General features: G+C 65.9%; 300 protein-coding genes, 4 tRNA genes and 3 pseudogenes. 171 read left to right on the forward strand and 136 right to left on the reverse strand.

The features are described 5' to 3' along the window. Position 1 precedes the first annotated feature (1 nt). A tRNA-Met gene (locus HHL13_RS20725) sits at positions 2-78 on the forward strand. A 131-nt stretch (positions 79-209) separates the two neighbouring features. Here HHL13_RS20725 and HHL13_RS20730 read toward each other — a convergent pair. Then, on the reverse strand, positions 210-1,997 hold the full coding sequence (locus tag HHL13_RS20730; protein WP_169557890.1) for an AMP-dependent synthetase/ligase: 1,788 nt from the start codon (positions 1,995-1,997) through the stop codon (positions 210-212). A 164-nt stretch (positions 1,998-2,161) separates the two neighbouring features. Between HHL13_RS20730 and HHL13_RS20735 the strand changes: the two genes are divergently transcribed. Then, the gene (locus tag HHL13_RS20735) at positions 2,162-3,892 is read left to right on the forward strand and encodes a gamma-glutamyltransferase family protein (RefSeq protein WP_169557891.1); all 1,731 of its coding nucleotides are present in this window, start codon (positions 2,162-2,164) and stop codon (positions 3,890-3,892) included. 120 nt (positions 3,893-4,012) lie between these two features. Here the strand turns inward: HHL13_RS20735 and HHL13_RS20740 are convergent, their stop codons facing one another. Beyond that, positions 4,013-5,005: a quinone-dependent dihydroorotate dehydrogenase gene (locus HHL13_RS20740; protein ID WP_169557892.1), complete on the reverse strand. Its 993-nt coding sequence runs from the start codon at positions 5,003-5,005 to the stop codon at positions 4,013-4,015. Between the two features lie 292 nt (positions 5,006-5,297). Between HHL13_RS20740 and HHL13_RS20745 the strand changes: the two genes are divergently transcribed. The 9 genes from HHL13_RS20745 to HHL13_RS20785 all read left to right on the forward strand — a co-directional run bounded on the left by HHL13_RS20745 (position 5,298) and on the right by HHL13_RS20785 (position 12,838). Further along, a complete protein-coding gene (locus tag HHL13_RS20745; RefSeq protein WP_169557893.1) occupies positions 5,298-6,149 on the forward strand; it encodes a helix-turn-helix transcriptional regulator in 852 nt (283 codons plus the stop codon). Between the two features lie 100 nt (positions 6,150-6,249). Next, positions 6,250-6,669 carry an SUF system Fe-S cluster assembly regulator gene (locus HHL13_RS20750; RefSeq protein WP_169557894.1) on the forward strand — a complete coding sequence of 140 codons (420 nt, stop codon included), beginning with the start codon at positions 6,250-6,252 and terminating at the stop codon, positions 6,667-6,669. Beyond that, the gene (gene sufB / locus HHL13_RS20755; protein ID WP_169557895.1) at positions 6,669-8,132 is read left to right on the forward strand and encodes a Fe-S cluster assembly protein SufB; all 1,464 of its coding nucleotides are present in this window, start codon (positions 6,669-6,671) and stop codon (positions 8,130-8,132) included. Before HHL13_RS20750 ends, sufB begins: the two co-directional genes overlap by 1 nt. Beyond that, positions 8,129-8,656 carry a hypothetical protein gene (locus HHL13_RS20760; RefSeq protein ID WP_169557896.1) on the forward strand — a complete coding sequence of 176 codons (528 nt, stop codon included), beginning with the start codon at positions 8,129-8,131 and terminating at the stop codon, positions 8,654-8,656. Before sufB ends, HHL13_RS20760 begins: the two co-directional genes overlap by 4 nt. A gap of 33 nt (positions 8,657-8,689) precedes the next feature. Continuing rightward, complete coding sequence (sufC, locus tag HHL13_RS20765) at positions 8,690-9,433, forward strand: Fe-S cluster assembly ATPase SufC (RefSeq protein WP_169557897.1); 744 nt, start codon at positions 8,690-8,692, stop codon at positions 9,431-9,433. Next, a complete protein-coding gene (locus HHL13_RS20770) occupies positions 9,430-10,527 on the forward strand; it encodes a SufD family Fe-S cluster assembly protein (RefSeq protein WP_346775618.1) in 1,098 nt (365 codons plus the stop codon). Before sufC ends, HHL13_RS20770 begins: the two co-directional genes overlap by 4 nt. 166 nt (positions 10,528-10,693) lie before the next feature. Continuing rightward, positions 10,694-11,905, forward strand: a complete 1,212-nt coding sequence (locus tag HHL13_RS20775) for a cysteine desulfurase (protein ID WP_169557898.1) — start codon at positions 10,694-10,696, stop codon at positions 11,903-11,905. After that, a complete protein-coding gene (locus tag HHL13_RS20780; RefSeq protein ID WP_169557899.1) occupies positions 11,902-12,378 on the forward strand; it encodes an SUF system Fe-S cluster assembly protein in 477 nt (158 codons plus the stop codon). Before HHL13_RS20775 ends, HHL13_RS20780 begins: the two co-directional genes overlap by 4 nt. 103 nt (positions 12,379-12,481) lie before the next feature. Then, complete coding sequence (locus HHL13_RS20785) at positions 12,482-12,838, forward strand: iron-sulfur cluster assembly accessory protein (protein ID WP_169557900.1); 357 nt, start codon at positions 12,482-12,484, stop codon at positions 12,836-12,838. Here the strand turns inward: HHL13_RS20785 and HHL13_RS20790 are convergent. After that, positions 12,828-13,340 carry a CAP domain-containing protein gene (locus tag HHL13_RS20790; protein ID WP_169557901.1) on the reverse strand — a complete coding sequence of 171 codons (513 nt, stop codon included), beginning with the start codon at positions 13,338-13,340 and terminating at the stop codon, positions 12,828-12,830. The genes HHL13_RS20785 and HHL13_RS20790 overlap by 11 nt on opposite strands. A 41-nt stretch (positions 13,341-13,381) precedes the next feature. Beyond that, positions 13,382-13,825, reverse strand: a complete 444-nt coding sequence (locus HHL13_RS20795; RefSeq protein WP_169557902.1) for an SRPBCC domain-containing protein — start codon at positions 13,823-13,825, stop codon at positions 13,382-13,384. A 157-nt stretch (positions 13,826-13,982) separates the two neighbouring features. Between HHL13_RS20795 and mgrA the strand changes: the two genes are divergently transcribed. From mgrA to HHL13_RS20890, 19 genes are all read left to right on the forward strand, one after another. Then, positions 13,983-15,038, forward strand: a complete 1,056-nt coding sequence (gene mgrA, locus HHL13_RS20800; RefSeq protein WP_169557903.1) for an L-glyceraldehyde 3-phosphate reductase — start codon at positions 13,983-13,985, stop codon at positions 15,036-15,038. Further along, positions 15,035-15,502: a GreA/GreB family elongation factor gene (locus HHL13_RS20805; RefSeq protein ID WP_169557904.1), complete on the forward strand. Its 468-nt coding sequence runs from the start codon at positions 15,035-15,037 to the stop codon at positions 15,500-15,502. Before mgrA ends, HHL13_RS20805 begins: the two co-directional genes overlap by 4 nt. Positions 15,503-15,579: 77 nt before the next feature. Further along, positions 15,580-16,161 (forward strand): ANTAR domain-containing protein, encoded by a 582-nt coding sequence (locus HHL13_RS20810; protein ID WP_169557905.1) that lies wholly within the window; start codon positions 15,580-15,582, stop codon positions 16,159-16,161. Beyond that, positions 16,158-17,375: a CmpA/NrtA family ABC transporter substrate-binding protein gene (locus HHL13_RS20815; protein WP_169557906.1), complete on the forward strand. Its 1,218-nt coding sequence runs from the start codon at positions 16,158-16,160 to the stop codon at positions 17,373-17,375. The genes HHL13_RS20810 and HHL13_RS20815 overlap by 4 nt, the downstream gene beginning before the upstream one ends. Positions 17,376-17,594: 219 nt before the next feature. Further along, positions 17,595-18,860 (forward strand): nitrate/nitrite transporter, encoded by a 1,266-nt coding sequence (locus HHL13_RS20820; protein WP_169558161.1) that lies wholly within the window; start codon positions 17,595-17,597, stop codon positions 18,858-18,860. 55 nt (positions 18,861-18,915) lie between these two features. Further along, the gene (locus HHL13_RS20825; protein WP_169557907.1) at positions 18,916-20,106 is read left to right on the forward strand and encodes an alginate export family protein; all 1,191 of its coding nucleotides are present in this window, start codon (positions 18,916-18,918) and stop codon (positions 20,104-20,106) included. Positions 20,107-20,336: 230 nt separating this feature from the next. Then, positions 20,337-22,853: a nitrite reductase large subunit NirB gene (gene nirB / locus HHL13_RS20830; protein ID WP_169557908.1), complete on the forward strand. Its 2,517-nt coding sequence runs from the start codon at positions 20,337-20,339 to the stop codon at positions 22,851-22,853. After that, complete coding sequence (gene nirD / locus HHL13_RS20835; RefSeq protein ID WP_169557909.1) at positions 22,850-23,188, forward strand: nitrite reductase small subunit NirD; 339 nt, start codon at positions 22,850-22,852, stop codon at positions 23,186-23,188. The genes nirB and nirD overlap by 4 nt, the downstream gene beginning before the upstream one ends. Positions 23,189-23,324: 136 nt before the next feature. Further along, the gene (locus HHL13_RS20840; RefSeq protein WP_169557910.1) at positions 23,325-25,925 is read left to right on the forward strand and encodes a nitrate reductase; all 2,601 of its coding nucleotides are present in this window, start codon (positions 23,325-23,327) and stop codon (positions 25,923-25,925) included. Continuing rightward, positions 25,918-26,700 carry a uroporphyrinogen-III C-methyltransferase gene (cobA, locus tag HHL13_RS20845; protein WP_169557911.1) on the forward strand — a complete coding sequence of 261 codons (783 nt, stop codon included), beginning with the start codon at positions 25,918-25,920 and terminating at the stop codon, positions 26,698-26,700. Before HHL13_RS20840 ends, cobA begins: the two co-directional genes overlap by 8 nt. Before the next feature lie 157 nt (positions 26,701-26,857). Next, entirely contained in the window at positions 26,858-29,170 is a 2,313-nt protein-coding gene (locus HHL13_RS20850) for a TonB-dependent receptor (protein ID WP_169557912.1), read from the forward strand. Positions 29,171-29,173: 3 nt separating this feature from the next. After that, positions 29,174-30,487 carry an MFS transporter gene (locus HHL13_RS20855; protein WP_346775619.1) on the forward strand — a complete coding sequence of 438 codons (1,314 nt, stop codon included), beginning with the start codon at positions 29,174-29,176 and terminating at the stop codon, positions 30,485-30,487. After that, on the forward strand, positions 30,484-32,115 hold the full coding sequence (locus tag HHL13_RS20860; RefSeq protein WP_169557913.1) for a carboxylesterase family protein: 1,632 nt from the start codon (positions 30,484-30,486) through the stop codon (positions 32,113-32,115). Before HHL13_RS20855 ends, HHL13_RS20860 begins: the two co-directional genes overlap by 4 nt. Then, positions 32,112-33,689, forward strand: coding sequence for an AMP-binding protein (locus HHL13_RS20865; protein WP_169558162.1), 1,578 nt, complete (start codon positions 32,112-32,114; stop codon positions 33,687-33,689). The genes HHL13_RS20860 and HHL13_RS20865 overlap by 4 nt, the downstream gene beginning before the upstream one ends. Before the next feature lie 61 nt (positions 33,690-33,750). Beyond that, the gene (locus HHL13_RS20870) at positions 33,751-34,446 is read left to right on the forward strand and encodes a TetR/AcrR family transcriptional regulator (RefSeq protein ID WP_240953947.1); all 696 of its coding nucleotides are present in this window, start codon (positions 33,751-33,753) and stop codon (positions 34,444-34,446) included. Positions 34,447-34,548: 102 nt separating this feature from the next. Then, the gene (locus HHL13_RS20875; RefSeq protein WP_169557914.1) at positions 34,549-35,475 is read left to right on the forward strand and encodes an SDR family NAD(P)-dependent oxidoreductase; all 927 of its coding nucleotides are present in this window, start codon (positions 34,549-34,551) and stop codon (positions 35,473-35,475) included. Between the two features lie 199 nt (positions 35,476-35,674). Next, on the forward strand, positions 35,675-37,162 hold the full coding sequence (locus HHL13_RS20880; protein WP_169557915.1) for an ATPase domain-containing protein: 1,488 nt from the start codon (positions 35,675-35,677) through the stop codon (positions 37,160-37,162). Continuing rightward, on the forward strand, positions 37,159-39,186 hold the full coding sequence (locus HHL13_RS20885) for an ATP-binding protein (RefSeq protein WP_346775620.1): 2,028 nt from the start codon (positions 37,159-37,161) through the stop codon (positions 39,184-39,186). The genes HHL13_RS20880 and HHL13_RS20885 overlap by 4 nt, the downstream gene beginning before the upstream one ends. A 47-nt stretch (positions 39,187-39,233) precedes the next feature. Continuing rightward, entirely contained in the window at positions 39,234-40,139 is a 906-nt protein-coding gene (locus HHL13_RS20890; RefSeq protein ID WP_169557916.1) for a PEP-CTERM sorting domain-containing protein, read from the forward strand. Here the strand turns inward: HHL13_RS20890 and HHL13_RS20895 are convergent. Continuing rightward, positions 40,129-40,824, reverse strand: a complete 696-nt coding sequence (locus HHL13_RS20895) for a YjjG family noncanonical pyrimidine nucleotidase (protein WP_169557917.1) — start codon at positions 40,822-40,824, stop codon at positions 40,129-40,131. The genes HHL13_RS20890 and HHL13_RS20895 overlap by 11 nt on opposite strands. A gap of 108 nt (positions 40,825-40,932) precedes the next feature. Between HHL13_RS20895 and HHL13_RS20900 the strand changes: the two genes are divergently transcribed. Together HHL13_RS20900 and HHL13_RS20905 are read left to right on the forward strand one after the other, a co-directional pair. Further along, positions 40,933-41,166 (forward strand): hypothetical protein, encoded by a 234-nt coding sequence (locus tag HHL13_RS20900; RefSeq protein ID WP_169557918.1) that lies wholly within the window; start codon positions 40,933-40,935, stop codon positions 41,164-41,166. Between the two features lie 91 nt (positions 41,167-41,257). Continuing rightward, positions 41,258-42,199 (forward strand): DUF808 domain-containing protein, encoded by a 942-nt coding sequence (locus HHL13_RS20905; RefSeq protein WP_169557919.1) that lies wholly within the window; start codon positions 41,258-41,260, stop codon positions 42,197-42,199. 3 nt (positions 42,200-42,202) lie between these two features. On the opposite strand, the gene HHL13_RS20910 is transcribed toward HHL13_RS20905, so the two are convergent. From HHL13_RS20910 to HHL13_RS20920, 3 genes are all read right to left on the reverse strand, one after another. Beyond that, entirely contained in the window at positions 42,203-43,894 is a 1,692-nt protein-coding gene (locus tag HHL13_RS20910) for a thiamine pyrophosphate-binding protein (protein ID WP_169557920.1), read from the reverse strand. Between the two features lie 102 nt (positions 43,895-43,996). Next, on the reverse strand, positions 43,997-46,234 hold the full coding sequence (locus tag HHL13_RS20915; RefSeq protein ID WP_169557921.1) for a TonB-dependent receptor: 2,238 nt from the start codon (positions 46,232-46,234) through the stop codon (positions 43,997-43,999). 196 nt (positions 46,235-46,430) lie between these two features. After that, the gene (locus HHL13_RS20920) at positions 46,431-48,296 is read right to left on the reverse strand and encodes a PD40 domain-containing protein (RefSeq protein WP_169557922.1); all 1,866 of its coding nucleotides are present in this window, start codon (positions 48,294-48,296) and stop codon (positions 46,431-46,433) included. 193 nt (positions 48,297-48,489) lie between these two features. Here HHL13_RS20920 and HHL13_RS20925 point away from each other — a divergent pair, with 193 nt between their 5' ends. Next, entirely contained in the window at positions 48,490-49,743 is a 1,254-nt protein-coding gene (locus tag HHL13_RS20925) for an MFS transporter (RefSeq protein WP_206377181.1), read from the forward strand. On the opposite strand, the gene HHL13_RS20930 is transcribed toward HHL13_RS20925, so the two are convergent. Then, complete coding sequence (locus tag HHL13_RS20930) at positions 49,727-50,920, reverse strand: lactonase family protein (protein WP_169557923.1); 1,194 nt, start codon at positions 50,918-50,920, stop codon at positions 49,727-49,729. The two genes, HHL13_RS20925 and HHL13_RS20930, sit on opposite strands and share 17 nt — an antisense overlap. A 17-nt stretch (positions 50,921-50,937) precedes the next feature. Continuing rightward, on the reverse strand, positions 50,938-52,617 hold the full coding sequence (locus tag HHL13_RS20935; RefSeq protein ID WP_240953948.1) for a carboxylesterase family protein: 1,680 nt from the start codon (positions 52,615-52,617) through the stop codon (positions 50,938-50,940). 344 nt (positions 52,618-52,961) lie between these two features. On the opposite strand from HHL13_RS20935, the gene HHL13_RS20940 reads away from it, so the two are divergent. Together HHL13_RS20940 and HHL13_RS20945 are read left to right on the forward strand one after the other, a co-directional pair. Continuing rightward, complete coding sequence (locus HHL13_RS20940) at positions 52,962-55,832, forward strand: TonB-dependent receptor (protein WP_169557925.1); 2,871 nt, start codon at positions 52,962-52,964, stop codon at positions 55,830-55,832. Between the two features lie 116 nt (positions 55,833-55,948). Further along, positions 55,949-56,371 (forward strand): hypothetical protein, encoded by a 423-nt coding sequence (locus tag HHL13_RS20945; protein ID WP_169557926.1) that lies wholly within the window; start codon positions 55,949-55,951, stop codon positions 56,369-56,371. A 4-nt stretch (positions 56,372-56,375) separates the two neighbouring features. Here the strand turns inward: HHL13_RS20945 and HHL13_RS20950 are convergent, their stop codons facing one another. The 3 genes from HHL13_RS20950 to HHL13_RS20960 all read right to left on the reverse strand — a co-directional run bounded on the left by HHL13_RS20950 (position 56,376) and on the right by HHL13_RS20960 (position 58,908). After that, positions 56,376-57,092, reverse strand: a complete 717-nt coding sequence (locus HHL13_RS20950; protein WP_346775621.1) for a cytochrome b/b6 domain-containing protein — start codon at positions 57,090-57,092, stop codon at positions 56,376-56,378. Beyond that, complete coding sequence (locus HHL13_RS20955; RefSeq protein WP_169557927.1) at positions 57,089-57,562, reverse strand: cytochrome c; 474 nt, start codon at positions 57,560-57,562, stop codon at positions 57,089-57,091. Before HHL13_RS20955 ends, HHL13_RS20950 begins: the two co-directional genes overlap by 4 nt. Positions 57,563-57,663: 101 nt before the next feature. Further along, a complete protein-coding gene (locus HHL13_RS20960; protein ID WP_169557928.1) occupies positions 57,664-58,908 on the reverse strand; it encodes a LysR family transcriptional regulator in 1,245 nt (414 codons plus the stop codon). A gap of 487 nt (positions 58,909-59,395) precedes the next feature. Between HHL13_RS20960 and HHL13_RS20965 the strand changes: the two genes are divergently transcribed. The 11 genes from HHL13_RS20965 to HHL13_RS21015 all read left to right on the forward strand — a co-directional run bounded on the left by HHL13_RS20965 (position 59,396) and on the right by HHL13_RS21015 (position 70,934). Next, positions 59,396-60,388: an ABC transporter substrate-binding protein gene (locus tag HHL13_RS20965; protein WP_169557929.1), complete on the forward strand. Its 993-nt coding sequence runs from the start codon at positions 59,396-59,398 to the stop codon at positions 60,386-60,388. Further along, a complete protein-coding gene (locus tag HHL13_RS20970; RefSeq protein WP_206377182.1) occupies positions 60,385-61,416 on the forward strand; it encodes an amidohydrolase family protein in 1,032 nt (343 codons plus the stop codon). The genes HHL13_RS20965 and HHL13_RS20970 overlap by 4 nt, the downstream gene beginning before the upstream one ends. A gap of 128 nt (positions 61,417-61,544) precedes the next feature. Then, positions 61,545-62,444, forward strand: coding sequence for an amidohydrolase family protein (locus HHL13_RS20975; RefSeq protein ID WP_346775622.1), 900 nt, complete (start codon positions 61,545-61,547; stop codon positions 62,442-62,444). Positions 62,445-62,456: 12 nt separating this feature from the next. Continuing rightward, positions 62,457-63,749, forward strand: a complete 1,293-nt coding sequence (locus HHL13_RS20980) for an MFS transporter (RefSeq protein ID WP_169557930.1) — start codon at positions 62,457-62,459, stop codon at positions 63,747-63,749. Positions 63,750-63,759: 10 nt separating this feature from the next. Further along, complete coding sequence (locus HHL13_RS20985) at positions 63,760-64,761, forward strand: protocatechuate 3,4-dioxygenase (protein WP_169557931.1); 1,002 nt, start codon at positions 63,760-63,762, stop codon at positions 64,759-64,761. Then, a complete protein-coding gene (locus tag HHL13_RS20990) occupies positions 64,758-65,612 on the forward strand; it encodes an aldolase/citrate lyase family protein (RefSeq protein ID WP_169557932.1) in 855 nt (284 codons plus the stop codon). Before HHL13_RS20985 ends, HHL13_RS20990 begins: the two co-directional genes overlap by 4 nt. Positions 65,613-65,651: 39 nt before the next feature. Next, the gene (locus tag HHL13_RS20995; RefSeq protein ID WP_169557933.1) at positions 65,652-65,981 is read left to right on the forward strand and encodes a hypothetical protein; all 330 of its coding nucleotides are present in this window, start codon (positions 65,652-65,654) and stop codon (positions 65,979-65,981) included. A gap of 322 nt (positions 65,982-66,303) precedes the next feature. Next, positions 66,304-67,851: an acetolactate synthase large subunit gene (locus HHL13_RS21000; protein WP_169557934.1), complete on the forward strand. Its 1,548-nt coding sequence runs from the start codon at positions 66,304-66,306 to the stop codon at positions 67,849-67,851. 10 nt (positions 67,852-67,861) lie between these two features. Further along, a complete protein-coding gene (locus HHL13_RS21005; protein ID WP_169557935.1) occupies positions 67,862-68,740 on the forward strand; it encodes a phosphate ABC transporter substrate-binding protein in 879 nt (292 codons plus the stop codon). A gap of 2 nt (positions 68,741-68,742) precedes the next feature. Next, positions 68,743-70,035 (forward strand): hypothetical protein, encoded by a 1,293-nt coding sequence (locus HHL13_RS21010; RefSeq protein WP_169557936.1) that lies wholly within the window; start codon positions 68,743-68,745, stop codon positions 70,033-70,035. Positions 70,036-70,037: 2 nt separating this feature from the next. Then, entirely contained in the window at positions 70,038-70,934 is an 897-nt protein-coding gene (locus HHL13_RS21015) for an amidohydrolase family protein (protein WP_169557937.1), read from the forward strand. 5 nt (positions 70,935-70,939) lie between these two features. Here HHL13_RS21015 and HHL13_RS21020 read toward each other — a convergent pair whose 3' ends face one another. Further along, complete coding sequence (locus HHL13_RS21020; protein WP_169557938.1) at positions 70,940-72,256, reverse strand: neutral/alkaline non-lysosomal ceramidase N-terminal domain-containing protein; 1,317 nt, start codon at positions 72,254-72,256, stop codon at positions 70,940-70,942. A 292-nt stretch (positions 72,257-72,548) separates the two neighbouring features. On the opposite strand from HHL13_RS21020, the gene HHL13_RS21025 reads away from it, so the two are divergent. The 4 genes from HHL13_RS21025 (at position 72,549) to HHL13_RS21040 (ending at position 77,320) form a co-directional block, all read left to right on the forward strand. After that, on the forward strand, positions 72,549-75,416 hold the full coding sequence (locus HHL13_RS21025) for a TonB-dependent receptor (RefSeq protein ID WP_169557939.1): 2,868 nt from the start codon (positions 72,549-72,551) through the stop codon (positions 75,414-75,416). A gap of 70 nt (positions 75,417-75,486) precedes the next feature. Beyond that, positions 75,487-75,753: a hypothetical protein gene (locus tag HHL13_RS21030; protein ID WP_169557940.1), complete on the forward strand. Its 267-nt coding sequence runs from the start codon at positions 75,487-75,489 to the stop codon at positions 75,751-75,753. After that, the gene (locus HHL13_RS21035; RefSeq protein WP_169557941.1) at positions 75,753-76,592 is read left to right on the forward strand and encodes a class III extradiol dioxygenase family protein; all 840 of its coding nucleotides are present in this window, start codon (positions 75,753-75,755) and stop codon (positions 76,590-76,592) included. Before HHL13_RS21030 ends, HHL13_RS21035 begins: the two co-directional genes overlap by 1 nt. A gap of 170 nt (positions 76,593-76,762) precedes the next feature. Then, complete coding sequence (locus tag HHL13_RS21040; RefSeq protein WP_169557942.1) at positions 76,763-77,320, forward strand: hypothetical protein; 558 nt, start codon at positions 76,763-76,765, stop codon at positions 77,318-77,320. Positions 77,321-77,395: 75 nt separating this feature from the next. On the opposite strand, the gene HHL13_RS21045 is transcribed toward HHL13_RS21040, so the two are convergent. Next, the gene (locus HHL13_RS21045) at positions 77,396-78,166 is read right to left on the reverse strand and encodes a LytTR family DNA-binding domain-containing protein (protein ID WP_169557943.1); all 771 of its coding nucleotides are present in this window, start codon (positions 78,164-78,166) and stop codon (positions 77,396-77,398) included. Next, positions 78,163-79,269: a histidine kinase gene (locus HHL13_RS21050; RefSeq protein ID WP_169557944.1), complete on the reverse strand. Its 1,107-nt coding sequence runs from the start codon at positions 79,267-79,269 to the stop codon at positions 78,163-78,165. Before HHL13_RS21050 ends, HHL13_RS21045 begins: the two co-directional genes overlap by 4 nt. Positions 79,270-79,489: 220 nt before the next feature. Here HHL13_RS21050 and HHL13_RS21055 point away from each other — a divergent pair, with 220 nt between their 5' ends. The 6 genes from HHL13_RS21055 to HHL13_RS21080 all read left to right on the forward strand — a co-directional run bounded on the left by HHL13_RS21055 (position 79,490) and on the right by HHL13_RS21080 (position 83,574). Continuing rightward, on the forward strand, positions 79,490-79,825 hold the full coding sequence (locus HHL13_RS21055; RefSeq protein ID WP_169557945.1) for a hypothetical protein: 336 nt from the start codon (positions 79,490-79,492) through the stop codon (positions 79,823-79,825). Between the two features lie 14 nt (positions 79,826-79,839). Further along, complete coding sequence (locus HHL13_RS21060; RefSeq protein ID WP_169557946.1) at positions 79,840-80,733, forward strand: hypothetical protein; 894 nt, start codon at positions 79,840-79,842, stop codon at positions 80,731-80,733. A gap of 5 nt (positions 80,734-80,738) precedes the next feature. Beyond that, complete coding sequence (locus tag HHL13_RS21065) at positions 80,739-81,206, forward strand: nuclear transport factor 2 family protein (RefSeq protein WP_240953949.1); 468 nt, start codon at positions 80,739-80,741, stop codon at positions 81,204-81,206. An 8-nt stretch (positions 81,207-81,214) separates the two neighbouring features. Continuing rightward, entirely contained in the window at positions 81,215-82,102 is an 888-nt protein-coding gene (locus HHL13_RS21070; protein ID WP_169557947.1) for a retroviral-like aspartic protease family protein, read from the forward strand. A 149-nt stretch (positions 82,103-82,251) separates the two neighbouring features. After that, positions 82,252-83,100: a hypothetical protein gene (locus HHL13_RS21075; RefSeq protein WP_169557948.1), complete on the forward strand. Its 849-nt coding sequence runs from the start codon at positions 82,252-82,254 to the stop codon at positions 83,098-83,100. A gap of 27 nt (positions 83,101-83,127) precedes the next feature. Then, positions 83,128-83,574, forward strand: coding sequence for a hypothetical protein (locus tag HHL13_RS21080; protein WP_169557949.1), 447 nt, complete (start codon positions 83,128-83,130; stop codon positions 83,572-83,574). Between the two features lie 45 nt (positions 83,575-83,619). Here HHL13_RS21080 and HHL13_RS21085 read toward each other — a convergent pair. From HHL13_RS21085 to infA, 5 genes are all read right to left on the reverse strand, one after another. After that, positions 83,620-83,695 (reverse strand) — tRNA-Phe (locus HHL13_RS21085). Positions 83,696-83,747: 52 nt separating this feature from the next. After that, entirely contained in the window at positions 83,748-83,930 is a 183-nt protein-coding gene (yacG, locus tag HHL13_RS21090; protein WP_169557950.1) for a DNA gyrase inhibitor YacG, read from the reverse strand. Between the two features lie 4 nt (positions 83,931-83,934). Continuing rightward, a complete protein-coding gene (locus HHL13_RS21095) occupies positions 83,935-84,864 on the reverse strand; it encodes a ribonuclease (protein WP_169557951.1) in 930 nt (309 codons plus the stop codon). Next, positions 84,857-85,426 carry a Maf family protein gene (locus tag HHL13_RS21100; RefSeq protein WP_169558171.1) on the reverse strand — a complete coding sequence of 190 codons (570 nt, stop codon included), beginning with the start codon at positions 85,424-85,426 and terminating at the stop codon, positions 84,857-84,859. Before HHL13_RS21100 ends, HHL13_RS21095 begins: the two co-directional genes overlap by 8 nt. 9 nt (positions 85,427-85,435) lie before the next feature. Then, on the reverse strand, positions 85,436-85,654 hold the full coding sequence (gene infA, locus HHL13_RS21105) for a translation initiation factor IF-1 (RefSeq protein ID WP_003049127.1): 219 nt from the start codon (positions 85,652-85,654) through the stop codon (positions 85,436-85,438). A gap of 145 nt (positions 85,655-85,799) precedes the next feature. Between infA and HHL13_RS21110 the strand changes: the two genes are divergently transcribed. Continuing rightward, positions 85,800-88,754 carry a VIT domain-containing protein gene (locus HHL13_RS21110; protein ID WP_169557952.1) on the forward strand — a complete coding sequence of 985 codons (2,955 nt, stop codon included), beginning with the start codon at positions 85,800-85,802 and terminating at the stop codon, positions 88,752-88,754. 364 nt (positions 88,755-89,118) lie between these two features. Here HHL13_RS21110 and HHL13_RS21115 read toward each other — a convergent pair whose 3' ends face one another. From HHL13_RS21115 to nusB, 3 genes are all read right to left on the reverse strand, one after another. Next, positions 89,119-91,299 carry a sodium-translocating pyrophosphatase gene (locus HHL13_RS21115; protein ID WP_169557953.1) on the reverse strand — a complete coding sequence of 727 codons (2,181 nt, stop codon included), beginning with the start codon at positions 91,297-91,299 and terminating at the stop codon, positions 89,119-89,121. 125 nt (positions 91,300-91,424) lie between these two features. Further along, a complete protein-coding gene (thiL, locus tag HHL13_RS21120; RefSeq protein WP_169557954.1) occupies positions 91,425-92,309 on the reverse strand; it encodes a thiamine-phosphate kinase in 885 nt (294 codons plus the stop codon). 49 nt (positions 92,310-92,358) lie between these two features. Beyond that, positions 92,359-92,820 (reverse strand): transcription antitermination factor NusB, encoded by a 462-nt coding sequence (gene nusB / locus HHL13_RS21125; RefSeq protein ID WP_169557955.1) that lies wholly within the window; start codon positions 92,818-92,820, stop codon positions 92,359-92,361. A gap of 117 nt (positions 92,821-92,937) precedes the next feature. Here nusB and HHL13_RS21130 point away from each other — a divergent pair, with 117 nt between their 5' ends. After that, the gene (locus tag HHL13_RS21130) at positions 92,938-93,687 is read left to right on the forward strand and encodes an SDR family oxidoreductase (protein ID WP_169557956.1); all 750 of its coding nucleotides are present in this window, start codon (positions 92,938-92,940) and stop codon (positions 93,685-93,687) included. Position 93,688: 1 nt separating this feature from the next. On the opposite strand, the gene hisD is transcribed toward HHL13_RS21130, so the two are convergent. Together hisD and hisG are read right to left on the reverse strand one after the other, a co-directional pair. Continuing rightward, positions 93,689-94,969 carry a histidinol dehydrogenase gene (hisD, locus tag HHL13_RS21135; protein ID WP_169557957.1) on the reverse strand — a complete coding sequence of 427 codons (1,281 nt, stop codon included), beginning with the start codon at positions 94,967-94,969 and terminating at the stop codon, positions 93,689-93,691. Continuing rightward, on the reverse strand, positions 94,966-95,616 hold the full coding sequence (hisG, locus tag HHL13_RS21140; protein ID WP_169557958.1) for an ATP phosphoribosyltransferase: 651 nt from the start codon (positions 95,614-95,616) through the stop codon (positions 94,966-94,968). Before hisG ends, hisD begins: the two co-directional genes overlap by 4 nt. A gap of 64 nt (positions 95,617-95,680) precedes the next feature. On the opposite strand from hisG, the gene HHL13_RS21145 reads away from it, so the two are divergent. Beyond that, complete coding sequence (locus tag HHL13_RS21145) at positions 95,681-96,748, forward strand: DUF2332 domain-containing protein (protein ID WP_169557959.1); 1,068 nt, start codon at positions 95,681-95,683, stop codon at positions 96,746-96,748. A gap of 120 nt (positions 96,749-96,868) precedes the next feature. Here HHL13_RS21145 and HHL13_RS21150 read toward each other — a convergent pair whose 3' ends face one another. Continuing rightward, complete coding sequence (locus HHL13_RS21150; protein ID WP_169557960.1) at positions 96,869-97,765, reverse strand: alpha/beta hydrolase; 897 nt, start codon at positions 97,763-97,765, stop codon at positions 96,869-96,871. A gap of 172 nt (positions 97,766-97,937) precedes the next feature. Here HHL13_RS21150 and HHL13_RS21155 point away from each other — a divergent pair, with 172 nt between their 5' ends. Beyond that, positions 97,938-98,501 (forward strand): hypothetical protein, encoded by a 564-nt coding sequence (locus HHL13_RS21155; protein WP_169557961.1) that lies wholly within the window; start codon positions 97,938-97,940, stop codon positions 98,499-98,501. Between the two features lie 202 nt (positions 98,502-98,703). Here HHL13_RS21155 and HHL13_RS21160 read toward each other — a convergent pair whose 3' ends face one another. The 3 genes from HHL13_RS21160 to HHL13_RS21170 form a co-directional block, all read right to left on the reverse strand. Continuing rightward, entirely contained in the window at positions 98,704-99,603 is a 900-nt protein-coding gene (locus tag HHL13_RS21160; RefSeq protein ID WP_169557962.1) for a pirin family protein, read from the reverse strand. Positions 99,604-99,698: 95 nt separating this feature from the next. Then, on the reverse strand, positions 99,699-100,127 hold the full coding sequence (locus HHL13_RS21165; protein ID WP_169557963.1) for an NUDIX domain-containing protein: 429 nt from the start codon (positions 100,125-100,127) through the stop codon (positions 99,699-99,701). Continuing rightward, positions 100,124-100,408: a BolA family protein gene (locus HHL13_RS21170; protein WP_169557964.1), complete on the reverse strand. Its 285-nt coding sequence runs from the start codon at positions 100,406-100,408 to the stop codon at positions 100,124-100,126. Before HHL13_RS21170 ends, HHL13_RS21165 begins: the two co-directional genes overlap by 4 nt. A 36-nt stretch (positions 100,409-100,444) precedes the next feature. Here HHL13_RS21170 and HHL13_RS21175 point away from each other — a divergent pair, with 36 nt between their 5' ends. Further along, on the forward strand, positions 100,445-101,056 hold the full coding sequence (locus HHL13_RS21175; RefSeq protein ID WP_346775623.1) for a J domain-containing protein: 612 nt from the start codon (positions 100,445-100,447) through the stop codon (positions 101,054-101,056). On the opposite strand, the gene HHL13_RS21180 is transcribed toward HHL13_RS21175, so the two are convergent. The 12 genes and pseudogenes from HHL13_RS21180 to HHL13_RS21230 all read right to left on the reverse strand — a co-directional run bounded on the left by HHL13_RS21180 (position 101,057) and on the right by HHL13_RS21230 (position 107,745). Beyond that, positions 101,057-101,917, reverse strand: a complete 861-nt coding sequence (locus HHL13_RS21180; protein ID WP_169557965.1) for a class I SAM-dependent methyltransferase — start codon at positions 101,915-101,917, stop codon at positions 101,057-101,059. A gap of 63 nt (positions 101,918-101,980) precedes the next feature. Further along, positions 101,981-102,676 carry a dihydrofolate reductase family protein gene (locus HHL13_RS21185; RefSeq protein WP_240953950.1) on the reverse strand — a complete coding sequence of 232 codons (696 nt, stop codon included), beginning with the start codon at positions 102,674-102,676 and terminating at the stop codon, positions 101,981-101,983. Then, positions 102,640-103,095 (reverse strand): SRPBCC family protein, encoded by a 456-nt coding sequence (locus HHL13_RS21190; RefSeq protein WP_169557966.1) that lies wholly within the window; start codon positions 103,093-103,095, stop codon positions 102,640-102,642. Before HHL13_RS21190 ends, HHL13_RS21185 begins: the two co-directional genes overlap by 37 nt. A 10-nt stretch (positions 103,096-103,105) precedes the next feature. Then, positions 103,106-103,891: a VOC family protein gene (locus tag HHL13_RS21195; protein WP_169557967.1), complete on the reverse strand. Its 786-nt coding sequence runs from the start codon at positions 103,889-103,891 to the stop codon at positions 103,106-103,108. 22 nt (positions 103,892-103,913) lie between these two features. Next, positions 103,914-104,300 carry a DUF1428 domain-containing protein gene (locus tag HHL13_RS22645; RefSeq protein WP_346775629.1) on the reverse strand — a complete coding sequence of 129 codons (387 nt, stop codon included), beginning with the start codon at positions 104,298-104,300 and terminating at the stop codon, positions 103,914-103,916. Positions 104,301-104,342: 42 nt separating this feature from the next. Then, a pseudogene (locus HHL13_RS22650) lies at positions 104,343-104,639 on the reverse strand (DUF1428 domain-containing protein); the annotation flags it as partial. A 54-nt stretch (positions 104,640-104,693) separates the two neighbouring features. After that, positions 104,694-105,419, reverse strand: coding sequence for a DUF1428 domain-containing protein (locus tag HHL13_RS22875; RefSeq protein ID WP_169557969.1), 726 nt, complete (start codon positions 105,417-105,419; stop codon positions 104,694-104,696). A 24-nt stretch (positions 105,420-105,443) separates the two neighbouring features. After that, complete coding sequence (locus HHL13_RS21210) at positions 105,444-106,097, reverse strand: glutathione S-transferase family protein (RefSeq protein ID WP_169557970.1); 654 nt, start codon at positions 106,095-106,097, stop codon at positions 105,444-105,446. A 5-nt stretch (positions 106,098-106,102) separates the two neighbouring features. Next, positions 106,103-106,582 (reverse strand): VOC family protein, encoded by a 480-nt coding sequence (locus tag HHL13_RS21215; protein ID WP_169557971.1) that lies wholly within the window; start codon positions 106,580-106,582, stop codon positions 106,103-106,105. A gap of 37 nt (positions 106,583-106,619) precedes the next feature. Next, positions 106,620-106,850, reverse strand: coding sequence for a DUF4287 domain-containing protein (locus tag HHL13_RS21220; protein ID WP_169557972.1), 231 nt, complete (start codon positions 106,848-106,850; stop codon positions 106,620-106,622). Positions 106,851-106,863: 13 nt separating this feature from the next. After that, positions 106,864-107,304, reverse strand: a complete 441-nt coding sequence (locus tag HHL13_RS21225; RefSeq protein ID WP_169557973.1) for a VOC family protein — start codon at positions 107,302-107,304, stop codon at positions 106,864-106,866. A 33-nt stretch (positions 107,305-107,337) separates the two neighbouring features. Next, a complete protein-coding gene (locus HHL13_RS21230) occupies positions 107,338-107,745 on the reverse strand; it encodes a VOC family protein (RefSeq protein WP_169557974.1) in 408 nt (135 codons plus the stop codon). 112 nt (positions 107,746-107,857) lie between these two features. On the opposite strand from HHL13_RS21230, the gene HHL13_RS21235 reads away from it, so the two are divergent. Continuing rightward, on the forward strand, positions 107,858-108,535 hold the full coding sequence (locus tag HHL13_RS21235) for a helix-turn-helix domain-containing protein (protein ID WP_346775624.1): 678 nt from the start codon (positions 107,858-107,860) through the stop codon (positions 108,533-108,535). 50 nt (positions 108,536-108,585) lie between these two features. Here the strand turns inward: HHL13_RS21235 and HHL13_RS21240 are convergent. Beyond that, positions 108,586-108,840: pseudogene (locus HHL13_RS21240) on the reverse strand (GIY-YIG nuclease family protein). A gap of 59 nt (positions 108,841-108,899) precedes the next feature. Continuing rightward, positions 108,900-109,538, reverse strand: coding sequence for a hypothetical protein (locus HHL13_RS21245; RefSeq protein ID WP_169557976.1), 639 nt, complete (start codon positions 109,536-109,538; stop codon positions 108,900-108,902). Positions 109,539-109,700: 162 nt separating this feature from the next. Between HHL13_RS21245 and cobS the strand changes: the two genes are divergently transcribed. Next, on the forward strand, positions 109,701-110,705 hold the full coding sequence (cobS, locus tag HHL13_RS21250; protein WP_169557977.1) for a cobaltochelatase subunit CobS: 1,005 nt from the start codon (positions 109,701-109,703) through the stop codon (positions 110,703-110,705). Between the two features lie 120 nt (positions 110,706-110,825). Further along, entirely contained in the window at positions 110,826-111,716 is an 891-nt protein-coding gene (locus HHL13_RS21255) for a hypothetical protein (RefSeq protein ID WP_169557978.1), read from the forward strand. 39 nt (positions 111,717-111,755) lie between these two features. Here HHL13_RS21255 and HHL13_RS21260 read toward each other — a convergent pair whose 3' ends face one another. Further along, entirely contained in the window at positions 111,756-112,205 is a 450-nt protein-coding gene (locus HHL13_RS21260; protein ID WP_169557979.1) for a hypothetical protein, read from the reverse strand. A gap of 109 nt (positions 112,206-112,314) precedes the next feature. On the opposite strand from HHL13_RS21260, the gene cobT reads away from it, so the two are divergent. The 6 genes from cobT (at position 112,315) to HHL13_RS21290 (ending at position 121,060) form a co-directional block, all read left to right on the forward strand. Beyond that, on the forward strand, positions 112,315-114,144 hold the full coding sequence (gene cobT, locus HHL13_RS21265; protein ID WP_169557980.1) for a cobaltochelatase subunit CobT: 1,830 nt from the start codon (positions 112,315-112,317) through the stop codon (positions 114,142-114,144). A gap of 28 nt (positions 114,145-114,172) precedes the next feature. Continuing rightward, a complete protein-coding gene (locus tag HHL13_RS21270; RefSeq protein ID WP_346775630.1) occupies positions 114,173-114,409 on the forward strand; it encodes a ribbon-helix-helix domain-containing protein in 237 nt (78 codons plus the stop codon). A gap of 178 nt (positions 114,410-114,587) precedes the next feature. After that, positions 114,588-117,002, forward strand: coding sequence for a TonB-dependent receptor (locus HHL13_RS21275; protein WP_169557982.1), 2,415 nt, complete (start codon positions 114,588-114,590; stop codon positions 117,000-117,002). Between the two features lie 167 nt (positions 117,003-117,169). Beyond that, entirely contained in the window at positions 117,170-119,659 is a 2,490-nt protein-coding gene (locus HHL13_RS21280) for a TonB-dependent receptor (RefSeq protein WP_206377183.1), read from the forward strand. Positions 119,660-119,669: 10 nt separating this feature from the next. Then, positions 119,670-120,380: a tetratricopeptide repeat protein gene (locus tag HHL13_RS21285; protein WP_169557983.1), complete on the forward strand. Its 711-nt coding sequence runs from the start codon at positions 119,670-119,672 to the stop codon at positions 120,378-120,380. Further along, complete coding sequence (locus HHL13_RS21290) at positions 120,377-121,060, forward strand: Fe2+-dependent dioxygenase (RefSeq protein ID WP_169557984.1); 684 nt, start codon at positions 120,377-120,379, stop codon at positions 121,058-121,060. Before HHL13_RS21285 ends, HHL13_RS21290 begins: the two co-directional genes overlap by 4 nt. A gap of 35 nt (positions 121,061-121,095) precedes the next feature. Here HHL13_RS21290 and HHL13_RS21295 read toward each other — a convergent pair whose 3' ends face one another. The 6 genes from HHL13_RS21295 to HHL13_RS21320 all read right to left on the reverse strand — a co-directional run bounded on the left by HHL13_RS21295 (position 121,096) and on the right by HHL13_RS21320 (position 130,432). Next, positions 121,096-121,974, reverse strand: a complete 879-nt coding sequence (locus tag HHL13_RS21295) for an FAD:protein FMN transferase (RefSeq protein ID WP_169557985.1) — start codon at positions 121,972-121,974, stop codon at positions 121,096-121,098. 95 nt (positions 121,975-122,069) lie between these two features. Beyond that, positions 122,070-122,957 carry a DUF4198 domain-containing protein gene (locus HHL13_RS21300; protein WP_169557986.1) on the reverse strand — a complete coding sequence of 296 codons (888 nt, stop codon included), beginning with the start codon at positions 122,955-122,957 and terminating at the stop codon, positions 122,070-122,072. 13 nt (positions 122,958-122,970) lie between these two features. Further along, on the reverse strand, positions 122,971-123,504 hold the full coding sequence (locus tag HHL13_RS21305; protein WP_169557987.1) for a DUF2271 domain-containing protein: 534 nt from the start codon (positions 123,502-123,504) through the stop codon (positions 122,971-122,973). A 13-nt stretch (positions 123,505-123,517) separates the two neighbouring features. After that, the gene (locus HHL13_RS21310) at positions 123,518-124,171 is read right to left on the reverse strand and encodes a PepSY-associated TM helix domain-containing protein (protein WP_169557988.1); all 654 of its coding nucleotides are present in this window, start codon (positions 124,169-124,171) and stop codon (positions 123,518-123,520) included. Positions 124,172-124,348: 177 nt separating this feature from the next. Continuing rightward, a complete protein-coding gene (locus HHL13_RS21315) occupies positions 124,349-128,965 on the reverse strand; it encodes an NAD-glutamate dehydrogenase domain-containing protein (RefSeq protein ID WP_169557989.1) in 4,617 nt (1,538 codons plus the stop codon). Between the two features lie 207 nt (positions 128,966-129,172). Beyond that, on the reverse strand, positions 129,173-130,432 hold the full coding sequence (locus HHL13_RS21320; RefSeq protein ID WP_169557990.1) for a hypothetical protein: 1,260 nt from the start codon (positions 130,430-130,432) through the stop codon (positions 129,173-129,175). 206 nt (positions 130,433-130,638) lie between these two features. On the opposite strand from HHL13_RS21320, the gene HHL13_RS21325 reads away from it, so the two are divergent. Continuing rightward, a tRNA-Thr gene (locus HHL13_RS21325) sits at positions 130,639-130,714 on the forward strand. Positions 130,715-130,876: 162 nt separating this feature from the next. Then, positions 130,877-132,097, forward strand: a complete 1,221-nt coding sequence (locus HHL13_RS21330; RefSeq protein ID WP_169557991.1) for an integrase arm-type DNA-binding domain-containing protein — start codon at positions 130,877-130,879, stop codon at positions 132,095-132,097. Positions 132,098-132,201: 104 nt separating this feature from the next. Here the strand turns inward: HHL13_RS21330 and HHL13_RS21335 are convergent, their stop codons facing one another. Next, complete coding sequence (locus HHL13_RS21335; RefSeq protein WP_169557992.1) at positions 132,202-132,795, reverse strand: hypothetical protein; 594 nt, start codon at positions 132,793-132,795, stop codon at positions 132,202-132,204. A 1,185-nt stretch (positions 132,796-133,980) separates the two neighbouring features. Here HHL13_RS21335 and HHL13_RS21340 point away from each other — a divergent pair. Genes HHL13_RS21340 through HHL13_RS21365 form a run of 6 tightly spaced genes read left to right on the forward strand, consistent with a single transcriptional unit; the run spans position 133,981 to position 140,282 of the window. Next, complete coding sequence (locus HHL13_RS21340; RefSeq protein WP_169557993.1) at positions 133,981-134,721, forward strand: hypothetical protein; 741 nt, start codon at positions 133,981-133,983, stop codon at positions 134,719-134,721. Positions 134,722-134,738: 17 nt separating this feature from the next. Beyond that, a complete protein-coding gene (locus HHL13_RS21345; protein ID WP_169557994.1) occupies positions 134,739-135,728 on the forward strand; it encodes an ABC transporter substrate-binding protein in 990 nt (329 codons plus the stop codon). A gap of 28 nt (positions 135,729-135,756) precedes the next feature. Next, entirely contained in the window at positions 135,757-136,500 is a 744-nt protein-coding gene (locus tag HHL13_RS21350) for an ABC transporter permease (RefSeq protein WP_169557995.1), read from the forward strand. Next, on the forward strand, positions 136,500-137,345 hold the full coding sequence (locus tag HHL13_RS21355; RefSeq protein ID WP_169557996.1) for an ABC transporter ATP-binding protein: 846 nt from the start codon (positions 136,500-136,502) through the stop codon (positions 137,343-137,345). The genes HHL13_RS21350 and HHL13_RS21355 overlap by 1 nt, the downstream gene beginning before the upstream one ends. Then, positions 137,335-138,924, forward strand: a complete 1,590-nt coding sequence (locus tag HHL13_RS21360) for a hypothetical protein (RefSeq protein ID WP_169557997.1) — start codon at positions 137,335-137,337, stop codon at positions 138,922-138,924. The genes HHL13_RS21355 and HHL13_RS21360 overlap by 11 nt, the downstream gene beginning before the upstream one ends. Before the next feature lie 14 nt (positions 138,925-138,938). Next, complete coding sequence (locus HHL13_RS21365) at positions 138,939-140,282, forward strand: hypothetical protein (RefSeq protein WP_169557998.1); 1,344 nt, start codon at positions 138,939-138,941, stop codon at positions 140,280-140,282. A 66-nt stretch (positions 140,283-140,348) separates the two neighbouring features. Here HHL13_RS21365 and HHL13_RS21370 read toward each other — a convergent pair whose 3' ends face one another. Both HHL13_RS21370 and HHL13_RS21375 read right to left on the reverse strand, forming a co-directional pair. Then, positions 140,349-140,627, reverse strand: a complete 279-nt coding sequence (locus HHL13_RS21370; protein ID WP_169557999.1) for a hypothetical protein — start codon at positions 140,625-140,627, stop codon at positions 140,349-140,351. A gap of 449 nt (positions 140,628-141,076) precedes the next feature. Continuing rightward, positions 141,077-141,358 carry an AlpA family transcriptional regulator gene (locus HHL13_RS21375; RefSeq protein ID WP_169558000.1) on the reverse strand — a complete coding sequence of 94 codons (282 nt, stop codon included), beginning with the start codon at positions 141,356-141,358 and terminating at the stop codon, positions 141,077-141,079. Between the two features lie 704 nt (positions 141,359-142,062). Between HHL13_RS21375 and HHL13_RS21385 the strand changes: the two genes are divergently transcribed. The 10 genes from HHL13_RS21385 (at position 142,063) to HHL13_RS21425 (ending at position 154,956) form a co-directional block, all read left to right on the forward strand. Then, the gene (locus HHL13_RS21385; RefSeq protein WP_169558002.1) at positions 142,063-142,425 is read left to right on the forward strand and encodes a hypothetical protein; all 363 of its coding nucleotides are present in this window, start codon (positions 142,063-142,065) and stop codon (positions 142,423-142,425) included. Positions 142,426-142,775: 350 nt separating this feature from the next. Further along, positions 142,776-143,723 carry a hypothetical protein gene (locus tag HHL13_RS22665; RefSeq protein ID WP_240953951.1) on the forward strand — a complete coding sequence of 316 codons (948 nt, stop codon included), beginning with the start codon at positions 142,776-142,778 and terminating at the stop codon, positions 143,721-143,723. A gap of 41 nt (positions 143,724-143,764) precedes the next feature. Next, entirely contained in the window at positions 143,765-144,811 is a 1,047-nt protein-coding gene (locus tag HHL13_RS22670; RefSeq protein WP_240953965.1) for a DUF3363 domain-containing protein, read from the forward strand. Between the two features lie 147 nt (positions 144,812-144,958). Continuing rightward, complete coding sequence (locus HHL13_RS21395) at positions 144,959-145,381, forward strand: hypothetical protein (RefSeq protein ID WP_169558003.1); 423 nt, start codon at positions 144,959-144,961, stop codon at positions 145,379-145,381. Then, the gene (locus HHL13_RS21400) at positions 145,378-145,554 is read left to right on the forward strand and encodes a helix-turn-helix domain-containing protein (RefSeq protein WP_169558004.1); all 177 of its coding nucleotides are present in this window, start codon (positions 145,378-145,380) and stop codon (positions 145,552-145,554) included. Before HHL13_RS21395 ends, HHL13_RS21400 begins: the two co-directional genes overlap by 4 nt. 214 nt (positions 145,555-145,768) lie before the next feature. Continuing rightward, on the forward strand, positions 145,769-148,786 hold the full coding sequence (locus tag HHL13_RS21405; protein ID WP_169558005.1) for a DEAD/DEAH box helicase family protein: 3,018 nt from the start codon (positions 145,769-145,771) through the stop codon (positions 148,784-148,786). Further along, complete coding sequence (locus tag HHL13_RS21410) at positions 148,786-151,788, forward strand: site-specific DNA-methyltransferase (RefSeq protein WP_169558006.1); 3,003 nt, start codon at positions 148,786-148,788, stop codon at positions 151,786-151,788. The genes HHL13_RS21405 and HHL13_RS21410 overlap by 1 nt, the downstream gene beginning before the upstream one ends. A gap of 19 nt (positions 151,789-151,807) precedes the next feature. Next, positions 151,808-152,185 (forward strand): hypothetical protein, encoded by a 378-nt coding sequence (locus tag HHL13_RS21415; RefSeq protein ID WP_169558007.1) that lies wholly within the window; start codon positions 151,808-151,810, stop codon positions 152,183-152,185. A gap of 4 nt (positions 152,186-152,189) precedes the next feature. Next, positions 152,190-154,247, forward strand: a complete 2,058-nt coding sequence (locus HHL13_RS21420) for a UvrD-helicase domain-containing protein (protein ID WP_169558008.1) — start codon at positions 152,190-152,192, stop codon at positions 154,245-154,247. Between the two features lie 235 nt (positions 154,248-154,482). Then, positions 154,483-154,956, forward strand: coding sequence for a hypothetical protein (locus HHL13_RS21425; protein WP_169558009.1), 474 nt, complete (start codon positions 154,483-154,485; stop codon positions 154,954-154,956). Position 154,957: 1 nt separating this feature from the next. On the opposite strand, the gene HHL13_RS21430 is transcribed toward HHL13_RS21425, so the two are convergent. From HHL13_RS21430 to HHL13_RS21440, 3 genes are all read right to left on the reverse strand, one after another. Further along, positions 154,958-156,208 carry a radical SAM protein gene (locus HHL13_RS21430; RefSeq protein WP_169558010.1) on the reverse strand — a complete coding sequence of 417 codons (1,251 nt, stop codon included), beginning with the start codon at positions 156,206-156,208 and terminating at the stop codon, positions 154,958-154,960. Between the two features lie 50 nt (positions 156,209-156,258). Then, the gene (locus HHL13_RS21435; protein WP_169558011.1) at positions 156,259-157,002 is read right to left on the reverse strand and encodes a hypothetical protein; all 744 of its coding nucleotides are present in this window, start codon (positions 157,000-157,002) and stop codon (positions 156,259-156,261) included. A gap of 521 nt (positions 157,003-157,523) precedes the next feature. Continuing rightward, a complete protein-coding gene (locus HHL13_RS21440) occupies positions 157,524-157,670 on the reverse strand; it encodes a hypothetical protein (RefSeq protein ID WP_169558012.1) in 147 nt (48 codons plus the stop codon). A gap of 186 nt (positions 157,671-157,856) precedes the next feature. Here HHL13_RS21440 and HHL13_RS21445 point away from each other — a divergent pair, with 186 nt between their 5' ends. From HHL13_RS21445 to HHL13_RS21455, 3 genes are read left to right on the forward strand one after another with little or no spacing between them, the layout of a single operon-like run. Next, positions 157,857-158,405 carry a hypothetical protein gene (locus HHL13_RS21445; RefSeq protein WP_169558013.1) on the forward strand — a complete coding sequence of 183 codons (549 nt, stop codon included), beginning with the start codon at positions 157,857-157,859 and terminating at the stop codon, positions 158,403-158,405. Continuing rightward, positions 158,402-159,355 (forward strand): hypothetical protein, encoded by a 954-nt coding sequence (locus HHL13_RS21450; protein ID WP_169558014.1) that lies wholly within the window; start codon positions 158,402-158,404, stop codon positions 159,353-159,355. The genes HHL13_RS21445 and HHL13_RS21450 overlap by 4 nt, the downstream gene beginning before the upstream one ends. Positions 159,356-159,367: 12 nt before the next feature. Further along, positions 159,368-163,114: a hypothetical protein gene (locus HHL13_RS21455; RefSeq protein WP_169558015.1), complete on the forward strand. Its 3,747-nt coding sequence runs from the start codon at positions 159,368-159,370 to the stop codon at positions 163,112-163,114. 409 nt (positions 163,115-163,523) lie between these two features. On the opposite strand, the gene HHL13_RS21460 is transcribed toward HHL13_RS21455, so the two are convergent. After that, entirely contained in the window at positions 163,524-163,874 is a 351-nt protein-coding gene (locus HHL13_RS21460) for a hypothetical protein (RefSeq protein ID WP_169558016.1), read from the reverse strand. Between the two features lie 518 nt (positions 163,875-164,392). Between HHL13_RS21460 and HHL13_RS21465 the strand changes: the two genes are divergently transcribed. The 3 genes from HHL13_RS21465 to HHL13_RS21475 all read left to right on the forward strand — a co-directional run bounded on the left by HHL13_RS21465 (position 164,393) and on the right by HHL13_RS21475 (position 169,279). Continuing rightward, entirely contained in the window at positions 164,393-164,569 is a 177-nt protein-coding gene (locus HHL13_RS21465) for a hypothetical protein (RefSeq protein ID WP_169558017.1), read from the forward strand. 82 nt (positions 164,570-164,651) lie between these two features. Then, positions 164,652-168,863, forward strand: a complete 4,212-nt coding sequence (locus HHL13_RS21470) for an RHS repeat-associated core domain-containing protein (protein WP_169558018.1) — start codon at positions 164,652-164,654, stop codon at positions 168,861-168,863. Then, on the forward strand, positions 168,842-169,279 hold the full coding sequence (locus HHL13_RS21475) for a hypothetical protein (RefSeq protein ID WP_169558019.1): 438 nt from the start codon (positions 168,842-168,844) through the stop codon (positions 169,277-169,279). Before HHL13_RS21470 ends, HHL13_RS21475 begins: the two co-directional genes overlap by 22 nt. A gap of 264 nt (positions 169,280-169,543) precedes the next feature. Here HHL13_RS21475 and HHL13_RS21480 read toward each other — a convergent pair whose 3' ends face one another. Genes HHL13_RS21480 through HHL13_RS21495 form a run of 4 tightly spaced genes read right to left on the reverse strand, consistent with a single transcriptional unit; the run spans position 169,544 to position 174,034 of the window. Next, complete coding sequence (locus HHL13_RS21480; RefSeq protein ID WP_206377184.1) at positions 169,544-170,434, reverse strand: ROK family protein; 891 nt, start codon at positions 170,432-170,434, stop codon at positions 169,544-169,546. A 7-nt stretch (positions 170,435-170,441) separates the two neighbouring features. Continuing rightward, positions 170,442-171,878 (reverse strand): mannitol dehydrogenase family protein, encoded by a 1,437-nt coding sequence (locus HHL13_RS21485; protein ID WP_206377185.1) that lies wholly within the window; start codon positions 171,876-171,878, stop codon positions 170,442-170,444. Between the two features lies 1 nt (position 171,879). Beyond that, the gene (locus tag HHL13_RS21490) at positions 171,880-172,650 is read right to left on the reverse strand and encodes an L-iditol 2-dehydrogenase (RefSeq protein ID WP_169558021.1); all 771 of its coding nucleotides are present in this window, start codon (positions 172,648-172,650) and stop codon (positions 171,880-171,882) included. A gap of 16 nt (positions 172,651-172,666) precedes the next feature. Then, positions 172,667-174,034, reverse strand: a complete 1,368-nt coding sequence (locus HHL13_RS21495; protein WP_169558022.1) for an FAD-dependent oxidoreductase — start codon at positions 174,032-174,034, stop codon at positions 172,667-172,669. 300 nt (positions 174,035-174,334) lie between these two features. On the opposite strand from HHL13_RS21495, the gene HHL13_RS21500 reads away from it, so the two are divergent. Next, positions 174,335-175,393 carry a LacI family DNA-binding transcriptional regulator gene (locus HHL13_RS21500; RefSeq protein ID WP_169558023.1) on the forward strand — a complete coding sequence of 353 codons (1,059 nt, stop codon included), beginning with the start codon at positions 174,335-174,337 and terminating at the stop codon, positions 175,391-175,393. A gap of 9 nt (positions 175,394-175,402) precedes the next feature. Here the strand turns inward: HHL13_RS21500 and HHL13_RS21505 are convergent, their stop codons facing one another. The 6 genes from HHL13_RS21505 to HHL13_RS21530 form a co-directional block, all read right to left on the reverse strand. Further along, positions 175,403-176,983, reverse strand: coding sequence for an SMP-30/gluconolactonase/LRE family protein (locus HHL13_RS21505; RefSeq protein ID WP_169558024.1), 1,581 nt, complete (start codon positions 176,981-176,983; stop codon positions 175,403-175,405). Positions 176,984-177,080: 97 nt separating this feature from the next. Further along, a complete protein-coding gene (locus HHL13_RS21510) occupies positions 177,081-178,799 on the reverse strand; it encodes a GMC family oxidoreductase N-terminal domain-containing protein (protein ID WP_169558025.1) in 1,719 nt (572 codons plus the stop codon). Then, complete coding sequence (locus tag HHL13_RS21515) at positions 178,799-179,557, reverse strand: glucose 1-dehydrogenase (protein ID WP_206377186.1); 759 nt, start codon at positions 179,555-179,557, stop codon at positions 178,799-178,801. The genes HHL13_RS21510 and HHL13_RS21515 overlap by 1 nt, the downstream gene beginning before the upstream one ends. Positions 179,558-179,594: 37 nt before the next feature. Beyond that, positions 179,595-180,773 (reverse strand): MFS transporter, encoded by a 1,179-nt coding sequence (locus HHL13_RS21520; RefSeq protein WP_169558026.1) that lies wholly within the window; start codon positions 180,771-180,773, stop codon positions 179,595-179,597. Positions 180,774-180,862: 89 nt separating this feature from the next. After that, positions 180,863-181,306: a heme-binding protein gene (locus HHL13_RS21525; protein WP_169558027.1), complete on the reverse strand. Its 444-nt coding sequence runs from the start codon at positions 181,304-181,306 to the stop codon at positions 180,863-180,865. Next, entirely contained in the window at positions 181,303-182,496 is a 1,194-nt protein-coding gene (locus tag HHL13_RS21530; RefSeq protein ID WP_169558028.1) for a mandelate racemase/muconate lactonizing enzyme family protein, read from the reverse strand. Before HHL13_RS21530 ends, HHL13_RS21525 begins: the two co-directional genes overlap by 4 nt. 434 nt (positions 182,497-182,930) lie before the next feature. Here HHL13_RS21530 and HHL13_RS21535 point away from each other — a divergent pair, with 434 nt between their 5' ends. From HHL13_RS21535 to HHL13_RS21545, 3 genes are all read left to right on the forward strand, one after another. Further along, positions 182,931-186,119: a TonB-dependent receptor gene (locus HHL13_RS21535; RefSeq protein WP_169558029.1), complete on the forward strand. Its 3,189-nt coding sequence runs from the start codon at positions 182,931-182,933 to the stop codon at positions 186,117-186,119. Between the two features lie 100 nt (positions 186,120-186,219). Next, positions 186,220-187,782 (forward strand): alkaline phosphatase D family protein, encoded by a 1,563-nt coding sequence (locus HHL13_RS21540; RefSeq protein ID WP_169558030.1) that lies wholly within the window; start codon positions 186,220-186,222, stop codon positions 187,780-187,782. A 99-nt stretch (positions 187,783-187,881) separates the two neighbouring features. After that, positions 187,882-188,463: a hypothetical protein gene (locus tag HHL13_RS21545; RefSeq protein ID WP_169558031.1), complete on the forward strand. Its 582-nt coding sequence runs from the start codon at positions 187,882-187,884 to the stop codon at positions 188,461-188,463. On the opposite strand, the gene HHL13_RS21550 is transcribed toward HHL13_RS21545, so the two are convergent. Together HHL13_RS21550 and HHL13_RS21555 are read right to left on the reverse strand one after the other, a co-directional pair. Then, entirely contained in the window at positions 188,455-190,548 is a 2,094-nt protein-coding gene (locus tag HHL13_RS21550) for a hydantoinase/oxoprolinase family protein (RefSeq protein WP_169558032.1), read from the reverse strand. The genes HHL13_RS21545 and HHL13_RS21550 overlap by 9 nt on opposite strands. Continuing rightward, on the reverse strand, positions 190,545-192,269 hold the full coding sequence (locus tag HHL13_RS21555) for a hydantoinase B/oxoprolinase family protein (RefSeq protein WP_346775631.1): 1,725 nt from the start codon (positions 192,267-192,269) through the stop codon (positions 190,545-190,547). Before HHL13_RS21555 ends, HHL13_RS21550 begins: the two co-directional genes overlap by 4 nt. 308 nt (positions 192,270-192,577) lie before the next feature. On the opposite strand from HHL13_RS21555, the gene HHL13_RS21560 reads away from it, so the two are divergent. The 24 genes from HHL13_RS21560 (at position 192,578) to HHL13_RS21675 (ending at position 218,184) form a co-directional block, all read left to right on the forward strand. Then, entirely contained in the window at positions 192,578-194,890 is a 2,313-nt protein-coding gene (locus HHL13_RS21560; protein WP_169558033.1) for a TonB-dependent receptor, read from the forward strand. 27 nt (positions 194,891-194,917) lie between these two features. Next, complete coding sequence (locus tag HHL13_RS21565) at positions 194,918-196,210, forward strand: MFS transporter (protein ID WP_169558034.1); 1,293 nt, start codon at positions 194,918-194,920, stop codon at positions 196,208-196,210. Between the two features lie 52 nt (positions 196,211-196,262). Then, positions 196,263-197,456, forward strand: a complete 1,194-nt coding sequence (locus HHL13_RS21570) for an amidohydrolase family protein (RefSeq protein ID WP_169558035.1) — start codon at positions 196,263-196,265, stop codon at positions 197,454-197,456. Between the two features lie 124 nt (positions 197,457-197,580). Then, positions 197,581-198,516, forward strand: coding sequence for a LysR family transcriptional regulator (locus HHL13_RS21575; protein ID WP_169558036.1), 936 nt, complete (start codon positions 197,581-197,583; stop codon positions 198,514-198,516). A gap of 116 nt (positions 198,517-198,632) precedes the next feature. Then, positions 198,633-199,613: a Rieske 2Fe-2S domain-containing protein gene (locus HHL13_RS21580; RefSeq protein WP_240953953.1), complete on the forward strand. Its 981-nt coding sequence runs from the start codon at positions 198,633-198,635 to the stop codon at positions 199,611-199,613. A gap of 80 nt (positions 199,614-199,693) precedes the next feature. Continuing rightward, positions 199,694-200,500 (forward strand): acetoacetate decarboxylase family protein, encoded by an 807-nt coding sequence (locus HHL13_RS21585; protein ID WP_169558038.1) that lies wholly within the window; start codon positions 199,694-199,696, stop codon positions 200,498-200,500. Continuing rightward, a complete protein-coding gene (locus HHL13_RS21590) occupies positions 200,500-201,366 on the forward strand; it encodes an SDR family NAD(P)-dependent oxidoreductase (protein WP_169558039.1) in 867 nt (288 codons plus the stop codon). The genes HHL13_RS21585 and HHL13_RS21590 overlap by 1 nt, the downstream gene beginning before the upstream one ends. Then, the gene (locus HHL13_RS21595; RefSeq protein ID WP_169558040.1) at positions 201,366-202,709 is read left to right on the forward strand and encodes an MFS transporter; all 1,344 of its coding nucleotides are present in this window, start codon (positions 201,366-201,368) and stop codon (positions 202,707-202,709) included. Before HHL13_RS21590 ends, HHL13_RS21595 begins: the two co-directional genes overlap by 1 nt. A gap of 92 nt (positions 202,710-202,801) precedes the next feature. Further along, complete coding sequence (locus HHL13_RS21600; protein WP_169558041.1) at positions 202,802-203,551, forward strand: SDR family oxidoreductase; 750 nt, start codon at positions 202,802-202,804, stop codon at positions 203,549-203,551. Then, positions 203,548-204,690 carry a LuxR family transcriptional regulator gene (locus tag HHL13_RS21605; RefSeq protein ID WP_169558042.1) on the forward strand — a complete coding sequence of 381 codons (1,143 nt, stop codon included), beginning with the start codon at positions 203,548-203,550 and terminating at the stop codon, positions 204,688-204,690. Before HHL13_RS21600 ends, HHL13_RS21605 begins: the two co-directional genes overlap by 4 nt. Before the next feature lie 149 nt (positions 204,691-204,839). Continuing rightward, entirely contained in the window at positions 204,840-205,715 is an 876-nt protein-coding gene (locus HHL13_RS21610) for a CoA transferase subunit A (RefSeq protein WP_169558043.1), read from the forward strand. Between the two features lie 10 nt (positions 205,716-205,725). Then, positions 205,726-206,532 carry a ketoacid CoA transferase gene (locus HHL13_RS21615; RefSeq protein ID WP_169558044.1) on the forward strand — a complete coding sequence of 269 codons (807 nt, stop codon included), beginning with the start codon at positions 205,726-205,728 and terminating at the stop codon, positions 206,530-206,532. Next, positions 206,529-207,428, forward strand: coding sequence for an enoyl-CoA hydratase (locus tag HHL13_RS21620; RefSeq protein WP_169558045.1), 900 nt, complete (start codon positions 206,529-206,531; stop codon positions 207,426-207,428). Before HHL13_RS21615 ends, HHL13_RS21620 begins: the two co-directional genes overlap by 4 nt. 2 nt (positions 207,429-207,430) lie before the next feature. Next, positions 207,431-208,513 carry a nitronate monooxygenase gene (locus tag HHL13_RS21625; protein ID WP_169558046.1) on the forward strand — a complete coding sequence of 361 codons (1,083 nt, stop codon included), beginning with the start codon at positions 207,431-207,433 and terminating at the stop codon, positions 208,511-208,513. Continuing rightward, positions 208,513-209,262 (forward strand): enoyl-CoA hydratase family protein, encoded by a 750-nt coding sequence (locus HHL13_RS21630; RefSeq protein WP_169558047.1) that lies wholly within the window; start codon positions 208,513-208,515, stop codon positions 209,260-209,262. Before HHL13_RS21625 ends, HHL13_RS21630 begins: the two co-directional genes overlap by 1 nt. Then, the gene (locus tag HHL13_RS21635) at positions 209,262-210,425 is read left to right on the forward strand and encodes an acyl-CoA dehydrogenase family protein (protein WP_169558048.1); all 1,164 of its coding nucleotides are present in this window, start codon (positions 209,262-209,264) and stop codon (positions 210,423-210,425) included. Before HHL13_RS21630 ends, HHL13_RS21635 begins: the two co-directional genes overlap by 1 nt. After that, positions 210,425-211,438 (forward strand): acyl-CoA dehydrogenase, encoded by a 1,014-nt coding sequence (locus HHL13_RS21640; protein WP_169558049.1) that lies wholly within the window; start codon positions 210,425-210,427, stop codon positions 211,436-211,438. Before HHL13_RS21635 ends, HHL13_RS21640 begins: the two co-directional genes overlap by 1 nt. A 9-nt stretch (positions 211,439-211,447) precedes the next feature. Beyond that, complete coding sequence (locus tag HHL13_RS21645; protein ID WP_169558050.1) at positions 211,448-212,599, forward strand: acetyl-CoA C-acetyltransferase; 1,152 nt, start codon at positions 211,448-211,450, stop codon at positions 212,597-212,599. 2 nt (positions 212,600-212,601) lie between these two features. Continuing rightward, positions 212,602-213,504, forward strand: a complete 903-nt coding sequence (locus HHL13_RS21650; protein WP_169558051.1) for an SDR family oxidoreductase — start codon at positions 212,602-212,604, stop codon at positions 213,502-213,504. Further along, positions 213,505-214,542 (forward strand): acyl-CoA dehydrogenase family protein, encoded by a 1,038-nt coding sequence (locus HHL13_RS22880; RefSeq protein WP_169558052.1) that lies wholly within the window; start codon positions 213,505-213,507, stop codon positions 214,540-214,542. It begins immediately after the preceding gene. Then, entirely contained in the window at positions 214,539-215,717 is a 1,179-nt protein-coding gene (locus tag HHL13_RS21660; protein ID WP_169558053.1) for an acyl-CoA dehydrogenase family protein, read from the forward strand. Before HHL13_RS22880 ends, HHL13_RS21660 begins: the two co-directional genes overlap by 4 nt. 12 nt (positions 215,718-215,729) lie before the next feature. Then, positions 215,730-216,512, forward strand: a complete 783-nt coding sequence (locus HHL13_RS21665; protein ID WP_169558054.1) for an SDR family oxidoreductase — start codon at positions 215,730-215,732, stop codon at positions 216,510-216,512. Beyond that, entirely contained in the window at positions 216,509-216,979 is a 471-nt protein-coding gene (locus tag HHL13_RS21670; RefSeq protein ID WP_169558055.1) for a MaoC family dehydratase, read from the forward strand. The genes HHL13_RS21665 and HHL13_RS21670 overlap by 4 nt, the downstream gene beginning before the upstream one ends. Continuing rightward, a complete protein-coding gene (locus tag HHL13_RS21675) occupies positions 216,976-218,184 on the forward strand; it encodes a thiolase family protein (RefSeq protein WP_169558056.1) in 1,209 nt (402 codons plus the stop codon). The genes HHL13_RS21670 and HHL13_RS21675 overlap by 4 nt, the downstream gene beginning before the upstream one ends. Positions 218,185-218,308: 124 nt before the next feature. Here HHL13_RS21675 and HHL13_RS21680 read toward each other — a convergent pair whose 3' ends face one another. From HHL13_RS21680 to HHL13_RS21690, 3 genes are all read right to left on the reverse strand, one after another. Beyond that, a complete protein-coding gene (locus tag HHL13_RS21680) occupies positions 218,309-219,481 on the reverse strand; it encodes an amidohydrolase family protein (protein ID WP_169558057.1) in 1,173 nt (390 codons plus the stop codon). A gap of 272 nt (positions 219,482-219,753) precedes the next feature. Then, positions 219,754-221,241 carry an aldehyde dehydrogenase family protein gene (locus HHL13_RS21685; protein WP_169558058.1) on the reverse strand — a complete coding sequence of 496 codons (1,488 nt, stop codon included), beginning with the start codon at positions 221,239-221,241 and terminating at the stop codon, positions 219,754-219,756. After that, entirely contained in the window at positions 221,223-221,843 is a 621-nt protein-coding gene (locus HHL13_RS21690; RefSeq protein ID WP_346775625.1) for a cysteine hydrolase, read from the reverse strand. The genes HHL13_RS21685 and HHL13_RS21690 overlap by 19 nt, the downstream gene beginning before the upstream one ends. A gap of 330 nt (positions 221,844-222,173) precedes the next feature. Here HHL13_RS21690 and HHL13_RS21695 point away from each other — a divergent pair, with 330 nt between their 5' ends. Both HHL13_RS21695 and HHL13_RS21700 read left to right on the forward strand, forming a co-directional pair. Then, a complete protein-coding gene (locus HHL13_RS21695) occupies positions 222,174-224,486 on the forward strand; it encodes a TonB-dependent receptor (protein WP_169558059.1) in 2,313 nt (770 codons plus the stop codon). A gap of 241 nt (positions 224,487-224,727) precedes the next feature. Further along, positions 224,728-225,993 carry a tetratricopeptide repeat protein gene (locus tag HHL13_RS21700; RefSeq protein WP_169558060.1) on the forward strand — a complete coding sequence of 422 codons (1,266 nt, stop codon included), beginning with the start codon at positions 224,728-224,730 and terminating at the stop codon, positions 225,991-225,993. A 30-nt stretch (positions 225,994-226,023) separates the two neighbouring features. Here HHL13_RS21700 and HHL13_RS21705 read toward each other — a convergent pair whose 3' ends face one another. Further along, a complete protein-coding gene (locus HHL13_RS21705; RefSeq protein WP_169558061.1) occupies positions 226,024-227,139 on the reverse strand; it encodes a Zn-dependent alcohol dehydrogenase in 1,116 nt (371 codons plus the stop codon). A gap of 171 nt (positions 227,140-227,310) precedes the next feature. On the opposite strand from HHL13_RS21705, the gene HHL13_RS21710 reads away from it, so the two are divergent. The 5 genes from HHL13_RS21710 to HHL13_RS21730 are packed head-to-tail and all read left to right on the forward strand — an operon-like array spanning position 227,311 to position 231,022. Continuing rightward, entirely contained in the window at positions 227,311-228,468 is a 1,158-nt protein-coding gene (locus tag HHL13_RS21710; RefSeq protein WP_169558062.1) for an acetyl-CoA acetyltransferase, read from the forward strand. Then, positions 228,465-228,893 (forward strand): OB-fold domain-containing protein, encoded by a 429-nt coding sequence (locus HHL13_RS21715; protein WP_240953954.1) that lies wholly within the window; start codon positions 228,465-228,467, stop codon positions 228,891-228,893. Before HHL13_RS21710 ends, HHL13_RS21715 begins: the two co-directional genes overlap by 4 nt. Beyond that, complete coding sequence (locus HHL13_RS21720) at positions 228,890-229,351, forward strand: hypothetical protein (protein ID WP_169558063.1); 462 nt, start codon at positions 228,890-228,892, stop codon at positions 229,349-229,351. The genes HHL13_RS21715 and HHL13_RS21720 overlap by 4 nt, the downstream gene beginning before the upstream one ends. Before the next feature lie 10 nt (positions 229,352-229,361). Continuing rightward, entirely contained in the window at positions 229,362-230,231 is an 870-nt protein-coding gene (locus HHL13_RS21725) for an alpha/beta hydrolase (RefSeq protein WP_169558064.1), read from the forward strand. Then, the gene (locus tag HHL13_RS21730; RefSeq protein ID WP_169558065.1) at positions 230,228-231,022 is read left to right on the forward strand and encodes an SDR family oxidoreductase; all 795 of its coding nucleotides are present in this window, start codon (positions 230,228-230,230) and stop codon (positions 231,020-231,022) included. Before HHL13_RS21725 ends, HHL13_RS21730 begins: the two co-directional genes overlap by 4 nt. 4 nt (positions 231,023-231,026) lie before the next feature. Here HHL13_RS21730 and HHL13_RS21735 read toward each other — a convergent pair whose 3' ends face one another. The 7 genes from HHL13_RS21735 to HHL13_RS21765 form a co-directional block, all read right to left on the reverse strand. Beyond that, on the reverse strand, positions 231,027-231,953 hold the full coding sequence (locus HHL13_RS21735; RefSeq protein WP_169558066.1) for an LLM class F420-dependent oxidoreductase: 927 nt from the start codon (positions 231,951-231,953) through the stop codon (positions 231,027-231,029). Positions 231,954-231,964: 11 nt separating this feature from the next. Then, on the reverse strand, positions 231,965-233,098 hold the full coding sequence (locus HHL13_RS21740; protein ID WP_169558067.1) for a serine hydrolase domain-containing protein: 1,134 nt from the start codon (positions 233,096-233,098) through the stop codon (positions 231,965-231,967). Next, the gene (locus HHL13_RS21745; RefSeq protein ID WP_169558068.1) at positions 233,098-234,615 is read right to left on the reverse strand and encodes a class I adenylate-forming enzyme family protein; all 1,518 of its coding nucleotides are present in this window, start codon (positions 234,613-234,615) and stop codon (positions 233,098-233,100) included. The genes HHL13_RS21740 and HHL13_RS21745 overlap by 1 nt, the downstream gene beginning before the upstream one ends. 26 nt (positions 234,616-234,641) lie before the next feature. Beyond that, positions 234,642-235,589 carry a cyclase family protein gene (locus tag HHL13_RS21750; protein WP_169558069.1) on the reverse strand — a complete coding sequence of 316 codons (948 nt, stop codon included), beginning with the start codon at positions 235,587-235,589 and terminating at the stop codon, positions 234,642-234,644. Between the two features lie 2 nt (positions 235,590-235,591). Then, positions 235,592-236,329, reverse strand: a complete 738-nt coding sequence (locus tag HHL13_RS21755; protein ID WP_169558070.1) for an SDR family NAD(P)-dependent oxidoreductase — start codon at positions 236,327-236,329, stop codon at positions 235,592-235,594. Positions 236,330-236,436: 107 nt separating this feature from the next. Continuing rightward, positions 236,437-237,975: an AMP-binding protein gene (locus HHL13_RS21760; protein ID WP_206377191.1), complete on the reverse strand. Its 1,539-nt coding sequence runs from the start codon at positions 237,973-237,975 to the stop codon at positions 236,437-236,439. A 152-nt stretch (positions 237,976-238,127) separates the two neighbouring features. After that, positions 238,128-238,775, reverse strand: coding sequence for a TetR/AcrR family transcriptional regulator (locus HHL13_RS21765; protein WP_169558071.1), 648 nt, complete (start codon positions 238,773-238,775; stop codon positions 238,128-238,130). Positions 238,776-238,980: 205 nt separating this feature from the next. Between HHL13_RS21765 and HHL13_RS21770 the strand changes: the two genes are divergently transcribed. Both HHL13_RS21770 and HHL13_RS21775 read left to right on the forward strand, forming a co-directional pair. Then, the gene (locus tag HHL13_RS21770; protein ID WP_169558072.1) at positions 238,981-240,081 is read left to right on the forward strand and encodes a dihydrodipicolinate reductase; all 1,101 of its coding nucleotides are present in this window, start codon (positions 238,981-238,983) and stop codon (positions 240,079-240,081) included. 30 nt (positions 240,082-240,111) lie between these two features. Then, on the forward strand, positions 240,112-241,308 hold the full coding sequence (locus tag HHL13_RS21775) for a CoA transferase (RefSeq protein ID WP_169558181.1): 1,197 nt from the start codon (positions 240,112-240,114) through the stop codon (positions 241,306-241,308). Here HHL13_RS21775 and HHL13_RS21780 read toward each other — a convergent pair. From HHL13_RS21780 to HHL13_RS21800, 5 genes are all read right to left on the reverse strand, one after another. Next, the gene (locus HHL13_RS21780) at positions 241,305-241,706 is read right to left on the reverse strand and encodes an OB-fold domain-containing protein (protein WP_169558073.1); all 402 of its coding nucleotides are present in this window, start codon (positions 241,704-241,706) and stop codon (positions 241,305-241,307) included. The two genes, HHL13_RS21775 and HHL13_RS21780, sit on opposite strands and share 4 nt — an antisense overlap. Then, positions 241,703-242,866, reverse strand: a complete 1,164-nt coding sequence (locus HHL13_RS21785) for an acetyl-CoA acetyltransferase (protein WP_169558074.1) — start codon at positions 242,864-242,866, stop codon at positions 241,703-241,705. Before HHL13_RS21785 ends, HHL13_RS21780 begins: the two co-directional genes overlap by 4 nt. Before the next feature lie 4 nt (positions 242,867-242,870). Beyond that, the gene (locus HHL13_RS21790; RefSeq protein WP_206377192.1) at positions 242,871-243,998 is read right to left on the reverse strand and encodes an LLM class flavin-dependent oxidoreductase; all 1,128 of its coding nucleotides are present in this window, start codon (positions 243,996-243,998) and stop codon (positions 242,871-242,873) included. Between the two features lie 253 nt (positions 243,999-244,251). Beyond that, on the reverse strand, positions 244,252-245,793 hold the full coding sequence (locus HHL13_RS21795) for a FadD3 family acyl-CoA ligase (protein ID WP_169558075.1): 1,542 nt from the start codon (positions 245,791-245,793) through the stop codon (positions 244,252-244,254). Positions 245,794-245,892: 99 nt separating this feature from the next. Beyond that, positions 245,893-246,852, reverse strand: a complete 960-nt coding sequence (locus tag HHL13_RS21800) for a LysR family transcriptional regulator (protein ID WP_169558076.1) — start codon at positions 246,850-246,852, stop codon at positions 245,893-245,895. Positions 246,853-246,958: 106 nt separating this feature from the next. Here HHL13_RS21800 and HHL13_RS21805 point away from each other — a divergent pair, with 106 nt between their 5' ends. Genes HHL13_RS21805 through HHL13_RS21815 form a run of 3 tightly spaced genes read left to right on the forward strand, consistent with a single transcriptional unit; the run spans position 246,959 to position 249,365 of the window. Further along, positions 246,959-247,765 carry an alpha/beta fold hydrolase gene (locus HHL13_RS21805; protein WP_169558077.1) on the forward strand — a complete coding sequence of 269 codons (807 nt, stop codon included), beginning with the start codon at positions 246,959-246,961 and terminating at the stop codon, positions 247,763-247,765. Continuing rightward, positions 247,762-248,940 (forward strand): LLM class flavin-dependent oxidoreductase, encoded by a 1,179-nt coding sequence (locus tag HHL13_RS21810; protein ID WP_169558078.1) that lies wholly within the window; start codon positions 247,762-247,764, stop codon positions 248,938-248,940. Before HHL13_RS21805 ends, HHL13_RS21810 begins: the two co-directional genes overlap by 4 nt. Further along, a complete protein-coding gene (locus HHL13_RS21815; protein ID WP_169558079.1) occupies positions 248,937-249,365 on the forward strand; it encodes a VOC family protein in 429 nt (142 codons plus the stop codon). Before HHL13_RS21810 ends, HHL13_RS21815 begins: the two co-directional genes overlap by 4 nt. Here the strand turns inward: HHL13_RS21815 and HHL13_RS21820 are convergent. Together HHL13_RS21820 and HHL13_RS21825 are read right to left on the reverse strand one after the other, a co-directional pair. Further along, positions 249,338-249,829: a flavin reductase family protein gene (locus HHL13_RS21820; protein WP_169558080.1), complete on the reverse strand. Its 492-nt coding sequence runs from the start codon at positions 249,827-249,829 to the stop codon at positions 249,338-249,340. The genes HHL13_RS21815 and HHL13_RS21820 overlap by 28 nt on opposite strands. Positions 249,830-249,844: 15 nt before the next feature. Next, the gene (locus tag HHL13_RS21825; protein WP_169558081.1) at positions 249,845-251,050 is read right to left on the reverse strand and encodes an MFS transporter; all 1,206 of its coding nucleotides are present in this window, start codon (positions 251,048-251,050) and stop codon (positions 249,845-249,847) included. Between the two features lie 185 nt (positions 251,051-251,235). Between HHL13_RS21825 and ribB the strand changes: the two genes are divergently transcribed. Next, the gene (ribB, locus tag HHL13_RS21830) at positions 251,236-252,360 is read left to right on the forward strand and encodes a 3,4-dihydroxy-2-butanone-4-phosphate synthase (RefSeq protein WP_169558082.1); all 1,125 of its coding nucleotides are present in this window, start codon (positions 251,236-251,238) and stop codon (positions 252,358-252,360) included. Between the two features lie 7 nt (positions 252,361-252,367). Here the strand turns inward: ribB and HHL13_RS21835 are convergent, their stop codons facing one another. The 5 genes from HHL13_RS21835 to cofD all read right to left on the reverse strand — a co-directional run bounded on the left by HHL13_RS21835 (position 252,368) and on the right by cofD (position 257,507). Further along, positions 252,368-253,036 (reverse strand): hypothetical protein, encoded by a 669-nt coding sequence (locus HHL13_RS21835; RefSeq protein ID WP_169558083.1) that lies wholly within the window; start codon positions 253,034-253,036, stop codon positions 252,368-252,370. Further along, positions 253,033-253,695 (reverse strand): NADPH-dependent F420 reductase, encoded by a 663-nt coding sequence (gene npdG, locus HHL13_RS21840; protein WP_169558084.1) that lies wholly within the window; start codon positions 253,693-253,695, stop codon positions 253,033-253,035. The genes HHL13_RS21835 and npdG overlap by 4 nt, the downstream gene beginning before the upstream one ends. Before the next feature lie 10 nt (positions 253,696-253,705). Next, entirely contained in the window at positions 253,706-255,922 is a 2,217-nt protein-coding gene (gene cofH / locus HHL13_RS21845) for a 5-amino-6-(D-ribitylamino)uracil--L-tyrosine 4-hydroxyphenyl transferase CofH (RefSeq protein WP_169558183.1), read from the reverse strand. A gap of 83 nt (positions 255,923-256,005) precedes the next feature. Next, on the reverse strand, positions 256,006-256,581 hold the full coding sequence (cofC, locus tag HHL13_RS21850; RefSeq protein WP_169558085.1) for a 2-phospho-L-lactate guanylyltransferase: 576 nt from the start codon (positions 256,579-256,581) through the stop codon (positions 256,006-256,008). Continuing rightward, entirely contained in the window at positions 256,563-257,507 is a 945-nt protein-coding gene (cofD, locus tag HHL13_RS21855; RefSeq protein WP_169558086.1) for a 2-phospho-L-lactate transferase, read from the reverse strand. Before cofD ends, cofC begins: the two co-directional genes overlap by 19 nt. 109 nt (positions 257,508-257,616) lie before the next feature. Here cofD and cofE point away from each other — a divergent pair, with 109 nt between their 5' ends. After that, positions 257,617-258,363, forward strand: a complete 747-nt coding sequence (gene cofE, locus HHL13_RS21860; RefSeq protein WP_169558087.1) for a coenzyme F420-0:L-glutamate ligase — start codon at positions 257,617-257,619, stop codon at positions 258,361-258,363. Between the two features lie 3 nt (positions 258,364-258,366). On the opposite strand, the gene HHL13_RS21865 is transcribed toward cofE, so the two are convergent. Next, entirely contained in the window at positions 258,367-259,143 is a 777-nt protein-coding gene (locus tag HHL13_RS21865; protein ID WP_169558088.1) for an SDR family NAD(P)-dependent oxidoreductase, read from the reverse strand. Positions 259,144-259,550: 407 nt separating this feature from the next. On the opposite strand from HHL13_RS21865, the gene HHL13_RS21870 reads away from it, so the two are divergent. The 3 genes from HHL13_RS21870 to HHL13_RS21880 all read left to right on the forward strand — a co-directional run bounded on the left by HHL13_RS21870 (position 259,551) and on the right by HHL13_RS21880 (position 264,689). Continuing rightward, positions 259,551-262,514, forward strand: coding sequence for a TonB-dependent receptor (locus tag HHL13_RS21870; protein WP_169558089.1), 2,964 nt, complete (start codon positions 259,551-259,553; stop codon positions 262,512-262,514). Positions 262,515-262,521: 7 nt separating this feature from the next. Continuing rightward, entirely contained in the window at positions 262,522-263,916 is a 1,395-nt protein-coding gene (locus HHL13_RS21875; RefSeq protein ID WP_169558090.1) for an FAD-binding oxidoreductase, read from the forward strand. A gap of 86 nt (positions 263,917-264,002) precedes the next feature. After that, a complete protein-coding gene (locus HHL13_RS21880; RefSeq protein WP_169558091.1) occupies positions 264,003-264,689 on the forward strand; it encodes a DJ-1/PfpI family protein in 687 nt (228 codons plus the stop codon). Between the two features lie 232 nt (positions 264,690-264,921). Here the strand turns inward: HHL13_RS21880 and HHL13_RS21885 are convergent, their stop codons facing one another. Together HHL13_RS21885 and HHL13_RS21890 are read right to left on the reverse strand one after the other, a co-directional pair. After that, positions 264,922-265,317, reverse strand: coding sequence for a RidA family protein (locus tag HHL13_RS21885; protein ID WP_169558092.1), 396 nt, complete (start codon positions 265,315-265,317; stop codon positions 264,922-264,924). Then, on the reverse strand, positions 265,314-266,357 hold the full coding sequence (locus HHL13_RS21890; RefSeq protein WP_169558093.1) for a membrane dipeptidase: 1,044 nt from the start codon (positions 266,355-266,357) through the stop codon (positions 265,314-265,316). The genes HHL13_RS21885 and HHL13_RS21890 overlap by 4 nt, the downstream gene beginning before the upstream one ends. 129 nt (positions 266,358-266,486) lie before the next feature. Between HHL13_RS21890 and HHL13_RS21895 the strand changes: the two genes are divergently transcribed. Genes HHL13_RS21895 through HHL13_RS21910 form a run of 4 tightly spaced genes read left to right on the forward strand, consistent with a single transcriptional unit; the run spans position 266,487 to position 270,433 of the window. Further along, a complete protein-coding gene (locus HHL13_RS21895; protein ID WP_169558094.1) occupies positions 266,487-267,674 on the forward strand; it encodes an amino acid aminotransferase in 1,188 nt (395 codons plus the stop codon). 11 nt (positions 267,675-267,685) lie between these two features. Beyond that, positions 267,686-268,645, forward strand: a complete 960-nt coding sequence (locus HHL13_RS21900) for an MBL fold metallo-hydrolase (RefSeq protein WP_169558095.1) — start codon at positions 267,686-267,688, stop codon at positions 268,643-268,645. A 5-nt stretch (positions 268,646-268,650) separates the two neighbouring features. Continuing rightward, on the forward strand, positions 268,651-270,225 hold the full coding sequence (locus HHL13_RS21905; RefSeq protein WP_169558096.1) for an FAD-dependent oxidoreductase: 1,575 nt from the start codon (positions 268,651-268,653) through the stop codon (positions 270,223-270,225). Position 270,226: 1 nt separating this feature from the next. Then, positions 270,227-270,433: a DUF2783 domain-containing protein gene (locus HHL13_RS21910; protein ID WP_169558097.1), complete on the forward strand. Its 207-nt coding sequence runs from the start codon at positions 270,227-270,229 to the stop codon at positions 270,431-270,433. Here the strand turns inward: HHL13_RS21910 and HHL13_RS21915 are convergent. Further along, positions 270,418-271,224, reverse strand: coding sequence for an IclR family transcriptional regulator (locus HHL13_RS21915; protein WP_169558098.1), 807 nt, complete (start codon positions 271,222-271,224; stop codon positions 270,418-270,420). The genes HHL13_RS21910 and HHL13_RS21915 overlap by 16 nt on opposite strands. Positions 271,225-271,331: 107 nt before the next feature. Here HHL13_RS21915 and HHL13_RS21920 point away from each other — a divergent pair, with 107 nt between their 5' ends. From HHL13_RS21920 to HHL13_RS21940, 5 genes are read left to right on the forward strand one after another with little or no spacing between them, the layout of a single operon-like run. Further along, the gene (locus tag HHL13_RS21920; RefSeq protein WP_346775626.1) at positions 271,332-272,615 is read left to right on the forward strand and encodes an aromatic ring-hydroxylating dioxygenase subunit alpha; all 1,284 of its coding nucleotides are present in this window, start codon (positions 271,332-271,334) and stop codon (positions 272,613-272,615) included. A gap of 31 nt (positions 272,616-272,646) precedes the next feature. Next, positions 272,647-273,615 carry a fumarylacetoacetate hydrolase family protein gene (locus HHL13_RS21925; protein ID WP_169558099.1) on the forward strand — a complete coding sequence of 323 codons (969 nt, stop codon included), beginning with the start codon at positions 272,647-272,649 and terminating at the stop codon, positions 273,613-273,615. A gap of 2 nt (positions 273,616-273,617) precedes the next feature. Continuing rightward, on the forward strand, positions 273,618-274,613 hold the full coding sequence (locus HHL13_RS21930) for an amidohydrolase family protein (protein WP_169558100.1): 996 nt from the start codon (positions 273,618-273,620) through the stop codon (positions 274,611-274,613). A gap of 5 nt (positions 274,614-274,618) precedes the next feature. Continuing rightward, positions 274,619-276,022 carry an aldehyde dehydrogenase family protein gene (locus HHL13_RS21935; protein ID WP_346775627.1) on the forward strand — a complete coding sequence of 468 codons (1,404 nt, stop codon included), beginning with the start codon at positions 274,619-274,621 and terminating at the stop codon, positions 276,020-276,022. 22 nt (positions 276,023-276,044) lie between these two features. Further along, complete coding sequence (locus HHL13_RS21940) at positions 276,045-277,325, forward strand: MFS transporter (protein ID WP_169558102.1); 1,281 nt, start codon at positions 276,045-276,047, stop codon at positions 277,323-277,325. A 9-nt stretch (positions 277,326-277,334) separates the two neighbouring features. On the opposite strand, the gene HHL13_RS21945 is transcribed toward HHL13_RS21940, so the two are convergent. Both HHL13_RS21945 and HHL13_RS21950 read right to left on the reverse strand, forming a co-directional pair. Then, complete coding sequence (locus HHL13_RS21945; RefSeq protein ID WP_169558103.1) at positions 277,335-278,291, reverse strand: pyridoxal-phosphate dependent enzyme; 957 nt, start codon at positions 278,289-278,291, stop codon at positions 277,335-277,337. Then, positions 278,291-279,268, reverse strand: coding sequence for a fumarylacetoacetate hydrolase family protein (locus HHL13_RS21950; RefSeq protein ID WP_169558104.1), 978 nt, complete (start codon positions 279,266-279,268; stop codon positions 278,291-278,293). The genes HHL13_RS21945 and HHL13_RS21950 overlap by 1 nt, the downstream gene beginning before the upstream one ends. 90 nt (positions 279,269-279,358) lie before the next feature. Here HHL13_RS21950 and HHL13_RS21955 point away from each other — a divergent pair, with 90 nt between their 5' ends. Both HHL13_RS21955 and HHL13_RS21960 read left to right on the forward strand, forming a co-directional pair. Next, positions 279,359-280,381, forward strand: a complete 1,023-nt coding sequence (locus HHL13_RS21955) for a hypothetical protein (protein WP_169558105.1) — start codon at positions 279,359-279,361, stop codon at positions 280,379-280,381. Between the two features lie 61 nt (positions 280,382-280,442). Then, positions 280,443-281,216 (forward strand): helix-turn-helix domain-containing protein, encoded by a 774-nt coding sequence (locus HHL13_RS21960; protein ID WP_169558106.1) that lies wholly within the window; start codon positions 280,443-280,445, stop codon positions 281,214-281,216. Here the strand turns inward: HHL13_RS21960 and argE are convergent. Beyond that, a complete protein-coding gene (gene argE, locus HHL13_RS21965) occupies positions 281,180-282,409 on the reverse strand; it encodes an acetylornithine deacetylase (protein ID WP_206377193.1) in 1,230 nt (409 codons plus the stop codon). The genes HHL13_RS21960 and argE overlap by 37 nt on opposite strands. Continuing rightward, positions 282,390-284,054, reverse strand: coding sequence for a thiamine pyrophosphate-dependent enzyme (locus HHL13_RS21970; protein WP_169558108.1), 1,665 nt, complete (start codon positions 284,052-284,054; stop codon positions 282,390-282,392). Before HHL13_RS21970 ends, argE begins: the two co-directional genes overlap by 20 nt. Before the next feature lie 174 nt (positions 284,055-284,228). Here HHL13_RS21970 and HHL13_RS21975 point away from each other — a divergent pair, with 174 nt between their 5' ends. The 3 genes from HHL13_RS21975 (at position 284,229) to HHL13_RS21985 (ending at position 287,085) form a co-directional block, all read left to right on the forward strand. Continuing rightward, positions 284,229-285,218, forward strand: coding sequence for a DJ-1/PfpI family protein (locus HHL13_RS21975; protein WP_169558109.1), 990 nt, complete (start codon positions 284,229-284,231; stop codon positions 285,216-285,218). A 63-nt stretch (positions 285,219-285,281) separates the two neighbouring features. Continuing rightward, on the forward strand, positions 285,282-286,133 hold the full coding sequence (locus HHL13_RS21980) for a DJ-1/PfpI family protein (RefSeq protein WP_206377194.1): 852 nt from the start codon (positions 285,282-285,284) through the stop codon (positions 286,131-286,133). 88 nt (positions 286,134-286,221) lie between these two features. Further along, the gene (locus HHL13_RS21985; RefSeq protein WP_169558110.1) at positions 286,222-287,085 is read left to right on the forward strand and encodes a BadF/BadG/BcrA/BcrD ATPase family protein; all 864 of its coding nucleotides are present in this window, start codon (positions 286,222-286,224) and stop codon (positions 287,083-287,085) included. On the opposite strand, the gene nagA is transcribed toward HHL13_RS21985, so the two are convergent. Beyond that, complete coding sequence (gene nagA / locus HHL13_RS21990; RefSeq protein WP_169558111.1) at positions 287,082-288,236, reverse strand: N-acetylglucosamine-6-phosphate deacetylase; 1,155 nt, start codon at positions 288,234-288,236, stop codon at positions 287,082-287,084. The two genes, HHL13_RS21985 and nagA, sit on opposite strands and share 4 nt — an antisense overlap. Before the next feature lie 131 nt (positions 288,237-288,367). Between nagA and HHL13_RS21995 the strand changes: the two genes are divergently transcribed. Then, the gene (locus HHL13_RS21995) at positions 288,368-289,243 is read left to right on the forward strand and encodes an N-acetylmuramic acid 6-phosphate etherase (protein WP_169558112.1); all 876 of its coding nucleotides are present in this window, start codon (positions 288,368-288,370) and stop codon (positions 289,241-289,243) included. Here the strand turns inward: HHL13_RS21995 and HHL13_RS22000 are convergent. From HHL13_RS22000 to HHL13_RS22050, 11 genes are all read right to left on the reverse strand, one after another. Further along, the gene (locus HHL13_RS22000; protein ID WP_169558113.1) at positions 289,230-289,682 is read right to left on the reverse strand and encodes a YaiI/YqxD family protein; all 453 of its coding nucleotides are present in this window, start codon (positions 289,680-289,682) and stop codon (positions 289,230-289,232) included. The two genes, HHL13_RS21995 and HHL13_RS22000, sit on opposite strands and share 14 nt — an antisense overlap. Further along, complete coding sequence (locus tag HHL13_RS22005) at positions 289,679-291,502, reverse strand: DEAD/DEAH box helicase (protein ID WP_169558114.1); 1,824 nt, start codon at positions 291,500-291,502, stop codon at positions 289,679-289,681. Before HHL13_RS22005 ends, HHL13_RS22000 begins: the two co-directional genes overlap by 4 nt. Positions 291,503-291,714: 212 nt before the next feature. Beyond that, on the reverse strand, positions 291,715-292,101 hold the full coding sequence (locus tag HHL13_RS22010) for a hypothetical protein (protein WP_169558115.1): 387 nt from the start codon (positions 292,099-292,101) through the stop codon (positions 291,715-291,717). Between the two features lie 47 nt (positions 292,102-292,148). Beyond that, positions 292,149-293,309, reverse strand: coding sequence for an NAD(P)/FAD-dependent oxidoreductase (locus tag HHL13_RS22015; RefSeq protein ID WP_169558116.1), 1,161 nt, complete (start codon positions 293,307-293,309; stop codon positions 292,149-292,151). 18 nt (positions 293,310-293,327) lie between these two features. Beyond that, positions 293,328-293,507 (reverse strand): hypothetical protein, encoded by a 180-nt coding sequence (locus HHL13_RS22020; RefSeq protein ID WP_169558117.1) that lies wholly within the window; start codon positions 293,505-293,507, stop codon positions 293,328-293,330. A gap of 9 nt (positions 293,508-293,516) precedes the next feature. After that, on the reverse strand, positions 293,517-294,278 hold the full coding sequence (locus HHL13_RS22025) for an alpha/beta hydrolase (RefSeq protein WP_169558118.1): 762 nt from the start codon (positions 294,276-294,278) through the stop codon (positions 293,517-293,519). A 4-nt stretch (positions 294,279-294,282) separates the two neighbouring features. Beyond that, positions 294,283-295,122, reverse strand: coding sequence for an alpha/beta hydrolase (locus tag HHL13_RS22030; RefSeq protein ID WP_169558119.1), 840 nt, complete (start codon positions 295,120-295,122; stop codon positions 294,283-294,285). A 182-nt stretch (positions 295,123-295,304) separates the two neighbouring features. Beyond that, the gene (locus HHL13_RS22035; RefSeq protein ID WP_169558120.1) at positions 295,305-296,111 is read right to left on the reverse strand and encodes an alpha/beta hydrolase; all 807 of its coding nucleotides are present in this window, start codon (positions 296,109-296,111) and stop codon (positions 295,305-295,307) included. Between the two features lie 158 nt (positions 296,112-296,269). After that, positions 296,270-297,817 carry a PAS domain S-box protein gene (locus tag HHL13_RS22040; protein ID WP_169558121.1) on the reverse strand — a complete coding sequence of 516 codons (1,548 nt, stop codon included), beginning with the start codon at positions 297,815-297,817 and terminating at the stop codon, positions 296,270-296,272. 24 nt (positions 297,818-297,841) lie between these two features. Beyond that, a complete protein-coding gene (locus tag HHL13_RS22045) occupies positions 297,842-298,201 on the reverse strand; it encodes a response regulator (protein ID WP_169558122.1) in 360 nt (119 codons plus the stop codon). Between the two features lie 119 nt (positions 298,202-298,320). Next, positions 298,321-298,938 (reverse strand): response regulator transcription factor, encoded by a 618-nt coding sequence (locus HHL13_RS22050; protein WP_169558123.1) that lies wholly within the window; start codon positions 298,936-298,938, stop codon positions 298,321-298,323. Positions 298,939-299,037: 99 nt separating this feature from the next. Here HHL13_RS22050 and HHL13_RS22055 point away from each other — a divergent pair, with 99 nt between their 5' ends. Both HHL13_RS22055 and HHL13_RS22060 read left to right on the forward strand, forming a co-directional pair. Further along, positions 299,038-301,281, forward strand: coding sequence for an adenylate/guanylate cyclase domain-containing protein (locus tag HHL13_RS22055; protein WP_169558124.1), 2,244 nt, complete (start codon positions 299,038-299,040; stop codon positions 301,279-301,281). Between the two features lie 87 nt (positions 301,282-301,368). Beyond that, on the forward strand, positions 301,369-301,656 hold the full coding sequence (locus HHL13_RS22060) for a GIY-YIG nuclease family protein (RefSeq protein WP_169558125.1): 288 nt from the start codon (positions 301,369-301,371) through the stop codon (positions 301,654-301,656). A gap of 54 nt (positions 301,657-301,710) precedes the next feature. On the opposite strand, the gene HHL13_RS22065 is transcribed toward HHL13_RS22060, so the two are convergent. Continuing rightward, on the reverse strand, positions 301,711-302,652 hold the full coding sequence (locus tag HHL13_RS22065) for a tetratricopeptide repeat protein (RefSeq protein WP_169558126.1): 942 nt from the start codon (positions 302,650-302,652) through the stop codon (positions 301,711-301,713). An 81-nt stretch (positions 302,653-302,733) separates the two neighbouring features. Between HHL13_RS22065 and HHL13_RS22070 the strand changes: the two genes are divergently transcribed. Genes HHL13_RS22070 through HHL13_RS22085 form a run of 4 tightly spaced genes read left to right on the forward strand, consistent with a single transcriptional unit; the run spans position 302,734 to position 308,676 of the window. Beyond that, positions 302,734-305,181: a cyclic nucleotide-binding domain-containing protein gene (locus tag HHL13_RS22070; protein ID WP_346775628.1), complete on the forward strand. Its 2,448-nt coding sequence runs from the start codon at positions 302,734-302,736 to the stop codon at positions 305,179-305,181. After that, positions 305,181-306,047, forward strand: coding sequence for a hypothetical protein (locus HHL13_RS22075; RefSeq protein ID WP_169558127.1), 867 nt, complete (start codon positions 305,181-305,183; stop codon positions 306,045-306,047). Before HHL13_RS22070 ends, HHL13_RS22075 begins: the two co-directional genes overlap by 1 nt. A gap of 13 nt (positions 306,048-306,060) precedes the next feature. Beyond that, positions 306,061-307,794: a cytochrome c3 family protein gene (locus tag HHL13_RS22080; RefSeq protein WP_169558128.1), complete on the forward strand. Its 1,734-nt coding sequence runs from the start codon at positions 306,061-306,063 to the stop codon at positions 307,792-307,794. A 15-nt stretch (positions 307,795-307,809) separates the two neighbouring features. Next, the gene (locus HHL13_RS22085) at positions 307,810-308,676 is read left to right on the forward strand and encodes a phosphodiesterase (RefSeq protein WP_169558129.1); all 867 of its coding nucleotides are present in this window, start codon (positions 307,810-307,812) and stop codon (positions 308,674-308,676) included. Positions 308,677-308,679: 3 nt separating this feature from the next. Here HHL13_RS22085 and HHL13_RS22090 read toward each other — a convergent pair whose 3' ends face one another. From HHL13_RS22090 to HHL13_RS22110, 5 genes are read right to left on the reverse strand one after another with little or no spacing between them, the layout of a single operon-like run. Continuing rightward, entirely contained in the window at positions 308,680-309,522 is an 843-nt protein-coding gene (locus tag HHL13_RS22090; RefSeq protein WP_169558130.1) for a hypothetical protein, read from the reverse strand. Positions 309,523-309,534: 12 nt separating this feature from the next. After that, complete coding sequence (locus tag HHL13_RS22095) at positions 309,535-313,482, reverse strand: multiheme c-type cytochrome (protein ID WP_240953974.1); 3,948 nt, start codon at positions 313,480-313,482, stop codon at positions 309,535-309,537. 35 nt (positions 313,483-313,517) lie between these two features. After that, entirely contained in the window at positions 313,518-315,353 is a 1,836-nt protein-coding gene (locus HHL13_RS22100) for a hypothetical protein (protein ID WP_169558132.1), read from the reverse strand. Between the two features lie 3 nt (positions 315,354-315,356). Beyond that, on the reverse strand, positions 315,357-317,291 hold the full coding sequence (locus tag HHL13_RS22105; RefSeq protein ID WP_169558133.1) for a heme-binding protein: 1,935 nt from the start codon (positions 317,289-317,291) through the stop codon (positions 315,357-315,359). After that, entirely contained in the window at positions 317,288-318,670 is a 1,383-nt protein-coding gene (locus HHL13_RS22110) for a multiheme c-type cytochrome (RefSeq protein WP_169558134.1), read from the reverse strand. Before HHL13_RS22110 ends, HHL13_RS22105 begins: the two co-directional genes overlap by 4 nt. A gap of 194 nt (positions 318,671-318,864) precedes the next feature. On the opposite strand from HHL13_RS22110, the gene gdhA reads away from it, so the two are divergent. Beyond that, positions 318,865-320,220, forward strand: a complete 1,356-nt coding sequence (gene gdhA / locus HHL13_RS22115) for an NADP-specific glutamate dehydrogenase (RefSeq protein WP_169558135.1) — start codon at positions 318,865-318,867, stop codon at positions 320,218-320,220. 3 nt (positions 320,221-320,223) lie between these two features. On the opposite strand, the gene HHL13_RS22120 is transcribed toward gdhA, so the two are convergent. The 5 genes from HHL13_RS22120 to HHL13_RS22140 all read right to left on the reverse strand — a co-directional run bounded on the left by HHL13_RS22120 (position 320,224) and on the right by HHL13_RS22140 (position 327,862). After that, positions 320,224-321,159, reverse strand: a complete 936-nt coding sequence (locus HHL13_RS22120) for a FecR domain-containing protein (RefSeq protein WP_169558136.1) — start codon at positions 321,157-321,159, stop codon at positions 320,224-320,226. Positions 321,160-321,169: 10 nt separating this feature from the next. After that, the gene (locus tag HHL13_RS22125; RefSeq protein WP_169558137.1) at positions 321,170-322,438 is read right to left on the reverse strand and encodes a hypothetical protein; all 1,269 of its coding nucleotides are present in this window, start codon (positions 322,436-322,438) and stop codon (positions 321,170-321,172) included. An 80-nt stretch (positions 322,439-322,518) separates the two neighbouring features. Continuing rightward, positions 322,519-324,033 (reverse strand): serine protease, encoded by a 1,515-nt coding sequence (locus tag HHL13_RS22130; protein ID WP_169558138.1) that lies wholly within the window; start codon positions 324,031-324,033, stop codon positions 322,519-322,521. A 65-nt stretch (positions 324,034-324,098) separates the two neighbouring features. Further along, positions 324,099-325,652 (reverse strand): hypothetical protein, encoded by a 1,554-nt coding sequence (locus tag HHL13_RS22135; RefSeq protein ID WP_169558139.1) that lies wholly within the window; start codon positions 325,650-325,652, stop codon positions 324,099-324,101. Positions 325,653-325,693: 41 nt separating this feature from the next. Further along, positions 325,694-327,862 carry a primosomal protein N' gene (locus HHL13_RS22140; protein WP_169558140.1) on the reverse strand — a complete coding sequence of 723 codons (2,169 nt, stop codon included), beginning with the start codon at positions 327,860-327,862 and terminating at the stop codon, positions 325,694-325,696. A 70-nt stretch (positions 327,863-327,932) separates the two neighbouring features. Here HHL13_RS22140 and HHL13_RS22145 point away from each other — a divergent pair, with 70 nt between their 5' ends. Beyond that, complete coding sequence (locus tag HHL13_RS22145; RefSeq protein ID WP_240953956.1) at positions 327,933-328,376, forward strand: hypothetical protein; 444 nt, start codon at positions 327,933-327,935, stop codon at positions 328,374-328,376. Between the two features lie 54 nt (positions 328,377-328,430). On the opposite strand, the gene HHL13_RS22150 is transcribed toward HHL13_RS22145, so the two are convergent. Continuing rightward, positions 328,431-329,114 (reverse strand): DUF2490 domain-containing protein, encoded by a 684-nt coding sequence (locus HHL13_RS22150; RefSeq protein ID WP_169558141.1) that lies wholly within the window; start codon positions 329,112-329,114, stop codon positions 328,431-328,433. Between the two features lie 111 nt (positions 329,115-329,225). On the opposite strand from HHL13_RS22150, the gene fsa reads away from it, so the two are divergent. The 3 genes from fsa (at position 329,226) to HHL13_RS22165 (ending at position 331,460) form a co-directional block, all read left to right on the forward strand. Then, complete coding sequence (fsa, locus tag HHL13_RS22155) at positions 329,226-329,879, forward strand: fructose-6-phosphate aldolase (RefSeq protein ID WP_169558142.1); 654 nt, start codon at positions 329,226-329,228, stop codon at positions 329,877-329,879. A gap of 162 nt (positions 329,880-330,041) precedes the next feature. Continuing rightward, positions 330,042-330,932: a tyrosine recombinase XerC gene (locus HHL13_RS22160; RefSeq protein ID WP_169558143.1), complete on the forward strand. Its 891-nt coding sequence runs from the start codon at positions 330,042-330,044 to the stop codon at positions 330,930-330,932. 45 nt (positions 330,933-330,977) lie between these two features. After that, a complete protein-coding gene (locus tag HHL13_RS22165) occupies positions 330,978-331,460 on the forward strand; it encodes a GAF domain-containing protein (RefSeq protein WP_169558144.1) in 483 nt (160 codons plus the stop codon). Here the strand turns inward: HHL13_RS22165 and HHL13_RS22170 are convergent. Genes HHL13_RS22170 through rsmI form a run of 4 tightly spaced genes read right to left on the reverse strand, consistent with a single transcriptional unit; the run spans position 331,457 to position 334,242 of the window. After that, a complete protein-coding gene (locus tag HHL13_RS22170) occupies positions 331,457-332,047 on the reverse strand; it encodes a DedA family protein (protein ID WP_169558145.1) in 591 nt (196 codons plus the stop codon). The genes HHL13_RS22165 and HHL13_RS22170 overlap by 4 nt on opposite strands. 7 nt (positions 332,048-332,054) lie before the next feature. Beyond that, a complete protein-coding gene (gshB, locus tag HHL13_RS22175) occupies positions 332,055-333,014 on the reverse strand; it encodes a glutathione synthase (protein WP_169558146.1) in 960 nt (319 codons plus the stop codon). Between the two features lie 44 nt (positions 333,015-333,058). Next, positions 333,059-333,412 carry a YraN family protein gene (locus tag HHL13_RS22180; RefSeq protein WP_169558147.1) on the reverse strand — a complete coding sequence of 118 codons (354 nt, stop codon included), beginning with the start codon at positions 333,410-333,412 and terminating at the stop codon, positions 333,059-333,061. Next, complete coding sequence (gene rsmI, locus HHL13_RS22185; RefSeq protein ID WP_169558148.1) at positions 333,409-334,242, reverse strand: 16S rRNA (cytidine(1402)-2'-O)-methyltransferase; 834 nt, start codon at positions 334,240-334,242, stop codon at positions 333,409-333,411. Before rsmI ends, HHL13_RS22180 begins: the two co-directional genes overlap by 4 nt. Positions 334,243-334,307: 65 nt before the next feature. Here rsmI and HHL13_RS22190 point away from each other — a divergent pair, with 65 nt between their 5' ends. Next, entirely contained in the window at positions 334,308-335,468 is a 1,161-nt protein-coding gene (locus HHL13_RS22190; RefSeq protein WP_169558149.1) for a penicillin-binding protein activator, read from the forward strand. A 271-nt stretch (positions 335,469-335,739) separates the two neighbouring features. Here HHL13_RS22190 and hemW read toward each other — a convergent pair whose 3' ends face one another. The 3 genes from hemW to rtcR form a co-directional block, all read right to left on the reverse strand. Continuing rightward, positions 335,740-336,885 (reverse strand): radical SAM family heme chaperone HemW, encoded by a 1,146-nt coding sequence (gene hemW / locus HHL13_RS22195; RefSeq protein WP_169558150.1) that lies wholly within the window; start codon positions 336,883-336,885, stop codon positions 335,740-335,742. A 116-nt stretch (positions 336,886-337,001) separates the two neighbouring features. Continuing rightward, a tRNA-Gly gene (locus tag HHL13_RS22200) sits at positions 337,002-337,075 on the reverse strand. A gap of 132 nt (positions 337,076-337,207) precedes the next feature. Next, positions 337,208-338,800 (reverse strand): RNA repair transcriptional activator RtcR, encoded by a 1,593-nt coding sequence (gene rtcR / locus HHL13_RS22205; RefSeq protein WP_169558151.1) that lies wholly within the window; start codon positions 338,798-338,800, stop codon positions 337,208-337,210. A 292-nt stretch (positions 338,801-339,092) separates the two neighbouring features. Between rtcR and HHL13_RS22210 the strand changes: the two genes are divergently transcribed. From HHL13_RS22210 to rtcA, 3 genes are read left to right on the forward strand one after another with little or no spacing between them, the layout of a single operon-like run. Further along, complete coding sequence (locus tag HHL13_RS22210) at positions 339,093-340,316, forward strand: RtcB family protein (protein ID WP_277347044.1); 1,224 nt, start codon at positions 339,093-339,095, stop codon at positions 340,314-340,316. Between the two features lie 31 nt (positions 340,317-340,347). Next, positions 340,348-340,761 (forward strand): hypothetical protein, encoded by a 414-nt coding sequence (locus HHL13_RS22215; RefSeq protein ID WP_169558153.1) that lies wholly within the window; start codon positions 340,348-340,350, stop codon positions 340,759-340,761. Next, positions 340,758-341,777 (forward strand): RNA 3'-terminal phosphate cyclase, encoded by a 1,020-nt coding sequence (gene rtcA, locus HHL13_RS22220; protein ID WP_169558154.1) that lies wholly within the window; start codon positions 340,758-340,760, stop codon positions 341,775-341,777. Before HHL13_RS22215 ends, rtcA begins: the two co-directional genes overlap by 4 nt. Before the next feature lie 14 nt (positions 341,778-341,791). Here the strand turns inward: rtcA and HHL13_RS22225 are convergent, their stop codons facing one another. The 4 genes from HHL13_RS22225 to HHL13_RS22240 are packed head-to-tail and all read right to left on the reverse strand — an operon-like array spanning position 341,792 to position 345,499. Beyond that, positions 341,792-342,769: a nitronate monooxygenase family protein gene (locus HHL13_RS22225; RefSeq protein WP_169558155.1), complete on the reverse strand. Its 978-nt coding sequence runs from the start codon at positions 342,767-342,769 to the stop codon at positions 341,792-341,794. Between the two features lie 15 nt (positions 342,770-342,784). Further along, positions 342,785-343,948 carry an acetyl-CoA C-acetyltransferase gene (locus tag HHL13_RS22230; protein WP_169558156.1) on the reverse strand — a complete coding sequence of 388 codons (1,164 nt, stop codon included), beginning with the start codon at positions 343,946-343,948 and terminating at the stop codon, positions 342,785-342,787. A 1-nt stretch (position 343,949) separates the two neighbouring features. After that, positions 343,950-344,741: an enoyl-CoA hydratase-related protein gene (locus HHL13_RS22235; RefSeq protein ID WP_169558157.1), complete on the reverse strand. Its 792-nt coding sequence runs from the start codon at positions 344,739-344,741 to the stop codon at positions 343,950-343,952. Continuing rightward, a complete protein-coding gene (locus tag HHL13_RS22240) occupies positions 344,738-345,499 on the reverse strand; it encodes an SDR family NAD(P)-dependent oxidoreductase (RefSeq protein WP_169558158.1) in 762 nt (253 codons plus the stop codon). Before HHL13_RS22240 ends, HHL13_RS22235 begins: the two co-directional genes overlap by 4 nt. A gap of 85 nt (positions 345,500-345,584) precedes the next feature. On the opposite strand from HHL13_RS22240, the gene HHL13_RS22245 reads away from it, so the two are divergent. After that, positions 345,585-346,226, forward strand: a complete 642-nt coding sequence (locus tag HHL13_RS22245) for a TetR/AcrR family transcriptional regulator (RefSeq protein ID WP_169558159.1) — start codon at positions 345,585-345,587, stop codon at positions 346,224-346,226. Between the two features lie 20 nt (positions 346,227-346,246). Then, positions 346,247-346,369: pseudogene (locus HHL13_RS22250) on the forward strand (electron transfer flavoprotein subunit beta/FixA family protein); the annotation flags it as partial.

The raw sequence follows: 346,369 nt of genomic DNA on the forward strand, positions 1-346,369 counted from the left end.
CCGCGGGATGGAGCAGCCCGGTAGCTCGTCAGGCTCATAACCTGAAGGTCGTAGGTTCAAATCCTACTCCCGCAACCAACACCACAATCGCAACAAACCCCCCATAACCGACGCGGGGATTTTTATGTGCGCTGCATAGCGCCAATCTTACGAAAAGGGCCGCGGATCTCGATGATCCGCGGCCCTTTTGCATTCTGGCTGTTTGCCGCTCAGTACAGCGCGTCGAGCCGCTCGCCATAGACCTGCTTGAGCACATGGCGGCGGATCTTCAGGCTCGGCGTCAGCTGCTCGTTCTCGATCGTGAACGGGCCGTCGGCGATGATGAACTTGCGGATGCGCTCGATCACCGAGAGGTCCTTGTTCACTCGCTCGACCGCCGCGCCCAGCGCAGCCTTGTAATCCGGATTGTGCGCCAGCGACTTGAAGTCGCACTTCTCGGCGTTCTTCGCGCACCATTCCTGGGTCCATTCGGGATCGGGCACGATCACCGCGGTCATGTACGGCCGCTTGTCGCCCGCGATCATGGCCTGGACGATCTCGCTCTGGAGAGTCAGCATGCCCTCCACCTTTTGCGGCGCGACATTGTCGCCCTTGTCATTGACGATGATGTCCTTCTTGCGATCGGTGATCTTGATCCGGCCGCGTTCGTCGATGATGCCGATGTCGCCGGTGTGGAGCCAGCCGTCTTTCAGGACACGTGCCGTCTCCTCGTCGTTGCGCCAATAGCCGTGCATCACCAATTCGCCGCGCACGAGGATCTCGCCATCGGGAGCGATCTTCACTTCGACACCCTCCAGCGGCGGGCCGACCGTGTCCATCTTGAGACCCGCGCGGGGGCGGTTGCACGAGATCACCGGGGCGCTCTCGGTCTGGCCATAGCCTTGCAGGAAGGTCAGCCCGAGCGACTGGAAGAAGATGCCGACTTCAGGATTGAGCGGTGCGCCGCCCGAGACCATCGCCTTGATTCGCCCGCCGAACTTCTTCGCCAGCTTGGGTTTGATCGTGGCGTTGAGGACCAGGCTCATCGTGCCGTCGCCCAGCGCATAGCTGCCCGTGGCGCGGCGGCCGCCGATCGCCATCGCGCGATCGAGCAGGAAGTTGGCGAGCTTGCCCTGCTTTTCCACCTGTTTGACGATGCGGGTGCGCAGCACTTCGAAGAGGCGCGGCACCACGACCATCAGCGTCGGGCGGACTTCCTCGATGTTCGAGGCGAGCTTCTCGAGCCCTTCGGAATAATAGATTTGCGCGCCCAGCCCGATCGGGAAGAACTGGCCGCCGGTATGCTCATAGGCATGGCTGAGCGGCAGGAAGCTGAGGAACACTTCGTCGTCCCAGCCGAAATCCTCCGAGATGACGGCGCAGCAACCCTCGACATTGTGGAGGATCGCGCCGTGATGCTGCATCACCCCGCGCGGCGCGCCGCCGGTGCCGCTGGTGTAGATGATGCAGGCCGTGTCCTCGCGCTTGAAGGTCACGTTCTTCGCGAATTCCTGCGGGTCGACGGCATTCTCGGCGATCAGCGCGCGGAAATCGTGGAAGTCCATGCTGCCGGGCTGGCCGGCGCGAACATCGTCGATCCCGATCACGATCCGCGCCGAGGAGGCGCGCAGCGCCGCCGGGAGCAGCACCTTGGCCAGTTTGGTCGTCGAGACGATGATCGCGCAGGCGCCCGAATTCTCGATGATGTGCTGGTGATCGCGCTCGGTATTGGTCGTGTAGGTCGGCACGGTGATGCAGCCCGCGGCCATGATCGCGAGATCGCTGATGCAGAATTCGGGGCGGTTCTCGCTGACCAGCATCACCCGGTCGCCGCGCTTCAGGCCCATTTTCTGCAAGGCGGTGGCGAGGCTCGCCACTTGCCGCGCGGCCTCGGCCCAGCTGGTCGGCTGCCACTCGCCGCCGCTCTTGGTCCACAGGAAGGGGGCATCGCCCTTTTCCGCGGCGCGGGTGAAGAACATCGAAACGAGATTGTCGAACCGTTCGAGCTTGCGGCTCATGCTATTCCTCTTCCTTCCCCTTCGCTCTGTCGGCATCGGGGTTCCGTTACGTGATCCTAGGGTTGCCTTTGCGGGGCCGCAATGCCCGGCGGGCGTGGACGGTGAGGGACAGCTTGGCTATCGCGGACGCACGGCCATGCCCTGTTGCGTATTTGGGAGCTTGTATGAAGGTGATGCGACACGTCCTGGCCGGGTTTGCGGCCCTGTCGCTGGCGTCCTGCGCGACGGTGCAGGACCGCGCGGCGCCGGCTGCGGCTGCGACCGAGGCGCGCAAGGATGCGCAATTCTTCGTGGTTTCGGCCAATCCGCTGGCGACCGAGGCGGGGCTTGCCGTGCTGCGCCGGGGCGGGAGCGCGGTGGACGCGTCGATCGCGGTGCAGGCGATGCTGTCGCTGGTCGAGCCGCAAAGCTCGGGCGTGGGCGGCGGCGCCTTCATGACCTATTTCGATGCGCGCAGCGGCAAGGTGGTCATCTATGACGGCCGCGAGACCGCGCCGGCGGGGGCGAGCGAGGGCATGTTCCTTGGCGCCGACGGCAAGGCGCTGCCGTTCGGGCAGGCGGTACTGAGCGGCCGCGCTACCGGCGTCCCGGGCGCGGTGCGGATGCTGGGCGTGGCGCATGACGCGCATGGCAAGCTGAAATGGAACAGCCTGTTCGGCGATGTCGAGCGCACCGCGCGCGAGGGCTTTATCGTCAGCCCGCGGCTTGCCCGGATGATCGGCGCGAACTTCCCGGAAAATGGCGCGCCCGATGTTCGCGCCTATTTCACCAAGGCCGACGGCACGCTGATGAAGGCGGGCGACCGGCTGTCCAACCCGGCCTATGCCGCGTTCGTGAAGCGGCTCGCCAATGAAGGCGTGAGCGCGCTCTACAAGGGGCCGACTGCCGAGCGGATCGTGGCGCGTACCCGGGCCGCGCCGCTGGGCGGATCGATGACGCTGGCCGATCTGGCCGCCTATCGGCCCGTGAAACGCGAGGCGCTGTGCGGGCCGTACCGCGTCTATCTGGTGTGCGTGCCGCCGCCCCCGTCGAGCGGGGTAGGCCTGCTCCAGCTGATGGCGATCCTCGAGCGCACCGACATCGCGTCGCGCGGGCCGAACGACCCCCAGGCATGGTTCCTCTTCGCGGAGGCGAGCCGGATCATGTATGCCGACCGCGACCGCTATGTCGGCGATCCGGCGTTCGTGACCGTGCCGGTCGCGGGGATGCTCGATCCGGCCTATGTGGCCGAGCGCACGAAGCTGATCGGCGAGACCGCCGGCCCGGCGCCGGTGGCGGGCAGCCCCGCCGGTGCGATGGTGGCCGCGAACGACACGACGCGCGAGCCCGCGGGAACGTCGCACTTCATCGTCGGCGACGCGCAGGGCAATGTCGTGTCGATGACGACCACGGTGGAATCGATCTTCGGATCGGGCCGGATGGTCGACGGATTTTTCCTGAACAACCAGATGACCGATTTCGCGATGCAGCCGCGCGACGCCGAAGGGCGGCTTGCGGCCAATGCCGTCGCGCCGGGCAAGCGACCGCGTTCGTCGATGACGCCTTTGGTGCTGATCGGCGCCGACGGGCGCTTTGCGGGGGCGCTGGGGTCGGCGGGCGGCAATGCGATCCTGCCCTATGTCGCCAAGTCGCTGGTCGGCGCGATCGACTGGAATTTGCCGATGCAGGACGCACTCGCGCTGCCCAACCTGGTCGCGCGCGGGAATGGCTTCAATGGTGAGGTGACCAAGTTCCCGCCCGCGATCCTCGAAGCGCTGCAGGCGCGAGGCATTCGGCTGCTGCCGGGGCAGGGCGAGGATTCGGGGCTGCACGGCATGATCTGGCGGAACGGGCGTTTCGACGGCGGCTATGATCCGCGGCGCGAGGGCAGGGCGATTGCCGAGACGGTGCGCTAAGGGACTGCGCCATCCTTTTTTCCGTTCGTGCTGAGCGTGTCGAAGCACAGCTCTCCTCCTGCCCGTCCAAGAGAGAAGGAGGACTGCCCCTCGACAAGCTCAGGGCGAACGGAATCGAGGTTAACCTAGTGCCGCCACAATCTCCCGCACCAGCCTTGGTCCCTTGAACACCAGCGCGCTATAGACCTGCACCAGCGTGGCGCCGGCATCGATGCGGCGCTTTGCTTCGTCGCCGCTGTCGATGCCGCCCGCGGAAATAAGCGGGAGCGCGTCGCCGGCGATCTCGCGCGCTTCGATCAGTTTGGCGCGCGACAATTCGCGCAGCGGGGCGCCCGATAGACCGCCCGCTTCCCCGGCAAAGCGCGAAGCGAGCGGGGGGCGGGAGATGGTGGTGTTGCTGACGATCAGCGCATCGACATGATTGTCGATCGCGGCTGCAATCGCGCCTTCCAGACCCGCGCGGTCGAGATCGGGCGCGACCTTCAGGAACAGCGGGCGGCGGGTGCCGTCGGCCAAGTGGCGCGCAACGTCCGATGCCGCGAGCAACTCGTCCAGCGCGGGACGCGACTGGAGATCGCGCAGGCCCGGCGTGTTGGGCGAGCTGACGTTGATCGTGACGTAATCGGCCCGCGGCGCGGCCTTGCCGACGCCGAGCGCATAATCGGCGACGCGATCGTCGCTATCCTTGTTCGCGCCGACATTGATGCCGAGGATGCCGTGCCGCGTGCCCAGCTTCGCGATACGCGCCAGCGCTGCGTCGATCCCTTTATTGTTGAAGCCCATGCGGTTGATCACCGCTTCGTCCTCGGTCAACCGGAACAGGCGCGGCCTGAGGTTGCCGGGCTGGGGACGGGGAGTCAGCGTGCCGACTTCGACCGATCCGAAGCCGAGTCCGAACAGGCCGGCGATCGCCTCCGCGTCCTTGTCCATGCCTGCCGCGAGGCCCACCCGATTGGGGAAAACCAGCCCCGCGAGGGTAACAGACGCGGATCGCACCATATTGGAATGAAAATTTATTCCCAGCGCACCGGCGACGCGCAGCGCCTTTATGCTAGTGCGATGAGCGCGTTCTGGGTCGAGCGCGAAGAGGATCTGGTGCGGTTTCAGCGGCATCGCCTCGCCCTTCGCACTGCGTGCTTCGCCCGTCAAAGCCCCATTTCCGCGAGGTTTCTGATGGAATGTCGAATTCGTCCAAGACGAGCCTCCGGGGAAACGCGTAGGACATGAATGCGACCCGAGGGTCCCGCTGAACGGGGGGATCCTTTCTTCTAAGGCCCGGCCGGCTTGCTGGCCGGGCCTCTTTTCTTCGGGGCGGCCCTCAGTCATACCCAAATTGAGCAGGCTGGCACCTGCGTGTGGGGGTTCATATGCGGGGCGCAGCGCGACCGGCCGAACAGATCGCGCCATGAGCGCGGCGGGGCCGGACATCGAATTCTATCAGCCGACAGGGGCGCTGATGCCCTTCGTCGAATCCTTCTATCTGTTCCGCTACGACGCGGCGTCGATCGACGGTGTCGAGCGCGTCGACATGGGGCAGATCCGCTTCATGCTGAAGGGCGAAGGCGTACTGACCTTTCCCGATGGCCATTCGGAGCCGTCGCTGCCGGTGATGGTCAATGGCGCGGGCACGGGCGCGGCCTCCTATCATGTCGACGGACCGTTCCACTGTTTCGGCGTGTCGTTGCGCGCGATCGGATGGAAGGCGCTGATCGGGCTGCCCGCGCATGAAGTGGCGGATTCGATCCTGAACGGTGCTGACGTGTTCGGGCCGGAGGCGCTGGCGATCCTGGAGACGCTGCGCGGCCTGACGCGGCTGGACGAGATGATCGCCGCGGTCGAACCGTTCCTGCTCGCGCGCCGCCGCAAGGTGCCGCCGGCGCATCTCGCGCTGGCCCGTGCCGTGCGCGAATGGGCGGCCTCGGGCGAGCCGGGGATCGATGCGCTGTACCGGCTGGTGCCGATGGGGCCGCGCCAGGCGACCCGGCTGTGCAACGAATATTTCGGCGGACCGCCCAAGCATCTGGAGCGCAAGTTCCGCGCGATCCGTGCCGCGATGCAGATCTATCAGGGCGTCGATCCGCGCGAGGCGGCCGAGCCGTTCGCCGACCAGCCGCACATGATCAAGGAGATCAAGCATTTCACCGGCCACACCCCGACCACGCTGAAGGCGGGGATCGATCCGGTGCTGGCGGTGACGCTGGACAATGAGACGTTTCATTTCCTGCCGGATGTGATCCCGGAATCGGTTGACGGATAGGGCGAGAGCGACCACATGGCCAATCGGAACGATTTGTTCCGATTTGAGAATTGTTCGCAACAAGCCGTAGCGCTGTTGCGCGGAGGCCAACGGAACCCGCATGCGTTTGTCTGCCCAGACCGACTATGCCGTCGTGATGCTATCCGCCGCCGCACGCCATTGCGGCGTCAGCGGGCGGCTGAATGCGACGCTGCTGGCCGACGAGACCGGGCTGCCGCTGCCGACGGTGCAGAAGCTGGTCAGCCATTTGTCGCGCGCGGGCCTGATCGAAAGCACGCGCGGCACCGGCGGCGGCTTCCGCCTTGCCCGGCCGCCCGCCGCGATCAGCCTGGCCGATATCGTCGAAGCGATCGAAGGCCCGATCGCGCTCACCTCATGCTCGGATGGCGGCAAGCAGGATTGCTGTATCGAGCAGAGCTGCCGCGTGAAGCCGCACTGGACCAACGTCAACGGCGCCGTTCGCGGCGCGCTTGCGGGCGTGACGCTCGCTTCCCTCTCTACGCAGCCGGAAATCGCCTGATGGCCACCAAGAACGCCGAGGCGCTCGCCGCCGCGAACAAGAAATACGAATGGGGCTTCAGCTCGGACATCGAGCAGGAGTTCGCGCCCAAGGGCCTGTCCGAAGACACCGTCCGCTTCATCTCGGCCAAGAAGAACGAGCCGGAATGGATGCTGGAATGGCGCCTGAAGGCGTATCGCCTGTGGCTGACGATGACGCCGCCGGACTGGGCGAAGCTCAACGTGCCGCCGATCGATTACCAGGACGCCTATTACTACGCCGAGCCCAAGGCCAAGCCGAAGCTGGGCTCGCTCGACGAAGTCGATCCCGAGATCCTTCGGGTGTACGAAAAGCTGGGCATTCCGATCGAGGAGCAGAAGGTGCTCGCCGGCGTCGAGGGCAGCCGCAAGATCGCGGTGGACGCGGTGTTCGACAGCGTGAGCGTCGCCACCACGTTCCGCGCCGAGCTTGAAGCCGCGGGCGTCATCTTCCGCTCGATCAGCGAGGCGATCCGCGAATATCCCGATCTGGTGAAGAAGTGGCTCGGCAAGGTCGTGCCGCAGCATGACAATTACTTCGCGGCGCTCAACTGCGCGGTCTTCAGCGACGGGACCTTCGTCTATATCCCGGAGGGCGTGCGCTGCCCGATGGAGCTGAGCACCTATTTCCGCATCAATGCCGAGAATACCGGCCAGTTCGAACGGACGCTGATCGTCGCCGACAAGGGCGCCTATGTCTCGTACCTCGAAGGCTGCACCGCGCCGATGCGCGACGAGAACCAGCTGCATGCCGCGGTGGTCGAGCTGGTCGCGCTGGACGATGCCGAGATCAAATATTCGACCGTCCAGAACTGGTATCCCGGCGACGAGGACGGCAAGGGCGGCATCTACAACTTCGTCACCAAGCGCGCGCTGTGTCAGGGGAAGAACAGCAAGGTTTCGTGGACGCAGGTCGAGACCGGCTCCGCGATTACCTGGAAATACCCCAGCTGCGTGCTGGCGGGCGAGAATAGCGTCGGCGAATTCTATTCGGTGGCGGTGACCAACAATCGCCAGCAGGCCGATACCGGCACCAAGATGATCCATCTGGGCAAGAACAGCCGCTCGACCATCGTGTCGAAGGGGATCAGCGCGGGCCGCAGCGACAACACCTATCGCGGCCTTGTCCGCGTCGGGCCGACCGCGGAGAATGTCCGCAACTTCACCCAGTGCGACAGCCTGTTGCTTGGCGACCAGTGCGGCGCGCATACCGTGCCCTATATCGAAGTGCGCAATCCTTCGGCCCAGATCGAGCATGAGGCGACCACCTCGAAGATCAGCGAGGACCAGCTATTCTACGCGATGCAGCGCGGGCTGGATCAGGAAGCCGCCGTGGCGCTGATCGTCAACGGCTTCGCCAAGGAAGTGCTGCAGCAGCTCCCGATGGAATTCGCGGTGGAAGCGCAGAAGCTGCTGGGGATCTCGCTCGAGGGGAGCGTGGGGTGAGGGCGCTGGCTCTGGCCGTTTCCCTTCTCCTGCCCGGCGCTGCCTGGGCGCAGGATGCCGGTGGCGTGGAGGACGAACCGGTCGAGGAAATCGTCGTGCGCGCCACCTTCGGCCACACGACGATGCTGTTCGACAAGACCGCTGACGGGAAGCTGCGCAACTGCCGGATCATGGTCTCCAGCGGCAGCCAGAAGCGCGACACCGATGCCTGCAAGGCGACGCCGGTCTGCTACGAAAAGACGCGCGACGAAGTGAGCGATTGCGTCGAGCTGACCGCGCTGGAACAGGCCGCGATCGTCATCCCCGCGCCGGCGCCGGACGCCAGGGCCGAAGGCGGGCTGCAGACCTTCACCATGCCGACGCTGGTGAAGCCGGTGGCGCCGGTTTCTCCCACCGCGATCGGCCCGGTTACCGGCGGCGAGGCCAGCCGTGAGACCGAACGGCAGCGGGTGAAGCTGCCCGAATTGCCGAAGGCGCCGACCGACGGCCCCGTCATCAGGCTGAGCAACGGCCAGGATCAATGAACCGCCCCCGCGCGGCAAACACAGTTGGATTGAATGCTTAGAATCGAAAACCTCCACGCCGAAGTCGACGGCAAGGCCATCCTGAAGGGGCTGACCCTCACCGTGAATGCGGGCGAGGTGCACGCAATCATGGGACCGAACGGCGCGGGCAAATCGACGCTCGGCTATGTGCTGGGCGGCCGGCCGGGCTATGAAGTGACCGGCGGTTCGGTGAATTTCGACGGGATCGACCTGCTCGAACTCGGCGCGCACGAGCGGGCGGCGGCGGGGCTGTTCCTCGGCTTCCAGTATCCGGTCGAGATCCCGGGCATTTCCAACGTCCAGTTCCTGCGCGAAGCGCTCAATTCGCAGCGCCGCGCGCGCGGCGAAAATCCGCTGTCGGGCGGCGAGTTCCTGAAGATCGCGCGGGCGCAGGCCGAAGCGCTGGGCATGGACATGGAAATGCTCAAGCGGCCGGTGAATGTCGGCTTCTCCGGCGGCGAGAAGAAGCGCAACGAGATGGTGCAGATGGGGATCATCGATCCCAAGTTCGCGATCCTCGACGAGACCGATTCCGGGCTCGACATCGATGCGCTGAAGGCGGTGGGCGAAGGCATCAACCGGATCATGCGCGCGCCGGACAAGTCGGTGCTGCTGATCACCCATTATCAGCGCCTGCTCGATTATGTGAAACCGGACGTGGTGCATGTGCTGGCCGATGGCCGCATCGTGAAGACCGGCGGGCCGGAACTGGCGCTGGAGCTGGAAGCCGAGGGTTACGGAGCGGTGGCGGCGTGAGCGAGGGCCTCGTTCTCGACGCGCCGGTGAAGGAAGACTGGCGCTGGTTCGACGCCGCACCGCTCGATGCGCTCGCCGCGTCGCCGCGCGGCGCTGCGCCCGACGTCGCCCATCTGTGGCTAGACGTGGCGGGGCCGCGTCTGCTGTTCGTCGACGGCGCGTTCGATGCGCAGGCGAGCGCACCGGGGCCGCTGGCTGTCTCTGCCGCGCCGATCATGACGCGCGCCAATCCCTATACCGGGCGGGCCAGTGCCGAGGCGCAGGCGGGCTATGTCCTGTATCTCAAATCGGAAGCCGCGCTCGACGGCCCGATTCAAGTGATTCACGCTACCACCGGCGGCGTCGCGCATCTTTCGAATAAGATCGTGCTGATGTCCGGGGCGGTCGCTTCGCTGGTCGAAACACATGTCGGCGCGGGCTGGAGCAATGCGAGCCTCTGGATCGAACTGGCCGAAGGCGCGCGGCTGATGCGTGCGGTTCGCGTTTTGAAGGGCGGCGGTGCGCATACCGATTATGTTTCGGCGGAAGTCGCCAAGGCGGCCAGCTTCACCAGCACCGCGCTGGTGGCGGGATGCCGCACCGCGCGGATCGAGGCGCAGGTGCTGCTGTGCGGCGAAGGCGCCTATGGCGAGGCGGGCGGCGCGCTGCTGACGCGCGGCGACGAGAATGTCGATGCCGCGACCGTGCTCGACCATGCGATGCCCGAAGGCACGAGCCGGCAGGTGTGGCGCGCCGTGGCAGCCGATCTGTCCACCGCCAGCATGGCGTCGCGTGCGCAGGTCCGCCGCGATGCGCAGAAGACTGATGGCGAGCAATCGCTGCGCGGCCTGCTGCTCAAGCGCACCGCGACGGTGAATCTGAAGCCCGAGCTTGAGATTTTCGCCGACGACGTGAAGTGCGCGCATGGCGCGACGGTGGGCGAACTCGACAAGCGGGCGCTCTTCTATCTCGAAAGCCGCGGCATCCCGGAACCCCGCGCCAAGGCGCTGCTGACGCACGCGTTTGTCGGCGATGCGCTCGACCGGATCGGCGACGAGACGGTGCGCGAGGCCTTCGCGGCGGACGCCGAGGCATGGTTGGAGGCGGCGCTGTGAGCCTGCGCTTTCCTAATTGGATTTCGCCTGAAAGGGTCGCAGCGATGCTGACCGTTCCACTCGATGCCGGCGCCCGCCGATGCGTGTCTTTCGCGGCCGATCGGGGCGGAGTGTTTTTTCGCGATATTGGTGTCAACCATGTCAACCGGCTGAGCGAGGTACTGGCATGAATATCGCGCTCGATACCCGCCCGCTCGACCTGCTCGCCGATTTCCCGGCGATCCCCGAAGGCTGGGCCTATCTCGATACCGCCGCGACCGCGCAGAAGCCGCGTCCGGTGATCGATGCGATCCATCGCGGCTATGGCGAGACCTATGCCACGGTCCATCGCGGCGTCTATCAGCGCTCGGCGGACATGACCTACGCGTTCGAGGCCGCGCGCAATCGCGTCGCGAAGTTCATCGGCGGCAAGCCCGAGGAAACGATCTTCGTCCGCGGCGCGACCGAGGGGATCAATCTGGTCGCGCAGTGCTGGGCCGGATCGCAGCTGAACGCGGGCGACCGCATCCTGCTCTCCACGCTCGAGCATCACAGCAATATCGTGCCGTGGCAGATGGTCGCGGAGAAGGTGGGCGCGGAGATCGACGTGATCCCGCTGACCGCCGATCAGCGGATCGACCTTCATGCGATGGAAGCGATGCTGACCGAGCGGCACAAGCTGGTCGCGCTGGCGCATGTCTCCAACGTGCTCGGCGCGACGCTCGATGCGAAGCGCGCGGCGGACCTGGCGCATGCGGTGGGCGCGAAGCTGTTGCTCGACGGTTGCCAGGCCGTGCCGCGCATGCCCGTCGACGTCGCCGCGATCGGCTGCGACTTCTACGTCTTCTCGGGCCACAAGCTCTACGGGCCCACCGGAATCGGCGTGCTGTGGGGCCGCTATGAGCTGCTCGACGCGATGCCCCCCTATCAGGGCGGCGGATCGATGATCGACCGCGTGACTTTCGCGAAGACGACCTACGCCCCGCCGCCGGGACGGTTCGAGGCGGGGACGCCGCATATCGTCGGGGTGCTCGGGCTGCATGCCGCGTGCGACTATGTCGACGGGATCGGGCTGGAGCGCATTCATGCGCACGAGGCCGCGCTGGTTCGCATGGCGCGCGAGGCGCTGTCGTCGATCAACAGCGTCCGCCTTTATGGCCCCGAGGATAGCGCCGGCATCGTCTCTTTCGTGGTGGAGGGGGTGCATCCGCACGATGTCGCCACCATCTTGGACGAAGGGCAGGTCGCGATCCGCGCCGGGCATCATTGCGCGCAGCCGCTGATGGATGCGCTGGGCGTGCCCGCCACGGCGCGGGCCAGTTTCGCGGTCTATAACGGACCAAAGGATATCGAGGCGCTGGTGAAGGGCGTCGAACGCGTAACGAGGATTTTCGGGTGAACGAGCAACCCAAATTTGAAGTCGAGGAAGTCGAGTCGGTCGAGGCTCCGGCCAAGGCGCGCGTCGAGGATGCTTCCGCATCCCCCCGCGAGACGTTCGAGCGTAAGCGCGACTATCTCGAAGGTTTCCTCTCGCAAAAGCCTGCGGCCGATCCGGTCGGGGGCGAGGGCGGTGCGCTGCAGGCGGCGATCGTCGAGGCGTTGAAGGAAATCTACGATCCGGAAATTCCGGTGAACATCTATGACCTTGGCCTGATTTACAGCGTCGAAGTCACCGATGACGGGCACGCAGTCGTCAACATGACGCTCACCACGCCGCATTGTCCGGTGGCGGAATCAATGCCGGGCGAAGTCGAGCTTCGCGTCGGATCGGTGCCCGGCGTCGGCCATGCCGAAGTCAATCTGGTGTGGGATCCCGCCTGGGACCCGAGCAAGATGACCGACGAGGCCAAGCTGGAACTGGGCATGTTGTGAAAACGTCCCCTCCCGCGAACGGGAGGGGCCAGTTGAGAGGCGTCGTTGGAGCGGGAGGGCTCCCGTGACGAACCGGGTTTCGCCCGGATTTTAGGAAGCGACCATGACCGAGATCAAAACCCGCGCCCGTCCTGCAGCGCTGAATCTGACCCCGTCGGCGGAGCAGCGCATCGCCGATCTGATGGCGAAGGCGCCAGAGGACGCGATCGGCGTCAAGCTCTCGACCCCGCGCCGCGGCTGTTCGGGGCTGGCCTATTCGGTCGACTATGTCAGCGAAGCCAAGCCCTTCGACGAACGGATCGAGACGCCCGGCGGCACCTTCTTCGTCGATGGCGCGTCGGTGCTCTACCTCGTCGGATCGACGATGGACTGGGTGGAAGACGATTTCACCGCGGGATTCGTGTTCAACAATCCCAACGCCAAGGGCGCATGCGGATGCGGCGAGAGCTTCACGGTGTGAACGGCTGAAACGCCTTCTGCCCCACATAATTGCCGGGCGGGGAATAGCGGCAGACCAGATAGTCGGTCGTCGCGCTGCTTGCGACCGCGCAGCCGATGTCGGTGGTGGTGGACCAGGCCATCTGGGTGTAGTGACCCACGTCCGACCATTTGCCGGTCGTGCTGTTATTGGGTGACGGCGCGTCGCGATAATAGCGTTTCTCGTCGAGCCAGGCCTGCGCCATCTCGGCAAAGCCATAGCCGCCGCGCGTACCGGCCCACAGATTTTCCCCCTGATTGTTGCGCGCGGTCGAATGTTCGAACCGCCCCGTCCGCGCCATCCATTCGGCATGGGTGCGGGCATCGGCGGCAAGGCCCTCGTTCCATTTCAGGCGGGGAACGCCAAGCTGGCGCCGCTCGCCATTATGGACCGACAGCATCGCATCGCGCAGCGAACCCGACTGCGACGGCGCCGCGCCCGGAAGCATGAGCATCGCGGCGAGCGGGAGAAGGAAGTTGCGCATCGGCGCAGGCTAACATTGGCGGGGCGGCGAAGGCCAGAAGTTCAATCCGCCTCGGGCCCGACCGTTGCGGCATAGGCCTCCAGCGCGGCGAGCGCGTCCTGCCAGCGGGCGAGCTGGACATCGCGTGCGGTTTCGCTGGGAAAGTTGCGATGCGTGACGGTGATCTCCGTCAGTTCGCCGAGCTGGAGCAACTGGACCACCAGCCGCGACGGCGGAGTGCGTTCGGTTTCCCAGTCGACGATCAGCGCTTCGCCATCGATCACGTCGTGATAGACGCCATAAGTATCGTACCCCGGGCCGCTCGCGGGGCGCACCGGCACCCAGAACCGGCCGCCGGGGCGCGGATCCAGTTGCGCCATCATGGCGCGGCCACCCTTGCCGCCCCACCAGCGCAGGACATGATGCGGCCGGGTCCAGAGTGCGAAGATGGTTTCGGGCGAAGCCTTGAGGCGCAGCAGCAGGGTGAGCCGCGGCGCGACGGGCATCAGGAGAGGCCGTCTGGCGAGGGGATCGGAAGAGAGTCTATCGCGTGTTGCATTGCAGCATTATTCCTTCGCAACTGCGCAATAGCAAGACCCCTGTTCGGGTGGCGTTGTGGAATTGGCGCGGGCGCGGCAGAGGGGACGCAAGAGGAGAATTTCGATGCCGTTCCCGAGCAGCTACGTCGCCGATCCGCAGCGCTATGACGGGCGGATGCCCTATCGGCGCTGTGGCCGGAGCGGGCTGGACCTGCCAGCCATCTCGCTGGGGCTGTGGCAGAATTTCGGGGGCACCGACGTGTTCGAGACCGCGCGGGCCATGCTGTGCCGCGCGTTCGATCGCGGCGTGACCCATTTCGACCTCGCGAACAATTACGGCCCGCCCTACGGATCGGCCGAGGAGACTTTCGGCCGCGTGCTGGCGACCGACTTCGCCGCGCATCGCGACGAACTGGTGATCTCGACCAAGGCCGGCTGGGATATGTGGCCGGGGCCCTATGGCGATGTGGGCGGATCGCGGAAATATCTGATCGCGTCGTGCGACCAGAGCCTGAAGCGGATGGGCCTCGACTATGTCGATATCTTCTATTCGCATCGCGTCGATCCGAAGACTCCGCTGGAAGAGACGATGGGCGCGCTCGCGCAGATCCACCGGCAGGGCAAGGCGCTGTATGTCGGCATCTCAAGCTACTCGCCCGAACTGACCCGCCGCGCCGCCGCGATCCTGGCGGAGGAGCGGGTGCCGCTGCTGATCCACCAGCCGAGCTATTCGATGCTCAATCGCTGGGTGGAGAATGGGCTGCTCGATACGCTGGGTGAGATCGGTACCGGGTGCATTGCCTTTTCCCCGCTGGCGCAGGGGATGCTGACCTCGAAATATCTCGGCGGCGTGCCGGAAGATGCGCGCGCGTCGAAGGGCGGATCGCTCGGCCAGCGGCTGCTGACCGACGACAATCTGGCGCGGATCCGCGGACTGAACGAGATTGCCGCCACGCGCGGGCAGACGCTGGCGCAAATGGCGATCGCATGGGTGCTGCGCGATCCGCGCGTCACTTCGGCGCTGGTTGGCGCACGTACCGTGCAGCAGCTCGACGATTCGCTCGATGCTGTGAAGAATCTTGCCTTCAGCGATGAAGAATTGGCGGCGATCGATCGTTTTGCCGGGGAAGGCGGGATCGATTTGTGGAAGGTCTCGTCAACGCTGGAAGCATTGCCATGAGCGTCGCATTTCGCCGCGAAAGCGACGAGGAGCATAAGGAACCCCGGTTCGAGCTGCCCCTGCCGGCCGGACCGAACATGGTCACGGCGCGCGGACCTGCGCTGATCGCAGCGAAGGTCGTGGAGATCGAAGCGGCGATCGAAACCGAGACCGTGGAGGAAGCGCGCGAACTGCTGAAGCGCGAGCTGCGTTACTGGCATACGCGGCAATCGACCGCCGAAATCGCGCCGGTGCCCGAGGAGGATGTGGTGGGGATCGGCTCGCGCGTCCGCATCCGGCTGGCCGGCAGGGAGCGGGTGATCGATATCGTCGGGCATGACGAAGCCGATCCGGCGGCGGACCGTATCGCTTTTCAGGCGCCGCTGGCGAAGGCCCTGATCGGGGCGGAGGCCGGGGAGCTTGTCGACTTCAACGGAAAGGCCGAAGCGATCGAGATTCTCGCGACCGAAGCCATTCCCGGCTGAGGGGCTGCGAAGCACTTCTATCTTGCCGGGTCTTCGCGGACGCAGCATAGCCGGGGCAGGTTGTGGGGACCCGGACTTTGCGCATCGCGATCATCGACGAACGCGGACTGCGCGCGACGATCCTTGAAGAAGGGCTTCGCGAGGCGGGGTTCGACGACATCGAAGTGGTGCCGCCGACCGGCGCGTTCGTCGCGCGGCTGGAGCGGATGGCGCCCGATGTGGTGCTGATGAACCTCGGCAACCCCAGCCGGGATTCGCTTGAGGAAATGCTGGCGGTCAGCCGGGCGCTGGCGCGGCCGATCGCGATGTTCGTCGATCAGAGCGACGACGACATGATCGGCGCGGCGATCGATGCCGGGGTCTCGGCCTATGTCGTGGACGGGCTGCGCAAGGACCGGGTGAAGCCGATCCTCGATCTGGCGATCCGCCGCTTCCATGCCTTTTCCAAGCTTCAGGCCGAACTCGACGAAGCGCGCACCGAACTGGCATCGCGCAAGGCGATCGACCGGGCCAAGGCGATCCTGATGGAGAGCCGCGGGCTGAGCGAGCCCGATGCCTATGCCCTGCTGCGTACCACCGCGATGAATCAGGGCCGCCGCGTCGTCGATGTCGCCGAGGCGCTGATCACCGCCGCATCCTTGCTTGGAGGCAAGCCATGATTCCGCTGTCGATCGCGTTCCTGCCGCTGACCGACAGCGCCCCGATCGTGGCCGCCGCCGAGCTGGGCTTTGCCGAGGCCGAGGGGATCGCGCTCAATCTGGTGCGCGACACGAGCTGGGCGACGGTGCGCGACCGGCTGGTCTATGGGCAGGTGCAGGCGGCGCATCTCCTCGCGCCGCTGGCGGTGGCGGTGACGCTGGGGCTGAGCCAGACGCCGTGCGCGATCGCCGCGCCGTTCAAGCTCAACGACAATGGCAATGCGCTGACTTTGTCCGCCGAGTTTGCCGCCGCGCTCGATCCCGCGCCGCGCAACCGGATCGACGATCCCGTCGCCACTGCGCACGACTTCGCCGCAGCGATCGGGCTGCATTTCCGCAAGCCCGTGATAGGCATCGTCCATCGCTTTTCCAGCCATGCGCTGATGTTGCGTTACTGGCTGGGCTTTGCCGGGGTGAACCCGGATCGCGACGTGACGCTGCGCGTCCTCCCGCCCTCGCTGATGACCGAAGCGCTGCGCGCGGGCGAGATTGACGGCTTTATCGCCGGCGAGCCGTGGAGCAGCGTCGCGGTGAACGAAGGGCTGGGCGAGATCGCCGCGGTCGGTGTCAATATCTGGAAGCGCGGCGTCGAAAAGGTGCTGGCGACCCGCGCCGACTGGGCCGAAGCCAATCCGGACGCGCTCGACCGGCTGGTCCGCGCGCTGTCGCGGTCGGCGGCATGGTGCGACGATCCGGCGAACCGCGAGGCGTTGGCCGAATTGCTGTCGCGTCCGGCCTATGTCGGGCAATCCCGGGCGCTGATCGCGCAGGCGCTGGCCGGGCGGATGCCGCTGCGGCAAGGCGCGGAGCCGGTCGATATTCCCGATTTCCTCGTTTTTCACCGCGGTGCAGCGAACTTTCCGTGGCGCAGTCAGGCACTGTGGATCTACTCGCAGTTCCTGCGCTGGGGGATGGTCGATCCAAGCCCCGAATCGGAGCGTGCGGCGGCTGACGTGTTTCGCTCCGATCTTTACCGCCGTGCACTTGCAGGGGAGGGAATCCCGATGCCCGGCGCTAGCATGAAGGTGGAAGGCGCGACCGGCACACCGCTTGGCGCGGGCAGCCATATGGGCAGCTTAACCCTTGCCCCCGATCGCTTTTTCGATGGCCGGACCTTCGATCCGGAAGCGATTCCGGCCTATTTGCGAGCGCTCGAAATCCGCCGGGACGATTGATTATTTTGCACTTGCGAAGAGAATCGCTTCGCGTCAGCCTTTAGGGGTCGCCCAGGGACGGGGAGACGTCACCGGAAGGTTTGGCCGATGAAGGCCTGACATTCCATCAGACGACAGCAAAGCCGCTGTCCGATCACCGCCCGGGGGGCGGCAGGTCGGAGGCGGCTTTTTTCGTGCCTGCGTGGCACTGGGGAGCGCGGCGAAATGAAGATTACCGAAATGGTGCAGGAGGGCTTCGCCTATGCGGGCGGCGGCTGCGACATCGAGCCACGGCCGGTGCGAGCCAAATCGGCCTTCTGGAGCAGCGGGCATACGCCGACGCTGATCGCGGCCTTTCTCTATTTCGATCTGGCCTTCATGGTATGGGTCCTGCTCGGGCCGCTCGCGCCGGAGATCGCCAAGACGCTTCACCTGACTGCCGCCGAGAAAGGCCTGATGGTCGCTACGCCGACGCTGGCCGGAGCGATCCTGCGCGTGGTCAACGGCCTGCTGGTCGACCGGATCGGGCCGAAGCGTTCGGGCGCGATCAGCCAGGTGATCGTGATCGCGGGGCTGCTTTTCGCCTGGGGCATGGGGGTCAACAGCTTTGCCGGCACGCTGGCGTTGGGCGTGATCCTGGGCTTTGCCGGGGCGAGCTTCGCGATCGCGCTGCCGCTGGCCAGCCGCTGGTATCCGCCCGAGCATCAGGGCAAGGCGATGGGGCTGGCCGGGATGGGCAATTCGGGCACGGTGTTGGCCGCGCTCTTCGCGCCGACGCTGGCGAAGCTGTTCGGCTGGAACGCAGTGCTGGGCCTTGCCTGCATACCGCTGTCGATCGTGTTCGTCGCCTATATGCTGATGGCGAAGGATCCGCCCAACGCGCCCGCGCCGAAGCGGCTGATCGAATATTTCGAGCCGCTCAAGCGCGCCGATGCGTGGTGGTTCATGGGCTTCTATGCCGTGACCTTTGGCGGGTTCGTCGGCCTTGCCGCCTCGCTCACCATCTATTTCACCGACCAGTTCGGGCTGAGCACGGTGATGGCCGGATATTGCACCGCCGGCTGCGTGTTCGCGGGGTCGCTGGTGCGGCCGATGGGCGGGGCGCTGGCCGATGCGATCGGCGGCGTAAAGACGCTGAGCGCAGTGTTCGTAGTGGCGGCGCTCGCGCTGGCCGGGGTCAGCGGCGCGCCGACCGTTTCGACCGCGCTGGGTCTGTTCGTGATGGCGATGCTGGCGCTGGGCGCTGGCAACGGTGCGGTGTTCCAGCTGGTGCCGCAGCGCTTTGCCAGCGAGATCGGCGTTATGACCGGGCTGGTCGGCATGGCCGGGGGCGTGGGCGGCTTCTACCTGGCCTCCTCGCTGGGGATCGCGAAGCAGTTCACCGGTACCTATCAGCCGGGTTTCCTCATCTTCTCCGGACTGGCGTTGCTGGCCTTCGCCGGCCTGGCACTGGTCAAGACGCGGTGGCGGAACAGCTGGGCTGCCGCCGAAGGCGTCCGCATCTGACGAGGGTGGCGCGGGCGGGCTTTCGTCCCTGTCCGCGCCCGACAGGGGAGCTACAATGAAATTCGCAATCGCAACGGTGGCCGCGCTGGCCGCCGCAGGGCCGGCTTGTGCCCAGACTATCGTCCTCAAGCCACTGATCGAAGCGCGGCTGCGTGGTGAAATGGTCGATCAGACGGGGATCGCGGATCATGGCGACGCAGTGACGTTGCGGGTCCGTGCCGGGGTTTCCGCGACGCGCGGCAAATTGAGTGTGCTGGCCGAAGCGCAGGGCAATCTGGCCATCGTCGATCGCTACTATGACGGGCTGCACGGCGCGGCGACGCGGCCGCTGGTCGGCGATCCGGAGAATGTCGCGCTGTATCGTGCGCAGCTCCAGTATCGCAGCAAGCCGCTGACCGTAACCGTCGGCCGCCAGCGGATCGCGCTGGACGACGAGCGGTTCGTCGGTTCGGTCGCCTTTCGCCAGAATGGGCAGACGTTCGACGCGGTGCGGGTCGAATGGACCGGGGTGCCGAAGCTGAAGGCCGACGTCAGCTACGCCTGGGGCGTGCGGACCATCTGGGGCGTCGAAGGGAACGGCGCGCGGCAGCAGGCGGTATCGGGCGACAATGTCTTCGCCAATCTCAGCTATGCCTCGCCGATCGGGACGGTCACCGGCTTCGCCTATCTGGTCGATCAGGACGAAGCCGCGGTGCAGGGATTCCGCTTGTCGAGCCAGACCTATGGCGGGCGGATCTCTGGCACGCAGAAGGTCGGCAAGGCGAAGTTGGGGTACCAGCTGAGCTATGCGCGACAGCAGGAGCTGAACCGCAATCCCAACCGCTATGCTGCCAGCTACTATCTCGCCGAGGGGAGCATCGACATCGCGCCGGTGCGGCTGTCGGCCGGGTATGAAGTGCTGGGGGCCGATCGCGGCGTCGCGCTCACTTCGTTCCAGACGCCGACGGGGACCTTGTTCAAGTTCAACGGCTGGGCCGACAAGTTCCTGACTACCCCGCCCGATGGTCTGCGCGACCTGTACGCGACGATTGGTTTCACCGCGAGAAAGCCGGGCATCACGCTTCAGGCAAGCTACCACCGCTTCGAAAGCGACCGGCTCGTTCGGCACTATGGCGACGAGATCGATCTGCTCGCGAGCATGAAACTGGGCCGCTACACCTTCTCGGCGCGCTATGCGCAGTACGACGCCGATCTGTTCGCCACCGACACGCGCAAGGCTTGGCTCCAGATCGACTGGGCGTTCTGAGTTGATGTTGCAGTGCAAAAATAACACTTGAACAGCGCGGCGCGACTCAGCATCATGCGACTCATCGGGCAAGGATGTCCGAACGGAACATAGCCATCACTCTCAGGGACGGGAGCCGGTGGTGCATCGAACGGGACTTCCCGTTCAGGGTGATTGGCAAGGCCGCCATGCAGGCATCTTCTTCGGAAGGTGACCCGCATGGCGGCCTTTTCGCGTTTGGAGCAGGCGAGATGGAGCTTTCGGGGACGGACTGGAGCAGCGAGGCAGCGGAGGGCGTGCCCGGCGTGCCGCCGCAGCGCGAGCATCTGGTGGTGATCGGCAACGGCATGGCCGGGTGCCGCGCGGTCGAGGAACTGCTGGCGCGCGATGCGGGCCGTTACCGCGTCACCATCTTCGGCGCCGAGCCGCATGTGAACTATAACCGGATCATGCTGTCGCCGGTGCTCGCCGGGGAGAAGTCGTTCGAGGACATCATCCTCAACACCCACCAATGGTATCGCGACAACGGCATCGAACTGATCGCGGGCGATGCGGTGGTGTCGGTCGACCGGGCGGCGAAGCGGGTTACGGCAGCCTCGGGACGCAGCGTCGCCTATGACCGGCTGCTGATCGCGACCGGTTCCGATCCGTTCATCATCCCGTGCCCGGGCCACACGCTCGACGGCGTTATCAGCTTCCGCGACATGCATGATGTCGACCGGATGCTGGCCGCAGCCGATGCGGGCGGCGACGCGGTGGTGATCGGCGGGGGGCTGCTCGGCCTCGAAGCGGCGCATGGCCTGAGCCTGCGCGGCATGAAGGTCACGGTACTGCATCTGATGCCGACACTGATGGAGCGGCAGCTCGACGAAGCGGCCGGCTGGCTGCTCAAGACGGCGCTGGAAGCGCGCGGGCAGACGATCCTGACCGGCGCGGACACCGCCGAGATCCTTGGCGACGGCAAGGTCGAGGGCGTCCGGCTGAAGGACGGCACGACGATCCCGGCGAGCATCGTGGTGATGGCGGTGGGCATCCGGCCCAATGTGAAGCTGGCGCGCGAGGCCGGGCTGGCGATCGGGCGCGGCATCCATGTCGACGATCATATGGTGACGTCGGACCCCGCGATCCTCGCGGTGGGCGAGTGCGTCGAGCATGACGGCAATGTCTATGGTCTGGTCGCGCCGCTGTTCGACATGTGCCGGGCGCTGGCCGACGGGCTGGTCGAGAAGCATAGCGGCTATCGCGGGTCGGTCACCTCGACCAAGCTGAAGGTCGCGGGGCTCGACGTCTTTTCGGCGGGCGATTTCTCGGGCGGCGACGGCGCGGAGGACATCGTGCTGCGCGACGCATCGCGCGGGGTGTACAAGCGCGTGATCGTGAAGGACGACCGGATCGTCGGTGCGGTCCTCTATGGCGATACGGGCGACGGCGGCTGGTATTTCGACCTGCTCAAGCGGCAGGAGGATGTGTCCGAACTCCGCGACCTGCTGATCTTCGGTCAGGCCTTCGCCTCGGGAGGGGGCGCGGCGGACCCTAAGGCGGCCGTTGCAGCGCTCTCGGACGATGCCGAGATTTGCGGCTGCAACGGCGTGACCAAGGGGCAGGTCGTCGCTTGCATCGACAAGGGCGCGTGCAGCCTCGATGCGGTTCGCGCGGGGTGCAAGGCATCGGCGAGCTGCGGGTCGTGCACCGGGCTGGTCGAGACGCTGCTGGCGGTGACGCTGGGCGACGCGGTCCAGTCGGGACCGAAGACGATGTGCAAATGCACCGGCTTCGGCCATGACGATGTCCGCCGCGAGATTGTCGCGCAGGATATGCGCTCGATCCCCGAAGTGATGCAGAAGCTGCACTGGAGCACGCCCGACGGCTGTTCCTCGTGCCGCCCCGCGCTCAATTACTATCTGCTGTGCGCACTGCCCGGCGACTATGTCGACGATCAGCAGAGCCGCTTCGTCAATGAGCGGATGCACGCGAACATCCAGAAGGACGGCACCTATTCGGTCGTCCCGCGCATGTGGGGCGGCCTGACCAACCCGCGCGAGCTGCGCGCGATCGCCGACGTGGTCGAGAAGTTCAACGCGCCGATGGTGAAGGTCACCGGCGGGCAGCGGCTCGATATCTTCGGAATCAAGAAGGAGGATCTGCCCGCGGTGTGGGCCGATCTCAACGCGGCGGGCATGGTTTCCGGCCATGCCTATGGCAAGTCGCTGCGCACGGTGAAGACCTGTGTCGGCTCCGAATGGTGCCGCTTCGGCACGCAGGATTCGACCGGGCTGGGCGTCAAGATCGAGCATATGACCTGGGGCAGCTGGATGCCCCACAAGTTCAAGATCGCGGTCTCGGGATGCCCGCGCAACTGCGCCGAAGCGACGATCAAGGATTTCGGCGTGGTGTGCGTCGACAGCGGCTATGAGCTGTCGGTCGGCGGCAATGGCGGCATCCATGTCCGCGCCACCGATTTCCTCTGCAAGGTCGCGACCGAGGCGGAGGCGATGCATTACTGCGCGGCGTTCATCCAGCTCTACCGCGAGGAAGCTCGCTATCTGGAGCGAACCGCGCCGTGGATCGAGCGGGTTGGCGTCGATTATGTGAAGGCGCGCATCGCCGACGATGCCGAGGGCCGCGACGCGCTGGCCGGGCGGTTCCTCTATTCGCAGAGCTTCAGCCAGGACGATCCCTGGGCCGAGCGCGCCTCCGCCCACGTCCAGCACGCGCACATGGCCGAATTCCATCCCGCCAAAGCCCTTACGGACGGAGAACCCGCATGACCGCAGACTGGCTCGATATCGGCTGGCTCGAACAGATCCCGGTTCGCGGATCGCGCACCGTGCCGGTCGCGGGGGGCGAGGAAATCGCGGTGTTCCGCACCGGCGACAATCAGGTGTTCGCGCTGGTGAACCGCTGCCCGCACAAGGGCGGCCCGCTCAGCCAGGGCATCGTCCACGGCCACAGCGTCGCCTGCCCGCTGCACAACTGGAACATCGCGCTGAAGACCGGCGAGGCGCAGGGCGAGGACAAGGGCTGTACGCCGGTGGTGCCGGTGAAGATCGTGAGCGGGCGCGTGTTGATCTGCCGCAGTTCCGCGCTGAAGGCAGCGGCGTGAGGGGAAACACTTCTTCTCCCTCTCCCCGCTTGCGGGGAGAGGGCCGGGGAGAGGGACCTGCCGCAGGTTCATGGCACTTGCCCCTCTCCCGGCCTGGCTTCGCTCAGCCGCCCTCTCCCCTGAAGGGAAGAGGGAAATGAGCATCCGCACCACCTGCGCCTATTGCGGGGTCGGTTGCGGGATCGTCGCGACTGTTACCGGCGAGCGTTCGGTCGAGATCAGGGGCGATGCGGACCACCCCGCGAACGGCGGGCGGCTCTGCTCGAAGGGCACGCATCTGGGCGAGACGACCAGCCTCGAGGGGCGGTTGCTGTATCCTGAGATCAACGGCAAGCGCGCGAGCTGGGACAAGGCGCTCGATCTGGTGGCGAAGCGGTTTCGCGACGCGGTTGTGCAGCATGGGCCGAACAGCGTCGCCTTCTACGTTTCGGGCCAGTTGCTGACCGAGGATTATTACGTCGCGAACAAGCTGATGAAGGGCTTCATCGGATCGGCGAACATCGACACCAATTCGCGGCTGTGCATGTCGAGCGCGGTTGCCGGGCATCTGCGCGCGTTCGGCGAGGATGTGGTGCCGGCGAGCTATGACGATCTCGACGCGGCGGACCTGATCGTGCTCGTCGGGTCGAACACCGCATGGTGCCACCCGATCGTCTATCAGCGGATCATGGCCGCCCGCGCGGCGCGCGGCGCAAAGCTGGTGGTGATCGATCCGCGCCGCACCGAGACGTGCGAGGACGCCGACCTGCATCTGGCGATCCGCCCGGGCAGCGACGTCGCCCTGTTCAACGGCCTGCTCGCGCATTGCCGCGAGGCGGGCATCATCGATCCTGCTTACCTGTCCCAAAGCGTCGACGTCCCCGACGACTTTTGGGAGAAGGTGGGAGAGGAGAGCGACCTGTGGTCGGTGGCGAGGGCGTGTGACGTCCAACCTGCCGACCTCAGGCGCTTCTTCGATCTGTTCGCGGCCAACCCGCGGGCCGTGACGATGTTCAGCCAGGGGGTGAACCAGTCGCTGCGCGGCACCGATCAGGTGAATGCGATCACCAATGTCCACCTCGCCACCGGCCGCATCGGCAAGCCCGGCGCGGCGCCCTTCTCGATCACCGGCCAGCCCAATGCGATGGGCGGGCGCGAAGTGGGCGGGCTGGCGTCGACGCTGGCGGCGCACATGGATTTCGCAGCCGAAAATGTCGTGCGCGTCGCGCGCTTCTGGGGTGCCGAAGCGGTCGCGCCCAAACCGGGGCTGAAAGCCGTCGATCTGTTCCGCAGCATCGCCGAGGGGCGGATCAAGGCGCTGTGGGTGATGGCGACCAATCCCGCCGTGTCGATGCCCGATGCCGGCGCGGTGCGCGAGGCGCTGGCGGCGTGCCCATTCGTCGTCGTGTCGGACTGTATCGCCGATACCGACACCAGCCGCTTCGCGGATGTGAAGCTGCCGGCCGCCGGATGGGGCGAGAAGGACGGGACGGTCACCAATTCGGAGCGGGTGATCAGCCGTCAGCGCCGGTTGTTCGCGCTGCCCGGCGAAGCGAAGCCCGACTGGTGGATCGTCAAGGAAGTCGGCCGCCGCATGGGCTGGACCGGCGAGTTCGCCTATAGCCGTCCGGCGGACATTTACCGCGAACATGCCCGCCTTTCGGCCTACCAGAATGGCGGGACGCGGCTGTTCGACATCGGGCGGCACTCGGCGATCTCCAACGCCGACTATGAAGCGATGGCGCCGTGGCGCTGGGGCGGACAGCCGTTCGCGGACGGGCGTTTCCCGACTCCGTCCGGCCGCGCGCGGCTGGTGCCGGTGGCGCAGGCACCGTTGCCCGCGCCGCTCGTCAACTGGCCGATGACGCTGAACACCGGGCGGTATCGCGACCAGTGGCACACGATGACGCGCACCGGCCTGTCGCCCAGGCTCGGCAGCCATCGGCGCGAACCTCTGGTCGAGATACATCCCGAGGATGCCGATGCGCTGGGCATCGCCGAGGGCGATCTGGCTCGGGTCTCGACACCGCAGGGCGTGAGCGTGTTTCGCGCGACGCTGAGCGACGGGCAGCGGCGTGGGGAAATCTTCACGCCGATCCACTGGACCGATCGCCAGTCCACCGGCGGTCGCACGGGCCTGTTGCCGCGTCCGCTGGTCGATCCGCATTCGGGACAGCCGGGGTTCAAGTCGACGCCGGCCAAGGCCGAGCGCGTCGCTGTCGAATGGCGCGGCTTTCTCGTCACGCGCGACGATCCCGGCGCGATCGACGCGCTGTGGGCGACGCGCATCCGCGTGGCGCAGGGCTGGCTGGTCGAGCTGGCGGGCGAGGGCGATCCGGCGCGGCTGATCCGCCAGTTGTTGCCCAAGGGCGAGCGGATCGAGACCGTCGACGCCGCGCGCGGGCAGATGCGGCATGCGGTGGTCTCCGGCGGGCGCCTGATCGCGGCGCTGTACCTCTCGCGGACGGGCAGCCTGCCGCCGCGCGACTGGCTGATCGCGCAACTGGCCGAAGCTGCTGCGCCGTCGCCGATCGAACTGCTCGCGGGACGCTCCGCCGCGCCCGCGCCAGATCACGGGCCGATCGTGTGCGTGTGCTTCGATGTGGGGATGAAGACGATCCTCGCGGCGATCGGCGCGCAGCAACTCACCACGGTCGAAGCGGTCGGCGGCGCGCTGTCGGCGGGCACCAACTGCGGATCGTGCCGCCCGGCTATCCAGCGGCTGATCGGACAAAGCAAGGAGACCGCGCATGGCTGACGAAATCGCGCTGGGGGAAGTCTGGCTGGTCGGGGCGGGTCCCGGCGATCCCGATCTGCTGACCCGCAAGGCCGAGCGGCTGATCCGCGCGGCGAGCATCGTCTTCTATGACGCGCTGGTCGGGCCCGGTGTGCTCGACCTGATCCCGCCGCATGTGCGCCGCCTCGCGGTGGGCAAGCGTTCGGGGCGGCATTCGAAGGATCAGGGCAGCATCAACGACCTGCTGCTCGCCGCCGCGCAGGATGGCGAGCGGGTGGTGCGGCTGAAGGGGGGTGACCCCTCGGTCTTCGGGCGGTCGGCCGAGGAGATGGCGCATTTGCGCGCCGAGGGAATTTCGGTGCGCATCTGCCCCGGCATCACCGCGGCCAGCGCTGCGGCGGCGAGTGCTGGCGTGTCGCTCACCCTGCGCGGCCTTTCGCGGCGGCTCCAGTTCGTGACCGCCCATGCCCGCGCGGGCGAGGCGCTGGCGCTCGACTGGTCCGCGCTGGCAGATCCGGGGGCGACGCTGGCGGTCTATATGGGCCGAGAAGCTGCGCGCGACGTGGCGCGCCAGTTGATGGCGAAAGGGATGCCGGCCCAAACGCCGGTGCTGATCGCCGCGAATGTCAGCCTGCCCGACGAGCGGCTGTTGTTCACGCGCCTCGACCTGCTCCACCTCGGCGTCACGTCGATCGCCAGCGGCAGCCCGGCGCTGTTGCTGGTGGGCGAAGCGGTCGGCGCCGGGGACCGCAGTGGCGCGATGGCGCGGCAACACAGCGAGGCCGTAACGCAATAGGACCGGTCCGCCCGGGCGGGAGGGGTCAACGCGTTTTCGCGTAGCCCTCAAGATATTCACGCGCGTGATAGTGAGTGTTGACATTCGCTGCGCGGCCATGCAGCTTGACCCTCGTAGCGACCGGCATTCACGATCGGCGCTCGCTGGGAGAGAACGCATGAGAGCCATTCTTCTGGGGTCGGCCTGCGCAGCCGCCTTGCTCGCCGTCGCGGCGCCGGCGCTGGCGCAAGACGCGCCCGCCGCCGCATCGCAGGACCATGACGACGACGGCGCTTCGAATCAGGAAATCATCGTCACTGCGACTCGCCGCGCCGAACGGCTGCAGGACGTGCCGCTGAGCATCACCGCCTTCTCGCAGAAGGATCTGACCGAGAAGGGCATTGTCGGCTTTGAAGGCGTCGCCCGCGAGACGCCGGGCGTGATCCTCAATCGCCCGACCCAGAACTTCAACAATTTCACCGCGCGCGGCATCGCCACCAACGGCTACAATGCCAATCTGCAGAGCTCGGTCGCGGTCTATATCGACGAACTGCCGGTCTCGACGATCGGCAACACCACGGTGGTCGATCCCAACCTGTTCGATGTCGAGCGCGTCGAATTCCTGCGCGGGCCGCAGGGGACGCTGTTCGGATCGGGTTCGCTGTCGGGCGCGATGCGCATCCTCAACAAGAGTCCCAATCTCAACGAATTCGATGCTTCGGGGCTTGTCGATATCGGCCTGACCGGATCGGACTCGCTGCGCCAGCGCTACAATGTGATGGTCAACGTTCCGCTGGTGAACGACAAGCTCGGCCTGCGCGCGGTGGGCTTCTACCGGCACGAGGAAGGTTATCTCGATAACGTCGGCACCGGCGTCCATAACTCGAACACGCTGGTCGATTATGGCGGCCGCGCGATCCTGATGTGGCAGCCGACCGACCGGCTCTCGATCCGCCTGCTCGGCTCGTACGAGAATAGCGATCCCAAGGATTCCTCGCTGACCAGCCCGTCGCTGGGCCGCGAAAAGCGCATCTCGGATCAGCCCGATCGCTTCACCGGCAAGCAGACGGTGATCAACGGCACGATCGACTACGACTTCGATTTCATGAAGCTGACCAGCTCGTCGACCTATTCGGATTTCGACCAGCGTTTCTGGGTCGATCTGGCCGGCACCTTCGCGCCGGGATCCTTCCCGGCCGCGCCGATCGCGTTCGGCCTCGATGCCAACGCCTATGACAAGGTGTTCGTTCAGGAGACCCGGCTGGTTTCGGCGCTCAGCGGGCCGTTCCAGTTCGTCGTCGGCGGCTTCTATCTCAACCGCCGCCGCGACGTGGACTATTTCTACCGCTCGAACCCGGCCTTCCTGGCGGCCCGCAACATCACCGGCCTGCCGGACCAATATTATCAGAAGCAATATACCCATTCGATCAGCGAGGAGATCGCGGGCTTCGGCGAACTGACCTACCGCTTCTCGGACCGGTTCTGGCTGACCGGCGGGATGCGCTATGGCCGCACCTCGGCGCAGGCCTTCACCGAAGCGGGCGGCTATCTCGCGACCGCAGCGGGCTTCAACTATTTCACCTATGCGCTGTACGGCATTCCGGTGAACTTCGTGCCCAGCACCTTCACGCCCTATGCCTATACGGCGGGCGTCAAGGCGACCGGATCGAAGCCGTCATGGAAAGCGAGCGCGACGTTCAAGCCGAGCAACTCGCTGACCACCTATGCGACCTTCTCGACCGGCTTCCGCGCGCCGATCGTCAATGCGTTTGCCGGACGGGCAAGCCTGGTCAATCCGGCCGACATCGTGATTCCCTATGGTGCGGAATCGGACGATCTGAAAAGCTATGAGCTGGGCGCCAAGGGTCGCTGGCTCGACGGGCGGGTGAACATCAACCTGGCCTTCTACCTGATCGACTGGAGCAACATCCAGGCGCAGGCCAACCGCGTTTCGGACTCGGTGCAGTTCGCCACCAATATCGGCGCGGCGCGCAGCAAGGGCTTCGAGATCGAGATGAGCGTGGTGCCGACCACCGGCCTGATGCTCGGCTTCAACGGATCGTACAACGACTCCAAGATCACCAAGCTCTCGCCGAGCGAAGCCGCGATCTCGGGTGCGGTGCTGGGCCATCGCCTGTCGGCGCCGCGCCTTCAGGGCTCGGCCTATGTCGCCTATACCTTCGGTCTGGGCGGCGATGCGCAGGGCACCTTCGCGATCAACGCCCAGCATGTCGGATCGTATAACAGCTCGTTCCCGAACACGCCGGGCAACCCAGCGCTGCGTCTGTCGACCTTCGGCAAGACCGACGAGTATAACAACGTCAATCTCAGCTTCGGCGTGAAGAAGGGCGACTGGTCGGGACAAATCTATGTCGAGAATGTCTTCGACGATCATTCGATCACCTATATCCATCCCGAGGCGTTCCTCGTCAGCCGCTTCGGCACGATGCGGCCGCGAACCTTCGGCATTCGTCTCGGTTACGGCCTCTAAGCGGTGACCGCCGCGCCGATCTCGCCCCCGGCCGCGCTTCAGGCGCAGCCGGGGAGCCGTGCCTGGTTCGTGCTGGGAATGCTGACCTTCGTCTATGTGCTCAATTTCCTCGACCGGCAGCTGATCGGCATCCTCGCCAAGCCGCTGCAGGATTCGTTGCAGGTGAGCGACGGTCAGCTCGGACTGATCGGCGGCCTGTATTTCGCGATGTTCTATTGCTTTATCGCGATCCCCGTGGGCTGGTTCGCCGACCGCACCAATCGCGTCGGCGTGCTCTCGCTCGCTTGCGCGATCTGGAGCGGGGCGACGGTCGCGTGCGGCATGGCGAGCAACTATACCCAGCTGGTCGTGGCGCGGATGATGGTCGGCTTCGGCGAAGCGGGCGGCGTGCCGCCTTCCTACGCGATCATTACCGACACCTATCCGCCGGGCAAGCGCGCCACGGCGCTGAGCATCTTCAATCTCGGGCCGGCGATCGGCGCTGCGGCGGGCGTGGCCTTCGGCGCGGCCATTGCCGACGCCTATGGATGGCGGATGCCCTTCATTGTCGTCGGCGCGATCGGCATCGTGACTGCCCTGTGCGTCTGGCTGTTCATCCGTGAGCCGCAAAAGGGCGCGACCGACGCGGTGCAGGCCGCCGAGAAGCCGGAGAGCGCGGGCTTCTGGTCGACGGTGGGCATGTTCCTGTCCAACCCGGTCCTGATGCTGGCGGCGCTCGGCAGCGGGGCGACCCAGTTCGTCACCTATGGCCTGGGCAATTTCGCGGTGCTGTTCCTGATGCGCGAAAAGGGAATGCTGCTCGGGGATGTCGCGGTCTGGTACGCGCTGGTGCTGCTGCTCGGGATGGGCGGCGGCATGGTCATCTCCGGCCGGGTGATAGACCGGATGGTGCGCAAGTCGCGCGCCGGATACGCGATGGCGCCCGCGCTGTCGCTGATGGTCGCGATGCCCTTCTATATCGGTTTCGTCTGGGCGCCCGGCTGGCCGATGGCGCTGGCGTTGCTGAGCGTCGTGATGATGTTCAACTATTTCTACCTCTCCGCATCGGTGGCGCTGGTCCAGGAGGAAGTGAAGCCCAACCAGCGGGTGCTTGCGGGCGCGTTGCTGTTGCTGGTGATGAACTTTATCGGGCTGGGTCTCGGACCCACCTGGGTCGGCTTCGCCAGCGACTGGTTCAAGGCGAATGGCAGCCTCCATTCGCTTCAGTCCGCGCTCTACACGCTGACGCCCTTCTATCTGATCGCCATCGCCCTCTTCCTCTGGCTTGCCCGGCTGCTGCGTAGCCGCGAAGCCCAGTCCTTACAGGTGTCCGCATGAAACTGCTTCTGGGTACCGCGCTGGCGGCCGCGCTCGTCCTGCCCGATCCGGCGATGGCGCAGGCGCCGGTGGTGACCGCGCCCGCTGGCACGTTGCGCGGCGCGGCGGTGGACGGGGTCAACAGCTTCAAGGGCATTCCCTACGCCCTGCCGCCGGTCGGTCGCCGCCGCTGGCGCGCGCCGGTGGCGATGCCGGCGTGGAAGGGCGAGCGCGACGCGACCCGGTTCGGCGCGGCGTGCATCCAGCCGCAGGCGCGGGGCACCGGCATCTACAATGAAGTGCTGCCCGCGATGAGCGAGGACTGCCTGTCGCTCAACATCTGGACACCGGCGAACGCGGCCAGGGCGCCGGTGTTCGTGTGGATCCACGGCGGCGCGCTCGCCACCGGGGCGAGCAGCCTGTCGATGTATGACGGCGCGGCGCTGGCGAAGCGCGGCGTGATCGTGGTATCGATCAACTACCGGCTGGGGGTGCTCGGCTATCTGGCGCATCCCGAGCTGAGCAAGGAATCGGGGCAGGATGTTTCGGGCAATTACGGCCTGCTCGATCAGGTCGCGGCGCTCGAATGGGTGAAGAAGAATATCGGCGCGTTCGGCGGCGATGCGGGCAACGTCACCGTCGCAGGCGAATCCGCGGGCGCGCTGAGCGTGATGTATCTGCTGGCGTCGCCCCGCGCGAAAGGGTTGTTTGCGAAGGCGATCGCCCAGAGCGCATACATGATCTCTACCCCGCAACTGCGAACTTCGCCGCATGGCGACGTGCCCGCCGAGGGCGTCGGCTATTGGTTGATGGGCAAGCTGGGCGCGGAGAATATCGCCGCGATGCGCGGGATCGATGCCGAAGCGCTGACCGCCGCTGCCGTTGCCGCAGGCTATTCGCCCTGGGGCACGGTCGACGGGAAGATCCTCCCGCGCCAGCTGGTCGACACGTTCGATCGCGGCGAGCAGGCGAAGGTGCCGCTGCTGACCGGGTTCAACAGCGGCGAGATCCGTTCGCTGCGCATCCTGATGCCGCCGGTGCCCGCCGATGCCGCGACCTATGAGAAGGCGATCCGCGATCGCTACGGCGATCTGGCCGAGGATTTCCTGAAGCTCTATCCGTCGGCCAACCTGACCGAGAGCATGCTGGCGACCCCGCGCGACGCGCTGTACGGCTGGACCTCCGAGCGGATGGTGCGGAAGCAGGCGGCGGCCGGGGTGCCCTCCTACCTCTATTATTTCGATCACGGCTATCCGGCGGCGGACAGCGCGGGGCTGCACGGCTTCCACGCCAGCGAGATCCCATACATGTTCGGAACGCTCGATCGCACGCCGCAATATTGGCCAAAGGTGCCCGACACGGCCGCCGAGCGGCAATTGTCCGACGCGATGGTCGATTACTGGACCTCGTTCGCGAAGACCGGCGTGCCGGCCGCGGCGGGGCAATCGGCCTGGCCTGCCTATGGCGAGACCCGCGCTTACATGTATTTCGCCGGCGCACCGCGCGCCGCGACCCACCTGCTTCCCGGGATGTACGAGTTGAGTGAAAAGGTAATGTGCCGCCGCCGTGCGAAGGGCGGCATTGCGTGGAACTGGAATTTCGGCGTGATCGCGCCGGTTCTTCCCGAAGCGGGGGCGGCGTGCCGATGATCGACGGTGCGATGCAGTCGTTCGCACTGACGCTCGACAAGTTCCTCGAACATGCCGCGAAATGGCATCCCGAAGCCGAAGTCGTTTCCGCGCACGAAGGCGGGCGGACCGGGCGGATCGGCTATGCCGCGCTGATGGACCGCAGCCGGCGAGTGTCGTCGGTGCTGGCCGGGCTGGGCATTGTTGCGGGCGACCGGGTGGCGACGCTGGCGTGGAACAGTCAGGCGCATGTCGAGGCGTGGTATGCGATCATGGGCATGGGCGCGGTGTGCCACACGCTCAACCCGCGGCTGACCGGGGCGCAACTGGCGGCGATGACGGCGCAGTCGCAGGTGCGCATTCTGGTGGTCAGCGCCGATCTTGCCCCGCTCGCACGCGAGATCGCCGATCGGGTGTCGGCCATCACGCAGATATTGGTTATCGACGCGCCGCAGGGCTTTGCCGAAACGCCCGGCGTCCGCCTGCTCGAGCCGATGATCGCCGAGGCGAGCGGCGATGTGGTGTGGGGCGAGTTCGACGAGACGGCGCCGTCGGGGTTGTGCTTCACCTCGGGCACGACCGGCGCGCCGAAGGGGGTGACCTATACCCATCGGTCGAGTTTCCTCCACACGCTGCGGCTGTTGCAGACCGATGTGATGGCGATCTCGGGCAGCGACGCGGTGCTGGTCGTGGTGCCGATGTTCCACGCCAATGCCTGGGGCCTGCCGTTTGCGGTGCCTTCGGTGGGGGGCAAGCTGGTGCTGCCCGGGCGGCTGGCGGATGGCGCGAGCCTCGCGCGGCTGATCGAAGCCGAGAAAGTGACCGTCGCGGTGGGCGTGCCCACGGTGTGGCTGGGGCTGGTCGAGCATCTCGAGACGACCGGCGGTCAGGTGCCGTCGCTCCAGCGGATCATCATGGGCGGCGCGCCATTGCCGCCCGCGCTGATGACGCGGATCGAGACGCGGCTTGGCGTGAAGATCCAGACGAGCTGGGGCATGACCGAGCTGTCGCCCTCGGGCACGGTTTCGGCGCCGGGCGATCCTTCGCGATCGGCGCTGTCCGGGCGTCCGGCGATCGGGGTGGACCTGTTGCTGACCGATGCGGAAGGCGTGGCGCTGCCCGAGCAGCGCGATGTGGAGGGGCATTTGCGGGTGCGCGGGGCGGCGGTGATCGATCGCTATTTCGGGCATGACGAAACCGCGCTCGACGCCGATGGCTGGTTCGGCACGGGCGACCTCGCGCGGATCGACCGGCAGGGGAATCTTAGCATCACCGGCCGGGCGAAGGACCTGATCAAGTCGGGCGGCGAGTGGATCAATCCGGCCGAGATCGAAGCCGTGGTGGGCGCCATTCCCGAAGTGTCGCTGGCGGCGGTGATCGGCCGATCCGATCCCAAATGGGGCGAGCGGCCGATCCTGCTCGTGGAGACCCGCGGCGAAGAGGTGATCAGCGACGAGGCGCTGCTGGCCCCGCTTCAGGCGCGGTTCGCGCCGTGGTGGATCCCCGATGCGGTCTATCGCCTCTCCAACATGCCTCTGGCGTCGACGGGCAAGATCGACAAGATGCGCTTGCGATCCGAATACAGCAACGGCTGAGGGTGGACTTGTCCACACCCTTCGCCACCCGAAAGGCTGATTAGTGCCGGAAGACGTTAAAATGGCAGACGTGAAACCCCGCCGCAGCTCGAAAAAGGCCGAGCAGCGCGCCGAGATGATGGAACAGATTCTCGACGCAGCCGAGTATCTGTTCTCGAAGCATGGGCTGTACGGCGTCACCCTGAAGGACGTGGCCAAGCGAGTGGGCGTGCACCACACGCTGCTCAACTATTATTTCGAGGACAAGAAGAAGCTGTTCGACGCGGTGTTCGCGAGGCGGGCGGTGGTGACCAGCGAGCGGCGGATGCGAGCGCTGGACGATTATGACGCCGCGACCGGCGGCAAGCCCAGCGTGGAAGGCGCGCTGCGGGCGTTCCTCGATACCGACCTCGATTTGTATATCGAGGGCGGCGAGGGCTGGAAGAATTACGCCGCGCTGGGCGCGCAGGTGGCCAACGCGCCCGAATGGGGCGCCGAGTTGATGGACGAGCATTTCGATCCGGTCGTGCTGCGGCTCATCGACCTGCTGAAAAGGGCATTGCCCGATTGCAGCGAGGCCGATATTTTCTGGGGATATCATTTCGTTACGGGCGCGCTGATGCTCACGCTGGCGCGGACGGGGCGGATCGACAAGCTGTCGGGCGGGCTGTGCCGGTCGGACGATTTCGTAGCGGTGAAGGACCGGATGGCGTCGTTCATGGCGGCGGGGTTTCTGGCCGTGTGTGCCCGGGGGAACAGCGGGAACGAGACGCCGTAGTTTGCGAAGGTTGCGCACAATTTGCGCCCAAGATATTAACTCACCAGTTAGTGAGTTAGTTGCGAACCACGTGCGGAAGCGTGGATGACGAGAGGAATTCGGATGCCGTTTAAGACTGTCGAAGCCGGCGCGGCCGGCCAGCCGCTGGCCGGGCGGGTCGCGATCGTGACCGGAGCCGGAGGCGGGCTGGGCCGTGCCCATGCGCTGTTCCTGGCGCGGCAGGGCGCGCGGATCGTGGTCAACGATCTGGGGCAGGAAGCCGCGGACCAGGTCGCGGCGGAGATCGTCGCGGCGGGCGGCGAAGCGTTCGGTTTCGCGGCTTCGGTGACCGACGAACAGGCAGTTGCAGCCATGATAGTTGAGACTGTGTCGCGGTTCGGCCGGGTCGACATCCTGATCTGCAACGCGGGCATCCTGCGCGACAAGAGCTTCGCCAAGATGAGCCTCGACGATTTCCGCCTCGTGGTGGACGTGCATCTGATGGGTGCCGCGGTGTGCGCCAAGGCAGTTTGGGACGTGATGCGCGAGCAGAAATACGGCCGCATCGTAATGACAACTTCGTCGTCCGGATTGTACGGGAACTTCGGCCAGGCGAATTACGGCGCGGCGAAAATGGCGCTGGTCGGGCTAATGCAGACGCTGGCGATCGAGGGCGAGAAATACGGCATCCGCGTCAATTGCCTCGCGCCGACCGCCGCGACCGGGATGACCGAAGGCGTATTGTCGGGCGACAGCCTCGAACTGCTGAACCCGTCACTGGTGAGTCCGGGTTTGCTGGCGCTGGTGAGCGAGGATGCGCCGACGCGCGCGATCCTGTGCGCCGGGGCCGGTCACTTCGCGACGGCGAACGTGACCCTGACCCAGGGCTGCTATCTGGGCGCGGGAGATCAGGCCGGCGAGGCGCTGGTGCGCGAGTGGGACGCTGTGGCGGATCGGGTCGGGGAGATCGTGCCGGGGTACGGGTTCACGCAAGCCGAGCGCGAACTGGCGAGCGCGGGGTTTGAAGCGCCGGTGATGGCGCAGAGCTGAAGTTTTCGGGTCGCATTGTCCGAAATCACGGTCGGCGGGGCGGAAGCCTCGTCGGCCGTTTTTCTGTGAAGCTGCCATCGGATCAATCGCTTACATGTGTATCCTCGATCAAGCCCGGGGCACGCCTCCTGTGCTAGCTGCCGCAGCCGTAGATCGGAACCGTAACGACGTTCGCGCGCTGTGAAGGCAGGAGAAATGCATGACAGACTCTCTGTTTAAGCAAGCGAAGACCGGTATTCGCGGACTGGATGATGTGTTGGGCGGAGGCCTCGAACCGGCCCGTGCGTATCTGCTCGAAGGCAGCCCGGGCACCGGCAAGACGACGATCGCACTTCAATTTCTGATGACCGGCGCGGCGACCGACGAGCGTTGCCTCTACATAACGCTGTCCGAAACCGAGGACGAACTGCGCGCCACGGCCAGATCGCATGGCTGGGACTTACGGGGCATCGATATTTTCGAACTGGTGCCGCCGGAGAGCCTGCTGGACGAGCAGCAGCAGCAGAGCCTGCTCTATTCATCCGATCTCGAACTGGGCGAGACGACCCGGCGGATTTTCGAAGCATTTGAGGAGATCCGGCCGTCTCGCGTGGTGCTGGACAGCCTTTCCGAAATCCGGCTGCTTGCGCAGAGTTCGCTGCGCTATCGCCGCCAGATACTGGCGCTGAAGCATTATTTCGCACGCAGTGGCGCGACCGTATTGATGCTCGACGACCTCACCACCGACGCTAACGACAAGACCGTCCACTCCGTGGCGCACGGCGTTGTTCGGCTCGAGGAATTGGCGCCGGAATATGGTGCGGAACGGCGGCGGATGCGGGTCATCAAATATCGCGGCCGGCGCTTTCGTGGCGGCTATCACGATCTCGCGATTCACACCGGAGGGGTCCGCGTGTTCCCCCGGCTGGTGTCGAGCGAGCATCACAGCAGCTTCGACCGCGAGGTGCTTGAGACGAACCTGCCGGAATTCAACGCGCTGCTGGGCGGCGGCGTCGAGCGGGGTTCAAGCGTATTGATGCTGGGGCCGGCCGGCACGGGCAAGTCGCTTCTGGCACTCACCTTCGTCAAGAACACGATCGCGCGCGGCGAGAATGCGGCGATGTTCGTGTTCGACGAGGAACTGGGCCTGCTCAAGCAGCGCGCGAAGGGGCTCGACATCGATCTTCAGGCGATGATCGATGCCGGCGATCTGGTGCTGGAGCAGGTCGACGCCGCGGAACTGACGCCCGGCGAATTCTCGACACGGGTACGCGAGTGCGTCGAAGCGCATGGCGCGCGAACGATCGTGATCGACAGCCTCAACGGTTATCAGGCGGCGATGCCGGGCGAGCACGCGCTGATCCTGCACGTCCACGAACTGCTGCAATATCTCAACCGGCAGGGGGCGACGACATTCCTGACGGTCGCGCAGCATGGACTGGTGGGCGACATGAAAGCGCCGGTCGACGTCACCTATCTCGCCGACACCGTTATCCTGCTACGATATTTCGAGGCGGTAGGACGCGTCCGTCGCGCGATCTCGATCGTTAAGAAGCGTATGAGCGCACATGAAGATATCATCCGCGAATATATGATCGGCCCGCGCGGCTTCACGCTTGGCCCGCCGCTGACTGGATTTCAGGGCATTTTGCGGGGTGTTCCCAATTTTGTCGGCGAGGCGGGCCTGCTGAAGTCTGACGGGGCGTGAAGCAGACCACCGTCTCCGAACGTGCGCTGGTACTCGCACCGCGTGGGCGCGATGCGATGGTTGCTGCGGCCATGCTCGCGGAGGGCGGCATCGAGGCCGTTGTCTGTGATTCGCTGGCTAGCCTGATCGACGGGCTCAATGCCGGGGCGGGATTCGTCCTCGTCACCGAAGAGGCAGTGGCAACCGCCGACCTGCGGCCGCTCTCCGACTGGCTGGCGGGCCAGCAAGAATGGTCGGACCTGCCATTCGTGCTGCTGACCAGCCGGGGCGGCGGCCTCGAGCGAAACCCGGCGGCAGCTCGTCATCTCGAGGTTTTGGGCAACGTCACCTTCCTCGAGCGGCCATTCCATCCGACCACGCTGATCAGTCTGGTGCGGTCGGCGCTGCGCGGCCGGAGGCGGCAATATGAAGCGCGCGCACGCCTGATCGAACTGCGCGAAAGCGAAACGCGGTACGCGACCCTGTTCCAGACGATGGACGAAGGCTTTTGCATCATCCGGTTTGTCGATGGGCCGCATGGTCCCTTGAGCGACTATGTCCATGTCCAGGCCAACCCGGCCTATGAGCGGCATGCAGGGATTCCCAATGTCGTCGGACAATATGTACGGCAAATGGTGCCGGACGAAGCGGATGGTTGGGTCGATCTGTATCGCGGTGTTCTGACATCCGGCGAGCCGATCCGGTTCGAGCGCGAACTTATCGCCACCGGGCGGCATCTGGAGCTTTCCGCATTCCGTGTCGAGCCGCGCGAACGCAGCGAGGTCGCTGTCGTCTTTCAGGACGTGACCGAGCGGAAGCGCGCCGAAATTGCGCTGCGCGAACTCAACGAAACGCTCGAGCGGCGCATCGAGGCGGCAGTCGCGGAGCGGCAGGCTGCGGCCGAACAGCTGCATGAGGCGCAGAAGCTCGAAACGATCGGTCAGTTGACCGGCGGGGTCGCGCATGACGTGAACAATTTGCTGACCCCCATCACTGGCGCACTCGACCTGCTGCACCGCCGTTCCGCCGACCATGATCCGCGCATGGCGCGGCTGATCGACGGCGCCTTGCAATCGGCCGAGCGCGCGAGGGTGCTGGTCAGCCGGTTGCTTGGCTTTGCCCGGCGGCAGGCGCTCGAGACCCGGGCGACCGATATTTGCAGCTTGCTGACCGGCGTGCAGGATCTCGTGACCAGCTCCATCGGGCCGTCGATCTCGTTGAGAGTCGAATGTTCGCAGGATCTGCCGCCGGCGCTGATCGACCCCAATCAGCTCGAGCTGGCGATCCTGAATCTGAGCGTCAACGCCCGCGATGCGATGCTCGAGGGCGGGATATTGACGATCGCGGCGTCGCATGTGCGCGTGGATGCGTTGGAAGTGAGTGGGCTCGCCGCGGGCGACTATGTCCGCATCGTGGTGAGCGATACCGGGACCGGCATGAGCGCCGAGACGCTCGCACGGGCGATAGAACCTTTCTATTCGACCAAGGAAGTGGGCAAGGGCACCGGGCTTGGTCTCTCGATGGTGCATGGTCTGGCCGGCCAGCTGGGGGGCGCCTTCACACTGACCAGCGCACCGGGGCAGGGAACGCAGGCGAGCCTGTATCTGCCGCTCGCGCCGGGCGTCGCGGCGGCGAACGGTCTGTCGAGCGACAGCACGCTGATGGAGATGGAGCCGCTCAACATCCTGCTCGCCGACGACGAGCAGCTGGTGCGTATCGGCACTGCCGAGATGCTGCGCGAGTTGGGCCATGTCGTTCATGAGGCCGCGAGCGGGGCGCAGGCCCTGAACAGGCTGATCGCGGGAGAGCCGATCGATCTGCTCATCACCGATTATATGATGCCGGGCATGAACGGCGCGGCGCTGGCGGGGCGCGTCGGGGAGATCAATCCCGACCTGCCGGTTCTGGTGATCACCGGATATGCCGGCGGCGATCTCGATATCGGTTTGCCGCAGCTGACCAAACCGTTCCGGCAGGCGGATCTTGCGCGGTCGCTCTACCGGCTGTTCCACACGGGCGAGACCCTGCCAACGGATTGCGCTTGAGTATAACGCGATTGACGAATCCGTCTTCCTGGGCGCTTTCTGACCGGATGCTTCGCGATCCCCGCCACTGGCTCACCGCCCTCGTCAACGCCTTCCTGCTTGTCGCGCTGTTCGCTGCAACTCCGGCGGCCGCGCGGAGCATTCTCTTCGTTGGGAACAGCTTCACCTTCGGCGCGGCGTCACCGGTGAAGCGCTATCATACCGATCGGGTGACCGATCTGAACGGCGAAGGGATCGGCGGGGTGCCGGCGCTGTTCGCCACCTTTGCCGGAGAGGCGGGGCTGGACTGGACGGTCAGCCTCGAGACGTCGCCGGGCAAGACGCTGGGCTTCCATCTGGCCGAGAAGCGCGGGGTGATCGACCGGGCGTGGGACGTGGTGGTGCTGCAGGGGCACAGCGTGCTCGATCCCAAGCTGCCGGGGGATGGGACGGGGCATCTGGCGGCGGCGCGGGGCCTGTCCGATCTCTTCCGCGCGCGCAATCCGCAGGTCGAGATGCTTCTGATGTCGACCTGGTCGCGCGCGGATCAGGTCTATCGTCCGGCCGGACACTGGCATGGCCAGCCGATCGCGAAGATGGCGGAGGACCTGATGGCGGTGAATTTGCTGGCGCTGACGCCGGGCGGGGGGATCGATGCGGTGTTACCGGTGGGGACCGCGTGGAACCGGGCGATGCGCGACGGCGTGGCGGATGACAATCCCTATGACGGCATCGCGTTCGATCAGGTCAGCCTGTGGGGCTGGGACCAGTATCATGCCAGCGCCGAGGGCTATTATCTGGAGGCGCTGGTGGTGTTCGCGATGGTGACGAAGCTCGATCCGCGCGTGCTGGACGGCAAGGAACGGGCGGCGGACGATCTGGGCATCAAGCCCGATGTTGCGAAGCGGCTGCGCGAGATCGCTGCGACCGAGCTGGCGTTTCAGGGAAGCCGGCTGCGCGCGGTCAGGCCGTAACGGCGAGGATCGCTTCGATCTCGTCCAGCCGCGCCGCCTGATAGGTAGGCGCGGGGCCGCCATTCAGCGCCGCATCGGCCGGGTTGAACCAGCAACTGTCGATCCCGAACCCGTGCGCGCCGGCGATGTCTGCGTCGAGCCGGTCGCCGACGATGATCGCTTCGGGCTTGGCGAAGCGGCGGAAGCGGGCGGCGGCATAGTCGAAGAAGCGCGCATCGGGCTTGGCATGGCCGCACGTTTCGGACGTCGCGACGAAGGACAGGAACGGGGCGAGGCCGGAATTGGCGATGCGGGTGGTCTGCACGGCTTCGATGCCGTTGGTGATGATGCCGATCTCGCCGATCGCGGCGAGGCGCTCGCAGAGCTGTGCGGCGCCGTCGATCAGCACCACCGTCTGGGGCAGGCAATCGAGATAATGGGTGCTGGCCCGGGCCGGATCGCTGTCGACGCCGTGATGGGCGAAGGCGCGGCGGAAACGCTCGACCTTGAGCCAGTCCTTGGCGACGCGGCCCTGCTCGAATTCGGCCCAGAGCGCGGCATTCTCGCGCTGGTAGTGCGGGAAGATCGCGGCGGTCTCGGCTGCGAGGCCCAGCGCGGCGAGGGTGCGTTCGAACGAGAGCCTTTCCGACGCCTTGAAGTCGAGCAGCGTGTCGTCGAGGTCGAACAGGAACTGGCGGTACTTCATGCGCGGCCGGGGCTAGGGCCTTGCCCCGGTCGCGGCAACGCAATCCTTCTTTTGCCGCCGATGGCGCAGATGGTTGCCAAGGCGCGGCTTTCCGGCTGAGAGCGGGGCATGAAGACCGCGAGCCAGATTCAAGACCTGATCGTCAGCCGGCTGATGCGGCGGCACGGCGGAACCGCTCGGCGTTGGCGGCTGGCGGTGGGGCCGGTGCGGGTTTACGATCCGGCGACGCACGGGCCGGGCAACTGGTCGGTCGCGCCCACCGGGACGACGACGGAGAATGCGGCGATCGAGCGGCTGCTCGATACGCTGCGGCTGGAAGTCCCGCTGGCGGTGGAAGGCTGAAAGCGGATCGAAGCGGTGCGACGATCATTGTCGCATCGGCGCGCGGCAATCTGCTACAGCGCCGTGGTTCTCCTCTGACGATTGAGATTCTATGCCCTCCGGTCTGGTTGCCCTGCTCGACGATATTGCGGGGATCACGAAACTCGCCGCGGCTTCGCTGGACGATGTCGGCGCGGCGGCGAGCAAGGCCGGGAGCAAGGCGATCGGCGTGGTGGTGGACGATACGGCGGTGACGCCGCGCTATGTCGTCGGCCTGTCCCCGGATCGCGAACTGCCGATCATCCTGAAGATCGCGATCGGATCGCTGCGCAACAAGCTGCTGATCCTGTTGCCCGCCGCGCTGCTGCTGAGCGCGTTCGCGCCCTGGGCGATCACGCCGATATTGATGCTGGGCGGCGCGTTCCTGTGTTTCGAAGGCGCGGAGAAACTGCTCGAGGCGTTCGGCGAACATGCAGAGGCCGAGCCCGATGCCGAGCCGGAAGATCCCGCGACGCTGGAGCAGTCCAAGGTGGGCGGGGCGATTCGCACCGACCTGATCCTGTCGGCCGAGATCATGGCGATCGCGCTGGCGGACGTTTCGACCTCGCCGATCCTGACGCAGGGCGTGGTACTCGCGCTGGTCGGCATCGCGATCACCATCGGCGTCTATGGCGTGGTCGCGCTGATCGTGAAGATGGACGATATCGGGCTGCATCTGGCGCAGCGCCGGGCCAGCGGCGTGCGGGCGCTGGGGCGCGGGATGGTGAAGGCGATGCCGGTGGTGATGGGCTTCCTCTCCACCGTGGGCACCGCGGCGATGATCTGGGTTGGCGGCGGCATATTGGTGCACGGCATGGAAGTGCTGGGCTTCGGCGCGCCGGCGCACCTGATCCACGATGCGGCGGACGCGGTGAAGCACGCCACCGGTGCGCTGGGCGGCGTGCTCGGCTGGGTGACGACGGCGCTGCTCTCGGGACTGCTCGGACTGGCGGTGGGCGCGGTGATCGCGCTGGCGCTGCACCGGATCATGCACCGGGCGCACGCAGCGCACTGAGCCTCACCCCATCCAGCGGCTGACCGGCACGGCGGATTCCTCCAGCGGCTGCGAGATCACGTCGACCAAAGTCGGGCCGTCATGGGCGATGGCGGCGCGCATCACCGCGTCGAGTTCGACGGGATCGCGGACGGTCCATGCCTTGAGGCCATAGGCTTCGGCGATGCGGGCGTGATCGGTGCGAGTGAAGTCGACCGAGAAATAGCGCTGGCCATATCCGTCCTTCTGGCTCGCCTTGATCCAGCCGAACGACGCGTTGGAGAAGACGACGAGCGTGACCGGGATATTCTTGCGGACGATCGTTTCCAGTTCGCCGACGGTGAAACCGAAGCTGCCGTCGCCCATCGCCGCGACGACCTTCTTGTCCTGCGCGCCGTACCATGCGCCGATCGCGGCGGAGAGCGAGAAGCCCAGCGCACCGTGGGCGCGATTGGTGATGAAGCGGCGGCCGGTGCTTTCGAAATCGAAATAGCCCGAGAAATAGGGGCAGGGCGTGCCGGGATCGGCGACGACGATGCCGTCCGCAGGCAGCGCCTTCTGGATCGCGGCGAGGACGCGTTCGGGGCGGATCGGGGTCTCGGTCGATTGCGCGAGGCGTTCGAAGCCGGTGCGCTTGGCGTGGCGCATCGCGTGGAGGCGCGTGGCGGTATCGGCGTTGCGCGGCGTGCCGTCGAGGCGGCGGGCGATCTCGGCGGCCAGTGCGGTAAGGCAGAGGCGGGCGTCGCCGACAAGGCCGGCTTCGATCCGGTAGTTCGCGCCGACGACCATCGGGTCGATGTCGATATGGACGATCGGCACGCCGGGAGCGGGGACGGTGCCGTGCTCGGTGGTGGTCGAGCCGGCGCGGCAGCCGATGAAGACGACCGTGTCGGCATCGGCGATCACATCGCGCGTCTGATCGGTGCCGCCGTTCGCGCCGACCACGCCGACCGCCAGCGCGTGATTGTCCGGGATCACGCCATGTCCGCTGACGGTGGACGCGACGGGGGCGTCGAGCAGGGTGGCGAGCGCGATCAGCTCGGCCGTCGCGCCCGAAAGGATCGCGCCGCCGCCGCAGACGAAGACCGGGCGCTTCGCGGCGAGGATCACGTCCGCCGCCGAGGCGACCAGATCGGGATCGGGCGCGGTTCGGAAAGCGGGGAAGCGGCTATGCTCGATCTGCGCCCAGATCTGGCCGGCGTCGAGATCCTGTTTCTGGAGATCATAGGGCAGGCCGATATGCGCCGCGCCGGGGCGGCCGGTGGTGATCGCTCGGAACGCGGTGCGGAAGAGATGCGGGATCTGCGTCACGTGATCGGCGACCGCGTTCCACTTGGTCAGCGGGCGGAACAGCGCCTTCTGGTCCAGCTCGGTCAGCGGATAGCGGCCCCGCGCGGTGACGGGCACGTCGGAAGTGATCGAGAGGAGTGCGACCGAGGACTCGTTCGCTTCGATCACGCCGGGCAGGATATAGGTCGCGCCGCCGCCGCTGGGGCCTTCGCAGATGCCGGGCCTGCCCGTCACGCGGGCATAGGCGTCGGCCATATAGGCCGCGCTGCGCTCGTCGCGGGTGAGGATATGGTCGATGCCATGATCGAGCCGGTGGAGGGCGTCGTAAAAGGGCAGGCTGGTGTCGCCGCACAGGCCGAAGATGTGCTTCACGCCGTGGTGCTGGAGCATCCGCACGGCCGCTTCGGCGCCGGTAATCGTGGTCATCGGGTTCTTTCCGCTAGATGCGGAAAGGCTAGGCTCAGGCGAAATCGGGAGGGCCATTCAAAAGCGCGGCGCGCCGATTGAAACTGCCCTCCCGGTCCCGGTTTAGAAGTCGAGGCCGAGTGTCACGCCATAGGTGCGCGGGGCCCCGGCGGTGCCGTTGTCGCCCGCATTGGTGGCGCTCAGCTGGTTGCGGTAGAAATCGTCGGTGAGATTCTTGCCCCAGATGCGGACATAGACATCGTCGCCCGGCGCGCGCCAGGTGAGCGAGGCGTCGAGCAGATTGTAGCTGGGCTGGCTGACGCGCCCATCGGGCGAGCCGAAGAAGCCGTCATTGTAGTAGTAGTTCCCCGCGATCGTGAACGTGCCGATCGAGGTCGGGATGTCGTAGTTTCCGCCCAGGCTGAACGTCCATTCGGGCGTGTTCTGCAGCGGCGTTCCCGAGCGATCGCCGATCAGCAGGCAATTGCCGCCGGTCTGCGCGAAGGGATTGCCGAAGGTGCCCAGGCACGACTGGCCCGCGGGGATGACGAAGCCCGGTGTCAGCGGGAAGGGATAGGAGATCACCGCGCTGGTGAACGACTTGTAGCGGGCATGGGTGTAGCTGACGCCCGCGAAGAGGCGGAGGCCCTGCGTCGGCTGCCAAGTGATGTCGCCGTCGAAGCCGTAAATCTCCGCGCCATCGGCATTATAGACATTGTTGCGGCCGGCGATGACCTGCTGAACCTGCACCTTGTCCTGATCGTAATAATAGGCCGCGACGTTGAGGCGGACGCGGCGATCGAACAGGTCGGACTTGAAGCCGATCTCGAACGCATCGACCACTTCGGGCGCGAGCACGCTGGTGAGGCTGCCGCGCGGATTATAGGTGCCGCCGCGGAAGCCGCGATTGTAGCTGGCGTACATCAGCAGCTCGGGCGAGAAACGGTGATCGACCGACAGGCGCCAGCTCGGCTTGTTGAAGGTCTTCTGCCCGGTGATCGTCGGGCTGACCGTGGTGGTGTTGGTCGCGCCGTTAAAGTCGACCTGGTGCGACACGAACGAGCGATCGTCGCTGGTGTAGCGGAAGCCGCCGATGACGTTGGTCGAGTCCGTCATCGCATAGGTCAGCTCGGCAAAGCCCGAGATGGATTTGACCGACACCGAATAGATGTCGTCCGAATAGCCGTTGCCGCCAAAGGTGAGCAGGCCGGTGGTGCGGCCCGGATCCTGCCCGGCCTCGTTCCACATATAGAAGCCGCCGATCACCCATTTCAGCGGACCGTCGCCCTGCGAGACGAGGTTGATCTCCTGCGTGAACTGCTTGTCGTAATTGTTGTTGTCGACGCGGATGCGCGGCAGCGTGGTGCCGTCCGGATCGAACAGGGTGCGCAGTTCGGAGCGGCGATAGGCGGTGATGCTCTTCAGCTCGGCGACGCCCAGATCCTGGGTGAAGGTGAGGCTGGCGCCCCATTGGCGCGAGCGCAGCAGCGGATCGACATCGGCGACGATGTCGCGCTCCGAGCCTGCGAGCATCTGGCCGAGCGAATTGCGGCTGAACTGGCGGAAGGCGGGTTCCGAAGCGTCGCGGCCGTTATAATCGGCCGAGAGCAGGATCGAGGTGCCGGCGCCCGGCTCCCACAGCAATTTGCCGCGCGCGGACCAGCTGCTGCCGTCCATCACGTCGTTGCCGGTGAACAGGTTCTTCGCAAAGCCCTTGGCGCGATTCTCATATTGGCCGGACAGGCTGATCGCGATCGTCTCGGTCACGCCGCCGGTGATGTAGCCCGCGAAGTTGGCCGTATCGTAATTGCCATAGCCTGCCTGGAGCTTGCCGCTCCATTTGAAGTCGGGGCCCTTGGTGGTGATCTGGATCAGGCCGCCCGTGGCGTTGCGGCCGAACAGGGTGCCTTGCGGCCCCTTGAGCACCGCGACCTGCTCGACGTCGAACAGCGACTGGAGGACGCCGGTGGGCGCGCCGTAATAGACGCCGTCGACATAGACCGCGACGGGGTTCTCGATGCCGGGGCCCTGCCCGGTCGCGCCGACGCCGCGGATGCGGGGCAGGCCGAAGCCGCCGACTGCGGTGGTGACGTTGAGCGAGGGGACCGCGGCCTTGAGGTCCTCGGTGCCCGAGATGCCGCTATTGGCGATGTCGTCCCCGCCCAGCGCGGTGATGGCGATCGGCACGTCCTGTGCGTTCTGCGCGCGCTTCTGGGCGACGACGACGATCTCGTCATTGCCCTGAGCGGCGGGATCGTCCTGCGCGGCATCCTGTGCGCTGGCCGGAGCCGCCGCGAGGATCGCGAGACAGGCGCCGGCCAGCATGGCCGCACGCAGCGAAAGCTTGTCGCGAGAAATCATCATAGTCCTCCCCAATATCGAGCCTCATCCGCCTCGTCTGGTGCGAGGATCGGCAAGTCTGTCTATGAGGATCGGCCGCAACGCCCATGATCAGAAAGCCGCGAACACCGATAGCTTTCGTGAAAGCTATTTTCACGGGTCAACGTTGTCAGGAAATATTGGGAGGAATGGCCAGTTCCTCCCGTTCGTTTCGCGGTTATTTCGCGGGAAGGTAGAGCGGCATCGAATCTTCCCATTTGCTGTCGGTCAGGATGCGCTTGCCGGTGCCGTCGGCGTTCATGACGTAGATCTGGCCATATTGCTGGAAGGTCTGGTCGTAGAGCGCGGCTTCGTCGCGGAAGCCGTGCTGCGAGCCGCTCCACATGATCCGGCCATCGGCGGTCCATACGGCATGGCCGTCGCTCGATTCATGGTCGGTGCAGCGGAACAGGCCGGTGCCGTCCGGATGGATGGTGTAGATGTCGAAATTGCCGTCTTCGGTGCGCTTGCGGGTGAAGACGATGCGCTTGCCGTCGGGCGACCAGCCGGGGAGGTTGTCATAGCCTTCGGTCAGCTTGCGGATCTGGCGCGTCTCGAGATCGAGGATACGCAGGCCCTTCTCCTCGGCGCTCCACACGCGGAACACCACCTGCTTGCCGTCGGCGGAATAGCTGGGGAAGCCCGAATGGACCGTGCCGTCGGTAAGCTGCTCGGCACCGGTGCCGTCGCGGCGGACGCGCCACAAGGCGGCGGTCATCCTGTTGCGTTCGAAGAACCAGTAGCCGAGGCCGAAGACGATCCACTGGCCGTCGGGCGACCAGGCCGGCTGGAACGCGCCGGCAAGGCCCATGCGGACCTTGGCCTCGTCGAGCCCGCGTCCGCTGCTTTCGAACACCTTGGTCCGCTGCGACCCGTCGGGGCGCATGATCCAGATCGAGCTGTTGCCGAGCTGCTTCTCGGTGAAGACGATCCAGCCGTCCCGCGACAATAGCGGGAAGACGTCGACATGCTTGTAGTCCCAGTCCTTGTCCCAGCTGTAGAGCGGCTTGTAGAGTGGGCGGACCGGCTTGAAGTCGACCTTTTCATAGACGACCGACTTGCCGTCCGCCGACCAGCTCGGCGCGCGGATGAAGCTGCGCTTCAGCGCGGGGCGATCCGAAGTGTAGGCAAGGCCCTCGTTCGGGCCGTACTTCACCAGATAGCCGATCTCGGCATTGCTCAGGAATTGCGGCTGGAGCTTGAGATCGGTGCCCGTCGTATGCTCGACGCGGTCCCCCGTCGCCACATCGACCGAGACGATCTGCGAATAGGCCTTGCCGACATAATTGGGGCGGCGGGCGCCCCAGGTTGCCTCCACGGTCATTTCGTAGAAGACGATGCGGCGGCCGTCGGGCGACCATTTGGGTGAGCCGAGGCAATAGCCGGGTTTGGTCGCAACCTGACGGCAGCCGGTGCCGTCGGGGCGGATGACGTAGATCGAAAGTTCCTGGGTATGCTCCCAGCCCGCGCCGCCGTCATGGCCTGTCCATTGGGTGTCGCGGTCCGACGAGAAGGCGATCCACTTGCCGTCGGGCGACCATTGCGGGCGGAAATAACAATCGGGCTTGCCTTCCTTGCCGCGCACCGCGCCGATTCCGGTCAGCTGGCGCGAGCGCCCGCTGCGCAGGTCGAGCACCCAGATATTGGCGCGATAGCCCTTGCGGGTGGAGACATAGGCGAGCTGGCGTCCGTCGGGCGAAAGCACCCCGGCATCGTCCATCGACGCGCCGGCGACCAGCGGGACGATGCCGGTGCCGTCGGCGCGGGCGCGGAAGATATCGGACTGGCCGTCGCCATTGCGTTCGGAGGTGAAGACGAAGCCGCCGGGGGCGTGGACGCCGTTATATTCGTACTTCGTGTCGGCGAGCAGCTTGCGCTCGTTCGACCCGTCGATGTCGGCGATGCGGAGTTCGGAAATGGCCGGGGCGATGCGGTTCATCAGCATCACGCCCTTCTTGCGCTTCGGATCGGTCAGGCCCGCACGGGCCTCGCTCGTCAGAAGTGCGGCAGCCGGAAATACGCCCAGAAACGCGCGGCGGTCCATCATTCCCTCCTCGTGGGCGGCCTGCGGATCGCGGCAACCCATCCTTGTTGATCGTGCCCTTGTGCCGGTCGCCGCGCCAGCGGGTCCAATCACAAGCCCGGGAGGGGCGATCAATTCGATGCTTCGTGCGCGCTTCTTATCGGCCCGTGCGCGCGCGCCGGGACTAAGGCGAAGCCGCACCGGAGATGGAGACATGGATTTGAGCGACGCGCGGCATCCCTTCGCAATCCGCGATTTCCGCTGCTTCTGGACCGCGCGGCTCTGCTCGACGCTGGCGCAGAATGCGATGGTGATCGTGATAGGCTGGCAGGTCTATGACATTAGCCGGCAGACGATGGGGCTGAAGCAGGCCGCGCTGCAACTCGGGCTGATCGGACTGGCGCAGTTCGCGCCCTTGTTCGCGCTGGTGCTGGTCACCGGCTGGACCGCCGACCGGGTCGACCGGCGATTGATCGCGCGGCTGTGCATCGCGCTGCAATTGCTGTGCGCGGCGACGCTCGGCTGGTTCAGCTTCGAAGGGGGGATGACATTGGGGGTGCTGTTCGCGGTGGCGGTGCTGCTGGGGGTGGCGCGCGCATTCTCGATGCCGGCGCAGAGCGCGCTGGCGCCCAATCTGGTGCCGCCCGCATTGCTGCCGCGCGCGGTGGCGACGACGGCGATCGCGGGACGCGTCGGCGGGATCGCGGGGCCGGCGATGGGCGGCTATCTCTACGCCGTCGCGCCGCATGCGCCCTATTTCGTCGGATCGGCGCTGCTGGCGGGATCGCTGCTCAGCATGATGCTGATCCGCCCGATCACGCGCACCGGGATCGACGGATCGCGCAATCCGTGGCGGCAGATGGTCGAGGGACTGGGCTATGTGTTCCACAACAAGCTGGTGCTCGGCGCGATCTCGCTCGATCTGTTCGCGGTGCTGCTGGGCGGGGCGACGGCGATGCTGCCGATCTTCGCGCGCGACATATTGCATGTGGGGCCGGCAGGGCTGGGGCATTTGCGCGCCGCCCCGGCGGTGGGGGCGATGGCGATTGCGTTGTGGTTCTCATGGGCGCCGCTGTCGCGCGGCGTGGGGGTGAAGATGCTGGCGGCGGTGGGCATCTTTGGGGTGGCGACGATCGGCTTTGGCCTGTCGCGCTGGTTCCCGCTGTCGCTGGCGTGCCTCGCGGTGCTGGGCGCGGCGGACATGTTCTCGGTCTATGTCCGCCAGTCGCTGATCCAGCTCTCCACGCCGAACGAGATGCGCGGGCGGGTGGGCGCGGTCTCGACGCTGTTCATCTCCGCCTCGAACGAACTGGGCGAGGCGGAGTCCGGATTCCTCGCCGCGCTGATCGGGCCGGTCGCGGCAGTGGTCGCGGGCGGGGCGGGGGCGATCGCAATCACTTTGCTATGGGCGCGCTGGTTCCCCTCGCTGCGCAAGGCGGAGAATTTCGAGGCTAGCGCAGGAAGGTGACGTTCACCGGCTTGGGCACGTCGATCGAGTTGCCCGTGGCGGTCAGCTTGCCGGTGCGGGGATCGCGGGCGAGCACCGTGACGACGTTCGACGCCTGATTGGCGACGATCAGCCAGCGGCCGTTCGGCGCGATGGCGAAGCTCCACGGCTTCTGCCCGCCTGCCGGGATGCGCTGAAGCTCGGTCAGCTTGCCGCTGTTCCTGTCCACCGCGTAGGCGATGATCAGATCCTCGCCGCGCAGGGAGGCGTAGAGGAACTTGCCGTCCTCGCTCGGCAGCAGTTCGGCGCCGTTAGTTATCGCGCGCGTGGCTTCGTCGAAGGGGATGACGAGCGACTGGGCCAGGGTCAGGCGGCCGGCGCGCGCGTCCCAGCGATAGGTGCGGATTTCGGGCACGATCTCGGTGATCAGGAACAGCAATTTGCCGCCGGGATGGAAGGCGAGATGGCGCGGGCCGGTGCCCGGCGTGACCCCGACCGAGACGGGGTCGGCGGGCGTCAGGGCGCGCTTCGCGGCGTCGTAGCGATAGACGAACAGCTTGTCCGCCCCGAGATCGGCGGCGAGGAGGAAGCGGTGGCCGGGGTCGAACGCGACACCGTGCGCGTGCGGGCTTTGCTGGCGGCGGTGCGGGCCGCTGCCTTCGTTCTTCTGCGTGGCGGGGACGCCCAGAGTCTCGTCGGCAAGGATCGGCAGCGCGGCGACATGGCCGCTGGCGTAATGCGCCGCCGCCACCGTCCGGCTGTTCGGATCGAGCGCGAGATGGGTCGGGTTCGCCCCGCCCGATCCGATGCGGCCGGCGATGCGGAGCTGGCCGGTCTTGCGATCGGCGATCAGGGTGAGGACCTCGCCGCCGCTGCCGCTGTCGTTGCCGACTTCGCTGACGGCATAGAGGATCGGCTTGTCGGTCCGTGCGACCAGCCAGGTCGGGCGGCGGATCTCCGCAACCATGCCGATGGGCGTGAGCTTGCCGGTGCGGCTGTCGAGCCGGGCGGCGAAGATGCCTTGCCCGGGATCGCTGGCCTGGGTGCCGATATAAACGAGCTGGTCGCCGCATTCCTCGGTGCAGGGCGCGGCCTGTTGCGCAGTCGCCGGCAATGGCCCGAGGACCACCGCCGACGCCGCCAGCGCCAGACATGCGGATATCGTCCGGCGCGGGAAACGGGACTGGCGATCGGTCATGGGCACTCCTCCGGCCGTCACCATGCATCTTGCGACGCGAAAAAGCGCTTCCAGAATTCGAACCGCTCGGGACTGGAGGCGACCGGGACCGGGCCGAACGCATCGCCGACTTCCATCACCTGCGGTTTCGCCGCGTCATAGGCGGGCCACAACGGCAGGCCGGGGCCGTTGGGATCGCCCTTGATGATGATGTTCGCCCAATAGGACGACATGATGTCCGCGATCTTCCGGTCCTGTTCGGTCCAGGGCAGGTCGTTCGCGTCGAGGCTGTCGAACATGTACATGATCTCGGACCCGTGGAACGCGCCGCGCAGCTTCTCGGTCGGACCGGTCAGCGCATGGGTCCAGAAATAGGTGAAGACCGGCTGCTTCACCGTGCGGGTCCATTCGACGCCCCAGAGATATGTCGAGATGCGCGAATTGTCGCGCACCGCTTCGTTGTTGGCGCGCGCGGCATCGAGGTCGCTCGTGGCGGGATAGAGCGTCAGGAACTCGCCGGCCATCGGCCCGAACTTGGTCTTCGCCCAGTTCTGATAGACGGCCAGCGTGACGCTGGTGTGCGGCATCCCGGGGCGGTTGGCTGGCGGATTGGACCGCAGCGCCTCGAATGCCGTCTCGGGCACCGCGCCACTTTCGTCCTTGTTGTTGCCCGCGACATACGTGACCGGGTTCTGCGTGCCGCCGGTCAGCGTGTCGTTATAGGTGCGCGGGACGATCCAGCCATCGACCACCGGGCGGAACAAAGGCGGGCGCGACGGGCTGCCGGTATAGACGTCGGGATCGGCGACGCCGCTGCCTTCCATCAACTGCTGCCACGGGAGCGCGCGGAGTTCTTTCAGCGAGAGCGTGCTGCGATCGCCGAGGAAGCGGACTCCCGCCGCCTCCGCGCCCTTCATCGTGCGGGTGGAGGTGTTGAGGTAGCGCAGCTCGAGGTCGCGCGGGTGGCGGACCTGGCTTTCGGCGATGCTGGCGCGGAACAGGCCCTTCGCCAGCGGGCTCATCGAGAGGAAGCCGACCGAGCCCGCGCCGGCGGACTGGCCGCCGATCGTCACCCGCTTCGGATCACCGCCGAACGCCGCGATGTTGCGCTGGACCCATTTGAGCAGCGCGATGTCGTCCATCAGACCGTAATTGCCCGACGCATTATGCCCGGATTCCCTGCTCAGGTCCGGCGTGGCGAGGAAGCCGAGCGGGCCGAGGCGATAGTTGAAGGTGACGACGATCACCCCCTTCTTCGCCAGCCCTTCGCCGTCGAATTGCGGGTTGGCGCCATAACCTTCGTTGAAGCCGCCGCCGTAGATCCAGACATAGACCGGGCGGCGTTCCTTCGCCGAAGCCGCGCCGGTCCAAACGTTGGCGGTCAGGCAATCCTCGCCCATCGGCAGCGACTTCACGCGCGGATCGTGCTGCGGGCAGAGATTGCCGAAATCGTCGGCCTTGCGCACGCCCTGCCACGGCCTGACCGGCGCGGGCGGACGCCAGCGCAGATCGCCGACCGGCGCTGCAGCATAGGGAATGCCCTTGAACACCCGGATCGACGCATCGCGGCCGGGGACGCCGGAAAGGCGGCCGCTGTCGATGCGGACGGTTTCGATGGGGGCGGGCGCCGCCACGTTCTGCGCCGGAGCGGCCGCGCCGAAGCCGGTCAGCGCGATCGCCGAACAGATCAGGGACGTGCGGGGAAATCTGCGGGCCATAATCGCTCTCCATGCAGCCCGGTGCTCCGCCTTGCGCGAAATCCGGGCATTTGGCGCGGATATACAGGGCCGGGGCGCGGCGCGGACGATAGGTTTACCGCGCCGCTCGATAAGTTTCCCCCGCGCGGCGGCAGGGCTCAAAATTAAAATCAATATGGACCGACCGGAAACCAATGAGGCAAAGGCGGCCCGCCCATGCATTTTAAGCACCGACAATGCGGCACGATCGTCAGTCATCGGAATTCCCCGAAGCCGACGTCTCCGTATGACAACGTTGTAAGTATGCCGCACCCGGCGGGAAGCATTCACAAGATCGGGTCGGCATGGTGCAGGGAGAGGGTAGAATGAAAAAGATCCAGATCATGTCGGCTCTGCTTTGCAGCGCTGCTTTTGTTGTTTCGGCGCCGGCCGTTCTTGCTCAGTCAGCCGAGCCCGATGCTGCCGATACTGCGCAGTCCGAAGCGCCGGATACCGCGAACGAACTCGTCGTTACCGGTTCGCGCACGATCACCAACGGCAATACCAGCCCGGTGCCGGTGACGGTGGTGACGACCGAGACGCTGACCAGCGTCCGCCCCACCAGCCTGACCGAATCGATTCAGCTCCTCCCGGTCTTCTCCGGATCGCGCAGCCAGACCAGCAACCCGTCGGCGACCGGCGGCGTGGGCGGCGGCAACGGCGTCGCGGCGCAGCTCAACCTCCGCAACATCGGCGCCAACCGCAACCTCGTCCTGATCGACGGCCGCCGCGTGCCGCCGACCTCGATCAGCAACATCGTCGACGCCGACGTGATCCCGCAGCTGCTGATCGAGCGCGTCGACACGGTCACCGGCGGCGTCTCGGCCGTTTATGGCTCGGACGCGGTGACCGGCGTGGTCAACTTCATCACCAACAAGAAGTTCAGCGGCGTGCGCGCCTATGTTCAGGGCGGCATGTCCGAATATGGCGATGGCGGCCAGATGGCGGCGGGCGTTGCGGTGGGCGGCAGCCTGTTCGAAGGGCGCGGCCATTTCACCGCCAGCTATGAATATCGCGACGATCAGGGCGTCGACCGCCGCTCGGCGCGCGACTGGTACAAGCGCCCGGTGGTGGTGGGCAGCGGCACGGCCGCCGCGCCCTATCGCCTGATCACCGACGCGACCCTGGCCAATCTGCCGTTCGGCGGACGCATCACCTGCACCGGCGCGTGCGCGATCAACGGCCAGTATTTCGCAACCGACGGCGTGCTCAGCACCTTCACCAACGGCACCGCCTATCCGGGCACCGCCAATACCCAGGTCGGCGGATCGGGCGGCTATGTCGACCTGACGATGAAGGCCGAGCAGCGGATGCACCAGCTTTACGGCCGGTTCGATTTCGAAGTCAGCGATACGGTCAATCTGTTCGTGCTGGGCAGCGGCACGTTCAAGCGCAACTCGTTCTACACCGACGAGGTCCAGCTCCAGAGCATCACGCTGAGCCGCACCAACGGCTTCCTCGCGCCGGCCTATCAGGCGCAGATCCCGACCGCGACCTTCACCTTCAACCGGATGCTGACCCAGCCGGAGCGCGCCAACGCGGTGCCGGAATCGCAGCAGCTGATGTTCACCGTCGGGCTGAACGGCAAGGTCGGCGGGTTCGACTGGAACTTCGCCTATACCCGCGGTTCCTCACGCCTCAGCACGCTGCTGCGCAACAACGTCAACAACCAGAAGCTGTCGGCCGCGCTGGACGTGGTGCTCGTCGGCGGGGTGCCCACTTGCTACGCCGCGACGCAGGCGGCGACCGCGGCGGCCTATTCCAACTGCCAGCCGCTCAACCTGTTCGGCCCGACCGCGTCGAGCATCGCCGCGCTCGACTATATCCTCGACGATACGCTGTACGTCGCGAAGACCAATCAGGACGACATCATCGCCGATATCGCGGGCTCGCCGTTCGATACCTGGGCAGGGCCGGTGACGGTCGCGCTGTCGGGCGAATGGCGGCGCCAGACCTTCGAATCGACCAGCGCGGCGACGCCGTCCATGTATGCGGACTGCACCAACCTCCGCTACAACTGCACGCCGCGCAACGTGACCACCGGGGCGGGCACCTTCCTGTATCGCGGGACCTTCCCGTCCAGCCCGCAGATCGACCAGTCGGTGTGGGAAGTGGCGGGCGAAGTGAATGTGCCGCTGCTCAAGGATTCGGCGATCGCCCGCTCGCTCAGCGTCAACGGCGCGGTTCGCTATACAAAGTACGACACGGTAGGCGATTACTGGACGTGGAAGGCCGGTCTCGACTGGCAGCTGACCGACGATCTGCGCTTCCGCGGCACGCTGTCGCGGGACATCCGCGCGCCTACGCTCAACGATCTCTATGCGCCGACGTCGGTGGTGATCGTCAACAATCAGGACCTGCTGACCGGCGCGACCAATCAGGTGCCTTCGGTCAACGTGCCCAACCCGAACCTGACCGCCGAGATCGGCAAGACGATGACGGTGGGCGCGGTGTACAAGCCGGGCTTCGCGCCGGGGCTGAGCTTCGCGGTCGACTATTACGACATCCAGATCGATGGCGCGATCACCACGGTGCAGGGCTTCCAGCCCAACATCCAGAATGGCTGCAACATCAACGGCGTGGCGCTCTATTGCGACCTGATCGTGCGGAACGGCGCGGGCGTGGTCACGTCGTGGCTTGTCCGCCCGGTGAACCTGGCGCAGATCAAGACCTATGGCGTCGATTTCGAGGCCAATTATGCGGGCAGCCTGTTCGGCCAGCCGTTCAGCCTGCGCGGTCTCGCCGCGTACCAGCCGCACATCCGCTATATCCAGCCTTCGGTGCCGACGATCGATCAGGGCGGGGTTGCCTTCGGTTCGGCCGGCCTCACCGCCAGCCCCTCGGTCCGGCTGACCGCGATGGCCAGCTATGCGGTGACCGACCGGCTGAAGGTGAGCGGCATGTATCGCTGGCGCAACCGGATGAAGCTGTGGGGCGATCCCACGGTGGTGTGGGCGCCGGGCGAAGGCACGATCGCGCCGTTCGGTCAGGCGTCGCTCAATGTGGCGTGGGAACTGCCGACGGCCGGCAACGGTAAGGCCGAGGTGTTCCTGAACGTCCAGAACCTGTTCGATGCCGCGCCGCCCCCGGCCAACTCGCCGGGCACCGCGACGTCGCCGGGCGGCTTCGGCGGCTTCGCGATCACCGACGATCCCATCGGCCGCTATTGGACCGCGGGCGTGCGCGTGAAATTCTGATCCATCGTTCCTTCATCGGAAACTTCCCTCCTCGCCCTCCGGCCCTCGCGGCCGGGGGGCTTTTCTTTTCTGGCGGATTGGTTGCGGACATCGTGTTGCGATGGGATACGGCCCCCATGCGTATCTGGCTGTGGCCTCTTGTTGCTGCAATTCTGAATGGATGCGCGCCCTCAGCGATACCGGCGCGGGCCGCTCTGATAGACGAAATAGAGAAGAATGTTCGGCTTCCACCGGATGCGTCGCCGCTGAGCCATTATGCGCGAGCATATGCTTATGCTCCAAACAGGCGTGTGCGTGCGGTCTACTTTCAGCCCGATGAACCTTATCCAGAATTCTGCAAAATGGCGCTGGAGCATGAGCAGGAGGGTGCTCAAGTTTCGCTATTCTGCCCTCCGCCGAAAGGCATGTCAGCCGGAGAACGCCGCTGGTTCGACAATTACCGGTTTTTACCGAGTGCCAAAGATGGAGGATGCAGCTGGATCACAGTGGAATTGGATTTGAATACACGAACCATACAAGTCAGGTGCAACGGCGCTTAGTCGCTCAGCCCACGCCCGGCAGCGGCAGGCCTTCCGACACCCACCAGCTGATCGCCACCGCCAGCACCACGCCGGTGATGCCGCGCCACAACGGCGCCTGTAGCGGCTGGTCGACATCGCCCAGATCCTTGCGGCCGGTGATCATCGGGGTGACCAGATTGTCGCGCTTGAACAGGGCGTAGAACAGGATCGCCAGCAGATGGAGCGCGACGAAGACGAGGATCAGGTTGAAGACCTGAGCGTGGAGATCGCCCGCGAGATCGGACGTGTCGTAGGACACGAAGATCGCCAGCGGGCCGGATTCGAGTCCATCGACATCCTGCGCGAACAGGCCGAGCGCGACTTGCACGCATAATGCGCCGAGCAGGGCGATGACGCTGAGCGCGCCGATCGGGTTGTGGCCGACGATCCTCTCACCCGATTTCGAGAACAGGCCGCGCGCATAGGCCAGGATCGCGCGCGGGCCGCGCACGAACGAAGCGAAGCGCGCGGTCGCGCTGCCGGCAAAACCCCAATAGAGGCGGAAGATCAGCAGCCCGAGCGTGATATAGCCGAGCAGCCGGTGCGTCGGCATGTCGCCCGACCTCCACGTCCACCACAGCGCGGGCAGCAGCAGCGCGAAGCTCCAGTGGACGATCCGCACCGGCAAATCCCACAGCCGGGTCAGCGGCCGTGGGGGCGGGACGGTCTCGATCGGTGCGTCCGCCGGCTCGCCGGTCACTTCTTCTCGCGGAACTTGTCGTGGCAGCCCTTGCAGGTCGGGCCGACCGCGGCGGCGGCGGTGCGGATCGCGGCGATGTCGCCGCCGGTCGCGGCGGCGTTCAACGCCTTGACCGCGGTGTCGAAATTGCCGGCGGCGGTGCTGAACTCGGCGGGCTGTTCCCAGATGGCGGGCTTCGCTTCGGTGTCGATGCCGGATTCGGGGCCGGTACCGGTGGGGAACCAGCTCGGCACCTGGCTCGACAGCCCGGCGAGCGTTGTCGCGTTGGTGCGGATCGTGTCGACCGAGGGCGCGTCCTTCTTCAACTCCTCGGTGATTGCCTTGTTGGCCTTGGCGATAGCCTTGAACTTCGCTTCGCGCGGATTTTCGGCCGCGGCGGCGCCATTGCCATCGGACGAACCCGACGAACATCCGGCGAGCGTTGCCGCGAGCACGAGGGCAAGCGCCCCTCCGATCCTGCCAAGATTCAACGCGACCTCCTCATGATATTCCCAAGGGCCCCAGCCTAACGCCGCGCGCGGGGCGGGGGCAGCCCAAAACGGAGGTGGCGGCTATAAGTTTCGGCGCGACGTCAGCCCGCCTTGCGGATCAGCGGGCGCACCGTCGTCTCGGTCATGTGCTTGCGCAGCAGCTCGATGAAGTCGAGGTGGAGCCGGGTGGGCAGCCACCCCGCGCGCATGGTGACGCCGATCGACGGAGCGGGCTCGATCTGGCCGAGCGGGATCGCCGCGAGCGTATCGTCCTCGTGCATCAGCTCGTAGGTCGTCATCAGCGTAAGCCGGTCGCTGCGCGCGAGCAGGTGGCGGATGACCGGCAGCGAGCAGGTCGCGATCGAGGTCTTGGGGCCGTTGGGCGTGCCGGCGAACAGCCGCTCGAAACAGGCGCGGCGGCTCGATCCGGGCGTGCCGACCGCCCAGTCATAGTCGAGCAGATCCTCGATCCCGATCTTGCCCTTGCGCAGCAGCGGATGCCCGCGGCGGCAGACGACGGTGTAGGGGGTCTTGGCCAGGGCTTCGTTGGTCAGGTCGTCGGCGGTCGTTTCCTGCACCAGTCCGATCACGAAATCGACCGCGCCCGCGCGCAGGCTCTTGAGCATCTCCGGCGCGCTCTCGTTGACGATCTTCACATCGGCCCGCGGATGCGCCGAAACGAAATCGTCGAGCACCGAGGCGAGCAGGACGCTGCCGCCGAAGGGCATGGCGCCGATGGCGATCTGGCTGTGGAAGCTGCCCTGCGCGGCTTCGATCTCGCGGATTCCCCACTCGATCTCCTGCGTGGCGAGCCGGATCTTGCGGCCGAATTCGACCCCGGCGGGGGTGACCATCACGCCGGCGGCGGTGCGGTAATAGAGCGGCTTGCGCAGATTGACCTCGAGGTCGCGGGCGGCGCGCTGGAGCGAGGCTTGCGAAAGACCGAGCGATTCCGCGGCCTGGGCGAATGAGCCGGTCTCGACGATGGCGATCAGGCTGCGCGCCTGCGATTTGGAGATGCGGCGGGCGATGACCGTGGCCGCGGCCGGGCCACCGGGAACGCCGAGATCGACCAGCGCGCTTTCGATCTGCGCGAACAGGCGCGCGGCGCGGCGGTGGAAGATCTCGCCCAGTTCGTTGAGGTAGCTGCCGCTGGCGCGGCGATCGAGCAAGGTGACGCCGATCTGCTGCTCGAGCTTGGCGAGCGACTGGGTGACCGCGGGCTGGGAGAGGTTGCACTCTTCCGAAGCCTTGCGGACGCTGTTCAGGCGACCGACGCTTTCGAACAGCTTGAGCTGGCGGAAGCTGAGGGATTCTGCCCGGCCCTGCGGATCCATCTTCGTCATTTTTATTCCTCTCCGTTGGCTCCGGATAACAGGAATTTATACCGCCGAAAATGGGCCGGGCTGCGGGGTATTTATCGCCGATCGTGATCGGGCTTGCAGCGCGATGGATGTCGATGGAGCCGCAGAATGAGGCGATTCTTGCTGGAGGGTGTTCGATCAAGATACTGATAATATGAAATTTAATGACATAAGACTGTTGGGTCGAAAACGGCGTGAAGCGAACCGGTTCGACGCCCGGTTTCACAAAATTTATGTGCGATGCAGCACAGAATTGATCGCCCATTTTTGCGCAAAACTTATCACCACGGGCCGCAATCCGATCACCCGCTCCGGCATTCGCGGCGATTGATAATGCGGCGGGGACCCCAAGATTTGAGACCGCCCGATTGACGGTGAGGGGGTGCGGGGCGCTTCTGGGATCAAGCGGGGCCGAGGCGCCGGCACGGGTTGCCGCGCCTTCCCACAATCATGCATTCAGGAGAGCAGCATGGCCGGCAAAGTTCATCTCAAAATCGCGGTGGCCGAGCACCCGCATACTTCGGCGATCCGCAGCGGCGAGATCGAGATCGAAGGCGTCGATGCTGAGTTCATCACGGTGAAGCCGCAGATCGGCGCGTTCCGACGGATGGTGCGCGATGTCGAGTTCGACGTGTGCGAACTGGCCCCGACGACCTACATCATCGCCCGTGCCTATGGCGCGCCGTTCGTGGCGCTGCCGATCTTCGTGGTGCGCCGGTTCCACCATGCGGGCATGCTGGTGCGGCCCGATGCGGGGATCAGGGTGCCGAAGGATCTGGAAGGCAAACGCGTCGGCGTGCGCGCCTATTCGGTGACCACCGGCGTGTGGATCCGTCAGGTGTTCATCGACGAATATGGCCTCGACAACAGCAAGGTCACCTGGGTGGTCGATGACGAGGAGCATGTGACCCAGCTCAAGCTGCCGGCGAACGTGATCCATGCGCCCGAAGGCACGTCGCTGGCCGAGATGATCGCGAAGGGTGATCTGCAGGCGGGCGTCGAGGCGGCGGCAGGCATCGGGCGCACCGGCGCGCCGACCGGGGGCTGGCAGGAAGTCGAGGCCAATTATCCGGACCTCATTCCGAACGCCGCAGAAGTCGAAGCCGAATATTATGCGCGCACCGGCGTCTATCCGATGCACGGCACGATCGTGGTCAAGGATGCGGTGCTGGCCGAGCATCCGTGGATCGCGCGGTCGCTCAACGACGCCTTCACCCGCGCCAAGGACGAGTGGCTGGCGAAGCTCAATTCGGGCGAAGCGACCGGGGCGGGCGCGGACAAGTATCGCAAGCTGCAGAAGATCGTCGGCGCCGATCCGCTGCCCTATGGCATCGAAGCCAACCGGCCGACGATCGAGGCGCTGGAAAAGACCGCGTTCGAGCAGGGGCTGACCCCCCGCCGCATGTCGATGAGCGAGCTGTTCGTCGATCCCGAAACCGCGCCGGTGCGCGAGGAAGCATGACCATGATCATCGATTGCCACGGGCATTTCACCACCGTTCCGAAGAGCTTCCGCGACTGGCGGACGAAGCAGGTCGAGTTCGCCGACGATCCGGTCAACGCGCCGAAGGTGAGCGAAGGTGCGATCCTGACCGACGACCAGATCCGCGAGGGGATCGAGGGCGGCCAGTTGAAGCTCCAGCAGGAGCGCGGCAGCGACCTGACCCTGTTCTCGCCGATCGCGGGGCTGATGAGCCATCACCTCGGCAACGAGCGGACCAGCCTGGAATGGGCGCGGGTGTCGAACGACAACGTCAAGCGCGTGACCGAGCTGTATCCGGACAATTTCGTGCCGGTTTGCCAGTTGCCGCAATCGCCCGGCGCGCCGCCCGCGAACTCGGTGCCGGAACTGCGCCGTTGCGTCGAGGAACTGGGGTTCGTCGGGGTCAATGTGAACCCCGATCCGACCGGCGGCTATTGGACCGGCAAGCCGTTCACCGACCGCGAATGGTATCCGCTGTTCGAAGCGATGTGCGATCTCGACGTGCCCGGCATGGTTCACGTCGCGGCCTCGTGCAATCCGAACTTCCACGGAACCGGCGCGCATTATCTGAACGCCGACACCAGCGTATTCATGCAGATCCTCCAGTCGGACCTGTTCAAGGACTTCCCGACGCTGCGGCTGGTGATCCCGCATGGCGGCGGCGCGGTGCCCTATCATTGGGGACGCTATCGCGGGATGAGCCTGGAGATGATGGACCGACCGCTCGAAGGGCTGCTCGACAACATCTTCTTCGATACCTGCGTCTATCACCTGCCCGGCATCGAGCTGTTGACCAAGGTGATCCCGACCGGGAACGTGTTGTTCGGGTCCGAGATGATCGGCGCGGTGCGCGGGCGCGATCCGGACACCGGCGAATATTTCGACGACACCAAGAAATATGTCGACCAGCTGCCGCTCTCGCCCGAGGACAAGGCGAAGATATTCGAAGGCAATGCCCGGCGAGTCTATCCGCGCCTCGATGCGCTGCTGAAAGCGCGGGGACTCTGATCCGGATTCTGCGGCGGGCCGCTGCCCCTAAACTTATGGCCCGCCGCAGAAGTTCAACTATTCGCACCCTTTGAAAGGGTGAAAGCTCCTCCTCGAAATAGCCGGGCGACCGCGATGCGGCAGCGCCCGTGAGGCAAGATCAGGAGCAGGAATTGTCATCGTTCATCGACATCCATCCCCACGTCATTTCCGACGATGAGGGCCGCTATCCGCCCGCGCCGCTGTTCGGGAAACGCTCCGACTGGTCGCAGGAGCGGCCGAGCACGGTCGAGACGCTGATCGCGCAGATGGACGCGGCGGGCGTGGCGAAGGCGGCGGTGGTGCACAGCTCGACCACCTATGGCTTCGACAATTCCTATGTCGTCGACAGCTGCAACCGTTATCCGGACCGCCTGCTGGCGGTGGGGTCGGTCGATGTGCTGGCGCCGGATGCTCCCGCGACGATCCGGCAATGGGCCGGCCGGGGGCTGGGCGGGCTGCGCGTGTTCACCGGGGGCAGCACCAAGGAATTCGACCCGAGCGAACTCGACGATCCGCGCGCCTATCCGGCGTGGGAGTTGCTGGGCGAGCTGGGGCTGACCATGTGCATCCAGACCGGGCCGGTGGGCCTGCCGGCCGTTACCGCGCTGGCGAGGCGCTTTCCGGGTGTGCCGATCATCCTCGACCATCTCGGCCGACCCGATGTGACCGATGGGCCGCCCTATGAGCAGGCGAAGAGTCTGTTCGAACTGGCGGACATTGAATCCATCTATCTCAAGCTGACCCCGCGGATCATGGGCGATTCGAAGAAGGGCGCAGCAACGCCGGAGACGTTGTTCCCGGCTTTGGTCGAGACGTTCGGCGCGCGGCGGCTGGCATGGGGGTCGAACTATCCGACCTCGGAAGGCACGCTGGCGGAGATCCTCGCCACCGCGCAGGACCGGCTGGCGACGCTTTCGGACGCCGATCGCGAATGGATTTTCGGCGGGACCGCACTGTCCCTATACCCGCAACTGGCGGACGAGACGCGGGTAGCGCGCGCCGTCTGAGGAGAGGTCGCAATGAGTGAAGCAGTTGCAGGAGCCCCGCCCGCGGCGGCGGCGGAGTCCGCGAAAGCCGGTGCGGCGCCCTGGGGCATCCTCGCGCTCCTGACGGTGGGCGTGCTGATCGCCTATTTCGACCGGACGAGCATCTCGTCGGCGCTGGCGGACAAGCCGTTCGTCGAGCATTTCGGGATGACCAACGCCGATCGCGGCTTCGTCGCCGGCGCGTTCTTCTGGTCGTACATGGCGATGCAGATGCCGATGGGCTGGCTCGTCGATCGCTATGGCGTGAAATACACCTACGCCGTGTGCTTCGCGCTGTGGTGCCTCGCGACCGCCGCGACCGGTCTGATGACCGCGGTGATGGGCCTGTTCATCATGCGCCTGATCGTGGGGCTGACCGAAGCGATCGTGACGCCGGCCAGCTATCGCTGGATCCGCCTCAACATGCCGGAGACCCATGCGGGCACGGCGGTGGGCATCTTCGCGATGGGCAACAAGATCGGCATCGCCATCGGCGCGCCGATCGCCGCATGGCTGATCGTGACGTTCGACTGGCGGTTGATGTTCATCCTCTCCGGCCTTGCCGGGCTGATCTGGCTGGTGCCGTGGATGCTGCTGGTCAAATCGGACTATCTGAAGAAGGGCGAGATTGCCGCGCAGCGGCGCAAGACGGGCGCGGTGACCTTTGGCAGCATCATCTCTTCGCCCGTCATCTGGGGCGCGATGATCGTCAACTTCTGCTACGGCTATTTCTCGTTCTACTGCATGACCTGGATGCCGGCCTATCTGGTCGATGCGCAGGGCCTCTCGCTCCAGCAATCGGGCCTCTACACCTTCTTCAGCTTTGCCGGGATCGCGATCGTGGCGATCGTCGCGGGCTGGGCGGCGGACCGGATCATCGCGCGCGGATACGATCCGATCGTCACGCGCAAGGTGTTCATCGTCGCGGGCTTTTTCGGGGCGAGCACGGTGTTGCTCGGGGCCTATGCGCACAGCCTGGAATGGGCGCTGTTCTGGAACGTATTCTCGCTCTCGTGCCTCGGCCTTGCGACCGCGAACAACCTGGCCCTGTGCAAGATCACGCTGATCCCGCCGCCCGCGATCGGGCTGTCGGTCGGCGTGCAGCAGGTGGCGGGCACCGCGTCGGGCGGCGTCGCGGCGACCCTGTCCGGCTGGCTGCTCCACACCACCGGCAGCTACGACGCCCCGATGATGGTGATCGTGGTGTTCCTGATGATCGGAGCGGCCGCCTGCGTCGTCCTGCTCCGCCCGAAATGGTCGCCCAAGGTGACCCAGATTGCCGATTGAGGACTGAACAATGGCGAAGATCGTATTCGGCATGGCCGTGCCGCACAGCGGGATGCTGGGGCAGAAGCCCGAGGACTGGCTGACCAACGGGGAACGCGACCGCAAGAACCCCGAGCTGTGGTACCGCAACCGGACCTGGACCTATGCCGAGCTGGAAGCCGAGCGCGGCGCGGCGTTCGAGCCGTTCCTGACGCTGGAGGAGCGGACCACGCGCGCGACCAAGTGCCGCGCGGCGCTGGACGAGATGGCGGCGGCGTACCAGCGTGCGAACGTCGATGTCGCGATCATCCTGGGCAAGGACCAGAAGGAGATCTGGCCCGACCAGTCGCCGTCGATCACCATCTATACCGGCGAGGACGTGCATAACGGTCCGCCGCAGCGGCCGGTCTATGCGCCGGACCATCATGTGGTGCACAAGGCCTATCCCGAGTTCGCGACCTATCTGATCAAGGCGTTCCAGAGCGAAGGCTTCGACCTGAACGACCTGCAGGCATGGCCCGAAAATGTGTGGATGGAGCAAAGGCAGGGGATGAAGCCGGACTATCCGGTGGTCCCGCACGCCTACAGCTTCGTCTATCACCAGATCATGGGCGACAATCCGCCGCCGCATGTGCCGGTGCTGTTCAACCTGTTCTATCCGCCGACCCAGCCTTCGATGGCGCGCTGCATCGAGTTCGGGCGGGTGCTGCGCGAAGCGATCGAGGCGTGGCCGCAGGATGTGCGCGTGGCGGTGATCGCTTCCGGGGGTCTCTCGCACTTCGTCAATGACGAGGAGTTCGACCGCGATATTATCGGCAAGCTGGCGGCCTATGACTATGAGGGCCTCGCCGCGGTGCCGGACGGCTATTACCAGTCGGGCACGTCCGAGATCAAAATCTACTCGATCGTGATGATGGCGCTGCAACAGACCGGCGCGGAGATGACCCTGGTCGATTACATCCCGTGCTGGCGGACGCCCGCGGGGACCGGGGAAGGCATGGGCTTCATGTATTGGGACGCAGCAAATCAATGACCGAACGACTGAACGGCATCATCCGCGCGCTGGAAAGCGGCAAGCCGGCTTTCACCTGCTTCTCCAAGGTCGACAAGCTGACCGCGCAGGAAATGACCGACGCGCCCTATGACGGGATCGTGTTCGAGATGGAGCATAACCCGTACGACGTCGCGGCGCTGGGGGACGCGCTGCAATATATGCTCAACCGCAAGGCGATCGCGGCCTCGGGTTCGGTCGCCCCGGCGGTGACGCCGATCGCGCGCATCCCCGCCAATGGCGGCGAAATGAATCAGTTTCAGGCCAAGCAGGTGCTGGATCGCGGCGTCTATGGCGTGATCACCCCGCATGTCTCGACCGTCGAGCAGGCGTACAACATGGTCGCTTCGTGCCGCTATGCGAAGCCGAAGGGCGCGGCGCTGTATGAGCCCAAGGGCGTTCGCGGCGACGGGCCGGCGACGGCGGCGCGGTATTGGGGCCTGTCGATGCAGGATTATTATGCCCGGGCCGATGTGTGGCCGCTGGCGCCGCATGGCGAGTTGCTGGTCGGGATGATGTGCGAGAGCCCCGAAGCGATCGGGAATCTGGACGACATCCTCGCCAACGTGCCGGGCATCGGGCTGGTGCTGATCGGCGAAGGCGATCTCAGCCAGGCGCTGGGCTATCCGCGCCAGTATGACCATCCCGAGGTGGTGGGCGCGATGAACCGGATCGTCGAGATCTGCCACAAGCACAAGGTGGCGGTGGGCAATCCGCACACCAATGCCGGCAATGTCGAGCGGCTGATCGGCGAGGGGTATAAATTCCTGATGTCCGCGCCGAGCCGCAGCTATGGCGTGGTGGGCAAGGGGCGCGAACTGGCGGGGTATTGAGGGGGGCGACAGCGCGCGCCCGCCGCGATAGAGGGGCGCATGGCCCGCAAGCACCGCGATCCCTATGACCATTTGCCCCGCGAGGAGGAGGCTCCGCCGCCGGTTCCGTGCTGGCTGTGCGGCCGGCCGACGGGCGAGACCATCGTCTGGCACCATCCCGTGCCCAAGAGCCGGGGCGGGCGCGACGTCGTGCCGATGCACCCGATTTGCCAGCAGACGCTGATGGCCAATTTCACGAACTCCGAACTCCAGCGCCACGGGATGGATGTGGAGATGCTGCTGGCCCATCCCAATGTGCGCAAGTTCGTCGACTGGGTGGCGAAGAAGGACCCCGATTTTACCGCGACCACGGCGAAGAAGCAGCGCTGATCGAGGGGCGGTCGCCCGAAGCCGGCGCAGAATATACGCTCGCGCGCCTCTGCTGGCGGAACGGGTGGTTGACACGGTTGACACCAATATCGGGAAAAGCCGGTCTCGGGCGAAATGCGGGTTTCGGACGGTTGAAAGAGCGGCCGGGATGCCTCGGCGCGGCGAGTTGAGCGGTTGAAATCCAACATTGCAATGGGCCGTTGGCTCCTCCCCTAAAGGGGAGGGGCCAAGAAAGTGGCGAACTTATCGCCCGGCTTTCCAATCCAATTGGCGGCGGCCCTTCCGGCATGGTGTGACCCTCTCTCAACGGAGAGGGATTTCAATGAACGGCGCCCAAGCACTGGTGAACACGCTGGCCGACCGGGGCGTCGACATTTGCTTCGCCAATCCCGGCACGTCGGAGATGCACTTCCTCGCCGCGCTGGAAAACCCGCGGATGAAGAGCGTGCTGTGCCTGTTCGAAGGCGTCTGCACCGGCGCGGCCGACGGATATTACCGGATGGCGGACAAGCCCGCCTCGACCCTGCTGCACCTTGGCCCCGGCCTCGCCAACGGGCTCGCCAATATCCACAACGCCAAGCGCGCCAGCGTGGGCATGGTCAACATCGTCGGCGAGCATTCGGCGAGCCATCTCAAATATGATCCGCCGCTGACCTCGGACATAGAGGGGCTGGCGCGGCCGCTGAGCCATTGGGTGCGGCGCGCGGAATCGGCGCAGTCGATCGCGTGGGATGCAGCCACGGCGGTAGCCAAGGCAAGCGAGCATCCCGGCCAGATCGCGACGCTGATCCTGCCGGGCGACACCGCGTGGCAGGATGCCGGCGAGCGGGTGCTGCCTGCGCCGGCCCCCTCCGCCCGCAAGGCGCCCGACGCGGCGCGGATCGACAAGATCGCCGAAGTGCTGCGTTCGGGCGAGCCGGCGCTGATCATCCTTGCCAACAAGTCCACGCGCGGCCGGGCGCTCGAGCTGGCGGGCAAGGTCGCGGCGGGCACCGGGTGCCGCCTCGGCAGCCAGTTCTTCACCGCGCGGATCGAGCGGGGCGCGGGGCGCGTGCCGCTGGAGCGGATTCCCTATGCGGTGCCGCAGGGCATGGCCTTCCTCCAGGGCTTCAAACACCTGATCACGGTCGAGACGCGCGAGCCGGTGGCGTTCTTCAGCTACCCGGACAAGCCGAGCCTGCTGAAAGCGCCGGGAACGGTGGTCCACAATTTGTCCGAAGCGGACGAGGACAGCGAAGCGGCATTCGAGATGCTGATCGACGCGCTGGGCATTGGCGGCGTCGCGCCGCGATTGCAGGAGCGGATCGAAACGCCCCCGCCGAGCGGCGCGCTGAACCCTACCAGCATCGCCCATGCACTGGCGGCGGCTTTGCCCGAGCATTGCGTGTTCGTCGATGAATCGCTGACCACCGGCCGGGAGTCGATGGGTCTGACGATGGGTGCGCGGCCGCACGACCTGATCAACAATATGGGCGGATCGATCGGATACGGCACCCCGGTCGCCACCGGTGCGGCGCTGGCCTGCCCCGACCGGCGGACCTTCTGCATGGTTGGCGACGGCAGCGCGATGTACACGATCCAGTCGCTGTGGACGCAGGCGCGCGAAGGGCTGCCCGTCACGACGATCATCTTCGCCAACAACAGCTACGCCATCCTGAAGGCCGAATACGCCAATATGGGCGCGGGCACGCCCGGGCCGCAGGCGCTGGCGATGATCGATATCGACCGCCCGACGATCGACTGGGTCGCGATGGCGAAGAGCATGGGCGTGCCGGGCGTCAGCGTCTCGACCGCCGAGGATTTCCACGCCGCGATGGTCCGTTCGGTCGATGCCGACGGCCCGGTGCTGATCGAAGTGAAGCTTTACTGAGGGGCAAGCCGTGACGGTACTCAAGACCAATCTGGCCGATTATCCGGTGACGAAGGCGATGAAGGACGGGCGAGTCACGTCCGATCTGGTCACGCTCGATTTCTGCGGGCCGCCCCAGGCCCATAACGGCTTCAAGGCGATGATCCGCGAAGGGGCGTTCGACTGCGGCGAACTGGCGATCGTCACGCTGCTTCAGGCGAAGATCTATGGCAAGCCGTGGGTCGCGCTGCCGATCCCGGTCAATGGGCGGTTCCAGCATCATTGCGCGGGGTTCAACCGCGAGTTCGGGCATCTCGATCCCAAGGATATCGAGGGCAAGCGCGTCGGCGTGCGCAGCTATGCGCAGACCACCGGGCTGTGGATCCGCGGTATTCTGCAGCACGAATATGGCGTCGATCTGGACAAGGTGACCTGGTGCAAGGTCGGCGAGGGGCATCTGCTCGAGTACACCGATCCGGCCAATGTCGAGCAGCTGCCCAAGGGTTCGGACATCGGCCAGATGATGCTCGACGGCGAGCTGGCCGCGACGCTGCAGGGCGTCGATCTGCCCAAGGATCCGCGCGTGCAATATCTGGTGCCCGAACCGTTCGAGGCGGCGAAGGACTGGTATGCGCGCGAAGGCGTGGTGTGCATCAATCACATGTTCGTGGTGCATGAGCGCCTGTCGCGCGAGCAGCCGGAGGTGGTGCGCGAGATCTTCCGGATGCTGGTCGAGAGCCGGGAGCTGACCGAAGGCGGCGTGCCGGCCGTCTATCCGCCGATCGGGCTGGAAGCGAACCGCAAGGGAATCCAGCTCGCGATCGACTGGGCGTATGAGCAGAAGATCATCCCGAGGAAGGTCGAAGTGGACGAGCTGTTCGACGATGTGACCGCGGCGCTGGGCGCCTGAGGGTGAAGCGGCTCGCTGCCCTGTTGCTGGCGGTCGTCGCGGTGCCGGCCGTGGCGCAGACCGCGCCGGAGGTTCGCACCGACTATGTCTCGTTCGGCGGGCATGACGAGGGGCTGATCTACCGGCCTGCGGGCGCGGCGTCGCGGATCGCTCTGGTCTATGCGCATCCGAGCGGGAACACGTTCGACACGGCGGTGGGCCGCGAGATGGCGCGGCGGGGCTATGCGATCATGATGGTCAACCATCATGACGAGGACGAGCGGCTCGATGCATTTGCCGGAGCGATCTCGCAGGCGATCCGGCATATGCGCGCGCTGCCGGGGATCGAGCGGGTCGTGCTGGTCGGGCATAGCGGGGGCGGGCCGCTGGTGGCGTTCTACCAGAATGTCGCCGAGCATGGGCCGGGGGCGTGCAGCGGGGCGGAGAAGATCTATCCGTGCCGCGCCGATCTGCTGAAGGATCTTGCGCCCGCCGATGGCGTGGTGCTGCTCGATCCGACGCTGGGCGCATTCCACCAGATGAGCTCGATCGATCCGGCGGCGGGCGGCGAGACGCGCGATGCGGCGCTCGACATGTTCGCGCCCGGCAACGGCTACGATCCTGCGAGCGGACGCGCGAGCTATCCGGCCGAGTTCCGCCGCCGGTTCGCGGCGGGGCAGGCGCGGCGGAGCGACGCGCTGATCGCGCAGGCGCGCGAGCGGCTGGCGGCGATCGAGGCGGGGCAGGGCCTGTTCGCCGACGACGAGCCGTTCGTGATCCGGGGGATCGGGCATCATGCGGCGGGGGCGCGGCTGTATCAGCCGGACACCGATATGCTCTCGCATACTCGCGCGCCGCATCTGCTGCTGCGCGCCGATGGGAGCGAGCGCGAAGGCGTGATCGCGTCGGTGCGCGGGCCGGGCGGCAAGGCGACGCGCGACGGGCTGCGCACGATGGAACTGATGGGCAACAACAGCAGCGTCCGCATCTTCCTGGCGACGGCGGCGATCCGGACGAAGGACTTCGCGATCGGCGCGGACGATATCACCGGAGTCGACTGGGCTTCGGCCTTTTCCTCCGCGCCGGGCAATGCGCCGGGGATCAGCGTGCCGTCGCTCGTGCTGACGATGAGCTGCCACTATCTGCTGGTGCCCGGCGAGATCGTCTTCGACCGGCTGGGATCGCGCGACAAAAGCTATGCGGCGGTCGAGGGGGCGACGCATGTCTTCGGCCCGTGCAAGCCCGAATATGGCGACACGGTGAAGCGGACCTTCGACCATGTCGCGGGCTGGCTGGCGAAGCCGGGAAGGTTCTGAGCATGAAGGTGACGGGTTCGGTCTGCCTCGCTGCGCTTGCGCTGGTGGGGTGCGCGGGGGCGCGCGAGATTCCGTATATCGATGCGCACTCGCATCTGGTGCCGGACCTGAACCCCGACGAGGAAGTCGCGCGGTTCCGGGCTTCGGGGCTGAAGGCGGTGGTGATCATGAACCCCGATCCGGCGGCGATGCGCGACATCGGCAAGCGGCATGGCGATTTCGTGATCCCCTTCATCAGCATCGCACGCCTGCCCGAGATGGCGGGCATCCGCCTGTCGCCCGGCGCGGCGGCCGCGATGGGCGCGGCGCAGGCCGAGGGTGCAGTGTGCGGCTTCGGCGAAGTGCCGACGCGGGTGGTGCCGGCGACCGAGCCCAGCGACGATCTGGCGCTGCTCAATCTGGACCGGCTGCCGATCTATGCGCTGGCCGATGCGCGCGGACTGCCGCTCAACATCCATGTCACGATCGACACGCCGGCGGTGGAAGCCGCGGTGGACCGGGTGTCGCGCGGGCATCCGCGCATGAAGCTGATCCTTGCCCATGCCGGCTGGTCGGCGGGGCCGGAGGTGCTCGGGCGGCTGATGGCGGCGAACCCGAACCTCTATGCCGATCTGTCGATCCGGCTCGATCCGGCGGCGGGCTTCGTCCAGCCGCGCGAGACGTCGATCCTCGCGGCGGACGGATCGCTGCTGCCCGAATGGCGCGTGCTGATCGAGCGCTTCCCCGACCGGTTCATGTTCGGGATGGACATCACCGGCACCGAGCGGCCGGCCTATATCGACCGGCTGATCGCGGTGGCGCGGCAGGCGTTCGCGCCGCTGCCGCGCAAGCTCCAGCACGCGCTGGCGCACGGGAATATCGAGGCCCTGCTGGCCGGGTGCGCTTTCCCGAAGCGCTGAGCGCGCTACCAGAGCCGCGACATCATCTTGCTGGTGCCGGTCAGATAGCCCTTTTCCGCGCAGCCGCGCCTGGCGATGCTGGCGGTCGCCTCATAGGTGTTCAGCGGATAGGCGGCGTCGTCCATGACATATTTCATCGGGCCATAGGTGAGCGCGACGATCCAGGTGTTGGCGATCGGCGTGGCGCGCTGAAGCTTTGCGCCGAGCGCGGGGGTGACGTTGGCGTCGGTCTGGACGATCGCGACATCGCCGATGCGGACCACGCCGTGGTTGAGCGTGACCGGATCGGTATCCTTGTCGCTGAACTCGCAGACCGGGAGCTTCGAGCCCGGCGTGTAGGCGCAGCGATTGGGCAGGTTGAGCGGCGTGGTGATCTTGCCGGGGCAGACGAGCTGGCGGGATTCTCCGCCGATCGTGACCGCATCGGGCGAGGTCGCCAGGTCCCGCGCGACGGCAAGGCCTTCCTCGGCGAGGATGGTGGCATATCCGTCGATCAGCGACAGGGTGTGGGCACGGCGGCGTTCGATCGGGCTGTGTTCGCTTTCGTAGAGCGGGGCGCCCGCCGCGCCGATGGTGAACAGCGCCACCGCGTCGCCGCCCGCGCGATCCTCGATCATCCGCGAGACCGCGCCGGGCACGTCGCCGCTGATCTCCGACGGGATCGCCATCGCGACCACCGGCTCGATCGCATAGTTGAGCAGGAAGGCGATGGGTTTGCCGTCGAGCGTCTCGAACTTCATCACGCCCAGGCTGTGGTCGATCGGCTCGTTGCCGGTGCGATCGACCCCGGTGATGTAGCGGCCATGTGCGGGCGACCATTGGTTGCGGTTGGCGATCAGATAGGCCTTGCCCCGGCCGACCCCGGCGCGGGCGGGCTGGAGGCGGGCTTCGGCCTGCCGCACCGCCTCGAGCGTGGCGGCGGTGACGCGTTCGACGAATTTGGGCGAGGCGGGGATCAGGATGCCCGGCTCGGTCGCGACGCGCATCGCATTGTGGGTGTGACTGGTGCCCAGCACGATGTTCGCGGCAGGGACATGCGCCTGTGCCGAGATCCTGCCGACGATGTCGGCCGAGACCTTCGCGCTGATCGTCGGCACGTCGGCGACGATCACCACCGCGCGCTTCCCGCCGCTGTCGATTACCACGGCGCGGACATGGATGTCGTCGGCGATGGTCTTGAACGGATCGACCAGCTCGGCCGGGGAAGGCGTGATCTTCACGCGCGCGGCGCCGGCCATCAGTTCGGCCGGTGCGGGCAGCGGCGAGGCAGAGGTGAGGGCGGTTGCGCCCAGCATGAGCAACAGGCTGGCGGCCTTCTTCATCGTCTCTCTCCCGGTGCGGCGCTGCGGCGCGCGTTCGGGAACGGTCTAGGCGGCGGCCGGTCGCGGCCGGGATCGGAAGTCCGTCGCCGCCGATAATTTCGGCCGCGAAGGGCGGGGCCGAAGTTATCGGAGCGGACGCGAAACCAATTTTCCCGATGCGGCTTTGGCGGGCAGTCCTGAGGCTGTCCTGAGATCGACGCGCTTTCAGACCGGCGGGCAGCCGGCGACGGGCGCGCTCGGGGCGTGTGAACCGGCCGGGGATCGGGCGGTCAATTCTCACGGGGAGGATATAATGAAATCCATCAAGACCACGGCCATCCTGCTTGCCGGCGGCAGCGTGCTTGCGCTCGCGCCGATCGCGAATGCGCAGGATGCCCCCGCGCAGGATCCGGAAACCGAACAGGCCGACCAGAGCGATCCGGGCGATGCGAGCGGCGAGACCACGCTGGTCGTCACCGGTTCGCGCGTCATCAAGAACGGCAATAACAGCCCCTCGCCGGTTACCGTGGTGACGACCAACGACCTGCTGGCGGTGCAGCCCGGCGCGAACCTGAACGACGCGCTGAACGTGCTGCCGGTGTTCGCCGGATCGCGCGGCGCGGGCAGCAATCCCAGCACCGGCGGATCGGCGTCGGGCGGCAATGGCTCCGCCAACCAGCTCAACCTGCGCAACATGGGCATCACCCGCACGCTGGTGCTGATGGACGGCGTGCGCATCCCGCCGACGCTGTTCAACGGCGCGGTCGACGTCGACCTGATCCCGCAGATGCTGGTGCAGCGGGTCGACGTGGTCACCGGCGGCGCATCGGCGGTCTATGGTTCGGACGCGGTTTCGGGCGTGGTCAATTATGTGCTCGATCGCAATTTCAACGGCGTGAAGGTCGAAGCCAGCGCCGGCATATCCGAATATGGCGATGCCGAGCAGTTCGACGCGGGGATCGCTTACGGCACGAAGATCGGCGAGAATGCCCATTTCGAGGCCAGCTATCAGTACCATGACGGCCGCGGCATCCTGCGCCGCTCGGACCGGCCGTGGATGAACCTGGTCGGCGTGGCCGGCGCGGGCACCGCGGCCAACCCGTACCAGCTCTACACCAACCTGCGTCAGAAGGATTATCCCGAAGGCGGCATGATCACCGCGGGGGCGCTGGCCAATCAGGTGTTCCACACCAACGGCGTGCTCAGCCCGTTCGTCAACGGCACCGCGACCGGCACCGCCGCGTTGCAGGTGGGCGGCGATGGCGGCGACTGGGATTCCTCGCTGCTCCAGCCGCTGGAATCGCATCAGCTGTTCACCCGGCTGGACTATGATTTCAGCCCGGCGGTGCGCGGCTATGTCCAGTTTTCGGGCACGTTCAAGAAGAACGAGAATTATGCGGAATATGTCCGCCTGAACAACGTCCAGCTGACCAGTACCAATCCGTTCCTGGCACCGGCCTATCAGACCACTCTGCTCAATGCGGGCCAGACCACCTTCCGCCTGCGCAAGACGATGAGCGAATCGCCGCGCCAGCATTCGATCTCCGATTCCGAACAGTGGATGATCAATGCGGGCCTCGCCGGCGATCTGGGTGCGGGCTTCAAATGGGGCGTGGACTATGTTCATGGCCGCTCGACGCTGACGACGCAGGTCGAGAACAACCTCAACAACCAGCGGCTGGCGGCGGCGCTCGATGCGGTCAGCGTCGGCGGGCAGATCGTTTGCCACGCAGCGACCGTGAACCCGGCCGTCTATGGCAATTGCGTGCCGCTCAACCCGTTCGGCCCGACGTCGGAGAGCCAGGCGGCGCTCGACTATATCTTCGGCACGACCAATTATCGCGCCGTCACGGTGATGGACGACATCTCGGCCAATATCGCGGGTTCGCCGTTCGATACCTGGGCGGGGCCGCTCAACGTCGCGATTTCGGCGGAGTGGCGGAAGGTTTCGTTCAGCGCGCGCTCCGACGCGACCTCGGAGAATCTCGTGAACTGCGCGGGCCTGCGGTACAACTGCACCGCGGGCACGACCGCCTATTTCCTGACGCTGCCGGCCAACCCGCTAGTCAGCCAGACGGTGTGGGAAGTCGCGGGCGAAGTCGATGTGCCGATCCTGAAGGATTCGGCGATCGGCAAGTCGCTGAACGTCAGCGGCGCGGCGCGCTTCACCCGCTACAATACCAGCGGCGATTACTGGACGTGGAAGGTCGGCGCCGACTGGCACATCACCGACACGCTGCGGATGCGCGGCACCTGGTCGCGCGATATCCGGGCGCCAACCCTGTACGATCTCTATGCCGAACGCTTCATCGTGCAGGTCAACGGCACCGATCTGCTGACCGGCCTCAGCCCCTCGATCCCGTCGATCAACGGCGGCAATCCGAACCTGAAGGCCGAGATCGGCAAGACGATCACCGGCGGCATCGTGTGGAAGCCGACCTCGGGCCTGAGCATCGCGCTGGACGGCTATCAGATCCAGGTGACCGACGCGATCCTGGCGGTGAATGGCGGCGAGACCGGGTTCCAGAACGCCTGCTATTCCAGCGGCGGCACCTCGCCCTATTGCGCGCTGCAGACTCGTCCCAACGGCTTCACCGATACCTCGGCCGCCAATGCGTGGACCGCGGTGTATAACGGCCTGTTCAACATCTCTGAGATCAAGACCTGGGGTGCGGATCTGGAGATCAACTATAGCGGCGAGCTGTTCGGCCGTCCGCTGAGCCTGCGCGTGCTGGGCGCGTATCAGCCGCACCTCTATTTCCGCCAGCCCAACGTGCCGTCGCGCGATCAGGGTGGTGCGGCGTTCGGTCCGGTGGGCTTCAGCGCGACGCCGACCTATCGTGTGGTCGCCTTTGCCCGGTTCAGCCCGGTCGAACGCTTCACGGTGGATATCCTGCAGCGCTGGCGCAATCCGATGAAGCTGAGCGGCGAGGACAATCTGGTGTGGGTGAGCAACCGCATCGGATCCTATGCGACGACCAGCCTGAACTTCACCTACGACATCAAGCCCGCGTTCGGCGATGCGCAGGTGTTCTTCAACCTCCAGAACGTGTTCGATGCCGAGCCGCCGGTCGGCGCCTTTTACGGCAACGGCACGCGGGCGGGCCTGCGCGACGGCTACGCGGTCGGCGACGATCCTCGCGGACGTTACTATTCGGCCGGCGTGCGGCTGAAATTCTGAGTTGATGGGAGAGGCGCTTCGGATCGCGGGGTCCGGAGCGCCGTTTCCAGTGCGTAGAGAGGTGAGTTGGATGGATCGACCGCAACCGGGCAAGTTCAGGCTGGCCTTCGCGCTGAGAGGCTATGCGCTGAACAGGATGTGCCATTCGCTCAACGAAGCCGCGAACCGCGCGGCGTTCACCGCCGACGAAGCGGGCTATTGCGCGCGATACGGGCTGAACGACGAGGAACGCGACGCCGTGCTGAGCCGCAGCAAGCCGCGCCTCTATGCCGCGGGCGGCAACATGTATTTCCTCGCCAAGCTGGACCGGGTGCCCAAGCCCGCGGGAGCGAACTGATGGCTCGGGTAATTGGCGGGCTGGGCACTTCGCACGTGCCGATGATCGGGCGGACGATCGCCGCGGGCAAGCAGGGCGAAGTGTCGTTCAAGCCCTTTTTCGACAGTTTCGGGCCGGTCCATGACTGGCTGGGCGAGAAGAAGCCGGACGTGGCGATCGTGTTCTACAACGATCACGGGCTGAACTTCTTCCTCGACAATATGCCGACCTTCGCGATCGGCACGGCGCACGACTATCGCAATGCCGACGAAGGCTGGGGCGAACCCGCGCCGCGCGTGTTTCCGGGTGCGCCGGACCTGTCGTGGCACATCGTCAATTCGCTGATGGAGGACGAGTTCGACGTCAGCACGTGCCAGCAGATGCGCTTCGACCATGCCGGGATCACTGCGCTCGACCTGTTGTGGCCGGGGCATGACGTGCCGGTGAAGACGATCCCGATCGTGCTCAACGCGGTGTTGCCGCCGCTGCCGACGCCGAAACGCTGCTATAAGCTGGGGCAGGCGATCGGGCGTGCGGTGGCGTCGTTCCCCGAGGACATCAATGTGCTGTTCGTCGGCAGCGGCGGCCTGTCGCACGAACTGGGCGAGTTCGGGAAGATCAACGAGCCGTTCGACCGGATGTGTCTGGAGAAGATCGTCGCCGAGCCCGAGGCGCTGACTCGCTATACCAATGACGAGATCGTCGATGTGGCGGGTGCGCAGGGGCTGGAACTGATGACCTGGCTGGCGATGCGCGGCGCGGTGCCCGAAGCGGCGCAGGTGGTGGCGAGCATCTACCATGCGCCGATCTCGCATACCGGCGGCGCGATGATGCTGCTGGAGCCGCGCGGCGAAGGCTGACGCCGGGTTCCGGATTCGTCGATCGCGGATCCGGCTTCGTCGCAGGGGTGGCGCAAGGGCGCGCCGGGGACGGGCATCGTCGCAACGAAGCGGCGCTGCGCCGGGCTCTGCTCCAGTTTCCGCTGCGACGGCGCGACATCCCGCGCCGCCCTAGCGAAAGGAGCAGTGCGGTGAAATTCGTCGTCGCCTCGATAATGGCATTGATCGGCAGCGGCTGGCTGAGCGCACCCGCAGGCGCCCAGTCCGGCGCGGCCCTGGCGGGCACCTGGACCCAGTCGAGCAGCGGCAAGGAGCTGGTACTGGCCCCCAAATTCAAGCTCCAGCCCAATGTTGGCGTCGGATACGGCACCAATCTTGGCGGGTCGGTCGGCTATGGCTCGATGACCCGCACCACGATCGTCACCGAGCCGACGATCATGAACGTCACCCGGTCGATGACATTGGTCATCGCGGCCGATGGCCAGTTCAAATGGACGATCGTCAAGCGCCACGCCGATGGCGACAACTGCACCCGCACCACGACGCAGGTAAAGCAGGGGAGCGTCAGCGCCGGCGGCGGGAAGATGGTCTTCGCGATCCGGAGCGGCAGCGAGCGCTGGCAATCGAGCTGCGGCAAGCAGGGCAGCGGCGCGATCGCGCTGTCGCGCGAGGAATACGGCATGTCCGCCCAGGGGCGGTTGCTGCACCTCGCCAGCGGCCCGGTGCGCTGGGCGTTCAGCCGGAAGTGAAACGAATTGTCATGCGCGAGGCGTCCTCCTGTTGCGCATGACAGAGGCCCGGCGGTTCCGACGCCGGGCCTCAATTCATGCCCGGTGCGAGTCCGGCAACAGGCCGAGCCGGGCGAGCACCGCCTTCACATAGCTCGGCCCCACCTGGACGACGGCGCCGTCCTGCATCTCCAGCGCGATCAGGCCCTTGCCGGGCCGCTGCACGCCCTGCACCAGCGCCGGGCGGACGAAGGTCGAGCGATGCACGCGCATCAGCATCTCCGGATCCAGCAGCCCTTCGAGCGCGGTCATCGAGATGCGATGGATGAAGCTGCGCGTCGCGGTGTGCAGCAGGACATAGTCCTTCGCCGCTTCGATCCATTCGATCCGGTCGAACGGCAGGCGGACCTGACCGCCCGCGACCTGAACCCAGATGGCGTCGTCGCGCGCGTCCCCGGCAGGTTCGGGCAGCGTGGCCAGCCGGTCCGCAGCGGCTTGCAGCGTCCGCCGCCGCCGCGCGCGTTCGACCGCCTGGCGCAGCCGTTCGAACCGCACCGGCTTCAGCAGATAGTCCGCCGCCTCCACTTCGAACGCATCGGGCGCATATTGCTCGAACGCGGTGACGAAGATGATCTCCGGGCGGTGATCGGGGCCGAGATCGGCTGCGACGCGGAGGCCGCTCTTCTGCGGCATGGAGATGTCGAGCATCACCAGATCGGGCCGGAGCGCGGCGATCTGCGCCTCCGCTTCGCTGCCGGTCGATGCGGTGCCGACCAGCTCGATATCGTCGATATCGCCGAACAGCACGGACAGCCGCCGGACCGCCAGCGGTTCGTCATCGACCAGAAGGACGCGGAGCCGGCTCATGCGACGCGCGCCGGGATATGCGCGACCAGGCGGCGCAGCGGCAGCCGTACGATCGCGATGAAGCCATGTTCTCGCCGAGCGGTTTCGAGCGAGGCCTGATCGCCGTAAAGCGTCTGCAGCCGCTGGCGGATATTGGCGAGGCCGACGCCGGTTCCGGGTTTTGGCGGATACTCGCCCGCGACGCCGTCATCGTCGACGACGATGGTCAGGCTGCCGTCGTCGGCCCGTGCCTCGACCCGGATCGTCACCGGGCGAGTCGAAGGCGCGACGGCATATTTGATCGCATTCTCGACCAGCGGCTGGAGGATGAATCCGGGCACCAGCGCGTCGTTGAGATCGGCCCCGCAGACAAAGGCGACTTCGAGCCGATCGCCGAAGCGGACGCTTTCGATCTCCAGATAATGCTGGAGCGTCGCAAGCTCGTCCTCGAGCGGGATCAGGGCGTCCTGATCGACCGACAGCGTCGCCCGGAGGAACTCCGACAATTTGGCGAGCATCGCATCGGCCGGGCCATAGTCGCGGGTCACGATCAGCGACGAGATGGCGTTGAGCGTGTTGAACAGGAAATGCGGATTAAGTTGGTAGCGCAGCGCGGCGAGGCGGGCGGCGCTGGCGGCCGCTTCGGCCCGGCTGGCGGTTTCGCGCGCCAGGGCAAGTTCGCGTTCGCGGTCGCGGGCGAGGTTGTTCGCTTCGATCACGGTGAAGGCAGCCCCCAGCAGCGCGAACTGCCAGACGAGCGCCACGAAATTGTTGGTCGCGCGCATCGCGAAGGGGGCGGGAGTCTGGTCCGTTCCGACCAGCCGCGCGAGCAGGTCCGCCGTCGCGGCGTCGAGCAGCGCGAGCAGCGCGGACGCGGCGAACACCGCCATCCCCAATGTGACGAGGCGGACCGCCGCGTTGCGGCTCCGCGCGCTGCGCACCGCCCAATAGACGCCGGCGGAGAGTAACGCGCCGAGCAGGCAGATGTTGAGGACCGAAAGCGCGACATAGAGCCCGGCCTCGCCCCCGAACAAATGATAGGGGATGAGATAGAGCACGCCGGACAGCGTCCAGGTGGCGAGCGTGAGTATTCCGGCCTGACGCAGTTCGGGCTTGAGTCGCATGATCCCCTGGTCCGCTTGATCGCGATATCGCGTCATAGACCATCCTTTGCCGGCGGGCGTCCATCCCGGTCGCGGCCAGGTCCGCCTTCGTCGATTGGCGCGGCGCAGGGCGACGCGCCGCCGGTGCCGGTCGCAGCGCGCGATGGCGAGGCCGACGAACGCGCTAGCCGGGTGACGGTCCACCAAGGCCGCAAGGCCAACAGGCTGAAAGGAACGTCACATGCGCCTCATCACGCAAATCGTCACGGTAACGCTGGTTGCCGGACATACGGTGGGGAATCTCCCGCCTGCTCATGCCCGGCCGTCCCAGGATTGCGCGGCCGCGAATGCCCCTGCGCCGAAGAAGAAGGGCTCCGGCCTGCGCGGTCTGCTCGGCGCGTCGAACCGTGCGGGCGTCGGCAATTTCCTCGGTTCGGGAATCCTCGGCGGGGGCAGGGCGGGCGCGGCCGGCGAGGTTGCCGGCCAGGCGCTCGATCAGGCCGAGAGCGCGGGCGGCAATGCACCGGGCAAGTGTGTGCGGCAACCCGAGCAGCGCGAATGGCGCGCGGTCGATTGAAGGGGAGCGGGAACATGACCTATCCAGCCGGATTGCTTCGCCTGCTTGCCGCAGTCGCGCTGTCGCCCCTCGCCGCCGTCCAGCCCGCACAGGCCCAGGCCGTGTGGGCTCCGAGCGCGGACGATCTCGCCAATCCTTCGAAGGTCGGCCTGATCTTCGAGGGGGAATGGACCACCAATGCCGGACGGCTGCGGATCGAGCGTGTCGGCGCGGGCGACAATGATGTCTTCAAGGGCACGCTGTGGCCCGATGGCGGCGGTGCGCCCTATCTGTTCGAAGGCCTGCGCCCCAATGTGGGCGGCGGATTGATCGGCACGTGGCGGCGAAGCGGTTCCACCGAGCGCCGCGGGGTCAATTTCGTGATCGACCGCAGCGACGGCGATCGCTTCGGGGCGGGGATCGATGGATGGCCGCTAGGCAGCGAACTTGAGGGGCGGCGGGGCTATGAGGGGGCGTCCGGGCCGGAACCCGAGCCCGCGCCGCCGCAACCTGTGCCGTCCAGGCCTGTGCCGTCGCAGCCCGTGCCGCCCGTTCCCGCGCCGCCCCAGACCCCTGCCAATGACGGGTTCAAGCCGGTCGGCAAGTTCGACGCGCGGATCGACAAGGTCGTGGCGGAAGGGCGCTACTGGCATGTCTATGTGACGCTGCGGAATGCGACTGCCTATCCGCTGGTCCAGGCCGAGGGCGTCGATGTGCGGCTGGAGGACAGCGAGGGACTGGGCGTCGAAAGCGGGCAGGCCGTGCGTGCGCGGCCAGGGCCGCCCGAACTCTTCGGATCGCCGCCGCCCACCACTCGGCCCGGCGGCACGATCGCGGTCAAGTTCGTGTTCGACAAGCGCGAGGGGGCAAGCCCGGCGCGAATCCTGGTAATGGAAGGCGAGCGCGAAGCTGCCTTCCGCCTTGGATGAAAGGGATGACGATGATGCGAACCTGTCTTGTAGCGGCCGCCATGCTGGCCGCGCCTGCCGTGCACGCCCAGGCTGCGCTCGATCCGGAAGCGGTGAAAGCGATCGAGGCCGTCGCGTACGACTATGTCGATGGTCAGCTGGAAGGCGATCCGGCGCGGGTGGCGCGTTCGCTCCACCCCGATCTCGCCAAGCGTGCGGTCGTGGGTGACAGCCCGACCGCGCGCGAGCTGTTTCCGCTGCGGCGCATGTCGGCCGACGAGCTGATCGAGCTTACCTCCCAGGGCGCGCTGAAGACGCCGCGTGATCGCTGGATCCGGTCGGTCAAAGTGCTCGACATCGCGGGCACTGCCGCCGTCGTCCGCGTCGAGACGCCGTGGTTCGTCGATTTCTTCCATCTCGGCCGGTTCGGTTCGCGCTGGCTGATCGTCAATGCGCTGTGGTGGCCCAAGCCCCGGCAAACTTCTTCGAATTGAGGCAAGACATGCGCAATATTCTCGTTTCCGCCTGCGCGCTCGCGCTGGCTTCGCCGGCCTGTGCGCAATCGCTCGAGGTGCTTCCGTCGGGCCATCCCGTCGCGCAGGTCAGCATCGACGGGGCGCCGCCGAAGCGCTTCGTGATCGATACCGCGGCAAGCTCGACCGTGATCCTGCCGCGACTGCGCGCGGAATTGCCGACGATGCCCGTCACAATGCAGGGCGTTTCCGGCGCGGCGGGCAGCGCGCAGGTCGAGGTCGCCCGCATCGATCGCCTGCAGGTCGATGGGCGCACGTTCCGCGACCGGCCGGCGATCCTCCTCCCGCCGGGACCGGTCGATGCGCTGGGCGTCGACGGAATATTGGGCGCCGACGTGATCGCCGATTTCGCTGTCGAAATGGACATTCCCGGCCGCCGCTGGCGCATGGCCGATCGCGCGGCGCCGGAAATGCTGCGGGGGCTGCCCCATTCGGTGGCGTTCACGCTCGACGACCAGCGCGCGCCGCGCCTGACCGTCCGGCTGAACGGCGTCGAGGTGCCCGCGATCCTCGATACGGGCGCGCGCGGGACGATCGTGAACTGGGCTGCGGCGGCGAGGATCGGCCTCACCCCGCAAAGCGAGCAGCTCCGCCCCGCGAGCGACGTCAGGGGCGCGACCAGCCACGGCACCGCCAGCGTCAAGGTCCGGCTGGATATGCTGGGGATCGGCGAGGCGCGCATCGCGGCGCCCGAAGTCCGGATCGCCGATCTGCCGGTGTTCGGCGTTGTCGGGTTCAAGCCGGGCGAGCCTGCGGTGATCCTGGGGATCGACATGTTCGCCGATCGTCGTTTCGTGATCGATCATCCGGGACTGCGGCTGCACGTCTCCGATCCGGTCGCGCCCCATGCCGGCTGAACCGGTTTCCAGCGACGAAGCGCGACTCCCGCGCGACGAGCGCGTCCGTTCCTCTCGGGCGCGGGAGCGGCGGACCTTGTCGAACGACTGACGCGCGGCGGCGGCGATGCGGGCAGCATGGGGCTGCACGTTGAAGAAGGAGCCCCGCCATGCATCGCCGTACCGCACTTTCCATCCCGCTCGGCCTCGCCGCCAGCTTCGCCTTGCCGGCGGCCTGGCTGCAGGCCCGGTCGCCTGCGAGCCGCGATCGCCGCGCGCCGCGCTCGCTGATCGATTACTGGGAGGGTGGCGGCGGGAACGAGCCCGGTGCGCTGCCGGGCTGGGTCTCGCCCCAGCCCAAGCTTCACCTTCACCAGCGCCCGAGCGATCCGCAGATCACGATCGCCGAGACCGATCTGCTCCGGCGCAGGATGGATATCGCATTCGCCGCGCTGATGGCCCAGCCATCGCTCCGCAACGTCCACGGGGTCAGCATCGAGGCCGATCTCAACATCTCGCTGATGACCACCGAAGACGGGATGCGGCTGGTCAAGCCGATCCTGAGCCTGCTCGCCAAGACGGTCCATGCCGGCGATCCGAAGACGATCGTGCGCGACGGCCGCTACATGACGCCGTGGGAGGAAGGCGCGGTGCTGCGTATCCACCTAAATCCCTATGAATTCCTCGCGCGGCGCGCAGTCGAGGCCGAGTTCATCGAAGGCCGGACCGTGCGGATCGGCACCGGCGCCGCGTTCGGGATCATCGTCAGCGACACCGCGCATCAGGGCGAATGGTACCCGCGCGATCAGGCCAGGCTTCTGCAGGAGGACAAGTCCTGGTATCGCCCGGGCACGCCGGGTTCGCACATGCTGCTCGTCCATGTCTCAAGCTACCGGCAGGAAAACGACCTGCTGCGTCAGGGCCGCCTGCAACCGACGCGGAGCGCCGCCCGGCTCGCCGCGGCGATGTTCATGACCGACTGGGAAGATGTGCAGCGGCGCATGGTGGCGCTGCGCTGATCACACCCGATTTTAGGAGGAAACGACATGCTGCAATATTATGCCGCCGTCCTGCTGGCTGCGCTGGCTCCGGCCGCCACCTTGCCAATGGTTGTTCAGGACATGGTCGCGCCGGCGCCGGCCGGCGACTTCAGGCCGCTCGGCCGCTGGGACGTGCGCCTCGACCGCGTGGAAAATCCGCGCGATGATCGGCTGACCCATGTCTATATCACGCTGCGCAACGCCTCGGCCGCGAACCTGGTCCAGACCGGCGATGTGTGGGTGACGCTGGAGGAGGGGACCGGATCGGGCCAGCGCAGCGGGCAGGGGCTACGCGCGGTTCCCGGCCGCCCCGAACTGTTCGGCTCCCCGCCGCCGATCGTCCGACCGGGCGGCGAGATCCGCACCAAATATGTGTTCGACCGCAATCGCGACGGCGGCTCGCAGCGCATCGTCATCGAGGAAGGCGAGCATCAGGTAGCTTATGAGAGCTGATGTCGCGTGAAGGCGGTCGAACGGAAAATGATCCGGCGATGCGAGTGGTGCCCGGGGACGGAATCGAACCGCCGACACTGCGATTTTCAATCGCATGCTCTACCAACTGAGCTACCCGGGCCCGTCCGGCGAACCGGAGCAGATCGTCCGGCGAACGCCGGAGAGCGGGCCTCTTAGTCGGCGTCGTTCGCGGTGTCCAGCCCGCTTTGTACATCTTCTTCGGCAGGGCCCGCAGGAATCCGATATCCCTCGCCAAGCCATTGCAACAGGTCGCGATCCTTGCAGCCACGGCCGCAAAACGGCTTGAATGCGGGATCGACGGGCTTATCGCAGATCGGGCAGGCTTCACGCTTCAACTTGTCACTCCTTTGCCGCGACCAGCGCGACGGTTCCGCCCATGCGGCGCGCCAGCTCCGCGGTCCAGTCCGGATGTGCGTCGAGTCGGCGGCGGATGCGCGCACTGACCATATGGGAAGCCGGGAAGGGCGGGAGAAGGCGTTCGAGGCGGCGCAGCTCGGCGCGGGTGTCCGCGCCGGCTGGATCGGCGAGCAGCAGTTCGGGCAGCGAGGCGCGGGTGCGGCGGCGGACGATCTGGAGGAAGCCGAAGCCGTTCACCGCGGTGCGCTCGAACGGCAGCGGCAGATGCGCGTCGACGGCTTCGCCGAGCGCGAGCCTCGCGGCCTTGTTGGCGAGGGTGGGGAAATCGATCCCCACCGACCCGGTGACCTCGTGGCGCTCCATCGCCCGCGCCACGGCCTTTGCCGCGGCCATTGCCAGGGGTTCGAGCGGGCCGGTGCCGTCGACGTCGAACAGGGTCATGGCTGGCGTGACCGACATCCGCAGCGCGCCGCCGGGAAAGGCGATTTCCCCGGTCGCCGCTTCCTCGAGGATCTCGGACCAGCCCGCGGCTTCCAGCGCATCGGCTTCATGCGCGCGGGGCGTGCGGACGGGGATGCCGCTGGCGGTGACACGTGCGAGCAGATCGGGGCCGGGGGCGGGCGCCTTGTCGGTCACGATCGCCTTGGCGAGCTTGGGACGGCCGCGTTCGGGGATGGCCTCACGGACGATCTCGACGATCAGCTTCGCGCCTTGCGTGATGCCCGCGGGCGCGCGGTCGAGCAGGATTTCGCAATCGGCCAGTTCGACGCGGTTATCGGCGCGCAACCGGCCTTCGATCACGGTCCCGGCGCGCAGGCCGGGGAGTTCGATCCGCGCCTTGAGAATCTCGCCGTCCTCGACCAGCGCTGCGCGGGCCTCGCCGATGCCCGCTTCGTAGAGCCACTCAGCCAACCGGGTAGCCTGTGGCGAGCAGGAGCGCGCGGGTTTCGTAGACCGGCAGGCCGACCACGCCGGAATGGCTGCCCGCGAGATAGCGGACGAACCCCTCGGCGCGGCCCTGAATGGCATAGCCGCCCGCCTTGCCCATGCCTTCGCCGCTGGCGACATAGGCATCGATCTCGGCATCGGTCAGCCGCTTGAAGGTGACGATCGTGTCGGACAGCCTGGTGCGGGCCTTGCCGTCGAGGCCGATCAGGCAAACCGCCGACAGGCAGTGATGGCGGCGGCCCGAGAGCAGGGCGAGCATCCGGCGCAGATCGGCTTCGTCCTCGGGCTTGCCCAGGATGCGGCGGCCGACCGCGATGGTGGTGTCGCCCGCCAGCACGATCTCATCGGCGTCGCGCGAAACCGCATGCGCCTTGCCTTCGGCGATTCGCTGGACATAGGCGCGGGGATGCTCGGCTTTGAGCGGGTCTTCGTCGATGTCGGGAGCGGCCACGCGCGCGGGCTCGACGCCGATCCGCTTGAGCAGATCGAGGCGGCGGGGGGACGTGGATGCAAGGACGAGCCTGATGGCCCGCACTTACTTGAAGCGGTAGGTGATACGGCCCTTGGTCAGGTCGTACGGGGTCAGCTCGACGAGCACTTCGTCGCCGACCAGGACGCGGATGCGGTTCTTGCGCATCTTGCCGGCAGTGTGGCCGAGGATCTCGTGATCATTCTCGAGCCGGACGCGGAACATCGCGTTGGGGAGAAGCTCCACAACCTGTCCGCGCATTTCCAGAAGTTCTTCCTTGGCCAAACATGCCTCTGCGAGCGTGAGAAAAGACGCGGTGCCTTACTCCCGGATGCGGCAAAAGGGAAGACTGTGAGCGTCGCCTTGGTTTTGGCGCAATGCGGGTGTCATCTGAAGGCGATAGCCTGAGTTGCTTAGGGGGAGGGTGACGATGATCGCACGCTGGTTCATGGCCGGGGCGCTGGCCCTGCTTCCTGTCGTCGCCCAGGCGCAGACCGCCAATCCGAGCCTGACCGCTCATGCCGGCGGCGTCCGCAGCGACGAAGCGGTGCGCAAGCTGAACCTCCAGCGGCTCGATACGGTGGTGACGGTGCGCGGCGCGGTGGCCGAGACCAGCGTGACCGCGGTGTTCGCCAATCCGGGCAACGATATCCTCGAAGGCGATTTCCGCTTCATGCTGCCCGAAGGCGCGGTGGTGACCGGCTATGCGCTGGACGTGAATGGACAGATGATCGCGGGCGTGCTGGTCGACCAGCCCAAGGCGAAGGCAGTCTATGAGGAGCGGGTGCGCCAGCGCGTCGATCCGGGATTGGCCGAAGTGACGACGGACGGTGCGTTCAAGACGCGCGTCTTCCCGATTCCGCCGCGCGGCACGCGGACGATCCGGCTGCGCTTCGTCGCGCCGCTTTATGCCCCGGCGCAATCGGACGACATCTATATGCTGCCGCTGAGCGTGCAGCCGAGCGAAGGCTGGTCGATCACCGTGCGTTCGAGCGATGCGACGGCGCCGGGCGTGACCTGGCCGGGCCGGGCGACGGGGCCGATGGTCCGCGACGGCGAAGGCTGGATCGCGCGGGGCGAAGGCAAGAGCGAGTTGAGCGGCGCGCTGGCGATCAGCCGCGCCCGGTTGCCTGAGGCGATCCTGAGCCGCAATGCGCTGGGCGAGCGGTTCGTCCAGATCTCGGGAGCGAGCGGGCCGGCGGGCGTCGGCCTGGCGGGCCGGGTGCGCGTCTATTGGGACCGCTCGCGCTCACGCTTGCAGGGGCGGCATGAGGATGAGCTGGCGCTGCTGCGGCGGACGCTGACCGCGCTGAACCCGCGCAGCATCGAGATCGTGCTGTTCAACAGCAGCGGCGCCGAACGCAAGACGGTGGCGAGCGTGGATGCAGCGATCGCGGCGCTGAAGGCGGTGCAGTATCGCGGGGCGAGCAGCTTCGCGGCGCTGGCGAACGAGACCGCGCCGGTCGATCGTTGCCTGCTCTTCTCCAACGGGCGGCCCGCGATCGATCGCGCGGCGGCGCTTTCGGCGAAGTGCCGGCTCGATGCGATTACGACCGCGCCGGACGCGGACATGGCGTGGCTGCGGCACGTGGCGGCGAGTCATGGCGGCCGGGCTTTTGCACTGGGTGCGGACGGATCGGCGATCGAAAAGGCGCTGGGCGCTGCCGAAGGCGGCGTGACCGGCGTGTTCGACAGCGCCGGAAAGCGGCTGGATTTCGTGCCGGTGGAAAGCCGCGCGGGCCGCTGGATGGTGATTGCCCGCGCGCCGGCGAATGGCGGCGCGGTGAGCGTTCGCACCGGATCGATCGAAGCGAAGGTCGCGCTGCCCGATAGCGCGGCGGCGTTCGAGGGCGAGGGACAGCTTCTTGCGCTCGACACGCTGGCGACTCTGGGCGCGAGCGAGCAGCGCGAGGCCTATGTCGCGCTCAGTCGGCGTTACTCGGTGGCGAGCCCCAGCCTGTCGTTCCTCGTGCTGGAAACGCCGAACGATTATGTGACCGCCGATATCGCGCCGCCCGAGGGCTATCCCAAGGAACTGCTCGCCCAGTATCGCGAGCAGCGCAAACATGCCGATGACGGCGAGGCGCGGGCTAGGGCTTCGCGGCTCGATGAGGTGGCGGGCATGTGGGCGGAGCAGGTGAACTGGTGGAAGCGGCGCTTCCCGACCGGCCGTCCGCGTCCGCCCAAGCCGGTTACGACGCCGATGCCGACGCCCATGCCCGAAGCGGTGCCGGCCCCCGTGCAAGCGCCGTCGCCGCCGTCTCCTCCCGTGCCCGATCGCAATGTGATCATGGGCAACACGTCCGGAGCCGACTCGGAAGAGAGCAGCATCGTCGTCACCGGCAACCGCGCGCCGGTTATGGAAATTCAGAGCAGTCCGTCCGCGGTGACGGTCATCGCAAACGATTCGATCGACCGCAAAGCCGGGGAAGACGATCCTAACGCGCCCAGAATCGCGATCGACGCGTGGCAGCCCGACCGGCCCTATCTGAAGGCCTTCGACGCTGCCCCGAACGCGTTCGCGACGCGCTTTGCGACCGAGGAAGCGACGCATGGCGGCGTCCCGGCCTTCTATCTCGACACCGCCGAATGGCTGCGCAAGCGCGGCCGCAACGCCGAGGCAGCGGAGATGGTGGTCGCGGCGCTCGACCTGCCGTCGGCCAATACCGCGACCTTCGGCCTCGTCGCCGCGCGGCTGGAGCGATATGGCGCGATCGACCGGGCGATCGAGCTGCGCGAACGCATCGCGGCGCTCGAACCCGACCGGCCGCAGCCGAAGCGGCTGCTGGCGCTGGCACTGGCGCGCCGCGCGGCATTGCGGCCCGCCACGGCGAAGGCCGATCTGGAGCGCGCCATCGCATTGCTGAGCGAAGTCGCGCTGACGCCGTGGGACGACACGTGGGATGGGATCGAGCTGATCTCGCTGATGGAAGCCAATGCGCTGATCCCGCGTCTCGAGGCGCTGGGCGGCACCGCGAAGCTCGATCCGCGGCTGATCGGGCTGCTCGATGTCGATCTGCGCGTCGTGGTCGATTGGGACACCAATGCCACCGATCTCGACCTGTGGGTGGACGAACCGACCGGCGAGCGGGCGATCTACAACAATCCGCGCACCGCGATCGGGGGACGGCTGTCGAACGACATGACCTCCGGATACGGCCCGGAGGAATATATGATCCATCGCGCGCCGGCGGGAACCTACACGGTGCGTGCGGACGTCTATGCCAGCGACCGGATCGATCCGAACGGCGCGTCGGTGATCACCGTGCGGCTGATCCGCAACTTCGGCCGGCCCAACCAGAGCGAGGAAAGCGTCGACATCGAGCTGCTGGGCAATGACGGCGGCGAGAAGCTGGTGGGGACGATCCAGGTCAAGCCGCGCTGAACCGGGAAACTCCTGCCCGGACAGTGCCGGGCGGGAGTTTCGGACAAGGCCGGGCTCAGGCGGGACTGGCGATGTCGGGAAACTGACCGGACGTTTTAAGCGGCACGGGCTTACTCCCCATTCGGCCGATAGTGCGCTGCATGCGCGGCCCACTGGCAGCCAGAAGCAAACCCTGAATTTCATGTCGTCCTCTCCCCCGAGATTGCCCCGGGGCGGAGGTTCGCCAATCGAAGCGGGGGCAACTGGGCCAGCAGCGAGGATGGCGTGGAAAAGAAAGGCCCCGCCCGGATGATCCGGACGGGGCCCCGAGATTGGATTTGCGATCGGGGCCGGAGCGGCAATCGCCGTTCCGGCTCCGGCACGATCAGCCAGCGCCCCCGGCCGCCAGCGCGGCGAGCAGGAGGAGCGCGACGATGTTGGTGATCTTGATCATCGGGTTCACTGCCGGGCCGGCCGTGTCCTTGTAGGGATCGCCGACCGTGTCGCCGGTCACCGCGGCCTTATGGGCTTCGCTGCCCTTGCCGCCGTGATTGCCGTCTTCGATATATTTCTTGGCGTTGTCCCACGCGCCACCGCCCGAAGTCATCGAGATGGCGACGAACAGGCCCGAGACGATCACGCCGAGCAGCATCGCGCCCAGCGCCGCGAAGCCCTGTGCCTTGCCGCCCACTTCGGCGATGATGAAATACACCGCGATCGGGCTGAGCACCGGCAGCAGCGACGGGATGATCATTTCCTTGATCGCCGCCTTGGTCACGATGTCCACCGTGCGGCCATAGTTGGGACGGCTGGTCCCTTCCATGATGCCCGGGTTTTCCTTGAACTGGGCACGGACGTCTTCGACGACCGAACCCGCTGCGCGGCCCACGGCAGTCATGCCGAATGCGCCGAACAGGTAGGGCAGGAGTGCACCCAGCAGCAGGCCGACGATCACGTACGGATTGCTGAGCGAGAAATCGACCGCTGCCTTGCCCGTGGCGAGATTGGTTTCGAGGCCAAGCTGCGCGGCATAATGGTCGAGATCGGTGGTGTAGGCGCCGAACAGCACCAGTGCGGCCAACGCGGCCGAACCGATGGCATAGCCCTTGGTCACGGCCTTGGTGGTGTTGCCCACCGCGTCGAGCGCGTCGGTCTTGTGACGCACATCGTCGGGCAGACCCGCCATTTCGGCGATGCCGCCGGCATTGTCGGTCACCGGGCCGTATGCGTCGAGCGCGACGACCATGCCGGCCAGCGCCAGCAGCGCGGTCGCGGCGAAGGCCACGCCGATGATGCCCGCGATCTGGAAGGTCGCGATAACGGCGACGACGATCACGAGCGTCGGCAGCGCGGTCGATTCAAGGCTGATCGCCAGACCCTGGATCACGTTGGTGCCGTGACCGGTGACTGATGCTTTCGCGATGCTCTTGACCGGCCGATAGTTGGTGCCGGTGTAATATTCGGTGATCCACACCAGCAGGCCGGTGACGGCCAGGCCGATCATCATGCACCAGAACAGGCTCATGCCGGTGATCGAGACGCCGGTGGTATCCCCGAGCGTGTCGCCGCCGAGCAGCGCGATTTCTGCATTCATGTCGAGCCCGGCGGTGCCGAGCGCCCATTGGGTGGCGAAATAGATTGCCGGGATCGAGAGGATCACGGTGGTCCAGAAGCCTTTGTACAGCGCGCCCATGATCGACTGGCTGGAGCCGAGGCGGACCATATAGGTGCCGATGATCGAGGTGATGATGCACACGCCGCCGATGATCAGCGGAAGCGCCATCAGCGCCATCAGCGTGTCGCCCGAAAGCCCGCCGAGCAGCAGCGCGATCGAGACCATCGTGAGGCCGATGGTGACGACATAGGTTTCGAACAGATCGGCCGCCATGCCGGCGCAGTCGCCGACATTGTCGCCGACGTTATCTGCAATCACGGCGGGGTTGCGGGGATCGTCTTCCGGAATTCCCGCTTCGACCTTGCCGACCAGATCGGCGCCGACGTCAGCGGCCTTGGTGAAGATGCCGCCGCCGAGACGGGCGAAGATCGAGATCAGCGATGCGCCGAAGGCGAGGCTGGTCAGCACTTCGATCACTTCGCGCGAATTGGCATCCACCTTGGCGACGCCGGTGAAGTACCAGAAGAGCCCGGCGATCGAGAGCAGACCGAGACCCGCCACCAGCATGCCGGTGATCGCGCCCGAGCGGAACGCGAGCGTCAGGCCGCCCTGCAGCGAGCCGCGTGCGGCTTCCGCAGTGCGGACATTGGCGCGAACCGAGATGTGCATGCCGACGAAACCGGCGACGCCCGAGAGAACCGCGCCGACAAGGAAACCGGCGAGCGAAACCCCGCCCAGCGCGAAATAGAGCACGACCGCGACGATGACGCCGACGATGCCGATGGTCATATACTGGCGGCCGAGATAGGCCTTCGCGCCTTCCTGGATGGCGGCGGCGATGTCCTGCATCTTCTCGTTGCCGGCCGGAGCCTTCAGAACCTGCAGACTGGTCAGAATGCCATAGAGCACGGCCAATACGCCGCACAGGATGGCCGCATAGACAATTGTCATGTGGTTAAACCCTTCCCCTATTCCTGACGGGCCCCCGCTCGGATGGCAGGTTTTTCCCTCGGACCCTGACGGTATACGGGGGAGAGAGGCGAGCGCAAGCGCCGTGGACCTGACGGGCCGTCAATTCAAACGCGGTGGGCGTATCCCAGCGATGGCGGCAGCGCGACGGGGGTATCCCCGTCGGTCAAGGTGAGGCCTGATCCGGACGCGAACCTGCCCACGCGCGTGGCCGGGACCTGCGGGACGAAATCCGCCGGGGCAGCGAAGAGCAGTTCGTAATCGTCACCTGCCGTCGCGGCTTCGATCGGCGTGCCGGGAAAGGCCGGCGCGAGCGGGACGAGCGCGAGATCGATCGTGACCGCGATGCCGCTGGCGTCGGCCATGCGGCGGGCATCGAGCAGCAGGCCGTCCGAAACGTCCATCATCGCATGGACATGCGCCGCGAGCGCCTGACCCTCGGCAAGGCGAGGGCGGGGGCGGCGATAGCGGTCGAGCAACTCCGCCGACCCATCGCCGCCGCGCGCGATGGCGAGGCCCGCACCGGCATCGCCGATCGTGCCGGTGACCCACAGCGCGTCGCCGGGTTGCGCGCCATTGCGCACCGGGGTGCGCTCGCTCGCCCGGCCTATCGCGGTGAGGCTGTAGCTGCGGGGTGCGCCCGCCGGCATGGCGACCGTGTCGCCGCCGAGCAGGGGCATGGCATAGGTCTTCAGCGCATCGCCGAGGCCGGAAAGGAACGCCGTATCCCATGCCGCGTCGCCGGACAGGGCATGGTTGAGCAGGCAGCCGGCGGGCGTCGCGCCCTTTGCGGCGAGATCGGACAGGTTCACCGCGGCCAGTTTCCAGCCGATGGTCTCGGGCGGATCGCCGGGCAGATAATGCACGCCCTCGACCATCGTGTCGGTCGTCAGGATCAAGCCGTCGAGCATCGCCGTGTCGTCGCGCAGATCACCGGCTCCGGGATGGAGCGGCAGCGCGCGCAACGCGGCGATGAAATCGAGCTCGGTCACCCTAAAAATCCTCTCCCAGAGCGAAGCGGCGGGGGAGGATTTGATGGGATCAAGCGCGGACTTCCTTGGCGATCGCGTCGAGCAGGCCGTTGACGAAGCCCTTTTCGCGGCGGTCGTAAAAGGCGTCGGTCACGTCGAGATATTCGTTGATGACCGCGCCCACCGGCACGTCCTTGCGCCCGAGCAGCTCATAGGCGCCGGCGCGCAGGATCTGGCGCATCGGCTTGTCGAGGCGTTCGAAGCTCCAGTCGTCGGCCAGCTTGGAGGCGATCAGCCGGTCGATCTCGTCGCGGCGCGCATCGACGCCCTGGACGATGTCGTCGAAAAAGGCCTGATCGGCATCGGCATATTCGACTTCCTCGATCGTCGCGCCGAGGCGGTGCTGGTGGAATTCATGGAGCAGCACGGGAATCGCGGTGCCCTCCATGTCGCGCTGATACAGCGCCTGCACGGCGGCAAGGCGCGACGCGGCGCGGGCCTTGGAACGGGTCTTTGCTTTGGGACTGGGCATAAGCGCGCCAGATAGTCCCGCCGCCGCGGGAAGGCAAAGGCTAAGCGTTTTGAGCGCAATCGGCAGGAAGCCGGAACTTCGCGGCCTGCCGTATCGGCCGTCGCGAAGGAGACGGACATGAGCTTGCTGGCGGGAAAGACTGCGATCGTAACCGGCGCCTCATCGGGGATCGGCCGGACGGCTGCGCTGCTGTTCGCCCGGAACGGGGCGGCGGTGGTGTTGAACGGACGCGACGAAGCGGCGCTTGCGGATACGCGGGCGGCGATCGAGGGCGAAGGCGGCTCGGCCTGGGTGGTTGCCGGGGATGTCGGCGAGGAAGCGACGCATCGGGCGATGGTGGCGGCGGCGGTCGAACGGTTCGGCGGCCTGCACGTCGCGCTCAACAATGCGGGCATCGTCGGGACCTATGCGCCGCTGGAGGAACTGCCGGTCGCGGATTGGGAGCGGGTGCTGCGGACCAATCTGACCGGCGCGTTTCTGGGCGCGCGCAGCCAGATTCCGGCGATGCGCCTGTCGGGCGGGGGATCGATGATCTTCGTATCGACCTTTGTCGGCACCAGCGTCGGCATCCCCGGCATGGCTGCCTATGGCGCGTCGAAGGCGGCGCTGATGGGGCTGGTGAAGGGCATCACCGCCGATCATGCCGCCGAGGGCATCCGCGCCAACGCGCTGCTGCCCGGCGGCACCGATACCCCCGCCGCCGGCTCGGCCGAGCAGAAGGAGTGGGCGGCGGGGTTGCACGCGATGAAGCGCATCGCCGATCCGGACGAGATCGCGCAGGCTGCGCTGTTCCTCGCCAGCGGGATGAGCAGCTTCGTCGCCGGTTCCGCGCTTCATGCCGACGGGGGCAATGCCGCGGTGAAGTGACTCAGGGCTTCAGCCGGATCGCGACCGACTTCGCATGGGCGGGCAGGCCTTCGGCCCCGGCCAGCGCCACGGCGGCCGGTCCGATCGCGGCGAGGCCGGCTTCGTCGAGAGCGAGGAAGCTGGTGCGCTTCATATAGTCGAGCACCGACAGGCCCGAGGCGAAGCGCGCGCGGCGGCCGGTGGGCAGGACGTGGTTCGGCCCCGCGACATAGTCTCCGATCGCTTCGGGGGTGTGGCGGCCGATGAATACCGATCCGGCGTGGCGGACGCTGTCGAACAAAGCTTCGGCATCGTCGCAGGCCAGTTCGAGATGTTCGGGGGCGAGGCGGTCGCATAGCGGGATCGAGTCGGCGAGCGTGGGAACGACGATGATCGCGCCATTGGCGTCCCAGCTGGCGCGCGCGGTCGCGGCGGTCGTCAGCGTCTCGATCTGGCGATTTACCGTTTCGGCGACCTTGCCGGCAAACGCCGCGTCGTCGGTGAACAGGATCGACTGGCTGGTGGGATCGTGCTCGGCCTGGCTGAGCAGGTCGGCGGCGATCCATTCGGGGTCGTTCTTGCCATCGGCGACGACGACGATCTCGGAGGGACCGGCGACCATGTCGATGCCGACCACGCCGTAAAGCTGGCGCTTCGCCTCGGCGACCCAGGCGTTGCCGGGGCCGGTGATGACGTCGACCGGGGCGATGGTTTGCGTGCCATAAGCCAGCGCGGCGACGGCCTGTGCGCCGCCGATGCGCCAGATCTCGTCCACTCCGGCGAGGTGCGCGGCGGCGAGGACCAGCGGGTTGATGTTGCCGTCCGGCGTGGGCGTGACCATCACGAGGCGGCCGACGCCTGCCGCCTTGGCGGGCAGGGCGTTCATCAGCACCGAGCTGGGATAGGCCGCGCGCCCGCCGGGGACATAGACGCCCGCCGCATCGACCGGCTTCCACCGCGCGCCGAGGCGGATGCCAGCACTGTCGATCTCGTCGCGGTCCTGCGGAATCTGCTTGATATGGTACGCCGCGATACGTTCGGCGGCGAGTTCGAGGGCGTCGCGCAGTTCGGGCGTCAGGCTCTGCCATGCGGCGAGGCAGTCGGCGCGGTCGATCCGCCAGTCGAGATCGTGGCGATCGAACCGCCGGGTGTAATCGCGGACAGCGGCGTCGCCTTCGTCGCGGACGCGGCGGATGATCGCGGTGACGTCGCGGGCGACATCCTCATCGGCTTCGCGGCGGGCGTTGACGAGGGCGGTGAAGGCTTCGGCAAAGTCCGGCGTCGAGGCGTCGAGGCGGATCACGCCACGGCCTTGCGGAAGGCGTCGACCAGCGGGACGACTTCGGTCGCTCGGGTCTTGAACGCCGCGCGGTTGACGATCAGGCGGCTGGTGACTTCGGCGATCACTTCGACTTCGACCAGCCCGTTTTCCTTCAGCGTACGGCCCGACGAGACGAGATCGACGATGCGCGGGGCGAGGCCCAGCACGGGAGCCAGCTCCATCGCGCCGTTCAGCTTGATGCATTCGGCCTGCACGCCGCGCGCCTCGAAATGCGCTTGGGTGACATGGGGGTATTTGGTCGCGACGCGAACATGGCTCCAGCCGCGCGGATCGTCGCTCGCGGCGAGTTCGGCGGGCTCGGCGACCGACAGGCGGCAATGGCCGATATTGAGGTCTACGGGTGCGTAGAGCTCGGAATAGGCGAACTCGGCGAGTACGTCGGACCCGACGATGCCCAGTTGCGCCGCGCCATGCGCCACGAAGGTCGCGACATCGAACGCGCGGACGCGGATCAGGTCGATCGCGGGGCTGTTCGTCCTGAATCGCAGTGCGCGGCTGCTCTCGTCGGCAAAGGCCGGTTCGGGGATGATCCCGACATGCGCGAGTACCGGCAGACACTCTTCGAGAATGCGTCCCTTGGGTACGGCGAGGATCAGCGGTTCTTGCATGGCGAGCGGGGCTTTACTTGGGGGGGGATGCGGGCGCAACACGCGGCACCGCGGAGAATTTCTTATGACCGACCTAGCTGCGACGACGGACGTGTGGGGGGCCTTTGCCAATCAGGTCGCCTATTGCCGGGCCAATGGCGCGCCGATCACCGGGCGTGTGGTCGAATCGATCGCGGCGGCGCTGGACGGGCCGGGCGCGTTCCTGAAGGCGGCGCGCGAATGGCAGGGGCAACCGCTGGCCGATGCCCTGCCACTGCGGTGCGCGGGCGGGCTGCATGCACTGCATTTGTCGGGCGCGGAGCCGGCATTGGCGCCGCTCTATGCCGGCGAGGATGCGGCGATGGCCGATGCCGAGCGGCTGGTGGCAGCGGCGATCAAGCGCCACGAAGCGGCGCTGATGCCGTGGCTCGACGGGCCGCCCCAGACCAACGAGATGGGGCGATCCTCCAGCTATGTCGCGGCGATGCTGTGGCTGGCCGCGCAGGGATTGCCGCCGCGGTTCGACTGTATCGAGATCGGATCGAGCGCTGGCATCAATCTGATGATGGACCGCTATCGCTACGAACTGGGCGGAGTCGGCGTGGGACCGGCGGAGTCGGGGATGCGGCTGGAACCCGAATGGCGCGGATCGCCGCCGCCGGCCTTGCCCGAGGGCGGGCTGGACTTTGCCGGGCTGCATGGCTGCGACGTCGCGCCGGTCGATCTGCGCGATCCGGCGCAACTGCTGCGGCTCCAGGCCTATGTCTGGCCCGAGCATCGCCAGCGGTTTGCGCGGCTGGAATTCGCGGCGCAGGCCGCGGCGGAACGCGCGCCCGATCTGGTGCAGGCCGACGCCGATGCGTTCGTCGAGGAACAGCTTGCCCGGCCGCAGGAAGCGGGGACGGTGCGGGTGCTGATGCATTCGATCGTCTGGCAGTATCTGGGCGCGGCGCGGCAGGCGCGGATCACGCAGGCGATGGAAGCGGCCGGCGTACGGGCAACGGCGGAACGGCCGCTGGCGTGGATCGCGCTGGAAGCCAATCGCGCGACCTATCAGCACGAACTGATCGTGCGGCACTGGCCCGGAACGGGTGAGCCGCAATTGCTGGCGCGGGCGCATGCGCATGGCGCGTGGGTGGCGTGGCTGGAGTAACCGCGTCCGGTTGACACGGTTGACACCCGGAATGCGAAAAAACCTTCCTTTCCGATTTCAAAGAGCGGCCGTGGCTGCGGCCCGGCGACTCAAGCGAATGAAATCCAACATTGCAACCGCTTAGCCCTCGCGAGCGGCCAGCCATTCGCGGATCGCGGCGTTTACTGCCGCCGGGTTTTCCCACGGTACGAAATGGCCCGCTTCGACCTTCACGACCGTCAGGTCGGGAACCAGCGCGTCGAGCCCCTCGAGCTGGCTGGGCAGCAAAGCGGTATCGCCCAGCCCCCAGATGACCAGCGTCGGTTGGGTGACCGGGGGGAAGGGGCCGTCGAGCCATGCCGGGCGCCCGGGCGTTTCGCCGGGGGCGGGGACGATCACGCTGCTGCCGCGATACCAGTTGAGCATCGCGGTCATCGCGCCGGGCTGGGACCATTGATCGATATAGGTGTCGCGCTCGGGCGCGAGCAGGGCCGCGTCGGCATGCTGGGCGAAGGTCTTGTCGAAGAAGCCGGGAATGGTGAGCGCTTCGACGAACTTCTCGAAATCGGGATTGCGGAAGGCGGTCATATACTGGCTGGCGAGGCGCTGGGCCGGATCGTCGAACAGGGTGCGCTGGAAGATCAGCGGATGCGGTGCGTTGAGGATGATCAGGCGCGCGATACGGCCCGGATTCTGCAGCGCGGCCATCCACGAGATCGCGCCGCCCCAATCATGGCCGACCAGCGTGAACGCGCCGATGCCGAGATGGTCGGCGAGGGCGATCAGATCGCCGACAGGCTTGTCCGGGCTGTAATTTTCCGCGCCCTCGGGCTTGGACGAGCGGGCGAAGCCACGCTGGTCCGGTGCGACGACATAATGGTCGCGGGCGAATTCGGTCAGCTGGTGCCGCCAGGTGCGGTGCGATTCGGGAAAGCCATGAAGGAAGATCAGCGGCGGGTTCGCCGGATCGCCCTCGATCGCGACGTCGAGCTCGACGCCAGTGGGCAGGGCGATGTGCTGGAGTTCGAAGCCCGACATGATCGTCTCCCGTTGTTCCCCGCGATTGGCTGCGGGGCTTGATGCAACCGATATTAGGGCGTGGTCGGAGGAATGGGAATGCGCCTTCCGAAACCCTCCCCCGCCAGGGGGAGGATCGAACCGCTCGACACGCTTCTTCCGATGTGGAATCGGGGCGGATCGGGGGACGCGTATGAGCCAGTTCGAATTCATCTTTGCGCTGTTCGGGCTGTTGCTCGGTCTGTCGATCGCCGAAGTGCTGGGCGGGTTCGCGCGGGCGATCGAGGCGCGGCTGAAGCCGGAGACGGCGGTTCGGATCGGGTGGCTGACGCCGATGCTGGGCGTGTTCGTGCTGCTCGACCTGTTGTCGTTCTGGATGGCGGCGTGGGTGACGCGCGATCTGGTGACGATTTCGGGCCGGTCGCTGATGGCGGTGACCTGTTTCGCCGGAGCCTATTATCTGGCGGCGCGGCTGGTGTTTCCGCGCGAGCCGGAGGAGACGCCGGACTTCGACGCGCATTTCTTCCGCGTGCGGCGGATCGTACTGGGGGCGATGTTCGTGCTGCTGGTGGTGCAACTTGGCTGGTACGCGAGCTTGCCGAAGCTGGCGCCGTTCCTGTTGCACCCGTTGTCGCTGGGGCTGACCCTGGTGCTGGTTGCGCTGATGGGCGCGGCGATGGTCACGCGCGGCGCGGTGGCGAGCAGGGTCGTGATGGGATTGCTCGTGGCGCGCTATCTGATCGTGTACGTGCTTTAGGGTCTGATCCACTGCCGCACGATTCAGCGAAGCTGAATCGGACTAGATCGCCCGCTTGCCCTTGGTCCGGCTGGTCAGGTGGAACCGGTTGCAGCGGTCGCAGCGATAGGGACGCAAGACGAGGCCGGAGCGGTGGATTGCTTCCACCGCTTCCGGTTCGCCGGCATAGCGCGTCTTGCGATTGCAGACGCTGAGCTTGGTCCTAGGGATAGCTCACCGTCAGCGGGACTTCGGGGATGGGGATGAATTCCTTGTCGTCGCCGGGCACGGTGGGGAAGTTGCCTGCCTTCCAGTCATGCTTGGCCTGATTGATCCGCTCGCGGCTGGAGGAGACGAAGTTCCACCACACATGGCGCGGCGTCCTGAAGTCTTCGCCGCCGCACAGGACCACGCGGCCGCCGCTTTCCGAACGCAGCGTCGCGGCGATGCCGGGGCGCAGGACGTATAGGGTGGTGGGTTCCAGCTTCATGCCGTCCACGCTGGCTTCGCCGATCGCCACGTAGAGCGCGCGTTCGTCGGCGCCCGCGTCGATCGGGATGCTCGCGCCCGGCTCCAGCAGTATGTCGGCATAGATGGTGCCGGCATAGACGGTGGTCGGCGCGGATTCGCCCCACAGGCTGCCCATGATGACGCGCGCGGTAGCGCCGCCGGACTCGACGATGGGCAGACGCGCGGCGGGGACATGCTCGAATGCCGGGGCGATTTCCTCATAGCGTTCGGGCAAGGCGAGCCAGGTCTGGATGCCCGACAGATCGAAGCCCGTCTCGCGCACGGCCTGAGGCGAACGCTCCGAATGGACGATGCCGCGGCCGGCGGTCATCAGATTGACCGCGCCCGGCTCGATCGTGGCGAAGGTGCCGAGCGAATCGCGATGATCCATTGCACCGGCATAGAGATAGGTGACGGTGGCGAGATTGATGTGCGGATGCGGGCGCACGTCGATGCCGTTGCCGGGTTCGAGATGCGCCGGGCCCATCTGGTCGAAGAACACGAACGGGCCGACCATCGTGCGCGGGCGCGACGGGAGAGTCCGGTGAACCTTGAACCCGCCCAGATCGTGAGTGGTGGGTTCGATGGTCTGGATGAACAGATCGTCGGTCATTGGGCGCTACCTCGAATTTATCGACGATGGAGATAGAGGCTGGCGCTGTCCCGCAACAGCCCAAGTTCGGAAAGCCTGCGTTTCGTCCGGCTGCTTCAGGTCCGGTCGAGCAACGCGATCAGGTCTTCGGGGAAAAGGGGTTCGTCGTGCGATGCCAGTTCGGTGCGGGTGAACCAGCGCCACTCCTGCATCACGCGCTGTTCCAGCGGCGTGTGGCGGCTGGTGTCGACTTCGCAGCCTTCGATCCGGACGCGGAAATAGCGTTCGTCGGCGCTGACCGGCACGCCTTCGATGGTAACGAATTCGACGTGGCGCCTGGCGATTTGCGGGCCGGGATCGAGGTCGAGCCCGGTTTCCTCCAGCAGTTCGCGGCGGGCGGCCACTTCGTAGCTTTCGCCCGGATCGAGCGCGCCGCCGGGCGTGCACCAGAAGGGCGGACGGTCGTCGGGCGTGAAGCGGAACATCAGCACCCGCTCCTCCGCATCGAGCAGCAGGATGCGCGCGGCGGGGCGGGGCTTCCTCATTCGCCGGGTGCGCGCGTCTTCATCGCCAGCGCATGGATGCGGCTAACCAGCAGATCGGCGAGCGCGGCATTGATCAGCCGCTGGCGGGCGACACGGTTCTTGCCCGCAAAGGCCGCGCTTTCGACCACCACGGTCCAGTGCGATTCGCCCGTACCGTCATCGCCCAGATGGCCGCGATGCTGGTGGCTGTCGTTGATCACTTCGAGCTGCGACGGAGCGAGCGCTTCGGTCAGGCGGGCGGTGATGATTTCGGCGAGCGGGGCGGTAGCGAGGTCGGTCATGCCGCCTATATAGGGCGATTATCCGAGGGAGTAAGCGTGGCCGAGAGCCATCCGAAGAAAGACCGTCCGAATGCGCGTTTCCACGGCCGGGTGGAGGCGAAGGGACGGGTGTGCGCGTCGCCGGGGTGCGGGGAGCCGGGCGAGTTTCGCGCGCCTTTGCTGGAAGGTGCGCATGGCGCAGGCGACCGGCCGGCGCCGTTCCGCTGGCTGTGCCTCGACCATGTCCGCGAATTCAATTCGGGCTATAATTTCTTCAAGGGCATGTCGCCCGACGAGATCCACGATGCGCAGCGGCCCTTTGCCGGGTGGGAGCGCGAGACGCGGGCGTTCAATTCGACCGGCGGCGCGGATCGGCCGCCGCGCTGGGCCGATTTCTCGGATCCGCTCGATGCGATCCAGGCGCGGTTTCGCGATCGCCGGCCGGTGGAACGCAAGGACGGGCGCCCGCTTTCGGGCAACGACCGCGAGGCGCTGAAGACGCTCGATCTGGACGTGGACGCCGACCGGATGGCGCTGCGGAAGCGCTATTCCGAGCTAGTGCGGCGCTACCACCCCGACCGCAATGGCGGGGACCGGAGCTATGAGGCGGCGCTGACCAAGGTGATCGCCGCCTATCAGCAGTTAAAGGCTTCGCCCGCGTTCGCGTGATCAGCCGGGATTGCGGGCCGTGACGATCCACGCCGCGCCGTCGATCAGCACCGAGGTTTCGCCGGGGCGCTTCGAAAACGCGGCATGGACGGCTTCGGATGCGGCGACGCGGACCTTGCTCGACTGGCCGGCAAGCGCGCGGGAGAGGGGGCCGACTTCGAACGCCATCTCCACCGCATCCTCGATCGCCTGCTCCCGCGTTACGCCCTGACCGAAGGGGATCACCGCGTCGAACGGCGTGATGGCGGTATCGGTGAAGCCGGCTTCGCCGAGGATGCGGACGATGCGATCGCGGTCGCCGAACGAGAAGGGGCCGGGGGCTTCCGGATCGGGCGCGGCTGAGGGCGGGATCAGTCCCCGAATCGCGCCCATCGGCAGGCGGACCCAGTCATTCTCGCTCGCCGCGCGCCAGCAGACGAAAGCGAGGCGGCCGCCGGGCACCAGTGCGTGGCGCAGATGCGCGAAGGCTGCGGCGGGATCGTCGAAGAACATCACGCCGAACCGCGAGAAGAGCAGATCGAAGCCGTGGACCGGCAGCGGCGCGACGCTGGCGTCGGCAAGGCGATATTCGAGCGCGGTACCGGCGGGCACCTGTTCCCAGGCACGGTCGATCAACGGCGCGGAGATGTCGACGCCGAGCACCTGCCCGTTGGGGCGGACGCGCTCGGCCAGCGTCAGGCTGGTCGCGCCCGCGCCGCAGCCGATGTCGAGGACGCGATCGCCGGGAAGCGGCGCGGCGGCTTCGATCGCGGCGACGCCGAAGATGGCGAGCATGTGATCGAGGCGCTGCTGGTTGCTGACCCAGCGCTCGCCGCTATGGCCGTTCCAGTCCGCGACCTGATAGACGTTGGCTGCCACCATGCTCCCGCTCCTTATTGCTAATAATTCTCATTAGCTAATTTGACTGAGATGCGCAACCCGGTTTCAGCCTTCGCGCTTCATCCGCTCCTGCCGCGCCTTTTCGCGTTCGCTGGGGTCGGGACCGGCGAAGCTGCCGGTCTGCACCGCGCCCGCGGGTTCGTAGGTCGCGATCGTGACGCCGGTGCCGGTCTGCTTGTGGTCGGTCAGCCTGAGCGCCAGCGAGGGCGTGCCTTCGCCGAACAGGCGTTTGCCGGGGCCGAGGATCAGCGGGAAGATCTGCACCGTCAGCCGGTCGATCAGGCCCGCGGCGAGCAGTTGCGGGTAGAGCGTCGAACTGCCCTGGATCACAAGATCGGGGCCATCGCCGGACTTGAGTTGGGCCAGGGCCTCGATGCTGCTGAGCCGGTGGCTGTTCTGCCACGGCAAGGGGTCGTCGCTGCCGGTCAGGACATATTTCGCCGCCTTGTCGAACGCGGTGCCGATCGGATCGCCTTCCTCGGCATAGGGCCAATAGGCCGCGAAGATCTCATAGGTCTTGCGGCCGAGCAGCAGATCGAAGGGGCGGGCGAAGAGCTCGCCGATCGCTTCGCCGCCTTGCTCGTCCCATAGCGGCGCGACCCAGCCGCCATGCTGAAAGCCGCCGGTCCAGTCCTCGCTCGGCCCGCCCGGCGCCTGCATGACGCCGTCGAGCGACACGAACGCCGCGCCGATGATCCGGCGCATCAGCCCGCCGCCAGCCGCTTCGCGACGGCTTCCCATTGCGCCGCCATCACGCCCCAGCCCTGCTCGAAGCCCATCGCCTCGTGCTGGCTGCGGGCTTCCTCGGTCCAGTGGCGTGCGCGGCCGCGGAACAGGGTCTTGTCGCCTTGCGGCTCGAACTCGAACGATCCGACCATGAAGGGCTGGCCCGCCGGGTTCCAGCCGGGAGTGAAGGCGTCGGTGAAGACGATCAGGCGATCGGGGATCACCTCCAGATAGACGCCCTCGTTCGGCATCTCCTCGCCGTTCGGGCCGTACATGGTGACCGACGAACGGCCGCCCGCGCGCAGGTCCATCTCGACCAGTTCGGCGCGCCAGGGCGGCGGGCAGAACCACTCGCCCAGATGGTCGGTATAGGCACGCCACAGCGCGCTCACGGGCGCGTCCATCAGGCGTTCGATGACCAGTTCGTTGCTCATGGGAAGTTCCTCAGGATTTGGCGGGGGAGACGAGGCCGCAGGTCACGCCTTCGGGATCGACGATGTTGATCACCCATTCCCCGCCGGGCACCTGCTGCGGACCCCAGATGACCTTGCCGCCGCCCGCTTCGACCTTTGCCTGCGCTTCGGTGATGTCGGGCACGCGGAAATAGAAGCCCCAGCCGGGCGGCGTATTGGGCTGGACCGGCATGACCGCGCCGACTGCTTCGCCGTTGCTGTCGCCATTGGCGATGAAGCTGTAGGTGCCCATCTCGCCCATCGGCATCTCGCCGACCCTGGTGATGCCGAGATGCTTTTCGTAAAAGGCGAGGGCGGCGGCATCGTCGGGAGTCATCAGCTCGTTCCAGCTGACATGGCCGAAGCCCATGCGCTGATAGGCGGTGCTGCTTTCGGGGCTGGCGCCGCGCATCACATAGAAGGGAATGCCCTGCGGATCGGTGAGCATCGCGAGGCGGCCGACACCGGGAATGTCGAATGCCGGAAGATGGACCGTACCGCCATCGGCGACGATCGCCGCGACGCTTGCGTCGACGTCATCGACGCCGAAATAGCCCAGCCATACCGGCTTCGCGCGGCCCGCGATCATGTCCGCATTGAGCTGCATCACGCCGCCGGCCTGGCCGTCATGCGCGTTGATCATCCGGTAGTCCATGCCGCCCGGCGGCGCTTCGGCGTCGATATTCCAGCCGACGACGCTGTCGTAGAATGCCTTGGCGGCCTTGGCGTCTGCGGTCAGCAGTTCGTACCAGATGAAGCTTCCATGCGCGTTGGTCATCACACCTCTCCTTTTGCCCGGCTCAGCCGAACGTCTCGTCCACGAGCGGCACGAAGCCGCCCCACATCATCCGCTTGCCGTCGAACGGCGGTGTTTCGGGCGGCTTCATCCGCTCGTCGGCCATCACACCGGCCCAGCCTGCGTCCCGCGTGGCCTTGTCCGGCCATTCGATCCACGAATAGACCACCTTCTCCTGCGGCTGCTTGAGCGTCGCGCGGTTGTAATCGGTCACCTTGCCGTCGGGCGTGTCCTCTCCCCAGCACTCGACGACGCGCAGCGCGCCATATTCCTGGAAGACCGGCGCGGCGAAGGCAGCCATCTCGCGATAGGCTTCCTTATTGTCCGCAGGGACGGGCACGATGAAGCCGTCGACATAGCCGGGCGTGGCGGGGCCGCCGGTCTCGACGATCGCTTCGAAGGTCGCGATGATCAGCCGCTGCCCGTCGAAGGGCGCGTCCTTGCCCGCTTCGGCCATTTCAGCATCGGCCCTCATGCCCGCGTTGGCCGCGTCGCGGGCGGCCTTGTCGGGATATTCGAACCAGCTGAGCACCACGGTCTCGCCGTCCTTGAGATCGACCGCCTTTTTGAGGTCGTTGATCCTGCCGTCGGGCACATCGTCGCCCCACGCCTCCAGGACGCGGGTGGCCCCATGCTTCCTGAAGAATGGCAGCCCCAAACGGGCATGCTTCTCGAAAGCGTCGCGGTTGGCGGTGGGGACGGGGAGGAGGAATCCCTCGACATAGGTCATGGGTCTATTCCTTGGTTGGACCCTCCCCGGGACAAACCCCGGGGAGGAAAGGGCTCAGGCCAGCCGCTCGTCGAGGATCGGAGCGAAGCCGCCCCACATCATGCGCTTGCCGTCGAACACCGGTTCTTCCTGCTTCTGCATCCGCTCGTCGGCCATCAGCTTTTCCCAGCCGGCGTCGCGGGTGGCCTTGTCGGGCCATTCGACCCAGGAATAGACGACGTCCTCGCTGTCTTCCTTCAGCGTCGCGCGGTTGTAATCGGTGACCTTGCCGTCGGTAACGTCGTCGCCCCAGGTTTCGACGACGCGGAGCGCACCGAATTCCTTGAAGAGCACGGAGACCTTCTCGGCCATCTCGCGATAGGCTTCCTTCTTGTCCTTCGGCACCGGGATCAGATAGCCGTCGACATAGCCGGGCTTCTCCGCCGCGCCGGTATCCAGGATCGACTCGAACCCGGCATAGATCATCCGCTTGCCGTCGAAGGGCATGTCCTTGCCCATGTCGGCCATCGCCGGATCGCTCATCATCTTCGCATTGGCGGCATCGCGGGCAGCCTTGTCGGGATATTCGAGCCAGCTGAAGAGGACGGTTTCGTTCTCCTCGAGATTCACCGACTTCTTCAGGTCGTTGATCTTGCCGTCGGGCACGTCGTCGCCCCAGGTCTCGACGAAGCGAGTCGCGCCAAGACGCTTGAACAGATCGACCGCGCTCTGGGCGTGCCTGAGATACGCATCCTTGTTGGCGGTGGGGACGGGGGTGAGGAATCCTTCGACATAGGTCATGGTCGCTCTCCTGATACGGCCGATTCAGGCGGCCTGAGGTTCTGGTTTGAAATCGGCAAGCTGGGCGGCAAGCGCGCGCTGGAAGGCGGGGCGGGCCAGCGCACGGGCGAGATAGTCCGCCAGCACGGGTCGGCTTGAAACAAGATCGGTGTCCTGAGCCAGTCGCAGCACCGTGGCCATCGCGATATCGGCGACGCTGAAGCTGCCGGCCAGCCATTCGCGCCCTTCGATCGCGTCGGACAGCTTATCGAGTCGCCCGCCTGCGAAGTCGAGCAGGCTTGGGCGGCGCAGCTTCGCCCATTCCTGATCCGCGGCGAAGATCGAGATGTTGCCCAGCTCGAACATCATCGGCTCGACGCTGTTATAGGCAGCGAACAGCCATGAGATCGCGGTGGCGCGGCCTTGCGGGTCGCGCGGGAGCAGCCGTTCGTCGCGCTCGCCCAAATGGAGCAGGATCGCGCCGCTTTCGAACAGCTCGATATCGCCATCCCTGACCACGGGCACCTGACCCCAGGGCTGCTCGTCGAAATAGTCCGCCGGGCGTGGGCTGGTCGCGCTCAACAGGCGCATGCGATAGGGCAGGCCGAGTTCCTCGCACGCCCAGCGCGGCCGCAGATCGCGGACAAAGCCTTTGGCGAAATCGGGGACCCAGTCGAAGCCGGTGATCTCGATGGTCATGGCGCTTATCCGTTCGCCGCAGCTTCTATCGCGGCGATGTCGATCTTCTTCATCGTCATCATCGCTTCGAAGCCGCGCTTCGAGCGGGCGTGATCGGGATCGGTCAGCAGATCGAGCAGGATGCGCGGCGAGATCTGCCAGCTGAAGCCCCATTTGTCCTTGCACCAGCCGCACGCGCTTTCCTGTCCGCCATTGCCGACGATCGCGTTCCACAGCCGGTCGGTTTCCTCCTGATCCTCGGTGACGATCATGAAGGACACGCTTTCATTGGGCTTGAAGTTCGGCCCGCCATTAAGCGCGGAATAGCTGCGCCCGGCCAGCGTGAAATCGACGACCAGTTCGCCGCCTTCCTTCATGCTGGGATTGTCCGAAGGCGATGCGATCACCTTATCGATGCGGCTGTCGGGCAACAGCGAACAATAGAATTCGGCGGCTTCCTTGCCCGCGCCGTCGAACCAAAGGACGGTTGTGATCTTGTCGGTCATGTCAGTCTCTCCCTGGATGGCCCCAAAGCGATTCCGTTCAGGCGTCGCCTTCCTTCTTCATTCCCTTAAGCAGCGCGTAGATCGCCATTGCATGCCCGTGACCCAGCTCGAACTCGGCCTTCAGCGCGTCGGTTATCGTGCCGGCCTTCACGCCCGGGGCGAGCTTTCCTTCGGCGGTCCAGCCTTTCGCGGCGGCCCATGCGCGGAAGTCGTCGGGGCGCTTGCCGGTCCTGGTTTCGATGTTGGTGAGATATGCCTGAAAGGACATCGGAGTTCCCCGTTCAGGCCGGCTCGTGCGCCGGGCCGTCCGGAAAGGCCGACATGGCGGCTTCCATGTCCATGAACATCGGTTCGAAGATATGGCCGTCCGGATCCTCGAACGAGCGGCCGTACATGAAGCCCATATCCTGCTTCTCGCGAATGTCGGCCTTGCCGCCCGCGGCCGCCGCCTTCTCGACGATCGCGTCGACGGCGTCTCGGCTGTCGCGCGAGATGCAGATCAGCACTTCGGTGGTCGCGCTCGAATCCGCGATCGCCTTCGGGGTGAAGGTCTGGAAGAAGTCCTTCGCCAGGATCATGAACACGATCGTGTCGCTGAGCTGCATCGCGGATGCCATCTCGTTGCTGAAGCGCTCGTCCTTGGTGCAGCCGATCGCTTCGTAGAAGGCGGTCGATTTGGCCACGTCGGTAACTGGCAGGTTCACGAAGATCATCTGGGTCATTGTGTCTCTCCTGTCGGGGGAACCGGATGTGGATCAGGCGGGGATCGCGGTGGCGTCCATATGGAAGGGGCCGAAGCCGTGGCCGTCCGGGTCCTCGAACCCGACGCTGTACATGAAGCCTTCGTCCTCGACGCCGTGGACCTCGCGTCCGCCGGTGGCGAGCGCGGCCTTGAAGATGGCGTCGACCGCGTCGCGGCTGTCCATCGACAGCGCGAACAGATTGGCGGTGACCGCATGCGTGTCGGCGATGGCCTTCGACGTGATGCCACGAAAGGCATCGTGGCTGACCAGCATGAAGCTGACGGCGTCGCCCCAGTTCATCGCGGCGCCATTCTCGCTGCTGGGAAAGGCCGGGTCCTGCGTCATGCCGATCGCTTCATAGAAGGCGACCGACGCGGCGACGTTCGAAACGGGCAGGCTGATGAAGAGCTTCCTGGTCATCCAAATCTCCTGTCGAGGATCGCTTAAACCTCAGCTTTTGCCGGGGTGCGAATCACTTGCTTGATCTGTCTGCTCTCATGAGTTACAAAAAACAACCATGAAGTTAAAAAAAGTGACTCAAACGGAAAAGCCGGGCCGCAATCGCTGGTATGACGATGCGTGCGGAACCGCGCTGGCGCTGGAGCTGGTGGGCGAACGCTGGTCGCTGCTGATCGTTCGCGAGTTGATGTATGGCGGGCGGCGATTCAGCGAATTGAAGGCCAATCTGAGCGGGATCAGCGCCAATATCCTGACCCAGCGGCTGGAGGGGATGGAAGCTTCGGGTATCCTTGTCCGCAAGAAGCTGCCGCCGCCGGCTTCGGTTCAGATCTACGAACTGACGCCGTGGGGCTATGAAAGCGAGATCGCGATCCGCGAGCTGGGCCGCTGGGCCGCGCGGTCGCCGCTGCACGATCCGACGCTGCCGCTGTCGGCCGCATCGCTGATGACGTCTTTCCGCACGATGATCGCAGCGGATCGCGTGGGCAGCGAGGAAGCGACGGTCGGCTTCATCTTCGGGCCGGAGAGCTTCCTTGCGCGGATCGCGAAGGGCTGGATCGAGATCCGGCGCGCCGGGACCGACGATGCCGATCTGGTGTTCGACAGCGACCCGATGAGTCTCGCTTCGGTGGTGTATGGCGGGCGGCCGATTTCGGATGCCGAGGGTGCAGGCGTGCTGACGCTGCGCGGCGACCGCGCGCTGGCCGAGCGGTTCGTGACCTGGTTTCCGTTGCCGGCGAAGACGGGCTGAACGTCACCCCCGCCTTGTGCCGGGGTCTACCTTTCATCCATCCTGATTTCTCAACAGGGGCGGAAACCCAGCGCCACAGCCAGATCGCGCCAGTCCGGATTATCGCGCTCGATCAGATTTAGCTTCGAAATAGACAAGCATCAGCACCCGATGCTCGGACGTGAACCCGCCCGTGATACCTTCGCGATGCTGGTATATCCGTCTCACCAGGTCAGATGTCGCACCGGTGTAGAAGGTTCCGTTGCGGCGGCTCGTCTGCGGCGGCTCGTCAGAACATAGACGCAAGGTAGCCGCTCTCGTCTCATATCCGGGACTCGCCGCCTGGTGGACCCCGGCACAAGGCCGGGGTGACGGAGGGAGGAAGTCAGCTCCGCCGGCCGGCCCGCAGTTCCTCGCAGCTGCTCAGCACGCTGCACTGGCCGCGTCCGCCCGAGCCGCGCGCGCAGGCGGCGGCGAGGCGTTCGGCGCGGGGCAGGCCGATGACCAGCGCGCAGCTGTCGCGATTGTCGTTCGGGTGCGTGTCGCGATTGTTGTACATCGGGTGGCGCGGCTTGCGCGGCTTCACATAGACCTTCTTCACCACGGTGCGGACGACCGGCTTGGGCCGATCCACGGGAACCGGCGGGAGGATGGTGCCGCCGCCGCGCAGTTCGGAGCGATAGACCGCGGCGATGCACTTCACCTCGCGGCAATCGTTGCGCCGGTCCTCGAACGCGAAGCGATCTTCCTCCTGCACGTCGAGTCGCGACTGCGATGCGCCGCGCGCGGCGTTGGTCCATTGCATGGCGAGCTGGTGATCGAGGTCCATCAGCATCCGGTTGCCGCACACCATCCATTCCGCCTGAGCCAGCCGGTCGGAACAGGAAAAGGTCTGGTCGCCCGAAAAAGGCACCGCCGGCGTTGCGGTCGGGCTGGGTGTGGGAGTCGGCTTCGGGGCGGGGGCCGGGCCCCAGCAGCCGCCAAGGAGCAACAGCGCGGCAATCGGCGCGAATCTTCCGAGCATGGCTTTCCCCTTTTGCCGCGCCCCTTGCGGGGACTCAGTCGACATGACGTCAAGGTGTCACGAATGACTTGTGAAGGGAAGCCTTTGGCGTTGCGGTGGCGCGGGCAAGTCTCTACCTCGCCTTCCGAGTCCGCCAGCGGACGGACAGGAACCGAGACGAAAATGGCCGATATCCCGAACACCTTGCCTGACAGCCGCACGACGACGATCCTCGAAGCGCCCGACAAGATGGTGAAGGTGCGCGACGTCTTCGGCCTCGATATCGACATGGAGGTGCCCGCGTTCAGCGTGGCCGACGAACGCGTGCCCGATCTCGATCCGGCCTATGTGTTCGATGCCGACACCACGCTGGCGATCCTGGCGGGCTTTGCGCACAATCGCCGCGTGATGGTGCAGGGCTATCACGGCACCGGCAAATCGACTCATATCGAGCAGGTGGCCGCGCGGCTGAACTGGCCGTGCATCCGCATCAATCTCGACGCGCATATCAGCCGTATCGACCTGATCGGCCGCGACGCGATCGTCCTGAAGGACGGCAAGCAGATCACCGAGTTCAAGGAAGGCCTGCTGCCCTGGGCGCTGCAGACGCCGACGGCTCTGGTGTTCGACGAATATGACGCCGGCCGCCCGGACGTGATGTTCGTGATCCAGCGCGTGCTGGAGACCGAAGGCAAGCTGACGCTGCTCGACCAGAACCGCGTGATCCGCCCGAACCCCTATTTCCGTCTTTTCGCCACCGCAAACACGGTGGGCCTGGGCGACACCAGCGGCCTGTATCACGGCACCCAGCAGATCAATCAGGGCCAGATGGACCGCTGGAACATCGTGGTCACGCTGAACTATCTGCCCGCTGCGGTGGAAGCGCAGATCGTGCTCGCCAAGTCGGGCGAATACGACAAGCCCGATGGCAAGCAGGTGGTCGAGAACATGGTCCGCGTGGCCGACCTGACCCGCAAGGGCTTCATCAACGGCGACATCTCGACCGTGATGAGCCCGCGCACCGTCATCACCTGGGCGCAGAACGCGCTGATCTTCGGCGACGTCGGCTTCGCGTTCCGCCTGTCGTTCCTCAACAAGTGCGATGAAGCCGAGCGGGCGCAGGTAGCGGAATATTACCAGCGCGTATTCGGGACCGACCTGCCCGAGAGCGTGGTCGCCAAGGCCTGACATCACGACTGCGATGGCGGCCTGGAGGTGGGCCGCCACCGCCAGGTAGCCGAATGGGCGGGACGGATTGTTTCGCTTCCGTCCCCCCCCCGCTAGCGTCGATTGACCGTGGGGGACCGGATGAGCGAAGTTTTAAAATCGCGGCCTATAGTCGCCGGCGGCATCGTCGTGGCGACGGGGATTGTCTCGGCGTCGCTGCTGTCTGGCGCCGCGCCGGCGCCTGTGCCGCTTACTGCGTTCACCGCGAAGGTCAGCGGACTGGCGGTCATCCCGTACGATGCTCCCCAGCCTGGTACGGAGCGTGTGGTGCGCCGCGGCGACAACATCTTTTCCGGGCGTATCGGCATCGACCATGGTGCGCTGCTGAAGTCGTGGCTCAGGGTCAGTGTTTCGGGCCTCGACTATTATCTGGGTCCCAGCGATCCGCTGCTGGCGGCGGAGGCCGCCGGGGGCGACCTCCCGCGAGGCGCGAAGGTATATTGCCATCGCGAGGAACTGGATCGGATGAAGACTGCGCCGTCGCGGCTCATCAACAATCGCTGGCGATACAATCTCCGGACGCGCCTGTGCCTTGTCGATGGCGAGGCGGACGGTACTTTCGACCATGCCTTCCTGATCGGCACGATCACGCCCGCGGACTGGCGAATGACGCCGATCGACCCGGTGCGCTACCAGCCGCACCGGGAGGTCGATCTGGGCAAGGGGTACGAACTCAGGATCTATTATACGAACAAGAATCCAAACGCCGGGCACCGACTCATGGCGTCCCTGACGATGCGCGATAGTCTGGTCGATCTCGCCTGGATTCGCGTCGGCGGCAGGAAGATCAGCCAGAAGACCGGTTTCGATACCGGCAAGCCGTATCGCTTCGCGCTGGGGAACACGATATTGTCAGTGACCGGGCCGGGTGAGGGCGGCGTGAAAATCCGCTATGACAGCAACGCGGGGACGCAGGCGTTCGATTATGGCCTCGTCAATCGCTATGTCGGCCCGATCACAATCTATATCTGACCAAAGCGCTGTTCCCGCGTGCGCGGCTGCGCGGCTGTGCTAATCGTCGTCCCGCGCGGTGAAACGGGTATCGCCCGGCTTCTCGCGCGGGAGGATTTCGACCAGCAGCGCGATCCCCAGCCAGACGGCGAGGGTGGGCTGGATATTGGGCGGGATCGTCGCGTTTTCGGTCAGCATCAGGCGCAGAATGCGCGGAAAGAAACCGATCAGGACTGCGGCCATCAGCGCATAGGCGAACCGGTTCGGGCTGGCGCTGACATAGAGCAGGGTGATCACCACCGTCGCGGTGAAGAACAGGGTCATCGCGAAGTCGCGCTGGCTCAGCGTCTCGGTGCCGGCCATCACGAAGCCGAGTACGGCACCGAAGAAGATGCCGAGGCCGCTATGATTCGCGCGATACTCGCTCTCGGTCATCCGGCCCCAGCCGGGCCATTCCGGGGCGAGCCGGTTTTTCAGCTTCTTCCACCACGGCTTCTTCCAGAAACGCATCGCCACTCCCCTTCGCGAAGCGGCCGGTGCATCATCGGAGGCAGCGCGCGCAAGCCCCGAACCCTTTAGGACTTGCATCACGGGGGCGCTCTCCCCCATTTGCGCGGCGATGGCCGCCGACTCTCCTCTCGAAAAGCTGCGCAACGTGCTGGGCGGATCCGCCCGGGCGCTGGCCGATAATGCCGAGGTCGAGCTGGCCTTCACCGCCGATGCCCCGTTGCAGAACGGCAAGAGCATCAAGGTGCCGATGCCTTCGCGCAGTCTGCCCGCCGATCAGGTGGCGGAGGCGCGCGGCTTTGCCGACGGGTTCGCACTGCGGCTTAAGCTGCACGATGGCGCGCTGCACAACCGCATCGCGCCGCGCGAGGCGGTGGCGCGGGCGGTGTTCGATGCGGTGGAAACGGCGCGGGTCGAGGCGCTGGGATCGAAGGGCTATGCGGGCATCGCGGCCAATCTGGAGCACAGCCTCGAGATGAAGCTGCGCTCGGATCCGATCAGCCGGGCGCGGGGCAAGGACGAAGTGCCGCTGTCGACCGCGATCGGGCTGATGGTGCGCGAGCGGCTGACCGGGCGTGAAGCGCCGGCCAATGCGGCGATGGGCATGGCGCTGGTGCGCGACTGGATCGAGGAGAAGGCCGGCAGCGATCTCGACGCGCTGAGCCTTGCGATCGACGACCAGCAGGCCTTCGCCACGCTGACCACGCGGCTGTTGCAGGATCTCGAACTGGTCGAAGGGGACATGATCCCCGACGAGAGCGACGAAGGCGGCGGCGAGGACGAAGGCACCGAGGATCAGGACGACAGCGGCGACGATCAGGGCGAGTCCGAAGCGCAGCAGGGCGAAGGCGATGTCGAGGCGCGCGGCGAGCAGCGCGAAGGCGACGATGCCGACCAGCAGGGCCAGGAAGACCAGTCCGAAGCGATGGACGACGGCGAGGGCGCCGAAGGCGATGAGGGCGAGGACGGGATGCTTCCCGTGCGGCCCAACCGGCCCTGGTCCGATCTGCCGCCGCAATTCGAGTACAAGCCCTATACCCGCCAGTTCGACGAAGAGATCGCGGCGACCGAGCTGTGCGATTCCGAGGAACTCGACCGGCTGCGTTCCTATCTCGACCAGCAGCTGGTGCACCTCCAGGGCGTGGTGACCAAGCTCGCCAACCGGCTGCAGCGGCGGCTGATGGCGCAGCAGAACCGCAGCTGGGACTTCGATCAGGAGGAAGGCATCCTCGACGCGGCGCGGCTGGCGCGCGTGGTGGTCAATCCGATGCTGTCGCTCAGCTACAAGCGCGAGCGCGACACCGAGTTCAAGGACACGGTGGTGACGATCCTGATCGACAATTCGGGGTCGATGCGCGGGCGGCCGATCAGCATCGCGGCGATCAGCGCGGACATCCTCGCCCGTACGCTGGAGCGCGTCGGGGTGAAGACCGAGATTCTCGGCTTCACCACCCGCGCGTGGAAGGGCGGACAGGCGCGCGAGAAATGGCTGGCCGATGGCCGCCCCGCGCAGCCGGGCCGCCTCAACGACGTGCGCCACATCGTTTACAAGCAGGCTGACGAGCCGTGGCGCCGCGCGAAGAAGTCGCTCGGGCTGATGATGCGCGAAGGGCTGCTCAAGGAGAATATCGACGGCGAGGCGCTGCTTTGGGCGCACAACCGGATCATCGCGCGGCCCGAGGACCGCAAGGTGCTGATGGTGATCTCCGACGGCGCGCCGGTGGATGACTCCACCCTGTCGGTCAATTCGGGCAGCTATCTGGAGCGGCACCTGCGGCAGGTGATCGCGTGGATCGAGACGAGATCGCCGGTCGAGCTGACCGCGATCGGCATCGGACACGACGTGACCCGCTATTACCAGAAAGCCGTGACGATCATGGATGCCGAACAGCTGGCCGGTACGATGATCGAGCAGCTCGCCGCCTTGTTCGACAGCGAATGACGATGGCCGGTCCGCGAGCGGATCGGTGGTGATCGTTCCGCCGCCGGGCGGCTTTGCCGGACCGGTCAAGCGATCGGTGACGATCGCCGGGCACCAGACATCGATCAGTCTCGAACCCATCTTCTGGGAAGCGCTCGAAGCCGCGGCGGTCGAGCGTGGTTTGCCGCTGAGCGCCTTGGTGGCGCTGATCGATCATGCGCGGATCGGGGCGGAGGAGCCGCCCAACCTGGCGAGCGCGATCCGTAGCTGGCTGATAAGCCTCTAGAAAATCCCGCTAGTGCCGCGCGGACAACGCATTTGCACGCCCGATACGCATTACGACAATCCGGTATATTTTGCGACAATGATGCGAAAGAATCGCATTAGCGTTGACACTGCGAATGACTCTCAATAGCTGGCCCGCAACGGCATTCGATCGTTGAGTCAAAAAAAGGGGCAGTAGCTTGACCAAATCCAACTCCGCCGCGCGCTCGGGCGCGTCGTTCCTCGCGCTTGCCTGTGTCGGTTTCATCGCCACGGCTCCGGCCGCGCAGGCCTTCACCGCCGATGATCCGGTGGTGCTCGCGGACGAGGATCAGGACGCACCGAAGCAGGATCGCGAGCAGATCGTCGTGAAGGGCGCCAAGGCCCAGCCGGCTCAGGCCAGCCCCAAGGCGACCCGCACCGTGCGCGATACGCCGCAGACCGTCACGGTCATCAGCGGCGAGACGATCGAGCAGCAGAACCTGCTGACGCTGCGCGACATGCTGTCGACCGTTCCCGGCATCACCTTCGGCGCGGCCGAGGGCGGCAGCCCGCCGGCGGATTCGATCAACCTGCGCGGCTATTCGGCCGGCAGCGACATCACCCAGGACGGCGTGCGCGACAGCGCGGCGTATAACCGCTCGGACTCGTTCAACCTCGAGCAGCTCGAAATCGTCAACGGCGCCAATTCGGTGCAGGGCGGTTCGGGTTCGGTCGGCGGCTCGATCAACATCGTGACCAAGCGGCCCAAGGCGGAGACCGGCGGTGTAGTGACCGCAGGTATCGGCACCGACGAATATTATCGCGGCACCGTGGACCTCAACTGGCGCGCCAGCGATCTGATCGCGCTTCGCCTCAACGCGATGGTTCACCAGAACGACGTTCCGGGCCGCGACGTCGAGAATTACAAGCGCTGGGGCGTCGCGCCGTCGGCAACGATCGGCGTCGATGGTCCGACCCGCCTGATCTTCCAATATGTCCATCAGGAAGACGACAACATCCCGCAATACGGGGTGCCCTATTACAACAACGGGGTGAGCACCGGCGCGCTGACCGGCGTCGATCGCAGCGACTATTTCGGATACCGCAACGTCGATACGCAGGAGATCACCGTCGATCAGGCGACGATCACCTTCGAGCATGAGATCAGCGACAATGTCTCGATCCGCAATCTCGCCCGCTGGCAGAATGTCGAGCAGCTGACGATCGTCGGCCCGCCGCAGGGCACCTACTGCCTCGCCAATGGCCGCACGCCGACCGGCGCCTTGTGCACCGCGACCTATAACGGTGCGTCGGTGACGCTGCCGGCCGGCTATTACCTGATCGGCGGCCCGCGCGGGAACGTGCGCGATTCGACCAACGAGCTGATGTACGACCAGCTCGACTTCCGCGCGGTGTTCAACACCGGCGCGGTCGAGCACACGCTGGTCGTCGGCGGCTCGGCAGGCTGGGAGAAGTATTTCCTCTCGACCGGCAACATCTATCGCAACGCCAACCGGACCGCGGCATTCAACTCGTTCCCGCTGGTGAACATCGCCAACCCGAACGAGGTCGTCACCGGCCCCGCCGGCTTCACCTATGGCAGCAACGTCTATAGCGGCCCGCTGAACTATATCGAAAGCGGCCGCCAGCAGGGCGAAGTCACCAACTATGCGGTCTATGCGTTCGACGCGATGAAGTTCGGCAAGTTCGAGATCAACGGCGGCATCCGCTATGAATCGAACAAGGGCACCTATCGCACCGACAGTTCGACCCCGGCGGCGACCACCACGGTGGCGCAGGGACCGGTCGTCACCGGCACGCCGCTGAGCAACCAGGCGGAGCTGTTCTCCTACCGCGTCGGGCTGGTCTATAAGCCGGTCGAGGCCGTGACCCTCTATGTCGCGCATGGCAATGCGAAGACCCCGTCGCAGAGCGCGGTCAACGGCGCCTGCACCGCCGCGACCTGCAACGTGCGTCCGGAAAGCGCGAAGAATTACGAAGTCGGCGCCAAGGCAGAAGTCGCCAATGGCCGGCTGCTGATCAGCCTCGCCGCGTTCCGCAACGAGCGCGACAGCTACAAGGTGCCGTCGAACGACCCGACGATCCCGGATCAGGTGCTGGACGGCCATTCGCGGGTGGACGGCGTTGCGTTCAGCGTGGTGGGCAAGATCACCCCCGCCTGGTCGGTGACCGCCAACTACACCTATCTGAAGCCCGAACTGGTCCAGTCGGTGTCGAACTTCTGTCTCGCCAATCCGAGCACGGCCTGCGGCAACACGCTTGCCAACCGCGACCCGGGCGCCGGGGCGGAGCTGCAGAACACGCCGAAGCATTCGGGCAGCCTGTTCACCACCTATGAGTTTCCGTTCGGCCTGACGATCGGCTACAGCGCGACCTATCAGGGCAGCTTCGCGCTGAACCTGCCGACCGCGGCCTCGGCCACCGTCTATCGCTCGGACGATTATCTGGTCCACAGCGCCTATGCCTCGTTCAAGTTCAACGATCATCTGAGCGCACAGCTCAACATCAAGAACTTCACCGACGAGCTCTACTACACCCGCATCCGCAACAATGGCTGGGCCACCCCCGGCGATGGTCGCGCCGCGGTGCTTTCGATCAATTTCGGGTTCTGACCCGAAAGGGGAGGAGCGGACGGCCTGGGTCCCAAGCGAGGCTGTCCGCTCCGTAACCCGCTAGAATTCCAAAAATGCGACGCACTCGCACTAGCATTGACTATGCGAACGCTTCGCAATAGCTGCCCCCGCAATAAAGACCGTATCGAGTCGAAAGGGGTTAGCCGTTGTCAAAGTCCAGTTCCGTCGCGCGCCAGGGGGCATCGTTCCTCGCGATCGCCGCTGTCGGCTTCATCGCGACCGCCCCTGCGCACGCGACGGTCAATGACGATCGGGTTCCGGCCGACACCTCGGACGATCAGGATGCGGCGCGGCAGGACAAGGACCAGATCGTCGTCAAGGGCGCCCGCAACAACGAGCAGGTCGGCCCCAAGGCGACCGCGCGCGTGGTCGATACGCCGCGCTCGGTGGTCGTGCTGCCCGAGGAAGTGATTCAGAGCAGCGGCTCGGCTTCGCTGGCGGAAGCGCTGCGCACCGTGCCGGGCATCACTTTCGGCGCGGCCGAGGGCGGCAATCCGATCGGCGACCGTCCCTTCATCCGCGGCTTCGACAGCCAGGGCAGCACTTATCTGGACGGCGTGCGCGATCCCGCGGCGCAGACCCGCGAAGTGTTCGCCACCGAACAGGTCCAGATCGTGCGCGGTTCGGATTCGACGCTGGGCGGCCGTGGCAGCGCCGGCGGTTCGATCAACATCATCTCGAAGCTGCCCGTCGCCGGCAATTTCGTCCGCGCCACGGGCAGCGCCGGCACCGCCGACTACAAGCGCGTCACCGGCGACGTGAACTACAACATCACCGACACGGTCGGCGTCCGCCTCACCGGCATGTGGCACGATCAGGACGTTGCGGGCCGCGATTCGATCTATTCCCGCCGCTGGGGCGTCTCGCCCTCGATCATCGTCGGCCTCGGCACCGACACGCGGCTGACCGCATCCTATTATTACATGGAAAGCCATGAGCTTCCCGACACCGGCATCCCCTATTTCTACACGATCGGGAATGCGCCGGGCACCGGCACCATCTATTCCGAACCGCTGATCGGCCGCGGCACGACCATCGGCGGCGCGACCGGCACGGTGGATCGCTCGACCTTCTACGGCCTCGAGAATCGCGACTATCGCGATGCGAACACGCATCAGGCGACGATGCGGATCGAGCATGATTTCGGCGACGTGACGCTGCGCAACACCACGCGCTTCAGCCACAATTACCAGGCCTATATCCTGACCCAGCCCGACGATCAGCAGGGCAACGTCTATGGCACCAACGCCGCGACGAGCGCGACCGCGGGCGGGCTGGTGTGGCGCCGCGCCAACACCCGCTACGGCTATGTCGAGGGGCTGATCAACCAGACCGACCTGTTCGGCAGCTTCGCGACCGGATCGGTGAAGCACAGCTTCTCGGTCGGCGTCGAAGCCAGCTCGGAAAAGGCGCGTCGCGGCACCTTTGTGCTGGCGACCGGATCGACTGTCTCGCCGCGTTGCAACGCGACCCAGATCGGCCGCTACAACTGCACCAGCCTGTTCAATCCGAACCCGGCCGATCCGTGGGTGAACTACGCCAGCGACACCTCGACCACCCCGGTGGTGATCGGCAAGACTCAGCCGATCCAGGAGACCGAGAACCGGGCGAGCACCGTGTCGGCCTATGCGTTCGATTCGATCACCATCATGCCGTCGCTGATCCTCAATCTCGGCGCGCGCTTCGACCGGTTCGAATCCACGGTGATCCCGGGTCAGGCGGTGACCGCGACCAGCACCTTCGAACTCAGCCGCACCGACGAAATCTTCAACTGGCAGGCGGGCCTGGTGTTCAAGCCGACCTCGAACACCTCGGTCTATGCCAGCTACGCCACTGCCGCGACGCCGCCGAACAGCCTGATCGGCGAAGGTCAGGAAGGCAACGCGCTGGGCACCACCAACACCGCAGCGGCGCTGGCGCTGCTCGACTCGCTGAAGGTCGAGAAGACCCGCTCGTACGAGCTCGGCGTGAAGGGCGACTTCTTCGGCAACCAGCTCGCAGCAGGCGTCGCGGTCTTCCAGACCGACACCGAGAATGCCCGCGTCACCGGCCCGAACAACACGGTGGAATTCATCGGCCAGCGTCGCATCCGCGGCGTCGAGGTGAACTTCAACGGCAACGTCACCCGCTGGTGGACGGTGTTCGGCGGCTACACCTATCTCGACGCCGAGATCGTCGATGGCGGCTTCACCGCGCTGACGGTGGCCGCGAACGGTGCGGCTCCGGCGACCGTCGCGCTGGTCCCCTCGGTCAATACCGGCCGTCAGGCGACCCAGACCGCGAAGCACAGCTTCACCCTGTGGACCGAGTTCAAGCCGACCAGCCGCTTCTCGATCGGCGGCGGTGCCTTCTACACCAGCCGCGTATTCGGCGGCTATTCGGACAACCGCAGCGCGACGCAGACGAGTGCGGGCGTTGTGACGGTGAACCCGGCGACCAAGGTTCTGGTCCGCACCGTGCCGGCATATTGGCGCTTCGATCTGCGCGCCGCCTACAAGGTGAACGACAATGTCGAGCTGAGCGTCAACGTGAACAACGTGACCGACGAAGTGTATTTCAACCAGGCGTACACCGCCCACTATGCGTCGATCGCGCCGGGCCGCTCGGCGTTCGCCACGATCAGCTTTAAGTATTAGTGCGAGAGGGATGACCGAGTCTTTCGACCAGATCTCCCGCGAAGACATCGCCGCCCGCCTCTCCGGTTCGCCGGAGGCGCGGGCGGCTTTGATTCGTGAAGGCGCCGAGGCCGGGGTGGCGGAGGCGCAGGCGGTGCTGGGGCAGATGCTGCTCGACACCGGCGACGCGGCCGCGGGGTTCGGCTGGTTCGAGAAGGCCGCGCGGCAGGGTCACCTGATGGCACTCAACATGCTGGGGCGCTGCTACGATCTTGGCTGGGGCGTCGCCATCGACAAGGCTCGCGCGGCGGATTGCTTCCGCATCGCCGCCGATCGCGGGCTCGACTGGGCGATGTACAATTACGGCACCGCGCTGGCGCTGGGCGAGGGTTTGACCGAGGACAAGGCGGCGGCGCTCGGCTGGTTCGAAAAGGCTGCGGCGATGGGCAATGCCAAGGCGATCAACCATGTCGGCAGCTTCCACGAGGATGGCTGGGTGGTGCCGCGCGACGTGAAGAAGGCCGCCGCATTCTATGCCCGGGCGGCCGAGGGCGGCGACTTCCGTGGTGCGTTCAACCATGCGCGGATGCTGATCGCGGCGGGCGACCGGGCGGCGGCGCGGCGCTGGCTGGCGCGCAGCGCGGAAACGGCCACGCCGGCTTTCGTCGGCAAGGCGAAGGCATGGCTGGCGGCGAACGGCGTCGCGGAACTGGCCGATGCGATGAAGGAACCCACGGCATGATGATCGCGATCCCCGACCTGCTCGACGCCGGAACCGTTGCGCGGCTGCGTACGATCATCGACGCCGCCGAGTGGGTCGATGGCAATGTCACGTCCGGCCACCAGTCGGCGCTGGCGAAGAAGAACGAGCAATTGCCGGAGGGCAGCGCGGCAGCGAAAGAAGCGGGCGGGATCATCCTGAACGCGCTGGGTCAGTCGCCTTTGTTCTTCGCGGCGGCGCTGCCGCTCAAGGTCTTCCCGCCCTTGTTCAACCGCTATGGTGAGGGCCAGACCTTCGGCACGCATGTCGACAATGCGATCCGCATCCAGCGCGGCACCGATTTCCGTATCCGCAGCGACCTTTCGATCACGGTCTTCCTCGAGGATCCGGCCAATTACGATGGCGGCGAGCTGGTGGTGGAGGATCATTATGGCGTGCAGCGGGTGAAGCTGCCGGCAGGCCATGCGGTGCTCTATCCTTCGTCGAGCCTCCACCATGTGACCCCGGTGACGCGCGGCGCGCGGGTGGCGAGTTTCTTCTGGCTGCAATCGATGATCCGCGACGACAGCGCGCGGCGCATCCTGTTCGATCTCGACCAGTCGGTGCAGCGGCTGACGGGCGAGCTGGGCGGGACCGATCGCAGCGTGATCGAGCTTACGGGCGTGTATCACAATCTGTTGCGGCGGTGGGCGGACGCCTGAGACCTCCTAAATTCCTCTCCGTTCCGGGGAGGAATTTATCGGGCCAGCATCTCCGCCAGCGCGGGGGAGATAACCTCACGTATCGCGCCGCCATCGCGCACGGCCATATGCATCGCCAACCCCTCGCGCTCCGCCACCGCCGGCGCGTCCGCGCCCAGCACGGTCAGCGCCGTCGCCCAGGCATCGGCGAACATGCATTCGGCATGGATCACCGTCACCTGCGCCACGCCATTGGCGATCGGGCCGCCGGTGCGCGGATCGAGGGTGTGCGAATAGCGGCGGCCGTCGGCGACGAAGTTGCGCTGGCCCGCGCCCGAGGTGGCGACCGCGAGGCCGTGGAGCGCGATGCGGATCGGCGCGAGGCCCGCGACCGGCTCGAGATCGACCCACCAGGGCTGGCCATCCGGCTTCACCCCTTCGCCGAGCAGTTCCCCGCCCGTTTCGACGAGGAAGTCGCCGTGCCCGGTCTCGCGCAGATACCGGGCGATGGCGTCCACCGCATAGCCTTTGGCGATCCCCGAGAAGTCGAGGGCGGCCGGGCCGGTGCGGCGGGCGCGGAGCAGGGCCGGGTCATGCTCGATGCTGCCGCCGCGCGTGGCGGCGATCTCGGCTGCGGACGGCAGGCCGGAGCGCGGGCCGGGCGGACCGAAGCCCCACAGATCGACGAGTGCCCCCATTGCGGGATCGAAGGCACCATTGCTGGCCGCTGCGACCGAAAGCCCCGCGCCGAGGACGCGGGAAAGCGCCGGGTCGAGCTGCTGCCACGCACCCGGCGCGGCGCGATTGAAGCGGCACAGGTCCGAGCCGGGCTCCCAATGGCTCATCCGCGCGACGATGCGGTCGAGCACGGCGAGGATTCCGGTTTCGGTATCCGGGCGAGCGGTGACGATGCGAGCGGACCAGCTGGTACCCATCGTCTCGCCGCCGAACGACGAGACGTCAGAATCACTGCGCCGGCGGTGGAAGGCCGCCGGCGACAATGATTTCGGTAGTGCGAGGCGGGGACCGCTCAGTTGGTCTGGACTTCGATCGTGGTCATGTAGTTCGCGCGGCGCGGCGGCGGGCCCGAGGGCGCCGGACGCGGCGCGGCGCCCGCTGCCGGGGCAGCGCCCGGAGCACCGGCACCCGGGCCGCCCATGCCTTCGCCGCGGCCCCCCGGCTGCGTCACGTTGACCCAGTACATGCCGGCGTCCGGCAGGGTGAAGGTCACCTTGCCCTGCGCGTCGGTCTTGAGATCGATCTGGTTCAGGTCGTGGCGATAACGGATACCGCCATTGATGATCGTCACGGTCAGGTTCGCGCCGGGCTTGCCGTCCAGCAGGAACTGGAAGGTGGCGGCTTCGCCGGCGACGACATCGTTCGGATGGGTGACCGGAACCAGTTCGATGCCCTTGCCGGCCGGCTTGAAGATCGTGTCGCTGGGCGCGCCTTGCGTCACATAGATTTCGTTGCGGCCGATATTTTCCGAGGTGCGGACATTGGTCGCGCCCGCCGGGATCGCCTGCGCCAGATTGGCGGCGTTGGTGCCGCGTGGCAGCTGCTTGGTCTCGCCGTTCAGCTCGTACGAACCGAACACGCCTTCATTGACGATGGCGATGCGATAGGTGCCCTGCTGGGTCAGGTGGACGTCGAAGGTGGCACGGAGCTGGCCGACCTTGTGGTTCTCGACCGTGCCTTCGGTGCCGTCGGGCTGGGTGACCTTGGGCATCGCCGCCAGCGGGCGGTGGTCGAAGAAGAACAGATCGTTCGACACCGCGGCGTCGACCGAGATCCAGTTATCCTCGCCCGAGACGATGGTGGACGACGGCAGCATCCACTGGCGGTGGGCCAGCGCCGCGGGAACGGCGAGGGTGGCGACCGCGGCGACGGCGATCAGCGAGTTGCGCATGTTGAACATAGAGGTCTGACCTTTAGCGCTTGAGGGTGAGCGAAACGGCGCCGAGTTCCTTCGAACCGCTGCCCTTCACGGAGACGGCCTTCGAGCCGTCCCAGACGAATTCGAGGCGAACCTTTTCGAGCCCGCCGACTTCGCGCGAAGCCTCGACGGTCACGAAATACTTGCCGGGCGACAGGTTGGGCAGCGCGCTGCGCCCGCCGGCGAAGCTGAGCTTGTGCGTGCCCGGCGCCTTGGTCGCGCTCGAGATGCCGTCGGCCGGGAACTTCATCGTGCGGCCCGACGCGCGCCACCAGGTGCGGATGTCGGTCAGCCACTTGGTGCCCTTGTTGCCTTCCTTCGCATCCTGATCGTACCAGACGGCGAGCGTCCTGGTCGGGCCGCCTTCCTTCTGGATCCACACCGCGACATAGGGCCGGTGATACTCGGCGACCTTGAGCTGCGGGATGGTGACGCTCAGGTCGAGCGTCTGGGCCGCGGCGGCGCCGGGAACCAGCGCGCCCGCGCCGATCGCGGCGGCGGTGGCGATGCCGGACAGACGATACTCCATGATACGGTTCCTCCTAGTGGATGAAGAAGATGGCGAGCGCCGCCGGAATGGCGAGGCCGGCGATGACGAGCGGCCAGGTGCTCTTGCGGTGCTTCGAATGAAGCCACAGCAGCACGAGGCCGGTGAGCGTGAAGACCATGCAGGCCAGCACGAAGATATCGATGAACCACTTCCACACCGCGCCCGAATTGCGGCCCTTGTGAAGGTCGTTGAGGTACGAGACCCAGCCGCGGCTGGTATTCTCGGTGGTCACTTCGCCGGTGGCGCGATCGATCGAGATCCAGCTGTCGCCACCGGGCCGGGGCTTGCCGAGATAGATTTCATCGGCGGACCAGTCGGCCTCGCCCGAGGCGCGGGTCTTGAGATTGGTCTCGAGCCAGGTGCGGACTTCGGCGGGGAAGGGCTTTTTCGCATCCGGTGTGTCGTTCGGCGCGATCGCGGGCAGCAGGTTCTGCGGCAGCTGCGCCTTCGCTTCGGTGACGACCGGAGTCGCTTCGATCTCGGCGGCGTGATTGAGCGTGAAGCCGGTGATTGCGAACAGCAGCAGCCCGATCAGGCTGATCGCCGAGCTGACCCAGTGCCAGGTGTGAAGCTGCTTGAGCCAGAAGGCCTTGCGCCCGCGCTTCTTTGGGGCCGGCTTCGTTGCCGGTGGAGTCGGGGCATGCATCTGGCGGGTCGGGTCTCGAATGATTCGGTTGACCGCCAGTAACGCGAACGATTCGCAATTGCAATTTTTTGGGGTGGGGAAATTGTAACGAAATGTACCGCGAGCGATCGGATTTCGCTGTGGTTTTCGAACCGATCGCCGCTCCGGACTCCGAAGCGGCGATCGGTCGAAACGGGTTTATTCGCGGCCGAGCAGGACGCGGGCCTGACCCGCGATCTGCGCCAGCATCGCGGCGTTGGGCGTCGGCGCCTGACGCGCGCGGGCGATGAGGGCGGCGAACTGGCCGACACGGGCCTGGTTCTCCGCCAGCCATGCCTCGACCGCGGCCTGCGGATCCCTGTCCTTCACGCGGGACAGGAATTCGAGGCGGAGCTGCTGGAAATCGCGGGCGAGGCCGGCGATCAGCAGGCGTTCCCACGGATCGCCGGTCGTGATCCGCGCGGCGGTCGACTGTGCCCAGTCGAGGCCGAGCGCCTGACCGAGCTGCGTGAACGCGCGGGTGAGGACGGTTTCGTCGATCTTCCGCCGCTCGCCCAGATCGGCAAGGCCGATCGCGCCATCGAGCTCGAACAGACGAACGACCTTCGCCACCAGATCGCTCGGCGCGCCAGCGGCTTCGAGCCGGGCCGAGATGCGGCTGGACTGCGCCTTCACTTCGTCGAGCAGCAGCGCCTTGGTCTGCTTGTCGAGGCTGTCGATGCCGGGCTTGAGCCGGGCGATGACATCGGCCGGGCTGGCGCCGGGGCGGCAGACGCGGAGCAGATCGGCGATCTGGCCGCGCACCGCGACCGCGACTTCGTCGAGCAGCGCGATACGCGCGCCTTCGCTGATCTTCGCGGTTTCGATCGCCTGCCAGATGGCGGGCAGGCCCAGCAGGCGTTCGGCGACGACGAACATCGCGGCGATGTCGCGCATCGAGGCGCCTTCTTCCTCACCCAGTTCGAACGGGTGGAGCACGCCCAACCGGTTCACCACGCGGTTGGCCAGCTTGGTCGCGACGATTTCCGGACGCAGGCGATGTTCGTCGATCGCCTTGGCGAACGTCTTCTGCATCGCGGCGGGGAAGGCGGCGTGAAGATCGCTGACCAGCGCGGCGTCCTGGCCGAGATTGCCGTTCTCGATCGCGTCCTGCAGCGCGAGCTTGCAGCTGGCCAGCAGGATGGCGAGCTCGGGCCGGGTGAGGCCACGGCCTTCCTGCGCGCGGCGGAGCAGATCGTCGTTGGTGCCGAGGCCCTCGACCACGCGGTCCAGGCGGCCCGCGGCTTCGAGGATCTCGATCACGCGGACATAGCTGGGCAGCGAGACTGCGCCGTCATTCTCCATGAAGGAGAGCGCCAGCGTCTGGAGGCGGTTATCCTCCAGCACCAGATGCGCGACATCGTCGGTCATCGACGCGAGCAGCGTGTTGCGATCGTCGAATTCGAGACGGCCTTCGATCACTTCGCGGTTCAGCGCGATCTTGATGTTGACCTCGTTATCCGAGCAATCGACGCCGGCCGAATTGTCGATGAAGTCGGTGTTGATCCGCCCGCCATGCGAGGCAAAGGCGATGCGCGCAGCCTGGGTGACGCCCAGATTGGCGCCTTCGCCGATCACCCGCGCCCGGACTTCCTCGGCATTGACGCGCAGACGGTCGTTGCCCGGATCGCGGGCGTCCAGATGGCTCTCCGCCGCCGCCTTGATATAGGTGCCGATGCCGCCGAACCACAGCAGATCGACCTGCGCCTTGAGGATCAGGTTGATCAGGCTGGTCGGGTCGATCTCGTCGATCGAAACACCCAGCATCTCCTGAACCTGCGGGGTGAGCTTGATGCTCTTCTCGGTGCGGGCATAGACGCCGCCGCCTTTCGAGATCAGCGACGGATTATAGTCGGCCCAGCTCGAACGCGGCAGCGCGAACATGCGGCTGCGCTCGTCCCAGCTCTTGGCCGGATCGGGATCGGGATCGAGGAAGATGTGGCGATGGTCGTAGGCAGCGACCAGCTTGATCGCCTTCGACAGCAGCATCCCGTTGCCGAACACGTCGCCCGACATGTCGCCGCAGCCCGCGACGCGCACCGGCTCGGACTGAACGTCCACGCCCATTTCGAGGAAGTGGCGCTGGACCGAGACCCAGCCGCCCTTGGCGGTGATGCCCATCGCCTTGTGGTCATAGCCGTGGCTGCCGCCAGAGGCGAAGGCGTCGCCCAGCCAGAAGCCCTTGTCCACGGCGATCGCGTTGGCGACGTCGGAGAAGGTCGCGGTGCCCTTGTCGGCGGCGACGACGAAATAGGGATCGTCGCCGTCGAGGATCGCCACGCCCTGCGGATGGACCACCTTGCCCTTCACGATATTGTCGGTGATCGACAGCAGGGTGCGGATGAAGATGCGATAGCTCTCGGTACCTTCGGCGAACCATGCGTCGCGGTCGATCGCGGGCGAGGGGAGCTGCTTGGGATAGAAGCCGCCCTTGGCGCCGGTCGGCACGATCACAGCGTTCTTCACGCGCTGCGCCTTCATCAGATCGAGGATCTCGCTGCGGAAATCGTCGCGACGATCGGACCAGCGCAGGCCGCCGCGCGCGACCGGGCCGGCGCGCAGATGGATGCCCTCGACGCGCGGGCTGTACACCCAGATCTCGCGCCACGGCAGCGGACGGGGAAGGCCCGGGACCAGCGAACTGTCGAACTTGAACGCCAGCGCTTCCTTGGCAGCCGGCGCATAGGCATTGGTGCGCAGGGTCGCGAGGATCACGCCGCGGATCGCGCGCAGGATGCGGTCGTCGTCGATCGCCGAGACATTGTCGAGGCCGGTATCGATCGACGCGGATGCGGCTGCGATCGCCGCGTCGTCCTTGCCCGCGCGGGCCGGGTCGTGCGCGGCGGCGAACCGCTCGATCAGCGCGGCGGCGACGGCGGGCGCGCGGCGCAGCGCATCGACCACGGTGACCATGCCGTAGTTCATGCCGGTCTGACGCAGATAGCGGAACCAGGCGCGGAACAGCACGACCGATGCCGGCTTCATGCCGGTTTCGACGATCAGGCGGTTGAACGCGTCATTTTCCGCCGTGCCTTCGAGCACCGCGGCGATGGCGTTCTCGACCAGCTCGGGATCGCTGGCCAGCACCGGTGCGGGGGTGGCGAGGGCGACTTCGAAATCATGAATGAAGGTGCCGCTGTCGCCGGTCAGCTCGGTCGGGATCTCCTCGATCACGCGGAAGCCGAAATTCTCGAACACCGGCACCGCGTCCGACAGCGCCAGCGCGCCGCCCTGGGCATAGAGCTTGATGCGATATTCGCCGGCCTTGTCCGTCACCGGGCAGATGCGGACCGAGCGATCGGCGGCCGTCTTCAGCGCCGCGATGCGGACGATGTCGCGCGCGGCTTCCTCGGCGGTACCGGCGGCGCGATAGGCCGGGGGGAAGGAGGCGGCATAGCGCAGCGCGAGCCGGGTCGAGCCGGTGTCGCCCTGATCGGCGAGCGCGGCTTCGACTGCAGGCACCCAGCCGCGCACCATCCTCTTGAGGCGATCGTCGAGCGCGGCGGTTTCGGGGATCACGCCGCCATCGCGCAGATCGAGCGTGTAGCGCAGCAGCGCGACGACGCCATCTTCCAGCGCGATCGACCAGTTGATCATGCGCGCATTGGCAGCTTGGGCCAGCATGTCGCCGATCGCGGTGCGGCGGCCGGTCGACACGTCGTCGCGGGGCAGCCAGACGAAGGCGAACAGATGGCGCTTGAGCGGGCTGGGGACCAGCACCAGCTTCGCGCGGGGCCGGTCGGCGACCGACATCGAGGTCAGCACCAGCGTTTCGAGCGCGGCGGGATCGAAGGCGGTGGTCAGGTCGTGCGGCAGCGCGGTCAGCGCATGCGCCATCGCCTTGCCGGTATGACCCTTCGGATTGAAGCCGAACTTGGCTTCCAGCGCCTTGAGGCGCGCGCGCAGCAGCGGCACTTCCTCGGGCAGCGAGAACAAAGCGGCGCTGGTCCACAGACCCGCATGGATCGACAGGCCGGTGACTTCGGCGCCGGTCAGGATCGGCAGCACCACGATGTCGAGCGGCACGCGGCGATGCACGGTGGAGATGCAGTTGGACTTGAGCAGGAGAGGGGCTTCGCCGCCTTCCTTGAACCAGCGCACGGCTGCGTCGCGCGACCCCTGCGCCAGGATCGGCGCGGTCTGCGAATAGCGGATGATGCCGAGTTCCTCGGTGGTCGTGCCGTCCACGCGCCACTTTTCGTGCGCCAGCAGCGTCATCGCACCACCCTGGAACCAGCGCAGCAGCGCCTCGCCTTCGGGCGTGGGCACATGCGCGGCATCGGCGCCCATCGCCGATTGCAGCGCGCGCCAGTCCTCGACCGCGGCGCGGACCTGTTCGAGCGTCCGTTCCAGTTCGGCGGTGACGGCGCGGCGCGTTCTCGCATCGGCGCGTTCGAGTTCGACATAGACCATCGACTCGGGCTTACCCTCGCCAATCTCGGTCAGTTCGCCCCTGGCGTCGCGGGTAACCTTGATGACCGGGTGGAGGACGCGGAGGATCGCGATGTCATGCGCGGCGAGCGCGCCCGAGATGGAATCCACCAGGAACGGCATATCGTCGTTGATGACCGCCAGCCGCATCCGGCGGCCTTCGTCCTCATAGGTCTCCAGCGCGATCTTCGCGGTGGCGGGCGCGCGCTGGGCGGCGGCATCGGCAACGAAGCTGGCCGCTTCGGTGCGATCTCCCTCTCCAAATCCCTCGAGTTCGCCCGGCAATGCTCCTTCGAGCAGCCGGGCTTCGAACGCTTGTTTCAGCGCGCTGGTGATCTTCGGCATGGGCGTGTCTATGCGCCTGCCCGATGACCTTCTCAAGACCGGCGGAGCAATAAAGTATCAATAGAAACCAAATTGCGCTGACAGCGGTGGACCCGATAATTTTAGGTCGTCGAACCGTGTTTCAGGGGCGCTGAAACGATAAAGCGCCGGCGCGCTTCCCAGTTGGGAATGCGCGCCGGCGCCTTGTTTCCAGTCCGGATCGTGGATTTATGCCGCTGCCTTGCGAACCGCGCGTTCGGTCAGCGCCGCATCGCCTTCGAGGCTGGCGACGATATCGAGGCCTTCCGCGCCCTTGCGAGCGAGCAGGACGACGAACTCGCCGTCCGCTTCGATATCGACATGGCCGAGCGACGGGCGCTCGCGCAGTTCTTCGGCGGCGCGGCTGTAGATATCGACCGGCGGGGCCGCCGGGCGGCGCAGCGCGCGCTCAGCCTTGACCACGCCCTTGATCCCGCCCTCGGCGGTTTCGAGGAACGCGTCGAGCGCGCCCTGCGGCACGTCGCAGCGCTTCGCATGGGTCAGCACCGCAGCGAATTCGGTGAGGCGTGTCTTGTCGTAGTCCGCGCCGAAAATCAGCTTCACGCACGGCGTCATCGGCGCGCGGGCCTGGGCGACCAGACCGGCCTGGGTCAGCAGCGAACCATAGGCCTCATCGTCGGTTTCGGCGGCGATCGCGAAATCATAGGCGCGGGCCAGCGCGCGATACAGCGCCGAGCGGCTGCGCGTATCCGATGCGCGGGCGGCGGCGGCGGTTTCGCGGGCGAGCATCAGCCGGTCGCCGAGGCTGGAAGCCGCGGGCGCTTCGATCAGATAGTCCGAATCGGAAACGTCGGGCGAATCGAAGCCGGCGCTGGGGCCGTCGGCCCAGGTCGCGGCGGTGACCGGCGGAGTCGGCGCGACGCGGCGCGACGCTTCGATCTCGGCGTTGAGCTTCGCCTGCGTCTCGGCGTCGACCAGCTCCTTCCAGTTGATGACGCCATAGATGAAGTCGATCGTGTCCTCGTCGGACGAGAAGGGCATCAGGATGCCGCGATACAGCGTGTTGTGGCCGCGGGTGCCGACGAATTCGGCTTCGAAGCCGATCGGCGCGCGATTCGCGATTATCTGGAGATAATGGTCCGTCAGCCGCGAGAGCAGCGAGCGGCTGGGTACCTGGCCGACATGGGTGATCGACGCATCGACGCCGGTTTCCTCGCGCAGCGCGCGGCCGAGATAGCGGATATGCGGGTTCTCGACGCCTTCGGAGAAGTCGAGCAGCACGCTGTGCGGGCCGAAATCGGCGATATTGTCGGGATCGAGATCCTCGATCGACGGATAGGCGCGCCCGCGCAGCAGCGAGACCCAGTGATTATAGGCGCGCACATGCATTCTGCGCTCGTCGGTGCCGATCTCCAGCGGACGGTCCTCGACCGCTTCGTGTTCGACCGGCGACTCAAGCGGACCGTTGATTCCGCGAGACATGTCCATTGCGCGTGCTCCACTCGGGCGACGTGCCCGGTTACCCTTGGAACCGCTTGTGCAACGGGCGTGGTAAACGACGCGTAAATTTGCTGCCGGGCTACGTAGTTTACGCGTTGCGGCGAGGAAGCGGCGCACAACCAAATCGCAACGCTTGTCAGCTACGAATCATGCTGGTAAGCGCCGCCCCTCTCGACGGTGCTTCGCATCGTTTGGCCGCCTTAGCTCAGCTGGTAGAGCATCGCATTCGTAATGCGGGGGTCACAGGTTCGAGTCCTGTAGGCGGCACCACCTACCCTTCCGAAAACGTCCAAAAATCCTCGTAAACCCGCAGAAATGCTGGTAAAATTGGCCATCGGCTGTCCGCTCGGGTCCGCCCCAATTCGCCCTTTTCCGGACGATTTGGGGGCCTCGGTGGGGGGGCAAGCAAATGGTCAGATTCGAGGCCCCCAAATGGCGATAAAAGCATTGGAAATCAGCAGACTACAGCCGCGGACAACTGCGTACAAAGTAGCCGATGATCACGGTTTGTACCTGCAAATTCAGCCCTCAGGCGCGAAGTTGTGGCGATTCAAGTTCCGATTTCGGGGCGTCGAGAAGAAGCTATCCATCGGAAAATACCCGGAAGTTTCGCTAAAAGCCGCGCGCGAAAAGCGGGACGACGCGCGGCGCATGCTCTCCAACGGGATCGATCCGGCCGCCGCGAAACGACAGGCCATTGTTGAAGCGACCATTGGCGCGGCGACGACATTCAGGCTCGTCGCCGACGAGTTCGTCGATAAGATGGAACGCGAAGGGAAGAAGGCTGTCACAATCAAGAAGGCGCGCTGGTTCCGAGATCTCGTCGATCAGGACATCGGCCATCGGCCGGTCTCGGAAGTTACGCCGCATGAGCTTCTGAACGCGCTTCGTAAGGTGGAGCGGAAGGGACATCACGAGACGGCGCATCGGTTACGCGCCTTCGCCAGCCGTGTCTTTCGCTACGCTGTCGTCACGCTGAGGGCGAAGGACAATCCTGCGGATCTTCTCCGGGGCGCTCTGACGGCGCCGCAAGTCACGCACCACGCCGCCATCCTCGACCCCAAGCTTGTCGGCGCGTTGCTGCGTTCGATCGAGGGCTATTCCGGCAAACAGGAGACGCACATCGCGCTGAAGATCGCGCCCCATGTCTTTGTCCGCCCCGGCGAGTTGCGACAGGCTGAATGGCAGGAGTTCGACCTCGACGCCGCGGTCTGGCGAATTCCGGCGGCGAAGATGAAGATGGCACAGCCGCACGCGGTGCCGCTTTCGACCCAAGTGATCGGGCTGTTGCGTCAGCTTCGCGGCCTATCCAACGCCGGCTCCTTCCTGTTTCCGGCATTTCACACAACGCGGCGCTGCATGTCCGAGAACACGCTCAACTCTGCATTGCGCCGGCTCGGTTATGGCGGTGACGAGATGACCTCCCACGGGTTCCGCGCTGTGGCCAGCACCCTGTTGAACGAGTCGGGGTTATGGCATCCCGATGCGATCGAGCGTTCGCTTGCTCACAAAGACCCGGATCAGGTACGCGCTGCCTATCATCGCGGCGCGCATTGGGCAGAGAGGGTACGAATGATGCAATGGTGGTCCGACTATCTCGACCAACTTCGCGATGGAGCGCAGATCCTAACGCCGTCATTCCGCCGCGCCTGACCGGACATTTCGGGAATAACCGTAATCGTCGTACAATCGCTTCGGCTCCAGACGCCGGATACGTTCCGCGACAGGAGGCATCCGACCGCTCTGCCAAAAGCAGCTCACGATCGTTCGCCATACAAATGACGCCCGAGATAATGCTGTAAAAATTGGTCCGCGCGATAGCGCGTCCAATGGTCGAAGATGTCCAGTTGCGCACTCGATACACTCGAAGCGACCGCGGTGGCTACTTGGTCGGCGATCTGTCGTGCCGCGTCCTGTTGCTCGGCAACATCAAAATTGTTGGACGACCATCGCGCGATGGCGGAGTTGATCTTCGCCGTTGGGAGAACCAGGCTAAGAGGGGCTTCCCATGGCTTCCATCGGGCAAGCTTTCTCGCCGTGTTCTTAAACCGCTCAGTTTGGTCACGCGTTGCTGACGCCTTGAGCAAATAATCCAGAAATCCAAAGTGATTCGAATCCCCTGCCTCGGCGAGGCGGGCGGCGACTATGAGGGCAAATTCCGCATGCACGAAGGTACCGGAAACGACCACTTTCTCAACAGGCCGGCGTATGTCCGACGTCAGACTTGTCCTCGCCGCTTGACGGCCCTCGCCGAGCAGAAGCAGATGGATCAGCGCCGCAAGGCTGTGCGAACGCCCGCCCAGGTCCTTCGATTCGATGCGGTCAACCATTGGGCCAATCAGTTCGTCCAAGTCATTCGGGTCGGCATCGAATCGAGTACACTGAATCAACCTCGCCAGCGCAAGGGCGACTACGTCGCGTTCATGAACGCTCTGTATTCCAATCTCCTCATGGGCCTCTCGAATGACGCTCTTGACGGTCGAGAACGTCGCCTGCCGCAAACGGAGCGGCAGTCGGCGAGTGTGGGACATGATTGGCTGGCGAGCCCGTTGCACTAGGATGCTTCGGATCGCGAGCCGTGTCGTCCCATCGAGTGGATTGGTCAGGCTAAATGGCAGTGAGAAGCCACGATGCGGGTCGCTGGGAATGTAGATTCCGTTGGTATCGATCCACCACGCATTGCCCCTCTCCCGATCGCACAAGACGACAATGGGGCGGAGCCCCGCCCACCCCGGATTTTCTCTGGTGGAGCGGGAGGCTCGAGAGCCCGGGGCTTACGTAGCGGCGCGTCTTGACCTGCACCGGCAAACGGCCCTCATTTCGAAGGTCATTCCAGCCGATATACGCGTCCGTGCCTTGCGCGCTGGCGTCGCCGAACACTTCGGCATTCCAGTGATGGCCGACGAGATATTTGAATAGCCCCTCTCCGGAGGCTCCACTGGTTCGACTACGCTGGCCCATCAGCGTCTCTCAAATGAGGGATAGTTGAACGGAAATATGGCTCCCCGAGTACAGCAGAATGCAAGAATTCAACACAGAGTTTAGTCTTCGTACAGCCACTTCCTCGACGGACTGATTGAAATCACAAGCATTGGGGATTGTTGCACGCTGACGGATGCTCGCGACCGCCATTTTTGACGAACAAGGTCGCCCCAAAAAAAGGGCTTGGCAGGCTGCCCATTTCGCATTGATCCAACGGCTTGTCGAAGGTTGCGATGCGCATGTCAGGCGCTGTCAGCGCGTTTGTGCATGATCGGCTAGCTCAGAGACAGACCGAAATAGGATACAGCCAAGGGAGGCAGCTATGAGTGCCCTGAACTCGAGGGCCATATCGACGTCTCCTCATCGCGTTGCCTGCGTCTCCATATCAGGGAAGACGAAGTCGTCCGGTTGATCCGCCGGTTCAACGAGGCTGCTGTTTACCTATTGGGTAATCGCAGAGCGGGGTGCAGCGCGCCAAGCGCGCACGCCGAGTCTTCACGTGCTGGCGGCTTTGCGCCGTTGCTCGGGACGCTGACGCGTAGCGTTGTCAGTACGTGTCAGATGGCTTTGTGCTTGTGCGCGTAGAAGGTTCACGTCCGATTTTCCGGGCGGGAATGGAGCCGATTATGGCGACGCACAACTTCGAAGTTCATATCGGGCTCTCCAAGCCGGTCGACGCACCAGGGCTCGCGGCGATCCCAAATAGCTGGAAGCGAGATCCCGTGCTCGAGCTCGTGTCGCTCAAGGGCGCCCATGAATATGAGGAGCACAATGTCGAAGGGAGATTGATGACGCTGATGACTCGGCACGCAGGCAGCATGCCGGAAGTGCAGGAGCTCGTCAGCGAAGCCGCCGGCTATTGCCGTGGCGAGGCCTCCGCCCGCATCGAAATCGAACAGGTGCTGGTGTCGTGCGGGCGTGATCTCGCAATCGGTCCGGTCGATGAATTCGCATTCGTGCCGACCAACGACGCCTTCCCCAACCTCCAGATGATCCGCGCGACGCCGCCCTACGAGGTGCATTATTGCCTCGCCTGGGACGATCCAGCCGACGCGCCGAGTATGGCCGACGTCGCAACCGTTTGCGCCGATGCATCAATCGGCATCGACGAGCTGGTCGAGTTTGGCGGCGACAAGAAAATCACGACGACCAAATTCTATCGCAAGCTGGACCGGATGATTGCCGAGTTGGCGGGGGACGCCACAGCGTTTCTCGCCGCGCTCGACCGCTCGGCCCTGCGCCTGCGCTACCGGCTGATCGCCGAGCGCATCATCACTTGCGGAATTCCTGTCTGACCTCGGGGAGACTTTCAATGAACATGCTGCGCCGTTCCTTCATCGCGCTGGCGCTTTGCGTAGTCGTCGCCGGATGCAAGCCATCCGAGCCCGCCGCGACGCAATCAGCCACGCCTTTCAAAGTCGCGTTCAACACCTGGCTCGGCTACTCGCCGCTAATCATCGCCAAGGAGAAGGGCTTCCTCAAGAAGCGCGGCCTCGATGTCGATGTGACGTTTATCGAAGGGATCGGCGAAAAGAATGCGGCGCTGCTGCGCGGCGATATCGACGGGGTCGGTCATACCGCCGATTCCGCGGTGACGAGCGCCGCCGCGGGAGTCGACGGCCAGATCGTCTATGTGTTCGACGAATCTTATGGCGCCGATGGCGTGCTTGCGAGCCAGGACATCAAGAGTATCTCGGATCTCAGGGGCAAGCGGATCGCGCTCGAGCCGGGCTTTACCGGTCACTTCTTCGTGCTCTCGTTGCTCGAGGAAGCCGGGCTCGGTCCCAAGGACGTCAATATCGTCGCGATGGAGACCGGCAATGCGGGCAGCGCCTTTCTCGCCCGGAAGGTCGATGCCGCGGCGACATGGGAGCCGTGGATCAGCAAGGCGAAGGAACGTCCTGACGGGAAGATTCTAGTGACGTCGCGCGACCGGCCAGGCAGGATCATCGACGTGCTGTTCATGAATCGAAAGACGATCGAAGCTCGTCCCGCCGACATCCGCAAGTTGGTCGAGGCGATGGACGAGGCGACGGCCTGGTACCGGACCCACCAAGCGGAGGGCGACCAGATCATCGCACGCTTCTGGAAACTGCCGATCGACGAGGCCAAGGCGACCGTTGCCGGCGTACGTTTCTTCGACCGTAGCCAGAATGCCGCCTTCTTCGGAACCAGCGCGGCGCCGGGACAATTGGCGAAGACCGTCGAAAGTGCCAATCGGCTCTGGGCCCGCTCGGGTGTGATCAAGGCTCCAGTCCCCGATCCACGCCGTCTCGTCTATTATGGCGGCGTGTCGAATTGATCGATCGGGTAACGAAGGGGACCGTGTGATGAAGCAGCTTATTGCAGCGGCGTCATTCGCCCTCTTCGTCCTTCTCTGGACAGCCGCGACGGCACTGACTCCCAATGCCGACGTCTTTCTCCCCGGACCGCTGGCTGTGGCGCAGTCGCTGCGCGACCTGTTCCTCAATCGGGGCTTCGCATTCGACATCCTGGACAGCAGTTATCGCGTCATCGCCGGCTTCCTGCTCGCTATGGCGGTCGGTTATCCGATCGGCTTGGCGATCGGCACCAGCCGGACCTGGGAAGCGTGGATCAACCCGCTCAACGAATTTGCCCGCTACTTGCCGGTCGCCGCGCTCATCCCGCTCGTGATTATCTGGTTCGGCATCGATGATCTTCAGAAGGTGGTGATCATCTTCCTGGGCACCGTCTTCCAGTTCGTACCGATGGTCGCGTCAAGTGTTCACCGGGTGCCCGCCAATTTGATCGAGCTCGGCAGAACCATGGGATTTGACAGCGGGCAGCGGGTCCGGCGCGTAGTGATGCCAGCCACGGCTCCCGAAGTTTACGACCATGCTCGTATTTGCCTCGGATGGGCATGGAGCTATCTGATCGTCGCCGAAGTGGTCGCCGCGAATACCGGCATCGGCCATGTCATCATCCAGGCGCAGCGATTTATCCAAACCGCCGACGTGATGGCGGGGATCGTCACCATCGGGCTGATCGGCCTGGTCTCCGACAGCCTGTTCCGCGCGCCGAAGCGCTATTTCTTCCCATGGAGCCGCGCGTGATGGATCGCGAACCCGCACCCTGCGCGCTGGTGTTCGAAGGCGTCGACAAGGGATTTACCGATCGCCGTAGCGCGCGCGTGCCGGTGCTTGACACGATCGACCTGGAAATTGCGCCGGGCAGTTGCGTCTCGATCCTCGGACCGTCCGGCTCGGGCAAGTCGACCCTGCTGCGCTTGGCGGCAGGACTTGAATCGCTCGACGCGCAGGATGCCGGCCTCGTCAGCGTCGGTGGCAGGCCGCCGGGCGACCCCTCGGTCAGGTCGGCGCTGGTGTTCCAGGCCTATTCGACGTTCCCCTGGCTCACCGCCGAGCAGAATCTCGCGCTGGCGCTCAAGCAAGCTGGCGTCGTAAAGGCGGAGCGCCGCGAGGCCGTCCGCGGACACCTCGCGAATGTCCGTCTGCTTGAGCACGCCCGCCAATTCCCGGACCGGCTATCGGGGGGGCAACGTCAGCGCCTTGCGTTTGCATGTGCGATCGCGCGGCAGCCTGAGCTACTCCTGCTGGACGAGCCGATGGGTGCGCTCGACACGCTGACGCGCGAACATCTCCAGCTCGAATTGCTCAAGCTTCGCCGCCTGTTGCGCCCGACCACGGTGCTGGTCACGCATGACCTCGCCGAGGCGGTATTGCTGGGAGAGCGGGTTATTTTGCTCTCGAATCGTCCGGCCCGCATCCTGCTGGATCTCGATGCGGCCGCCGGCAAGCCGTGGCTGACCAACCCGGAGATGGGCACCGAAACACTCGAGAGCAAAGTCGAGGCCTATCGACGCGGCAGCACGCTGCTGTCGCTCACCAACGCGTTGCGTGATGCGCTGACCCAGGATGGGAGGGGGAATGGCAGATGACACGCCGCGCATGCTCCAGGCGTTGCTCGACCGTATCGTTCGCGAGACCGATACCTTCGAGCATCGCGAGCATGGCAAACCTTTTCTTCCGAGCGACGGGGAATTGTTCAAACGCGTCGAGTTCGAGCAATACTGCCTGGATATCGAACGATTGCTCGGATGCGATCCGGAGACACTCGGTGCCCCGAGTGAGGCACGGCAATTCGCTACTACGCTGTTTCATGCGAGCTGGATGTATATCCCGACGGCGGGGCTCTTCCTCGACTCGGATGGGATGTTCCGTGCGCTCAAGCTGAAGGACGGCCACCGCAACTGGCAACAGACCGCGATCAGCGATCGCATCCGCGAGATTGAACGCGCGCTGAGCAGCGAGAGCGGGACGATGTCGCGCTCGAGCGGCGGCACGTTCATTCAGCCAATCCAGGTGGAATTTCCAAGCCTCCTCGTCCTTTATGTGACCGGTGTGACCAAGGACGCGCCGCCACGCTATTATACCGTGAAGGTTCGGACATTGACGCAAGCGGGACTCGACAAGGGCACCGGCCTTCAGGAATTGCTGGACGCCATCGCGGCAGGCGACAATGACGCATTCTATTCGATTCACTATGCGGGCTTCCCCGGCGACGATCGCCTGCGGGCCTTTCCCGAAGAAGCGCAGGCCAGGCTGGAGAGCATGCGCGCTCGGCTTGAGCAGGGATTGCATCCCCTGCAGCAAAAGGATGGCCGACGCTTTCTCGAGGCGATCACGCTGCATTTCCAGCGCCAGTGGGGCGACCGTGAAACGCAGCTGCTGACGCGCGAGCGAGCGCAGAGCGATGTCGCGCACGAACTCTGCCACGATCTCTACGATGCGCTAGCGATGCTCAAGAACGCGCGTGCATCGGTCCGCGCCGACGATCCCGAAACCTTGCGTTCCGTCGTGGCGGCGATCGAATGCGTACGTGCCGGATTCGCAACTCCCTGGCTGTTGCGTCACAAGGGCAAAGACGGACAGGCTGGCCCGGTCTGGGTGGAGGCGCGGGCGCCTGCGCAAGCGGAAATCGACACGTTGTTCGCGCTGTTCGACCGCAAATTGCAGATTATCTGCAATGGAGCGCGGCCATTGCCACGGAGTGTCAAGGTGACACGCGAGCTATGTATCGACGGCGTTCCCGTCGGCGCTCCGCTGGTCATCGATATTAGCCAGCCCGCCGATGTCAGCGACGCGGCCGAAGGCGAAGAAGTCATTCCCCCGGTGCTCTGGCCGTGCGCCTATGACAATAGCGACTCGATCTTCGACCGCGAGGGGCAGCGCAGCCTGTTGTTCAGCCCACACGCCGAACTAATACGCAACGCTGTCGCCGCGGCCGAAAAGATGGACGATCGAGCGGCTGCGCTTGGCATTTCCATTCGTATCGACGTCGCTTCGGATGGGTCGAGCATCAATGGAATGGTCCAGAGTGGACTCAAGCGCAGTCAGGGTTTGTCAGGCGCGGCTAGAAAAATACCGCTAAAACTTGCAGCAATGAGCCAGGGGCTAAGCGCCAAGGTCTTTCTGCGGGACGGTTGTCTTGTAGTCACTTGGGAGCTGGTCCTCTAGGGGAGGACTGCAAGATGGCCGTCAAGCCGCGAAAACTAGTGTTTTTCATTATCGACGACGACGACGAGAACGGTCTGCAGTTGCCCGACAACTGCAAGATCGAAATCTGGCGCTCGCCCGGTGAGACCGGCGCAATCAATGCGCCCAGCGTCAGCAGCTGGTACGATCATTGTGTCCAGGCCTATGGTCACAAGGAGATCACGTTCGACGCGCTTTCGATTGACGTCAATTTTCACCGCGACGCGACCGATCCGATGTGGTTCCTGAGCGCTAATCCGCCGCACGACATCTGCACCGGCCTTTACCATGGCCTGACGGCGATGGCGCGGCGCCGCGGCCATGATGAACACGGCAACGCGCTGCCGTGTGCCTGGGAAGTGCGCACCGTCGCGCCCGATATGGATCTAACCCGCGATCAGGAAGTCGAAGTCGCCAGGATCTACGGGTTGCTGTTGGCGCTCGCCAATCCGATCGTCCCGGGCGACACCTTTGTCGGGCTCCCCGATGATGGGCAAAGCAGTTATCCCGATCTCGTGCTCAACGCCTTCCGCGCGCAGCCGCCCCGCAGTGGCGTCGCGATCGACTCGATCAAGAATCTGCTGCCCAAATGGCGGGACCGGATGACCGAGGCGGTGGCGGGCAATCGCGTCCGCGTCGATATCGCCCGGCTGCAGAAATTGAAGGCGGCGGTGGTCAAGGATCTCCACCACCGCGGCAGTGGTTCGATCCTCGACAGCAGGCATGCCGTGATCACCCTGCTCAATCGCGACAAGGTCGCATGCGAAAAGATCGAGCTCGCCTCGATCTTCAACGACGAGCAAGTCGAGACGGAGGCAGATTTTGATACGATCGTGCAGCCCTGGCTTGACGATCTGATCGGCGAGCCGGCGATGCCCTTGGGTGGCTTTGTCGGCGCGGCTGTCGAGTGGATCGAGGCTGCTGGCCATTATCTGCGCGAGCACGAATTCCCGCAGAATGCGCCCCAGCGCTCCAAGAAATACAAGGATCTTGCGATCCAGCTGCGTATGCTGATCCTGGTAGGGTACCAGGTCGCATCGCGGCTCGACGGGAAGCGCTTCCCGCCGGCGACCCAGCAGAATCTGGCGAGCGCGCTGAACTTTGTGTGGCACGAGCAGATCTTCATCCGCCCACTCAAGAACCTGCTCCCGATCACGTCGGTCGAAACCCCCACCGCGCTCGACAAGCAGGTGCTGCAGCCGATGGGCGATGCGACGCTCGAGCTGCGGTTCGCGCCCGAACTTTGCCAGACGCTGGCCAATATTCTCTTCGAATGCGACCTCGAGGAAAAAGCGCGCAGCGGTTTCCCGGCGCTGCTCGATTACTTTGACCCTGTTTGAAGTTTTTGCCGCCGGAAATGGAAAAGGCGGCAGCGCCGGCACCAGCGCTGCCGCCTTGGTTCGCGCCTATTCGGCGGTGGCGCTCCGCTCTACCGCCACCGGCGGCGCCACAGTGCGGCGGGCTTCGCGGCCTTCGCGCCGCGCCTTCACTGCCTTGGCAAGGCGGTGCGGCACCTCGAAGGCGAGGCGGATCAGGACGTAGATCGCGACCGCGGTCTCGAGATCGATGCGGCCAGCGAGGAGCTCGTTATAGTGGTGCTGGACCACCATCGACGAGTGGGTTGCGTGGATGCTCAGATCCGCCAGGCGGGGCACCGAGCGAGCGATGTTCAACATCTTGCTCATGGTTTCATCGTCCGTCTTTTTGGCGACTGCCCATTGGGCGGCCCCTGGTCTCCGGAGATCGTGGGGCGCTGCCGCCACGATCTCCGTTGAGTCCGAGATAAGGCCAGTTTTCCGGATTTGGTTGACACGGCCTGTGCGCAGCCGAAACCTTTCGCTGAGCGAGCGAGCCCCGAATCGGGTTTCGGCCTTCGGCGTGATCGCTGGCGCGGGCGGCGGGGCCGGCCTCAAAAACGGAGCGGGGCTGATGACGCACACTGCCGGCTAACGCCGGGCAGGGTGCGGCGCCGATCGCGGCCCCGCGGCGATCCGGCTGCGCAGCCGGGCGTCGCGCCCGGTTTCAGCGCGGACGACATCTGCCGCCCGACGCTCGAAGCCCGGTTCGACGCCGCTGATCCGCCTGCTCCGCTCGGGGTGCCTGCCTCTGCTGCGAGCGGCTGCGCCGCTGACCTCTAGCTATGGTGCGTCAAACCTTTTGGCGTCGCCCCCGGTTGGATCGGCTCGATTGGTTGCTCGGCATCTGCCGCTGCCGCTAGCCGCCGCTTGGCCGCCTTTCTCCTCCGTTCCCAAGCGCTGATTTCGGAATCCCGCCATCCGATGCAGCGTTCACTGATCTGCACCTTTTGTGGGAAACTTCCTTGATCGACCATCCGGTAGAGCGTTGATCGGCTGAAGCCGGTGCGTGCGAGAACCGCTGGAAGGCGGAGGATACGTTCTGGCTTTTTGGTCGGCATGACATGTCTCATAAGCGATGAAATGGTGGATCGACCTCCAAAGCGCGTCGCGCGGATCCCGCGACTTCAAGTTCCTCAGCCCGCAAGGGGGTCTCTTCGAACATCCCGCCTGATGTGATCTCCACTGTCCTACTACCGCTTCCCGCGAAGGCGTCGACATACCAGAGTTTGAAGGGGCCATCTGGGGTCGGCTTGTGCTTAAGCACCGTCGTGTAGAAGCCGAGATAGCCCGCGATGACATCAAGTTTGAGCTCGGTCCACGTCCCGCCGAACTTGTGTGTTCCACCTGGCAACTGATCGCTCCAATGCTGAATCTGCGGGAAGGGTAGAGGTCATTACGGTCTCGTGGCAAGAACAGCCGGTGATCAGTTCGCACACTCCTAGATTAGGTTGAGCGTCCGATCTGCCACACTTTTCAATTTGCTTAGGCCAGTGAACCTAGAATCCGATTGCGCGAAAATCGGTTTCGCGAAGCGACATTGGGCGGCGTGCGCTTGGCGGGATTGGAGGGGCACGTCAGAGAATTCCGAGGCTACCGGCGCGTGAAAGCGGCCGTCAAGGATGCGCGGTTCCCCCAATTTGCTGCGCAAATCGGCTCCCCCACGCCCCGCTTCGCGGCGCCCTAGGGGCGTCCCTGACTGCCACTTGCACGACCGGTTTCTGGACTGCGTCTCGACCTTGAGGCGACACGAAAGGAGCCTGTCATGAACATGATGTCCGCTGTTCAAATCGCGAAGATCGATCCTGTGGCTGCACTGATTCAGAGCCTGACCTCAGGTCCCGACGCGGAAGGAGCTGCGTCAATTGCACGCTATTTTGTCGACAGCGAGTTGGCCGATTTCTGCTGGAGCGCGCGTCAGCGCGAGGCATGGATCGGCGAGTATCAGAGCCTCGATGGTGACGTTGAAACGCTCGACCGCATCGTGATTTTCAGCGTCTTCGACGGGCGGTTTCACGTCGGAATTGCGCCCGTCGATGGCGACGGATGCGTACACGATCTGCGGCAGCATCGCAGCTTCGCCAGCTTCTGGGATGCCGACGAAGCATTCGAGCGGCTTCGACAGTGAGGTCGATTTCTACACCGGGAGCGGCGTCATCGGCGTCGCTTCCGGTGCTTTTGTCATGTGCTCGGACTTGGCCGTTGAAGGTGGCAGGAAGGGGGCACGGGAAGGCAGAATGGGGAGGAGAGGCGCGCAGGAGGGAAGAAGGGGTATATGCAAGATAAAGCGAAAAACGGCTCACAGCATTTTTCGAGCTAACACTTTGTCTGCACATCCTTTTTTAGAGAGATGGTTTGTCTCGCGACTACTGCCTTGCGAGACTGTTATGACGACCGTACCCTTCAAACCCGCAGAGTTCCGTTGCTTTTCCGCGAGATACTTGCGGCCATCGGGCGACCATTCGCATATCCTCAAAGATGGCACAGGACGAAGACTTTTTCGAGATCAGGCCCGGACGCATCGGTTCGAAGGGCGGGCGCAAGCCGGGCATGCAGGCGAAGATCCTGGCGCGCACCGCCCGGCTGGGCGGCAACCCGCGACGGGTAGGCGGGTCATCGCCTAACACGGGATCGCCGACGCCCCGAACCGGGCGCTTCAATGCACGAGGCCGCGGCGCAAAGTTCGCGGCGGCGTTGCCGCGCGGATCGGGCTGGTCGGTCGATGGCCGGAGCGGCGCTCGCGTTCGGCCGCGCCGGGTCGCCGTGAAGGCCCGCGTCGTGAAGCTCGCCGGCAAGGCTGGGGCGGTCGGCGCGCACCTTCGCTACCTTGAACGCGGTGGCGTCAGTAGGGAGGGCGAGCCGGGCCCCTTCTATTCGACATTCGCTGACGAGGTGGATGGCAAGGAGTTCGCCGGACGCGGGAGCGGTGACCGTCACCAGTTCCGGTTCATCGTCTCACCCGAGGATGGCGGGAAGTTCGATACACTGAAGACAATGACCCGCGACCTGATGGCGAAGATGGAGCAGGACCTCGGCACCAACCTCGACTGGATTGCCGTCGATCACTTCGACACCGGGCACCCGCATAGCCACATCATCGTTCGCGGTGTCGCCGAGGACGGCAAGACCCTCAACATCGCCGGGGACTACATCGCCCATGGCATCCGTCACCGCGCCTCCGAGATCATGACCCGCGCGCTTGGGCCACAAAGCGAGCTGGAACTTCGCGAACAGCTTGCCCATGAGGTGGATGCCGAGCGCCTGACCCGGCTCGATCGCGCGATCCTCCAGCGCGCCGAGGACAACATCGTCGATCTCCGCCAGGATCGGGGCGCGATGGGTGGCGACAACAGCTTCCAGCAAATGCTGATTAGCCGTGCCCGCCAGCTTGAGCGGTTGGAACTCGCCGAGCCGACCGGCAGCTGACTTGGTCGCTTGTACCCGACCTGGAGAAGACACTGACCGATCTGGGGCGGCGCGGTGACATCATCCGTACAATGCACAAGGCGATAGCGCTGTTGCCGGAAGGGCGGGGTCTGCAACCGACTGCGATCCACGACTCGGTTCGCAACCGCGAGCCGATCATCGGGCAGGTCGTCCAGCGTGGCGCGGCTGGCGATCATCATGATCGCCGATACCTGATCGTCGATGGGATCGACGGGCGCACCCACTATGTCGATATTGGTATCGACAATCTGCCGACGCCACGCGGCAGCCTAGTGAAGCTAGAACCGCGCCAGATCGAACCGCGGAAATCGGACCGCACCATCGTTGAGATCGCCGGGGCCAATGGTGGGCGCTACAGCGTTGATATCCATCTCCGGCATGACCGCAACGCCAGCGAGGATTTTGCCAGGGCGCATGTCCGCCGGCTGGAGGCGATCCGGCGCGCGACGGGCAATGTCGAGCGCATGCCCGACGGCAGCTGGAAAATCGCGCCCGATCATCTCGATCGCGTGCGCGAGTATGAGCGTGGCCGGGCTGACAAGTCTCCGATGACGATCACGACGTTGTCACGGATCTCGGTCGAGAAGCAGGCAACGCTCGATGCCCCGACCTGGCTCGACAAGGAACTTGCCGCGCATGAGCCGATGAAGCTTGCCCCCCATGGCTTTGGGAAGGATCTCAACCGGGCGTTGTATCTACGTCAGCAATGGCTGGTCGATCAGCATCTCGCCGATATCGATGGCGAGCAGCTGCGGCTTCGCCCCGGCACGACGGATGCCCTTCGGCAGCGCGAGATCAGAACGTTGGCCGGGCAGCTCAGCAACGAGATGGGCATGGGCGTTCGAGAAGCCATATCGGGCGAGCGCATCGATGGCATCTATCGGCGCTCGGTCCAATCCGCATCAAACCGCTTTGCCCTGATCGAGCAATCACGCGAGTTCGTGCTGGTGCCGTGGCGCCCGGAGATGGAGCGGCACATCGGCCAGCAGATCACCGGTATCCCGCGCGGCGACTCGATGAGCTGGAACGTCGGGCGCGGCCGTAGCGGACCAACGATCAGCCTGTGACGCGGTGCGAGATCGTAGAAAAAGAAAGCCCAGCGTGCTCCCGGCTCCCTACCCTTGTCGCGCCAGATCGCGACAATAACGGACACCGCCCGCCAGGCGGTCAGCGGACCTCTTGAGGCCGGTTGGAACCGGAAGCAGATCGAGCAAATGAAGACATTCAAGACACGCCATCAGCTGTTCCTGTCGGAGGAACTGAGCAAGCGCCTGGCCCAGCGAGCCAAGGTCACCGGCAAGCCGAAGTCCGACATCCTCGTCGAGGCGCTGGATGCCTGGTTCAATCGCCGCGACGGCGGCGGGAACTTTGAGGCCCTCGAAGTCCGCGCCAACGGAATTGAGCGGAGGATCGAAGCGCTCGGAAGAAAGCAGGGCATCTTCTGGGAAGCGTTTGCCCGAATGCTCCGCCACCAGCTCGCTATGGCAACTGTGTTGCCGAAGCCCGACGAAGCTGGCCGCGCGTCCGCAGCCCGCCAGTTCGAGAACTTTATCGATCAGATGGCCGAGATGCTGGCGGGTAAGGAACCACCCGCAACCGATGATCCTGCAATCGAAAAGCTGAGGAAGCTGCATTGAACGACGAACGCATCTCGGTTCGAATTCCGGAGGCCTGCCGGCTGATCGGGATCGGTCGATCGAAAGTCTATGAGCTAATCGCCGCGGGCGATATCGAGACGATCAAAGTGGGCGTGCGCAGGCTTGTGTTGGTGAGCAGCCTCACAGCGTTTGTTGAGAAGCGGCGATCTTAGCGAACTCAATGGCGGCCGTGCGACCCAATGCGGTCACTCTATGGCGTTTGCGTCAAACCTGGAAGCGGCCAATCATGGTATCAGCGTGGCTGCCGCTACAGAAGAAGGGTGTAATGGCAATGCCGGTCGACCCAAAAAACCATCATTGCGATCCGATCCGCTTTGACAAAGCCCAGACCCGTCGAACATGAAGGCCGCCAGGGGGTAGGTGTCGGTGGCTAACAGTTTCTACGAACGGCCGATTCTCAACTCGCCCTACGAGCCGCCGTCGCTCTACCATCCGCTCGACGATACCGGCCAGCCGATCGAAGGCGAGCCGATCAAGGGACGTCGCCCGTCGAAGTTCATCGTGCCAGTGCCTGCGTCGCGGAAAAAGGCTGCCGCGGCGCAGGCGTCGCTCGATCTCGAAACCTACACTGAGAACGCGAAGATCAATGAGATCCGCGGCTATCTCGAAACGTGGCGCGCAATCCCCAATCCGGCCGACTGGGGCGTAACGCCGGTGACGCAGCGTCTCCTCGAACACTGGCGCCGGCCGGGAGAGCAATGGGCGGGACCTCACCCCTTCTTCTGTCAGATCGAAGCGGCCGAGACGATGATCTGGCTGACCGAGGTCGCGCCGCGCCGGGCCGCCACCCGCGGCCTGCTCGACCAGATCGCCAAGGACAATGAGGAAGCTAATCCGGCGATCTTCCGTCTCGCAATGAAGATGGCCACGGGCAGCGGCAAGACGACTGTGATGGCGATGCTGATCGCCTGGCAGGCGATTAACGCCGCGCGCAAGGAGACCAAGGATTTCTCGCGCGCCTTCCTGATCGTGGCGCCGGGCATCACGATCAAGGACCGACTGCGCGTGCTCCTGCCAAGCGAGCCGGGCAATTATTACGACACGCGCGAGATCGTGCCGCCGGAGATGCTGCCCGAGATTCGGCGCGCCGAGATCGTCATCACCAACTATCATGCCTTCCAGCACCGCGAGACGCTGTCGATGCCCAAGGCTGCGCGCAGCTTCTTGCAGGGCAACGATCCCGAGCCGATCCGGACGATCGAAACCGACGCCCAGATGCTTGAGCGCGCGTGCGACAAGCTGCTGCGGTTTGAGCGCGTCAACGTCATCAACGACGAAGCGCATCATTGCTACCGGCACAAGGTCGGCGGCGATGCGGAAGACACGCTAACCGGCGACGAGAAGAAGGAAGCCGAGGAGAACGAGAAGGCCGCGCGCCTGTGGATCAATGGCATCGAGGCGCTGGACCGGCAGCTCAAGAAGGGCAAGCGAAGCGGCGGTGCGCGCGCGGTTTACGACCTGTCTGCGACCCCGTTCTTCCTGCGTGGCTCGGGCTATCAGGAAGGGACGCTATTCCCGTGGGTCGTGTCTGACTTCAGCCTGATGGACGCGATCGAGAGCGGGATCGTCAAGCTGCCGCGCGTCCCAGTCACGGACAATCTCGTCCAAACCGACACGGTCGTCTATCGTGATCTGTGGAAACACATCGGCAAGTCGATGCCGAAATCGACTGCCAGCGCGAACAAGCTCAGCCCGTTCGACCTCAATCCGCTTCTGCTGACCGCCCTCAACTCGCTCTACAGCCACTACCAGGGCGAGTTCGAGCGGTGGCAGAAGGCGGGCATCGGCGTGCCGCCGGTCTTCATCGTCGTTTGCCAGAACACCGCCATCTCGAAGCTGGTGTTCGAGTGGATCGCGGGGTTCGAGCGCGGTGATGCCGAGGCCGGCGAGCGCGCGGCGTTCCACGCCGGCCATCTCGAACTATTCCGCAACTATGACGAGCACGGCGGCCGCCTCCCGCGTCCGAGGACATTGCTCATTGATTCGCGCCAGCTTGAAGCGGGCGAGGCGCTCGACAAGAATTTCAAGGAAGCCGCGGCGGCCGAGATCGAGCAGTTCAAGCGCGAGCTCGCCGCCCGCGAAGGCGCCGGCAGCGTCAAGGGCGATGTCAACGAAAGCGACCTGCTGCGTGAGGTGATGAATACCGTCGGCCGTCCCGGGCGGCTCGGCGAGCAGATTCGCTGCGTCGTCTCCGTCTCGATGCTGACCGAAGGGTGGGACACCAACACCGTCACTCATATCCTCGGCGTCCGCGCGTTCGGCACGCAGCTGCTGTGTGAGCAGGTCGTCGGCCGCGGGCTGCGCCGCCAGTCCTACGAGCTCAACAAGGACGGCCTGTTCGACGTCGAATATGCCGACATCATGGGCATCCCGTTCGACTTCGCCCGTTCGCCGCAGAAGGTCGATCCCAAGCCGCCCAAGCCGGTTACCCGCGTCCATGCGATCGCCGAGCGCGCCGACCTCGAGATTCGCTTCCCGCGTGTCAGTGGCTATCGCCGCGAGCTGCCGTCCGAGCGGCTGAACGCCGAGTTCGACGAGGACAGCCGCCTCGTCATTACGCCTGAGGATATCGGCCCGACCTCGGTGACGATGGAGGGGATCGTCGGCGCGGGCGTCACCATCACGCCGGAGGTGCTGGCGCAGCTCCGCCCGTCGGAGATCAGCTTCAACCTCGCCAAGCATCTGCTCTACACGCATTTCCGCGACGAGGACGGCTTCCCCAAGCAGCATTTGTTCCCGCAGATACAGCGGCTCGCGCGGCGCTGGATCGACGGAGGCTATCTGGTCACCAAGGGGGTGCCGATCGGCGCGATCCTCTATCAGGAACAGCTCGCGCGCGCGGCGGAGAAGATCGACATCGCCTGCACGCGCGGTGGCGGCGGCCACATCGTCGCGGTGCTCGATCCCTACAATCCGAGCGGATCGACGCGGCATGTCAACTTCATCACGACCAAGGAGTGCTGGAAGACCGGCGCCCGGCCACCGCGGTCCCAGATCAGCCACGTCGTCAAGGATTCGAGCTGGGAAGTCGCGCTGGCGCAAGCATTGGAAGGCCATCCCCGCGTGATCGCCTATGCCAAGAACCAGGCGCTCGGCTTCGAGATTCCCTATCTCGATGGCGGTGCCATGCGGCGCTATCTGCCCGACTTCCTCGTTCGCCTCGACACAGGCGCCGAGCCGCTCCATCTCGTGCTGGAGATGAAGGGAAAGCGCGACGAGAGCGACAAGGCGAAGGCCCAGACCGCTCGCGAGCTTTGGGTGCCCGGCGTCAACGCTCTCGGCGGCTATGGCCGGTGGGCCTTCGCCGAGTTCACTGATCCCTATACCACCGAGGACGAGTTCACCGCATTGGTCACCAAACTGATCGACGGGGCGGCCGCCTGATGGCCAAGAAGCCCGGCATCCCGAAGCAGATCGACGCGCTGCGCCATGGCGAGGCGACGCGGCGTAATATTCCGACCGCGGAGATGGAGAGCTTCTTCCGGCGCGAGGAAGACACGCATCCGCTGCCGCCGAAACATTATCCCCGCGCCCGGCCTTTGGCCGAGGGTGAGACACGAACCGAAGAGGAGCCGAGCGTGCCCGAGATCATCTGGAACGGGGCGCGGATCACGATCACCGAGGCGCAGCAGGCCGAGCTTGCCGCGACCGGCACACTGACCCTGTCCGACGCGCAACTCGTCTGGCGCGGCAAGGATCGGCAGGACTGGTCCGACCTCGTCGTCAACGTGCCGCCGCTCTACATCCAGGAGAAGATCCACCCCAAGGCGATCATCGACGACCTCAAGCGCCGCACCGCCGAGCGGCGCGAGGCGACCACCGACGCGCCCGACCTTTTCGCTGACTTCAACGGCATCGAACCCGACCAGCGCGCCGAATTCTACCAGCACGACCAGCATTGGTCGAACCGCATGATCCTGGGCGACAGCCTGCAGGTGATGGCCAGCCTGTCCGAGCGCGAAAGCCTGAAGGGCAAGGTGCAATGCATCTATTTCGACCCGCCCTATGGCATCAAGTTCAACTCGAACTGGCAGGTCAGCACCCAGTCACGCGACGTGAAGGACGGCAAGCAGACCGACATCAGCCGCGAGCCCGAGCAAGTGAAGGCGTTTCGTGACACCTGGAAGGATGGCATACACAGCTACCTGACCTATCTGCGCGACCGGCTGACCGCGATGCGCGATCTACTGACCGAGAGCGGATCGGTCTTCGTGCAGATCGGCGATGAGAATGTGCACCGCGTGCGGACGTTAATGGACGAGGTTTTTGGGACGGAGAATTTTGTCAGCCAGATCACCGTGGTCAAAACGGCTGGGCGGTCTGCCGCTTACTTGCCGGGCGTATCAGATGCGATCCTATGGTATGCTCGCAACGCGCCGACCCTTAAATATCGCAAGCCTTTGACAGCGAAAGGCTTGGAAGACGATAATGCCAACGTTTATCGTTGGTTAGAAGTAGCCAATGGTGAGCGACGTCGCCTATCGGATGCGGAACTCGTGACGTTCGAGAAAAGCGATGGTCGCGTATTCCGTCTTGACAACTTCACCTCACAGAAGCCGCCCGGTTCTTTCGAATTCGAACTTTTCGGGAAGACGATGCGGCCTGGGAGTCGTTACTGGTCGACTGGGGAGATTGGAGTTGCTCGTTTAAAACGAGCCAACCGGTTGGTGCCCTCCGGCTTCTCAGCGGCCTATGTTCGCTACATGGACGACTTTGGTGCGAAGGAGGTCGGGAACGTATGGACCGACACTGGAACAGGCAGCTTCACGGACGATAAGGTTTACGTCGTCCAGAGCGGGACCAAGACGGTCGCCCGCTGCATACTCATGACCACCGATCCCGGCGACCTCGTCCTGGACCCCACCTGTGGCTCCGGCACCACGGCCTATGTCGCCGAGCAATGGGGCCGGCGCTGGATAACGATGGACACCAGCCGCGTTGCGCTAGCGCTTGCCCGCACGCGGATAATGTCGGCGCGCTATCCCTGGTATTTGCTCGCCGACAGCCGCGAGGGCCGCGCCAAGGAAGCCGCGCTCACTAGGACGGTGCCGCTAGAAACACCGGTCCATGACGATCTCCGCCAAGGCTTCGTCTATGATCGCGTGCCGCGCATCATGCTTGGGAAGATAGCCAACAACCCGCTGATCGACGATATCTGGGAACGGTATCAGCCCACCCTGCAAGGCATCTTGAATGGGCTCAACCACATGCTGGGCACCAAATGGGAGGAGTGGGAGGTTCCGCGGGATTTGCCGGAGGACAAGCGCGAGTGGAATGCGCACTATGGCGTCAAGATCGCCGAGCAGACGATCGCGCAGGTCGATGGCAAATGGCCCAATGAGGTGTGGAAGACCGCAGGTGACCTTCACGATGCCTGGTGGGAGCAACGCATTGCCCGCCAGCGCGAGATCGACGCCAGCATCGCCGCGCGCGCCGATGTCGAGTATCTCTACGACAAGCCCTACACCGACCCCGCTCGTGTCCGTGTTGCGGGGCCGTTCACGGTCGAGAGCCTGTCGCCGCACCGCGTCCTTCCCGCCAGCGAGGAGGAGCTGATCGAGACGATCGACGCAGCCGACGGCAAGCGCTCCGCCACGGATGCCGATCTGGCAGGCGCCGACTTCGCGGGAATCGTCATCGAATATCTCAAGGCCGAGGGCGTCAAGCAGCAGGCGAAGGGCGACCGCATCACCTTCGAGAGCATCGCGCCCTGGCCCGGTAACTTCATCGGCGCCGCCGCGACCTTCATCGAAGGCGAGGACGGCCCGGAGCGCCGCGCCGCGATCCTGGTAGGCCCCGAATACGGCACCGTCGGCCGGCAGGATCTCGTCGCTGCCGCACGCGAGGCGGTGGACAACCGCTTCGACGTGCTGATTGCCTGCGCCTTCAACTTCGACGCGCATTCGTCCGAGCTCGACAAGCTCGGCAGCCTCACCATCCTGAAGGCGCGTATCAACCCCGACATGCATATGTCGGAGGAACTGAAGAACACCGGGCGCGGCAATATGTTCGTCGTGTTCGGCGAGCCCGATATCGACGTGCTGGACGTTGGCGGTGCAACGGTCCGCGTCAAGGTGAACGGCGTCGATGTGTTTGATCCCAACACCGGCGATATCCGCTCCAGCGACACCAAGGGCATCGCCGCCTGGTTCATCGACACCGACTATAACGAAGAGAGCTTCTTCGTCCGCCATGCCTATTTCCTTGGCGCGAACGACCCCTACAAGAGCCTCAAGACCGCCCTCCAGTCCGAAATCGACGAGGACGCCTGGGCGACGCTCTACTCTGACACGTCCCGCCCGTTCGAGCGCCCGGCCGGCGGACGGATCGCGGTGAAGGTTATCAACCACTTCGGCGACGAGGTGATGAAGGTGTTTGGGGTTTAGGGATGGGAGGGGATTAGCCGTGATCGTCGATGGCTTCAGGCACGGATTTGATGATGAGGCTTGGGAAGCGGCCAAGGGCGAAGCGCGCGCGGTTATGTATAAGGTAGCGCGCCGAGAGGGGTTGATAGCCTATTCAGACCTCGTTGCGCGGATCGGTTCGATCTCGCTGGACGCTCATGACCATCGTCTCGACCATTTTCTTGGGCAGATTGCCACCGAGGATGATGAGGAGGGCCTCGGCCTCACAACCGTCGTGGTGGTGCACAAGACTGGCGACCAGATGCCCGGGCCAGGATTCTTCAACATGGCCGAGAGCCAAGGGCGGGACATCTCGGATCCCGTCGCCTGCTGGATGGACGAACTAAAGGCGGTATACCGCCAGTGGTCGAAAAAATAAGCAGATGAACTTCCTGATCGCCGACACCTTCACTGCATCCTTCAATCGCCTGTCAGGGCAGGACCAGAAGGCCGTGAAGGCGAGCGTGTTCGATCTGCAGATGGACCCGACCGGCAACGGGCTCCAGCTCCACCGCATCGACAAGAGCAAGGATCCGAACTTCTGGTCGGCTCGGGTCAATCGTGACGTCCGGCTGATCGTCCACAAGACCAGTGAGTCGATGTTGGTCGCCTATGTGGATCATCACGATGACGCTTATGCCTGGGCCGAGCGGCGGCGGATCGAAGCGCATCCTCGCACTGGTGCGGTCCAGATCGTCGAGGTGCGCGAGCGGGTCGAAGAGGTCGCACCGCCAGAGACGTTCGATTTCGTCGTGCCCGAGGCGACGTCCCTCGCAGCGCCGCAACAGCAATTGTTCGCCTCGCTCGGCGATGATGCACTGCTGTCAATCGGCGTGCCGGCGGACTGGCTAGCCGATGTCCGTGCGGCGACGGAAGAGGGCTTCTTCGCGCTTGCCGAGCGTCTTCCGGGAGAAGCCGCCGAGGCGCTGCTGGAATATGCTGCGACAGGCGCGCTGCCGGTTCCCACTCCCGCGCCCGCCACGACCAATCCCTTCACGCATCCCGATGCACTGCGCCGTATCCGGCCGATCGCCGACCAGGACGAACTCGAACAAGCGCTGGCCTTTCCCTGGGAAAAATGGGGTGTCTTCCTACACCCATCGCAGCGCGAGCTCACCGCCCGCAGCTTCACTGGGCCTGCGCGCGTCGCCGGGTCGGCCGGCACAGGCAAGACGATCGTGGCTATCCACCGGGCGGTGCGGCTCGCTCGGGAGAATCCCCAAGCGCGCATCCTGCTCGCCAGCTTTTCGCAGCCGCTTGCCGACGCAATGGCGAAGAAGCTGCTGGTGCTGGCGCCTGAGACCGGCGGCATCGTGCCGCGCATCACGACAGCGTCATTCCGGGGCATCGCCGAGCAGATGTATCAACTCGAGCACGGCGTCCGGCCGCGCATTGCGTCGGATGCCGTGCTGCGCGAGCGGTTGAGCGAAGCGGCAAAGACCGAGCAGCTCAAGGGATTCTCGGACCGCTTCCTGCTCTCCGAATGGACCAATGTCATCGACGCCTGGGGCATCATGACGCTCTACGATTTTGCTACGGTGCAGCGGATGGGCCGCAAGAGCCGCCTCGGCCCGAACCAACGCGAGCGGCTGTGGCCAGTGTTCGAAGCAGTGCGCTCGGCGCTCACGGCGGAACGTTATACGACCTGGGCGCAGGTGTTCACCGGGCTGGCGGAGGCGTTGGCCGATCGCCCCCGAAAGCCGTTCGACCATATCATCCTAGACGAAGCGCAGGATGTGGCACCGGCCGAGCTCCGCTTCTTCGCTGCATTGGCGCCCCCCGGACCCGATGCGCTGTTCCTCGCCGGCGACATGGGCCAGCGCATTTTCCAGCATCCCTATTCCTGGTCGAGCCTAGGTGTCGAGGTGCGCGGTCGCTCGCACACACTCAAGGTCTGCTACCGCACCTCGCAACAGATACGTGCGGCCGCGGATCACCTGCTGCCGCCGGTGCTACGTGACGTAGATGGTAACGAAGACGAGCGGCGCGGCATCGTCTCGGTTTTCAACGGTCCGGCGCCACTGGTGGAGACTTTCGGCTCAGTTGCGGACGAGCAGGACGCGGTGCGAAAGGCTGTGCGAGGATGGCTGGCTGAAGGGATCGCCCCGCACGAGATTGGCATTTTCGTGCGAACGCCCGACCTCGTCACGCGCGCACGTGCCGCCGTGAGCGATCTTGATGCGGCCGAACGGGTGACGACCGTGCCGATGCACTTGGCGAAGGGCTTGGAATTCAGGGCAGTTGCAATCATGGCCTGCGACGAAGGCACACTCCCCCTCGATGAGCGGGTCGCGGATGCCGCTGACGAGGCTGAACTCGACGAGATATTCGAGACCGAGCGGCGCCTGCTCTACGTCGCTTGCACGCGCGCGCGCGAGCACCTTATACTTACAGGCATAAAGCCGGCGTCTGAGTATCTTCAAGACTTTTGCGTCTGTTAAGCCCCCATAGCCGCTATTCGGCGCTGGTCACGGCGATCCCAAAAGCAGATATTCGTTCAGGTCGAGTCGACGGGCTCGAACCGTGGAGAGCCGTGTACGCTATCGAGTGATATTGGCCCGGACAAGAATAAGTCATGATGTTGACGGAGCATCGGGACCTTGCGCGCTACCTGCTGTTGAACGCGCGATGCCATCTGACCGTTGGAGGGGCGGCTGCTACATGGTATGCGGACACATGAGGATCTACCTGTCAGGACCGATCAGCGGCGCATCGTGCGAGGAGATCGCGGACTGGCGGATGCAGGCCGCGGCGATGCTCCCGGCTGGCGTGGATGTCTACGATCCGGCATCTTCGCCCTATGACGCAGAGCTCGCGAGCGACGTGCCGAAGACGCCATCTGCCGCGCTCGCGCGACTGATGCACGGGCGTCTGGTCGTCGACCGCAACAAGCACATCATCCAGTCGTCCGACGTCATGCTGGCGAACTTCCTGCACAGCGACCGTGCGTCGATCGGCTCGATCGGCGAGATCTTCTGGGCGAACGCCTTCCGTATCCCGATTGTGATCGTCCGTGAGCAATCGGGCAACGTCCACGATCATGCGATGCTGAATGCGATCGCCAGTGTCGTGACTTCATCGCTCGAGGGTGGCTGTGAGGCAGCCCTGAACATTCTGGGGACCGACGCACGCGTCGGCGGCCACGGCTAGCTCAGACGGCTAGTTCCCGCGCGAGCTCCGATGACTCGTAGATCTTGAAGCCGGTCTCGTCGATCTCGCCGGTCGGCCGTACTCCGTCGAAGAATGCAGGCGAGTAAGGGCTCTTCCCGCCATTCCAGCGCCGGCTCATCAGCGCGAGCCAGTCGGTGCGGCCTTCGCGCTGGTCGGCGGGGATTCGGCGGCGCCAGTCCATGTAGTTGCCGACCGATTGTGCCGGAGACCAAAGCCCTTCCAGCATGTCGAAGGTCACACGCTTGTCCTCGCGCGCGAGGGAAGCCCGGATGGCGCCCACGAAATTCCCCGTGAAGTGGTTGGCCCCCTCCTGGGTGAGCTCGGAAGCGCCGCAGCAGCCATTGCCGTCGCTCCATGGGATGAACTCCGTGTCGCCGGCGCCGAACTTGACGCCCAGAGCGTGGGAGAGTTGCCTTGCGCGCCGGACGAAGGGACGCTTCGCATCCCTTGAGAGGGACCAGTCGGGGCCCAGCCGGACAACTCCGAGCCGGCGCATCCGCTCGACGATGTCGTACCCGAGCGCCCTGCTGGCGGCGGCCATCTCGGTATCCACCGATTCTCCCGGTATCTTCAGGTACTCGAACGAGAGCTGCCGCACCCCGGCTCTAGCGGCGGCCTCCGCCATCGCGAGGGCTTCCTCCTCATGGCCGGGGAAGATCGGCTGGATTCGGAGCCCTGTGACGATGCCGCGCGCGCTCAGCGCGAAAAGCGTCCGCTCCGTCGCTGCGAACCCTTCGGTCTTGGGCTCGACGGCGCGGCGCAGCGGCTCAGGGATGCCGGCGGCCGATAGGCGCACCACGACGTTCATACCTTCCAACAAGGAGAGGTAGGGCTCGCTGAGGGGTAGCGATCCCTTCGTGCTGATGAGCGTCGGGTATTCGTGCTCCCGGAGGACGCCGAGTAGCTCGCGAGTCACGCCGAGCTCCGCCTCCATCGGCGTGAACGGATCCTGCAGGCCGCCCAGCTGTAAGGGAACTCGCCGGGTCAGGAACTCGTCGACTGCAGACCGCACGTCACCGCGCGCTACGCGTTCAAGCCTAAGCGCGAGGGCCTTCGGGCTGGCCTGATGAATGCCCTTTGACGCCCATGCCCGCGAGCGGTCGCGCGAGAAGCAGTAGGTGCATCCGAACTGGCAGGTATCGTAGGAGTCCAGCCGGATCGGCGCGGCACAGAAGAATATCTGTCCCGTTACGCTGAGCGCGTGCTTGTAGGTTCCCTGCGTCGTGGGCATCCTCGGCCTATCCCTCTTTCTCGGTAGGCCGCCTGGTCCGCCCGGTCCCGCTATACATGCTGGAAGCAACAGGGCGAGGGGGTCTGCGGTTTCGGAGTCAGCAGGACATGGCCGACCGCCAGCCCGACGGCGAGGATGAGCAGCGCGCCGGCGAGCCTCACCAGTGACCATGCGAACCAGCGCGACACCGGGTTCTCCTTCGCCGCCTCGGTGAGGACGATCCAGAAAAGCTCTTTGACCTTCAGGTCGAGCTTCTCGTCGCTCTCGCGGATTGGCAGCACGTATTTCCTCTCGATCCCGTCCGCGCTCGACTTCATGGTGAAGCCCATGATCAGGTCGCGGTCGAAGTTGACGGGCTCGTGCACGCAGAAGTCGTAGGTCGGGGTCGATCCGTCGGGCTGGGTGATCTCGACACTCTTGGCGAGGCAGTTGCCTTTGAATGATGCAGTCAGCGGCAGCCTCGACCGCGACATGGCTGCGACGTCCTTGCTGAGTTTCTTCGCGACGGTCTCCTGCAGCAGCTTGAAGCCGTGCTCGAGCGACTGGATTTCATGGTAGAACTGCCAGAGCACCCAGCGGTGCGAGTGCTTCTTGTCCTCGTAGGACTTGAAGTCCGGATACTCTTGGAGGATTTGCGGGGCGCGGAATTTTATGATGCCGATTGCCACTGCGTAGCAAACGACGGCGGCGATGAAGCAACCGAGCGCGTATATGCCGAGGTTCACCAGGTCGGCGAACTTGGTGATGATGGCGATGACGGAGAACAGCGTCGCCAAGGAGAGCGCGCTGCTCATGCGCGACGCCCCAATCAAGAACTGCCAGTCGGACCTGAAGCTCTTCGCGACCCCCTCGACCGAGAACGAGTGGGTCCTTCCCGGCGTCCGTGTCACGCTTCCCCCTTGAGTGCCTGATCCTGCTTACCTGTCAGCAAGTTGCTGGACAATCGCGCAAAGGACAAGATCAGCGCCGTTGCGCACGCCGTTATTGGTCCTCGGCGACACTAGACGCTAGGGGGTCTGATGGGCGCAACGCGCCCCATGTGTGGTCCTACGCGCGTCTGGGACTTAATCCCGAAAGCTGTCTTTCACTACTCAACGATGTCCCGCTTGGGCAAGCTCACGATCGACAAGCGAGTCCGGCGATTGGCTGGCTGCGCAGCAGCCTCTGTCTAATCGGGGCCGTCAGGCTCCGGTTAGCTAGCGATCGTAACCGCAGGCGGAGACCGGCAAGGGGCTCGACGGCGCATGCGCCGTAGAGCGCGGTCGCGCCAGATTCGGCGCGAGGCGCAAATGCACCCGTCCCGCTCGATCGGGTCCTAATTGAGCAGCGCGACCACGATCCCCGCAGCGGCAGCGATCACCGCCACAACGAAGATGCAGCGCCAGCCAGTGCAGACGATCCCGACCGGCTCGCTCGACCACGGCACGGGAATCTTGATCTCGAGCTGTTCGGCGTCCTTCATGCGCGTATCCTTTCGCGCCCGGGCATAATGCGCGAGGAGAGTGGTTGCGATTTGACGATTTGCTTGGGGAATTCCGCCGACGGGCTCCGATATCGGATTCGCTTGGTCGGTTTGATTATCGGAATTCCGAAATGGCTTGGCAGCTAACATCTATGGCATGGTGCCGCCGCCGCAACGAGAAACCGCATGGCGACAGCGAACGAAGCACTATCGTCCCCATGCGTCCGTCCGGACGAACGGACGGTTGCGGCCCTGCGCGGGCATGCAGACTTCGCCGAACTGATGCACCGGTTCGAATCGACGCTCAGAGACGATGTGTTCGTACAACCCGTGCCGTGTGACGTAAAAGATAGGGATAAGCATCAGAAGATACTCCTCCGCGCGGAGTCCTATCTCGTCTTGCAAATCATCTGGAAGGAGTCGGGACTGATCACCGACGAAGAATTGAGAGCGGCCGGCCTGGCGCGGAAATACGGTCCCGGCCAATTCACCTGCTACGCGCTTGGGGTAGAGCTCGCTCGCAACAAGAAAGATGTCGGCGCCAGCAATACCCGAATCGGCACGATCGTCGCAGCCGCGGAGATCTACGACCTGGTCGTGCGCGACACCTTCAAGACTCGGCTTCGCCCTCTGGTCGGCACACCCCTGCTCCACAGCATCATGATGGACATCATCCAGCCGCTTGAGCCACACGCAATCACCCCGGTGATGGCCAGCAAGGGCCTGGAAGCATGACGGCCTGCGAAATTTCTCCTCTCATCGACGAAGCCGCGCGCGCCGCGGTGCTGGTCGTCGATCGCGATATCGCAGGTGTGGCACCGATCGGTTCCGGCGCTGCAAGCAAGGTGGTCCTGCGCGCCGTGGACGTGTTCATCTCTTATAGTAGCAAAGACCAGGCCCGTACCAAGATCGATTTGCTAGAGCAGTATCTTCAGACAGCGATCAAGTCGTTCATTGATATGGTGGCGATGCCGGAATGCGTGTTCGACACATCATTCCCGCAGTTGCTTGTCCAGTCGAAGCAGCAGCACTGGTTCCACTTCGATTGTCATGGCAAGCCGGACCGCCCGACCCAGCCGGACTATGACCTCGCGCCGTTCGATCGCGGGCTTATGATGTGCAAGTACCAGCTCGCCCTGGCAGCCCAGGCGCGGAGCCTTCATGAAAGCTGTGCTGTGTGGGAGAACGAACACTTCGAGCCACGGCGTCATCTGTTGATCGGTCAGGCGGGTGGCGGTGAAACGCCTCGCGAGTATCTTGTTTTGGTGCAGAATGCGCTTCGTAGCGAGCGGCGTCGCTTTCGCCACTGGCCGGTTCATTCGAAACCGGGGATTTTGAAACTGCACGGTGGCTGTAACGATTTGGCGGAGCACCCGGATGCTAATCGGCAAGCGTGGCATGAGTATCTGTTGTGCGTCGTTCCGCTCGACGAACATTGGATTGCCGCAAAGGAAACGCTCACGCAGGCAATGAACATGCGTCGCCAATCTCCGGCGGCGCTTGCGTCCAATCAGAGCGACCTCGCTCCCGGAGAGGAAGCGGAGGACGATGCCCCTTGGCTCTCCCTCACGCACTATGCCGAAATCTTTCTTGGGGACGGCGCGCGCAAGCGCGTGCTCGACGCGCACCTTCAGGGCAAGCGCGAGGCATCGGGCAAGGAGCAAGCCGATCCCGGCAAGGCTTGATCGGACGCTGAAATGAACGTTCGCGCACTGCACATCATCGATTGGGCCGATAGCCGGGAAGCACAGGACCAGCTGCCCGCGCTGGTGCGGCGGCTCATCCACGCGACCGCGGAGGTCGAGAGCATCTTCTTCCCCAGCGGCGAATTGGTAAGCCGCCCCGGCGTTGATGGCATGCTCGACGCCAAGGGTGCCGCCCCTTGGGTGCCGGGCGGAAAGTCAGTTTGGGAAATGGGCTGCGACCAGTCTCCCGGCGCGAAGGCGACGCGTGACTATGAGGGCCGCCGGGACGAAGCGGATGCCGGCACTTCCTTCGTATTCGTCACCCCGAGGCGTTGGCGCGGCAAGCAGGAATGGGCAACCAGCAAGCAGGCGGAGGGTCTATGGCGCGATGTCATCTTGTTGGATGCCGATGACCTGGAGCAATGGATCGAGCGCGCTCCGGGGGTCGGGATCTGGCTGAGCGAAAAGCTCGGGATTGCCGGTCCCGGGCTTCATTCGCCAGAGCATTGGTGGGACCGCTGGTCGGGGCAGACGCGCCATGCCATCACGGCGGCCGCGATCTTCACCGGTCGCGATACCGCTCAGGCAGAACTTGTCCGGCACCTGCAATCTGAAACGCCCTTCGTCGGGATCCGAGGTGATAGCGCGGAAGAGGCTGCAGCGTTCGCGTGCGCGACACTGATCGACGTGCAGCTTGCCGACAGAGCCGTAATTGTCTCGGATGTCGACGCGTATCGCTGGATCGATGCCAATCCAGGCCTCAGCTTCGTTATCGCCGCGACGCCCGAGATCGGCTCAGAGTGGCGGCCCCGCGACGGGGTCAAGTTGATTGTCCCCTCCAATCCGTCCCGCGCCGGGCGGACAGGCGACGAAACGCGAAGCGATGTCTCCTTGCCCCGAATCCTGCGGCATGATTTCGAGCAGGCTTTGGTCGAGCTTGGGCACGATCCGGCCGATGCCGCTCGTCTGTCCCGCAACACTGGCAGATCTTGGTCGATCTATCGCCGCGTCGAGGCCCGCAATCCTGCCTTGGCGCATCCTGCGTGGCTCGACCGCCCGGCCGCCCGCAGTCTCACGACGCTCTGTCTCGTCGGCGCTTGGATCTCGAGCGAGTCCCGGGATACCGCCATCGTCGAACGGATAGCTGGGCGCGCGTATGCCGACATCGAACGCGAGCTGCGCGAGCTGGCGAACGTCGACGATTCTCCGATCCTGCGCATCGGTGATGTCTGGATGGCGCTGTCTCCAATAGAACTGCTCCATCTCGTCGGCCCGCGGATCACCAGCGATGAGCTCGACCGCTTCTATGAGGCATTGGAAAGAATCTTCTCCGAACGTGATCCCGTGCTCGACATCGCGGCCGACCAGCGCTGGTCAGCGGCGATCTACGGCAAGAAGCGGACTGCGTCCGGCCTGGTGATCGACGGCATGGGGGATTCCCTCGTGAAGCTGTCGGTCGTCGGCGACGTGATGGGAGCGCTCACCCCGGCAAGACCGTCTGGCCGCGCCGCGTTGCTGGTCCGCCGACTTCTCTCCAATGCGGACCGCGATCGTTGGCTGTCGCTTTCCAACGTGTTGCGTGAGTTGGCGGAAGCGGCGCCGGAAGAATATCTGCTTCAGCTCGAAGCGGGCATCCGCAGCGGTGACGACGGTCCGGCCGCGCTCATTCGCGAGACCGGCCGCGCCGGACCCGGCGGCGGCGGGTGCTGGCACGCGGACCTGCTCTGGTCGTTAGAACTGCTGGCATGGTCCCCGCGCCGACTGGTGAAGGTCGCGTCACTGCTCGCGGCACTCAGCGACACGCCGGTCGCCGGCAACTGGGCAAACACGCCTATGGCTGCGCTGGTATCGCTATTCCGCCCGTGGTGGCCGCAGACGGCTGCCGACGAACGCGCCCGCATCACCGCGATCGACCGCGTGATCGAACGCTATCCCGAACAATGCTGGACGCTGCTCAACGACCTGAGCACCGGCGGCGGCAGCTTCGCGAGCCCGAATGCCCATCCGCGGTGGCGCACGGACGATCTGGGACATACGCGGCCGCTAAAAGCCAGATCCTTCAATTATGAGCGCGCGATACGCACGCGAACCATCGCGCTCGCAGGGAACCGCGCCGACCGGCTCGCCGACCTGCTGGGCGAACTCCGATCCTATCACGGCAAGGATCAGGTCGCGATTCTCGACCAGGCCGAGGCGTTCATCGACAAGAGCGACGCCGATCGCGAGCTGCTGCGCGCGGCGCTGCGCAAGTATCTCTGGTGGGAGCATTCGTTCAACGGCACCCACGAGCATGGCGTGCAGCCGCACCTCGACCGCACCGAGCAGATCTACCATTCGTTGGCGCCGGAGGATTTGATCGTACGCCATGCGTGGCTGTTTGCAGCCGACTGGATCGAACCGCCCGAGGGAAACAGCCTCGACGACGACGGCGAAGCGCTGGCCGACAGGTTGCGGAAGTCCGCGCTCGCCGAGATAATGGACCAGCTCGGCGGAGCCGCCGTCATGGCGTTGGCGCGGGCCAGCGCGCAGCCGCATCTCGTCGGCTGGACCCTCGGCAGGTACCCCGAATTCGAGATCGACACCGCGGCGCTGCTTCCGCTGATCGAGGAACCGGACACCGATTCGGCCGACGTGCTGCTGCTCCGCGGTTATTTCAATGGGCTGACCGACGAAAGGCTTGCGGCGCTCGTCGCGAGTTTGGAGACGATGCCCGAAATTGCCAACAGCGATGGCAATTTCATCAGCCTCCTGCTGCGCCTTCCCCCCGGTCCGCCAGTTTGGGAGCGCGCCGATCAGGCGAGCGCGGAAGTGCGCGGCGCATATTGGCGGCAGATGTTCCCTCGCCCCGGTCGGCAACCGGAAGACACTCAATTCGTCCTCGGCCGTCTGATGGAATTTGAGCGGCCACGAACCGCGCTGGCGCTTGCACAGTTCAAGCCCGGTGAAGCCGATCCCGATCTGCTTCTGGACATGCTCAGCGCTTTCGGATCCGGCCAGGAGCCTGACGGGCCGATGCTCGACTATTGGCGGATCGACCGTATCATCAAGGTGCTGGAAGAAAATGAGGTGGTCGATCGGATCCAGCTCGCGACGATGGAATGGGCGCTCTACCCCCTCCTCAAGCATGGCCGCGAGACGCCCAAAGTTCTAGCGGAGCAACTGGTCAACCATGCCGAGCTGTTCACCCAGCTGATCGAGATCGCCTTTCCCAAAGCGAGCGATCACGCGGACCCCGCCGACAGCAACGACGAAGTCAGCAACGCTGCGGCCAGGGAACGCTCGCACAATGCGTATTGGCTGCTGCAGAGTTTGAACGTGCTGCCCGGCACCGATCGTGGGGGCCGGATCGAGGCGAGCAGGTTCCGCAGCTGGATCGAGGCCGTCCGGCAGTATTTTCGGGGCGGTGATCAAGCCAAGCTGGCAGATGATCTGATCGGCGCCATGCTTGCGCATTCGCCTGGCGGCACCGACGGGCATTGGCCGCATGAGCTGGTGCGAGAAGTAATCGAGCTTCCTGATGCGGACGTCATTCGCGAAGGTTTCCTGGTCGGCGTTCGCAACAAGCGGGGGGTGACGACACGCGCCTATAACGAAGGCGGCGACCAGGAGCGGAGGCTTAGCGCGAAATATGAGGCCAGAGCAGCCGCCATCGCGGACGTCTGGCCCGAAACTGCCGAACTCCTGCGCAAGCTTGTAGACGCGTACAAGCGGGAAGCCGATCGGGAAGATGAGGACGCTCGCCTGCGGATCGAACGCTAATCGCCCGGCCGGACCCTGGCCTTTGCGACTTCATAGTGCAGGAATTTGGCGCGCATTCGAGGGCCAAATCGCCGCGATTTGACAAAAAGTGTTTCGAAATATCTCGCTCGAATCCCCGATCTTTGCGTCCTTAGAATCAATCACTTAGATACCTGTCCGGACCCGGTTCGAGTCCGCATCGGAGCAAAAATTCTTGGGGGCCTCGGCGGGGGCGTCCGGGAAAATCACATCAATATTATGTTGTTATTTCATAATGATAGGTCGCGACCGAGACTCCTGTAGGCGCACCACCGACATCCTAGGAAATTTGCGTTTCCCGCATGGGCAGCGACGGCGATTCGCCGGAAGGCGCTGGACAGCGCCTCGCGCCCTCTTCCTGCGCCAGCGCTTACGATGCCGACGCGCTGATTTAGGCGATCCCGTTCACACCCACCGGTGGTTGGGCGGGCGCTTCCTTTCGTGCTCGGAAGAACTGGCTCACGGCCAGAGCGAGAACGCTGAGAGCCATCGCGCCCAGCAGCCATTTGTTCATGTCGTAAACCTGATCCACGCTTTGCTTCAGCGCAGCGGCGGATTGCGAGCCGCCCTCCCGCAGCAGGCCAATCTCTTTTCTGAGCATCGGGATGGACAGGGCCTTTTCGGGGTCCTCGATAATAACGGCTTCGATCTTGCGCAGCCGGTTGTCCAGAGCGGCGATTTCCGCCCTTTGTACCTGGCTGTCATGCGGGATCTGCCCCGACGGGCCCTTCAGCTTCTCCATCTGCGCGCGCAACTCGGTAACATTGTGCCGAAGATCGGTAATGGTCTGGCGGACGGAGTCGCGCTCGATCGACTAAAGTTCGGGAAGCCTTTGCCTGCGGGCCTCCAGGTCCAGTATCACGGAAAACATCATGATCGTTACCGCCATGATTGCAGCGGCAACGGTGAAGATGGAAGCAAGTCGAGCATTCCCCGAAAACCTAAGAGCCATGAACCCTCCTGCGTATGATCGCTGCGCATGCTTAACAGCCCTGATGGCAATAATGACAGGATTCACGGTGCAATATTTCCGACGCCAAAGCGTGAATGAGGAAGACTATCGTCGATGGGCGCGCAGACGAGATAGACCCATTCCGGCCTAAAAATACCGTCGCCGGGGCATTGCTGACGGTCCGTCAACTCGTATCGTGGGCGTCACGAGATGAGACTCGCCGTCTTGCGTAGGGGAACACGATGCGATTTTTTCGAAAAGCGGTGCTTCCTCTCACGATTGTTATCCTGGGCGTTGCTTCGGCATCCATGACTGCGGCGACCTCTGCGCCGCCCAACGAAACGATCAACTACACCTATGACGCGCGCGGCCGGCTGGTGAAGGTCGAGCATAGCGGCAGCGTCAACAACAATCTTCAGGCCAACTATACCTACGACAAGGCCGAGAACCGCGTGACCGTCAACGTCACCGGGTCGCCGAACTGAGTATCGTCGCGGCCTGAGTTTCTACATTTCAGTGAAGGGGGAAATTGCGATGGCTTTTGTCGCAAAGGGATTTCGCGCGTCCGTGGCCGTTCTGCTGGGAACGTCGATACCCGCGATCGCGCAGGCGCAGAACGTCCCGCCGATCCGTCAGGCCGTCGATCGGAACGGCGTCGATGTGATGGGCGGCACCTTCAACTTCGATACGGTTGACGTCGCGATCGGACCGGATGGTCCGTCGGGCCTCAGCTATGCGCGGAATGGCCGCGGGGTGGACAGCTACGATTCCGCGACGATCAGCATGAAAATCTCGGGTACCGTATATACGGTGAGTGTGGGCGGAAGATCCGAAAGCTTCACGCTTTCCGGCGGCGCCTTCGTTCCGGCGGAGGGGCAGGGATCGCAGCTGATCTACAACAGCTCCACCGACATGTACGAATATACCTCGCCGACGGGTGTGAAGGCGATAATCGATCTGCGCTGGGACGGATCGACTGTAACCTACCCCAGTTATGGCCGCGCGACCCGTATCGTCTATCCGTCGGGTGAAGAGATTTCACTGACCTTCAAGACGGTGCAAGTCTGTGTCATCGACTATGAAACACCATGTCCCAACTTTACCAAGCGTACACGCCTGCAAAGCGTCGTTCACAGCAATGGTTACATGCTGCATTTCGACTATGCGCTCAATAATCCGACGGTGCGCGCCGACCTCAATCCGTGGCTCCAGCTGACGCGCGTCACGGCATCCGATACGAATGTCGACAGCTGTCTGGCCACGGCGAATACCTGTACCTACACCTTGGCGTGGCCCTATGCCAGCTATGCATCCTCCACCGCCGGCGGTTACACGCAGTCGACGGTCACGGACCCGCTGAGCCGCGAGTGGCGCTATACCCGCAACAGTTCGACCGGGCAGCTGGTGGGTATCCGAAATCCGACCTCCACCAGCGCGGACACGACGTCCATCACCTATGATGGCAATGGGCGGGTCGCGTCCGTCACGGACGGCGGCGGCACCTGGGGCTATGGCTATTCCGATGTCGGCACGACGCGCACCACGACCGTAACCGATCCGCTGAGCAATCAGCGTGTCATCGTGTCGAATCAGACGAACCTGACCGTAACCTCCGACACGAACGAGCGCGGCAAGACCACCTCCTATCAATATGACGGTCAGGGGCGAGTTACGCGCGTTACCCAGCCCGAAGGGAATTATCTCGCCACCAGCTATGACTCCCGGGGTAATGTTACCGAGACGCGGCAGGTCGCAAAAAGTTCGGGCCCGGCGGACATCGTCATCTCCGCCAGCTATGATTCGACCTGCTCGAACGCCCTGACCTGCAACAAGCCCAACAGCGTTACCGATGCGCGCGGCAACACCACCAACTTCACTTATGACAGCACGCATGGTGGCGTGACCGCAGTGACCGCGCCCGCGCCAGGCGGAAGTGGTACGCGGCCCGAGACGCGGTACAGCTACACGCTCAGCGGTGGCGAATATCTCCCCACCGGCACGTCGACCTGCCAGACCGGAGCGACGTGCACCGGCGGTGTGGCGGATGAAGTCAAGACGACGATCGCGTATAACGGCCAGGGGATTCCGACCAGCACTTCGGTGGGGGCGGGGGACGGCAGTCTGACCAGCACGACCGGCGTTACCTATACGCCCATCGGCCAGGTGGAGACTGTGGATGGCCCGCTTTCGGGTGCCGCGGATACGGTCACCTATCGTTACGATGCGGCCGGGCGGACGACGGGGATTATATCCGCGGATCCCGATGGCGCGGGCGCGCTCAAGCGTCGCGCCGAAAAGCGGACCTATGATTCCGCAGGCCGCTTGACCGTCGTTGAAATCGGCGTCGTCGATGGTACGACGGACACGGATTGGGCGGCGTTTGCTTCCGCTCAGCAAATCACGCGCACCTATGACGCAAACAGCCGCATTACCAAGGTGGTGCTGACCGCCGGCGGCAATACGCATCAGGTGACTCAATATAGCTTTGATGCGCTGGGACGTCCCGAATGTACCGCGCAGCGGATGAACCCCTCGACCTGGAGCTCCCTGCCGGGATCGGCGTGTACATTGGCGACCACCGGTTCGTCCGGGCCGGACCGCATCACCAGATACACCTACAACGCGGTCGGTCAGGTCGCCAAGGTGCAGACCGGCTATGGCGTGAGCGGTGTCGAGGCCGATGAAGTGACTTCGACCTACACCGACAACGGCAAGCTCGCGACTGTCACTGACGCCGAGGGCAACAAGACGACCTACGAATATGATGGCTTCGATCGCGTCGCCAAGACGCGTTTGCCCGACACCACCAAGGGGGCGGGCACCAGCTCGACGACCGACTACATCCAGCCGACCTATGACGCGAACCGCAACGTGACCAGCATTCGGCTGCGCGACGGCACGTCGATCGGCTTTACCTACGATACGCTCAACCGCCCGACCGCGAAGAACCTGCCCGGAAGCGAACCCGACGTCAGCTACACCTACGATCTCCTGGGGCGGATGACGGGCGCCAGCCACACTGGCAACGACCTGACCTTCACCTACGACGCACTGGGCCGGAACCTGAGCGCCCGGAGCAGTGGACTCGATACGATCAACTTTAACGGGACAGTGTCCTACGAATATGATCTCGCCGGACGTCGCACCAAGCTGAGTTGGCCCAATGGCCAATATGTCACCTATGACTATCTCGTCACCGGCGAGATGGCGGTGATCCGCGAAAATGGCGCGACTTCGGGCATCGGCGTGCTCGCCACCTATGCCTATGACGATCTGGGCCGCCGCACGAGCCTGACCCTCGGCAACGGCGTGGTGACGACCTATTCGGTCGATGGTGTCTCGCGCCTGTCGTCGCTGTCGCACAACCTTTCGGGTTCGGGCGACGACGTCACTACCAGCTTCACCTATAACCCCGCCAGCCAGATCGCCGGGCAGACCCGGACCAATGACGGCTATGCCTGGGGTGGCCACTATAATGTCGGCCGCAACTACACTTCCAACGGCCTCAACCAGCTTACCGCCGCGGGTGGAACCAGCCTGGGTTATGACGCTCGCGGCAACCTGACTTCATCGGGCAGCGACAGCTTCGGTTATAGTTCGGAGAATTTACTCACCAGCGCGACGGTCGGCAGTACCAGTTCGACGCTGCAATATGATCCGCTGGGCCGTCTGTACAAGATTGCGGTCAGCTCGGTCGGTCAGCGTTTCCTGTATGACGGTGCCGAGCAAATCGCGCAGATGAACGACGCGGGAATCATGCAGCGCCGCTATGTCCGCGGCCCCGGCGCGGACGAGGTGCTGGTGGAATATACGGGTTCTGGGACGGTTACCCGAACGTTCCTTCAGACCGACGAGCGCGGATCGATCGTGGCGCGGACCGACGCGACCGGCGCGAAGGTCGCGATCAACAGCTATAACGAATATGGGATTCCGGCGAGCGGGAATGCCGGGCGGTTCCAATATACCGGGCAGGCGTGGCTGCCGGAGCTGGGCATGTATTACTACAAGGCCCGGGTTTATTCGCCGACGCTGGGGCGGTTCTTGCAGACCGATCCGATTGGATATGGCGATGGGATGAATACATATGCTTACGTAAGAAATGATCCGGGGAATTTTAGAGATCCGTCTGGATTAGGTCGCGTTTGGAGCTGTGTTACTTGGCCAGATTACGGTAGCGATTGTGGCTGGAACGATGATGGTCAAGAAGAATGTCGGCCGTCATCCGGGTGGTTTGATTTTGTAGGATGCATTCCTGGACTGAAAGACTATAGCACACCGTATATCGAACCTAGGCCCGAGGAGCAAAACGAAGAACCGGAAAACGAACCTGATCCTTGTCGAGCGGCATTGGCTGCAAGTGCAAGAAATGGAAAAATAACTACGTGGGGAATTAGCAAGCAGGGCGCATTTGTACTGGGAATGGGCGTAGTTACAGGTGGATGGAAAGATGATAGCACTGGAGCTACTGGCTATTTTACTAGTACGGTATTCTTGGAGGGTATTGCAGCCGGTAGCGCAAATTTTGAAGGAACCGTTTCTAGGTCTGGTCTAAGAGGATTTGTAGGCGGGTCGGATACGGTTTCCGTTGGTGTATCCTTTCCTGGGGCTTCAATTGGATACTCTAGTCAAATTGACATTAATACCAAGAAAGAGAATGGTAGGGGTTTCAATATTTCATTTAATAATCCATTCAATCCAAAATCTTGGCGTGTAAATGTTGATCTAACAGCCGGTTTTTCTAACACGAGTATTTTTGGATGCAAAATGCCAAAGAAATAATTTCGAGTTTGTTTGTCATTTTGATCATCGGTGGATCGTGTTCCAATTTTGGATCAGATCCATTGAATGATAAACTTGATAAGCATGAAATAATTGGATGCTATAAATCGCACGATGCGCCAGATATTAAATTAAATCTGGAAAATATCGTGAGTGATTCTAATGTAATATATAGCGAATATGAATATGGGCTTGTAGGTAGAAACAATGATCCTGTAATCGTCGTTTTTCCTAGAAACGCATTAATTAAAATATCCGATTCAGGTGGAAAAGAATTTTATAAATTTGATAAATATCTTGAAGAAAAAGGCAGGGATTTCAGCTTTGATGTGGACAGATCTGCAAAAGGCATAATTATAACAATACCTTCTTTTCCCGATATGATCATGCATAAATATAATAAAGTCGATTGCTAAATATTCAAAAATCACTTCATTTAGTTTGAAAATGTATTATAATAATACCTTATTGGTTTGGCTGCGTAAGATATTTCTAATTCATGTGAATAATTTCGATCATGTATGGCCGGTCTTGTCCATCGACTATTCGGCTATCGTTGCATATGCCTAATCTGGCAATCGGCGGCAGCAGGCTCTCTTCGAGCGACCAAAAACTCCCTCGCAACCTGTTGGCCGGGGCGGTTCGGGCTCGCTGGAACGACGGGGTCGATACTGTCGGCCTCAGACTTGGATCGCCTCCAACCCCATCGCAACCGCCCCCATCGGCCCCGCCAGCGTCCCGAGCCCCGGCGGGCCTAACCGCCGGTCCAACTGCCCGGCATAGTCCGAAAGCGAGCCATAGCCGCAGATACCGGCTGCGAGCCGCGCGCGAACGAGGGGGAATAGCGCCTCCCGCGCCGCCATCACCCCGCCGCCGATCGCGATGCGCTCAGGCGCCGCGACCATCACCAGATTGTGGAGCAGCCCCGCCAGATCGTGGATGAAATGATCCCATTCCGGCCCGTCGTCGGGCAGTTCCTGCCCCGGCCGGCCGAAGCGGCGGGCGAGGGCGGGGCCGGAGATCAGGCCTTCGACGCAATCGCCGTGGAAGGGGCAGGCGCCCGCGAAGCTGTCGCCCGCTGCCCGCGCCACGCGCATATGTCCGGCCTCGCCATGCGCCACGCCCTGTACGGGCTGTCCGCCCGAGATCAGCCCGACGCCCACGCCGGTGCCGATCGTAATATAGCAATGGCTGGAGAGTCCTTGCGCCGCGCCCCAGCGCCCTTCAGCCAGCGCCGCGCCGACGACATCGGTCTGGATCGCCAGCGGCTTCCCATAGCGGGCGGCAAGGCGCCGGGTCAGGTCGGTGCCGGACCAGCCGGGCTTGGGCGTCCGGCTGACCGATCCGAATGCCGGGCTGGCGGGATCGAGGTCGAGCGGGCCGAAGCTCGCCACGCCGATCGCGTCGAACCGCCAGCCATCGACCACGGCTTCGAGCGCCGCGAGCGTCGTCGCGGGATCGGCGGTGGGCACGGTTTCGCGCGCGCGGATATCGTCCGGGCCGGTCGCGAGGATCGCGACGCATTTGGTGCCGCCCAGTTCGAGGCCGGCGATCAACGGAGCGGAAGCCATGATGGCGTCAGCTCCGGCCGATATAGTGCAGCAGCGTGGCGTCGACGCCGTCACGCCAGAGCGCGTCGAGCGCCTCGGCAAAGGCGGCGGCGAATGCCGGGTCGTCGCCCAGGTCGCCATAGATGGTGCGCATCCCCGTCCATCGGGCGGGATCCGCTCGCGCTTCGCGCGCGGCTGCGGTCAGCACCTCCCAATCCGGGTCGTTCGGCTCGATCTCCTGCCCGCGCTCGTCGATTCCGTAGCAATAACGGCACCACAGGGCGCTTGCGAGGATCAGCCCCTTCGGCACCACGCCCCGGGCGAGATTGTCGCGGATCGAGGGGATGATGAACTTGGGCTGGCGGTTCGATCCGTCATGGCAAAGCCGCTTCAGCGTATCGGCGATCTCGGGATTGGCGAAGCGCTGGAGGATCAGCGTCTTGTACGCCGTCAGGTCCTGCCCCGGCGCGGGCGGCACGATCGGCAGGATCTCGTCGGTCTCCACCTTGTCCAGGAAGGCGGCGATGCTCCGGTCGGCCATCGCTTCGTGACCATAGGCGATGCCCCGTAGCGCGCCCGGATAGGCGATGATCGCATGGCCGCCATTGAGCATGCGGATCTTCATCGCCTCGAATTCATGGACGTGGCGCGTGAAGGTGACGCCGGCCTTTTCGAGGGCGGGGCGGCCGGCCGCGAACCGGTCTTCCAGCACCCATTGGCGGTACGGTTCGCACGTCACCGGAACCGGGTCGTCCGCCAGGCCGAACGTCGCGGCCATCGCGCGTTCGCGCGGGCCGGTCGCCGGTGCGATCCGGTCGACCATGCCGTTGGGGAAGGCGCCGTGAGTCTCGATCCATCCGGCGAGATCGGGGTCCGAAAGGCGCGCCAGCCCGACGGTCGCGGCGCGCGCGGCATCGCCATTCCCCGGCAGATTGTCGCACGACAGCACGGTGAAGGGCGCTGCGCCCGCATCGCGGCGGATCCGCAGCGCGGCGATGATCGCGCCGAAAGCGGTCGCTGGTCGATCGGGGTTCCCGCTGTCCGCGACGATCTCCGCCGCGCGGGAATCGAACCGGCCGGTCGCGGGATCGATGAAATAGCCGCCTTCGGTGACCGTCAGCGAGACGATGCGGATCTCCGGCCGGCTCATCGCCGCGATCAGCGGGCCGTTTCCGGGGTCGACTTCGAGGAAGTCGATCATCGCGCCGACGCGGCGGGCGCTCTTCCCTTCGGGGTCCAGCTCGATCACCGTCGAGAGGCAATCCTGCGCCTTCAGCGCATCGCGCATCGCTGTGTCGGCCGGGCGCACGCCCGCGCCGAGGATCGCCCAGTCCCGGTCGCCGCCCAGCGCGAACAGGTCGTCGAGATACACCGCCATATGGGCGCGGTGGAAATTGCCCACGCCGATATGGACGATCCCAGGGCTCAGCTGGCGCCGGTCATAGCGGGGCTGCGCGACGCTCATCTCATGCCATCCAGTTGCCGCCGTCGACGCCATAGGTCTGGGCAACGATATAGTTTGCCTCGGCGCTGGCGAGGAAGATTGCTATGCCGGTCAGGTCCGATGCGTTTGCCATTCGGCCAATCGGAACCGATGCGCCCACGATCCGCTTCTTTTCGCCGGGCTCGCGCTTCTCGAAGTGAGCGAAATGCGCGTCGACCCCATCCCAATGCTCCCCATCCACCACGCCGGGAGCGATCGCGTTCACATTGATGCCGTGGCGGATCAGGTCCAGCCCGGCGGACTGGGTCAGGCTGATCACCGCGGCCTTGGTCGCGCAATAGACCGCGACCAGCGGCTCGCCGCGGCGGCCGGCCTGGCTGGCCATGTTGATGATCTTGCCGCCCTGTCCGCGCGCGATCATGTGCCGCGCGGCCGCCTGCAGGCAGAACAGGCTGCCCGCCACATTCACCGCGAAGGTCCGGTCATATTCTGCCCGCGTGATCTCCGCGATCGGCGCGGCGGTGAAGAGGGCGGCGTTGTTGATCAGGATGTCGAGCCCGCCCAGCTTTTCGATCGCCTCGGCAAAGCCCGCTTCGATCGAGGTCTGGCGCGTCACGTCCATCTCGATTGCGATTGCGCCGGGGCCGAGCGCGGCGGCGCATCGCCGCACGCCGTCGCCGTCGATATCCGCCAGCGCCACGCGCGCCCCTTCGTGCAGATAGGCCCGGGCGAATTCCAGACCGATGCCGCGCGCCGCGCCGGTGATCAGCGCGGTCTTGCCTTGCAGCCTCATGTTCCGCGCTCCGTCGTCAGGCTGCGTTGACCGCCGGATAGACCGACAGTTCGATCGGTTCGCCGGGGTTGATGACATTGTCGAAATCCACCACCGCGCCCTGCGCGATCAGCGTTTCGCGCAGCTGCCCGAAATCCATGTCGGACATGCTGTAGCCATGCCGGCTGCTCAGCGCGGCGGCGGTGCCGGCGCCCTGGCCCATCGCCATGCAGGTGGCCATCACCCGGACCGATCCGAAACCGGGGCCATCGGCGCTGAGGCACCGCCCCGCCGTGACCAGATTGATGCTGCCCTGCGGCACAAGGCAGCGGAAGGGGACATTATATTCCTGCCGCGGGATGACGAGGTCGTTCTGCTCGTTGCTGTCGCTGGCATGGATGTCGATGACGTGCGCGCCCTTGGCGATCGTGTCGGGGAACGCCTTGGGCACGAGGATGTCGTCTTTCTGCAGCTCGTAGAGGCCGACGATGTGGTAGGTTTCGCGCACGCCGGCCTGAATGCCCGACTTGGCCAGCCAGCAGTCGCGGAACGCCGGGAATTCGCGGCGCAATATGTCGATGACGAGTTGCAGGGTCTCGCGAAGGCTGCATTCGGTCTTGGTGAACCATTCCGGGTCGCTGGCATCGGTCGCCTCGCGCAACAGGTTGATGCTGACCATGCCGTCGCGGAAGAAGCGGTTGATCCAGGGGCCGCCGAAGATCGGGATCTCGCCTTGCTCATTGAGTTCGAGCAGCCGGCTGCGGATCGTGTTCGAAACGGGCAGCATCCCGTCGACGGCATCGCCGAACAGATAGTCGAGCGCCTTGGTATCCACGCCGCCAAGCTGGAACCACAGGGTGGCCGGTTGCAGCACATCGCCCTTGGTGGTGGGGAAGCCCGCTGCGCGGACGAGGTCGGCATCGCCGGTGCAATCGACGAAGACCTTTGCCGCATAGGCCACGCGGCCCGCCTTGTTCTGCACGATGACGTGGCTGACGCGGTCGCCGTCCATCGCGCAGTCCGAGAACCAGCTATGGTAGAGCAGGGTCACCCCGCTCTCGAGCAGCAGGCGCTGGGCGGCGAGCTTCATGATCTCGTCGTTGACGGGATAGTTGCCACTCTCGAGCGACACGTTCGCGCCGCCCATCGCGGCGGCCTTGCGCATCAATTCGAGCGGGATGCCGGCGATATGCTGCTTGCCGAAATGGCGGAACTCGCTGATCGGCGTCACCAGCGCGCTCGTCGCCATGCCGCCGACGAAGCCATAGCGTTCGATCAGCAGCGTCTTCGCCCCGTTTCGTGCCGCCGCCACCGCCGCGATCAGCCCCGCGGGACCGCCGCCGCAGACGATCACGTCGTACGCGTCAGCCACCGGCACGGCCCGCTCGGGGGCGCTGATCGACAAATTCTCTCCAGATGCTGATGGCACGGAATTTCCTATTGTTGGGGTGGTGCTGGATGGGCGTCGTGCCCGTGATATAAAAATAACGATAATGTTTATCTGACACAGACTGGCGCAATGGTCAAATTCGTCGATATCACCCTACTTTAGATCGCTATTGTGCGCCGAGAGGTGGCACCAACGTGCGCGGAGTGTTGTAGATTTAAGATAGCGATAATGTAGTCCGCTACATATGGGGCATAGGCTTGGCGTGGTGCCCGCGTATCGCTAGACGGTGATCTCGAACGGGAGACACAGACAAGCATGGCGGATGGAAGCAACGGGCGTCGTCAGCCAACGCTTCAGGATGTTGCGGATATCCTTGGCCTCACGGCCAACACCGTATCCCGCGCGCTCAACGACAAGTCAGGTGTCAGCGCGACGACGCGCGCCCGGATCAAGGCCGAGGCGGAGCGGCTCGGCTATGTGCCGAACGTCCATGCGCGCTCGCTCGTGCTGGGATCGCGCAAGACGATCGGGGTGATCGTCAGCAACATCTCCAATCCGTTCTTCTCGGATCTGGTCAGCGAAGTGGAGCTTCAGGCTCAGAGCGCGGGGTACACAGTGCTGCTGCTGCTGTCCTATGAATCGGCGGAACGCGAACAGGATGCGATCAGCCGGGCGCTGCGCTCGGGACTGGACGGCCTGATCGCCGCGCCGGTGCAGGAACGGTTCGATGCGTGGACGCCGGTGATCAAGGCGGGTATCCCGCTGGTGCTGGTCAGCCGCGAACTTCCCGAACTGGGCGTCGATTTCTTCTCGACCGACAACGAAGCCGGGATCCGCCTGACGACCGACGCTGTGCTGGCGCAGGGGGCGAAGGATGTCGTCCTGATCGACGAGGACATGCCTTTCTCGACGATCCGCTTGCGCATCGAGGGGTTCCGGCGCTCGCTCGAGCAGCATGGCCTGCCGTTCGATCCTCGCGCCAACCTGGCTCTCGTCCCGCCGCCGCGGTCGTTCCGCGTTTCGCAGTCGTGGCACGCCGACGACGCCTATCGCGTCGCCAGCGACCTGCTCGACCGCGGCCGGCGGCCGGATGCCTTCGTCGTCGGTGACGATTATTACGCGCTCGGCCTCTACCGTGCGCTTCGCGAGCGCGGCGTCCGGGTTCCCGCCGATGTGCTGGTGATGGGCTGGGGCAACGATCCCTTCACCCGCTTCATGGAGCCGCCGCTTTCCACGCTGCTCCTGCCCTTTCAGGAAGTGGCGAGCCGGGCGACGCGCCGGCTGCTCGACCGGATCGAGGGCAGGGCGGACGACCGGGTCGTTACCGAGCGGATCGTGCCCGAACTGGTGCTGCGCGCATCGACCACGCGCTGAGGCGACGCTTCACAATTCGCAGATGAGCACGCTGCCCGAGAGCGGGGCGCGGAGCAGCTGGCTCGGGCCCAGCCGGACGCAAGCCGAGGTGACGATCAGATTGCGGCCGTCCTCGGTGAAGCGCAGGCCGGAGGGGCGGGGGACCGGCAGCGCGATCCGGTCGAGAATCTTGCCCGCGGCGTTCAGCTCGACCAGTTCCCACCCGTCCCATATGGCCGTCCACAGATCGCCCGCCGGGGATATGGCCAGGCCGGCGGGACGCGGTCCTCCCGGCGGGAACTGGTGCAGCACCTCGAACTCGCCGAACCGCCCGTTCGCTTCGTCATAGGCATAGGCGCGCAACTGGCGCATCGCGGAGTCGATCAGATAGACCCGGCTGCCGCAGTCGGACCACACCACGCCATTGGGCAGGCCCAAGCCCGAGAGCTCGGCGGTGACGGTGCCGTCCTCCGCCACGCACAACAGCCGGCCCTGCGCGCCTTCGCGTGACGGATCGGCGGAGCCGAGCCACAGCCGCCCGCGGCGATCGGTCGCGCCGTCGTTGAAGCGGTCGCCGAAGTGAATGCCGTCGACCTTGGTGCGCTTGCCCAGCGTGTTGGTCTGCGGATCGAAGATCGCGATCGAGTCCGAAAAGGCCGCGAGCAGCTTTCCGTCCGCGCGGGGGACGAGCGCGCCGATCACGTCAGGCATCGCAAAGCTCTCGGTCTTGCCGTCCGCGCCCAGACGCAGGATCGCGGGCGCCAGAATGTCGATCCAGTAGAGAGTGCCGGGCGAACCGACCCAGAGCGGGGAATCGCCGATCAGGTTGGCGAGGCGGCTGATCGGCCGAACGGCCGCGCTGCGCCCCTCGGTGCCCGGCTCGCCCGGATAGATGGCGAACGGATAGCCGCCCGCCGCGCGCGACGTCTGACGCGCGGCTTCAAGCACGTGCGGCGCAAAGGCGTGGAGCTGCTGGTCGGTAAGAAGGTGCGCGGGCCCGGTCATCACGATCGCGGCGACCGGTTCGCTGCGCTCGTCGAACACCGGCGCGGCGACCGATCGCCATTCTGACTGGGCCGAACCGTCGATCGCGTAATAGCGCGCCTTGGCCAGGGCTTCCTCCGGCTCGGGATCGACGGAATCCTCGTGCGAGAAGGCGGCGACCACGCGGCCCGCGGCGGAGCCCCGGACCGGTTCGGTCGAGCCGACGTCCAGCGCGCGGATGCGCTCGCCGGGATGCGCTGCTTCGACGCAGATGAGCCGGTCGCCGGCGAGGGTCAGCAGGCGTGCGCTGAACCCGGTCGTCTGCGCCAGCCGGGTGAGCGCGGGGGCAGCGGCGCCGCGAATATCGAACTGGCTCCACACCGAATGGGCGAGCTCGAGGAACAGCGGTCCCAGCCGCAGGCGCTGGGGCGCGGAATCCGCCTGGAGGAATTCCTCTTCGACCAGCGTCGAGACCAGCCGATGCACGGTCGGCTTGGTCAGGCCGACGCGTTTCACCAGTTCGGCGACCGTGATGTCGGTCCGCGCCTCGGCCACCGCGCGCAGCACGGCGAGGCTGCGGCGAACCGCATTCGCGCCACCAGTCTGCTTTTCGTCGCGATCTTGCATGGCGGGAATGATCCGGAGCGTGGACGATTCCACCTGATGGACTTTAGTTCAGCGCCGCGCGGCGTTGGTCAACGAGTTTCTCCGCCGCAATGGCCGCTCATTGCCCCCGCGCCTCCGCCCGCTTGATCTGGTCCGCCATTCGCTCGGCGATCATGATCACTGGAATGTTGAGGTTGGCGCGCGGAATGGTCGGCATCAGCGACGCGTCGACGACGCGCAGGCCGCTCATGCCGAGTACGCGCCCATCTTCGGGCGAGGTCACCGCGTAGCGATCCGTCGCGGCCCCCATCCGGCAGGTGCCCGAGGGATGCCATTGTCCGAACACGCCGGCGCGCACGAACGCTTCGATCGCGCTGCGGTCCTGCACGAAATTGGCGAGGGTTCGCCCGCCGCCGATGAAGGTCTTCACGAAGGCCGGCTGCAATGCGGGGATGGCATCCAGCAGCAAGGCGACCGGGGCCGTCATCAGATAGTTGGTCACGCTGCGGCGCCCCAGCAGCTTCGCCCAGCCGCTATAGCTGGAGGGGGACGGCGTCACGACATGCGGGGCCAGTTCCGGCGAGGCGGCGACCGACGCCATCATGATCGTCGACTGGACGAGGCGATCGAGGTCGCGCTGGTCGGAAAACCAGTTGAAATTGGCGATCGGCCCGGTGGCGGGATCGGCGTTCTCGATATCGACGAAGCCGCGCGAATAGGGCTTGTTGATCCAGTAGAGCAATGTCCCGATCCGCTCGCCCAGCGGGTGCCATGCCGATTTGGTGGCGATCATCCCGAACATGTCGCCCGGCTCGCACCCCTCGATGGTCGAGGAATAGCGCAGGCCGATATGGCTGTGTCGGCGGGTCTTCTTCCCCAGCCGCGCGTGCGGGCGGATATAGGCCGACAGCGAAATGCCCGGATGCTCCTGCAGATTCTGGCCGACTCCGGGCAGGTCCGCGACGATATCGATGCCCAGCGCGTGGAGGCGGGGTGCAGCGCCGATGCCTGCACGCATCAGGATCGCGGGCGATTGCAGCGCACCGGCGCAGACGATGGTTTCGCGCGCCAGCATCTCGGTCGCATCGCTGCCCTTGCCGATCCGGACGCCCAGGATGTGGCGGTTGCGATGGATCAACCCCGAAATCTCGGTGTCGGGCAGGATCATCAGATTGGGGCGGGCGCGAACCGCCTCGGTCAGATAGCCGCGCGCGGTCGATACGCGGTGGCAGCCGTCGTTGGACAGAGTGAGCGGAAACACGCCATCCTCGAAGGTGCCGTTCTGGTCGTCGATCGCCGGAAGACCCCGCGCGACAAAGGCGCGTTCGGCCGCCAGCGTGAACTCCGGCCACTGGCTGCGCGGAATGCGATGGATCGGAATCGGTCCATCGGAACCGTGCAGCGGCCCCTTGAAGTCGAGGTCGCGTTCCAGCTTGCGGAAATAGGGGAGCACGCTCTCCCAGTCCCATCCACTTGCGCCATGCTCGGCCCACTCGTCATAATCCTCGCGCGTGCCGCGATTGGCGGCCTGCCCGTTGATGCTCGATCCGCCGCCGACGACGCGGGGCTGGTCGTAGCGTTTCGGCGCGGGACCGGCGTTCGGATCATTGCCGGTGACGGGCAGGTTGCGCGCTTTGATGTTCGACCAGTGATTGGCGGAATCGAAGGCGACGATGCCGGGATACATGTCGAGGAAGCCCGCTGGCTCCTTTCCCGGCGGCAAGTCGCGGCCGGCCTCGATCAGCAGGACGTTCAGCCGGGGATCCTCGGACAAGCGGCTGGCGATCACGCACCCGGCGCTGCCTGCGCCCACGACGATATAGTCGATACGAGTCATCAGCCGATCCAGAAGCCGCCATTCACGTTCAGCGTGGCGCCGGTCATGTACGCCGCATCGTCCGAAGCGAGGAACGCAACCGCGCGCCCGATCTCGAACGGCTCGGCAAGGCGGCCGAGCGGAATGTCCTTGATCACCTGCTCGCGCACATCGTCGGGCATATGGGTGCGGATCAGGTCGGTATCGACGACGCCGGGGGCGATCGCATTCACGGTGACGCCCGTTTTCGCCATCTGCCGCGCCAGCGTGCGCGTGAAGCCGAGCATCCCGCCCTTGGTGGTGCCATAGTGGATGCCGCCATTCATCGCGCCGCGATGCGCGACGACCGATGAGGTGCAGACGATCCGGCCATAGCCTCGCTCGATCATGCCGGGCAGCACCGCCTTCGAGAACAGGAAGGCGCTCTTGAGATTGACCGCCATCAGCCGGTCCCAATCCTCTTCCTTGAGGTCGAGGATCGGCACCGCCTGGTCCATGCCGGCATTGTTGACGAGGATATCGACCTTGCCGAACGCTTCGATCGCGAGCGTGACCACCGCACGGACATCGGCCGAGGAGGATGCGTCGCCCGGCGCGGCGATCGCGGCCGGGCCGATCTCCGCGGCCTTGCGATGCGCGCGCTCCGCATCGATGTCGTTCACGACCACCTTGGCGCCCCGCGCCGCCAGTTCACTTGCGATCGCGCCGCCGATGCCGTTGCCGCCTCCGCTGACGATCGCGACCCGGCCGCGGAGAGTTTGAATCGGTTCAGCAGACATTGCGCGGCAGTTCCTTTTATTGATCGATGAGTGAGGTTCAGGCGGTCGCGTGCTTCGGCCGGGTCCGGCCGATGACGAGCGCGAGGATGACCGCCGAGATCGGGTGAAGCACCGCCAGCCCTGCGAAGATCGCGAGATAGCCGAACTGCATCACGATCGATCCGGCGAAGAGGTTGAGCAGCAGCGAGGTGCTGGCCCCGACCGCACCCAGCATGCCGACCGCCGAGGCGTTGACATTGGCGGGAAACAGGCCGGCCAGCAGCACATTGAAGCCGACGAACCAGATCTGACAGACCGAGATGACGATGGTGATGATCAGGATCGCGAGGAACGCGCTCGAGGTCATCGTGATCAGCGCGCCCAGGGGCATCAGCGCGGCGGTGATGCCGAGCAGCCAGAGCTGGACCCGGATCGTGTCATGGCCGCGCCCGGTGCGGCGATCGACGAAGCGGCCGAGCATCAGGCAGCTCAGCATCGCGACGAGATAGGGGATGCCGCCCACCAGCCCCAGTTCGGACAGCGACAGGCCGACGCGCTCCTGCAGATAGCCGGGGATCCAGAAGAGGTAGAAATACCAGACCGGATCGCTGATCATCCGCACCGCGACGATCGCGAGAAAGCGCTTGTCCTTCAGCAGCGACGTGGCCGAAGCCGGTGCGGCTGCGGGCGCCTGCTCGACGCGCTTGGCCGCCGGCGCTTCCCTGCTGTCGGTGAACCACCACAGCAGCGCGACGCCGATCCCGATAATACCGGGAATGATGAATGCCCCGCGCCAGCTGAATGCCGTGGCGAGCAAGGCGATCATCGGCGGCGCGAGGATCGCGCCCAGATTGCCCGCGGGGGTGACGATGCTGATCGCCAGCGTCCGCCGTTCGACCGGCACCCAGTTCAGGATGGCGCGTTGCAGCGCGGGGAACACGCCGGGCTCGGCCGCGCCCAGAAAGGCGCGCGACGCGGCAAGGTGCGCGAAGCTGTGCGACATGCCCGAAGCGATGTTCGCGATCGACCAGCCGACCGCGAACACGGTCATGCAGATCCGCGTGCCGAACCTGTCGATCAGCCGGCCGCTCACCACGTACATCACGATATAGGGCAGCATGAACGCGAAGGTCAGCAGCGAATAGGCGTGATCGTCGAAGTCCAGCGCGGTCTTGACGATCGGCTTGAGGATCGAAAGCGTCTGCCGGTCGAAATAGTTGAGCACCACAAGCGACATCAACAGCCCGAGGATAAGCCAAACCTTCCGGGGCATTTTCCCGGCCGGCGCGGCCCTGGCGGTGTCTGTCGATGCTTGGGTCATGTGGTTCATCCAATCGTTTGGGCAGACGCTGCCTGGATCTCGAACTGCTGCACGGCACGGTTCGCGACGTCCGCGTCCTGATGCACCGTGCCGGAACTGATGCCGATCGCGCCGGCAACCGCGCCGGACACGGTTACGGGTACGCCGCCGCCAAGAATGGCGACGTCCCCGCTGCGAAGCGTGTTCAGGCCGAAGCCGCGCTGACCGGGCAAGGCAATCTCGCCCAGCCTTTCGGTCGGCGCGTGGAGCCCGGCCGCGGTACGCGCCTTCGCGATGGCGAAATCGCCGGTATAGGGCTTGGCGCCGTCCATGCGGTGAAAGGCGAGCAACGCGCCCGAGGCATCGACCACGGCGATATTCTGGGGCACGCTCAGCATATCGGCGGCCCCGATCGCGAACTCGATCAGGAGCCGGGCGTCCGCCGCGTCGAGCATCGTCACCTGCTTCATTGCGCGACTTCGAGGTCGGACGGGCGCAGCGCGCGCTGGATGGCGGGATCGTGAATCCGTTCCGCGGCGGCCGGGGCGGGGGCGCCGCCATGACCATTGCCCGCCGGGGGCAGGATATGCCCGGTGCGATCGACCGTCAGGGCCACCCCGACATCGTCGCGCATCGGGTTGATCAGGTGATTGCGCTCGAACAGCGTGAGCTTTTCCAGCCCCGCGCAGCAATGCAGCGCCGTCGCCACGCCGATGCTGGTTCCCACGCCGTGCAGCGCCACATCGACACCGGTGCGCTTGGCGAGCGCGTCCAGCTTCCGCATTCCCGACACGCCAAGTGCGCGCGTGACGTTGGGCTGCAGATAGGTGATGCCGAGATCGACCAGCCGTTCGAACGCCGAGAGGATGAAATCATTCTCGCCGCCGCCGACCGGGCAGGGCGACCGCTCGCACAGCATCCGGATCGTCTCGAAATCCTCGGGCTGCACGGGCTCCTCGAGCCAGGTGATGTCATAGGGGGCAAGCGCATCGACAAGCGCCAGCGCTTCGTCGCGTTCATAGGCGCAATTTGCGTCGAGCATCAGCCTTGCGTCTGCGGGCATCGCTTCGCGGATCGCGCGGATATGGGCGATATCGGTTGCGACGCCGCGGCCGATCTTCAGCTTGAGCGCGGTATAGCCCTGATCGAGGAACGCCAGCGCCTTCGCCGCGCTGTCGTTCGGGTCGGCAAGGAAGGGAACCGGGCTGGCATAGACATTCACCGGCGCAACCTTGCCGCCGAGCATCTCGGCGAGCGGCTTGCCCGCTCGCTTCGACAGCAGGTCCCACAGCGCGATATCGACTCCCGCGAGCGCTTCCATCGCCGGACCCCGGCTGTTCCCCAGCGCGAGGAAGAAGCGGTAGAATTCCTCGAGCGCTTCTTCCGGCGAGGCGATCTCGGCTCCGGCAAGCGCTGGCGCGATGACCTCCTCGATGATCGCCCGATTCGGCGCGGGGCTCGGCAGGCCGAAGCATTCGCCGAATCCCTTCACGCCGTCCCGATCGGTCACGACGACCAGAGTCGCGGTCTGGCCGGTGCGCTGGATTCTCTGAAAATGTGCGGCCGGCGCCAGCAACTCCTTCGGAACGCGGCCTTCGCCGTAGATCCGGGTGAAGGGGTAGCGCATCTCATATGCGGCGATGGAGGCGATCTTCAGCATCCCGCCTTCACCTTACCCGGAGTGAAACCGCGCCCGCACCCCTTCCGGCGCGCGGCTCGATTCGATTCCCGCACACGGCCCTTGCAACACATTCGGTTTGACATTCAGCGCTCCCAACAATATGTGGATTGCAGTCCATAATATGGACCAATGTTCGCAACCGAGCAGTATGTCAACAGGGATCTGGATGAACGGGTGGATGGGAACGGCGCTGACATGACGATCCTCTCCGCCCCTGATGAGTAACATTAGCGTTATCGTAAATACACTTAGCTGAACCGTCAATCGGAGAGGTAATTTCTCCGGGTTCGTTTCAAAAAACTGTAATATCAGTGCTATATTGCGAAAATTGACGGCCTCATCGGCCTGTGGCAAGTAACATTAGCGATATTGATGAGTCCTGACGGTCGCCAAGGATATCGGGGAGGATAAGAATGAAAATGAAAGCAAAGCTGTTCATCGCGGCATCGGGTGTGGCGATGCTCGCCGCCATTGCGGCGCCGGCCCATGCGCAGGACGCGCAGCCTTCGTCCGGCGAGCCCGCTGCGAGCCAGCAGGGCCGCGGCGCGCTGTCGGGCCAGATCTTCGATCCTGCGACGGGCGAGTATCTGCGCGACGCGGTCGTCGAGATCGAAACCGCCGATGGCCAGAAGCGCAGCGCGACGACCGGCGAGGCCGGCACCTATCGCGTGCAGAATCTCCCGGCAGGCCCGGCCCGGGTCACCGTCACCTATCTCGGCTATCTTCCCCAGGGGCGCGACGTCGTCATCGCCTCGGGCGAAGCCGCGACGCTCGACTTCGATCTGGTGCGCAGCGGCCGCGACGGCCAGGCGGCGACCGAAGGTGAGATCGTCGTCAGCGGCGTCCGCGATGCCGGTGCGCGCGAGCTGATGGCGCAGCGCAACGAGCTGCAGATCGCCGACATGCTCTCGACCGACACTTATGGCGACATCGCCGGCGGCAATCCGGCCGAATTCATGAAATATATGCCCGGCGTCGACGTCGACGGCTCGAACGGCACGTCGGTCTATGCCTATCTGCGCGGCCTGCCCGCCGAATTCACCCGCACCCAGCTGAACGGCATGGACGTGGTGTCGGCCAACGGCGCGACGCCGACCGGCTATGCCAGCGCCGCCGCCGCCGCGCGCATCTTCAACTACGAAACGCTGTCCATGTCCGCGATCGACGCGGTCACTACCTACAAGACGACCGGTGCGGATCAGAATGCGGACGCCCCCGCGGGCATCATCGATCTGCGCACCAAGCGCGCCTATGACCGCCGGAAGCCGCTCTTCATCGTCTCGGTAGAGGGCTTCACCCAGGAAAATATGTGGGACAGCTACCGCAATGTCGGCCCGGATACGGGCGGATGGGGCGGCCGGCGCTTCCTGCCCAACGCGTCGCTCTTCTATTCGAACAGCTTCTTCGACAAGCGGCTGGGGGTGATGTTCTCGCTCGGCTATAACGACCAGTATGTCGAGCGCGAGCAGATCACGCTCGACCGGCAATATACCCAGTCGGCCAACGCGCCCTATCCGCTGGAATTCTACCGGATGCAGGGGCAGACCGGCGCGCGGCGGACCACGCGCCGCACCGGATCGCTGGTGCTGGACTTCAAGGCGACCGACACTCTGAACGTCTCGGTGATGGGCATGGCCTATCGCGGCAACATCCAGCTGCACAATCAGGTGACCACCGTCACGCTGGATACGGCCACCGGCACCTATGGCCTGCGTAACCTGAGCGGCCAGCCGGCGACCGCCGCGGATGCGATTTCGGCGTTCCAGACCAATCTGCCGGGCGCGACCCAGTCGATCACCTCGGCGGCGAGCGACCAGTACAAGTACAACAACGGCAACATCCTCGCGGCCAATTTCGACTGGACCTCGGGCGGTTGGACCGTCGACGGCTATTTCGCCTATTCGGACAGCAAGTCCTATTATGACTCGCCCGAGGGCGGTCAGGTCTCGACCGGACCGACCTTTACCTCGACCGGCAATTCGAAGGCGGTGAAGGGCGGCCCCGATCTGGCCGATGCCGACTGGTCGATCACCCAGGTGAGCGGACCCGACTGGTCCAATCCCGCCTCATGGACCTTTGCCGGCCGGCCGACGATGACGCTGACCACGGGTTCCTATGCGACGATTTCGGCGCGTTCCGGCGCGCTGAACGTGAAGTACGATACCGATTTCGGCAGTGTGCCGGTCAGCTTCAAGGCTGGCTTCAAGATCACCGATACCAGCTACGAGTTCGGCAACAACGCGCTCTACAACTATAGCTATAGCGGCCCGCTGACGAACGCCCAGTTCATCGCGCAGGCCACGAATCCCTATATCAGCGGCATCACCAACAAGAGCAATTTCAGCATCACCTCGCTGTCGGGCTCGGAGTATATTCCGGCGATCGATCTGTCGCGGCTGCTGGCGATGTATCGCGAGAATCCGGGCGAGTGGACCAGCACGACCACCGCGGCCAACTATGCCACCGCCAAATATCGCCGCACCGACGTCGACGAGAATATCAAGGCGATCTACGGCATGGTGACCGCGATGATCACGCCGGACCTGCAGGTTCGCGCGGGGCTTCGCGGTGAATGGACCGAGAATTCGGCCAACGTCTATCGCTCGCTGCCGCTCGCCCAGGTGCGAGCCTATACGCCCGCCGGTGCGGCGGTGCCGTGCGCGGTCACCGCATCGACCGGCATTGCGACCACCATTCCGTGCGTGGACTATCAGTTCTCGGGCGGGCCGAGCGTGATCAAGGGGCGGCACTTCACGCTCTTCCCCAGCGGGTCGATCAAATACACGTTCGGCACGCAGAACGACATTCAGCTGGGTTACAGCCGCACGATCCTGCGACCGGGCGTGGATGCGACGGGCAGCTCGCCGACAGAGAATCTGAGCGGCAGCTCGGTCGGCGGCCCGCTGCTGGTCGTGCCCAACCCCAATCTGACACCGGCCTTCTCGGACAATTTCTCGCTGCGCCTGTCGCGCTACTGGCGCGGGATCGGGATGCTGAATGTCGGCCTCTATTATAACCGCATCGACGGTCTGGCCGTGGTGAAGGAATATTCGGCAGCCGACGGCGCGAACATTCCGGCGATCGCGCCCTATGCCGCCGATCCGACCTTCGCGGGCTATTCCTTCGCGACCTACAGCCAGCAGAACGTCACCACGATCAAGGGCGTCGAAGTCGCCTTCCAGCACAGCATGACCTGGCTGCCCGCGCCGTTCGACGGCCTGTCGATCCGCGGCGCCTTCATGCACAACGAGCCGAACCAGCCGATCCCGCGCGTCGGCAACAATATCGGCTCGCTGGGAATCATCTACGAAAAGGGTCCGGTGCGGCTGTTCGCCAACATGCTGTGGAACGACGACAAATATCGTTCGGATACACCGACCTGGTTCCAGGCGCGTACCGATCTGACCGTCTCCGGCCGGGTGAAGCTCACCAAGAATTTCGAGACCTACTTTACCGTCAACAACCTGCTGGGCTCGCCCTACAACGTCATGGTCCCCAGCAGCTCGTTCCCGAACGCGGCCGCGGCGGGGCTGGGCAACCACAGCGCCATCTATGTGCAGAACGGGCGTACCGGCACGTTCGGCTTCCGGGCGCGCTTCTAAGGCGAAGCGCGGCAAACCCCCTGCTGCGGACGGCGTGGCTTGCGCCGTCCGCACCCACCGGCCAGCATCTGACGGCTGACCGCCAGTAAAGGATTACCTGATGTCCGGTTTCGGTTTCTCCCGGCGTGGCCTGCTTCTGGCGGGAGCTCAGGGCGCGGTTGCGGCGGCATTGCTGCGCGCGCCCGCTCTGGCGTCCCCGGCATTCACCGCCGATCCCTTTTCGATGGGCGTGGCATCGGGCGATCCGGCTCCCGACGGGTTCGTGATCTGGACCCGGCTGGCGCCCCGGCCGCTCGAGACGCATGGCGGAATGCCGGCCGTGGCGGTCAAGGTGAACTGGGAAATCGCCGAGGATGACGCGTTCCGGCGGATCGTCCGCACGGGCACGGCGGTGGCGCGGCCCGAGCTAGGGCATTCGGTCCATGTCGAAGTCGTCGGGCTGCAGAGCGCCCGGCGCTATTGGTACCGTTTCCAGGTGGACGGCATTCCCAGCGACATCGGCACCGCGCGCACCGCGCCGGCCGCCGGCGCTGCGGTCGATCGCCTGCGGATCGCGGTGGCGGGATGCCAGAATTATCAGGCGGGCCTGTTCACCGCCTGGCGCCATATCGGCAAGGAAGCCGATCTCGACTTCGTCTATCACTATGGCGACTATATCTATGAAGGGAAGGCGGCGGGGACCCCTGCGGCCGGAAAGCCGCCGGTGGTGCGCCGCCATCTGGGCGACGAGATCTACAGCCTCGACGATTATCGCCTGCGTTATGCGCTCTACAAGATCGACCCGGACCTGCGGGCCGCGCACGCTGCTGCCGCGTTCCTGCCCTCCTATGACGATCACGAAGTGATGAATAACTGGGCGAACGAGTGGGACGAGCGCGATACGCCGCCCGAACTGTTCGCGCTTCGCCACGCGGCTGCGATGCAGGCATGGTACGAGCATATGCCCGTACGCCTCAGCCAGCTTCCCCGGAACGGCGCGCAACTGATGTACCGGCGGCTCGACTATGGCGGGCTGATGCGCATCAACATTCTCGACCGGCGATCCTATCGCAGCATTCCGCTTTGCGAGAAGCCGGAAAGCCGCAACTGCGTCGAGACCCGCAACCAGCCCGATACGATGTTGGGCGAAACGCAGGAGCGCTGGCTCGGCGAGGGCCTCGGCAATGGCGCGACGTGGAACATGTTCGGGCTGGGCGGGCTCGTCATGCCCTTCGACCGTTCGCTGCAGAGAGTCCCGACCAAGGGCTATGACAATTGGTCCGGCTATCCCGATGCGCGGGAGCGGCTGGTCAAGATGATCCAGGATCGCGGGTTGAAGAATGTCGTCATCACCGGCGGCGACAGCCATATGTGCTTCATCGGCAATGTGCCGTCGCGGCGCGGCGATCTGGAGAGCGCGCCCGTCGCGTCCGAACTGCACGCGACCTCGATCGCCTCGAACAGCGGCAACGGACTGCCGATCGGCCCCGATCCCCGCGCGGCGAGCAATCCGCATATGGCGCTGATCCACGATCAGCGTGGCTATCTGTTGCTCGATGTCGATGCGAAGCGCTGGACCACCAGCGTCCGCGTGGTCGATCAGGCGCTCAAGCCGGGTGGAAACATCTCGACGCTGGGCCAATATGTCATCAGCCCGGACCGGCCGGGCGTTTCCAAAGCCTGAGCGGTGAATCAGGCGCCGGCTCCCCTCATCTGAAGGGAATGCCAGCGCCACCCCGGCGCCGTTAGTCACGAACGTCATTCCATCGGGAGGGATCGTTCGATGACTGCTGCTCGCCCCTTTGTCGTTATCGTGTTCCGCTGCCTTGCGCTGCTGGCGGCGATCTTCGCGTTCATCTTCTTCATGCGGATGCAGGAGGAGGAAGGCGACATCACCCGCCTACGCAATCAGGGCGTGGTCTCGCGCGCGGTGGTGGTCGACAAAAATGTCGACAAGGCGCGCTTCGAGGGGCGGCGCGGGCGCAGCCGGACGGTCGAATACAATATCCTCCGGGTTCGCTTCGTGAAGAAGTCGAAGGTGGCCTATGCCGATTTCCCCGCGAAGGTCGCCGAAGCGGAACTCCCGGCCGCGCCGCCCCCGGTGGCGAACAGCACGGACGAGATCGACTATGGCGGGGTGATGTTCGTGCCCGCGGACCGCTATGCCGCGACGAAGGTCGGCGACACGATGGTGGTGGTCAACACGCCGTTCAATCCGGATGCGCCCGAACTGGTCTCCGAAGTCCGCGACTTCGATCCCGCGCCTTTCTATCCGCGCATCGGTCTCGCGCTGGCGCTGATGCTTGTGTTCTGGCTCATCGGAAGCTGGATCAAGCGGCGGGGACGCGCGACCGCCTCAGCCTGAGGTTCGGATCACCAGATTCAGCTGGTCGTCGACCGTCGCCGCATGATCCGGGAGGCAGATGGTCGAACTGTCCGGCTCCTCGATGATCGCCGGGCCTTCGATCCGGTCGCCCGGGGCCAGCCTTTGGCGGTCGAACACCGGGGTCATGAGGACCTCACCCTCGAAATGCGCGGGCCGGTCGCCCCGCTTCGCCCGCTCGGACGTGCCCGAGGCTGGGGTCGGCAGCAGTGGCGCGGGTTTCTCGACGATCGCGGAGATGCGCAGGCGATAGTTGACGAACTGGCACGGCTCGGCCGGGCGGATGCCGAAATTGCGGGCGTACAGGTCGCGAAAGCCCGACACGGCCGCCGCCAGCAGCGCGGCGTCGATCGGTCCCTTGCGAAGCGGTACGGTGAGTTCCTGATGCTGATGCGCGAGGCGGATATCGATGCTGCGCTCGATCACCAGCGATGTCCCGGCCTGCGCCGAGCGGGCAAGCGCCTGGCGGCCCTTGGCTTCCATGCCGTCAAACAGGGTGGCGATGCGGGCGATGTCGGCCCCGGCGGCGGGCTGGATCGCGGACGCCACGAAATCATGAGCGAGATCGGAAATCAGCAGCCCCCAGGCCGAGCGGACGCCGGGGGAGGGCGGTACGATCACCGTGCCGATGCCGAACAGCTCCGCCAGCCCGGCGACATGGATCGGACCCGCGCCGCCCGACGCGACCAGTGCGTGATCGCGCGGATCGATGCCGCGCTGGAGCGTCACGAGGCGGATCGCGGCTGCCATCGCGGTGTTGGCAAGGGCGTGGATGCCCCGCGCGGCGGCGGCTACGTCGATGCCGAGCGGCCGGGCGATGTGCGTTTCGATCGCACGGTGCGCCAGCTCGGGATCGATCCTGACGGCGCCACCCGCGAACGAATCCGGATGGATATAGCCCAGCACGACATTGGCGTCCGTCACGGTCGGCAGCGTGCCGCCTTTGCCGTAGCAGGCGGGGCCCGGGACCGAGGATGCGCTTTGCGGGCCGACGCGCATCAGGCCGCCGCTGTCGATCCGGGCGATGCTGCCGCCGCCCGCGCCGACTTCGGCAAGGTCGATCACCGGGATGCGGATCGGCTCCCCGGCATCGGCATGGCCCGCCGCGCTGGTGCCGCCGCCGGCGCGGAACTGGTGAGTGATGCGCGGCGCGCCGTCCAGCACCAGCCCCGCCTTGGCGGTGGTGCCGCCCATGTCGAACGAGACGAGGCCCGAAAGCCCGGTCTGCCGGGCGAGATGGGCAGCGGCCATCACGCCCGCCGCGGGTCCGGATTCGATCGCATAGGCGGCTTTCCGCGCGGCCATTGCGGCGCTCATCACCGCGCCGTTCGACTGCATGATCTGCAGCTCGGCGCCGATGCCCATCTCGCGCAATGCATCCTCGAGCCGCCCTGCATAGCTGGCCATTGTCGGGCCGATATAGGCGGACAGCAGCGTGGTCGCCGCGCGCTCATATTCCTGGAATTCGGGCCAGACTTCGGACGAGAGGCAGAGATAGGCCTGCGGCGCAACGCGGGCCGCGATCTCGCCGATCCTGCGCTCATGTTCCGCATTGGCGTGGCTGTGCAGCAGGCATACTGCGATCGCCTCGGCGCCCCGATCGATGAGCATTCGCAGCGCGCGTTCGGTGTCGGCTTCGTCGAGCGGCCGGATCGGGTTCCCGCGCGCGTTCATCCGCTCGTCCACCTCGGCGACCATCGCGCGGGGCAGGAGCGGCGGAGGCGGGGTGTAGGCGAGGTTGAAGCGATCGGGACCGTTCGCGTGTTGCTTGCCGATATGGAACAGGTCGCCAAAGCCGCGCGTGGCGATCAGGCCCAGCCGCGCGCCCTTTCGCTCGAGCACGAGATTGGTCGGCAGCGTGGTGGCGTGGACGAAGCGGGTGACTTGCGCCGGATCGCCCGATGCGGCGTCGAGGCCCTCGCGGACGGCGGTCAGCACCCCGCGTACCGGATCGTCGGGCGTGGTCAGGGTCTTGACGTTGTGGACCGCACTCAGCGTGTCGGCGAGCACGAGATCGGTGAAGGTGCCGCCGATATCGACGCCGATGAAGATGCGCCGCCCGGTCACGCGCCTCCCTCCGCGTCATGGCCATAGATGTCGCGCGCGGCCGCGAGGCTGACATAGCCGTCGGCGATGTCCGCGCGGACCGCGTTGCGCGCGCGCTCGCGCGGATCGCCGAGGCCCCCGCCGCCCGCGGCGATCATCGTCAGCGTGTCGCCCGCGCGGATGCGGTGGTTGGTCTTCTTGGGCGGCAGGTCCAGCGCATCGGCGCGGCCCCGGTTGAGGATCCATGCGCCCGGGCTTCCCGGCAGGCCGCCGGCCACGCCTTGCGGCGGGACCAGATAGCGATCCGTCCCCCGCACGGTGATGTCCGCATCGACGAGGAACTCGACCGTCTTCACCAGCCCGCATCCGCCGCGTTGCCGTCCCGCCCCGCCGGAATCGGTGAGCAGGCGGTACTCGTGATACAGGATCGGGAATTCGAGTTCGTAGGACTCGATGTTCCGGTCGTAATTGGATGCGCCGTACAGGACGAAGGGCGACCCATCCGCGCCATCGGCGCCGGTGCGTGCCCCGCCGACGCCGAAGAAGACGTCGAGAAAGCTCCAGTTCGCGCCGCCGCCGGGCTGCTTCCCATGCGCGGTGACGGTTGCGACCACCCCGGGCGCGGCGATGGCGTGATCGGGATAGGCTTCCGCGAAGGCGCGGCTGACCGCATCGATCATCGCGTGGACCGTCGCCATCCGCAGGTTGCACGCGGCGGGATGGTTCGGATTCACCAGCGTGCCTTCGGGCAACGTCACCTCGATGCAGCGATAAAAGCCTTCGTTGAGGGGAATCTCCGGATCGAGGTAACAGCGCAGCGCGAACACCACGGCCGACAGCGATTGCGAGAAAGAGGAGTTGATTGCCCCGCGCGCCTGGGGCGAAGTGCCGGTAAAGTCGAAACGGCAGCGGTCGCCCGTCACCGTTACTTCCGCCGCCACGCGAAACAGCCGGCCGCTCTCCGCGCCGTCCTCCTCGATATCGTAGCGCCCGCGATAAACGCCGTCGGGCATCGCGGCGATGCCGTGGCGGGTCATCCGTTCGGCGTGGTCGAACAATTGCTCGATGATCCCGCGCACCGTTTCGATGCCATGCCGCCCGATCAGCGCGGCCATGCGCGCGGCGGCGATGTTGCCGCCGATCACCAGCGCCTCGACATCGCCGACGATCCGCTGCGGGGTGCGGCTGTTGGCGCGCAGCAGCGCCTCGACTTCGGGTACCCGCGCACCGCCGGCGAAGAATTTGAGCGACGGAAGGACGATGCCTTCGTGGAAAGTCTCGGTAGCGTTGGCGGGAAGTCCCCCGGCGGAAAGCCCGCCAAGGTCCGATACGATCATCATCGCGCCGCAGTAAAAGGCGAGTTCGCCGTCATGAAAGATCGGGCGGAACGCGCCGACATCGGTCGGGTGGATGCCGCCGCGGAACGGGTCGTTGAGGATGATCGCATCGCCTTCGACCAGCGTCGCGGCGGGATGGCTGACCATCACATCCCGCAGCATCACTTGCAGCGCCGAAACGTGGAGGAGTCCCCCGGCGGTCTGCGCGACCAGCCGTCCGCGCGCATCGAACAGGGCACAGGCGATCGCCGATGCCTGGCTGACGAACGGGGAACTTGCGCTGCGGGCGGCGGCAATGCCCGCTTCTTCGGCCACCATTGCCAGCGCATTGCGAACAACCTCGGTCAGAACGGGGTCTCGATTGCGATCGATCAGGGCGGCCTCCCGGAGCTTGAGGAGGGCGATGTCTAGCGATCCGGCTTGTCATATTCAAGCGATCGGTTGGTTAGATATTTAAGATAGGAATATAGATAATAATCAATAATCTGGTTGGTACGGTTGCGACCGCCAGGATGCCGGTGCATTGCTTCGCGGCCGTGGACAAAGCGGCGCGGTTTCTCTCCCCAAACGGTAGGCGCTCAGGTCAACACACTGACCACAGGGACGCGCTTATCACCGTTTGAACCCCCGCTAAGGTGCCGGCGAATGAGGCCGTACGAGCGGTCCTTCCGGTGGGGTGACACATCCTCTCCGGCATGATGGAGGGGAGGGCTATGAACACTATTTCCCGTTCGATTCGGATCGCACTGGCCGCCAGCGCCGCCTGTGTCCTTGCGCAGCCGGCATGGGCGCAGGATGCGCCGGGCACGGCCGCACAGGCCGAGGACCAGGACACCGGCGAGATCGTCGTCACTGCGCAGCGCCGCGAGGAGCGGCTGGTCGACGTGCCGATCGCGGTTTCCGCGATCGATACCGGCACGCTGGAGCGCGCCGACGTCACCTCGGTCGCCAATATCGGCACCGCCATTCCGAACATTCAGATCAACCAGACGGTGGGCAACACCTTCGGCCCGCTGATTTCGATCCGCGGCCTCGCGCCGTCGGCGGACACCAGCCTTGCCCGCGACCAGCCGGTCGGCATCTATATCGACGGCGTGCCGATCGGTAAGTCGACCGGCGCGGCGTTCGATACGGTCGACCTTCAGCGCGTCGAGGTGCTGCGCGGCCCGCAGGGCACGCTGTACGGCAAGAACACGATCGGCGGCGCGGTCAATCTGATCACGCGCGGCCCGTCGGGCGAGTTCGGCGGATCGCTGACGCTCGGCGCGGGCGAGTTTGGCCGCTACACCCAGCGGCTGGTCGTCGATCTGCCCGCGGTGGGCGATTTCAAGGCCAAGGTCGCCGTGTCCGCGCGGCAGAACCAGGGCTTCTATCGCAACAATTTCAACGGCACGCATTTCGGCGAGGAAGAGATGGTCGCCGCCCGCGCCGATCTGGTGTGGGAACCGAGCAGCAATTTCCGCGCGGCCTATGCCTATGACATCACCGACAGCAAGGGCACGCCCGCGATCCTCGCGATCAGTGCTGGCGGATCGGTGCCGATCACCAGCCCGTTCATCGCCGGGAATATCCATACCTCTCGGCCCGAAAACGGCATCTCGGCGCAGAGCGCGCTGGCCAGCGATTTCCGCGTCAACGGCCATGCCCTGACGCTGGAATATGATGCCGGCAGCGGTTCGCTGGGCGAGGTGGTGCTGAAGTCGATCACCGCGCGCCGCACCATGCACAGCTATTCGGCGAGCGATTTCGACGGCACGGCGAACGACCTGCTGCGCATCATCCTGCAGAACGATTACGAGCAGTTCACGCAGGAATTCCAGATTATCGGAACGGGTTCCCAGTTCAAATACACGCTGGGCGGCTTCTTCCTCAGCGACAATTACGATGTGTACAATCCCCGCTGGAACTTCCAGTTCGGCGGCGATCGCTACGATCTCAGCCGCCGTGGCGGTGAATCCAAGTCATACGCGGTCTATGGACAACTCACCTGGTCGCCGAGCGACAGCCTCGACATCACCGTCGGCGGCCGCTGGACCAGGGAAGAGAAGCGGGCATACGAACTGCTCCTGTCCAACACCAACTATGCCGCCAATCCCAATGCCGCGAATTCGGGCGTGTTCCAGCGCGGCGCGGGCGGCGTCCCGATCACGCGCAGCGGTCAGCCCCCTGCCGGCGCGCGGCCGGGCGCCGGCGGCATCGGCCCCAGCGACCTGATCCCGATGGAGAATTCGGACAGCTGGTCGCAGTTCAATCCGGAACTGAACCTCGTCTATAAGGTCAATCCGAACTGGTCCTTCTACGGACGCGTCGCGACGGGCTTCAAGAGCGGCGGCATCAACGATACTGCGGCGACCAACTCGGCGTTCCTGACGCCCTATGATCCAGAGCATCTGCTGTCGTTCGAACTGGGGTCCAAATTCTCGACCCCGGATCGCAGGTTCAATCTCAACGTCGCGGTCTATCATTCGATCTACAAGGATTTCCAGGCGGGCGTGTTCGTGCCCGCGGTGGTGACGACCAACATCATCAACGCCGGTGAAGCGCAGTTCACCGGCTTCGAAATCGAAGGCAGCGTCCGTCCGGTCGACGGGCTCACGCTCACCTACGGCTTCGGTTATGTCGATGCGCGCTACACCGATTTCGTCCTGCCGGACGGGACGAACGTCACCAACTCGTACAAGATCCCGCTCTCGCCCAAGTTCAATTACCTGCTGGGCGCAGTGCATCGCCTTCCGCTGGGCTTCGCCACGCTGGAGACGAGCCTGAACTATAGCTGGCGCGACGAGCAGTACAGCTCGATCAACGGCGATCCGCTGTCGATGCGCAAGGCCTATGGCCTGCTCGACGGACGCATCGCGCTGAAGGATATCGAGCTGGGCCGCGGTGCGGCGCTCGAGTTCGCGGTGTGGGGCAAGAACCTGCTCGACGAGGAATATTGGGTCAGCGGCATCAACCTGTCGACCTTCACCGTTCGGCAATGGGGCGATCCGCGCAGCTTCGGGGCGGAAGCGCGGCTGCGCTTCTGATCCGATCCTGACGAAAGGAACCAGTATATGGGCGCGCGTAGCGACCTCGATCGCTACGCGTTCCCGTGTCTGCTGTCGGTCACTTTCCTCACCGCGATCGGCAATACCGGGCTGATCTCGGTCATGCCGGCGATCGGCCGGGTGATCGGGATCACCGACACTTTGGTCGCCAGCATCTTCTCGCTCTCCGCCCTGATCTGGGCGATCGCGTCGCCCGGCTGGGCGCGCGTAGCGGACCGGCGCGGGCGCAAGCCGCTGATCCAGCTCGGGCTGCTCGGCTTCATCGGATCGATGATCGGCTGCGGGCTGATCGTCTATGGCGGCTTGCTCGGGCTGATGGCGCCGCTTGTTACCTTCATCGTCTTCTTCGTGGTGCGTTCGAGCTACGGTCTGTTCGGATCGGCATCGGCCACCGCGGTGCAGGCCTATATCGCCGACCGGACCGAGGGGCTGGCACGGGTGCGGGCCTTGTCGGGGCAGGCTGGGGCGCTCAGCCTCGGCACGATCTTCGGACCCGCCATCGCGCCTTTCCTGATCCTGCCGCCCTTCGCGCTGGCGACGCCGATGTTCGTCTTCAGCCTCGCCGGGTGCCTCGCGCTCGTGATGACCGTGTGGATGATCCCGCGCGAGACGATGCCGGTGCGCGACGTTCAGCTGGATGCGAAGCCGGTTCCGGCGGGCAAGCTGTGGCGCGATCCGCAGGTCGCGCCCTTCTTCAAATATGGCATCGTCCTCGCCTCGGCACAGGCGATGAACCTCTACACTTTGGGCTTCGTCGTGATCGACCGGCTCGGCGGTCAACCGATTGCGGCACAGAAGGCGGTGGGCACCGCGATGGTGGGCGGCGCGCTGGCCGGGCTGTTTGCGCAATGGGGGCTGGTCAACTGGCTGCGGCTCGGGCCCTGGGCGATGGTGCGCTGGGGCGCGGGGCTGGCGTTCATCGGCAACGCCGTGATGATGCTGGGCAGCGGCTATCCCAGCCTGCTGATCGGCTTCTCGCTCGCTTGTCTCGGCTATGGCCTCGGCCGGCCGGGTTTCTCCGCCGGCGCGTCGCTGGCGGCGGGGCCGGGCCGCCAGGCGGGCGTGGCCGGCGTGGTGTCGTCGATTGCGGGGGCTTCGATCGTCGGTCCGCCGATCCTTTCGGTGCTGTTGTACGAGAGCTGGGCGCCGGCGCCGTTCGTGCTCGCCTGCGCCGGATTGTTCGCCGTGACGCTCTATTCCTTGGTCAATCCGGCGCTGCGCAACCGGGGCACAATGTTTCCTGAGGGCGATAATGCGTCCACAAACCGTGCCTTGTGTGTCGATCCTCCGGGTTCATAAACGAGGGGTAAGGCGCGGCGAACGCGCGACATATTCTACCCGGAGAGACGCTGTGGACAGGTATCTAGTAATTTCCTCCGATGGCCATGTCGGCCTGCCGCCGGAACGCTATCGGGAATATCTCGACTCGAAATATCACGCGGAGTTCGATGAGGTTCTGGAGCGGGAGATCAAGGCGCGCGAAGAGCATGAAAAGCGCTTCCTGATCGACGATTTCAACACCAAGTGGCGCGCCCGCGTCGGCGACGGTCTGGAAGGCGCATGGGACGGCGCGATCCGCAACCGCGTGCTCGATGCCGATGGCGTCGCGGCCGAAGTGCTGTTCCCGGACGGCATCACCGAACGCAATGCGCCGCCCTTCGGCGCGGACATCGGCCTGCGTCCGTTCGGCAACAAGCCCGAACTGCAATGGGCGGGCGCCCGTGCACACAATCGCTGGCTCGCCGAGTTCTGCTCGGAAGATCCCGCGCGCCGCATCGGCCTGGCGGTGATCCCCGCGCTCTACGACATCGACGAGACGATGAAGGAGATCCGCTGGGCGCATGAGAATGGCCTGAAGGGCGTGTTCTTTCCGTCGATCACCGATGGCTATGCGATGTACAACCACACCAAATATTACCCGGTGTGGGACTTTCTGCAGCAGACCAAGATGCCGCTGCATTTCCATTCGGGCGGCGCGCCGGCATACGACACGACCCAGCCCGGCTGGATCGGCACCTATCTGTGCGAATTCGCCTTCTGGATGACCCGGCCGCTCTGGTCGATGACCTTTGGCGGTGTGTTCGAGGAATATCCGCAGCTCAAGGTCTGCTTCACCGAAGCGGGCGGCGAGTTCTGGTTTCCGTGGATGATGCAGCTGATGGATATCCGCGCATCGGCCAAGCACACCAGCGGCAAGCTGGGCGATTACAACGCCAACATGACGATGAAGCCGAGCGAATATTTCGCGCGCAACGTCTGGGTCGGCTGCTCGGCGCTGCCGGATGAGGAAACCACCGAATCCTATTACCAGATCGGCATCGACCGCATCCTGTGGGGCACGGACTATCCGCATCCCGAAGGCACTTGGCCCGGCACGCTGGAGAAGATGATGCTCAGCCTGGGCGGCTTGCCCGAAACGGACATCCAGAAGATGCTCGGGACCAACGCGTTCGAAGTCTATGATCTGGACGAAAAGGCGCTGTGGGACATCGCGGCGAAGATCGGCCCGCAAAAGGCGCATTTTCTGAAGGAAGCCGCCGAATAAAGGGGCGCAATCCGGAAACATGGCGGGTTGTGGCGAGCCTGCGTCCCCCAGGGGGGCGCGGGCTTTGCCATTTCTGCCGCCCATCGATAGCTTGCGGGGAAAGGGTCGCTGAGAGGTGGTTGAAGTGTCGGCGTGGCGTGGGGTCGAGGAATTTCTGGCGGTGGTTGCTGCGGGCAGCTTCACTGGTGCCGCCGAAAATCTGGGCGTTTCCAAATCCTTCGTGAGCAAGACGGTCAACGAGCTGGAGGCGCGGCTCGGCACCCAGCTACTGACCCGCACGACGCGGCGATTGTCGCTGACCGCGGCGGGCGAATTGTTCTTCGACCAGTGCAGCGCGCTTCAGGAAAACCTGATCGAACTGGAGCAGCAAATGGCACAATTCCAGTCCGCGCCGGTCGGGCGGCTGCGCATCGGGCTGAGCGACATCTTCGGATCGGACTGGATGTCGGCGCTGGTCGCCGATTTCAGTGCGCTGCATCCTGAAATCATCATCGAACCGATCGCCTATCTGCGCGAATCCGATGTCATGCAGGAGCGGTTCGACGTCGTCATCCGTTACGGCCGGTTGCAGGATTCGGCGGTGAAGGCGCGGCTGTTCGGCTATCTATCCTACTGCCTGTGCGCCTCGCCGGAATATGTCGCCGAACATGGCTGGCCGGAATCGCCCGAACAGCTTTCGCGGCACAAATGCCTGACCGATGCGAGCGGGGTGTTCGAGTTCAACGGCGGGGCGACCGCGCGGCTGAAGGGCCGGTGGCGGAGCAACAGCGGCGTCGCGTTGCGCTGGGCGGCGCGGCGCGGGCTGGGGATCGCGCATCTGCCGGTCAGCGTGATCCGCAGCGATCTGGCCGAGGGGCATATCCTTGCCTGCGAAGCCGAATGGAGCTTCCACGACAAGGAAGTCTGGGTCGTCTTTTCGCCCGGGATCATGCCGGCGGCGACGCGCTTCTTCATCGACTTCCTCGCCCAGCGCTTCACCAAGCAGAAGGTCCGGCCGTGGGACTGGCCGCTGATGTCGCCGACCAACTATCCGCCGACGATTGTTCACGAACAGGCATAGTACGTCCGCGGTTGCGCGCTTTCGCTTTCGTTCGAACCGGCTAATCTCACTCTCGATCCCGCGACAGACGGGACGTGTTTATGGAGGGTAGGTTGCCGCAGGTTGAGCGATTCCCGATGGATATCCCGTTCGGCTGGTATTTCGTCGCCTATGGCGACGAACTGGCGATCGGCGATGTGAAGCCGCTCCACTATTTCGGGCGCGACCTGGTGCTCTTCCGCAACGAATCCGGCGAGGCCGGCGTGCTCGACGCCTATTGCCCGCATCTCGGCGCGCATTTGGGGCATGGCGGGGTGGTTGACGGCGACAGCATCCGCTGCCCGTTCCACGCCTGGGCGTTCAAGCCCAACGGCTTCTGCTCCAGCATCCCCTATGCCAAGGCCTTCCCGCCCATCGCCAAGCGCAGCCCGATCGCGCGGCCCTATCCGGTGCGCGAACGCAATGGAGTGATCTGGGCCTGGTATCACCCGCATGACGTCGCACCGATGTACGATGTGATCGAGCATGACGAGTTTACCCAGCCGGGCTGGGCCAAGCCGACGCGTTTCGACTGGCGTTTCGCCAGCAATCCGCAAGAAATCGCGGAGAATGGGGTCGACGTCGCGCATTTCGAATTCGTCCACAAGATGGACGCGGTGCCCGAAGGCAAAACCAATTATGACGGCCATATCCGCCATAGCCATGCGGCCGGCGAGCGGGCGGTGAAACTGCCCGACGGCACGACCAAGATCTTCCCTTCGAGTGTCACCACGATCCAGAATGGCGCGGGCCAGAAATTCACCCAGTTGAGCGGCGTGGTCACGCTGTCGCTGATGGTGCTGGCGACTCCGGTCGAAGCCGACGACGTCGAACTGCGCTTCTGCTTTACCCATCCCGAGTTCGAGCCGGACTCGTTCGACGCCAAGGCAGTCGAAGCCGCCATCGCCAATACCTGCGGCCAGACCGGCGTCGCGGGCGACATTCCGATCTGGAACTACAAGATCCACCGTGTCCGTCCGCTGCTGTGCGACGGTGACGGTCCGATCCTGCGCTTCCGGCGCTATTTCGAGCAATTCTACGCCGACGCGGACGAGCCGAACAGCATCGCCGCCGAATGAGATGACCAGCACGGACTGACCGGGCGCGAAAGGCTGACTTTCGCGGGCGGGAGAGCTGTGCCCGAGTGAAAGGAACGACGATGAGCCGACTTCGCTACCTCCAGGGTCCCGCCGCGACGCGCAATGCGGGCGCGCTTCGCAACACGGTGCGCGGCGTGCGCGCGACGTACGAGACCGACGCGGAAGTCGTCCGCGCGCTGCTGCCGCAGCCGCTGGTGGCGGTCGAGCGGCCCGAAGTGTGGGTCCAGCTGGCGCATGTCGCGATGCACGTGACCGAGGAGCGGACGGTCGAGATCGGCGCGCTGACGATGGGCATCAACGCAACCTATGAAGGCACACCGGGCGCCTATTGTTTCCATATGGCGATGGAAGGCGAGACGGTCGTCACCTCCGGCCGCGAGCGGTTCGGCGAACCCAAGAAGATCGCCGAGACCAGCTTCGAGCGGCAGGGCGATCACGTCCGCGCCACCTGCTCGCGGCATGGCATCACCTATTTCGAAGTCGAAGGCACGATCGGCGAGGAACTCGACGCGGAGAAGCAGTTCGAGGAATATCTGTTCTGCTACAAGGGGCTGCCCTCGATCGACACGCCGGGCGAATTCGATGGCGACGTGTTCCTCACGCGCCTCAACTGGAAGCGGAACTACACCACCCGACGCGCGATGACCGGCGAGATCCGGCTGGCGGAATCGCCCTATGATCCGCTGATCGACATTCCCGTGCGCAAGCTGGTGTCGATGCAATATGTCGAAGGCGCGACCCAGACGAGCGGGCAGATCCTGCGCAAGGTGCCGGGCGAATGGATCGCGCCGCAATGGGTCGGCCGCTATGACGATCCGGGCAATATCGGCATCGACCTGTCCGCGCCTGCCGAGCAGGCTGCCTGATGCGGTCTTTCGAAGGGAAAGTCGCGGTCGTGACGGGCGGAGCGAGTGGTGTGGGCCGCTCGCTCTGCGAGCAATTGCTGGCCGAGGGCGCTCGCGTCGTCGTCGCCGACATCGACGCGGCGAAGATCGGTGAAGTGACCGAAGCCATCGCGCCGCTGGGCGGTGAAGTGACCGGCATTCAGGTCGATGTGACCAAGGAAGCCTCGGTCGATGCGCTGGCGGATCAGGTGTTCGCTCGCTTCGGCCATGTGAATCTGCTGTTCAACAATGCTGGCGTCGGTCTGGGCGAAGCAAAGAAGACGATCTGGTCGCTGCCGGTCAATGACTGGCGATGGGGCATCGATGTCAACGTGATGGGCGTGGTTCATGGCATCAAGGCATTCGTGCCGCGGATGCTGGAATCGGGCGAGGAAGGCGTGGTGATCAACACCTCGTCGACCAATGGGGGGCTACGTTCACTGCCCAACACCCCGATCTATGCCGCGACCAAGGCATCGGTGACGAGCATTTCCGAAGTGCTCCACCAGCAATTGCTGCGCGAAGGCAAGCCGGTCAGCGCCGCGGTGCTGTTCCCCGGACCGCACACGGTCAACACCGGGATCATGGCCTCGCGGCTGGTGCGCCCCGCTGATTATGCCGGGGACGAGCCGGAGGAGCCGGTCGCCTACCGGACGATGGAGGACCTGCTCAAGACGACGGGCCTCAAGATGAAATTGACGGAGCCGGAGGAGGTCGCCACCTTCGCCCTCGCGGGAATCCGGAGCGGCAAGTTCTGGCTGTTGCCCGAGAGTGAGGAAGGGGACGCAATGATCAGGCTCAGGACCGAAGGGCTGCTTGCCCGCGATAATCCGAAGTCAGCCTGGTAATGGCGTCAGTCGCGGAACAGGCGAGCGCGCCTGCCACGTCGAAACCCGGCCTCTATCGCTGGTACGTCGTCTTCGTCCTGTTCCTGGCCTACACGTTCAGCGCGATCGACGCGCGCGTGCTGACGCTGCTGGTCGGGCCGATCAAGAAGGACCTGGGCCTCAGCGATTTCGAGATCAGCCTGTTGCAGGGATTCGCCTTCGCGATCCTCTACAGCCTGGCGGCGATCCCGATCGGGCGCTTCGTCGATACCAGCCCCAAGCGGACGCGGCTGGTGGTGTGGGGCGTGCTGTTCTGGTCGGCGATGACGATGGTGTGCGGCACGGTGCGCAGCTTCGGCCTGCTGTTCGCGGCGCGTGTCGGCGTGGGGGTGGGCGAGGCGACGCTCAGCCCCTCGGCCTATTCGCTGATCAGCGACTATTTCGAGCGCAGCAAGCGAGCGCTGGCGATCAGCTTCTACGCGATCGGCTATCCGATCGGCAGCGGGCTGGCGCTGATCGTCGGCGCGGCGTTGCTCCATCATTTCTCGCAGCCCGGGGCCGGCGATCTGGGCTGGCTGGGCGCGCATCAGCCCTGGCAGATGGTGTTCATCGCAGTCGGCCTGCCCGGCATCGTGATCGCGCTGCTGGTGATGACCATTCGCGAGCCCAAGCGGCAGGAAATGGCCAGCGGTCACAGCGCGGCGATGCCGCTGCGCGAGGTCTTCGCGTTCATTCGCGAGCGCTGGAAGCTCTACGGCATGCTGATCGGATCGACGGCGCTGATCGCGCTGCTCGCGATCGGCACGAGCGTCTGGTACCCGACCTTCCTGATCCGCACCTATGGCATGACGACCAGTCAGGTCGGTTTCTATTTCGGCACGCTGATGCTGGTGTGCGGCACGATCGGAACGATCTTCGGCGGCTGGTTCGCCGGGCGGCTGGTCCAGAAGGGACAGGCCGACGCGAACATGAAGGTGGTGCTCGTCGCGACCATCCTGAAAGGGCTGCCGCTGATCATCGGCCCGCTGATGCCGACGCCCACGCTGGCGCTGTTTTTCATGGGCATCGGTACGCTGGTGGGGCAGGCTTCGCAGGGCGTGATCCTCGCCGCGATCCAGGACGTGACGCCGAATCAGCTTCGCGGGCAGGTGACCGCGCTGACCCTGCTGGGCGTGAACCTGATCGGCATGGGGCTTGGCGGATCGGTGATCGCGGCGATCACCCAGTTCGGTTTCGGCGACGAGAATGCACTGCGCTATTCGATCGCGATCACCGGTGCTGTTGTGCTGCCGATGATCGTTGTGCTGATCCTCGCCGGGATGCCCGCCTATCGCCGCGGCCTTGCCGATATGTCCCGCCCCTGATCGATCGCATCTTGCGCTGTCCCCAAATGGGGGGAGACTGAGGCGAGCGATCGGGACCAGAGCTTCCCGGAGCGACTGAGGAGAGGGCAAGCGTGAGCGAGAAGCGGGTGGCACTGGTGACGGGCGGCACGCGCGGCATCGGCAAGGCGATCGCGGAACGGCTGCTCGGCGAAGGCTGGGACGTGGCGGTGTGCGGACGCTCGGCTCCCGAAGCTTCCATCGCCGGGCCCGACGGGCGCGAAGCCGTGTTCTTCGCCGCGGATATCCGTTCGGCCGAAGTCGCCGACGATCTGGTCGCGCAGGTAAAGGCGCGGTTCGGACGGCTCGATCTGCTCGTCAACAATGCCGGCGGATCGCCCAAGGCCGATCTGGCGGACTCCTCGCCGCGCCTGATCGAAAAGGTGATCGCGCTGAACCTGATGGCCCCGCTCTATCTTGCCCGCGCCGCGCAGGCGGCGATGCGCGATCAGGCGGAAGGCGGGCACATCGTCAATATCGCCAGCATCTCGGGACAGCGGCCTTCGCCCGGCACTGCAGCCTATGGCGCGGCCAAGGCGGGGTTGCTCAGCGCAACCGGCAGCCTGGCGATGGAATGGGGACCGCTGGTGCGGGTCAACGCGATCGTGGTCGGGCTGGTCGAAGCGGTCGAGGGGCAGGACGAGCATTATGGCGGACCCGAGGGCATTGCCCGGCTGTCCGCGACGGTGCCGATGGGGCGTATGGCGCGGGGCGGGGACGTCGCCTCGATGGTCGCCTGGCTGGCCTCTCCAGACGCTGCCTATGTGACCGGTGCGAATATTCCGCTGCATGGCGGCGGCGAGCGGCCGGCGGTGCTGCAATGACCCAGCCTCTGGCGCCGACCAGCGACCTGCTCAAGCTGCTCTATGGCGGACCGCTGGAAATCGTGCCTTGGCGCGATTTCCTCTCGGCGCTGGTCGACACGATCGGGTGCGAGAATGCCGCGATCACGCTGCAGCTGAGCCGCAAGGGCCTCGCGCCGATGGTGATCTGGGGCAAGCCGACGCCGGTGCATGGCGAGATGGCTCGCGATATCGGTGACCGTCACGCCGCGATCGGGCATCTCGATCCGTTGCGCAACGCGCTCCAGCGTTCGGGCGACATCGTGCTGCTGGAGGAAGTCGCCAGCCGCGAAGCGCTGGAAGAAAGCGAATTCTACCGGATCGTGATGCAGCCCTATGGCATCGAGCAGGCGCTGGGCATGTATGTCAGCGAGCCGGGTGGGCTGGAGTGCAATATCGGACTGGTCAGCGGCGGCGAGGGGCTGCGCTTCACCGATGCGCACAAGGCGTTCATGGCCGAGCTCCGCCCGCATTTCGAGCAGGCGTTGGCGCTGTTCTCACGCATCTATCGCGACGAATCCGAGTTGGAAGTGCTGACCGACGCGCTCGACCGGCTGACGATCGGGACCTTCATCATCGACGGGCGCGGGCGGATGGTGCGCGCCAACGGCGCCGCGCGGAGGATGATCGATCGCGGCGATACGTTCCGGCTCGTCGAGGGACGGCTGACGCTGAGCGGGCGGACCGATGCGATCCGCTTTCGCGAGATGGTCGACCATGCCCTGTCGGTGCGGATGGGCGACGGCGACAGCGATTTCGTCAAGGCGTTCCGTTGCGCCGATCATGACGCCGATGGCCTCGGCATCCTGGTCCGCGCGATCCGCCGCGAGAAGCTGACACCTTCGGATATCGGTCCGGCGGTGGTGGTCTATGCCACCGAGGCCGGGCAGAGTGGGTCGTTCGAGCGATTGATCGCAACTCTTTTCGACCTGTCGCCGTCCGAGGCGAACCTTGCGGCGCTGCTTTCGCAGGGAATGACGCTGGCCGAAGCCGCGCGCGAGACCGGTTTGACCGAAAGTACGGTGCGGACCTATTCGAAGAAGATCTTCGCCAAGGTCGGCGTGGGCCGGCAGGCCGAACTGGTGCGGCTGATCCTGCGCAGCGTGGCGATGCTCGGATAGCCTTCAAACCTGCGCACAAACGCCTGAAAAACTGTCTTTCGAACCGGCGCGGTTTTCTCCCCAAATGGTGATTTACCGGGCGGGCGGCGGGTTCATAGCTGGCTGCATCACCGGGGCGGAAAACGCCCCACAAGAGGATGCAGGGGACGATGGACAAGCGCCTGTCGCTCGACGCGTTTGTCGGCGAACTTTCGGACGGGATGACGATCGGCATCGCCGGTTGGGGGCCGCGGCGCAAGCCGATGGCGCTGGTCCGCGCGATTCTGCGTTCGGGTCTGAAGGACCTGACCATCGTCACCTATGGCGGCGCGGATGTCGGGATGCTGTGCGCGGCGGGGAAGGTGCGCAAGCTGGTCTTCGCCTTCGTCTCGCTCGACGCGATCCCCCTCGAGCCCTGGTTCCGCAAGGCGCGCGAAAGCGGCGCGATCGAGGTGCTCGAGCTGGACGAGGGGATGCTGCAATGGGGGCTGAAGGCCGCCGCGCTGCGCCTGCCCTTCCTGCCGACCCGCGTCGGGCTGGGCACCGATGTGGTGACGCATGGCGGGTTCGAGACGGTGACGTCGCCCTATGCGGATGGCGAGGTTCTGCTGGCGATGCCCGCCATCCCGCTCGACGCCGCGCTGATCCATGTCCACCGCGCCGACCATCGCGGCAACATTCAGGCGCTGGGCCCCGATACCTATTATGACGAGTGGTTCGCCAAGGCCGCGGCGCGGACCTATGTGTCGGCCGAGCAAGTCGTCGAGCGGATGGACCTCGCCTATCCCGAGGATGCGAAGGCCAATATCTTCGAGCGCTGCTTCGTCCACGGCGTGATCGAGGTGCCGTTCGGAGCGCACCCGACCTCGATGCCGCCCAGCTATGGCTGGGACATGGCGGCGTTCAAATCCTATGTCGCCAGCGCGAGCGAGGAAGGCGGCTGGGACCGCTATTCCCGCGACGTGATCGGCGCGGACGAGGCCGGATACCTCCAGCGCGCGGGCGGCGCGGATGCAGTGGCGAAGCTGCCGCTGCCGATCTTCTGAGGAGCGGAGAATGACCCAGGCTCCCACGCTGGCCGAACTGCTGATCGTCGCCTGTTCCGAGGCGTATCGCGGCAATGGCGAAGTCGTCGCGACGGGTATCGGCCCGGTGCCGCGCCTTGGCGCCAGCCTCGCCAAGCTGACTCACAGCCCCGAATTGATGATGACCGATGGCGAGGCGTTCCTTGTCGAGGAGCCGGTGCCGATCGGACCGCGCGGCTATGACGACCGCAAGGCGGCAGGGTATCTGCCCTTCTCGCGCTTCTTCGACAGCGCGGTGTGGACCGGGCGGCGGCACGCGATGGTTTCGCCGACCCAGATCGACCGGTTCGGCCAGACGAACCTGTCCTGCCTTGGCGGGACCTATACGCAGCCCAAGGTGCAGATGCTGGGCGTGCGCGGCTTTCCCGGCAATTCGATCCACCACGTCAATTCGATGTTCGTGCCTGCGCATTCGAAGCGGATCTTCGTCGAGGGCGAAGTCGATATGGTGTCGAGCGTGGGGTACAATCCCGCGCGGCGGCCGGCAGGGGCGAACTTCTCGGGCGTAGATCTGCGGCTGATCGTCACCGATCTGTGCGTGATGGATTTCGGCGGGCCGGACCATGCGATCCGGCTGGTGTTGCTGCATCCCGGCGTGACCGCCGATCAGGTTATCGAAGCGACGGGCTTCGCGGTGCTGGCGCCCGCCGAGGTGCCGGTCACGCCGATGCCGGACGCCGAGCAGCTGGCGATCATCGCCCGGCTCGACCCCCACAATATCCGCGCCACGGTGATCAAGGGCAATCCGTCCGCCACGCGCGAGGAGGTGGCTGCATGAGCGACGATCTGGTCCCCCCGAAACAGGTCGACATCGTGTACGAGACCGAGGAGCCGGTGCTCTATTCGGTCGATGGCGCGGTCGCCTACGTCACCATGAACCGGCCGGGCTTCAACAACGCCCAGAACAGCCAGATGACCTATGCGCTGGACGCTGCCTTCCGCCGTGCGGTGGACGACGATGCGGTGAAGGTCATCGTGCTGCGCGCGGCGGGCAAGCATTTCTCCGCCGGGCACGATATCGGCACACCGGGGCGCGACCTGCACAAGAGCTTCGACCGGGCGCATCTGCTGGCGGATCACGTCAACAAGCCGGCGGCGGAACTGCTCTACACGCGCGAGCAGGAAGTCTATCTGGGCATGTGCCGGCGCTGGCGCGACATTCCCAAGCCGACCATCGCGGCGGTGCAGGGGGCGTGCATCGCGGGCGGGCTGATGCTGGCATGGGTGTGCGACTTGATCGTCGCGACCGAGGATGCGTTCTTCCAGGATCCGGTTGGCCGGATGGGCATTCCGGGCGTGGAATATTTCGCGCACGGTTTCGAACTGCCGCCGCGCGTGGCCAAGGAATTCCTCTATCTCGGCGAGCGGATGCCGGCGGCGCGGGCGCATCAGTTCGGCATGGTCAACCGCCTGTCGACGCGCGAGACGCTCGACGCCGACGTGAAGGCGATCGCCGACGAGCTGGCGACGCGGCCGCGCCTCGGCAACTGGCTGATCAAGCAGGCGCTGAACCATGTCGAGGAACTGCGCGGCAAGCGCACCGCGATGGATGCGGTGTTTCACATGCACCATTTCGCCCATGCCCAGAACGACCTGACCACCGGCAACAGCCTGGGCGGATTGGATGGCAAGGGCATGGCCGCCGCCAACAAGAAGCAGGCGGGCGAAGGCTGATCATGCACGATCCGCTGTCCACCGTGATGACGCAGCGGCTGGGGTGTCGGCTGCCGGTGATCCAGACCGCGATGGGCTGGGTCGCGACGCCAGCGCTGGTGATCGCATCGAGCGAAGCGGGCGCGTTCGGCTTCCTCGCGGCGGCGGTGATGACGCCGGGCGAAGTGCGCGACGCGATCGCGGCGGTGAAGGCAGGGACGGATAAGCCGTTCGGCGTGAACTTCCACATGTTTCAGCCGGGCGCGGCGGAGATCGTGGAGATCATCCTGGAACATCGCGACCAGATACGCGCGGTGAGCTTCGGGCGCGGGCCGGACGCGAAGATGATCGGGCGGTTTCGCGATGCCGGGATCCTGTGCGTGCCGACCATCGGCGCGGTGAAACATGCGCAGAAGATGGTGCAGTTGGGCGTCGACATGGTCGTGGTGCAGGGCGGGGAGGGCGGGGGCCATACCGGGTCGGTCGCCTCGACCGTGCTGCTGCCGCAGGTGCTCGACGCGGTGCAGGTGCCGGTGATCGCGGCGGGCGGCTTTGCCGATGGGCGCGGGCTGGCGGCGGCTTTGGCCTATGGTGCGGCGGGCATTGCGATGGGCAGCCGGTTCCTGATGACGCGCGAGAGTCCGCTGCCTGATGCCGTCAAGGCGCGGTACGTGAGGGCGGAGACCGGCGACATCATTGTTTCGACCAAGGTCGACGGGATGCCGCAGCGAATGATCGTCAACGAAGCGCTGGGCCGGATCGAACGTTCGGGCCGGATCGGCCTGTGGCTTCGCGCGATCGAGGCGGGGCTGGCGATGAAGCGGCAGACCGGCGCGAGCTGGGCCGAGCTGTATCGCGCTGCCAAGGGCATGACGAGCCACGGCGGGCTTTCGCTGCCGCAGGCGATGATGGCCGCCAGCGCGCCGATGCTGATCCAGCGCGCGGTGGTCGAAGGCGACGCTGCGGGCGGGATCATGGCGACCGGACTGGTTGCCGGGCGGCTGGGCGACCTGCCGGGCTGCGCCGAGCTTCTTTCCAGCATCGAGAATGAAGCGCGCGAACGGATCACTGCGCTGGCTCCCGCAACCGAAAGGCTCCCCGCCTGATGCCGATCACCACGACCATCGAAAACCGGATCGCGGAGATCGTTTTCGACGTGCCGCCGGTCAACGCGTTCGACAGCGAGACGTGGAACAGCCTGCCCGCGATCATCGCCGAGGCGGGACGCAACCCGCAAGTGAACGTCGTGCTAATCCGCGCCGAGGGTCGCGGCTTTTGCGGCGGCGTCGATATCAAGGAGATGCAGGCGCATCCCGAGCGGATCACCCTGCTCAATCGCGGCAATTACCTGACCTTCAAGGGGGTGCGCGATTGCGAGGTGCCGGTGGTCGTCGCGGTGCACAGCTTCGTGATCGGCGGGGGCATCGGCATTTGCGGCGCATCCGACACGATCATCGCCGCCGACGACGCCTATTTCTCGCTGCCCGAAGTCGATCGCGGCGCGATGGGCGGGGCTAGCCACCTGTCCCGCATGCTGCCGCTGCACAAAGTTCGCTCGGCCTTTTTCACCGGCGGGAAGATTCCTGCGGAGGAAGCCTACCGGCTCGGCGCGGTCGAGAAAGTCGTGCCGCGCGACACGCTGATCGAGGAAGCGCGGGCCTTTTGCGCGGTGATCGCGTCCAAATCGCGCAAGGCTTTGGTGATCGCCAAGGAAGCGCTGAACGGGCTGGAGCCGCGTGACGTCGATCGCGGCTATCGCTGGGAACAGGGCTTTACCCTCGAAATGTACATGCACGAGGACAGCCAGCGCGCGCGCGATGCGTTCGTCGAGACGGGCAAGGCGGCGAAATTCTGATGGATCTCGCCTACACTCCCGAACAACAGGCGTTCCGCGCCGAGGTGCGCGAATGGATGGCGGCGAATGTGCCGGTTGGTGCGCTCGTCACGCTTGAGCGCGAGGACGGTTATCGCCAGCATGTCGCGTGGGAACGGCGGCTGGCGTCGGGCAATTGGGGGATGGTCACCTGGCCCGAAGCCTATGGCGGGCGCGGGCTGGACCTGATCCAGTGGCTGATCTTCGAAGAAGAATATTGGCGCGCGGGCGCGCCGAACCGCGCCAACCAGAACGGCATCTTCCTGCTCGGCCCGACGATCATGGAATTCGGTACGGACGAACAGAAAGCGCGCTTCCTGACGCCGATGGCGAAGGGCGAAGTGATCTGGGCGCAGGCATGGTCCGAGCCGGGCGCGGGATCGGACATGGCGGCGATCGCCAGCCGCGCGGTGCGCGACGGGGATCATTATGTGCTGACAGGTCAGAAGACCTGGTCCAGCCGCGCCGCCTATGCCGATTGGGGGTTCGGCCTGTTCCGCACCGAGGAAGGATCGAAGCGGCACAAGGGGCTGAGCTTCCTGCTGTTCGACCTGAACGCGCCGGGGATCACGCGGCGGCCGATCCGCCAGCTGCACGGCGATACTGGCTTTGCCGAACTTTTCTTCGACGAGGTCCGCGTGCCGGTGGCCAACCGGATCTCGGGCGAAGGCGAGGGGTGGAACGTCGCGATGGCGACTGCCGGGTTCGAGCGCGGCCTGATGCTGCGCAGCCCGGCGCGGTTTCAGGCGACGGCGGCACGGCTGGTCGAGCTGTGCCGGGCGCAGGGTTCGCGCGTGTCGCCGGGCGCGCGCGAAGCCGTGTCGGCGGCGTGGAAGGGCGCGCAGGCGTACGCCTACAACACCTATATGGTCGCGTCGCGGATCATTGCGGGCGGGCATATCGGCGCCGAAGCCAGCCTCAACAAGATTTTCTGGTCCGAGCTGGACCGGGCGATGCACCGCACCGCGATGCAGATCCTCGGCGCGGCCGCCGAACTGCGCCACTTCGCCGATGGCGAGGTCAATGCCTGGCTCGAAGGCTATATCTTCTCGCTCTCCGGCCCGATCTATGCCGGGTCGAACGAGATCCAGCGCAACATCATCGCCGAGCGGTTGCTTGGCCTGCCGCGGCAGGGAGCGGGCTGATGGATTTCCGCCTGACCGAAGACCAGCGTGCGCTTGTCGATGGGGTGCGCGAATTCCTGTCCGGGACGCATGGCGCCGAAGTGCTGCGTGCGCTGGACGGTGAACCGACGCGGCGTTCGTCCGCGATTGCCGCAAGCCTGGTGGAGATGGGACTCCCGGGCCTGATGGTGCCCGCCGATCAGGGCGGGCTGGGGCTCGGCACCGTCGAAGCGGTGCTGATCGCGATCGAGGCCGGGCGCGCGGGGCTGTCCGAACCGTTGATCGACGGCGCGTTCGTCGCGGCCCCCCTGCTGACGAATGCGGGCGGGCAGGATGCGTTGCTGGCGGCGATCGCATCGGGCGAAGCGCGGGTGGCGTTGCAGCATCCGGCCAATCCGTGGGTCGCCGATCTGGACGGGGCGACGCATGTACTTTCCGCGCGGGCGGGCGGGCTGCTGATCGGTACAGCAGCGGCGCAGCATCCGGCGGACAGCGTCGATCCGCTGCGGCGCTTGTCCAAGCCAGTCACCGTGGCTGGCACGCCCGTCGCAGGGAGCTCCGACGATCTGCTGAACCGCGCGGCGCTGATGGCAGCGGCGCAGGCGCTGGGTGCGGCGGATGCGATGCTGGCATTGTCGGTCGACTATGCCGGGACGCGGCAGCAGTTCGGCGAGCCGATCGGCGCGTTCCAGGCCGTGAAGCATCACCTCGCCAGCGCGACGGTGGCGATCGAATTCGCCCGGCCGGTGCTGCTGCGCGCGGCCTGTGCCGTGGAGCATGGTGAGGCCCATGCTTCGGTGCATGTCAGCCATGCCAAGCTCGCCGCGTGCGACGCAGCGGTGGCGATGGCCGAGACCGCGATCCAGGTCCACGGCGCGATGGGCTATACCTACGAAGTCGACCTCCATTTCTGGATGAAGCGCGCCTGGGCGATGGCCGGCGCGTGGGGCGACCGCGCCTTCCACCTTTCCCGGATCGACGCTGCCGTGATCGGCGGCGCGATCCCCGTCGGCCCGGCCGAAACCTTCGCTTGAGGAACTGAGATGGCCGAAGCCTATATCGTCGATGCAATCCGGACGCCCACCGGGCGCAAGAAGGGCAGTCTGGCGGAGATGCACAGCGCGGACCTTGGCGCGCATGTGATCGGCGACGTCGTGGCGCGGCTGGGCTTCGATCCGCTGGCGGTGGACGATGTCGTGTGGGGCTGTGTCGACGCGATCGGGCCGCAAGCGGGCAATATCGGGCGGAGCTGCTGGCTGGCGGCGGGACTGCCCGAAGCGGTGCCAGGGGTGACGATCGACCGCCAGTGCGGATCGTCGCAACAGGCGATCCACTTCGCGGCGCAAGGCGTTCTGTCGGGCACGCAGGATCTGGTGCTGGCGGGCGGCGTGCAGAATATGAACGCCATCCCGATCTCGGCGGCGATGTTCGCCGGTCAGACTTATGGCCATGAAACGCCCTTCTCCAATTCGCCGCTTTGGACCGCGCGCTACGGCAGCGAGGAGATCAATCAGATCTACGCCGCCGAGAAGATCGCCGACACCTGGGGGATCAGCCGCGAGGACATGGAAGTCTATGCGCTGGAATCGAACCGGCGCGCCGAGCGGGCGATCGACGAGGGGCGGTTCGACCGCGAAGTCCTGCCAGTCGGCGACTTCGCGATGGACGAGACCGTGCGGCGCGGGACCACGCTGGACGGGCTGGCGGGCCTGAGGACCGTGCGCGAGGGCGGCAAGATCACCGCAGGCGTCTCCAGCCAGATTTCGGACGGCGCGTCGGCGGTGCTGATCGCCAGCGAGCAGGCGGTGAAGGATCATGGCTTCACCCCGCGCGCGCGCATCCACCACCTGAGCGTGCGCGGCGACAGCCCGGTATTCATGCTGACCGCGCCGATCCCTGCAACCCGACACGCGCTGGCGAAGACCGGCCTGAAGCTGTCGGACATCGATCTGGTCGAGATCAACGAGGCGTTCGCCAGCGTGGTGCTGGCCTGGGCGAAGGAACTCGACGCCGATCTGTCGCGCGTCAACGTCAATGGCGGCGCGATCGCGCTGGGGCATCCGCTGGGCGCTACGGGCGCGAAGCTGATGACGACCCTGCTCCACGAACTCGAGCGCACGGGCGGCCGCTATGGCCTGCAGACGATGTGCGAGGGCGGTGGACTGGCCAACGTCACGATCATCGAGAGGCTGTGAAGATGGGGATTTGCGAAGGCCGGACGGTGATCGTCACCGGCGCCGCGCGCGGGCTGGGGCGCAGCTATGCGCTCGCCTTTGCCGCCGAGGGCGCGAACGTGGTGGTGAACGATATCGGCACCAGCCTTTCGGGCGAGGGGCGGGATACCTCTGCCGCCGATGCGGTGGTCGCGGAGATCGTCGCGGCGGGGGGCAAGGCCGTCGCCAATTATGACGACATCACCGACTGGGACGCCGCGAAGCGGATCGTGGCAGCGGCGATCGACGCGTTCGGCGGGCTCGACGTGGTAGTCAACAATGCGGGAATCGTCCGCGACCGGATGTTCGTATCGGCCACGCCCGAGGAATGGGATGCGACGATGCACGTCCATCTGCGCGGCCATTTCTGCGTTTCGCGCCATGCCGTGGATTATTGGCGCGGGGTGCAGAAGGCGGGCGGCAAGGTCGACGCGCGGATCATCAACACCACCAGCGGCGCGGGGCTTCAGGGATCGATCGCGCAGGCGGCCTATTCGACCGCCAAGGGCGGGATCGCCGCGCTGACCCTGGTGCAGGCCGCCGAACTTGGCCGCTATGGCATCACCGCCAATGCGCTGGCTCCGGCTGCGCGGACGCGGATGACCGAAGGGGCGTTTGCCGAGAAGATGGCGGCGGTCGAGCAGGGTTTCGACAAGCAGGATCCGGACAATATCGCGCCGACCGTGGTGTGGCTCGGCTCGGCGGAGTCCGCGCATGTCAGCGGATGCGTGTTCGAGCTGGAAGGCGGGCGGATCACGATCGAACGGGGCTGGGACCTTGGCCCGACGATCGAGCAGGATGCGAAATGGGCGCCGGCCGAGGTGGGTGTCGCGGTCGATGCGCTGCTGGCGAAGCGGCCGGCCCCGCGAGCCGTCTGGGGCAGCTAAGTGCATTTCGCCTTCACCAGCGAACAGGCGATGATCGCCGAGACTGCCGCGTCGCTGTTCGCGGAAGCGGCGATGAGCGAACGGACCCGGGCGGCGATGGCCGACGGGACCGGGCTGGACCGTGCGCTGTGGGCGGAGTTTTCGGGGATCGGGCTGGCCGGGGTGGCACTGCCCGAAGTTTATGGCGGGGCCGGGCTGGGGATGGTCGAGCTGGCGATCCTGGCCGAAGCGGCGGGGCGGCATGTGGCGGCGATGCCCTTCATCGCCAGTTCGGCGATGGCGGCGAGCGCGATCGCGGCGGGGGGATCGGAGGCGCAGCGCGCGGAATGGCTGCCGCGGCTGGCGAGCGGGGAAGCGATCGGGACGCTGGCGCTGGGTGGCGCGGATGCGACGATCTTCGACTTCGTGCCGCATGGCGCGGTGGCGGATCTGTTCGTGGTTGCCGCGGGAGACCGGCTGGCGCTGGTGACGCGGGATTGCGTGACGGTCGCCGCGACCGTGACGATGGACCAGACGCGGCCACTGGCGCGCGTGTCGCTGGATGCGGCGAAGGGCGAAGCGCTGCCATTCTCGGGCGATGCGCTTGCCGCGGCGCAGGCGGCGGGGTGCGTCGCCATCGCTGCCGATGCGCTGGGCGGAGCGCAGGCGTGCCTCGACCGCACGGTCGGCTATGCGCGCGAGCGTATCCAGTTCGGGCGGGCGATCGGCAGCTTTCAGGCGGTGAAGCACCGGCTGGCGGACATGATGGTCGACATCGAGCAGGCGCGATCGGCAGTCTATTGGGCCGCCTGCGCGCTCGACGAGGGCTCGGCCGATGCCGCGATTGCGATCCATGCGGCCAAGGCGTTCGCGACCGATACCTATTCCATCTGTGCCGGGGCGATGATCCAGCTTCATGGCGGGATCGGCTTCACGTGGGAGCATGACGCGCATCTGTTCTTCAAGCGCGCGCGCGCCGACCGGACGCTGCTCGGCACGCCCGAATGGCATCGCGAGCAGATCGCGCGGCTGATCGGGCTGGAGAGCATCGCGGCATGAAATTGGGGTTCTCAGAAGCCGAGGAAGCGTTTCGCGCCGAGGCGGCGGCGTGGCTGGATGCTGCGCTGTCCGGCCCGTTCGCCGATGTGCGCGGCGTCACCAGCCTGGTCGAGCAATCGGATCGGCGGCGCGAGTGGGAGCGGCATCTGGGCGCGGCGCGGTGGAGCTGTGTCGGCTGGCCATCCGCCTATGGCGGACGCGATGCCAGTCTCGCGGAACAGGTTATCTTCGCCGAGGAATATGCCCGGGCGGGCGGGCCGGCGCGGCTCAACCATGTCGGGATCGAACTGGCCGGGCCGACGATCCTCGCCTTCGGGACCGAGGCGCAGAAGGCGCGCTTCCTGCCCGCGATCGCGGCCGGAGAGGAAATCTGGTGCCAGGGCTATTCGGAGCCGAACGCCGGGTCCGACCTCGCCAATATCCGCACCCGCGCGTGGCGCGACGGGACCGACTGGGTGGTCGAAGGGCAGAAGGTGTGGACCAGCCTTGCCCAATTCTCCGACTGGATCTTCGCGATCGTGCGCACTGGTGAGGGCACGGTTGGGCCGAAGGGACTGTCCTTCCTGCTGGTGCCGATCGACCAGCCCGGCGTGACCGTGCGCCATATCCACCAGATGACCGGTGAAGCGGAGTTCAACGAAACCTTCTTCGACGGCGCGCGGACGGATGCGGGAAATATCCTGGGCGAGCCCGGCGATGGCTGGAAGGTCGGCATGGCGCTGCTGGGGCTGGAGCGCGGCGTTTCGACGCTTGGCCAGCAAATGGGGTTCCGCAACGAACTGGACGCGGTGATCGATGCGGCGCGGGCGAACGGGACCGCGGCCGATCCGCGCATCCGCCAGCGGATCGCTCAGGCCGAGATCGGCCTGAGGCTGATGCGCTACGGCGCACTGCGGATGCTGACCGCGACCGAGGACGGCACGGCCAGCCCGGCGGCGCTGACTTACAAGATTCAATGGGCAACGTGGCGACAGTCGCTCGGGGAGCTGGCGATGGACGTGCTGGGGCAGGCGGGCGAAGTGGCGGAAGGCAGCGACTACGCCTTCCCGCTGCTGCCCAACCTGTTCCTCTATTCGCGCGCCGACACGATCTATGGCGGGACCAACGAGATTCAGCGCAACATCATCGCCGAGCGCGCGCTCGGCCTGCCGCGCGAGCCGCGCGGCAACGCCTGAGGAGAGACCGGCTTGGCCAATATCCCACCCCCTTATCCGGCGCCCTCGGGGCTGATGAAGGGCAAGACGATGATCATCACCGCCGCCGCAGGCAGCGGGATCGGCGGCGCGCTGGCGCGGCGCGCGGCGGAGGAAGGCGCGACCCTTCTGCTGTCCGACACGCATGAGCGCCGGCTGGGCGAGACCGCCGACGCGATCGCGGCGGAGGGCCATGCCCGGCCCGCGACGCAGCTGTGCGACGTGACGCAGGAGGATCAGGTGCAGGCGCTGATCGCTGCCGGGATCGAGCGGCTGGGGCGGATCGACGTGCTGGTCAACAATGCCGGGCTGGGCGGGGCGGCATCGGTGATCGAGATGACCGATGATCAATGGTCGCGCGTGATCGACGTGACGCTGACCAGCGTGTTCCGCATGACCCGCGCGGTGCTGCCGCACATGTACGAGCGGCGCGCGGGGGTGATCGTCAACAACGCCTCCGTGCTCGGCTGGCGCGCGCAGAAGCTCCAGTCGCATTATGCGGCGGCGAAGGCAGGCGTGATGGCCTTTACCCGTTGCTCGGCGGTCGAAGCGGCGGAGCATGGCGTACGGATCAACGCGGTGTCGCCCAGCCTCGCGATGCACGCGTCGCTAGGCAAGGTGACGCCGCCCGGCCTGCTCGAGGAACTGACGTCGCGCGAAGCCTTCGGCCGCTATGCCGAACCGTGGGAAGTGGCGAACGTGATGCTGTTCCTCGCTTCGGACCTGTCGTCCTACATGACCGGCGAAGTGCTTTCGGTGTCGAGCCAGCAGGCATGAGCGCGACCGTCTTCGAGACGCCCAGCGCGCTGCTCGGCGGGGTGGGCGCCGTGCTGGGGCCGAGCGAATGGGTGACGATCGAGCAGGATCGCGTCGACCTGTTCGCGCGCGCGACCGACGATCACCAGTGGATCCATGTCGATCCCGAGCGCGCGCGCGACGGGCCGTTCGGCGGCACCATCGCGCATGGCTATCTGACGATGAGCCTCGTCAACCGCTTCCTGCCCGAACTGATCGAGGTTCGCGGCGTATCGATGGGCGTCAATGTCGGCGTGGACCGGCTGCGCTTCCTCACCCCGGTCCGCACCGGCGCGCGGATTCGCGGTGTCGGTGAGATCGTCTCTGCCGAGGATGCCAAGGGCGGGGTGCAGGTCGTCGTCCGCGTCACCGTCGAGATCGAAGGCGAGGCGAAGCCAGCCTGCGTGGTCGACACCATCAGCCGTTTCTATCCGGAGCCCCAGCCATGACTCGCGAAGCCGCCATCATCTCCACCGCGCGGACCGGGGTGGGCAAGGCCTATCGCGGGGCGTTCAACGATACCGAGGCGCCGCGCCTGTCGTCGCACGTCGTCGATGCCGCGATCGAGCGCGCGGGGATCGATCCGGCGCGGGTGGACGATTTGTATCTCGGCTGCGGCAATCATTGGGGGACGCAGAGCTATAATCTCGGGCGGCTGACGGTTCAGGCTTCGGTGCTGCCCGACGAAGTGGGTGGCTTCACGCTCGACCGGAAATGCTCGTCGGGGCTGAACGCACTGGCGCTGGCGGCCCGGGGGATTCTCGCCGACGAGATCGACGTCGCGGTGGCGGGCGGCGTGGAGAGCATCTCGCTGACGCTCAACGCGCATACCCCCGCCTTCCGCAACCGTTCCGAGCTGGTGAAGGCGCATGATCCGCACGCCTATATGGCGATGATCGAGACGGGGGAGATCGTCGCCGATCGCTATGGCGTATCGCGCGAGGATCAGGATGCATTCGCCGCGCGCAGCCAGCAGCGGGCTGGCGCTGCACAGGCGGCTGGCCGGTTCGTCGACGAGATCGCGCCGATCACGGTCGAGAAGGCGCTGTTCGACAAGGAAGGCAAGCCCGCGGGCAACGAGCGCGTGACGCTCGATCGCGACGAGGGCGTGCGCGGCGATACGACGGCGGAGAAGCTCGCCGGGCTGAAGCCGGTGTTCAAGGACGGGCTGGTGGTGAAGGAAGGGCGGCACATCACCGCCGGCAACGCCAGCCAGCTTTCCGACGGGGCATCGGCGCAGCTGGTGATGGACCGGGCGACCGCGGAAGCCGAGGGCCTGCCGATCCTGGGCATCTATCGCGGCTTTCAGGTCGCGGGCTGCAAGGCGGAGGAGATGGGCATCGGCCCGGTCTTCGCGATCCCCAAGCTGCTCAAGCGCGCGGGCCTGTCGATCGGGGATATCGGCCTGTGGGAGATCAACGAGGCGTTCGCCAGCCAGGCGCTCTATTGCCAGCGCGAACTCGGCATCGATCCCGAGAAGCTCAACGTAAACGGTGGTGGGATCGCCATCGGCCATCCGTTCGGCATGACCGGATCGCGTCTGATCGGCCATGCGCTGATCGAGGCGCGGCGGCGCGGGGTGCGGTACGCGGTGGTCTCGATGTGCGTCGCCGGCGGCATGGGCGCGGCCGGGCTGTTCGAGATTCCGGGCTGAAGAAGGGCGGATACGCCGCCAATTCCGCCCCCTCCCTTATCGGGCAGCGGCAATCCCTGCCCAGAATGACGATGGCCGGTCCCTCCCCAGGAACCGGCCACCGCTTTCCCCCTTTTACGGGCGATCAGAGATCGAAGTGATAAATGCGGGCGGCGTTGCCGCTCAGCACCTTCTTCTTGTCTTCCAGACGCATACCGTCGGTCATCTTCTCCGCGACCTCGACCGAGTTCGGCCAGATCGTCGCCGAGTGCGGATAATCCGACGAGAAGAGCGACATGTTGGCGAGATACGGGTACTTGCCGGTCTTGATCAGATCGTAGCCGACATAGTCGTCGATGTTCGAGGTGAAGATGTTCACGCCGACGAAATCGGCCGGGCTGCGCTCGAGCTTCACCGGGAACCAGCCCTTCTGGTTTTCCCAGTGATTGACCATCGTCTGGACCCAGAAGGGGACCCAGCCGCAATCGACCTCGGCGCCGACGATCTTCAGCTTCGGGTGGCGATCGAACACGCCCGCAAAGATCATGTAGCTGAGCGGGCGCACCGCCGAGAAATAGCGCAGCACGATGCCGCCGATGCTGACGCGCTGTTCGACAAGTTCGTCCCAGTCGGTCTTGTCGGGCTTGCCGCCATGATTGCGATGGAAGGCGAGCGTGAGGTTCAGGTCGCTCGCCGCGCGCCACAGCTCTTCATAATGGGTCGGGTGATTGTAGGGATGCTCGGGCATGCCGGGGATGAAGCATCCGCGCGCGCCCTTCTTCGCCACGCGCTGCATCTCGGCGATGGCCAGATCGATGCCCTGATCGACCGGCAGCAGCGCGAGACCGGCGATGCGCTTCGGATCGGCGGCCTGGAAGTCCTCGAGGATCCAGTCGTTATAGGCGCGCATACAGGCGGCGGCGAGTTCGGGATCGGGCATCGAATAGAGGCCGATCCCGGCATCGGGAAAGCAGACCGAGCCGTACAGCCCGTCGATGTCGAGATCCTTGAGATGCTCGTATCCGTCCCAATTGCCCGGGCGCAGCTCGTCGAAGCGCATCCCGCTGAGCTTGAAATCCTTGCGTTCGAAACCGGCCATCGCTTCGATGCCGAAGGTGCGCTTGGGCGTCTTGCCGTCGAAGCTCCAGCCTTCGCCGCCATCGGTGCCGTCCATGATCCGCGGGGCGCGATCCTTGAGGTGAGCGGGCACGCGATCGACGAACACGCCGCGCGGCTCGTTCACGTGATTGTCGGCGGAGATCAGCAGCACATTGTCGCTGACCCGTGGCGTCGGCCGTTCCAGTAGAGCTTGGTTCATCCTGTCCTCGCTTGCTTTTTGCCGGTCGCGGAACAGGCCCCTCAGCGAGGGCGCCGGAATCCCGCGAATCACTCTGCTCGGGCAAATTGCGCGCAATCAAAATACAAAGCAATCGCTTTGTTGGTTGCGCGCTCGCGGAACGCTGCCTCGGAGGCCTTAGCTCCTAGAAAATGGCGATCCGCACAGAGGCAATTCTATACCAAGCGATCGATTGGTAATTTGACCCAAAAAGGCGAGCGGCATGTTTGCGCCGCTCGCCCCGGCTGTCCGGTTCAGGTAAGATCGACCCAGACGCTCTTGGTGTGCTGATAGCCGCGCAGGCTCTCCATGCCGCTGTCGCGGCCGTATCCGCTCTGCTTCATCCCGCCGAAGGGCAGCGCCCAATGGATGCGGCGATAGGTGTTGATCCACACCGCGCCGACATCGACGCCCGCCGCGACGCGATGCGCCCGCTTGAGTTGGTTGGTCCACAGCCCGCAGGCCAGGCCATAGGGGGAATCATTGGCCATCCCGATCGCTTCCTCCTCGTCGTCGAAGGGGACGATGCAGGCCACGGGACCGAAGATTTCCTCGCGATAGATGCGCATGTCTGGCCGGACCCCGGCGAACAGGGTGGGCTGGACGAAATAGCCGCCACCCAGCGCCGAGCCGGGTTCGAACAACTCCGCGCCCGATCCGCCGCCCAAAACCATCTCCGCGCCTTCGTCGAGGCCGATGTCGAGATAGGAGCGGACCTTGCCATATTGCCCCTCCAGCGCGATCGGGCCCATCTGGGTGGCGCGGTCCATCGGATCGCCCAGGCGGATCGCAGCGGCGGCGCGGCCGATCCGCTCGATCATCTCTTCATAGACCGGCCGTTGCACCAGGATGCGCGAACCCGCGATACAGGCCTGACCCGCGCCGCCGGTGTAGATGGCGGCGGTGGTGACGCCCACCGTCGCCAGATCGAGATCGGCGTCGGCGAAGACGATATTCGCGGACTTTCCGCCCAGTTCGAAGCTGAGCGGCTTGATCGCCGAAGCGGTCCGCGCGGTGATCGCGCCTGCCGTTGCGGTGGAGCCGGTGAAGGCGATCTTGCCCACGTCCGGATGCCCGGCCAGCGCATCGCCCGCGACCGAGCCGAGGCCCGCGACGACGTTCATCACGCCGGGCGGGAAACCGGCCTTCTCGAACAGCGCGGCGGCTTCAAGGATCGAGCAGGACGCACTCTCGGGCGGCTTGACCACGATGGTGTTGCCGGCGGCCAGCGCCGCGCCGGCCTTTGCCACGAAGATGGCGAGCGGGGCGTTCCACGGCACGATCATGCCGATCACGCCGATCGGCTCGCGCTGGACATAGTTGATGCTGGCGGGACCGATATCGACCGTCTCGCCGTGGATCTTGTCGGCGGCGCCGGCCCAATAGTGGAGCATCTGCACGACAGCGGGCAGGTCGCCGGCAGTCGTCTCGGTGAGGATTCGGCCATTGTCGCGAGTCTCGATCTCGGCGAGCGACTGGCTCCATTCGGCGAAGGCGGCGGCCAGCGCACGCAACAGTGCGGCGCGCTGCATCGCCGGCGTTCGCCGCCAGGTGCGGAAGGCGCGCCTGGCCGCGGCGACGGCGTCGTCGATATCGGCCGCGCCGCCGGCCGGGACCTGCGCCCAGACCTGCCCGGTGGCGGGATCGATGCTGTCGATCCATTCGCCCGAGGCGGCGGGCCGCGCCTGACCGTCGATCAGGTTGAGGAACTGGCGGGGGGCGTTCACGAGCCTGCCTCCCATGCGGCGGCGAGTTCATCGGCGGTGGAGATTGTCGCCAGCAGCGACAGCGACTTGTCGATCACGGCATCGACATAGTCGTCCGGGAAGCCGCCGACGCAATCGCGTGCGAGGATGACGCGATAGCCGAGATTCACCGCTTCGAGGCACATGCCGAAGACTCCCATGTTGACCGACACCCCTGCCGCCACGACCGTATCGACGCCGAGATTGCGCAGCGTAATGTCGAGCGACGTCCCGCTGAAAGGGGAAAGGCCGTGGAAGCGGCGGAAGACGAGGTCCTCAGGCCGCGGCGCCAGTTCCTGCACCACTTCGGCGCCCTCCGAGCCGGACAGGATGTGCGACGGGTCTTTCGTGACGTAGCGCAGCATCGGCGAATTGCGGCCCGAACCTTTCAGGTCGGAACGGAACTCGGCGTTGCAATGGACCACCGTCGCGCCGGCCAGGCGCGCGGCGTTCATCAGCCGGGCGAGGGAAAGGATCACCTGCCGCCGCTGGATCGCCTCGACAAGCGGCTGAATCGAGCTGCGGTCGCCCACGACGCCGCGCTGCATCTCCATACTAAGCAAAGCCGCTCGCGACAGGTCGATATGATTCGTTCCCACTGTCCTGCTCTCCCATCTCAACGGTTATAAACCAACCGATTGCTTTTTGAAATTGACCCGTCAAGCGTCGCTGCCGGGCGGTCCCGTTCCGGCCGATATAACGCTCTGATTAGTCACGTGTTTTCGTGCTGGAGTTCGAGAATTCCGGCACTTCGATTGCCCGTTCCTCGCCAGAACGCTTCAGCTATAGTCGGGCGAAGACACCTCACCACCGGGAGCAAATTTCAGACAACCACCAATTGGGGATATGGATAAAAGCAAGCGATTGCTCTAATCATCGCTCCATAAGAGTGAAACGCGACGCGAATCGCAGTTTTCGGGGAGAGGAAAATGAGAAAAATCGAACAGTTCATGCTGGCGGGTGTCGCGAGCATGGCGCTGATGACGCCAGCGCAGAGCTGGGCCCAGCAAGCGCAGGATCAGGATCCTGCCGCCGAGCAGGACGGCAATCGCCTCGAGGAAATCGTCGTGACTGCCCGCCGCCGCGAGGAAGGCCTGCAGAAGACTCCGATTTCGGTTTCCGCGATTTCCGAGGAAGGGCTGGAGCAGAGCAATATCCAGCAGATCGACAAGGTCTCGCAGCTGGTGCCGAACGTCGCGCTGACCGCGACCCCGAGCTTCCTGGGCGGCAACACCGCCTTCATCCGCGGCATCGGCGCGCAGGATCCGTCGCTGGCGCTCGATACGCCGGTCGCGACCTATATCGACGGCGTGCTGATCGCGCGTAACCTGTCGAGCAATCTCGATCTGGTGAATGTCGAGCGGATCGAGGTGCTGCGCGGCCCGCAGGGTACGCTGTTCGGCCGCAACACCACGGGCGGCGCGATCAGCATCACCACCAAGAAGCCGTCGCGCGATTTCGGTTTCGAGCAGAAGTTCGGCATCGCCAGCTTCGGCGAATGGTCGTCGCGCACGCTGCTGGAGACGGGCGAGCTGGGCGGGAGCGGTATCGCCGCGTCGGTCGCGTACATCCATCGCGAGCGGAACGGCTATGTCGACAATCCGTTCGCACCCGGCAGCATGGATCCCGGCGCGATCAATTCCGAAGCGGTGATGGCGAAGATCCGCGGCGAATGGGGCAGCGTCCGCGCGACCTATTCCTACGACTACAACCACATGGTCGGCGTGCCGGCGGCATTCCAGTTCCGCTACGCCTCGCCGGCGGTGACCAATTATTTCGGCACCCAGACGACCGGCAATCGCCAGGTCATCACGCCTGCCTATCAGTCGACGCTTGGCCTGCGCCCGCTGGAGCAGGAGATCACGATCCAGGGCCACAGCTTCATCCTCGAAGCCGATCTGGACGATCACCTGACGATCAAGTCGATCACCGGCTATCGCGACTACGACGCGCTGATGACCACGGCCTACAGCCCGCCGGGCATTTTCGGCCCGACCGGCACCGCGGGCACGATCCGCGAAGTCTTCGTCTATCAGGCGAATGCGAAGCACGAATATGCGAGCAGCTTCTCGCAGGAGCTTCAGCTGCTGGGCACCTATGAAGGCTTCAATTTCGTCGGCGGCCTCTTCTATTTCGAGGAAGACGGCGGCGAGGTGAATCCGAGCCAGTATATCTTCGTCTCGTCGGCGTTCGCCGGTCCGACCAACCCGCTGGGCGGCAATCTGCTGTCATCGCTGGCGGCGTATGATGTGAAGACCAAATCCTATGCGGCCTTCGCGCAGGCGAGCTGGCGCCCGGGCGGCCCCGACGGCAAGCTCGAGATCACGGCGGGTGTGCGCTACACCAAGGACGACAAGTCGGCGGTGCAGACCGCCGCGATCGCCCGCACCGGCAGCGACGAGTTCAGCAATTTCTCGTATCAGGCGACGGTCTCGTACCAGTGGACGCCGGACGTGATGACCTATGCCAAGTTCGGCACTGGCTATCGTTCGGGCGGGTTCAACGTCCGTGCATCGGCCGCGGGCCAGCGCTTCGACTTCCCGGCCGAGCGCGCGACCGCGGGTGAAATCGGCCTGAAGTCCGAACTGTTCGACCGCCGCGTCCGGCTGAACGCGTCGCTGTGGTACACCGATTACAAGGACCTGCAGACGACGGTTTACACCAACAATGCGGGCGGTGCGGCGTCGGGCTTCACCAATCCGGCCAAGGCGACCTTCCAGGGCTTCGAAGCCGAATTCACCGCGATCCCGGTCAACCACCTGACCCTGAGCGCCAGCGTGGGCTATACCGACGCCGACTATCAGGAAATCTTCTTCCCGGCGCCCGTCACCGGGGTGGTGACCAACTATGCCAGCATCAGCCACTTCGTCTATGTGCCGAAATGGACGGGCAATGCGAGCATCCAGTACGAGATCCCGGCCACGCCGATCGGCGACATGAACTTCCGGGTCGATTACTCGGTGATGAGCCGGCGCTGGTTCCACCAGAACAACCTGCCGAACCTGAACCCGTTCAACGACCAGATCTCGAGTCCGGCGCACTATAATCTCGATGCGCGCTTTACCCTGTCGGACATTCCGGTCGGGCTGGGCAAGACGTCGCTGAGCCTGAGCGCCTATGTCGAGAATCTGACCAACCGCCACTATCCGGTGTCGGGGATCGATTTCGGCGCGCTGGGCTTTGCCGGCAACGTTTACAACATGCCGCGCCGCTTCGGGCTGGATTTGAAGTTCAAATACTGATCGTCCGATCCGCGCAAAGAAAGAGGGGCTCGCCGGCTGGCGGGCCCCTTTCGATTGGGGCGTCGCCGATCCAGGGTGGCGCGCTCGCCAGTGCACGGTGGCGGGCGAACGGCGGCGAGGTGGTGGCTGGAAACTGTAAAGGATCCGGGGGCGATGGGTCATTTGTCGAGTGCGCAGCCGATGACAATTCTCGAAATTGCAGCGAAGATCGCGGGGCGCTGAGTCTCGGGGGAGGGGGCATATGTTCAAGGTTGTGTCGTGGCCGGTTTCGATCGGCTGTCTGCTTCTGGCGGCCTGTCTGGGCCTGGCGGCTGCGCTCGAGCTGCCCGCCCATGCCACCGGAAACCAGCCCACGGCCCGCCCGACGGTCGAGGAAACCCTGCAGGACGGGCTGGCGGCATTCGAGCGGCAGGATTACCCGACCGCCTTTCGCATCCTGAAGAAATGGGCCGAACGCGGCGATCCGACCGCGCAGGACGTGCTGGCTTACATGTATGAAAACGGATGGGGCGCGGACGTCGACCACAAGATGGCGGTGTTCTGGTACAGAAAGGCCGCGGCGCAGGGCGCGACTCCTTCCGAATCCAGCCTTGGCCGAATGTATGAGGCTGGATTCGGCGTCGAGCGGAATCCCTCCTATGCGGCCTGGTGGTACAAGAAGGCCGCCGACAAGAACTATCCGGGCGCTCGCGACCGGCTGAACGCACTGCTCAGAGCCGGCGTCATGATTGCGCAGCCTCCCGAACCTGCCCTCACCCGCCAGGCCAGCGCGCCTGCGCCCCGACCGGCAGCCCGCATGGTCGCATCTCCGCCCGCGGGCGGCAGGCCGATCTGGCCGACGGGGATGGAGCCGGGCAATCTCTATTTCGTCAACAACCCCAATCGAACAATTTATAGCAACTCGCCGCCGATAATGGTGTCCGCGCGGAGCGCTCCGGAGGCGCTCAGCCGGATCGATCAGGCCGAACGGGCTTGGCACGCAGAACGCGGCAGGGCCGGGCTCGCCAAGCCCTTTCAGGTCATCGCCGGCGGCGAATGCATCGGCCCAGCCTGGGGGGCAATCGTCGGCGCCGCGAGTTCCGCCGGCAAACCTGTCTGGGGCGCTGGTTGCGGCAAGACCCCGGCCGAGGCGTTCGAGCTGGCCTATGCCAATTGCGAACGCACCGGGACCGCGTGCAAGACCGTCAACACCTGGATCGCCTATCTGGGGCTGAGTGGCAGCAGTTCGTGGAACGGCACCTATTGCGAGAGCGGCTGTTATCCGGACGGGGAGGTGCGCTTCGCATCCTTCGCCGCCTATGCTGCGACCAGCTTCACCGATGGGCCGAGGCTGGGCGGTATGGCCGATACGCTCGCTACGTTCGGCGCGCCCTGCGTCGTCGGGCAGACCTGCTTTTACACCTCGGTATCGTCCGCCTGCCACTTCAACACGCCGATGCATCTTCGCACGGAGAAGTGCAGCGCCGCCGCGCTGACGCGGAACGGTTATAGCGGCACGATACGCTGAGGCGTCGGGCGGGACGAACGCCCGCCCGCCTCACAACAGCCGCGGGTCGATCGTCACGACCGTGCGGATATCCTCCGCCTTCTCGGCATTGGCGAAGGCTTCGCGGATGTCGGTCAGCGGATATTTATGGCCGACCAGCTCGTCGAGCTTCAGCCGGCCGCTCTGGTAGAGATCGATGATCCGGGGAATTTCGCGGCCGGGGATGTTGTGGCCGCCGAGGCAGCCGAGCAGGCGGCGGTCGAACATCAGGCCGGCGTTCACCGCGATATCCTCGCCCCACGGCACCACGCCGATCATCACCACCGCACCGCCGCGCGCGGTCATGGCGAGACCCTGTTGAATCAGCGCCTTGCTGCCGACGACTTCGAACGCATAATCGACTCCGCGCGGAACGATCTGTTTTACCGCGGCGATGTTCTCCGCGCCGTCGTCGCTGGCGGTCAGGCAATGCGTCGCGCCGAGATTGGCGGCGAGGTCGAGCTTGGCCGGGTTCCTGTCGATCGCGATCACCCGGGTGGCCCCGGCGATGCGCGCGCCCTGGATCACGCTCATCCCCACGCCGCCGCATCCGATCACTGCGACGGTCGCGCCGGGGCGGACATCGGCGACGTTGAACACCGCGCCGAGGCCGGTGGTGAGCGCGCAGGCGGTGATGCACAGCGTGTCGAGCGGCAGGTCCGGCTTGACCTTCACGATCATCGATCGCCGCACCACTGCATATTCGGCCATCGAGCCGACCCCGACAAAGGGATAGGCGGGCGTGCCGTTCAGGCTGAGCCGGGTGCTGCCGTCGGGCATCTCGCCATAGACGCTGCGCATTTCCGGCCCCTCGCAGAAATGGAGCTTGCCCGAGCTGCAGGTGCCGCACAGGCCGCACGGGCCGTACATCGCGATCACTACCGGGTCGCCGCGCTTGAGATCGGTGATGCCTTCGCCGACTTCCTCGATGACGCCGGCGCCTTCATGGCCCAGTACCATCGGCATGTTCTTGAGGACGTTCGCCTTGCCGTGGACCGCATGGACATCGGATCCGCAGACGCCGGAAGCGGCGATGCGGACCAGTACTTCGCCCGCGCGCGGGGCGGAGACGGTGACGTCCTCCAACACCGGGCCTCGGGTGAAATCATGCAACATGGCAGCGCGCATCCCGTCCTCCTCCGTCTCTCTGTCGTTCGCCGACACCTAACGATTTGATCGATCGCTTGTCGAGTTTTTATCTCGTAAATTAGAGAATGGAGCGAATATACCAACCGAACGCTTGGCAAATCTGAAATCGGCTGATATCCGCAATCCGACAAGAGGCGATTGGGGCAGAGGGTGAGCTTTTCCGGAAAGGCAGCGATCGCGGGCATCGGCTTCACCGAATTCTCGCGCAATTCGGGGGTGACGACGCTCACGCTGGCGCTGCGGGCGATCCGCGCCGCGCTCGACGATGCCGGCCTCTCGCCGGACGAGGTCGATGGCGTGGCCACGCACCGGGTCAGCGATTCCGCCGCGAGCATGACCGTCGCGCAGGCGTTCGGCATCCGCGACCTCAAATATTTCATCGACCATTTCGGCGGCGGCGGATCGTCGCATCAGGTGATCGGCCATGCGGCGATGGCGGTGACGGCGGGCGTGGCGGACTATGTCGTCTGCTATCGCGCGATCAATGCGCGATCGGCGTTCCGCATGGGCGGCACCGGGCGCGGCTTCGTGGACTCGCCCGAGACCCAGTATCAGGCGCCCTACGGCTATTACACGCCGCCCCAGCAATATGCGATGATCGCGCGGGCCTATATGGACCGCTATGGCGCGAACGAGCGGCACTTCGGGGCCGTCGCGGTGAACCAGCGCGCCAACGCCCTGCTCAACGACCGCGCGATGATGCGCAAGCCGATGAGCTATGAGGATTATCTCGCCTCGCCCTGGATCGCCGAGCCGTTCCGGCTGCCCGATTGCTGCCTCGAGACCGATGTCGGCGTCGCGGTGGTGGTGTGCAGCGCCGAGCGGGCGCGCGACCTGCGCCAGCGCGCGGTGCTGATCGACGGCGCGACCTGGGGCGGCGGCGCGACGCTCTATTCGATCGGCGAGCCCGACCTGAACGTGTCGGGCGCGCGGCATATGGCGCCGCGGCTGTACCGGATGGCGGGGCTTAGCCCGGCCGATGTCGATGTCGCCATGCTGTACGACTGCTTCACCTTCGCGGTGTTGCTCCAACTGGAGGATTACGGCTTTTGCGCGCGCGGCGAGGCCGGCGAGTTCGTGCTGAGCGGTGCGACCGCGATCGGCGGGACGCTGCCGGTCAACACACATGGCGGGTTCCTGTCCGAAGGCTATGCGCACGGCATGAACCACGTCGTCGAAGCGGTGATGCAGCTCCGCGGGCAGGCCGGGGCGCGGCAGGTGAAGGATGCGCGGATCGCGCTGAGCACGGGCGCGCCGGGCTATGTCGGCGGGGTGACCAGCGCGCTGCTGCTGAGGGGGGATGCATGACGCAAGTGACCGACCGGCCGATGCTGCCCGCCGATCCGGATTCGTCGCCCTACTGGGAAGCGATCGATCGCGGCGAGCTGCGTGTCCAGCGCTGCACCACCTGCGCCACATGGCGCTGGCCGGCGCGGGCGATGTGCAACCATTGCTTCGGCTTCGATCATGACTGGCCGGCGGTGAGCGGCAAGGGAACGGTTGCGAGCTGGGTACGAACCCATCGCGCCTTCCTGCCGCAATTCGCCGACGATCTGCCCTATGTGACGGTGACCGTCCGCCTCGCCGAGCAGCCGGACCTGCTGCTGGTGGGGCAGCTTGCCGATAGTCATGCCGAGCCCGAGCCCGAGCCCGAGATCGGGATGCCGGTGCGCGCGGTGTTTCGCGGCGTCTCCGAAGGGCGCGGCCTCGTCTTCTGGGAGCCCGAGGCATGAGCGAGATCCCCGGCCCGCGCTACCGTCATGCCGATGACGAGGAATGGCGCGAAATCCGCGCGCAGCAGCATGGCGAGCGCCGCGTGTCGGTATGGGAGAAATGGCTGGAGTTCAGCCCGAATTGCATGACGCTGATCGGGCGCTGGGATCCGGGCATGATCGTCCACAAGCACGGCCATAACAGCCATCAGGTCGTCTATGTGCTAAAAGGCTCGATGATGTGCGGCGACACGCTGTGCACCGAGGGGATGCACATCACGCTGGACGAAGGCGCCGCGCTGGGGCCGCTGGTGGCGGGACCGGAAGGCGTCGAGCTGTTCGAAGTGATGTTCGGCGATCCGCGCTCCTGGCCCGCCGATCCCGAGGGGTTCGAAGCGTTGCTGGAGGAACGCGGCGCGGTGAAGCTGCCCAATCCGCCGCTCGTCTTCCCCGACTGGATCAGGGATTCGCGCAATTGATCGGCCGCGAATGAGCGATACGCCGGACTGGTTCGCGGACGCGCTGGCGCAGGCGCCGGAGCGCAGCTTCATCGACGTGGAGGGCGCGGCGATCGAGCTGCTGGCCTGGGGCGAGCGCGGCAAGCCCGGGCTGATGCTGCTTCACGGCAGCGGCGCCCATGCCAGCTGGTGGCGGTTCATCGCGCCCTTCTTCGCCGCCGATTACCGTGTCGCCGCCATCTCATGGTCGGGCATGGGCAATTCGGGCTGGCGCGAGGAGTACAGCATCGAGCAGATGTCGCGCGAGGCGCTGGCGGGGGCGCGGGCGGCCGGGCTGTACGATCATGCCGACCTGCCGGTCTATGTCGCACACAGCTTTGGCGGGGCGCCCTTGCTGCGGCTGGCGATCGACCATCCCGAGGCGATGCGCGCGGTGGTGATCGTCGATACCGCGGCCGAGCCGGACCTCGGTGCGATCGAGGCGCTGGAAAAGCCGTTCCGCGAGCAGCACCGGCCCTATGACGATCAGGGCGAAGCCAAGCAGCGTTTCCGCTTCCTGCCCGACGACGAATATGCCCCGGCCTATATCCGCCGCTTCATTGGCGACGAGTCGCTGCGGTTCGACGAGGCTACCGAGCGGTGGATCTGGAAATTCGACCGTCAGCACTGGAAGCCGGGCGATCTGCGAACCAAACCCTGGGCGCTGGTGCCGCAACTCCGCGTGCCGGCGTCGTTCATTTACGGCGAGCATACCTCGCTCTTTTCGCCCGAAAGCATCGACCGGATTCGAGATGCGTCGGGGGAGCGGCCGCCGATCGAGATCGTGAAGGGGGCGGGTCATCATGTGATGATCGATCAGCCGCTGGCGTTCGTGGAGGCGCTGCGAGGCCTCTTGCCGTGATCCGGTTCGACGGGCAGGTCGCGGTGATCGTCGGTGCCGGCGCCGGGCTGGGCGCGACGCTGGCGCGCCGGTTTGCCGAGGCCGGAGCGGATATGGTGGTCGCGGCGCGGACCGCGGCTTCGCTGGAGGGCCCGTCGACAGCGGTGCGCGCCGCCGGGGGCCAGGTGCTCGCGGTCGAGACCGATATCGCCGATCCCGTTCAGGCCGAGCGGCTGGCGGCGGCGGCGATGGCGCGATTCGGCCGGATCGACGTGCTGGTCAACGCCGCTTTCCCCAACTCACCGCGCAGCCGGATCGTCGACCTGACGCCCGAGGGGCTGGAGGCATGGCGGCGGACGGTGGAGATCGGCGGGTACGGCACGCTGCTCGCCTGCCGCTTCGTCGCGCCCCACATGATCGCTGCCGGGCGTGGGGCGATCGTCAACGTGACTTCGATGTCCAGCCGGATCGGCTATGCCGAGCGCAGCGACTATGGCGCGGGCAAGGGGCAGGGTCACCTGATCGCCCATGCGCTGGCGGACGAATTGGGGCCGCACGGCGTGCGCGTGAACTGCGTCGCGCCGGGGCATATCTGGAGCGCGGGGCTGGAGCGCTTCTACCGCGCGCAGGCGGAGAAGCATGGGACCACATTCGAGGACGTGCTCGCGGAGCATAACCGCGAAATGGCGCTGCGGCGGATCGTCACCGAGGACGAAGTCGCCAACGCGGTGCTGTTCCTTGCCTCCGACCTCGCGTCGGGCATTACCGGGGCGGTGATCGATGTGAACGCGGGGCACCAGTTCACGCCCTGAGTCGTCAGGTCCGGCCGGGCAGCTTCGCGATCACTTCCGCCCCGAAGCGTTCGACATTCTCGATGAACCCCGCACGGCTGGGTGCGGGCAGGGCGATCGCGCTCCAGGTGACACCGATCGCGGCGAGGGCGTGGAGTTGCTCGAGGATGGCGTCGGTCGGCGCCATTTCATGGCCCATCATCATCTTGAACGGCACCATGCAGACGTCGAACGGCCGGGTGATCCCGGCCTGGCCGCGCAATTCCATCGCATAGTCGATCTTGATCCGCAGATCGTCGATCGTGGCGATATCGTCGGTGCCGGTGATCGCGCTGAGCTTGCCCTTGGCGGGGAAGGGCGCCCAGCCGTCGCAATGGTTCACCGCGCGGCGAATCGCCAGCGCGCTGTTGCCGCCCGCCCAGATCGGCGGATGCGGTCGCTGGAGCGGCGCGGGACGGGCGATGTTGCCGGGCGCGTTGAAATGGAGGCCCTCGAATGCGACCGCTTCGCCGGTCCATGCGGCCTTCATCGCGGCGAGGGCTTCGTCGACCAGCTTGCCGCGCTGGGTGAAGTCGACGCCGAGCGCGGCAAACTCCTGCTGCATATAGCCCACGCCGACGCCCATGATCAGGCGGCCGTCCGAAAGGCGATCGATGCTGGCAACCGACTTCGCGGTGAGGAAGGGATTGCGATAGGCCAGCACGATCAGATGGGTGTGCAGCTTCAGCCGGGTGGTTGCCGCCGCCGCAAAGGACAGAGCGACGAACGGATCGAGCGCATGGTGTCCGCCATGATTGATCCAGCCTTCCGCGGGGAAGGGATGATCGGTGACGTAGCAGGCGTCGGCGCCGCTCGCTTCGATCGCGCGGGCCAGGCTCGAAACGGCTTCGCCGGTCAGGAACTCGTCAGGCTGGGATACGTCCTCGATCGGCAGGTGCAGTGAAATCCGCATGGAGGGTCCCTTCAAAGGCATTCATAGATGGCGTCGAGCAGCGGGCCGTTGCGGCTGGTGTCGCCGGCGCCCGCGCAGACATTGGTGACGTATCCGAAGGCCAGCCCTGCCTCCGGATCGGCGAGACCGGCGGAGCCATAGGCGCCCTTGTGCCCGAACGGACGGTCGCCTGAATTGCGCGAGCCGAGCGTGATGCCGGCGGCGGGCAATTGGTACCCGCTGGCATAGGCGGATTCGACCTGCAGGCGGGAATCGAGGCCACGGCCCCGTTCGCTGGCGATGTCGCGCACGATGCCGGGCGGCAGCAGCGGGCTGTCGCCGCCGATCAGCGCGGCGTAGATCCGGGCAAGGCTGCGCGCGCTGGCATGGCCGCCCGCGCCGAGGATGTAGTTGCCGCGCCAGCCGCGCGAATTGGCGACGGCGGGCAGCAGGATGCGCGGATCGTCGATCGAGGCGATATCGGCGAGGATCGCGTCGCCGCCGGTCGCCCAGCGAGGCTGGTCTTCGAACGCGTTGAGATCGGCGATCGCGCCGGGCGACAGATCGCTGCCGCGCCACGCGAAGGCCGCGCCCGCCGGACGATTGATTCGCGTGTCCAGCAGTACGTCCAACGGCTCGCCCGCGATGCGCAGGAGCAGTTCGCCGACCAGCCAGCCGAAGGTGAGGCTGTGATAGCCATGCGGACTTTCGGGCGGGCGCGAGGCGGGCTGGGCGGCCAGCGCGTCGCAGACCGGTTGCCACGCCAGCGGATCGCCTTCGGGCGCGTCGGCGAGCGAGGTGAGGCCGGCCTGATGCGCGAGCAACTGGCGGACGGTGATCGCTTCCTTGCCGCCACCGGCGAATTCGGGCCACCAGCGCGCGACCGGCGCATCATAGTCCACGCCGCGCTCCTGCGCGACGATGTGGAACAGCGTGGCGAGGATGCCCTTGGTGCAGGAGAAGACGCAGGGCGCGCTGTCGGCGGTCCAAGCCACGCCTTCGCGTGCTTCACCGGCCCACAGATCGACCATCGGCATGCCGTTGACGAAGACGCTCAGCGCCGCGCCGCGTTCGTGCGGGCGATCGGGCGAAGGCTCGAAACTGTCGGCGAACAGCCGGGCGATCCGCGCAAAGGCGGCGTCGTGGCTGCCATGCACCGCGACCATCAGATCAGATGCTCATACTGATCCCGGATGGCGCGGCGGAGCAGCTTGCCGCGCCCGCCCGACGCGTCGTTGCCATGCGGCAGCTCGTCGGCGACCACGATCAGCTCGGGCGTGTCGGCGGCGGCCAGCTTGCCCGAAAGCTGCTGGCGGATATCGGCTTCGCTGAGCTGCGCGCCGCTCTGGAGCGAGACGGCGAGGATGATCTTCTGCCGGTCGGCATTGGCGGGGGTGCCGATCGCGCCGGCTTCGGCGACGCCGGGGATCGTAAGGACGACTTCCTCGATCTCGATCGGGCGGACGAACCGGTCGCCGCGCGAAATGGCGTCCTCACGGCGACCGAGCACGACCAGCCGCCCGTCCTCGCCGATGATGCCCAGATCGCCGCACAGGAACCAGCCGTCCTTCAGCGCCTTGGCAGTGTCCTCGGGACGGCCGAGATATTCCTTGAAAACGTGCGGGCCGCTGATCGCGATTTCGCCGGGTACGCCGACCACGCGATTGCCTGCGGCGTCGATCGTGCGGAGCGGCACCGAGATGCGCGCGCGGCCGACGGTCTGCGCGGTCGCTTCGTCCTCGATCCGGCCGACGCAGGTATAGGGGGACTCGGTCTGGCCGAAGAAGGTGTAGAGCGAGACCTGCGGCAGCCGCTCGCGCAGCTTGGCGAGCAGCGTGCCTGACATGGGCTCGCCGCCGAGGATGATCATCCGCAGCGAACTCAGATCGAAGTCCTGATGCGGGTGGTTCGAGAGCAGGTCCGCCCATTGGCTGGGGATCATCGCGGCGTGCGAGATGCGCTCGCGCTGCACGGCTTCGAGGAAGCGGGCCGGGCCGAAATCATCCTCCAGCGCCGCCTTCATCCCGACGTAGAGCGCGGCGCCCAGCGTCGCGACGAAGCCGATGCCCCAGATGATCGGTCCTGTGCCCCACACCGAATCCTGAGACCGCTCGATCTCGAGCAGCACCGAACTGATCGCCTTGCAGCTATTGTGGGTGTGGACGACCGTCTTGCTGACCCCGCTGGTGCCGGAAGTATAGAAGAAGGCCATGATGTCCTCGTCGAACCCGCCGAGCGGCGGTTCGGCTTCGGAGGCGGTTGCGGCCGCATCTGCGATTTCCTCGTACGCGACCCACTTCACGCCCGGCGTGCGAGGTTCGAGTGCGTGCGCCAGTGCTGCGTGCGCGGCGTCATAGACGACGAAATCGAGCGCACCGGTCTCGATCGCGCTCAGCGTCATCGTCTCGTCCCAATAGGGATTGAAGGCGGCCGTCACGACGCCGGTCTTGGCTTCGGCGAGATAGAGTTTGGCGATCGGGAAGGCGTCGCTCATCAGCGATCCCGTGCGCTTGCCGGCGGTGACGCCCCTGCCGATCAGCGCGTGAGCGACTTGGTTCACCGCGCGGTTCAGCTGGTCGAAGCTGTACGCCTCGCCGCGATAGGCCAGCGCGATCGCATCGGGCGTCCGCAGCGCGTTCGCGGTCAGGACGGTATAGCCATAATTGCCGAACGGCGATTGCATGTGCCTCTCCCGGGTCTTGCAGGGTGTCAGAGTATTGCGAGCGGATTGATCGCGCTGCCGGTGCCGCCGACGATCTTGAGCGGCGCGACGGCGAACAGGAATGTCGGCTGGCGCGCGGCGGCGAGTTCCTCGAGCCACAGCATCTCCATCAGGTAGATGCCGTGGCGCCAGAGGCAGATCATGTGGATGTCGTCGTCGATCGATTCGTCCGCGCCGCCCTGGGCGTTGAGGCCGGAAATCGCCGAATTGTCGCTGGCTATCGCGCAGATGTCGCGGTCTGCGAGCCACAGCGCGCCATCGGTGGACAGGCCGGGCTCGCCGCCCCAGTATCGGTCGCGCTGGGCGGGGAAGAGCGTGGGCCAGCCGGTGCGCAGCAGCACCGCGTCGCCCGTGCCGATCGTCACGCCCGCGGCGCGCTCCATTTCGTCCAGATCGGCCGCGGTGATGCGATCCGTGCCGTCGAGAACGTCCACGCCGCGATGCCCCGCCACGTCGAACAGCACCCCACGCGTGACGATGCCCGGCACATTCTCGATCCCGCACCGCCCCGCGCCATAGCTGCGGATGCGCGAGGAGGGATGGCCGTTGTAGAGCCGCTTGCCCGACCACATGTGGCAGAGCGCATCCATATGCGTGGAGGTGCCGTGCGGCGAGATGACCAGCGCATCGTCGGCGATCGAGAGACCGCCGGGCGGCTTCGCCCCGGCGAGATAGTCCGCACCGTCGATCGACATGAAATGCTGCGGCAGCGGGCGGCCCGGAAGATGCGGTACGGTGCACGGCGCGTGGCTGGATGTCGCGCCCTTGATCGGCAGGCTGAGGCTGATGACCCGGCCTTGCCCGACCGCGCCGGCCGCCGCGCGCACGACGTCCCCGGTCAGATGGTTGAGCGCGCCGACCTGATCGTCGGCACCCCATCGGCCCCAATTGTTGGAGAGGGCGGGGGCTTCGAAGGAGACGGAGTCGGTGGCCATCGTCAGCCCGCCATCGTCAGCCCGCCGCTGACGCTGATCGTCTGTCCGCTGACGAAGGCAGCATCGGGGCTGGCGAGGAAGAAGACCGAACCGGCAATGTCGGACGGCTGGGCGATGCGTTTCATCGGCGTGCGCTGGCGGAGCTTGTCGAGCACGGCCTGATTGGGCGCGGACATCGGCGTTTCGACCGGGCCAGGCGAGACGCAGTTCACGCGGATGCCGCTGCGCCCGACTTCCTGCGCGATGCTTTTCGAGAAGGAAGCGAGGCCGCCCTTGGTCGCCGAATAGACGGCTTCGCCGCCAGCGCCGAGCCGGGCGGAATCGGAGATGATGTTGACGATCGATCCGCCACCGCGCGCGATCATCGCGGGCATGGCGGCATGGCAGGCCGTGATCGCCGCGACGAGGTTCACGTCGATCAGCTTTTGCCAGCCGGCGGGATCGAGATCGAGGAAGCGGCCGACCGTGGCCATGCCCGCGCAATTGACCAGCGCGGCGATGTCCCATTCCGCCCCTAGCGCCACTAGCCGGTCGCGGAAGGCGGGTGCATCGCAAATGTCCTGTTCGATCCGGGCGGCGAGATGTGGGGTGGCATCGGGAAAGCGGAGATCGACGCCGACGACCTGCCATCCGGCTTCGGCGAAGCGCGCGGCGATCGCTGCCCCGATCGCGCCGGCGGCTCCGGTAAGGATGACTGCCGGTCCGCATTCCGCACCCGCTGTTTCGCCTGACTGAGTCACCCTCTACCTTTACCTATCGATTGCTTGGTTTTGGTCGGGCAACTGGCGCAGGGTGTCAAGCGAAAATAGGAAAATCACGTATACCCGAGGCTACAGCGTTCGCTTGGTTATCCGGTGCCGGGATATCCGCCGCCGCCATGATCGGCATCCAGTCGCGCATAATCCATCGCGCCGTTGACGCGGGGCAGGGCGGCGAGAAATTCGACGGTGCGCGGTTTCTTGTACGACGCGATTCGCGCACGGCAGTGGCGGATCACCTGATCGGCGGTGACCGCACTTTCGGGCTTCAGCACGACCAGCGCCTTGACCGACTGGGTCCATTGCGGATCGGGCGTGCCGATCACGGCGACATCGGCGACGCCATCGAGCTGGCGGATGCAGGATTCGACTTCGGCCGGATAGATATTCTCGGCGGCCGATTTGATCAGCCGGCCCTTGGATCCGATGAAGCTGATGCTGCCATCGGCTTCGCGGCGGCCAAGGTCGCCGGTACGGCGCCAGCCATCTGTGTAGCGCGCGGCGTCCATTTCCGGCCGGTTCCAGTAACCGGGGCTGACCGACGCACCGCGCACCGCGATCTCGCCCACCTGTCCGTCGGGCACCGGCTCACCGGCATCGTCGACAAAGGCCATGCGGATGATCGGCGACGGGCGGCCCATCGCGCCGATGCCGGGCGCGCCGATCGCGTTGAAGGTGGTGTAGCCCATCGTTTCGGTCTGCCCATAGCCGTAGGGGCGCTTGCCCCAGGGGCTGTCGTCGAGCGTGACCATCGCGTTCCACGCATCATTGTAGGGCAGCGAGCGCAGCGACTTCAGGTTGAAGCGGCCATCGGCATTCTCGACCAGCATCTGTTCGATGGTCGGCGGCAGGACGAAGGTGGCGGTGATCCCCTCGCGGTCGATCAGCTCGCACATCTCGCCCGCGCTGGCCTGCGGCACGAAGATGTTGCGCCCGCCGATCAGGAAGGCGGCGCACATGTCGAGCAGGGTCGCCACGTGGAAGAGCGGGGTGGCGTTGAGATAGCGCAGACTGCTGTCGAACTCGCGCTGGGCGGCATAGCAGAAGGACTGGGCGATGATCCCGCGCTGGGTGAGGATCGAGGCGGCCGGCTTGCCCGAGAAGCCCGCGGTGTAGAGCAGCAGCAACGGCTGACCGGGCGACGCGCCGGGCAGATCGTCATGCGGCGATTGCCCGGCGATCGCGGCTTCATATTCGCTGACGCCGGTATCGGCATCGTACCGCAACCAGGTCTCGGCGCTGTTGTTCCGGCGGCTTCGCACTTCGGCGACGGTCGCGCCGATCGCGCCATGCTGCCAGACGATCAGGCGCGGATCGAGATCGTCGAGCGTGAACAGCATCTCCTCGGGCGACTGGCGCCAGTTGGCGATGCATAAGGCAGCCCCGGTCTGGGCGCAGGCGAGCATCAGTTCGAGGATCGCGGCGGAGTTCTGGCCGAGCCATAGCACGCGATGTCCGGTGGCGGCGCCATTCCGCGCGAGCCAGGTCGCCAGCCGCGCCACGCGGTCCGCGAGCTGGGGGTAGGTGAGGCTACCGGGGCCGTGGCGATCGACGACCGCAACAACCTCGGGCCAGCGAACCCGATGTTCGCGCAACACATCCGTCAACGTCAGCTGATCGACGCTCATCCAGCGATCCCCGTCCTGTTGCCGCCGGCTTTGGACCGGCTGGAGACTGGCGGCGCGGGTTGCCGAAGGGAACGCACGCACACCGCCGCGCCACCGGACGCGGCGCGACCGGCACGGGCTAGCATTGCGTAAAAATTAAAGCAATCGCTTGGTTAGGATTTGCGTGTGGTCAGGCCGTTGAGCAGGATGCCGATCTGGGTCGTAACGACCTCTTCGACGTCGTATCGGCCGCCCGGCCGGTACCAGACGATCGTCGCGTTGATCGAATCCATGATCATGCGCAGGACGAGGTGGAGATTGAGGTCCTCGCGGACCACGCCGGCGCGAACGCCCTCGCGCAGCACGCCGTACCAGGTGCGGAACACTTCCTGCCACGTCTCGTCGAGATAGGCGAAGCTGGGCTGACGCAGGATATAGCCGCGTTCGTTGACGACGATCGCATGAACCTCGCGCTGGTCGATCAGCCGGGTGATGCCGAAGCGGATGAGTTCCTCCAGCGCGGTGCGCGGATCGGCGGCCGAGGCGGCGCACTTCTCATAGCCCTTGAGCAGCGAGAAGACGTGATCCTTGATGATCTCGTGAAGCATCTCCTCCTTGGTATCGAAATGATAATAGAGGCTGCCCGAAAGGATGCCTGCGCCTTCGCCGATCTCACGGATACTGGTCGCCTCGAAACCGCGTTCGGCAAAAAGCCGCCGCGCGACGGCGAGAATTTCTCCGCGCCGCTGGCCATCTTTCTTGCCCGATGCTTGCGCACCGGATTTGGCGGTCTTGGCTGATCTGGTCGGCGTCTCGCTCAAGGGGCTGTCCTGCTCTTGGAGTGTTTACTTGTCTGATAAGACTCGCGCGCGCCCAAAGCAAGCGCTCGCGGACGACGTCGCGGGCACGATAAAATGTCCTGACATTCGCGGGGTGCGATTGTATAAGCGTTGACAAGCGATCGCTTGGTGAATAGCGCGGTGGCCATCCGGCCCGGCCGGGATGCAACAGCGTGGGAGTGATTTGATGGCGATCCGGGTCGGTCAGTGGGCGACAGGCAATGTCGGCAAGCAGGCGCTGCGATCGATCATCGAGCATCCGGGGCTCGAACTGGTCGGGCTGGTGGTCAGCGATCCCGCCAAGATCGGAAAGGATGCCGCCGAGCTTTGCGGTCTCGATACGCCCACCGGCGTGCTCGCGATCAGCGATGGCGACGCGCTGATCGCGATGAAGCCCGATTGCATCTGCTATTGCGCGGTGGGCACGTCGGGGCGGCAGGAAGTGGCGACCGGTGAACGGCCGGGCACCGCGGTCGACCAGCTTTGCGATATATTGAGCGCAGGGATCGACGTGGTTTCGACCGCGTTGATCCCGCTGGTGCATCCGCAGAGCGCCGATCCCGAAGCGGTGCGACGGCTGGAGGCCGCGTGCCGCGAGGGCGGCAGCTCGTGCTTCACCTCGGGTCTCGACCCCGGCTACATGCACGATGTGCTCCCCCTGGTGCTGAGCGGCCTGTCGCGACGGATCGACTCGGTCCGGGTCAGCGAAGTGATGAGCTATGGCGTGTGGGACAAGCCCGAAGCGATCACGGGCAAGTTCGGCTTCGGCAAGCCGCTCGATCATGTGCCGCCGATCGTCCAGCCGGGCGTGCTGACCATCATGTGGGGCTGCGCGGTACGGCTGCTGGCGGACCAGCTCGGCGTGACGCTGGATCGGATCGAGGAATATTACGAGCTACATCCGGCGCCGGAGACCTTCACCATCCCGGCGGGGACGATCGAGAAGGGCATGTCTGCGGGGATGCGCTTCGAAGTACGCGGGATGGCTGGCGACAAGGCGGTGGTCGTGGTCGAGCATGTCACCCGGCTGCGCAACGAGGATGCACCGCACTGGCCCACGGGGCCGATCGGCACGGGCGGCGGCTATCGCATCCAGATCAAGGGCGATCCGGACTGGGTGCTGGAAGTGGGGAATCCGGGTTATGACGATCCGACGATCCCCGGCACGCTCGCGACCGCGCTGCGCATCGTCAATGCGATCCCCGCGGTGTGCGACGCCGCGCCGGGGCTGTTGACCCCGTTCGATCTGCCGCTGATCACCGGCAAGGGTCTGGTCGCGGCTGCCTGAGCTTAGAGAGAGGACAATAGTTTGACCGACATGTTCAGAGGCATCCGCATCGTCGAGCTGGCCCAATATGTGATGGTGCCCGCGGCGGGCGCGATCATGGCCGATTTCGGCGCCGAAGTGATCAAGGTCGAGACGCCGGGCGTGGGCGATCCCTATCGCATGCTGGTGGTCGACAACCGGGCGCAGAGCGCGCCGAACTATTCGCTGGAGATGAACAATCGCGGCAAGAAGAGCGTCGCGATCAACCTGAAGGATGCGGAGGGGCGGGCGATCTTCCTCGACCTGATCCGCACGGCGGACGTGTTTCTTACCAGCCTGCGGCCCAAGGCGCTGGAGGCGCTGGGGCTCGACGTGGACTCGCTGCGCGCGGCCAATCCGAAGCTGATCTATGCACGGGGCAACGGGCTGGGGTTCAAGGGCGCGGAAGCCAATAGGCCGGGATTCGACGCCAGCGCCTTCTGGGCAAGGGGCGGGTTTCCGGCGATCCTCAAGCCGCTCTCGGGCGAGTTCATCCGCCAGCCCCGTGCGCTGGGCGATCATGCGGCGTCGTCGAACCTTGCCTTTGCCGTGGCCGGCGCGCTGTTCCACCGCGAGCGGACCGGGGAGGCGCGGGTGGTGGAGACCTCGCTGTTGTCGACTGCTTTGTGGCTGCTCTCCAACGATGTCGTGTCGGGGCAGGATGGCGATTATCCCGAGGATATCCTGATCAAGGCAGTCGAGCGAAATCCGCTGGTGGGGCAGTATCGCACCGCCGATGGGCGGTGGATCCAGCTCGTGTTCCTCGAGCCCGATCGCTACTGGCCGGGCTTCTGCACGGCGCTGGGGCGCGAGGATCTGATCGACGATCCGCGCTTCCGCGACGCGAAGGTGCGCGGGCAGAATGGGCGCGAATGCCTGGCGCTGCTGGCGGAGATCGTCGGCGGGCGGACATGGGAGGAATGGCGGCCAGGCTTCGCCGCGTTCGATGCACCGTGGGAGCTGGTGGGCGATATCCGCACCTTGCCGCAGGACCCGCAGGTGGTGGCCAACGGCCTGACCTTCGAAGTCGAGCTGGATGGCGGTAACAGCGTGATGCTGGTCGCCAGTCCGGTCACGGTCGATGGCGAGCCGGGCACGGGGAGCCGCCGCGCGCCGCATTGCGGGGAACAGAGCGACGCGGTGTTCGGGGAGATCGGGCTCTCGGCGGAGCGGATCGAGGACTATCGCGCGCGGAAGGTGATTGCCTAGGCCGGGCGGAAATTGGGCAGCGCGAAATCGCCGCGCTGTTCGAACCAGACCGTCACCTTCATGCCGATCGTGACGGTTTCGGGCAGGCAATCGGTGACGTTGGCGAAGACGCGCAGGCCCGCCTGTTCGGGCAGGGCGATCCACGCCATTGCATAAGGCGCGCCGGTGAAGCCGGGGGCGAAGCTGCGGTGGACGATGGTGAAGGTCTCGACCGTGCCGTGTCCGGAGACCGGCTCGAAGGTGAGCGCGTCGCTGCCGCAGCTGGTGCAGCGCGGGACCGGGAAATGGTGCCAGACGGCGCAGGCGGTGCAGCGCTGGAGACTGAGCTTTCCTTGCGACGCGGCGGCCCAATAGGGTTCGGTCAGCGGCGTGGGCTGGGGCTGGGGTTTGGCGGTCATGGCTCGACGCTCAGGATCGCGGCGGAGCCCATGCTGCCGCCGAAGCCGGTGCAGAGCGCCATCGAAGCGCCGGGCGTCTGACGCTCGCCGGCGCGGCCCTGAAGCTGGGTGACGGCTTCGATCACGTTGTTGAGGCCGTGGACATAGCCCTCCGACAATAGCCCGCCATTGAGGTTGAGGGGGAGGCGGCCGTTTTGCGCCAGCCGGCCGTCGCGGACGATTTCGTGCAGTTCGCCGGGCTCGCAGAAGCCGAAATCCTCGAGCTGCTGGAGGATCAGCGGCGAATAGGCGTCGTAGAGCTGGAGCAGATCGATATGCGACGGCGCGAGGCCTGCGGCTTCGTAGATCAGGGGGGCGACGTGGCGCGAGAAGATCGCGGAGGGGTCGGCACCCGCCTTGTCCATCGCGGCGATGCCGGGGCCGCCGCCGCGCACCGCCGCGCGAATGTGGATGGGGCGGCCTTGCGCCGCGGATTTCGCATTGCGGGTGCTGGTGACGATCAGCGCGCAGGCAGCGTCGGTTTCGAGGCAGCAATCGAGCCGGCGGAGCGGTTCGGCGATCATCGGTGCGGCGAAATAATCGTCCCGGGTGAGCGGAGTGCGGAGCAGTGCGCGCGGGTTCTTCGCGGCCTTGGCGCGCTGGGCGATGACCAGTTCGGCGAGGTCGTCGGCGCTCAGCCCGCGCTGGTGCATGTAAAGCTGCGACGAGAGCGCGCAGAGATGGGCGGGGCCGAGAAAGCCATAGGGGCGGAGGAACTGTTCCTCCATCCCGTCGCCCGCGCCCTGGCCGATCTGGCCCATCCTCTTGCCGCTGCGGCCGTTCATCGCGCGGTAGATCAGGATCGTCTCGGCCAGCCCGGCCTCGATCAGCAGCGCCGCTTCGCCGAGGATCGACGCGCACTGGCTGCCGCCGCCATGAATATCGTTGTGCCAGCGCAGCCGATCCAGCCCCAGCGACCGCGCCATCGTGGCGCAGACTACCGAATCGCCGAGCTGATAGGTCAGCATTCCGTCGATCGCGCCGCGCTCCATCCCGGCATCGGCGAGCGCGAGATCGGCGGCTTCGATCGCCAGCTCCAGCACGCTGCGCCCGGATTCGCGGCTGAATTCGGTACAGCCGGCGCCGGTAATGACGGCGTGGTGGAAGCGGCTGGGCGTCATGCGGTCAGGCGAAGGCCGGCATGACCTCGTCGGCGAAGAATTTGATCACGCGCTTCATCTCCTTGATCGGGAAGGGGCGGGTGCTGCCGAAATCGCACATGAGATTGTTGTAGCCGAAGGATTGCAGCGTCCGGACCTGCTGGATGACGCGTTCCGGATCGCCGATGATCTCGAGCTGGTCCCAGCGGAAATCATTGTCGACGCTGCCGCCCTTCAGATAGCGGCCTTCCCAGAACTCATAGCCCTTGGCGATCTTGCCGGTCTTGGGGTCGAGCGGCGCGCTTTGCGAGTTGATCACCTTGGCGCGATCAAAGCCGATCTCGAAGCGGGCGAGATCCTCGCGCGCCTGCTCGTTGGTTTCGCCGACATAGACGGTGCGCATCGCGCAAAGCTCGTGCGCGCCGGCGTCGAAATCGAGCTCGTCCATCGTGCGGTGCCACGTATCGGCAGCGCGCTTCAGGCTGGACCAGGTCGCGACGGGATCGCCGAGGATCGGCAGGTTGCGCTGGGCGCAGCGCACGACCGTGTCGGGGCTGATCGACGCGACATAGGTCGGGATGGGGCGCTGCAGCGGCTTGGGCTTCAGCTCCAGACCCTCGCAGCGATAGAATTTGCCTTCGAAGCTGACTTCATTCTCGGCCCAGAGGCGGTGGATCAGTTCGAGCCCTTCCTCCAGCCGCTCGCGCGCTTCGGAAAGTTCGACGCCGAAGCGCGAAAATTCGAGGCTCTGATAGCCGCGGCCCACGCCGAAATCGACGCGGCCGTTGGAAAGGAGATCGAGCTGCGCCAGTTCCTCGGCGATCATGATCGGATTGTGCAGCGGCAGGATGATGACGCCGCTGCCGAGGCGGATCTTGCTGGTACGGCCGGCCAGATGCGAGAGCATGGCGGGCACATTGTTGCACAGCCCGTAGTTCCGGAAATGGTGCTCGGCGAGCCAGACGCCGTGGAAGCCCTGTTCCTCCAGATACTCCACCAGCTCGACGTTATAGTCGTAAACCTGCTTCTCGCTCCATCCGTCATGCTGATGGAACAGGTGGAAGGACGAGAATTTCATCTTCCCCGCGGGCACCGCCGCCTTGTCGCTCCCGGGATCGACCGATGTCCCCGAGCTGGCCGATGAAACGAGCATTTGCGTCTTCCCCACAACATGCCGGTGGGCAAGCACCGGCTCAACAAACCTATCGATTGCTTGTTAGAATCGAATAGGCTGTCGTGTCAATCGAGCCCGGGAGAGTCTCGGGGGCTGATGGTGTTGGGATTTATTGTTCTATATCAGCAATATGATGGCGTATTGAACGCGATCTCGACGCAATGTCCTTCCACGCGGAAATTCTTTTCCCGTGCGAATCAAACAAGCGATGTGTTGATTTTGACTGGTGTGCTCAGGCGGGCAGGGTGCGCAGCAGGTGCCGCTGGACCTTGCCCGATGCCGTCATCGGCAGGGATTCGACGAAAGCGATCGTTCGCGGCGCCTTGTAATTCGCCATTTCCTCCCGACACCATGCGAGGAGTCCGGCGGCATCCCGTTCCGCGCCGGGCCGCGCGACGACGAAGGCACGGCCGATCTCGCCCATCCGCTCGTCGGGCACGCCGATCACCGCGACCTGCGCGATGGCGGGGTGGGCGGCCATCATCCGCTCGATCTCGGCCGGATAGCAGTTGAAGCCGCCGGAGATGTACATCTCCTTCTTGCGATCGGTGATGCGCAGGCGGTTGTCGGTCAGCGTGCCGATGTCGCCGGTGTGCAGCCAGCCGTCCGCATCGATGGCTTCGGCGGTGGCGGCGGGATCGTCGAGATAGCCGTCCATCACGTCGAACCCGCGCACCAGCACTTCGCCGGTCTCGCCTTCCGGCACCGAACGTCCGTCATCGTCGGCGATGCGGATCTCGACCCCGGCGATCGCCACGCCGCAGGTCGAGGCGATGATCTCGGGCGTATCGTCGGGCGGGGACATCGACACGACCGGGGCTTCGGTGAGGCCATAGGCGGTCAGCACCATGTCGAAGCACAGCTCGCTCTTCATTCGCCGGATCAGGCTGGGCGGCACCGACGCCGCGCCGGTGACTGAGGCGCGCAGCGAGGAGAGGTCGGTTTCCGCAAGGGCCGGGTCGACCAGCATCGACTGGAACAAGGCGGGCGGGCCGGGCAGCACCGACACCTTTTCCCGCGCGATGCACCGCAGCACTTCGCCCGCGTCGAACACCGGCATCGGCAGGATGCGTGCACCCGCGACGAGGCAGGCGAGCCAGCCAGCCTTGTAGCCGAAGCTGTGGAAGAAGGGGTTGACCACCAGATAGCGGTCGCCGGTGCCGAGCGAGACCGGCTCGCCCCAGCGCTGCGCCAGCAGGATCGATGGCGCCTGACGCGACAGCACGCCCTTCGGCTCGCCGGTGGTGCCCGAGGTGAACAGGATGTCCGAAATGTCGTCGGGCGTGACCGCGGCGATCGCGGCGTCGAGCGCCTGGTCGCTTACGGACGTGCCGCCATCGAGGAACCCGGTCCAGCCGCTGCCGTCGAGCCGGACGACGGCTTCGAGATGGGGCAGATCCTGCGCCGTAAGCAAGCCGGGATAGTCGACGCCGAGAAAGCCGCTGACGGTGAAGACGAGGCGCGACTTGCTCTTGCCCAGGATGAAGGCCGCTTCGGCGCCCTTGTAGCGCGTGTTGAGCGGCACGACCGCAGCGCCGAGCAGCTGCGCGCCGACCACGGCGATGACCCATTCGGCGCTGTTGGGCGCCCAGATCGCGATCCGGTCGCCCCGGCCGATCCCTTTGGCCAGCAGCGCACGAGCGGCGCGGCGGCAATCCCGTGCGAGGTCGCCGAAGGTCCAGTTGCGTTCCGGCGTGGCGATCGCGATCTCGCCGGGCCATGCCGCTTCCATCCGACCGACGACGCCGCGCATGGTAAGATCGGTCAGTTCCACGCCCTGTTTGCTCCTCTCCGGCCGGTTTGCCGAATCTCCTGCGGGCCGCCCGGTCTTCGCACAATCGCCATTTGGCGGCATCGGCGGATCAGGGGCGTATCAGGCGGCGGCCAGACGCGCCTTCAGGGCCTCGATATAGCGTTCCAGCGCCGGGCGTCGGCTGTCGGCGCGCCAGACCAGGTGCAGATCGAGCCGGACGTCGAAATCCGGCACATGGCGGGTGATCACGCCGCCCGGGAGATTTTCGGATTCGGTGACGAACCCCATGCCCAATCCGGCGGCGGCGATCCCCAGCGTGGCTTCGCCCGACATGACTTCGGTGGCGATATGCGGCGAAACGCCTGCCTTGCGAAACGCGGCGATCATCTGGTCGTAAAGGTGCCGCCCGCCCGCGCGCGAAGGCCAGGTAAGCGGTTCGTGACGCAGATCGGCGATGCGCAGATCGCCGCGCGCCGCCAGCGGATGGGCCTCGGGGAGCGCCAGCACGAAGCGTTCGGTGGAGATCGGAATGGTGCGCAGCGCGACATCGGTCGCGTCGTCGATCGCGAGATCGTAGAGGAAGCCGGCATCGATATCGTCGCGGCGGAGCGCCGTGATCTGCTGTTCGGTCAGTTCCGAGCGGACTTCGACCGAGACGCCGGGATGGTGCGCGCGGAAGTCGCGGATGCTGTCCGCGACCAGCGGCGAACGCAGCGCGCTGATGTTGAGCGCCAGCCGCAGCGCACCCATTTCGCCGCGCGCGACGGCCTGGGCATGAGCAACGGCGGTATCCATGTCGCCGAGGATGTGCTGGACGTCGCGGAGCAGCGCCGCACCCGCCGGGGTCAGCCGCGCGGATCGCTGGCTGCGGACGAACAGCGGCATGTTCAGTGCCTGTTCGAGCGTCTGGATCCGGCGGGAGAGCGCCGACTGGGTCATGTTGAGCCGCTGTGCCGCGCGGTGGAAATGCTCTTCCTCCGCCACGATCGAGAAGAAGGGCAGATGCCGTGCGATCCGGGGCGCCCAGATTTGCGACGCGCCTTCGGCGGGTCCGGGGCCGGATTGCTCGATCTCGCTCATGCCCGAAATTTGATGCGATAATTCGATCGATGGCAAGACTTAATAGCATTGGATTGCATCTATCCGTCACCGCTACCCTTGCCGGGACAAGCAAGGAGAGTGAGCGATGCGCAGCGCACCGCCCGAATTCGAGACCATCGAGGTCGCCGGGGTCGCGACCGAAATCCTGATCCGCGGCATTGGCCGTCCGATCCTGTATCTTCATGGCGGGGAGGGGATCGAACCCGACCTGGCCTTCGTCGAGACGCTGGCCGCCTTCGGCAAGGTGTATGCCCCGTCGCATCCGGGGTTCGGCGGATCGGACCTGCCGCGCCGGTTCGGGACGGTGGACGATCTGGCCTATCATTGCCTCGATCTGATCGAAGCGCTGGACCTGCGCGATTGCGCCGTGGTGGGTGCGTCGTTCGGCGGGTGGATCGCGGCAGAGGTGGCGATCAAGGCCAGTTCGCGGATCACCGCGCTGGTGCTGATCGATGCGCTGGGCATCAAGATCAGCGGGCCGGAGACGCGCGATATCGTCGACCTGTTCTTCCTCTCGCCAGAGGAGCAGCGTGCGGTGATCTATCGCGATCCGGCACCGGCGGCACGGCCCGGGACGATCGAGGCCGCGACGCGGATCGCGCGGAACCGCGAGAGCTTCTCGCTCTATGGCTGGTCGCCGACCTTGCACGATCCCAAGCTGCGCGGGCGGCTGCATCGGGTTTCCGTGCCGGCATTATTGTTGTGGGGCGCAGAGGACCGGGTGGTGAAGCCCGGCTATGGCCGCGCCTATGCCGAGGCGATCCCCGGCGCGACGTTCAGCCTGATCGCCGGGGCCGGCCACTATCCGCACATCGAGCAATGCGAAGCGACCGCCGGCGAACTGGCGCGCTTCCTCGAGGCCGCGCGCGTGCCGGCAGGAGAAGACGCATGAGGATCTGGCAGTTCACCGAGCAATCCTATCATCCCGGCTGGGACAAGACCGACGGGCCGCTGCGCATCATGCCGCCGAGCGGGGTGCTCGATCCGCCCGAAGTGAGCGACCTGCTCCACCGCTATCTCGACGAATGGCTGCTGGGCGACGAACTGGGTTTCGATCTGATGGTCAACGAGCATCACGCCTCGCTCACCTGTATGTCGGCGGTGAACCTGTCGACCATGGCGATCCTGGCGCGCCAGACGAAGAAGGCGCGGCTGTTGTCGCTGGGCGTGCCGATGGCGAACCGGATGGATCCGCTGCGTATCGCCGAGGAATTGTCGATCATCGACAATCTCTCGCGCGGGCGGCTCGAGTTCGGCTTCGTCAAGGGATCGGCGTGGGAGCTGTTCATCTCGAACGAGAATCCGGCGCGGATGATGGATCGCTTCTGGGAAGCGCACGACCTGATCCTGAAGGCGTTCGCGACGCGCGACGGGCCGTTCAGCTGGGAAGGCGAGTATTTCAACTATCGCCACGTCAACCTGATCCCGCCAATCTATCAGGCGCCGTGCCCGCCGATGTGGCTGCCGGCGAGCAGCCCGGATTCGGCGCGGTTGGCGGGGCGAATGGGCTATGTCGTCGCGGCGTTCCTCAACGGACATCAGGCGAAGAACACCTTTGCGTCGTATCGCGATGAATATCTCAAGACGCATGGCCGCCCGGCGGCGCTCGACCGGCTGGCCTATCTGGGCATGGCGGTGGTTGCACATAGCGAAGCCGAGGCGCGCCAGCGGGCGGAGAAGCTCTACGCCTATTACTCCACCGTGTCGCGTTCGCCCGCGGCGACGATGAACCCGCCGGGCTACTCGCCGGTCCATGCCAATGCGAAGGCGCTGCTGCATGGCGGGGGCAATCCCTATGCCAACATCATGGCGGACGGCACGCCGCTGCCGGCCAATCCCTCGCTCGAGGTGCTGGCGGATGCGGGTATCCTGTTCTGGGGGACGCCGGACATGGTCTATGACCAGATCACGAAGTTCAACGCGCTGGTCGGCGGGGTCGGCAACTTCCTGTGCATGACGCAGGGCGGATATCTGGGCCATGCGGAAACGGTGGACAGCCTGAAGCTGCTGGCGACCGAAGTCTATCCGCGACTGAAGGAACTCGCGTTGCCCCAGGCGGCGGAGTGATCAGCTATGCGACGATCGGGGTGAACTCGATCGCTCGCGTGCTGCCATTCTACGACGCGATCATGGACGTGCTCGGCCATGATCGCGTCCATCTGTCCGAGAGCTGGATCGGCTATGGGCCCGCGGACGGAAGCTACATGCCCAAGCTGTGGATCTGTACGCCGGAGAATGGGCTGGCGGCCACGATCGGCAACGGATCGATGGTCGGGCTGCACGCGCCGAGCCCGGCGATGGTGGACCGGGTCCATGCCGCGGGGCTGGCCGCGGGCGGATCGAGCGAAGGCGATCCGGGACGGCGGCCGCATTACCCCTCGGGCTATTATCTCGCCTATCTGCGCGATCCCGAGGGGAACAAGATATCGGCGTTCTGCAACACCGATATCTTTCCCGAATCCGATCAGGCCGCGATCAGCGCGCGGGTGTAGCGCCCGTCGACATAGACCAGCGGATTGACGTCGCCGTGCAGGGTCACGCCGCTGACCTGCCCCACGAACACGTCATGGGTGCCATAGGAGAAGCGGGCCTCGTTGGTGCAGAAGATGTTGGCCTGCGCGCTGGCGAGGAAGGGCGTGCCGTCTTCACTCTCGCCCCATTCGCCCAGGGTGAAGCGGTCCTCCCCCTTCATCAGCCCGCCACAGGCGCGCGCCACTTCCTCCTGCTCGAGATGGAGGATGTTGATGCAGAAGGCCGCGCCGGCGTCGAGCGGGGGGTGGAGCGACGCCGAACGGTTGACGCAGGCCAGCATCGAGGGCGGATCCATGCTCAGCTCGTTCACCGCCGTCGCCGCCATAGCGAAGCGGGTGCCGTCGTGCCGGGAGGTGATGACGACCACTGCCTTCGCCAGACGGCGCAGGGCTTCGCGGGTCGATTGGGACAGTATCTCGGTCATAAATCCTCATATCGTTCAGGCAGTGTTCTCGGCGACGGCCAGCGGCGTGCGGCCTTTCCCGCCATAGATGCGGGTCGCGAAATAGAGTGCGATCAGCCAGGCGAGCGCGGTCAGCACCAGCAGCACGGCAGGCGGCCCGCCGGCGCGTCCGACCGGTTCCAGCGCCAGCACGGCGAGGAACGACGCGAACAGGTGCGCGCCCTTGACCAGCCCGACGGTGCGGCCGCGATATTGCGGAGCCGAGAAGGCCGAGGCGCGCGCCACGACATTGGCGGCGAACCAGCCCACGCCGAAGCCGAAGACCAGCAGGCCGAAGGCAGCGACGCGCCAGTCGGTGGCGATCGCGGCGATGCCGAGGCCCGCGCCAGAGAGCAGGAAGCTGATCGTGAACACGCTCTCGGTTGAGAGATACTGGCGCGCGCGGCCATATTGGCTGGCCATGATCGCGATCGCCACGGTCTCCGCGCTCAGCGCGATCGCGATGATCTTCGCCTGATCGACGCCCAGATCGCGGAAGTGGAAGGGCATGTAGGTGACGGGCGCGAAGGTGATCGTGCCGCAGCAAAGCCCGAGGAACATCAGGCCGAAGGGAAAGCGGAACTTGGCATCGGCACCAAGCCCGGGCGCGTCCGATGCCCCGGCGACCGCGCGGGCAGGCTCGTTGCCGCGCAGGCTCCACGCGACCAGCGCCAGCGGCAGGCTGATCGCATAGAGCAGGAAGGGGAGGCGCCAGTAGATGTCGCCGACCACGCCCGCGATGGGCGAGGTGATGATGCTGGTGATCGTCGAGATCGCGACCTGCACACCCATATATTTGAGCCGCAGCGCCGGATAGGCGAGATCGCCGATCATCGTCAGCCCGACGGTCAGCGCGGTCGCGGCCGCGAGCCCGACGATCAGCCGCGAGGCGACCATCACATGCAGTTCGCCGATCAGATAGCCCATGCAGCCGAACACCGCCCAGACCAGCATCGCGATCGCCATCAGCGTGACGCGGCTCATCTTGTCGGCCAGCCATCCCGCGAGCGGTGAGCCGAACACCATCGCCAGTCCGACCACCGCCAGGACCATCTTGACCAGAAAGGCGTCGCCCGGTCCCTGGGCCAGCGCGGCTTCCATCTTGGGCAGGATCGGCGAGATCGCGGTGAAGCAGAGCGTCGCGGGGATGCCCGATGTCAGCATCACGATGCGCAGGGACAATCTGGGTCGTTCGGTCTGCATCTTCCCTCCTGATCGGCGCGCGCCCTTTGGGCTTCTCATGGCCGTGAGCAGTAAGCCTAGCAGCCAAAAACCAAGCGATCAATCAAAAGAGTTTGGTTCATGATGTAGGGTAAGCGAGGCGCGTCATTGTATCTTGTAACCAATCGAACGGTTGGTTACTTCGCATGCAACAATGGAGTCGTCTCATGGCGCCACAGTGGCAACCATCCATCACCCCGATCGCCGACATCATCGAAGGTGCCCGCAACGGCAGGCCCTTCATCCTCGTCGATGCGGAGTCCCGCGAGAATGAAGGCGACGTCATCGTGCCCGCCCAGATGGCGACGCCCGAGGTGCTCAATTTCATGGCGAAATATTGCCGCGGCCTGATCTGCCTCGCCATTTCGGGCGAGCGCGCGCGCCAGCTTCGCCTGTCGCCGATGGCGGTGGAGAACGGGACCCAGCACGGCACGGCCTTCACCGTCTCGATCGAGGCGCGCGAAGGCGTGACGACCGGCATTTCGGTCCATGACCGCGCGCGGACGATCGCGGTGGCCATCGATTCAGGTCATGGCGCCGACGATATCGTGACGCCGGGCCATGTCTTTCCGCTGGTCGCGCGCGACGGCGGCGTGCTGGTGCGCGCGGGGCATACCGAAGCCGCCGTGGACATCGCCCGGCTCGCGGGCCTCAATCCCTCCGGCGTGATCTGCGAGATCATGAACGAGGACGGGTCGATGGCGCGGCTGCCCGACCTCATCGGCTTTGCCGAGAAGCATCAGCTGGCGATCGGCACCATTGCCGACCTGATCGCCTATCGCCGCCAGACCGAGCGCAACGTCGCGCGCGTTTCCGAAATGCCGTTCGAGAGCGTCCACGGCAGTTTCAACGCGATCGTCTATCGCAACCTGATCGACGAATCCGAGCATGTCGCGTTGGTGAAGGACGAGATCGGCGCGAGCGACGACGTGATGGTGCGGATGCACCGGCTCGATATCGGCACCGACGTGCTGGGCCTGTCGAACGGGCGCGACAGCCACCTGGTCACGGCGCTGCGCTGGATCGCGACGCATGAGGGGCCGGGCGTGGCGGTGCTGCTCCAGAACAGCGAGAAGGGCTGGCTGTCGCGCCAGCTTTCGGGCGACGCGCATACCTGCATCGATCAGGCGACCCGCGATTACGGCATCGGTGCGCAGATATTGCTCGATCTGGGGGTGCGGCGGATGGTGCCGCTGACGTCGGCCAAGCCCAACCTCGCGGCGCTGGCGGGCTATGATCTGGAGATCGTCGGGTGGCGGCAGTTCCAGGATCTGGAGCATCTGCGCCCCTGAACGGGCTTCAGGTCTTGCGGAAGAAGTGGATGGTCCGTTCGTTCGAGACGGCGTCGGAGCGCGGGGCGTGGCGGATGCCGCTGGCGCTGGTGCCCATCGTCCGCGCGGCCATTTCGCCGAGCATCGCCCTGGCGTCCCCGGTCGATGCGACGACCAGCACGACATAGCCGGCGGGCTGTGGCTGTGCAGGGCGCATCTGCTCCGCGGAGAGCCGTCCGCGCCACATCCCGGCGACTTCGGGTGTGGCGATCACGTCGGGCGTGTGCTGCTCGTCATACCAGCGATTGTAATCGGCATCGCGCCCTGGGGCGGCGTTGCCCATGACGATGGTCAGGTGGGTGAGGCTGTCCAGCGACGCGCCCTCCGCCAGCCGCCACGGCGCGACGCATTCGAACATATGGCTGGCGAACGCGTTGATCGCCCCGCCGGCCGCGAAGATCGCTTCGAGATAGACGAGCGGCACCGCATCGGCGGGCGCATCGAACCAGTGGAGCATGGCCATGCGCCACGGCCGGGGCTGGTCGGGGAGGATCTGGACCTCGTCGAGCGCGACGCATAGCGCCGTCTCGAAGCCCGGCAGCTTTGCGGTAGCACGCGACTGGCTGGTGTCGAACCAGTTGCGAAAGGCTTCCTCGCCGCCTTCGGGATCGACGAAGGTTAGGACGAGGCTGCTCATGCTGCCGCTTCCCTCAACGCGCCGGTGATGCGGATGCCCGCGCCATCGACCTGATAGGTCTTGTTGAGAAAGATCAGCACCGAGGTCAGCGCTTCGGCTGCCGCCGAATTGGCCAGCGCGCCGCCATGCAGGCCGCGCAGGCCGGCGGCGTCGGCCAGCGCGATGCCGACGCTGCGCGCTTCCTTGTCGTTGCCGAAGACGAGCACGTCGCAATCGACCACCGCGTCCGTCGCCAGCTTGTGCGCGGCAACGCTGTGGAAGGCGGATATCACGGTGACCGCTTCGCCGAGCAGCCCTTGCAGCCGTTGCGCCGCGCTGCCTTCGGGCGGGAGCTGGACGCGCATCACGGCGGGCGGCTTCAGGGGCACGCTGGTGTCGATCACGATCTTGCCCGCGACATGGGGTGCGATCTCGGCGGCGGTCGCGTCCTGTGCTGCGAAGGGGATGGCGAGCAACACGACATCGCCTGCTGCTGCGGCGTCGGCATTGGTCATGCCTTGCGCACCCTTGCCGATCCCCGCCGCACATTCGATGGCGCTTTCCGCCGATCGCGAGCCGACGATCACATCCAGCCCGGACCGCGCAAAGCGCCACGCGAGCGCCGCGCCCAGTTTTCCGGTGCCGCCGATGACGGCGATGCGCTTGCCGCTCAGATCCATGATATTCCTCTCAATTGACCAGCAGGGCCGGGCGGGCCGGCTCGCCGTACAGCGTGGTGCGCTGGCGCGACGGGCGGCCGGCGGCCGCGGCGATCGCGATCAGTTCGTCCTCGCCCATCTCGCGGCCGTGCTGGCCGCCCGCGGCGCTGGTGATCGACTCGCTCATCAGCGTGCCGCCCAGATCGTTCGCGCCCGCGTTCAGCATCGCCGCCGCGCCTTCGCGGCCCATCTTCACCCAGGAGACCTGGATATTGGGGATCACCGGATGGAGCACGAGGCGCGCGACGGCGTGCATCAGCATCGCTTCGCGCCAGCTGGGGCCGGAGCGCGCCTGCCCCCGCCGCCAGATCGGCGCTTCGGGATGGACGAAGGGGAGGGGGACGAATTCGGTGAAGCCGCCGGTCTCCTCCTGCAGCGCGCGGACCCGCAACAGGTGCCGCGCCCAATGGCGATATTCGTCGACATGGCCGAACATGATCGTCGCGGTGGAGCGCAGGCCGACACTGTGGGCGGCGCGCATCACTTCGATCCACTCGTCGGCGGTCAGCTTGTCGGGGCAGAGGATTGCGCGGACTTCGGGGTCGAGGATCTCGGCGGCGGTGCCGGGCAGGGTCGAGAGGCCCTCGTCGCGCAGCTCGGCGAGGAAATCGCGGACGCTGCGGCCCAATGTGGTTGCGCCGTGGAGGATTTCGAGCGGGGAAAAGGCGTGGATGTGCACGCCGGGCGCCGCGGCGCGGACGGCGCGGACGATGTCGCGATAGACGTTGCCGTCATAATCCGGGTGGATGCCGCCCTGAAGGCAGACTTCGGTCGCGCCGCGCGACACGGCTTCGGCGGCGCGGCGGCCGATCTCGGCGAAGTCCATGCGATAGGCCGGGCCGCGCAATGCCTTGGTGCTGCCCTTCGAGAAGGCGCAGAAGCCGCAGCGATAGAGGCAGATATTGGTGTAGTTGATGTTCTGGTTGACGACATAGCTGACGGCGGGACCGGCGGTTTGCTCGCGGAGCCGGTCGGCGGCGGCGGCGATGGCGTGGGCATCGGCTTCGTCGGCGCGGAAGAGGCGGACGATCTGGTCTTCGGAGAAGGTGGCGGAGAGCGATGCGGCGGGGCTCGCCGGGCGAGTTGCGCCGGGGGGCGGCATCTGGCTGACGCCTGCCGCCCACAGATCGGTCCTGGGCAGGCCGCGTCCGTCGATCGCGCGCAGCACGCGCGGGCGCAGGGCTGGATCGACCCAGGTTTCGGCACGCACCGCGTGGCGCGGGCCGATCGCGAGCCGCTCGTGAAGCTGGCGCCCGGCGGTGCTCGTGGCCTGCTCCAGTACGGCGAGGTGGGGCCAGGGCGCTTCGGGATTGACGTGATCGGCGGTGACCGGGGACACGCCGCCCCAATCGTTCACGCCGGCCCGGAGCAAGGCGGGCAGATCCTCGGGCCGCTGGAGATTGGGCGGCGCCTGGATCGTCATCTCCCCGCCCAGGATCAGGCGCGCGGCGGCGATGGTCCAGAGATGCTCGTCGAGACCGGGTTCGGGGTGATCGGCCATCCGCGTACCGGGCTTGGCGCGGAAATTCTGGATGATGACTTCCTGAATATGGCCGTGCCGGGCGTGGAGATCGCGGATCGCGGCGAGCGAGGCGATGCGCTCGCTCCGGGTTTCGCCGATGCCGATCAGCAGGCCGGTAGTCATCGGGATGCGCGCGACACCCGCTGCCTCCAGCGTGGCGAGGCGAGCGGCGGGGTGCTTGTCGGGCGATCCGTGATGCGGGCCGCCGGGTTCGCACAACCGCTCCGACACGCATTCGAGCATGATGCCCATCGAGACCGAGCAGGTGCGCAGCGCGGCGAGATCGCGGGGGCCCATCAGGCCGGGGTTGAGATGGGGCAGCAGGCTGGTCTCGTCGGCGACCGCGCGGGCCATCTCGCCGAGATAGGCAAGCGTGGTGGCGTGGCCGGTTTCGGCCAGCGCGGCGCGGGCGACGGGATAGCGCGCCTCGGGCATGTCCCCCAGCGTGAACAACGCTTCGCGGCAGCCGGCGCGCTCCCCGGCGCGGGCGATCTCCAGAACCTCGTCGCGGGAGAGATAGGGGCGGTCGACCCGCGACGGCGTCGTGGCGAAGGTGCAATAGTGGCAGACGTCGCGGCACAGCCGGGTCAGCGGGATGAATACCTTGCGCGACCAGGTGACCAGCGGACCGTGCGCCGCGAGCGTCATCGCTTCGGCGAGCGGCATCAGTTCGCTGGCCGAAGCGGCTTCGATTTGTGGGAGGGATGGCGTCTGCAAGCGGGCGATTCCGTATTTGATCGATCGCTTGGTTAGTGCGCTTGTTCAAGGCTGTCAAAATATATGGCGGTGCTTGAATCGAGGTCGTCGGGCGTGTCGATATCGTGCGACAGGCCGCGGCGGCGGATGATCCGTGCCGATGGCCTGCCTGCCTCGCGATGGCGCGCGAAGGAGTCCGGGCCGAAGGCGAAGGGCAGCACGACGCCCGGGGGCAGGGCGAGGGCGTTGGTACCGGTGGCGTGGCGATCCGGAGCGATCGCGCCGTTGGGCAGGGCTGCACCCGTCAGCGCGCCTATGTCGCCGGCTGCGAGGAAGGGCAGGTCGGCATGGATGACCAGCAGGTGCTCGCGGGCGAGCGTGTGCCGCGCGGCTTCCAGCTCGGCGTTCAGGCCGCTGCCCCGGTCGCGGATCCACTCGCCCTGCCAGGTCGGCAACGGGGCATCCGACAGGACGAGGATGCGGCCGATCGCGGGCGACTGGCCGAGCGTGGCCGCGACATGGCGGAACATCGCCAGCGCCAGCCGCTCACGGTTCGCGGGGGCGAGCCGCCCGGCGAGGCGCGACTTGCGCGCTCGTGTCTTGAACGGGATCAGTGCTGTCCAGAGCATGCGATGGTCCGGGCGAGGTCGAGCGCGGCGGCGGCGACGCGCTTGCGATCGGTCAGGTCGCGCATCAGCGTGTCTTCCACCGCATAGGGTAGCGAGAGGCCGGAGACGGTGTCTCGCCCGTCGACGAGGATGCCGTCGATGACCCGGGCATAATGCGCCGCGATGGCTTCGGTCGTCACGGGCAGGCCGAATTCGCGCATCAGCTTGGCGGTCGGCCCCTTCACCGCTTCGCCCCCGACGATCGGGGAGATGGCGACGATCGGCGCGGTGGCGGTGGCGAGGGCATAGGCGATCTCGGGCACGGCGAGGATCGGATCGACGCTGAGCCACGGGTTGGACGGGGCGATCAGGATCGAGTCGGTCTCGGGATCGAGGATGGCTTCGGCGACGCCCGGCGCGGGGCGTGCCCCGGCGGCCCCGGCGAAGCGGATCGCTCTGGCCACGGGGCGGCACTGGCGTGCGACGAAATAGTCCTGAAAGGCCAGTTCGCCTTCGTCGGTGTCGATCATCGTGGCGACCGGATCGTCGCTCATCGGCAGGATGCGCGCGGCGATGTTCCAGCTTCGGGCGAAGCCGGCCACGATCTCCGACAGCGGTTCCCCGGCGGCGAGGCGGCTGGTGCGCAGGATGTGGAGCGCGAGGTCGCCGTCGCCCAGCGCGAACCAGTCCGCGCCGCCGAGCGAGCGCAGCGCGGCCATGAACGACCAGCTCTCGCCTTCCCGGCCCCAGCCCTGGGTGCGGTTGTCCTGCCCGGACAGGACATAGAGCAAGGTGTCGATATCGGGCGACACGGCGAGGCCGAGATGGCGGAAGTCGTCGCCGGTGTTGACGATCGCGGTGACCTGCGGCGCGAACTCGAGCGCGGTCAGGCCCAGCACGAGCTTGGCGCCGCCGACGCCGCCGGTCAGGACGGTTACCTTCCGCATCGATCATCTTCTTCCCGCTTGATTATCGGCCGCCATGATGGAAGGAAATGCGTTACCAAGCAATCGATCGGTAAATTAATTCTTGACAGGGGATGGTGCACTATTGGTCATGCCGTTACACGGCCTGCCGCTGTTCGAGCGTGGCGACGATCTGGCGGGCGCGATCCTTGCCGCGCTGGAGCGTCAGGAAATCGCGCTCGCCGAAGGCGACATATTGGTGGTCGCGCAGAAGATCGTGTCGAAAGCCGAAGGGCGCACCGTCGATCTGGCGAGCGTGTCTCCCGGCAAGCGGGCGCGGGAGTTGGCCGAAACCGTGCGCAAGCCGGCTGCGCTGGTGCAGCTGATCCTCGACGAAGCGCTGGAAGTGATGCGCGCGGTGCCCAATGTCCTCATCACACGGCATCGCACCGGCCACGTCACCGCCAATTCGGGCATCGACGCGTCGAATGTGGCGGGCGGGGATACCGGGACGGTGCTGCTGTGGCCGGAGGACCCGGACCACAGCGCGCGCGGTATTCGCGAGGCGATCGCGGCGCGGAGCGGGGTTGCGGTGGGGGTGATCGTTGCCGACAGTCTCGGTCGGGCATGGCGGCTGGGCACGATCGGCACCGCGATCGGATCGAGCGGGATGCCCGCGCTCGACGACCGTTGCGGCAGCCTCGACCTGTACGGTCGCCCGTTGCAGGCCACCTGGGTCGCGGCGATCGATTCCGTCGCGGCGGCGGCGGTGCTCGCGATGGGCGAGGGGGCGGAAGGTACGCCCGCTGCGCTGGTGCGCGGGGTGCGCTTCACCAGACAAGCGGACGATGGCGCCGACGATCTCCTGCGGCCGCCGCAGGAGGATCTGTTCCGCTGAGCTTTAGATGCCGTAGCCGCCCGCGACCGAAATCTGCTGGCCGGTGACATAGGATGCGCGGCGAGAGGCGAGGAAGGTGACGGCATCGGCAATCTCCTCGGGCTTGCCGAGGCGTTTCAGGCCGAGCCGTTCATGGGTCTTCGCGATCCACGCATCGTCGAACACTCCGGCGTCGCGGAACTTGATGAACATGCCGCCCTCGATCACGCCGATCAGCACCGAATTCGCCCGGATGCCATAGCGCCCTTCCTCGCGCGCGATGCCACGCACCATCGCTTCGTTGGCGGCCTTGGGGATCACCGACAGGCCATCGCGATTGGCCCAGGCGAGATCGCCGGCGGACCCCAGATGGACGAAGGCACCGCTCTCATTCGCGCGGAAATGGGGCAGGGCGGCGCGGACGACATGGTAGAAGCCATGCACCTCGACATCGATCGCCTCGCGCCATTCGGCGTCTTCATACTGGCCGATATAGCGTTGCACCGGCATCGCGCCGGCGACGAAGACGACGCTGTGGATGCGGCCGAACCGGGCGACTGCATCGCGCACCGCGGCTTCGACCGATGCTGCATCGGTCACATCGGCGCGGAAGGCTGCTGCTTCCGTGCCGCCTGCCGCCAGTTCGGCGGTCAGTGCCGATGCCGCGGTCTCGTTGCTGCGCCAGGTTAGCGCCACCGGGCTGCCCAGTTCGGCGAACCCCCGGCAGATCGCGCTGCCAAGGCCGCCGCTGCCGCCAAAGACGAGTGCTGCGCCTGTATCGAACATCGGTCGCCGGGACATCGCGAATCTCACATGAGTGGGCGTTGCAGCGGCGCTAACCGGCCGCCAGCGGCTGCCCAATCACCATTCGGGGGTGCGCAGCGGCTATGCCGTTCTTTCCCAAACTCGAACAAGTATCGTCCGATACCACATCTGGCGGCGTCCGGATCGAGTGGCCGAAATCGGCCTGCCGAAAGTCATATATACAAATATAATCCTTTAAATACATAATGATATCGAGTGCTCCGATGCCGTCGAGTGTACCCGGCCGCGCGGGGATAGGTCCAAAACTGATGCGAATTTGTCACGTAATACGTTACAGTGTCGCGCATATTGACTCGTTTTCGGTTCCGGGTAATGTCTGCCGAACACGTTCACAGACAAGAAAGGGTGGCCCAATGAGGTTGCGGAACGGACAGGGAGAGAAGATGGGGATCAACACGCGCGCCATGCTGCTGGCGACGGCGCTCTGCATGATTCCGGGTGCGGCTTATGCTCAGGCGGCTGACCCGGCGCAGGACGGCGCAGCGCAGGAAGAGGCCGAGCAGGGCGAAGGCGGCACGATCATCGTGACCGGCAGCCGCATCTCGCGCCGCGACGTCGAAGCGCCGACGCCGACCAAGGTGCTGGGTTCCGAAGTGCTCGAATCGCGCGGTTCGACCAGCATCGGCGAATTCCTTTCCGAAGTGCCGTCGTTCCGCAGCACGCAGGGACCGTCGACCAACACGGCCGCCACGCTGGGCACCGGCCAGTTCTCGCCCGATCTTCGCGCGCTGGGCGTTATCCGCACGCTGACGCTGGTCGACAGCCGCCGCTTCGTGCCTTCGGCCGCGACGGGTCAGGTCGATCTCAACCTGATCCCGCAGATCCTGGTCGAGCGGATCGACGTGGTGACCGGCGGCGCATCGGCGGCTTACGGTTCGGACGCCGTTTCGGGCGTGGTCAACGTCATCCTCAACAAGCGGCTCGACGGCTTCAAGGGCGATGCCTCGATGGGCATCAGCGATCGCGGCGATGCCCGCGAAACCCGCGTGTCGCTGGCGTTCGGTACGCCCTTCGATGACGGCCGCGGCCATTTCATCATCGGCGGCGACTATGTGAAGTCGAACGGCATCAACGACATCTTCGCGCGTGATTCCTTCGCCGACCAGCCGGGCCTGATCTCCTATGTCGGCGCGCGTCCGGCCAATGCGCCGTCGCGCATCTATGCGACGGGCGTGACCTTCATCAACATGGCCTATGGCGGCCTGATCACGGGCGTGAACGCCGACACCAATGCCGGCAACGGCGCGGACGTGCTGCGCGGGATCCAGTTCGGCCCCGGCGGCGCGCCGACCGCCTTCAACTACGGCAATTTCGCTACTTATGGCACCGGCAGCACGCTTGCCAGCGGCTTTACCGGCGGCAATGTCGGCCTGTTCCCGCAGGATGGCTGGACGATGATCGTCCCGACCACCCGGCGTACTGTGTTCGGCCATCTCGATTACGAACTGTCGCCGGGCCTGAACCTGTTCGTCGAGGCGGGCTATGGCCGCAGCGCGGGCTACGGCAATTCGCCGCCGGTTCGCGATCAGGCAGGCGCCGCGACGATCCTGCGCGACAATGCGTATCTCGCGTCGTCGATCCGCGACATCATGGTGACGAACAACATCGCGTCGTTCACGCTGGGCCGTCCCTATAATGATTTCGGCGGCATCGCTCGCGACAACCAGAACACCACCGAGCGCTTCGTGGCCGGCTTCGATTACGACATCGGCGGCGGCTGGAAGATCGACGGCTATTATCAATATGGCCGCAACGTCCTGAACGCGAACGTCGCCAATCTGCGCATCGAGAATAATTTCCGGTTCGCGGTGGATGCGGTGAACGTCAACGGGCAGATCGTCTGCGCCGCGACCCAAGCCAATGGCACGGTGACCAACACCGGCCAGATCCTCAACCGCTTCAACTCGGCGGCTTCGGGCTGCGTGCCGATCAACCTGTTCGGCCAGGGTTCGCCCAGCGCATCGGCGATCGACTATGTGACCGGCGACGTCTTCTATCAGGTCACCACGCGGCAGCAGGTTGCGTCGCTGGCGGTGCAGGGCGAGCTGATGAAGCTGCCCGGCGGTACGCTGGCGGTGGCGTTCGGCGGCGAATGGCGGCGCGAGGAAGCCAAGGCGATCTCCGACGTGATCTCGCAGGCGAACGGCTTCAACTACAGCAACCCCAAGCCCTATGCCGGTGGCTATGATGTGAAGGAAGTGTTCGGCGAAGTCGTCGCGCCGCTGCTGCGCGACATGCCCTTCGCCAACTATCTCGAGCTGAACGGTGCGGTCCGCTACACCGATTATTCCAGCTCGGGCGGGGTCACGACGTGGAAGCTGGGTGCGATCTACGCGCCGGTTTCGGACCTGCGCCTGCGCGTCACCCGGTCGCGTGACATTCGCGCGCCGAACAATGCCGAGCTGTTCGCCACCACGGCATCGTTCGCCCAGTTGCGCAATCCGTACAGCGGCGTGACGACCCAGATTACCGCGATCAACCAGCCCAGCCCGAACCTGAAGCCGGAGGTAGCGGATACGCTGACCGTCGGTGCGGTGTTCACGCCCAGCTTCTTCCGCGGCCTGACGCTGTCCGCCGATTATTTCGACATCAACATCAGCGGCGCGATCTCGAGCTTCTCGGCCCAGTCGATCCTCGACAATTGCTTCGCGGAAACGGGCACGCCCTATTTCTGCAATTTCGTGAACCGCTCCGGCACGGGCGCGGCAACGGTGATCAACTCGGTCTCGGTGCAGCTCCTCAACATCGCCGGCGTAAGGACGCGGGGCGTCGACTTCTCGGCATCGTACCGCACCCGGCTGGGCGGCGGCGAGCTGACGCTTCGCGGCATGGCGTCGTACGTCAAGGATCTGATCTTCGACGACGGCACCGGCGCAGCACCGCGCTTCAACGCGGCGGGCGTGATCCAGTCGCTGGGCGGCCGGATCGACCGCGCCGGATCGGTGGGCGGCACTGCCTTCACCGCCGGCCAGCAGACCAGCGCGACCAACACGCCGACCTGGACCGCGACCGGATCGATCGCCTACGCAGCCGAGCCGTTCATGGTCAGCCTGCAGGGCCGTTATGTCGGCGGCGGCAAGTTCGACGCCACGCTGGTTGGCCCGGGCGACCAGTATTACGATCCCGCATCGCCGATCTCGATCGGCAACAACCGGGTGGACGGCCGCTTCTACCTCGATCTCTCGGGTTCGATCGACGTGGTGAAGGATGGCAACCGCAAGCTGCAATTCTACTTCAACGTCAACAACCTGACCGACCGGGATCCGCCGTTCCCGGTGGTCGCGATCGCAGGCATGTATGACCGCATCGGCCGTTACTATCGTGCCGGCCTGCGCTTCACCTACTGACGAACCGATGTCCGCACTCGACATGCCGGGTGCGGACATCCTCGTCACCGATGCCGACGCGCGCGAAACCTATCTTCGCGACGCGACGGGCAAATGGCCGTCCCACGTGCTCTCCGTGGGGCGGCCACGCTCGTCTGAAGAGGTGGCCGCCATCGTCCGTCATGCGGCGGCGAACGGTCTTGCGGTGGTGCCGCAGGGCGGGAATACCGGGCTGGTCGGCGGATGCGGGATCGGGGCCGAACGGCCGGCGGTGATGCTGTCGCTCGACCGGATGCGGGCGATCCGCATGATCGATCCGGTCGGCGCGACGGTGGTGGTCGAGGCGGGGTGCATTCTTGCCGATCTTCAGGCGGCGGTGGCCGAACAGGGCTTCGCGATACCGCTCGGGCTTGGCTCCGAAGGCAGCGCGACGATCGGCGGGTTGATCTCGACCAATGCCGGAGGCATCCGCGCATTGCGCTACGGCGTGATGCGCAGCCTCGTGCTGGGCCTCGAAGTGGTGCTGCCCGACGGGCGGGTTTGGGACGGGCTGCGGACCGTCGCCAAGAATAACATGGGGTACGACCTCAAACAGCTGTTCGTCGGCGGGGAGGGGACGCTGGGCGTCGTCACCGCCGCGGCGCTGCGGCTGGTGCCGGCGTGGCAGCAGGTGGAGACTGCGTGGCTGGCAGTGGAAAGTCCGGCGGCGGCGCTGCGTCTGCTCGATGCATTGCGCGCGGCGCTGGGCGATGTCGTGGTCGCGTGCGAGCTGATCCAGCGGCGCGGGATCGAATGGGGCGAGGCGGCGGTGCCTGGTCTCAAGGTGCCCGGCATCGGAGATCATGGGTGGTTCGTGCTGATCGAGTTCGCGTCGTCGGCCAGGCTGCTGCCGCTCCGCGAAGCGCTGGAGACCGCGCTGGGCGAAGTGATGGAGCAGGGGCTGGTGCTCGACGGGACGCTGGCCGAGAGCGAAGCGCAGCGGCGCGAGTTCTGGAAGATCCGCGAAGCCGTGGTGATGGGGAAGATCGCGGCCAAGCCTTCGGTGACGCTCGATGTCGCGGTGCCGCTGGGACAGGTCCCGGCGTTTCTCGACGAGGCGGAAGCGCTGGCCGAAGCGCTGATGCCTGGCGTCGAATGCCTTGGCTTCGGGCATGTCGGTGACGGCAATATCCATTTCTCGGTGCATCGCGGGACCAACGACGTCGCGGCGTTCGAGCCGCGCGTGGCGGAGATCTGCGCGGCGCTGGAGCGGCTGGCGCTGACGCATGGCGGGTCGATCTGCGCCGAGCATGGCGTGGGGCGGCGGATGCGCGATGCGGTGGCGGCGGCCGTGGGCGAAGTGGAGCATGACCTGTTCTGCCGCGTGAAGCGCGCGATCGATCCGGAGAACCGGATGAACCCCGGCGCGGTGGTTGCGCTATGAACGGGATCGATCGACGCACGCTGCTTGCCGCCGGCGGGGCGCTTGCGATGGGAGTGCCGGCCGAAGCCGGAGCAGGAGAGGGAAGCATGGAATCGCAGCCGTTCACGGTGGGCATGATCGCGTTCGACATGATGACGAACCTCGATTTCGTCGGGCCGTTCGACATTCTCTCGCGGGTACGCGGGGCGCGGACGATCCTGCTGGGCAAGGCGCTCGATCCGATCGTGACCGACTCCCGCTATCGCCTGCTGCCCGAGATGCGGCTGGCCGAAGCACCCGAACTCGACATGATTTTCGTGCCGGGCGGGCCGGGTTCGACGAAGCTGATGGAGGACCCGGAGGTGCTGGCTTTCCTCGCCGCGCGTGCGCCGCGCGCGAAATGGGTGACTTCGGTCTGCACCGGTGCTTTGGTGCTGGGTGCGGCGGGGCTGCTCAAGGGCTATCGCGCGGCGACGCACTGGAGCGCGATGGACATATTGCCGGTGCTGGGCGCGATCCCGGTGCATGAGCGGGTGGTGATCGACCGCAACCGGGTTACCGGCGGAGGCGTGACCGCGGGGATCGACTTCGCGCTGACGCTGATCGCGCAGATATGGGGCGAGGATCAGGCCAAGCTGATCCAGCTGGGCAACGAATATAACCCGCAGCCGCCGTTCGACGCGGGATCTCCGGAGCGAGCGCCCGACGTTGCGGCGCGCTATCGCGAGCTGACGAGGGGGATGACGGCGGCGCGGATGGAAGCCGCGCAACGCGCCGCCGCTCGGCTCCGCTGAGGAGCGGCGCTGAGGTCGCTGCCGGATGCGCCGGAAAGCCTCGCTAAGTTGACACGAAGTTGACACTATCGCGCATGTTTTGCGGGAGTGGCGGAGTGGCCGTCACAGATCGAAGATCGCGATGTCAAAGCGCGCGCCGGAGCTTCCCGGCGCGCTGAGCGAAGCAGGTGAAATCCAACATTTCAAGCTTAGCGTTTCACTCCTCCCCCTCCGGGGGAAGATTGCGAAGGGATCAGCCCGGCATATAAGCGAGACACTCGACTTCGGTGAGCGCGCCGCCGACCAGTTTGGCCGCGCCGAACGCGCTGCGGGCGGGCAGGCGGACGGGGGCGAAATACTCCAGATAGACGGTGTTGAACTCGCGCCACTGGTCCATATCGGCCAGCATCACCGTGCATTTGAAGATCGAATCCATGCCCAGGCCGAACGTTGCGAGGACGGCGGCGATATTGTCCATCGTCTGGCGGGTCTGGCCGGCGAGATCGTCGGCCTTGGTGCCGTCCGGACGGCTGCCGATCTGGCCGGAGACGTAGAGCACGTCGCCGACGCGGACGGCGCGGGAAAAGGGCGAGCCGGGGCGGCCGCCGGGGAAATATTCGATTGGCGGGCGGGTCGTCGTGTCGGTCATGCCAATAGCCTCATCACATTGCCGCCCATCACCCGGGCGGCTTCATCTTCGGTCAGGCGCGCCAGCAGCGTGCCGGCGAGTGCAGGCCAGTCGCGATAGCCGGGCAGCACGCTGCGATAGGTGAAATCCATGTCGGTCCCGATGGCGACATGATCGACGCCGAGCTGGTCAACCGTGCGCAGGATGGTCTCGACGAAATCCTCGAAGCTGGCCTGGGCGAACCCGGCGGGGACGCAGCCGACCACGCCGCCGGTCGCGGTGACCATGCGGGCGTGATCGAGCGAGATCAGCCGGGGATGCGTGCCGCTGATCGGCGCGACGTTGGAATGCGACAGCAGCATCGGACGCGTGGCGATGGCGGTGGCGTCGCGGACGGTATCCAAAGTCGCGTGCGAGAGATCGACCAGCACCCCCGCCGCCTCCATCGCGCGGATCGTCTCGCGACCGAGCGGGGTGAGGCCGCCATGCGTCGGCGCTTCGGTCTGCGTATCGCCGATCTGGTTGGTGCGGTAGTGGATGAGGGTGATCGAGCGGACGCCGCGTGCGGCGGCTTCGGCGATGCGATCGAGGCGGTCCTCGATAAAGTCGCCGCCCTCGACCGAGATCAGCCCGGTCAGCTTTCCCGTGGCGATCTCATGCGTGGACAGGCCGTTCGCGCGGAACAGTGCGTCCGCCGCGTCAATCTGCCGCCAATGGTCCGCCAGCGCTTCGCTGGGTGCGAAGTCACGCACTGCGCCGAGGCCCTTGCCGGTGCGGCCCAGCACCGGGAGGTCGGCGACGGTGGCGAAGAAGGCGGCAGCCACCAGCCCCGCGCGCATGTCCGCGATTGCACCATCGGGATCGGGTTCGGGATAGGAAGCGGTGAACTCGGTCCGCGCAGCGCCGCGCATGAAGAAGCGGCCGGGATGGGCGTGGAGATCGACGCTCGGATGGCAGCGGAGAAATGCGACTCCCGCCGCGCGCCGTTCGGCATCGATCGAGGGGCGGGGCAGGCTGGCGGTTCCGCCGGCTTGCGAAGCGCTGGCGCAGACGATGCACATATGGCGCTTTCCCTCCCATTCTCAGACGCTTCAGCCCCGAACGACACGAAATATCGCATGGAGTCCGAAACGGCTATTGTAACGTATATCGCTACTGAGTATCGTATAGCGTAACAAGTGGAGAGATCAATGTTCGCCGAATTAGCCGAGCCACCCCTCGATCCGATCCTGGGGCTTGCCCAGCTGCTCGCGCGCGACGCCAGCCCCGACAAGGTCGATCTCGGCATCGGCATCTATCATGACGAGCAGGGCAAGGCCCCGGTGCTCGATTGCGTAAAGGCCGCCGAGCGCTGGCTGGTCGAGAACCAGCCGAGCAAGCGCTACCTCTCCTCCGCGGGCAATCCCGACTTCAACCTGCAGATGCGCGGGCTGCTGTTTCCCGAAGGCAGCGACGCGTATCAGCGCGCACGCACGATACAGGCGCCGGGCGGCACCGGCGCGCTGCGCGTGGCTTCGGACCTGCTCAAGCGGCTGCGGCCCGAGGGGCGGGTGTTCATCCCCGGCCCGACCTGGCCGAACCATCCCGGCATCCTGAAGGCCAGCGGGCACGAGATCGTCGTCTATCCCTATTACGACCTCGCCAGCGGCGCGCTGAAGTTCGATGCGATGATGGCTGCGCTGGCCGATCTGCGCGCGAACGACACGCTGCTGGTGCATGGTTGCTGCCACAATCCGACCGGCGCGGATCTGGATATCGACCAATGGTCTGCAGTGGCCGACCTGCTGGAGAAGGCCGGCGCGGCGGTGCTGGTCGATCTGGCCTATCTCGGTCTTGGCGACGGGCTGGAGCAGGATGCGGCGGGCGTCCGCCTGCTCGCCAGCCGGTTGCCCGAGCTGATCGTCGCCAGTTCCTGCTCGAAGAATTTCGCCATGTATCGCGAGCGCGTGGGCGCGCTGACCGTGGTCGGCGGAAGCGAGAAGGATGCGGTGCTGGCGCATGCGCATACGCTGCCGGTGATCCGCACCCTCTATTCGATGCCGCCCGATCATGGCGCTGCGGTGGTCGCTCAGGTGCTGGACGATGCGACGGCGCGCGCGGGCTGGGAAGTCGAGCTGCGCACGATGCGCGAGCGGATCAACACGATGCGCGAGCGGCTGGCCGCGCGCCTCGCGGGGCAGAGTGCGCGCGACTATGGCTTTATCGCCCGCCAGCGCGGCATGTTCACGATGCTGGGCATTTCGCCCGAGGGCGTCGAGACGCTGCGCCGCGATCATCACGTCCATCTGACGAGCTCCGGCCGCGTCAACGTCGCCGGACTGAACAGCAAGAATGTCGACCGGGTCGCCGATGCGATCGCGGCAGTCAGCCAGGGTTGAGGGAGAATATCATGTCCAAGCCGTTCGCATCATCGACGGACCTTGCCGAAAAGACCGAGACGCTCGAGATCGTCGCGGACGGCGTGTATGCGCTGACCGCCGAGGGCGATCCCAATGTCGGCGCGATCGAAGGCGAGGATTTCCTCGTCGCGATCGAAGCGCGGGCGACCCCGGCCGCGGCGCGCGACTGGCTGGTGAAGCTGCGCGAGCATACCGGCAAGCCGGTCCGCTATCTGATCCTGACGCACTATCATGCCGTGCGCGTGCTGGGCGCCAGCGCGTTCGACGCGCAGGACATCATCATGAGCGATGCGACCGCGGCCCTGGTCGAGGAGCGCGGCGAGCAGGACTGGGCGAGCGAATTCGGCCGGATGCCGCGCCTGTTCAAGCAGCCCGAGGAAATTCCGGGGCTGACGCGCCCGAGCATCACTTTCGCCGATCATTACGAGATCGAGCTGGGGGGGAATCGCGGCAAGCTGGAACTGCAATTCTGCGGACGCGGCCATACCGAGGGCGATATCGCGGTGTGGCACGAGAAGACCGGCACGCTGTTCGCGGGCGATCTCGTCGAGGCGCAGGCGGCGCTCTACACCGGCGATGCATTCCATTTCGACTGGGCCTCGCACACGCTCGACCGCGTGAAGGCGTTCGGCGCGCAGCATCTGATCGGCGGTCGCGGCGCGGTGGCGCATGGGACCGAGGCAGTGAATGCTGCGGTCGAGCAGACCCGCGAGTTCCTCAACGGGATGATCGAGAATGTCGGCGCGGCGCACAGGAATGGGGGCACGCTGAAGGACGCGTTCGAAGCCACGCATACCGCGCTGGGTCCCAAGTTCGGGCATTGGCCGATCTTCGAACATTGCCTGCCCTTCAACGTGCAGCGCCTGTGGGACGAGTTCGACGGGATCGAGCGGCCGCGCATCTGGACGATGGAGCGCGACCGCGAGGTCTGGGCGCAGCTTCAGGGCTGAGGCACATGGCGAACGTGGCGAACATCCCGGTGTGGCGCGAGATCGGCGCCACGCCGCACCCCGGCAGCGCGAGCGAAACCGCGCCGGTCGTGATCGTCGGTGCCGGCCCGATCGGGCTGGCGATGGCGCTCGACTTGGGGCGGCGGGGGCATCCGGTGGTAGTGCTGTCGCAGCTCGATTTCGTCGCGGCGGGATCGAAGGCGATCTGCTTCGCCAAGCGTTCGCTCGACATTTTCGACCGGCTCGGCGTGGGCGATGCCATCGTCGGCAAGGGCGTGATCTGGAACGTCGGCAAGGTGTTCTGGGGCAGCGGCGAGGAACCGGTGTTCCAGTTCGATATGTTGCCGGTGAAAAACCAGAAGCGGCCGGGTTTCATCAATATCCAGCAATATCATGTCGAGGACCGGTTGATCGATGCGCTGGCGGCGCTGCCCAATGTCGAGTTGCGCTGGGGCCATCGCATGGCGGGGATTGAGGCGCGTGACGATGGCGCGCGGGTGGCGGTCGATACCGAGGCGGGTGGTTATGCGATCGATGCCGACTGGGTGATCGCCTGCGACGGCAGCAAATCGGCGGTGCGCGACGCGCTGGGTCTCGATTTCGACGGGCGGGTGTTCGAGGATAATTTCCTGATCGCCGATGTGAAGATGCGCGGCGAGCGGCCGTCGGAGCGCTGGTTCTGGTTCGATCCGCCGTTCAACCCCGGCCAGTCGGCGCTGATGCACAAGCAGCCCGACAATGTCTGGCGGCTCGATTTCCAGCTCGGCTGGGATATCGACCGCGCGGCGGCGGTGAAGCCGGAGAATGTCGACCCGCTGGTCCGCGCGATGCTGGGCGATAATGTCGAATATGAGCAGGAATGGTATAGCGTTTATACCTTCCAGTGCCGCCGCATGGCACGGTTCGTTCATGGCCGGGTGGTGTTCGCGGGCGACAGTGCGCACCTCGTCTCGCCCTTCGGCGCGCGGGGATGCAATGGCGGGCTGGCCGATGTCGACAATCTCGGCTGGAAGCTCGACCTGATCCTGCGCGGTGATGCGGGCGAGGGGCTGCTTGAAAGCTATGATGCCGAAGCGATCACGATCGCCGACGAGAATATCCTCAATTCCAGCCGCTCGACCGATTTCATGACGCCGAAGTCGGCCGCGAGCCGGATCTATCGCGATGCCGTGCTGGAACTGGCCAGCGAAGTTCCGTTCGCGCGACCGTTCGTCAATTCGGGGCGGCTTTCGACGGCGGTGGCGTTGCCGGACAGCGCGCTCAACACGCCGGATCGCGATGCATGGAACAGCGCCGGTATTGCTCCTGGCCTGCCTGCGCTTGATGCGCGGCTGGGCGAGAGCTGGCTGCTCGAACGGCTCGGCTCGGGCTTCACCTTGCTGGCCGACGGCTGGACGGGTGAAGTTGAAGGACTGACCGTGATCGCGCCCGGAGCCGCGGATACGGTGCTGCGCGAACGCTATGCGATGGCGCCGGGAACGGCCTATCTGATCCGGCCCGATCACTATGTCTGCGCGCGCTGGCGGAATTGCGACGCAGCGGCAGTGCGCGATGCGCTGGCGCGGGCGAAGGGGAATTGAGATGACGCAGCTCGTGACCGATCCCAACATCGCCGGCGTGGACGACATCTATGAGCGGCTGATCGCGATGCATGATGGGCGCAGCGTCGAGGAGAGCCTGAAGGTCTCGGCGCGCCTCAACCTCATCCTCATCAACCATATCGGCGACCGCGAGGTAGTGGCGCAGGCGATCGCGCTGGCGGCGGGGCGGAATCAGACCGTCGGATAGATGTGTCGCGATCCGAGCAGCCGCGAGCAATTCTGCGCGCAGGCCAGCAGGGGGCCGAGCAGATAGGGCGCTGGCGGGCCGGGGACGATCGACTCGGTCGGCAGCATCAGCGTGACCGCCGCAACGATCGAATCGCGATCGAATACCGGCGCGGCCAGCGCGGCATGGCCGATGCCGAACTTGTTGAGGCCCCAGCTGTAGTGCCGCGCCTGCACCGCCGCGATGTCACGCAGGAAGGAGTCGCGATCGTCGATCCGGAAATCGTCGCCGCGGGTCGAGGCATGATCGAGCAATTCGCTGCGCCGTTCACGCGGCTGGAAGGCGAAGCACACCTTGGCCGTGGGGGATTCGGGCAGGTTGAGCATCAGCCCGGGCTGGACGTCGATCCGCATTGCCGCGCGCGCGGGCAGGCATTGCAGCACCACCGCATCGCCGCCCGCGACGCCGCACAGCAACACGGTGCAGCCGCTTTCCTCGTTGAGCTGATCGAGCGGGTGGCGCAGCAGATCGGGCAATTGCATCCGCCCCGCCGCGATCTGGCCCCAGCGGCCGATCCGCCAGCCGAGCTGGAAGCCGCGCCGGCCCGAGCCGCGCGCGACCAGGCCGAGCATTTCGAGATTGCTCATGTGCCGCGAGACGCGCGACTTGGTCATGCCCAGCGTCTCCGCGATCTCCTGCACACCCATCGGTCGCTCGCTCTCGGCGAGGAAGTCGAGAATCAGTGCCGCAGTGGCGACCGTCGCGATCGAGGCGGAAGCGTCGGGGGCTCGTCTTCTCAGGTCGCGGCTCATGGCGGGAGGATAGCATTTGTTGCGATATGCGCAACTAACGATGCAATCTGTTGCGTATAGCGTTCCAGTATACCTAGTTCGTCTCACGAAAACGCGGAGAGGCGGGCGTGAGAGCCGAACAGAATCAACGACTGACCCAAGTGGGACCGGGCACCCCGATGGGCGAACTGCTGCGGCGCTACTGGCACCCCTTCGCCGCGGTTGCCGAAGTCGACGATCTGGAGATCAAGCCGGTCCGGCTGCTCGGCGAGAATCTCGTCGCCTTCCGCGCCAAGGATGGCAGCTATGGCCTGATCGACCGGCAATGCCCGCATCGCCGCGCCGACATGCTCAACGGCATCGTCGAGGAGAACGGCCTGCGCTGCAGCTATCATGGCTGGTGCTTCGCGGGTTCGGGCCAGTGCCTCGAGCAGCCGTTCGAGGACGTCGCCAATCCCAAGGCGCGCTTCAGGGACAAGATCCGCACCAAAGCCTATCCGGTCGAAGCCAAGGCCGGGATGCTGTGGGCCTATATGGGGCCGCAGCCCGCGCCTTTGCTGCCCAATTGGGAGCCCTTCACCTGGGAGAATGGCTTCCAGCAGATCGTCTTCGCCGACGTGCCGTGCAACTGGTTCCAGTGTCAGGAAAATAGCTGCGATCCGGTCCATTTCGAATGGATGCATCGCAACTGGTCCTCGGTGCTGCAGGGCGACGGCAGCTATGGCCCGACCCATCTCGAGCTGGCGTTCGAGGAGTTCGAATTCGGTCATATCTACAAGCGCGTCCGCGAGGATACCGACAAGGACAATCCGCACTGGACCGTCGGCGCGACCGCGCTGTGGCCCAATGCCTTCTTCCTGGGCGACCATATCGAATGGCGCGTGCCCGTGGACGACGAGAACACGCTGTCGATCACCTGGATGTTCCACCGCGTGCCGAGCGACCGCGAGCCCTTCGTGCAGAAGCGCATCCCGTGGTGGAAGGGGCCGGTGAAGGATGCGTTCGGCAACTGGATCACCAGCCATGTGATGAATCAGGACATCGTCGCCTGGGTCGGGCAGGGCGCCATTGCCGACCGGACGCAGGAGCATCTGGGCAAGAGCGACATGGGCATCGTGATGATGCGCCGCGCCTTCGAGAAAGCGATGAAGATCGTCGAGGAAGGCACGGGCGATCCGATGGGCCTGATCCGCGATCCCGAACGCAACAAATGCATCGAGATGCCGATCAAGCATCGCGAACTCTTCACCTCTTCGATGACGCTCGAGGAGAGCCGGCGGCTGGGCGACACGATTCAGTATCGGCTCAACCGTCCGGACTATCAGCACCAGACCGGCCAGCCCGATGCGGTGAAGCGCGAATATCAGGTCGCGATGGGGATGATCCCCGAAGACGCGACCGAAACCATCTGAAAATCAATAAGATACTGAGGGAGTCGACGGCATGAAACTGGGTACGATCCGCATTGATGGCAAGCCGACGGTGATCGCCCGCGTTGCCGAGGACCGGGCTGTGGCACTGAGCGCCTATCGCTGGATGGAAGACCTGATCGAAGCCGGCAATGCCGGTCTCGACACCGCGCACGAAGCGATTCAGGCGGCACTCGCCGGTGGCCTTCCGGTGATCGACCTGTCGGCCAGCACCGACTGGATGGCGCCGAACCCGCGCCCGTCGAAAATCCTCGGCTGCGCGGTCAACAACAATAATCTGAACGACAAGGCGATGAAGCCGATGACGGCGCCGATGTTCTTCATCAAGGGGCGCTCGGCACTCACCGGCCACAACAAGACGATCGACATCCTGAAGGATCACGGTCCGTCGATTCCCGAGCCCGAACCCGTCGTCGTGTTCGGCAAGACCGCCAAGAACGTGCCGCCGGAAAAGGCGCTCGACTATGTGTTCGGCTACACGCTGACCAACGACGTGACCGCCAGCGGCGTGAAGTTCGGCGAGGATTCGATCGCGCTGAAGCAGACCGCCGACATCGTGAAGCCGCACCACACCGCATGGCGTCCCGAGTTCAAGGACGACAATAACTGGCTGCTGTTCATCTACCACTCCAAGTCGAAGGCGGCGGACACGTTCGCGGCGATGGGGCCGTGGCTGACCACCAAGGACGAAGTGCCGGATCCCAACAAGCTGCTGGTGCGCGGCTATATCGACGGTGAGTGCTTCACCGACGATTCGACCGCCAACTATTATTTCCCGGTCGAAAAGGTGATCTCGACCGCGTCGAAGTGGTTCACGATGGAGCCGGGCGACTGCATCCACACCGGCACCGCGTCGAAGGGCACGGAGAAGCACCCGCGCGGCAATATCGGCACCTATCTGTCGGGGTATGACGGCAAGCTGTGCGACGTCGAGATCGACGGGCTCGGCCGCCTCTCCAACCGCATCAACCTGGAGAAGTGAGCATGTCGACCGTCCCGGTGATCGACGTACACACGCACATGCTGAGCGAGGCCTGGGTGGCCGAGCTTCGCAAGCATGGCGGGCCGAAATATGAAGTGAAGCCGACCAAGGCGGGACAGGAGACCGTGTTCCTGCGCGGTAACCCGTTCATGACGCTGACGCCGGGCATGTTCGATTACGACCTGCGCATCGCGAACATGGACAAGGCCGGGGTCGACGTGTCGATCGTGTCGCTGACCTGCCCCAGCGTCTATTGGGGCGGCGAGGCGATCAGCAGCGCGGCCGCTGCGTCGATGAACGACCTGATGGCGTATCAGCAGAGCCGCTATCCCGACCGCATCCGCTTCTTCGCATCGCTGCCCTGGCAATATGCAGACCGCGCGGTGGCGGAACTGGATCGGGCAGTGAAGGCGGGCGCGGTGGGCGTGTTCGTTTCGGCCAATATCGACGGCGAGAGCCTGACCGCACCGCAGTTCGCGCCGGTGTGGGAAGCGATCGACCGGCTGGCCCTGCCCGTGCTGGTGCACCCGACCGCGCCGCAGGGTTCGGTCGAACTCCAGCTCGACGAATATGGGCTGGTGCCGCCGATCGGCTTCATGATCGATACCACGCTGGCCGTGTCGCGGATGATCCTCGACGGGTTCATCGATCGCTATCCCAACCTCGCGATCATCGCGGGGCATGGCGGGGCGACCTTGCCCTATCTCGCGGGCCGGCTCGACCGGTGCCACGAGATGATCCCGGCCTGTTCGGAAAAGATCAAGGACAAGCCCTCGACCTATCTCAAGCGCATCTATTATGACACGGTGGTGTACGAGAAATCGGCGCTCGACCTGTGCATCGAAGTTGCAGGCGGGCCGGAACGGGTCATGTACGGGTCGGATTATCCCCATAATATCGGCGACATGGAGGGCTGCCTGGCCCGCGTGGACGCGCTCGATTCCAGCGCGGCGAAGCTGATCCGCAGCGGTACCGCGGAAAAGCTGTTCCGCCTGTGACGCAGGTGCGCCTCATTGTCGACGGCAAGCCGCTGGAAACCGCGGCGCGCTTCCCCGTGATCGATCCGGCCACGGGCGAGGCGTTCACCGAAGCGCCGCTGGCCAGCGTCGCCGATCTCGACCTTGCGGTCGCGGCGGCGCGGCGGGCGTTTCCGGGATGGGCGGCGACGCCGATCGACGAACGGGCGCAGGCGATCCTGGCGATTGCCGACGCGATCGAGGCGGAGAAGGAAGCGCTGGCGCGCATCCTGAGCTCGGAACAGGGCAAGCCGGTGCATGGCGGTGCTGCCGGCGAGATCATGGGATCGGTCGGCTGGGCGCGGGCGACCGCGGGGCTTCGTCCCGAAGTGGACGTCATCAAGGACGACGACAGCGTCCGGGTGGAAGTGCATCGCAAGCCGCTGGGCGTGGTCGGGTCGATCAGCCCGTGGAATTTCCCGGTGATGATCGCGATCTGGCACATCATCCCCGCGCTGCTGACCGGCAATACGGTGGTGATGAAGCCTTCGTCCTATACGCCGCTGACCGCGTTGCGGATGGTGGAGATCGCCAATGCGCATCTGCCGCCGGGCGTGCTCAATTCGGTGACCGGCGAGGGCGATATCGGCCGTGGCATGGCCGAGCATCCGGGCATCGACAAGATCGTCTTCACCGGATCGACGCCGACCGGGCGTTCGATCATGGCGAGCGGTGCTGCGAACCTGAAGCGGCTGACGCTGGAACTCGGCGGCAACGACGCGGCGATCGTGCTGCCCGACGCCGACGTCGAGAAGATCGCGCCGAAGATCTTCGCCAAAGCGTTCGGCAATAGCGGGCAGATCTGCGCGGCGCTCAAGCGGCTCTATGTCCATGACAGCATCCATGACGCGCTGGCCGAGAAGCTGGCCGAGATGGCGCGCGCGGCGGTGGTCGGCGCGGGCAGCGATCCGGCGACCCAGTTCGGCCCGGTGCAGAACCGGATGCAGTTCGATCTGGTCCGCGGCCTGGCCGACGATGCCCGCGCCAAGGGCGGCAAATTCCTGACCGGCGGTGAGCCGATCGAGGGCAAGGGCTATTTCTTCCCGCTGTCGGTCGTCGTCGATGTCACCGACGGCGTGCGCGTTGTCGACGAGGAACAGTTCGGGCCGATCCTGCCGATCATCCGCTATTCCGATCCCGAAGATGCGCTGGCCCGCGCCAATGCCAACGAAAATGGCCTGGGCGGCTCGGTCTGGTCGTCCGACGTGGCGGCGGCGACGGCACTGGCGATGCGGCTGGAGAGCGGCACCGCATGGGTCAACGATCATGCCTCGATCTCGCCCGACGCGCCCTTTGGCGGCGCGAAGCAATCGGGCGTCGGCACCGAATTCGGCCTCTATGGCCTCGAAGAATATATGCAGCTTCAGACCGTCAGAGTGGCGAAGAATTGAAGCGATTTGAGAGGGTGACGGGATGTTTCAGTTCGACCAGACATTCCGCGATGAGTTCCGCGCCAACTGGCGCGTGCTGCTGATCGCCGTAACTGCGCTGTTCTTCGGTTTTTCGGCGCCGGCCTATGCGCTGCCGTTCATCTATCCCGAAGTGATCAAGGATTTCGGCTGGACGCGCGAGCAGGCGACGCTGCTGGCGACTGCCAAATATCTTACGGGCGTGATTTCGTGCCTGGTGTTCGGGCGGTTCCTCGACATCGCGGGGGCGTGGCGTGCGCTGATGGTCTCCATCCTCTTCGGCGGTGTCGCGTTGTTCGGCTTCGCCTTTGTCGGCGGGCTCACCAGCTATTACGCCGTTGGCGTGCTGCTGGGCATTGCCGGGCCGGGTGCGATGGTTTCATGCTTCGTGCTGGTCGGCCGCACCTTCCGCGCGTCGCAAGGGACCGCGACCGGCATGGTGCTGCTCGGCACCGCGATCGGCGGCGTGGTCATGCCGGTGGTCACGGCACAGCTGATCGAGGCGTTCGGGTGGCGCACCGGCATGGCTGCGCTGTCCGCGGGCATTTGGCTCGTCGCGATCCCGGCGCTGATCTACGGGATGCTCCGCGTGCCGATCACCGAGCAGGCGGCGAGCGCCAGCGACGCGAGCGAGAGTGTTGGCGTGCGCGAATATTTCGGCAAGATGATGCGCGGATCGAGCTTCTGGCTGATGTCGACCGCGTTCTTCCTCGTCACCATCGTCGATCAGGCACTGACCCAGCATCAGGTGCTGATGCTGCTCGATGCCGGCCTTAGCAAGGACGATGGGGCATGGGCGGTGAGCGCGATCGGCGTCGTCGCGATCTTCGGTCGCCTGCTGGCGGGCAATATCCTCGACCGCAGCTCCAACCGGGGGCTTGCGGGGCTCTATTTCCTGCTGACCACCTGCGCGATCCTGTCGTTCGCGCTGGCCAACCCGATCGTGCTGGTGAGCTATATCGTGGTGCGCGCGATGGGCCATTCGAGCGTGATGGTCGATGGCCCGGTAATTTCGCGCCACACCTATGGCACCCAGCATCTGGGGCTGCTGACCGGCCTGCTGACGGCGATGGCCAATCTCGGATCGGCCACGGGGCCGTGGGTGATGGGGCGGATGTACGACGTTGCCGGATCCTATCAGTACGCGCTGATCCTGTTCATGATCCTGCCGGCGGTGTCGGCGGTGTGCATCTGGTTCGTGAACCCGCGCGCGTGGAAGGCCCAGCGCGCGGATGCGCGGCGCCGTCCGGACGAGCCGGCCGAGGGTAGCCCGGCGGTGGGGTGACGGAAGAAGTTATTCCGCCAGCGCTGCTATCAGCGCCGCCCTGTCGATATTGCCGCCCGAGAGGATCGCGGCGACCTTGTGCCCGGCGAGCTCGGGCGAACGCGCGGCGGCGTAGGCGATGGCGCTCTGGGCCTCGACGATCAGATGGCTGTCCAGCGCGAGGCTGCGGAAAGCGGCCAGCGCTTCGGCTTCGGAGACGACGACCACGCCGTCGATCAGATCGCGCAGCAGCGGCCACATGACTTCCAGCGCCGATTGCTTGCCCGCGCCATTGGCGAACGTCGCGGTGCGCTCGAAGGGCACGGGATGCCCGGCCGCCAGCGCGGCACTGAGCGGGGCGGCGGCGTCGAGTTCGCAGGCCAGCACGCGCGCCCCGGTCCCCGCCGCGCGCATCGCGGCCGCCACGCCGGACACGAACCCGCCGCCGCCGAAGGGGACGACGATCGTATCCACTTCGGGCCATTGCTCGACGATCTCGAGCGCCACCGTGCCGTTGCCGACGATGCCCTCGGGCTCGCACACCGGATGGAGGAACAGTGCGGACGGATCGCCCGCGTCGCGGGTCTCCATGATCCGCCACCATTCGGCAAATTCATGCGGCACGACCGCGACGCCCAGCCGCTCGAGCGCAGCGAGCTTCACCGCGGCGGCATTGGCTGGAACGTGACAGGTCAGGCGGATGCCGCGCGCGGCGCCCGCGAGGGCGAGGGCAGGGGCGAAATTGCCCGCGCTCGCGGTCACGATGCCGCCCCGAAGCACCGCGTCGGGCAACTGCCCGATGATGTTCGCGGCGCAGCGGATCTTGAACGCGCCGCTGGTCTGGAGATTCTCGGCCTTCAGGCGGATCTCGCGGTCGGGCATCGCCGGGGCCGGGAGCAACGGCGTGCGGATCGTGAGGTCCGCGATCCGGGCGGCGGCGGCGCGGAAATCGGCTTCGGTCTTCGCCAGGATCGCGTCGCGGAGCATCAGCTGCGGCGCTCGCCGATCGTGTTGCGCAGGATGCCGATCCCCTCGACTTCCAGCTCGATCACATCGCCCGGCTCGAGATAGCGCCCGGTCTCGAACCCGCAACCGTTTCCGGCGGTGCCCGATCCGAACACATCGCCGGGATAGAGCGTCTCGTCGCGCGAGACGAAGGCCATGCACTGGGCGAAGCTGAACTGCATGCCCGACGAACTTGCGCGGCCCTGAACTTCGCCGTTGATCCGCGATTCCATTGCCAGGTTCGACACGTCGGGCAGTTCGTCGCGCGTGACGATCCACGGGCCCATCGCGTTGCCGGTGTCGAAATCCTTGCCCTTGGACGGGCCCATGCGGAACTGCTGGTCGCGCACCTGCTCGTCGCGAGCGGAGAAGTCGTTGTAGATCATATAGCCGAAGATGTGCGCGGCGGCGTCCGCCTCGGCGATGTCCGCGCCGCGCTTGCCGATCACCGCGGCGAATTCCAGCTCATAGTCCATCGTCGTGCTGAAGCGCGGCCACTGGATCGTGGACTCATGACCCGAGCAGGTCATCCGGTTGCCCTTGAAATAATAGGGGCGCTGATACCAGCTGGCGGGCAGATCATAGGCGCCGCTGGCCCTGAACCCGGCATAGGCGGCCTCGGGATCGGGCTGGCTCGACGCGCGCATCCGCATGCTGGTCTCCAGCGCCTGAAGACAGTGCAGCTCGAAATTGGCGAAGTCGCGGATCGAGTTGGGCACCGGCAGCGGCGGGAGGAAGCGGACCGCATCGGCGGCGTGGCGATGGTCGCCCTTGTTGTTCGCGGCGAGATCGCGGGCGGCGTTCAGCGCCACATCGCCGCCTTCGATCAGCGCGAGCATCGTGGTGAGGAGAGGCTTGAGCGACGCCGGCGCACCCGCGGCGAGATCGAGGATCGACCCGTCGGCCATCGCTGCGCCGGTCCGAGCGCCCTGGCCCGCGTCGAAGGTGACGAGTTTCATCGCTTTCTCCCATATTTTATATCGCTATTCGCTACAAAGTCACGCATAGCGTAACAGAATTACACGTCAATCGGTTGAGGGAGGAAGCAAGTGGCTGAGATCGTTCTGGGCATCGGATGTGCGCACACGCCTCAGCTCCACACGCTTGCGCACGACTGGGATATTCGCGCCGCGCGCGACCGGAAGGACGGAATCCCCTTGTGGTTCAAGGGCCGCAAACTGCTCTACGCCGAACTGGAAGCGGAGCGCGCAGGCGAGGGGATCGGCGAGCTGCTCGACATGCCGACGCGGCAGGCGGCGCTCGACCGCAGCTTCGCGGCGATGGACCAGCTTCACGAAGCCTATCGCGCGGCGAACCCCGATCTGGTCGTCATCATCGGCAACGACCAGCACGAGATTTTCTCGGAAATGGTGCCCACCTTCGCAGTGATCGCGGCCGACGAGATCGCCAATATGCCGCGCACCGATGCGCAGATCTCACGCCTGCCGGTGGGGATCGAGATTTCGGATCATGGCCATCTGCCCGAAGCACACACCGTCTATCCGGGCGACCGCCCGTTCGGCCTGCATCTCGGCCGCCATCTGGTGCGCGAGGGCGGGTTCGACGTGACTTTGTGCCACGAGAAGCCGACGGTGAAGAACGACAAGTCGCTGCTCTACGGCATGCCGCACGCCTATGGCTTTCTCTACAAGAACATCATGCGCGACGTGATCCGGCCGCATGTTCCGGTGGATGTGAATTGCTGGTATTACGACAACAGCCCCTCGGCTGCGCGCTGCCATGATTTCGGCGGCGCGGTGGCGCGGGCGATCGCCGATTGGGACAGCGATGCGCGCGTCGCGATCCTCACCACCGGCGGGCTGACCCATTTCGTGGTCGATCCCGAATGGGATGCGCGCTTCCTCGACGCGATGAAGACCCGCGATCACGACTGGCTGCGCGCGATCCCGCAGAACGAACTGATGGCCGGCACCTCGGAGTGCAAGAGCTGGATCGCGACCTCGGCGGCGATGGATGCGGCCGGGCTGTCGATGGATGTGGTCGAGTATCAGAAGCTGTACCGCACCGAAGGCGGGACGGGTTCTTCCTGCGCCTTCACCCTGTGGCAGTAATCGTAACGGCTTTGGCGCTGTCTCGCTTCTCGCAACGTTCGGCCCATGCTACGAGGCGCATATGACCAAGGACAGGGATAGCGCCGACGACGATTTCGGTTCGGCGCGGGTGAAGAGCGTCGAGGTTACCGTCCAGATCCTGGAGGTATTGACCGAAGCATCCGATCCGGTGCGCGTGACCGATATGGCGCGTCAGCTCGACATGACCAAGGCGCGCGTGTCGCGGCATTTGCAGACGCTGACCCGGCTGGGTCTGGTCGACAAGGCGCGCGAAGGCGAAGGCTATGTCTTCGGGCGCAAACTGCTGAAGTTCGGCCGCGCCGCGGTGTATCGCAGCAATCTCGTCCAGCTCGCCCGCCCGTTCCTGCAGGACCTGTTCAACGCGACTGGCCATACGGCGCTGCTGGCCACGCCGACGCGCGGCGGTGCGATGGTGGTGTCTTCGGTCAACAACCAGTTCGAGCCGGGGATCATGATCCATCCGGGCATGTTGTTCACCCTGCCGAACTCGCCGGCGGCGCGGCTGATCTATTTCTTCGAGAACCAGAAGCCGTCACCCCCACGCGTGGCGGCCAACCTCGCGGCCTATGGCGTCGATTTCGAGGCCAATCCGCGCGGCACCGGGCTGGGCAGCATCGTCGCGCCGATCTTCGAGCCGGACGGTCTGGTCAGCGGGACGATCGGCATCATCCTGTCCTCGTCGCTGCTGTTTCCCGAGCCGGACGAGAATCTGCTGGCGCAGGTCCGCTACACCGCGGCGCGGTTGCAGAGCGAATATGCCGAGGGCGCGGTGTCGCCCTATATGCCCGAGATGATCGAGAGCGCTTCGGCCTGAGCGAACGGCGTCGTTGCCAGCCGGTCGAGGAAGTCTTCGCACCGGGCGAGCTGTTCGAGGCTGACATATTCGTCGGGCTTGTGCGCCTGCTCGATCGAGCCCGGGCCGCATAGGACCGAGGGCACACCCTTGGCCTGAAACAGCCCGGCTTCCGACCCGAAGGCGACGAAGCTGGGCGGGGCATTCGATCCGGCGAGGCGCTGGACATAGCGGGTCAGCGGCGCATCGGCGTCGATCGCGAAGCCGGGGACGCGGCCGTTCATCCCGATCCGGATATCCGCATCGGGCGCGATGGCGCGCATCTCGGGCAGCAAGTCGCGCGCGATCCACGCTTCCAGCTCGGCGATGATCGCGTCGGGATCGGTCCAGGGAAGCGTGCGGATGTCGAAGCGGAAGCGGCACAGCGCGGGCACGATGTTGCTGGCGAACCCGCCTTCGATCACGCCGACCGACAGTGTCGAAAAGGGCACCGAATAGCCGTCGTGCCGCTGCTCCTCGGCGCGAAGCTGCGCGGCCTTGGCTTCGATCCAGCCGATCACGCGCGCGGCATAGAAGATCGCGTTCACGCCCATCGGCGCGAGCGAGCTGTGCATTTCGAGGCCGGTGACCGCGCAGCCATAGGCGCTGCCGGTCTTGTGCCCGATCACGGCGTCCATCGAGGTCGGCTCGCCGACGACGCAGCCGCGGGGTTTCACGCCGCGATCCACCAGATCGTGGAGCATATGGCCGACGCCCTTGCAGCCGATCTCTTCGTCGAACGAGATTGCGAGATGGACCGGCTCGGCCAGCGGTGCGGCGGCGAGTGCCGGCACCTTGGCCAGACAGGCGGCGATGAACCCCTTCATGTCGCAGGTGCCGCGCCCGAACAGCTTGCCGTCGCGCTCTTCCAGCACGAACGGGTCGCTGCTCCAGTTCTGGCCCTCGACCGGCACGACGTCGCTATGGCCGGAGAGGACGATGCCGCCTTCGCCCTTGCCGCCATTCCTCCCGGGAATCGTCGCGAACAGGTTCGCCTTCCCCGGGTCGCTCCCCTGACTGAGCACGGACTCAATGCCGTGCCCCGCCAGATAATCGCGCACCCAGTGGATCAGATCGAGATTGGAATCCCGGCTGACCGTGGGAAACGCAACCAGCGTCCGCAGGATGTCGATTGTCGCCGCCGACGGGCGGCGGTCAGCGGACCTTGCGGCCATGCACATGCTTCCACGGCGAGGGCGTCTTTTCGAGGTTCATCGGCACTTCGATCAGCACCGGGCCGTCGGCCTGCTTCGCTTCCTCCAGCGCGCGGGCGAGGCCCTCGGCGCCTTCGGCGAGGATGCCCTTCACCCCGAACGCGGTAGCCAGCGCCACGAAGTCCGGATTGTGGAGGTTCGACGCGATCAGGCGGCCGCCATATTTGTTGGCCTGGATGCGGCGGACATTGCCGAAATTGCCGTCGTTGAACACGATCGCGATCAGCGGGATGTTGTGCAGCACCGCGGTCGCCAGTTCGGGCATGGTGTACATGAAGCCGCCATCGCCATTGACCGAGATCACGCGCCGCTTGCCCGCACCGACCTGCGCTCCCAGCGCAGTGGCGAAGCCATAGCCGAGCGTGCCCTGATAGCTGGAATTGACATAGGTGCGCGGGGCAAGGATCGGCAGGGCATAGCGCGAAGTGTAGCCGACCTGGGTCATCTCATCCACGAACACATCGTCATCGTCCATCGCGGCGCGGATCACGTCGAGGATGCCGACCTGCGGCTGGATCTCGGCGGCGACTTCCTCGCGGAAGGCAGCGCGGATCGCGGCGAATTCGGCGGTGCGCGGCGCGGGCGAGGGATTGAGCGCGGCGATGGCATCGACCAGCAGGCGCGTGGCCGGAGCGGCGTCGGCGACGATGCCCACGGCGGGCGGCGCGATGCGGGTGATCTCGGACTGGTCGAGGTCGATATGGACCACCTTCAGCCGGGCATCGCTGCCCCATTCGCGCAGCTGGGTCATGCGGCTGCCGATGCCGATAACGACGTCGACGTCGGGCCAGTGCGGGATCGCGGCGGCGGCGGGCAGCGAATACTCATCGTCCGAGCGGACCACGCCGCGGCCCATATGGCGGCTGACGATCGGCGCCTGGATGAGTGCCGCGAGTTCGCGAACTTCGGCGCCGGCTTCCTGTGCGCCGCCACCGACGATGATCATCGGGTTCTTCGCGCCTGCGATCAGTTCAGCGGCGCGTTCGATCGCAGCGGGATCGGCTGCCGGGTTGGTCAGGGCAGGCTTTGCTTGCGGATAGGCGAAGAAGCCGGTCTGGGCGAGAATGTCGGGCGGCACTTCGAGCGCGACGGGGCGCGGCCGGCCGGTCAGCAGCTGGCGGAACGCTTCGTCGAGCAGGCCGGGGATCTGGCTGGCGTGCGTCGCGCGCGCCGACCATTTGGTGAGGCTGCGCAGCAGGCCGTCCTGATCGTTGATCTCGTGCAGCGCGCCCTGACGCCGGTCGATCATCGCGCTGTTGACCGTGCTGGTCAGCACGAGGACGCGGGCGTTGGTGGCGTAGGCGGTGGACAGCGCCGCGCCGGCATTGAGCAGGCCGGGGCCGGGCACGACCGCGCAGACGCCGGGCTTGCCGGTCACCATCGCATAGCCGAGCGCCATATAGGCCGCGCCCTGTTCGTGGCGGCTGTGCAGCACGCGGATGCCGTCGCCGTTGCGCTGAAGCCCGTCGAAGAACTCGTCGAGCTGCACGCCCGGCACGCCGAACAGCGTGTCGACACCCCAACGATGCAGGCCCGCGACCAGCGCATCGCCGCCCGTCATCCGGTTCGGCTTGGTCTCGATTGCCCGGGCCTGATCATCCGCCATCACGATTCGTTTCCCCAATATGTAACGCAATACGAGACGCTGTTGCGTATTTTGTGATTATTTGCAACCATGCGGATGCAATAACCGGCTGCTTTTGTGCGAATTGTGCGTTTGGCCGCCGGTTGCGACATGGCGGGGCAGCCCGCGGCGGACGGAAGGTCCAGGTGGTCAGATATGAGCATGGCACGAACTCCGGCACCGCTGCGCACGCTGGTCCTAGCGTTCGATGGGGTCAATCTGCTCGACATCGGCGGACCGCTTCAGGCGCTGGAGGCCAGCGAGGCGCGCAAGGGCGCGTCGGAGCATTACGAAACGATCGTGGCATCGGTGCGCGGCGGCGAGATCCGGACCTCGACCGGGATGCCCATCGTGACGCAGCAGCTAACCGGGATCGACCCCGCGACGATCGACACGGTGATCGTCGGCGGGGGCAGCGCCAACGGGCGGCCGATCGTGCCCGCCGATCTGGTCGAGTGGATCGCCGCCAATGAAGCCGCGTTCCGGCGAGTCTGTTCGATCTGCGCGGGCGCGTTCGTGCTGGCGGCGACCGGACTGCTCGCCGGGCGGCGTGCGACGACGCACTGGCATTGGGCGAAGCTGCTTCAGGCGGAAAATCCGGAAATCGCGGTCGAGCCCGATTCGATCTGGGTGAATGACGGGCGGATGTGGACCTCAGCCGGGGTGACGGCGGGGATCGACCTGACGCTGGCGCTGATCGAGCAGGATTATGGCCATCGCATCGCGATCGAAGCGGCGCGGCGGCTGGTGGTGTTCATGAAGCGGCCGGGGGGACAGTCGCAATTCTCGGTGCCGTTGCTGTTCCAGAGCAGGGGAGATGACGGCTTTGCCGAGCTCCATGCGTGGATGCGGCAGAATCTGACGGGCGATCTGCGGGTTAACCGGCTGGCGGCGCAGGCGGGTATGTCCGAGCGCAGCTTCGGCAGGCTCTATACCGCGCGCATGGGTGAGACCCCCGCGCGGGCGGTGGAAGCGATGCGCGCGGAGGCGGCGTGCGGGTTGCTCGAATCGACCGCGCTTTCGGCCAAGCAGGTCGCGGCGGCGGCGGGCTTTGGCGACGAACAGAATCTCCGGCGCGTGTTCGTGCGGCGTTTCGGCGTCAATCCGGCCGAATATCGCCAGCGGTTCGCGGCTGGCGGGATTTGACGGCTGGCTGTCGTTTCGGCCTTACCCTTCGCTTGCTAGTCCGCCCGGCGAAGGAGACACCGCATGACGATGGACCAGGGCGAACCGGGCAATGCAGGCCGCAGACAATTCCTCCAGTCGGCCGTTGCCGCTGGCGTGGGCGGCTATCTGATGTCGCAGAGCGCGGGCGCGCAGACTGCACCCAAGCCGATCCCGCCGGGGACGCTGGGCGCGGCGGGCGCGGGGCCGGATCGGCCCAAGATCGCAATGCTGGTCCATCCCAAGATGGTTATGCAGGACCTGATCGGGCCGATGACGGTGTTCAACCTGATGCGCTGCGAGATTCATCTGGTGTGGAAGACGCGCGAGCCGGTGATGACCGAACTGGGCATCACGGTCGCGCCGACCACAACCTTCGCCGAATGCCCCGAAGTGGTCGATGTGCTGTTCGTGCCCGGCGGCCTCGATGGCACGATCGCGCTGATGGACGATGCCGAGGTGCTCAAATTCCTCGCCGATCGCGGCAAGACGGCGCGCTACATCACCAGCGACTGCACCGGATCGTTGCTGCTCGGCGCGGCGGGGCTGTTGCAGGGATATAAGGCGACGAGCCACTGGATGGTGCGCGACGAACTGGCGCTGATGGGCGCGATCCCCGTGCATGACCGGGTGGTGCAGGACCGCAACCGGATCACCGGCGGCGGGGTGACCGCGGGGATCGATTTCGGGCTGACGCTGGCGGCGCTGCTGCGCAGCCGCGAGGAAGCCGAGACGATCCAGCTGGTAATCGAATATGCCCCCGCGCCGCCGTTCGACGCGGGAACCCCCGAGACCGCACCCAAGGCGATCGTCGATCGGCTGATGTCGCGCCGGGGACCGACGGTCGAGCAGGCGCGGCAAAAGGCGCAGCGCGCAGGGCGGGCGCTGAAGCGCTGAACGAAATCTCGCCGCCCCGCGCAATCGCGATGCAAATCGCGTGCGGGGCGGCTAGGACGGGTCATCTTCCAACCGGGGTGATGCGTTCATGGTCTATTTTCTCGGCATCGACGCAGGCGGCAGCCATTGCCGCAGCCGGCTGATCGACGCGAACGGGACGATCATCGGCACCGGCGAAACCGGCCCGGCCAATGCCCGGATCGGGATGGAACTGCTCCACGCGACGCTGTGGGACGCGTGCAGCCAGGCGATCGACAAGGCGGGCCTCGATGCCGAGGCGGCGTCGACCATCCATGCGGGCATGGGTATCGCCGGCATCTCGCGCCCCGGCGTGCGCGACAGCCTTGCCGCGCTGGAATTCCCCTTTGCATCGGTCGCGTTCGAAACCGATGCGGTGATCGCCAATATCGGCGCGCATGGCGGCGAGGATGGCGCGACCTTGGTGATCGGCACCGGCAGCATCGCGCTGGTCCGCGTCGGCGGGCATAATTTCTCGATCGGCGGATACGGCTTCCCGATCTCCGACGAAGGCAGCGGTGCTGCGCTGGGGCTGAGCGCGATGCGCCACGCCCTGCGCGCGCTCGATGGGCGGAGCGAGCGGACCCCACTGTCGATCGCGGTCGCCGCGCGCTTCGGGCATGAGACAGCGCGGGCGGTAGCGTGGATGGATGAGGCGAGTCCGAAGGATTATGCCGAACTGGCGCCGCTGGTGATGGACTATGCCGAGAATGACGACGCGATCGCCCGGTCGATCGTCGAGGACGCGGCGCTGCATATCGAGCGGTTCATCCACACCGTGCTGGCGCAGGGCGCGCCGGCCTGCGCGCTGGCGGGCGGCCTGTCGAAGCGGATGCGGCCCTGGCTACGCGAGCGGACGACGGCGAAGCTGGTCGATCCGCTGGGCGATCCGCTGGACGGCGCGCTGCTGCTGGCGGGGTATCGGAAGGGCTAGGCTTCGCCTTCGTCCGATCGCTGCCCAGCGATCCATGTGGCGGTGACGCGGCGGTCTTCGTCCAGATGCACCAGATCGGCGGCGAGGCCGGGAGAGATCGCGCCGGTACGCCCCGCTAGCCCCAGAAACGCAGCCGGGTTCCCGCTGGCCATCAGCGACGCTTCGGCAAGCGAATGGCCGAGCAGGTCCATCGTGTTGCGCACCGCCTGCGCCATCGTCAGCGCCGATCCGGCCAGTGTGCCGTCGGCGCCGGTGACCATGCCGTCGGCGAGATGGATGCGCCGATCCATCAGCGCGAAGTCCCGCGCGACGCCCCCCACCGGGGGCATCGCATCGGTGACCAGCATCGCCCCGTCGATCCCGCGTGCGGCCAGCGCGATGCGCAGTGTGGTGGGGTGGACGTGGTGCCCGTCCACGATCAGGCCGAAGCGGCTGGCGCGATCCTCGATCGCCGCGCCGACCATGCCGGGCTGACGATTGCCGAGCTGAGTCATCGCGTTGAACAAATGGGTGAAGCCGTGCAGCCCCTCGGCCAGTGCGGCGCGGGTCTGGTCGTAATCGGCCATGCTGTGTCCCGCCGCCACGATCACGCCTGCATCGGCCAGCGCGCGAATCGCGCCGGGCGGGGCCAGCTCAGGCGCCAGCGTGATCATCCGGATGCCGGGGCGCGGGCGGGAGAACAGCTCGATCGCGGCCGGATCGAGCGCGCGGAATTTCGACGCGTCGTGGATGCCCTTCTTGTCCACGTTGAGGAACGGGCCTTCGACATGGATGCCCAATATGCCCGGCTCGCCGGCAAGGATCGCTTCGTCCACCGCGTCCATCGCCGCTTCGACCACCGACAGATCGTCGCTGATCAGCGTGGGCAACAGGCCGGTAGTGCCGAAGCGGCGATGCGCGGCGGCGATAGCGCGGATGCCCGCGACGGTGGGCATGGCGTTGAACAGAACGTCGCCGCCGCCATTGACCTGCGTGTCGATAAAGCCGGGCAGCAGCCAGCCGCCGCCCAGGCGGATGCGTTCGGCATCGGGCGGAACGGTGTCGAGCGGGACGATGCCGGCGATGCGTTCGCCTTCGATCAGCAGCGCGTGGCCCTGCAGCACCGCATCGGGCGTGACGATCACTGCGCCTGTCAGGGCCGTGGCGGTCATGACGTGGGCGCCGTTTCGTCGAAAATCGGAGTCTCGCTGCTCACCGCTCCTCCAATAGCGATGGTGCGAGCCGCGCCAATGCGTATTAGTTGGCAACGCTATAGCTTCCGCGCCTTCATTCGAGAGTGAGCATGTCCACCGAAACCGTCGATCCGCGCTTCATCGATATCGATCTCTGGCCGACCCAGGTCGCGATCGAGGCGATGCTGGAGGGCCAGATGGCGGCGATGGCGACGATCCGGGGACAGGCGGGCGCGATCGCGGCTGCGGCGGAGGCCGCGGCCGACCGGCTGCGGCGCGGGGGACGGCTGGTCTATGCCGGAGCGGGCACCTCTGGCCGCGTCGCGGTGCAGGACGGAGTCGAGCTGGGGCCGACCTATGGCTGGCCCGAGGACCGGACGGTGTATCTGATGGCGGGCGGGCGCAAGGCGCTGACCGATGCGGTCGAAGGCGCCGAGGACGATGCCGAAGCGGCGCGGGCGGAGATCGCCGAAGCCGGCGTCGGCCCCGACGATGTGGTGATCGGCGTCGCGGCGAGCGGGCGGACGCCTTACACCGTCGCGGCGGTCGAGGCCGGCCGCGCAGCCGGTGCGCTGACGCTCGGCATATCCAACAATCCCGATACGCCCTTGCTGGCGGCGGCCGAGCATCCGCTGCTGATCGAGACGGGCAGCGAGCTCGTCGCCGGATCGACGCGGATGAAGGCGGGCAGCGCGCAAAAGGCGGTGCTCAACCTCTTCTCCACCGCGACGATGATCCGGCTGGGGGGCGTCTATCGCGGCCGGATGGTCGGGATGCGCATCTCGAACATCAAGCTGGGCAAGCGCGCCGTGGCGATGGTGGCCGAACTGGCCGAAGTCGATGGCGGAACCGCGCAGGCGGCGCTGGACGCGGCCGGCCGCGATATCCGCAAGGCCGTGCTGATCGCGAAGGGCATGGATGGCGACGCCGCCGATGTCGCGCTGGCCGAAGCCGGGGGCGATTTGCGCCGGGTTATCGGCGCCTGAGCTGAACCAGCGCGGTGTCGAGCGCCTGAAGGAAGCGCGAGCGATCGGTTTTCGAGAAGGGCGCGGGGCCGCCAAGCTGCTCCCCGCCCGCGCGCAGATCGGCCATGATCGCGCGGGTGGCGATGGCGCCGCCGATCGAACTGGTGGTGAAGGGCTTGCCGGTGGGCGACAGCACCATCGCCCCGGCCTTCAGCGCGCGATCGGCGAGCAATATGTCGGCAGTGATGACGATGCTTTCCGTATTGGCCTGTTCCGCGATCCAGTCGTCCGCCGCGTCGAAGCCGTCGCTCACCGTCACCCGCTTGAGCAACGGATGCTGCGGGATGCGCAGGAAGCTGTTGCTCACCACCGTGACGGGCGCCTCGTGCCGGAAGGCGACCTTGTAGATCTCCTCCTTCACCGGGCAGGCGTCCCCATCGACGAGGATGTGCGGCGTCACCGCTTGGGCGGACCCTTGCGGAACGGCTTGGCGTGATGGCCGCCGGGGCCACCCGGACGCGGACCGCGAGGACCGTCGCCACGCGGACCGTCACCTCGCGGCGCGAACCCGCGCGGGCCGTCCGGACGCGGGCCACCGGTGCCGCGCGGCGGGCCGGCGGGACGGTTCGGGCCGTTGCGGGTCAGGCGCGGACGCTCCTGCATCGGAGCGGGGCCGCCTTCGGCCTGCTCGATACGGAGGCCGCTTTCCTCCTCGCCTTCGTTCGCGGTGCGAGCGAGGGCTGAGCTGAACTTCGCGGCAATGGCGCGCGGCACCTGGAACATCGTCTCGTTCGGACCGATGCGGATCGCGCCGATCTCGTTCTTGGTGATGTGGCCGCGACGGCACAGCAAGGGCAGGATCCAGCGCGGATCGGCATTCTGGCGGCGGCCGATATCCATGCGGAACCACACGATATCCTCGAAGCCGGCACGGTGCGCCGGCTGGCGTTCGTCGCGCCGGTCCGAATGGCTGCGGTCGCTCAGTTCTTCCGGGCTGGGAAGCTTGCCGCGATGCGCCTGAACCAGTGCGGCGGCGATATCCTCGGGGCTGCGCTCGGCGAGCAGCCGCGCGGCGAGAGCGCGATCCTCGTCGTCGAACTCGGCCGGTTCGAGCAGATTGACCAGCAGCCGCTCATGATCCTGTGCGCGGATCGTTTCGGGCGTCGGCGCGTCGATCCATTCGAACTCGATGCGCGCGCCCTTCAGCACCTGCTCGACGCGACGGCGGCGCGGATAGGGGACGATCAGGACGGCGGTGCCCTTCTTGCCCGCGCGGCCGGTGCGGCCCGAACGGTGCTGGAGCGTCTCGGCGTCGCGCGGCAGCTCGACATGGATGACGAGGCTGAGCGTGGGCAGATCGATGCCGCGCGCGGCGACGTCGGTCGCGACGCAGACGCGGGCGCGGCGGTCGCGCAGGGCCTGCAGCGCATGGTTGCGCTCGTTCTGGCTATGCTCGCCCGACAGCGCGACTGCAGCGAAACCGCGCTCGACCAGAGTCGCGTGCAGGCGGCGGACATTGTCGCGCGTCGCGCAGAACAGCATCGCCGTCTCGGCTTCGTGGAAGCGCAGCAGGTTGATGACCGCGTGCTCGATGTCCGACGGGCTGACCGCGACGGCCTGATAGCTGATGTCGCCATGACCGCGATCCTCGCCGACGGTCGAGATGCGCAGCGCGTCGCGCTGATAGCGCTTGGCCAGCGCCACGATCGGCTTGGGCATGGTCGCGGAGAACAGCAAAGTGCGGCGCTCGCCCGGCGTCGCGTCGAGGATTTCCTCGAGGTCCTCGCGGAAGCCCATGTCGAGCATCTCGTCGGCTTCGTCGAGCACGGCGACGCGCAGCGCCGACAGATCGAGCGCGCCGCGTTCGAGGTGATCACGCAGACGGCCGGGCGTGCCGACGACGATATGCGCGCCATAGCTGAGGTTGCGGCGTTCCTTCGAGGCATCCATCCCGCCGACGCAGGTCGCGATGCGCGCGCCGGCATTGCCATAGAGCCACATCAGCTCGCGGCTGACCTGCAGCGCGAGTTCGCGGGTCGGGGCGATGATCAGCGCGAGCGGCTCGCGGCTGGGGACCACGCGGCCGTCCTCGCCGAGCAGCTCGTTGGCCATTGCGAGGCCGAACGCGACGGTCTTGCCCGATCCGGTCTGCGCGGACACGATCAGATCGCGGCCGTGGGCCTCGGCTTCGATGACGGCGGCCTGCACGGCCGTGGGCGCGGCATAGCCACGCGCTGCGAGCGCTTCCGAAAGAAGCGGCGGGAGATTCGAAAATGGCATGAACGCGCCACATGGGCGCGATGGGGGCAAAGGGCAAGGCGGAAGTTGTACGGAGGGGAGGCGCGGTGCGGAGGAGCGTCCGCCGGACAATGGGCCGATTTGGGCGATTGTGAAACAATGTTGCGCGTGATCCCGCGCGGCGATTGACGCGGCAAAGGCGAGGCGGCGGCGACAGGCGATAAAGGGCGCGGCGACTGAACGTGCCTTAGCGATCAATCGCCGCGAACCGCATCCGGAATCAGGGCCAGAAGACCGCCAGAGAAGATCAGGATGGGCAGAAGGATCGATAGAAAGGCCCAGCCGATATCGACGCCGCCGCCCGGAGTCGCTGCTTCGGGAAGGTAGATCAGTCCCCATGCGGCAAGAGTGAGCGCCAGCGCGACAAGCCACGGCCCGCGTTTGCGGATGCCGAGGATTGCATAGGCGAGGAAGGGCGTGGCGACCTGCAGGATCCGGGCGGCGCTGTACTCATCCCAATATCCGGCGACGCCGGACGGACTGCCGGCCGCGACGACCGCGTTGCAGGCGGCGATGACCACGACGCCGATCAGGATGGCGAGGGCGGCCAGCGGTGCGGTTCTGGCGAGGTAATCGCGCATGGGAGCGACGTAATCCTGCGCGCGGGGGCGGTCAAACCGATGCGCGGTCAGATCGCCTGCCCCGCCGCCACGCCGCTCGCCCAGGCCCATTGGAAGTTGTAGCCACCGAGCCACCCCGTCACGTCCACCGCTTCGCCGATGGCGTAGAGGCCGGGGACCTTGCGGGCTTCCATTGTCTGAGACGACAGACCGGCGGTGTCGATGCCGCCGATGGTGACTTCGGCCTTGGCGAAACCTTCGGTCCCGTTGGGGACGAAGCGCCACGCGGACAGCGCGCGCTCGGCTTCGGCGAGCTTCCTGTCGGTCATGCCGACCAGTTCGCCCGGCAGCCCGAGCTTCTCCGCCAGCACTTCGGCGAGGCGATCGGGCAGGGTTTCGCTCAGCAGCTTGCGCAGCGTGGTGCGCGGACGGGTGCGCTTGGCATCGGTCAGCCAGCTGGCAGGAGCAGCGGGCAGGAAGTCGATGCCGATCGCCTCGCCGTGGCGCCAATAGCTGGAGATTTGCAGGATCGCCGGGCCGGAAAGGCCGCGATGGGTGAACAGCGCGGCTTCGCGGAACCGGGCCTTGCCCGCGCTGGCGACCACATCGGTCGCGACGCCGGACAAGTCGCGGAACAGGGCTTCCTCGCCGCTCAGCGTCAGGGGAACGAGCGCGGGGCGCGGCTCGACCACCTTCAGCCCGAAGCGGCGGGCGAGGTCATAGGCGAAGCCGGTTGCGCCCATTTTCGGGATCGAGGGGCCGCCGGTGGCGATCACCAGCGACGGCGCGATGGCGTCCCCGACGCGGTAATGCATGCCGTCATGGCTGATTTCGGGCGTGGCGCGGCCGGTGACGATCTCGACCTTGCCGATCGCGCATTCGCCTAGCAGCATCTCGACGATCTGCCTGGCCGAACCGTCGCAGAAAAGCTGGCCGAGGGTCTTTTCGTGCCACGCGATGCCGTGGCGCTCGACCAGATCGAGGAAATCGCGCGCGGTGTAGCGGCTGAGCGCGGACTTGGCGAAATGCGGGTTGCCCGACAGGTAGCGATCGGGCGCGGTGCCGATATTGGTGAAGTTGCAGCGCCCGCCGCCCGAGATCAGGATCTTCTTGCCGACGCGATCCGCATGGTCGAGCAGCAGCACGCGGCGGCCACGCTGGCCCGCGGTCGCGGCGCACATGAGGCCGGCGGCGCCTCCGCCGAGGATGATGGCGTCGTATTCAGTCATGAGAGTGGAAGGCGCGGATCAGCGCAGCTTCGCGATGTTCAGCCCGTCCAGCTTGGCGCGGTCCTTCACCGATTCCTCGCTGCGGGTCAGCGCCTTGGCGATCGCCTTCAGCGCCATGCCCTTCTTGGCCAGCGTGTGCAGCTTCTGGATCTCGTCGGTGCGCCAAGGCTGGCGGTGGCGTTCGAATTTCTCGCTCATGCGCGGGCCTTAGCCCAAAGTCGCGATCCAATCGAGACACGCCTGCGCGACCTGCTCCCAGCCGGGTTCGTTCAGCAGGAAATGCGAGCGTGCGCCGAGATCGAGATAGTCGGTCCGTGCCCGGCTGCGGCGCTGGATGCGGTAGGCCGATCGCGAGATGTGCGAGGTGACGAGGCGGTCGAGATCGCTGCCGGTAATCAGCAGGGGCTGGGTGCGGCGAGCGGGCACGATCCCCGTGCCGATCCAGCTTGCCCCCTGATAGAAGATGCGGCCCGGCGCGGGGATTACGAAGCTGTCAAATGCCGCGTCGGATTGCGCGCGGGGGGCGGCGTTGGCGAAGCGGCGGAACCAGCGATCGCGGGTGAAGGCATAGGGCCGGTTCCAGCCGTTCCAGCGCGTGACGATCGGCAGGATCGCGCCGATCGACGTCGGGCCGGGGATCACCCCGCCGATGGGGGCCGGGTTCACCGCGATTCCTGCCCGGCCCGCGCCGCGATCGAGCAGCATCTGCGTGAGCAGTCCGCCAAAGCTGTGGCCGATCAGGATCGCGCCTTGCGGGATTTGCGGCTGGAGATGATCGGCGATGGCGTTGACGGTCAGGCCGCCGAAACCCTCGGGCGGAGCGGCGTTGATCTCCGCCGCGGTATGCCCCGCGAGGAACGGCCATGTCGGCGTGTGGACGACATGGCCGGCGGCTTCGAGGAAGCAGCGGAGATCGTCCCAGCTGGCGGTGGTCACCCAGGCGCCGTGGATCAGGACGATCTCCGCCATTTCGTCAGGCCTCGGTCAGCACTTTGGCGGTCGCGAAAGCCAGCAGATCGGCGTTGAACCGGTCCTGCTCGACCGTGGCGAGGCCGTGGCTGCTACCTTCGTAGATCTTCAGCTCGGAGCCGGCGACGATCTCGTGCGCCTTAAGCGCGGCGGCGCCGATGGGAACGATCTGGTCGTCGCTGCCGTGGATGAACAGCGTCGGCACGTCGATCGCCTTCAGGCCCGGCGTGTAGTCGACTTCGGAGAATTCGTGGATGCAGTCGAGCTGGCCCTTCAGCCCACCCATCATGCCCTGCAGCCAGAAACTCTCGCGCACGCCTTCGCTGATCTTCGCGCCTTCGCGGTTGTAGCCGTAGAAGGGGATGGTCAGATCCTTGTAGAACTGGCTGCGGTCGTCGAACGTGCCCTTGCGGATGCCGTCGAACGCCTCGATCGGAGTGCCTTCGGGATTGGCGTCGGTCTTGAGCATCAGCGGCGGGACCGCGCCGACCAGCACCATCTTGGCGACCCGCGAGGTGCCGTGGCGGCCGACATAATGGGTGATCTCGCCGCCGCCGGTCGAGTGGCCGACCAGGATGATGTCCTTCAGGTCGAGCTGGGTGATGAGCGACTGGAGATCGTCGGCATATCGATCCATGTGGTTGCCGTCCCAGGTCTGGTCCGAACGGCCGTGGCTGCGGCGGTCGTGCGCGATCACGCGGAAGCCGTTCTGGCCCATGAAGACCATCTGGCCATCCCACGCATCGCCGCTCAGCGGCCAGCCGTGCGAATAGAGGACCGGCTGTCCGGTACCGTGATCCTTGTAGAAGATGTTCGTGCCGTCGTCGGTGGTGATGAAGGGCATGGGAAGCTCCTGTCACTGGGGTTTTGGGGAGGGAATCGCCCACGGCCAGACTATCAGGCACCGGCGTGAATTGACACCGATGTCAGATGAGTCGCGAAGCGAGGTCTGAGGGATCGCGAAGCGGTGCCCGGGCGGTCGGGAGGGGAGGGACCGCCCGGGCTTGCTTCAAGACGGGCCGGGGGTCAGGCCGCCTTGGAAATCGTCGCGATCTTGCCGGGGCGGGCATGGCCGACCGCCCAGCCAAGGGCATAGTCCGCGACCTGCTCCCACCCGGCATCGATGCCGGTCCAGTGCGAGCGGCCGGGGAATTCCTTGTACTCGGTGATCGAAGGCGCCTGGAGCTGCTTCTTGTAGATCGCGCGGGTCATGCTGGCGTCGGCGATCAGATCGATTTCACCGCCGATCAGCAACAGCGGTGCGCGGTGCGGATTCTTCCAGTTGATCTTGATCTTCCCGACGACGCCGTTCCAGTAAACCCGGCCGGGCGTGGGGATGATGTAGCGATCGTAGAGCGCATCGGCCTGATCCTTGGGCGCGGTCTGGGCAAAGCGGTTCTTGAAATAGCCGCGCGACATCGTCTTGGCCTTGAGCCAGCTGAACGGATCGCCAAGCACCGGCAGCGCCGACCAGATCGCGCTCGGCCCCAGCGGCACGCCGGGGGTGGGGGCGGGGTCGATGGCGACGCCGGCGACACCGAGGCCCATGTCGAGCAGATGCTGGACGAACACGCCGCCGAGCGAATGGCCGATCAGGATCGGTTCTTCGGGAAGGTCGCGGATGATCGCGGCATAGTGCGCGATGATCTGGCGCTGGCTCAGCGACTTCAGCGCGGGATCGGGATCGGCGCGCAGATCGGCTGGATCGCGATCGTCATAGGGCCAGTCCGGCGCGACGACGGTGTATCCCTGCGCTTCGTAGCGCGCCTTGAAGCCTTCCCAGCTCTTCGAATTGAGCCAGGCGCCGTGGATGAGAACGATGGTCTTCGACATGATCCGATCCTCCTGTTGGGGGACGGTCAGCCTTGCTTCCGTCCATGTAGGTAGAATGACGGAGGGTCGGGCGCGGCGATATTACGCGGGCGGGTGCGGAGGTAATACGTTGGTATGAGGCGGCGATCTTCTTAGCCCTCTCCCGCTTGCGGGAGAGGTTAGACGGAGGGCAACGTCACCGTGAACCGCGCCCCGGTCTCGCCATTGGCCGCGCGGATCGTGCCGCCATGTGCCTCGGCGATGCTGCGGCAAATCGGCAGGCCCATGCCCATGCCGGTGGATTTGGTGGTGTAGAAGCTGTCGAACAGCCGCTCCGGGTCGCCGGGGATGCCGGGGCCGTTATCCTCGACGGTCAGGGTGACGCCATCGTCGCAGGTGGCGGTGGTGAAGCGGATCGTGCGGTCGGCGGCGCCATCGGCCATTGCCTGCGCCGCGTTGACCGCGAGGTTGACGATCACCTGCTGGAGCTGGGTGCGGTCGGCCAGCGTTTCCGGGAGGTCGGGCGTCAGATGGCGCTCGACCGCGACCTGCCGGCCCTGAAGGTCATGGCCGAGGAAGACGAGCGTCTCTTCGACCAGCGCGTTCAGCGACAGCGGCAGGCGCTCGGGCTCGCGGCGTTCGGCCATCGCGCGGACGCGGGCGATGATCGATGCGGCGCGGCGGGCGTCGGCGACGATGCGATCGGCGAGATCGCGGACTTCGCCCAGATCGGGCTGTTCGTTCGCCAGCCAGCGCAGGCTCGCCGATCCGCTGGTGGCGATCGCGGCGAGCGGCTGGTTGACCTCATGCGCGATCGACGCGGTCAGCTCGCCCAGCATCGATACCCGTGCGGCATGGGCGAATTCGGACTGGAGCCGGGCGAGCGCGGCTTCGGCTTCCTTGCGCGCGGAAATATCGACCACGCCGATCAGCATGATCCCGCGCTTGCGCGCTTCCTGACACAGCGAGACGGTGAACAGCACGTCGATCTGGCTGCCATCGACGCGGTTCAGCCGGGTCTCGGTCATCAGATAGGGCTGGCGGGTCATCGTCGCGACCAGCGCGTCGATATAGATATGCTCGCTTTCGCGCGGCCAGAAATGGTCGATCGTGCGGCCCTTCAGTTCCTCGATCTCGGTCGCGCCGAACAGTTGCAGCGCCTGCGGGTTCACGTCGCCGATGGTCGCGCGGCGCATCGTCTCGCGCAGGAAGTCGCGGTTCGCGTGGAGATGGGCACCCAGATCGGTGACGCCCTGATCCCGCAGTGGGATCAGCATCGCGCCTACGCCGGTGAAATCGACTTCCCAGAAGGCGACGGCCATCGCCTGGAACATGTTGCGATAGCGATATTCGCTCAGCCGCAGCGCATCCTCGGCGGCCTTGCGCCGGGTAATGTCGCGCGCGGTCTCGACGATCCGGACCATGTTGCCATGCGCATCGCGTTCGAGCGTCCACCGCACGTCTAGCACCAGATCCTGTCCCGACGCGGTGCTGCGGGTCAGTTCGCCTTCCCAGCGATCGCCGGCGTGGAGCGCGGCTTCGAGATCGTCGAGCGGAGTTTCATGGCGGCTGTTCAGCAGTTCGTGGAGCTTGCGGCCCAGCGCATCGGCGCGGGCATGGCCGTACAACGTTTCGCTGGCCTTGTTCCACGACAGGATATGACCCCAGGCGTCGCGCGTGACGACGCTTTCATGGACGAGATCGAGAATGTCGGCCGGGGTCCCCACGCTGCTACTGTCCCCGAGGGCGCTTCAGGAGTCCAGCGCGCGGCGGATGCACTCGGCCAGCGTATCGGTCTCGAACGGCTTGCGCAGCAGACAGCGGACGCCTGCTGCCTCGGCGCGCTCGTCGATGCTGCGCTCGGTGCGCGCGGTGACGAGGATGACGGGCAGCGTGCCCTTCATCCGCGTGCTGAGATCGAGGCCGTCGATGCCGGGAAGCTGGTAGTCGGAGACGAGGCAATCGGCGCGGCTGCTGGCGTCGCCATCGAGGAAATCCTCCGCCGACGCGAAGCCTTCGCCCGCGTAACCGAGCGAGCGCACGAACCCCAGCAGAGCGGGGCGCAGCGATTCATCGTCCTCGACGATAGCGATCAGGGGCCTGGCAGACACGCGACTCATATCCTTCACTGGGGAAGGTGATGCGACGCCGTCCCTTGACCCTCATCTGCGCCAAAGCGATGCAGACGGGAATAATCCGTTGGTATTACGGGGTTCTACGGCATCCCGTTTCAGGAAGCGGCGAGGCCGAGCTTACCGGCCATGCGGACCAGATCGGGCAGGGTGCGTGCGCCCATTTTGCGCATCCCCGCGCCGCGATGGATCTTTACCGTCACTTCGGACAGGCCGAGTTCGTAGGCGACCTGCTTGTTCAGCTTGCCGGTGACGACCAGAGCCATCACCTGCTGCTCGCGCGGAGACAGCGTGGCGTAGAGGCTGCGCAGCCCGGCATCGTCGCTGGCTTCGGCACGGCGCTTCGCATCGCGGTCCATCGCCGCGGCGACGGCGTCGAGCATGTCCTGATCGCGGAAGGGCTTCACGAGGAAGTCGACCGCGCCGGCCTTCATCGCGCGGACGGACATCGGGATATCACCGTGCCCGCTCATCAGGATCGCGGGCAGGGCGATGCCGAGTTCGTCGAGCCGGTCCTGAAAGTCGAGGCCGCTGATGCCGGGCATCCGCACGTCGAGCACAAGGCAACCCGGCGCGTCCTCGCGGTCGGCAGCGAGGAAGTCGGCGACCGACGCATGACCGCGCGCGGCCAGCCCGACCGAGCGGAACAGGCTCTCCAGCGCCGCACGAAGCGACGAATCGTCATCGACGATGTGGATGATCGCGCTGTCAGCCATTCGTCCGGGATAAGGACAGCCTTGCGGCGGGGCAACAAGCCGATGTGGTTCCGAAACGATTTCCTTGTGGTAAGACCTGTCGCGAGGGGATCGGGCGATATGCGCGAGTTCTGGATCAAATTCCGGCGCAAACTGGGCATGGCGGTGCCCGGGCTGGTGGTGATCGTGGTGGTGATCGCCCTGAACTTCGTCGGCGTGAAGCAGCTCGACCAGCTCGGGCCCTTGCTGTTCGACACCTATCAGCGCGCGGCGCCCCGGCCTTATCAGGATGCGGGCGTCCGCGTCGTCGATATCGACGAACAGTCGATCGAGAAGCTGGGCCAATGGCCGTGGCCACGCACCGACATCGCCGAACTGACGAAGCGGCTGACCGATGCCGGGGCGGCGGTGATCGCCTATGACGTGGTCTTCTCCGAACCCGACCGCACGTCGGCCGCGCGCCTTGCCGAGCGCGCGCGCAAGGAGAATGCCGATCCCAAGGTGATCGCCGCGCTGGAGCAACTGCCCGATACCGACGCGGTGCTGGCCGAGACCTTCCGCCAGTCTCCGGTGGTGCTGGGCTTTTTCCTCGGCCGGGGCGCGAAGGGGCCGAATGTCGAGCCCAAGGTCGGCCTCGCCTTCGGCGGATCGCCGCCCAACGACCTGAACTATATCTTCCAGAACGCCACCCAGCCGCTGCCCGCGCTGCGCGAGGCGGCGTCGGGGCTGGGATCGGTCAGCCGGATCGGCGACACCGACGGGATCGTCCGGCAGGCGCCGCTGATCTTCGTGCAGAACGGCGAATTCCTCACCTCGCTGTCGGTCGAGGCGCTGCGCGTGGCGCAACAGACCGATTCGGTGGTTGTGAAGACCAGCGACGCCAGCGGCGAGATCGGCAGCAACGGGCAAGTCGATCCGGTGTCGGTGAAGGTCGGCGATTTCGTGATCCCCACCAATGTGCGCGGCGAGATGTGGATCTACTACACCGCCGACGCGCCGCAGCGGACCGTGCCGGCGTGGAAGATCCTGACCGGCGCCTTGCCCCCGGCCGAGATGGAGCGGCTGTTCGGCGGCCAGATCGTCTATATCGGCACCAGCGCGCCGGGCCTGTACGATCTGGTCTCCACGCCGTTCAGGGATCGCGAGGCCGGGGTAATGGTCCATGCCCAGGCGACCGAGCAGATCATCGCCGGAAAGGCGCTGACCCGGCCCGACTGGGCGCCGGGCGCGGAGCGGTTCGCGCTGGCGCTGTTCGGCGTGTTGATGGCGCTGCTGCTGCCCTGGCTCGGCGCGACGCGGGGTGCGGTGCTCGGGCTGGTGATGGTCGGCGGCATGGCGGCGGCCAGCTGGCTCTCGTTCCGCCAGAATCTGATCCTGCTCGACCCCACCTATCCGATCCTCGGCCTGATCGGCGTGTGGGTGGTCGGCACGGTCGCGACCTATTATCGCGAGGAACGGCAGCGCGCCTATATCCACCATGCATTCGATCGCTATCTCTCGCCCGAACTGGTCAAGCGCATTGCCGACGATCCCAGCCGGCTGGAACTGGGGGGCGAGACCCGCGAGATGACGGTGATGTTCTGCGATATCCGCAGCTTCTCGCGCATTTCGGAGAAGCTCGGCGCGCAGGAAGTGATCCGCTTCCTGATCGCCTTCCTCACGCCGATGACCGACGTGCTGCTCAAGCGCAAGGCGACGATCGACAAGTTCATCGGCGACGCGATCCTCGCCTTCTGGAACGCACCGCTGGACGACGAGGATCAATATGCCAATGCCGCGCGCGGCGCGCTGGAGATGGCGGAGCGGCTCAAGTCGCTGAATGCCGAGATGGCGGCGCAGAGCGAGGTGCCGTGGCCGGGCGACGTGGCGATCGGGATCGGGCTGAACGCCGGGCCGTGCTGCGTCGGCAATATGGGGTCGGCCCAGCGGCTGAGCTATTCGCTGATCGGCGACACGGTGAACCTCGCGTCGCGGATCGAGGGGCTGACCAAATATTATGGGGTGACGATCGCGATCGGCGACGATCTGCAGAAGCATATCCCGAACTTTGCGACGGTGCCGCTGGATCTGGTGCGCGTGGTGGGCCGCGACACGCCCGAACTCATCTATGCGCTGCTCGGGGACGAGACGATGATGCTCGAGCCGGGCTTCCAGGGGTTCGCGGAAAATTATGCCGCGATGGGCGTGGCCTATCGCGCGCAGAACTGGGACCGTGCCGACGCGTTGCTGGCCGAGACCGCAGGGATGGCGGGGACGCACGGGCTGGCGAAGCACCATGCGCTGATGGCGAGCCGCGTGGCGGCCTGTCGCGAAACGCCGCCGGGCACGGATTGGGACGGGGTGTTCGGGGCGACGGAGAAATGAGGCTGAGGGTCAGGAAGCGTCTCGCGTCGTCATCCCCGCGAACGCGGGGACCCATCTCCTGAAGGAGCCGCACGCAGGACGGACGAGATGCCGGGCTATCTTTACATCATCGCAAACCGCAAGCTGGGCGCACTCTACACAGGTGTAACCAGCGATATCCCAGCTCGGATGATCCAGCATCGCGAAGGGACCGGAAGCAAGTTCGCCAAAGAATACGGTATCTCGCGGCTGGTCTATGTCGAGGTCTATGAGAATATCGAAGACGCCATCAGGCGCGAGAAGGCGATCAAGAAATGGCGCCGGGCGTGGAAGATCGAACTTGTCGAGACGATGAATCCCGATTGGCGAGACCTGTTCCTTGATCTCAATCGTTGAGCCGCGGGCTTGCTCCGGAGATGGGTCCCCGCGTTAGCGGGGATGACGTTGGGGTTAAACCCCCGGCACCCGCAACGCCTTCGCTTCGCTCTCAAGCCGCCCCTTCGCCTCCGGATTGGCGGTCACCGCATCGCGATAGGCTTTCGTGGCCTTGTCCGGTTCACCCAGCGTCATCCGGCTGCGCATCAGCATCACCCAGCCGCCGATATTCTTCGGATCGCCCTTCAGCCGGTTTTCCAGATTGCCGACCATGCCGCGCGCCATCGCGTCCTGGTCGGTCGGAGAGAGCTTGCCCGCCTCGCGGACCTGCTCGGCATTGGGGCCGGGGATGCCGGAGGCGGCGGGCAGCGTGGGCGGCGGCGCTGCCGGTCCGGCCGGAGCGGGCTGGCGGATCGCGGCGATGCGGGTTGCGACGGGGATATTCTCGCGCTGCCCCACCTGTTCGATGGTGCGGCGAAGATCGGCTTCCCACGGTGCGCCGGGCGGTGTGTCCGCGAGCAAGGCCAGCCAGTCGTCGATTGCGCCCTTGTGATCCTTCGCCAGATCCTTGCGGACGGCCATGAAATAGCGTGCGGACGGATCCTTCGGATCGATCGCCAGCGCTTTCTGGAACGCGGTGACCGACGCTTCGGGCATGGGATCGCGCGGATTGGCATAGATGCGCGCTTCGCCGAGCAGCGACCAGAGGTTCGAGCGATCGGGTGCCAGCGTGGTTGCGCGGTCGAGCGCAGCGACGGCTTCACCATATTGCTCGCGCTCGAAATGGGCAGTCGCCAGGCGCGCCCATGAATCCGGATCGTCGGGTTTGGCGCGGACGGCGGCCTGAAGCTCCTCCAGCGTCGGCGCATCGCCATCGGCGCTGATGTTGATCGCGGCTGGTACCTCGCCACGCTCACGCATCACCGAGTAACCCAGCGCGACGATCAGCAGCGCCGCGGCGCCCAGAAAGGCCGGAATCGCCCATTTCGGCGTCTGATTTTCGGATTCCCCGGCCATTCTTCCCCCACGCTTATCGCTGGCGCACTTGCACGGTCGTGATAGTGTGTCGGTGGGGGCAGGAAGCGCAAGGGGGAGTGTGTGGCGGATCGCGTGCGCATCGCGATCGTGGGATCGGGCCCCGCCGGCCTGAGCGCCGCCGCGCGTGCCGCACAGCTTGGCCTGAGCCATGTGCTGCTCGAAAAGACCGATCACCTCAGCGACACCATCTACAAATACCAGAAGGGCAAGCACGTCATGGCGACGCCCAGCGCGCTGGTGCTTCGCTCCGACATGGATTTCGACGCGGGCAAGCGCGAAGCGGTGCTGGGGACGTGGGACCGGCAGGCCGCGGCGCAGAAGGTCAATGTCCGCTACCGCAGCGACGTGAAGGCGATCGAAGGCGAGGCGGGGGCGTTCCTGCTGACGCTGACCGATGGCGCCAGGATCGAAGCCGAGACGGTGGTGCTGGCGATCGGGACTCAGGGGAACCCCAATCTGGTCCGCTGCCCCGGTGCGGCCCTGCCGCACGTCCAGTATCAGCTCGACGATCCCGGCGAATATGTCGACGAGCATATCACCGTCATCGGCTCCGGCGATGCGGGGATCGAAAATGCGCTGGGTCTCGCGGCGGATGCGGCGCAGGGCAACACCGTCACCATCCTCAACCGCTCGGCCGATTTCGCGCGGGCGAAGGGCGCGAACGTCAAGCTGTTGCAGGAAGCCGCCGATTCCGGGCGGATCAGCATCCGGCTGGAGACGACGCCCGCCGAGATTCGCCCGGGCGAACTGGTGCTGGAGACGCGCGACGGGCAGGAGACGATCCGCTGCGACCGGGTGATCGCGCGGATGGGGTCGGCCGCGCCGCGCGCGTTCGTCGAAAGCTGTGGCATCGAGTTTTCGAGCGCCGACCGCGAAGCCTTTCCCAAACTCTCGCCGACCTTCGAAAGTACCAAGCCCGGCATCTTCGTGATCGGCGCGCTGGCGGGCTATCCGCTGATCAAGCACTGCATGAACCAGGGCCATGACGTCATCGAGTTCATCAATGGCAACAAGGGCCTGAAGCCCGCCGACGAGCCGTTGTTGGAGGCCAAGTTCGCGCGGTTCAAGGCGAAGCGGAGCGTGGACGAGTGGCTCGAACTGTTGCGCTCGAACGTGGGCATCCTCAACGAGTTGTCGCCGCTGCAGATGCGCGAATTCATGCTCGATTCCGAAGTGCGCAGCTACAAGGCGGGCGAGGAGATATTCGAGCGCAACGATCCCGGATCGTCGCTGTTCGCGATCGCGCAGGGTTCGGTGCTGGTTGAGGTCGATCCGAAGAACCGCAACGTCACCGTGCCGATCGAGCAGGGATCGATCTTCGGCGAAGTCGGGCTGATCTCCGGGCGGCGGCGCGGCGCGACGGTGCGCGCGGGCGAGAATGCGGTGGTGGTCGAGATTTCGCGGACCGCCGCGCTCAAGCTCATGGCGTCGGTGCCCGCGGCGAAGCGCGCGGTGACCCGCATCTCGGTCGAGCGGCAGTTGCTGCAATTGTTCGGATCGGGGCTGACCGCGGCGGACCTGACCGAAGTGCTCGACACCAGCGACCTGATCACCGTGCCGGCGGGCAAACATATCCTGACCGAAGGCGAGGAGGGGCAGGACATCTGCGTCATCCGCGTCGGATCGATGATCATCGAGAAGTCGATCGGCGGGCGCCCGGTGTTCCTCAATTACCTTCCCGCCGGCTCCTATGTCGGCGAGATGGCGCTGATCTCGGGCGGGCGGCGCACTGCCACCGTCAAGGCCGCGATCAAGTCCGAAGTCATCCGGCTGAAGGGTGAGGCGTTCCTGAAACTGCTCGCCGCGAAGCCCCGGCTGCTCGAAAAGCTGAAGGCCGACATGGCCAGTCGGCAGAACGTCAACGCCTTTATCGAGAGCAAGAAGAACAGCTTCTCCGGCGTGGTCGACATGTATTCGCAGACCGCGGCGTTCCTGGTCGAGAACGGTATCGGCGAAGCGACCGACGTGCTGCTGATCGACGAGAATCTGTGCGTCGGCTGCGACAATTGCGAGAAGGCGTGCGCGGATAGCCATGAGGGCCTGAGCCGCCTCGATCGCGAGGCAGGGCGGACCTATGCCCATCTCCACGTGCCGACATCATGCCGCCACTGCGAGCATCCGCACTGCATGGCCGATTGTCCGCCCAACGCGATCCATCGCGGGCCGGACGGCGAAGTCTTTATCGACGAGAAATGCATCGGCTGCGGCAATTGCCAGCGCAACTGTCCCTATGGCGTGATCCGTATGGACAGCGTGCCGCCGAAGAAGCCGCCGATCTTCGCATGGCTCGCCTTCGGCGTCGGCCCCGGACCGGGCGAGCCGGGCAAGAAGTGGAAATACAAGGACAAGAAGGACGGGATCGAGAAGCCGAAGAAGGCGATCAAGTGCGACATGTGCGCCGGCATCAAGGGCGGCCCGGCCTGCGTCCGCGCCTGCCCGACCGGAGCGGCGATCCGCGTGGCGCCCGAGGAATTCCTTGGTGTGTCGCGGCTGGAACGTGAGGACTGATGGCCAGCCGGGCGATCCGGGGCCGCGACGCCGCGCTGCATGAGGGATTCTTGCGCCACAAGGGGTTTCGCTGGCTCAAGGTTTCGGCGCTGTTGTGCCTGATCGTGACCGCCGGCTATTTCCTCGCGGACGTGAAGCCGCGGCCCAATGGCGGCAGCTGGTATGGCTATACGCTCGGCACGATCGGGGTGCTGCTGATCCTGTGGCTGACCGCGCTGGGCATCCGCAAGCGGGCGATGACGCGCGGGCGCTGGAGCCTGAAGGCGTGGACCAGCGCGCATGTCTATCTCGGCCTCAGCCTGATCGTGATCGGTACGCTGCACACCGGGTTCCAGCTCGGGTGGAACGTCCATACGCTCGCCTGGGCGCTGATGATGCTGGTGATCCTCAGCGGCATCTGGGGCGTCACGGTATATGCGACCCTGCCGCGCGCGCTGAGTTCCAACCGCGAGGAACTGACCCAGACGCAGATGCTGGAAGGGTTGCGCGCGATCGACCGGCAGCTGCACGAAGCGGCCCAGCCACTCGACGCCAAAGCCGCCGGTTGGGTGCAGAAGTCGCTGGAGCAGAACCCGTTCGACGGGGGCATATTCCGCCGCCTGTCGGGCAAGTATCGCGGCTGCGCGACCGCGAAGGCGCTGGCGAAAATCCGAAAGGTGACCGCTGACCGCCCCGATCTGGGCGACGATCCGCTGGAAAAGGTGGATTCGCTGCTCGAGCGCAAAAAGGCGATGCTGGCGCGGGTGCGCGAGCATCTGCGGCTGAAGGCGATGCTGGAGATCTGGCTGTTCGTCCATGTGCCACTGACCTTCGCGCTGATCGCGGCGCTGACCGCGCACATCGTCTCCGTGTTCTTCTTCTGGTGATCGGGAGCGCGGCATGGCCTTCCTGATCCGCACCGTTTCGACCACCGCCGATGGCCGCGAGATCGTCCGCGAGACGCGGGTCGATCAAGACGCGATCGGTGTGGGCCGGCTCGCCTCGAACGAGCTGTCGCTGCCCGACCTGAGCGTCGAGCCGAACCATGCCCGGATCGAGCGCAAGGACGACCGGCGGATTTCGGTGACGGCACTGGGCCTTGGCTTCGGGGTCGACGGACGCAGTGCGAAGCGGATCGACATTAATGCGGCCAAGGGCGCGGAGCTGGCGTTCGGCGGGCACCGGATCACCGTGTCGCGCAATCCCGAAGGCGATATCGTCCTCGCAGTGCGCCGGGTCGAGGCGCTGTCCGATGCCGAGGAGGAGCGCGACGAAGCCTCCGCCTTCTCGCTGCGCGGCAAGCTGCCGGGGAAGCGCGCGACGGCATGGCTGCTGATCGCGGCGGTGCTGATCGGCTTCCTCGCGATTCCCGTGTGGAGTTTCGTGTCGCACCGCTTCGGACCGGAGCGGACGATCTACGAAGCACAGGCGCAGAAGAGCTGGTCGAGTGGGCCGCTGTCCGCCGCGCACCATGCACTGGAGGCCAGGTGCGAGACTTGCCATGAGCAGGCCTTCGTATCGGTGCGCGATACCGCCTGCCTGACCTGTCACAAGGACACGCACGATCACGCCCCGCCCGCGCGGATCGGCAAGGCGCGAGCCGAGCCGGGTGCTTGGGGCAAATTCCTCAATTCGGTGGCGAGCACGTTCAACAAGCCGGGGCCGGGTGCCTGCGTCGATTGCCACACCGAGCATGAAGGCGCGGGGCCGATGGCCGCGACGCCGCAGGCTTTCTGCGCCGAATGCCATACCGGGCTGAGCCAGCGCCTGCCCGATACGAAGCTGGGCAATGCCGGCGATTTCGGCACGTCGCATCCGCAGTTCCGCCCGGTGGTGGGGGGCGAGCGCGTGTCGCTGGATGCGAAGCCGCGCGATCCCACGGGCCTCAAATTCCCGCACGATCTGCATCTGAGCCGCACCGGCGGCGTGGCGCGGATGGGGCAGACACTGCGCGGCCGCTATCCGTTCGGCGATGCGCTGGAGTGCAAGGATTGCCATACGCCGACGGCGGACGGGACCCGGTTCCAGCCGGTCGAGATGGAGCGCAACTGCGGCATGTGCCACAGCCTCGCCTTCGACCGGATCGGCGGCACGGTGCGCACGCTGCGGCACGGCGACGTCGCGCAGATGGTCGCCGATCTGCGCGCGACGTGGCGCGGGCGGACGGTCTCGCCGCCGCCGGGGATGATCGAGGGACGCCGCCGGCCGGGCAATTATGCCGCCGGCCAGACCTATTATGCGCGCTTCGGTCCCAATCGCGGCAGTTCGGCCGAAGGGATCGTGCGGCAGGTGTTCGCCGGCGCGGGCGTCTGCACCGAATGCCATACCGTCATTCCGCCCTCGGGCGGGCGCGACTGGAGCGTGGCGCCGGTGTTCCAGCAGGCGCGCTTCTTCCAGCATGGCTGGTTCGATCATGCCGCGCACAGGACCGAGAGCTGCGCCAGTTGCCACAAGGCCGATGCCAGCGGCACCGCGAACGACCTGTTACTGCCCGGAATCGGGACGTGCCGGACGTGTCATGGCGGCGAAGCATCGAAGGCGCAGGTTCCTTCCGGTTGCGCAATGTGTCACAGCTATCACTTGAGCGATGGGGCGCCCTGGCAGCCGAAACGCACCGCCGGGAGGCGAAATTGAGGGGGAGGCGAGCGAATGCTGATCGCTCAGATCACCGATATCCATGTCGGCTTCGAGCCGAACAATCCCGATGAGTATAACCAGAAGCGGCTGGCCAATGTGCTGCAGCATGTGCTGCACGGCCCGAACCGGCCCGATCTGATGCTGGTGACCGGTGACCTGACCGAGCGCGGCGATGTCGAGAGCTATAAGCGGCTCAAGGAACTCCTGTCGGACTGCCCGTTCCCCTGGTATCCGATCGTCGGCAATCACGATGACCGCACCAACTTCTCGCGCGCCTTTCCGGACGTGCCGACCCCGGGCGGGTTCGTGCAATATGTCGTCGATCAGGGCGGGCTGCGGCTGATCTTCCTCGATACGCTGGAGGAAGGGCGGCATGGCGGCGCGTTCTGCGAGGTCCGTGCGGCATGGCTGGCCGAGCGGCTGGCCGAGGCGCCGGAAACCCCCACCGTCATCGTGATGCACCATCCGCCGATCGATGTCGGGATCGACTGGATGCGCACGCATCGCAACGAACCCTGGGTCGCGCGCCTCGCCGCGACGATCGAGGGGCACCATCAGGTGCGGACGATCCTGACCGGGCATCTCCACCGCCCGATCGTGTCGCAATGGAAGGGAACGACCGTGGCGATCTGTCCGGCATCAGCCCCCGGCGTTGCGCTCGACCTGCGCCCGATGGACCCCGAAGCGCCCGACCTGCGCCCGATGGTGGTGGCCGACATGCCCGGCTACGCGCTGCACTGGTGGGATGCGGGCGAACTGGTGACGATGTTCGACTTCGCCGAAGACCCGGTGCCGCTGGCCAAGTTCGACAGCCGGATGCAGGGGCTGGTGAAGCATTTGATGATCGACGAACGGCCGGGGACGGAGCCGTCTCACTGAGCGTCAGTCGGCGATCACCCACCGGCCCTTGCGCAAGCGATAGACGAAGGGCGTGACGCATCGCTCCTGCTGGGCACAGTCGTCGGCGACGGCCTTTTTCATGCCTTCGAAATCCTCGCCCTCCGGCATGATGCCGATCACCACCAGCCGATCCGACGTCGCGGCGACAAACAGATCGGGGCCGGTCTGAATCGCCAGCCGCTCCCATGACGGCAGATCGATCAGGAGGGCCGGAAGATAGCCCTCGCCCTCGAGGACGACCGGCCCGCGCTTCAGGTCCTCGGCCTTCGGCAAGGCGGGGAGGATTCCGCGGGTCTGGGCGTGCGCGCGGAGCCATGCCTGATCGCGGGTAAGCTTCATATCGCCGAGCGACTTGTCGCCGATGACGCCGATCGCCTCGGGCATATCGAAAGCGAGGAACGCATAGAGGCCTTCGCCGATGGGCTCGTGGATCGCGGGATCCTGACCAGCCTTTCCGGGCATGTTGTGCGTGATGTAATCGAGATATTGCTGGTCGCGGACGACGAGGCGCAGGCTTTCCGGAGTGGGGTCTTCGGTCTTCGTGGTCAGCTTGCGCACGAACTCGCTCTTGGCGGTCTCACATTCTTCCTCGCTCGACTGGCTGCAATAATAGTCGATCCGGTGGAGGTTGATTTCAGCTTCGTCCCACTCACCGCCCTTGATCCGGATGACCAGCGGTTCGCCGGCCTTCAGGTTGAGCTGGCTGCCGGGCAGCGCCTTGCTGAAGCGCTGGAGCATGTCCCGCTCGAACGGCGTGCCGGATCGCTGGGCGGCAGCGGGCAGCGCGAACAGCAGTGTCGCAAGCGCAGCGAGGATCAGACGCATCGGGATCAGCCTCTATCGTTTCGGACGCCATGACCGCATGTCGGGCGTATCGCTGACCTTGTAGGGCTTGCCGGCGCGATTGAGGAACATTCGTTCCATCTCGGGCCGGGTGAACGGACGCGAGCCGAGGCGGCCGAAGACCGCGATCTGGCCGCCGGTCTCGTCCACCGCGCGGTCGCGGTCGAGGCCCCGCGAGAGGGCGCGGGCGGGCGAGGGGGTGCGCGCCCAGGCGATCAGCTCGGGCACCGGGGCGGGCGAGAAGCCGTAGAAATTGGGCTGGGTCGCGGGGGACGTCAGCTGGATCACCTTCAGCCCGTTCCGCCCGTCCGCCACATAAGCGAAGAAGCTGGCGTTGGTCGCGCCGACGATCACGTCCGATGCGTCGTTGAGCTGTCCGCCGAACGTCTCCGCCTTCACCCATGCGGGCCGGGTCGGGTTGGTGACGTTGACGATCGTCAGGCCCTGCGCGCCGCCCGCGACATAGGCATAGGTGCGCGCGACATAGAGGCGGCGGGCGTCGGGCATGGCGATCAGGCCGGACGGGACGGCCACCGGATTGCGGAGGCTGGTCACGTCGAACAGCTCGACGCCCCTCGCGGTAGTGACCCAGAGGTAGCGGAACTGGATCGCGCTGGCGCGGGCGTCCTGCAGCGGGCGGACCGCGGCGAGTTTCGGCGCGAGCGGGTCGTGCAGGTCGACCACCACCAGCCCCGCGTTGGCGGTGATGTAGGCAATCTCGCCCGCCAGCACGATGTGCCGGGCGCCGTTCAGCACCCCGTTCGGGTTCCATGCCGGCGCCGCGCGCTTCAGGAAATTGTTGCGCAGCTCGCCATCGGCCATCGTGTTGATATCGACGAGGAACAGGCCTTCCTCGGCATCGGTGACGGCTGCGTAATTGTAGATCGGCAGGAAGGGCTGTTCCTGATTGGCTTCGCGCATCGCCTGCGTGTTGCGCAGCGGCGCGATCGGCTGGTTGGTGGGCAGCGCCATGCAGGTGGCGTTCCTCGATTCCACTCGCGTGTCCTGACCCAGCGAGGAATAGGGCGCGGTGACGATCGCGTCCGAGAAGCCCTTGTTGGCGACCGAGGCGACGTCATAGACGCGGAAGCCGCCGGGGCCCTCCGCCACATACATATATTCGCCGCGAAGCTGGAGGCAGCCGACCCTGCCGCCGGTATTCTGCACGACGTTGCGGAACATCTCCCGCGCGCCGGTCTCGCCCGATCCGCCCGGCCCGAAGGTGCCGCCGCGCGTCCAGTTCTTCAGCTCGCGCTTGTTCCGCTCGACATGGAGTTTCCACCAGTCGGGATAGGCATAGCGCTGGAGATACGATCCGATCACTGCCTGCGGCTCGTCCCATTCGGTTACGCGGACGGCTTCGAACCCGCCTTCCAGCCCGGTCCATGCGTGCAGGCCGACAAAGTTCACTTGCCCCGTGCCGAGCAGCAGCAACTGCGCCATGATCGCGTTGTTGTCGTCCTTCGCCGAGAGGTGGCAATCGCTGCATTGCTTGGTTTCGGTCGTGCGCACCGTGTGCGGGAAATGCGGGGCGAAGGCCTGGCTGGAAAAGCCGATCGAGCTGATCGGCGGCTGCTGGATATAGATGCGCTCGCGGTTGGCGTTGGTCGAAGAAAGGACCAGCGCGGAGGAGCTTCGCACCGGCGCGATCTGGTTGCCCTTGGTTCCCTGATGGCGGCCGATCTGGAACATCTCGTCGCGCGCGACCTGCGGGTTGTAGGTCGCGAAGTTGCGGGTCTCCTCGCCATTGAAGTGATGGGTCGAGGTCTTCCAGTTTGCTTCGATCGGCAAATGGCAGCCGCCGCAGCTGGTTGTCCAGCTCAGGTGGCAGGTGAAGCAGGCCATCTTGTGGTCGTTGTGCGCACGGTCGCTCAGCTCGACGCCGGGGCCGAAGGCGAAGCTGCCGTCGGTGCCGCCCGACCGGCTCATCAGCTTCGATCGCGCGGCCTTTTCGTTGAAATAGGGCGACGAGGGATCGACGCTGTTCCTGACGAGGTGGACGTCCCATTCGAGCTTGGGATCGACCAGCGATCGCTGGACCAGCTTGCGCCGTCCGCCGCCGTCATCGACCCACTCGAAGCGTCGCCGCCCATCGGGGTTGCGCAGCAGCTCCAGGTTCGATCCCTGCGGCCGCGCCGCCGGGCCGGAGGTGCGCAGCGTGGGGTAGGCGTCGGCGGTGCCGTGGCAGTCCTTGCACCCGATCTCGACTGCGTTGGCGACTTCGCCATAGATCAGCCCGTTACCGTGGCTGTCCTGCGCGAAATGGCAATCGACGCATTGCATCCCCTTCTCGGCATGGATGTCCATCAGATGGACGGCCTTGCCGGGATTGGTGCCGGGGGGCACGAACTTGCCTTCGCCCTTCTTGCGCCATTTCTCGGGATCGTCGGGACGGACGATATTGCCGTCCTTGTCGAGCAGATTGCCTTCGCGGTCGCGCTTGAAGATGCCGCGGAAGTTCCAGCCGTGGCTGTGATAATCCGCGAACTGCGTGTCCTTCAGCTTCGGATTGAGGTCGTACACGTTGCGCAGGAAATTCAGGTCGCCCCACAGGCCGCGCACCGCCGCGCCTTCGGGATTGCGCTCGAGGATCTCGTGCTGCTCGGCGATCGAGGGATATTTCTGCTTCTTCGGCCACATCGACGGGGCATCGGATTCATAGTCCCACATCGTGTAGCCTAGGTACGAGTTCAGGAAGATGTTGGGCTGGTGCAGGTGGCACGACATGCACTGGCTGGTCGGGATCGCGCGAGTGAAGGCATGGCGGATCGGGTGGCCGATTTCCTTCTCGCCGGGCTGGATCAGCGATCCGTGGTCGCCCTTGTCGCCATGATCGTCATGCTTTCCGCCCGCCTTTTGACGCTTGGCGGCGATGGTCGGATCGATCGTGGCGCTCTGTCCGTCGCGGCCGTACTGCGCATAGCCGAGGCTGTGGCGCGGCTCGCGATCGTTGGCGTAGATCACATGGCAGCCGGTGCAGCCCGATCCGCGATAGTCGCCCGGCTGGTCGTTGGTGCCCATGAACCACATCAGCGGATCGTTGAGCCGGGTCTTGTGGATGTTGAGGATCGGGATCGCCACGCGCAGGCCCGTGGCGGGGCCGCGATTGCTCTGCTTCAGGTCGGGGCGGCCGGGCTCCTCCAGCCGCTGGATCGAACCGGTCGGATTGGGCAGACCGACTTCGGCGAACTGGGTATTGTTGTTCCGCCCGCCGCGCTCGAACACGCGGAACACGTCGCCCGGCGGAATCACGTGCCAGGTCGGCAGCGGGTAGAGCTCGGCCAGCGCGCCGCGCGCTTTCTCCCTCGCCGTCGGATTGCCCGGCGGATCGCCCGCCGAGACGATCTTGGCCGGCTCGCCGGTGCGGGTATAGGCTTCGCCGAAGATATAGCTTTTGTACGGCGCGATGCCGTTATTATAGGCGGCACCACCCCACAGCATCGCACTCGACGCCATCAGCGAACGCTCGGCGGCTTCGATCACTTCCATATGGCACGCGCCGCAGCTTTCGCGGACAATGCGATAATCGCCGGGGTTCATGAATCGTATGAACTCGGGCGCTTCCTTGTTGAGCAACGTATAGCCGCGCGAGGGGTTGGCCGAACTCGGATAGCCCCAGCTCCTGGGATAACGTGGCAGGACATGCGCCTTTTCGCGCATCGCGACATAGCCGGGGTGCTCGAAGCCGAGGTCGGGATCGCCGCGCACACTGGCGTCGCCGCCGTGGCAATCGACGCAGCCGAGCTGGACCGCCGGGCTGGCGTGCATCGAGGGCTCGTCGGTTTTGGTGTGGCAGCTCATGCAGCCGTCCGACTTGGCTCGCACCATGTCCGGGGTCTGGCTGGCCGGGGCAGGCGGCGCGGTGACATAGGTCCGTGCGACCGGCTTCTCCTCGTCGCTGGCGCGCAGGATCGCGGCGGGCACGATCAGCGCCGCCAGCATCAGGCTGGCGAATAAGCCGAGACGCCCGGGCCGCATCAATAGCTCAGGATGACGTTGCCCAGGACCGAGTAATATTGCCGGTCCTGGCTGCGGTTGGTGAAGAGATCGCGAAAGCCGTCGCTGGGCATCAGCACCGCGCCCGAGACGCGGAACACGATATTCTGGGTCGCGAAGGGGCGGTAGATCGCAGCCGCGGACAGATCCCAGCCGATTTCGCTCGGGATGCTGCCTTCGTTGCGCAGCGCCTGCAGCGTGATCGTATCGTCGAAGGCAAGGCGATTGGCGTTGGTCGATAGGCGCAGGCCGGGCGTCAGGTCGAAATCCGCGCCCGCCCCGATCAGGAAGGTGCCGGGATTGTTGAAGTTCGACTGGCCCTGTTCCTTCGACGAACGGACCGAATTGAGCACGCCGTTGCGCCCGCTGAGCGACACCGCGCGGCCCCCGCCGGCGAAGGGGATCGACTGGCGAATCCAGTAGCTGGTGTCGGCGCCCGCGAAGACCGGATTCTCGAAGATCGCGTCGAACCCGGTTTCGGTATCGTCATAGGGATCGCGGTCGCCGGTCGCGTAGAGCGCCGAGACGCGGAAGCGCATCCAGTCGCGGTCGTAGCTCAGCTCGGTCGCGCCGAAGAATGCGCGGATCTCGGCCGGGCGGCTGGTGAAGATCGAATTGCGGTCCTCGCCCAGCGCGGCATAGGCGGACGCGGTGACGTTGATCCGTCCGATGCGCCCGTCGGCATTGTAGCCCAGATAGACCACATCGTAATCGCGCCCGCGCAGGTCGCCGATCAGCGCGGGGCGGACCGGGAGGCCGTTATCGTCGATCTCGACGTCATTGCCTTCGCGGTTGCGGTTATAGACGGCGGTCAGCTGGCTGGTCAGGCCGGGGATCAGGAAATCCTGACGATAGGCGTTGGCGACGAACACGAAATCGTCGCGCGGGCTGCGGACGACGCTGTTCAGCCCCGAATTGGTGTCCTTCTCCAGCCGCCAGAAGGCCGCGAGATTATACTGGAAGCGGTTGCCGTCGCGATTGCCGAACAGGCGGATGCCGAGCTGCTGATCGTTGAACAGGAAACCGCGAAAGTCGTTCTGGAACGGCTGGATGCCGACGCGGATCGAGTCGAAATCGTACCGGTCCGACACGTTGCGGATGTGATAGTCGACGAAGAACTCCTGGACGCCGAAGAAGCTGTCGGTGCGGCGGCTGGGGCGGCTGGGGCGGACGTCGAGCACGCGCCGCTCGGGCACGTTCACATGGCTGACATTGTAGGCGAAGGCGACGCGATACTCGATCTCGGGCGGCTTGAACGCGCCCGATCCCTTGGTGAGCGACGCGCCCGCGAGGAAGGTCTGCGAGAAGACGAAACTGCCCTGCGATCCGAAGAGGTCGAGGCTCTGCGGCCGTTCGGTGGTCTGGACGCCCACGGGGATGGGGAAGGTGCGCGGCTCAAGGACGGTGTCGCTGACCAGATTGACCGAGAAGAACCAGTCGTCGTGATGGATCGGCAGCCACGGCACCTTGGCGCGGTTGACCGGACGATCGCCCTTCAGCGTGTTCTGGTTGTACGGATCGCGCCAGTCCTCGCGCACCACGCCCAGCGTCTGGATCAGTCGCCAGCGATCGGGGATCGGGTAGGTGTCGGTCGGAAAGGCTTCGGGCGGCGGGGCGCGGACCGCGCCGGGATTGTCCTGCGTCACCCGGTCGGGAAGCTGGTTGCGGTAATCGGGGCGGCGGCGGCCGTCGATCGTCTCGCTGGGATCGGTAGGGGTGTCGCGCTTGTCGGTCTTCGGAGCGTCCTGAGGCGGCGCATCCTGGGGCGGAGCGTCCTGGAATGCCGCCATCGCCAGCAGGGTCAGGATCGCGCCCATCGCCTATAGCCCCGCGCACACATTCTGGGCGTTGGTGTCGAGGAAGGGCGCGAAGGGGCAGTTGACGTAGCGCAGCCGCGTCCCCCCGGGCATGGTCAGAGTGTCGGCGCGGATCGCGGCGGGCGCATTGCCGATGCCGCCGACGCGCAGCCCGGCGTTGCTCAGGCCCAGGAACGAGATCATGTCGTCCTGATCGATGCCGTCGCCCGAAACGCCGATCGCGCCGACCAGCGTGTTCCCGCGATAGATCGGGACCGATCCGGGAAAGATCTGGATGCCGTTCTGCACCCGGTTCCGGCCCGGCACGGCGTCGGGAACGAAGGTGCAGCGCTGCGGCGTATCCGTCAGGCTCGCGCCGGCGACGAAGCTCAGATGCTGGCCGAGATTGTTCAGCACCAGCGCCGATTGCAGCCCGGTGGAGAAGGGGTTGAACTGGGCGATTCCCCGCGAAAGCGGGCCGTTGGGCCGGCCGACCTCGCCGTCTGGTGCATAGGGGCGCGAGATGTTGCCGATCGACCGGTCGGCAAAGGCGCGCGTCCCCGTGAGCAGGTTCGGATCGGCGAAGAAGGTGCGCGCGGCGGGCACGAACGCGCGAACGTCCGCGCTCGGATCGGCGAGCAGCTGCGCCCCCGCCTGCGGATGGGAAAGGAAAGCGGCGGTGCGCGCCTTTTGCAGCGATACGTCCACGCCGAACATCGGTGCATCGGGTGAACGGACGATTCCGAGCACCGCGCCGGTCGTATCGACCAGACTGATGCTCACCTGCGCGCGGCTATCGAGCGGCTGGCGGATCTGCGCGCGGGCGCGGCTCATCACCGCGAACGCATCCTCCAGGATGGCGCGGGTCTCGGCGGCGGTCAGCAGGCCATCGGTTCCGGCGCTCACCGGATAGCGGTTCGCGCCCGATCCGTTGGTGAGGACGAAGGCGTCGCGGTTCGAGAATTCGCCCACGGTCGAGGCGCGCACGCCCGAGGCTTCGGTGCCATAGACCGCGCCGGGCAGGATCGCGGGGACGGCGGCGGTATAGCCGCGCACCGCGACGAGGGCACCCAGCGCAGGCGCGGTCGCGGCATAGGTCGCGGTGCCGTTCGTGACGAGCGCGGTGTACGCCATGTCCGAATAGCGCAGCGTCGTGCCGTCCACGCTGATCCGGTTGGCGCGGATCGTCTCGGGCGCTTCGAACCCGCGCGTGCCCGCCAGCGCGATCGCTTCCTCTGCGTCGGTGTCGATGTCGAGCACGTCGGTGTCGAAGCCATAGACGCCATCGGCCATCACCCCGATCCCGCCGACGACCACGCCATTCTTGTAGAGCGGGAAGCCGCCCGGATCGGCGGCAAGGCCCAGCGGCGAGCGTTTCGGCCCGATCTGCATGTCCGCGCCGAGCGAGCCGTAGCGCGCGTTCAGGTCCGAACAGGGCAATTGGCTGAACTGGACGCCGAACAGCGGACCGCTTTCCAGACCCGGCGTGGTCGGCGCGGGCGGGAAATGCTGCTGCACGATCATCGACGCGGTGCGCGTGGAAAAGGCATTGCCGCCCGAGGAGAGATACGCTCCGGTCAGCGCCTTGGCGATCGCGCCCGCTTCGGCGGGGATGGTCAGGTTCTGCGCGTCGATACTGGCGCCATTGGGTGCGGCGCTGGTGGTCGCACTGGCCGGGGCACCGGTCATCCGGAATATGGCGAGGATATTGCCTACCCGGTCGCTGACCGCGATCACCGCCGGGCGGCCGCGCTGGTTCGCTTCGGCGGCCGCGCGGGCGATGACGTTCTGCACGTCGGCGACGCTGAGGGTTTCGGGGCCGGGCACGGCGTAGAGGGTGCTGGTCGGCGCGGGGGCAGGGGCAGGTGCCGGGGAAGGCGTGGGCGTGCTCGTGCCACTGCCGCCGCACGCTTGCAGCAGCAGCGCACCGCCGGTCAGCAAGGCAATGCCCCGCTTCATCGCAGCGCCCGGATGCTGCGCACCGCGCTGCCCAGCGCCGCGCGGAATTCGCCGGGGCGGTAGCCATTGGGTTCCTTCACCGCGGCATAGGCGCGGTTGATGTCGGCGCGGATGCCGGCCGCGGCGCCGCGGGTAACACGGCCATGCTTGACCAGCGCGTTGAGCAGCGTGTCGATCGCCATCACCGACTGAACCGAACCCTGATAGTCGGTGAAGCGCGGCGCGCCGGCCGGGCCGGCAATGGCGTCGACGATGGCGAAGGCCATGTCGCCACCACCCGCACTTCCCCCCAGCGTGTTGGCGAGGGTCAGCGAAGTCGCGGCCAGCCTGCGCGACGCGGCGATGGCGGCGGCGCGGTCCACCCCCATCGCCTGATGGAAGGCGCGGACATCGGCGTCGAACCGCGATGCAAGGCCCGGCGCGGCGACCTTCGCGGCGGCCGAGAGCAGGATCATATTCTCGTCGTTGAACGGCGGCTGGGCGAAGGGGATCGGGCGGCCGGGATTGACCTCGAACGTCAGGCTGCGGTCCTCCTGGTCGAAGATCCGGCGGTGGCAGCTATGGCAATCGAAGAAGGTGAATTCGGGGAAGGCGCCCTCGGTACCGCGCCCGCTGGCGAACAAACTCATCTGGCGATTGACCGCCATCGCCTGACCCACCGCCCACATCCGCACGCTGTCGCTGCGGCCCTTGCGGCTGGCATAGTCGCCATCCTCGTCATGATGTTGTTGCAGCGTCGAGAACAGGTCGAGCTCGAACGAGATGCGCGGATGGCCAGCGGCCATCATCCGGTGGCTGACGAACTGGCCGGGCTTGCCGCTGCCCAGATGGCAATCGAGGCATACGCCCGCACGGGTCGCCGGACGGTCGAGCGCGGTCATCCCGCGCGCGACATTGTCCGCATGGCTGGCGCCCACGGCATAGTGCGACGCGATCCAGCCGCCCGCCGGGCCGTGGCAGCCTTCACAGCTTACCCCGTCACTGGTCAGGAACTTCGCCCCGCGCGCGCCATCGGCCGGGGTCGAGTGACAGCCAAGGCATGTCGGCTCGCTCGCTGGATCGCCCAGCTTCAGCGTCGCGGCGATGGCGCGCGAGCGGCGGCTGGAGAGGATCGCGAACGCGCGGCTGTGCGCGCCCGCCGGAGAGGAGCTTTCCTGCCACAGCTGGAGTTCGTCCTGCCGGACCACCGCGCCATCGGCTTCCATCCGCCCATGACAGGTCGATCCGGCGCAGCTCGCAACGCCTTCATAGCCCGGTGGCGCGGGTGGCGCGGCGGTGGCGGCAAAGCCGATCAGTGCGCTGGCAAAGGCGAACAGCAGCGCGGCGCACAGCATCGCCGCGCCGCTGCCCGATCCCTTCGCATGGCCCCCAAATCCCATCAGCGTTTCCCCACGCCGCTTTGTGGAAACAATCTGCCCGAAATGGCAGGTACGGGACAGGAGAAAGTTGCGTTAATTGCCGTGCCAGCAAGGGATTTCCGCGCGAGTATGGCCTGCGCGCCTCACGCGATTTCGAGCGCGAAACAAAATGGCGTAAGTCCCTCGATAATCAGCCGAGACTCGGGAGAGGGATCATGCCCAGTGGGGATCATGTCGACTTGCCGGCGTTCATGGAGGGCGTGAAGAAGCGCAATCCCGGTCAGGCCGAGTTTATTCAGGCGGTTCAGGAAGTTGCCGAGGATATCTTCGACTTCATCGCCGACAAGGATCAATATCATCACTATCAGATCCTGCGGCGCATCGCCGAGCCGGACCGGATCGTCAGCTTTCGCGTCTGCTGGGAGGACGACAACCACAATATCCGCGTCCAGCGCGGCTGGCGGGTGCAGAACAACAATGCGATCGGGCCGTACAAGGGCGGCATCCGCTTCCATCCCTCGGTCACCGAGAGCGTGCTGAAATTCCTCGCCTTCGAGCAGACTTTCAAGAATGCGCTGACCGGGTTGCCGATGGGCGGGGGCAAGGGCGGGTCGAACTTCAACCCCAAGGGCAAGAGCGATCACGAGGTGATGCGCTTCTGCCAGAGCTTCATGACCGAGCTGTACCGTCATGTCGGCGCCGACGTGGACGTGCCCGCGGGCGATATCGGCGTGGGCGGGCGCGAGATCGGCTATATGTTCGGCCAGTACAAGCGGATCACCAACAGCTTCGAAGGCGTGCTGACCGGCAAGGGCCTCGAATATGGCGGGTCGCTGATCCGCACCGAGGCGACCGGCTATGGCGCGGTCTATTTCCTCGCCAACATGCTCAAGGCGAAGGGCAATTCGCTGGAGGGTAAGCGCGCGGTGATCTCCGGGTCGGGGAATGTCGCGACGCATGCGGCGGAGAAGGTCGTTCAGCTCGGCGGCACGGTGCTGACGCTCAGCGACAGCGAGGGCTTCGTTCACGATCCCGCCGGGATCGGTCAGGAGAAGATCGACTGGGTAAAGACCCACAAGACGAAGCGGCGCGGGCGCATTTCGGACTATGCCGCGCAATTCCCCGGCGCCACCTTCCACGCCGGCATGCCGCCCTGGGGCGTGGCGTGCGACGTGGCGCTGCCCTGCGCGACCCAGAACGAGCTGCTGGGCATGGACGCTCGCGCGCTGGTCAATAATGGCTGCATTGCCGTGGCCGAAGGCGCGAACATGCCGACCAATCTGGAGGGCGTGCACGTCTTCAAGCAGGCCAGGATCCTGTTCGCGCCGGGCAAGGCGGCGAATGCGGGCGGCGTCGCGGTTTCAGGGCTGGAGATGAGCCAGAACAGCGAGCGTCGCGCCTGGAAGGAAGCGGAGCTGCAGCAGATGCTGGTCGACATCATGGACGGCATCCACAACCGCTGTCTCGAACATGGGCGGCAGGCCGATGGACATGTCGATTACGTCAAGGGCGCCAATATCGCGGGATTCAAGAAGGTGGCCGATGCGATGCTGGCGTTCGGCGTGGTCTGAGCCTCAGATCCGCGGCGGTACGACCGCGGGGCCGCCGGCCGGTCCGCCCGGGAACGGTGCGCTCGGCCCCTGACCTTGGCCCGGCGGGATGATGACGTCCTGACCGACGCCCGATCCCGATCGCGCCGGAAGCTGGCGAACGGCGGTCCCGAAATCGCCGGTGCGCCCGGTCACCGCATTGCTCGGCGCGGGGCTTTCCATCTGCTGCAGCGGATAGTTCGGATGGCGCAGCAGATCGGTCAGAATCGCCGAACCCTCGGCAGAGAGCCGGAAGGGGCCGATCGCCGGCTGGCCTTCGGCGGGCACGAATACCGCATAGCCTGCGGTCTCGACCGGCACGGTCGCGCCGCCGACGGTGACGTCGATCGCGCCGCGCGTCTCGCCGCCCTGTGCCGCCGCCCCAGGACCGCGCAGCAGGATCAGCGTCGCGGTTTCGGGATCGGCGGTGAAGGCCGGAAGGCCGGGCTGCGCCTCCGCGATGGCAATCGCGTCGTCGCCGATCACGCCTTCGACGATGGTGCCGCGAATGCCGATCGATGCGGTCGGCGTGCGGATGTTCGACGTGCCCGGTGCATTGTGGGTCGAGCGGCCGGACATGAAGCGGAACGCGCCTCGCGTCACGGTGACGCCGACCGAACTCGACTTGCGGCTGGGGTCATAGACGAAGCGGTCGACCTTGACCCGGGCGTTGGCGCCGACGGTGAAGGTGGTGCGGTCGAGCAGGAGCACCTGCAAACGGCTCGCCCGGCCGGTGGCGATATCGTTGCCCAGCGAGACGCGTTCGCGCAGCGCCGCCTTGTGCGGCGTGCGGTTCGCGTCGGTGGTCATGCGGACATCGTTCACCACCGCGGAGGTGACGCCGACATTCTGTGCGGCGGCGGGCATCGCGAGCAGCGCGGCGCCGGTGAGGAGGAAAGCGGAGAGCGTGCGATCAGCCATGATCCGTTCCTTAGTTGCCGAAGTTCCACACGAGGCGCAGTTCCGCCCCGGCGCTTTCGTAATTCCGGAAATTGCTGGCGTCGTTATACACCCGCCAGGTGTAGCTGACAGCCGCTTCGAGGTTCAGCCCGGTGGTCAGCACCGGCACGCCGACCGCGCCGCGCGTGTACCAGCGCAGTTCGTTGACCGGCACGAAGCCGATCTCGTCCTTGTACTCGGCGTAGCGGATCGTGCCGAAGGCGGAGAGATAGACGCCCGATCCGGACACGGTCTCGCGCAGCGAACCGAAGCCGCGCAGCCCCTGATAGCCGGTGCGCGCGGTCTCGGCGCTCTTGTTCTCATAGGCGATGCCGAACCAATAGCTGGTCGCCAGCCCGGAACGGCCCTGATAGTCGAGCGACACATCGATCCGCGTGCCGTCGCGCGAGAAGGCGGGCGTCGATCCCATATAGTCCTGATGGACCAGCTCGCCGTGGAGCGAGAGGCGGGCATCGCCTGCCAGAACGATCGCCAGTTCGGCCTCGCCGCCATATTCGGTCAGAAACGGATCGGACGAGATGATCGAATGCCCGCCGGTGACCCCGGCCGACAGCTCGAATCCATTGCCTTCGATGCCCAGCCCGAGCTGGGCGTCGCCCGTCTGAAAATTCAGGCTCGGTCCGCCAAGGTTGTTCTTGGTCGCGGCGCCTGCGCTGCCATAAGCGAAGGTGCGGGTGCCGACGGGAACGCGTCCCGCGACAAAGGCAGACCCGAAGAAGGACAGGCCGTCATCGGCCGGGATCGAGCCGGGCAGGTTGAACTGGACGAGCAGGGCATTGGCCAGATCGCTGTCATAGCTCAGGCCGAACGCCACTTCGCCGGTCAGCCCCTGACGCTCGCGCAGCGGTCCGGCGGGCGGGCGCTGCACTTCGCCGCACGCGGCCTGCACGCGGGACCAGTCGGCATCGCCGATATCGAGGCCGTCGACCTTGGCCAGCTCGCTCTGCGCCGTCTGCCGGTCGTCGAGCCGGCACAGCAGCCCCACATAATGGAGCCGGACTTTCGCGGTGTTGCCCTCGGGGTTGGTGAGCAGGGCGCGTTCGAGCGTCGCGGCCGCGCCCAGCAGGTCGCCTTCGCTTTCCTGCCGGTTCGCGAGTTCCAGCGCGTCGGCGGGCGTGAGCGAGCGTTCGATCAGGATGTCGAGCTCGGCTTCGGAGGATTGCTGGGCCAGGGCGGGTGTAGCCGCGCACAGCGCCAGTCCCAGTACCGCCAGCGTGCGGAATGAACGGCCAGTGTTCATCGATTCCCCCTTGCCGCACTATCGTACGGCAAATCTTCTGTGTCTGGAACGTTTCCGCAGGTCAACCGCGCCGCGGCGGATTATTGCGAAGATGTGCAGCTATAGACGAGCTTCTCGTTATAGACCGCCGGCAGCGCCGCCTTGATCTCCTGCTGCCGCGTGGCCAGCTGGCCGCGCGCGGCCTGATCGTTCGAGCAGACCTTCAGCGTGACGCCGGCGCGAAGCTGGCGTGCGCGCGTCATCTGATCGGACGACAGGAGATAGCGGGTGTTGGTGTAGGTCCGCGTCGCCGGATCGAAATCGAGCACGGAAACGGTGGCTTCCTCGTTGGGCACCAGGATGCGCTGCCAGTGCTTGCCGTCCTCGGCATATTGCGTCTTGCCGTTGATGCAGCCGTCCTCGCCCAGGTCGAGATTGACCGTTTCGGTCGTGGAAACGGTGACGCGGCTGCGCTTGGGATCGAGGGTGCAGACCAGCTTGCCGGTGACGGCCTGATCGGGAAGCGCCGCGCCGCTGTCCGCCCTTACCGGAATGGCGACGATCTTGGACGGGTCGAATTGCGGGCGCGTGAAGAACAGGGTGGCCGAAGCGATGAACAGCACCCCGCCGCCCACCGCGACCCAGATCGCTTCGCGCTGCTGGCCGCGCGACACCAGCAGGCCCGCGCCCCCGAGGCAGAGACCGCCCAGCACCAGCAGGACAGCAGCGGCAGCCATATAATTCTCGCGCGATGATTCGCTGTTGGCGCGCGCCTGATCGAGTGCGGCTTCGCGTTCGGTCGCAGCCTTGGCGGCAGCGGCGCGCTCGGCATCTTCGGCGGCGATGCGCGCCTGCTCGTCGGCATTGCGATCCTGCGCCATCCGCTCCTCGACGCTGACGCAGGGAACCGCGACCGATGCGAAGCTCTGTTTGGCCTCGGTCAGGAAGTTCGCCAGTTCGGTGCTGGAAATGGCGAAGGCGAAATTGGCGTCGCCGGATTCGCTGTTGGTGATCGCGACATTGACGCCCAGCACGCGGCCGCACCTGTCGAGCAGCGGCCCGCCCGAATTGCCCCGGGCGATATTGGCGGTGTGGAGCAGCATCGAGGTGCCGCGAAGGTTGCGCAGACCGGCGAACCCGCCCTGAGAGCGGACCGGCGACATCGGCGTGATGAAATCCTTCGCGCTCTGCGCGGTGGCGACGTCGACATTGCCCGGATAGCCGAGCGCGACCATCGATTCGCCTTCGGCCGGGCTGCCCTTGAAGATCGCCAGCGGGGGCAGTCGCGCACCGGTGAACTCGATCAGCGCCAGATCGCGATCGCGGTCGATGCGGATCAGCCGGCCCTGAAACGACTTGCTGCCTTCGGAGGGGACCACGCCGATCACGACATTGTCGGGATAGCGCTCGGCCAGTTCGACGACATGCGCGTTGGTGACGATCCGGTTGGGGCCGACCGCGAAGCCGCTGCCGTGGCCGAACCCGACCACATCGTCGCCGACCACGGCGATGGTGACGATGCGGACCACGCCGCGTCCGGACGCCGAAATGTCGTCGGCCTGCGCCGGGGACATCCAGGCGAGAAGCAGAGCGAACAACAGAAGCAACCGGCGCATCATTCACCCCACGCGAACACGCGTCAGGCTTTCGGCGAAAACCGGCACGGGTTCAAGGTGGGGGATTACTTATCGGGCGCGGTGCCTGCCTTCGGAGGCGGGTTCTGCGCCGATCCCGCGCCGGTCGCCACGTCCTTCTGCGCCGCCTTGGTGTCGCCCGCATCGATTTCCGCGATCACTTTCGCCGCCTGCGCCGCAAGCTCGCCGCTGTGCGGATCCTGGAGCATCGGGACGAGCAGCGCGCGCGCCACCTCGGGCTTGCCGTCGTCGAGGAACATCGCCGCGACCTGGAACCGCAGCCCCCGGTCCTGCGGCACCAGCTCATAGGCGCGGTACAGCCCGTCCCTGGCGACGGCCGGCGCGGCCTGTCCGGCATCGACGAAGCTGCGATAATAGAGGATCAGCACCTCGGGATTGTCGGGATCGACCTTGTTCGCGGCGACCAGCGTCTTGCGGATCGCGCTCCAGGTCTCGCGCTTGTAATCCTTGTTCTTCTCGGCGATCGCCATCTGGGTCAGCGCCTTGTAGATCAGCGCCTGCATCGATGCGGGGTCCACCGCCAGCGCGCGTTCCGCCGCGGCCAGCGCGCCCTCGTAATCCTGCGCGTCATAGGCCGTTTCGGCGAGCACGCCCTGTGCTGCCGGATCGTTCGGATAGGGCGCGGCGGCCTTCTTCGCGGCGGCATAGACGCGCGGCGCGGTTTTCTCGTCGACGCCGCGGTCCGAGCGGATCCGCACCGGCATGGTCGCCGCTTCGCCTTCGGTGAGGGGGCGGATCCGGATCGGGCCGAGCTTGATCGCGCTGGCGGGAACGGTGCGGCCCGAGAGCGAGGGCTTTTTGAGATAGCGGTCGAGCTCGCGGTTCAGCACGCGCAGGTCGCCGAACTCGGTCATCGCCTCGCTCGCGGGCTTACCGGCGTTGATCGCCCGGATATATTTGCCGAGCTGCCCCGAGCGGCTCGGCTCGAAGGTGAAATAATGGGTCAGCAGCCAGCTGCGCCCGTACAGCGAATCGGTCTGCTGGTCGGTCATCTTGCCCAGATTGCCGCCCAGGATGCGTTCGAGCGGAAGCGGATTGCCGCTCAGCAGGCCCCATGCCCGGTAATTGGGCGCATAGCCGAACGTTACCGAGCCATCGTGCTGGATCTGCGCGGTGGCGTGGAATTCCGCCCAGCCTTCGACCAGCCAGGCCGGGAAGGCGGCGTTGGCGAACTCGCTCATCATCAGGTGATGGGTATATTCGTGGAACAGGATCGTCTGGGCGTTGAGATCGAAAGTGTCGGTGCCCGAGACCCGCGGGACGAACGCCACCGATCCGCTGGCCCGCCCCGAATAGAAGCCCGCGACCATCGAATCGCCGGCCAGTTCGCCTACCGCGTCGGTTGATCCGAGCACGAAGATGGTGAGCCTTGCGGCCGGGGCGACGGGATCGTTCTTCCAGCCGCGCAGCCCGCGCATCGCCAGGTCGAACCGCTCGAGCGTCTCGGCGAATTTCTGGAGCCTTTCCGGGCGATCCTTCGAATAGATCACGAAATGATCGGTGCTTGCCTCATGCCATTGGGCGTGCGCGACGCCCGGCAGCATGACGAGCAGCAGCAACACGAGAATCTTGCGAACCATCAGACAGAGCCCCCTCTTCGGGACCAGCCTAAGGGGCGATCTCAGACGAAGCTATAGGGATCAACATCCACAGTGACGCGAACCCTGGACGACCATGTCAGGCCGCCCAGCCAGTCGCGGATCATGTCCTGCACGTCGAACGCGCGGCGGGCATGGACCAGCAGGCGGAAACGGTGGCGCCCGCGCAGCATCGCCAGCGGGGCGGGGGCAGGGCCATAGACCATCACTTCGTCCAGCTTGGGGGCGCTGCGGCCGATCAGGCGCGCGGTTTCCTCCGCCGCTCCCTTGTCCTCGGAGCTGACGATGATCGCGGCATAGCGGCCGAAGGGCGGGGCGTCGGCGTCGCGCCGCGCCTCGGTCTCGGCGGCGTAGAAGCTCTCGGCATCGCCCGAGATCAGCGCCTGCATCACCGGCGCGTCGGGGGCGTGGGTCTGGATATAGACCGTCCCCGGCTTCTCCCCGCGCCCGGCGCGGCCGGAGACCTGCATGATCTGCTGAAAGGTTCGCTCCGACGCGCGCAGATCGCCGCCATCCAGTCCCAGATCCGCATCGACCACGCCCACCAATGTGAGGTTGGGGAAATGATACCCCTTGGTCACCAGCTGCGTGCCCACGACGATATCGATATCGCCATGCTCCATCCGCTGCACGAACTCGGCGGCCTTGGCCGGGGACCAGATCGTGTCCGACGTGACGACCGCGATCCGGGCATCGGGCCACAGCGCCTTTGCTTCGTCGGCGATCCGCTCGACGCCGGGGCCGCAGGCGACCAGCGAGTCCTCGGTTTCGCATTCGGGGCAGATTTCGGGCGTTGGGTGCGTGTGTCCGCAATGATGGCAGGTCAGGCGGCGGATCAGCCGGTGTTCGACCATCCACGCCGTGCAATTGGGGCACTGGAAGCGGTGGCCGCAATGCCGGCACAGCGTCAGCGGGGCATAGCCGCGGCGGTTGAGGAACAGCAGGGCCTGTTCCTTGCGCTCCAGCGCGGCGTCGATCGCGAGGACGAGGCGCGGCGCGAGCCAGCGGCCGCGCTCGGGCGGTTCGGCGATCAGGTCGATCGCTTCGATCTCGGGCAGTTCCGCCTTGCCGTACCGGCCGGGCAACTTGAGCTCCTCGTACCGGCCCAGCTCGACCATGTTGCGTGTCTCGATCGCCGGCGTCGCCGAAGCGAGGATGACGGGACATTCCTCGAACTTGCCGCGCATCACCGCCACGTCGCGGGCGTGGTAGTGGACGCCCTCTTCCTGCTTGAAGCTGGTCTCATGCGCTTCGTCGACCACGATCAGGCCCAGATTGGGATAAGGCAGGAACAGTGCCGATCGCGCACCCACGGTCACCATCGCCTCGCCCTTGGCGATGGCCCGCCACGCCCGGCGGCGCTGCGAAGTGCGCAGGCCCGAATGCCACGCGACCGGCTGGGTCCCGAAGCGCTGGGTGAAGCGCGTCAGGAACGGCTCGGTCAGCGCGATTTCGGGCAGCAGGACCAGCGTCTGCTTGCCCGATGAAAGCGCTGCGGCGATCGCCTCGAAATAGACTTCGGTCTTGCCGGAGCCGGTGACGCCATCGAGCAGGAAGGGCTGGAAGGTCTCCGCGCCCACCGCCTGCCGCAGGATGCTGGCGACATCGGCCTGGACCGGGTTGAGGTCCGGCGGGGCATGGTTGGGATCGGGCACCGGATAGGGGCTGTCGGTATCGACCGTCACCGGCTCGATCGCGCCGATCTTCACCAGCCCCCGGATCACGGCTTCCGAAACGTCGGCGATGGTCGCCAGTTCGCGCACCAGCCCCTGCCGCTCGCCGATCCGCTCCAGCGCCTGTGCGCGCTGCGGGGTGAGGCGATCCGGAACCACGCCGGTCGGGCGATATTCGACGATGGTCGGCGCGCTTTCGAACGCCGCCGAGGACGACAACGCCATGCGCAGCACCCCCGCCAGCGGCGCAAGATAATAGTTGGCGGTCCATTCGACGAGGCGGCGCACGGGCGCGGGGACGGGCGGCGCATCGACCGCGCTCATCAGGTTGCGCAGCCGGTTGTCGCCGATTTCCTCGGTCGGCAGCCGCTCGGCTTCCCACACCACCCCGGCATAGGGGCGCGGGCCGATGGGAGCGATGACGATCGAACCCGGCTCGACATGCATCCCCGCCGGCACGCGATAATCGAGCGGACCGAGCGCAGGGTGGAGAACGATGACGCGGGCGCGCGAAGACATGACGCCTCATATGGGCATTTCGGCGTGCGGGGGAATGGCGTATCGCTGCCCGCGACCAAGGAGACTCCCGATGATGCTGCTCGCCGCCCTGTTGTTGCTTGCCCAGGATGCGCCCTGCACCGCGACCGACGCGAACCTGCCCGCGCCGCTGGCCGGATGGGCCGCGCCGGGCGAAGGCTTCGTCGTCGGCAAGGCGGTGACGGTGACGGCGGCGGACGCGGCGTCGATCAAGGGCCTGCCCGCCGGCGCCAAGCCGGGCGGCGCGGCGATGATCGGCTTTCGGGTGGAGAAGGCCGGCAGCTATGGCATCGCGCTCGATCAGGGCGGCTGGATCGATGTGATCCCGGGTGCCGTGGGCGGCGAGCCGCTCAAGTCGGTGAAGCATGGCCACGGCCCGGCCTGCTCGTCGATCCGCAAGATCGTGCGCTTCGATCTCCAGCCGGGGCTTTACCGGGTGACGCTCACTGGCCTCAGCAAGCCGCAGGCGCGCGTGATGCTGGTCGCGCCGGAGTAAGGGCGTCCGGCGCCGATGGTTGCGCCACCTTCAGATCCGGCGCTGATCCCGGCGTCAGTCGCCGATCCCGGAAATATCGCCGGCGTTGAAGTTCAGCGTCAGCGTCAGCGCATGGTCCATCTGGTCGCTGCGGCCGCCCCGGCCGAAGCGATACTGGTTGAGATAGCCGATCTCGCCGCGCAACTGGCCGCCCAGCGGCACCGACAGGCCCACCGCGTTGCGCATCCGCTCATATCCGCGCCGTTGGCCGTAATCGGTGTCGTTGAAGTTGATATAATGTTCCTGCGTGGCGAACAGCTTCAGCCCGCCTTTGCTCAGCGGCGTCTCGAAGCCCAACCGCGGTCGCACGCGGAAACCGATCTCCGGCGCGGTGTTGTTGAAGCGCTGTTCGAAGCGCAGCCGGGCGTTGAAGCCGCTGCCCAGCGGCACCATCACCATCTGGCGCAGCCGCTCCTCATTTGGCAGCGTCACGCCCTTGTTCCAGTCCTCGACATGGCGATAGCCGAAGCTCAGTTCGATCCCGCTCGAAAGCGTGTGGGTGTAGAGGATGCCGGCCTCGGCATGGTTCAGCCCTTCGGCCGCGTCGCCGAAACGGATGATACCCTCCAGCGTCACCTTCTCGTCGCTGCCGATGGTGAAGGATCCGTTGGTCTGGAACCAGAGCTGCTCGTCGGTCTGCTGCGCAAGCGCGGGCAGGGGAGCGAGGATCAGGGGTAAGCCAAGATAGATGCTGCGCAAGGGAAGGCTCCGGCTGTGCGTGTGCGTCGAGGGGGCTATAGAGGGGTGCGATTCGCGCGGTCTGTAACAGAACCGTCACGAAAGTCCTGTGTTCCCGCCTTCGGAGGCTCCATGAAATTCTTCGCTGACACCGCCGACACCAACGACATCCGCGATCTTGCCGCGACCGGACTGCTCGATGGCGTGACCACCAACCCCTCGCTGATCCACAAGGCGGGCCGCGATTTCCTCGAAGTGGTCGCCGAGATTTGCCAGATCGTCGATGGTCCGGTCTCCGCCGAAGTCGTCGCGCTCGATTACGAAGGCATGATGCGCGAGGCCGAAGTGGTCCGCAAGATCGCCGACAACATCGCGGTGAAGGTGCCGCTGACGATCGACGGCCTGAAGACCTGCAAGTCGCTGACCGACGACGGCACGATGGTCAACGTCACCCTGTGCTTCTCGGCCAACCAGGCGCTGCTGGCGGCAAAGGCCGGCGCGACCTTCATATCGCCCTTCGTCGGCCGCCACGATGACAACGGTTTCGACGGCATGCAGCTGATCGGCGACATCCGTCTGATCTATGACAATTACGCCTTCGACACCGAAATCCTCGTCGCTTCGGTCCGCCACCCGATCCACGTGCTCGAAGCCGCCAAGATCGGCGCCGACGTGATGACCGCGCCCCCTTCGGTGATCCGCCAGCTGGTCAAGCACCCGCTGACCGACAAGGGCATCGAAGGCTTCCTCGCCGACTGGGCGAAGACGGGCCAGAAGATCGGCTGACCCCAAAACTCCTCCCCGGAACGGGGAGGGGACCGCCGCGAAGCGGTGGTGGAGGGGCCGCCGACACAGACGGCGGTGTCGCTATCCTCTGGGGGTGTCCCGCCGTGCTTCGCCCGGCGGCCCCCCTCGCCGTGCCGGGGAGGAATTGGTAAGACGCCTGCCGTGACCCTCCCGCTCCCAACCCTCTACGCCCATCACCTGTCCCGCGACCGGCGGCGTTCGGCACACACGGTGCGGGCCTATCAGGCGACCGCGGAGCGGCTGATCGCCTTCCTCCAGTCGCATTGGGGCGGGGAAGCCAACCGCGAGGCGCTGGCCAAGGTCTCCGCCGCCGATCTGCGCGCCTTCCTTGCCTTTCGCCGCGGCGAGGGGCTGGCCAACACTTCCGCCGCGCGTGAGCTGTCGGCAGTGCGCGGGTTCCTCAAATGGACCGTCGGCGACGCCGCCGAACTGCCCCGGCTGAAGGGACCCCGCGTCAAGAAGGGCGTGCCGCGCCCGATCGCGCCGCACGAAGCGGTGGCGCTGGCCGAAATGGTAGCCGAGGAACCCGACGAACCGTGGATCGGCGCGCGCAACTGGGCGGTGCTGTTGCTGCTCTACGGTGCGGGCCTGCGTATCGGCGAGGCAGTGGGCCTGACCGGTGCGATCCTGCCGCTCGGCGCGACGATGAGCGTCACCGGCAAGCGCGACAAGACCCGGATCGTGCCCCTGCTTCCGCAAGTGAAGGCCGCGATCGAGGCCTATGCGGCGATCAGCCCGTGGGGCGTGGCGCGCGACGCGCCGCTGTTCCGGGGTGCGAAGGGCGGGCCGTTGCCGGCGGGAGCGATCCGCAAGTCGGTGCGCTCGGCCCGCGCCGCGCTCGGCCTGTCCGACCGCACCACGCCGCACGCGCTGCGCCACAGTTTCGCGACGCATCTGCTCGGCCGCGGGGCCGATCTGCGCGCGCTGCAGGAGTTGCTGGGCCATGCCAGCCTGAGTTCGACCCAGATCTACACTGCGGTCGACGCCGCGCATCTGCTCGATGTGTACCGCAACGCCCACCCAAGGGCATGATCTTTCCGGGTTTTATGTTATTCGGGTAGCCGGAAGGGGGCCCCAATGATCGATCCATATGCCGCAGACGTCGCAGCGGTTCAGCGTATTCCCGAAGTCGAGGCGATGCTTGAGGATGTGTGCCGGGCGACCGGCATGGGCTTCGCCGCCATCGCGCGCGTGACCGCCGACCGGTGGATCGCATGTCAGCTGCTCGACAAGATCGAGTTCGGCCTGAAGCCGGGGGACGAGCTGAAGATCAAGACCACGATCTGCGACGAGATCCGTGTCAGCGGGCAGGGCGTGTTCATCGATCATGTCGGCGCCAATGACGCGTGGCGCACCCATCACACGCCGGCGATGTATGGCTTCGAAAGCTATATCTCGATCCCGATCCTGCTGGCCGATGGCAGCTTTTTCGGCACGCTGTGCGCGATCGATCCCTCGCCCCGCGAAGTCAGCCTGCGCGATCTGGTGCCGCTGTTCGAGAAATATGCCGGGGAGATCGCGGCCCGGCTCGACGCGATGCGGATCGAAGTCCGCGCCTAGCGCTGGCTGCGTGGTTTCCAGGTCAGGACGCGCCATACATAGAGCCCGATCACGGCCACGATGATCGCGGTCACGACCGGGGCGATCCAGTGATCGATCGTCTCGAAATTGGTGCCCAGCCAGAAGCCCACGCCGACCAGCATCGTGTTCCAGATCGCGCTGCCGATGGTGGTATAGACGATGAAGCGCCAGCGCGGCATCTGGAGCAGGCCCGCGGGAATCGAGATCACCGTCCGGCCGATCGGCATGAAACGGAACACCAGCACGGTGATCCCGCCCCAGCGATCGAAGAAGCCGCGCAGCTTCTCGACATCCTCCCAGTCCATCGTCAGCCAGCGGCCCCAGCGATCGACCGCGGGCTTGAGCCGCTGATAGCCGAAGCGCAGCCCGATCTCGTACCAGAACAGATTGCCGAAGATGCAGCCCAGCGTGCCGACCAGCACGAGCAGGGTGAAGTCCATCTTGCCCTGGCCCGCGGCGATCCCGCCCAGGCTCATGATCACTTCGGAAGGGACGGGCGGGATCACATTTTCCAGCACCATCAGCAGGAAGATGCCGAGATAACCCCAGTCGAGCCAGTTGGTCATTCGTCGATCAGTTCGTCCGCTCGGCGACGCGGCGCTCGATCGCGTCCCAGATCACTGCGCCGGTATCGGTGCCGTTGAACCTGTCGATCGCGACGATGCCGGTGGGCGACGTGACGTTGATCTCGGTCAGCCACTCGCCGCCGATCACGTCGATACCGACGAACAGCAGCCCGCGCTTCTTCAGCTCCGGCCCCAGCACGTCGCAGATTTCCTGCTCGCGCGCGGTCAGCTCGGTCTTGGCCGCGGTGCCGCCGACCGCGAGGTTCGAGCGGATCTCGCCTTCGCCCGGCACGCGATTGACCGCGCCCGCCACCACACCGTCGACCAGCACGATCCGCTTGTCGCCCGCCGCCACGCTGGGGAGGAAGGCCTGCACCATATGCGGCTCGCGATAGGCGGTGTTGAACACTTCGATCAGCGACGAGAGGTTGGCGCCGTCGCTGTCGATCTTGAAGATCGCCTTGCCGCCATTTCCGTGGAGCGGCTTCACCACGATTGCGCCATGTTCCGCCAGAAACTCGCGCGCCTCGTCCACGCTGCGGGTGATCAGGGTCGGCGGCATGAACTGCGCATAGTCCAGCACGAACACCTTTTCGGGCGCGTTGCGGACATTGGCGGGGTCGTTCACGACCAGCGTCTTGTGCGCGATCCGCTCGAGAAGGTGGGTGGCGGTGATATAGCCGAGATCGAAGGGCGGATCCTGTCGCATCAGGATCACATCGGCTTCGTCGCCCAGATCGAGCTTCACCGGATCGCCGAAGCTGAAGTGATTGCCTTCGACCCGCTGAACGGTGACCGGGTGCGCCCTGGTCCAGACCTTGCCGTCCGAATAGTTCAGGTCCTCGGGCGCATAGTGGAACAGCTTGTGCCCGCGCGCCTGCGCCGAGAGCATCAGCGCGAAGGTCGAATCGCCAGCGATGTTGATCGCGTCGAGCGGGTCCATCTGCACGGCAATATTGAGCGACATTCGGCCTCCTGAGAACATACCTGTAGGTGACTTATTCGAGTAAGTCACCCCATCCAGGCGTTCTCGATATGGCGAGGCAGCGCGCCGGGGGCAATGAGGATCACGTCGACGCGAATATCGTCGCCCGGCCCGGCATATTTCGGCATCAGATATTCGGCAGCCGCGGCCACGCGCGAGAGGCGGCGTTCGTCGATCGCCCAGTCGAGTTCGGCTTGCGTGGCGCGCGTCTTCACTTCGATGAACGCGACCAGCGCTCCCCTGCGCGCGACCAGATCGACTTCGCCCGCAGGCGTGCGGACGCGCTTGTCGAGGATCTTCCACCCGCGCAGCCACAACCACCACGCCGCGCGCCGCTCCCCGTCGCGCCCGCGCGTCTCGGCGGCGCGGCGGTCCCTCAATCCTTCAGTTCCATCGCTCGCGCGTACAGCTCGCGCCGGTCGAGTCCGAGCTTCTTCGCGACTTCGCCCGCTGCCTTGGAGGCGGGCAGCCGGGTCAGCGCCTCGCGCAGCGCGGAATCGGCATCCGCCTCGGTCGCCGGCGCAGCTTCGCCCGGAGGGGCCACCACCACCACGATCTCCCCCTTGGGCGGCGAATCGGCATAGCGGGCGGCGAGTTCGATGAGGCTGCCGGTCACGCATTCCTCGAACTTCTTGGTGATCTCGCGCGCCACCGCGGCTTCGCGGTCGCCAAGCCCTTCGGCCAGCGCGGCGAGGCAGGCGGACAGGCGCGGACCCGATTCGTAAAAGACCAACGTCGCGCGGACCGATGCGATCTCCGCGATCGCCTGTGCGCGGGCCTGTTGCTTCGAGGGCAGGAAGCCCATGAACAGGAAGCGGTCGGTCGGCAGCCCCGCCAGCGTCAGCGCCGCGATTCCCGCGCAGGGGCCGGGAATCGTCGTCACCTGATGACCCGCGGCGCGGGCGTCACGCACCAGCTTGAAGCCGGGATCGGAGATCAGCGGCGTCCCCGCATCGCTCACCAGCGCCACGGCTTCGCTCGCCATCCGCGCGACCAGGCCGGGCCGGACGGCATCGGCATTATGGTCGTGATAGGGGAGCATTTTCCCCTTCGCGCCGAGGTGCCGAAAAAGTCCCGCTGTCACACGGCTGTCCTCGACAGCAACCACATCCGCGTTCAGGAGTATTTGTGAAGCGCGCGGAGACAGGTCGCCGAGATTGCCGATCGGGGTCGCGACGATATAGAGGCCGGGCGTAAGAATAGAGTTCATCGGGGAGAGTCATGGCAGACCGGAACGCAAATCGACAGGGCTTTGGCTCTCGGGGCCTCCTTGGGATGCTGCGCTGGACCGTGGTCGGCGCGGCGCTGTTCATCAGTGCGTGCGCCACCGGCCCGCGGGTGATCCCGCAGGGCGAGCGTCCCCCCGTGGTCGAGGTGCCGCGCGACCGGCCCGCCGATCGCCCGATCCAGCCCGGCTTGCCGCAGGACGTGGCGCGTCATCGCGTTGCGCTGCTCGTGCCGCTGACGGGTCCGAATGCTGGCGTCGGCAAGTCGCTGGAGAATGCGACCCAGCTCGCGATCCTCGACACCAACGCCGACAATATCCGCATCACCACCTACGACACGTCCACCGGCGCTGCGGAAGCTGCCCGGCGCGCCATCGCCGACGGCAACAAGCTGATCCTCGGGCCGCTGCTGGCCGAGGAAGCCCGCGAAGTCGCGCCGCTGGCCCGCGCCGCGCGCGTGCCGGTGCTCAGCTTCTCGAACGACACCAATGTCGCCGGCGGCGGCACCTTCCTGCTCGGCTATTCGCCGGCCCAGTCGATCGAGCGCGTGGTCGGTTACGCCCGCACCAGCGGCATCACCCAGTTCGCGGGTCTCGTACCCGGTGGCCTTTATGGCGAGCGTTCGTCGACCGCGTTCCTGCGCGCCGTCGAAGGCGCCGGGGGCACGGTGACGGTGATGGAAACCTATGACGGGCGTCCCGGTTCGATGACCACCGCGCTCGCGAAGATCAACCGCCAGCCCTATCAGGCGATCCTGATCGCGGGCACCGGCGCGAATGGCGTCACCGCCGTGCCGATCATCCGTCGCGCGCCCAACGGCAAGACCGCGCGCATCCTCGGCACCGAGCTGTGGAACACCGATTCGGGCATCGGTTCGAACGCGGTGCTCAACGGTGCCTGGTTCGCCAGCGTGCCGGACAATTATTACCGCCAATACGCCACCAAATATCGCGGCCGCTTCGGTGCGGCGCCGTATCGCATGTCGACGCTCGGCTATGATGCCGTGCTGCTCACCGTGCGCATGGCGCGTGACTGGAAGCCGGGCAGCGAGTTCCCGATCCGCGAACTGACCTCGCGCAGCTTCGCCGGGCTGGACGGCGCCTTCCGTTTCGGCCGCGACGGCGTGGCCGAACGCGCGCTGGAAGTGCAGGAAGTCCGCGCCGGGCAGGTGGTGACGGTGTCGGCCGCACCTGCGACGGTAGGCGACTGAAGCCGGATTGGCATTCAGCCTGTCCGGCAGCCTACCCGGTCGGCGACGGTCGATTGCGGCTTGCAATGTAGGATTTCGGCTGCTTGCCTGGGCAGGCTTGGGGGACGCCCCACCGCTCTTTGACTCGTCCGAACCATCGTTTTTTGCGGGAGACCGGTTTTTCGCGGTATAGGTGTCAACCGTGTCAACCAGCACCGTTCGAAGTGCTTGTTACTGAACGATTTACGCAAATTCGTCCGCGCGATCTGCAGAGCGCGAATATCGGTCCGTCTTACGCCAGCAACAGTTCGCGCAGGATCGCTTCAAGAACGGGCATCCCGGCTTCGGTAACGCGAAGCCGGGCGCCTTCGCGGGCGGCGAGGCCGTGGTCGATCAGCCGGTCCAGCACGCGCGCGTCGATCGGCGCTTCGCCTCCGGCCAGCAAAGCGACGCGGCTCAGGTCGACGCCTTCGCCCAGCCGCAGGCCCATCACCAGCGCTTCGACCGCACGTTCGTTCGGGGTCAGCGCATCTTCGCGCTCGATGCCGTGGCCGTTGCGCTCGATCGCCGCGATCCAGTTCTCGGGCTTCTTGCGCCGCACCGTCGCCGCGCCGCTGCGCCGGCCATGCGCACCGGGGCCGATCCCGGCATAGTCGCTGTAGCGCCAATAGGTCAGGTTGTGGCGGCTCTCCGCGCCGGGGCGGGCGTGGTTCGAAATTTCATAGGCAGGCAGGCCGGCCTCGGCGGTGATCGCGCGGGTCGCTTCGAACAGATCGGCGGCAGCATCGGGATCATATGCGGCGAGTTGCCCCTTCTCGAACATCGTCGCGAAGCGCGTGCCGGGTTCGATGGTCAACTGGTAGAGCGAGAGATGCTCGGTGCCGAAGCCGATCGCGCGGCGCAACTCGGCGTCCCAATCGGCAAGCGTCTGATCCGGCCGGGCATAGATCAGGTCGAAGCTCACTCGCCCGAACACCGACTGCGCGGTTTCCAGCGCGGCCAGCCCTTCGCTCACGCCATGCGCGCGGCCAAGGAACTTCAGCGCCTCGTCATCGAGCGCCTGTAGACCGAGCGACACGCGGTTTACCCCCGCCGCCGCCAGATCGGCGAAGCGCGCGGCTTCCACCGATGAGGGGTTGGCTTCCAGCGTGATTTCCACGCCATCGGTGAAGCCCCAGCGCGCCTCGGCTTCGGCGATCACCGCCGCGACCGTCTCGGGCGGCATCAGCGAAGGCGTGCCTCCGCCGAAGAAGATCGACGAGACCGGCCGATCGGGCAGCGCCTCTGCCTCATGCCGCAAGTCGCGCAGCATGGCCTCACGCCACGCCGCCTGATCCACGCTCTCGCGGACATGGCTGTTGAAGTCGCAATAGGGGCATTTGGACACGCAGAACGGCCAGTGGACGTAGAGTGCCAGGGCCGGTGAGGAGGCGTTCACGCGCAATGCTCGGGAATCGAACCACGCGCGTAGCCCGGCAGGGCGGAGCGCCACAAAAGACTCACGGGTTCGTGCGAACCGGTTGCGAGGATCGACATGCTCACCGAGGGAAGGGCTGGAGCGGGTAACGGGAATCGAACCCGTGTATTCAGCTTGGAAGGCTGCTGTACTACCATTGTACTATACCCGCTTATAGCCTTGAAATCAGCTAGTTAGCGGCATCGATGCGATCGGATTGCCGGTCGTTTTGCAGCGATGCGCTTGCCCAGTGCCACGACGACCCGTTCATGGTCAACATCGAGCTTGCGAATAAGACCAATTGCTATGCGTCGTTTACGGCCTGCCAGGACAGGTCGAACCTCGCGAGATATTTGCGAAGCCGGTCGGCATCGTTCGCCGAGGCGCGGCGACTGCGGGAGGCGGCGAAAAGCCGCCGGCCCGCTTCGGACAGCGAACGGCTGGCGCGGCATGTCGCGACGACATAGTCGAGTTGCACCCGGTCGAACGGATCGAGTTCGGCCAGTTGCCCCGCATCGAGCAGCCCGTCGAGCGTATCGCTTTCACGGTTCTCGCTTGCCCATAGACGGCGCAGGCGCGCCACTTCGGCCGATACGCCCGCCAGGTCGATCCGTCCCGCCGGGGATAGCGTCGCCATCCGCGTCACGCTGGCCGCCAGATCGCGGAAATTGCCCGGCCATCGCGCTTCGGGCCCGGTCGCGAACGCCAGATACGCCTGATGCGCCTCGCGGTTGAAGGTCACCCGGGTGCCCTCGCGCTCCGCATAGCGGTCCAGCTCATATTCGAGGTTAGGCGCGATATCCTCGCGCCGTTCGGCCAGGCCGGGGAGTCCGAAGGTCCACAGATTGAGGCGCGCGAGCAGATCTTCCCGGAACCGCCCCTCGCTCACCGCCTTCGCCAGATCGCGATTTGTCCCGGCGATCAGCTGGAAATCCGATCCCACCTCGCTGTCCGATCCCACCGGCAGGAAGCGCTTGTCCTCGATCGCGCGCAGGATCATCGCCTGCTCGTCCAATCCGAGCTCACCGATCTCGTCGAGGAACAGCACGCCCTTGTCGGCAGTGCGTAGCAGGCCCGGCCGGTCGGCGGTCGCGCCGGTGAAGCTGCCCTTGCGATGCCCGAACAGCGCCGACATCGCGCCGTCGCCGCGCAGCGTGGCGCAATTCACTTCGACGAAGCCGCCTTTAACCTGATGCTTCAGCCGCTTCAGTTCGTAGATCCTGCGCGCCAGCTGGCTCTTGCCTGCGCCGGTCGGTCCGGTCAGCAACACCGGCGCGCGGCTGCGCACCGCGACATGCTCGATCTCCTCGATCAGCGCGTTGAAGCCCGGGTTGCGCGTGTCGATGCCCGATTTGAGGAATGAGGTGCTTTCCGCCGTCGCCGCGGCAAAGCGGGTGGCGATGCTGTCGTAGCGTGACAGGTCGAGGTCGATCGCGGTCCAGTTGCCCGGCGCGCTCGACGGCGATCGGCGCGAGGGCTGGGTCTGGAGCAGACGGCCGGGCAGGTATCGCGCCTCGGTCAGCAGGAACAGGCAGATCTGCACCACGTGCGTGCCCGTGGTGATGTGGATCAGATAATCCTCGCCTTCGGGGTCGAACGGAAAGCCGCGCACGAAGTCGAGCAGCTTTCCATAGACTTCCTCGAAATCCCACGGATCGCGAAAGCCCAGCACATGCCGCTCGACGCGCGTCTCGGGCGAGACCGCCGCGATATCCCGGGTCACGAAATCGGCGAGCGCACCATGCGATTCCCCGTGAAGCATCACGAACCGGTCGACGCGCAGATCGTCGTGCATGCACAGCCCCACCGAGGGCCGCCACTTGTTCCACCGCGACGCATTATGCGGCCCGCCGTCAAGCGTTGAACCGATAAAGCCGATGACGGTGAGTGGGCGCATGTTTATCCTATCGGATAAAATACGAGCTATGTCGATAGATACATATGCGGGCGAAATTTTGCACACTGGGCGCCGTCGTAAATATAATTGTTTAAAATTAGATACTTGTCGATTTAATGGCGCGATCGTTCGTTCTGGCACGCAGCGTGCGTAGGGATAGTCGTCGAAGCGGCGCCGTTGAACACGCCGCCTTCGACAGGCGGAAGGCAGGGGCGGCCGGAATGGGCCGGCCGCCCCCAACCGCAGCGGATTTCATCGCTCCTTCGCGAGCGAACAGGATAGGATGACCGTCATGACGACGAGTTTCGAATACCAGCATGTCGATGGCGGCGTGCCGATCAAGATGTGGACCCGCGGCGTGCCCGTGGATCAGAAGGCTCGCGACCAGCTGTCGCGTGCGGCGCAGATGCCGTTCGTGTTCAAGCATGTTGCCGCGATGCCCGATGTCCATGTCGGCATCGGCGCGACCGTCGGTTCGGTGATCCCGACCAAGGGCGCGGTGATCCCGGCGGCGGTGGGCGTCGATATCGGCTGCGGGATGATGGCCGCGCGGACCTCGCTGATGGCGCATGACCTGCCGGACAATCTGGAGGGCATCCGCTCGGCGATCGAGCAGGCGGTGCCGCATGGGCGCGCCGTTGGCCGCAACAAGCGGGACACGGGTTCATGGGGCGATCCGCCTGCGGGGATCGTCGATGCGTGGGCGACGCTCGCGGCGCGCTTCGGACGGATCGTGGCAAAGTACCCCAAGCTCGAGAAGACGAACAACCTCGTCCATCTCGGGACTCTGGGCACCGGCAACCACTTCATCGAGCTGTGTCTCGACGAGGAAGCGCGGGTGTGGGTCATGCTCCATTCGGGTTCGCGGGGCGTGGGCAATGCGATCGGCAGCTTCTTCATCGAGCTGGCGAAGCAGGACATGCGCAAGTGGCATATCAACCTGCCCGACGAGGATCTGGCCTATTTCCCGGAAGGGACCGATCATTTCGACGACTATGTCGAAGCGGTCGGCTGGGCCCAGGACTATGCCGCGCTCAACCGGCGCATGATGATGACCAACGTCATCGCCGCGCTCCGGAGCCGGATCGCCAAGCCGTTCGATGCGGAGATGGAAGCGGTGAATTGCCACCACAACTATGTGACGCGCGAGAACCATTTCGGCGAGAATGTGCTCGTGACCCGCAAGGGCGCGGTGCGCGCGGCGAAGGGCGTGATGGGCATCATTCCGGGATCGATGGGCGCCAAGTCGTTCATCGTCCGGGGCTTGGGCAATGCGGAGTCGTTCGACAGCTGCAGCCACGGGGCAGGGCGGATCATGTCCCGCACCGAGGCCAAGAAGCTGGTGACGCTCGACGAGCATGTCCGCGACACCGAAGGCGTCGAATGCCGGAAGGATGCGGGCGTGATCGACGAGACGCCGCGTGCGTACAAGCCGATCGAAGCCGTGATGGCCGCGCAGGCCGATCTGGTGGAGATCGTCCACACGCTGAAGCAGGTGGTGTGCGTCAAGGGGTGACCCCCTTGACGCCGCGATCGGGAGCAAGACGATGCGAAAGGCCCTGCACTGCACCGCATGCGGCGCACAGCTTTCCCGGCCGCTCCGGATTCTGTCGCTCAAGGACCCCGCAGTCGGGCGTCCGGAGCATGAACCGGAAAAGCCGCTGAGCGACCCGGGTACTGCATACAAGTCGTACGAACCGATTGAACGTTCCTATTCCGATCAGCCCGCCAGACTGGAATTCGCGCCGCAATACTGGATCAACCCCGAAGACCTCGACAAGTCGGTCCGCTGGACGCGCAAGCGGAAACGGATGGACGGCTGTTGCGGTGTGGCCGGTGCCAATGGACCCAACAAGCTCTGCGCTTGCGGCGCGGAGATCGGAACGCACCGCACCGATTGCTGGACATCCCGCGTGTTCATCCCCGAACCCGCGGCAACCTATTGGAACGAAGAATCATGATCATCATCGACGGATCGGAAGGCGAAGGCGGCGGACAGGTGGTGCGCAATTCCTGCGCGCTATCGCTTGTCACCGGCCAGCCGTTTCGCATCGTCAACGCGCGCGGCAAGCGGGAAAAGCCCGGCCTGATGCGCCAGCATGTCACCTCGATCGAAGCCGCCTGCAGGATCGGCGGGGCGGATTGCGAGGGGCTGGCGGTCGGTGCGTCCGAATTCACCTTCCTTCCCGGCAAGGTCGCCGCTGGCGACTATCATTTCGCGGTCGGCACCGCGGGCAGCACCGGCCTCGTGCTCCAGACGATCCTCGTTCCGCTGATGCTGGCGGAGGGGCCCTCGCGCGTGGTTCTGGAGGGCGGCACGCACAACATGCTCGCGCCGCCGTTCGACTTTATCGAGCGGACCTTCCTGCCGATCGTCAATCGCATGGGGCCGCGTGTCGAGGCTCGGCTGGTGCGGCACGGCTTCTATCCGCGTGGCGGCGGCCGGATCGAGGTGGAGATCACTCCGGCGCCGCTCCGCCGGATCGACTGCCTGGATCGCGGCGCACCGCTCGGCCTGTCGGGAACGGCGCGCTTCGCCGGTCTGCCCTTCGACATCGCCCAGCGCGAGATCAAGGTGGCGCGCAAGGAACTCGGCTGGGCCGAGGACGCCTTCGCCGTCCGTCAGCTTCCCGAGGATCAGGGGCCGGGCAACATCCTGTTGCTGGAGGCGGTATTCGAGCATGTGACCGAGATCGTCAGCGGTTTCGGCCAGCTCGGGGTTCCGGCGGAGCGGCTGGCGGCCAAGGCTGCCGGACGAATGCAGGGCTATCTGGAGTCCGCGGCCTTTGCCGGGCCGTATCTTCAGGATCAGCTGTTGCTGCCCTTCGCGCTCGCCGGCGGCGGAGTGTTCACCACGGTGAAGCCGAGCCAGCACAGCCTGACCGCGGCGGACATCATCGAACGCTTTCTGGAAATCCGGACGGTCTTCACGCAGCGCGACGACGGATCCCATCTCGTAACGATGGGATCCGGTTGACGGCCTGACAGCGGTCAGGCGGCGAGGGCGGAGAGCCGGTGGCGGATGATCGTCTCTGCTTCGGAAACGATGCGGCTGACCAGCTCGGCGCAGGTCGGGATATCGCGGATCAGGCCCTGGACCTGACCGGCCCAGATCAGGCCTGCGTCGATATCGCCGGTTTCGAGGGCGACCCGTCCCTTCGCGCCCGCGACGAGGGGGCGGACGTCCTCGAACACCGCGTCCTCGCGCGCGCTGATCGCGACGACCTGATCGGAGACGCTGTTCTTCGCGACCCGGCCGGTATTGTGGAACTTGCGGAAGATCAGGTTGGTGCCGCGCTCGTCATTGTCGAGCAGCAGCTGCTTCACCTTGTCATGGATTGGCGCTTCCACCGTTGCGCAGAAGCGCGTGCCCATGTTGATCCCCTCGGCCCCCAGCGCCAGCGCGGCGGCCAGGCCGCGCCCGTCGCCAAAGCCGCCGCTGGCGATCATCGGGATCTTCACCTTGTCCGCCGCGGCGGGAATCAGGATCAGGCCCGGAATATCGTCCTCGCCCGGATGGCCGGCGCATTCGAAGCCGTCGATCGAGATCGCGTCCACGCCCATACGTTCCGCCGACAGCGCGTGGCGGACGGCGGTGCATTTATGGATCACCTTGACCCCATGCGTCTTGAACTCGTCGACATGCTCCTGCGGCTTGTGACCCGCAGTCTCGACGATCGTGACCCCGCTCTCGATGATCGCGCGGCGATACTCGGCATAGGGCGGCGGAGAGACCGAAGGCAGGATCGTCAGGTTCACCCCGAACGGCTTGTCGGTCATCGCCCGGCAGCGGTCGATCTCGCGGCGAAGATCGTCCGGAGTCGGCTGGGTGAGCGCGGTCAGCAGGCCGAGGCCGCCCGCGTTGGAAACCGCCGCAGCCAGCTCGGCGCGGCCCACCCACATCATCCCGCCCTGAACGATCGGATGCTCGATGCCGACCAGTTCGGTGAAGCGCGTACGGATCGCCATGTCAGTCTTCTCCGCTCACAGCCGCTCGACGATGGTGACGTTGGCGATGCCGCCGCCCTCGCACATCGTCTGCAGGCCATAGCGGCCGCCGCGCGCCTTCAATGCGTGGAGTAGGGTCGCCATCAGCTTGGTGCCCGATGCGCCGAGCGGGTGGCCGAGCGCAATCGCACCGCCATTGACGTTCAGCTTGGCCGGATCGGCGCCCAGCGCCTGAAGCCACGCCATCGGCACCGAGGCGAAGGCTTCGTTGACTTCGAAGAGGTCGATATCGTCGATCGTCAGGCCTGCGCGGGCCAAGGCCTTCTTCGTCGCCGGGATCGGCTCCTCGAGCATGATCACCGGATCGCCGGCTGTGACGGTGAGGTTCACCACGCGCGCCAGCGGAGCAAGGTTGAAGCGCTTCAGCGCTGCTTCGCTGACCACCATCAGGCCCGACGCGCCATCGGTCATCTGGCTGGCGTTTGCGGCGGTGATCGTGCCGCCTTCGGTCAGCGTCTTGACCGCCGCCATCGCTTCCATCGTACCGCCGACGCGCACGCCATCGTCGGTGTCGAAGATGCCGTCGACCGTCTCGACCGGCACGATCTCATCCTTGAACGCACCCGCTTCGATCGCGGCGGCTGCCTTATGGTGGCTGTCGAGCGCGAAAGCGTCCATCGCCTCGCGGGTGAAACCATATTTGTTGGCAATGGCCTGCGCGCCGTGGAACTGGCTGAACTCCGCGACACCGTAGCGATCGCGGATGCTCTTGGGCCACGGACCCTCACCGATACCGGCAGCGCTGTGTAGCGCGACGTTCGATCCCATCGGCACGCGCGTCATGCTTTCCGCTCCGGCGGCGATGACGATATCCTGTGTGCCGGACATGACAGCCTGCGCCGCGAACTGGAGCGCCTGCTGCGACGATCCGCACTGGCGGTCGATCGTTACCGCCGGAACGCTGTCGGGCAGGCGCGAGGCCATCACGATGTTGCGGCCGAAGGCGAAGCCCTGTTCGCCCGCCTGACTGACGCAGCCGACGATCACATCGTCGATCGCGGCGGGATCCACGCCGGTGCGGTCGACCAGCGCGTTGAGGATGGTTGCGCCCAGATCGGCGGGATGGACCCCGATCAGGCCGCCCTTGCGGGCGCGCCCACCGGCGGTGCGAACGGATTCGACGATATAGGCTTCGGCCATGTCAGGCTCCTCTGAAGTTTGCCGGGCGCTTCTCGAAAAAGGCCGCGATCCCCTCGCGCGCCTCGGCGCCCGCGGCGATCGCCATCGATCGCAATTCGCGGTCGAGCTGGGTCTCGAACCCGCTCTCGAAACTCTCGCGCAGCATCGCGCGCGCTGCGCCGAACGCCGCGACCGGTGCGCTGGCCAGCTTCTGCGCGACCTTTTCGCCTTCCGCCGCCAGTTCGGCATCGTCGACGGTGCGCGTTACCAGCCCGCACGCTTCGGCTTCGTCGGCGGAGAGGCGGCGGTTGGTCAGGATCATCTCCTGCGCTTTGCGTAGCCCCACCAGCCGGGGCAGCAGCCAGCTCAGCCCGCCATCGGCGGTCAGCCCGATCGCGCCATAGGCGGCAGTGTAGTGCGCGGCTTTGCCCGACAGCACGACGTCGCCCATCACCGCGAGGCTCAGCCCGACGCCAGCCGCCGGTCCGTTGACCAGAGTCAGCAGCGGCTTGGGCATCGTCGCCAGCCGCTGGATCCCGGCATGCAGCGTCCCGATCAGCTCGGTCAGCGCGGCGGGCAAGGCATCACCCGCTTGTCTCATCGCGCCGATATCGCCGCCCGCGCAGAACAGCCGGCCGTTTCCGGTGACCACCACGCAGCGCACCGAAGCATCGGTCTCGCACGCGATCGCCGCTTCGAAAAAGGCGCGCGCCATCGGAAGGTCGATTGCGTTGCCGATGTCGGGACGGTCGAGCGTGATCCGCCCGATCCCGTCCGCGACTTCGAACGCAATGCCGTCCTTTGAAAAGCTCACCGCGGCGCCATGCGGATCGCGCCGTCGAGGCGGATGACTTCACCGTTCAGCATCGGATTGGTGACGATCGCTTCGACCAGCTGGGCATATTCTGCGGGCTTGCCGAGGCGGCTGGGGTGCGGAACCTGTTGGCCCAGCGAGTCCTGCGCGGGCTGGGGCAGGCCCATCAGCATCGGGGTGAGGAAGATGCCCGGCGCGATAGTGACCACGCGGATGCGATGCTGTGCCAGATCGCGCGCGGCGGGGAGGGTGAGGCCAACCACCCCGCCCTTGGACGAGGCATACGCCGCCTGACCGATCTGGCCGTCGATCGCGGCGACAGATGCGGTGTTGACGATCACCCCGGCTTCCTCGCCCTCGATCCCCGCTGCGATCAGCCGCGCGGCGAATTTCGAAATCATGTTGAAGGTGCCGATCAGGTTCACTTCGATCGTCTTGCGATACACGTCGAGCGAGTGGGGCAGGCCCTCCTTGTTGACGAGGCGCACCGCCGGGGCGACGCCCGCACAGTTGACCAGCACGCGGGCCGGGCCGTGCAGTGCTTCGGCGGCGGCGAAGCCGGCATTGGCCGAATCCTCGTCCGCGACATTCACCTTGAAGAAGGCCCCGCCGATCTCGGCCGCGGCTGCGGCGCCGACTTCCTCGTTCAGATCGAAGATGGCGACTTTCGCGCCGTTCGCTGCCAGCATCTTCGCCGTGGCGTTGCCCAGACCCGATGCGCCGCCGGTCACGACCGCGGCGATTCCCTGTACCTGCATCCCCGTCGTTTCCCTCTTTTATACCCGTGAGAATAACGCTACTGGTGAGTAGCTGTACGAGGTTGGGGTGCATGTCAAGGTGACGATGGGAAGTAGTTCGACGGTGCCGCTTCCGGTTTCGCCCTTTCGCTCGACCCGGTCGACGGCGGAGGAAAAGCAGGAGAAACGGGCGGCCTTGCTGCTGGCGGCGGTGCGCATGTTCAACGAGCGCGGTTTCCACGCGACTTCCCTCGAGGATGTCGCGGCATCGCTCGGCGTGACCAAGCCGGTCATCTATCATCACCTGGGCAACAAGGATCAGGTACTGTTCGAATGCGTGCGCAGCGGCCTTGGCGAGTTGCGCGACGCGGCGGAGCGTGCGCGGGGCGAGCAGGGCAGCGGGCTGGATCGGCTGAAGGCTTATCTGCGCCGCTATGCCGAGACGATCATGAGCGATTTCGGCCGCTGCATCATCCGCACCGGCGACGAAGTGCTGAACGAAGAGACCCGGTTGCGGTTTCGCGAGTTGAAGCGTCAGATCGACACCGATCTGCGCACCCGGATCGAGGAAGCGGTGGCGGATGGCTCGATCGTCGTGGCCGATGTCCGCACGGCGGCGTTCGCTATTGCCGGGGCGCTGAACTGGTCGGCCCGCTGGCATCGTCCCGACGGGCCTGAGAGCGCCGCCGAGACAGCGGCGGGGCTGGTTGATTTGCTGTGCGCCGGCCTTGCGCCGCGCGAGCGCTGAACATTCTGGAGGTAGGAAGCATGAAGCTATTGGTGCCGGTCAAGCGAGTGCTTGACTATAATGTGAAGCCCCGGGTGAAGGCGGACGGGACGGGCGTCGATCTGGCGAACGTGAAGATGAGCATGAACCCGTTCGACGAGATT

It is taken from the genome of Sphingomonas sp. G-3-2-10 (assembly GCF_012927115.1).
GTDB lineage: Bacteria > Pseudomonadota > Alphaproteobacteria > Sphingomonadales > Sphingomonadaceae > Sphingomonas.

Excerpts from the sequence above, each read along its gene's own strand:
- HHL13_RS21675 (WP_169558056.1), top strand. The coding sequence starts at position 216,976 with ATGACTCGCGAAGCCGCCATCATCTCCACCGCGCGGACCGGGGTGGGC.
- HHL13_RS21870 (WP_169558089.1), top strand. The coding sequence starts at position 259,551 with ATGGGGATCAACACGCGCGCCATGCTGCTGGCGACGGCGCTCTGCATG.
- HHL13_RS20775 (WP_169557898.1), top strand. The coding sequence starts at position 10,694 with ATGAATATCGCGCTCGATACCCGCCCGCTCGACCTGCTCGCCGATTTC.
- cofC (WP_169558085.1), bottom strand. The coding sequence starts at position 256,581 with ATGCTCTGGACAGCACTGATCCCGTTCAAGACACGAGCGCGCAAGTCG.
- HHL13_RS22055 (WP_169558124.1), top strand. The coding sequence starts at position 299,038 with ATGCGCGAGTTCTGGATCAAATTCCGGCGCAAACTGGGCATGGCGGTG.
- hisG (WP_169557958.1), bottom strand. The coding sequence starts at position 95,616 with ATGCAAGAACCGCTGATCCTCGCCGTACCCAAGGGACGCATTCTCGAA.
- HHL13_RS21460 (WP_169558016.1), bottom strand. The coding sequence starts at position 163,874 with ATGGAGAAGCTGAAGGGCCCGTCGGGGCAGATCCCGCATGACAGCCAG.
- HHL13_RS22125 (WP_169558137.1), bottom strand. The coding sequence starts at position 322,438 with ATGAACACTGGCCGTTCATTCCGCACGCTGGCGGTACTGGGACTGGCG.
- HHL13_RS20990 (WP_169557932.1), top strand. The coding sequence starts at position 64,758 with ATGACCGAACGACTGAACGGCATCATCCGCGCGCTGGAAAGCGGCAAG.
- fsa (WP_169558142.1), top strand. The coding sequence starts at position 329,226 with ATGAAATTCTTCGCTGACACCGCCGACACCAACGACATCCGCGATCTT.
- HHL13_RS21995 (WP_169558112.1), top strand. The coding sequence starts at position 288,368 with ATGTCCACCGAAACCGTCGATCCGCGCTTCATCGATATCGATCTCTGG.
- HHL13_RS21375 (WP_169558000.1), bottom strand. The coding sequence starts at position 141,358 with ATGCCGACCAAAAAGCCAGAACGTATCCTCCGCCTTCCAGCGGTTCTC.
- HHL13_RS20850 (WP_169557912.1), top strand. The coding sequence starts at position 26,858 with ATGAGAGCCATTCTTCTGGGGTCGGCCTGCGCAGCCGCCTTGCTCGCC.
- HHL13_RS21880 (WP_169558091.1), top strand. The coding sequence starts at position 264,003 with ATGGAATCGCAGCCGTTCACGGTGGGCATGATCGCGTTCGACATGATG.
- HHL13_RS21610 (WP_169558043.1), top strand. The coding sequence starts at position 204,840 with ATGGACAAGCGCCTGTCGCTCGACGCGTTTGTCGGCGAACTTTCGGAC.
- cobA (WP_169557911.1), top strand. The coding sequence starts at position 25,918 with ATGGCTGACGAAATCGCGCTGGGGGAAGTCTGGCTGGTCGGGGCGGGT.
- HHL13_RS22215 (WP_169558153.1), top strand. The coding sequence starts at position 340,348 with ATGCGAAAGGCCCTGCACTGCACCGCATGCGGCGCACAGCTTTCCCGG.
- HHL13_RS21915 (WP_169558098.1), bottom strand. The coding sequence starts at position 271,224 with ATGAGCCGCGACCTGAGAAGACGAGCCCCCGACGCTTCCGCCTCGATC.
- HHL13_RS20735 (WP_169557891.1), top strand. The coding sequence starts at position 2,162 with ATGAAGGTGATGCGACACGTCCTGGCCGGGTTTGCGGCCCTGTCGCTG.
- HHL13_RS21515 (WP_206377186.1), bottom strand. The coding sequence starts at position 179,557 with ATGTCTGCTGAACCGATTCAAACTCTCCGCGGCCGGGTCGCGATCGTC.
- nirD (WP_169557909.1), top strand. The coding sequence starts at position 22,850 with ATGACCGCAGACTGGCTCGATATCGGCTGGCTCGAACAGATCCCGGTT.
- HHL13_RS20815 (WP_169557906.1), top strand. The coding sequence starts at position 16,158 with ATGATTCCGCTGTCGATCGCGTTCCTGCCGCTGACCGACAGCGCCCCG.
- HHL13_RS21245 (WP_169557976.1), bottom strand. The coding sequence starts at position 109,538 with ATGCTCGGAAGATTCGCGCCGATTGCCGCGCTGTTGCTCCTTGGCGGC.
- HHL13_RS22130 (WP_169558138.1), bottom strand. The coding sequence starts at position 324,033 with ATGCGCCGGTTGCTTCTGTTGTTCGCTCTGCTTCTCGCCTGGATGTCC.
- HHL13_RS21685 (WP_169558058.1), bottom strand. The coding sequence starts at position 221,241 with ATGGGAGGCAGGCTCGTGAACGCCCCCCGCCAGTTCCTCAACCTGATC.
- HHL13_RS20940 (WP_169557925.1), top strand. The coding sequence starts at position 52,962 with ATGAAAAAGATCCAGATCATGTCGGCTCTGCTTTGCAGCGCTGCTTTT.
- HHL13_RS22030 (WP_169558119.1), bottom strand. The coding sequence starts at position 295,122 with ATGCCCTTCATCACCACCGACGACGGCACGAACATCTTCTACAAGGAT.
- HHL13_RS20960 (WP_169557928.1), bottom strand. The coding sequence starts at position 58,908 with ATGACGAAGATGGATCCGCAGGGCCGGGCAGAATCCCTCAGCTTCCGC.
- HHL13_RS21060 (WP_169557946.1), top strand. The coding sequence starts at position 79,840 with ATGACCTATCCAGCCGGATTGCTTCGCCTGCTTGCCGCAGTCGCGCTG.
- HHL13_RS22245 (WP_169558159.1), top strand. The coding sequence starts at position 345,585 with ATGGGAAGTAGTTCGACGGTGCCGCTTCCGGTTTCGCCCTTTCGCTCG.
- HHL13_RS20910 (WP_169557920.1), bottom strand. The coding sequence starts at position 43,894 with ATGACCACGATTACCGGCGCCGAAGCGGCCGTGCGGATGCTCCAGCAC.
- HHL13_RS21180 (WP_169557965.1), bottom strand. The coding sequence starts at position 101,917 with ATGGTGGCAGCCAACGTCTATCAGGTCGCGGACTGGAACGGCCATAGC.
- HHL13_RS21485 (WP_206377185.1), bottom strand. The coding sequence starts at position 171,878 with ATGAGCGTCGCGCAGCCCCGCTATGACCGGCGCCAGCTGAGCCCTGGG.
- HHL13_RS20970 (WP_206377182.1), top strand. The coding sequence starts at position 60,385 with ATGACCATGATCATCGATTGCCACGGGCATTTCACCACCGTTCCGAAG.
- HHL13_RS22085 (WP_169558129.1), top strand. The coding sequence starts at position 307,810 with ATGCTGATCGCTCAGATCACCGATATCCATGTCGGCTTCGAGCCGAAC.
- HHL13_RS21975 (WP_169558109.1), top strand. The coding sequence starts at position 284,229 with ATGAGCATGGCACGAACTCCGGCACCGCTGCGCACGCTGGTCCTAGCG.
- HHL13_RS21455 (WP_169558015.1), top strand. The coding sequence starts at position 159,368 with ATGAACGTTCGCGCACTGCACATCATCGATTGGGCCGATAGCCGGGAA.
- HHL13_RS21625 (WP_169558046.1), top strand. The coding sequence starts at position 207,431 with ATGCACGATCCGCTGTCCACCGTGATGACGCAGCGGCTGGGGTGTCGG.
- HHL13_RS21735 (WP_169558066.1), bottom strand. The coding sequence starts at position 231,953 with ATGCGGATTTCACTGCACCTGCCGATCGAGGACGTATCCCAGCCTGAC.
- HHL13_RS21395 (WP_169558003.1), top strand. The coding sequence starts at position 144,959 with ATGAAGACATTCAAGACACGCCATCAGCTGTTCCTGTCGGAGGAACTG.
- HHL13_RS21295 (WP_169557985.1), bottom strand. The coding sequence starts at position 121,974 with ATGGGTACCAGCTGGTCCGCTCGCATCGTCACCGCTCGCCCGGATACC.
- HHL13_RS20905 (WP_169557919.1), top strand. The coding sequence starts at position 41,258 with ATGCCCTCCGGTCTGGTTGCCCTGCTCGACGATATTGCGGGGATCACG.
- HHL13_RS21775 (WP_169558181.1), top strand. The coding sequence starts at position 240,112 with ATGTTCAGAGGCATCCGCATCGTCGAGCTGGCCCAATATGTGATGGTG.
- cobT (WP_169557980.1), top strand. The coding sequence starts at position 112,315 with ATGGCCGCCGACTCTCCTCTCGAAAAGCTGCGCAACGTGCTGGGCGGA.
- HHL13_RS21925 (WP_169558099.1), top strand. The coding sequence starts at position 272,647 with ATGAAACTGGGTACGATCCGCATTGATGGCAAGCCGACGGTGATCGCC.
- HHL13_RS21190 (WP_169557966.1), bottom strand. The coding sequence starts at position 103,095 with ATGAGCAACGAACTGGTCATCGAACGCCTGATGGACGCGCCCGTGAGC.
- HHL13_RS21145 (WP_169557959.1), top strand. The coding sequence starts at position 95,681 with ATGACCGACCTAGCTGCGACGACGGACGTGTGGGGGGCCTTTGCCAAT.
- HHL13_RS22190 (WP_169558149.1), top strand. The coding sequence starts at position 334,308 with ATGCTGCGCTGGACCGTGGTCGGCGCGGCGCTGTTCATCAGTGCGTGC.
- HHL13_RS21440 (WP_169558012.1), bottom strand. The coding sequence starts at position 157,670 with ATGAAGGACGCCGAACAGCTCGAGATCAAGATTCCCGTGCCGTGGTCG.
- HHL13_RS20860 (WP_169557913.1), top strand. The coding sequence starts at position 30,484 with ATGAAACTGCTTCTGGGTACCGCGCTGGCGGCCGCGCTCGTCCTGCCC.
- HHL13_RS22140 (WP_169558140.1), bottom strand. The coding sequence starts at position 327,862 with ATGTCTTCGCGCGCCCGCGTCATCGTTCTCCACCCTGCGCTCGGTCCG.
- cofH (WP_169558183.1), bottom strand. The coding sequence starts at position 255,922 with ATGCCGCTCGCCGAAGCGATGACGCTCGCGGCGCACGGTCCGCTGGTC.
- HHL13_RS21285 (WP_169557983.1), top strand. The coding sequence starts at position 119,670 with ATGACCGAGTCTTTCGACCAGATCTCCCGCGAAGACATCGCCGCCCGC.
- HHL13_RS21315 (WP_169557989.1), bottom strand. The coding sequence starts at position 128,965 with ATGCCGAAGATCACCAGCGCGCTGAAACAAGCGTTCGAAGCCCGGCTG.
- HHL13_RS20945 (WP_169557926.1), top strand. The coding sequence starts at position 55,949 with ATGCGTATCTGGCTGTGGCCTCTTGTTGCTGCAATTCTGAATGGATGC.
- HHL13_RS21475 (WP_169558019.1), top strand. The coding sequence starts at position 168,842 with ATGCAAAATGCCAAAGAAATAATTTCGAGTTTGTTTGTCATTTTGATC.
- HHL13_RS21430 (WP_169558010.1), bottom strand. The coding sequence starts at position 156,208 with ATGCCCACGACGCAGGGAACCTACAAGCACGCGCTCAGCGTAACGGGA.
- HHL13_RS21225 (WP_169557973.1), bottom strand. The coding sequence starts at position 107,304 with ATGACCCAGATGATCTTCGTGAACCTGCCAGTTACCGACGTGGCCAAA.
- HHL13_RS21065 (WP_240953949.1), top strand. The coding sequence starts at position 80,739 with ATGACGATGATGCGAACCTGTCTTGTAGCGGCCGCCATGCTGGCCGCG.
- HHL13_RS21035 (WP_169557941.1), top strand. The coding sequence starts at position 75,753 with ATGGCTCGGGTAATTGGCGGGCTGGGCACTTCGCACGTGCCGATGATC.
- HHL13_RS21650 (WP_169558051.1), top strand. The coding sequence starts at position 212,602 with ATGGGGATTTGCGAAGGCCGGACGGTGATCGTCACCGGCGCCGCGCGC.
- HHL13_RS21885 (WP_169558092.1), bottom strand. The coding sequence starts at position 265,317 with ATGACCGACACGACGACCCGCCCGCCAATCGAATATTTCCCCGGCGGC.
- HHL13_RS21960 (WP_169558106.1), top strand. The coding sequence starts at position 280,443 with ATGACCAAGGACAGGGATAGCGCCGACGACGATTTCGGTTCGGCGCGG.
- HHL13_RS22100 (WP_169558132.1), bottom strand. The coding sequence starts at position 315,353 with ATGGGCGCGATCCTGACCCTGCTGGCGATGGCGGCATTCCAGGACGCT.
- gshB (WP_169558146.1), bottom strand. The coding sequence starts at position 333,014 with ATGTCGCTCAATATTGCCGTGCAGATGGACCCGCTCGACGCGATCAAC.
- HHL13_RS22135 (WP_169558139.1), bottom strand. The coding sequence starts at position 325,652 with ATGGTTCGCAAGATTCTCGTGTTGCTGCTGCTCGTCATGCTGCCGGGC.
- HHL13_RS21520 (WP_169558026.1), bottom strand. The coding sequence starts at position 180,773 with ATGTCGCTTGTGGTGCTCAACTATTTCGACCGGCAGACGCTTTCGATC.
- HHL13_RS21745 (WP_169558068.1), bottom strand. The coding sequence starts at position 234,615 with ATGCAATCGCCGTTCGGCAATTATGGCTATACCGTCCTGACCGCGAAC.
- HHL13_RS20865 (WP_169558162.1), top strand. The coding sequence starts at position 32,112 with ATGATCGACGGTGCGATGCAGTCGTTCGCACTGACGCTCGACAAGTTC.
- HHL13_RS21055 (WP_169557945.1), top strand. The coding sequence starts at position 79,490 with ATGCGCCTCATCACGCAAATCGTCACGGTAACGCTGGTTGCCGGACAT.
- HHL13_RS20920 (WP_169557922.1), bottom strand. The coding sequence starts at position 48,296 with ATGGACCGCCGCGCGTTTCTGGGCGTATTTCCGGCTGCCGCACTTCTG.
- HHL13_RS22010 (WP_169558115.1), bottom strand. The coding sequence starts at position 292,101 with ATGCGCGATTACCTCGCCAGAACCGCACCGCTGGCCGCCCTCGCCATC.
- HHL13_RS21480 (WP_206377184.1), bottom strand. The coding sequence starts at position 170,434 with ATGGCTTCCGCTCCGTTGATCGCCGGCCTCGAACTGGGCGGCACCAAA.
- gdhA (WP_169558135.1), top strand. The coding sequence starts at position 318,865 with ATGCCCAGTGGGGATCATGTCGACTTGCCGGCGTTCATGGAGGGCGTG.
- HHL13_RS22025 (WP_169558118.1), bottom strand. The coding sequence starts at position 294,278 with ATGGCGGAGATCGTCCTGATCCACGGCGCCTGGGTGACCACCGCCAGC.
- HHL13_RS21420 (WP_169558008.1), top strand. The coding sequence starts at position 152,190 with ATGAACTTCCTGATCGCCGACACCTTCACTGCATCCTTCAATCGCCTG.
- HHL13_RS21760 (WP_206377191.1), bottom strand. The coding sequence starts at position 237,975 with ATGAGCGTCGATCAGCTGACGTTGACGGATGTGTTGCGCGAACATCGG.
- HHL13_RS21170 (WP_169557964.1), bottom strand. The coding sequence starts at position 100,408 with ATGACCGACCTCGCTACCGCCCCGCTCGCCGAAATCATCACCGCCCGC.
- HHL13_RS21565 (WP_169558034.1), top strand. The coding sequence starts at position 194,918 with ATGGGCGCGCGTAGCGACCTCGATCGCTACGCGTTCCCGTGTCTGCTG.
- HHL13_RS21910 (WP_169558097.1), top strand. The coding sequence starts at position 270,227 with ATGACGCAGCTCGTGACCGATCCCAACATCGCCGGCGTGGACGACATC.
- HHL13_RS20820 (WP_169558161.1), top strand. The coding sequence starts at position 17,595 with ATGGTGCAGGAGGGCTTCGCCTATGCGGGCGGCGGCTGCGACATCGAG.
- HHL13_RS21720 (WP_169558063.1), top strand. The coding sequence starts at position 228,890 with ATGAGCGAGATCCCCGGCCCGCGCTACCGTCATGCCGATGACGAGGAA.
- HHL13_RS21410 (WP_169558006.1), top strand. The coding sequence starts at position 148,786 with ATGGCCAAGAAGCCCGGCATCCCGAAGCAGATCGACGCGCTGCGCCAT.
- HHL13_RS20965 (WP_169557929.1), top strand. The coding sequence starts at position 59,396 with ATGGCCGGCAAAGTTCATCTCAAAATCGCGGTGGCCGAGCACCCGCAT.
- HHL13_RS21620 (WP_169558045.1), top strand. The coding sequence starts at position 206,529 with ATGAGCGACGATCTGGTCCCCCCGAAACAGGTCGACATCGTGTACGAG.
- HHL13_RS22210 (WP_277347044.1), top strand. The coding sequence starts at position 339,093 with ATGACGACGAGTTTCGAATACCAGCATGTCGATGGCGGCGTGCCGATC.
- HHL13_RS21585 (WP_169558038.1), top strand. The coding sequence starts at position 199,694 with ATGAGCCGACTTCGCTACCTCCAGGGTCCCGCCGCGACGCGCAATGCG.
- HHL13_RS21645 (WP_169558050.1), top strand. The coding sequence starts at position 211,448 with ATGGCCGAAGCCTATATCGTCGATGCAATCCGGACGCCCACCGGGCGC.
- HHL13_RS21800 (WP_169558076.1), bottom strand. The coding sequence starts at position 246,852 with ATGAGCGAGATCGAGCAATCCGGCCCCGGACCCGCCGAAGGCGCGTCG.
- HHL13_RS21155 (WP_169557961.1), top strand. The coding sequence starts at position 97,938 with ATGAGCCAGTTCGAATTCATCTTTGCGCTGTTCGGGCTGTTGCTCGGT.
- HHL13_RS21015 (WP_169557937.1), top strand. The coding sequence starts at position 70,038 with ATGAAGGTGACGGGTTCGGTCTGCCTCGCTGCGCTTGCGCTGGTGGGG.
- HHL13_RS21490 (WP_169558021.1), bottom strand. The coding sequence starts at position 172,650 with ATGAGGCTGCAAGGCAAGACCGCGCTGATCACCGGCGCGGCGCGCGGC.
- rtcR (WP_169558151.1), bottom strand. The coding sequence starts at position 338,800 with ATGCGCCCACTCACCGTCATCGGCTTTATCGGTTCAACGCTTGACGGC.
- HHL13_RS21695 (WP_169558059.1), top strand. The coding sequence starts at position 222,174 with ATGAGAAAAATCGAACAGTTCATGCTGGCGGGTGTCGCGAGCATGGCG.
- HHL13_RS20915 (WP_169557921.1), bottom strand. The coding sequence starts at position 46,234 with ATGATTTCTCGCGACAAGCTTTCGCTGCGTGCGGCCATGCTGGCCGGC.
- HHL13_RS22060 (WP_169558125.1), top strand. The coding sequence starts at position 301,369 with ATGCCGGGCTATCTTTACATCATCGCAAACCGCAAGCTGGGCGCACTC.
- HHL13_RS22665 (WP_240953951.1), top strand. The coding sequence starts at position 142,776 with ATGGCACAGGACGAAGACTTTTTCGAGATCAGGCCCGGACGCATCGGT.
- HHL13_RS21750 (WP_169558069.1), bottom strand. The coding sequence starts at position 235,589 with ATGGCCACCGACTCCGTCTCCTTCGAAGCCCCCGCCCTCTCCAACAAT.
- HHL13_RS21590 (WP_169558039.1), top strand. The coding sequence starts at position 200,500 with ATGCGGTCTTTCGAAGGGAAAGTCGCGGTCGTGACGGGCGGAGCGAGT.
- HHL13_RS21900 (WP_169558095.1), top strand. The coding sequence starts at position 267,686 with ATGTCCAAGCCGTTCGCATCATCGACGGACCTTGCCGAAAAGACCGAG.
- HHL13_RS22120 (WP_169558136.1), bottom strand. The coding sequence starts at position 321,159 with ATGGCTGATCGCACGCTCTCCGCTTTCCTCCTCACCGGCGCCGCGCTG.
- HHL13_RS21985 (WP_169558110.1), top strand. The coding sequence starts at position 286,222 with ATGGTCTATTTTCTCGGCATCGACGCAGGCGGCAGCCATTGCCGCAGC.
- HHL13_RS21045 (WP_169557943.1), bottom strand. The coding sequence starts at position 78,166 with ATGAGCCGGCTCCGCGTCCTTCTGGTCGATGACGAACCGCTGGCGGTC.
- HHL13_RS21905 (WP_169558096.1), top strand. The coding sequence starts at position 268,651 with ATGGCGAACGTGGCGAACATCCCGGTGTGGCGCGAGATCGGCGCCACG.
- HHL13_RS22075 (WP_169558127.1), top strand. The coding sequence starts at position 305,181 with ATGGCCAGCCGGGCGATCCGGGGCCGCGACGCCGCGCTGCATGAGGGA.
- HHL13_RS20840 (WP_169557910.1), top strand. The coding sequence starts at position 23,325 with ATGAGCATCCGCACCACCTGCGCCTATTGCGGGGTCGGTTGCGGGATC.
- HHL13_RS22005 (WP_169558114.1), bottom strand. The coding sequence starts at position 291,502 with ATGCCATTTTCGAATCTCCCGCCGCTTCTTTCGGAAGCGCTCGCAGCG.
- HHL13_RS21820 (WP_169558080.1), bottom strand. The coding sequence starts at position 249,829 with ATGACCGAGATACTGTCCCAATCGACCCGCGAAGCCCTGCGCCGTCTG.
- HHL13_RS20870 (WP_240953947.1), top strand. The coding sequence starts at position 33,751 with ATGGCAGACGTGAAACCCCGCCGCAGCTCGAAAAAGGCCGAGCAGCGC.
- HHL13_RS22080 (WP_169558128.1), top strand. The coding sequence starts at position 306,061 with ATGGCCTTCCTGATCCGCACCGTTTCGACCACCGCCGATGGCCGCGAG.
- HHL13_RS21030 (WP_169557940.1), top strand. The coding sequence starts at position 75,487 with ATGGATCGACCGCAACCGGGCAAGTTCAGGCTGGCCTTCGCGCTGAGA.
- HHL13_RS21865 (WP_169558088.1), bottom strand. The coding sequence starts at position 259,143 with ATGTCCCGGCGACCGATGTTCGATACAGGCGCAGCACTCGTCTTTGGC.
- npdG (WP_169558084.1), bottom strand. The coding sequence starts at position 253,695 with ATGGATCTGAGCGGCAAGCGCATCGCCGTCATCGGCGGCACCGGAAAA.
- HHL13_RS21020 (WP_169557938.1), bottom strand. The coding sequence starts at position 72,256 with ATGAAGAAGGCCGCCAGCCTGTTGCTCATGCTGGGCGCAACCGCCCTC.
- HHL13_RS22020 (WP_169558117.1), bottom strand. The coding sequence starts at position 293,507 with ATGAGCGAGAAATTCGAACGCCACCGCCAGCCTTGGCGCACCGACGAG.
- HHL13_RS21080 (WP_169557949.1), top strand. The coding sequence starts at position 83,128 with ATGCTGCAATATTATGCCGCCGTCCTGCTGGCTGCGCTGGCTCCGGCC.
- HHL13_RS21215 (WP_169557971.1), bottom strand. The coding sequence starts at position 106,582 with ATGACCGACAAGATCACAACCGTCCTTTGGTTCGACGGCGCGGGCAAG.
- HHL13_RS22095 (WP_240953974.1), bottom strand. The coding sequence starts at position 313,482 with ATGCTGGCGGCGCTGATCGTGCCCGCCGCGATCCTGCGCGCCAGCGAC.
- HHL13_RS21115 (WP_169557953.1), bottom strand. The coding sequence starts at position 91,299 with ATGACAATTGTCTATGCGGCCATCCTGTGCGGCGTATTGGCCGTGCTC.
- rtcA (WP_169558154.1), top strand. The coding sequence starts at position 340,758 with ATGATCATCATCGACGGATCGGAAGGCGAAGGCGGCGGACAGGTGGTG.
- HHL13_RS21810 (WP_169558078.1), top strand. The coding sequence starts at position 247,762 with ATGAGGATCTGGCAGTTCACCGAGCAATCCTATCATCCCGGCTGGGAC.
- HHL13_RS21530 (WP_169558028.1), bottom strand. The coding sequence starts at position 182,496 with ATGCTGAAGATCGCCTCCATCGCCGCATATGAGATGCGCTACCCCTTC.
- HHL13_RS21970 (WP_169558108.1), bottom strand. The coding sequence starts at position 284,054 with ATGGCGGATGATCAGGCCCGGGCAATCGAGACCAAGCCGAACCGGATG.
- HHL13_RS21360 (WP_169557997.1), top strand. The coding sequence starts at position 137,335 with ATGGCAGATGACACGCCGCGCATGCTCCAGGCGTTGCTCGACCGTATC.
- HHL13_RS21025 (WP_169557939.1), top strand. The coding sequence starts at position 72,549 with ATGAAATCCATCAAGACCACGGCCATCCTGCTTGCCGGCGGCAGCGTG.
- HHL13_RS21940 (WP_169558102.1), top strand. The coding sequence starts at position 276,045 with ATGTTTCAGTTCGACCAGACATTCCGCGATGAGTTCCGCGCCAACTGG.
- HHL13_RS21110 (WP_169557952.1), top strand. The coding sequence starts at position 85,800 with ATGATCGCACGCTGGTTCATGGCCGGGGCGCTGGCCCTGCTTCCTGTC.
- HHL13_RS20790 (WP_169557901.1), bottom strand. The coding sequence starts at position 13,340 with ATGCGCAACTTCCTTCTCCCGCTCGCCGCGATGCTCATGCTTCCGGGC.
- HHL13_RS20895 (WP_169557917.1), bottom strand. The coding sequence starts at position 40,824 with ATGAAGTACCGCCAGTTCCTGTTCGACCTCGACGACACGCTGCTCGAC.
- HHL13_RS21525 (WP_169558027.1), bottom strand. The coding sequence starts at position 181,306 with ATGAAGCAGGTGACGATGCTCGACGCGGCGGACGCCCGGCTCCTGATC.
- HHL13_RS21950 (WP_169558104.1), bottom strand. The coding sequence starts at position 279,268 with ATGAAACTCGTCACCTTCGACGCGGGCCAGGGCGCTCGGACCGGCGCA.
- HHL13_RS21310 (WP_169557988.1), bottom strand. The coding sequence starts at position 124,171 with ATGCATGCCCCGACTCCACCGGCAACGAAGCCGGCCCCAAAGAAGCGC.
- HHL13_RS21345 (WP_169557994.1), top strand. The coding sequence starts at position 134,739 with ATGAACATGCTGCGCCGTTCCTTCATCGCGCTGGCGCTTTGCGTAGTC.
- HHL13_RS22165 (WP_169558144.1), top strand. The coding sequence starts at position 330,978 with ATGATCGATCCATATGCCGCAGACGTCGCAGCGGTTCAGCGTATTCCC.
- HHL13_RS21370 (WP_169557999.1), bottom strand. The coding sequence starts at position 140,627 with ATGAGCAAGATGTTGAACATCGCTCGCTCGGTGCCCCGCCTGGCGGAT.
- HHL13_RS20900 (WP_169557918.1), top strand. The coding sequence starts at position 40,933 with ATGAAGACCGCGAGCCAGATTCAAGACCTGATCGTCAGCCGGCTGATG.
- HHL13_RS21580 (WP_240953953.1), top strand. The coding sequence starts at position 198,633 with ATGGATATCCCGTTCGGCTGGTATTTCGTCGCCTATGGCGACGAACTG.
- nagA (WP_169558111.1), bottom strand. The coding sequence starts at position 288,236 with ATGACCGCCACGGCCCTGACAGGCGCAGTGATCGTCACGCCCGATGCG.
- HHL13_RS21165 (WP_169557963.1), bottom strand. The coding sequence starts at position 100,127 with ATGAGGAAGCCCCGCCCCGCCGCGCGCATCCTGCTGCTCGATGCGGAG.
- HHL13_RS21630 (WP_169558047.1), top strand. The coding sequence starts at position 208,513 with ATGCCGATCACCACGACCATCGAAAACCGGATCGCGGAGATCGTTTTC.
- HHL13_RS21605 (WP_169558042.1), top strand. The coding sequence starts at position 203,548 with ATGACCCAGCCTCTGGCGCCGACCAGCGACCTGCTCAAGCTGCTCTAT.
- cofD (WP_169558086.1), bottom strand. The coding sequence starts at position 257,507 with ATGCGGAAGGTAACCGTCCTGACCGGCGGCGTCGGCGGCGCCAAGCTC.
- HHL13_RS21560 (WP_169558033.1), top strand. The coding sequence starts at position 192,578 with ATGAACACTATTTCCCGTTCGATTCGGATCGCACTGGCCGCCAGCGCC.
- HHL13_RS21805 (WP_169558077.1), top strand. The coding sequence starts at position 246,959 with ATGCGCAGCGCACCGCCCGAATTCGAGACCATCGAGGTCGCCGGGGTC.
- HHL13_RS21700 (WP_169558060.1), top strand. The coding sequence starts at position 224,728 with ATGTTCAAGGTTGTGTCGTGGCCGGTTTCGATCGGCTGTCTGCTTCTG.
- HHL13_RS21435 (WP_169558011.1), bottom strand. The coding sequence starts at position 157,002 with ATGAGCAGCGCGCTCTCCTTGGCGACGCTGTTCTCCGTCATCGCCATC.
- HHL13_RS21130 (WP_169557956.1), top strand. The coding sequence starts at position 92,938 with ATGAGCTTGCTGGCGGGAAAGACTGCGATCGTAACCGGCGCCTCATCG.
- HHL13_RS21070 (WP_169557947.1), top strand. The coding sequence starts at position 81,215 with ATGCGCAATATTCTCGTTTCCGCCTGCGCGCTCGCGCTGGCTTCGCCG.
- HHL13_RS21160 (WP_169557962.1), bottom strand. The coding sequence starts at position 99,603 with ATGACCGACGATCTGTTCATCCAGACCATCGAACCCACCACTCACGAT.
- HHL13_RS21305 (WP_169557987.1), bottom strand. The coding sequence starts at position 123,504 with ATGGAGTATCGTCTGTCCGGCATCGCCACCGCCGCCGCGATCGGCGCG.
- HHL13_RS21680 (WP_169558057.1), bottom strand. The coding sequence starts at position 219,481 with ATGAACCAAGCTCTACTGGAACGGCCGACGCCACGGGTCAGCGACAAT.
- argE (WP_206377193.1), bottom strand. The coding sequence starts at position 282,409 with ATGGCCGCAAGGTCCGCTGACCGCCGCCCGTCGGCGGCGACAATCGAC.
- HHL13_RS21195 (WP_169557967.1), bottom strand. The coding sequence starts at position 103,891 with ATGACCAACGCGCATGGAAGCTTCATCTGGTACGAACTGCTGACCGCA.
- HHL13_RS21505 (WP_169558024.1), bottom strand. The coding sequence starts at position 176,983 with ATGCAAGATCGCGACGAAAAGCAGACTGGTGGCGCGAATGCGGTTCGC.
- HHL13_RS22240 (WP_169558158.1), bottom strand. The coding sequence starts at position 345,499 with ATGCAGGTACAGGGAATCGCCGCGGTCGTGACCGGCGGCGCATCGGGT.
- HHL13_RS20925 (WP_206377181.1), top strand. The coding sequence starts at position 48,490 with ATGGATTTGAGCGACGCGCGGCATCCCTTCGCAATCCGCGATTTCCGC.
- HHL13_RS20880 (WP_169557915.1), top strand. The coding sequence starts at position 35,675 with ATGACAGACTCTCTGTTTAAGCAAGCGAAGACCGGTATTCGCGGACTG.
- HHL13_RS21150 (WP_169557960.1), bottom strand. The coding sequence starts at position 97,765 with ATGTCGGGCTTCGAACTCCAGCACATCGCCCTGCCCACTGGCGTCGAG.
- HHL13_RS22035 (WP_169558120.1), bottom strand. The coding sequence starts at position 296,111 with ATGTCGAAGACCATCGTTCTCATCCACGGCGCCTGGCTCAATTCGAAG.
- sufC (WP_169557897.1), top strand. The coding sequence starts at position 8,690 with ATGCTTAGAATCGAAAACCTCCACGCCGAAGTCGACGGCAAGGCCATC.
- HHL13_RS21210 (WP_169557970.1), bottom strand. The coding sequence starts at position 106,097 with ATGACCATCGAGATCACCGGCTTCGACTGGGTCCCCGATTTCGCCAAA.
- HHL13_RS21660 (WP_169558053.1), top strand. The coding sequence starts at position 214,539 with ATGAAATTGGGGTTCTCAGAAGCCGAGGAAGCGTTTCGCGCCGAGGCG.
- HHL13_RS22050 (WP_169558123.1), bottom strand. The coding sequence starts at position 298,938 with ATGGCTGACAGCGCGATCATCCACATCGTCGATGACGATTCGTCGCTT.
- HHL13_RS21330 (WP_169557991.1), top strand. The coding sequence starts at position 130,877 with ATGGCGATAAAAGCATTGGAAATCAGCAGACTACAGCCGCGGACAACT.
- cofE (WP_169558087.1), top strand. The coding sequence starts at position 257,617 with ATGCCGTTACACGGCCTGCCGCTGTTCGAGCGTGGCGACGATCTGGCG.
- HHL13_RS21615 (WP_169558044.1), top strand. The coding sequence starts at position 205,726 with ATGACCCAGGCTCCCACGCTGGCCGAACTGCTGATCGTCGCCTGTTCC.
- HHL13_RS20730 (WP_169557890.1), bottom strand. The coding sequence starts at position 1,997 with ATGAGCCGCAAGCTCGAACGGTTCGACAATCTCGTTTCGATGTTCTTC.
- HHL13_RS21535 (WP_169558029.1), top strand. The coding sequence starts at position 182,931 with ATGAAAATGAAAGCAAAGCTGTTCATCGCGGCATCGGGTGTGGCGATG.
- HHL13_RS21725 (WP_169558064.1), top strand. The coding sequence starts at position 229,362 with ATGAGCGATACGCCGGACTGGTTCGCGGACGCGCTGGCGCAGGCGCCG.
- HHL13_RS21785 (WP_169558074.1), bottom strand. The coding sequence starts at position 242,866 with ATGACGCCCAGCCGCTTCCACCACGCCGTCATTACCGGCGCCGGCTGT.
- HHL13_RS21635 (WP_169558048.1), top strand. The coding sequence starts at position 209,262 with ATGGATCTCGCCTACACTCCCGAACAACAGGCGTTCCGCGCCGAGGTG.
- HHL13_RS20930 (WP_169557923.1), bottom strand. The coding sequence starts at position 50,920 with ATGACCGATCGCCAGTCCCGTTTCCCGCGCCGGACGATATCCGCATGT.
- HHL13_RS21825 (WP_169558081.1), bottom strand. The coding sequence starts at position 251,050 with ATGCAGACCGAACGACCCAGATTGTCCCTGCGCATCGTGATGCTGACA.
- HHL13_RS22105 (WP_169558133.1), bottom strand. The coding sequence starts at position 317,291 with ATGAAGCGGGGCATTGCCTTGCTGACCGGCGGTGCGCTGCTGCTGCAA.
- HHL13_RS20740 (WP_169557892.1), bottom strand. The coding sequence starts at position 5,005 with ATGCCGCTGAAACCGCACCAGATCCTCTTCGCGCTCGACCCAGAACGC.
- HHL13_RS21365 (WP_169557998.1), top strand. The coding sequence starts at position 138,939 with ATGGCCGTCAAGCCGCGAAAACTAGTGTTTTTCATTATCGACGACGAC.
- nirB (WP_169557908.1), top strand. The coding sequence starts at position 20,337 with ATGGAGCTTTCGGGGACGGACTGGAGCAGCGAGGCAGCGGAGGGCGTG.
- HHL13_RS21875 (WP_169558090.1), top strand. The coding sequence starts at position 262,522 with ATGTCCGCACTCGACATGCCGGGTGCGGACATCCTCGTCACCGATGCC.
- HHL13_RS21890 (WP_169558093.1), bottom strand. The coding sequence starts at position 266,357 with ATGTGCATCGTCTGCGCCAGCGCTTCGCAAGCCGGCGGAACCGCCAGC.
- HHL13_RS20985 (WP_169557931.1), top strand. The coding sequence starts at position 63,760 with ATGGCGAAGATCGTATTCGGCATGGCCGTGCCGCACAGCGGGATGCTG.
- HHL13_RS20995 (WP_169557933.1), top strand. The coding sequence starts at position 65,652 with ATGGCCCGCAAGCACCGCGATCCCTATGACCATTTGCCCCGCGAGGAG.
- HHL13_RS21385 (WP_169558002.1), top strand. The coding sequence starts at position 142,063 with ATGAACATGATGTCCGCTGTTCAAATCGCGAAGATCGATCCTGTGGCT.
- HHL13_RS20875 (WP_169557914.1), top strand. The coding sequence starts at position 34,549 with ATGCCGTTTAAGACTGTCGAAGCCGGCGCGGCCGGCCAGCCGCTGGCC.
- HHL13_RS20825 (WP_169557907.1), top strand. The coding sequence starts at position 18,916 with ATGAAATTCGCAATCGCAACGGTGGCCGCGCTGGCCGCCGCAGGGCCG.
- HHL13_RS21640 (WP_169558049.1), top strand. The coding sequence starts at position 210,425 with ATGGATTTCCGCCTGACCGAAGACCAGCGTGCGCTTGTCGATGGGGTG.
- HHL13_RS21350 (WP_169557995.1), top strand. The coding sequence starts at position 135,757 with ATGAAGCAGCTTATTGCAGCGGCGTCATTCGCCCTCTTCGTCCTTCTC.
- HHL13_RS20890 (WP_169557916.1), top strand. The coding sequence starts at position 39,234 with ATGCTTCGCGATCCCCGCCACTGGCTCACCGCCCTCGTCAACGCCTTC.
- HHL13_RS21075 (WP_169557948.1), top strand. The coding sequence starts at position 82,252 with ATGCATCGCCGTACCGCACTTTCCATCCCGCTCGGCCTCGCCGCCAGC.
- HHL13_RS21790 (WP_206377192.1), bottom strand. The coding sequence starts at position 243,998 with ATGCTCGTTTCATCGGCCAGCTCGGGGACATCGGTCGATCCCGGGAGC.
- HHL13_RS21595 (WP_169558040.1), top strand. The coding sequence starts at position 201,366 with ATGGCGTCAGTCGCGGAACAGGCGAGCGCGCCTGCCACGTCGAAACCC.
- HHL13_RS21185 (WP_240953950.1), bottom strand. The coding sequence starts at position 102,676 with ATGGGAAGCCGTCGCGAAGCGGCTGGCGGCGGGCTGATGCGCCGGATC.
- HHL13_RS22875 (WP_169557969.1), bottom strand. The coding sequence starts at position 105,419 with ATGACCTATGTCGAAGGATTCCTCACCCCCGTCCCCACCGCCAACAAG.
- HHL13_RS20745 (WP_169557893.1), top strand. The coding sequence starts at position 5,298 with ATGAGCGCGGCGGGGCCGGACATCGAATTCTATCAGCCGACAGGGGCG.
- HHL13_RS21425 (WP_169558009.1), top strand. The coding sequence starts at position 154,483 with ATGAGGATCTACCTGTCAGGACCGATCAGCGGCGCATCGTGCGAGGAG.
- HHL13_RS21540 (WP_169558030.1), top strand. The coding sequence starts at position 186,220 with ATGTCCGGTTTCGGTTTCTCCCGGCGTGGCCTGCTTCTGGCGGGAGCT.
- HHL13_RS20750 (WP_169557894.1), top strand. The coding sequence starts at position 6,250 with ATGCGTTTGTCTGCCCAGACCGACTATGCCGTCGTGATGCTATCCGCC.
- sufB (WP_169557895.1), top strand. The coding sequence starts at position 6,669 with ATGGCCACCAAGAACGCCGAGGCGCTCGCCGCCGCGAACAAGAAATAC.
- HHL13_RS22015 (WP_169558116.1), bottom strand. The coding sequence starts at position 293,309 with ATGACTGAATACGACGCCATCATCCTCGGCGGAGGCGCCGCCGGCCTC.
- HHL13_RS21450 (WP_169558014.1), top strand. The coding sequence starts at position 158,402 with ATGACGGCCTGCGAAATTTCTCCTCTCATCGACGAAGCCGCGCGCGCC.
- HHL13_RS21465 (WP_169558017.1), top strand. The coding sequence starts at position 164,393 with ATGACTGCGGCGACCTCTGCGCCGCCCAACGAAACGATCAACTACACC.
- HHL13_RS22230 (WP_169558156.1), bottom strand. The coding sequence starts at position 343,948 with ATGGCCGAAGCCTATATCGTCGAATCCGTTCGCACCGCCGGTGGGCGC.
- HHL13_RS21300 (WP_169557986.1), bottom strand. The coding sequence starts at position 122,957 with ATGTTCAACATGCGCAACTCGCTGATCGCCGTCGCCGCGGTCGCCACC.
- HHL13_RS20795 (WP_169557902.1), bottom strand. The coding sequence starts at position 13,825 with ATGCCCGTCGCGCCGCGGCTCACCCTGCTGCTGCGCCTCAAGGCTTCG.
- HHL13_RS21715 (WP_240953954.1), top strand. The coding sequence starts at position 228,465 with ATGACGCAAGTGACCGACCGGCCGATGCTGCCCGCCGATCCGGATTCG.
- HHL13_RS22170 (WP_169558145.1), bottom strand. The coding sequence starts at position 332,047 with ATGACCAACTGGCTCGACTGGGGTTATCTCGGCATCTTCCTGCTGATG.
- HHL13_RS21945 (WP_169558103.1), bottom strand. The coding sequence starts at position 278,291 with ATGCTCCGCGACGCGATCCTGGCGAAGACCGAAGCCGATTTCCGCGCC.
- HHL13_RS22090 (WP_169558130.1), bottom strand. The coding sequence starts at position 309,522 with ATGCGTCTGATCCTCGCTGCGCTTGCGACACTGCTGTTCGCGCTGCCC.
- HHL13_RS21835 (WP_169558083.1), bottom strand. The coding sequence starts at position 253,036 with ATGAGCAGCCTCGTCCTAACCTTCGTCGATCCCGAAGGCGGCGAGGAA.
- HHL13_RS21260 (WP_169557979.1), bottom strand. The coding sequence starts at position 112,205 with ATGCGTTTCTGGAAGAAGCCGTGGTGGAAGAAGCTGAAAAACCGGCTC.
- HHL13_RS21930 (WP_169558100.1), top strand. The coding sequence starts at position 273,618 with ATGTCGACCGTCCCGGTGATCGACGTACACACGCACATGCTGAGCGAG.
- HHL13_RS22110 (WP_169558134.1), bottom strand. The coding sequence starts at position 318,670 with ATGGGATTTGGGGGCCATGCGAAGGGATCGGGCAGCGGCGCGGCGATG.
- HHL13_RS21230 (WP_169557974.1), bottom strand. The coding sequence starts at position 107,745 with ATGACCAGGAAGCTCTTCATCAGCCTGCCCGTTTCGAACGTCGCCGCG.
- HHL13_RS21670 (WP_169558055.1), top strand. The coding sequence starts at position 216,509 with ATGAGCGCGACCGTCTTCGAGACGCCCAGCGCGCTGCTCGGCGGGGTG.
- HHL13_RS21320 (WP_169557990.1), bottom strand. The coding sequence starts at position 130,432 with ATGGACATGTCTCGCGGAATCAACGGTCCGCTTGAGTCGCCGGTCGAA.
- HHL13_RS21740 (WP_169558067.1), bottom strand. The coding sequence starts at position 233,098 with ATGGTCGCGGTGCATGGCAGCCACGACGCCGCCTTTGCGCGGATCGCC.
- HHL13_RS21780 (WP_169558073.1), bottom strand. The coding sequence starts at position 241,706 with ATGACCGCCAAACCCCAGCCCCAGCCCACGCCGCTGACCGAACCCTAT.
- HHL13_RS22065 (WP_169558126.1), bottom strand. The coding sequence starts at position 302,652 with ATGGCCGGGGAATCCGAAAATCAGACGCCGAAATGGGCGATTCCGGCC.
- nusB (WP_169557955.1), bottom strand. The coding sequence starts at position 92,820 with ATGCCCAGTCCCAAAGCAAAGACCCGTTCCAAGGCCCGCGCCGCGTCG.
- HHL13_RS21770 (WP_169558072.1), top strand. The coding sequence starts at position 238,981 with ATGGCGATCCGGGTCGGTCAGTGGGCGACAGGCAATGTCGGCAAGCAG.
- HHL13_RS20935 (WP_240953948.1), bottom strand. The coding sequence starts at position 52,617 with ATGGCCCGCAGATTTCCCCGCACGTCCCTGATCTGTTCGGCGATCGCG.
- mgrA (WP_169557903.1), top strand. The coding sequence starts at position 13,983 with ATGCCGTTCCCGAGCAGCTACGTCGCCGATCCGCAGCGCTATGACGGG.
- rsmI (WP_169558148.1), bottom strand. The coding sequence starts at position 334,242 with ATGAACTCTATTCTTACGCCCGGCCTCTATATCGTCGCGACCCCGATC.
- HHL13_RS21895 (WP_169558094.1), top strand. The coding sequence starts at position 266,487 with ATGTTCGCCGAATTAGCCGAGCCACCCCTCGATCCGATCCTGGGGCTT.
- HHL13_RS21705 (WP_169558061.1), bottom strand. The coding sequence starts at position 227,139 with ATGCGCGCTGCCATGTTGCATGATTTCACCCGAGGCCCGGTGTTGGAG.
- HHL13_RS21000 (WP_169557934.1), top strand. The coding sequence starts at position 66,304 with ATGAACGGCGCCCAAGCACTGGTGAACACGCTGGCCGACCGGGGCGTC.
- HHL13_RS21220 (WP_169557972.1), bottom strand. The coding sequence starts at position 106,850 with ATGTCCTTTCAGGCATATCTCACCAACATCGAAACCAGGACCGGCAAG.
- ribB (WP_169558082.1), top strand. The coding sequence starts at position 251,236 with ATGGCGCCACAGTGGCAACCATCCATCACCCCGATCGCCGACATCATC.
- HHL13_RS21290 (WP_169557984.1), top strand. The coding sequence starts at position 120,377 with ATGATGATCGCGATCCCCGACCTGCTCGACGCCGGAACCGTTGCGCGG.
- cobS (WP_169557977.1), top strand. The coding sequence starts at position 109,701 with ATGGCCGATATCCCGAACACCTTGCCTGACAGCCGCACGACGACGATC.
- HHL13_RS20980 (WP_169557930.1), top strand. The coding sequence starts at position 62,457 with ATGAGTGAAGCAGTTGCAGGAGCCCCGCCCGCGGCGGCGGCGGAGTCC.
- HHL13_RS20785 (WP_169557900.1), top strand. The coding sequence starts at position 12,482 with ATGACCGAGATCAAAACCCGCGCCCGTCCTGCAGCGCTGAATCTGACC.
- HHL13_RS21980 (WP_206377194.1), top strand. The coding sequence starts at position 285,282 with ATGACGATGGACCAGGGCGAACCGGGCAATGCAGGCCGCAGACAATTC.
- HHL13_RS20805 (WP_169557904.1), top strand. The coding sequence starts at position 15,035 with ATGAGCGTCGCATTTCGCCGCGAAAGCGACGAGGAGCATAAGGAACCC.
- HHL13_RS21050 (WP_169557944.1), bottom strand. The coding sequence starts at position 79,269 with ATGCGACTCAAGCCCGAACTGCGTCAGGCCGGAATACTCACGCTCGCC.
- HHL13_RS21545 (WP_169558031.1), top strand. The coding sequence starts at position 187,882 with ATGACTGCTGCTCGCCCCTTTGTCGTTATCGTGTTCCGCTGCCTTGCG.
- HHL13_RS21355 (WP_169557996.1), top strand. The coding sequence starts at position 136,500 with ATGGATCGCGAACCCGCACCCTGCGCGCTGGTGTTCGAAGGCGTCGAC.
- HHL13_RS22145 (WP_240953956.1), top strand. The coding sequence starts at position 327,933 with ATGATGCTGCTCGCCGCCCTGTTGTTGCTTGCCCAGGATGCGCCCTGC.
- HHL13_RS21255 (WP_169557978.1), top strand. The coding sequence starts at position 110,826 with ATGAGCGAAGTTTTAAAATCGCGGCCTATAGTCGCCGGCGGCATCGTC.
- HHL13_RS22225 (WP_169558155.1), bottom strand. The coding sequence starts at position 342,769 with ATGGCGATCCGTACGCGCTTCACCGAACTGGTCGGCATCGAGCATCCG.
- HHL13_RS21445 (WP_169558013.1), top strand. The coding sequence starts at position 157,857 with ATGGCGACAGCGAACGAAGCACTATCGTCCCCATGCGTCCGTCCGGAC.
- HHL13_RS21510 (WP_169558025.1), bottom strand. The coding sequence starts at position 178,799 with ATGACTCGTATCGACTATATCGTCGTGGGCGCAGGCAGCGCCGGGTGC.
- HHL13_RS21500 (WP_169558023.1), top strand. The coding sequence starts at position 174,335 with ATGGCGGATGGAAGCAACGGGCGTCGTCAGCCAACGCTTCAGGATGTT.